General features: G+C 50.9%; 371 protein-coding genes, 8 pseudogenes and 2 riboswitches. Of the genes and pseudogenes, 83 read left to right on the top strand and 296 right to left on the bottom strand.

From position 1 onward, the window contains the following. Positions 1-128 precede the first annotated feature (128 nt). From LK536_RS39985 to LK536_RS39965, 5 genes are all read right to left on the bottom strand, one after another. Positions 129-1,256 (bottom strand): alpha/beta hydrolase family protein, encoded by a 1,128-nt coding sequence (locus tag LK536_RS39985; RefSeq protein WP_227795378.1) that lies wholly within the window; start codon positions 1,254-1,256, stop codon positions 129-131. Between the two features lie 114 nt (positions 1,257-1,370). Next, the gene (locus tag LK536_RS39980; RefSeq protein WP_506092121.1) at positions 1,371-2,570 is read right to left on the bottom strand and encodes an ABC transporter permease subunit; all 1,200 of its coding nucleotides are present in this window, start codon (positions 2,568-2,570) and stop codon (positions 1,371-1,373) included. A gap of 50 nt (positions 2,571-2,620) precedes the next feature. Beyond that, positions 2,621-3,661: an ABC transporter permease subunit gene (locus tag LK536_RS39975; RefSeq protein WP_025486810.1), complete on the bottom strand. Its 1,041-nt coding sequence runs from the start codon at positions 3,659-3,661 to the stop codon at positions 2,621-2,623. 2 nt (positions 3,662-3,663) lie between these two features. Beyond that, positions 3,664-5,256, bottom strand: a complete 1,593-nt coding sequence (locus LK536_RS39970) for a sugar ABC transporter ATP-binding protein (protein WP_227795379.1) — start codon at positions 5,254-5,256, stop codon at positions 3,664-3,666. A gap of 105 nt (positions 5,257-5,361) precedes the next feature. Continuing rightward, positions 5,362-6,579, bottom strand: coding sequence for a DUF3798 domain-containing protein (locus LK536_RS39965; protein WP_227795380.1), 1,218 nt, complete (start codon positions 6,577-6,579; stop codon positions 5,362-5,364). 427 nt (positions 6,580-7,006) lie between these two features. Between LK536_RS39965 and LK536_RS39960 the strand changes: the two genes are divergently transcribed. Then, complete coding sequence (locus tag LK536_RS39960) at positions 7,007-8,005, top strand: LacI family DNA-binding transcriptional regulator (protein WP_008717207.1); 999 nt, start codon at positions 7,007-7,009, stop codon at positions 8,003-8,005. Between the two features lie 20 nt (positions 8,006-8,025). Here the strand turns inward: LK536_RS39960 and LK536_RS39955 are convergent, their stop codons facing one another. From LK536_RS39955 to LK536_RS39915, 9 genes are all read right to left on the bottom strand, one after another. Further along, the gene (locus LK536_RS39955) at positions 8,026-9,900 is read right to left on the bottom strand and encodes a thioredoxin domain-containing protein (RefSeq protein WP_235712107.1); all 1,875 of its coding nucleotides are present in this window, start codon (positions 9,898-9,900) and stop codon (positions 8,026-8,028) included. 38 nt (positions 9,901-9,938) lie between these two features. Beyond that, positions 9,939-10,103 (bottom strand): DUF255 domain-containing protein, encoded by a 165-nt coding sequence (locus LK536_RS39950; RefSeq protein ID WP_008717209.1) that lies wholly within the window; start codon positions 10,101-10,103, stop codon positions 9,939-9,941. A gap of 106 nt (positions 10,104-10,209) precedes the next feature. Next, positions 10,210-11,073, bottom strand: a complete 864-nt coding sequence (locus tag LK536_RS39945) for a TrmH family RNA methyltransferase (RefSeq protein ID WP_227795381.1) — start codon at positions 11,071-11,073, stop codon at positions 10,210-10,212. Positions 11,074-11,134: 61 nt separating this feature from the next. Continuing rightward, positions 11,135-12,619, bottom strand: a complete 1,485-nt coding sequence (locus LK536_RS39940) for an AAA family ATPase (protein ID WP_227795382.1) — start codon at positions 12,617-12,619, stop codon at positions 11,135-11,137. A 35-nt stretch (positions 12,620-12,654) separates the two neighbouring features. Further along, positions 12,655-14,343 (bottom strand): methyl-accepting chemotaxis protein, encoded by a 1,689-nt coding sequence (locus LK536_RS39935; RefSeq protein ID WP_227795383.1) that lies wholly within the window; start codon positions 14,341-14,343, stop codon positions 12,655-12,657. Positions 14,344-14,613: 270 nt separating this feature from the next. Continuing rightward, positions 14,614-15,633, bottom strand: a complete 1,020-nt coding sequence (locus tag LK536_RS39930) for a zinc-dependent alcohol dehydrogenase family protein (protein WP_227795384.1) — start codon at positions 15,631-15,633, stop codon at positions 14,614-14,616. 46 nt (positions 15,634-15,679) lie between these two features. Next, positions 15,680-17,002, bottom strand: coding sequence for a 6-phospho-alpha-glucosidase (locus tag LK536_RS39925; RefSeq protein WP_227795385.1), 1,323 nt, complete (start codon positions 17,000-17,002; stop codon positions 15,680-15,682). A 1-nt stretch (position 17,003) separates the two neighbouring features. Next, the gene (locus tag LK536_RS39920; RefSeq protein WP_227795578.1) at positions 17,004-18,632 is read right to left on the bottom strand and encodes an alpha-glucoside-specific PTS transporter subunit IIBC; all 1,629 of its coding nucleotides are present in this window, start codon (positions 18,630-18,632) and stop codon (positions 17,004-17,006) included. Positions 18,633-18,886: 254 nt separating this feature from the next. Continuing rightward, the gene (locus tag LK536_RS39915; RefSeq protein ID WP_227795386.1) at positions 18,887-19,651 is read right to left on the bottom strand and encodes a MurR/RpiR family transcriptional regulator; all 765 of its coding nucleotides are present in this window, start codon (positions 19,649-19,651) and stop codon (positions 18,887-18,889) included. Between the two features lie 255 nt (positions 19,652-19,906). Here LK536_RS39915 and LK536_RS39910 point away from each other — a divergent pair, with 255 nt between their 5' ends. From LK536_RS39910 to LK536_RS39900, 3 genes are all read left to right on the top strand, one after another. Continuing rightward, a complete protein-coding gene (locus LK536_RS39910; RefSeq protein ID WP_008717240.1) occupies positions 19,907-20,110 on the top strand; it encodes a cold-shock protein in 204 nt (67 codons plus the stop codon). A gap of 112 nt (positions 20,111-20,222) precedes the next feature. Beyond that, positions 20,223-20,723, top strand: a complete 501-nt coding sequence (locus LK536_RS39905; RefSeq protein WP_008717241.1) for a CarD family transcriptional regulator — start codon at positions 20,223-20,225, stop codon at positions 20,721-20,723. 198 nt (positions 20,724-20,921) lie between these two features. Further along, on the top strand, positions 20,922-21,188 hold the full coding sequence (locus LK536_RS39900) for a hypothetical protein (RefSeq protein ID WP_025486794.1): 267 nt from the start codon (positions 20,922-20,924) through the stop codon (positions 21,186-21,188). A 9-nt stretch (positions 21,189-21,197) separates the two neighbouring features. Here LK536_RS39900 and LK536_RS39895 read toward each other — a convergent pair whose 3' ends face one another. The 24 genes from LK536_RS39895 to LK536_RS39780 form a co-directional block, all read right to left on the bottom strand. Further along, a complete protein-coding gene (locus tag LK536_RS39895; RefSeq protein WP_227795387.1) occupies positions 21,198-22,181 on the bottom strand; it encodes a homocysteine S-methyltransferase family protein in 984 nt (327 codons plus the stop codon). Between the two features lie 61 nt (positions 22,182-22,242). Next, positions 22,243-23,910, bottom strand: a complete 1,668-nt coding sequence (locus LK536_RS39890; protein WP_227795388.1) for an ATP-binding protein — start codon at positions 23,908-23,910, stop codon at positions 22,243-22,245. A gap of 85 nt (positions 23,911-23,995) precedes the next feature. Beyond that, positions 23,996-24,268 (bottom strand): response regulator, encoded by a 273-nt coding sequence (locus LK536_RS39885; RefSeq protein WP_227795389.1) that lies wholly within the window; start codon positions 24,266-24,268, stop codon positions 23,996-23,998. Then, entirely contained in the window at positions 24,243-24,950 is a 708-nt protein-coding gene (locus LK536_RS39880; protein WP_227795390.1) for a PAS domain-containing protein, read from the bottom strand. The genes LK536_RS39885 and LK536_RS39880 overlap by 26 nt, the downstream gene beginning before the upstream one ends. Before the next feature lie 200 nt (positions 24,951-25,150). Beyond that, positions 25,151-26,986, bottom strand: a complete 1,836-nt coding sequence (locus tag LK536_RS39875; protein ID WP_025486789.1) for an ABC transporter ATP-binding protein — start codon at positions 26,984-26,986, stop codon at positions 25,151-25,153. A gap of 3 nt (positions 26,987-26,989) precedes the next feature. Further along, positions 26,990-28,771 (bottom strand): ABC transporter ATP-binding protein, encoded by a 1,782-nt coding sequence (locus LK536_RS39870; RefSeq protein ID WP_227795391.1) that lies wholly within the window; start codon positions 28,769-28,771, stop codon positions 26,990-26,992. A gap of 162 nt (positions 28,772-28,933) precedes the next feature. After that, the gene (locus LK536_RS39865) at positions 28,934-29,917 is read right to left on the bottom strand and encodes a response regulator (protein WP_227795392.1); all 984 of its coding nucleotides are present in this window, start codon (positions 29,915-29,917) and stop codon (positions 28,934-28,936) included. A gap of 2 nt (positions 29,918-29,919) precedes the next feature. Continuing rightward, entirely contained in the window at positions 29,920-30,963 is a 1,044-nt protein-coding gene (locus tag LK536_RS39860) for a GGDEF domain-containing protein (protein WP_227795393.1), read from the bottom strand. Between the two features lie 118 nt (positions 30,964-31,081). After that, positions 31,082-31,777: a response regulator transcription factor gene (locus tag LK536_RS39855; RefSeq protein WP_008717258.1), complete on the bottom strand. Its 696-nt coding sequence runs from the start codon at positions 31,775-31,777 to the stop codon at positions 31,082-31,084. Further along, a complete protein-coding gene (locus LK536_RS39850) occupies positions 31,740-33,944 on the bottom strand; it encodes a sensor histidine kinase (protein WP_227795394.1) in 2,205 nt (734 codons plus the stop codon). Before LK536_RS39850 ends, LK536_RS39855 begins: the two co-directional genes overlap by 38 nt. A gap of 123 nt (positions 33,945-34,067) precedes the next feature. Beyond that, complete coding sequence (locus LK536_RS39845) at positions 34,068-34,730, bottom strand: nitroreductase family protein (RefSeq protein WP_008717263.1); 663 nt, start codon at positions 34,728-34,730, stop codon at positions 34,068-34,070. A 27-nt stretch (positions 34,731-34,757) separates the two neighbouring features. Beyond that, on the bottom strand, positions 34,758-35,363 hold the full coding sequence (locus LK536_RS39840) for a TetR/AcrR family transcriptional regulator (protein ID WP_227795395.1): 606 nt from the start codon (positions 35,361-35,363) through the stop codon (positions 34,758-34,760). 157 nt (positions 35,364-35,520) lie between these two features. Continuing rightward, positions 35,521-37,746 carry a diguanylate cyclase domain-containing protein gene (locus LK536_RS39835; protein WP_506092120.1) on the bottom strand — a complete coding sequence of 742 codons (2,226 nt, stop codon included), beginning with the start codon at positions 37,744-37,746 and terminating at the stop codon, positions 35,521-35,523. A 204-nt stretch (positions 37,747-37,950) separates the two neighbouring features. After that, positions 37,951-38,109: a hypothetical protein gene (locus LK536_RS39830; RefSeq protein ID WP_227795397.1), complete on the bottom strand. Its 159-nt coding sequence runs from the start codon at positions 38,107-38,109 to the stop codon at positions 37,951-37,953. Then, a complete protein-coding gene (locus tag LK536_RS39825; protein WP_227795398.1) occupies positions 38,106-39,791 on the bottom strand; it encodes an O-antigen ligase family protein in 1,686 nt (561 codons plus the stop codon). The genes LK536_RS39830 and LK536_RS39825 overlap by 4 nt, the downstream gene beginning before the upstream one ends. A gap of 26 nt (positions 39,792-39,817) precedes the next feature. Then, the gene (locus tag LK536_RS39820; protein WP_227795399.1) at positions 39,818-40,348 is read right to left on the bottom strand and encodes a hypothetical protein; all 531 of its coding nucleotides are present in this window, start codon (positions 40,346-40,348) and stop codon (positions 39,818-39,820) included. A 57-nt stretch (positions 40,349-40,405) separates the two neighbouring features. After that, positions 40,406-44,806: an InlB B-repeat-containing protein gene (locus tag LK536_RS39815; RefSeq protein ID WP_227795400.1), complete on the bottom strand. Its 4,401-nt coding sequence runs from the start codon at positions 44,804-44,806 to the stop codon at positions 40,406-40,408. Between the two features lie 10 nt (positions 44,807-44,816). After that, positions 44,817-51,035: an InlB B-repeat-containing protein gene (locus LK536_RS39810; protein WP_227795401.1), complete on the bottom strand. Its 6,219-nt coding sequence runs from the start codon at positions 51,033-51,035 to the stop codon at positions 44,817-44,819. 21 nt (positions 51,036-51,056) lie between these two features. Beyond that, positions 51,057-52,697, bottom strand: coding sequence for a PspC-like choline-binding domain-containing protein (locus LK536_RS39805; protein ID WP_227795402.1), 1,641 nt, complete (start codon positions 52,695-52,697; stop codon positions 51,057-51,059). Positions 52,698-52,758: 61 nt separating this feature from the next. After that, the gene (locus LK536_RS39800) at positions 52,759-53,622 is read right to left on the bottom strand and encodes a 3D domain-containing protein (protein WP_227795403.1); all 864 of its coding nucleotides are present in this window, start codon (positions 53,620-53,622) and stop codon (positions 52,759-52,761) included. 18 nt (positions 53,623-53,640) lie between these two features. Further along, on the bottom strand, positions 53,641-54,372 hold the full coding sequence (locus tag LK536_RS39795) for a transglutaminase domain-containing protein (protein ID WP_227795404.1): 732 nt from the start codon (positions 54,370-54,372) through the stop codon (positions 53,641-53,643). Positions 54,373-54,700: 328 nt separating this feature from the next. Continuing rightward, positions 54,701-55,597, bottom strand: coding sequence for a tyrosine-type recombinase/integrase (locus tag LK536_RS39790; RefSeq protein ID WP_025486745.1), 897 nt, complete (start codon positions 55,595-55,597; stop codon positions 54,701-54,703). A gap of 352 nt (positions 55,598-55,949) precedes the next feature. Then, positions 55,950-56,942 (bottom strand): penicillin-binding transpeptidase domain-containing protein, encoded by a 993-nt coding sequence (locus LK536_RS39785; RefSeq protein WP_227795405.1) that lies wholly within the window; start codon positions 56,940-56,942, stop codon positions 55,950-55,952. A 127-nt stretch (positions 56,943-57,069) separates the two neighbouring features. Then, entirely contained in the window at positions 57,070-57,549 is a 480-nt protein-coding gene (locus LK536_RS39780; protein WP_506092119.1) for an Rrf2 family transcriptional regulator, read from the bottom strand. Between the two features lie 100 nt (positions 57,550-57,649). Between LK536_RS39780 and LK536_RS39775 the strand changes: the two genes are divergently transcribed. Both LK536_RS39775 and LK536_RS39770 read left to right on the top strand, forming a co-directional pair. After that, complete coding sequence (locus LK536_RS39775; protein ID WP_008717292.1) at positions 57,650-58,177, top strand: nitroreductase family protein; 528 nt, start codon at positions 57,650-57,652, stop codon at positions 58,175-58,177. 215 nt (positions 58,178-58,392) lie between these two features. Further along, complete coding sequence (locus tag LK536_RS39770) at positions 58,393-58,848, top strand: LysR family transcriptional regulator (protein WP_227795406.1); 456 nt, start codon at positions 58,393-58,395, stop codon at positions 58,846-58,848. 28 nt (positions 58,849-58,876) lie between these two features. Here LK536_RS39770 and LK536_RS39765 read toward each other — a convergent pair whose 3' ends face one another. The 4 genes from LK536_RS39765 to LK536_RS39750 form a co-directional block, all read right to left on the bottom strand. Beyond that, positions 58,877-60,808 (bottom strand): BglG family transcription antiterminator, encoded by a 1,932-nt coding sequence (locus tag LK536_RS39765; protein ID WP_008717298.1) that lies wholly within the window; start codon positions 60,806-60,808, stop codon positions 58,877-58,879. Between the two features lie 158 nt (positions 60,809-60,966). Beyond that, positions 60,967-61,851: a class II fructose-bisphosphate aldolase gene (locus tag LK536_RS39760; RefSeq protein WP_227795407.1), complete on the bottom strand. Its 885-nt coding sequence runs from the start codon at positions 61,849-61,851 to the stop codon at positions 60,967-60,969. Positions 61,852-61,879: 28 nt separating this feature from the next. Next, positions 61,880-62,935, bottom strand: coding sequence for a PTS fructose transporter subunit IIC (locus tag LK536_RS39755; RefSeq protein ID WP_227795408.1), 1,056 nt, complete (start codon positions 62,933-62,935; stop codon positions 61,880-61,882). Then, positions 62,932-63,255, bottom strand: a complete 324-nt coding sequence (locus LK536_RS39750; protein ID WP_040379604.1) for a PTS fructose transporter subunit IIB — start codon at positions 63,253-63,255, stop codon at positions 62,932-62,934. The genes LK536_RS39755 and LK536_RS39750 overlap by 4 nt, the downstream gene beginning before the upstream one ends. Positions 63,256-63,627: 372 nt before the next feature. On the opposite strand from LK536_RS39750, the gene LK536_RS39745 reads away from it, so the two are divergent. Genes LK536_RS39745 through LK536_RS39735 form a run of 3 tightly spaced genes read left to right on the top strand, consistent with a single transcriptional unit; the run spans position 63,628 to position 66,092 of the window. Next, positions 63,628-64,413 carry an N-acyl homoserine lactonase family protein gene (locus LK536_RS39745; RefSeq protein WP_227795409.1) on the top strand — a complete coding sequence of 262 codons (786 nt, stop codon included), beginning with the start codon at positions 63,628-63,630 and terminating at the stop codon, positions 64,411-64,413. Positions 64,414-64,428: 15 nt separating this feature from the next. Further along, the gene (locus LK536_RS39740; RefSeq protein ID WP_227795410.1) at positions 64,429-64,881 is read left to right on the top strand and encodes a PTS sugar transporter subunit IIA; all 453 of its coding nucleotides are present in this window, start codon (positions 64,429-64,431) and stop codon (positions 64,879-64,881) included. A gap of 32 nt (positions 64,882-64,913) precedes the next feature. Beyond that, on the top strand, positions 64,914-66,092 hold the full coding sequence (locus LK536_RS39735; RefSeq protein WP_227795411.1) for an iron-containing alcohol dehydrogenase: 1,179 nt from the start codon (positions 64,914-64,916) through the stop codon (positions 66,090-66,092). A 92-nt stretch (positions 66,093-66,184) separates the two neighbouring features. On the opposite strand, the gene LK536_RS39730 is transcribed toward LK536_RS39735, so the two are convergent. Both LK536_RS39730 and LK536_RS39725 read right to left on the bottom strand, forming a co-directional pair. Continuing rightward, a complete protein-coding gene (locus LK536_RS39730; RefSeq protein ID WP_227795412.1) occupies positions 66,185-67,513 on the bottom strand; it encodes a 6-phospho-alpha-glucosidase in 1,329 nt (442 codons plus the stop codon). A gap of 11 nt (positions 67,514-67,524) precedes the next feature. Continuing rightward, entirely contained in the window at positions 67,525-69,132 is a 1,608-nt protein-coding gene (locus LK536_RS39725; protein WP_227795413.1) for a PTS transporter subunit EIIC, read from the bottom strand. A 233-nt stretch (positions 69,133-69,365) separates the two neighbouring features. Between LK536_RS39725 and LK536_RS39720 the strand changes: the two genes are divergently transcribed. Then, positions 69,366-70,136 carry a MurR/RpiR family transcriptional regulator gene (locus tag LK536_RS39720; RefSeq protein WP_227795414.1) on the top strand — a complete coding sequence of 257 codons (771 nt, stop codon included), beginning with the start codon at positions 69,366-69,368 and terminating at the stop codon, positions 70,134-70,136. Positions 70,137-70,180: 44 nt separating this feature from the next. Here the strand turns inward: LK536_RS39720 and LK536_RS39715 are convergent, their stop codons facing one another. The 15 genes from LK536_RS39715 to LK536_RS39645 all read right to left on the bottom strand — a co-directional run bounded on the left by LK536_RS39715 (position 70,181) and on the right by LK536_RS39645 (position 85,322). Beyond that, positions 70,181-71,179, bottom strand: coding sequence for a LacI family DNA-binding transcriptional regulator (locus tag LK536_RS39715; protein ID WP_227795415.1), 999 nt, complete (start codon positions 71,177-71,179; stop codon positions 70,181-70,183). A 158-nt stretch (positions 71,180-71,337) separates the two neighbouring features. Continuing rightward, entirely contained in the window at positions 71,338-72,879 is a 1,542-nt protein-coding gene (locus LK536_RS39710; RefSeq protein ID WP_227795416.1) for an acyl CoA:acetate/3-ketoacid CoA transferase, read from the bottom strand. A 15-nt stretch (positions 72,880-72,894) separates the two neighbouring features. Next, a complete protein-coding gene (locus LK536_RS39705) occupies positions 72,895-74,199 on the bottom strand; it encodes a TRAP transporter large permease (protein WP_008717315.1) in 1,305 nt (434 codons plus the stop codon). Positions 74,200-74,212: 13 nt separating this feature from the next. Further along, a complete protein-coding gene (locus tag LK536_RS39700) occupies positions 74,213-74,689 on the bottom strand; it encodes a TRAP transporter small permease (protein WP_040379608.1) in 477 nt (158 codons plus the stop codon). Further along, the gene (locus tag LK536_RS39695; RefSeq protein ID WP_008717318.1) at positions 74,682-75,716 is read right to left on the bottom strand and encodes a TRAP transporter substrate-binding protein; all 1,035 of its coding nucleotides are present in this window, start codon (positions 75,714-75,716) and stop codon (positions 74,682-74,684) included. The genes LK536_RS39700 and LK536_RS39695 overlap by 8 nt, the downstream gene beginning before the upstream one ends. A gap of 41 nt (positions 75,717-75,757) precedes the next feature. Then, on the bottom strand, positions 75,758-76,525 hold the full coding sequence (locus LK536_RS39690) for a 3-ketoacyl-ACP reductase (protein WP_227795417.1): 768 nt from the start codon (positions 76,523-76,525) through the stop codon (positions 75,758-75,760). A 44-nt stretch (positions 76,526-76,569) separates the two neighbouring features. Then, positions 76,570-76,950 carry a cupin domain-containing protein gene (locus tag LK536_RS39685; protein ID WP_227795418.1) on the bottom strand — a complete coding sequence of 127 codons (381 nt, stop codon included), beginning with the start codon at positions 76,948-76,950 and terminating at the stop codon, positions 76,570-76,572. Positions 76,951-76,955: 5 nt separating this feature from the next. Then, the gene (locus LK536_RS39680; RefSeq protein ID WP_008717321.1) at positions 76,956-77,738 is read right to left on the bottom strand and encodes an enoyl-CoA hydratase/isomerase family protein; all 783 of its coding nucleotides are present in this window, start codon (positions 77,736-77,738) and stop codon (positions 76,956-76,958) included. 58 nt (positions 77,739-77,796) lie between these two features. Next, positions 77,797-79,341, bottom strand: coding sequence for an acyl CoA:acetate/3-ketoacid CoA transferase (locus LK536_RS39675; protein WP_227795419.1), 1,545 nt, complete (start codon positions 79,339-79,341; stop codon positions 77,797-77,799). Between the two features lie 52 nt (positions 79,342-79,393). Further along, entirely contained in the window at positions 79,394-81,424 is a 2,031-nt protein-coding gene (locus LK536_RS39670) for an FAD-binding protein (protein ID WP_227795420.1), read from the bottom strand. 424 nt (positions 81,425-81,848) lie between these two features. After that, positions 81,849-82,343: an ATP-binding protein gene (locus LK536_RS39665; protein ID WP_008717329.1), complete on the bottom strand. Its 495-nt coding sequence runs from the start codon at positions 82,341-82,343 to the stop codon at positions 81,849-81,851. A 383-nt stretch (positions 82,344-82,726) separates the two neighbouring features. Beyond that, on the bottom strand, positions 82,727-83,290 hold the full coding sequence (locus LK536_RS39660; protein WP_008717331.1) for a 6-pyruvoyl trahydropterin synthase family protein: 564 nt from the start codon (positions 83,288-83,290) through the stop codon (positions 82,727-82,729). 108 nt (positions 83,291-83,398) lie between these two features. Then, complete coding sequence (locus LK536_RS39655; protein ID WP_227795421.1) at positions 83,399-83,776, bottom strand: Fur family transcriptional regulator; 378 nt, start codon at positions 83,774-83,776, stop codon at positions 83,399-83,401. Between the two features lie 134 nt (positions 83,777-83,910). Beyond that, entirely contained in the window at positions 83,911-84,648 is a 738-nt protein-coding gene (locus tag LK536_RS39650) for a dihydrofolate reductase family protein (protein WP_227795422.1), read from the bottom strand. 149 nt (positions 84,649-84,797) lie between these two features. Beyond that, positions 84,798-85,322, bottom strand: a complete 525-nt coding sequence (locus LK536_RS39645) for a TetR/AcrR family transcriptional regulator (RefSeq protein ID WP_227795423.1) — start codon at positions 85,320-85,322, stop codon at positions 84,798-84,800. A 153-nt stretch (positions 85,323-85,475) separates the two neighbouring features. Here LK536_RS39645 and LK536_RS39640 point away from each other — a divergent pair, with 153 nt between their 5' ends. The 4 genes from LK536_RS39640 to LK536_RS39625 all read left to right on the top strand — a co-directional run bounded on the left by LK536_RS39640 (position 85,476) and on the right by LK536_RS39625 (position 90,355). Then, positions 85,476-86,270: a nitroreductase family protein gene (locus LK536_RS39640; protein WP_227795424.1), complete on the top strand. Its 795-nt coding sequence runs from the start codon at positions 85,476-85,478 to the stop codon at positions 86,268-86,270. 85 nt (positions 86,271-86,355) lie between these two features. Beyond that, complete coding sequence (locus tag LK536_RS39635) at positions 86,356-86,682, top strand: nucleotide pyrophosphohydrolase (RefSeq protein WP_227795425.1); 327 nt, start codon at positions 86,356-86,358, stop codon at positions 86,680-86,682. Positions 86,683-86,699: 17 nt separating this feature from the next. After that, entirely contained in the window at positions 86,700-88,457 is a 1,758-nt protein-coding gene (locus tag LK536_RS39630) for a DUF2075 domain-containing protein (RefSeq protein ID WP_227795426.1), read from the top strand. Positions 88,458-88,504: 47 nt separating this feature from the next. Further along, positions 88,505-90,355 (top strand): DNA/RNA helicase domain-containing protein, encoded by a 1,851-nt coding sequence (locus LK536_RS39625; protein ID WP_227795427.1) that lies wholly within the window; start codon positions 88,505-88,507, stop codon positions 90,353-90,355. An 81-nt stretch (positions 90,356-90,436) separates the two neighbouring features. On the opposite strand, the gene LK536_RS39620 is transcribed toward LK536_RS39625, so the two are convergent. The 16 genes from LK536_RS39620 to LK536_RS39545 all read right to left on the bottom strand — a co-directional run bounded on the left by LK536_RS39620 (position 90,437) and on the right by LK536_RS39545 (position 106,038). Then, entirely contained in the window at positions 90,437-92,251 is a 1,815-nt protein-coding gene (locus LK536_RS39620) for an ABC transporter permease (RefSeq protein ID WP_227795428.1), read from the bottom strand. Further along, positions 92,248-92,931, bottom strand: a complete 684-nt coding sequence (locus LK536_RS39615; RefSeq protein ID WP_008717383.1) for an ABC transporter ATP-binding protein — start codon at positions 92,929-92,931, stop codon at positions 92,248-92,250. The genes LK536_RS39620 and LK536_RS39615 overlap by 4 nt, the downstream gene beginning before the upstream one ends. A gap of 73 nt (positions 92,932-93,004) precedes the next feature. Beyond that, complete coding sequence (locus LK536_RS39610) at positions 93,005-94,042, bottom strand: sensor histidine kinase (RefSeq protein WP_227795429.1); 1,038 nt, start codon at positions 94,040-94,042, stop codon at positions 93,005-93,007. A gap of 8 nt (positions 94,043-94,050) precedes the next feature. After that, complete coding sequence (locus tag LK536_RS39605; protein WP_227795430.1) at positions 94,051-94,737, bottom strand: response regulator transcription factor; 687 nt, start codon at positions 94,735-94,737, stop codon at positions 94,051-94,053. Positions 94,738-94,800: 63 nt separating this feature from the next. Then, positions 94,801-95,496: a hypothetical protein gene (locus LK536_RS39600; protein ID WP_227795431.1), complete on the bottom strand. Its 696-nt coding sequence runs from the start codon at positions 95,494-95,496 to the stop codon at positions 94,801-94,803. Positions 95,497-95,825: 329 nt separating this feature from the next. Continuing rightward, positions 95,826-97,370: a BCCT family transporter gene (locus tag LK536_RS39595; RefSeq protein WP_008717390.1), complete on the bottom strand. Its 1,545-nt coding sequence runs from the start codon at positions 97,368-97,370 to the stop codon at positions 95,826-95,828. Positions 97,371-97,420: 50 nt separating this feature from the next. Continuing rightward, complete coding sequence (locus LK536_RS39590; RefSeq protein ID WP_025486731.1) at positions 97,421-97,846, bottom strand: aconitase X swivel domain-containing protein; 426 nt, start codon at positions 97,844-97,846, stop codon at positions 97,421-97,423. After that, the gene (locus LK536_RS39585) at positions 97,834-99,099 is read right to left on the bottom strand and encodes an aconitase X (protein ID WP_008717394.1); all 1,266 of its coding nucleotides are present in this window, start codon (positions 99,097-99,099) and stop codon (positions 97,834-97,836) included. The genes LK536_RS39590 and LK536_RS39585 overlap by 13 nt, the downstream gene beginning before the upstream one ends. Positions 99,100-99,125: 26 nt before the next feature. Continuing rightward, positions 99,126-100,643, bottom strand: a complete 1,518-nt coding sequence (locus tag LK536_RS39580) for a BCCT family transporter (protein ID WP_008717396.1) — start codon at positions 100,641-100,643, stop codon at positions 99,126-99,128. A gap of 2 nt (positions 100,644-100,645) precedes the next feature. Next, positions 100,646-101,032 carry a RidA family protein gene (locus LK536_RS39575; protein ID WP_008717398.1) on the bottom strand — a complete coding sequence of 129 codons (387 nt, stop codon included), beginning with the start codon at positions 101,030-101,032 and terminating at the stop codon, positions 100,646-100,648. A 122-nt stretch (positions 101,033-101,154) separates the two neighbouring features. Next, complete coding sequence (locus tag LK536_RS39570; RefSeq protein ID WP_506092118.1) at positions 101,155-101,319, bottom strand: hypothetical protein; 165 nt, start codon at positions 101,317-101,319, stop codon at positions 101,155-101,157. Next, entirely contained in the window at positions 101,309-103,390 is a 2,082-nt protein-coding gene (locus tag LK536_RS39565) for an acetate--CoA ligase family protein (RefSeq protein WP_227795432.1), read from the bottom strand. The genes LK536_RS39570 and LK536_RS39565 overlap by 11 nt, the downstream gene beginning before the upstream one ends. Before the next feature lie 37 nt (positions 103,391-103,427). Continuing rightward, positions 103,428-103,967 (bottom strand): 2-oxoacid:ferredoxin oxidoreductase subunit gamma family protein, encoded by a 540-nt coding sequence (locus LK536_RS39560; RefSeq protein ID WP_025486728.1) that lies wholly within the window; start codon positions 103,965-103,967, stop codon positions 103,428-103,430. Next, positions 103,960-104,718, bottom strand: a complete 759-nt coding sequence (locus LK536_RS39555) for a thiamine pyrophosphate-dependent enzyme (RefSeq protein ID WP_025486727.1) — start codon at positions 104,716-104,718, stop codon at positions 103,960-103,962. The genes LK536_RS39560 and LK536_RS39555 overlap by 8 nt, the downstream gene beginning before the upstream one ends. Position 104,719: 1 nt before the next feature. Next, positions 104,720-105,805, bottom strand: a complete 1,086-nt coding sequence (vorB, locus tag LK536_RS39550) for a 3-methyl-2-oxobutanoate dehydrogenase subunit VorB (RefSeq protein WP_008717408.1) — start codon at positions 105,803-105,805, stop codon at positions 104,720-104,722. Between the two features lie 20 nt (positions 105,806-105,825). Further along, positions 105,826-106,038, bottom strand: coding sequence for a 4Fe-4S binding protein (locus LK536_RS39545; protein WP_008717410.1), 213 nt, complete (start codon positions 106,036-106,038; stop codon positions 105,826-105,828). A 232-nt stretch (positions 106,039-106,270) separates the two neighbouring features. Between LK536_RS39545 and LK536_RS39540 the strand changes: the two genes are divergently transcribed. Beyond that, positions 106,271-107,047, top strand: coding sequence for an IclR family transcriptional regulator (locus LK536_RS39540; protein ID WP_008717414.1), 777 nt, complete (start codon positions 106,271-106,273; stop codon positions 107,045-107,047). A 153-nt stretch (positions 107,048-107,200) separates the two neighbouring features. After that, positions 107,201-107,665 (top strand): LysR substrate-binding domain-containing protein, encoded by a 465-nt coding sequence (locus LK536_RS39535; RefSeq protein ID WP_506092117.1) that lies wholly within the window; start codon positions 107,201-107,203, stop codon positions 107,663-107,665. A 55-nt stretch (positions 107,666-107,720) separates the two neighbouring features. Here LK536_RS39535 and LK536_RS39530 read toward each other — a convergent pair whose 3' ends face one another. After that, the gene (locus LK536_RS39530) at positions 107,721-108,773 is read right to left on the bottom strand and encodes a LysR substrate-binding domain-containing protein (RefSeq protein ID WP_506092116.1); all 1,053 of its coding nucleotides are present in this window, start codon (positions 108,771-108,773) and stop codon (positions 107,721-107,723) included. A 79-nt stretch (positions 108,774-108,852) separates the two neighbouring features. On the opposite strand from LK536_RS39530, the gene LK536_RS39525 reads away from it, so the two are divergent. Both LK536_RS39525 and LK536_RS39520 read left to right on the top strand, forming a co-directional pair. Further along, on the top strand, positions 108,853-110,796 hold the full coding sequence (locus LK536_RS39525; protein WP_227795435.1) for an oxidoreductase: 1,944 nt from the start codon (positions 108,853-108,855) through the stop codon (positions 110,794-110,796). 26 nt (positions 110,797-110,822) lie between these two features. After that, a complete protein-coding gene (locus LK536_RS39520) occupies positions 110,823-111,872 on the top strand; it encodes a DUF7973 family transport facilitator (RefSeq protein ID WP_227795436.1) in 1,050 nt (349 codons plus the stop codon). Positions 111,873-112,002: 130 nt separating this feature from the next. Here LK536_RS39520 and LK536_RS39515 read toward each other — a convergent pair whose 3' ends face one another. The 6 genes from LK536_RS39515 to LK536_RS39490 form a co-directional block, all read right to left on the bottom strand. Then, positions 112,003-113,268 carry a DUF3298 domain-containing protein gene (locus LK536_RS39515; protein WP_227795437.1) on the bottom strand — a complete coding sequence of 422 codons (1,266 nt, stop codon included), beginning with the start codon at positions 113,266-113,268 and terminating at the stop codon, positions 112,003-112,005. Further along, positions 113,265-113,756, bottom strand: coding sequence for a sigma-70 family RNA polymerase sigma factor (locus LK536_RS39510; protein ID WP_120056398.1), 492 nt, complete (start codon positions 113,754-113,756; stop codon positions 113,265-113,267). The genes LK536_RS39515 and LK536_RS39510 overlap by 4 nt, the downstream gene beginning before the upstream one ends. 191 nt (positions 113,757-113,947) lie before the next feature. Then, complete coding sequence (locus tag LK536_RS39505; protein WP_227795438.1) at positions 113,948-115,336, bottom strand: MATE family efflux transporter; 1,389 nt, start codon at positions 115,334-115,336, stop codon at positions 113,948-113,950. Next, positions 115,333-115,956: a TetR/AcrR family transcriptional regulator gene (locus LK536_RS39500; RefSeq protein WP_008717437.1), complete on the bottom strand. Its 624-nt coding sequence runs from the start codon at positions 115,954-115,956 to the stop codon at positions 115,333-115,335. Before LK536_RS39500 ends, LK536_RS39505 begins: the two co-directional genes overlap by 4 nt. A gap of 268 nt (positions 115,957-116,224) precedes the next feature. Next, a complete protein-coding gene (locus LK536_RS39495) occupies positions 116,225-118,429 on the bottom strand; it encodes a sensor domain-containing diguanylate cyclase (RefSeq protein WP_227795439.1) in 2,205 nt (734 codons plus the stop codon). Positions 118,430-118,718: 289 nt separating this feature from the next. Further along, a complete protein-coding gene (locus tag LK536_RS39490) occupies positions 118,719-119,678 on the bottom strand; it encodes a helix-turn-helix domain-containing protein (RefSeq protein WP_227795440.1) in 960 nt (319 codons plus the stop codon). A 125-nt stretch (positions 119,679-119,803) separates the two neighbouring features. Between LK536_RS39490 and LK536_RS39485 the strand changes: the two genes are divergently transcribed. Continuing rightward, on the top strand, positions 119,804-120,010 hold the full coding sequence (locus tag LK536_RS39485) for a PHP domain-containing protein (RefSeq protein ID WP_329602207.1): 207 nt from the start codon (positions 119,804-119,806) through the stop codon (positions 120,008-120,010). Positions 120,011-120,038: 28 nt separating this feature from the next. Beyond that, positions 120,039-120,617 (top strand): LbetaH domain-containing protein, encoded by a 579-nt coding sequence (locus tag LK536_RS39480; protein WP_506092115.1) that lies wholly within the window; start codon positions 120,039-120,041, stop codon positions 120,615-120,617. 67 nt (positions 120,618-120,684) lie between these two features. On the opposite strand, the gene purD is transcribed toward LK536_RS39480, so the two are convergent. The 10 genes and pseudogenes from purD to LK536_RS39430 all read right to left on the bottom strand — a co-directional run bounded on the left by purD (position 120,685) and on the right by LK536_RS39430 (position 130,171). Next, the gene (gene purD / locus LK536_RS39475; RefSeq protein WP_227795442.1) at positions 120,685-121,971 is read right to left on the bottom strand and encodes a phosphoribosylamine--glycine ligase; all 1,287 of its coding nucleotides are present in this window, start codon (positions 121,969-121,971) and stop codon (positions 120,685-120,687) included. A 39-nt stretch (positions 121,972-122,010) separates the two neighbouring features. Then, positions 122,011-122,604 (bottom strand): phosphoribosylglycinamide formyltransferase, encoded by a 594-nt coding sequence (purN, locus tag LK536_RS39470; RefSeq protein WP_025486717.1) that lies wholly within the window; start codon positions 122,602-122,604, stop codon positions 122,011-122,013. Then, positions 122,598-123,629, bottom strand: coding sequence for a phosphoribosylformylglycinamidine cyclo-ligase (gene purM / locus LK536_RS39465; protein ID WP_474912419.1), 1,032 nt, complete (start codon positions 123,627-123,629; stop codon positions 122,598-122,600). The genes purN and purM overlap by 7 nt, the downstream gene beginning before the upstream one ends. 44 nt (positions 123,630-123,673) lie before the next feature. Next, positions 123,674-124,189, bottom strand: a complete 516-nt coding sequence (purE, locus tag LK536_RS39460; protein WP_008717449.1) for a 5-(carboxyamino)imidazole ribonucleotide mutase — start codon at positions 124,187-124,189, stop codon at positions 123,674-123,676. 292 nt (positions 124,190-124,481) lie between these two features. Beyond that, the gene (locus tag LK536_RS39455; RefSeq protein WP_227795444.1) at positions 124,482-125,384 is read right to left on the bottom strand and encodes a DUF3137 domain-containing protein; all 903 of its coding nucleotides are present in this window, start codon (positions 125,382-125,384) and stop codon (positions 124,482-124,484) included. A 56-nt stretch (positions 125,385-125,440) separates the two neighbouring features. Further along, on the bottom strand, positions 125,441-127,486 hold the full coding sequence (locus tag LK536_RS39450) for an FUSC family protein (RefSeq protein WP_227795445.1): 2,046 nt from the start codon (positions 127,484-127,486) through the stop codon (positions 125,441-125,443). A 68-nt stretch (positions 127,487-127,554) separates the two neighbouring features. Beyond that, complete coding sequence (locus LK536_RS39445) at positions 127,555-128,304, bottom strand: carboxymuconolactone decarboxylase family protein (protein ID WP_227795579.1); 750 nt, start codon at positions 128,302-128,304, stop codon at positions 127,555-127,557. An 18-nt stretch (positions 128,305-128,322) separates the two neighbouring features. After that, positions 128,323-128,721, bottom strand: a pseudogene (locus LK536_RS39440) (cupin domain-containing protein); the annotation flags it as partial. 87 nt (positions 128,722-128,808) lie between these two features. After that, entirely contained in the window at positions 128,809-129,651 is an 843-nt protein-coding gene (locus LK536_RS39435; protein WP_227795446.1) for an aldo/keto reductase, read from the bottom strand. Beyond that, on the bottom strand, positions 129,629-130,171 hold the full coding sequence (locus tag LK536_RS39430; RefSeq protein ID WP_227795447.1) for a flavodoxin: 543 nt from the start codon (positions 130,169-130,171) through the stop codon (positions 129,629-129,631). The genes LK536_RS39435 and LK536_RS39430 overlap by 23 nt, the downstream gene beginning before the upstream one ends. Before the next feature lie 123 nt (positions 130,172-130,294). Here LK536_RS39430 and LK536_RS39425 point away from each other — a divergent pair, with 123 nt between their 5' ends. Continuing rightward, a complete protein-coding gene (locus LK536_RS39425) occupies positions 130,295-131,191 on the top strand; it encodes a LysR family transcriptional regulator (RefSeq protein ID WP_227795448.1) in 897 nt (298 codons plus the stop codon). Positions 131,192-131,363: 172 nt separating this feature from the next. On the opposite strand, the gene LK536_RS39420 is transcribed toward LK536_RS39425, so the two are convergent. The 8 genes from LK536_RS39420 to LK536_RS39385 all read right to left on the bottom strand — a co-directional run bounded on the left by LK536_RS39420 (position 131,364) and on the right by LK536_RS39385 (position 138,988). Continuing rightward, positions 131,364-132,137, bottom strand: a complete 774-nt coding sequence (locus LK536_RS39420; protein WP_506092114.1) for a TIM barrel protein — start codon at positions 132,135-132,137, stop codon at positions 131,364-131,366. A gap of 42 nt (positions 132,138-132,179) precedes the next feature. Then, a complete protein-coding gene (locus LK536_RS39415; protein ID WP_120056386.1) occupies positions 132,180-133,109 on the bottom strand; it encodes a transketolase family protein in 930 nt (309 codons plus the stop codon). Between the two features lie 11 nt (positions 133,110-133,120). After that, positions 133,121-133,945 (bottom strand): transketolase, encoded by an 825-nt coding sequence (locus tag LK536_RS39410; protein WP_227795450.1) that lies wholly within the window; start codon positions 133,943-133,945, stop codon positions 133,121-133,123. Beyond that, positions 133,942-134,448, bottom strand: a complete 507-nt coding sequence (locus LK536_RS39405) for an RpiB/LacA/LacB family sugar-phosphate isomerase (protein ID WP_227795451.1) — start codon at positions 134,446-134,448, stop codon at positions 133,942-133,944. The genes LK536_RS39410 and LK536_RS39405 overlap by 4 nt, the downstream gene beginning before the upstream one ends. Then, entirely contained in the window at positions 134,445-135,848 is a 1,404-nt protein-coding gene (locus LK536_RS39400) for a family 4 glycosyl hydrolase (protein WP_227795452.1), read from the bottom strand. The genes LK536_RS39405 and LK536_RS39400 overlap by 4 nt, the downstream gene beginning before the upstream one ends. A 6-nt stretch (positions 135,849-135,854) precedes the next feature. Next, positions 135,855-136,694, bottom strand: coding sequence for a carbohydrate ABC transporter permease (locus LK536_RS39395; RefSeq protein WP_227795453.1), 840 nt, complete (start codon positions 136,692-136,694; stop codon positions 135,855-135,857). Further along, positions 136,694-137,563 (bottom strand): ABC transporter permease subunit, encoded by an 870-nt coding sequence (locus LK536_RS39390; protein ID WP_506092113.1) that lies wholly within the window; start codon positions 137,561-137,563, stop codon positions 136,694-136,696. Before LK536_RS39390 ends, LK536_RS39395 begins: the two co-directional genes overlap by 1 nt. A 69-nt stretch (positions 137,564-137,632) precedes the next feature. Next, a complete protein-coding gene (locus LK536_RS39385; protein WP_227795455.1) occupies positions 137,633-138,988 on the bottom strand; it encodes an ABC transporter substrate-binding protein in 1,356 nt (451 codons plus the stop codon). Between the two features lie 215 nt (positions 138,989-139,203). On the opposite strand from LK536_RS39385, the gene LK536_RS39380 reads away from it, so the two are divergent. Continuing rightward, positions 139,204-139,944 carry a response regulator transcription factor gene (locus LK536_RS39380; RefSeq protein ID WP_120056379.1) on the top strand — a complete coding sequence of 247 codons (741 nt, stop codon included), beginning with the start codon at positions 139,204-139,206 and terminating at the stop codon, positions 139,942-139,944. Next, positions 139,938-141,671 (top strand): sensor histidine kinase, encoded by a 1,734-nt coding sequence (locus LK536_RS39375; protein ID WP_227795456.1) that lies wholly within the window; start codon positions 139,938-139,940, stop codon positions 141,669-141,671. The genes LK536_RS39380 and LK536_RS39375 overlap by 7 nt, the downstream gene beginning before the upstream one ends. On the opposite strand, the gene LK536_RS39370 is transcribed toward LK536_RS39375, so the two are convergent. From LK536_RS39370 to LK536_RS39335, 8 genes are all read right to left on the bottom strand, one after another. Next, entirely contained in the window at positions 141,657-142,520 is an 864-nt protein-coding gene (locus LK536_RS39370) for an MBL fold metallo-hydrolase (protein ID WP_227795457.1), read from the bottom strand. The two genes, LK536_RS39375 and LK536_RS39370, sit on opposite strands and share 15 nt — an antisense overlap. Then, positions 142,480-143,208, bottom strand: a complete 729-nt coding sequence (locus LK536_RS39365; RefSeq protein ID WP_227795458.1) for a 4'-phosphopantetheinyl transferase family protein — start codon at positions 143,206-143,208, stop codon at positions 142,480-142,482. Before LK536_RS39365 ends, LK536_RS39370 begins: the two co-directional genes overlap by 41 nt. A gap of 52 nt (positions 143,209-143,260) precedes the next feature. Further along, a complete protein-coding gene (locus tag LK536_RS39360; RefSeq protein WP_227795459.1) occupies positions 143,261-143,845 on the bottom strand; it encodes a DUF1097 domain-containing protein in 585 nt (194 codons plus the stop codon). 61 nt (positions 143,846-143,906) lie between these two features. Beyond that, the gene (buk, locus tag LK536_RS39355; RefSeq protein WP_227795460.1) at positions 143,907-145,019 is read right to left on the bottom strand and encodes a butyrate kinase; all 1,113 of its coding nucleotides are present in this window, start codon (positions 145,017-145,019) and stop codon (positions 143,907-143,909) included. Next, entirely contained in the window at positions 145,016-146,035 is a 1,020-nt protein-coding gene (locus LK536_RS39350; protein WP_227795461.1) for a phosphate acyltransferase, read from the bottom strand. Before LK536_RS39350 ends, buk begins: the two co-directional genes overlap by 4 nt. Positions 146,036-146,070: 35 nt before the next feature. Next, entirely contained in the window at positions 146,071-146,310 is a 240-nt protein-coding gene (locus LK536_RS39345; RefSeq protein WP_025486707.1) for an acyl carrier protein, read from the bottom strand. A gap of 60 nt (positions 146,311-146,370) precedes the next feature. Next, a complete protein-coding gene (locus LK536_RS39340; RefSeq protein WP_002573870.1) occupies positions 146,371-146,784 on the bottom strand; it encodes a Zn-ribbon domain-containing OB-fold protein in 414 nt (137 codons plus the stop codon). A gap of 18 nt (positions 146,785-146,802) precedes the next feature. Continuing rightward, the gene (locus tag LK536_RS39335) at positions 146,803-148,113 is read right to left on the bottom strand and encodes a thiolase family protein (RefSeq protein WP_227795462.1); all 1,311 of its coding nucleotides are present in this window, start codon (positions 148,111-148,113) and stop codon (positions 146,803-146,805) included. A gap of 136 nt (positions 148,114-148,249) precedes the next feature. Between LK536_RS39335 and LK536_RS39330 the strand changes: the two genes are divergently transcribed. Next, complete coding sequence (locus tag LK536_RS39330; protein ID WP_227795463.1) at positions 148,250-149,800, top strand: PucR family transcriptional regulator; 1,551 nt, start codon at positions 148,250-148,252, stop codon at positions 149,798-149,800. Between the two features lie 156 nt (positions 149,801-149,956). Then, positions 149,957-150,454 carry a GNAT family N-acetyltransferase gene (locus LK536_RS39325; RefSeq protein WP_227795464.1) on the top strand — a complete coding sequence of 166 codons (498 nt, stop codon included), beginning with the start codon at positions 149,957-149,959 and terminating at the stop codon, positions 150,452-150,454. Positions 150,455-150,833: 379 nt separating this feature from the next. On the opposite strand, the gene LK536_RS39320 is transcribed toward LK536_RS39325, so the two are convergent. From LK536_RS39320 to LK536_RS39305, 4 genes are all read right to left on the bottom strand, one after another. Continuing rightward, a complete protein-coding gene (locus tag LK536_RS39320) occupies positions 150,834-151,406 on the bottom strand; it encodes an NADH-ubiquinone oxidoreductase-F iron-sulfur binding region domain-containing protein (protein WP_227795465.1) in 573 nt (190 codons plus the stop codon). 13 nt (positions 151,407-151,419) lie between these two features. Next, entirely contained in the window at positions 151,420-153,510 is a 2,091-nt protein-coding gene (locus LK536_RS39315; RefSeq protein ID WP_227795466.1) for an FAD-dependent oxidoreductase, read from the bottom strand. A 36-nt stretch (positions 153,511-153,546) separates the two neighbouring features. Further along, entirely contained in the window at positions 153,547-155,034 is a 1,488-nt protein-coding gene (locus tag LK536_RS39310) for an FAD-dependent oxidoreductase (protein WP_227795467.1), read from the bottom strand. 201 nt (positions 155,035-155,235) lie between these two features. Then, on the bottom strand, positions 155,236-156,180 hold the full coding sequence (locus LK536_RS39305; protein ID WP_120056368.1) for a flavodoxin family protein: 945 nt from the start codon (positions 156,178-156,180) through the stop codon (positions 155,236-155,238). Positions 156,181-156,396: 216 nt separating this feature from the next. Here LK536_RS39305 and LK536_RS39300 point away from each other — a divergent pair, with 216 nt between their 5' ends. Beyond that, the gene (locus LK536_RS39300; protein ID WP_227795468.1) at positions 156,397-158,013 is read left to right on the top strand and encodes a PucR family transcriptional regulator; all 1,617 of its coding nucleotides are present in this window, start codon (positions 156,397-156,399) and stop codon (positions 158,011-158,013) included. Between the two features lie 31 nt (positions 158,014-158,044). On the opposite strand, the gene LK536_RS39295 is transcribed toward LK536_RS39300, so the two are convergent. The 6 genes from LK536_RS39295 to LK536_RS39270 form a co-directional block, all read right to left on the bottom strand. Further along, complete coding sequence (locus LK536_RS39295; RefSeq protein ID WP_025486699.1) at positions 158,045-158,524, bottom strand: ureidoglycolate lyase; 480 nt, start codon at positions 158,522-158,524, stop codon at positions 158,045-158,047. Next, the gene (locus tag LK536_RS39290; protein ID WP_008717492.1) at positions 158,521-159,426 is read right to left on the bottom strand and encodes an ABC transporter permease; all 906 of its coding nucleotides are present in this window, start codon (positions 159,424-159,426) and stop codon (positions 158,521-158,523) included. Before LK536_RS39290 ends, LK536_RS39295 begins: the two co-directional genes overlap by 4 nt. A gap of 5 nt (positions 159,427-159,431) precedes the next feature. Further along, complete coding sequence (locus tag LK536_RS39285) at positions 159,432-160,517, bottom strand: ABC transporter permease (protein WP_008717494.1); 1,086 nt, start codon at positions 160,515-160,517, stop codon at positions 159,432-159,434. Further along, positions 160,507-162,033, bottom strand: a complete 1,527-nt coding sequence (locus tag LK536_RS39280) for an ABC transporter ATP-binding protein (protein ID WP_120056366.1) — start codon at positions 162,031-162,033, stop codon at positions 160,507-160,509. Before LK536_RS39280 ends, LK536_RS39285 begins: the two co-directional genes overlap by 11 nt. Before the next feature lie 107 nt (positions 162,034-162,140). Further along, positions 162,141-163,247: a BMP family ABC transporter substrate-binding protein gene (locus LK536_RS39275; protein ID WP_227795469.1), complete on the bottom strand. Its 1,107-nt coding sequence runs from the start codon at positions 163,245-163,247 to the stop codon at positions 162,141-162,143. A 24-nt stretch (positions 163,248-163,271) separates the two neighbouring features. Beyond that, complete coding sequence (locus tag LK536_RS39270; protein ID WP_008717500.1) at positions 163,272-164,678, bottom strand: ADP-ribosylglycohydrolase family protein; 1,407 nt, start codon at positions 164,676-164,678, stop codon at positions 163,272-163,274. 149 nt (positions 164,679-164,827) lie between these two features. On the opposite strand from LK536_RS39270, the gene LK536_RS39265 reads away from it, so the two are divergent. Then, entirely contained in the window at positions 164,828-166,021 is a 1,194-nt protein-coding gene (locus LK536_RS39265) for a PucR family transcriptional regulator (RefSeq protein WP_034578062.1), read from the top strand. Positions 166,022-166,033: 12 nt separating this feature from the next. Here the strand turns inward: LK536_RS39265 and LK536_RS39260 are convergent, their stop codons facing one another. Further along, positions 166,034-166,792 carry a creatininase gene (locus tag LK536_RS39260; RefSeq protein WP_227795470.1) on the bottom strand — a complete coding sequence of 253 codons (759 nt, stop codon included), beginning with the start codon at positions 166,790-166,792 and terminating at the stop codon, positions 166,034-166,036. 213 nt (positions 166,793-167,005) lie between these two features. Between LK536_RS39260 and codA the strand changes: the two genes are divergently transcribed. The 5 genes from codA (at position 167,006) to LK536_RS39235 (ending at position 173,844) form a co-directional block, all read left to right on the top strand. After that, entirely contained in the window at positions 167,006-168,283 is a 1,278-nt protein-coding gene (codA, locus tag LK536_RS39255) for a cytosine deaminase (protein ID WP_331472114.1), read from the top strand. Positions 168,284-168,442: 159 nt separating this feature from the next. Further along, positions 168,443-168,539, top strand: a riboswitch (purine riboswitch). 81 nt (positions 168,540-168,620) lie between these two features. Beyond that, positions 168,621-171,047, top strand: a complete 2,427-nt coding sequence (gene xdhA, locus LK536_RS39250; protein WP_025486695.1) for a xanthine dehydrogenase subunit XdhA — start codon at positions 168,621-168,623, stop codon at positions 171,045-171,047. A gap of 25 nt (positions 171,048-171,072) precedes the next feature. Continuing rightward, entirely contained in the window at positions 171,073-171,963 is an 891-nt protein-coding gene (gene xdhB / locus LK536_RS39245) for a xanthine dehydrogenase subunit XdhB (protein WP_008717511.1), read from the top strand. Next, positions 171,956-172,450, top strand: a complete 495-nt coding sequence (xdhC, locus tag LK536_RS39240) for a xanthine dehydrogenase subunit XdhC (protein WP_008717513.1) — start codon at positions 171,956-171,958, stop codon at positions 172,448-172,450. Before xdhB ends, xdhC begins: the two co-directional genes overlap by 8 nt. A 53-nt stretch (positions 172,451-172,503) precedes the next feature. Next, positions 172,504-173,844 carry a uracil-xanthine permease family protein gene (locus tag LK536_RS39235; protein WP_008717515.1) on the top strand — a complete coding sequence of 447 codons (1,341 nt, stop codon included), beginning with the start codon at positions 172,504-172,506 and terminating at the stop codon, positions 173,842-173,844. 86 nt (positions 173,845-173,930) lie between these two features. On the opposite strand, the gene LK536_RS39230 is transcribed toward LK536_RS39235, so the two are convergent. The 14 genes from LK536_RS39230 to LK536_RS39165 form a co-directional block, all read right to left on the bottom strand. Further along, positions 173,931-175,211 (bottom strand): DUF4261 domain-containing protein, encoded by a 1,281-nt coding sequence (locus LK536_RS39230; RefSeq protein ID WP_227795471.1) that lies wholly within the window; start codon positions 175,209-175,211, stop codon positions 173,931-173,933. A gap of 110 nt (positions 175,212-175,321) precedes the next feature. Further along, entirely contained in the window at positions 175,322-176,602 is a 1,281-nt protein-coding gene (locus LK536_RS39225; protein WP_120056360.1) for a hypothetical protein, read from the bottom strand. Then, positions 176,599-178,083, bottom strand: a complete 1,485-nt coding sequence (locus tag LK536_RS39220) for a hypothetical protein (protein WP_227795472.1) — start codon at positions 178,081-178,083, stop codon at positions 176,599-176,601. Before LK536_RS39220 ends, LK536_RS39225 begins: the two co-directional genes overlap by 4 nt. A gap of 236 nt (positions 178,084-178,319) precedes the next feature. After that, on the bottom strand, positions 178,320-179,207 hold the full coding sequence (locus tag LK536_RS39215; protein WP_227795473.1) for a PepSY domain-containing protein: 888 nt from the start codon (positions 179,205-179,207) through the stop codon (positions 178,320-178,322). Between the two features lie 138 nt (positions 179,208-179,345). Beyond that, positions 179,346-180,170 (bottom strand): nitroreductase family protein, encoded by an 825-nt coding sequence (locus LK536_RS39210; RefSeq protein ID WP_025486688.1) that lies wholly within the window; start codon positions 180,168-180,170, stop codon positions 179,346-179,348. After that, positions 180,145-180,384, bottom strand: a complete 240-nt coding sequence (locus LK536_RS39205) for a DUF6783 domain-containing protein (protein WP_420361313.1) — start codon at positions 180,382-180,384, stop codon at positions 180,145-180,147. Before LK536_RS39205 ends, LK536_RS39210 begins: the two co-directional genes overlap by 26 nt. Beyond that, positions 180,377-181,651: an anti-sigma-I factor RsgI family protein gene (locus LK536_RS39200; RefSeq protein WP_227795474.1), complete on the bottom strand. Its 1,275-nt coding sequence runs from the start codon at positions 181,649-181,651 to the stop codon at positions 180,377-180,379. Before LK536_RS39200 ends, LK536_RS39205 begins: the two co-directional genes overlap by 8 nt. Continuing rightward, on the bottom strand, positions 181,648-182,379 hold the full coding sequence (locus LK536_RS39195) for a sigma factor (RefSeq protein ID WP_008717522.1): 732 nt from the start codon (positions 182,377-182,379) through the stop codon (positions 181,648-181,650). The genes LK536_RS39200 and LK536_RS39195 overlap by 4 nt, the downstream gene beginning before the upstream one ends. 228 nt (positions 182,380-182,607) lie before the next feature. Further along, positions 182,608-183,684 (bottom strand): sugar ABC transporter substrate-binding protein, encoded by a 1,077-nt coding sequence (locus tag LK536_RS39190; protein ID WP_227795475.1) that lies wholly within the window; start codon positions 183,682-183,684, stop codon positions 182,608-182,610. Between the two features lie 33 nt (positions 183,685-183,717). Next, the gene (locus LK536_RS39185; RefSeq protein ID WP_025486682.1) at positions 183,718-184,659 is read right to left on the bottom strand and encodes an ABC transporter permease; all 942 of its coding nucleotides are present in this window, start codon (positions 184,657-184,659) and stop codon (positions 183,718-183,720) included. A 31-nt stretch (positions 184,660-184,690) separates the two neighbouring features. Then, entirely contained in the window at positions 184,691-186,187 is a 1,497-nt protein-coding gene (locus LK536_RS39180; RefSeq protein WP_227795476.1) for a sugar ABC transporter ATP-binding protein, read from the bottom strand. 16 nt (positions 186,188-186,203) lie between these two features. Beyond that, on the bottom strand, positions 186,204-187,433 hold the full coding sequence (locus LK536_RS39175) for a hypothetical protein (RefSeq protein WP_227795477.1): 1,230 nt from the start codon (positions 187,431-187,433) through the stop codon (positions 186,204-186,206). Further along, positions 187,426-188,397: an N-acetylglucosamine kinase gene (locus tag LK536_RS39170; RefSeq protein ID WP_227795478.1), complete on the bottom strand. Its 972-nt coding sequence runs from the start codon at positions 188,395-188,397 to the stop codon at positions 187,426-187,428. Before LK536_RS39170 ends, LK536_RS39175 begins: the two co-directional genes overlap by 8 nt. 4 nt (positions 188,398-188,401) lie before the next feature. Then, positions 188,402-189,517, bottom strand: a complete 1,116-nt coding sequence (locus LK536_RS39165; RefSeq protein WP_008717531.1) for an ROK family transcriptional regulator — start codon at positions 189,515-189,517, stop codon at positions 188,402-188,404. Between the two features lie 230 nt (positions 189,518-189,747). On the opposite strand from LK536_RS39165, the gene LK536_RS39160 reads away from it, so the two are divergent. Continuing rightward, entirely contained in the window at positions 189,748-190,422 is a 675-nt protein-coding gene (locus tag LK536_RS39160) for a FadR/GntR family transcriptional regulator (RefSeq protein WP_227795479.1), read from the top strand. Positions 190,423-190,757: 335 nt separating this feature from the next. Continuing rightward, complete coding sequence (locus LK536_RS39155; RefSeq protein WP_227795480.1) at positions 190,758-191,399, top strand: CatA-like O-acetyltransferase; 642 nt, start codon at positions 190,758-190,760, stop codon at positions 191,397-191,399. 44 nt (positions 191,400-191,443) lie between these two features. On the opposite strand, the gene LK536_RS39150 is transcribed toward LK536_RS39155, so the two are convergent. From LK536_RS39150 to pyrE, 5 genes are read right to left on the bottom strand one after another with little or no spacing between them, the layout of a single operon-like run. Beyond that, a complete protein-coding gene (locus tag LK536_RS39150; protein ID WP_227795481.1) occupies positions 191,444-193,744 on the bottom strand; it encodes an aminopeptidase in 2,301 nt (766 codons plus the stop codon). Between the two features lie 16 nt (positions 193,745-193,760). Continuing rightward, entirely contained in the window at positions 193,761-194,084 is a 324-nt protein-coding gene (locus tag LK536_RS39145; RefSeq protein WP_025486674.1) for a hypothetical protein, read from the bottom strand. Continuing rightward, positions 194,081-194,554, bottom strand: coding sequence for a VanZ family protein (locus tag LK536_RS39140; protein WP_025486673.1), 474 nt, complete (start codon positions 194,552-194,554; stop codon positions 194,081-194,083). Before LK536_RS39140 ends, LK536_RS39145 begins: the two co-directional genes overlap by 4 nt. 15 nt (positions 194,555-194,569) lie before the next feature. Further along, positions 194,570-194,719, bottom strand: a complete 150-nt coding sequence (locus LK536_RS39135; protein ID WP_025486672.1) for a hypothetical protein — start codon at positions 194,717-194,719, stop codon at positions 194,570-194,572. A 31-nt stretch (positions 194,720-194,750) separates the two neighbouring features. Beyond that, on the bottom strand, positions 194,751-195,428 hold the full coding sequence (gene pyrE / locus LK536_RS39130) for an orotate phosphoribosyltransferase (RefSeq protein WP_025486671.1): 678 nt from the start codon (positions 195,426-195,428) through the stop codon (positions 194,751-194,753). A gap of 408 nt (positions 195,429-195,836) precedes the next feature. Between pyrE and LK536_RS39125 the strand changes: the two genes are divergently transcribed. Next, positions 195,837-196,892 carry a hypothetical protein gene (locus LK536_RS39125; protein WP_227795482.1) on the top strand — a complete coding sequence of 352 codons (1,056 nt, stop codon included), beginning with the start codon at positions 195,837-195,839 and terminating at the stop codon, positions 196,890-196,892. Between the two features lie 169 nt (positions 196,893-197,061). On the opposite strand, the gene LK536_RS39120 is transcribed toward LK536_RS39125, so the two are convergent. Genes LK536_RS39120 through pyrF form a run of 3 tightly spaced genes read right to left on the bottom strand, consistent with a single transcriptional unit; the run spans position 197,062 to position 199,856 of the window. Further along, the gene (locus tag LK536_RS39120; RefSeq protein WP_227795483.1) at positions 197,062-197,964 is read right to left on the bottom strand and encodes a dihydroorotate dehydrogenase; all 903 of its coding nucleotides are present in this window, start codon (positions 197,962-197,964) and stop codon (positions 197,062-197,064) included. A gap of 17 nt (positions 197,965-197,981) precedes the next feature. Further along, positions 197,982-198,878, bottom strand: a complete 897-nt coding sequence (locus LK536_RS39115; RefSeq protein ID WP_227795484.1) for a dihydroorotate dehydrogenase electron transfer subunit — start codon at positions 198,876-198,878, stop codon at positions 197,982-197,984. Between the two features lie 60 nt (positions 198,879-198,938). Further along, complete coding sequence (pyrF, locus tag LK536_RS39110; protein WP_008717553.1) at positions 198,939-199,856, bottom strand: orotidine-5'-phosphate decarboxylase; 918 nt, start codon at positions 199,854-199,856, stop codon at positions 198,939-198,941. A gap of 161 nt (positions 199,857-200,017) precedes the next feature. On the opposite strand from pyrF, the gene LK536_RS39105 reads away from it, so the two are divergent. After that, positions 200,018-200,908 carry a class I SAM-dependent methyltransferase gene (locus LK536_RS39105; protein ID WP_227795485.1) on the top strand — a complete coding sequence of 297 codons (891 nt, stop codon included), beginning with the start codon at positions 200,018-200,020 and terminating at the stop codon, positions 200,906-200,908. 39 nt (positions 200,909-200,947) lie between these two features. Beyond that, a complete protein-coding gene (locus LK536_RS39100) occupies positions 200,948-201,892 on the top strand; it encodes a GNAT family N-acetyltransferase (protein ID WP_227795486.1) in 945 nt (314 codons plus the stop codon). 19 nt (positions 201,893-201,911) lie between these two features. Here the strand turns inward: LK536_RS39100 and LK536_RS39095 are convergent, their stop codons facing one another. Beyond that, positions 201,912-202,265, bottom strand: a complete 354-nt coding sequence (locus tag LK536_RS39095; protein ID WP_227795487.1) for a PHP domain-containing protein — start codon at positions 202,263-202,265, stop codon at positions 201,912-201,914. 425 nt (positions 202,266-202,690) lie between these two features. On the opposite strand from LK536_RS39095, the gene LK536_RS39090 reads away from it, so the two are divergent. Then, on the top strand, positions 202,691-203,131 hold the full coding sequence (locus tag LK536_RS39090; RefSeq protein WP_474912422.1) for an Hsp20/alpha crystallin family protein: 441 nt from the start codon (positions 202,691-202,693) through the stop codon (positions 203,129-203,131). Positions 203,132-203,272: 141 nt separating this feature from the next. Here the strand turns inward: LK536_RS39090 and LK536_RS39085 are convergent, their stop codons facing one another. Beyond that, the gene (locus LK536_RS39085) at positions 203,273-204,931 is read right to left on the bottom strand and encodes an amidohydrolase (protein ID WP_227795488.1); all 1,659 of its coding nucleotides are present in this window, start codon (positions 204,929-204,931) and stop codon (positions 203,273-203,275) included. Positions 204,932-205,052: 121 nt separating this feature from the next. Between LK536_RS39085 and LK536_RS39080 the strand changes: the two genes are divergently transcribed. After that, positions 205,053-206,615, top strand: coding sequence for a phospholipase D family protein (locus tag LK536_RS39080; RefSeq protein WP_227795489.1), 1,563 nt, complete (start codon positions 205,053-205,055; stop codon positions 206,613-206,615). Between the two features lie 27 nt (positions 206,616-206,642). Here LK536_RS39080 and LK536_RS39075 read toward each other — a convergent pair whose 3' ends face one another. The 5 genes from LK536_RS39075 to LK536_RS39055 all read right to left on the bottom strand — a co-directional run bounded on the left by LK536_RS39075 (position 206,643) and on the right by LK536_RS39055 (position 211,501). Next, on the bottom strand, positions 206,643-207,146 hold the full coding sequence (locus LK536_RS39075; RefSeq protein WP_025486660.1) for a GNAT family N-acetyltransferase: 504 nt from the start codon (positions 207,144-207,146) through the stop codon (positions 206,643-206,645). A gap of 1 nt (position 207,147) precedes the next feature. Continuing rightward, positions 207,148-208,539 (bottom strand): MATE family efflux transporter, encoded by a 1,392-nt coding sequence (locus tag LK536_RS39070; RefSeq protein ID WP_227795490.1) that lies wholly within the window; start codon positions 208,537-208,539, stop codon positions 207,148-207,150. After that, positions 208,536-210,320 carry an oligoendopeptidase F gene (gene pepF / locus LK536_RS39065; RefSeq protein ID WP_227795491.1) on the bottom strand — a complete coding sequence of 595 codons (1,785 nt, stop codon included), beginning with the start codon at positions 210,318-210,320 and terminating at the stop codon, positions 208,536-208,538. Before pepF ends, LK536_RS39070 begins: the two co-directional genes overlap by 4 nt. Before the next feature lie 87 nt (positions 210,321-210,407). Next, entirely contained in the window at positions 210,408-211,124 is a 717-nt protein-coding gene (locus LK536_RS39060) for an LrgB family protein (protein ID WP_051400699.1), read from the bottom strand. Continuing rightward, positions 211,121-211,501: a CidA/LrgA family protein gene (locus LK536_RS39055; protein WP_227795492.1), complete on the bottom strand. Its 381-nt coding sequence runs from the start codon at positions 211,499-211,501 to the stop codon at positions 211,121-211,123. The genes LK536_RS39060 and LK536_RS39055 overlap by 4 nt, the downstream gene beginning before the upstream one ends. A 101-nt stretch (positions 211,502-211,602) precedes the next feature. Between LK536_RS39055 and LK536_RS39050 the strand changes: the two genes are divergently transcribed. Then, positions 211,603-212,682, top strand: a complete 1,080-nt coding sequence (locus tag LK536_RS39050; protein ID WP_506092112.1) for a GNAT family N-acetyltransferase — start codon at positions 211,603-211,605, stop codon at positions 212,680-212,682. Between the two features lie 26 nt (positions 212,683-212,708). Here LK536_RS39050 and LK536_RS39045 read toward each other — a convergent pair whose 3' ends face one another. Continuing rightward, the gene (locus LK536_RS39045; protein WP_040380704.1) at positions 212,709-213,422 is read right to left on the bottom strand and encodes a GTP pyrophosphokinase; all 714 of its coding nucleotides are present in this window, start codon (positions 213,420-213,422) and stop codon (positions 212,709-212,711) included. A 141-nt stretch (positions 213,423-213,563) separates the two neighbouring features. Then, positions 213,564-214,400: an Mrp/NBP35 family ATP-binding protein gene (locus tag LK536_RS39040; protein WP_008717589.1), complete on the bottom strand. Its 837-nt coding sequence runs from the start codon at positions 214,398-214,400 to the stop codon at positions 213,564-213,566. Between the two features lie 308 nt (positions 214,401-214,708). On the opposite strand from LK536_RS39040, the gene LK536_RS39035 reads away from it, so the two are divergent. Both LK536_RS39035 and LK536_RS39030 read left to right on the top strand, forming a co-directional pair. Further along, positions 214,709-215,251 carry a hypothetical protein gene (locus LK536_RS39035; protein WP_025486652.1) on the top strand — a complete coding sequence of 181 codons (543 nt, stop codon included), beginning with the start codon at positions 214,709-214,711 and terminating at the stop codon, positions 215,249-215,251. A 182-nt stretch (positions 215,252-215,433) separates the two neighbouring features. After that, complete coding sequence (locus LK536_RS39030; RefSeq protein ID WP_227795494.1) at positions 215,434-216,294, top strand: Nif3-like dinuclear metal center hexameric protein; 861 nt, start codon at positions 215,434-215,436, stop codon at positions 216,292-216,294. Here LK536_RS39030 and LK536_RS39025 read toward each other — a convergent pair. The 21 genes from LK536_RS39025 to LK536_RS38925 all read right to left on the bottom strand — a co-directional run bounded on the left by LK536_RS39025 (position 216,289) and on the right by LK536_RS38925 (position 236,253). After that, positions 216,289-217,521: an NAD(P)/FAD-dependent oxidoreductase gene (locus LK536_RS39025; RefSeq protein ID WP_227795495.1), complete on the bottom strand. Its 1,233-nt coding sequence runs from the start codon at positions 217,519-217,521 to the stop codon at positions 216,289-216,291. The genes LK536_RS39030 and LK536_RS39025 overlap by 6 nt on opposite strands. Further along, on the bottom strand, positions 217,518-217,970 hold the full coding sequence (locus tag LK536_RS39020; protein ID WP_008717597.1) for a 4Fe-4S dicluster domain-containing protein: 453 nt from the start codon (positions 217,968-217,970) through the stop codon (positions 217,518-217,520). The genes LK536_RS39025 and LK536_RS39020 overlap by 4 nt, the downstream gene beginning before the upstream one ends. Positions 217,971-217,981: 11 nt before the next feature. Further along, positions 217,982-219,865 (bottom strand): anaerobic carbon-monoxide dehydrogenase catalytic subunit, encoded by a 1,884-nt coding sequence (gene cooS, locus LK536_RS39015; protein WP_227795496.1) that lies wholly within the window; start codon positions 219,863-219,865, stop codon positions 217,982-217,984. A gap of 146 nt (positions 219,866-220,011) precedes the next feature. Beyond that, the gene (locus LK536_RS39010) at positions 220,012-220,413 is read right to left on the bottom strand and encodes an RrF2 family transcriptional regulator (RefSeq protein WP_130789815.1); all 402 of its coding nucleotides are present in this window, start codon (positions 220,411-220,413) and stop codon (positions 220,012-220,014) included. 138 nt (positions 220,414-220,551) lie between these two features. Next, a complete protein-coding gene (locus tag LK536_RS39005) occupies positions 220,552-221,289 on the bottom strand; it encodes a nitroreductase family protein (protein ID WP_506092124.1) in 738 nt (245 codons plus the stop codon). Between the two features lie 284 nt (positions 221,290-221,573). Then, complete coding sequence (locus LK536_RS39000) at positions 221,574-221,855, bottom strand: dihydrofolate reductase family protein (protein ID WP_506092123.1); 282 nt, start codon at positions 221,853-221,855, stop codon at positions 221,574-221,576. A 183-nt stretch (positions 221,856-222,038) separates the two neighbouring features. Beyond that, complete coding sequence (locus tag LK536_RS38995) at positions 222,039-222,257, bottom strand: hypothetical protein (RefSeq protein ID WP_506092111.1); 219 nt, start codon at positions 222,255-222,257, stop codon at positions 222,039-222,041. Beyond that, positions 222,223-222,627, bottom strand: coding sequence for a GNAT family N-acetyltransferase (locus LK536_RS38990; RefSeq protein WP_025486646.1), 405 nt, complete (start codon positions 222,625-222,627; stop codon positions 222,223-222,225). Before LK536_RS38990 ends, LK536_RS38995 begins: the two co-directional genes overlap by 35 nt. Positions 222,628-222,675: 48 nt before the next feature. After that, positions 222,676-223,185, bottom strand: a complete 510-nt coding sequence (locus LK536_RS38985; protein ID WP_025486645.1) for a GNAT family N-acetyltransferase — start codon at positions 223,183-223,185, stop codon at positions 222,676-222,678. Between the two features lie 304 nt (positions 223,186-223,489). Continuing rightward, positions 223,490-224,497 carry a PDDEXK nuclease domain-containing protein gene (locus LK536_RS38980; protein ID WP_227795498.1) on the bottom strand — a complete coding sequence of 336 codons (1,008 nt, stop codon included), beginning with the start codon at positions 224,495-224,497 and terminating at the stop codon, positions 223,490-223,492. Positions 224,498-224,818: 321 nt separating this feature from the next. Beyond that, positions 224,819-224,956 (bottom strand): hypothetical protein, encoded by a 138-nt coding sequence (locus tag LK536_RS38975; RefSeq protein ID WP_165443070.1) that lies wholly within the window; start codon positions 224,954-224,956, stop codon positions 224,819-224,821. 77 nt (positions 224,957-225,033) lie between these two features. Beyond that, positions 225,034-226,209, bottom strand: a complete 1,176-nt coding sequence (gene fliB, locus LK536_RS38970) for a flagellin lysine-N-methylase (protein WP_227795499.1) — start codon at positions 226,207-226,209, stop codon at positions 225,034-225,036. After that, positions 226,206-226,772, bottom strand: coding sequence for a methylated-DNA--[protein]-cysteine S-methyltransferase (locus tag LK536_RS38965; RefSeq protein WP_227795500.1), 567 nt, complete (start codon positions 226,770-226,772; stop codon positions 226,206-226,208). Before LK536_RS38965 ends, fliB begins: the two co-directional genes overlap by 4 nt. A gap of 64 nt (positions 226,773-226,836) precedes the next feature. After that, a complete protein-coding gene (locus tag LK536_RS38960) occupies positions 226,837-227,436 on the bottom strand; it encodes an HD domain-containing protein (RefSeq protein ID WP_008717619.1) in 600 nt (199 codons plus the stop codon). 261 nt (positions 227,437-227,697) lie between these two features. Continuing rightward, positions 227,698-228,831 (bottom strand): mandelate racemase/muconate lactonizing enzyme family protein, encoded by a 1,134-nt coding sequence (locus LK536_RS38955; RefSeq protein ID WP_227795501.1) that lies wholly within the window; start codon positions 228,829-228,831, stop codon positions 227,698-227,700. Further along, on the bottom strand, positions 228,828-230,405 hold the full coding sequence (locus LK536_RS38950; protein ID WP_227795502.1) for a BCCT family transporter: 1,578 nt from the start codon (positions 230,403-230,405) through the stop codon (positions 228,828-228,830). The genes LK536_RS38955 and LK536_RS38950 overlap by 4 nt, the downstream gene beginning before the upstream one ends. Continuing rightward, entirely contained in the window at positions 230,406-231,632 is a 1,227-nt protein-coding gene (locus LK536_RS38945) for an MFS transporter (protein WP_025486640.1), read from the bottom strand. A 5-nt stretch (positions 231,633-231,637) separates the two neighbouring features. Next, complete coding sequence (locus LK536_RS38940; RefSeq protein ID WP_227795503.1) at positions 231,638-233,065, bottom strand: HAMP domain-containing sensor histidine kinase; 1,428 nt, start codon at positions 233,063-233,065, stop codon at positions 231,638-231,640. Next, positions 233,062-233,730 carry a response regulator transcription factor gene (locus tag LK536_RS38935; RefSeq protein ID WP_025486638.1) on the bottom strand — a complete coding sequence of 223 codons (669 nt, stop codon included), beginning with the start codon at positions 233,728-233,730 and terminating at the stop codon, positions 233,062-233,064. Before LK536_RS38935 ends, LK536_RS38940 begins: the two co-directional genes overlap by 4 nt. A 101-nt stretch (positions 233,731-233,831) precedes the next feature. Then, the gene (locus LK536_RS38930; protein ID WP_025486637.1) at positions 233,832-235,001 is read right to left on the bottom strand and encodes a MalY/PatB family protein; all 1,170 of its coding nucleotides are present in this window, start codon (positions 234,999-235,001) and stop codon (positions 233,832-233,834) included. A gap of 13 nt (positions 235,002-235,014) precedes the next feature. Then, the gene (locus LK536_RS38925; RefSeq protein ID WP_227795504.1) at positions 235,015-236,253 is read right to left on the bottom strand and encodes an MFS transporter; all 1,239 of its coding nucleotides are present in this window, start codon (positions 236,251-236,253) and stop codon (positions 235,015-235,017) included. Positions 236,254-236,544: 291 nt separating this feature from the next. Between LK536_RS38925 and LK536_RS38920 the strand changes: the two genes are divergently transcribed. Further along, a complete protein-coding gene (locus LK536_RS38920) occupies positions 236,545-237,687 on the top strand; it encodes an aldo/keto reductase (RefSeq protein ID WP_227795505.1) in 1,143 nt (380 codons plus the stop codon). A gap of 65 nt (positions 237,688-237,752) precedes the next feature. Here the strand turns inward: LK536_RS38920 and LK536_RS38915 are convergent, their stop codons facing one another. From LK536_RS38915 to LK536_RS38900, 4 genes are read right to left on the bottom strand one after another with little or no spacing between them, the layout of a single operon-like run. Continuing rightward, a complete protein-coding gene (locus LK536_RS38915) occupies positions 237,753-239,024 on the bottom strand; it encodes a TRAP transporter large permease (protein WP_008717628.1) in 1,272 nt (423 codons plus the stop codon). Continuing rightward, positions 239,018-239,503 (bottom strand): TRAP transporter small permease, encoded by a 486-nt coding sequence (locus LK536_RS38910; protein ID WP_008717631.1) that lies wholly within the window; start codon positions 239,501-239,503, stop codon positions 239,018-239,020. The genes LK536_RS38915 and LK536_RS38910 overlap by 7 nt, the downstream gene beginning before the upstream one ends. 8 nt (positions 239,504-239,511) lie before the next feature. Continuing rightward, a complete protein-coding gene (locus tag LK536_RS38905; protein ID WP_227795506.1) occupies positions 239,512-240,609 on the bottom strand; it encodes a TRAP transporter substrate-binding protein in 1,098 nt (365 codons plus the stop codon). 21 nt (positions 240,610-240,630) lie between these two features. Continuing rightward, entirely contained in the window at positions 240,631-241,722 is a 1,092-nt protein-coding gene (locus LK536_RS38900; protein WP_227795507.1) for a mandelate racemase/muconate lactonizing enzyme family protein, read from the bottom strand. Positions 241,723-242,083: 361 nt separating this feature from the next. Between LK536_RS38900 and LK536_RS38895 the strand changes: the two genes are divergently transcribed. After that, a complete protein-coding gene (locus LK536_RS38895) occupies positions 242,084-242,779 on the top strand; it encodes a GntR family transcriptional regulator (RefSeq protein WP_025486632.1) in 696 nt (231 codons plus the stop codon). A 199-nt stretch (positions 242,780-242,978) separates the two neighbouring features. On the opposite strand, the gene LK536_RS38890 is transcribed toward LK536_RS38895, so the two are convergent. The 4 genes from LK536_RS38890 to LK536_RS38875 form a co-directional block, all read right to left on the bottom strand. Further along, positions 242,979-243,503 carry a flavodoxin domain-containing protein gene (locus tag LK536_RS38890; RefSeq protein WP_227795508.1) on the bottom strand — a complete coding sequence of 175 codons (525 nt, stop codon included), beginning with the start codon at positions 243,501-243,503 and terminating at the stop codon, positions 242,979-242,981. Between the two features lie 53 nt (positions 243,504-243,556). Then, entirely contained in the window at positions 243,557-243,997 is a 441-nt protein-coding gene (locus LK536_RS38885; protein WP_130789832.1) for a BdrN protein, read from the bottom strand. A gap of 65 nt (positions 243,998-244,062) precedes the next feature. Continuing rightward, positions 244,063-244,629, bottom strand: coding sequence for a DUF3795 domain-containing protein (locus tag LK536_RS38880; protein WP_227795509.1), 567 nt, complete (start codon positions 244,627-244,629; stop codon positions 244,063-244,065). A 19-nt stretch (positions 244,630-244,648) separates the two neighbouring features. Further along, on the bottom strand, positions 244,649-245,362 hold the full coding sequence (locus LK536_RS38875) for a metallophosphoesterase (protein WP_025486629.1): 714 nt from the start codon (positions 245,360-245,362) through the stop codon (positions 244,649-244,651). Between the two features lie 247 nt (positions 245,363-245,609). Here LK536_RS38875 and LK536_RS38870 point away from each other — a divergent pair, with 247 nt between their 5' ends. Continuing rightward, entirely contained in the window at positions 245,610-245,843 is a 234-nt protein-coding gene (locus LK536_RS38870) for a PF20097 family protein (protein WP_227795510.1), read from the top strand. Positions 245,844-245,915: 72 nt separating this feature from the next. Here LK536_RS38870 and LK536_RS38865 read toward each other — a convergent pair whose 3' ends face one another. From LK536_RS38865 to LK536_RS38855, 3 genes are all read right to left on the bottom strand, one after another. Next, positions 245,916-246,935 carry an SDR family oxidoreductase gene (locus tag LK536_RS38865; RefSeq protein ID WP_227795511.1) on the bottom strand — a complete coding sequence of 340 codons (1,020 nt, stop codon included), beginning with the start codon at positions 246,933-246,935 and terminating at the stop codon, positions 245,916-245,918. 184 nt (positions 246,936-247,119) lie between these two features. Then, positions 247,120-247,992: a methionyl aminopeptidase gene (locus LK536_RS38860; protein ID WP_008717648.1), complete on the bottom strand. Its 873-nt coding sequence runs from the start codon at positions 247,990-247,992 to the stop codon at positions 247,120-247,122. 62 nt (positions 247,993-248,054) lie between these two features. After that, complete coding sequence (locus tag LK536_RS38855) at positions 248,055-248,774, bottom strand: hypothetical protein (RefSeq protein ID WP_227795512.1); 720 nt, start codon at positions 248,772-248,774, stop codon at positions 248,055-248,057. Between the two features lie 190 nt (positions 248,775-248,964). On the opposite strand from LK536_RS38855, the gene LK536_RS38850 reads away from it, so the two are divergent. Next, on the top strand, positions 248,965-249,195 hold the full coding sequence (locus LK536_RS38850; RefSeq protein ID WP_008717650.1) for a hypothetical protein: 231 nt from the start codon (positions 248,965-248,967) through the stop codon (positions 249,193-249,195). Positions 249,196-249,291: 96 nt separating this feature from the next. On the opposite strand, the gene ahpC is transcribed toward LK536_RS38850, so the two are convergent. From ahpC to LK536_RS38780, 14 genes are all read right to left on the bottom strand, one after another. Beyond that, entirely contained in the window at positions 249,292-249,855 is a 564-nt protein-coding gene (gene ahpC / locus LK536_RS38845) for an alkyl hydroperoxide reductase subunit C (protein ID WP_008717653.1), read from the bottom strand. 228 nt (positions 249,856-250,083) lie between these two features. Then, entirely contained in the window at positions 250,084-251,379 is a 1,296-nt protein-coding gene (eno, locus tag LK536_RS38840; RefSeq protein WP_227795513.1) for a phosphopyruvate hydratase, read from the bottom strand. A 475-nt stretch (positions 251,380-251,854) separates the two neighbouring features. Then, a complete protein-coding gene (locus LK536_RS38835) occupies positions 251,855-252,040 on the bottom strand; it encodes a hypothetical protein (RefSeq protein ID WP_227795514.1) in 186 nt (61 codons plus the stop codon). Positions 252,041-252,045: 5 nt separating this feature from the next. After that, complete coding sequence (locus LK536_RS38830; protein ID WP_040379690.1) at positions 252,046-252,615, bottom strand: hypothetical protein; 570 nt, start codon at positions 252,613-252,615, stop codon at positions 252,046-252,048. A 22-nt stretch (positions 252,616-252,637) separates the two neighbouring features. Then, positions 252,638-254,032 (bottom strand): amidohydrolase, encoded by a 1,395-nt coding sequence (locus LK536_RS38825; protein WP_008717665.1) that lies wholly within the window; start codon positions 254,030-254,032, stop codon positions 252,638-252,640. A 205-nt stretch (positions 254,033-254,237) separates the two neighbouring features. After that, on the bottom strand, positions 254,238-255,314 hold the full coding sequence (locus tag LK536_RS38820) for an immunoglobulin-like domain-containing protein (protein WP_227795515.1): 1,077 nt from the start codon (positions 255,312-255,314) through the stop codon (positions 254,238-254,240). A gap of 98 nt (positions 255,315-255,412) precedes the next feature. Beyond that, positions 255,413-255,856, bottom strand: a complete 444-nt coding sequence (locus LK536_RS38815; RefSeq protein ID WP_227795516.1) for a hypothetical protein — start codon at positions 255,854-255,856, stop codon at positions 255,413-255,415. A gap of 150 nt (positions 255,857-256,006) precedes the next feature. Continuing rightward, complete coding sequence (locus tag LK536_RS38810; RefSeq protein WP_008717670.1) at positions 256,007-258,082, bottom strand: heavy metal translocating P-type ATPase; 2,076 nt, start codon at positions 258,080-258,082, stop codon at positions 256,007-256,009. A gap of 88 nt (positions 258,083-258,170) precedes the next feature. Continuing rightward, on the bottom strand, positions 258,171-258,485 hold the full coding sequence (locus tag LK536_RS38805; protein ID WP_474912425.1) for a DUF6110 family protein: 315 nt from the start codon (positions 258,483-258,485) through the stop codon (positions 258,171-258,173). Between the two features lie 95 nt (positions 258,486-258,580). After that, positions 258,581-258,910: a cation transporter gene (locus tag LK536_RS38800; protein WP_506092110.1), complete on the bottom strand. Its 330-nt coding sequence runs from the start codon at positions 258,908-258,910 to the stop codon at positions 258,581-258,583. An 11-nt stretch (positions 258,911-258,921) separates the two neighbouring features. Then, a complete protein-coding gene (locus tag LK536_RS38795) occupies positions 258,922-259,200 on the bottom strand; it encodes a Fur family transcriptional regulator (RefSeq protein WP_040379696.1) in 279 nt (92 codons plus the stop codon). Between the two features lie 149 nt (positions 259,201-259,349). Further along, entirely contained in the window at positions 259,350-261,524 is a 2,175-nt protein-coding gene (feoB, locus tag LK536_RS38790; RefSeq protein ID WP_008717676.1) for a ferrous iron transport protein B, read from the bottom strand. Between the two features lie 84 nt (positions 261,525-261,608). After that, positions 261,609-261,830 carry a FeoA family protein gene (locus LK536_RS38785; RefSeq protein WP_008717677.1) on the bottom strand — a complete coding sequence of 74 codons (222 nt, stop codon included), beginning with the start codon at positions 261,828-261,830 and terminating at the stop codon, positions 261,609-261,611. Between the two features lie 37 nt (positions 261,831-261,867). Further along, on the bottom strand, positions 261,868-262,077 hold the full coding sequence (locus LK536_RS38780; protein WP_025486616.1) for a FeoA family protein: 210 nt from the start codon (positions 262,075-262,077) through the stop codon (positions 261,868-261,870). A gap of 171 nt (positions 262,078-262,248) precedes the next feature. Between LK536_RS38780 and LK536_RS38775 the strand changes: the two are divergent. After that, positions 262,249-262,365 (top strand): annotated as a pseudogene (locus LK536_RS38775) (metal-dependent transcriptional regulator); the annotation flags it as partial. Here the strand turns inward: LK536_RS38775 and LK536_RS38770 are convergent. Continuing rightward, positions 262,340-262,456, bottom strand: a pseudogene (locus LK536_RS38770) (DUF6783 domain-containing protein); the annotation flags it as partial. The pseudogenes LK536_RS38775 and LK536_RS38770 overlap by 26 nt on opposite strands. Between LK536_RS38770 and LK536_RS38765 the strand changes: the two are divergent. Beyond that, a pseudogene (locus LK536_RS38765) lies at positions 262,433-262,483 on the top strand (DUF6783 domain-containing protein); the annotation flags it as partial. The pseudogenes LK536_RS38770 and LK536_RS38765 overlap by 24 nt on opposite strands. Positions 262,484-262,536: 53 nt before the next feature. Here LK536_RS38765 and LK536_RS38760 read toward each other — a convergent pair. The 9 genes and pseudogenes from LK536_RS38760 to LK536_RS38720 all read right to left on the bottom strand — a co-directional run. Continuing rightward, positions 262,537-263,217, bottom strand: coding sequence for a DUF554 domain-containing protein (locus tag LK536_RS38760; RefSeq protein ID WP_008717680.1), 681 nt, complete (start codon positions 263,215-263,217; stop codon positions 262,537-262,539). A gap of 16 nt (positions 263,218-263,233) precedes the next feature. Next, entirely contained in the window at positions 263,234-263,659 is a 426-nt protein-coding gene (locus LK536_RS38755) for a MarR family winged helix-turn-helix transcriptional regulator (protein ID WP_025486614.1), read from the bottom strand. A 190-nt stretch (positions 263,660-263,849) separates the two neighbouring features. Beyond that, complete coding sequence (gene dpaL / locus LK536_RS38750) at positions 263,850-265,055, bottom strand: diaminopropionate ammonia-lyase (protein WP_130789847.1); 1,206 nt, start codon at positions 265,053-265,055, stop codon at positions 263,850-263,852. A gap of 15 nt (positions 265,056-265,070) precedes the next feature. After that, positions 265,071-266,234, bottom strand: a complete 1,164-nt coding sequence (locus LK536_RS38745) for a M20 aminoacylase family protein (RefSeq protein ID WP_008717683.1) — start codon at positions 266,232-266,234, stop codon at positions 265,071-265,073. A gap of 68 nt (positions 266,235-266,302) precedes the next feature. After that, complete coding sequence (locus tag LK536_RS38740) at positions 266,303-267,703, bottom strand: alanine/glycine:cation symporter family protein (RefSeq protein ID WP_227795518.1); 1,401 nt, start codon at positions 267,701-267,703, stop codon at positions 266,303-266,305. A gap of 283 nt (positions 267,704-267,986) precedes the next feature. After that, the gene (locus tag LK536_RS38735; RefSeq protein ID WP_506092109.1) at positions 267,987-269,693 is read right to left on the bottom strand and encodes a sigma 54-interacting transcriptional regulator; all 1,707 of its coding nucleotides are present in this window, start codon (positions 269,691-269,693) and stop codon (positions 267,987-267,989) included. 108 nt (positions 269,694-269,801) lie between these two features. After that, the gene (locus tag LK536_RS38730; protein WP_227795520.1) at positions 269,802-270,584 is read right to left on the bottom strand and encodes a protein-ADP-ribose hydrolase; all 783 of its coding nucleotides are present in this window, start codon (positions 270,582-270,584) and stop codon (positions 269,802-269,804) included. An 85-nt stretch (positions 270,585-270,669) separates the two neighbouring features. Beyond that, positions 270,670-271,617: an SIR2 family NAD-dependent protein deacylase gene (locus LK536_RS38725; protein ID WP_227795521.1), complete on the bottom strand. Its 948-nt coding sequence runs from the start codon at positions 271,615-271,617 to the stop codon at positions 270,670-270,672. 6 nt (positions 271,618-271,623) lie between these two features. After that, positions 271,624-271,743 (bottom strand): annotated as a pseudogene (locus LK536_RS38720) (DUF6783 domain-containing protein); the annotation flags it as partial. Between LK536_RS38720 and LK536_RS38715 the strand changes: the two are divergent. Together LK536_RS38715 and LK536_RS38710 are read left to right on the top strand one after the other, a co-directional pair. Then, positions 271,720-271,971, top strand: a pseudogene (locus LK536_RS38715) (DUF6783 domain-containing protein); the annotation flags it as partial. The pseudogenes LK536_RS38720 and LK536_RS38715 overlap by 24 nt on opposite strands. Further along, positions 271,907-272,230: a winged helix-turn-helix transcriptional regulator gene (locus LK536_RS38710; RefSeq protein WP_008717697.1), complete on the top strand. Its 324-nt coding sequence runs from the start codon at positions 271,907-271,909 to the stop codon at positions 272,228-272,230. The pseudogene LK536_RS38715 and the gene LK536_RS38710, both read left to right, overlap by 65 nt. A 45-nt stretch (positions 272,231-272,275) precedes the next feature. Here LK536_RS38710 and LK536_RS38705 read toward each other — a convergent pair whose 3' ends face one another. From LK536_RS38705 to LK536_RS38695, 3 genes are all read right to left on the bottom strand, one after another. Next, the gene (locus tag LK536_RS38705; protein WP_008717699.1) at positions 272,276-272,671 is read right to left on the bottom strand and encodes a pyridoxamine 5'-phosphate oxidase family protein; all 396 of its coding nucleotides are present in this window, start codon (positions 272,669-272,671) and stop codon (positions 272,276-272,278) included. Positions 272,672-272,895: 224 nt separating this feature from the next. Then, entirely contained in the window at positions 272,896-275,043 is a 2,148-nt protein-coding gene (locus tag LK536_RS38700; protein WP_331472117.1) for a putative bifunctional diguanylate cyclase/phosphodiesterase, read from the bottom strand. A 275-nt stretch (positions 275,044-275,318) separates the two neighbouring features. Beyond that, the gene (locus tag LK536_RS38695; RefSeq protein ID WP_008717702.1) at positions 275,319-276,071 is read right to left on the bottom strand and encodes an SseB family protein; all 753 of its coding nucleotides are present in this window, start codon (positions 276,069-276,071) and stop codon (positions 275,319-275,321) included. 289 nt (positions 276,072-276,360) lie between these two features. On the opposite strand from LK536_RS38695, the gene LK536_RS38690 reads away from it, so the two are divergent. Both LK536_RS38690 and xrtK read left to right on the top strand, forming a co-directional pair. Next, positions 276,361-278,397, top strand: coding sequence for a VIT and vWA domain-containing protein (locus LK536_RS38690; protein WP_227795523.1), 2,037 nt, complete (start codon positions 276,361-276,363; stop codon positions 278,395-278,397). Further along, positions 278,387-279,181 (top strand): exosortase K, encoded by a 795-nt coding sequence (gene xrtK / locus LK536_RS38685; RefSeq protein ID WP_227795524.1) that lies wholly within the window; start codon positions 278,387-278,389, stop codon positions 279,179-279,181. Before LK536_RS38690 ends, xrtK begins: the two co-directional genes overlap by 11 nt. A gap of 251 nt (positions 279,182-279,432) precedes the next feature. Here xrtK and LK536_RS38680 read toward each other — a convergent pair whose 3' ends face one another. From LK536_RS38680 to LK536_RS38660, 5 genes are all read right to left on the bottom strand, one after another. Beyond that, the gene (locus LK536_RS38680; protein ID WP_227795525.1) at positions 279,433-280,152 is read right to left on the bottom strand and encodes an aspartate/glutamate racemase family protein; all 720 of its coding nucleotides are present in this window, start codon (positions 280,150-280,152) and stop codon (positions 279,433-279,435) included. A 2-nt stretch (positions 280,153-280,154) separates the two neighbouring features. Continuing rightward, positions 280,155-281,681 carry an alanine/glycine:cation symporter family protein gene (locus LK536_RS38675; protein ID WP_227795526.1) on the bottom strand — a complete coding sequence of 509 codons (1,527 nt, stop codon included), beginning with the start codon at positions 281,679-281,681 and terminating at the stop codon, positions 280,155-280,157. A 30-nt stretch (positions 281,682-281,711) separates the two neighbouring features. Continuing rightward, positions 281,712-282,554 carry a polysaccharide deacetylase family protein gene (locus LK536_RS38670; RefSeq protein ID WP_130789855.1) on the bottom strand — a complete coding sequence of 281 codons (843 nt, stop codon included), beginning with the start codon at positions 282,552-282,554 and terminating at the stop codon, positions 281,712-281,714. After that, complete coding sequence (locus LK536_RS38665) at positions 282,555-283,427, bottom strand: polysaccharide deacetylase family protein (protein ID WP_008717714.1); 873 nt, start codon at positions 283,425-283,427, stop codon at positions 282,555-282,557. It abuts the gene before it with no gap. Positions 283,428-283,742: 315 nt separating this feature from the next. Beyond that, positions 283,743-285,839: a sigma-54 interaction domain-containing protein gene (locus LK536_RS38660; RefSeq protein ID WP_227795527.1), complete on the bottom strand. Its 2,097-nt coding sequence runs from the start codon at positions 285,837-285,839 to the stop codon at positions 283,743-283,745. A 135-nt stretch (positions 285,840-285,974) separates the two neighbouring features. Here LK536_RS38660 and LK536_RS38655 point away from each other — a divergent pair, with 135 nt between their 5' ends. Beyond that, positions 285,975-287,360 (top strand): AraC family transcriptional regulator, encoded by a 1,386-nt coding sequence (locus tag LK536_RS38655; protein ID WP_227795528.1) that lies wholly within the window; start codon positions 285,975-285,977, stop codon positions 287,358-287,360. A 29-nt stretch (positions 287,361-287,389) separates the two neighbouring features. On the opposite strand, the gene LK536_RS38650 is transcribed toward LK536_RS38655, so the two are convergent. From LK536_RS38650 to arcA, 3 genes are all read right to left on the bottom strand, one after another. Further along, on the bottom strand, positions 287,390-288,490 hold the full coding sequence (locus tag LK536_RS38650) for a putative NPN-dependent ornithine cyclodeaminase (protein ID WP_025486601.1): 1,101 nt from the start codon (positions 288,488-288,490) through the stop codon (positions 287,390-287,392). 71 nt (positions 288,491-288,561) lie between these two features. After that, positions 288,562-289,554, bottom strand: coding sequence for an ornithine carbamoyltransferase (argF, locus tag LK536_RS38645; protein ID WP_008717722.1), 993 nt, complete (start codon positions 289,552-289,554; stop codon positions 288,562-288,564). 63 nt (positions 289,555-289,617) lie between these two features. Continuing rightward, entirely contained in the window at positions 289,618-290,838 is a 1,221-nt protein-coding gene (gene arcA / locus LK536_RS38640; protein ID WP_227795529.1) for an arginine deiminase, read from the bottom strand. A gap of 285 nt (positions 290,839-291,123) precedes the next feature. On the opposite strand from arcA, the gene LK536_RS38635 reads away from it, so the two are divergent. Continuing rightward, complete coding sequence (locus LK536_RS38635; RefSeq protein WP_034577960.1) at positions 291,124-292,023, top strand: LysR family transcriptional regulator; 900 nt, start codon at positions 291,124-291,126, stop codon at positions 292,021-292,023. A 22-nt stretch (positions 292,024-292,045) separates the two neighbouring features. On the opposite strand, the gene metF is transcribed toward LK536_RS38635, so the two are convergent. From metF to LK536_RS38605, 6 genes are all read right to left on the bottom strand, one after another. Next, a complete protein-coding gene (gene metF, locus LK536_RS38630; protein WP_130789858.1) occupies positions 292,046-292,909 on the bottom strand; it encodes a methylenetetrahydrofolate reductase [NAD(P)H] in 864 nt (287 codons plus the stop codon). Between the two features lie 88 nt (positions 292,910-292,997). Next, positions 292,998-294,422: a DUF512 domain-containing protein gene (locus tag LK536_RS38625; protein ID WP_227795530.1), complete on the bottom strand. Its 1,425-nt coding sequence runs from the start codon at positions 294,420-294,422 to the stop codon at positions 292,998-293,000. Between the two features lie 114 nt (positions 294,423-294,536). After that, positions 294,537-295,274: an ABC transporter permease gene (locus LK536_RS38620; protein ID WP_227795531.1), complete on the bottom strand. Its 738-nt coding sequence runs from the start codon at positions 295,272-295,274 to the stop codon at positions 294,537-294,539. Further along, on the bottom strand, positions 295,265-296,113 hold the full coding sequence (locus LK536_RS38615; RefSeq protein ID WP_008717735.1) for an ABC transporter ATP-binding protein: 849 nt from the start codon (positions 296,111-296,113) through the stop codon (positions 295,265-295,267). The genes LK536_RS38620 and LK536_RS38615 overlap by 10 nt, the downstream gene beginning before the upstream one ends. Further along, positions 296,100-296,825, bottom strand: coding sequence for a precorrin-2 C(20)-methyltransferase (gene cobI / locus LK536_RS38610; RefSeq protein ID WP_008717736.1), 726 nt, complete (start codon positions 296,823-296,825; stop codon positions 296,100-296,102). The genes LK536_RS38615 and cobI overlap by 14 nt, the downstream gene beginning before the upstream one ends. A 78-nt stretch (positions 296,826-296,903) precedes the next feature. Beyond that, positions 296,904-299,336, bottom strand: coding sequence for a response regulator (locus tag LK536_RS38605; RefSeq protein WP_227795532.1), 2,433 nt, complete (start codon positions 299,334-299,336; stop codon positions 296,904-296,906). Positions 299,337-299,556: 220 nt separating this feature from the next. On the opposite strand from LK536_RS38605, the gene LK536_RS38600 reads away from it, so the two are divergent. Then, a complete protein-coding gene (locus LK536_RS38600) occupies positions 299,557-301,029 on the top strand; it encodes a GntR family transcriptional regulator (protein WP_227795533.1) in 1,473 nt (490 codons plus the stop codon). A gap of 80 nt (positions 301,030-301,109) precedes the next feature. Here LK536_RS38600 and LK536_RS38595 read toward each other — a convergent pair whose 3' ends face one another. The 5 genes from LK536_RS38595 to LK536_RS38575 all read right to left on the bottom strand — a co-directional run bounded on the left by LK536_RS38595 (position 301,110) and on the right by LK536_RS38575 (position 306,760). Then, on the bottom strand, positions 301,110-302,204 hold the full coding sequence (locus tag LK536_RS38595; protein ID WP_227795534.1) for an ABC transporter ATP-binding protein: 1,095 nt from the start codon (positions 302,202-302,204) through the stop codon (positions 301,110-301,112). Positions 302,205-302,214: 10 nt separating this feature from the next. Next, on the bottom strand, positions 302,215-303,234 hold the full coding sequence (locus LK536_RS38590; RefSeq protein WP_227795535.1) for a FecCD family ABC transporter permease: 1,020 nt from the start codon (positions 303,232-303,234) through the stop codon (positions 302,215-302,217). Between the two features lie 12 nt (positions 303,235-303,246). Next, entirely contained in the window at positions 303,247-304,533 is a 1,287-nt protein-coding gene (locus LK536_RS38585; RefSeq protein WP_227795536.1) for a TroA family protein, read from the bottom strand. After that, positions 304,533-305,579, bottom strand: coding sequence for a hypothetical protein (locus LK536_RS38580; RefSeq protein WP_227795537.1), 1,047 nt, complete (start codon positions 305,577-305,579; stop codon positions 304,533-304,535). The genes LK536_RS38585 and LK536_RS38580 overlap by 1 nt, the downstream gene beginning before the upstream one ends. A gap of 101 nt (positions 305,580-305,680) precedes the next feature. Next, positions 305,681-306,760 carry a sirohydrochlorin cobaltochelatase gene (locus LK536_RS38575; protein ID WP_227795538.1) on the bottom strand — a complete coding sequence of 360 codons (1,080 nt, stop codon included), beginning with the start codon at positions 306,758-306,760 and terminating at the stop codon, positions 305,681-305,683. Positions 306,761-307,235: 475 nt separating this feature from the next. Beyond that, positions 307,236-307,446, bottom strand: a riboswitch (cobalamin riboswitch). Positions 307,447-307,689: 243 nt separating this feature from the next. On the opposite strand from LK536_RS38575, the gene LK536_RS38570 reads away from it, so the two are divergent. Both LK536_RS38570 and LK536_RS38565 read left to right on the top strand, forming a co-directional pair. Continuing rightward, positions 307,690-308,898, top strand: coding sequence for a GGDEF domain-containing protein (locus LK536_RS38570; protein ID WP_227795539.1), 1,209 nt, complete (start codon positions 307,690-307,692; stop codon positions 308,896-308,898). Continuing rightward, positions 308,899-310,176, top strand: a complete 1,278-nt coding sequence (locus LK536_RS38565) for a GGDEF domain-containing protein (RefSeq protein WP_227795540.1) — start codon at positions 308,899-308,901, stop codon at positions 310,174-310,176. It abuts the gene before it with no gap. A gap of 71 nt (positions 310,177-310,247) precedes the next feature. Here the strand turns inward: LK536_RS38565 and LK536_RS38560 are convergent, their stop codons facing one another. From LK536_RS38560 to LK536_RS38495, 14 genes are all read right to left on the bottom strand, one after another. After that, the gene (locus LK536_RS38560; protein ID WP_025486574.1) at positions 310,248-311,294 is read right to left on the bottom strand and encodes a LacI family DNA-binding transcriptional regulator; all 1,047 of its coding nucleotides are present in this window, start codon (positions 311,292-311,294) and stop codon (positions 310,248-310,250) included. 19 nt (positions 311,295-311,313) lie between these two features. Then, a complete protein-coding gene (malQ, locus tag LK536_RS38555; RefSeq protein WP_227795541.1) occupies positions 311,314-312,792 on the bottom strand; it encodes a 4-alpha-glucanotransferase in 1,479 nt (492 codons plus the stop codon). A 41-nt stretch (positions 312,793-312,833) separates the two neighbouring features. After that, positions 312,834-313,667 carry a carbohydrate ABC transporter permease gene (locus LK536_RS38550; protein ID WP_474912428.1) on the bottom strand — a complete coding sequence of 278 codons (834 nt, stop codon included), beginning with the start codon at positions 313,665-313,667 and terminating at the stop codon, positions 312,834-312,836. Between the two features lie 35 nt (positions 313,668-313,702). Continuing rightward, positions 313,703-314,545 (bottom strand): carbohydrate ABC transporter permease, encoded by an 843-nt coding sequence (locus LK536_RS38545; RefSeq protein ID WP_025486571.1) that lies wholly within the window; start codon positions 314,543-314,545, stop codon positions 313,703-313,705. Positions 314,546-314,665: 120 nt separating this feature from the next. Continuing rightward, a complete protein-coding gene (locus LK536_RS38540) occupies positions 314,666-316,057 on the bottom strand; it encodes an ABC transporter substrate-binding protein (RefSeq protein WP_120056272.1) in 1,392 nt (463 codons plus the stop codon). Positions 316,058-316,232: 175 nt separating this feature from the next. Next, positions 316,233-317,369: a LacI family DNA-binding transcriptional regulator gene (locus LK536_RS38535; RefSeq protein ID WP_227795543.1), complete on the bottom strand. Its 1,137-nt coding sequence runs from the start codon at positions 317,367-317,369 to the stop codon at positions 316,233-316,235. A 59-nt stretch (positions 317,370-317,428) separates the two neighbouring features. Beyond that, entirely contained in the window at positions 317,429-319,684 is a 2,256-nt protein-coding gene (locus LK536_RS38530; RefSeq protein ID WP_227795544.1) for an alpha-galactosidase, read from the bottom strand. 27 nt (positions 319,685-319,711) lie between these two features. After that, positions 319,712-322,483 (bottom strand): sigma 54-interacting transcriptional regulator, encoded by a 2,772-nt coding sequence (locus LK536_RS38525; RefSeq protein WP_227795545.1) that lies wholly within the window; start codon positions 322,481-322,483, stop codon positions 319,712-319,714. Positions 322,484-322,633: 150 nt separating this feature from the next. After that, a complete protein-coding gene (locus LK536_RS38520) occupies positions 322,634-323,461 on the bottom strand; it encodes a PTS system mannose/fructose/sorbose family transporter subunit IID (protein ID WP_008717787.1) in 828 nt (275 codons plus the stop codon). Continuing rightward, the gene (locus LK536_RS38515; protein WP_008717789.1) at positions 323,454-324,293 is read right to left on the bottom strand and encodes a PTS mannose/fructose/sorbose/N-acetylgalactosamine transporter subunit IIC; all 840 of its coding nucleotides are present in this window, start codon (positions 324,291-324,293) and stop codon (positions 323,454-323,456) included. Before LK536_RS38515 ends, LK536_RS38520 begins: the two co-directional genes overlap by 8 nt. Positions 324,294-324,319: 26 nt before the next feature. Next, the gene (locus LK536_RS38510; RefSeq protein WP_008717791.1) at positions 324,320-324,805 is read right to left on the bottom strand and encodes a PTS sugar transporter subunit IIB; all 486 of its coding nucleotides are present in this window, start codon (positions 324,803-324,805) and stop codon (positions 324,320-324,322) included. 73 nt (positions 324,806-324,878) lie between these two features. After that, positions 324,879-325,295: a PTS sugar transporter subunit IIA gene (locus LK536_RS38505; RefSeq protein WP_227795546.1), complete on the bottom strand. Its 417-nt coding sequence runs from the start codon at positions 325,293-325,295 to the stop codon at positions 324,879-324,881. 277 nt (positions 325,296-325,572) lie between these two features. Continuing rightward, a complete protein-coding gene (locus LK536_RS38500; protein WP_227795547.1) occupies positions 325,573-327,246 on the bottom strand; it encodes a glycoside hydrolase family 13 protein in 1,674 nt (557 codons plus the stop codon). Positions 327,247-327,364: 118 nt separating this feature from the next. Next, complete coding sequence (locus tag LK536_RS38495) at positions 327,365-327,949, bottom strand: LysE family transporter (RefSeq protein ID WP_120056268.1); 585 nt, start codon at positions 327,947-327,949, stop codon at positions 327,365-327,367. 128 nt (positions 327,950-328,077) lie between these two features. Between LK536_RS38495 and LK536_RS38490 the strand changes: the two genes are divergently transcribed. Together LK536_RS38490 and LK536_RS38485 are read left to right on the top strand one after the other, a co-directional pair. Then, positions 328,078-328,629: a helix-turn-helix domain-containing protein gene (locus LK536_RS38490; protein WP_227795548.1), complete on the top strand. Its 552-nt coding sequence runs from the start codon at positions 328,078-328,080 to the stop codon at positions 328,627-328,629. Positions 328,630-328,897: 268 nt separating this feature from the next. Further along, positions 328,898-330,325 (top strand): MATE family efflux transporter, encoded by a 1,428-nt coding sequence (locus LK536_RS38485; protein ID WP_227795549.1) that lies wholly within the window; start codon positions 328,898-328,900, stop codon positions 330,323-330,325. A gap of 83 nt (positions 330,326-330,408) precedes the next feature. On the opposite strand, the gene LK536_RS38480 is transcribed toward LK536_RS38485, so the two are convergent. The 4 genes from LK536_RS38480 to LK536_RS38465 form a co-directional block, all read right to left on the bottom strand. Then, entirely contained in the window at positions 330,409-331,437 is a 1,029-nt protein-coding gene (locus LK536_RS38480; RefSeq protein WP_506092108.1) for a MarR family transcriptional regulator, read from the bottom strand. Positions 331,438-331,473: 36 nt separating this feature from the next. Then, a complete protein-coding gene (locus LK536_RS38475; RefSeq protein ID WP_025486562.1) occupies positions 331,474-331,845 on the bottom strand; it encodes a metal-dependent transcriptional regulator in 372 nt (123 codons plus the stop codon). Positions 331,846-331,868: 23 nt separating this feature from the next. Further along, the gene (locus LK536_RS38470) at positions 331,869-332,759 is read right to left on the bottom strand and encodes a cation diffusion facilitator family transporter (RefSeq protein ID WP_025486561.1); all 891 of its coding nucleotides are present in this window, start codon (positions 332,757-332,759) and stop codon (positions 331,869-331,871) included. A 165-nt stretch (positions 332,760-332,924) separates the two neighbouring features. Beyond that, on the bottom strand, positions 332,925-334,847 hold the full coding sequence (locus LK536_RS38465; RefSeq protein WP_329602209.1) for a sensor domain-containing diguanylate cyclase: 1,923 nt from the start codon (positions 334,845-334,847) through the stop codon (positions 332,925-332,927). A 348-nt stretch (positions 334,848-335,195) separates the two neighbouring features. On the opposite strand from LK536_RS38465, the gene LK536_RS38460 reads away from it, so the two are divergent. Next, positions 335,196-336,641, top strand: a complete 1,446-nt coding sequence (locus LK536_RS38460) for a GntR family transcriptional regulator (protein WP_227795551.1) — start codon at positions 335,196-335,198, stop codon at positions 336,639-336,641. A 23-nt stretch (positions 336,642-336,664) separates the two neighbouring features. On the opposite strand, the gene LK536_RS38455 is transcribed toward LK536_RS38460, so the two are convergent. Continuing rightward, positions 336,665-337,375, bottom strand: coding sequence for a Crp/Fnr family transcriptional regulator (locus LK536_RS38455; RefSeq protein ID WP_227795552.1), 711 nt, complete (start codon positions 337,373-337,375; stop codon positions 336,665-336,667). A 279-nt stretch (positions 337,376-337,654) separates the two neighbouring features. On the opposite strand from LK536_RS38455, the gene LK536_RS38450 reads away from it, so the two are divergent. Both LK536_RS38450 and LK536_RS38445 read left to right on the top strand, forming a co-directional pair. Beyond that, a complete protein-coding gene (locus LK536_RS38450; RefSeq protein WP_227795581.1) occupies positions 337,655-338,533 on the top strand; it encodes a TylF/MycF/NovP-related O-methyltransferase in 879 nt (292 codons plus the stop codon). Positions 338,534-338,553: 20 nt separating this feature from the next. Beyond that, positions 338,554-338,886 carry a hypothetical protein gene (locus LK536_RS38445; protein ID WP_120056257.1) on the top strand — a complete coding sequence of 111 codons (333 nt, stop codon included), beginning with the start codon at positions 338,554-338,556 and terminating at the stop codon, positions 338,884-338,886. Here LK536_RS38445 and LK536_RS38440 read toward each other — a convergent pair. The 4 genes from LK536_RS38440 to LK536_RS38425 form a co-directional block, all read right to left on the bottom strand. Then, positions 338,879-339,331, bottom strand: coding sequence for a leucine-rich repeat protein (locus LK536_RS38440; protein ID WP_162158548.1), 453 nt, complete (start codon positions 339,329-339,331; stop codon positions 338,879-338,881). The two genes, LK536_RS38445 and LK536_RS38440, sit on opposite strands and share 8 nt — an antisense overlap. Before the next feature lie 112 nt (positions 339,332-339,443). After that, positions 339,444-341,885, bottom strand: coding sequence for an FAD-dependent oxidoreductase (locus LK536_RS38435; RefSeq protein ID WP_227795553.1), 2,442 nt, complete (start codon positions 341,883-341,885; stop codon positions 339,444-339,446). Between the two features lie 14 nt (positions 341,886-341,899). Further along, positions 341,900-344,176 (bottom strand): xanthine dehydrogenase family protein molybdopterin-binding subunit, encoded by a 2,277-nt coding sequence (locus tag LK536_RS38430; RefSeq protein ID WP_008717828.1) that lies wholly within the window; start codon positions 344,174-344,176, stop codon positions 341,900-341,902. Between the two features lies 1 nt (position 344,177). Then, positions 344,178-344,693: a (2Fe-2S)-binding protein gene (locus LK536_RS38425; RefSeq protein ID WP_008717830.1), complete on the bottom strand. Its 516-nt coding sequence runs from the start codon at positions 344,691-344,693 to the stop codon at positions 344,178-344,180. Positions 344,694-344,961: 268 nt separating this feature from the next. Between LK536_RS38425 and LK536_RS38420 the strand changes: the two genes are divergently transcribed. Both LK536_RS38420 and LK536_RS38415 read left to right on the top strand, forming a co-directional pair. Then, positions 344,962-345,849, top strand: a complete 888-nt coding sequence (locus LK536_RS38420; protein WP_227795554.1) for a TylF/MycF/NovP-related O-methyltransferase — start codon at positions 344,962-344,964, stop codon at positions 345,847-345,849. Positions 345,850-346,289: 440 nt separating this feature from the next. Next, positions 346,290-346,817, top strand: a complete 528-nt coding sequence (locus LK536_RS38415) for a hypothetical protein (RefSeq protein WP_008717838.1) — start codon at positions 346,290-346,292, stop codon at positions 346,815-346,817. Positions 346,818-347,092: 275 nt separating this feature from the next. Here the strand turns inward: LK536_RS38415 and LK536_RS38410 are convergent, their stop codons facing one another. Then, positions 347,093-347,335, bottom strand: a complete 243-nt coding sequence (locus LK536_RS38410; protein ID WP_130789893.1) for a hypothetical protein — start codon at positions 347,333-347,335, stop codon at positions 347,093-347,095. A 191-nt stretch (positions 347,336-347,526) separates the two neighbouring features. Here LK536_RS38410 and LK536_RS38405 point away from each other — a divergent pair, with 191 nt between their 5' ends. After that, positions 347,527-347,874: a hypothetical protein gene (locus LK536_RS38405; RefSeq protein WP_120056253.1), complete on the top strand. Its 348-nt coding sequence runs from the start codon at positions 347,527-347,529 to the stop codon at positions 347,872-347,874. Positions 347,875-348,074: 200 nt separating this feature from the next. Here the strand turns inward: LK536_RS38405 and LK536_RS38400 are convergent, their stop codons facing one another. From LK536_RS38400 to LK536_RS38365, 8 genes are all read right to left on the bottom strand, one after another. Next, positions 348,075-349,103 (bottom strand): immunity protein Imm33 domain-containing protein, encoded by a 1,029-nt coding sequence (locus tag LK536_RS38400; RefSeq protein WP_227795555.1) that lies wholly within the window; start codon positions 349,101-349,103, stop codon positions 348,075-348,077. A gap of 69 nt (positions 349,104-349,172) precedes the next feature. After that, the gene (locus tag LK536_RS38395; protein WP_040379741.1) at positions 349,173-349,448 is read right to left on the bottom strand and encodes a hypothetical protein; all 276 of its coding nucleotides are present in this window, start codon (positions 349,446-349,448) and stop codon (positions 349,173-349,175) included. Positions 349,449-349,629: 181 nt separating this feature from the next. Continuing rightward, a complete protein-coding gene (locus LK536_RS38390; RefSeq protein WP_025486543.1) occupies positions 349,630-351,993 on the bottom strand; it encodes a xanthine dehydrogenase family protein molybdopterin-binding subunit in 2,364 nt (787 codons plus the stop codon). Further along, positions 351,986-352,477, bottom strand: coding sequence for a (2Fe-2S)-binding protein (locus tag LK536_RS38385; protein ID WP_008717848.1), 492 nt, complete (start codon positions 352,475-352,477; stop codon positions 351,986-351,988). Before LK536_RS38385 ends, LK536_RS38390 begins: the two co-directional genes overlap by 8 nt. 12 nt (positions 352,478-352,489) lie before the next feature. Beyond that, entirely contained in the window at positions 352,490-353,356 is an 867-nt protein-coding gene (locus LK536_RS38380) for an FAD binding domain-containing protein (RefSeq protein ID WP_120056249.1), read from the bottom strand. 140 nt (positions 353,357-353,496) lie between these two features. Then, a complete protein-coding gene (locus tag LK536_RS38375; RefSeq protein ID WP_227795556.1) occupies positions 353,497-353,670 on the bottom strand; it encodes a PF20097 family protein in 174 nt (57 codons plus the stop codon). Positions 353,671-353,796: 126 nt separating this feature from the next. Continuing rightward, positions 353,797-354,489: a YoaK family protein gene (locus tag LK536_RS38370; RefSeq protein WP_120056247.1), complete on the bottom strand. Its 693-nt coding sequence runs from the start codon at positions 354,487-354,489 to the stop codon at positions 353,797-353,799. Between the two features lie 241 nt (positions 354,490-354,730). Continuing rightward, complete coding sequence (locus tag LK536_RS38365) at positions 354,731-355,234, bottom strand: CarD family transcriptional regulator (protein WP_120056245.1); 504 nt, start codon at positions 355,232-355,234, stop codon at positions 354,731-354,733. Positions 355,235-355,524: 290 nt separating this feature from the next. Between LK536_RS38365 and LK536_RS38360 the strand changes: the two genes are divergently transcribed. Then, positions 355,525-356,067 carry a hypothetical protein gene (locus tag LK536_RS38360; RefSeq protein WP_025486541.1) on the top strand — a complete coding sequence of 181 codons (543 nt, stop codon included), beginning with the start codon at positions 355,525-355,527 and terminating at the stop codon, positions 356,065-356,067. On the opposite strand, the gene LK536_RS38355 is transcribed toward LK536_RS38360, so the two are convergent. Next, positions 356,064-356,318 (bottom strand): hypothetical protein, encoded by a 255-nt coding sequence (locus LK536_RS38355; protein ID WP_227795557.1) that lies wholly within the window; start codon positions 356,316-356,318, stop codon positions 356,064-356,066. The two genes, LK536_RS38360 and LK536_RS38355, sit on opposite strands and share 4 nt — an antisense overlap. A 182-nt stretch (positions 356,319-356,500) precedes the next feature. Here LK536_RS38355 and LK536_RS38350 point away from each other — a divergent pair, with 182 nt between their 5' ends. After that, on the top strand, positions 356,501-356,791 hold the full coding sequence (locus LK536_RS38350) for a DUF2325 domain-containing protein (protein WP_008717862.1): 291 nt from the start codon (positions 356,501-356,503) through the stop codon (positions 356,789-356,791). Between the two features lie 31 nt (positions 356,792-356,822). Here LK536_RS38350 and LK536_RS38345 read toward each other — a convergent pair whose 3' ends face one another. From LK536_RS38345 to dapA, 14 genes are all read right to left on the bottom strand, one after another. Next, positions 356,823-357,989: an aminotransferase class V-fold PLP-dependent enzyme gene (locus LK536_RS38345; RefSeq protein WP_120056239.1), complete on the bottom strand. Its 1,167-nt coding sequence runs from the start codon at positions 357,987-357,989 to the stop codon at positions 356,823-356,825. Between the two features lie 28 nt (positions 357,990-358,017). Further along, on the bottom strand, positions 358,018-358,848 hold the full coding sequence (yqeB, locus tag LK536_RS38340) for a selenium-dependent molybdenum cofactor biosynthesis protein YqeB (protein WP_008717864.1): 831 nt from the start codon (positions 358,846-358,848) through the stop codon (positions 358,018-358,020). 61 nt (positions 358,849-358,909) lie between these two features. Further along, positions 358,910-359,641, bottom strand: coding sequence for a sulfurtransferase-like selenium metabolism protein YedF (yedF, locus tag LK536_RS38335; protein WP_130789898.1), 732 nt, complete (start codon positions 359,639-359,641; stop codon positions 358,910-358,912). A gap of 33 nt (positions 359,642-359,674) precedes the next feature. After that, entirely contained in the window at positions 359,675-360,748 is a 1,074-nt protein-coding gene (gene selD, locus LK536_RS38330) for a selenide, water dikinase SelD (protein ID WP_130789899.1), read from the bottom strand. Continuing rightward, the gene (locus tag LK536_RS38325) at positions 360,715-361,092 is read right to left on the bottom strand and encodes a winged helix-turn-helix domain-containing protein (protein WP_025486536.1); all 378 of its coding nucleotides are present in this window, start codon (positions 361,090-361,092) and stop codon (positions 360,715-360,717) included. The genes selD and LK536_RS38325 overlap by 34 nt, the downstream gene beginning before the upstream one ends. Positions 361,093-361,304: 212 nt before the next feature. Further along, positions 361,305-361,523 carry a sulfurtransferase TusA family protein gene (locus LK536_RS38320; RefSeq protein ID WP_227795558.1) on the bottom strand — a complete coding sequence of 73 codons (219 nt, stop codon included), beginning with the start codon at positions 361,521-361,523 and terminating at the stop codon, positions 361,305-361,307. Positions 361,524-361,547: 24 nt separating this feature from the next. Further along, positions 361,548-362,600, bottom strand: coding sequence for a YedE family putative selenium transporter (gene yedE, locus LK536_RS38315; RefSeq protein ID WP_227795559.1), 1,053 nt, complete (start codon positions 362,598-362,600; stop codon positions 361,548-361,550). Between the two features lie 233 nt (positions 362,601-362,833). Beyond that, entirely contained in the window at positions 362,834-363,625 is a 792-nt protein-coding gene (locus LK536_RS38310; protein WP_227795560.1) for an alpha/beta hydrolase, read from the bottom strand. A gap of 20 nt (positions 363,626-363,645) precedes the next feature. After that, positions 363,646-364,494 (bottom strand): MBL fold metallo-hydrolase, encoded by an 849-nt coding sequence (locus LK536_RS38305; protein WP_120056228.1) that lies wholly within the window; start codon positions 364,492-364,494, stop codon positions 363,646-363,648. A gap of 18 nt (positions 364,495-364,512) precedes the next feature. Beyond that, positions 364,513-365,799, bottom strand: a complete 1,287-nt coding sequence (locus LK536_RS38300; RefSeq protein ID WP_227795561.1) for a TRAP transporter large permease — start codon at positions 365,797-365,799, stop codon at positions 364,513-364,515. Beyond that, entirely contained in the window at positions 365,796-366,284 is a 489-nt protein-coding gene (locus LK536_RS38295) for a TRAP transporter small permease (protein ID WP_227795562.1), read from the bottom strand. The genes LK536_RS38300 and LK536_RS38295 overlap by 4 nt, the downstream gene beginning before the upstream one ends. Positions 366,285-366,361: 77 nt before the next feature. Next, the gene (locus tag LK536_RS38290; RefSeq protein WP_040379753.1) at positions 366,362-367,465 is read right to left on the bottom strand and encodes a TRAP transporter substrate-binding protein; all 1,104 of its coding nucleotides are present in this window, start codon (positions 367,463-367,465) and stop codon (positions 366,362-366,364) included. 330 nt (positions 367,466-367,795) lie between these two features. Continuing rightward, positions 367,796-370,129, bottom strand: coding sequence for a helix-turn-helix transcriptional regulator (locus LK536_RS38285; RefSeq protein WP_227795563.1), 2,334 nt, complete (start codon positions 370,127-370,129; stop codon positions 367,796-367,798). Positions 370,130-370,308: 179 nt separating this feature from the next. Continuing rightward, the gene (dapA, locus tag LK536_RS38280; RefSeq protein WP_008717886.1) at positions 370,309-371,199 is read right to left on the bottom strand and encodes a 4-hydroxy-tetrahydrodipicolinate synthase; all 891 of its coding nucleotides are present in this window, start codon (positions 371,197-371,199) and stop codon (positions 370,309-370,311) included. 127 nt (positions 371,200-371,326) lie between these two features. Here dapA and dpsA point away from each other — a divergent pair, with 127 nt between their 5' ends. Both dpsA and LK536_RS38270 read left to right on the top strand, forming a co-directional pair. Then, complete coding sequence (gene dpsA, locus LK536_RS38275; RefSeq protein ID WP_227795564.1) at positions 371,327-372,151, top strand: dipicolinate synthase subunit DpsA; 825 nt, start codon at positions 371,327-371,329, stop codon at positions 372,149-372,151. Between the two features lie 36 nt (positions 372,152-372,187). After that, positions 372,188-372,775 (top strand): dipicolinate synthase subunit B, encoded by a 588-nt coding sequence (locus LK536_RS38270; protein WP_227795565.1) that lies wholly within the window; start codon positions 372,188-372,190, stop codon positions 372,773-372,775. A gap of 16 nt (positions 372,776-372,791) precedes the next feature. Here the strand turns inward: LK536_RS38270 and LK536_RS38265 are convergent, their stop codons facing one another. The 3 genes from LK536_RS38265 to LK536_RS38255 all read right to left on the bottom strand — a co-directional run bounded on the left by LK536_RS38265 (position 372,792) and on the right by LK536_RS38255 (position 375,010). Next, positions 372,792-373,913: a pyrroline-5-carboxylate reductase family protein gene (locus LK536_RS38265; protein ID WP_227795566.1), complete on the bottom strand. Its 1,122-nt coding sequence runs from the start codon at positions 373,911-373,913 to the stop codon at positions 372,792-372,794. 81 nt (positions 373,914-373,994) lie between these two features. Beyond that, on the bottom strand, positions 373,995-374,750 hold the full coding sequence (locus LK536_RS38260; RefSeq protein WP_227795567.1) for a 4Fe-4S binding protein: 756 nt from the start codon (positions 374,748-374,750) through the stop codon (positions 373,995-373,997). Positions 374,751-374,761: 11 nt separating this feature from the next. Then, entirely contained in the window at positions 374,762-375,010 is a 249-nt protein-coding gene (locus LK536_RS38255; protein WP_329602214.1) for a DUF6783 domain-containing protein, read from the bottom strand. Between LK536_RS38255 and LK536_RS38250 the strand changes: the two genes are divergently transcribed. Continuing rightward, complete coding sequence (locus LK536_RS38250; RefSeq protein WP_329602215.1) at positions 374,930-375,112, top strand: DUF6783 domain-containing protein; 183 nt, start codon at positions 374,930-374,932, stop codon at positions 375,110-375,112. The genes LK536_RS38255 and LK536_RS38250 overlap by 81 nt on opposite strands. A gap of 90 nt (positions 375,113-375,202) precedes the next feature. Here LK536_RS38250 and hydA read toward each other — a convergent pair whose 3' ends face one another. The 5 genes from hydA to LK536_RS38225 all read right to left on the bottom strand — a co-directional run bounded on the left by hydA (position 375,203) and on the right by LK536_RS38225 (position 380,391). After that, on the bottom strand, positions 375,203-376,585 hold the full coding sequence (hydA, locus tag LK536_RS38245) for a dihydropyrimidinase (RefSeq protein WP_025486524.1): 1,383 nt from the start codon (positions 376,583-376,585) through the stop codon (positions 375,203-375,205). A gap of 5 nt (positions 376,586-376,590) precedes the next feature. Further along, positions 376,591-377,109, bottom strand: coding sequence for a GNAT family N-acetyltransferase (locus LK536_RS38240; protein ID WP_008717893.1), 519 nt, complete (start codon positions 377,107-377,109; stop codon positions 376,591-376,593). A gap of 163 nt (positions 377,110-377,272) precedes the next feature. Beyond that, positions 377,273-379,855, bottom strand: a complete 2,583-nt coding sequence (gene xdh, locus LK536_RS38235) for a selenium-dependent xanthine dehydrogenase (protein WP_227795568.1) — start codon at positions 379,853-379,855, stop codon at positions 377,273-377,275. A gap of 38 nt (positions 379,856-379,893) precedes the next feature. Continuing rightward, positions 379,894-380,133 (bottom strand): putative Se/S carrier protein, encoded by a 240-nt coding sequence (locus LK536_RS38230; protein WP_227795569.1) that lies wholly within the window; start codon positions 380,131-380,133, stop codon positions 379,894-379,896. A 156-nt stretch (positions 380,134-380,289) separates the two neighbouring features. Next, the gene (locus tag LK536_RS38225; protein WP_327395555.1) at positions 380,290-380,391 is read right to left on the bottom strand and encodes a DUF6783 domain-containing protein; all 102 of its coding nucleotides are present in this window, start codon (positions 380,389-380,391) and stop codon (positions 380,290-380,292) included. On the opposite strand from LK536_RS38225, the pseudogene LK536_RS38220 reads away from it, so the two are divergent. After that, positions 380,350-380,496 (top strand): annotated as a pseudogene (locus LK536_RS38220) (DUF6783 domain-containing protein); the annotation flags it as partial. The gene LK536_RS38225 and the pseudogene LK536_RS38220 sit on opposite strands and share 42 nt — an antisense overlap. Positions 380,497-380,690: 194 nt before the next feature. On the opposite strand, the gene ygfK reads toward LK536_RS38220, so the two are convergent. Both ygfK and ssnA read right to left on the bottom strand, forming a co-directional pair. Next, a complete protein-coding gene (ygfK, locus tag LK536_RS38215; protein WP_227795570.1) occupies positions 380,691-383,675 on the bottom strand; it encodes a putative selenate reductase subunit YgfK in 2,985 nt (994 codons plus the stop codon). 249 nt (positions 383,676-383,924) lie between these two features. Continuing rightward, on the bottom strand, positions 383,925-385,256 hold the full coding sequence (ssnA, locus tag LK536_RS38210; protein ID WP_025486520.1) for a putative aminohydrolase SsnA: 1,332 nt from the start codon (positions 385,254-385,256) through the stop codon (positions 383,925-383,927). A 34-nt stretch (positions 385,257-385,290) separates the two neighbouring features. On the opposite strand from ssnA, the pseudogene LK536_RS38205 reads away from it, so the two are divergent. Then, positions 385,291-385,422: pseudogene (locus tag LK536_RS38205) on the top strand (DUF6783 domain-containing protein); the annotation flags it as partial. Here the strand turns inward: LK536_RS38205 and LK536_RS38200 are convergent. After that, positions 385,393-385,458, bottom strand: coding sequence for a DUF6783 domain-containing protein (locus tag LK536_RS38200; RefSeq protein ID WP_506092122.1), 66 nt, complete (start codon positions 385,456-385,458; stop codon positions 385,393-385,395). The pseudogene LK536_RS38205 and the gene LK536_RS38200 overlap by 30 nt on opposite strands. A gap of 298 nt (positions 385,459-385,756) precedes the next feature. On the opposite strand from LK536_RS38200, the gene LK536_RS38195 reads away from it, so the two are divergent. From LK536_RS38195 to LK536_RS38155, 9 genes are all read left to right on the top strand, one after another. Beyond that, on the top strand, positions 385,757-386,419 hold the full coding sequence (locus LK536_RS38195) for a helix-turn-helix transcriptional regulator (RefSeq protein WP_008717908.1): 663 nt from the start codon (positions 385,757-385,759) through the stop codon (positions 386,417-386,419). Positions 386,420-386,466: 47 nt separating this feature from the next. Further along, a complete protein-coding gene (gene dpaL / locus LK536_RS38190; protein ID WP_008717909.1) occupies positions 386,467-387,675 on the top strand; it encodes a diaminopropionate ammonia-lyase in 1,209 nt (402 codons plus the stop codon). Between the two features lie 118 nt (positions 387,676-387,793). Beyond that, positions 387,794-389,104 (top strand): YgeY family selenium metabolism-linked hydrolase, encoded by a 1,311-nt coding sequence (locus LK536_RS38185; protein WP_474912433.1) that lies wholly within the window; start codon positions 387,794-387,796, stop codon positions 389,102-389,104. Between the two features lie 329 nt (positions 389,105-389,433). Next, complete coding sequence (ygeW, locus tag LK536_RS38180) at positions 389,434-390,627, top strand: knotted carbamoyltransferase YgeW (RefSeq protein ID WP_008717911.1); 1,194 nt, start codon at positions 389,434-389,436, stop codon at positions 390,625-390,627. Positions 390,628-390,766: 139 nt separating this feature from the next. After that, the gene (gene arcC, locus LK536_RS38175; RefSeq protein WP_025486517.1) at positions 390,767-391,714 is read left to right on the top strand and encodes a carbamate kinase; all 948 of its coding nucleotides are present in this window, start codon (positions 390,767-390,769) and stop codon (positions 391,712-391,714) included. Between the two features lie 20 nt (positions 391,715-391,734). Beyond that, positions 391,735-393,105, top strand: coding sequence for a uracil-xanthine permease family protein (locus LK536_RS38170; RefSeq protein ID WP_025486516.1), 1,371 nt, complete (start codon positions 391,735-391,737; stop codon positions 393,103-393,105). Positions 393,106-393,329: 224 nt separating this feature from the next. Beyond that, positions 393,330-393,671, top strand: a complete 342-nt coding sequence (locus LK536_RS38165; protein WP_227795571.1) for a hypothetical protein — start codon at positions 393,330-393,332, stop codon at positions 393,669-393,671. Positions 393,672-393,698: 27 nt separating this feature from the next. Beyond that, positions 393,699-394,193: an RNA polymerase sigma factor gene (locus LK536_RS38160; protein WP_008717915.1), complete on the top strand. Its 495-nt coding sequence runs from the start codon at positions 393,699-393,701 to the stop codon at positions 394,191-394,193. Next, on the top strand, positions 394,168-394,950 hold the full coding sequence (locus LK536_RS38155) for an anti-sigma-I factor RsgI family protein (protein WP_040379771.1): 783 nt from the start codon (positions 394,168-394,170) through the stop codon (positions 394,948-394,950). Before LK536_RS38160 ends, LK536_RS38155 begins: the two co-directional genes overlap by 26 nt. On the opposite strand, the gene LK536_RS38150 is transcribed toward LK536_RS38155, so the two are convergent. Beyond that, on the bottom strand, positions 394,947-395,987 hold the full coding sequence (locus tag LK536_RS38150; protein WP_008717919.1) for an amidohydrolase family protein: 1,041 nt from the start codon (positions 395,985-395,987) through the stop codon (positions 394,947-394,949). The genes LK536_RS38155 and LK536_RS38150 overlap by 4 nt on opposite strands. Positions 395,988-396,096: 109 nt before the next feature. Here LK536_RS38150 and LK536_RS38145 point away from each other — a divergent pair, with 109 nt between their 5' ends. Beyond that, on the top strand, positions 396,097-396,972 hold the full coding sequence (locus LK536_RS38145) for a LysR family transcriptional regulator (protein WP_227795572.1): 876 nt from the start codon (positions 396,097-396,099) through the stop codon (positions 396,970-396,972). A 17-nt stretch (positions 396,973-396,989) separates the two neighbouring features. Here LK536_RS38145 and LK536_RS38140 read toward each other — a convergent pair whose 3' ends face one another. The 9 genes from LK536_RS38140 to LK536_RS38100 all read right to left on the bottom strand — a co-directional run bounded on the left by LK536_RS38140 (position 396,990) and on the right by LK536_RS38100 (position 406,680). Then, the gene (locus LK536_RS38140; RefSeq protein ID WP_227795573.1) at positions 396,990-397,733 is read right to left on the bottom strand and encodes an SDR family NAD(P)-dependent oxidoreductase; all 744 of its coding nucleotides are present in this window, start codon (positions 397,731-397,733) and stop codon (positions 396,990-396,992) included. 11 nt (positions 397,734-397,744) lie between these two features. Then, a complete protein-coding gene (locus tag LK536_RS38135) occupies positions 397,745-399,007 on the bottom strand; it encodes a lipase family protein (protein ID WP_130790286.1) in 1,263 nt (420 codons plus the stop codon). 48 nt (positions 399,008-399,055) lie between these two features. Continuing rightward, positions 399,056-400,015 carry an ABC transporter ATP-binding protein gene (locus tag LK536_RS38130; protein WP_025486510.1) on the bottom strand — a complete coding sequence of 320 codons (960 nt, stop codon included), beginning with the start codon at positions 400,013-400,015 and terminating at the stop codon, positions 399,056-399,058. Between the two features lie 3 nt (positions 400,016-400,018). After that, on the bottom strand, positions 400,019-400,999 hold the full coding sequence (locus tag LK536_RS38125) for an ABC transporter ATP-binding protein (RefSeq protein ID WP_025486509.1): 981 nt from the start codon (positions 400,997-400,999) through the stop codon (positions 400,019-400,021). 17 nt (positions 401,000-401,016) lie between these two features. Next, positions 401,017-401,880: an ABC transporter permease gene (locus tag LK536_RS38120; RefSeq protein WP_025486508.1), complete on the bottom strand. Its 864-nt coding sequence runs from the start codon at positions 401,878-401,880 to the stop codon at positions 401,017-401,019. Further along, complete coding sequence (locus LK536_RS38115; RefSeq protein WP_025486507.1) at positions 401,877-402,836, bottom strand: ABC transporter permease; 960 nt, start codon at positions 402,834-402,836, stop codon at positions 401,877-401,879. Before LK536_RS38115 ends, LK536_RS38120 begins: the two co-directional genes overlap by 4 nt. Positions 402,837-402,891: 55 nt before the next feature. Beyond that, complete coding sequence (locus LK536_RS38110) at positions 402,892-404,601, bottom strand: ABC transporter substrate-binding protein (protein ID WP_227795574.1); 1,710 nt, start codon at positions 404,599-404,601, stop codon at positions 402,892-402,894. Between the two features lie 251 nt (positions 404,602-404,852). Then, positions 404,853-405,731: a DMT family transporter gene (locus tag LK536_RS38105; RefSeq protein ID WP_227795575.1), complete on the bottom strand. Its 879-nt coding sequence runs from the start codon at positions 405,729-405,731 to the stop codon at positions 404,853-404,855. A 175-nt stretch (positions 405,732-405,906) separates the two neighbouring features. Next, on the bottom strand, positions 405,907-406,680 hold the full coding sequence (locus LK536_RS38100; RefSeq protein WP_227795576.1) for an SIMPL domain-containing protein: 774 nt from the start codon (positions 406,678-406,680) through the stop codon (positions 405,907-405,909). Positions 406,681-406,961: 281 nt separating this feature from the next. Between LK536_RS38100 and LK536_RS38095 the strand changes: the two genes are divergently transcribed. Next, positions 406,962-407,300, top strand: a complete 339-nt coding sequence (locus tag LK536_RS38095; RefSeq protein WP_227795577.1) for a YqfO family protein — start codon at positions 406,962-406,964, stop codon at positions 407,298-407,300. Positions 407,301-407,398 lie beyond the last annotated feature (98 nt).

Below are 407,398 nucleotides of genomic sequence, written 5' to 3'. Positions count from 1 at the left end.
TCGCTACGCTTGGCGGTAAATACCCACGACTGGACTTTCACCAGCTAGATGAGTGCCATGCTCGGCACACTAGAAAAAAGGCCGCCGGTATGTACCAGCGGCCTTCATTGACCATATCCTCTCCCCTATCACACCATATGCTTATCCGCATAATTCATATACTGGTTCCAATCATACTCGTCCATATCATGGTCCCCGGTTTTATGGTGATGCCCCATACTGCCTTCATGAAGCGGGTTCTCCGGCAGGGGCGGCTCCGTCCTGTCCAGTCCTTTAAGACCGAACAGCCCATAGACAGGCGATGCCTGGACCAGGGATTCAAACTCAGAAGTAGGATCGGCCCAGCTGTCATTGGTCTTTGTTGACGTATAAACCAGCCTGGGCGCCATCAGCGCTACCAGGAAATGCTGGTCAAAGGGCATCTCCTCCTCATGGCCCGCATACTTCTGATAATTTTTCGCAAACCAGAACGGGAAACGGTCCAGTATCTGTCCGATGCTCTCTCCTGTTTTTCCCCGGGAGATTGCATCCCCGCTGTTTCCGGAACAGCTGCTGACAGCCATTGCAAACCGCTCATCCTGGGCCCCGCACCACAGGGCTGTCTTACCTCCCCTGGAATGGCCTACAACGGCAGCCCTTTTCTCATCAATCAGCGGCTCTGTTTCAAAGTAATCCATTACCCGGCTTGCAGCCCAGGCCCATACAGTAATGGTCCCCCATGCATCGTCCGGGCGGGAATCCTGGTATTCCGGGAACAGCCTGTGAAAGCCGATGGAAAACCCCTCTTCATAATCCGGGGCCACCTCCTGGGTCCTGAACACGGCGCATGCATAGCCTCTGGAAATGATGGTTTCGGCCGGATAGAAGGAACTGTAAAACTCCCTTGCGGGGTCACAGTTCATCGTGCCCCTGTTGCAGATTTCCACAAAAGCCGGAACCGGCTTATCCGCGTTCACGGGAATAAACACCTCGAAGGTGAAAATGAAATTCCGGTTCCCGCGGACCGCCTCAACCTCCACGGTCTTACGGATGGCCCGTCCGTTCATGATCTTCCCGCCCTGCCTGACAGCGGCCACGCGTATGTTGATCTGTACGTCACCCATATCAGGAAGACGCCCATACTCTTCCCTCCTTAAAATCTCCAAGATTTCCGGTCTGCGTTTCCCTGTCCAGTCCTCTGCTGTTTTCACCTCTGTTCCGTCAAGACAGGTAAATAATGAGGGGACATTCCTCTTGTTTTCTGGTCTATATATCATTTGGGATTCTCCTTTTTCTTATATTCATTTCATTCATTCCCGCCGTCCGCCCTAAGGAATCCGCCAGAAGTACCCCCTTAGGGCATCCGGCGGAAAGCCACTTTCAAGCGCGCCCTAGACTTCCGCTTCCGCCGCTGCCTTTGCATTTTCCTGGGCTTTATGCATTGCGTGCAGCACCAGTGCCACGGCGATGACGCCGTTTGAGATAATGGTACGGAAATACTCCCCCACCTGGCTGTCATTGAAAATCTTCGTACCGGCGGCCGGAGCCAGCAGAAACAGCAGCTGGAACAGCACCACGCCGATAAATGCCTGTTTTACATTGGCCCGGTCAATGGACGCGCCTCCCACCAGCAGTGCGGCGATGGAGAAGGTTCCCACATTCTGCTGGGCCGTATAAGTACTGAACGTACCCATGTTCTGCAGGAAGGCAAACTGCCCCCAGGATGCCAGGACCGTGGAAAATATGGTTGCAATGATACGTATTCTGTTCACATTGATGCCTGCGGACTCCGCTATATGGATATCGTTCCCGACGCTCCTGAAATCCTGCCCCAGCTTCGTGTTCATGACAAACTGGCACAGCAGGCTCACCAGCAGGATAAAAATCAGGGTGATGACCGGAATACTGCATCTGCGGATAACGGCTGAGGTCACTGGAATCACCAGAAGCGCCGCCAGCAGGATTCCAAGACCTGCCCACCTTACAATCCTGCCCCTGCGCCCTGCTTTCTGTTCCTCATCCCCTGCTTTCCAAAGCCGATACCCGGTATAGACAGTGAATATGGCAAACCCGATGATGCACACAGTGGAAAGGGGCAGCTTATACGCCGCATCCAGGGCGCCTTTCATCCCCTCCTGCAGGTTCAGGGTGTCCTTCACGCCGATACCTGTGCTGATACTCAGCTGGTCATCCCAGAACGGGATCACGGTCCCAAGAAGCACCAGAAAAATCAGCAGGTATATGCCCTGGCCAAAATAGCCCGCAATCATTCCGGTAATCATTTCCTGGCCCCTTGTCCGGTTGAACAGCCTGCCCAGAAGATAGCCGCAGAGCACGGAAACCGCCGTACACATCACCAGCGCCGCCGCGATTCCGGCCACGCCCGTAAGCCGCCAGTGCGTCACGAAGATAAGGGCTGCCTGTGCGCTCATGGCTCCCACCACGATTCCGAAGTTCAGTCCCATGCCGGTCAGGATGGGTATGATAAGGGCCAGGACCATGATGCTGTTCCTCATGACACGGTTAATCAGGTCGCTGGCAACCACATAGGGATTCTGTCCCGCAATGGTATATGCCGCAATACACAGCATACAAAAGAATAAAACCACAATATTTTCTGAAATCCATTTTTTTATCTGATTCATTTTTGCCTCGAGCCCTTTCCTAACGCGTACAGAATAATACCATTGCTAATAATCATCCTTACAATATCCGAGATATTGCTTTCCGGCAAAATAACATTGGCCACCGGCAGGGACAATGTGAGCAGCCCCTGGAATATCATGACGCCAAACAATACGTTAAAAATAGACGCTTTTTTATTGGAAGCCCCTCCGATCAGTACTGCGGCCACTGCGGAAAACGACATCATTTTCGGCGAATCATAAAACTGCAGGAATCCAAAGCTCTGGGCATATACCAGGATACCGATACCGCCAAGGACCGTGGACAGGGTAATACCCCATATCCTCATCCTGTCAACATTGATGCCGTTCGCCCGGGCAAGTCCGGGATTCTGTCCCGCGGCCCGCATCATGGTACCTGTCTTGGAATGCATATAAAGATACATCAGGAAGCACATGGCAAAAAGGAACAGGAACGTACCCGTCGGAATGACCAGGTCTCCCAGATGGATTGGAAGGAACCCGTCCAGGATATCCGCCCAGTATTCCGCCAATGTAACATCCTTCCTCACGCCGCGTCCCATCTGCATCCTGAGGACCAGGTTGTTAAGGGGAACGAACAGCCAGACAATACACATGATGGAAATCATGGTAAAACCCACATAGGTGGCAATGATCATCTCAGAACCCTTGACCCGGTTCATCAGCAGCCCGTAAAGGTATCCAAACACCAGGGAAAACGGGATGGAGCATATGATTGCAGCCGCAAAGCCGGCAAGCCCGGTCAGTTTCAGGTTAAGGCTGATAAGACCGCCGATGAGTCCGCAGATAATGCCGATGGGAAGCGCAAAGTTCATGCCTGCCCCGCATACCATGATGGGCACCATGGTAAGTACCAGGACGCCGTTCATTGCCATCCGTGTAAATGCCTGGGAAAACAGGGTTGCCGTATTCAGGCCCAGCATCGGGACCATGGCAGCCACCACAAGGAAAAAGGTTACAGCCACAATCCTTGTAAATCCGAAATCTTCGATATATTTAATCATTTTGACTTTCATTATCACTGTACCTCCAATGCGTCCAGGCCGGACATCAAAAGGCCGAATGTCTCATCCGAATCCGTTGGTTTCAATACGCTTTTCACACGGCCGTCATAGACCACCGCAATCCGGTCGCACAGGGAACGCAGCTCCACCAGCTCGCTGGATGTAATGACAATGGTGATACCCTTTTCCCGGTTCAGGGTCAGGAGATAATCCAGGATTACCTTCTTGGCGCCTATATCAATCCCCCGGGTAGGCTCAGACACAAACAGCATATCCGGTTCAAATACCACTGCCTTGGCAATACAGACCTTCTGCTGGTTCCCGCCGCTTAAATCCGACGGGTGCTGCTCGCTGTTCACGCACTTAATCCCCAGCTCCCTGACCATGTCGTCAGCCGTACGTTTCATGGTCCTCCGGTCCAGCTGGCGGAAGAATCCATAGGATTTGAAAAACCTGTTTTTAATCTGCATCGCAAGCAGGCAGATATTCATCCGGATGCTTTCATCCATAAGCAGGCCGATTCCGCTGCGGTCCTCGGATACAAAGCCGATTCCGTCCTTAAGGACTTCCAGCGGACGGCCAAAGGGAAGTTTCTTCCCTTTATATATGACTTCCCCGAAGGCGGGGTATAAACCGGCTATCCCGTTTGCAATGGCAAGCTTCCCCTGCCCTGCCAGGCCGCAGAACCCAAGTATCTCACCCTTATGTATATCAATATCAACGCCCTTCACATTCTCCCCTGGCATCTTAACGCTTAGACCTTTAATCTGCATGATCGGGCCGTTTTTTTCAATCTCCTCCACGGGCCTGCCTGCAATGGCTGAAAAGTCAACATTCCTTCCCACCATCAGCTTTGCCAGCCCCACCACATCCACTTCCCCTTTTCCGATGGTGTCCACCAGTTCCCCGTCCCTGAGCACCACAATCTTATCCGATATCTCCATAACCTCATCCAGCTTATGGCTGATGAAGATCACGGCAACCCCGGCCGCCGAAATCTCCCTGGTTGTATCCAACAGCCAGGTGGATTCCATGTCGGTCAGGACGGCCGTCGGCTCATCAAACACGATTAATTTGATATTCTTCTTGTCGATTTCCCTGGCTATCTCCACAAACTGCTTATAGCCCACGGACATGCTTCCAACCACGGTGGACGGGTCCACCTTCAGATGGATCTTATCCAGGGCTTCCTTTGTATCCGACTTCATGTGCCTGCGGTCCAGGGTACTCATGCTGTTGCCCACTATACGGCTGACCACATTGGGCTTCGTATTTTCACGGTTCAGCTTTACATTCTCGGTTACTGTATAGGACGGAAGCAGCATGAACTCCTGATGCACCATTCCAATGCCCAGGTTCATGGCCTGTCCCGGCGATGCCATCTGTACGGGCTGGCCTTCCCATATGATCTGCCCCTCATATCCCCCGGTATTCACAATACTGGCCATCCCAAACAGGATATTCATCAACGTGGACTTTCCAGCCCCGTTCTCCCCTACCAGGGAAACAATCTCGCCTTTGCCCACCTGCAGGCTGACGCCTTTGAGCACCTTGTTCCGATTGAATTCTTTTTCGATATTTTTCATTTCCAGAATTATATTCTGCATTCTTTTCTCCTGACAAACCCTGTTCATGATATAACTGTGCTGCCACGGCATGCCGCCAGCGGCAGCATGCCTGCAGGCCCTATATAAGGGCCTGCCTGTTACCAATTAGAATATATACATATCCCTTGAAACAGTGTACCAGTTTTTATACTCCTCGCCTGTCTGGTCATTCACACAGTTCTGATATGTAACGCTGTCCCCATAAATATCCTTCATCAGCTTCTTTACTTCTTCCAGGTCAGGAAGGCCATCCACCTCGTTCACCTTGCCGTCGCAATAGTCAACCGCATACTGGAACAGGAATTCAAGCTCGCAGCGGATATAGGACTTATCCCAGCCCCCAACCCTTCCGTTCATATCATACTCACCCAGCTTATCGGAAATCAGCTTTGTCACGTACTCTGCATCGTATTTATGTTCATCATCCACCTCGAGGCCAAGGGCGCCGGAAAATGCGCTGAATGGTGACGGGTCCGTATGGCATGGATAGATGCCGCCGTTTTCCACAACCGCCTTTAACATGCTCTCCTGAATCGTGCTGACCGTTGCAAAATAGGCAACATCCTTGGTATCATACTGCTGCATCAGGGAAGGTATGTTCTCCAAAAGGAACTGCTGCGCGCCGCTGATTCCTGCATCACCGGCAGGATCCGGCATCGTAACCTGCTCAAACTTGACTCCGTTTGCCTCGCATACTTCCTGCATGGAATCCCTGTAGCGGACCTTCATGGAATTGCTCATATGGCGGGCAAAGCTGTAGAAAACGAAAACCTTTGCGCCTGTGTCAACCGCCATCTGTGCAACCGCCTTCCCGTATAACTCCGGGTCAATGGTCAGTAACAGGTCCCCAACCTTAGCCATCTCATATACGTCTTCATTCAGGGAACCAAACAGGAACTTAATGTCAGGGCGCTCTTCTTTAATCTTATTCACCGTTGCAATGGTGCCGATATCCGCATTATCAAATATCATCACCTTTACATCGGGGTCCATGGCAATATTTAACGCTTTGGAGATTGTAACTTCCTGCTCATTCTGCGGGTCCTCAGGAAAAACATCCATGATGAACTTATCCGATCCATGCTTTTCAACCAGCAGTTCAGCCGTCCTGTAATATTCCTCACGGGTTGCCAGGGGACTGATCATCAGTCCGATCTTATAAGTTCCGGATGCATCCTCCGGCGCTGCCTCCGTCTGTTCCTGTGCCTCTGCCGCCGTGTCCTTTGCCGCTGCAGGGGCAGCTGGTTCTGGGCTTGAACCGCATGCCGTCATGCCCGCAACCATAGATACCGCAAGTGCTGTTGCTAAAAATTTTTTCAACATATTCTTCTCCTCCTGATCATTGTACTATTTCCACAACCATACATGTATGTAAGCAATTACATTCTAGCATATATACCAGACGGCTGTCAATAAAATATCGACACGAATTTATATTTTATTTTTATTTATCAAAAAGGGGGTTTCAGAGTAAGAGCACGATATTTTTGTATATTTTTTATATATTAGCGCTTTTTTATCCAATTATATAAACAAATTAATCAAATTTTACTATGGTTTTTATTTTTGTATCTGTTTTGTAAATTTGACATATCACTTATATTACACCACGATTCCCATATTTATATACTCGAGTTTATAAAAATGCCAACATTCATCTGGCGCAAACTTTAAAACTATGATAAAATAAATTGGAAAAATATCCAGGTACTTTCAATAGTTCCAAACAGGTTAGAAAGCGAGTATATCCATGAGGCAAAAGGTCACACGTAATGATGTCGCGAAACTGGCAGGAGTTTCCCCGGCAGTTGTTTCGTATGTTATTAATGATTCCAATTATGTAAGCCAAGAAAAACGGGAGGCTGTCCTGAAAGCTGTAAAAGAGCTTGAATACACCCCCAATGTTTTTGCTAAAAGCCTTAGGACCAACCGCTCCAACCAGATTGCACTGGTTGGGGATACCTTACAGGCAGAATTGTATGAAGAGCTTTCAGCTCAGTTATTCCAAAAGGGGTATTTCTCCTGTCTGTTTTACAGCCAGAAGGAGGATACTTTCATTAACAGATTGATAGAAGGACGGTTCGCTGCCATATTCATGGCAAGCAATGCTTTTACGGCTGAACAGCTGAACCGGATTGTCCAGAACGGGATACCGCTGATATTATATCAGAGCCGCGAATATATAGGCCTTGATCCAAGGATTGTCATCCGGGCTCCTGATATTTATAATGATGTGAAACAGATATTGAATTATTTAATCATGAAAGGGCACACACGGATTGCCTTCGTTGCCCCATTAAAATACAGGGCAACCGGGGCTGACGGTGATGATTTCCGGGCAAGGGCGTATTCCGAAACCCTTCAGGCCAATCACATCGAAGTCAACCCGGATTTCTTTTGCAGGCACACGCAGTCGGAGGCAAGCCTTCTGGAGGATGTGGTTTATATCATGACCTCCTACAATGCCAGCCAACGCCCAACCGCCTTTGTTGCCAGCGATGACCATATGGCTGCCCAGGTCATGCAGTGCATCAGGAAACTGAACCTGCGCATCCCCGATGATATTGCCATTGTGGGTTCAGGCAATATTGCCAGTTCCCAGATAACAACCCCGGAGTTAACCACCATCGACAGCGGAATCCCGGACTTTGCATCCGAAGTTGCGGATGCATTATTTTGTATGGCCAACGGTGAGACGCCGGATGACCGTCTGTACAAAGGCAGGCTGATCATCCGCGGCAGCACGTAAGCCCCATGGCGTTTCACACCCTAATGTCCCATTAATCCCTGCAGCTTATCCACAACCTCCTCCAGCTCCGTAACCATTGGCATGCAATTGCCGCCGCTGCAGAGATAAAACGCTGCCCCTTTTCCAGGAAGCGGATAATCCCTGGTATAAGGGGCCAGCTCTCCAAGTGCCTGCGCATTGTCTTCTGTTTTTACGGTCACCGACAATCCCGGTGTGGTCTGCCCCAGATAGCCGAGCCTGGCCAGCAGCCGTGTCCGCTCTTCCCCGGCATAAGATGGGGACAGGACACACACCAGTTCTTTTGTCGGATACAGCACATCCATCATGACCAGCAGCCCATAGCTGTGGCCCGGTGGATATCCGGCCATGGCGCCGGCCAGATAGTGAAGCTGCTTATCCAGTATCTCCTGCCACTGTACCTCTCCTGTTATCTGGGCCAGCTGCTGAAGTACACGTGCAGCCGCAGAATTTCCTGACGGCACCGCCCCGTCATAGGCTTCCTTTGTCCTTACGATCAGCTGCTCCCCGTCCTCTGCATACAGATAGAAACCGCCGCGTTCCCGGTCAAAGAATTGCAGGACCATGGTTTTCGCCCAGTAAACCGCCTGTTCCAGATAACCAGTCCCAAATGTGACTTCGTACAGTTCCAGCAACGCCAGCGCATAACAGGCATAGTCATCCAGTTTCCCCTGGCCCGCGGCATCCCCGTCCCGGTAGCGCACCCGCAGACGCCCATCCTTCACAAGGTGTGTCCTGATAAATGCCTCAGCCCGTACAGCCATATCCACATACTGCCCTGCGCCCAGCACTGCCCCGGCCATTGCACATGCGCATATCATCCATCCGTTCCATGAGACCAGGATCTTATCATCCTTGTGGAGATGCGCCCTGCGGATACGGTATTCATATAACTTCCTGCGGGAGGTTTCCTCCCCGGCAGTCTCGTAATCCTCATTTCCCAGCAGATTCGGTATATTCTTTCCTTCAAAGTTTCCTATTCCGGTAATCCCAAATTGACTGCAGAAGTCCGCCCCATCTTCCGGCCCCAGCACCTGTTTTATTTCCTCAGGCGTGAACACATAATACCTGCCCTCCACGCCATCGCTGTCCGCATCCTGCCCGCAGTAGAAGCCTCCTGAAGCATGGGTCAGTTCCGCTTCCACATAACCAAGGATTCTTTGCACCACACGGGCATACAGCCCCCGCCCGGTAAGGCCGTATGCCTTTGCATAGGCCATCGCCAGCAGGGCATTGTCATAAAGCATTTTCTCAAAATGGGGCACCAGCCACCATTCATCCGTGGAATATCTGGAAAAACCGCCGCCAATGTGGTCAAAGATCCCTCCCCTGTACATCTGTACCAGGGTATCTATCGCCATGTCCACTGCCCCTGGTTTGTTTTCCCTTACCCCGTATTCCATCAGGAACATAAGGTTGTGGGGCGTGGGGAACTTAGGCGCCTGGCCAAAGCCTCCATTCATTTTATCAAAACCATCCCCAAAGAGCCTGAAGGCCCGGTGCACCACTTCCAATCCCGGTTCTGCCGACACATCCGCCTGTTCCTGTTCCTTTAAAAAGGCCTCTATCCGGCCCGCACCCTCAAGGAGCCGTTCCCGTCCCCCCTTCCACTGCGCCGACACCGCTGCCAGCAGTTCCTCCAGTCCCACCCTGCCATACCGCGCTTTGGGCGGAAAATAGGTCCCGGAAAAAAACGGCCTGCAGTCAGGCGTCATGATGATGGTCAGCGGCCACCCGCCCTGCCCGTTCATGGCCTGACAGACCGACATGTATACGGAATCCACATCCGGCCGTTCCTCCCGGTCCACCTTAATACAGATATAGTCCCTGTTTAAAATCCCGGCAATCCCTTCATTTTCAAAGGACTCCCGTTCCATCACATGGCACCAGTGACATGTACTTTTCCTGCGGACCGTCAGCTATACCCAATAGATAGGAAAACAGGCTTATCCTGCGACCTTGCTTTCTCAAATGCCTCCTCCCCCCACGGATACCACTGCACCGGATTATATGCGTGCTGCAGCAGGTAGGGTGATTTTTCATTGATTAACCTATTGGGTTCATTCTTATGATTGTCCATGGGACCACCTCCTTTCTCAGAAAAAGGATATGTCTGCGGCTGCATACATATCCTCTTTGGCTTATTTGCTATTGATTTTCCTCAGTTAGCTTCCCCGGTTTGTCCCTTAATTATTCCCTGGCGGATATGACCCGCTGTCCTCATGGAAAGCCCTCCCAATCTGCCAGAACATAACCGCGCTTGCCGCTGCAACATTTAAGGAATCCACGCCGTGGGACATGGGGATACGGACCGTGTAATCGCAGTCCGCAATGGTTTCTTTTGACAGCCCGTCCCCTTCTGTCCCCAGGATGACTGCCAGTTTATCTTCCGCCATCAGCCCCGCATCGTCAATGCAGATGGAATCATCGCTAAGAGCCATTGCCGCCGTCTTAAATCCCATCCCGCGCAGCCGGCTGATTCCCGGCTGGGGCCAGGAACACCGGCTGTCCAGGATGGTCCACGGAATCTGGAAGACAGTCCCCATGCTCACCCGGATGGCACGCCGGTACAGCGGGTTGCTGCAGGCGGCCGTCAGCAGGATGGCGTCCATGCCCAGGGCAGCTGCAGAGCGGAAAACAGCCCCTATATTGGTGGGATTCATCACATTTTCCAGCACTGCAATCCGGCGGGCGCCCCCGCAGACATCCTCTAAACCCGGCAGCGGCGGGCGGTACATGGCGCACAGCATCCCCCGGGTCAGGTGGAATCCGGTCAGCTGCGTAAGCACGTGAAATTCAGCGGTATAAACAGGTATCTCCCCGCAGCGCTGTATGATATCCCTGGCCTGTGTCCCCACGTGCCTGGTTTCCATCAGCAGGGATATGGGGACGCATCCCGCGTCCAGGGCGCGCTCTATGACCTTGGGACTTTCCGCGATGAAAATCCCTTTTTCCGGCTCATGGCGGTTTAAAAGCTGTCCTTCCGTGAGCCGGGCGTAGATATCCAGTTCCGGGGCGGAAAAATCCGTTATTTCAATGATATTCGGCATAAACCTCCTCCTGATCCATAATCTGTCAGATATCCGGGCATATCTGCGCTAATCCGGCCGTCTATCCCAGAAGTCTACGCACCATCCCCGCGTCAAAGGTAACAGACGGGACATGGTTGACCTCTATCTGGTAAAGCGCATTGGCAGCCATGTGTTCCGCCGCCTGCTCCAAATCACGGATTCCCGTGGTGTTGGAATACTTTTCAATCACCGCGTCAACGGCATCCGGGGGCACCACACATTCCTGTTCAGCCAGCCCCATGCGCCTGAGGACCTTGGGCAGTGAATAGTTTGAGAATATGATATTCTTTTCCTCCGGCGTATAATCAGGGATGTCTATCACTGCAAAGCGGGACATCAGGGGCGCGCTGATCTGGCTCTTATCATTGGCAGTGGCAATGGGGTAGACGCCTCCGGTGGGTATCATGCACTCAATATAGTTATCGGTAAACCCAAGATTGTCCAGAAGGGTCAGCAGGACATCTGCCGGATTGCTGCTGCCCTTGCCCGAGGACGCCTTATCCAGCTCATTGATGATAAAAACAAGGTTGGATTCCCCTGCCATGGAGAATGCCTCCATGATGATGCCCGGCTTTGCATTCGTATAGATACGGGAACTGCCGGTGAGCTGTTCCGAATCATTGATGGAACTCATATCAAGGGTTGTCCACGGAAGCTTCAGGATACGGGCCACCGCATAGGCAATCTGCGACTTGCCGGTTCCGGCAGGCCCCACCAGCAGCATACCGTACGCGGGAAGGGTGTGGGTGCGGTTAATCTGTATGATGGTTTCAATAATCCGCTGTTTCACCCGCTCCATGCCGTAAAGCTCCTCATCCAGGATACGGCGGGCCTCCTGGGGATCAATGGACTCAAAATAATTATTTTTCCACTGGATGTTCATCATGATGGAGAGGGCACGCTGGGCATGGCGCCTCTCTTCCGGGGTGACTTCATGGGAACGTGCAACGGCAAGGTTCCTCCTGGCCCAGAGCCGGATATTGTCAGGAAGGGTCCTGCCTGCACAGTTCATGAAATCCGATATGCTCTGCAGGCTGGTCAGCTTCATATTGTCGCCGCCCACCTCTTCCTCTTCCTCTTCCAGCTCATCCGCCGGGGCGCTGCTTGCCAGCAGCCTGTCTATCATGAACTGGAGGAAACCATCCTCGGCAGAAAGTTTGGTCCCGCCCCCAAAGGCCACTTCGCGTATCTTATAAACCGCATACCCATCTTCCCGGTTCTGGCCGGACAGACGCACGCTGATGTGGTTTTCCCCCAGCCACTTGAGAAGGCTGATGAAACGGGCGTCAACCTGCAGGATATCCGCCGGAAACGTCCCGTCCTTCTCCTTGAATTCAAAGGCCGTCTGTCTGGCCTGGTTGGCAAACACACCGCAGGAATGATGCTTCCATGCCCGCCTGCCGTTATCCAGGACCACCATGGGCCTTTCCGGGGTTGCGGTTGTTTCATTGGAACGCAGCACCGTGTAGGTACATACGCACTCCTGTTTCTTATCTGGTGTATGATTGAAATCAAATACCGGCATTGTATGAATCCTCCCTTGCTTATTACCCATATATTTTAAAGCTTATCCGGCTTCAGACGGAACTGCCCTGTCAGTGATTTCAGGAACTGTGCCTGGGCCGACAGCTCCTCACTGGCAGCCGCGCTTTCTTCCGCTGTTGCGGAATTGGTCTGCACCACATCGGATATCTGGTCAATCCCCTTCTCAATCTGGCGGATGGACAGCGCCTGCTGCCTGGAGGCGGCGGCAATCCGTCCCACGCTCTCCGTCACAAGCCGTACGCTATCAAGTACCGTTTCGAGGGAACGGGCAGTCTCATCCGCTATATCCGTACCGGCCCGTATGCTGTCCAGGGAAGCCATGATCAGTGATGCTGTATTCTTAGATGCCTCTGACGATCTGATTGCCAGGTTGCGTATTTCCTCCGCGACCACGGAAAATCCTTTTCCGGCCTCGCCCGCTCTTGCAGCTTCCACAGCCGCATTCAGCGCCAGGATATTGGTCTGGAACGCTATGTCATCAATTGTCTTGATGATTTTACCGATTTCACGGGAACTGCTGCTTATGTCCGCCATGGCTGCCATCATGTCCTGCATCCTGCGGTTACTTTCTTCCGTCTCATCCCCGGCTGCACCGGCCCTCTGGCTTGCCTCCCCGGCATGATCCGCATTCTCTTTCACCTGGCCGGAAATACTCATGATGTTTGCTGCCAGTTCTTCAATGGATGCCGCCTGTTCCGCCGCCCCCTGCGAAAGGAGCTGGGCGCCGGATGACACCTGGCTGGCTTCAGATGCCACCTGGTCGGATGACAGGTTAATCTGTGACAGCGTATTGCTCAAAGAGTCTTCTATCTGCCTTATGGAGTCAAGCACCTTGATAAAATCACCCTCATACTGCTCCGGTACCCTGCTCTGTACGGCAAAGTCCCCTTCTGCCATCCTGCCCAAAAGATACCCTTCGTCGTGCAAAATTGACTTAAGGGTGCCGGATGCCCTGCGCATGCTTTCGGCCAGGGAACCCAGTTCATCCCTGGAGGTATACTGGATGGCGGCGGCATTCAGGTTGCCGTGGGCCAGATTCTCTGCCGCCTGCTCCAGCTCGGCAACCGGCACAGTGATGGATCTGGTAATATAAGTGCTGAACATAAGGCTGGCCAGGACACTGCCAATGCCCAGGACACCCAACATGAATATGGCCTTTACCTGGCTTTGGCGCAAACCGGATATCAGCTCTTCGCCTTTTAAATTGCTGTTTTCTATCAGCAGGTCCAGCTCTGCCTGGGCGGCTTTTATGGTGGGGATGTTATTGGCCTCCATATATGCAACGGCTTCCTTATTCCTGTTCTGGCTGGCCAGGGACATTACTGTCTCCCTCATGGGCGCCAGCCGGTCAAGCTGGTCCTCAAGCCGGTCAACAATCTGCTGGTCACTCTTAAAATGCTCCCGCACAAAGGGAATCTGATTCTCTATTTCCTGGGCAGAGGCCTTGGCATTTTCCATGGCGTCAGATATGAGGGCTTCATCCTCATTGACGATGGTCCGGTATACTGCCTTCTGCATCCGTTCAAAATTGGAATTGATGATATTGGCGCTGCCCTTCACAAGGAACGGGCCATCGTAAAACACCTCAATCTGGCGGCTTAAACTTACCAGGTTGATGATGCTCACAGCGGTTCCTGCAACAAGTAAGATAAGCAATACCGCATATGATATAACCAGTTTTTTTCCAAGCTTCATATTCTTCATCCGTGACATCTCCTGCCGCCTTATAAAGGCCATACTAATCAGTCTGTTTTCCTTAAACCATATTAACACCGCCCTAAGTATAGCAAAGCATTGGAGAAATATCAACCGCAGGAGGAAATGACACATAAAATCATAAAAAATAAGCAGGGCACCCTATCCTGATGCCCTGCACAGATGCTTATTAAATCCTGTGAAGCCGGTAAAATCTTGTAAAGCTGGTAAAATCCCAGAAGTAAAAACCAAGCCTGTCCGCCGCTTTTCCGGTGTGATTCACGGTGCGATGATATACTTTCCCTTCGCCCTCAGTTCCTGTCCGGACAGGATGTCTTTAAGCTTATCAAGACCGCATACTTCCGCCACCATGCTGCTGACGTCTATCCTTCCTGAGTCAATCAGGTCCAGCGCCCTTTGCTGTGTGTATGGATTGATATAGGAGGATTTCAGTTCCAGTTCTTTACGGAATATCTCAAAGGGTTTTACCGCAATCTGCTCATCCGGCCCGGTAAGGCCGAACATCATCACGGTTCCTTTTGGTCCTGCTATCTCTATGGCCTGGCTGATGGTAGACGGCCGTCCCACACACTCGATGACGGCCTGGACCCAGCAAAGGCCATTGGCCTTCAGGCCGGCCTTTACATCCTCATGGACCGGATCAATGCACACATCCGCCCCCAGGGCCTTTCCCGTCATCCGCTTGGATTCCACCGGTTCCACCAGGGCAATCCTGGCGGCGCCGGCCAGCCTGGCCAGCTGCACCATCAAAAGCCCTATCATGCCGCCCCCGATCACGACCACCTGGTGTCCCGGCTGAATCCCACACATATCAATCCCGTGCAGGCAGCATGCCACAGGTTCCGCCATGGCTCCCTGCTGGAAGGTGGTGTGCTCCCCCAGAAGATAGACCTGGCCCTCATCCACCGCGCAGAACTCCGCAAACCCCCCATTTACAGTTGTCCCATATCCTGTCATGTGTTCACAGAAATGGGCATAGCCGTTCCTGCATGGCCCGCAGCTTTTGCAATAGCGGTTCGGGTCAATGCACACCCGGTCCCCAGGCTTATAACGCCGGGCCAGTTCCCCAGTCCTGACCACAATCCCCGAAAACTCATGGCCCAGTATGGTTGGCGGCGTTACCTCTGCCGCGCCTTTATCCCCTTCATATATGTGGACGTCCGTGCCGCAGACACCGCATGCCTTTACCTGGATCAGCACATCCCCCGGACCTGCTTCCGGCATTTTGGTATCCTCAATCCTCAAATCATGTTTCCCGTAAAATACCGCACTTTTCATATAATCAGCCTTTCGTCCTTTCTCATGGTTTCCCCATGATTTTCCCCTAATGAAGCTCCGGCCAGTATTCCCGGTTTGCCTCAATCAGGTCATCCAGTATCTTCTTTGCCACGGCCGCGCTGGGCACGGTCCTTGACAGGGTCAGAGCCTGCCACAGCTTCTGGTAGCTTCCTTCCATCCACGCTTCCACCACCAGCTTCTCCACACTGACCTGCTGTTCCATCATGCCCTTCTGGAACTGCGGTATCCTTCCCTGACTGATTTTCTCATAGCCGTCCTTGCCCACGATGCAGGGAATCTCAACCATTGCTTCCGGGTCAAAGTTCTCAATCGCCCCTTCATTGGGTACAATCAGCAGCATTTTTTCCTTTGTGTTAAAAGCCAGCGCCCTTGCCAGGTCCACGATATAAGAGGCATGGTCATCCGCCATGAACCCGCATCCCTTGGCACTGCCCTTTTCAATGATATCCCTGGCAGCTGAGAAAACCTCCTTCTCCCTTCCTTCCATCACCTGGTTGGCCCTGGTATGGTGCGGATCCGTATGCTCCACCACGTAATCCGGGTACAGGTAGTATTTCAGATATGTGTTGGGCAGTGTATCCGGGTCAACCGCGTACACATCCCGTACCTTTAGAAATGTCTCATGCCAGCTCTGGTCCGCATGCTGGTCGGTTTCAATATTGATGTCATATCCATTTTCCCTTACATACTCCTTAAGCCGGGGCATCAGGTCATTGCCGTCCTTATCCTTCACCTGGGTCCACCATCCGAAATGGTTCAGTCCAAAATAGCTGATATCCAGGTCCTTTTCACTGATTCCAAGGATTTTTGCCATCCTTACCATGATCCCAAGGGGCATGTCGCAGATATTGATGATCCTGGAACCCGGCCTGAGCCTTCTGGTTGCTTCCGCCACAATCGCCGCCGGATTGGAGTAATTAAGCATCCATGCATTGGGGCTGTATTGTTCCATATAATCCAGGATTTCAAGGATCCCGCCAATGGAGCGCATCCCGTAGGCGATGCCTCCCGGTCCGCAGGTTTCCTGTCCCACCACCCCGTACTTTAACGGGATCTTCTCATCCTTTTCCCGCATGGCATACTTGCCCACACGGATATGGGCCATCACGAAATCCGTACCTGTAAATGCTTCCTCCGGGTCCACGGTATAAGAGAACTCCATCTGCGGCGCCCGCTCCTTAAGCAGGATTTTGCAGGCCTGCCCAATGACTGCCTGGCGTTCCCTGTCATTGTCATAGAGGCACAGCCTCCGGATGGGAAATTCCTCCTGATGGTCCAGCAGCATCATGATGATGCCTGGTGTGAATGTACTTCCTCCGCCTGCAATGGTAATCGAAAACTGTCTCATTTCATCCTTCCTTTCTGTTGTCTGGCTGGCCCGGATTTTCCTGCTCCGGACAAAGCCGCTTTAACTCTTCCTCACTCTTTCCCAGACATTCCTCAAATTCTTCCCTTACCTTCGGCACCTTAAGCCCCACGATTACCTGTACCGCCGTGCCGTTGACGCTCAGTCCATGGGCGCCTATTCTTTTAAAATCATCCGAGGGATGCACCAGCTTCCCGTCCTTTACATTGACCCGCAGTCTTGTGGCGCAGTTGGTCACATCGATGATATTGTCCTTTCCCCCAAGGTAGGAAAGGATATTCGCCGCATAGGATAAGGAGCCGCTGTCTGCCAGTTTTTCCTTATAATCCGTCTTGGTATAGAGCCTGGTCTGCGCATCCTCCTGTTCACGTCCGGGTGTCAGGAAATTAAACCTTTTAATCAGGAAACTGAATACCAGGAACCATATCAGCGAAAACACAAGACCTACCACAATCTGTATCACATATGTATGCCAATGGTTCCTGCCAAGGGGAATCCAGTTCAGGGAAAGCCAGGCAATCAGGCCGTTTCCAAATGCCCCTGACACCCCCGCCATATACATGGCCGCATTGATGCAGGCACATAAAAGTGCATGGACCACAAAGAGCACCGGCGCAATGAAGAGGAATGTAAATTCAATGGGTTCCGTGATTCCGGTCAGCATGGCGGTCAGGGCAGCCGGTATCATCAGCGCCAGGACCTGCTTCCTCTTTTCCTTCCTGGCCGTTGTATAAAAGGCAAGTGTAATTCCAATCGGTGCAAACACCTTGGCATTGCCGAACAGTTCAAACCCTCCGGCCGGGAACAGTTCCTTAAGTGGAAGGGCGCTGGCTGCAAATTCATTCAGGTGAAGGGCCCAGTACGCCTCGATTCCTCCAGGCACAACCGCTGAATCCAGGGTAAACGGCGCATAGATGAAATGGTGCAGGCCCGTAGGCAGAAGGATTTTCTCGCAGAAGGCGTAAAGTCCCACCCCTATGGTACCGCTGGCCTTGAAAAATCCCTGGAGCATCAGCATGGCTGCCTGTACTTTGGGCCACAGCCCTGCAAACAGGAACGCCATGGGCAGCATGACAAAAAATCCAATGATCACAACAAAGCTGGAACCGGAAAATATGCCAAGCCATTCAGGCAGTTCCGTATCAAAATATCTATTATGGATAAACACCACAATACCTGATATGATCAACGCCCCAAGCATCCCGGTGTCCAGGGTCTTTATGCCGCAGATCATGGTCAGGCCGCTGGTGCCTCCGATTTCCGCCCCAAAGTCCACACCGAACCCGGTGCCCCAGAAGTCCAGCACCGCGGACAGGAAATACTGGAATGTGACGTAGATGACAAATGCCTCCAGGACACATCTGGCATTCTGTTTCTTAGCAAGGCCGATGGGAAGCCCGATGACACACAATAAGGGCATCTGCCTGAATACCATCCAGGCCCCTTCCTGTATCATGTACCATAGTTTATACCACATCCCCTCCTGTGCGGACAGGCTTCCGAAAATTGACTGATTCATGAACAACGTGGACAGGCCCACCATGATTCCTGCAAATGAGAACAGCAGCACAGGTGTGTACATGGCGCCTCCAAAACGTTGTATTTTCTGCATTACCCCTTTCAATGTACATCCTCCTTATCTGAAATTGATGTTTTCCTGCAAGACGTCTTTGCTTTTGTGACTTCATTTTAGCGCGTCCCTGGCGCCAGTTCAATAGCCCGGGGCCATTTAAGGAACAGGTACAGCTTTAAATCTTCTGCACATTTTTTGTACTTACGCACACAAAAGGTAACAAAAAATGCTCAAAACCAGCTGTTTCCAGCATATCTTTTTGAGCATTCTGCCATTCATATGAACATACAGGTTCACAGTTCTTCCTGTTTCCGTTTCAGGTACATCATGTATTTCACACACATAAGCTCCACCACGTTAAAGTAAGAGCTGCATGTCTCAAAGGCAACGCCTCCCTTGTTCAGCAGGAGGCTGGGGTTGATATACAGGTTCCTGTCACACAGCCTGGATACCTGGTTGTCGCTCAGCCGTGTGATGGATATGGTGTAGGTCCCCTTTGTCTTCAGCTTCTTGGCCGCGGACACAGCCGTCTCAGTCTCCCCTGACAGGGAAATGATTACCACCAGGTCATGCTCATCCATATCCTCCAGCGCCATGGTCAGCTCGCTCCTGCCGTAAAGGGTCACAAAAAACCGTTTGACATTCATGAACATCCGTTTCATCATCTGCACCGCCGCATACTGTGTCTCTCCTGTGCCAAATGCAAAGAGTCGCCTGGCAAGGAAAATATGCTCACAGATTTCTTCCATATCCGTATCCCTGATGCTGCTGATGCACTTCGTATAATTGCCGCACACCTCGTCCAGCAGTACATCCTTGTGCACCTGGTCCGCGTCATATTCCAGTTTTAAATGAATCTTAAATTCCCGGAACCCCTTAAAACACAGCTTTTGCGTAAACCTGGATATTGTGGTCCTGGATATGCAGCAGACATCGGCCAGTTCCTCAATGGAGATGTCGCAGCATTGTTTTTTGTGGGACTGTATATATTGCCAGATTAACAGGTCATTATCATTCAGTTTATTGTAGTTGCTGTTTACCAGTTCTTCCAGGCGCATGGGGACCTCCCTTTGGTGTGCTGTGTATCATGTGTTGGTATTATTTTAGCAGATGGAAGGGGAAACTGCAAATGGATGCAAAAAAACAATATTCTCCTTGACAATACCCTAAAACCAGGGTATACTTAAAAAGTATTTTTTATAAGATTCTGATTTCACATGTTTTTGTAAGTCATTATTCCTATGATGGTTTACAAAAATATGTGATTTTTTTATTTTATTGAAAATCAAAAATAATATTAGGAGGTATCTTTCATGAACAAAGGTACAGTAAAATGGTTTAACTCACAAAAGGGATTTGGATTTATCACGAACGCAGAAAACGGCGAGGACATTTTTGTCCACTTCTCCGGAATTGCTACCGATGGTTTTAAGTCATTGGATGACGGACAGTCCGTAACATTCGATATAACCAATGGCAACCGCGGCTTACAGGCTGTGAATGTCTGCGCAGCATAATTCTTGATATTAGTCAGGCAAAGTTTCTGACGGTCCTGCATGGTAGGAAATACGCATGATTGAACAATACCCGTTAACTGTATGGGCATCATATGTCCAGAAAGGTGGTAACTTGTTTGAAAAGGGAGATTTTATATTTTATGGAGCCGTTGGCGTTTGCCAGGTAGATGGTATATCAAAACCTGATTTTTCAGATAATGACAAACTATACTACCGCTTAATACCAAAGTTTGAACCCAACCGGTCCATCTGTATCCCCGTAGACACGACGAAAGTCCTGATGCGGTGTATCATGACCAGGAGGGAGGCGCAGAATTTCATACTGTCCTGGCCCAATGTCCAATGCAAAGGGTATCGGAATGATAAGGAACGCCCCCTGATATACAAGCAGATCTTCCAGTCTGGAAGCTGTACGGAACTGGCTGCCATGATTAAGGAAATACTGCAGATGGAACAATCCCGCAAAAGTAAAGGGAACGCTTTGAACATCCGCGAACGGGACGGTGTCAAAACCGCCCGCAAATTACTGTTTGGTGAGCTGGCTGCCGCGCTGGATATCGGTCCTGACATGGTACCGGCCTATATACACAATGTAACCGGATGTGCCTGTTAAGCAGGTTCCATGAATTTAAGATATTACAACCAGATACTATATCATAAGAGGCGGGGAGTTTTCCCGCCTCTTAATGATTCCTCTGCTTTCTTTCTATTGATTATAGGTTACCTTTCGTCTATACTAAGGGTAAACACGGTGTTGTATCTGCCAGCCCCGCGGCAGACCATGAATCCTACCAGGTCAGGAGGTACCGGCATGATGGATAAAATTAAATCTGTTTTTAATTCTGAAAAAGGGATGACTGTCGTAAACCTGCTTTTCCTCTTATCTTTGTTAATCCGCAACAGCGGGATTATTTTCATTGCCTGTACGGCATGGATTGTGTACCTGGTTTATTCCATCAGGAATACCTCATCCATCGCGGTTAAGATTGCCAATGGAATCTTCATTGCCCTGGCTATTTTCATGATTGCGGTTAACCTGTATTTCATGTTGGACCATTATGGGGCATTTTCCCGTTAATCGGATTCCTTATACCTGAAGTCCATCATAAACCCCGCGGATACGCATGGCCAGCTGTTCCATATGCTCATGGTCCGTCCCGCAGCAGCCACCCAGTAATTTCAGACCGTAATTCCTGTGCAGCTCCATCATTTCCTCCGCCCACTCATCTGCCGGGCTGCTGTAAATGACGGGGCTGTTATCCAGTTCTTCCGGGCTCATATCCGAGCCATTGGCCTCCAGACCTAAAAAGCGTTCCCGGACTAATTTCGTGCGGTTCGGCTGTTTGTCCAGGGCGGACATGACATTCCTCGGATGGACACAGTTCACCTGATAAAACATGGGCGGATGGTCCACGGTCCTGGAATCTATATAGTCAATGGCATCGTTAAGCCATGTGCCGTCCATCAGCTTTCCGTCCTTCCGGATTAAAAAGGTAATGAAGTACGGAACCGAGGTTTCGCTCAGCGCCCTGGCGCATCCGGCCGCATCCGGCAGACACGGGGTCAGGCCGTTGCGCACATGGTCCACAATGGATGCTTCAAGCATTTTGGCATGGTCCGTATAGAATAAATACGCCTTCTCTTCCTCTAATCCGGTCAGCGGATCATAAGAATCGCCGGAAAATCCCATGGTTGTACCGATAAATATCCGGTCACGGATGGAAGGATAGCCATCAACGATTGAACGGCAGTGGTTCAGGTTATCTGCCGATACATCCCGGTCTTCCCAGTACGTTCCCTTTCCCATGGAAGGGGAGGCCAGTCTGGTATAAGGATGAAGGATCATTGGCAGATCATATCTCTGGGCAATCTGCACGTAATCATGAAACACGGTATCTAAACCGCGGTGTCCATCCTCTGTGTAGTACAGTCCGGCCAGTTTCAGTGGCGGCGCCGGGTCCTGGTGCGTAAAATTACGTTTAATCCGCTCCCCTACGGATCCCTGCAGCATCATGACCGGGACCTGTGCAAAGGTATTACGGAATTTTTCTCTCCGCTGTATTGTCGTCATGGGCAATCTCTCCTGTGTGTATGTCTTGCCTGGGAATCGTGCAATAATCGTTTCGATATATTTATCCTCGGGTTTTGTAGTTCCATATCATCCTGTACAGCAGACCGGCATCAATGGGTTTGGACAGATGTTCATCCATTCCTGCTTCCCGGCTCATTTTCCTGTCTTCATCATAGGCATTGGCTGTCATTGCAAAGATTGGAACAGAGGATGCATCCGGGCGGTCCAGGACGCGGATGCTCCTGGCAGCTTCAAGACCGTCCATGACCGGCATCCGGATGTCCATCAGCACCACGTCATAACTTCCTGGCCCTGAAGCACGGAATAGTTCCACTGCCTCGCTGCCGTTCCTTGCACAATCCACCACGGCTCCCCCGGCTTCCAGCAGATAAACCGCAATCTCCCTATTCAGCTCATTGTCTTCGCAGAGCAGGACGCGGACCCCTTCTATGGAAATATCCTCCTCCTCCGCCAAAACCGGTGCGCAGGCAGCCTCCTGCACCACGTCCATCCAGAAATCCAGGGTGAACTGCGTTCCCTTATCCGGCTCGCTCTTAACCTGGATGGTGCCGCCCATCAATCCCACCATGGATTTGACAATCGCCAGGCCCAGCCCGGAGCTGCGGCCGTCAAAATCAGCTGCGTCCCGGCCTTCGCGCGTAAATGGCTCATACATGTGTTCCTGGAATTCCCTGCCCATACCGATGCCGTTATCACGGATTACCAGCTGTATATGCTGCTTGCCGTCCGCCTGTTCCAGATCCCGTGCCGTCAGTTCAATGCGGCCTCCTTTGGGCGTATACCGGACCGCGTTATTAAGGAGGTTGAAGATAATCTGGTTAAAACGCAGCTTGTCCAGCCTGATTCTTTCATACCTCATGTTTTCCTTTTTGAAAAGGAACTCAATATCCTTCTGTCTGCACTGAGGGACGACCAGGGCTTCCACCTGCTGCCTGAATTCCTCAACACCATAAGGCTCAAGGTGCAATTCGATGGCGTTCCTCTCAATCCTTGATATATCCAGGATGTCATTGAGCAGGCCCATCAGGAACTGGCCGGAGGATTCAAGCTTGTCCAGATAGCTTTTTGCAGCCTCTGTCTGTTCCAGGTTATCTTTGGCCATGGCTGCCAGCCCGAGGATTGCATTCATGGGCGTCCGGATATCATGGCTCATCCTGGACAGGAAATCCGTCTTTGCCTTACTGGCCTTTTCAAGCTCCGACGAAATCAGCTTCTGCCGTTCCAATGCCTCCGTTAACTGCATCTGCAGTTCATGCTCTTCCGAAACATCGGTATAGGTTGCATAGAACAGCTTATATTCCGGCGTGCACTCCTGAAGGCATAAATCCGCGTTCACCCAGACATAGGTACCGTCCCCCCGAAGGAGCCGGTATCTTTTGACCGTGAAATGGTCTGTCTCGTATCCTGCCCTGTAGGCGCTGCGCACCCGCTCCATGTCATCCGGGTGGACGCCGGCAAATGCATCGCCAAAATACTGGCTTTCCAGCTCCGCCTCCTCGGCATTGGGCACGCTGGCATTGACCGCAGTCCGCTCAATACGCAGCATGCGGTATTGGCCCAGATTCCCGTAAACGGGAAGCAGTCTGTCATACGACGGCATTTTTAATACAACCACACCGGTGGAAATACGGTCCAGGATCCCGTTCGCCGTTTCCGCATTAAGACCGTTTACATGTCCTTCATTCATAACATCCAATCCATCACTCATGGACCAATCCCCTTTCTGGCTCATATTGACTTCCCCACCTCCGTGTCTATAGGAAGGCGGATTGTCATATCCTGCGGCATGTCCTTCATGCCTCCTGTCCCATCCACTTTTGCAGGACTTCCAACAGACGTTCAATTTCTATGGGCTTTGCAAGATGGTCGTTCATCCCTGCGCTGTGGGCCTTTGATACGTCTGATGTAAATGCATTGGCTGTCAGGGCAATGATGGAAATGGTCCGTGCGTCTTCCCTGGCCAGCTGGCCGTTCTCCACGGAATCCACAAGCATGTGATGCATCCGGAGCAGTTCCTCCACTATCTCACGGTTAATATCATTATCCTCTGCCAACAGCACCTTCATAAAACCCGTCCCTTCTCAGCTTGCTGTTGTTACAGAACGGACATGGAGAGGTCCTGTTCTGCACCACCTCGTAACACTTACGGCCAATCACCTTCCCGGGCTGTAGCTGCAAGGTTTCACTGGAAGTCCTGTTAATGTAAAGAAGCTCATAGGTCTCAATATCCGCTATATAAGCATTTCCGGAAAACTCATCCAATACCCACTTAAAGTATCCTGAAGTCTCCCTCAGACGCCGGTTTTCCTCTTCCAGCTTCTGGTATCCGCTGTCAGCTGCTTTGTAAAATGCCCGGCACTCCATATACCCATCCTGATCCAACCCTGCAAATGTAACCATCATCCGGCCCCATGCGGCATCGCCTTCCCTGACCGGGACCGGGACTGTAAGTTCCGCCTCGGGAAGCTTCTGTAACACCGCCTCATTGAGATGGCTCTTTATGTACTCAAATCCATCCGGGCAGGACGTGTAATACGCCCTAAAATCCGTGAACTGACTGTGAAACCCTTCCTTGGTGTATCCTGCATTCCGGCAAAACGGACCGCTCGCCCAAAGGATGGTCAGGTTCTCATCAAGACAAAAACCCACTGCCTCTATTCCCATGGCATCACAGACCGTGACGTATCCGTCCCGGGGTATGGCAGTATCATTCTTTGTAACCAGCGGCTCCGGTTTCCTCTGCTCCATAAGCGTTCTCCTTATTCATCCATAACCTCACACAGCATCAGCAGGCCTGGGATAAAACATACCTACACATAATTGTTTTAAGTATAACAAAATGAACAGGGAATAGCAACAATTTGAATTATCCGAGCTAAATTAAAGCACCCCCTGGCCGATACCCGAACCAGGGGAGGTCATTTAAACTGACAGGTTTTTGCCGGGCCTTACAGGTTCCCGGCATATATCTTCATGGCAGCCTCTTCTTCAAACTGCCTGGAATACAGTTCATGATAATATCCCTTTTTGTCCAGCAGTTCCATATGGCTGCCCCGCTCAATGATCTTCCCGTCCTTTACAACCAATATAAGGTCCGCCTGGCGGATTGTGGATAAGCGGTGTGCAATCACAAATGACGTATGTCCCTTCAGCAGATGGTCCGTTGCATCCTGGATCAGCTTTTCCGTCTGTGTATCAATGGAGGAAGTGGCTTCATCCAGGACAAAGATGGCGGGATTAGCTAAAACCGCCCGAGCAAAGGAAATCAGCTGCTTCTCCCCAGTGGACAGCAGGCCTCCGCTTTCACCCACATCGCTGTCATATCCCTTTTCCATCTTCTGGACAACCTTGTCCGCGGACACATTCCGGGCCGCCTCTTCAATCTCTTCGTCCGTTGCATCCAGACGGCCGTATCTTATGTTCTCCCTCACGGTTCCTGAAAACAGATGGGGATTCTGCAGTACATAGCCAATCTGGCTGTGAAGCCACAGCTGCGACCGTTCCCGATAATCCACACCGTCAATCAATATCCTTCCTTTGGTCGGTTCAAAGAACCTGCCCACCAGGTTCACAAGGGTAGACTTCCCAGCCCCTGTCTCGCCCACAATGGCAATGTTCATGCCCGCAGGCACATGAAGGTTAAAATGCTCCAATACATATTCCTTGCCGTCCGGATACATGAAGGAGACATCCTCAAACACAATATCCCCCTTGATTTTCTCCCAATTTTCCCTGTTGGGGGAAAAGGCATCCCCATACTTTTCAAGCACATCGGGCCGGTCCACCACATTGGGCTTCTGCTCCAGCAGGTCCATCACCCTCTCAATATTCGCCTGGCAGGAAATCAGGTCCGCCAGCAGCCTTGCAAGCTGCTGGATGGGTTCAAATATAACCACCGCGTAAGAGATGAAGACAGACAGGGTTCCCAGTTTTATGAGATTCTCCTGCACCATATAGCCGCCCTTTGCCAGCACCACCGCCGAGGCCACGGAGCTGAAAAACAGGATTGCCGGGATATATACCGCGTTCAGTTTCGCCGAACGGATTGCCGCCTGATGCATATCCGAGGTCTTTTCAAAGAAACGTTTCTCATTGTCCCTTTCAATGACCATGCTCTTTGATGTCTTGACCCCGGTAATCCCCTCGTTGTAGGCGCTTGTGATCTGGGAATTAATCCTCCTTACCTTCCGGTTCCACTTAAGGATCCGGTTCTGGAAATACACGGTCAGCAGGGCAATGCATGGAACAATCATGGTAATGATAAGGGCCAGCCGCGCATTCAGTATGAACATGATGATGAACACGCTGATGACATATATAAAGGCCCAGAACATATCCACCAGTCCCCACGCTATCATTCCGGCAATCCTCAAGGTGTCGCTCATCACCCTGGCATGGATATACCCCACAGGGGTCGTATTATAATAGGAAAATGATAAGGTCTGCAGATGCTGGAACTGGGCCCTTTTTAAATCTTTCCCCACATTCATCTCAATGGATGTTGCCGCATGGACCGACAGATAGACGCAGACGGTCTGGGATGCGATGACCAGGATGTACACCAGCGCGAATGCCCAAAGCCCGTCTAAACGGTCCGGTATGATGAACGTGTCAATGGCGTAGCTTTGGAACAGAGGCACAAGGATATCCACGCCTGCAAGCAGGATATTAAGTCCCAGGGTAACCGCAAAAAACTTTTTATATGGTTTAAAAAATGGAAACAGCTTCATCCATATCCTAAAGCTGAAGGGATTATTATATTCCTGTTCTTCGTATGCTGCCATCTGTCATCCCTCCATCTTCGCCCTGTCATCACGGCTCATCTGTATATCATAAATCTTGCGGTAGATTCCGTTTCGTTGTATCAGTTCTTCGTGGGTCCCGCATTCTTCTATCCCGCCCTGATTGAGCACCATGATCTCATCCGCACCCATGAGTGATGTGACCCTGTGGGATATGAGGATGACCGTTGCCTCCCTCATATGTTCCTTAAGCGCGCGGCGGATGTCATAATCCGTCTGGGAATCCACTGCTGACAGGGAATCATCAAATATCATGATAGGCGTCCTCCGAAGCAGCATCCTTGCAATGGCAATCCTCTGCTTCTGCCCCCCGGACAAGGTGACCCCCCGCTCCCCAACAAGTGTCTCATATCCGTCCGGAAATCCCATAATGGCATCATCGATGCAGGCAATCCTTGCCGCATGGCGGATTTCCTCCATGGATGCATCCGGTACCGAAGCCGCTATGTTTTCCCGGATGGACCTGGAATACAGGAATGGCTCCTGCAGTACCATCCCAATGCTTCTCCTAAGCTCCTCGATGGGGATATCCTGGATATTCCTGTTACCGATATGGATACTGCCTCCGTCATCCCCCAGCTCATACAGCCTTGAAAGGAGCTGGATTATGGTAGACTTCCCGCTGCCCGTTCCCCCTAATACCCCGAAGGTCCTGCCCTGGGGCACTGTAAATGAAATGTCCCGGAGTACCTCCTTTCCTTCCTCGTAACCAAACGTCACATGTTGAAAGGAGATATCATACCTGTTGCCGGATGTATCAGCTTCTTTCCCATAGGCTTCTTCCTGGGAACGGATGATATAATCCACACGTTCAAAGGAGACGCCTGCCTTACTCATATCCGACAGGATACGCCCAAGTCCGCGGATTGGCCACACAAGGGTTGAGTTATACGCTGCAAATGCAATGAATTCGCCAACTGATATGGCGCCATTCACGGCTTCCGCCACTCCGAAAATAATGACCGCAACCACCTGCAGTCCCGTTATCAGGTCGCCAATCCCCCAATACAGCCCTGACAGGGTGCCCAGGCGGATCCACAGCCTGGCAAATGCATTATTCTTCTCATCGAACCGTTCCATCTCAAACTGTTCCCTGCCGAATGCCCGCACCACCCGCACCCCTGTTGCATTTTCCTGCACCACGGTGGACAGTTCCCCCTCCGCTTCATCCGCAGTGGTGAACCGTTTTGCTATCAATTTGTAAAACACGGTGGAATACACGATGACCACCGGCACAAACAGCAGGACGATGCAGGATAACTTCACGTTCATGGAAAACATCATGACAAAGGACGTAAGCACAAGAAATGCGGTGCGGAACACCTCCAAAAGCTGTGTCACCACAAAGCTGCGGATGACCTCCACATCCGAGGTGCACCGCTGGATGATATCCCCTGTCTGGTTCCTGTCATGCCACTTCATCGGCAGCTTCTGTACGTGGATAAATAGCGTATCCCTTAAATTCTTCGCAAAATTTTCACCTGCTTTGGCCGTGTTGGTACGGCTTACGTAGGTGAATATCCCTGAAGCCACCGCTACAGCCACAATCAGCAATGCCAGTTCCCAGAGGTTGCCTGACAGACGTCCTCCCCCGTTCCCGCCCAGCACCTCATCAATGCTGAACCGGAAGATCTGAGGTGTCAGTGCATTTAACACAGTGGATATCAGCGATGCAGCCACCGCTGCCCCGAAATAAACCTTGGAACCCTGAAGGAACCTGAATATTAATTGGATTTTCCTATATCTGGACTTCGTATTTTTCTTCATATTGTTTCCATACCCTTTTCCCATACGAAAAAAGAGACGATTGCTCGCCCCTTTTCAGGCTTTTCCTTAATGGCGATGACTCACCAATCCGTTACATGTAGTATACATGATGCGCCATCTAAAATCAATAGCTTATATGGTTCAGTCCTGCGGCTATGGTACCTACGTCCCTTTGTCCACGGCGCCTGCCACGGCGGTCAGCAGTTCTTCCAGCTGGTATGGTTTTGTCAGGAATGCATAGCCTCCCGCCTGTTCCCATCCCCCCATTGACCTGACATCTGAACGGGCAGTCAGGAACACCACGGGTATGTTGGCCTGTTTCTGCAGATCCCGGCAAAATGCCAGACCGTTCCCGTCCGGCAGGTCGATATCCATGACAATGGCATCCGGCGTATTTTCCGTAATCCGTTCCCCGGCCTCCTTGAGCGTCCCCGCACACAGGATGTCATATCCTTCCGGCCGCAGGACCCGTTTATTGATGTGTAATAATTCCCTGCTGTCATCTACCAGCAGGACGGTTTTCCCTGTATGCCGGGGCGTACCGGCCCGGCTTTGGGGCCGGCTGGTCCGCGTCTCCCGCAATTTTTCCAGTTCCCTTTGGTTGATAAGGGAGGTCACGAAATAAGAAAGCACATCGAACAGGACTGAAATGTGTTCCATATTCCCGGGAGGCGGATTATCCGCGCCTAAAAAGCCCACCATCCTGCCCTGTACAAGCAATGGGCTAAGTATGATGGAACGGATTTCCTGGGGCTTTAGGAATCCATAAACCAGTGGGTTGCCCAGACGCAGGTTTTCCACTGCAGGTTCAATGATGTTGCCTCCCCCTGCCAGCTGTCCGTACCAGCTCACCAGGTCTTTTTTCGCCACATAGGGGAGCTGGACGATTCCCGAAGGAACCCCTTCCCTGCACCATTCGTATGTATTGCGGATATGCTGCCTGTCCATCTCCTCAAAGACATAAACCCGGTCACATTCCAGGGATTTCCCCAGGAATTCCAACAGACAGCGCAGCCCTTCCTCCGCGTCCGGCGCGGCATGTATTTTCTTCAGACATTTTCCCACAAACCGCTCATTCCTGATGGCTCCATCCTTAGGACACTGCCGTGGTCTGCTAAGTGTGAATCCCTCCATTGTTTTATCCATGCTCACCTCCTGCCGGATTCCGGTGTTCTTATATTGCCGTAAATATCCTTATCAGCAGAAAGTGCCGGTTTTAAAGGATATATGTCGTACCAAAGCTCATATTTACTGTCCTGGGATATGTGCTGGTTGAATTTTTTCTGGATGCGCCTTGCAATGGAAACCGTATCAGGAGGCGCCGCATCACAGACCATGACCAGGAACTGGCAGCTGCTGTACCTGGTGAACACGTCACCTGAACGCATGGAATGCCGGATGATCTGATACAGCATTTCCACAAGGGTCCCTCTCTCCGACAGCACCGGGAAATCCCCCTCATGGTCCGTCACTGTAATAAGTATGCTGAAAATATCGGACTGAATCCGTTTCAGGCGCCGTTCCATCAAACGGTAGATATTGATGAAGCTTTCATAATCCTGGCAATAAGCACCCTCCGTGTCCCCAGGCTCGGACAGTTCACGGCTGAGCTGCGCCATGTCCACCTTCAGGCTGCAATCCCTGTCGGTGTACGGGCCATGGTTTCCCGCCGTTCCTTTTTGTTTCCTGCGGCCGGACTTTTCCTGCAGCAGGCGCTGGTCCGCACGGTCAAACAGATCCTTATACCTGTCTCCCGGCTGGTAACAGCTTCCACAGACCGTGAGGGAAATCCTGCTTACTGCGAACCGGGAAGGCGGAAGGCTGATGAACCGCTGTTCAATCTGGCGGCATCTGGATTTGATGAAATCCGGTCCCTGGCTGATGGGCATGAAGATGACAAATTCATCCCCGCCAACACGCCCCAGCAGGTCGTTGCGCAATGTCAGTGTCCCGAGCATGTCCGCAATCCCTTTAAGCACCGTGTCGCCGGCTATGTGTCCATAGCGGTCGTTGATTGCCTTGAAATTATCCACGTCAATAACGAACATCACTCCCCGCTGTCTGGAATCCAAAACCTCGTTGACTTTATGCTCCATGGCCATCCGGTTATACAGCCCGGTAAGCCAGTCCTTCTCTGCCAGCTGGTTTAACCGCCTGTTCTCTTCCTTAAGCAATAAGAGTACCTTCTTCATTCCGCATCTCTCCTTAATCCGGGTATACTTATGGTTTATCTAAGCATAGCACGGAAAAAGCAAAAGGGGCGAAAGGTTACATATTCTTCACCTTTCGCCTCTTGATTCAGTTTTCGTTTTAAGCCTTCTCAAATGTATATCCCTTGCCATAAACAGCTGTAATGGTGTATCTGCAGTTTCCTTCCTCCATCTTTTTGCGTACCGTGGAAATATGCTTTTTCAGGGTCCTGTTGTCAGCCGTCATGGGCATGTTCCACACCGTCTCATAAAGATATTCAGAGGACAGGGTTTCCTCCTGGCTGCGTGCCAGGAGCAGCAAAAGTGAATACTCCTTCTGCGTAAGAAGCATATCCTTTCCATCCAGATAAGCCCGCTGCGCAATAAGGTCCAAGGACAGGGTATCGCGCACCAGCATCCTCTCTTCCATGGCATCCCTCCGGTTCATCCTGGCCAGACGGAGCTGTGCTTTGATTCTGGCTACAAATTCGTCCACATCGTAGGGCTTGGTGATGTAATCATTTCCTCCTGCCAGCAGTCCTTCGATGATTTCGCTCTTTTCATCCAGGGCTGTAAGGAACAGGACCGGGACAGAAGTGTATGGCCGGATTTTCCCGCAGAAATCCAGACCGTTTCCGTCCGGCAGCATGATATCCAGTACCATGGCATCCGGTGAATGTTCCATAAGCAGCGCCTGTGCCCCGTGAAGGTTTCCTGCGCACAGGACCGTATACCCCTCCCGCTCCAGGATACGCCGGTTGGTCCGCTGGATGTTCTTGTCATCCTCCACCAACAGGATTGTCCCCGTCTCCTTCATGTCCCAGTCCCTCCTTTACCGGAAGGGTAAACCACACACGGGTTCCCCTGCCTTCTTCACTTTCAATTCCAATCCGGCCGCCGTGTTCCTCAATGATTGTCCTGCAGATGGGAAGCCCAAGGCCGGAACCGCCCGTCTCTCCGTGACAGAACCGTTCAAACACATGGGGCAGCAGGGAAGGCTGGATGCCCTCCCCATTGTCAGTGACGCTGACCATGACCTTGCTCCCCAATGCCTTCGCCCTGATAATCACGGAGCCTCCCGCAGTATGCCGGTTGGCATTGCTTAACAGGTTAATCAGCACCTGGATCAGCTGGTCCGCATTGCCCTCCACAAGCGGCAGGTCCGCTGGCACCTCCACGGCAAGCGTGTTATTCTTCCTGGCAAACAGGGACTGGTAGATGCGCGATGTCCCGGTCAGCAGGGACGTAAGCGAAAGCAGGCCGTCCTTCGACCCCTGCATCCTCCCTATCCCCACAAGGCCCGTCACCATCTGTGCCAGCCTCCTGGCCTCGGCAGAGATGGCATTCAGGTCCATCACTGTCTCCTCATCCACCATACCGGCCCTGATATTCTGGGCGGCAAACTGGGCATTGACTGCAATGACCGTCAAGGGGGTCTTCATCTCATGGGACATGTCGGTATAGAAGGAACTCTTCAGACGGTTCATCTCTGCCAGCATCTCCTTCTCCGTCTCCGCCTGCCGTTCCCGCTGGTGGGCAAGGGCCGCTTCCTGCATGGTACCGTAAAACATAGCCGTCATCTGGAAAAAAGAGAAAATCATCATGGCCGCGTCCGTCATGGCAAAATCCAGCGGCAGCGGGACATCCATATGGTAAAGCTGGTCATGGACGCCTGCATACAGGAAAAACACAAAACCTGCAAGGGATATGGCCTGTTCCGTACGCAGGTTTCCCTTCCTTGCCATGCCGGGCAGTTTCATAAGGAACCTGGCATACAGATAAATCACGGCCGCCGCATAAATCCCGTTGTAATACAGCTGCACCCAGGACAGCAGCACCGTATCCGCTGCCAGGCATACCACTGCAAATATGGCCGCCAAAACGCCGGCCGCCCAGACAAACCACTTCTGCGCAATGCCGGGAAATACCCTACGGGCCAGCAGTATGAGCAGGATAAAAGCGGCAGGCAGCGTAAGATGCTCCACCCGGTAGGCAGCCTGCCAGGGGATTGCCGGGAACAGGGCATAGAACACCTTGGTGCCGGTCAGGCCGTTGCGCACGGTCCATGCAAGGCAGAGAAGCGAGAAATACAGGTTTGCCCGGTAGCTTCCCTGCACCACGAACAGCAGCAGATGGACAAAAAACAGCGCCGCGAACAGGCCGACCTTAATGGCCTCCGTGAGCACGGTCAGAGCGGTGAAACGCCGTATGATTTCGGGTTTCCCAAAATACACGCCGCTATGGCCGCCTCCTGTCCGGTGGACAAAATTTGCTCCCTGCTGTACAAACTCAATCACGCCGTTTTCCGGCCGGACCTCCAGCTGCATTTCGCTGTAACCGGGGACAAAATCCTTTGCATCATCCGCAGGCACACCTGCCTGGAACCGCAGCTCCCCGTTCACATAAGCGCGGTACGCATAATCTATGCTGGAGCATTCCATCATGTATACGTCATTGTCCGGGACCTTTATGACCATACGGCTGGTGGCGGCCGGCATGTCCTGGGGACGGGCCTGGATTGCTTCGTCCTCCCGCGCAGCGTATTCCTCCGGTGTCACCACCCCCGGTATGTACGTCAATTCCCCCTGAAGGCGTACAAAACCGTCGGAAAAGTCCATTCCGGTCAGGTCATATATCCCATTTTCCGGCTCCACCCCGGTCATCTGCACAAATTCCACCCGGTAAAAATTCCTCAGATACCACAGTGACAGGCTTGCAAGCACTATCAAGGGCAGGATTATAAAAAGAATCCTTCTGCCCTGGTTCATTTTCCCTGTTCCCATCAGCCTTCCCCCATACAAACCCAACCCTTCACGCGTGTCCTGGGATGTGTTTGAAAATTGCTTTTTGTCAGCTGTGCGTCCCAGTTCCTCACTGGCAGCAGCGCCCTCTTCAGCAGCGGCAGGGTTGGTCTGCACCACGTCTGATATCTGCCCTGTCTCCTGGGTTGCCAGGACAATGGAAGACGCCTGCCCATCGGCCATCCTGGTCAGCCTCTGCTGTATTCCTGACAGGACATCCCTGGTATTAAGTATAGCAGGAACAGCAATAATTAGAAAGATTTATTTCTTCTTTCAGGTTCCGGCCGGAAGCAGGGACTCCTGAAATCATTTCCAATTAAAGTTTTCAGTTCCGGCGCCAATCTCAAAATGGTATTTCACAATGCCGGTATTAATTTGGGACATGGGACTATTGTCCTTTGTGCAGATGGACACGGTATTCCCATCAGCTTCAATAAAAAAATTCTGTCTGTTAAGACCTGTTGGGGCAAGAACAGCCGCATTCATGCCATTTATAAACCATGCCTCACTGCACGGCTTACATAGACGTTCCATGCTCTTTGACTTATGCGGCGTACCGTCAGAAGCGCCATAACCAATCGCAATGACACCAGCCAATTCCTCATCAGGAGCTAACGAAACCGGACACTTTTTCGCATTGTACGTATTTGTGACCCAGCACGAATTCAGGCCTGCCTGTTGGGCTTTAATCATAAGACGTGCTCCATAGTAGCCACACTTCTCATAAAAACCGCTTTGCTTTCTGGCTGCCAGCGCAATATAGTTTTTCACATTTTTAAATCTGCCAAATAGGGGAATGAAGCTTTTAAATGCCCCCTCGTCTTCCGTTATTAACTGGATATGCAGCTGTCCCAGCTTGTTACACTGTTCAATTTCTTCTTTCAGTCCACCTATGACTGCCGGCGGGAGCGGTTTTGCCGTATAGTTCCTGACCGCGTGCCTCGCCCTGATTGCCTCTGATTCCGTCATGATTAATTCCTCCTATCCCAACTTATGTTACAGCATTACTTTGTTAAGCAGTATCCTCTCCGTAAGGGCGCCCCAGTCACCATTTTCATACTGTATCCCTTTCATGTTAGCCATTGCCGCCAGACCGTGTACGGTTGCCCACATTACCAAAAGGTCATCCCTTAATTCTTTTTCATCAATGCCCAGCTCCCTCATCCCTCTTTTTGCACCATTTACAAAAACTTCAAATGGAGTAAAGGAGCGGTTCCATGTGATTTCGGTTTCTTTTATCTGAATGCCCAGATACTCACTGTCAAATAAGAAATTAAAATAGTGGGGATACTTTGCAAAAAATTCCACATAGGCAACGCCCATGGAAAGAGCAACGTAATGACAGGGATTATCTTCAACCGCCTGCTCCAGGACGGCTGTAAATCTGCGGACGACATACCCGTACATCCCTTCAAGCAGTTCATCAATATTCCCAAAGTGATTATAACAGGCAGCCGCCGATACACCGACTTTCTTCGCCACCTTTCGTAAAGAAAACTTTTCAATCCCCTCCTCATGGATTAACTCAAGTCCCTGTTCAATAAGCGTTTCTTTTAAATTACCAAAATGGTATGGGGGTTTTCCGCTTGTATCTGTGTTCATATCATATCCCTCCAAATTAACAGGTGTTAATATATTATATCCTTTATATTAACACTTGTCAACATTTCAACGGTATGTTACATGAAAAAAATTGCCGGCCATCACAGGGATGACCGGCAAACTGATTTTTCAAGTATCCTTCCTTGCCTTATTTCTTCTATATCCTTCTATTCCTTTTATTCTGTATCAGGAACATTGATAATATCTGGGAAATCAGCTGCAGGGTGCTGACTTCCTCCTGGGTCCACAGACGCAGTCCCGTGCACTCGTCAAATCCCACAAATCCGGCAAAAACAGCATCCGCTTCAAAGGCACACTGAAGGACGGAACAGATACCCTGGCTGGCAAACAAAGCTTCGTGCTCCGGTTTCAGGCTGTGGATATCCCGGCAGTAGAAAATCATATTTTCATCAAAAAGAGTTTGATAATCCCCATGCTCCTTATAATTGGCATTCTGCAGTCCCGCCATCTTGGAAGTAATGCCTTCATTACACCACTCATAAGTATTGGACCCGTATTGCCCGTCTTCCGTATTCTCAAATATGTAAACACGGCTCACATCAAACTGCTTGCCCACAATTTCCAGGACCATATTGACCGTACGGTCAAAATCCTTTGTCTGGTAAAGATTACGGAACACGTAGCGCGCCAGGTTATCGAAGCCCTCTGCATACTGCCGCTCCGAATCAATTGCAGCGCCTATGGATGACAGGCCGCTTCCTCCCATATCAGCCGCAGTGCCGTCATTATAAATCACATAGTTATTCTTTCCCTTGCTCTTAGCCTGATATAAGGCTTTGTCAGCGCTGGCATAGATTTCCTTAAATGAGGCGCCGTCCTTTGGATAGATGGCAATCCCCATGCTGCAGCTTACTTTAATAGGACTTTTCTCCGATTCGAACAGATGGCGGAACAGATGCAGAAGTTCCTCTGCTTTTTCCTCTGCATCCTCAGCAGAAGTAATATCCTTCATGAAAACCGTAAATTCATCACCGCCAATCCGACCCACCACATCGCTTTCCCGCATCAGCTTTTTCATGCCGGAGGCGATTTCCGTCAGCACCACATCCCCAATCATATGTCCCTGGGTGTCATTAATCTGCTTAAAATTATCCGTATCAATCATGAACAGGGCACCCATGGTATCCGGATTGGACATGAGGTACGTTCCAATCTGATGCTCTGTCTCCTCCCGGTTATAGATACCGGTCAATGCATCCTTCTCTGCCCGGTGTCTCAGTGTCTCCATCTTCCTTCTCTCTTCCGTCACATCCAGCCCTACGCTGTAGATGGAAGGGATGCCGTCCCAGCTGTCATCCCCGCTGATATAGCACAGGGTTACCGTCCATATACGTTCTTCCCTGGAGCGTGTGTACGCCCTTGCCTCCAGCACCACATTTTCCCCGGACTGCTTTAATCCCCTGGCCAGCTTGACGGCCCGCTTAAAATCGTCCGGATTCATATACGTACACTGGTTATGTAATTCCTCCTCAAACTGCACCTTCGTATAACCAATCATCTTGAGGAATATGTCGTTGTACCACAGCACGGTGCGGTAATCCCGGATATCAAGGCGTATCATGCCTGCGGGAACGGTCTTTAATATGGCCTCCCTTTCCTGGTCCTTTTTGGCAAGCTTATATTCAGTGCTGTACATGTCATAGGACAGCTCGATACGCGCCCTGCGTCCCTCCCAGTTTATCATACGGTCCTTGATGATGAAGGTGCGCTTCAGGTTGGGATTGTAAAACTCCCATTCATAGGTCCCATCCTCTTCCAGATACTGGTTCGTACAAAATGGACATGGTGAGGATCTTCCCTGGATGACCTCATAGCACTTTCTTCCAATCAGCGCATCCGCATGGACCTGCAGCGTTTCACTGGCATGCTTGTTCAGGTACAGCAGCTCATATGTGTCCATATCGCTGATGTAGACATTTCCCGCGTATTCGGACATCATCCACCTGAAATTCCCTGTCTCTTTCTCCCTGCTCCTGCCCAGCCTCTCCTGCTCCAGCATCCACTTACTGATGTCCGAGTACAGGATATAGAGGATTGGCGGGCCGCCTTCCGGTGATTCCACGATTGTGCCGTTCATTTCCACCCATATGGATTCCCCGCTACACACAGTCATGGGAGCCTGATATACGGCGCTTCCCCGGCCCTGTGCATATGTCTCCTCAAAACAGGCCTTCAGCCCGTCAAATACACCCGGCTCCATTCCGTAATACCGCCTGAAATCAGGGTATTCACGTAAAAAATCCTCTTCCTTATATCCCAGCATCTTATAAAATGCGGGATTGCACCAAATTATCGATAACGGATCATCCATATAATGTTTGCTGATTCCGGTACCCAGTAATCCTAAAATGTCCTCTGTCATCATCGTTCTTCCTGGCTGTGTCATCATCCAACCGCTCCCATTGCCTGTTCATGTAATCATATCCCTCGATTATACCAAAATGCCCCCCATATTACAAGGAGATGGCACAAGGACTTTTCCATAACCATGGGAGGACAGTCCAAGCCTGCGGAAAGCCCAGGAATCATTTTCCGTCATCCGGGAAATCCGGGAATACTGCTCCCATCATTCCCTGGACTCCCTGTATCTGTGAAGGTATTCCATCTGGGCATCATCGTCCGCCTGACGTCCGTATGGCATGGTTCCTGCAGCACAGCAATAGACGACAATTCCTATGATGCATACGGCTAAAAGTATCAGGATAACTGCTATCATCTTCTTCATTCCTTTCCATCCTGCTTATGTATCAAGTCTGGGATGCCTTTATCGGTCCCATCCTCCCCGGATACCCCCATGGCCAGCAGCATCAGCATGACAGGCGTCACGATGGGGACGCTGATATTGACCGCTGCCTGGGCGGCATAACAGATTACCGCAAAGGCAATTGCCATCACGTAGGGCCGTTTCCCGGCCGAACGGATCATTTTCCGGATGGATGTAACCAGCAACGCCAGATAGGCCGCAAGTCCGGCCAGCCCCACCGTTACCAGATATTGAAGGTATTCATTATGGGCGCTGTCGAAAAATTCCCCATAGCGCATCACCATCTCATCATAATACTTCTCCATGACAACCGCACCATATGTATCGGGTCCGGCCCCAAACAGTTTCTGTGTAAAGGGAAAGCCTTCATAGCTCTCCATTCCAATCCTCCATATGTACCAGCGGTGCGTCCCCCAGTCGTCATTGATTGCCAGGTACTGCGCCAATCCGCCGTAGTTTCCTGCATTTCCACGGACATTCACATCATAAAGGGCAAAGCAGGCCAGGATGACCACCATGGACAGGAACGCCAGCCAGACCCACCTTCCCCTGTTCCCATCCTGCATAAGGGGGTGTGTATCCGGCAGCCTCTGTATCATCCGGCACAGTATGAAGTACATGGCCCAAAGGGCCGCCACCAGGACAATCAGGTAATGGGAGCCGGATATGACCCGGTACAATCCTCCCATATGGCCTGCAGCGCCAGAAGACGGCTTTGTCATCCTGGGAAGGATCCAGAATTCAGACCCCAGCACTGCAAGTATGAAGATATAAGTCCTGGCCCCCCTTAGGTTCTTGAACGCGTACAGTGGTAAAAGCCCAATCAGGACCAGTATTGCAAGGTAGGCATTATCGCTCATTCCGGTAATCAGTGCAAAGAACGAGACTGACATGCAAAGGAGATACCATGCTTTCCTTATCCCGGCCTCCTCCGTAAAGAATAGCAGGGCGGATGCCCCGGCCAGCAGGGCTGCATAGGATGTATATGTGTTAATATTCCCAATGGTGGATGTGAACATATAGTATTGTTCCGGATCCATCAGATTCTTAAAGCCGATGGGATCCATATCAAAGTATTGAAGGATTCCTATGATGCAGGCCGCCATGCCTGCCCCCAGGAACAGATCCAGATACCATTGTCTTAACCGCAGGTTCTTGCTTACGGCAAAATACATGAACGCATAGGCAATCCACAGCAGAAGGCCGGAGAACCTCCCATCGCTTCCCAACAGGGCCGCAGCCGGAGACGCGGACTTCAGGGTGGATATCCCTGCTATCAGTATGAAATCCAGCATGGACCAGTCAGCGGCGTTAAACAGCCGGTTCCTGCCCGGGTTCCTCACACAGCCAAGATAGATTGACAGGCTCAGAAAGATTCCATTTACCATCAGGAACACGGCTGCAAAGATAATTACAACCCTGTAATAAAAATATGTCTTAAAATTCAGTATGTCAAAGTAATAATCCCTGAACACAAGGGGGAACACCCCAATTATGATGACAGCGAAAACACCTGCCAGTGCACAATTCGTACTTTTCCATGCTGAATGGAACCTTACGATATTTAAAATGCCGGTCTTCTTACTACTATCCATGATTACTCCCTTTAAGGAAATCCCAGAAGCAGCCATGGCTGATACCATGGCTGCCTCCGATACTCCATCTGTTTTTACATCTTTAAATCCTTATTCTTCCGGTTCCTGCACATATAGGTATTGGCCTCATCCAGCATGCGCATCAGTTCCAGCGCGCTGCGGAACGCGATATAATGCGTTCCTGTGCAGCTGCACTGAAGCCTTCCCTGCATGGATGAATTCTGTCTATACAGCACATGGACCAGGATGACTGCCTTCGCAGCCGTCACATAGGGGAACATCTTCCCTGCCACATCCTCTTTGGCCAGGATCTTCCCGGGCTTTTTTTTCTGTTTCCCCTTTAGCGCCCTGTACTGCTGCTCCCTTTCCTTTTGCAGGAAACGCGGTTCTGTGGTTGCCATGGGGGCGCCTACCATTTCACATACCTCATCAAGGGCCAGTACCATCCCATGGATACCTTTAAAGTTTACAGGGCGGGGCAGATGATAATTCACAATGATACCGTATGGCACATTATTTTCATGTCCGTTGATACACACAAGCATCATGCACGCCCTGTCTGTACCTGCCATTTCAATCTGACGGCTCTTTTCTTCACTCAGCATGTTACACTCCTTTGCAGCCCAACCGCAGACATATGTCTGGAACTATAATCGCCTGTTTTACGGTGTTTCCCTCATCCATCTGCCATTCTCATCCACCGGATATCCATCCGGGGTCATTTCATTTACATATAACGTTCCCATCGGCCTTCCGTCCAGGCCTCCGGTGCTGAAGTAATACCAGTACTCCCCAAGCTTCTGCCATCCGGTTGCCATGCCTCCGGTAAACTGGTTCAGATAGTACCACTTCATGTCCTTTGCATCATAGTACCAGCCCATGACCAGACGTCCAAAGTCAGCTCCCAGATTATCATTAAGATAGTACCAGTGTCCGCCCGCATCCATGTACCAGCCGTAATCCATGATACCGGCCGCATTAAAATGATAGGTGCAGGTCTGCCGGGCATCCTCGTACTTTATGTTGATCCATTGGTCTTTGATGGTTCTTCCGCTCCTCAGGATAAAGGACCATTGTCTTCCATCCGTGCCAATGCTTTCCCACCGTCCTTCCGTGCCGACGGCATAAGTCCTGTAATCATTAAAGGTTGTTCCCGGCCCAAGGCTTCTGCCCCCGCCGGAGCCGCCGCGTGAGCCGCCTCCTCCGCCACCGCCGTTGCCTCCCGGCCGGTTGGGATTGTCCGGGTCATCTGGATGGTTCGGGTCATCGGGGTTATCCGGCGGATTGGGGTTATTCGGATTATCGCCGCCGGAAGTGATGGAATCCACAAGGGCCTTTAATGTATCATAGGTATCCAGAAGCTCGTCCACGGTCGGACGGTAGATCCTGTTGGCAACTTCCAGTGCGATATCAATTGCATCGCTTAATTCTTCCTTATCCTCTTCGCTTACCGATGGATTGTCCTTTAATGCCTGGGCTATGGAAATCTGGCCCAAAAGCTTCTGCCTTGCCTCCTGCCACTGGGTATCATCTTCCATCTGGTAGCGCACATGCAGGGTCAGGTTCTTTGTGACAGGTTCGCCCGTGTCATACCCGTTGTTCGAGGAGGCTGTCCTTCCCAGCCCATCATACTCCCACACAACTCCGGTAATGGGATCCGTATAGGCATCGAATATATCCAGTTCCATGAATCCCTGCGCATCCTCCAGGGCCGAACCGGACCTGACCTTGATGATATGTTCCACGGAACGCTTATCATCGATGATCCTCACTTCATGGGCCTTCAGGTATGTAAGTACATAGGTGCCTTCCACATTTGCATCAAAGGACACAACTCCTGTGAACCCGGAATCCGCGTCATCCGGATCCGGCTCCATGGGCACCTGCGTACATGTATATTCCCCGTCCAGGTCCTCCACGTTCCACATCTGGTAATCCGTATAGCCTTGCATGCTGCGGTCAAGGACAGCGTATATCCTGATATCCGGCTCCTTGTCCACACCGGGCGGGATATCCTTGTTGCTGCCTCCCACCTGTCTTGTCAGTACGGACGATAAGGTCCACGGTACCTTTACCGCATCATTGCCAACTTCGGCTTTTACAGCCTCGGACTCTGATGCCTTGGGCGCCCGCTGGGTGAACTTGACTGTGTAGAGCACGTCAACCCCCGCTGTCATGGCGTCCTGGTCGCTGCTGTTATCCGTAAGTCCATCAATCAGGTCCGCCATCCTGTCATCTGACAGGTCAAGGGCCACCGCCCCTGTCTTAGGCGTATAGTCAATGGAAGCATTGCCGGGTGTCGCTGCCGACACTGCGGCATAATAATTTGCCTGAAGCACCAGGTTTCCCTCCGGCATGGTGATGGTGGGGTTCCTCCTTGTCTTATCGGCCAGTGTCAGCCTGCCGATCAGAGCGCTCCACTGCCGGAATGCCTGTCCCTGGCTGTTGGTGGTTTCCGCATCCAGGGAAATCAGATCCCCGGCCTTTACCACTGCTGTCTTATCATCGTCAAAGTCAACGGTCATGCCGCCCCGCACGATTTTAGTGATGAATCCGCCATTTGTAAGGGCTATTGTATAATCCTGCTGTTCCTGTGAATTTCCTATGACCGCTACCTGGGTGCCCAAAAGTATCTTATCGGCGGCCCCGGTGTCCTCTCCCGGCTGTTTTGCAACCACCACGTATAACTGGTTTGGCTCCAGCCCACCAAGTACGGCACGGGGCGTGGCGCCGGAAGACATGACCCATCCGTCCTCATCTGCACCGGGGACATCCATTACATCCCCTTCAATATTAAGGATTGCATACAGGGTTCCCGGATCTGCAGGCTCAACCACCACCTGTTTCATACCGTTCCCATCGTCCTGCACATCGTAATTGCTGCCAAGGGCCGGCACCGTCACGCGCGAAGGCGGGCTGAAGGTACCTGGATCCAGGTTCTCCGGAAGGATTACCCCCACATCCGGGTTGGCGCCCTGGGTCATCTCATAGACATAGTAGCTTGTACATGGGTTTAACCCGGTAAAACCGGCATTCTTTAACTGGCTTCCCAGTTTGGTCCCAACCACCTTATAATCCATATCAGTCAATGCGTACCTGCGGTTTTCGTTAGCGCCTGATACGCTCACCTTCCCGCTGCCATCGCTTCCTATGGTGCCCTGGGCATCCGGCATGGTCAGTATGTTATCATCGCTGAGCCCGATGGGGATGAACCTTGCCGTATAGGTCTGGTCCGCGTTGATTGTCTGTGGACCCTGCATCCTGTTCCCGTTTTCGTCAAACCAGCCGTCAAACATGTAGAATTGATCGGGATGGGTGCTGGGAAGTATCAGGGATGACCAGTATGTGCCTATTTCCACATAGCTTGTCTTATTCCCTTCTATGGCGCCGTGAGGCCCGGAGACAAACTTCAGGTCAAACCATTCGCCTTCTGTCTCCTCAAAGTTTGCAAATAATTTGATGGAGGTATTGATTACCGTGTCATCTGCCAGTCTTGGTCCTGTTTTATTGCTTCCGTTGGATGTGGCCTTATACCAGCCGTCAAAACTGTAGTGGGATGAGGGCGTGGGCATAAGCCCTTCCGTCACCTGGGCCAGGGTATTGTCCCCGGACTTTTTGACAAACTTAGGGGCCGTACTCCCGTTAAAGGATCCGTTCTGGCCATTGTAGAATTCTACTTTTGCCCAATAGTTCTCATCCGTCAGGTCTTCGGTATAGGTGATGGTTACGGTCCCACCCTGAAGATTCGGGGTCAGGGTCAGCTTCTTAGTCTCCTGGTTCAGGGATACCTCTGAAAGGCTGTCCTCCCATACGATATTGGGCGGATAAACATAACCTGACATTTGATCCACATCAACTTCCACCGGAACACCGGGATTCACGGACCGCGTCTCCTCTTCCCGCAGGATATTGCCATGGTTATCCATGCGTTTCACCCGGAGTATGGTTTCAAAGCTTGGGTCCAGTCCATATTGATAGGTGAATGTTATGGCCTGGTTCGGCATCTTTCCTGTAAAATGATAGTCAGATGGATTAAGGCTGACCCCTGCGTCCTCAGCAGAGATGACGCCCATGCCTTCCAGATCCGTGGTTCCGCCGTCCGTCAGTTCCGCTGATTCTATCAGATAGGAATTAATGACAGCCGGCTCAATGACATAATCGGATTCCACCGGAAGCGCCCTGCTCTCCGGGGCTTTAATCTGGTTGCCGTCCATATCCACGTACCGCACCGTAATCAGGAATTTTTTCGCCGGATCAGGTTCATAACGGTACGCCGCTGTCAGGTTGTCATTGGGCATGCTGCCCCTAACCGCGTGGGTGGATGTGTTGATGCTGGCCCCGCCCTCCGTCATGGTGCCCTGTCCGCTTGCCTCGCCGTACTTGCGGACTTTATTGTTCTTTAAGAGAACGGACTTAAACCGGTATCCCGGTATATCCCTTCTGTAGGTTGCGGAAATGGGATTGTTGGCCATCTGGTCACTTTCCCAGGATGATTCGAAGAATTTCCTTAAATCAGGATCCTCATAATCCCCCGGCCATCCGCTGCCATCATCCGCCTCATCCCTTGCCGTGTTAAAGTCCCTGTAATGCTCTACCCTGAATGTATAGGGAGTTGTCTCATTACTTTTCCACACCGCGCTGTAGGTTGTCACGGAATCATACGGGAAAGCATATGGGAGTGTGTCCACCCGGTTGCCGTTGGCTCCATACCAGCCGTCAAATGTATAGCCGTCCCATGTAATGCCGCTAAAATCCGGTACCTTTGGTCTTGCCCCTGACCCAAAGTTATCCGTGGGCAGTCCTGCAAAGTTGGCGGAACTGGTCAGGGGACTTCCTGCCTGCCCGCTTGCCACAAACAGGCTGCCCTCCATGGCCCCGCCGGATGCCACACCGCTATAGCTGGAAAGCTGTACTCCCGGCCCATTCTGGGGATCGAACTTAATCTTAACCGGATCCCCGAAATTAACCGCATATGCCGGGTGTCCCGGGGCAGCCATGGAAAATACCATGACTGCCGCCAGCATCCCTGCCAGCTTTGATTTTATATTATATCTCTTTCTCATCCGGTTCCTCCTACTGAATCCATGCACCGTCGGCATCTGTCGGGTATCCGTCCGGTGTTATTTCATTCTTATACATGGCGCCTAAGGGGCGTCCTGCGCCTCCTCCATAGGTCCACCGCTGGCTGGCCGGGTCATAGGCATATACGCCCGCCCCCACCGTGGAGAAGTAGTACCATTTCCCGTCTATCTTCCTCCAGCCCTGGGCCATCACGCCGCTGGCCGGATCCAGGTAATACCAGTTGCCGTCCCCTGTATCCAGTCTCCAGCCCGTGAGCATTTTCCCGTAAGGTAATTCAGTCTCCGTGTTGCAGTAATACCAGTTTCCTGCCATATCACGGATCCAGCCGCTCTGCATGATACCCTTGTCGTCAAAGTAATACCAGCCGCTGTCGTCCGGCCTGGTCCCCTCGGGATAGTGCAGCTTGGCCCACATGCCGCTCAGACGTGTTCCTCCGTTGAGCACGAAACTTAGCTGTCTCTTACCGGATGGCCCGGTACTCTCCACCCAGTTTCCGTTGGTGCCTATCTGATAGCTCAATGGCGCGGTTCCTGCAAATGGCGCCCTCTTACTTCCGCCGCCTCCGCCGCCGCCACCTTTGCTGCCGCCTTTGTTCCCGCTTTCCTGAAGGTCATCGTAGTGGTCATACCGTCCATCCAGCAGCTCCTTGTACGGAGCCGTCTTATCCTTCAGTTCGCGCAGGGCTTCCTCCAGCTGGTCGATGGTTGCCTTGGGCTCTTCACGGTCCAGGACTTCCAGCGCCGCCTCAATGTACTCCTTCAGCTTCTTGCTCTCGCCCAGCTTCAGGAAATGGTCGTCGCTGATGCCGATGGCCTCCCGGATGGCCTCCTCCAGCTCTTTGCGGACATCGTCCAATTCTTTCTCATTGTTATCATAATATGCGTATACATAGGTCTTGCGGGTTATCTTGCGGTCCGGTTCAAATTCCCTGTAACGGTCCTGGCGGTAACTCCAGCCCAGATAACTGTACTCCGCCCCCGCCGGGCTGATGAAATAGTCAAGCTGCTCTTCCAGTCCCCCATACTCTGACTCGTAATAGGAATCTGCCGGGGACTCCTCCCTGCGCACCTTGAACCAGTAGCGGTAGATATCCGGGGCCGTGTTATTGAGGAAATACACCCGGTAGGCGCGGTTATACACCATTATGTAGCGCCGTCCTTCCGTGGCAGTGAAGGTGAACAGGCCGCCCGTTTCTTCCGGTTCATAATCCATAGGCACCAGGCTTACCACCATTTCCGTATCCGGGTCCCCGCTGATTTCATACAGCTGATAGTCCATCATATCCACATCCTGCCTGCCCAACTGTACATAAGTGTTGAAGGATGCCTCCGATGCGCTTGCCCGGTTAACCTTCCTGCCGTTCACATATCTTTCGATGGAAACATCCAGGCCCCAGGCCGCCTTGTAGGCTGCTTCATGGTCCGTATCGTAGCTGCCTCCCATCTTGATGGCATTGGATTCCGATGCGCGTACGCTGTTCTTTCTATATACCACCTTATAGGTCACGTCCGCATGGTTTACGTCCAGCAGTTCCCTGTCCGCGTCCGTGGTAAGTTCATCCTCCAGGATCGGTATCTCTCCAGGATCCAGGGCCACCTCCTCACGGCTGCCTCCCCGCACCTCGTCCACCACGGTGGCGTTGCTTGGGGTTGCGGCCCGTTCATATACCGCGGTCAGGACCAGGTTCGTATCCGGCATGGTGAAGCTGGCTTCCCTGGAATTAATCCTGTTTTCCATACCTTCAACCGAACCGATGATGAACTTCCAGTGGGAGAAGGGACGGTTCTCATCGTTGACTGCTTCCGCCTTAATCTTCACTAAATCGCCCTTGTGGGCCTCTTCATAGCGGTCTTCCCCTACGGCTTCATCCCCCACGCTTACCACCTCGCCGTTCAGGGTCTCGATGATGTAGGCCGGGAGTTCCAGGTCGCCGCCCGGATCCGTAGTGATGACGCTGCCATCTTCCCGGCAGCTTTCCGCAGTGACTGCGCTTTGGCCTTTTGGACGGGCCACCACCGTATACTCCTTGTTATAGTCAAGGCCGCTAAAGCTTACGCTTCCCGGATTGCCTGACACGCCCTGCCATCCGCCTGCGCCGGTCTGGGGCGTGGTTACCACATGGCCGTTACTGTCCAGTACCGCATAATCCGATGCCAGATCCGCTGGCCGGATGATCAGCCTCGTCTTACCCTCGTCTTCTTCGTCATATAGGATCTTATAGTTGGTATCCACCACCGGTGTCAGTACCTCCACACCGTTGCTGAGCGTACCTTCCACATCCCCAATCATGTTTCCGGCCTGTACCGTTGTCTGTCCTGTTGCCTCGTACACCAGATAACGCACGCCGGGATACAGGTTGTCAAATACGGTGCGGCTTGTAAGTATGTTGCCCTTGTTGACTGCCAGCACCTTGCCATCAAGGTCCGTAAGGATATATTTATAACCCTGCGTGGTACCGAATACCGTGATTCGTCCCTTGCCCTGGCTGTTAAGTCCTGCTGCCGGTTCCGGGTCCGTCACCTCAGTGCCGAAGATGGCCGGGTCCGGATAGAACTGGATGGTATAGGTCTGGCCGTTCATCAGGTCCATATCATCGTCCACCGGTTCGCCCTGTACATACCAGTCATCCACCAGATAGTTTACCTCCGGTGTGTAGGACGGAAGGCTTGCCGCAATGTCCCCCCATTTCTTATCAAAGGTGGTGCGCAGGGTCAGGGTCTGTCCCGCGTCAATGGAACCGTGGCTGCCTGCCGCAAAACTGATATTAATCCAGGCATCCGGATTCTCCTCGAAATAGGCGGTTATGGTTGCCGGAGCCGTGAACCGGTAATCCTGGGGCAGGATTGTCTCCCCGTTGTCCATTATCCCGTTTCCGTCCGTGTCGATAAACCAGCCTCCGAATCGGTAATAGTTGTTCACCGGCCGGGTTTCCGGCATAAGTCGCCGTTCCTTTATGGAAGCCAGGGTATAGGACTGCTCCCGCCCTGCAGGCGAACCATCGTCCAACAGCACGCTGGCCTTAAATCTTCCTCCTGACAATGACTGCACATCCTGGGATACGCTGCTTCCTCCCTGCAGGGTTCCGTTTGCTCCGGGCTTATATGTGATATCTCCCCACAGTGCCGGAATCCTGTCATGCTTATACGTAATTGTCACATCATCATTGGGCATGATCCCGGACCAGTCATTGCCGCCAAACTGTATCTGTGAATCCGCCGGCCTGACCGTGTGTGATTCCAGGCTGTATCCATACTGCTCCTGGTATACGCCTTCTACATCGCTGTCCGCTGCATAAGGTCCTGAGTTCTCAGGCGGTATGATGTCCTTTAAGCGGCTGTCCGCTGTCCCGTTGTCTTCATATTTGACCGTTATCCCATATCCCTGGATGGATGACTCATACAGGTACACAAGACGCACCGGCTGGTTGGGCATGATGCCGCTGAACATGAAGCTTTCATCAAAATCACCTCTCACGCCGTTTACCAGGCCGTCCGCCAGTTCGCCTGCCTCATCTCCCAGGTCGAACCGGTAACCGGTGCACTCATAGCCGTAAACCTGCGCGGGCTGGGCAGTGATTTCATTTTCCGGGTAATACAATCCTGACTGGGCAGCAGATACCGTGGTCCCGTTATTGGTTTCATGCAGGACCTCGAACAGGGACCTGGCATTGGGGTCGTCATATCTCACTTTGTAGCTGTAGCGTATGGTAGCGTCCTGTCCCGGCATCTTCCCGGTGAACGTGCCCGCGCCATTAAACTGGCCTATGGGGACAGAGGTCCCGCTGAAGTTATATTCCGACGGGGTTGTGCTGGAATCGTCCTGACTCCAGGTATATCCCCTGACCGTCTTCTTCTCCTCCAGTATCGGTTCCTCCACGCTATAGGCGCTGTCCATGGTATTTGTATCAAACATGATGTCCCCTGAGACATTGGAGTGCTCTACCGTATAATTGAATTTAACACTGGGGTCCGCCTCAAATATTGCATAATAGGTGATAGGTGTCTCCGGGTAAACAGCCGGCAGCCGGTCGATGATCTGGGGATGGTCCCAGTCATTTACCGGACTCCAGCCTTTAAATATATAGCCATACCGTGTGGTTGTGGGAAGCAGTGAATTGACCGGATTCCCGGCAGTACCGACCAGGGTCTCAGGTTCCGGTGTCCCTCCGTTGCTGTTGAATATGATCTGTGAACCCACCTTCTGGTATTCATAGTTCACTGCCACATCCTGGTTGGGCATGGTTCCCGTAATCCTGCCAAAGTCTGCCGACCCCGGCGTCAGGTCTGCCGTCAGGGACGGCGGTGTCCCCTGTTCAATGACCACGTTGGACAGCTCGTATCCCGTGATGGCCGGCCCGGGCGCAAGATCCACAGGTTCCCCTGAGCCTTTGGAAACCGGGGGAATCGGGGTAACGCCGGGGATGGAGCCGCCTGTCTGTGCATCCTTCACCACAAAGCTGATCTGAAGCCCGTTCCGTTTGATTACTGCATTCTTATCATTTCCCGTTCCGGCGCCAGGCAGGTTCCTTGTCCCCACCGACACATACACACCGGTGCCGTCAGCTTTTGCCTGGTCTGCGAAGAAATTATCCGCAAAGGGGCTTGGGGCTGTATCCACGCCGCTTCCTGACAGGGGCACCGCTATTTTTATCTCCTGTCCGGCTTCCGTGGAGATTCCTCCCGGAGAGGCAGCCGGCTGCTGGGCCGTGGTGACCCCAATCCTTGAGGCGTCCAGATCGCCCGTCACAGTAATGGTCCGTCCTGTTTCCAGGTATATATTGGCCTTGGCGCCTGAAGGGGTCGTGTTGTCCTCTGCCATCACGTCATTGAGCACATCAAACCTTCCCGTGCTGTTAAAGTAAACAGCGCCCTTGCCCTCTGACAGGTTCCCGGATACCTTGCCATAGTTCATGGAGAGGGCTGCGCTTCCCGTTATATTAAGGGCGCTGCCCTGGCTGCTGCTGTCCCCATGGCAGTTCTTAAGTTCCGCCCCGCTGTTTATCTCCACCCGGCCGGAACCGGCAGATACAAGCGGGTCACTGCCTATATTGCCGCTGCCGTCCAAAACAAGGTCCGTCAGTTTCAGGGTTGCCCCGGTTACCTCAAAAATCGGCCCGGTATAGGAACCGGCGCGTCTTAATGTCTTGATATAATCCGCATCCTCGTTGGTGGGGTTGCCGTTCCTGTCATAATCCGTACTTGCTATGGTAATATCCTTACTGGAACCGGAAACCGGAATGGGGGCCGTGATATCCGGATAATCCATGATGTAGATATACCCTTTCTTATTCCCTATCTGCCCCATGGCATATTCAATGGTTTTAAAGGGACTGCTGTAGGTGCCGTCGGCAGCAGTTGAATCCACCCCGGATTCTGATACGTAATAGGACGTGTCCCTGATTGCAAATGCAACCCTTTTGTGTACCATCTCATACGGATGAAGCTGGAAATGCCAGGAATAGGCCATACCGGAGTCAGTCCCGCTTAAGGAATCCCCGCCGCCTTCATTAAACACATTATTTCCCCAGTTACTATAGTGACCAATCCATCTTGTGGTCGGGGGCGTGACATCAAGGCTGCTGTCGTTGGTGATACAGTCAAAGGTGGTTTTCACATACTGGTTCACCATATGGAAACCCCTGTTATTTTTATAAACCGTGGCATAGTCATCTTCCCTGCTGCCGCCTATCATGACATCCGTGCCTGTCCCCAGTTTTACGGATCTGCCAGCGGTTCCGCCCTGCCCCGTCTTGTCATAGACATAATAATCCACGAACACATATTTATTGTCCGGGCTTGGTGAGAGGGCAATCTTAAGTTCAATTCCCATATTGGTCAGATCTTCCACTGCGCCGTTGGCAGTTCCGTTGGCCTTATATTTGTTGCCGTTATCCACCTGGATATAGGTGGCGTATCCCTGCCAGCTAAAGGTGGTCTTAATCCCGCTTGTACTATATCCTGTCTGTCCTGCCTGCAGACCGCACAGATCGAAACGGTACGAACTGTTACCGGTTTCCCCGGTTCCGCTTTTTGGGCCAATCCATGCATAAGCCGTTCCCTCGCTGGCTCCATTCCCCAGATTCTCATTGGGAAGCTCCGTGGAGGCATATGCAACCATTGCCAGATGCGATGACCCAAGTCCCACAATCAGGCAGATTGTTAAAATCAAGGAAACAAAACGTTTCCATATCTGATATAATTCTTTATTCATTCCTCACATTGTCTCCTCACATTAAAAATTCAGCCGTTCTTCCTCCGGCAATCCGTCCAGCAGAGGTTCCATATTACTCCCTGCAATCAGACCGCCCGCATATTTATCTTCCTTATTATCAGAATCATAATGATAGAATCCGGTACCTTCTTCACCTTTATGCCATCTTGGCTTAAATTCGTCATCTACCCTGGCCGCAAACCGGCTGTTTATGATAATGAGCCATCCCCCGTCCTTATCCCTGACAACCTTTTTATTTCCAGTGACGGTCTTTCCGTTGGTATTGACCACCCGGTAAGAATTTTCATTCTCCCTGACCACACCGTAACCATATTCCTCATCCGCTTCCAGCCTGAGTCCGTTTATATAGTAGGAATCCTTTACCCTCTTGAGGCGGTTGCGGTTTCCGTAGGCAACGCCGTCGCTTTTAAACCCGAAGGTGTATACCCCGTCCTCCAGTTCGACCTTCAGTTCATTCCCGGTCTGCATGGAGCCGTCATTCAGCTCGTCCGGTGAAAAGAAATAAAGGTCCGCCTTCTCAATGCCATAGATATTCCCCTCTATGAAATCATCCGATGACCATGCGTCCATGTCATACTGGGCAACGAACGTGCTGCGTGTATCAAAGAGCACAAATCCGGTCTGCATCCTGCCAAGTCCGTCAAATGCATAATACCGGCCATTGACTTTCTTTATCTTATTCTGATATATCTTTCCGTTCTGATCCGTGCGCCACCAGCTGTACTCCCCGTCATCATAGTCATCCTGAATCAGATTGTCCGACGGATACATCCAAAGCCAGGCGTTCCTAAGAAGGCTTCCGCCGTCATACCCGGCATAAAACCTGGCGGGCGCATCGCTGGTGGGATTGCTTTTATCCGCATTGCTGACGCTTGCCACCTTGGTCCACCAGGGAAGCATGATTCCATACTCGTCAAAGCCGTAGGTGCTGCCGTCTATATTCTTTTGTACCAGCTTGTCCCCATTGCTTTTTACCTTCTTGGACCGGTTGTTAAAATACAGCCATACCTGGTCATATTCGTTGTAGTCCCTGCCGCTGATATCGCTGAACAGGTCCTCAAGCCCCCTAATCTCCAGCTGCGAATAATCCAGCCACTCCTCAGTTTTTAAGGCGCCGTCCGCATCCGCATAGTACACGCCTTCCTCCAGCGGATTGTCCTCCTCGTCCAGCGGATTCCCATCCTCGTCAAACCATCCGGTCAGCATGCGGCCGCTTTCATCAAATATGTAACTCCTGCCATCCACGGTCCTCTTAAAAGAAGATGCGGTCCCGCGGTACGCCTTGCCGTTGGCGCCAAAATAATACCACCCGGCCTCATGTCCATCCTCATCCGCCTCATCCACCAGGACCCATGTATGTTCAGCCCGCGCTCCATCCTCAAACACATAATACAGGCTGTTTCCCTGTTCAATGAAACAATCCCTCAGCATGATTCCCTGGCTGCCCAGATAGAACCAGGAATCCCTGGACTGCCTCCATGTATTTTGCAGCGGCTCATCATTTTCATCTAAATATCTCCACTCCTCACCTTCGCTCATCCATCCCTCAACCGCATAAGCGGTCACTGTCTGGATTTTAGTCAGTGCAAAAGCCGTAACGGCCAGGGCGCTGGCAATGAGCATGATTCTCCTTTTCTTCATCCTGCTATCCTTCCAATCCTTATTTTAAATATTTATATTGAACCCTTTATCAGGGGTAGTTTTACTCCTCCAAATACACGTATCTGTTTTTCCTGCCGTACAGGACCGCCTCTTCGTGGGTATCAAAATAGATATCCAGCTGTTTTCCCTTTACCGCCTTCCCGGTATCCTCCACCGTGTAAACCACGCCATCAATTACAATCCGGGTGCCAAGGGGAATCACGGACGGGTCCGCGGCGATTGTATGGGCTGCCTTGGGCACGGTTTCCGTCTTGGTAAGCATTTCCTCCTTTTCCCCACAGCACAGCGGGCAGCTGCAATAGCCCGTGACCTGGAACTCCCCCAGACAATCCATTCCTTCTAAAGGCCCATCGGAATGTCTGTATACAGGACAGATCTTCCGCCCGAACTGTTTTGCCTCCTCATAACTGCCAAAATAAATCCGCAGCTTCTCCCTGGCCCCTTCATCCACCTTATCCTCAATCACATAGGAATCCCCATCAATCAGGACCGTATCCCCTATTTTGAAAACAGACAGTACGCCGGCCGCCGTACGCCCGTTCACGGGAACCACGCCGGAATATGTCATATCCTTCCCATCCGAACTATAGGCAGCCACCTCAAGCTCCCCCAAATATGTAAACTCCGGCTGGGTTGCCTGGACCGCTGCCTGGGACGGTGCCTGTGACGGATTTAAGTCCAGCGCCTCCACGGGATACGGATTGTCAATGGTTCCCGCTCCCCCCAGGTCTGCCCGGGCCTGTTCCGCACCTGCCGTATGAAGCTGGACCAATGTGAATCCGGCCACCAGGACAGTAAGACCACAGCCCAGGAGGAATGGCCTGAGATATTTCCTCATCATATTATGCCTTTGACAGGATTTCCTGAATTCCGTCATCCTGTATCCATGAATGTTATCCGTCATCCCCCCGCCCCCTGAGCATCACAAATTATTATGCATGGAATCCGAATCCATATCTTTCTGCGTTAAGAACTTCCATGTGCTGCCTCCTAAACTTTTATCCCAGGTAATATCGCAGTATCTCCACTCTCCGTCAATCCAGGTCCTGTTCCATGCATGGTTTCCGGCATATACAGGTTCACATATCAGGCCCGCGTTCCTGCACAGCATCAGATAGGCGGATACATATCCCCAGCACACGGAACTTCCGTCCACGACCGCATCATAGATGGTCTTATTCTTAAGCGTCTGGTCATAGGAGACATGATTGTAGACCCAGTCATAAAAATATTCCGCCTTCTCCCTGTCCTCCAATGTCCTGCATGACTGCACCACATCTGAGAGCCTGTCCTGTACCTGTCTGTGTTCTGATACCGCCTTATCCGGGTTCCCACACGAAACATAGATGGCAGACTTCCCATTTTCATCAAATGAATACAGCGTCACTTCTTCTTTTCCCAGATATATGTACCGGTAATAATATCTGCCAAAGGAAAATGCTTCCTCCTCCGAATTAAAAACAATACCTGTTTTTGTATAACCGCCGTCCTTCCTCCCTTCTTTGAGCGCATCCATCACCGCTTCCCCAAGAGCTTCAAATCCTGTATTCCGGCTGGTCATCTGACTGGCCGACCGGCCTGTGAAGACTGCCTGCCCACCAGATGGTTCCGGCTGCTGCATGGCAGATGAATGTATCTCAAAATGAATGTTCATGATAAATAAAATGGCCAAAAAAAGGCAGATGGAACTGAACTTCTTAATTTTTTATCCCTCCCATCCTGTATTTACAACTGAATATTTCTTTTGTTGTACTTAAAAAACAGGGAGGGGGACGATAAAACGGGGCAATTACTGATTATGGAAAATTTTAGGAGAATTGATTCCGAAGTTTAAGAAAAGGGTAAATAACAAATAATCTGTTAAAATATTCAAGTTGGTTTAATTTGTGACCCAGCTTGGTTGCTATACCCTTTTTTATCGAATTATTTTTAAAAATATGTAGAATTTTGTCAATAAATGTAGTATACTTTTTTTAAATCTTTCAGGAGTATCCTAAAGTACAACAAAAGAAATATTCCGTTGTATCCTGCAATAGCAGCCTCATTTTTTCAAGCTGCAATCTGTGCTGGCTTCCACTTTCCTTTGTATAAATCCTGGTTGTATTAATATCCCTATGTCCCAGGATATCCGCTAATTTTGACAGGTTTTTTTCTATTTCATAATATGTCCTTGCAAAAAGGTGTCTTAGGTTGTGTGGAAAAATCTTTTCATTCTTAACTCCGGCCTCCATGCCAAGAGCTTTCATTTCCCTCCATATGTTACTGCGGTCCAGGGCTTTTCCGCTTTTTGTGACAAATATCATACCTGTGCTGATATTCTTTTTTGATGCATAAGACTGCAGGATTGTACAAAGCTGTCTGGTTAACAGCACGGTCCTTATCCTGCCCTTGCACTCAATCTCCGCCTGTCCCCTTCGAATGGCTTCCACTGTGATGAACGACAGTTCCGATACGCGGATCCCGCTTACGCAGATGGTTTCCAGCACAAGGGCCAGCCGTTCATTCCCATTGGCAAAAGCCGTTTTCACCAGCCGCCCATATTCATCCTTTGTCAGTTCCTTCCGCTCAGGATAAAAGGAACTTTTGCTGATTTTTAAAAACTTACTTTCACAGCCATCCCATCCACAGTATTTGAAGAATCCGTTGAGAGCGGCTATGACGCAGTTGATGGTGACCGGGGTCAAACGTTCCCGCAGGTCTGCTTTCCATAACAGTACCACCTCCTTGGTAACCGGCCCATCTCCTATGAACTCTTTAAACTGCTTTAAATAATGTCTGTATTTCTTTACTGTCTCCCTGCTCCTTTCGCAACTTTCCAGCCATTGTCCATACTCCTCTATCTTCTGGTAAGTTATGATCCTTTCATTTTTTCTTTTCATTCCAGCCTCCTGTAAATGTGTATTTGGGTTTAGTCTGCTCAGATGGCAAAAAAACATCCAATATCCCCTTAAGGATGTTGGATTGTTCTGCTTATTATTAGACATTTAAATCATATCATAGCGTTTTTTGAAGCTATGACATATAGTCTAATGAATAACTATATACGGTTTTTAATTCTTTGCATACTAATATTTTCTTACATTTTACATAAATTTTACACAAATTTTACTTAAGTACTTCCAGGCCGCAGGCGTGACAAGCAGGCATTGTCATATCCAGGTACCATAAAAAGATAGGATGATTGCCAAAATACAATAAATAAGGGTGCGGCCACCATGACCACACCCAATCTTACAGAGTATTACAGACATCTGAAACAATATTGACCGCTATCTCTTTTGCCTTTGCGCTGGACACCGCCCTGCCATCGGACCTGCCTATATATACGCAGAAATACCTTCTCCCATCCGGCGTGTCCGCAAAGCCTGTAAACCAGGAATCCACAACAATCCCTTTATCCTTTCCCATTCCGGTCTTTCCATAAATCTTAACCACCGCCTCATCCTGTTGCGTTACCAGCATGACCTGTTTTAATTGTTCAAGGGTTTCCTCCCCATAATGTGTATCCCTGCCAAAAATACGTTCCATGACCTGAGTCTGCTCTTTTGCCGAAATCTTCAGGGAGGATTCAATCCAGAACCCTGTCAGGGCACGGTTATCATTATTGGTATTCAACCGCCCTTCCCAGTCTGAAATATCACAATTCCCATACAATAGCTCATTAAGCACCGCCTGGATCCTGTCTGCCCCAACTTCATCAATGATCTGTCTGTAATACCAGACACAGGAGGTGCGGAATGCTTCATGGAAATCAATATCCTTGTTCCACTTTTCATTCCAGAATATTTCCCCACTCCATTCCCGCACCGAATGTTCCGGTTCAATGATTCCATCCTCCAGGGCAATTAAAGAGGATATGATCTTGAAGGTGGAACATGGGGAGCGGTGGGTTTCAGCCAGCTCCTGGTTGTAAATCATGTATTGGTCTTCATCTGGATCATAAATAACAGCGGTGCCGTTCATACCGTCAAAATATCCTGACCAGTCAGACTCGGTAATTGCCGGTACGGTGCCCGTATCCTCAACCGTCTCCCTGGGCGGCTCGGTGGCTGGCGGTAATTCCTGGGGAGTCCGGATGGTTGGCGGTAATTCCTGGGTAGTCTGGATGGTTGGCGGTAATTCCTGGGTAGTCTGGATGGACGGCGCTGTCCCTGCCGGTTCAGGATTATTATTCCCATTCTTGTTGCCAGCAGAACAGCCTGTTATTACTAATAATAAAATCATCAGTAAAAGCCCTTGCAATCGCCAAAACCCCTTTTTCGCTGATGATGGACCGTTTGGTTTCTTATCATAGCCCATGGAATGATTTATCCTCTCAATCATATTTATTGAACACATAAGTCCCCCATAATCACTTATCCGCCGGCATGACTCTCTGATTCCGCCACTCTTCCTCCAGCTGGGCCAGTGAAACCGCATCCATCTTCTCCGCCATGGCCTGTACGGCCTCATCCAGATGCACACCTAAAATCTCCTTAAAGAAACGCCCAATCTGACACCCTTCCGATATCCTGGGATGGAACTTAAACAGCTCATTGGTGTCATACCCCTCCACCGCCATATATATATCCCACAGACTTATATCTTCCGGATTCCTGGCAAGTACGGTGGCCCCCCTGCCTGTGGATACATGTAAGATTCCGGCCTTCTTCAGCTTGCCAAACAGCTGTCTGACCATGATGGGATTCCCTCCCGTGCTTTCGGAAATCATTTCACTGGTCATCTTTTTATCTTTGAATACCAGGATCATCATCAGCATCTGGACTGTCACTGTAAATTGTGTACTCATGCGCATGTCACATTCCCCCTTTGACTGTATTCTATAAGCCATTGTTTAAAAAGTCAAGTGTAGCCATTGACACTACAAACAAAATGTGCTACCATATTTGTAGCATAATAAGTTACAAATACATAGCAGGAGGTATCCATATATGAAAAATGAAGCTTTGGAAGTCCTTAAAAACAGGCGTTCCATCCGCCGGTTCAAGCCCGAACAGATTTCCCAGGAAGTCCTTGATGTTGTCCTGGAAGCCGGAACCTACGCCCCCACCGCGGCAGGAACACAATGCCCTGTCATTGTAGCGGTCCAGGATCCGGACCTGGTTGCCAGGCTGGACGCAATGAATGCAGGAATACTAAACAACCAGAATATTCCCCATCCCTATTACGGCGCGCCGACCATCCTCATCGTGCTGGCGCCTGAGGATGCAATCGTACCGGAGATTGACTGCGCCCTGGCAGGCGGCAACCTGTTAAATGCAGCCTATGCCGCAGGACTCGGCTCCTGCTGGATACACCGTTCCAGGGAAATGTTTGAATCCGCCGAAGGAAAGGCGTTATTGAAACAATGGGGACTGCCGGACACCATGACGGCCGTTGCATCCATTGCCCTGGGATACCCCGACTGTCCCCATCCGCAACCCGCGCCGCGCAAATCCTCCTATATCATTAAGGTCTGATTCATAAGGCCAAAACCGCAGAACAGGCATCGGAGCATATCGTCCGATGCCTGTTCTGCGGTTTTGATATATGGTTATCCTTGATTCCATCCCAAAAGATTCCCAATCAACAATTCCGCCTCAGAATAAAGCACTGCATTTCCTGCTAATTTTATCCGGTCACCCTGCTGCCTGCAATAAAGCGTGCCGCCCACAGAGGAAAGGCGATTTGTGGAATGAACCGGTATCTTGCACTCCAAAAAATAATAGAGCTTGGAAGTTTTACAAAAGCGGCTGAAGCGCTTGGTTATACCCAGTCATCCATCAGCCAGATGATCGGTTCCCTTGAAAATGAACTGGGAATCAAGCTGCTGACCCGTTCCCGTACCGACATCAGGCTGACCATTGAAGGCGCTGAACTCTATCCATTTGTTGAGCGCAGCATCATACAATACCGCGCCATGCAGGAAAAGGCAAATGAAATCAAGGGGCTGGAACCCAGTATCAAATATACGTTCCATGATGATTACGCCATCATGACAATGGTCGAGGCTGGTCTGGGCGTCAGTATACTGGCCGAGCTTGTGCTGCGCCGGACCAATTATAACATCGTCTGCCTGCCCATCACCCCGCCGGTATACCGGACTCTGGCCATTGCGTATCTGATGGAAAATAAAGGCAGGCTGCCGTAAATATTCCATCCAGTCTTTCCCATACCCTTTATAACTTTAGATTACTGAACCGGCCAGCCGCCAGAATCTGCCGTACAACTGCAGTATCTTTGGTCAGGTCCGCCAGTTCCTCGAATATAATCCTAAGCTTGCTTGTGCTGTTCACATCTACTGACAACATCAATATGATCTGAACCCGTTCCTCTCCCCAGATAACAGGTTTCCTAAGTGTCATCAGGCCAATCCCCTGCTTTATGACATGCCCCTCAAATGCATGTGGGATGGCAAACATACCTCCAATGGAAGTAGGAGCCAGTTTCTCCCTTTTCAGAACCGATTCTATGAAACCGCTATCCACATATTTTTCCTGTATCATCCTTTGTCCCAAAAGTACGATAACTTCCTCCGCTGTTTTACAGTCACAGTTTAAAATGGTTATTTTTTCATTCAGCATGGCCCAGAGATTGGGATAGCTGTTCCCGGATGACGCCATTTTTTCATTTTTTCCCGGATAAAGGGCCTTGCGCAGCACTTCTATATCCTTATCATTCAATACAGGCGATACCTGGATTACATTGATTCCATCCAAAGCCAGGGGCACCGTGGAAATAACGCAGTCAAGTGTTTCCTGTTCCAGTACCTCCCTTATCCTGGATACCGGAAGCACCCTGCGGATGGTGATATCAGGAAATACACGCTTTAGCCTGGCTTCAAAAAACAGCGAGGTCCCCATACCGGTTCCGCAGGCTATGACCACCGTAGGTGCAACCAAGACATCCGATATCTTTCTGCGTTCAAAACTTGCCCCAAGATACAAAGCAATATCGCATATTTCATCATCTCCCAGACCCGTGCCAAACTGTTCCGCAATCAGCCCTGCAATATAGGTTGCTATCTCAAATTCATAAGCCAGTTCATCCTTCACCATCTGCTTAATCGGATTATCCAGATGCATCTGATGGTTCAGACGGTTGAACATTCCCTCTAAATGCATATACAACGTATTCCTAAGAAGCTGGTCCCCTAATATATCTTCATGGAAGACATCTCCTGCTGCCTTCATGATTTCGTCCAGTTTCTGTATATCCCGTACACCGGATATGACTGCTTTGTTTTCCATTGGCCTGTTCTGCAGCTTTGCCCCCATAAGATTCATAGTTATATACGCCTGTTCCCCCTCGTCCATAACTATATGAAACTCCTGCTCCAGCTTCCTGGCCATATGCCCTGCCATGGACCACTGGTTTTTTTGCCTGTACCCATTAAGCTCCCCTTCCGTTGGACAGCAGACATTACCATTCCTGACGCGTTCCACCGTTATAGCCAGGCTGATCATCATCTCGGCATAGGATGAATCCGCAAAAGTAAAACCGTAATCATCCTCCATATCGTGAAGGATTGTATGTATCTCCTGCAGATCAGTTTCCTCAAAAAACGGAACAAGCTTTGTCAAAAGGCCATTTCCCTGGAGTCTGACCAGCTTACTGATGACAGCGCACTCCGCTATGCGTATCCTGCTCTCCTTCCCAAGCACACGCACGCCATACTTTGCCTTTTTCTCCATTGTCAGTCCCTGCTTCTCCACAAAAGGTATAATCTCATTTACATCGTTGACAACCGTACCTTTGCTGACATAAAGGGTATCTGCAATGGATTCCATGGAAAGGTATGAGGGGGCCTGAAGCAGTTTTAAAAGCACATGATATTTCCTGTTCTCAGGCGCATCTGAACAGATAGGCCTGATATCTGAAAGCAGGCTTTTGATAAATACATTCCCCTGATCCGAACAAGTCAGCCAGACACCTTTTCCAGCCTGGCTATGCAGATGGCATTCCGGCGTTTTCAGCTCTTCCTTAATATTTTTGATATCCTTTTTGATTGTTTTGGTACTGACATGCAGCATCTTTGCCAGTTCTACCGTGGTGTAGACCCTGTCATCCTTTGCCAGCAGTTCCAAAAGCTTCATTTCCCTCAGAAGCATACATACCCTCTTTTCCTTATCTTCAATCCATATCCGTTGATTGGTACGGCCGGACAAGCGGAGGAACCGCCTGTTTGGCTCTCTCCGCTTGTCAACATATCTTTACTCTCCCCTGTCAGCTTCCTTTTATATAATCTCCCCATTCATATTCCTGACTGTTAATCCAGCTCCGGCCCTGTACTCTTTTCAAATGTATACCAGCCGCTGGAACCAATCAGGCGCATATATGCTTTAATATAGTCCTTCATTCCATTCTGGGCAGCTATATTCACATCCATATAATCTATATCCGGGTTCTTTTTAATTGCATCAGCCATAACCTGCCTTCCATGCTTAAACAGATCCGTGCAGACATTAATCTTATTAATCCCGCAGGCCACAGCCCTGCGTATATTGTCTTCCCCTGCTCCCGAGCCTCCATGAAGTACCAACGGCATGTCCAGTGCTGTTTTAAGAAGGGTCAGCCTGTCAAAATCCAGCCTGGGCACAAAACCTTTTGGATAGCTTCCATGGGCCGTCCCGATTGCCACGGCCAGACAGTCACATTCTGTCCGTTCCACGAATTCTTTTGCCTGTTCCGGGTTGGTATACAAATCTATTTTTGTATTATCCGCTTCCACCGCCTGCCCAACATGGCCAAGCTCTGCTTCACAGGACATCCCCATGCTGTGTGCTAATGACGCAATCAGGCTGGTCCTTCTGACATTTTCCTCAAACCCATAGCTGGATGAATCAATCATCACACTGGAAAAACCACATCTCATGGCATGGGTTATATCTTCATAATTGCTTCCGTGATCCAGGTTAAACGCTACCGGCACATCCACCTCCTGGGCCAGGCCGCGGATCATCGGAGCCATGATTTCCCCAAACGCATGGGCCTTCATCTGTCTGGGCGATACATTGATGATCACTGCAGAACACTCTTCCCTTGCAGCCTGTACAATTGCCTTTGCCTGCTCCATATCCGTACAATTGATAGCCATTACCGCATATCCGTTCCTGTGGGCATGAAGAAGCATTTCTTTCATCGATACATACATAATCCTGTCTCCATTCTTTTATCTGTATTTAGTCATCATCCAGCATATCCGGGTCAATGGGTTTTTTAATGAATGCATATATGACTCCCGTTATCAGCGAGGCAATCCCAAGACACATCAAAAATATCAAGGGCTTATTCATCATAGGTACCACAAACATACCTCCATGCACCGCCGGGGATTCCACCCCCAGAAGCATTGCCAGGCCGCCGCCGATGGCAGAACCAGGGATTGTGGAACACCACACACGTATAGGGTCGTTGAGCGCAAATGGGATTGCCCCTTCTGTAATATAGCAGAAACTCAGCGGTACTGCTACCTTTGCATTTTCAATATCACCTCTTGAAAATTTCTTTTTCTGCAGGAAAACAGCGATTGCCATGCCCAGCGGCGGAGCCATGCCAGCTGCCATCTTAACGGCAGTAGGACCAAATACCCCATCCGCATTCAACGCATTGGCAAAGGACGCCGCAGTTTTGGTTAAGGGGCCGCCAAAGTCAATCCCCCAGCAGGTTCCCATGACCGCGCCCAGAAAGAACTTGGAGCCTCCCTGTAAAGATGCCAGCCAGTTTTGGAACGTCGTCATAAGCACCGCTATGGGATGACCGATTACAAACTGAAATACAGCGCCTGTAACCAACGTGCTGAATACAGGAATGACCAGGATAGGCATGATGCCGTTGGCCCAATTAGGCACCTTCCATTTTTTCATCCACAGACATATGTATCCTACCAGGAAGCCGCCTATGAGACCGCCTACAAAGCCTGCATTAATCTGGTTGGCAAGATACCCGATTGCAAGGCCCGGCCCCATGGCCGGACGGTCTCCAATCGATTGTGCGATTGCCATGGTAAGGATGGGGACTGTAAAAAATGCTGCGCATACGCCAATCTGGTTAATCATGTAAGCAAATGTCCCTGCCTGGTTAGCAACATCATAACCGCCGATTGCCTTTGCAATTGCCTGGATGATACCGCCTGCAACCACGATTGGTATCATATAGGAAGTTCCGGTCAGGAATGATGCTTTTATACGTTCACCACGTGTAATCTTCTTTCCGCCTTTTCTCTGTATTGTATTCATTTTTTCATATCCTCCAATGCTTCAAGTAATTCATCCACCAGCCCAAGTCCATTCTTAACCGCTTCCTGCACCCTGCATTCCAAAACAGGTATTCCGCCCTCAAACCGTTCAGGATTCTTAATCTTAACATCACTGGCTATGATTGCCCCATCCGCCCTCCGGATATCATCCATTGTAATTACATTCTCCGGGCCTTCTGCTCCCTGGGTCTCGATTTTAATCTCGACTCCTCTTTTCTTTGCTGCTTTCTGCAGATTGGCCGCCGCCATATACGTGTGTGCGATACCTACCGGACAACTTGTGATTGCTAAAATATACATAACTTACTCCCCCTGCTTTTTTGATTTAATTTGTGTACAGTTCCTCGCGAGTTCTATGTTGTGATTATACGAATAAAAAAACAGACCGACAACTCAATTAATTTCCCTTATATAGTGACCTTTTTTGAATATAGAGGTAAAGCCAGGGCCTTTATTAGGCAAATATGTTAAATTCCTCCTTAATTTATATAGGAAATTGTGGGTATCCGGCAGAACCATATACCTGTACTTCCCGCCTCAAGTACCCTTATGTTAAATTCCGCTTCACCATTCTGGGGAATATATTTGACTGTTCAAATCCATTGGGATTGTTATAATCAGAGTCAGGGCGTGTTACAAACCTGTCCTGAAATGAAAAAAAGGAGGAATACCATGAAGGGCCTTCAATTTAAGATGCTCTATCTGGGGCATATCTTATGTAGGAAAGACTGTCTGGTACGAACAGATGACAAGGAGGAAATGATACATTCCCCCATGTTATCTGTCCTGATTAAGCATCCTGTCCTGGGGAATATCCTATATGATACAGGCAATTTTGAGTTGGGCGATAAAATTTATTCAGCCCATGCCAAAAAAGTCTATCCTGTACCCGAAGTCATAACAATCAAGGAAAAACTGGCTGAAAACGGGTTGACGGTTCATGATATTGACCGTGTCATCATTTCCCATCTCCACATGGACCACACAGGCGGATTACCTTATTTTGACGGTACAAAAGCAGGAAAAAATGGAATCATAGTAAATGAGGACGATGCCAGGGAAGCATTCTACATCGTAAACGCCATGGAAGATACAGGGGCTTACACCATGCAGACCATATGCGGCAGACAGGGTATTACCTACCATCCTGTAAACGGGACACTTGCCCTGGCCGACGACTTAATCCTGTTTACCCAGCGTTGTCATACGCCAGGTGTTCTGGGTATGATCCTTAAAACAGTGCATCACGGAAATTTCCTGTTTACATCTGATGCAATCTATACCAGGGAATCCTTTGAAAAAGGACTTCCGCCAGGTGGAACCATCAATCAATCAGACGAAGAATTTTACAGGGAACTGGAACTCATTAAAAAAATGCAGAAGGAATATGACGCCACTTTGATTTTCGGCCATGATCCAGACCAGTTCCGGCTGTACGACAAAGAATTCACAGATTAAAAGAGGAGGATTATCATGGACTTGACTGCAATGATTGATGAGCATCTGGTGAAATTCAGCTTTGATGCCCAATCAAAAAATGACGTGATTCATGCCGGAGCCCAGCTTATGTATGAATCAGGAAAGATAAACAATAAGGAAAAATATATCAATGCCGTATTGGAACGGGAAAAAGAATGTGCAACAGGAATCGGGATGGGAATTGCAATCCCTCACTGTAAGGATGATTCCGTGAACCAGGCCGGTTTCGCGCTCATAAAGTTAGCCGGCAAAATCGAATGGGAATCCCTTGACGATGAGCCTGTAGATTATGTAATCATGCTGGCTGCCCCTAATACCCCGGATAATGTCCACCTGAAAATGTTATCTTCCCTGGCTGCCGGTTTGATGGATGATGATTTCAGGGACGCATTAAAAGCAGCCAATACCATAGAAGACTTAAGGGCCGCATTTAAGTTGGTTGCATAAACACAATATTTTAAAACCAGGAGGGTTACATAATGATTAATTTTGAATTCCACACCCCAACCAAAGTCATCTTCGGTAAAAATGCGGAGAACCTGGTTGGACAGGAAATTAAGTCCAGAGGATACAAGAAAGTGCTGATACATTTTGGCGGCACATATCTTCAGGAGAACGGAACATTGGAGCGGGTACACAAAAGCCTGACTGACAGCGGTTTATCCTATGTGGATTTAGACGGTGTCGTCCCAAATCCCAGGATGGGGCTGGTGAGGCAGGGAGTGGAACTTTGCAGGAAAGAAGATGTGGATTTCATCCTGCCTATAGGCGGAGGAAGCCCCATTGATTCTGCCAAGGCGATTGCATATGGCCTGGCCAATGATTTTGATCTGGAGGACCTCTATATGGGCCGGGTCCAGACAGACAGGATTGCACCCATAGGCTGTATATCCACCATAGCTGCCACCGGCTCGGAAACCAGTAATTCCTCTGTCATAACCATAGAAAAGGGGTGGCTCAAGCGGGCCTATAACCATGACTGCGCCCGACCGCTGTTTGCCATCATGAACCCGGAGCTGACCTATACCCTGCCTGCTTACCAGACTGCCAGCGGGGGAGCTGATATCATGATGCATACGATGGAGCGGTATTTTACCACAACGCCGGACGTGGACCTGATTGACCGCATGGCGGAGGGATTGATGGTTGCAATCAAAGAAGCCACGGTAAAAGCAGTTCGCTGTCCCCATGACTATGAAGCCAGGGCCACACTTATGTGGGGCGGAAGCCTGTCGCACAACGGCCTTACCGGAACCGGGCGCACGGCCGATTTTGCCTCCCATAAGATTGAACATGAAATGGGCGGGATGTTTGATGTAACCCACGGCGCCGGCCTTTGCGCAATCTGGGGCAGTTGGGCACGCTACGTATATAAAACAGATGTGGCCCGCTTTGCCCAGTTTGCTTCCCGCATATTCTCCGTCCCCCTGAACTACCATGACCTTGAGGAGACCGCGCTAAAAGGAATCGAGGCCTGGGAAGACTGGTGCCATAAAATCGGGATGCCCACGTCCATGAAGGAACTTGGCATTTCCCCAACTGAAGAGCAGATAAATGAGATGGCAGATAAATGTGTTGCTACCGGGGGAGGACATGTAGGATTTTTCCAGACGCTCTATAAAGATGATGTAATGAACATATACCGGATGTCCAGATAAACATCCTGATACAGGAAGATGATACAGGAAGAAGGTTGTCTGAAATACCTTTCAAACAACCCTCTTCCTGCTAAACACCATACGCCCGCATGTTATCTAAGTTCCGGCCAATATCCCTTATTGGCAGTTATCAAATCATCCAAAACCTCTTTTGCCTTATTAGCACCCGGCACTGTTTTTGACAGGGTCAGGGCCTGCCACAGCTTCAGATAGGAGCCTTCCACCCATGCTTCCACCACCAGCTTCTCCACGGCTACCTGTTCCTCCATAAGCCCTTTCTGGAATGTGGGGATTTTGCCAACGGCAAGAGGTTCATAACCGTCTTTCCCCACAAGGCACGGTATCTCCACCATTGCATCCGAGGGGAAATTACTGATAGCTCCCTTGTTCTCCACGATTAAAAGCATCCGCTCCTTTGTGTTTGTGGTCAATGCACAGGCCAAATCCACGATAAACGTAGCATGATTATCCTTTCGGATCAGGCTGTCTTTGGCAGTTCCCTTGGCCGCGATTTCCCTGCAGGCTGAAAATACACTTTTCTCCCTTCCGTCTATCACTTCATCGGCCCGTGTATATTCCGGATCCGCATGGGAGACCTCATCATCAGGGAACAGATAATACTTAAGATACGTATTTGGTATGTATTCCGGCATTATCCTTACAAGGTCCCTTGCCTTCATGTGGGAATATTTCCAGCTTTCCCTGTTATCATAGGCATACTCAGATTCGTCCACCACATATCCCTTTTCCGCAATATGCTTCATGATTGCCGGCTTTAAATCATTGCCCTCCTTGTCGGTAATATGGGTCCACCAGCCAAAATGATTCAGTCCAAAGTACCGGACAATCATATCCTTCCTTGACGGAAGGCCAATCATCTTTGACATCCGGTCCTCCAGACCGATGGGCATGTCACAGATATTAATGACCTTGGACTTCGGCCTTAACACCCTGCAGGCTTCCGCCACAATGGAGGCCGGATTGGAATAATTCAACATCCATGCATCAGGAGAATATTTATCCATATAATCTATGTTGTCAATCATACCGCCTATGGAACGCATACCGTAGGCAATTCCGCCAGGGCCGCAGGTTTCCTGTCCTACAAGGCCATGTTTCAGGGATATCTTTTCATCCAGGCCGCGCATGGGCAGGCCTCCAACACGGATATGCGCCATTACAATATCCACATCCGTATATGCTGTCTCAGGATCCGTAGTCGCCAAAAATTCAATCTCCGGCGCATTTTCCTTTAAGATAATGGCACAGGCATCCGCCGTGATTTTCTGCCGCTCCCCGTCAATATCGTAAAATTTTAATTTGCGTATCGGAAAACGGTCCAGATTAGCGATTAACATATTAACGATTGCCGGCGTATAGGTACTTCCGCCTCCTGCGATTAAAACTGATGACTTCTTCATAATTATCTACCTCACACTTTCTTTCTGATTTCTTCTTTTAACTCCCGTTCCACAGCCTTACGTATCTCGCCCACCTTCAACCCATATATTACCTGTATGGTATTTTGGCCTGGCCGCACAATAGCGGAACATTCTGTGGATTTCAATAACGCATCATTGGCTTTGGTGCCATCCTGCAGTTCTACACGCAGTCTGGACATACAGGAATCCAAATCCACGATATTCCCCTTTCCACCCAGCCCCTCTATAATTGCCACTGCTTTCGATTGCAGCGATTTCACAGGTGCATCAAGCCTGACACCCCCTACTTCTGCTGCAAAGGCCAGGGCTTCTTCATTATCTTCTCCCCGTCCCGGTGTTTTTACATTAAACTTAATGATCCACCATTTGAACAGGAAATAGCAGATAAGGCCTTCTATGGCTCCTACAATCAGGATCCACCACCATTGGGACCCCGGACGCATGGGACCATAGAGGATAAAACCAATGACACTGGATGTAATGCCGCCCACCTCGCTCCCAAAGGCATATAAAAGCATATAACTGAGACCGTTTAAAAGTGAATAAATCACATAGAGCGGAAATGCTGCAAATATAAATAAGAATTCAACCGGCTCAGATATATTGGAAAAGAACGCTGTAAACGCACCTGCGATAAGCAGAGGTTTGATTGCCGCTTTTTTATCCTTGTCCGCACATTGGTAAATAGCCAGGGCAATGGCAGGAAGGGCAAACATCATCATGGGGATCTGGCCTCCCCTTAAGAATTTCACGATGTCTACCAGTCTGGCGCCTTCCGGCATCCCTTCTACAAGATACTGGAAGAATGCCGGCCGGGCGCCTTCAATTACCGTGCCGGAACCAAACGTATAGATTCCGGATACCGCCGTATCACGGATAACGGCATTCCAGATCTGATGGAGGCCGGTGGGAATCAACAGCTTCTCCACTGTCGCATAAACAAAAGGACCAAACATCCCTAAATTACTGATTCCTCCGGCCAGCGCATTGATTCCTTTTGAAAACCATACCCACACAAACGGGAATACCTGACCCACCGCCACAAACAACAGCGTACTTGCAAAGGGTATAAACCTGGATCCCTGGAAAAATGATAATACCGTTGGGAATTTTACATGTCTCAGCCTGGAATGAAGAACTGCCACCACAATCCCCACCAGCATACCGCCAAACATCCCCACATTCACAGTTTCAATCCCGAATACGGTAGTCAGCGCTTTTTCCGGATACATGGCGCTTACTGCAGGAAATTTGTTTAACAGCACATTCATTCCCGCCATGAAGGCAATATATCCCATCAACCCGGCAAATGCCGCATACTCCCTGTCCCCGTCGCAAAGGGCGGAAGCCAGCGTAACTGCATAGATGACCGGAAGATTGGACATGACAATGCTGCCCGCTTTATTGACCAGTCCCGCAATATATTGTATCCAAAAATTTCCAAATGCCGGAATCTGTTCAATAATTAATTCATTTGTAAAAAATGATGATAACCCCATGACCAAAGAAGCCGCTGCAATCAATGACGCTGGAATCAAAAATGCTTTTGCTATTTTCTGAAACGACTTCATGACACTTTTATTTCTTTCCCCTTTCATGACATCCTGCCTCTCCATTTTTATTCATCAGCCGCACTCCGGATTACTTCTGATGCTGTAAATGCATCATAGCATAAGTACTATCATACATGCAATAATCCAGCCGCCTTCTGTATACTCAGTCAAATTCTGTATATTTTTTCAAATAGTGAAAAATTTTACAACTATGTTTGAAAATGTTATAATTATAAAAACCCTTTTCTATCCGTCAGTTTCATAAAGGAGGAACCTCTTTGAACTTAGAAGCCCTTATCAATCAATATTATAAAAACCTGAACAGCAATGACATGATTGTCCTGAACTACGTCATGCAGCATAAGAAGGAGTGCACGAACATGAATATCAGCCGGCTCTCATCTGAATGTTCCATCTCCACTGCTTCCATTGTCCGCACCATGAAAAAACTGGGGTTTTCGGGATATAGTGAGTTTAAATTCCTGCTGAAAGGGCAGAATCCCGGTAATATGCCCACAGAAGGCAGTAATCTGATAGAGCTTTTAGAAAAGGATATACAGGCCACCATGAAACTGATGAAGCAGGTTGATTTAAATCCGATTTTAACACTGTTATATAATGCCAAACGGATTTATGGATTTGGTATCGGCTTCCGGCAGCAGAACGCACTCCAGGATTTTGCCCATAACATGGTCTCCTGCGACAAAAGCATTTTCCTGATTCCTGCAAAACAGGAACTTGATACACAGATATCCTTTATGAAACAGGGCGATATCATACTCATCGCTTCCTATAGCGGGGATATCAAAGACTACGTTGAAAGTATACACACCCTCAAGCTGCTTGATATCCCGATTATATCCATTACTAACTTTAATAAAAATGATTTGTCCACCTTTACCCCCTATAATCTGTATTACCAGTCAACATCACTGACCCCAAACCTGAAGCCCAAAAGGATATCCTATCCCACCTTGAATATTGTTCAGGATATCCTCTATCGGGAATATGTGCGTTTTGGGCTGGAGAACAAAGAAACCACGGGGTAAAAAAAGATGGAATGCGTGTTTTTACAAACCAGCATTCCATCTTTTTATCTGACGGCACAGACCGACTTCCTTTCTATCAGTTCCCCCTTCATGAGAATACGGCTGGCGGCCGCCCCATCTTCTATCTGGTGTATCAAACACCGCACACTCTCTTCCGCCAGGCGGTCAATTGGGGCATTATAAGTAGTCAGCGGGGGAATCATGTACTCCGTCATGAATATATTATCAAACCCTGCCACGGAAACATCTCCCGGTATAGTAAACCCATTCCCACTTATCCCGCTATATATCCCAATGGCCAATATATCCAAACTTGCAAAAAATGCAGTAGGCCTGTCCTCCCTTAACATCACTTCCTGCGCACGCCTGTAAGCCTCCTCTATGGTATTGACATCATAGATAAAATATTTTTTATAGTTTTCTACCCCATATTCCTCCATGGCTCTTTTACACCCATTATACCGCTCCCTGAATCTTTGCCTGCTGAAATCCCCGAACATTCCCGCAATCTTTCTGTGCCCCATATCCAAAAGATATTTAACCATGAGATATCCACCGTATTCATTGTCTACGGAGATACAGCTGATATCCTCTGTAAAATCCCTGTTTATAAGCACGATAGGCACCTTTTTTTCCTTTTGGAAACACAGCAGATGACGGATGTCATCCTCAACGCTCATGCATAGGACCCCATCGATTCCCCGGCTCCCCAGCATTTCCAGATTCCGTTTTTCACATTCAATACTCTCATTATTATTACAAAGAATGATTGAATACCCATTCTGCGTGGCATACTTTTCAACGCTTTTCATAATCATGGGATAATACAGGCTGTTAATATCAGGAACCAGCAATGCAATGGTATACGTCCTGCCTTCCCGGAGCGCTTTTGCCATGATGCTGGGTCTGTAATTTAATTCCTCTACTGCCTTTAATACCTTTTGGCGTGTTTCTTCCTCTACGAATATCCTGTTGGACAGGGTTCTGGACACCGTGCTCGGTGACACTCCGGCTAACTTTGCAACCTCTTTGATTGTGCTCATGATCTTCCCCCTCATATTCCGGTTATACATTACTATATACCAAAACCCTTCCCTAAATCAAGCTCACATGCTGCAAAATTCACTTTTAAGGAACAATACACGTCCTAAACAGAAATACACCGCCGGTTAACACGATTGTTTCCGGCGATGTATGCATCTTATAATCCTAATTTTTTCCGGCTGAATATCCTTTCCGGCATATGGCATATACCATCCGGAATGATGGGACTGAATTCCATGTTCCGCAGAATATCGTGCTCCAAATCCATACCAGGGGCAATTTCCTTCAATACGACCCCATTGCCCGTAAGCTGGAATACGGCGCGTTCTGTTACATACATTACATCCTGCCCTCTTTGCAGCGCATATTCAGCACTGAAACTTATCTGTGCAGCCTTAACAACTGCCTTTTTTATCCGCCCCTCTTTTTTAATCTGTATCCGGCCGTCCGCGATATCACATTCCAGCCCGCCGGCTGTCAGGGTCCCTACGAATATGACCTGCTTTGCGGACTGGGATATATTGATGAACCCTCCCACCCCGTTTACACGTTCACCGAAGCGGCTGACGTTTACATTACCCTCCCGGTCAAATTCAGCAAATGATAAAACAGCAATATCCAGTCCGCCTCCATCGTACCAGTCAAACTGTGCCGGTTCCTCAAGGATTACCTCAGGATTATAGACCAGGCCGAAATTGCTGCCGGAAGCCGGAATCCCTCCTGTGATTCCCTGTTCTACGGAAAGCTTCATAAGGCCGTCCGCCCCTTCTTCCCTGATGATGGAAGCAACTCCCGCCGGCATGCCAAAGCCCAGGTTCACGACAGCATTTTCCCTGATTTCCAAGGCGGCCCGGCGGGCAATGACCTTGCGTTCATCTAAGGGCATGGGCTTTAGCTTATCCTCAAGAGAAATCCTGCACTCTCCCGACAATGCCGGATCATATCCGGTCAGAAGGGACTGGCGCTGGCCTGGGTCCTGCACGATGGCATCGATGAGGAAACCGGGAACCCGTATTAAGAGAGGGTTCAAAGTACCCTTCCTTACTATGCGCTTAACCTGTGCAATGACGATACCGCCTGAATTCTTAGCCGCCTGGGCAGCGGAAAGACTTTCCGGCAGGATTCCTTCCTGTTCAAAGGTCAGGTTTCCTTCTTCATCTGCCGTAGTGCCTCTGATAATCGTCACGTCAATGGGAAAAGAAGGATATAAAAGATACTCCTCCCCCTTGATATCCACCAGCTCCGCTAACTGTTCATGGGAACATCCGTTCATGGATCCGCCCTCGACCCTGGGGTCCACAAAGGTTCCAAGTCCGGTTTTTGTAATCACGCCGGGACGCCCACCTGCTATCTCCCTTGTCAATTGAGTCATTGTCCCCTGTGGAAGCACATACGCCTCGATTACTTCCCTTCTTGCCAGCTCCTGCATGTTCACGGACCAGGTCCAATGGCTTCCTATTACTTTCCTTACCATCCCCTCATGCGCAAAGCGGTCCACACCGCCGCCCTGTTTATCGCCAACTCCCGCACTGTGGCACAAGGTCATGCCATATGGATGTCCCGTATCCAAAAAACGCGATTCCAGCGCTTTCAGAAAATATGACGGTTCATTGATTCCTCCACCTCCCGCAGCCAGCCAGACACATGCATTGTCTTTTATAAGGGCTGCTGCCTCTGATGCGCTCATCCGCTTATCCATGGCTTTCCCCTTCCATTAATATCCGGCCAGACCGGGGAGCCACGTGCTCACTGCCGGAATAAAGGTTACCAGCATAAGCACCGCAAAAATAACTGCATAGTAAGACAGGAGAGGTTTTATGACACCTTCCAGTTTAACCTTTGCCACCTTAACACCAACAAACAGGATATTGCCAACAGGCGGGGTTATGGTTCCTATGCACAGATTATAGGTAATCATAATACCGAACTGCAGTGCGCTCATTCCAAAGGATTGGCAGATTGGCAGGAAAATAGGGGTAAAAATCAAAACTGCCGGCGTGATGTCCATGAACGTTCCCACAAACAGCAGGAAAATATTGATGATCAGTAAAATAACAACCGGACTTTTGCTGATTCCCAGCAATGCCGAGGAGATGGCCTCGGGGATTCCCGTGAATGTCATGACCCAGGCCATGATATTGGACGCCCCCACCAGGAAAATGATGATACCTGTCATCTTAGCGCTGTCTATGAGGATATGGACCAGTTCCTTCAGATCAATTGTCCTGTAAATGAAAAGGGAAAGGATGAGGCTATACGCCACTGCAATGGCGGAACCTTCCGTTGCAGTAAACACGCCTGCGATAATGCCTCCGATTACAATGATGATCAGCAACAGGCTTGGCACAGCCTGCCATACAACAATCATCGCTTCCTTAAAGGTCAGCCTGACAGAGCTTTTGTAGCCATGCTTTTTGGCGTAAAAAAATGCCACCGCCATGCATGCAGCCCCCCACAGGATGCCGGGGATATAACCTCCCATGAACAATGCAGCCACTGATGTCCCGCCGCTCACAAGGGAATATGTAATCAGCACGTTGCTGGGCGGAATAAGAAGACCTGTGGGCGCCGTGGCCACATTGACAGCCGCGGCAAAGTTATCATCATAGCCCTCTTCCTTTTCCACCGGGCCGATTATCGATCCCATGGCAGATGCCGCCGCCACACCGGAGCCTGAAATGGCTCCGAACAACATATTAGCCACTGCATTGGTATGGGCCAGGGAACCTGGGACACGTCCTGTAAGGACCTTTGCGAAGTTAATCAGCCGGATTGCGATACCGCCTTTATTCATGATATTTCCGGCTAAGATGAAAAACGGAATGGCCAACAATGTAAAAATGGATATACCGGAAAAGATACGCTGGGTGGCTGTCAGCACAGTGGCTCCAAAATTCAGTGTGGGGAGAATCGCCAGAATGGACGAGATACCCAGGGAAACCGCAATGGGGACGCCTGCAAGCAGCATGACAATTAAGACAATGGCTATGATCAGGCCTGAAAATAATGCTATACTCATATGAATTCCCTTTCTACTGTGCCTTAAGCTGCCTGCACAGGTTTGATATGTTGATGATACTGTAGATAGCTGTCAGTACCCCGCTGACAGGCATGATGCTGTACACATATCCCATAGGAATGCCTAGGGATGCCGTTACCTGGGTCATGGTAAGCCTGGTTATGGATATACCTCCATATATCAACACCAATATAGTAAATATGAGTATCACGCACTCCGTTGCCACAGCAAGCATAATCCCTTTTTTCTCCGTGAGCTTATCTGCAAAATACGCCAGGCGCATATGGTCCCGCTCCCCAAATACCAGGGTGGCGGCGAACATGGACATCCATGCAAAACTGTAGGTTAAAAGCTCTTCTGAAAATGAACTTGGATTGTTAAACACATAGCGCGTCACCACCTGATACACCGCAATCACGGTCATAAAGCTGAACATGACGGCGCACACTGCGCTCAGTATCTGGTCCATGGTTTTTTTCAACTTATTCATTCCGGCTCCTTTCTTCCCCGTCCAAAGCTGCATTCTGGATAGACTGGATTGAATCATAAATGGGCACCAGCCTGGGATTATCGTTTAACACTTCTTCATGCAAAGGCAGTACCTTCTGCCTGAACAGTTCCATATCAGTCCCGATGAACTCGACCCCCATTTCTTCCGCCTGTTTCTTTACATCCTCAATCTGTTCATCCCACGCCTGAACCTCTACCTCTGTACTGATCCTGGCCGCTTCGTCAAAGATTTTCCGCTCCTCGGGTGATAATCCCTCCAGGAACTTTAAGTTTGCCACCAGCAGGTCAGGCACGATCTGATGCTGGTTATATGTATAATATTTTGCAACTTCCCCGTGCTTCATGGTGGTAAGCGCCATCTCACTGTTTTCCGCGCCGTCAATCACTCCCTGCTGTATGGCAGTATAAACCTCCCCATAACTCATTGGCACGGCTGCCGCCCCCATTAAATCCATCATCCTGACATTTGTAGGGCTGGCCTGAACCCTGATTTTCATACCCTTTAAGTCATCCGGCGTATAAACCGGTTTTGTGGTATAAATATTCCTGACGCCCGCGGCATACCATGCCACCGCACGGAACCCGGACTCATCCGTGGATTCGTAGATACTGTTCATAAAACCGTCATCCTTCATCACAGCGTCAAATCCTTCCATGCCGCGGAACAGATAAGGAAGACTGAATATCTGATAGATATTATCAAATGTCTCCAGGTTACTTGTGCTGCTCACTACATAATCAATGGCTCCCGTCTGCACCAGCTCAATGGCCTTCTGGGAAGAGCCAAGAAGCTCATTGGGAAAAATCTGCACCTCGTATTTATCTCCCAGGTTTTTCTCTATATATTCCTTAAAAGCCAGTAAGCCGATGTTGTCAGGATGCGTCATGGGCTGTCCGTTGGATACCCTGATAATGCGTTTTCCATTTCCTATGGCCTTGCATCCGGCAAGGCTTGCCACCATTGCCATGCCCAGTATCCATACCGCCGCTGTTTTTACTACTCTCATATATCCCTCTCCTTTATACTGATTTGATCCAGATAAGTGAATCAGAGTTTCTTAATATGGAATCCGCCGTCAATATCAATATAGTTGCCTGTGCTGTAAATGAACTTTTCACTGCAGAATGCGCTGACCGCATCTGCGATATCCTGCGGCGTTCCCCATCTTGCGATAGGGAACCCCCCCTGCTCAATGAGGTCGCTATACTTCTTATGGACCACTTTTGTCATATCCGTCTCAATCACGCCCGGACGGATTTCATATACCTGTATGCCGTCAGCTGCCAGGCGGTCGGCGTACAGGGTGGTCAGCATGGCCACGCCTGCCTTTGATACGCAGTATTCCCCCCTGTTCGTGGAGGACACGGTCACGGAACTGGAACTGATATTCACGATTACGCCGCGGCGTCTCCCCTTCACCTCCTGCTTCAGCATCTGTTTTGCCACCAGCTGGGTCATGAACATGGTCCCTTTCGTATTGGTGCCCACCACATAGTCAAAGCTCTCTTCCGTCATTTCCAGCAGATCCTGGCGCACTTTTGGCGCAACACCTGCATTATTCACCAGAACATCGATATCACCGTATTTTTCTACCGTTTTTTGCAGAAACACCTCCCTGTCTTCCTGTGACGTGGTGCTTCCCTGGACATATAGGAAGTCGATTCCAAGCCGATTCAGTTCTTCCAGGCTATCCTTATAGTCCTGGGGATTGTTCACATCCAGGATGGCTATACGATAGCCGTCCAGTCCCAGCTGACGGACAATGCCGTATCCTATCCCTCTGCTTCCTCCAGTTACAATTGCTGTCTTCTTCATTGTACCTGCCTCCTTTTATTTTCTTCTTGTTCCGCCATTATGCCTCATTTCAATTCACCGGCAGTCTCCTGGGCCCAATGTTCTGCAATCATCTTAGGCGCGTAGACAAACATCATATGCATGTCCTCCGTCCCGGTATTTACCAGTCCGTGGGATTTACCGCTTTCAATATAAATGGCATCTCCTTCCTGTACCGCTTCCGTCTCGCCATCCACAGTCATTTCGCCTTGTCCTTTTAATATGGTGTAAGTCTCTACCGTCACATGATCGTGAAGCGGGATAGTGCCTCCCGGATAAATTACCACATATCCCTGGCAAAAATAATCCCCGTTGATTGCTCCGTTTTCTCCAATAACTACCCTTGTCCTTCTTCCTGCCGGAAACTCAGTTCCTTCAATCTCCGTAAACACATTTACCTTTTTCATAACTTTTATCTCCCTTCATATTTTGGCGGGCGTTTTTCAAGGAATGCTGTCAGCCCTTCAATTGCATCGTGCGTGGTATATACAAATCCAAGGGCCAGCGCATCCCTCTGGGCAATATCCGTGGGCTGTCTGTTTGCTGCATCGTATACCAGGCGTTTATCGATTTTCATGGTAATGGGCGCTTTCGACGCCAGCTCGACAGCAAGCTCCCCTGCTTTTTCCCTCATGACCGCCACATTTTCATAAACCTCCGCCACCAGGCCATAATCAAGCGCTTCCTGGGAAGTGATCATCTTGCCGCGCAGCAGCATATTCTTAGCCCTGCTTTCCCCAATCAGTCTCGGCAGGCGCAGGGTTCCTCCCCAGCCCGGAATCATACCGATATTGATTTCAGGCAGGCCGAACCTGGCATTAGCGGAACAGATCCGGATATCACAGCACATGGCGATTTCCAGACCGCCTCCCAGGCAATATCCGTTGATTGCGGCCACAACCGGAATATCCATGGTTTCAATCTTGGAAAACAGCTTATGACCAACCTCAATGGAATATCTGGATTCTTCCGGGGACATTTTCACCAGCTTTGCAATGTCGGCTCCCGCCACAAAGGATTTCTCACCGCCACCCGTAATAACCAGGCAATGAATGTCCTTATCCGCGATTACCGAATCTACCAGGGTATCCATATACTCCACAATCGGAACACTGAGGGCATTCCTGGTCTGTGGTATGTCCACGGACAATATTGCATAACCTTCCTTTTTTTCCAAACTGATTCCTTCCATCATAGTACTTAACCTCCTGTTTATAATGTAATTGGCTGCATTGCTTTTTTCGTCTTAACAATCATCTGTCCAGTCCCATGGGGCCTGTCATGAAAATCCGTTCATCCATCAGCTGCGGTTCCCGGGGCATCAGGGGCACGAAATCCATCTGCCCCAGTATATCCTTTTCCAGATTCACTCCCGGAGCGATTTCCTTTAGCACAAGACCTTCTTCCGTCATCTCAAAAACAGCCCGCTCCGTTACATAAAGTACGCTCTGTCCGGTCTCCCTTGCATAATCCCCGCTGAATGTAATGTGTTCCACATCCTTCAGGAATTTTTTATGCTTTCCCTCCTGAAGAATCTCAAGCTTCCCATCCTTTATTTCCGTTTTCAGACCGCCTGCCGTAAACGTTCCGCAGAATACACATTTTTTGGCTGTCTGGGATATGTCTATGAAGCCCCCGCAGCCTGCAATGGTGGGGCCAAACCTGCTCACATTCACATTTCCATGGCTGTCAGCCTGGGCCAGTCCAAGACAGGTCATATCAAGCCCGCCTCCGCTGTAAAAGTCGAACTGGGAAGGACCGTCAATCATTGACTCAGAGTTATAAGCCACGCCGAATATCGCCCCGCCTGCAGGCACGCCGCCGATGATTCCCTGCTCAATCGTCATCTTCACATACCCTTCAATCCCTTCTTCTGCCGCAACCCTTGCCACACCGTCCGGCATACCGAATCCAAGGTTAATCACGCTGCCCTTGCTGAGTTCCATGGCAGCCTTTCTGGCCACCACCTTACGCTGGTCTAAGGGCATGGGGACCATGCTTTCTACCGGCATCCTCACATCACCAGTCAGTGCAGGATCATATTCCCCCTCTATTGTCTGCATCTGTCCCGGATGGACCACCACCGCATCCACCAGGATTCCGGGAATCCGGACATCTTTGGGGTCCAGGGAACCTGCCTTAGCTGCATACTTCACCTGGCAGATTACAATGCCTCCGCAGTTATGTACGGCCTGGGCAATGGCCAGCGCCTCCAGATAAGCCGGTTCATAAGCCAGTGATATATTTCCTTCCTCATCACCGATACTTCCGCGGATCAGTGCAACCGTCACCGGGTAGGTTTTATAGCGCAGCCATTCCTGCCCATCCATGGTAACCAGCTCTACCAAATCCTCCTTTGTGACATCATTCAGTTTTCCTCCCGATACACGCGGATCCACAAATGTCTTAAGACCGGTCTGTGTGACCACCCCCACACGTTTTGCTGCAATCTCACGGTACTGAAGGGCTATGATTCCCTGGGGCAGGTTATATGCCTCAATCTTATTATCATTGGCCATCTGCTGCATTTTCGGTGACCATCCCCAATGTCCCCCCACTACCCGCTTAACCATCCCTTCATGGGCAAAGCGGCTGATACCGCCTCTGTCCTTATCACCAATTCCCGCAGAATGGGTAAGGGTAAGGTTCCCGGGACTGCCTTCACCTAAAAAGCGGTCCTCCAATGCCTCAAACAAAGCATCCGGTTCCATAATCCCTCCCCCGTTGCCTGATACGGCTATGCTATCACCGTCTTTAATCAGTTTTACCGCCTCTTTGGCCGACATGAATTTGCTCATCTTCTCTTTCTCCTTTCATGAAATCGTTGTCATCGCAGTGACACCAAATCCCTTATGGCTGCTTCTGCAGATAGCCAGCCCCAGCCTTATTACCTTTAAAATATTCACCTTCCCTGTACCGTTTCCATACTGCCTCAAACCAGCAGTCATCTTCCGGAATGGGCCGCACATCCCTCCAGCTTATCCTGCTTGTGTCCTGGTAATACTCCAGCTCCTGTATCAGTCCAGACATCCCATGCTGTTCCAAAAGGGAACGGAAGCATTCCGGCAGCTTCTCCGAAGGTTTATCTCCATGCTCATCGTAAATCAGATAGGACCCCCTGCTCTTACCTCCGTGGGCGATGTAATCCTCCATGGCCTCCAGGTATGCCTTCTGGCTCACAAGCAGATCCCGCAGCCTGTAGTAATGCTTTAAATCACTGGGACTATTGATACCGGAGGTTTCAATCCTCTGTCTCTGAATCCTGTTTTCCATCAGCGCTGTCCGTATTCCTTCGTAAGACCTGATATGCGCCCCATATCGGGACATCCTCATGCCCAGCGCCTTGCGTTCCTCCCTAAGATCCAATACCGCATCCTGTTTTGCCAACGCCCTGGCCCCAAACTTAATTGCAGCCAGGATCTGCCCTCCGCATAATTCCCTTATTCCCTCACCAGACAGAGGCTTTTCCTGATAACAGTGTGCAATATACGCAGCCGCCCTCATACTGCCCACCTGGCCGGAATTGAGGGCGCTTCCGCCTGGCCGGTACACGCCATGGCTTCCATTGACTTCCCCCACCGGAAAGAAATGTTTCAGGTTACTCTCCCACCACCAATTGCCGGACAGACCTCCGTTATTGTGCTGCGCGCACACTGCAATCTCCAGTTTTTCCTCATGAAGATTGATTCCGTGGCTTCGGTACAGTTCGATTGCCGCAGGGTTCATATGCTCCAGCCGTTTAATAGGCGTATCCTGCAGACCTCCGGAGCTTTCCAGATACCCATATGCCTCCGGATGCAGAAGTGCAGTCTGAAACCGTCCATCCTTCTCGCTGCAGGACGGATTCTTTCGATAATCCAGAAACACCCGTCTCCCCTTTAATGTCATCTCCTGATAAACCAGGATATCAATGAGGGAGGAACCATGGTCCCTGGTTTTTCTCGGATCAAAAGGCCACTGGTACCCTTTCAGGAAGATGGCGTACAACATATGCTCCGGGCAGTCAAAGTACCCGTCCAGAAACTCCCGTTCCCCGCTTCCATCCTGCTCCGTGGAAACATACCTTGGAATGACCTGCTGGTATGTCCCGGACAGGTTCCATCTGAACCTGGTAGATGCAATACCGAATTGTGATTCCGTCAGGTTTTTCCCTTTTGCCCCTGCTCTCAGCGCGGTTCCCAGTCCGCCAGTCTGGCTGACCGGATATACGGATGTTTCATACATCCCTGCTTCCCCGCCCGTGGCATAAACAATGTTCTCCGCGGAAAAGACAGCGTATACCTGCCCTGGCCCTGATGCCCTTACATCCACTGCAAGGACGCCCCTTGCCCGTTTCCCATCGCCTGTCTTCTCCGTCAGTATTTCAATCACCTGGTATCCGTCAAATACAGGGATGGAGTACCGTTCCACCTCATGCCACAGCGCTTCCGTCATGAATCTTGATGTCAGGGGCCCTGCTGATGTTCCCCGCCTGAATGGGTCGTGGTCTGTTTTATATCCTATGTACTCTCCTGCCCCGTTGCAGGGAAATGGCACCCCGATATCCACCAGATGGAAGAACCCCCTTACCGATAAAGCGGCTTCCACCAAAGCCAGGTCCCCATCCATAGCTTCCCCGTCAAATAGCGTCTGCGCCATCTGGCGTACGCTGTCAGCCTCCCCTGAGCAGGTGGTCATCTTGTAATAGGTCTGCTTATCTGAGCCCGTGTTCCGGGATGTTCCCATCATTTTCCCCTCAGTCACGATTGCAATGTCCTGCTGCCCCTCTTTGTAAAGCGACACCGCTGCATTCAGCCCAGCCGCCCCGCTGCCTATAATGATGGTCTGGATCCGGTGCAGCGGATAATCCTTTCCGTCCATACAGATAGTTTCCTGTTTCATCCAATTTTTCCCCTTTCTTGTGAAATCGTTTGTGCAATCGTTGTCTTTATGTTTTCAGGATATCACTTTTATTTATAAACGTCAATATCATTTTATATATTTATGCATTTTTATAAATTATGCACATTTTTTGTATTGTTTTCAACTGATTTCCTTCTAGTTTCTATGCAATATGTTTATGAAATCGTTTTCTTCGTTCTTTCATGTAACCGCATTTAACTTGTCACCTGTTCCATGCCTGCCCATTCCGCAAGGTGATTTCAAACAACCTTGAAATTTTCCATAAAGCCTGCATAACTTTTCCGGACATAAAACTGCCCTCATATAGGACTTTAATATTGCATTGTCCTATATGAGGGCAGTTTATCAGAAATCAACCACACTTAAACATTTTCTTCCCCCAGCACAAGTCTCTGCCCCCGGCTCACAGCTTCAGGATCAGCTCCGCTGCCTGTTCCGGCGAAACATCCGATACATCAATCCTGACCGTGTCTAATGTATCATACAGCCGCACCCTCTCCAGACTTCGCAAAATCACATCCGCTGTGCGGATTCCCATATCCACATCCCTCTGCAGGCGCTTTTGCAGGGCTTCCTCACTGCATATAAGTGACACGGTATGGACCGTGCATTGGGAGATATCCAACCGTGACAAAATATCATCTATGATATCCTGTTCATGCATCACCCAGCAGAATATGATATTCCCATAGGCAGGACAACGGATAAAGTTATTCAGGAGGAATGTTATATTCTCCAGTACCATTTTCTTTGTTTCCTGCGTCACCTGGAAAGGATGCATATCCCAGCACCAGTCACCGTCCAGGAAGACGCTGTCATCCAGCTTTTTCTGCAGGACCCGGCAAGTGGCTGTCTTTCCCACTCCCATGGTTCCGCCAATTATATATAGCCTTTTCATAATGCTTTTCCCTCTATTGTTCCAGTGCCATCGGATGATTTTCCATATTACAATTTCCGTATTCCATTTTCGATATCACAACTCCTCCGGCGCCGATATCTCCTTTCCAACAAGGTCAATCACGTTCTTAAATCCATCCCTGTTTTTAAGCGTTCATCCCAGTGCCCCATCCGGCCAGATACCGATAGCCCCGTCAACTCCAACGCCCCACTAAGTTCAGTTTACTATAATAAAAGTTCTGCGTCCACAACAAGAACAAACATCCAGATATAAAAATCCAGACATGGAACAGGGCAGCCACACCATACGGTGCCGCTGCCTTGGATTGATTTATAAAATGATTGATTTAAATAACCATACCCTGTCCGATGGATGCCATCCCTTTACTTCCTGTATCCGCACTTAGGGCAGACACCGTTTTCGTTTAATGCGATACCGCATAACGGACAGCGTTCAATGGTCCTGGAAGGCTGGTATTCCTGGGTTGCAGCATTGACGCCGCTGCTGAAGGTAATCTTTGCAATATTCAGCTTATCCTTCAGAAGGTCATATACAATCTTAATCATGCCTTCCACTGTCATGGTTTCTTTTGTTACCACCAGGCGGCACTCGGGATAGGCGGTGGCAAGCTCTGTCTTGAACGCCGGGCCTTTCATCTTGTTGGTCGGGGCGCCGTCCCTGATTCCCTGTTCCTCATAGACCTTGAGGATGGCGGGAAGCAGCGGGTCGTCCTCCCTTAAAATCAGTGCATGGTCAAAATTCTTCAGGACTTCCCAGGCAGTCTTCTGGATTTCATTGCATGGGAAAACCATGTTAACACCTGGTTCGATGGAATCCTCCACTTCAATGGTCAGAACCCCCGTGTGTCCGTGCAGATACTGTGCTTCTCCTTTAAACCCAAAAAACCTGTGTGCGTACTGAAGGTCGAGTGTTGTGATACTTCTCATATTTCGTCTCCTTTTCATGCGATTTATAATTTACAGGCTCCTCATCCGGGCCTGCATTCGCAGCAATTGTAGGTGGAGGGCACAGCAGGCTTTAAAACTTACGGATCATCATTTACATTCCGGGCAGATTCCCCTGAAAATAATATCACAGCCTGTAAATTCAAACCCATGGGTATCCCTGATTTTTTGATACAGATTTTCGATGACATCCATGTCCACATCAAAAACCCTTCCACACTTTTCACATAGGATATGATAATGTTCCTGACAACGGTGGTCGAAACGGTCTGCTGCTCCCGGTATCTCTATCTTCCGTATCTTCCCGATTTGGGAAAGGCGGTTCAGGTTCCGATACACGGTGCCTCTGCTTATATTGGGATATTCCCTGGCGACCTCATCATATACCTCAACCGCAGTAGCGTGACACTGCAGTTTGTTCACTGCTTCTAATACCATTGAACATTGTATTGTATTTCTGTTAATCATAATCCATTTCCTTAATAGTATTTATTACTTATTAGGATTATATCCTAATAAGAACCATATGTCAATAGTAAACTGATAGAAATAATAGTGGGCTGAATGGAAATGCATCTGGCTTACCGCCTCTTTTATCCGGTTCATTTTTCCTTCTTACCGGCGGACTTTACAAGATAGCGGAGCCATACAGCGTCCCCTGTAAGCACATCGGCGCCTTTCAGCGTAAAACCGACCGGCTCATCCGTGCTCAGTCCTTCCTTTGTCTGGAACAATGTCTGCGTCTTGGTGGAACCATCCGCACAGGGAGCGATTACCACACTGATTTCATCGCACATTCCCGCCTGGATAAAGGACCAGTTCAGCACACCTCCCCCACCCAGCATCAGTGTCTCAATTCCAAATAAATGCTTTAATTTCATCAGGGCCTCATCATAATCCAGTGTTTCTTTTCCTGCAATGATATAGGAAATACCCAGTTTCCGCAGAAATGCTTTATATGCATTGGATGCCTGTCCGGTCAGGACCTCCAGCACATGGGCGGTGGTGTCGATGTAGGCCAGCGAATTCTTTTCCCAGCCAAGTCTGCCGGACGGGTCAATGGAAACATAGTACATCGGCGCTTCTTCAGCAACAAAATCCCCCTCCGGGACCTGTGGCGCATGTTCCTCCAGGACTGGTTTGCGGTACATGGTAAAATTGTCATCCGTGGTAACCCGCCCTGACAGCCACCCCTGATGTTGATATTTGGGTTCCTTGCCAAAAGCGATTTGGTAAAAAGCATCTCCAGCCGGTCCGGATTCCGGCATTTCCATAAAATTGCCCATGATCTTGCCATCCAGCGATGTCATCATGTGGCAGAAAATATATGGTCTGTCCATTCTTAATCATCCTCCTGACGATAAAATTTTTCGTAAATTGCAGCCTGATAAGTTTCATATACAGGTTCAATCAGACTATACCACCTGGAGTCAGGTCCAAGTCAATATTTTTTAAGGTTTTTATAGGTTTTGATGTTCAAACCCCCCTATCATCCATTGTTCACGATCCGCAGGAACTCATCTGCCATTGCCTCCGGCCCTTCTTTCATACCGTTTTCCAGCCAGCAGAGCATCATGTTATAAAATGCCCCTGAAAAATAGTACAGCTCATACTTCGATATGGAACTGACCGGCATATCGCCGTGGGCTTCGATTTCGCAGTCAGTAATCACATCCAGCAGCGTGGTTGACACCTTCGCATGATGGAATGCCAAGACAAGTCCGGCATTTTCCTGATAAAAACGGAATTTATACAGCACTGCCCCGCGGCTGCGGAAATCCTCATTTGAATCCCCTTTCCCCTCATGGTAACGCAGGGCCATCTGCTGGATTCCATAGTCTATCAGTTCCTCCACGGACTTAAAGTTGCGGTAAAAGGACGCGCGGGCCACGCCTGATTTTTCAATCAGCTCAGTGACGGTTAACTTTGACCAGTCTTTATGCCCTGCAAACTCAATCAGAGCGGTAAATAAACGGTCCTTTACCCTTTTATTGGCTGCCTTTCTCTTATCCATGATACAATACGCCTCCTTTTGTCTCAGGTTGGCCAATTGACTTCAAAGCCAATTGTGATACAATATGTATCATATTAAAGCATGTCAGCTTTGTCAAGAGAAGTATATACTATCACAAATCGTTCTGCATTATATAAATGGAGGTAGATTAAATTGAAAAACAAACATATAATCCGGATTAATCCTGAAACATGCATTGGATGCGGCCTGTGCAAAAGGGATTGCCCTGCGGGCAACATCCAGATAGAAAACAAGAAGGCAAAGATTCTCACACAGTCCTGTATCATGTGCGGCCATTGCGTGGCAATCTGCCCAAAAGCCGCTGTCACCATGACGGGCTTTGACGAACCGCCAATAGAGATTGGAAAGCCAGCCACATTGAACCCACAGGAGCTGCTTGCCGCACTGAGGACACGCAGAAGCATCCGGCAATTTACAAAACAACAGGTGGAGCCTGAACTGATAGCCCAGATCATCGAGGCCGGGCGCCTGACACCTACCGGAAAGAATGCCCAGGACGTATCATATATCGTGCTGCAGGATGGAATCAATCGGTTCGAGCAACCGGCGGTACGGTTATTCCGGCGGATTCTTCCGCTCATGAAGCTGGTTAGCCCGGTGGCGAAACGGACGGTAATCGATGAGCATTTCTTCTTTAAGAAAGCCCCTGCAGCCATAGCCATTGTATCACGCGGCCAGATAAACGGCGCCCTTGCCGCCGCTGACATGGCGCTTATGGCTGAGTCCTGCGGTTTAGGCGTGTTATACAGCGGTTTTTTCTCCATGGCCGCAAACCACTCCCGTTCTTTGCGCAGGATGCTTGGATTAAAGCGCGGGGAAAAGGTTGTCATGACATTGGTTCTAGGCTATTCCGGCGTAACCTATCACCAGACCGCACAAAAGGAGGCTGCTTCCGTACGGCATTTTCATTTCAAAATGTCCAAATAAATGATATAATGGGAAAATAGTTTTATTTATCCGAACCATTTAGTTGAGGTCGTGTGAAAATAAAAAGCAGAAAGGGCGTAAAAGCATGGAACGATTAGAAAAACTCAGCGATAGGATCAGCAGGTTTAACAAGGATAGGGATTGGAATCAGTTTCATACGCCATCCAACCTTGCAAAATCGATTGTCATTGAAGCAGGTGAACTGTTAGAGTGTTTTCAATGGAATGATACTGAATTTAACCGTTCAGATGTTTTGGAAGAATTGGCCGATGTTACAAATTACTGTATTCAGATGTCACAGGTTCTGGGTGTGGATCTGATTGATATCGTAAATGCAAAAATGGACAAGACTGAAAAGAAATATCCTGTGGACAAGGCAAAAGGTATATCCACAAAATATGATAAACTGTAATAGCCGGAGGAATATCAATGGCCAAATATAATGTAATCAATTTAAAAATAAAAAATGGGGAACTGATAGATTTAGCAGAAAAAAGTGATGCGGAGCAGAAGGCGCTGCGGCTTCAAAATGCTATTTATATCTACCATGGAACGAAACCTCAGAAGGTCTATATCGGTCAGACCATCCATTTCCTTGACAGGCATAAGCAGCATTATTGCGGGAATGAGGAAAAGTTTAACAACGCAGATTTTAATCAGGTCATTGTGATTTTCTCACAATACTTTAACCGGTCTGCACTAGATGATGTTGAAAGCCAGCTGATTACTTATTTTACAGCAGATTACGCTAAAATATCAAAAAATACCGTTGAATTCGATCAGGATGAAGTAATTAACAGGACTGGCGGCAACAGTGTAAACGAGTATTATGGAAGAGAAAATGTTGCATCGCAGGTTGTCCTTCCGTTGTGGGAAACCACACTCTTTCCCAAAGGATGGGTGACCACACCGACACTGGATGAACTAAGGACACGGGAGCTTGTTAAGTATAGCCCCATAAAAATCCTAACAGACGAGCAGGGTGCCCTGATCAGTGAGATCCTGCATGATCATGATAAAAATTATGTCATTAATGGAGATGCAGGCACGGGAAAGACTGTACTTCTTACACATTTGGCCGCCAGTGCTTTAAATAACCGTCCAGATGCCAGAATAGGCGTGGTAGTGCAGCCAAACTGGGAAAAGACCGGTTCCGCCATCTTTAAAGTGTATGGAATGAACTCCAGCCGCTTATCCGTACTGACATCAACCAAACTGATTACATCCCAGGAAAGATACGATATCATCATTGTAGATGAGTCGCACAAAATGTCCAGAAAATATGGCAAACAGCATCCGTCTTTCAATGCGGTTTATAACATCCCGGAATTCAGCGATTGCTCCTCACATCTTGAAATCCTTCAAAGACTGGGAAAACAAGTCATTCTCATGTATGATGTGCTGCAGGTTATCCGCCCCGCCAATGTTACCAGAGAGATGTTTCAGAGCTTGACTGCAAACTATGAACGGAAATTTTTGACGACCCAGTTCCGGATTAATGCCCCAAAAGGAAAAGCATACACTTCAGACGACTATATAAATGGCATAAAGTATCTTCTTTATAAAGATACCGGACTTCTGGATTCAACACTTACAAACTTCAATCCCGATTTTAACAGGGAGCTGTTTCGTGACAGCAGCCCCGATGCATATTTTGGTTATTTTACCGAGCAGCCTCTTCATCATCTTATTGATTGGCTGGATGAGGATATGAACTTCAATCCTGAACATATCAACAGAATACTGGCTGGCCTGGCTGAGGATTGGAGACAAAGCGACGGCAAGGACCCCAGCATTAAACACTGGTATGAAGGGGATATTGCCCGCAGATGGAATTCTACGCAGGAAAACTGGATTAACAGCAAAGATGCCGATGCGCAGGATCAGATAGGCTCTGTTTTTGCAGTGCAGGGCATCGATTTAAACAAGGTTGGCGTTTTGATTGGCAATGACCTTCAGGTAGATACATATGGCAGGCTTGTCGGCAATCCAGATAATTTCTATAACACCAACGGGACGTTTACAGCGGAAGAAATGGATATTAAGGAAAACAGATTTGAATTCACTCTTTTTGTGCTGAATATCTATTATGTTCTTTTAACCAGAGGCATTGATGGGATCCGTCTGGGTTTTTGGCATAATGATGCGTTTCAAGATTACATGGAGAAAGCTCTGGAGATTAAATAGAGCCTGAACATGGCTGCAGAACAATTTAAATCATTTTGGAGAGAACAATGGAAGCTGTCAAAATATCTGAGGTAATTAAATTAACTGGTGAAGAGCTGGCAGATAAGCTATGGGCGGATGTACATGAAAAGGTACCTGTTGATCGCAGTGATAGCGAGTACAGATCATGGAAGCAGTCGCTGCCTAAGCTTATTAAGGTTGTAAACGATGCCGGATTGGGTAACCTTATGCTGGCTGCCGAATACAAGCTTCCTACAGGCGGCCGGATTGATGCGATGCTGCTCGGTTATTCGGCGGCGGAACATACACCGTTGGCGGTTATTGTGGAAATAAAGCAATGGAGTAAAGAAAAAATCGCAATAAAAGACAGGGGATTCACTGTAATACATGTACAAAACGATGGTCAGGGATATCCTTCCATCCACCCGATCTGCCAAACCAATGAATATATAAAATATATGAACCGTAATCATGGCAGTGTTCTCGATGGCAATCTTTCAGTAACGGCTTGTCAGTATCTTTTTAACTTTGATGCAACGTACAAGGAGGAACTATTTGAAGGTGATTTTGGGAAATACCGCCATGATCAGGATAAGATGTTCTGCATGGGAGAAGAAGGCAGATTCCATGAGTTTTTAAAGCACTTATTCTCTGATGAAGAAAAGGATTGTTCTGAGGCAGTAAGCGTTCTTTTTGAGGACAACTACAGGATAACGGATCTGGACATGGAGGTTTTCAAGGACATTACAAACAGGCCGGAAAGCATTCGCTTGATTGAGGATCAGATTAATTGCATGGAATGTGTCAATATGTCAATTGACAGGCTGCTTGCCGGCACATTGGACAGAAAGCAGATGTTTATTGTAACGGGTGCAGCAGGAACGGGAAAAACAATTGTAGGCTTTAAACTGATCAGTGATTATTGTCAGGCTGTCCGTGAAAGGCGGCTAAATACAGAATATAAATGTGCCTATACATTACCCCGGAGCAGGACAATAAAGGCTGTCCTGGATGGCATAGGCGGAGGCCTGCAAACGGTATTTCTAAACAACCTTAAAGGCAGCTTTGAATTACTGGTTGTGGATGAAGCACATAGGGTAACGGATTTCGACCGGAAAAAAGGCGGGACCGGCCATATACTGAATCAGGCAAACATTGTTGTTGTGTTACAGGATGATAACCAGCGGGTGCTTGGAAATGAAATAGGAACGCTGGACAACTACAGAAGGTTTGCAAAAGAAAATGGCTTTACGGTCCAAATCTTTGGTTTAAAGCTCCAAAAGAGAGCTGGCTTTGGTGGCTATGTCGATCATATTGACCGGCTTATATATGGCGGGGAAGCAATATCATGTCCTAAAGATAACGGGCTGCAGATTCAGGTCTGTGAAACACTAAAGGATATGGAAACCGCGGTAAGCGAACGGCACCAGAGCGAAAACAGCATAAAATATTATGCATCCTATTGTTGGGAATGGAAGAGCCGTAATGATAGTAATGCCGTGGATATCAGTATTACTGAAGGTGATTATACGTTTCAGAAACAATGGAATCCATACACCGCCGAAGAACAGTTCCGCTGGTACACGGACTCCATTGACAAAGTAGGATGTATCTACACTGCACAAGGCCTGGGATATGACTATATTGCCTTAATCTGGTGGGATGACCTGAGATGGGACTGCACTCAAAACAAATGGATTGTTAACTTAGATAAGGTGACAAGATTCGATTCACAGCTCAGGTCCACCATCAGGAACCATTCGGTAAACTATGACTATCTTATGAAAAACATTTACCGGGTTCTTCTGACACGGGCGAAAAAAGGGATATATATCTGGTTCAAGGACCAGGATACGAAAAAGCATTTTGAAGAAGTAGTTTTGCCCGGCAATGCCTAGAGCATGTCTGACCCAGGTTATCCGATTCTCAGGAGGCGGCCTCTATCATCCCAAGGCCGCCTTGCCAAAAGCCGGATGTAATTATAGTTCGTTAATTGTTTCAGTCACAGTCATGTCCCGTATTCTTTTAGCCGGGGCATAAACAGCCGCCGACGCTGCAAAAGCAACAAATAGGAGGATGACCGCCAGTGATTGCCACGGCAAACTCCATACCGCATAGGGAAAGTGGGCGGAAATAAGAAAGCCATATAGCATCCTGCTGAACGGCAGACCAATTGCACAGCCAATCCCGCCGCCCCAAAAGGCATAGGTCAATGCCTCCGCAAAAATCATTTTCGTGATCTGGTGTCCGTCCATTCCCACTGCCCGCATAGCGCCGTATTGTTTGGTTTTGGCCGCCACACTCATTGAAATGCTATTCGCGATATTTAACAGCGTAACCAATGTAATTATTCCTAAAAAGCAACCGATACAGAACACAAACGCAAGATACGTGCCCGATGTGCGCTGGTCCCGCTTATCACTGAACCGGCAGCCGCTCCCCACCGCTGCACTGCGGAGCGCAGACACATCTTCGTCCGTTGCATGGGAAGCTGTCTGTATCATAATGAGTGAGTATCCGGATATCCCGGTCATACGGGTAAAGGTCTCGCCGGAAGTAATCAGTGTGATTTTTCCATCTGTAAGGCCATTACTGCTGAATGGGTCATATTTCAGTAAACCGGCAATCTCAATTTCTTCCTCCCCCACAAGGATTCTATCACCAATTCCCCATGGGCTGTCTTTATCCCATGTTGCAACCGCATAGCTGCTGTTCCCATAGATTTTAGAAAGATTGCTGCCACGGCGGAGAGCGCCATCCTTTTTCAGACAATCCAGATCAAAACCGTCGAAGGAAACAAGGTCAACCGTACCGGAAACCAATGTTCCTCCCTTCCCCTCTGCCGGAATATCAAAACTGCTGCGGCGTCCATACACCTGTTTTACACCGCTCATTCCCCGAAGCGTTTCCGCCAGTCTGCTGTCAATGGAATCCAAGCCGTCACTGCTTGTAATATCAATATCTGAAGCGGCTGCCGATTGGGGCATGAGATGATTGACAAATTCAATCAATACCGTGAAGCTTAAAAACAGGATAATACTAAGGGCAAAGGAACCTGTCATTAAAAACAGGTTTTTCTTTGCAGAAACAGCATGGTGGATACCAAGTGCTGTTTCTATTTTGATAAAGCCGGTATGGACCGGATGATTCTTCATTTTCCCATTATCCGGGTTTCCAGAGACAGCCGTGACAGGAGATACTTTTGCAGCCTGCCGTGCCGGGGACCTTGCCGCCAGCAGCACCGTGACAACTCCCATCACGATGCCGCTGACGATTCCAGTTACACTGATACCGAAAAGCGGGATACCGGAGAATTCTTCTCCGACAGCATACCGCAACACACCGCACAGGATCCAGGTTGCCGAAACACCAAGGGCAAGTCCTATGGGGACTGCTGTTTTACACCAGTTTAACGCTTCCAGATGCACGAACCGGATAATCTGTTTCCTGCTCATTCCAATACAGCGCATCATTCCAAAGAATTTTGTCCTCTGCGCCACGCTGCTATTGATACTGCTGGAAATCATCAATACGCCTGCGGATAAAATCAGCAGGAACAGGATTCCGGCGCTTAGCATGAGCGTTTGTCCCATGGCGCTGTTAAACAGGACAGATATGGAAAATCCGTCATGTTTATCCGCAAGCCTTGCCTGTTCCATCCTTGCCCCCATTTCCGCCATGCTGAACACGGAAGTTACCATGAATACAGCAAAAATGATACAAAGCAGCGTCATCCGGTTCTGCCTTCGGTGTACCTTTGCAGAGATTGGGATTAAACTTAAATAGCTCTTCATTCCCGGCACCTCCCAAAATCGGTCAGCACTCCGTCCGACACCTGCAATATCCGGTCTGCGGTCCGGGCGATACTGCGGCTATGGGTAATCATCATGATGGTCTGCTCGTATTTTTTGGATGCCTCTTTTAACAGTGAGATTACTTCACCGGTATTCTGCGTATCCAAATTTCCGGTCGGCTCATCTGCCAGGATCAAGGAGGGGCGGGTAATCAGTGCACGCCCAATCGCCACACGCTGCTGCTGGCCGCCGGATAGCTGGCTGGGAAGATGATTCCGCCGCTCCTTCAGGTTCAGGACCGTCAAAAGCTCTTCCAGATATTTTTTGTTGGGCTTCTGGTAGTCCAGCAGGACCGGGAAAATGATGTTCTGCTCAACCGTCAGTTCCGGGATCAGATTGAACGACTGGAAAATAAAACCGATGTTCCTGCGCCGGAACACCGTAAGCTCCCGGTCCTGCATGGAGAAAATATCTTTGCCGTCAATGCAGACCTTGCCGGAAGTGGGTGTGTCCAATGCCCCCAGCAGATTCAACAGCGTGCTTTTCCCGGAGCCGGATTCCCCCACAACCGCAACAAACTCTCCCTTCGGTACGGAAAAGCTGGCAGCTTTTAAGGCGTGAACAGCAATATCCCCAGTACCATAGGTTTTAGATAGTGATTGAACCTCTAACAGATTCATGTCATGAACACCTCTTCCTTTAACTGATACCCAAAGATTACCACCGCCGCCTTACTGTGATATTACTGTAATGCTACAATTTTGTAGGAATCAGGAAGCTGATACGGAACACCGTGCCCTCCTCCAGCCCGCTTTCAACTTCAATGGTGCCGTCATGTGCTTCGATGATTGCCTTTGCCAAAGGAAGGCCCAGGCCAATGCCCTGGGTATCCTGTGAGAAACGGCTCCGGTAAAACCGTTTGAAAATGTGGTGTAAATCCTCCGGATGGATGCCACAGCCTGTATCTTCCACTTTGATCTGAATGATGGGCGCGGACTGTTCCCATCCAATCCGGATGGAATCCCCCTCTTTCGTGTGGTCAAAGGCGTTTTTGACAATATTGCTGATTGCTTCCATCAGCCAATCCCGGTCGCAGGGAAACATGATGGGTCCCTTTCCGGAGAGAATAAGTCTTTTGTGTTCCAGACTGGCACGATAGGAAAAATGAAGCCCTATGTCCTTCATCATATCAGAAATATCCTGGGGCGTCTTTTCCATTTCCAGCGTCCCTGCGTCCAGACGTGTGATTTTAAGCAGATTTTGTACCAGTGTCTCAATCCGGTCAAGCTCCTGCTCGGACAGTTCTGCGAACGCTTTAATTTCCGGCAGGTCTCCTGCTTCATTTTGCAGAAGCCCGTTATAGACATTCAATGCCGCCAGAGGGGTCTTGAGCTGATGGGAGATATCGGATATGGTGTCCTTCAAAAACGCTTTGTCCTTCATCCCATTGACAGCATGGGCGTTTAATACCGCTGCCATTGTATTGATTTCATGGAACAGGCGGTATAATTCCCCCTCATGGTTACAATCGATACGGGCCTCCGCATGGCCATCAAGAAAAGCTTCCATCTGATGGACCGCATGTTCCATGATCCTGTCCTGGCGGATTAAGTACCGGACATATATTGTCAGCACACAGGCCGCCAGAAGCAGGAACAGGATAAAAAATGCCATGGACAGCTCTTTGCAGTATACCCATAGTAAGGCTTCCCCGGATGCAGCAAACAGGAGCAGGACGGCAATGACAGCGCCGATAAACCGTTTATTTTCTTCATTCACAAATAGCTTCATGGCATCCCTCAACGTACAACATTCCATTTGTAGCCCATCCGCCGGACAGTAAGGATCATCTGCGGCTCCCCGGGATTGTCCTCTACCTTCATGCGCAGCCGGCGGATGTAAACAGTGAGCGTATTATTGTCTATATAGCTGCCCTCGCAGTCCCACAGCTTATCTAATATCTTTTCTTTCGATAACACCATATTGGGATTTTGCATGAACAGACACAGCAGTTTGTACTCTGCCGCAGTCAATTCCAGAAGCTTACCGTTTTTATATACCTGCCCCTGTAACAGCAGTACCCGTATCCCGTTGGATTGGAGTTCTGTTCCTTCTGTGCCAAAATCCTTTACCCGGCGCAGCAACGCATTGATTCTTGAAACCAGGACACCCAGCTTAAACGGTTTTGTGATATAGTCATCGCCACCCATGTCCAGTCCCATGATAATGCTTGTTTCCTCGTCAGAAGCGGTTAGGAAGATAACCGGGACTTTGGAAACCAGACGTACCATCTTACAAAAATCAAAGCCGGAGCCATCCGGCAAAGACACATCCAGGATCAGCAGGTCGTATTTCCCGTCAGACCATATTTTTTCCGCCTCATCCAGTGTTCTTGCAATGTCAGTTTCATAGCCTTGCTTTCTGAACGCAAATGCCAGGCCGTTTATCAGGCTCAAATCATCTTCCAGAAGTAAGATCCTGCTCATGTCCATCCTCCTTTTGCCATCCCTGTCCAAAAACCTCCGATTCTTCAATCCCGGACATCTGTTTTAACCAGGAATACTCCTTAAAACAAAAAACAGGACAACTGCCAGCAGGATAAGCACCAGAAAAATCATCCCGACTATTTTCACTATCCGCCTAGCCTGTGCCGACCCCTGTTCTGCCAGGTTCCCCAACATCTGTTCCAATTCATCTGCAGCCCCTTGGCCGAATTCCTGGGCAATCCAGTTGGGATTGTATTTGTCATTATTCCTGCCATAGGTATAGCTTATGGAAATCTCCACGGAATTCCTGGTCAGCCTTCCACTATTATTATATTTCCTGTAATCATAATAAACCGTAAAAAAGCACAGGACAGGAACCATCGATGCATACCCATCTTTTATATGAAGATAATAGACATCCAGGTTGTCGATAACGGTAAGCGGCTTTGTAATCTGTGCTATCTGCGTATCATTTTCATAAATTGATACATAATTATTTTTCCCCTTATCAATGCTGTATCCCAGGCATACCCTTCCCTTATGTTCAATACAGAATTTATTGTCACACACGCCATTCTGCATGATATAAAAGCTTCCCTCGTTACCATCCCTGCCAACGATTTCAAACTGTCCAAAACGCTGTTCTTTTGTTATCAGATATTTAAAAGGAATGGCTTCTTCAATCATATTGGAAATCAATTTATAATGCGTTGTATAAAGTTTCTCCCCTGAGGCATCCGTAAAAATAATCTCCCGCATATGTTCCGCGCTAAAGGGTAAGGAAACATCCATCCATGGGGCCTTTGCACGGAATAATACCTGCCCGGAGGATGACACCTCAAATAAATTCTCAAAATTTGATTTCACCTGTTGTATTGTAATAAGCATGTCCTTAATCCTTCCTGCCTGATAATCCCTATATAACCACGTATAGACCGTGTATGAAATTATAACATGCCGGCCCGGTTCCCACAACCGTTTCGTGAATCCATCCATACCACAAAAGGACACCCTGATGAGTGTCCTTTTGTGTAAATCCTATTTATATACCACTACATATCTTATCCGGCACGGATTGCCGCAATCATTTATTCCGGGTCATCCTCAATGACAATATTGTCATCCTTTGCTTCACATTTAGCCGCATTCCTGAACACGGATACCACCACCAGTATCAGCAATACGGAGATAGGGAACCCTACAATATTCCACATTCCCTTGACGGAGTTCACGCCGCCGGAAGCAACCAGAAGGTAAGCAATCACGCCCATGATGACGCCCATGACAATCTTAATCTTATTGGGTGCCTCATCATCCACACTCAGTCCGTGGATGCTGATGGTGGCCAGGGCCGCTGCCACCGGGTCCGCCATGGTGGAGAACGAGGTGAAGATGGATACCACGAACAGTACAATCAGAACCTTTCCCAGCGGGAATGTATTCAGTATGTAAAAGATCGTGGACTGCATGCCTGCCGTATTCACGCCGTTCCAGATGTCAAAGGTTCCGGTTGTCTGCAGCTGTACGGTCAGTCCGCCAAACACGGCAATCCAGACAATACAGAACATGGACGGAGCCAGGACGTTTACAAGGATGAACTGACGGACCGTCCTTCCCTTTGCCAGGCGGCTTAAAAACATTCCCAGGATTGGCGCATACACCACGAAGGAAGCCCAATACTGTATGATCCAGTCCGCATACCAGTTATCCCCGGGCGCCATGGAATTGAGGATGGCTGTCTTTTCAAAGGGATGGTCCAGAAGGTAAGCAAAGGATTCGGTTCCCAGCTTCGCACAGAAGGTGGTGGGACCTAAAATCAGCACATATACCAGTATGGCTATGAAAACGATGGTGGTGAAGGATGAAAGCTTCTTCAGCCCGTTTCCAATGCCGGACACACAGGAGGCCGTAAACAGGGCCACAATGATAACCGCAACCACAAGCCACACAATTTTGGACTGAGGCAGCCCTGTGATGGACTCGATTCCCGCGCCAATCTGCATCAGGCCCACGCCCATGGAACAGGCCACTGCGCCGCAGAGGGAGAAAATAACAATTGCATGCACCAGCGTTTCAAACTTTTTACCCTTTTTCCCAATACTCGTTGTCAGCACCGGGCCAAAGGCCAGCGGCTTCTTCATGTTGAATGTGAGGAGCGCGAACGCCACGGCGCATATGGTGTACATGCAGTACTGAGGCACGGACCACTGCCACATGGTCTGGGATATTGCAAATATGGCAGCCTCCCTGGACCCTGCTTCCACCCCAGCCGCAACCGGCGGCGTCATGAAATGGAATATCGGTTCCCCCATTGCCCAGAATAAGAGTCCTGTACCGATTCCTCCGCACAGGGACATGGTAATCCAGTTCCAGGTCTTGAAATCCGGCGTGGCGTCCGGGCCGCCAATCTTGATGTTGCCGAACTTAGATAACGCCAGGACAAATGTCAGGATTATGATTAGGATTGCAATCAGTTCAAAAAACCAGCCAACCCTGTCAGCCATGCCATATAAAATTGTATTGAGGATATTTCCCATTGCCTCCTGTTTAAAAATCCCGAATGCAATAAAAATCCCAAGACAGACGATTGCAGGCCAAAAGGCCAGTTTATTTAATTTGTTTTTATCGTTCATTATTTCCCCCTTAGAAACTTAACCTTGCCGGTAACATTAAGCCGGTAACATTAATAATACACGTCAATGTAATCCTTATCTTCAAAGAATTCTATTTCCTTAGCCCCTTCCAGCTTTTCATAGTCCTCTTCCGACAGGTTGACAACAGGGATGCTTTTATTATAAAAATGTTTCGCGATTAACGGCCCCGTCAGGATGACCGGATCGCTTCTCAGGTTAATGATTGCCGCCGGGGCACAGTCCAGACGCACCTGTTCCAGAATGACCAGCCCTGCCCCGCTGCTTCCTTTTCCAAATGGAAATGCAAACACCTGGCCCGCCATGTTCTTCTCATAGCAGTCGCTTCGATTGTCACGGATCAGCCCGCTCTGTGGGTCTGCCCCGCCCCAGAAGCAGAATGAATCTTTTGAATACAGTAATTTTGCCCTCACATTGCCGGACACTGCCACCTTACACTTTATGCTCACTTTTTCCATGGTCTTGCTCCTTTCACAATCTTCCCTGCAACCGCGGTCTCCACGCACTCCCACATATTTCCAAATACCGGCTGGATTCCTCTCATACTGAAGCAATATGTATCAAACTTTCCGGAATTGGACATGATGGTTTTTGTTCCCAGCTTCTGTGAGCGGTATTCCAGTATGCAGCCGTCGCTGTAAATCTGGATTCCCAGTGCAGTAAGCCTTTCATACAGTCCGCTGTCCTTTAAGCGGTCCACGGTGGCCCTTCCCACGATGATCCATAACTCCGTGGAATCGCTTACCTTCCTGCCGTTCATCAGGAATTCCAGTTTAGCGCATTCATCATAGGAGAAATGCGGACATCCCAGCAGCACGATATCGATATCCCCGTCCACTTCATAGTTGGTGAGCTGGCGCTCTGCCTCCTCCAGGTCCTTGATGTGGATTTCCACCACTTCCTCCGGTTTCTTTCCGCCGAATGCCATCTCCCGCGTCTGTGCCTCCGGTGTTACCCCAATCATATGGAACAGCGCGATTCCGCCTGATGAAGCAGCCGTAGCGCTGCATTGTTTCAGATTGTCATTGGTGATATTGGTGGGCATGCCTTCCAGCGCCCAGATCCGGTCCCCGACAATGGAACCGAACGCATAGGACACCAGCGGATACATGGACTCATCCTCAAAGTATTCCAGCCTGATATCATCCCCTAACTTTACAAGGCCCTGTGCGTAACGGTTCTCCGGCACATGCAGCCCAAAGTAAGGAACCCTGCCCGCAATGCCGCACAGCAGCTCTAAGGGACCTGCATAGCGGTTGGTCCTGGCGCCGATGATGGAGTTATAATAACAGATTACATTGGACTCCGCGCAGGCCAGCTGCTGTCCGAAGGATGGCTGGAATCCGGCCTGATAGGGCGCGCAGGACCAGGTGGGGATGGCCCCCATTTTTATATGCGACGCCTCGATACGGCGGGTTGCGCTCATTACCTCCACATCATGTTTCTGGCGGTGCCATTTTAACATATCACAGGCCGTGGCATTGGTGGTTGTGGGAACCGCGAACCTGGCCCCCTTTTCAGCCAGCATTTCCGCAAATGCAACCTGTGCCTCCCCCGCATATACGGTGCTGTCATCATGGCATCCCACAATCTCAACAAATCTGTCTACATCATGGAATGCGGCCAGGTCGTAAAGAACCTGCATTGCCTGCTGCCGGACTTCCCCATGGTCACCGTTCAGCATCTCCTTCTCGTAATCAGTCAGTTTCATAAATTACTCCTTTCCTACTAATAAGTTCATTTTTTTCCATCCTCACGCAGCCACTTAAAAAGTACGATCTCCATAAATATCATTACAAACATAAACGGGATGGAAACCAGGATAGCCAGGCTTTTTAACGCCGAGAAATCCGCTTTCACAAACATCACGGATAAGGGTACCAATGTCAATACCAGGCAGCATGCCACCCTTAAACCTGTGCTTACGTTCCCGCTTCGGTCCAGTTTGGATGTGACGGTCTGGGCCAGTGAAAAGGAGGCGGAATCCAGGCTGGATGCCACAAATCCGGCAATCATCACCAGCATGACAAACGGCAGTCCCTTCTTTCCTCCCGGCAGCGTTTCAATCACGCCATATACCAGGTCCTGTCCTCCTCCTTTGGACAGGATATCTGTTACACTTACAATTCCCTGGGTCTGGGCATAAATGGAATATCCTCCGTCTATGGCAAATAAGACCCACACGCTGATGCTGATTCCCAAAAGGCAGCAGAGCGAAACTTCCTTTATGGTCCTGCCCTTTGAAACCTTGGCAATGAAAATCCCCATCAACCCTGTATAGGTAAGACAGAATGCCTGGAAGAACAGGGTCCACTGTTCCGGAAAACCCGAATTTTCAATGGGATCCGTGAAAAAGCTCATCCGCAGGTACTTATCCCCCATCCATCCAAGGCTGCTGATGAAATTCTTAAGGATGAAATTGGTGGGACCTGCAAACAATATGTAAAGTAAAAATAAAATACACAGTCCGGCCGCCAGGTTACTGATGGTCTTCTTGCCCTTCTCCATTCCCAGGAAGGATGTGAATGTAAAGATTGCCGCGATTGCCAGCACCACTCCCACCTGGACTGCAAATGTTGTCTCAACCCCAAATACCTGCTTTAACGCTCCTGTCTCCAGGGGTACTGCCAGTCCCAGCGTACACCCGGCCGCGCCGATGATGCAGAACACGACGGAAATATCAATCAGTTTCCCTATGATCTTCTTATATTTGAAATCCCCCATCATGCATTCGCAGACAGTGCTTATTTTTATGAAAGAAACTTTTTTGTTGTAGACCGCGTACGCAACCGCGACACCGGCCAGCACGTATGGTCCCTGTGTGGCAAATCCCCAGTGGAAAAAGGAATATCCCAGGGACGCCTCCAATGCTTCAACCGAAAATGGCTCCAGATGGATGCCCGGCGCTTCGTAATAGGCCGCCCATTCCGTAAAGGACCAGTACACAGCGGCCGAAGCCAGCGCTGCCAGCGCCATCATGGTAATATAGCTGAAATTGGAATACTCCGGTTCCCCATCGCCAAGGCGGATGCTGCCATATTTACCAAAGGCAAGATAAAAGGCCAGTACCGTTGTCACAAAGGTAAATAACATCAATGGTACGGAAAAAATCTTCGTCGCTCCCAGGAATGCGTCATTCACTCCCGAGAGCATCTGAGCGGGATACTTCGCCAAAAAGAAAACAAAGGTAAAAACAGAAAACACCCCAACCCCTGCGGTAATCAGGCTGACTCCCCATTCCTGCTTTTTATCCATCCCTATTCCCCTGCAAAAGCAATCATGGACGCCTCAAGCGGAACATCCCCCGGAAGCGCCGCCACCTGCACGCAGACACGCGTGGGCTTGTGCTCACCGAAAAACTCCTTGTACGCTTCGTTAATCAGGCCGAAATCATTTAAGTCCTTGATATACACGTCCACCCTGGCAATGCTCTCCCTGCATCCGCCGCCCGCTTTTACAATGCTTAACAGATTATTCAGGACCAGGGTAGTGGCCTGTTTGATTTCAAATACATACTCGCCATCCTTTGTAAGCGGAATCTGGCCGGATGTGATGATCATGTCCCCATACTTGCGGCCATGGCAATACGGCCCCAGTGCCGGTGATGCTTCCGGACTCACAAGTTCTTCCAGTTTCATCTTCATACCTTTTACCTCGCATTCTTTTTATTTTGTTTCATATTTTATTTTATTGTTTCACTTTTTGTTATTATATATCATATAATACGACCATGTGTGCATTTTGTCAATAATTAGTTTCAAATCATTTATGTGTTCGTCATTATTACCAAATGAATATATGGTTTTTCGTGACAATATCCAGGGGGGCATAAACCAGCGGGGCAGGCAGGTTTTCCCCTGCCTTTTCCCTGCCTTTTCCCTGCCTTTTCCCTGCCGTTTCCCTGCCTTTTCCCTTCATCTTCAGTCATCATACATAACTAACAATGCATCTGCGATGGCTGCCCCGTCCTCCGTGATGAATACAGGGTTGATGTCCAGCTCTTTTACCTTGTCCTTGCCTTCTGCCGCCATTTCGCTGATTTTTACAAGGAGGTTTACAAGGGCCTCCTTATCGCAGACCGCTCCGCCGCGGTAGCCATTTAACAGCGGATAGGAGGCAAGGCTTTCTATCATATTCCTGGCCTGTTTTCCGGTAAGAGGCGCCGGGGCCAGAGCCACATCCTTAAACAGTTCCACAAACACGCCGCCCATCCCTACCATGATCATAGGCCCGAAATCCCTGTCATTGTTCACGCCGATGATCATTTCCGTGCCGTATTTAAGCATGGGTTTCAGGAGGACGCCCTCCAGCCTTGCGTCCGGGGCATTTTTCGCGCAGTTGTCCATGACGGCTGCAAATGCGGCGCGCAGTTCTGCCTCGTCCCTGATGTTCAGCTTCACCCCGCCTACGTCCGACTTGTGCTGGATGTCCCTGGAATGGATCTTTACAGACAGGGGATAGCCCAGTTTCCCTGCTTCCTCCACCGCTGCGTCCGCTGTTGCGGCAACTGCCTGGGGCGGAACCGGGACGCCGTGGCTGCTCAGATAGTTCAGGCTCTCGAACTCGCTCAGGCTGTGGGAACATTCATGCTTCCTCTCAGGAACCGCCGGTTCCATTGGTTCGAATGTGCGGACGGCAAAATCCAGTATCTTTTTAAGCGCGGTGCAGCCATAGCGTCCGGTGGGAAGCAGGGGCGTGCCCGCGGCCTTCAGGATATCCGCGCTTTCCTGGTGCCTGGTGTGTTCGATGAACGGAATCCAGAACACTGGTTTTAACGTCTTATCCCGGCGCGCAATGGACACCGCCTCAACCATATGGGAGATGGTGTCATCCCAGATTTCAGGGGTAATCGTATAGGCCACCACGATGGCATCCACGCCCGGATCCTTAGAGATTGCTTCCATGGCCTGCACCATCACAGGCGTATTGTAGCCGATGCCGGCCGTCATATCAAAGGGATTGTTCACGGAGCCATAGTCCGGAACCAGCGTCTTCAGATACGCCTTTGTCTCCTGCTGCATTTCCGCCAGACGGATGCCGTACTCTTCCGACAGGTCGGCCATGACGCCCGCCTCGCCGCCGGACACGTTCATGAACACGCAGCGTTCCCCCTTGGGCAGTTCTTCCAGCCATGAGAATGCCGCCGCAAGGCTCATAAGCTCCTCCAGATCGCCTGCCTCCACAACGCCATACCGTTTAAACACGGCACGCAGCACCTTGTCCGCCCCGGACAGGGAACCTGTGTGGGACTTGGCCAGCTCCTGCGACTTGCTGGAACGTCCGGTCTTTAAGACTACCACCGGCTTCTTTTTAAGGGCAGCCTTCTGGAAGGCGGCAACCAGCTTCTCAGGCTTTGTAACGCCTTCCATATAGGCCGCCACCACCTTGGTGTCCTCATCATCCACCAGGAAATCCAGATAATCCTCCACCTTCACATTACATGAATTGCCGGAGGAAATCACATGGCTGAAGCCCATGTTGGGACTGTCCAGACCGCCTAACACAATCTGGCCGCTCTGGGAAATCATACCGATATTGCCCCCGCGCTCACGCTCCTCCACCAGGAAGGCAAATGCAAAGATCCCGTCCACGAAATTGGCGAAGCCCGCGCAGTTGGGCCCCATGACGGCAATGCCCAGGCGGTCGGCTGCTTCCACCAGCTCCCGCTGACGCTCCCTGCCCTCCGGCCCCACTTCGCCGTAGCCGCTGGCAAATACAACCGCGCCGCCGCAGTTTTTCCCCGCTGCTTCCTCCAGCAGCGGGATGATTGTCTTCTGCGGGGTACACAAAATAACCAGGTCCACATCCCCCTCTATCTCCGAAAGGGAATGATAGGCGCGGCGGCCGAATATGGTATCCCTTCCAGGATTCACAAGGTAAAGCTGATCCAGGTTTTTGGAGAATTTAAGATAGTTCCTGGTGGTATCACCGCCGAATCCGGCCTTCTCGCTTGCGCCCACAATCGCAATGGTTCTTGGTTTTAATAATTGATTAAGATTCATGCCGAAACCCTTCCTCCTGTTCCATTTCCACTACAGATCAGCCGATTTTCCCTGCCTTCTCGTAGCCTGCCTCAAAGCACTGCACGTTCTTCTCACTGGGTATACCCTTATGGTCAAAATAATCCCTCAGCGTATCGGAGAACTGCTGTTTATCCATCATCTGCGTGGCCGCAATCATGGCGCCCATCATGACCAGGTTGGCGCCCCTGGTATTGTTAAGGTCCGCGGAAATACCCATGGCATCCACCCCGAACACCTCCACATTGGCAGGATACTCCCTGTCACTGAACAATGACTTGTTAATGATGATCTTGGCGCCGTCCGCTGCCTGGTCAATATATGTATTATACGCATCCTCGTTCATGCACACTAGGACATCCAGCGTATCCGGATAGGGACTGCCGATTTCCTCGTCGGATACCACCACGCGGCAAAGGGCGATGCCGCCGCGCATTTCAGCGGAATACTCGCTGGTCCAGCTTACATTCTTCCCATTCTCCGCAGCAATCTGTATCAAAATCTTACCGGCTGTCAGGACACCCTGACCGCCAATTCCTGCAAACATTATATCAGCCATTTGCTTCACCCCCGTTATTTGTATGGTCCACGTATACCTTCACCGGAAATACCTTTTCATTTTCTTCCTTCAGTTTCTTCATCGATTCCACCGGAGTCATCTTCCAGTTGGTCGGACAGGGCGAAAGCACCTCGATGATGGAGAATCCCTTATCGTTCATCTGGTTCTCGAATCCCTTTTTAATCATCTTCTTTGTCTCGTTGATGTGCTGGGGGTCGTAGAGGGCGCCCCGGGCAGCGTATTCAATGGGATACTGGCTAATGATGTTCAGCATGTCAAATGGCTGGCCTGCAACGCGGTCATCCCTTCCCTTCTTGCTGCTGGTCGTCTTATCCCCCACCAGGGTGGTGGCAAGGCACATCTGTCCTCCGGTCATGCCGAAGATTCCGTTGTTCACCACGATCATGGTGATGGGGACATTCCTCTGTGCCGCAAAACACGTCTCTGAAAGTCCGATTACATAAGAACATCCGTCGCCTGCGTGCACATATACATTGGCCTCCGGGCGCACCTTCTTAATACCTGTGGCAACAGCGGCACAGCGTCCGTGGGGGCCTGCGATGCCATCGCAGTTCAAGGTGTCGATGGACCAGTAGGCACAGGCAATATCCACAACCTGTACGGTTTTCTCTACAATTCCCAATTCCTCGCAGCATTCCGCAATCAGCCTCTGAATGATACCGTGTCCGCAGCCGCCGCACCAGCCCACCTGCTGGTTAATCATTTCCGGTTTTGTTAACTTCACAGCCATATTAGTAAACCTCCAGTTCCTTTTCTTTTCCTTCGAGTACCCGTTTGCAATAGTCCACGATTCCCTGTGTCTTAGGAACATACTTGGATGTCAGATAAGCATATACAGGCAGGGAAAACCTGGAAGCCAGACAGAGATCCTGGCCCATCTGTGCGGACAGGCTCATCTCCACGGAAACAAGTCCCTTCACGCTGTCCGGTAAATTTTTAAATGCCTTTTCCGGATAAGGCCATGCGCTGATCAGGCGGATCAGGCCAAGCTTCACGCCCTGCGTCCTGGCGCGGCGGACCGCTGATTTACACACCCTGGAGGAGATTCCATATGCCACCAGCACCAGGTCGGCATCATCCACCATGAATTCCTCCCAGCGCTGTTCATTGTCATGCATCTCCTTAAACTTATCCCGCATCATGGAGTCATACGCTTCATAATTCATGGACCGGTCCAGATTGGTCACCTTTACCTTTGGTTCATCTTTTGTCTTGTATCCCTTGATTGCCCAGTCAAACTTATCCTTGTCGTGCTCTTTTGCCTCAGGCAGCACCACCTTCTCAATCATCTGGCTGATTCCGCCGTCGCTTAGGATGATTACAACCGTGCGGTACTTCTCCGCCAGGTCAAAGGCCAGGTATGTAAGGTCCGCGCACTCCTGTGCCGAGGCAGGGGTCAGGACAATCTGCCTGGAATCCCCGTGTCCGCCTCCGCGGACCGCCTCCCAATAGGAATCCTGTCCTTCGGTAATCTCGCCGTCGCCGACGCCGTATCTCATGACATCAACAAGAACAGCCGGAAGGTTGTAGGATGCCAGATAAGAGATTCCTTCCTGTTTCAGGTCATATCCAGGGCCGGAAGAACTTGTCATGACCCTCTCGCCGCAGGCAGCCGCGCCCCACAGCATGCTCATACTTGCAATCTCGCTTTCCCCCTGAATGAATACCCCGCCGCGGGCAGCCATATTGGCTGACATATATTCCAGGATCTCACTCTGCGGTGTAATCGGATACCCTGCATAAAAGCGGCATCCCGCCCGAAGCGCGGCCTCCGCAATCGCTTCGTTTCCTTTCATAAGCCTAAATTTTTCACCCATGTCTCTTCTTTCCTCCCCTGCTATTCTACGGTACTGATGGTAAATACGTAATCCGGACAAATTGTGTAGCAACGTCCACAGCCAATACAGGTTTCCTCATGAATCCGGATAATCTCATAGCCCTTCTTGTTAATCTCCTCCAGCGGTTCAATCGCCTGGACCGGACAGGCGCCCACACAGAGCCGGCATCCTTTGCAGAGACTTACATCTGCGCTTGCTTTTGCTTTTGCCATTTCTACCTCCTATTATTTCGTTTCACTTTTTAATATCTTATTTCATTTTTTATTTTATAGTTTCATATTATCACTATTTATACTATTTTTCAAGTACTATTTTAGGTTTATTATGGTTAAATTTCACTAATCTTTTTTTGCTTGCAAAAGCCCCCAGTTTCTCCTATAATAGTAAATAATAGTGTAACGACCGTCTCAAAATGCGGCTGTTCACTGCTAAGGAGGATTTATAATGGGAGAAGAAACCGTAAAAACAGAGACCATACAGGCCGTGGACAGGGCATTACAGATTCTGGAAACCATAGGGCGTGTGAACAGTATGAGTCTGGCAGAATTAAACAGGGAAATCAAAGTAAATAAGGCGTCCCTTTCACGCCTTGTCTATACGCTTGTACAGAATGGATATCTTGCAAAGAATGAAAAAAGCGGGGAATTTTCCCTGACCTTAAAGACATATGAGGTGGGGTTGAATGCGGTACAGAACCTGGACAAACTGTCCCTGATCAAGTCCACCCTGGTGGACCTGAACAGCCGGTGCGGCCGGATTGCACAGTTTTCCGTGGAAGACAACAACCAGCTCTTATGTCTGCAGAGTATCGGAAAGGAAGCCATGTCATTTTCAGTCTACACCAGCGTAGGCCACCGCTCCCCGCTCTACAGCACCAGCGCGGGCAAAGCCCTGTTATCCGCTTATTCCAATGGGGAAATCATAGAAAAGTGGGACAAGATGAACATCCAGTCCCTGACAGAGAATACATTGACAGACCTGCAGCTGTTCCTGCAGGATATCGGATTGACCCGCCAGCGCGGATACGCCCTTGACCGTGAGGAAAATGAATACCATGTATTCTGCGTGGGCGCCGTTGTCATGGACTTCTCCAACCGTCCAATCGGCGCCATCAGCATCAGCGGCAGCACCCTCACCCCCCAGGAAGAACAGGAGGTAAGCAGCATGCTGCTCTCTTCCAGCCGCAAGCTATCCGGCCTTTTGGGGTATGCGGTGCGGTAAGGGAGGATTGATCTGCCTTTGGCCTTGTGGGAGTTTCCATACTCTGATATGAATGGATAGGGCGGTTAGCACTGTTAAAATATCATAAGGGCAAAAAAACAGGGAACGGGTCGGCATTTCGCCGTCCCGTTCCCTGTTTTACACTTATTGCTAGTGGATTTATCAAAATATAATTATCTGAAAATCCCGTCCGTGGATTCATGGGGACTGCTGATGCGAAGGGATGATCCGCTGTCACAGCAGGCCTCAATCCGGGCAGACGATTTACTTAACATCCCAATCATCATATCCCGTCAGGGGATGACGGAGGATTTCCCCAAATGGCTTGGGGAAAAACAGGATGAACTGAACATAGTGGCTACCTATGATTTGATTTTTAATGCATCTGTCATGGTAAGGAAGGGACTTGGCTGTGCATTGGGTTTTGATAAGCTGATTCACACAGGTGCGGACAGCGGATTGTGTTTTCGTCCATTGGAACCTGGCCTGGTAACACCTATGTATGTTATCTGGAAAAAGTATCAGGTGTTTACGCCCATTGCGGAGAAATTACTTGATGAATTGATGGGGCGGTTTTCCGATGCACCGATATCTGAGCGCCTGTTCCCTTCTATTTAAGGAGACAGAAGGACAGCCCCTTTTGCGCTTACTGCCTATGACTGTCCCCAGGGTTTCATTCATATCCCTTTTGGTAACAGGATAAAAAATAATCGATAAATAATTTAGTTTTTTTGTCAAGTTTATCATGATTTTTTGATATTATCCCCAGTTCCCAATACATCCCTTCATCTGCAATTGGAATGCACACCAGATTTTCATGTGCGCTTTCTTCATACACATGCTTTACACACAGCAGAATCCCCTGCTTCTGCGACGCCATTTTCACAAGCTGGCTTACATCCGATGATTTATAGATAATATGCGGGGTAAAGCCAGCCTTTTTGCAGCTGTCCTTTGTCCTGTAATGAATATTATAACGGCTGTTAAAGAACAAAAAGTCCTCATCCGCCAACTGGCTTACATGTATCTCCTCCTGTTTGGCCAGCGGGTGTTCCCTGTGCGCAATGAAGAACATTTTTTCACGATGCAGCGGGCTATATTGCAACCCCTGATCATGCCATGGTTTTGTGGACAGGGCAAAACGATGGCTGTCCGCAAGCACATATTCTTCCATGTCCAAATCGGGAAATTCTACCTGTTCCAGCTTCAAACCAGGATATAGCGTTTCAAAGTTTAACAGATAATTGGCAGACAGGCTCCGGAAGACCCCAGGCGCTACGCCGATGGTTATGGTCCCTTGCTGGATTTTAAAATATTGATACGATTCCCTGACTGCTTCCTCATACCCTGCACACACTGGGAGGAATTTATGTTTCAGATATACCCCGCTCTTTGATAATTTGATTCCCTTACTGGTGCGGAGGAACAGACGTGTATTCAGTTCCGATTCTAAATTTTTGATTGATTTACTTAAAGCCTGCTGGGATATAAACAATTCTTTCGCTGCCTGGGAAATACTTGTGCTTTCAGATAATTTCATAAAATACTGGATCTGTCTGAATTCCATTTCTCTTCTCCACCGTAATCTTAAGACGTGTTCTTGCCGACTCAGCTTTAGTTTATCACAACTATGAGTGATGGTAAATACAATTCTCCGGCATATTCCGGACATTTCGGGGCTGCTTTGGGGCTGCTTTTTGACACAACTCCAGGTTGTGGCAATCACAAACACTATGTGTTGTTAATTAGTTAACAATACTGCTAGAATAGACTTACATAGAACATGATTAAGGAGGAAGTAACAAATGAAAAACAGATACTACCCCAATTTAGCAAGTCCCATCACAATCAATGGCGTCACATTTAAGAACCGCATTTTCGGCGCGCCGATGTCGAATCCGGAATTGGATCCGGATTGCCACATGAGGGAAGAGGATATCGCGTTTCATGCAAACCGCGGACGCGGCGGCTTGGCCAGCGTATGCATTGGTCTTGGTATTGTTGAAGCCGTAGGACGCTCACACACAAAAGAAGTAATCCTTTATGATGACCTGTCCCTCCCATCCTTAAAGAGAATGGCCAATGAATTCCATAAACACAACTGCATGGCTACCATGGAATTAGCCCATGGCGGAAAGTTCGGGGCCGCCAGAAGCCACTCTGCTGCCAAAAGCACCCTGATTGGGCCAAATGACGAATTAAATGCCCAGGGCGTTCCTGTAAAAGCCATGACGGAAGAGCAGATTGAAGAGACCGCCACCGCATTCGGCAGCGCGGCCAGGCTGGTAAAAGAGGCTGGTTTTGATATGGTCTTAATCCATGGCGGGCATGGATGGCTGTTAGGCCAGTTTGCTTCTCCATATTTTAATAAGAGGACTGACCGCTGGGGCGGAAGCCTGGAAAACCGTATGCGTTTTTCACTGCTTGTCATCGAGAAGGTGCGTGAGGCGGTGGGGCCGGACTTCCCAATCGAATTCCGTATGAGCGGTTCTGAGTGTATTCCTGGCGGATATGATATTGATGAAGCAGTTGAAATGGCTAAGATGATTGATGGAAAGGTGGATATCATCCACGTATCTGCCGGTATCCATGAGAATAATGACGTATTTGTAATTACACATCCTTCCATGTTCACTGAGCATGGATGCAATGTCCAATATGCTGCTGAAATCAAAAAACATGTCAAAACCCCGGTTGCTGCATTGGGCGGCATCAACGATGTGGATATGATGGAGGAAATCATTGCTTCCGGTAAAGCTGATATCATTGAAGTAGCCCGTCAGTCCCTTGCAGATCCATATTTCCCGGAGAAAGCATTTTCCGGACGGAAAGAAGATATCACACAGTGCTGCCGCTGCTATTCATGTTTCTTCAATTACTTATCCAACAGGAACTACTGCTGCGCGTTTAATCCGGTCATTGGCGACGAGCTTGAACATAAATATGGCTTCCCGGCAACAACGCCGAAAAAGGTCGTGGTTGTAGGCGGCGGGCCAGGGGGCATGGAGGCCGCTGTTACAGCCGCCCAAAGGGGCCACTCCGTTACACTTTATGAGAAGAACAGCAGGCTTGGCGGACAGATTGTACACGAACAGCACATCCCCTTCAAAAAGGATATGTATCACTTCATTGAGGTCCTTGCTAAGCGCTGTGAGGATGCAGGCGTGGACATCCACTTAAATACAGAGGTGACTCCTGAGGAAGTTGCGGCAATGGGTGCGGATGTCGTGATGACAGCCGTTGGCGCGAAACCAATCATTCCGCAGATCCCGGGAATTAACAGTGCCAAGGTTGTGGGCCTGAAGGCACTTGAGGGCAGACAGCCGTCAGTGGGACAAAAAGTGGCAATCCTTGGCGGAGGCCTTGTGGGTTCTGAAGTTGCCATTTATCTGGATATGATTGGAAAAGACGTAACAGTTGTGGAAATGAAGGATACCTGGGCATCTGACGCTTATTGGATGCACAAGGTTGCCATGGACAAATATATCCGTGACAGCAGGATTGATATCAAGGTAAACACAACAGCCAGGGAGATTACCGACGCTGGTATCGTATGCAACACGCCGGATGGTGAAATCCTCATTGAAGCCGATACGGTCCTTCTTGCCGCAGGTATGAAAGCGGACCGCGCCTCTGCGGATGAATTCCTCAATACGGCTCCCCGGGTTTTTGAAATCGGAGACGCCATCAAAGCCGGACGCGTGGTTGAAGCAGTGAAGCTTGGATACTATAGGGCATTGGATATTTAGCTGCCAGCAACCTGAAAGGAACGAAAATGATGGACATTCTTGTTACAATTTTCACTGCCTTTGTTTCAGGCGTACTGGCAACCGCCCTGGGCGCCCTTGGTTCAGTAATCCTTACAGCCCTTGTTTCCATTGTCGGGGTATTCTCCATTATGGCGGGATGCGAATATAATATCATCGGGAACATTTGCTTTGGAATGTTCCTGGGGCCGCAGGTAGCCTTTGGGCCGGCCCTCTGCGCAATGAATTATGCATGGAAAAAGGGATACATAAAGGACAGCAAGGGACTGGCCTTTCCATTGGGATCATTGCAGAAAACAGATGTATTAGTATTTGGCGGTATCTGCGCAGTAGCGGGATGGTACTTGAATACAGCCCTTGGCACCTTCCTTCCGGGACTCTTTGACTGCGTTGCGGCAACCATTGTAATCCTTAATGTGATTACAAAAATCATGTTTGGGAATGAGGGCCTCATGGGGAAGGTTCCTGAGGGAGATAAGAGATTTGGCTTAAACAGCAAGAATAAGTGGCTTCCCCACATGACCTATGGCCACGGCTCCATGTTCTGGCTGTTCGGCGGCAGCGTTGGTTTTATTGCCGCATGGCTATTGTACCAGATGTGCCGTTTTTCTGAACAGGTGGGCAATCCCACGATTGCAGGTATTTCATTTGTACCCCTTTGGGCCATTGCAGTCGTGTTCTTAATCTTCATGTGCTGCGGCCTGCCCTGCCCTGTATTTCACCATGTTGGGCTTGTGGGCGCTTACGGCGCCCAGATGGCATATAATGCCGGATGTTCCGAAATCAGTGTTTACCTGTGGGGCTTTGCATTTGGTATCTTTGCACATTATGCAGGCGATCTGCTTGCGGATCTTTTCTTTGTATATGGGGAAGGATATGTTGACCCGCCGTCGCTTTCCATGCTCTTCTGCTCCGTATTTGCATTTGCTGTCTTTCCGGCGCTTGGATTGGTTAACCCCGATAGTGCGGTTTCCGTCATCGCGCCCATGGCCATTATCCTGGCATTTGGGATCTTTGCATGTTTTACAGGGAAATGCAAAAAAGCAGACATGTCATAGGCAGTCGGAGGCAGAGCTTTGATGAGGGTACTGTCCTGCTGTATCCGCATTGGACAATAACCCTCTGGCATGCTACATGTAAAAGGACACACCGTATTACCGTTGTGTCCTTTTACAGTCCGAACCGGATTCAATAATTAATCCCTTTTACTGCCAGCGCCCCATCGGATACCCCGAATACAATATTGGGGATTCCATCTTTTTTAAGGACAAATCCGGCCATGCTGGGGGAAAGCGTCTCCCCTCCGGCAGCCTCCACTGCTGCTGACAGCTCCGGTGTGAATATACGGTCTGTTCCCAAGGCAGCCAGCTCTTCCGGCGAACCTGCCCAGACGCCTCCGTCCTTAAATCCCACGTACAGTGGATAGGAGGCCAGGGAGGACAGGGCGTCCATGTCCCGGTCCGCAACGGCTTCCTTTATTTTTCCGGCAAAAGCAGCCACCTCATCTTCGGGTACCAGGAAATTGTCCGCATAGCCAGGTTTCCCTGTCCCCTCTCCTGTTTGGCCTATCTCAAACTCCAGTTCCCCATATGCGCCGGGAGCAATCTCATATTTGTCAAACACAATGACCGGATTTCCATTTTCATTCATATAAAACCTGGTTTCATCCGTAATTCCCGTAAAGCCTCCCTCTGACCCGGACCAGAAAGCAATGCCGTCCCTTTCCTTCATTTCCTCCATCTGCCGCAGTATGCTGTCATCCGCAATCCTGGCATAGTCCTGGCCCAGGACATCTTCTAATGTAACCATCTTATAATCCTTCAGATCAATGTTGTAGTATCTTGTTTCACTGTAGGCCGTGGACCAGCTCTCTGTTCCCCGCACTGCAAAGGAGAGATATTCTTCTGTCTGGGCCTTGATTTCATATCCTACACGGATTTTAATACCATGTGCCTCCCATTCCTCCTCAGTCCCTCCCGTTTCCATAAACGCCTTCTTATATTCCCTGGCGCGTTCCACTGCCTCATCTGCGTACCGGCTGCATAAATCGTATATTTCCTGATTCAGGGCAGCATCCAGCCCATCCGTATCCTCAGCTATCATCTCCACACTTGGGATTTCCACGGATATCTTCCAGTCCCCTTCATCCTTATCATAGGACCGGAAGGTAAGGATCCGCGCCGCCGCTCCTATGACAGGGAGTCCGGCCGCCATTTCCGCAAATGCCGTATTTGTATTTAAGGCAGCAGTAAATATCAGCACAAGGGCTGCCGCCGCACCGGCACATGTCCCCCATATCCTGTTCCTTCTGTGTATCCCGGCCATCCGTTTCCTTTGCTCCTGGCTTCTTCTCTTTTCCTCTGATTGGGCAATTGCCGCCTGAACCCTTCCTGACAGTTCAGGCGGGACCGGTATCCCTTCATATTTTTTTCTTGCATCTTCCATACGGCTCATGAATCCACCTCCTGTATATTCTGTTTTAACAGTCTTAAGCCACGGTATAGTCTTGCCTTAACCGTATTCAGGTTTGTGCTTGTCACATAAGCGATTTCCTTCAGTGTCAGCTCCTCAAAATACCGAAGTTTTATAATGGTCTGCACATCCTCATCCAATTGGTTTAACTGTCCGTATATATCCGGTTCACCATTATATCCTTCCTCATAATATGGCACCTCCTGTCCTATCCCGTCTTCTGTGGGTATCTCCATCTTCTGTTTCCTGATTAACAGCAGGCTCTCATTTACAAGGATGCGGTAAAACCATGTCCTGATGGCATTTTCATTCCTGAGCGCCCCGTAGTGGTCCAATGCCTTGCAGACAGCACTCTGGACAATATCCATTGCATCCTCCTGGTTATGGACATAGCTGTAGGCCAGCCTATAAAATTTTTCCTGATTGCTGACAATATAGTCCACAATCCTGTTATATAAATCTTGATTCATGGGGTACTTAATCCCTCCTTACAGTATGATTTCATGGTACATCACAGCGTATATCGCCATCACTGATATATAGATTCTTTTTTCCTGCCAAAAGTTGCATCTGATTATATTTTCCTGTCATAAAACAAGGACAGGAATCCCTTCGATTCCTGCCCTGTCCGGCAGCTGTCCCATATTGCCCTGTTCCTGTCTCATCCCTTTTCTACCCGGATTGCCGCCATATGCCCTGTTGCAATCCGCTTCATCGGTTTTACCGAGTACAGGCAGACTGCCATGGTCAATATATCTGCCGCCGGCTGTGCCAGATAAATCCCCGTTACCCCCAGCATCCCGGGCAGGATTAATATGAACGGTACATAGAACAATCCCTGACGGATGACGGACAGGAACAGTCCGTACTTTGAGGAGCCAATGGTCTGAAACGTTATTGTCATCATGTAGCACAATCCAAATGCAGGATAAAGGACCACCTGGGAAACCAGAAGCCTGACCCCATAATCAATGACTGCCGGATTCCCGTTAAACAGCATGATTAACGGCCTTGCCAGAAGGATATAGGTTCCCGCTACCAGTATGGTAAGGATCAGGGATGTCCGCAATGCAAAACGGACCGACTCATGAAACCGTTCCTCCTTTTTCGCGCCAAAGGAATAGGAAGCTACCGGCTGATATCCCTGCATGAACCCCATGATCACATAGCATCCAATCAGCACCAGGCGCTGCACCACGCCGTATGCCGCTATGATAAGATCTGAGTCCGCCATGGGCTTCGCCGCAATATTCGTAAGGGATGTTGCCACTGCAAGGCAGATCTGTATGACGGCCGTAGGTATCCCGATGAGCGTGACGGATCTGATGAGCATCCATTGGGGGTTAAAATACTCCCTCTTTATCTTTATGATGGATTGTCCGGTGATATAGAACCACCCAAGGATGAAACACGTGACGAACTGTGAAACCGTTGTGGCAAGGGACGCTCCCTCCACTCCCATCCCCAGTCCCCAGCTAAACATGAATACAGGGTCCAGGATCACGTTAAGGGCCGCGCCGGTCACAACGGCAATGGATGAAATCCTTACGGATGACTCTGCCCTGGCCGCACAGTTCATACTCTGCGCAGGAAGGTTGGCAAGGGCTGCCACAAACATCCAGAATGCATACTCCCTGGCCTGGGGCAGCACAGCCTCGGAGGCGCCGAAGGAACGCAACAAAGGCTCCATGAAAATGATGCCTGCCGCACATAAAAGGATTCCAATGAGGACCGATAACCCCACCACGGATGTGACTGTCCTGTTTGCGCCGTCCCTATCGCCTGCCCCCAGCTGCCTGCCCGCCAGGACCGCTGCCCCGGCCGCAAATATATTTTCCACCGAGACCATGATGAGCAGCAGCGGCAGGGTAACGCCCACTGCCGCAAGCGCTATATCCGACCCCAGCATCCCGATATAAGCCGTATCCACAATGTTGTAGACAGCCTTCGCCAGCAGCGCCAGGGTAGCCGGGACTGCCAGTCTGGTAATGGCCCTGGAGGGCTTCATATCACCAAGTATGGATTCCTGCTGTACATTTCCGTTCTTCATATCCCCACTTCCTTCCGCTCCACCACGCCATAAAGCAGCACATCCAATGCCCTGCGGCAGTCCTCTTCATGTGTCTTAAAATCAATCTCCTGCTGCCCGGATGTCTGATGCTTTGCATTGACATAATCCTGAAACTGCAGGAATATATCCACCACTGTTTCCCTGGATACCCCGTCCCTGAGCTTAAGAGGCTCCAGTATCCGGTTCAATATGGATATATTAAACTCATCAAACCCGGACTTACGCTGTCTGACCGCAGCTTCCAGATGGGCCGGCGGCATGATGACCGCCTCGCAGAAAATCCTCCGGTACACGGGAAATGTCTGGAAAAATTCAAACCTCGCATCAAAATAAAGCTGCAGCTGTCTGGGAACGGATACCGCTTCCAATATCAGCTTCCCCTGCAGATATTCCGTCAGGACCTGGAAACATTCATCCACGCAGGCCAGATACAGTTCGTCCTTGGTCTGGAAATAGTGGTAAATGATTCCCTTCGAGATTCCCTCCCCGCTGCATATATTGTTAACGGAACTGGCTCCATATCCCTGTCCTGCAAACTCCTCCAGTGCAGCCTCCATAATCCTGCGCTTCGTCTGTTGGTTTTTCTCTTCCCGCTTCATGTGCTTCCTCCTAAAATTATTGACCTTGTGGTCTATTTATCATTAGAATAGCACAAATTGACCATGAGGTCAATATTTTTTCCATATCCAATTAATTTATGACATCGATTCAGTGCCTGCAATACAAAAGACGCCCATTCCCTGAGCGTCTTCTACAATCCGGTCTTGTCCTTACAGGCATTTCCCGTCTCCAAATGTCATAATCCGGCTTCCTGCCGGGAGTATCTCCCATGCCGGCAAAGGCTGACCTTAAAAGAACGGTGCCCACTCACCTTCTGTTTTCCTGCAGCCGTTTATATTCCGTGATGTCGGCGCAATTAATCAGATACGCATCGTGCTCGCCCCATTTCATCGTGGAGTACCGTATCCTGGTCCATACATCATACTGTGGGTTATATACCTCCGTGGTTCCGGTCAGCGGACAGCTTTCGCAGGGAGTGCTGCGGCCGAAAAACGCCTGATGGCAAGTCATACCGGCCCTGGCGGACGGATCCAGACGGAGTGTCTTTTGATTCACATACAGCAGCTCATAGGTGCCCTGCCGGATGACGTAGATATAGGCATCCTGCATATCCAGGATTGTGTTGAGCTGGACCATGATCTGCTCGTTGCGGTCCGCCTCCCGCTTTTTCAGGAGGAATGTATTCAGCATCTGGGCAATCAAAGAGAGCATGCCAATCTCCTCTTTGTTCCACATCCTCAGACCCGTGCACTCGTCAAACCCGATAAAGCCCCGGAATTCCTTTCCATCGTAAAGCGCGCACTGGAGCGTGGAACAGATTTCCTGACTCTCAAAAAGCGCGGTCTGGGTAGGGGTCAGGGAATGGATATCCCGGCAGTAAAAAATAGAGTTATCCCGAAACAGCTCCTTGTAGCCCTCCACGTTTTCATAAGGATAATGCTGTAAAAACTCCTTTTGCGGCGCAATTCCCTCATTGCACCATTCATAAGTATTATCGGTATATTCCCCGCTGTCGCTGTTTTCAAACACATAAGCCCGGCTCACATCGAACCGCCTTCCCACAATTTCCAGGATTGCTTCCACGGCAGTGTCAATATCATTGGTATCATACAGGATTTGAAACACATAATTGACCAGGTCCCCAACCTTCCCACTTACGGTCTGGTCGGAATCAATGGCTGCCCCCAGGGAGGAATATCCAATCCGGTCCACTGCCTCCTGACTATTAACGTCATATCGGGCATACTGGTTCTTGCCCTGGCTTTTAGCCTGGTACAGTGCCAGATCCGCACAGTGGTACAGGGTCTGGTAATCAGTACCGTCCCACGGATAAATGGCCAGACCGATGCTGCAGGTCACCTCAACGGGCTGTTTTTCCCCCTGAAACAGCTGCTGGAACATCGCCAGAAGTTTCCCTGCCTTCTGTTCGGCAATCTGTGTGGAAGGAATATCCTTTAAGAACATTGCGAACTCGTCCCCGCCGATTCTGCCGATTACATCCGACTTCCGCGTCAGCTTTTTCATGCCGGCTGCCAGTTCAGCCAGCACTGCGTCCCCAAACAGATGTCCCTGCCTGTCGTTCACCAGCTTGAAGTTATCCACATCAATGATGAACATGGCACATACCGTCTCTGGCCGACCTGACAGGTACTGTTCTGCCCTGTGTTCCATTTCGGCATGGTTGTAAAGACCGGTCAGGGCGTCCAGCTCCGCCCGCCTGCGCAGTTCTTCCACCATCCGCTTTTCTTCGTCAATATCTGAAATGGTCCCTACCGCGCGCAGCGGCCTGCCGTCTGCGTCATATTGGGTAGCGGCCCGCAGCCGGCACCAGATATACTGCCCCTTTGTATTGCGGATACGGACGTCAAGGAGCGAATTGGACACCCCCCGTTTCACATCTTCCATAAGCGCGGCCATCGGCCCGATATCATCAGGATAGAAATGCCGCAAAATTTCCTCCTTCTGGAGTCTGCTGTCATAACTAGGCGCATAACCAAATTTCCCCAGCCAATTAGGTGAAAAGGAAATGGCATCCTCAATAAGGTTCCACTCAAAGATGATATCCGAGGATTGATTCATGATGATTTCCAGATGCTCCAATGACAGACGAAGCTTCTCCTGGGCATCCCGGACCTCAGTGAGGTCAAGAAAAATACAGAAAAAGCGTTCTTCCTGTTCGTCACCGAACAGCTGGGCGCTGCTGGCAGTCCATTTATAATTGCCGTCCTTACACAAGACCCGGTAGCTCAGGGAAAGCTGGTTGCCTTTATTCAGCTGGCGCCCCACTTCACCCAGGAAATTTTGACGGTCCAATGGATGGATCATTGTGAGGAACTGATTTTGAAACAGCCCCTCCAGTTCTTCCCTGGTAAATCCGAATATACTGAGGAAACCATCGTTGACCCCAACAATGGTGTATTCATTGTCATTCCTGCATTGCATGACTCCACCTGGAATGAGGTTCAGGATAGCCTCACCCTCCTGACTGAGCCCTTTCAGCAATCTATTCACATTTATCCCCCCCCCCCCACAATCCTGGCACCCCAATTGGGAGTGTCAATGACCGGCGTTCCTCTGCGGTTTCTGCCGATAGTGATGCTCCTGCTCCTCGTTTTCGGCAGCCCATCAATCGCTCACATACATATATATTTGCATTGAGTATAGCAAAAACCATAAAAAATAGCAATAGCCTGTCCTGCTGCCTGATACATCATACAGGCAAGGAAATAGATTCCCCAATCGTCCGGGATTCCCCGAAACCACCATAAAGGAAATGGCTGCAGCGGCAAAGGCCTGCGGTTCAGGAGCGCTGTAGGGCGGCTTCTGTGCGGCTGTTCTGAAAAGAACCGTCCGCGCGCCCGACATTAAGACCCTGCTTCAGATATTCCTTCCTCATCTGTCCCGGTGTCTTTCCGTATTGTTTCCGGAAATACTTTGTATAATAACTGGCATTATGAAAACCGGATCCATATGCTATCTCCGTAATTGGAAGCCGTGTTCCTGTAAGCAGCACCGTGCTCTGCGCAAGACGGTATGTAATAACGTAATCAATCGGAGAGGTATTCATATACTTTTTAAATATATTACAGCATGCCGTCTTACCCATCTCCCCAATTTTCGCAATATCGTCCAGCATGATGGAATCCTGATAGTGTTTTTGGATATAGCCGACCATTTTCCTTAATTGAATGAGAGAAATATCAGCTTTCTCTGATTTCTCTGAAAGCAGCTCCATATTGTTCGTATACAATAGGGTAAATATCCTAAATACCGCTTCCTGGCACAAAAGATAAAACTCCGGGGCATCCTGATCCAGATGAAAGACGGTCCATAACACTTCCAGTAATTCATTCTGCCACTTCTTATCCGGACGTAAATGTAAAAACGGAATTGCCTGGCATTCTGTAAAAGGGCGCACATAACGCTCCCTGATATATGGATTACCGGACAAAACCGAGGGATGGATGATGAAACATATGAACCCGCACTCTTCTTTCTTATCTGAATATCCAAAATGAAAGTTCCGGCTGTTTACCACAATCCCCTCATTCTCATAAAGCGTGATGTTTTCCCCGTTTACATCATACTGCATGGTGCCGGACAATACATATATGATTTCAACATCCTCATGCCAGTGTGATACCGCAGTATAATTGCGGTACTGCGATAAAAACGCGCTTCGTATATAGACAGGATACTGCGGAATCATATAATCCATCACTTCTGAAAAATCCTGCTTAACATTGACCTGCATTGCCATATAGAACGTCCCCCGCGTTTCCTTCCCATTAAGGTGAAATATATTTATATTATTTCGTAAGATTATTATATTATTTTCTCTTGTTCCGTAATATAATTATAAAAACACAGAAGGAGGATGTCAAGATGAAGGCAAATGCCGTCATAGAAGACTATCATGTACATTCAGCGTACAGTGATGATTCCACTTATCCTCTAAGACAGGTGGTCATGGATTCCATTGATATGGGAATAAAAGAAATATGCTTTACGGATCATGTGGATTATGGAATCAAGCGGGACTGGGACGATTCCCTTGGAATCGGATACAGGTCAGGAGCCGCCGGGCCGTAGCCCTTTGCGAATGTGGATTATCCGAAGTATGCAGATGAAATATCCGGCTTACAGAAAGAATACGGAGAACACATATCCATCAAGCTGGGGTTGGAATTTGGAGTTCAGGTCCACACAATCCCTCTATACGAAAAACTCTTTTCCCGATATCCTTTTGATTTTATCATTCTTTCAATCCATCAGGTCGGGGATAAGGAATTCTGGACACAGGAATTTCAAACGGGACAGACACAGGATGAATACCGATGAAAATGAGAGGAAAAACATACTGGATGAATTACTTCCGACAAGAGGGGAGGGGGCATACTTACAGGGACCCATTTATTTTGACTATGGGATTCATACCAGCCTCGGGAAAAGTTTCTATGTCAATTCTAATTTTACCGTACTGGATGTCTGCCGCGTAACGATTGGGGACAACTGCTGGATTGCGGGAAACGTTACGATTCTTGCCGGCTCCAAAATTGGTTCCGGCTGTGTAATCGGCGTCGGTTCCGTTGTATCCGGAGAAATCCCTGACCATTCGGTGGCATATGGCGTCCCATGCCGTGTCGCCCGTGCGGTTACAGATCTTGATGGTCTTGAATATCACAGGGAGCTGTTCTAACCATATAAAACTTCTTAAAAAAAAGAAGTCCCCTGGTCCACTACCCAAACCAGGGGACAAGCGTCATCTACTTAACGCCCTCAGCCTCATCAATCGCCTTCCCAATATCATGTCTCATATACTTATTCCCAAACTCAATCCACTCCGTAGCCCTATAAGCATTCTCCCTGGCTTCCTTAAGTGTCCTGCCCTTGGCCGTAACTCCCAGCACCCGTCCGCCGTTGGTCACGATGTTACCGTCCTTGTCAAACTTACTGCCCGCATGGAACACATAGTAGCCGTCCCTGCCCTCGAAGTTCTCAAACCCGGTCATCTTATATCCCTTTTCATAATGCTCCGGATAGCCCGCGGAAGCCAGCACCACGCACACGGCGGCATTGTCCTCGAACTCTAGCTCTATCTGGTCCAGGGTACCGTCCACGCAGGCCTCGAATACGTCGATGATATCATTTTTCATCCTTGGCAGCACTACCTGTGTCTCAGGGTCGCCGAAACGTGCATTATACTCCAGCACCTTAGGCCCCTTCTCCGTAAGCATCAGGCCAAAGAAAATAATCCCCTTAAACTCCCTGCCCTCTGCCTTCATGGCGTCCACGGTGGGCTGATAGATATGTTCCTTACAGAACGCGTCCACTTCCTCTGTATAAAAGGGACTGGGTGAAAATGTCCCCATTCCCCCGGTATTCAGTCCCTGGTCCCCGTCCCCTGCCCGCTTGTGGTCCTGGGCCGAGGTCATGATCTTGATGGTCTTACCGTCCACAAAAGAGAGCACGGATACCTCCCGGCCTGTCATGAATTCCTCCACCACGATCCGGTCCCCGGCGGAGCCGAACTGCTTATCTAACATCAGGGTCCTGACGCCTTCCTTTGCCTCTTCCCTTGTGTTGCAGATAAGCACGCCTTTCCCCAGCGCAAGACCGTCGGCCTTAAGTACGATGGGAATGGGCGCATCCTCAAGGTATGCCAGTGCCTCTTCCGGCGAATCAAATGTCTCATATGCAGCCGTAGGAATATTATATTTTTTCATCAGGTCCTTAGAAAATGCCTTGGAGCCTTCAAGAATGGCCGCGTTCTTCCTTGGCCCGAACACCCGCAGCCCGGCTGCCTCAAAGGCGTCCACCGCGCCTGCCGCCAGTGGGTCATCCGGTCCCACGATTACCAGGTCAATCCCATGTTCCCTGGCAAAGGCCACCTGCGCGTCAAAATCCATGACCCCGATATCCACGCACTCCGCCAATCCGGCAATCCCGGCATTGCCAGGAGCACAATATATCTTCTCCACCTTTGGACTCTGCGCCGCCTTCCACGCAATCGCATGTTCACGTCCGCCGCCGCCTACGATTAATACTTTCATGCCGTTACCTCCTGCCTGTTTGTCCTGTCATATCCCGTCCTATACCAATTGATTCGCAATCATATGGATGGCCTGGGGAAGGATTACCCATTCCGCTTCTTCCATCACCCGTTTCTGCAATATCTCAGGCGTATCGCCCTTCTTCACTTCCACGGCCTTCTGCAGGATGATGGGTCCTGTATCCATGCCGCTGTCCACATAATGCACGGTTGCCCCTGTGACCTTCACGCCCCGGGCCAAAGCCGCTTCATGGACCTTCAGCCCATAATACCCCTTCCCGCAGAAAGAAGGAATCAGGGACGGATGGATATTGATGATGCGCCCCTCGTATTTCCTTGTCATGGCCTCGGGTATGGCCACCAGGAATCCGGCCAGCACGATCAGATCCAGATGATATGCGTCCACCTTGGCCAGAAACGCCTCATTAAACGCATCCCTTGACCCATAGTCCTTTGGGGAAATGCACACTGCCTCGATTCCCCTAAGACGCGCCCGCTCCAGCGCATAGGCGTTGGCATTGTTGCTGATGACCACGGCCAGTTCCGTGTTGGTAATCCTGCCGCTGTCCATTGCATCCATGACCGCCTGAAGATTGGTGCCGCCTCCGGACACCATGACTCCTATCCTTAACATAAGTCCACACCCTTTTCACCGCTCTCAATGGAGCCGACCACATAGGGGGCATCGCCTGCGGCCCGGATGGCTTCCATGGTCCTGTCCACATCCGCGGCGTCCACTGCCAGGATCATACCAAGGCCCATGTTGTATGTGTTGTACATCATCTTCTCTTCAATCTGTCCCTTTTCAGCCAGCAGCTTAAAGATGGAAGGAACCGGATAGCTGTCCTTCTTAATCACCGCACGCACGCCGTCCTTCAGCATGCGGGGAACATTTTCATAGAAACCGCCGCCGGTGATGTGGCTGCATGCCTTGATGGTGACCCCAGCTTCCTTGACGGCCTTCAGGGCCTTCACATATATCTTGGTCGGGGCAATCAGCGCCTCCCCAAGGGTGGTTCCAAGAACGTCCATGTAGGTATTTAACCCCTCTTTTGTCAGTTCCTTCTCAAATACCTTGCGGACCAGTGAAAAACCATTGCTGTGCACGCCGGAGCTTGCCATTCCGATCAGCACGTTCCCGGCCGACAGGTTTTCGCCGGTTATCAGATCCTTCTTGTCCACGATGCCCACCGCAAACCCGGCCAGGTCGTATTCGTCCTCCGGATAGAATCCAGGCATCTCGGCCGTCTCCCCGCCAATCAGAGCCGCACCGGACTGGTTACAGCCCTCCGCCACGCCCTTCACGATGGTTGCAATCTTCTCAGGCACATTTTTGCCGCAGGCAATGTAATCCAGGAAAAACAACGGCTCGCCGCCAGCACAGGCAACATCGTTCACGCACATGGCCACACAGTCGATGCCCACCGTATCATGCTTATCCATGAGGAAAGCCAGCTTCAGCTTGGTTCCCACACCGTCCGTGCCCGAAAGCAGGGTGGGTTCCTCCATCCCCTTGAATGCAGCCATGGAAAATGCGCCTGAGAATCCGCCGATTCCGCCTAGTACTTCAGGACGCATGGTTCCTTTCACATATTCCTTCATCAGTTCAACCGACTTATAACCTGCCTCAATATCAACTCCGGCCTTCTTGTAATCCATCATGGTTTTATCATCCTCCGCCTTATTTAAAAATCCCTGAATCCCTATTTCATCTGTGCCAGATATTCCTTGTATCCGATGGATTCCAGCTTTTCAGCCTTCCCGACCACGTCGTTCTTCAGGCTCTCTGAATACTCCTTAAGCCTGCCTAATAAAGCCTCATCGGAAGTGGCCAGGATCTTGGCAGCCAGGATGCCTGCGTTTGCCCCACCGTTAATCGCAACCGTTGCAACCGGGATACCGCTTGGCATCTGGACAATGGAGTACAGGGAATCCACGCCGCCCAGGTCGGAGGTCTTCATGGGGATACCGATGACAGGCATAGGGAAAATGGCTGCGCACATGCCCGGAAGATGGGCCGCCTTGCCTGCCCCCGCTATGATTACCTTGAATCCCTTTCCTTCAGCCGCCTTTGCCCAGTCAAAGAAAACATCCGGCTCCCTGTGGGCAGATATGATTGTCATCTCGTAGCTGATTCCCAGTTTGTCCAGAATCTCAGCCGCCTTTGCCATGATTGGCATATCAGAGTCACTTCCCATTACAATTCCTACTTTTGCCATCGTCCAATCTCCTTTTCCACTTAAATCCATCGTCTCCCCACCTCAGGAAGCAGAAATATCCTGTTATTTTAGATAGGGATGTTTATTATTAGTTATTCTTATTAATTTCTTTTATTATGCCTTTGTTACTTATAATTATAATACTAGGAAATTTTTCATGAGTCAATACAAATCTACAAAATTTTCTCCCGATGAATGCTGAAATGCCGGTACGGCCCATGTTTCCAGTCCCTCCCGGCATTTCGTATATGAAAATATGGAAAAACAGGGCTGTACGCCCAACCGGATGTAATCAGCTAAAAAGCTCCCCGGCTGCTTGGATCATCCTGATATCTTTCAGCAATTCCGCCTTTTGTCCGGAAACCGGTTTGTCCACAAAGACATCAAACAGGTTCCGCGGCCTGTGTACAGCGACAATGGCTGATGAGCCTGAAAAAGTAAATGAAACCCATTTTCCTGATTTGTCCGCAAATGCCTTCATTTTCTCTATTAACACTGGCGTCAATGGGGTATCATCCCCGTCTGATGCATAAACCTGGAACCTGCCGTCAAATCCCGGATTTCCTGTTTTAATCTTATATGCGGACGGGCGGTCTTTGAACCCTGCCACATATTTATTATCAAATACCCGCATGGTCCCCTGGAAGCCAAGCAGGGCAGGGACATTGTCAAAACGGATGACCGGACCATGGAATATGGAATCGGATGTGTATATCTTCCCTACCTTACCTGTCCTTCCCGTATTCACATTGCAGAGAAGGAACCGGATGTCCCCATAATATCCGGTCAGCAGGTCCGTACTGGAAAAATGGTTTTTTACGCCGCAATCCACTACATGAAGACCAGCCACTTCGTCATAGCCCAGGCCGCTTTCCGGGAAATATTCAAGCGTTTGGAATCTGCCATTTTCCATCAGGAGGGGCAAAACATACTGTTCCTTATAGGCCCTGATGAAGCCTTCCTGTGCCCGCCTAATCAGCAGCAGATAGCAAAGGCAGCAAAAAATAACGGTCAGCAATGCGGTTATGATAAGCGTGAATAATCCCCACTCGAACAATGTATAATCCTCATTGTGGATTCCATGACGGCCGAACATCGTAAGCGATGCCAGAATAAAACATCCGCACAGAAACATGGCCTTTTTATACTGACCATATGCTTTTTTCCTAAGTATTTCCAGTCCTTTATCGTCCATGGGCGCCGTCTTCCTTTCCTGTTTATCTGCATTTCCAAACATGCCCTGATATACTTTCAGCCGTTTATATTAGCATTTTCCGTCTGTCTGCATACGCACAGGTACAGCCTGGATACCTGTTTTGAATACTGCTCCATCAGCCTGGACAGCCGTTCCTCCCCTTCCATGGTCCGTCTATAGGCCATGGATTCCCCGGCTGCCGGCACATGGTCTGCCCGCATGTTTAACCGCTTCTGTATGTCGCTGATGATGCAGGCCGTGAATATGAGATAATCATCCATCTGTTCATTGTCCATGGAACTGATCTTCCGGCTGTTGATCAGGTACAGCATCTGCTCTGCCTCGGAAACCATGTACCAGGAAATCCAGAGCATTACCCTGATGAATCCTTCCTTCTCATGTCCGGCTTTTTTCAGGTACTCCTGAATCTGGTCATGGACAAGATGGTAGTGGATCTGGATATCGCAGATGACGCCGTAGTCCAGGGGCATTTTAAGGCTGCGTCCCAACAGCCTGAGATATACCTGGTGTATGTGGAGCAGCTGGTTCAGGTTATAGGTGAACTGGCTCTTTAAGCTGGTGGGGAAAAAGAACCGGTTCGCTGCCAGCACCATCAATATGGCAATCACCACATACAGGAACCGCAGCTCTGCCGCCAGGGTCTGTGGCAGGGCCATGGTGGTAAGCGTCAGGGCAAAGCAGGTGGAAAAAAGGGCCTGCTGCCATGTTCCGGCTGTCTCCATATACAGGCCCACCGCCATGACCGTGGCCAGCACAAAATGCCATCCAGTCCCATGGAATAAGGGCAGAAGCAGCTGCAGGAGCAGGCATCCTGCCATGGTGCCGATGAAACGCGACTTCATACGGGAGGCGCTGTCCTCATACATGGGGCGCAGCAGCAGGAACGCATTCAGCGCAAGCCAGTAGCCGTGATTGGCCTGGCTCATCATGCTGTAGGTAAAACCGGCTGTCAGGACCACGCTCAGACGCAGTGCGAAGCGTGTTTCAAAGGTGTCCGTCCTCATGTGGCAGAATAACCTTCGGACCGGGCGGCGGTACACCGGCAGCTTCCAGCCAGGTGACGGGACATTTTCATCTATCCTGCGCAGGTCCTCCAGGATAAGAAGCAGAAGCCCAAGGAAGTTGCGCACGAATATGTAAGGTGCCTCCTCCCTGCCCGCTGCTTCGGCAAGGAGCTCCTTTCCCTGTTTTGAGAACGCTTCGCTGCTGAGTCCGTCCCTGTATCCTTTGCTGTATCCGTTCCTGTCGTCTTTGCTGCCGCCCTGCTGAAAGCCTTCCTTTCCCATGGTTTCCATATACCGGGCAAGGCGGAGGATGATGCCCCGGCAGCTTTCATCCGCCAAGGTGCTTTCCTGATATGGATTGGTAAGGAAATAGACAGACCGCTGAAACAGCAGCGCGAACATGTACTGGATCCTGCCGCGGGCATTGACCACCTTGGTCAGGCCCCGGCTTTTATACGCTTCCTTGTAAAGTCCCTGAAGGATGGGGAACAGGCTGTCTGCCGGCTTTTTTCCATCTTCAGGAACAGGGCCTGCAGCAGATTGGAGTTCGGCCGCAAGCAGCAGAAGACCCTTTTCCGCCAGGGCGAAATCGTCCCCCTTCCTGCTTCTGCGTGAATGGAAATACAAAACCGCTGTCATTACAGCCAGCCCGTAAGCCAACGCCGCCATCTGCATGGCCAGGCCCTGCCAGCCAACCGGGCGCAGCTGCAGGAATGTAAAACACATGGCCCCGGTATAGTATCCCAGCTGGTTAAACTGCGAGGACTGGAGGAACACAAGCAGGAACGGCACGGTCAGGTTCAAAAGGATACAGAGCGGCAGGTTCAGGGTCGCAAGGAAGCTGAGAAAGGCCATGAGGAACTGTGTCCCAACCAGCCCCATAAGCTGCCTGGCTGTCATATATCTCCGGTAATTGATTTTGAACAGTATGGTAACCACTGACACAAGAATCACATGTGAAATCCCAAATATCAGAATAACAGAATAGAATAAGAACAGAAAAAATAATATGATTGGCAAAGCTTCCATAAACTTGGAACGAAGCCCTGCCAATCCTGTCTGCAATTTGCTTTTCATGGATAAAAACCTCTCCTTCAGGATTTCATTATACAACTAAGGACGGAGGATGTCATCCATATATTTATTTATGACTGAGCGTCTTCCACCTCATTCACACACCGCAGTGCATTCAGTGAGCGTGGATAGCCGATATAGGGCAGGCACTGGCTGATAACCCGGATCAGGAACTGCCTGTCATTGCCAATCCGGATGTTGGCGGCTGCATGGCTTGTGAGCTGCGGTCCGCATCCGCCCTGGGCTGCCAGGAAACAGAATGTCATCATCTCCCTCTGCCTGTCATCCAGCCCCCTTCTTGTATAATAATCCCCAAAGCAGTTATCTGCCAGCCATTTGTTGATATGCCTGGATTCCTCCGGCCCTGACAGATAAAAGCCTTTCATATGGGGGCCGAACAAATCCACCTGGGCCTGGTTACCCTTTTCCAGCCGGTCCTCTTTGGTGGTAGTTGCCATGGCTTTTAAGGGCAGTCCATATCCTTGTCCCTCAAGGATTTCATTTGCAGCGGTCAGGAACGGGTATACCCTTCCGATTCCCAGATAGGCGGTTGCCTGGTACAGGATTTCCTTTACTTCCACAGGCGTCACCCCAAGGTTCAGGGCGGCGGGGAGCATTACCTTGAATTCATCCATTCCCTGGCACCCCAGGAGGGCTGATAAGACTGCCATCATCCTTGTCCTGTCATCCATGGAGGCATGTTTCTCATGGATGACCTCGTCCAGCGCAAATTCATTGAAAAGCGCGGCAAATTCCGGGTCGCTCTGCTCCAGTCCGGATACAGGGGTGGGGGGTATTTTCTCGGGATGTCCGCTTTCCATCGCCGGTTCCACACGGCTTTTGCACATTCCATATTCCTCATCCGACACCGGTCCGCACCATTCATTGGACGCCCCCTGGGCCGGGACCTCGATTGCCAGATGGGCAAACCAGCTGTCCGGGGCAGCGCCGTGCCAGTGCTTTACCTCCGGAGGGATGTTCACGGCATCACCCGGATGAAGCTCCTGAGGTTCCTTTCCCCACTCCTGATAATATCCCCGGCCCGCGGTCACCAAGAGGATCTGCCCGCCTTTGTGGTGGATATGCCAGTTGTTCCGGCATCCCGGCTCAAAGGTCACATTGCCCACTGCCAGCCCTTGCGTCGTAAGCATGTAAAGGTAACTCTGTCCTTTAAAATACGCTGCAAATGCTTCATTCTTTTCCCCAATAGGAAATACGCTTAATTTTGAACTATCCATGACAACATACCGCCTTTCATTCTATGGAACCTTGCCTTCCAGGCATTACCATCCACTCCTTACCTTCCAATCCTTGCCTTCCAGTCCCTATCTTCCAAACCCGGTCAGGAATTCCACTGTCTCCGGGTCATAATGGGAGAAAAATGCACTCTCCTTCTCATCCAATGCCTCAATGGCCTGCATATCCCCATCATCCAGCACAAAGTCAAATACATCCAGGTTCTGTTCCATGCGTTCCCTGTGGACGGACTTGGGGATTACCACCACATCCCTCTGGATCAGATACCGCAGGGCAATCTGGGCCGCTGTCTTACCATGCTTTTCCCCTATCTCATTCAAAACAGGATTGGTGAAGAAATCCTTGCGTCCTTCGGCAAAGGGACCCCAGGATTCATGCTGCACATGGTACCTGTCCATGATGATGCGGGCATCCTCCTGTTGGTGGAACACATGGGTTTCCACCTGATTCACAGCCGGGGCCACCTCCACAAACCTGCACAGGTCGATGAGGCGGTCCGGATAAAAGTTAGATACTCCGATTGCCCGGATATATCCTGCCCGGCAGGCTTCCTCCATGGCCCGGTATGTGCCGTAATAATCATTAAACGGCTGATGGATTAACAGCAGGTCGATATAATCCGTCCGAAGCTTTCTCATGGATTCCTCAATGGATGCCTTCGCCTTTTCATATCCTGCGTTGGATATCCACACTTTTGTTGTGAGGAACAGCTCACTTCGCGGAATGCCGCATTTCATGATGGCATTTCCCACGCCTTCTTCATTATAGTAGGCCTGGGCCGTGTCAATGGACCGGTACCCTGCGCTGACTGCATCCAGCACACAGCGTTCACATTCCGCCGGATTTACCTGATAGACACCATAGCCCAGGATTGGCATTTTGACTCCATTATTCAGTGTGACGTATTCCATTCTTTTTCCTCCTTAACCACTCCCTGATTACCTGTTCCTGCCCTGCCGACTGAATCCTTGTGCCATGTATTGCCATTCCCGGTTCCACAACAGCGTCCGGACAAAGCCTGCGTATGTCCTGTTCACTCCGCCCCAGCCCGCTTCCCTCATGGGTGCAGAACGGCCGGAGGGTTTTCCCGGCAAATCCGCAGGTTTCAAGCAATGTGAACATGTGCATCGGCATGGTTCCCCAATAATTAGGATATCCAAGATAAATCACATCATATTGTTCCAGATGGTCCGGCATGGCCGCAATCCCAGGTCTCGCATCCTTTTTCTGGTCCTGGCGTGCTTCCTCAATGCACGTATTGTAATCCTCCGCGTACGGTACCACTGGCTGGACCTTAAACAGTTTCCCGCCAGTCAGCTTCTGTATGGTTTCTGCCGCAATTTCCGTATTTCCTTTTTTCAGATACTGAAGCGTACCGCTGACGTAATTCTCGCCTGCACGCGAGAAATAAATAATAAGCGCTGACTCCATGGATTTCACTTCCTTTCAGATACCTTCATTATATCCCCAAAGGGATTGACCCGGAATCTCCGATATGTTAACATCGTATTAACTAAAAGTTTATATGAATACGCAAGGAAATGGAGGATAAAAATGTTCAATCCACAGCTGACTGCCTTTCTCTGCGCTGCTGACTGCGGCAGTTTCAACAAGGCGGCGGACCAGCTCTACATCTCCCCCACCGCAGTCATGAAGCAGATCAATGGGCTGGAGAAGCATCTGGGCCTTGCCCTGGTAAAAAGGACGAATCAGGGCATCGAACTGACCAGGGCAGGGGAATCCATTTACAGGGATGCCAGATATATGATTGCCTACTCGGAACAGGCCATCCAAAAAGCCCGGCAGCTTATGACGGAGGAACAGCAGGTTCTGCGCGTCGGCACCTCCATGCTCAATCCATGTAAGGTTTTCATGGATCTGTGGTACCGGACCAGCAGCCGCTTCCCCCAGTACAAGCTGCAGATTGTCCCATTTGAGGATGACCATCAGGGAATCCTGTCTGTCATTGACCGGATTGGAGACAGCTATGATTTCATTGTGGGGGTATGCGATTCTGCGAAATGGCTGGACCGGTGCAGCTTCCTTGCACTGGGGGAGTACAGGAAAATGATTGCCGTCCCCTTAAAGCACCGGCTGGCCAAGAAACACTCCCTTAGAATATCCGATCTGTACGGTGAAACCATGATGATGGTGAAACGCGGCGATTCCGCCCTTAACGACCGCCTCAGGGATGACCTGGAGCAGAACCACCCCCGGATCCGGCTGGAAGACACTCCTCAGTTTTACGACATCGACGTATTTAACCAGTGCGTGGAAAACAACCATCTGCTTCTGAACCTGGAATGCTGGAAGGACATACATCCGTCACTCATAACCCTGCCGGTGGAATGGGGGTATTCCATTCCTTATGGGCTTCTCTATTCAAAAAAACCGGAGGGCTGCGTGAAGGCGTTCCTGGAGGCAGTGAAGGATGAGGGGATGATTGGATGACGGAACAGTTTGGCTTAATCTTGACACACTAAAACAGCATTACAATACAGCCAAAGGGCAAAACCCGGAAAAACGGCTTTGCCCTTTGGAAACTACTAACGCCACCCCTAATCAGCATAGGACCGCATCAGCACCTCATTGAATATTCATGAATCCCTGTTTTACTGAAGCTTCACCCCAATTCTCTTACCAAACGGAGCGCATCCTTCAAATCGTTTACAAAATCCTTGCTATATGCCTCTAAACTAACTGCTTTATCATATCCGACCGCCTTCAATGCCCCAAAAAATGGACGGTACAGCGCTTCATCTGCCCGACGCGGATAAATACGCCCAACGGGATTTGCAAAATGGACATGCTCAAGATATTTTTTCCCATATAGCATAATGTCATTTACTGATTCTTTTTCCTCCTGCAGATGATAAAAATCAACCAGGACCTGTATGTTTTTTTCATTTACATCCTGTGCCAGCCTGTATCCCTCTTTTAATGTATTGATAGTATTGCATTCCGCTTTACGCAATGGCTCGATTGCCACGCTGATTCCATAAACCTCCGCTATCGGGGACAATCTGCGAAACAGGCCTGCAATCTGGTCATATCCGGCTTCATAAGAAAAACCAGGCGGGATACTCCTGGCCTTTCCACTTCCGAAGACAACACAGGATGCCCCAAGCTCCCCTGCCCGCTTCAATGCTGCTGATGAATACCTCAATATCCGGTCCTTATCTGATTCCGGTCCCGTCAGACGGAGGGTCCCGGGATAAAAGTTATTGCATGCCCTGCATGGTATTCCCGTATCCTCCAGCCTTTTCTTTAAAGCCTTAAACTCAACCTCCTCCAACAGCATCATTTCTGCCAGCGGAAGTTCCACATAATCACAGCCAGCCATGGCCGCCTGAGGAATCAACTCCCCTCCGGTTCTGTCAGGCCCTGATGACACCATATTTAAACAGCAGCCATACTTCATGTTTCCCGCCTTTCCTGATTACATCTTCCCAATCTTCCTGACCGATTCCATGATATGTTCTTTTGTCAGGCCATGGTAATCCAAAACATCCTGATAACAGTGACCGCTGCACCCAAAGGTATCATTGACCCCTACAAATTCAATGGGCTTACATGTCTTTGCCAGCGCCCGGGCAACAGCGCTTCCAAGACCTCCTATTACAGTATGTTCCTCTGCCGTCACAACACCCCTGCATCCTTGTGTTAATCCGATGATTGCCTCCCTGTCCAAGGGTTTGATTGTACTTACATTCACTACCCTGACAGATATCTCCCCCTCCAGTTCTGATGCGGCTTTAAGAGCCAGCGATACCATGTATCCACAGGCAAACACCGTTACATCGCTTCCTTCCCTCAGCACGGAAGGTTTTCCAATTACAAATGTTTTCCCCTGCTCCGTTACATTGTCATAATCATTCCTGTTTAATCTCAGATAACACGGCCCTTTGCTGTTAATCAGGGTTTTTACAGCCGCCGCAGTCTCATTGGCATCTGCCGGGCAGATGACCGTCATATTGGGAATGGCCTGCATATAGGCTATATCCTCAATCGCCTGATGGGTGGCTCCATCCCCGTAATCAGACAGGCCGGAGGAAGACCCAACTATCTTGACATTAAGGTTTCCGATGGCGATGGTCTGCCGTATCTGGTCATACGCCCGCCCCGCAGAAAATACAGCAAAGGAATTTGTAAAAGGAATCCAGCCGGTCAGGGACAGTCCGGCTGCAACTGAAGTCATATTAGCCTCTGCAATCCCCATCTCGTAATGCCGGTCAGGAAAAGCCTGCTCAAACATTTTCCCCATGGTGGAACCGCTTAAATCCGCATCCAGAACCACAAGCCTTTGGTTAGTTTTCCCCGCCTCCACCAGCGTATTTCCATATGCAATCCTTTGATTCCTACACTCCATCCCAATCCCTCCTACGACAGCTCTGCAATGGCTTTCTGATAATTTTCTTCTGTAAGGATTCCATTGTGGAAGCTTACCACATGTTCCGCAAAGCTGATTCCCTTTCCTTTTACTGTATGGGCGATGATAACCGTCGGCCTGTCCTTCGCAAAATCAGCCATATCCAACGCTGACACGATTTCCTCCATGTCATGACCATTGATTTCCATTACATTCCAGTTAAAACTGCGCCATTTATCCGGCAGTGGCTTTGTATTAAAACGTTCTTCTGTGCTGCCAGTCGCCTGCAGCCCATTCTCATCCAGTATGACCACCAGATTATCCACCTTGTAAACCGCGGCAGCCATTGCCGCCTCCCATATCTGCCCTTCCGCCATCTCCCCGTCGCCGCAAAGCACATATACCCTGCTGTCCAGCCCATCGGCTTTCAACCCCAGGGCCATACCCAGCCCAATCGAAACGCCCTGCCCCAGCGACCCTGTGCCGGCTTCGATGCCGGGCGTTTTCAGTACATCCGGATGCCCCTGAAGATATGACCCGATTTCCTTGGTTGTCTTTAAATCCTCAACCGGGAAATAACCGGCTTCCGCCAATGCAGCATACTGCAGGATTGCCACATGTCCTTTGCTGAGAAGGAAACGGTCCCTGTCCCTCATTGCGGGATTGGCAGGATTATGGCGCATTTTATAAAAGTACAGGGCCGTCACAATATCAGCGGCTGAACAGGAACCGCCAATATGTCCTGCCACCCCAATGCCCACACTGACAACGATATCCTTTCTGATTTTCCTTGCCATCTGGTTCAGTCTGTCGATTAATTCAGCATCGTATTTCATATCCGGACTCCTCCGATTTCCTCTCCCCCGCCGCACATCCACTGCTGTTCCAGTTCCTTATAGTTTTTCTGCTGTCGGCTCAGATGTCCTGCCCGCTCTGCCTCCATCCCTTCAACAAAGGATGTCCCTATAAATGCATCCACCATTTCATATGCCATATCCGGCGGTACAATCCGGCTTCCAAAGGTAAGCACATTTGCGTCATTTATAATCCTGCACAGCTTTGCGGAATAAACGCTTTCACTGACCACTGCAAATATTCCCTGATGCTTGTTGGCATGTATGCACATCCCGGCCCCTGTTCCGCAAATCAGAATCCCCCTCTCTGCTTTCCCGTCCCTGATATGCACACACACATTATGGGCAGCTTCATAGTATGCGAATGGTATCTGAGGATTTTCTGTCCCCAAATCCTCTACCTCATGTCCATTTTTGCAAAGATATGCTTTAACCTGTTCCTTCAGCTCATAACCAGCCTTATCTGACCCAACTGCAAGTTTCATTCCGCCCTCCATTCATAACCAGGTAAAAATTCTTTTGTATTTTCTATCATTTCACAAAACAGTGTTTTCGCTGACCTGATATCAAGGGTCATAAGAGGATCATTGCAAAAAGCCTGAAATGCCAGATCCAGGTCCCGGCCCACACATGCTTTCAGGATCATCTCCTGGTTGATTACATGCCTCATGACCAGGATGTTGACCTGGTCGGGAAGGCCGCCGGCCAATACCGGAGTAATACTGTTTTTTGTGAAAACAGCATTGCTCTCGACCACAGCTCCAAGCGGCAGGCTCCTAATCTGCCCCCGGTTGGGTATATTTACATTACAGATGAAATCTTCCAGACCCAGCAGTGCCTTTATCTGGTATACTCCATCCTCGCCCGTTGCCTGGAATTTAAATGTCTCTTCCCCTGAAACCAATGCCCTGCTGCGCTGTAAACGTTCCTTAAGCATCTGTTCCCGTTTGTCCACTGTTGTCAGCATGAAGCCCCAGCTGGCCACGACCTCCGGATTTTTCAGATACCACGGAGGGCAAAACTCAGCCAGATGCCGGTCACCGGCCGCTGCAATCACACCGTATCGCTTAAACAAATCAAATTTAACCCTGTTTCCAGATGTAAATTCTTTATTGGCCCAATGATTTTTTTCAACCCCTTCCAGCCCGGACCGTGCATACCTGTCAACCAGCTTTCTGTAAAGCGGGAACAAATCTTCTCCCTGATATTCTGCACGGTCAATCCATGTAAAGTGATTGATTCCCATTACATTGGTCTTAATCATTCTCCGGTCTGCCGTAATTCCACGGAATTCCTTCAAGGCATAAGCCAGGATTTTCTGCGTCCCGAATACTTCATGACAGCAGCCAAACGCCTTTATTCCAGGAAACCGTTCATAGAGGATCCTGGTACATAACGTCATGGGGTTCGTGTAATTAATCACCCAGGCATCCGGGCAGTTTTCCCTGATTTTATCCGCAAATCCCTCATACATGGGTATGACGCGCATGGCCCTTAGCAGGCCTCCCGGCCCCACGGTGTCCCCCACGGACTGATAGATACCATACTTCTCCGGTGCGTGTACATCTGAACGCATTTCCTTAAAAGAAAGAACGGTTCCTGGTGTTATGGAAATGATTACAAAATCAGCCCCTTTTAATGCGCTGTCAATATCACCGCTTACCGTATAGTTCCATTCTGATTCCGCTTCCGGCAGGCGGGATGCCTTATTCCCTATTATTTCATTTGCCCTGGCGGAGGGAATGTCAATGTCATACAGATACACGGTCCCAGAAATGGATTCCTCCAATGATAAATCACTCATGAAGCCCCACGCCCATCCCCTGGAGCCTCCTCCTATGTATGCAATCTTAATATCCTTCACTCTGTTATTTTCATATTTCATGTTGAATCATCCTTTCATACCTGTGGTTACTATTCCCTCAATGAAATATCTCTGCGCAAAGAAAAAGAGGATGATTAGCGGCAATATGGATACCAGTGCCATGGCAAGGACCTGATTCCAGTATACGGTCCCGCTTGTATCCAACACCATTCTCACGCCTAACGCAAGAGGGTAATTTTTTACACTATTGATGTAAATTAAGGGGTTATAAAAATCATTCCACACCCACATAAACTGCATCAGGCCAACCGAAAACAGGGCCGGTTTCATAAGCGGGAGAAGAATACATCTGAAAATCACGAATGAATCAGCTCCATCTATCTTAGCAGACTCATCTAAATCCTTTGGGATTCCCCGTAGGAACTGAATCAGCATAAAGATGAAAAACGGATATGCCGCCAGCAGCGCAGGCATCCAAAAAGGCTTAAATGTATTCAGCCATCCCAGGTTGCGGAACAGAAGATAGCGGGGAATGATAATTGCAGCGTTGGGCAGCATCAAGGTGGAAATCATCAGTCCAAAAAGAATCTTTTTACCCACGAATCTGAACCTGGCAAAACCATAGGCCACAATACTGCATGAGGCGATTGTGAAAAAAACCGTGGGGATTACCATCTTAAATGAATTGGTGAAAAAAGTGGTAAATGTATACTGTCCGCTGCCTTTCCATCCCTTAATATACGCTTCCGGATTAAAAGAGGAAGGAAGAAGCGCTGTTGTCCCAAATAATTCTTTATTATCCTTAAACGTGGCAAAAAACATCCAGATTAACGGGTAAATCATGACAAGACCGAACACAGTTAAGATTACATATGCCCATACAGTCCTTTTGGTCCTCTTTTTCATCAGAATTCTCCTTCGTCTTCGTAGTAAACCCAGGCATCCGAACTTTTAAAGATGAATATTGTAAATACAAAGATAAGTAAAAACATGATCCATGAGGTGGCACTGGCATATCCCATTTTAAAACTGCCATTTCCGAACGCGTCATCATAGAGTTTCATTCCCAGGAGATAGGTGGATTTAAGCGGTCCGCCCCCAGTCACAACAAACCCGGAAGTAAAGTTCTGCAATGCGTTAATTGTCTGCATGATCATATTAAAAAATACAATGGGAGTAATCATTGGCAGTGTAATAGTAAAGAAGTTCCTGAAGGGAGTGGAACCATCCACACTGGCTGCTTCATACAATTCCTGGGGTACCTGCTTTAAAGCTGCCAGGAACAATACCATGGATGAACCAAACTGCCACACTTGCAGCAGGCTGATTGTAGGCATGGCCCAGGCCGTGCTCCCAAGCCAGTCGACCGGCCCAATATGAATAAACCTCAGGGCCGTATTAATCATGCCTTCCTTCATAAACATCAATTTCCACAAAGCAGATATGGCTACGCTCCCTCCCAGTATGGATGGGAGATAATAGACCGTACGGAAAAAATTAACCCCTTTCAGGTTTACATTTAGGATCATGGCAACAAGCAGTGCAAAAAATAGTTTGGCAGGTACTGTCATCGCCGCATATTTCAGCGTCGCCCTTAAGGAATTCCAAAAATCCGGGTCCACGGTAAACAGCCTTATGTAATTGCCCAGACCCACGAATTGCGGAGCGGAAAACATATTATAATTCGTAAAGGAATAACAGAACGAAGCCACAAAGGGATATAGCTGAAGGAGCAGAAAACCCAGGATCCAGGGGCTGATATAAATAAGCCCCATGTTCCTTTTAAAAAATCCCTTCTGCCTCCTTTTTTTTGTTTGTTTCATGAAATCACCCAGCCTTTTTCTTTATTTAAGCGTATTCAGAACATCCTCCAAAAGCTTCATTGTCTCTTCTGCCACTTCATCCGGAGTCCCCTTATGATAAGCGATTTTTTCTACGGCGTTTGTAAATACAGCTTCCACTTCCGTATTGGAGGTAGGGCCATTTTCCGGTTTTCCGGCATGGGCAATACCGTAATCAATGGTTATGACAGAATTACTGTCTAAAATTCCTTCCTTCTCACACATGGTACGTATTTTATCAACAGACGGGATGGAGCGCACATCACCCAGGATTTTCCCTGCCTCTTCATCATTAAAGAAGAAATTCAGGAATTTCAAGGCTTCCTCCTTGTGTTCACAGGATGACGGAATGGACATTACCTGCGCTGGCCGTATTAAAAGAGCCGTATCCTTGGCATCCTCCATGACCGGGATAGGAATAACCTGCATATTATCCGCTCCCATCAGCCCATTAAGCTCAGAGATATTAGAAGTCCATCCAAAAGCGGCCAGCAATTCCCCTGAAGCCACCTTGGGATTGGTAAAAAACACATCATTGAAAGCAGCCGAATCCTGTATTGGTTCAAACACTCTTTCATCATACATTCTCTGTACCAGTTCAAATGCCTCCGTCAGAACTCCCTTATCAAATCCAATGGTATAATCATCATTAATTACCTGCATGCCTGTCTTTTGCTGGATATACCCTTTCACCACATAAATGGCCGTCAGACGGGGATCTGTCACTAAAAGATATGAATTGGGATCCTGTTCCTGAACTTTTTTACCCATCTCAATATAGTCTTCCCATGTCAGTTCATCCTCCAGGCTGATATCCAGACCGAATTTTTCGGCTGCCGGCTGATTGATGTATGCGGTACGGGCATTCATTCCCGTTGGCAGGGCAATGAGCTGTCCGTTAAATACACAGAAGCTGTTCAAGAATTCCTCATCAAAGCCTGAAACATCTACTAAATCTGGATAATCCTTTAAATCCAGGAAAAAATCCCCTTTGTTTGCATAGTCCGGCATCCAGTTGGCATTGAGCTGAATGATATCCGGCGCTGTCTGCCCTGCAAGCTGGGTGGATATTTTCTGCTGGTAGCCATCGAATCCCCCGTATTCTGCCTCAATGACCACATTTGGATTTTGATCCATATACAGTTCAATGGCCTTCAAGGTCGTTTCATGACGCCCCTCATCTCCCCACCAGGAAAACCGCAGCGTCACCTTTTCCTTACTCCCAGACGCTTTCGTGTCCGCCCTAACCGTTTCTTTTCCCTCCGTTACACTCGTATCCTTTCCTCCCGAACACCCGGTCAGACATCCTGCTGCCAAAGCTCCTGCTAACATCATCGCCCCAAACCTTCTCCATTTCATGTAACGTCCTCCTCATGATTGAATGTTTTATCTGATGTTAAAATTATATCCAATCAAACCTGCTTTTCAAAGGATGCTAATCTACAAAATCGGGATGCCATTCTACAATTTGTACATATTTCATTGAAATCCCTAAATTTTCACCGTATAATAAAAAAGCATTCCATATATTTACTTGTTATCCAAAAATAATCTCACAATTTCCAGGGGGCTTTATGTATCATATTCTTATTGTAGACGATGAAAAAAAATTGCGTGACGGAATTGCCGCTTTATATGACTGGAACAATCTTGGATTTCAGGTGGACGCCTGTCTCGAGAACGGGAAACTGGCCATTGATTATATTCTCCATCATCCGGTGGATGTGGTTCTATGCGACATCCGGATGCCGGTTCTGGATGGAATTGCATTTGCAAAATATATCTATGACCACAAGCTTCCCACAAAAGTAGTCTTTTTAAGCGGCTACTCCGATTTCGAACTGGCCCAGAAAGCCATCCGATACCAGGTTACGGACTACATCCTGAAACCTACCACCTATATGGAAATTTTTACAGTATTTAATAAAATAAGGGAATCGTTAGACAGGGAAAACCAGCAGGCAGACCGCCCGGACACACATAATGAAAGTACTTCTCCGGTTATTCCTTATATAAAACGGTATGTATCTGAAAATATTGCAACTGTTTCCCTGAATAGAATTGCTTTGGAACTCAATCTCACTCCTAATTATCTGTCCAAGCTGTTCAGGGAGCAGATGAACATTACCTTTACAGAATATCTGATATTGGAAAAAATGGATTATGCCTGCAAGCTTCTTCAAAATGCTAATTTTAAAGTTTACGAGGTAGCTTTAATGTGCGGATATGATAATCCCAAAAACTTTGTAAAAACATTCCGGCAGACCATAGGATGCACACCTCAGGAATACAGAAAGGGGAAGATGAAATGTTAAAACGTTCCCTGCGCAACAGTTTTTTGCGGATTGCCAGCCTCATCTGTCTGCCCATCCTCTGTGTAGGTGCGTTGGTTTTTTATTTTTCATTCAATACACTGGTCAAAGAAACCCAAAACCGTATTAATGCTTCCTGCCACCTGATGGAACAGTCGCTTACCAATGTATTTCGTGAGGTCAATAAACAAAAGGCTATGTTTGAGGGCAACTCCATTTTATACCTGACCACCCTCCAACTTTTAAATAACGAGAAACTCACATATGAGCAGGTTCAGACCCTGCGTACCATCACCCCTATTTTTAACAGCACCTTAGGTTATGATAATATATATCATTCCCTGTATGTCTATATGCCCAACCGGTATGAGAATTTCTACTCCTCCAACAACCGGAGGGAGAACTTAAGGACAACGCGTGATTCCGCCTGGTATCAGACATTCCTTAATATGCCGGAAGATGTCAATATACATATAGAGAGACGGACCATCCAGGAGTCCGCGCTTCTTTCATACGATGTAATATCCATTTACCAGCGTTTTCATAAAAACAATGTTATCATAGTCAATATACGAAGTTCCTATTTTGAAAATATCCTGACTGATGTGGCTGAATTGGAAAATATGCAGTTCTTTTTGTTAGATTTGGAAAATAATCCGTTGGTCAGCAGCCTCAATACGGAATCCTGCAATACCATCGATTTTCCAGCTATGATGAAACAGCCTTCTGATACCATCCGTATCAACCAGCAAAATTATTTCGTGGAAGCAGTTGACGGTAATCCTTATATGAATTATGTCTTTCTTATCCCACGGCGCTCCCTGTATGCCTTGTCCGGCAAGATTCTTGCTACCACATTCGCGGCCGGCGGACTGGGGCTTCTCGTAAGTATCAGTATCGCATGGTACACCAATGACCAAAGGAGAAAACAGGTTTTCAGCATATTGTCAGTCTTTGAGGCCGCGGAAAAACAGATGCAGCTTCCTGAAATGGTACCTGTCATCACCGATGAATACAGTTTAATCCTGAATAATATCATTAAAACATTTTTACATAATAACGAGCTGAATATGAAGCTTACAAAACTCCAGTACCAGAAAGCATCCGCGGAGCTGACCGCCCTGCAGTGCCAGCTCAATCCCCACTTCCTGTTTAACACATTGCAGACGATAAATTTTGAGCTGATGAAGCTCCCCGGCTCTTTTAATGCGGTGCAGATGCTGGACAGTCTGTCCCGCCTGCTCCGGTATTCCCTGGATGCCCCGGACAAACTACCCTCACTCATGGAGGAGATTTCTGCAACCAGGGAGTACATTGCCCTCCAGAAAATACGTTATGGCGATACATTCGATGTGCTGTGGGACTATGAAGAAAACACGCTGGATCTGCTGGTAAAACGTCTTCTGCTCCAGCCTATGATTGAAAATTCCCTTCTCTATGGACTAAAAGGAAAGAAGGGAAAAATGATAGTTAAAATCAAGATTCTTAAAAGAGGGGATACATTAAATTATACGATAATAGATAACGGTACCGGAATGTCACCAGCCCGCCTTGCACAAGTCGTCCAGTGCCTGCAACAGGATGATTATGTACCTCATAATCACATAGGACTGACCAATACCAACCAGCGGATACGTCTGCAGTATCCTGGATCACCAGGCATCCACCTTTACTCAAAAGAGGGCATGGGGACGATTGTGTCCTGGTCATGCCCGTTATCTGAAACGTGATGGATAGCCTGTGGTTTCCTCTATATGGTAAAAAGTCCTGTCATCCTCCCTGTCAGATTCACATATCAGCGCCACTGGTTCCCCTTCCATGGAGTCCAGATATATTCTTCCCTTTGCATAAGGAGGATAAGGATACTGGTAAGGATGCCATTTTCCCTTCCCGCTGTTTTCAATACACCGCATCAGCCTGTCTATGGTCTGCCTGGGAAACCATTGGTTGTGATGGGATGTCAGATAATAGTCAAAATCCAAGTTCTTCACACATTCCAGCGTATGGTACTGTGTCTCAACCGGCATATGGTTCTGGAATATCAGGCACATGACAGGCGTAAGGGCATCCCCAGACAGCAGTAAACGGCGTTTAGGTATCCATATGCCGATGGACCCCCTTGAGTGTCCTCTCAATGGAATGACCCTGCATTCCAGCCCGCCCAGATTGAATGAGTCAAAATCCAGCGCCTTCATATTATTACACTGCTTATCCCATTGCCCGGCTTCAAAAGGCTGGCAGGAGCCGTCCTGACCAGGGACCAGCTCCCGCCTCCACTGCCCAAGGATTTCTGCCGTATAGGATTCCAGGATCACAAAATCGTCCGGGTGCATATAAACTCTGTCAAACTGGCCATTTCCCCCAATATGGTCAAAATGTCCATGGCTGTTAATCACGACAAGGGGCAGTCCTGTAATCCTGCGTATCAGTCCATGGATATCATCCGTACCTGAACCCGTATCAAAAACCAGGGCTTTTTCCTTACCTATGACAAGATTCACACAGCCCCCCGCCCGGTCTGTCAAAACATATACATCATCACATATACAGGTAACTTCTGTCTTCTTCAACTGATACATAATACTCTCCATATGCAGCGCATGCAATCATATATTCCTTGAATCTAAACGAATGTACGCCCGAAAGCAGTCTTGCGCCTTCGGATTCAGTATTGCCTGCTTCAGTACTCCCTGGTTCTGTACGCCTTGGTTCTGTACGCCTTGGTTCTGTACTTCCTGGTTTTGTACTTCCTGGTTCTGTACTCCCATCCCTGGCATTTCCAGGCGTAATCCCTTCCGCAAACCCGGTCCCCTGAAGTTTTAATACTGCCTCGCACTCTGTCCAATATTTCGTAAACAGTTCCGGCTGTTCCATTTCCCCGGCCTGTTCCAACTGTTCCTGCTGTTGTAAGGTAAAAACCTTCCGCACCGTGGGCCAGTGGACGTCCCTTATCTGTTCAATATCCACGCCTATGTCAATGTCCGCCGCAGCCAGCACAGCATATCCCCCGCTATGGGACAGGTTAAAATAATGCTTTCCTGACTTCAGCGCGGGTTTCCCATGCCCCAGTCTCACCATCTGCCCATCACGGCTGACATCCAGATACTTTTCCAGCAGAAAACCGGCTGCCAGTTCCTGATCAGCCTCCTGCTTTCTCTTTATTCTCCGGTATTGATCCGCGTAATATTGTGGGATATTGTCAATTATTTCCTCTGCGTGCAATGCAATCCGTCCTGCATCTGCAATCCTTATCCTGACTAAATGCATATACACTCCTTACATGCCGTATGATATTGAATTGCGCAAGGCAGTATTATCTTCATTTCTCCAAAGCTTCCTCTCTCCTGCCATCTGCGCCTCCGGTCTGCCCTGCAGCATTCCCCGCAGCGCCTCCACGCGCCAGCCTGCGCACAAGCATTCCCTGGAACGCATCCACGCCCACACCGACGTAAATCACGCCCACCAGCATTGCCACGCCAATCTGGATTGGCAGGGTCCCTATTTCATTCACTTTCATGGAACCCATGATGGTCAGCCCTATGGCCCAGCCGCACAGCCAGGAGGGAGTGAAGATCATCCTTGAAAATGTCTCGCCGATGATGACTGCCAGACCTCCCATGACGAATAGTGTGGCATACAGTTCCACATTGGGATTCCACTGCAGGGTTTCCATCACCCATACGGCAATATAAGCCCATAAGTCACCTAACAGGAAACCGATGGAGATTTTCACGGCGTCCTGCCGTCTGTTACCGTTGGCCACAAAAAGCCCGGCGCAGATTAAGGCCACCGCCCCGGTGCCGACCCCTATGAAAGGGGCCAGCACAGCCCAGATCGGAGGCATGAACGCTATGCCGAAAGCCAGGGTCAGCATATTGATTGTCTTCTGTTGTTTTTCATCCATATTTTTTTACTCCTATGCTTTTCTTTCCCATGCACTCATTTTCCAGGCCCTTCCGTCCCCATTACTCCCAGTCAAACCCATCCCACACAGGCTTTCCGGTATATGTCTTCAGCTCCTCCTCGCCTTCCAGCACGCGGATTGCCCCGGCCGCCATGGCCTCCATCTCAAACTCGCCTGGATAGGCGGTCACAGGGGCGATGAAGGAACAGGCATCCGTTATCTGCTTTACAAGGTCCTGGTTATGTACCATGCCGCCGCCCAGCAGGATGCCGTCCACCTGTCCGTGAAGGACTGCCGCCATGGCGCCGATGCATTTTTCAATCTGGTAAATCATGCTGTCCCAGAGAAGTCCTGCATACCGGTCCCCTGCTTTGGCCCGCTCCGTCAGTTCAATGGCATCGGAAATCCCCACATGATTCACGAAACCGCCTTTGCTGGTACAGAGTTTTTTCACATCTTCCAGGCCCGCCTGGTTCATTTTCATATATTCCAGAAGGTTTGCCACGGAAATGCTTCCGCATCTGGTTGGGGCCATGGGTCCTTCTCCTCCCACAATATCATACCCGTCTATCATCCTTCCCTTTTCATGGGCGGATATGGAAATGCCGCCGCCGATATGGCATACCACATAGCTGCACTCCCCATATGGTTTCTTCATCACGTCCTTGCTGTGCCGGATGGCGGTTTCCTTCAGGTTCAGGGCATGGAGGTGGATGATGCGGTGTACGCCCCGGATGCCTGTCATGCGGGCAAGGTCCTGAAGCTCATCCACATCCGGCGGGTTTACCACCATTGCTTTGGCGCCATAGGCCTGTGCAAATTCATTGGCCAGCTGTGAACCCAGGGCCGCCGGATGGATGACGCCGTTGGCACATGTCCTGGCGTGCTCCAGCATCAGGTCCGTCACCCCGTAGGTTCCGCCTTCCATGGCAATCAGGCCTCCGCCCCGTCCCACGAATACGTCCACTTCCTCAAGATGTATGCCTGCTTCCTTTAACAGCTTTAAAACCGTGTCCCTGCGGTAGGGCAGCTGCTCTGACATGGATGCATACTGCCCAAGCTCTTTTGCCTCATGGGAGACATTCTGGGAATACAGGCATTCCTCCCCCTCAAAGAGGGCCACCTTGGTTGAGGTGGAGCCAGGGTTGATTGTCAGTACTTTATACGGTTTCATACTGGTTCCTCCTGCCTTTTACTTCCTGCGGCCCTTACTGCGCTGATTACGATATTTCCCTTAATCTCGGACACAGGGGCGCCTCTTGAGCAGTCGCACACCACTTTGTTGAAGCCCTGGAGCATTGGGCCGTAGGCATCTGCGTGTCCGAACTGCTGTATCAGCTTAACCCCTACATTGCCCACATTCAGGTCCGGCCAGATAATCACATTGGCTTTTCCCGCAACCCGGCTCTCCCTCTGCACCTTTTTAGCAGCCACTGCCGGCGATACAGCTGCGTCAAACTGGAATTCACCGTCAATGGCAAGCTCCGGCCTCTGCTCATTGGCAATCCTGACCGCCTCCGCCACTTTATCCACCAGTTCTCCCTGTCCGCTTCCCAGGGTGGAATAGCTGACCATGGCGCATCTCGGCTCCCAGCCCAGCAGTTCCCTGACCGTGTCGCAGGCAGAAACAGCGATTCCTGCCAGCTGACCGGAATCCGGGTTGGCGCACACAGCGCTGTCGCCGATTGCAAGAAGGCTTCCTTCACTTCCCTTAAATCCTGGAATATCGCATAACCCGATGCTTGAGATGGTGCTGATTCCCGGCTTCAGACCAATAATCATCTGTCCGGCCAGCAGCACATCCCCGGTTGTATTGTCAATCCCCGCAAAGGTCACATCCGCCTCGCCCACTGCCTCCATGACCATGGCATAATACAGCGGATCCTGCATGCGGCGGTTCAGGGCCTTTTCTTTTAACAGGGTGTGCGGCAGGGCCACATACCGGTCTATGAGTTTCTTTTTATAAATCTCTTCCCTGATATCCACAATTGTGAAAATATCTTCCTCATATCCTTTGGAGGATAATGCTTCCCTGATTTCATCGGCATATCCCACAAGCACGGGAAGGATATACCCTTCCTTGCCTGTCTCATAGGCTGCCTGCATCATCTTTTCATTGACTGCTTCTGGAAATGCTATCCTCTGGGGATTTTCCTTTGCTTTTTCATAAATCTGTTCCAGTAAACCCATCTCTACTCCTTTCGGTCAGATTGGCTGAATCCGTCCTACATTTCCTTTTCAATCAGGTCCGTCAGGTCGCCGATGGTTGCGCAGGCGCTGGCTTCTGAAAGCATGATTTCCACGTCCAGTTCATTCTCAATCTCAGACACAAGGGCAACCATCTGCACGGATGCGCCGCCCAAGTCCTCCTTAAAGGATGTGGATACGGAAATGTCGCTGATGTCCTGTTTGTATGACATTGCCACCATGTTAAGTACCTGTGTTTCCAATTCTTTTCTGTCCATTTTCATTCTCCCTCTATGTTTTTATTCGCAGCTGATCCGTTTCGGATTTCACGTTTTTATTCACGCTTCGTCCAAGTCAAATACAACGGTCTTAAATCCGCCTTCCCTCTGGAAGATTGCCGCATGGCAGTTCAGGGGAAGCTTTTCTGAAAGTTCCTTCCTGTTCTTTTTGCTGATACCGCGGACAACTGCGTTTAATTTCGTGCCTTCCTCCAATTCAACTTCCCCGTACGCGTATTTTCCCAACTGCTTATATTCCGGTTTGGATGAAAGGGCTGCAGGCAATACAATGGAATGCAGCCTGGCCTTTCCGCTGATTTCGTACCACTCTGTCTCATAATTCCCGCATGCATTGCAGGCATATACCGGGGGGAATTCCACATTGCCGCACTTGGGGCATTTGCGCCCTAAGAGTTTCCCTTCTTCCAGTCCTTCGTAAAATGTCTGCACGACCTTTTCTAATTTAATACTCATAACGCATCTCTCCTCCTGCTATTCATCCAATAAGCCAAGCAATACGGCCGCAACGTTCTGCGCCCCGCCGTAGCCCCGGAGCATGGCTGTCCTGGGCTGGTTTTTCACCTGGTGTCCGCCGCATTCGCCCCACATCTGCTTGCAGGCCTCGTACACATCCGCCAGACCTGAGGCGGCATGGGCATGTCCAAAGGAGGTACGGCCGCCATTGGTGTTAATCGGTTTATCCCCATCCCATGCAGTGCGGCCCTCACAGATGTATTTCCAGCCTTCACCGTAAGGAAGATATCCGGCAATCTCCGCGGATACAAGATGGGATGTGATGATGAAATCATTTGCATAGAACAGGTCCAGGTCATCTCCTGACAGACCGGTCAGTTCATATGCCTGGCGCACGGCTTCCTCGGTTGCCCGGACTTCAAAATGCGGGGTGGTTGCCTCACAGGCAGCGCTTCCGATTCCCAGCACCTCAATGGGACGGTGCTTCAGGTTCCTTGCTATGGCCGGAATCATTTCCGTGGCGCATACAATGGCTGCCGCTGCGCCGTCACATTTTAACTCAATGCCGCCGGCCCGGAGGAAATCCCCCATTTTGGGATTATAGGGTGAGTTCATATATTCATCCAGGGTCATGCCTGCTTCTTCTGCAAGGGATTCATATGTCCTTCTTTCAATGGCAAGGGGATTGACCGACGCGTTGCGCCTGTTGTTGATGCACATCCAGTTCAGTGTGTCGTTCATCTGCTCTGGCGTGATTCCCCTGGTGCGCACATACCACTCCGCCGCATCATCATAAATCAGTTCCTGCCCCGCCATCAGGCTCCTTGTATAGGTGCGGTCATATAACCAGGAAGTGGTCTTTAAGAACTTTTCCATGGTCATCTTATCCCGCCTGTACGGATGTTTGGGGCTTTCCACATTGTCTGCCGGGGACGGGGTGCTGTCCCCGAATTCAACCGCTCCGGTGAGGACACAGTTGTATTTCCCGGATGCCACTGCGTTGACCGCCTGCTCAATGGCAAGATAGCCTGTGCAGCATGCCTCGGAGTGGTGGATGGAACCTTTTCCCTTCATTCCGAACCAGTTGGCCACCTGTACATTGGGCGTCAGATAGTTGGAGCCGTTAAGCGGGCTGGCCTCGCCATGGAAATAAAAATCCACATCCTGAGGATTGACCCCTGCATCCTCCATTGCTTTTAATGCCGCATATCCGAACATTTCCCCTTCTGTCAGTCCATCTGTCTCCGGATTATCTACCGTGTACATAAATGGAGTACAGCCAACGCCTATGATAGAGACGCTTCTGTTATACTTTCCTAAAGTGCCCATAACCATCTTCCTTCCTTTTGCTTTTTTCAAGATTATTATATATAATAAAAATGTTGGAATCATCGTGTCCAAAGCTAACTATGACTTGCATCACCACCCCATTTTTGTGCAGGCGCACAATGCCAAAGGAGAAATCATGGAATTTCAGGTTTTGTTAAACAAACTGGAAAAAATAAACTACCGCCCGCTGATATTCGGGAACCAGGACAATAACTGCGACATGCTCAATATAAGGATCCTGACAGAAGGGCAAAGCCATTTTGATGAAACCATACTCTACTTAACTTCCACCGGGCTTATGCCGGATTCCGGCAGCGGCCATCCGTTTATCCTGTTCTGCTATGGGAAGGCAATTGACTTTTCCCTGTACCGGGAAAGTTCTTTTACCATTGTCTATTTTGGGGCTGACATTTCCCAGGCCGAACTTTTTAATGTGACCCTGGAGAACCTGACCGAGCTTCAGCAGATCACTGCCGGCATGCATATCCTGACCAATGCGCTGTTTTCCGGGAACGGGCTTCAGTATCTGGTTGATACGGCCTCCCATATCTTTGGCAATCCCATCTATGTGGTGGATCTGCAGAACAAGTATCTTGCCATGTCCGCGGGAATTGTTCCGGATGACGATTTTTTCCGGGAGGAAAGCGCGTCCGGGTATATCAGTGAAAAGGGAATCCGCTCCATCCGGGCCAACAAAGTGGATGAAAAGGTCCGGGGGGCCGATACCGCTTATTACTTTGTCAACAGCCTGGTCAAGAAGGGAATGCTGGTGGATGCGGTGCACATCCAGGGCGTGGAGGTTGGGCATGTGATGATGCTGGAGTCCGAACACCCCTTCCTCGAGTATGACCCGGACTTTTTCCACCGTTTCTGTAAGCTGGTGTCCATGGAGCTGCAGAAGAATTCAGCCTATTCCAGGAATAAAGGGGTCATGTATTCCTACTTTCTGGCCGACCTGCTGAAGAATCCAAGGCAGAACGTGTCCGATATCAGGGAACGGCTTAAAATCCTTGGCTACAGCCTCAAGGAAACATTTTATATCGTGGCAATCCCGCCTGTGGGCCACAGCTTTTCCGATTTAAAGCTGGAGGTCATCCTGGAGCATCTGAAGCAGATCTTCGCGGGCAGTATCTATGTGATTTATGAGGATACCATTGTGTTCCTTATCAGCAGGGCCATGGACCAGAACCTGAGTGAATATGAGATTTCCCAGCTTTCCGGATATCTCACAGCCAATAGCCTGAAGGCTGGGATCAGCAACTTCTACCAGAACCTGGAGGATACCCCCAGGTTCTACAGGCAGGCCATTGATTCCGTCCACCTTGGCCTGAAGCTTAAGGATTCCGCGCCGATTTATTATTACAGTGATTATTATCTGTACCAGATGCTGGAGCTGTACGAAAAGGAAGATTCCGAGATACGCTTCCTGATTCATCCCGGGCTTATGAAGCTTTACCTCTATGACCAGGAAAAAAATACGGACTTCATGGCCACACTGAGGGAATACCTGACACAGCCCGGACAGCCTACTAAAATTGCGGAAAACCTGCATATCCATAAGAATACACTGCTGTACCGGATGGGGAAGATCAAGGAGATTACAGACTGCGATTTTATTGAAGGGGAGGATTTTATGAATTTTAATCTGTCGGTGCGGATCATGAGATATCTGGGGATGATTGAGTAGGGGGCGGATTCCAAACCCTCTGCCTTTTTGCAAATGGCTATCCATAATCACACCTCGGATAAAGTGAAAACAAGCAAGAAATATGGTATAATCTTTTTAAAGAAAATCACATGTGGCATGGAAAAAATTTATATTCGGCAAAGGAGATGAAAAGTTGTGAAAATATATGGTAATCTGCTCTTTGAAGAAGTGCAGGAAAAGGATATTGAGATTCTTACCCCTATTATGAAGCGTGCTTTTGATGAAGATACCAGAATCCATTTGGGAAAAGAATGTGGCGGTCCTCCTGGTTATGATAATGGTGATTTTTTACGTCAGTATGCGCTTGATAATGATTCAACCGCTTTCAAAATTTCTAAAGGCGGGAGGGTTATTGGTGCAATAATACTTTGGATTAATGCAGACACCAAGCAAAACTTTCTTGGTAATATCTTTATTGACCCAGTGGCAGAGAATAAAGGCATTGGAAAATTGGTTTGGGATTTTATTGAACATGAGTTTTCAGATACGGATGTATGGAAAACAGAAACTCCCATCTTTTCTCGTAGAAATCATAATTTTTATATCAATAAATGCGGATTTCATGTTGTAAGGATTGAAAACCCAAAAGATATTGAAGAAGGAAGTTTCATTCTTGAAAAAAAGATGAAATAACACAAGCGAATGAATATAATCGAATGTTAGATAGTGGAGCCAGCCGTCCTTGTCAACGATAAAATGAACAGCTTCGCCATCATTGACAAATCTGCCTGCCCCTGCTTGTGTGGCAATCAAGAGCGCGACAGTAAGTTGTGCTTTCGCGCTCTCTTGATTATGGAAAAGTAATGCAGTAGGGTGTGAAAGGCTTTTGATATATAACGCTTCCAAAGAGCCTAATTCAGGAGGGAAATGGATGTAGATGCTATTTTTAGCCAAAACCGAGGGGTTCAGATTTTGTATCTGAATACCTTTCCGGCTCGATTATCCACTATGTCTGCCAATCAATTCAGCCTACCTCATTTTCCTCCCACAAAAACATCCATACATCCCCCGCCTACCGTCTGCATGGGACCGGCTTTCTTGGACATTTTGGCTTTACCAAGCCAGCCCTTACGATTGCGTCCTCTTCACACGCGGACAGGCAGGCGCCGCATTGGGTGCATTCGTCCTGAAGGATGATGTGGACGAAGCGGGATTTGCCCTGGATGGCGTCTTCTTCGCATTCATCCATGCAGTCCCCACAGCCGGTGCATTTGTCAGCCAGGATGTGATAGGTCATGAATTTTTTGCAGACCCCGGCTTTACAGGCTTTTTTGCCGATGTGCGCCTCGAAGTCCGCGGGGTATGTCTGGATGGCAGCCAGCACTGCCTCCGCTATCTCCTCCCCTGTCTCGCAGAGGGATTGGGTTTTCATCATCTGACACAGGTCCTTCATAAGGTCCAGGTCCCCGCTGCGCCCCTTTTTCTCCGTGATGTCGCCCAGGGTAAGCTCAAGCTGGGTGATGCCTTCGTAACCGAATACACATTTCCCACAGGTCTGGCACTGGTTTGCCCTGACTTCTTTTAAGAGGATATCTACGATACAGTCTGTCTCTTTCAGGTTTTTTATTTTTTCCAATGTACTCATTGCGGACACCCCCTTAATATTCATTCCACAGCTTTGGTTTTGTAAGCTGGAGCCTTAAGTCGCACTGAAGGCATCTGGATGCCTCGCACATGGCCTGCTCACAGGTGAACGCTTCTTCCACCTGCGTAAAGCCCTGTATCCTCTGGTCCGGCGGCGCGGTCCTGGGGGTTGTGCGCTTTTGTCCTGCAAAGCCTTCCATCCGGCCAATATAGGACGGCGGGGTTTCCTTATCCAGAAGCATCTCGCTTATATCACCGTCTCCGCCCAGATACAGATCCATCTGCCCTGCTGCCCTGCGTCCTGCCGCGATTGCCTCAATCACGGATTTTGTCCCGGTCACGACGTCTCCTGCCGCATAGACGCCTTCCAGGCTGGTCCGCTGGTTTTCATCTGCCAGGATATATGGGCCGTGGGTTAGTTCCAGTCCCATCTGCTCCGTGTCCTCCGGCCTTTGTCCAACCGCGAATATGACATGATCCACCGGTATTACCTGGTTCGTCCCCTCCTCCAGCTCAATGACCGCCTTCCTGTTTTCATCAAAATAAAAACGGTTCACCTTCTGGAGTTCCACTCCCTCCACACGGTCTGTACCCGTTATGCGTAGGAATGAATGGGCCGCGTGGAGGAGGATGCCTTCTTCCGCGCCTTCAGCGATTTCCTCCGGCGTGGAGGTCATCTGCTGTTCATTTTCCAGACAGGCCATATGTACCTCTTCTGCCCCCAGACGAAGGGCTGTCCTGGCGCAGTCATAGGCAACGTTGCCGCCGCCAAGGATCATGACCCTTCCGCTTACGGGAAGCGGTGTTCCAAGCCTTGCCTGTTTCAGGAAATCGGTATTCACATATACCTGGGGCAGGCCGCTTCCCTCAAGGGGAAGCCTGGTTCCTTTATGTGTTCCCACTGCCACGAGTACGGTGTCATATCCCTGTTCCAGAAGCTGGTCCGGGGATGTGGGCTGTGTGTTTGTCCTTAATTCAATTCCCGATTCCAGGATGGTATTGATTTCCCTGTCCAGGAGCTGGTCCGGAAGACGGTAAGCCGGAATTCCGTACCGGCACTGGCCTCCGGCCTTTGGATTCTTTTCAAACACGGTAACTTCATGTCCCTTTTTTGCCAGATAATAGGCAGCGGTCAGCCCCGCCGGACCGGCGCCAATCACAGCCACCTTCTTTCCGGTAGCCGGTTCTTTGCGGACGCGTTTTTTCCATGCGCCGCTTTCATTTGCAGCCGCAGCCCGTTTTAACCTGCACACGGAAAGAGGGGCGTCCAGTTCATTCCTCTTGCATCCGCTCTCGCAGGCATGATTGCAGATACTTCCCAGTGTCTCGGGAAATGGTACCTTTTCGCGGACAACCGCTGCCGCTTTGTCAAAATCCCCTTCCCTGATATACCGTATGTACCTGGGGATATCGATATGGGCCGGGCAGGTGCTTTGACAGGGTACGATGTTCTCTGCCATGGAGCGGCTTTCCTTCATGATCTTCACCTGGTCCATGATGGAACCCGTGGGACAGACCTCGATGCATGCCCCGCAGAAACGGCATCCGGCTTCCTTCAGGGTCTTTCCCTCCGGAATACCTGCGCGGACCCCTGCGTCTGTCTTAATATAATCCAGCACCTTTACGCCGCGAAGGTCCTGACAGGCGCGGATACATCTCCCGCAGCGGACACATCTGGTGAACAGGTGGGATATCAGGGGATTGCTGTCGTCATTGGCAACACTTCTGGATTTCTTCCTCCAGCGCTCCGGGCTGACGCCCATGTACTGGTACATGGACTGGAGTTCGCATCTGCCATATTTGGGACAGCCCGTGCAGTCTGCGGGATGGGTTGCCAGAATCAGCTCCATGGCCATTTTCCTGACCTTCTCCGCTTCCGGACCGTTGACCCTGATACTCATGCCTTCCTCTGCCATGGTTTCACATGCCGGGACCGCCCCGCTGCCGCCTTCGATTTCCACGGAGCACAGGCGGCAGCCTCCCTTGGCTTCAAGGTCCGGATGGTTGCAGAGATGGGGGATGAAAATATCGGCAGCCAAGGCAGCCTCAAGCACGGACTGGCCCTCTTTTGCTTCTATTTCTTTTCCGTCTATTGTAATCTTCATTATTTCACTCCTGTTTCAGGCCGGGTTTCCCTGGTATCAGTACTCAAACCCATCCAGCTCCGCCGCCGCGTTCTCGCCTGCAATGCGTCCGCTGTTCAGGCAGAAGCCCATGGTGTTGCCCGCAAGGATAAATGGATAGCTGTCACCAAAAATATTGCATGCGTCCGTTCCCACGCAGTATAATCCCGGAATCACCTTTGCCTCCTGGGTCATGGCCTGTGTCCTGTGGTTAATCTTGACGCCGCCCAGGGAGCCGTATGCGCCCACGTTCTGGCGGCAGCAGTAGAACGGCGCCTTTGCAATGGGCTGCATGTAATGCCTGTCTTTTTCAAATATCTCGTCAAACCCGGCTTCACACATCTCATTGTATTCTTCCACCTGGGCGGCCAGCCCCTCGGGGTCGATTCCAGCCTTCTGTGCAAGTTCCTCAATGGTATCCGCCTGTGTTATGGGTTCATAGCCATCTGCCAGGTCCCTCTCCCACTGCTCATCAAAATGGTCGTACAGGTCATGGGGATGTACGTGGCTTACAATGTCCGGACCTTTCTTTTTATACTTTTTCAGCAGCTTGCTGTCAAAGATCGAGAAGGCCACGCTGCCCGGCTGTGCCGTGATTGCATTGCCTGTGAAGGTGGTATTGCCAATCTGGTCCTCCGGCATGAATCTCTGGCCGTTGCGGTTCACCCACAGACATGGCTGGCGGAATGCGCCGTCCAGGATAAAATGGTTCATATTATCAGGAAGCTGGTACATAAGTTCCATTGTGCAGGGTTCCTTGCCTGCGCCGGCCTCCCATGCCATGCGCAGCCCGTCCCCCTTCATGCCGGGAATCGCAAAGTTGAAAATGGTCTTTCCGAACTCATATCCTGTTTCTTCTTTAATCATGGCCGGGTTGTCCCCAAAGCCTCCTGTGGCAAGGATGACTGAATTGGCCCTTGCCTCAATTTCTTCCCCGTCCTTGTCCTTTGCCAGCACGCCCACTGTGCGGCCGTCCTCCATGATGATTTTGTGGACCGGTGTCTCAAGGAGGAATTCCACGCCCAGCTCCTTGGCCCTTTCCGTCATTTTCTTGGTCATGGCGGTGGCTGCCCTGGGTCCGGGTATCCCGCCGCCCTCAGGCTTACAAACATGCCATGTGAACTCCCCGTCCGAATAAGCCCTTGTGTCCTCCGGCGCGCTGAACGCCCTCTGCACGCCTGCAAATTCCACGCCCATGTCCATCAGCCAGTCAATGGTGTCCCCTGATTTGTAGTAATAGTCACGGACCATCCTGGCATCCACACGATAGTGGGTAAAATACATGTGCTTGCGAAACGCCTCCCCCGGTGTCAGTGAAATCATGTGCTCCCTCTGGATCCTGGAGCCGACCCCAAGAGGTCCCATTCCCATGTTGGCCGCGCCCCCGGTGGTGCCGGACTTTTCAAAAACCAGTACCCTGGCTCCGTTCTCTGCCGCTGATATGGCTGCCGCAAGGCCGGAAAGGCCGGCAGCTGCAACAATAATGTCTGTTTCCATCTTCTTCATGTTTCTTCCTCCATTTTCTTTTATCCCTGTTAATCCGGGCGTATTACACAATGTCAATGGCGGCTTCATATCCCCCATGGATTGCATCACCTGTCTGGTTCAAATTATAAAGGATTGACAATCCCTTAACATCATGCCTGCACCTTATGTTTTCTTCCATATGCAGCTTGTTTTTGTGCAAAGGCACAAATCCGCTTCGCACTAAACGCGTTTAAACTGTTTGTTTTTATATTTCTGAAGCCTTTCCTGAACCAGCTTCAGATTCTCAGGATCCGCATAGAACCCGCCTTCGGTGTGACCGATTTCCTCCAGGTGCCTTGCCCTTCCCGCCACCGTGGTGCGGTCCTTCAGGTATCCGTCTTTCTGGATGACAAATTTCCATTTTCCATCCCCTGTCTTTTCCAGATTGCCGCCGGCGCCACAGACCTGGCATTCCACGGGATAGTGAAGCCCGTCCCACTGGGGTTCCCCCAGAACCAGGGCATTGGAATGGCAGTTTGGGCACCAGCCCATATCCTCATCCCCCAGCCAGGTCCGCTCCCCTGCCGGTGTACGGACTGCTGTCATGATGTTTTCACCCATCTTCCTTGCCCGCGCCATCAAGCCTTCATCCAGCAGGCACTGTGCCCGTCCCGGCACCCTTGCGGCCAGTATCATGTCCACCACCTTCATATCGGTTGTGAACATGGTGGCCTGCATGGCCTCCAGGGCCATGGACTGCCACGCCCTGGTGGAACCTCCGGCACAGATCAGCCCCGCAACCCTGTCCTTATGCTCAATTGCACCGATTGTCTCTAAAAATGCAGTCTCATAGCTTAAGCTCCTCTGGGCAAATATCAGGTACTCCGCATTGGGCATCAGATCATAGGTTGGCGCGGAAAAAATCACGGCGTCCTGGGCCAGCATGACCTCCATGATTTTCTTTTTGTCATCCTTTGCATCCAGCACACAGCCCACATTCTTCCCCTGGGCCATTCCTCTTGTACAGGAAGTACATCCTGTGCAGCTTTCAATATGATAATCCTTCAGATTGACCATGGTTACCTCTGCACCGGCCTCCTCACAGTACATAAGCGCTTCTTTTAACAGTATCTCGCTGTTGCTGTCCTTTCTTCCTGCGGTGATACCCATTACTTTTACTGACATTTTCTCTCCTCCTGGACTTTTGTCTGAATCATTTTTTCTAACAGATGTTACAGATTAGATGTTACGGATGGATAGTCGGAATTGAAACCTATCCGAAAATCTGCTATACTTTATATAAATATATCAGTTATTTTTTTAACAATCATCCATTCCAAGTCGGATATAATCCGCAATCATCTGCTGTTTTTCAGACATTTGTCTGATAGGAGGTTTAACATGGCATACTTAGGAACCATTGTCCGTCATCTGGAAACCACCTTTCATGTGAAGGTACATGGGCAGTTCCATACACGGACTGAAATTGAAGGAACACGCTTCCTCACGCAAAAACCGGAAACAGACCCGGACCATGGGGACAAACTGCTTTATATCGCATGTTCCCAGGCCGCGGCCCCTGACAGGCACCCTGAGGCCGCTCTCTCCGCTGGGGCCACACAGGCCGCCTTCCCTGCCGGGCGCCCTGAGGCCGCGGCGCCTTCCTGCCATCTGCCGAACATCCTGCTGACCGGGCAGGATACACCCCCGGATAACCCCCGCATCCTCTACATCCAGGAAGTCCTGGATGCCTGCGGGGTATTCAACGCCATCCAGGAGGTCATCTTCCGGCATTATACGCTGAAGCTGAAACAGGAGGAATTATTCCAGTCACTGCACAGTGACAACGGGATTGACGGTATGGCCCATGTGGCCCATACCTTTCTTGGCAACCCTGTCACCATCTGTGATACCAGCTTCTCGGTCATTGCCGCCAGCCCGGTTGTGAAGGATGCGGACAACCTGGAGGAAAAGCACGGGCGTCTTTACCTGAAGGATTCCCTGTTCCAGAACATGGCGGACCAGAACATCATCCGGCACATCTACTCCTCCACCGTGCCGTATAGAACCACCCTGGACGATTACCCGTATCAATGGGTATTTGAAAGCATACGCATCCATCACGCCGTGGTGGGCTATATCTGTGTCCGGGGTACGGTCCGGGAATTCACGGAAGACGATATGGAATTCATTGATGTGTTTTCCAAGATGCTTTCCATTGAAATGCAGAAGGATTCCAGTTACCGCCATCCCACGGGACTGAGATACGAGTACTTCCTCACGGAGCTTCTGGAAGGACATTTTGACCGGGCAGAATACATTGCCAGCCACCTGGTCCAGCTTGGACGCGCCCAGATGCCTTATTACACAATCCTGCTTCTTAAATTCACGGATCCGTCGCGCAAGCCAAGGCAGTACAAAGGATATTTTGAACAGCTTTTGTCCCTTCTCCCAAACTGCATGGTGGTATTGTTCCACGGCGACCTGGTTGTCCTCCTGCCCAGCGGCAGCGGGAATCCCTTCCGTGAAACAGGCAGGAACCGGTTTGCCGCCTTCCTGCAGCTAAACCACATGCAGGCTTACGTCAGCTATCCTTACACGGATATTGCAAAGAGCAGCATCTATTGGCAGCAGGTGAAAGAGCTGTCCCTGTTCCATGAAAAAACCGGCCTTAAAAAAGACCGGCATTTCATCTATTATGAACAATATTATCTGGAGCATGGCTTCTGCCAGTATAAGGATACCGGACTTTTAGCCGCCTCCGTCCACCCGGTCATCACACAGATGACCGGATATGACCGCACCAACAACACGGAATACGCCAGGACACTCCGGGTCTACCTTGCAAAGAACCGGAATGCCCTGGCCGCGGCCGGGGAACTGCATATCCACAAAAGCACCTTTTTCTACAGGCTGGGGAAAATGGCCGACCTGTTCGGCATTGACATGAATGACGGCCTGGCCCTGTTCAGCTATGAATACTCCTTCCGGGCGCTGGATTATCTCGGCATGGGGTGATGCAGTCCATTCCGTCCGTCCCTCCGCCCGGTCAGGCTGTAACCGACACCCCGTCCCCGGATACCCGGACCCAGAGGGCCGGGGCAGGTCCCTGGGAGGCAAGGTAATAGTAAGCACTCCTCTTCCCGATGCCATGGCATGCATCATGCCAGATATTCCGGTCCAGGACCGCCACATCCCCCGGATTCAGGATAACGGCCCGCACATCTTCGGCCCGGGGCGGCTCATCCCCCCTGGACTTTGCCACGCAAAGCACGACCGGGTCAGCGGCGCAGAACAGCGCTTCCTGGGTATGGTCATGTTTCTCCATGGCCTTTACAACATAGGGCGCATCCATGCCGATGGTATATCCCAGCTGCCCCGGCGTATCGATGAGCGGCGTCTTTGTCATATAGTCCTCAAAATCCTCCCCCAGGGTCCTGTAAACCCGGTCCCTGTCCCCTGTCATATTATAATATGTACCGTATCCGGTAAAATCAAATTCCTTAATATCCACTGCTTTCAGTATCATACGCTCTCCTTTTTAAGCTCGTTTAAGTTGGTCAGGCACATTACCACGATTGTCACCACATAGGGCGCCATCAGCACCAGCTGGGACGGTATGTTAAAGCTCTGCAGGCCCACGGAAAGCGCGTCCGCAAAGGAAAAGATAAAGCAGGCAAAAAAGGATTTTAAAGGGTCGCCCTTGCCGATACGGGCCGCGGACACGGCCAGGAAGCCTTTTCCCGCAGACATGTTCTCCGTGAACATGGATATGCCGCTCAGCGGAAGGAACGCGCCCGCTGCCCCCGCCAGGACGCCTGTGATGATAAGGCTGGCCCACTTATACTTTACCACGGACACACCCGTTGTCTGCACCGCCTTGTCATTAATCCCAACGCCCCGCAGACGCAGCCCGAAGGGCGTCCTGTACATGACGATCTGGGAAAGGATGACCACTGCAAATGCCATGTAAACCAGGATGTTCTGGTTATTAAATATCTCATTCACCACCGGGATCCCATCCAGGAAGGGCATGTGGATGCTGCCAAAACTCTTGATCCTTGGATCCAGTATGGAGCCCCTGATATGGAATATATTGAACAGCAGCAGGGAGGTAAGCCCCCAGGAGCTTAGGTTCATGGCAATGCCCACCACGATAGGGTCTGATTTAAAATGCAGCACAAAGGTTCCAAAAACAGCGGACATGACAATCCCTGCCGCGATGCCGAACAAAAGCCCCATGAACGCATTCTCAAACAGATAGCTGCCCCAGGTGGCGAAGAATGCGCTTGTAAGCACATAGCTCTCCAGACCGATATTGAATATCTTTGCCTTATGGCCGAACACACTGCCCATTGCAGCCAGGGCCAGGGGCGCGGACAGCCGGATTGTGGCGGCTAATGTGGAAACACTGAATAGTAATTTAAACATACCTTCTACACCTCCCCTTTCTGGCTGCGAAGCATCCTGATCTGGCGTTTTTCACACAGCCACTTATACAGGGCCTCATAGTCCACAGCCACCAGCAGCACGAATACGGCCTGGAGCACGGAGATTACCAGACGGTTGGTATTGGTCACCCTTTCCATGTGGAAGGAACCGCTCTTTAACATTCCCCAGAATATGGAAATAAAAATGACTGCAATGGGATTGTTCTTGGCAATGGACGCAATCATGACGCCGTCCCAGCCCAGATTGGTGGCAAACGCAGGCCTGAACTTGCCAAAGGAGCCGGTCATCTCGGTTCCGCCGCAGACGCCTGCGATGAATCCGCTCAGCAGGAAAATCAGGATGAAGGTCCTCTTATAGTTAATACCGCCGTATTTGGAGAACCTCAGGTTTTCCCCCACCATCTTTAGCTCATATCCCTTTACCGTATATTTATACAGAAGATACACCAGGATGGCGATTCCAAGGGCAATGAAAATAGCGGTGCTGGCGCTGGTCTTAGGTATGATGGTGCCAAGGCGCGCAGTGGGAAGCATGTCCGGCGTGGCAATGGCGTCCGCCAGTTCAGAAGCGTCAAACCCCATGTATTTGAAGGTCAGGTACTCCGTAAACAGGGAGGCCGCATAGTTTAACATCAGGGTACAGATCAGTTCATTCACATTCAGCGTCAGCTTTAGGATTGCGGGTATGAATGCAAACAGCATGCCGCCAATCCCGGCAGCCGCCAGACACAGCGGTATGTGTATGATTTTCGGTACCGCAACGGACGCCCCGATGATGGCTGCGAGGAATGCGCCGAAATACATCTGCCCTTCAATCCCCACGTTCCAGATCCCGGACTTGAATGCAATCACGGCCGCAATTCCTGTTATGATGCTGGGGGTTGCCCAGCGGATGGTTGTCCCGATGGCGCTGACGCTTCCCACGGAACCTGTAATCAGGGCTGAAAATGCCTCTGTTGGACTGTTTCCCTGGGAAAGTATGATACAGGTGCCGATGAACATGACCATCAGCATGGATAAGATGTATTTCAGGATTTCCAGCTTGGTATTCTGTGCCAGTCTAAATTTCATCCCTCTTCCCTCCTAACATGTACAGTCCTATGGTCTTCTCGTCCAGGTCCGGCGTATTTTCCAGGTTTCCCACAATCTCGCCGTTATACATGACCAGGATCCGGTCGGAAAGCTCCATCACCTCGCCCAGCTCATGGCTTACCAAAAGCACGGAAACACCTTTCTGGGCAATATCGATGATTTTCTGCCAGATGAACTCTATGGCGCCCACATCAATGCCCCTGGTGGGGTCCTCTATGATCAGCAGGTCATTGTCCTGAAGGAACTCACGTCCCACAATGGCCTTCTGGATATTGCCGCCCGACAGGGTGCCCATCTTGTCATGGATACCCTGGGTCTTTACCTGGAACTGTTCCACCACTTCCCTGGTAAATTTCTCAGCTTCCTTTTTATTCACAAGAAGGGGATTCCTGAACCTGTGGGCCACGTGATAACCCATGATGCAGTTTTCCACCAGGCTGCAGTCCGTACTGCATCCCGTGGCCAGACGGTCCTGGGGCACATATCCGATTTTCTTTTCCCGTTTCTCCTTTGGCGTTGCAAAGGTTATGTCTTCGCCTTTATATGTAATCGTTCCGGTTTTCGGCTTCCTAAGCCCAAAGACCGCCTCTATCAGTTCACCCTGTCCAGAGCCGGCAACACCTGCGATTCCCACGATTTCGCCTTTTTTCACTGACAGACCCACGTTCTTTACTTTCTCAATCCCATCGCTTCCCACAACAGTCAGCCCTTTTACGTCAAGCACCGTGCTGCCTGTATCTTTTTCATGCTTGCTGGTATTGAACAGTACCTGGCGCCCCACCATAAGGCTTGCCAGCCCATGCTCGTCCGTATCCTGCGGATAGAGGTTCCCGGTCACCTCGCCATTTTTCAGGACCGTGATGTAATCCGATATCTCCATTACTTCCTTAAGCTTATGGGTAATCAGGATAACGGTCTTTCCGTGCTTTGTCAGGTAACGGATTGCCTGGAACAGCCCCTCGATACCCTGGGGCGTCAGCACGGCTGTTGGCTCATCCAGAATGATAAGCTCCGCACCCTTATACAGTATCTTTACAATCTCAACCTGCTGGAGGAGGGACACGGGAAGGTCCTCGGCCCGTTCATCCAGAGGGATGGAAAAACCATACTTCTGCGCAATCTCCTCAATATCTTTTTTGGCAGTCTTCTTATCCAGGAATCCTCCCGCCTTCTTTGTCTCAAATCCCATCATCAGGTTTTCCAACACCGTAAGCTCCGGGAACAGCATGAATTCCTGGTGTACCATACCAATCCCGCACCTGGTGGCATCATTGGGATTCCTGAACACTTCCTTCCTGCCCTTTACAAAGATTTCCCCTTTGCTGGGTTTATAAATACCTGAAATCATATTCATCAGCGTACTTTTGCCAGCTCCATTTTCCCCGATGATGGAGTGCACGGTACCTTTTTTTACAGTCAGGCTGATGTCATTGTTTGCCACCAGCTGCCCAAAGTACTTTGAAATGTGTCTTACCTCAAGGATAACTTCATCCATAAGATCCCTCCCTTTTAAGGAATTCCCCGGCAGCAAGGTAAACTGCCGGAGAATGTTCCTGCCCCCCTGCCGGGGCGTAAGCCGTGCCAGGGTATGCCTTAAGTCCCCTAGTTAGCGGTGTCCTTTGTCACGTCAATGGTGCCTGCCTTTATCTCATCCCCCACTGTTTTCACTGTTTCCTGAAGCTCCGGGGACAGCTTGTCAAATTCCTGCTGGGTATACATCGGAAGATCCTGGGCCATTCCGTATTCCTTGTCCCCGCCTTCAAAGGTTCCCTCAAAGGATGCTTTTCCTTCTTTATACAGGGCTTCATCAATGGGCTTTAAGGCGGACCAGATGACGCTCTTTCCAACATCGCCCTGATAATCGTCGCTGCCGATACATTTTACATTCAGCTCATCACAGCCCGCAATCACGCCAAGGCCGCTTCTGGAAGCAGACTGGAAGATTAAGTCAACGCCTTCGTTCTGAATCATCAGCTTGGCAACCTCCTGTCCCTTAACAGGATCCTGGTCATTGCCCACATAAGCAACGGATACCTGGATGGACGGGTCTATATAGTGGACCCCATGGATAAAGCCATCCCTGTACTTGCGGCTGACCGGACGGTCTGCATGGGCAATGAAGCCGACCTTTTTCTTTTCCGTGTTATTGGCCGCAACCACGCCGGCGATAAAGGAGGACTCGGACGGGTCAACGGATACCGAGCTTACATTAGGTTCATTGGTTTCCATGTATACGTCGCACAGGACAAAATCCGTATCCTTGTATTCAGGCGCAAGCCTCAGTGCGATTTCCGAAAGGTCGCCCCACATGGTATAGACAGGGTTATACCCCATGTCCGCCATGGCGCGCACCTGGTCCTCATACTCGGCCTTGTCCAGTGTCTCCACAATCTTTAATTCTGCTCCCTCTTCATCTGCCAGGCGCTGCAGGCCCTTGACACAAAGGGCAATGAACGGGTCCCCCACAGGTGACGGGATCAGAAGGCCAATCACCTTTTTCCCATCGTTTTTTTCTTCCTCTGCCTTGGTTTCCTCCGCAGCCGCATCTGTTTCCGGCGCCTTGGCAGACGCGTCCTGATTTGTGTCCGTCTGCCCTGCTGCGGCTGTCCCGCTTTGCCCAGTCTGTGCCGTCTTCCCACAGCCGGCCAGTACGGTTGATAACCCCAGTGCAACACACAATGTAACCGCTGCTAATTTCTTCACTCTCATAATCGTTCCTTCCCTTCTCATGGTTTAATTATATTTCAGAATGGCTTCGGTGGTCTTTTTGGATAATGACGTTATGGACTGGCTCTCCATGGTCCTCACATAGGTATCCAGCTGGTCCCTGAGGGGAGCGACAAATTTATCATCCAGTGCATCCAGTCCAAGCATTACCCCATAAGCATGTCCTATGGGGCCGCCCGTACAGTCATTATCCTGACCGGCCATCATCAATATCGTCATGGCGCGCTCAAAGCTGTTGCCCGCAAAACGGATTGCCACAACCTCTGCAGCCAGGTTGGGGTACGCATGTACCCAGTTGTATTCCTTATACTTTTCCTCACACAGTTCCCATGCCTGGCGGTAATCCCTGGACTGACTGCAGGCCTGGCATGCAAATGCGAGGACGCTGTAGAATTCACTGTCACGCGGGATCATCCGCATGGCCTTGTCAAGGATTACCTGCATGTCGGTTTCCACATAAGCCATGGAAACAATCAATGCGTTAAACACTTCTGCTAGGATGCCGTTGTTGTGATGGGAAACGCACCCGTCCCTCCACGCCAGCTCTGCCGCCATCCTTGGGTTTCCCGGCGCCAGGGCGCCGCAGATGGCGGCGCGCATGGCGGCCCCGATCATCTCCCGGTATGGGTTGGCCACATAACCGCTTTCCGGCGGATAGATGCCGTGGCGCAGATGGTTCAGCGCAATCTCCTCCGCAGTATAGGCAAATGGAATATACCCCACCCATTTATCCGCGATATCCTCCGAGGTTATGTCATACCCCTTTTCCCGGAACGCTTCCAGAAGGGCCAGTTCAAATGTAATGTCATCGTTCAGGGTTTCCGGCGGTTTCACATATTCCGTTATCTCGCCGAATACCTCCCATATCCTGGAGGATTTAAACCCTTCCACCGCGGTTCCCAGGGCGGAGCCAATGATTTCCCCCAGCCACCCTGCATGGACCTTCTCAAAGAGCGCATCCTGCCCAGGCAGCCTGTATTCCGGGTATTCCTGGAACTTCACGGACTGCGCGTACTGTTCAAAGCTGTTGTAAACCGTGTAGGACCAGTAGGGGTGGCTTTCTATCTTCGGCGCCTCTGCCAGGGCTTTAAATACCCGGGCATTGATGATCTGCAGGTCTATGAGCCTGTCCTCATCAATGGCCCTGAATGCTTCCGGTATCAGGCGGTCTGCTTCCTGTACATCGTATCCCATGTTCCTCATGCTGGAAATCGCACCCAGCATCTTGGAGTAGGGCGCCTTGGATTCCGGCAGCGGCTTAATCCACGCCCCTTTTCCGGTTTCCAGCATCTGCCTTGCCTCCTCCAGGAATTTTCCCTCCAGGAGGTTGTCCCACTGGATCAGATCCGTGCGGTCCCTGACCGGAATTGCGTCACAGAAAAATTCATAGTCATATTCCCATGCTCGTTTCATAATATTTTCTCCTTATATTCATATTTTTTTGTCTGTTCTGCACAATGGTTTTATATAATTCTTCGTTCCCCCCACACATGTATGCTTATCCTATCTTTTAGTATAATTTTAGATAATACTGTCAGCCGACAATGAAAGGAGTAACAACAATGGCTATTTACTGTGAAGATCTGTTTAAACTGTCCACCTTCCGCGACGCGCGGTTAAGGGGAGGCAGGACCGGCCTGGGGAGGAAAATCACCTGGCCTTACGTAGGCACCACCCCCAGCGTATCCCAATGGCTCCACGGAGGTGAAATCCTCTTCCTGACAGGGGTAGGCATCCCCTCGGATGATGAATCCCTGCTGAACCTGACCGAGGAATGCATCCAGAAAAACTTATCCGGCATCGTATTCCTGCTCAATCCGGATTACATTCCCGAAATCCCTGAAAAGGTGATTGAAAAAGCGGACCAGGAAGGGCTTCCCGTGTTCCAGATGCCCTGGAACGTGAAGCTGATTGACGCCACCCGGGAAATCATTGAACTGATGGAACAGGTCAATGAGAAGAGCAAGAACGTCCGTTTCTTCCTTGAAAGCCTGCTTTTTTCCAACAACAGCGATATTGACTCCATCATGCATTTTTATAACATCCGCCTTCATTCCCAGTACTGTATATGCGTGGTGGAATCCGCCGACAATGTATTCTCAGAAGCCATTGAATCCAACTTCCAGCACCTGTCTGCCTCTGTGCGGAACATTGCCCTGTCAAGCCGCCTGGCCATACTCAGCTGTTCCTATGCCAACCGGCTGATTTTCCTTTTGACGGCCGACAGCAGAAGCGATACCGTCTATCTGCAGAACACCATATCGAATAACTTCGAATACATCCAGGCGCTTCATGCATCCAGGGGAGGTTATATGAAAATGGCTTTCAGCCGCACCTTTACCAAGCTGAATCAGATCAAACAATGCTACCATGAAATCACGGTGGCCCTGTCCACCAAAAACCTCCACGCACTGTTTCCCAACCACATCATCCACTACGAAAACCTGGGAATCTACCGCATCCTGTTTGAACTTGATAAGAATGAGTCCATCCGGGATTACTGCATTAAGAACATCGAACCCCTGATTACATATGACACACAGCATTCATCCAATCTTCTAGAGACACTCCGGCTTTATTTCATCAACAACTGCCATTCCAGCCAGACCGCCCAGGCCCTGTTCATCCACAAGAACACCCTTGTTTACCGTTTATCCCTGATAAAGGAACTTCTTCACACGGATTTATCCAATGCGCTTAAAAACCTGGAACTGTTCAACAGCATCCTCCTGTACGATTACCTTCATGCCGTCTAGCAGAATTCCCGTCTAACAGAATTCCCGTCTGATGAAATCACTGATATTGGAAACCACATCCTCCACAATCCACTGCCCCTTCAGGGCAGAGGAGGATCTGGCCGTGGCCAGCACCCCGTTGGACGGTATGCTGTTTTTATCAATGGGATACCGGTAGCAGAATCCCGGGTCCACATGATCCACGTCTGCAATCAGGTCCTGACGCACCAGTTCCGGCGCAAAGTACATCATCAGGGAGGTTTCCGTAATGGCAGCATGCTCCAGCGCCCAGCCCGGGAATGGCACCTGGTCAAATATCCGTTCAATCATATTGGGTGACATGGGGTCCCACCAGTTCATCAAAAGAAGCTTTACCCCATCCCCATGCCTGGCTGAACACAGGTCCATGGCCTCCACCACAAAGGGTTCATTCTCAAAATGCGCATTGAACAGCAGGATCCGGCTGAACCCGTCCCTTACAAACTCGTCAATCACATCCTGCACCAGGTTCTGCAGCGTCTGTCCGTTCAGGTCAATTGTTCCGGGAAACAGAGGGCCTCCTCCGCTGAAGGGCTTCGATTTATATCCATAACAGAGGGCCGGGGCCACAATCCCATCCACCTGTCCTGCGATGCGGTATGAAAATTCCTCCGCCAGCACCGTATCCACACACAGGGGAAGATGCGGCCCGTGCTGTTCCGTTGCCCCGATAGGAAGGATCACGATGCCATCCTTTCTCCCCGCATATTCCGTCCACGTCATTTCCTTCATCTTGATGTGTCCTGACATCATTTTGTCCCTCCCTTTGTCTCATCTTTGTATCATGCCACTATCATACTGTTTTTCCCCTGTCCTTTTAAGGTGTGGTCCGCACAAAAATACAGGCCATGCTTTAGGCCCGACGCACACAAAAGAACCGGGGATTTTTTGGTCCTTTGGCACAATTACTTTTTTATCCTTTTCCTGTAATGTGGTCTTAAAACTCATATGGAGGGAATGAATCAATTGAATACAATCTTGTTTACCAATGCGCATCTTTATCATGAGCCGGATTTATGCGACCTGCTGGTGGAGGACGGCCGTTTCCTGGAAATCGGGCCATGCCTGAATAAAAAATATCCTGTGGGGAATATCTGCGACCTTCACGGAAAGCTGGTGCTTCCTCCTTTTGTGGATTCCCACATCCATCTGGATTACGTATACACTGCCAGGGAACCGGGGGCAGGCAACTGTTCCGGCACCCTCTTTGAGGGGATTGAACGGTGGTCCCGCGGAAAACAGAACCGTTCCGTGGAGGAAATAAAAAGACGGGCCAGAATCGCGTTAAAAAAGGAGATACTGAACGGGACCCAGTACATGAGGACCCATGTGGATGTCACGGATCCGTCCCTTAACGGGCTAAAGGCCATCCTGGAGCTGCGGGACGAACTGAAGGGGGTACTGGACCTTCAGGTCATAGCATTTCCCCAGGAAGGGATGTATTCATATACCAACGGCGATAAACTGGTGGAAGAAGCCCTGATCATGGGGGCTGACGTGGTGGGCGCCATCCCCCACTATGAATTTGCCAGGGAATGGGGCGAACAGTCCATTAAGACGGTCATCCGGCTGGCCCTTAAATATGACAAGCTGATTGACATCCACTGTGACGAGACGGACGACGAGCAGTCACGGTTCATTGAATCCCTGGCAGCCCTGGCCTACCAGAACGGGATCGGCAGCCGTACGACTGCCAGCCATGCCTGCGCCATGGGTTCCTATAACAATGCATATGTCTATAAGCTCTTTAAGCTCCTAGAGCGTTCCGGCATCAACATAATCTCCTGCCCCACCGAGAACATCCATCTCCAGGGGAGGTATGACTCCTATCCCAAACGCCGCGGCCTGACCCGCGTCAAGGAGCTGAGCGATGCAGGAATCAACGTATGCTTTGCCCAGGACTCCATCTCCGACCCATGGTATCCTTTGGGCAACGGCAATCTCATGACCATCCTGGACTTTGGCCTGCACATCTGCCACCTGATGTCATTTCCTGAAATAGAAAACAGCTTCCGCTACATCACGGACAATGGCGCCCGCACCCTGTCCATGGAAGGAAGCTATGGGATACGGCCGGGCAATGACGCCAACTTCATTGTGCTGGACGCCTCCGATCCCTATGAAGCCATCTGCGAACGGGTCGGCGTCCTGGCATCCGTGCGCAGGGGCAGCTTCCTGTTCCGTAAACAGCCTGCCAAAACCGAACTCAACTGCGGTTTTCTCAGCAAAGTGCAGGATGTATAAGCGGAAACACATGGATGCGTTCACATTTATTGGCAATAATATACGAGTATGGCGCCGTTATTTTTATGCATATTGCACAAACATTTTCAAATAATTTTTAGAATTTTGCCTATGGACTAAAATTTTTTTAGGTATTATAATATACCACATGAAAACAATTTAACATATCCATTGCCAATATGTATATCCTGGGGATTGGCCCAGAGTCTCTACCAACTACCTTAAAGAGTTGACTACATATCTTATGTAGCCAGCTCTTTTTTTGTTTGTGTAAGGGCATTTCTGAATATTCCGGTATATCTTTTGGCAAAAACAATACAAGGAGGAAAATAGAATAATGAATATTGTAGGGCAGCAAGTGAAACGTGTTGATGCTTACGGAAAGGTGACGGGTGAAGCCAAATATACGGCGGACCTGGAACCCAGGGACATCCTTCACGGCAGGGTCGTGCACTCCACCATAGCCAACGGGCGGGTCAAAAGCTTTGATCTGACGGAGGCTTACAAAGTGCCGGGCGTGGTTAAGATTGTCACCTGTTTTGACGTACCCGACTGCCAGTTCCCCACAGCAGGACACCCCTGGAGCGTGGAAACCAAACACCAGGATATCTGCGACCGCAAGGTGCTGAATGAACGCGTCCGGCTGTACGGGGATGATATTGCCGCTGTTGTGGCGGAGGACGAGGTCGCGGCTTTCCAGGCGGCGCGTTTAATCAAGGTGGACTATGAAGAATATGAGCCCATTGTCACGGTTGAGGCAGCCATGGCAGAGGGCGCCACACCGCTGCACCCGGATATCAGGAAAGACAACGTAATCGTGCACTCCCATATGACCATGGGGGACAGCAGTTTTACATATGAAGAGGGGCTTAAAAAGGCCGTGGAAACCTATGGCGCTGACAATATTGTTTCCATGGATGTGGAGTACGACACCCCCCGTATCTCCCACTGCCATATCGAACTTCCTGTTTCATGGGCCTATGTGGACACCAACGGTAAGGTCACCGTCATCTCCTCCACCCAGATCCCGCACATTGTCAGGAGATGTACGGCCCAGGCCCTTGGCATTCCCATCGGCAGGGTGCGCATCATCAAGCCGTATATCGGCGGAGGCTTTGGCAACAAGCAGGATGTGCTCTACGAGCCGTTAAATGCATTCCTTACCCTCTCCGTGGGCGGACGGCCCGTGAGACTGGAAATCAGCCGGGAGGAAACCATTTCCGGAACACGCACCCGACACGCCATAAAGGGCATATGCAGGGGCGTTGTGTCCAGGGACGGACGCGTGCTTGCCAGGAAACTGGAGGCTTATGCCAACAACGGCGGCTATGCCTCCCACGGCCATGCAATCTGCGCCAACTGCGGCAATGTGTTCAAGGATTTATACAGGGATGAGTTTGGCACCGAAGTGGACTGTTTCACCGTATATACCTCCTCTCCCACGGCCGGGGCCATGAGGGCCTACGGCATCCCCCAGGCAGACTGGTTCGCGGAATGCCTGAATGACGACATGGCCTATGCCATTGGCATGGACCCCTGCGAATTCCGGCTTAAGAACTGTATGGAGGATGGATTCGTGGATCCGGCCAACGGCATCACCTTCCACTCCTACGGATTAAAACAGTGTATCGAGGTCGGCAGGAAGCATATCCGCTGGGACGAAAAATGGAGCGCATACAGGAATCAGACAGGACCTGTCCGCAAGGGCGTGGGCATGGCAATCTTCTGCTACAAGACAGGCGTGCATCCCATTTCCCTGGAAACAGCTTCTACCCGCATGGTATTAAACCAGGACGGCTCCATGCAGCTGTGCATGGGCGCCACGGAAATCGGCCAGGGCGCGGATACCGTGTTCTCCCAGATGGCGGCGGAAACCACCGGCATTTCCTTTGATAAGGTGTATATCGTTTCCACCCAGGACACGGACATCACCCCCTTTGATACAGGCGCCTATGCATCCCGCCAGACCTATGTGTCCGGCATGGCCTGTAAGAAATGCGGGGAAGAGTTCCGCCACAAGATCCTGGAATACGCTGCATATATGCTGAACCACGATGTAACCGACCTGTCAAGGACCGTGTATGCCGAAGAGGTAAAGGCTGCCGGAATGCGGATCAGGGAAGCCCTTGGCCTCCACGAAGGCGAGGAAATCACCGAGGACATGCTGGACATCGCTGACAGCAAGGTCATCGTAAGCGGCGGCGCACCGGAATTATTTGACGTGTCCGTGGTTGCGGATACTGCCTTCTACTCCCTGGACCGCTCCGTACATATCACGGCGGAAGTGACCAACCAGTGCAAGGACAACACCTTCTCCTCCGGCTGCTGTTTCGTGGAGATTGAGGTGGATATGCCCCTGGGGCTGGTGACTGTGACGGATATTGTCAATGTCCATGATTCAGGAATCCTGATTAACCCCCAGACAGCCCGTGCCCAGGTTCACGGCGGTATGAGCATGGGACTGGGATACGGTCTTTCAGAGGAACTTCTGGTGGATGAGAAAACAGGACGCCCGTTAAACAACAACCTTCTGGATTACAAGATACCCACTGCCATGGATACGCCGGACCTGAATGTGGAGTTCATCCAGTTAGAGGACCCCACCGGCCCTTACGGCAACAAATCCCTGGGCGAGCCGCCTGCTATACCGGTCGCTCCCGCCATCCGCAATGCAATCTTAAATGCAACCGGGGTCCACATGAACGTGACACCTATGACAGCCCAGAGGCTGATTGAGAAATTCAAGGAAAAAGGTCTGATATAAAGAGGACCGGTATAAGGAGAGAGCCATGTTTGACATTAAATCATTTTATGAGGCCGTAAGCGTGAAAGACGCAATCCAGGCCCTTGTGAAGGATACGGATGCCGAAATCATCAGCGGCGGCACCGACGTATTAATCCGCGTGCGGGAAGGTAAGGATGCCGGACGTTCCCTGGTATCCATCCACAACCTGGAGGAATTAAAGGGCGTGAAGCTTCTTGAGGACGGCAATCTGTGGATTGGCGCCGGGACGTCCTTTTCCCATATCACCAATGACCCGCTGATTAAAGAATACATCCCCATGCTGGGGGATGCCGTGGACATGGTCGGCGGCCCACAGATACGCAACACCGGTACCATCGGCGGGAATATCTGCAACGGCGCAACCTCTGCCGATTCCGCGTCCACCATGTGGACCCTGGAAGCGGACGTGGTCCTGGAAGGGCCGGAAGGTGAGCGCACCGTGCCTGTATGTGAATTTTACACCGGGCCCGGACGGACGGTACGAGACCGCTGTGAGGTCTGTAAAGGTTTTGTGATCCGCCGTGAAAGCTTCGAGGGCTGGACCGGACACTACATCAAGTACGGCAAGCGTAAGGCCATGGAGATAGCCACCCTGGGATGCGCCGTAAGGGTAAAGCTGTCCCCTGATAAGAAACGGATTGAGGATGTACGGCTGGGCTACGGCGTGGCCGGTCCCACCCCCCTTCGCTGCCTCAAGGCGGAAGAAGGCCTTAGGGGCCATGACATCAATGATAGCGACGCCATCCTTGCCTTTGGAAAGGATGCGCTTACGCAGGTCAATCCGCGTACCTCATGGAGGGCTTCCAAGGAATTCAGGCTTCAGCTGATTGAAGAGCTGTCCAAGCGCGCGCTGAAAGAGGCAATTAAAAAGGCAGGAGGAGAGATAGATGCTTAAAATCGTACACATGAAGGTAAACGGAAAGGATGTGGAGCTGGCAGTGGACGAACGGGAGTCCCTGTTAGACACACTGCGCCAGCGTCTGGGGCTTACATCCGTCAAGAAGGGCTGCGAGGTCGGGGAATGCGGCGCCTGCACCGTACTGGTAAACGGGGAAGCCATTGACAGCTGCATCTATATGACACTTTGGGCAGAAGGCAAAAGCGTCATGACCGTGGAAGGATTAAAGGGGCCAAACGGGGAACTGTCCCCCATCCAGAAGGCATTCATCGAGGAGGCTGCGGTACAGTGCGGTTTCTGTACGCCCGGCCTTATCATGAGCGCGGTGGAAATCGTGGGAACCGGCAAGAAGTATAACAGGGAAGAACTGAAGAAGCTGATTTCCGGCCATCTGTGCAGGTGCACGGGATATGAAAATATCCTGAATGCAATGGAACGGATTGTGGAAGAGGTATATCAGATCAGCCATAAGACGGAGTCTTAAGGGATTGCCCGCGCGGCACCAGATCCTAAAAAATAACAGGGGGTAACAAAATCATGAACAGCAATGCAAATTGCAGCATTAATAATATTTATAAGCTGGAGGGACGGGTGCCGCTTGGCAAAGCCATCCCTTTCGGCCTGCAGCATATTCTGGCAATGTTCGTTTCCAACCTTGCGCCGATTACCATCATCGCAGGCGCTGCACAGCCCGCATTAACCCAGGCCCAGACAGCCATCCTGCTTCAGAACGCCATGTTCGTTGCAGGAATCGCCACACTGGTCCAGCTCTATCCGGTCTGGAGGATCGGTTCCAGGCTTCCGGTGGTCATGGGCGTCAGCTTCACCTTTGTCACGGTCCTCAGCACCATTGCCGCCAATTACGGGTATCCATCCGTGGTGGGCGCTGTGCTGATCGGCGGTATCTTTGAAGGGACCCTGGGACTTCTGGCCAAATACTGGCGTAAGATCATCACCCCGGTTGTTGCCGCTTCCGTCGTGACAGCCATTGGATTCTCCCTTTTTACGGTCGGCGCCCGGTCCTTTGGCGGCGGTTATGCAGAGGACTTCGGCTCTGCCCAGAACCTGATTCTTGGCACGCTGACGCTGCTGACCTGCCTCTTGTGGAACATTTTCGCAAAAGGATATTTAAAACAGCTTTCCGTCCTGGCCGGGCTGATTGTGGGATATGTGATTGCCATTTTCCTGGGCAAGGTGGATTTAAGCCTGATCATGTCCGGCGGCATCATTGCCCTTCCCTCCCTGCTTCCCTTTGTTCCTGAGTTCCATGCAGGGGCAATCATCTCTGCCTGCATCATTTTCCTGGTGTCCGCGGCAGAGACCATCGGCGACACATCCGCACTTGTATCCGGCGGCCTGAACCGTGAAATCACCGGAAAGGAAATCTCCGGTTCCCTTGCCTGCGACGGATACTGTTCCGCTGTCTCCACCCTGTTCGGATGTCCTCCGGTCACCTCCTTCTCACAGAACGTGGGACTGATTGCAATGACAAAGGTAGTTAACCGCTTCACCATCATGACAGGAGCGGCCTGTATGATCCTGGCCGGGCTGCTTCCTCCGGTAGGCAACTTCTTTGCCTCCCTTCCCCAGGCGGTCCTGGGCGGATGCACCATCATGATGTTCGGCTCCATCCTGACCTCAGGCGTTCAGATGATTTCAAAATGCGGCTTCTCCCAGCGCAACATCACCATCGTCTCCCTTTCCCTGGCAGTGGGCATCGGCTTCACCACCGCCAGCGAGATTGGCATATGGGATATCTTCCCGGAGCTTGTGCAGTCCGTATTCTCTGCCAATGTGGTGGCTGTCGTGTTTGTCGTGTCGGTGTTCCTGAGTCTGGTGCTGCCGAAGGATATGGATATTAAGATGTTGGAGGAATAACTGTGTGGACGGCTGTAAGTCCAAGATTCATGTAAGTCCAGGGTCTATTTAGGGCGGGGAAATTCCCCGCCCTTTCCATATTGATACTATGATTCCGGGTACCCAATCTTCAAAGTAACCCCGTCCAGTGACACTCCCTTACTCCGCGTAATAGGCAGCTTCTGCTCCGCAGTGAATCCAAGGGTCTCCCCGTCCCTGAGCACCACATCCCCATCCAGCACATAGTATGCCAGGTTCAGGAGATAATCCCTCAGTTCCTGGGGTTCGGCCCTGACATCCAGCACTTCCATCTCATCCCTGCCAAATGCCCTCATTCCATAAGTATAGGTGTTCCATCCCCCTTCGGTCTGGTACAGGCCGAAATAAATCCAGTTCAGGATGGGAAGTCCGCCGTCCTTCATCATCTCTGAAGCATCCAGATAAAACCGGGGCTGGAAAACGGTTCCGCTTGTATAGACGCCCAGAACGGTTTCCTGTCTGCAGCAGGCAGCCATAAGCTTGGCAAGCAGCAGGCCGCGCTCCTTTACAGGCGCGTCTTTTCCCATGATTGCAACCATCAGATGGGCTTTATGTGTCTTAACGGTTTCAACTGCCTCGGGCCACATATAGTTGTTGGCGGCATTCGCCTCTGCTTCCCCCTCCGGCACAGGCGCATCCATCATGGCGACCACCAGCCTGAGACCGTTGACAGAGTAGATGTGGGGGGCATCCTCGTCATCATATGCCGTGTTCCCTTCGTCATTGGCGGATACATCTTCCCCTGATGTCTCCCCATCCTCTTCCTCAATACAGTCAATCCCCCAGTCCGCCTTCATATCTGCCGCCAGCTTGTCCGGTGACCAGTGGGGTTCTGAGAGCAGGACAAAGCCTACGAAGGTTCCGGTTTCGTCATTTTCCTCCTGATCCCCATCCTCATTTATATCATTCCGGCCTGCATGGTTCCTGTCTGCATCCTTCCTTCCCGCAACTTCCCTACATGCATCATTGACGTTCCCGCTGTCTTCACCTGAACCTTCAGGATCTGCAGGACGGGCCTCCTGTTCCAGCGCCTTTGCCTGTTCCATCCAGTAACGGCGGATCATCTCCACCATTTCTTTTGCCTTGTCCACAGCGGTTGCAGCATCGTATGGTTCCATCTCGCTGAATACATGGCCGCAGTGCTCCGTATCTCCTGGTCCGTATCCGCCGCAGACGCCCAGAAGCCATTTGCCAAGAATCCCTTTCTTATATCGGAACATGTAATAATGCAGGCCATGAAGGTCAAACTCCCCCGCTGGTTCTATCTTTGCCGGTTCCCTTCCAAGCTCTCCCGGATGTGAAAGCCACTCTTTCATTGACTGCATGGCTGCTGCCTGTTGTTGGTTCATGCTGTTATCCTCCTGCTATTTTCTATAATTGAAGTACCGCTCATGGAAATGTCCTGATGAAACTGATTGCCGGGGCCATTCTGTCTGTGGAGTTCGTTCTCCTGACAGAGTTAATTGTAAGCCTCTGTATGTGTCTCCGGTTCCTGGTCCTTAACCGCCTTTAATTTACCCAGCAGTCCATAGATTCCGGCCCGCTGTCCCTCCTCAAAATAGGTGATGGTCACAAGAAACAGGGATGGTCCTGAAACAGCCTTGCAGAACACCTGATAATAGGCTTCTTCCTCATCCTCCACCTTGCGCCAGCCCCAGCGCGCCCGGCCGTTTGGCATGTCCAGGTCCTTAAGCTCCCTCAGGCCGTCAAAACCACCTTCCAGTGAGGCGTCCTTACCCTGAAGCCGGAACCCGTTCACCCGCCATATGGGATCCTTGCCGGTGCCGTCCCACCATAAGTCGCAGCCCCTGCCATTTTCCTGTTCCTCCCACTCATACAGATAATTACCCGGAAGGGTCAGGCGGAGGACACCATATCCGTATGTCACTTCCCCCCTTCTGAATCCCACCGGATACAGGGACTCCAATACCTGGGCCGTATCTGGTATGACGGGCGTCCTTTTGTCCAGACCGCACAGCAGCAGGTATGCTTCCATAGGAAGGGGAATCCTGGGATCCAGCCTGTATGCCTGTTCCAGATCATCAAGGGCTGCCCGGTTAAGGTCCGCGTCCTGAGCGCTGCGGTCCGATGGGCCGAAGAAGCATTTTTCCCACATCAGGTTCAGGGCACAGTTCCTGTAGTATGCAGCATCCTTCTCAGGCTGGTTCCATATGAAGAACCGGTCTGCCAGCCATCCGGTTCCAAGGCACTCCACGGTCTTAACCATGCTGGCAATCCCAAACCGTCCCATGGGTGTCACAACGGTTCCCGGGATATCCTCGGGCTGGTACTGATTTATGTCCCAGCACAGACAGAGGCTGCTGTATTCCCCTGAAGCCAGGCGCTCCCTGCACAGGTTGACCAGCATCTTAAGCCATGGATGGAAATGTTCCTCTTTCATACGCTGAAAATCCCTGTGACTGTAATAATCAGTCTCATCTGACACAGTCAGGCCCTTAAGGACGGATTTGCCCAGTGCATCCACAAATTCCACCGCCGCCTTATGGAATCCTGGCCCGCAGGGTGTGGAGTAGCATTCCCCGGATATGACCCATTGACCCAGCAGTCCGTTTTCATGTTCCCAGGTCATGGAAATGCCGCCCATGGGACAGAAGGATATCCATATATGGTCATTGTCCTCCTGTACGGTCTGCCCACCGGATTCTGCAAGACTGCGGACAGCCTGAATCAGCGCTTCCTTCTTCCTTACCTTTGCGCCAAATGCAAACCGTATGCTCATGCCTCCTCCTTCTTTATCCGGATACTGCCCGCATTGCGGCGGAAGGTATGGAATAACGCCTCCTTAACAGGCAGGTTCCTGAATACCTCCACCGCGGCGTTCAGCACAGCGGTCAGATCCCACGCAATAAAATCCAGGTATCCGCACTCCGTCCCCGTGGCGCCTCCGGTAAATACCACCGCATCCCCACATTTTCCTGATATCTCCTGTTCCAGTTTATCCCGCAGATCCAGTATCTGATTCCTTGGTATACCGTCCAACGGATAATAGAAAAATCCAGGGACCGCCCCATCCTGATGGAAATCCTCCATGATTCCGTCATCCCCCCTGTAATATGCGCTGACAACCGGAATACAGGTGGTTACTCCCGCATATACGTCTTCACGCAGATCCCACCCTTCTTCCTCCGACGGCTTCATCTCATATGCGCTGTACCACTGGCACATCTGGTCCGCAGTGACAATCTCCCTGTCCTTTTTTATGTATTCCAGAAGGTCTGCCAGGCAGATGTCCTCCCCCTCCTGAGGCGTTTCCAGCAGATCCATATATCCCACATACCGGATGGCGGGGATTTCCCCAATGGCCTGGTCCAGCAGGACAGACATGAGGCCATACGCCTGGTTCTCATTTTCCTTCAGCAAAGGCAGCAGCTTTTCACAGTAAATGGACAGCCCGATCTGTTTATCATCCAGTTCCTCCACCCAGACCCTTGCATCTTCCGTACCGATATCCCTGTCAAACATCCTGAGCACAAATCCGTTGGCTGGCTGGCGTCCCACCAGGATATTCCAGTTCTGATGCACCTCCTTTGGCGCATGTTCCATAAAGTACTTCAGTTTGAAAATGCGGCTCTTGTCCCCCTCCGGCGACAGGATCAGGTCATATTTACTGCCATTGCGGCCCACTTCAAAATACAGTCCTGCAAATGCAGGCGAAAGAAGCTGATGACACAAACCAGCCACCTGTTCCCCTCCCTGCTTTGCATCCAACAGTTCCCTGAGTCTCCCTTCCCCCTCCAGGAATGACTGCCATCCCTCCTTTACCCTCTCGCAGAAGGGTTTCATTGCATTGGGAAGGGTAAGGGCCTTCCTGCACAGGGATATCATCTCCAGCGTATCCTCATCCCCCGGCCTGTACTCCAATGCCTTTTCAAAATAGTACCTTGCTTTGGATTCCTGGTCCAGATAATACAGCGCGTAGCCCATCCTATAATTCCAGTCATGTTCCCCTGCATATTCCTTTTCCACGGATTCCAGGAGTTCCACTGCCTTTTTAAACAGATGCCTGTCCCCCGGCTCCGCCAGGTTGTTATATGCGCGCGCCAGCTGGCTGGTTAATTCCGGTGTCTGCTGCTCCCGGGGCAGGGCTTCAATCGCATCAATGATATTCTGGAACTGACCGTCCTCATGCCACTGTTCCAGCGCTTCAGGAAGGTGGGATGGGGTGCGTGGGTTTGTTTCATTTTCAGGCTTCTGCTTCATGGTATTTACCTCCATCTTGTCTTTCAATCATTATACACTAGAGAGGGTGGAATGGATAGTAAGCGGTAGAATTATTAAAACAATCGTAACAAACAGGAACGGCATACCGGAATCCCAGTATGCCGTTCCTGTTCCTTTAATCCGTGTTCCTTCAACCCATGTTCCTTCAACCTTTTACTTTATTGGTATGTTTGCAGATTAACTGATTCTGTGAAATGTGTCATGGACGTGATGCATCAGTCATCGTCGCGGTCATCGTCATGGTCATCATCGCGGTCGTCATCATGGTCACCATCGCGGTCAGCATCATGGTCATCATCCCGGTCATCGTCATGGTCATCATCCCGGTCATCGTCATGGTCATCATCCCGATCGTCATCATGGTCATCATCCCGGTCATCGTCATGGTCATCATCATAATGCCCATCATGATCATCATCCCGGTCAATATCCAGCACTGCCCCGGTTACCGCGTCCAGTTCCACTTCATGTCCAACTCCCTGGATTACTACCTCTATTTCATAAACCCCGTCATCCAGTTCGTATTCCTTGAATTTCAGGCTGTCTTCCTTTAATCCAAACTGTTCCAATACAATCCTCTCAGCAGTTTCCCTGTCGATATACCCCCTATCATCCAACGAATGGGTTCCCACCACCTTGATATACGCATTGATTTCACGGTCCTTTGCAACATCACGGACTTCATCCTCTATCTCCCTCATAAACATGTCATCCGGATACCTGGAGCCTTTTTCAGCCTTTACCACCAGGCTCTTTCTGGAACCGTCTGCATTTTCACTGAACCAACCCTTTTCATCCAGGCGTCTGATCAGCCTTCCCACTGCTGTTTTACAACTTTTTCCAACATACCCGTCCTGTCCTTCCAGGAATTCCTTACCATCCCGGTCAACCCCTTTTATCTCCAGCACCGTACCATCCTTATCATAGGAAATGGATATATCCGGTCCCGCGCTCACCAGGATACGCCCCTTAATCTCTTCCTTATTGCTCGATGCTTTGTAAGACGGCGCCCCGAACGCTGTATTTCCTGCTCTGGCTGCCCCTGCTGCCAATATGGCGGCACATGCAAATACGGCTGCCCTGTTTAATCTTCTTTTTAACATATTCATTTTCCTCCTGTAATCTGTGGATGTTTTTGCTTATATACATAGATTACGGAAGCATATTTTTAAAACTGGGGTAGAGATGATTTTTTCTGAAAAATTATATTTCCCATTGGGAAACGGCATTCCCGTGGACAGCTACCACTTTTCATGATGAATCTTTGCGGTTTCCCACCGGCAGACCGATTCCTTTATCCCGGCAGGCCAGCCAAAGGCAATCACGGAAATGGGTTCCAGCTTAGGAGGGAGCGCCAATTGATGGATTAACAATTTCCGCCAATCAGAATTAGACGCCACACCACACCAGACACCTCCCAGTCCTAATCCGTGAATACTGAGCAGCATGTTTTGCGTTGCGGCCGCACAATCTGCATATAAGAACTCTTTTATTCCTTCTATATTCTTATCTCCGCAAACAATAATTGCTCCTGCGGATTCTTCCATCATCGCAGCATTGGGATTATTCCGGGCCAGGATTGATAGGACATGCCGGTCCCTTATCACGATAAAATGGTACGGGCGCTTATCTTTTGCCGTAGGAGCCTGCATGCCTGCAAAAAGGATGGCATTTACCATATCCTGGCTGACTGGTTTGGAGGTGAATTCCCGTATGCTTCGCCGTGTTTTTATGGCAGTAAGGATATCCATATCACTCGTGATATCAACCAACTTTTCAGGTTTTTCCCTGACAGCATCCATATCCTCGCAGGACATGGTAATCTCCGCTGCCATCGCCTGACCGTCAAACCCAACGGACTTCTGCACCGTCTTATCTAAAACCATGACAAATCTCCCGCCGCCGCGGGATAGTAATTTACTTCGGTATCCAATGCCATTAATCGTACCGCTTACATAAATCGTCCCCTTAGGTTTACTGAATACCGCTTTTGCATCAAACGGAATTTCAACAATGGTCAGTCTGCCTGAACCGTCCTTTTTAATCAGGGCATCGAATCGTTCCATTGCGTTCCTCCTTCCATGTATTCGCTTTTTTGCATGATGGAGCGCAAGGGCGTGTTTGAAAATTGCTTTCCGTCAGATGTACGTCCCACTTTGTGGGAGATTTGGTCCCGATGAGGAAGGCGTAGCGGGCTACGTTGACCGAATCGGGGCCAAATATGCCGCGAAGTGGGACGTGCAGATGGCGGGAATGAATTTTCAAACACGCCCTAGTCATCGTCCTCATTACTGTCCCCATCATCTTCTTCATTTTCATTTCCTCCATTCCCGTCCTCATCATCCGCAGCGCCATCTCCATCGTTTTCATGACCGATGTCATCTTTCCGGTCATCTTCCTGGCTATCTGCGTTTCCACGCCCATCGTCCCGGTCATCTCCATGCCCACGCCCATCATCCCGGTCATCTCCATCCCCACGCCCATCATCCCGGTCATCTCCATCTCCATGCCCATCGTCCCGGTCATCTCCATCCCCATGCCCATCATCCCGGTCATCTCCATCTCCATGCCCACCATCGTCCCGGTCATCTCCATCTCCACGCCCACCATCGTCCCGGTCATCCTCTTCTCCGCGCCCATCGTCCCGGTCATCTCCATCTCCACGCCCACCATCCCGGTCATCCTCTTCTCCACGCCCATCGTCCCGGTCATCTCCATCTCCGCGCCCATCGTCCCGGTCATCCTCTTCTCCGCGCCCATCATCCCGGTCATCCTCTTCTTCATCGTCATCATCCCGCTCACCTGTTCCACCGCGTCCCGCGCCCCCAGTCATCCCTTCTGCCGCCTTTGGCACAGCCGGCGCAGCTGCAGGACGGGCCGGCATGGAAGGATGATGGCCGGAAGCAGGACGGGACGCAGGACGGACCACTGGAGCATCCGGCGCAGCGGTCCGGTCATCCCCATCTGCATCCTTCATATCCCCTGCGTCATCCCCTACCTTTATCTCCACTTGCATCCTGCCTTCAAACTGTCTCCTCAGTCCGGTACCGATATCGTCTTCCCTCTTCTGTTTCCACCGTATGCTGCCCCCGTCTGCTTTCACCATCACGGTTCCACCTTCAGCCAGGTACCCCATGTCCACGGCGCGTTCAACCAGAAGCCGGGTAACATCCTCTGCATGCTTCCCTTTGTAAGACACCTGTCCAATCAGTCTGTTCCCATCCTCATTCAGCCCTTCCAGGCCCACTACCCGGTCCATGTAACTCACGGACATCAGGACATCCGGATTGATTTTCAGGTGCACGGTCCCGTAGGGAATGAAACAGGCCCCGTATCCCCCGCCTCCCAGGACGGCAAGGCAAAGACAGGCCGCAGCCACCATGGATGCAAGCCTCATCCTAAACAGCGCCGGCCTGTGCTGCTGTTCAATGACATCATCCACCTTCTGCCCCACCTCATACCCCATATTTGCCACTTTTATGATACGGCCTGCCTGATCCAGCACGATTGCGTATGCCGGATGGCATTCCATCACCAGATATGTCATACGGATGCCTCCTTTCCCCCGGATACCTGACACAGGTGCCCCCGGATAATCTCGTAACCATTTGTATATGCAAGTAAAATGGCCATCATGTAGGAACGGTGCCGTTCCAGGGTCTTTCTCGCAACTCCGGATACAGCAGTCAGTTCCGCCAGGGGCAGCCGCCTGCTTTTCACAAACCGGTCCAGAATCCCCGGATTCTCCCTGGCTGCCTGCAATGCCTTGTGGCAGGCCTGCAGTGTACGCTCCTGTTTCGGACAATTGTCCGCCACTTCGGACAGGCTCAGGCCATATTCCATAAGATTATTTGCAAATTCCTCCAATTCCTCCCTGGTAGCCTCCCGGACCGTCCATTGCTTCATCCCGTCTTCCCCGGCAGGAATCATATCAGAAAGCGTATGTTCCTCCCCATCCCCCAATGGCGCGTCATAGGAAACCGTCCCCTTATGGCGTTCCTCTTTTCTGTTATAATCAACCAGACGGTTGCGGATGGCTGCAGAAGCATAGGAAAGAAAGCTGCCTCTTCCCCGTTCATATCCCTGAACCGCCTCATAAAACGCAAACATGGCAATGCTAAGCTCATCATCCCTGCCCTCAGAAGGTACGGCATGGGTAAACCTGGCTGTCTCAGACCGTATGAAATTCATATATTGGGAAATCAGCTCATCGGCAGCCAGCGCGTCTTTCTTTGCCCTGTATACCATATGAACGATTGCATGCTCTCCTCCCATCCTGCACCTCCATTTATTATAGTATACGGATCCATATCCGTTTTTTGGGGGTAATGCGGGTAATTATGATTCCATTGTACCATATAACGAAAAGAACTGCCGCTGATAACGGCAGTCCTTTAAAAAAATCCCGGTCTCTGATTGTAACATACCACTGTTGCGCAGGCCTTCCCGGCACCGCACGGATGCCTTTCATGATTCCAGCCATTGCCGGGGCATTACAGGGTCTTACCACTCACCCTTGAATGTATCCACATTATCCCTGTTCACTTCCACCTGCCTGATTTCCGTCACAGGCTCCACCTTTTCACCGTTTAAGTATTTTACAGATGTCTCGATGGCCAGATGTCCTTCTTCCACTGCCGACATATAGGTGGTTCCGTCAATCACGCCGTCCTTGACCGCCTGGAGTCCGTCCTTACTTCCGCCAAGCCCGATTACCTTCACATCTTCCTTCATCCCGGCTTCCTTAAGGGCCTGTCCTGCGCCGGTTGCGGAGTTGTCATCCTGGCAGATGACCACGTTGAATTCCATCTTCTTCTGGATCAGGTCCTCAACAATCTTTAATGCCTGCTCCTTTTCCCAGTTGGAGGTCTGGTTATAGATGATCTCAATGTTGCTGCCTTCCAGGGCCTGCTCCAGTCCCTTCTTGCGGTTAATCTGAGGCGTGGTTCCGGGAACCCCTTCAATCAGGATTGCCTTGCCGCCGTCCCCGCCTAACAGGTTCTTTGCGATTTCGCCTGTAACGGCGCCTGTGTTGACTTCGTTCTGCCCTACATAGGATACCAGCCCTGCATATTCACCGGTTTCCTCGGATCCAATTGCATTGGTAAATGCCAGTACCGGGATATCGGATTCCTGGGCGGATTTCACAATTTTCTCACCGGAACCGGAATCCACACAGCAAAGCGCGATTAAATCAACGCCCTTGACCATGAAATCCTCTGCCTGTGCCAGCTGTTTGGATGCATCCCACTGGGCATCCGCATACTCAATGGTAACCCCGTACTCAGCCGCGGCAGCGTCCACGCCTTCCTTGGTTGCCACGAAATATCCTGTGGGACCAGGAAGCAATACCGCTATCTTATAATCCTTCTTTTCCCCTGTGGTTTCAGCCGCCTTGGCCTCTTCCCCGGAGCTTTCCCCTTCCGTCTTTGCCTCCTCTGTCTTCGGGGCCTCGGTGGCCGGCGCTGCCGTTGTCTCCGGCGCCTTGGTTGCATTGGCAGAGCCTGTACAGCCAGCCAGTCCTGCCGCCATTACACATGCCATCCCCACTGCTACTGCGCGTTTTACTGTTCTCCTCATAATCCTCACCTTTTCCTTTCAAAATACTTTTTTCTATCTTGTAGCAAGTCTCTTCTTGCTGTAAGAATCAAACCCCACTGCAACCAGGATGATCAGCCCCTTGAATATGTACTGGAAATACATGTCCACCCCCAGAAGATTGAAGCTGTTGTTAATCACGCTCATCATCAGGACACCGATTACCGTCTTAAGCGCCGAACCGGAACCTCCAGCCACCGAAGTACCGCCAATCACGACCGATGCAATGGCATCCATATCATATCCATCTCCGGCCGCAGGACTGGCCGTGCCCATCCTGCCCACCAGCACGATGCCTGCCAGGCCTGCCAGCACTGCATTGATGATGAATACCTTTATCTTGTATGCATCCACATTGATGCCGTTTAATTTACTGGCATCCGCATTGCCGCCCACCGAATACACATACCGCCCGAACCGCGTTTTGCTGAGCACGACCCAGGCCGCCAGCACGGTCAGCGCAAATATCACCACGGGAACCGGAATCCCCATCAGGTAGCCATTGCCAATGGCATCCAGCACCACAAACGTCTCCGTGATAGGGTATCCGCCTGTGAGCATGAGCATGGAGCCTTTCACAATGCTGACCATGGCCATGGTGGTTATCAGGGATGGAATCCCTATCTTGGCCACCACGAAGCCGTTCACACTGCCGATGATCCCGCACACGGCAAGCGCCAGTATCATTGCCAGGAACAGGTTCACACCTGAAGTTGCAAGCTTCATGATCACTGCCCCTGAAAGGGCTGCCACGGCTCCCACGGATATATCAAAATTCCCGGATATGATGACAAAGGTCATTCCCGCTGATATGATCCCGATGATGGAGGACTGCCTCAACAGGTTCAATATATTCTTGTGGCTTGCAAATGCCGGCGTTGCAATGGTTATCATCACACACAGGGCCAGGAAGCCGATGACCACACCATACTCTCTTAAATTTATCTTTTCCCTCATACGTTTCCCATCAGACATCTTATTCACCCCGCTAAACATTAAATATCTTATTCATGATATCCTGCACCGTCAGGTCCCGGTTCTCCATCCCACAGACAGCCGTCCCATCCCGGATTACCATAATGCGGTCAGATACCCGGATTACCTCCTCCAGGTCCGAGGAGATAAAGATGACCCCTATGCCCTGGCTGGAAAAATCCTGTATGGTACGGAATATATCTTCCTTGGCAGCAATATCAATACCTTTGGTCGGCTCGTCATAGATGATTAAATCCAGGTCCTGTCCCAGCCATTTTGATACAACAACCTTCTGCTGGTTGCCTCCGCTTAATTCCTTAACCTTCTGGGTCACGCTGCTTATCTTGATACCCAGCTTCTTAACCCCGTCCTCCGCAAAATGGATTTCCTGGTTCCGGTTCAGTAACCCATGTTTCCTGAACCTGCTGACCTGCACCGCGGTTGCATTTTTATAAATCTCCTGGTCCAGTATAAGGCCCAGGTTCTTCCTGTCCTCGGGAATGTAGCCGATTCTGTGCGCAATGGCCTGCTGGGGCGACCTGATATCCACAGCCTTACCGTTCACCAGGATTTCTCCCCCTGTCTTCCGGTCAATCCCGTAAATCAGGTTAATTATCTCGGTCCGCTTGGAACCCACCAGCCCGGCCAGCCCCACTACCTCCCCTTTGTATACCTTCATGTCCACATCCCTGACCACATTTCCCCTGGACACGCCCTTCAGTTCCAGCACTGGGACGGCAGTATAATCCGCGTAGTGGTAATCCTTGGAATCCTTAATCCGGCTGTCCGCATTGCCTGTCATCAGCTGGGTTATCTTTGCCTTGGTCAGCTCCCCTATATCATAGCTTCCCACCAGCTTCCCGTTCCTCATGATGCTGGCGCTGTCACAGACACGGAACACCTCCTCCAGGATATGGGTGATGTATATGATGCTCTTGCCCATCTCCTTCAGCCGTCCGATGATCTGGAACAGGCCCTCCTTCTCATTATTGGTCAGCGAGGTGGTGGGTTCGTCCATGATCACAAGGTCCGCATTCCAGGACACTGCCTTCATGATTTCCACCATCTGCTGCTTGGCAATGCTGAGGCGCGACACAACCGTATCCGGGTCAATATCAAAATCAAAGTCCTTGCAGATGCGTTCATATTCCCGGTACATTTCCTTTTTCTTTAAAAATCCGCCTGCCCCGGCGCTTTCCCGGCCCAGGAACATGTTCTGCACCACCGTAAGGGCCGGCACCAGGCTCAGTTCCTGGTAAATGATGCTGATTCCATGGGATTTGGAGTCATGCTCATTCTTAAACGCCACCTTGCCGCCCTTTAAGAACACCTCTCCCGAGGTCTGGCTGTGCACGCCTCCCACGATTTTAATCAATGTGGATTTACCGGCCCCATTGGCTCCCAGAAGGGCCCTCACCTCCCCCTGGATCAGGGAGAAATCAATGCCTTCCAGAACCTTAACCGGGCCGAAGCTCTTATGAATGTCTTTCATTTCCAGTATGTATTCCATATCCTGCCTCCCCCTGTCAGAACGGTCTTCCATCCGATGGTCCTGCGCCCAGATGACCGCTGACCGCCGCCAGGTTCCCATCCGTGGCGCCCATCAGATCCCATGAAAGGACATATCCTTCCATATCCACCTGCTTCAGGCCTTCCATGGTCTCCCGCAGATACTCCGGGCTGGACGGCGCTGCCTCATTGCAGTTTACCTCAATCCCGCAGTATACCGGTACGCCCAGTCCTGCCATATATGTAAGCTCCCTGGCTGTAAAATCCAGGTCAAATGCCTCTGTTCCAGTGTCATGGCACCCCAGCACCTCAAAAAAGGCTTTCCGCGCCCTGGTTCTGGCATCCACGTCCATCTGCGTCCCATTGCACCGCACGGTTTCCCGGATCAGGCAGTCCGTCTCAAAAGGCATCCCCGCCGGGGCATTGGTAATGCGGTACATCATGGGCTTGATGAAATCCGCCATGGGCGCCAGCCGCTTCATATCCTGCCCTGCAAAATACGCCAGGTACGGGGCAAATGTATCCATTCCCACCTTCATCCCCCTGTCATGGAAATAACCGGTGACCGTCTTTAAGGCCCTGGCGATATCCTCCGCCTTTTTCCTGTAAAATTTCTCCCATACAGGATGTGCGAATGTGTAATTCCCCTTATCATAGGCAGTTATGCCAAGAACCTGCTCCCCATATCCGCCGGCCCCGTCACGCACCAGCCCCATCTGGTGCTTCAGCTCATCCACATCAATCCCGCACTCCTGGTACCGCTTCATGCAGGCCGGGCAGAAGCAGCTGAACACACCGCCCAGGCCATTGGAAAATGACCCATACCGGATTTTGTCCAGGAACACCCCGTCAAAACCCAGACCGTCAAAATGCTCCTCATAAATCTGCAAAAACGATGTTATATTGCGCTGCTGGTCCGGGCAATAGAATTCAAAATTCTCCCCTTCTGTCAGGCAGTAGCTTTCCGCCTCCGTACCTGTATCGTCAACCAGCTTCCCGGTATCCGCCTTCAAAACGCCTGTCTCGGAAAACACGGGAAGCCACAGATAGCACTCGATGCCCCGCTGTCTCAGGAATCCGGTGACATGCTCATATAACTCCCGGCTGCAGGACCAGCCGATAATCACCTTGCTGACCGCAATCGTTCCAAGCAGCTGCATAAGCTTCCCGCACACCGCTTCATGGGTAACCTTATGTTCCAGATAGCCTCCAGTCGAAATCTGGACAATGATTTCCTCTTTATTCATGCCGATCCTCCCCCGAAAGCCTGCCCTGTCCCTGCAGGCCCTGCCCCAATATCCTGCGGGCCAGACGTATGCCCCCGTAAACAGGCGCATGTTTCTGAATGGAAAATGTCACATGCTCCAGCGGAATCTGCCGTGCCAGTTCCTCCTTAATCAGCTGCTGGTAAATCCTGCTTTTCAGCACACCGCCCGAAAAAACAATATTCAGTTCCATCCTGCTGTCAAATCCCATCCGCCTGTAAATGCTTCCCATGAGCCGTGCAATTACCTCCGCCCCATGCCTTAATATCCCAAGGGTCACTTCTTCCCCGCGTCCGGCTTCCTCCGTCACAAGCTCAGCCAGCCTGGCAATCTCATAATAATCCGTCACCTCAGTAACCACATAGGGCAGGCGCTCAAAACTGTCTGCCTTAAAATACTCCCTGATACAGTCAAAAAATGGTGAATATCCGCCGCAGCCGTCACAGTACAGCAACGTATGCTTAAGGGCCTCCGCCCCAATCCAGTACCCGGAACCAATGTCGCTGATATTATAGCCCCAGCCGCTGGCCCGTTTATACTCCCCATCGCTGCCAATCCCAAGTATGATGGAACCAGTCCCGGCAATCACCACCATCCCCGGCTCCATGGCCTGGGCGTAAAAGGCAAGTATGCCGTCATTGCACAGATAGCTCGTCTCCCCGTCAATCCCAAGCCCCTCAAGGACTGCGCGTATCAGGGAAAAATCATGCTCCGAATCACATCCTGAGATTCCCCACACACTGTAGCGCAGATTCCCAAGCCGTATTCCCTTCTTTTCCAGCAGCTCAAACCCTGCCTGAAAGCTTTCTCTGACCGCTTCCACTCCCACGGATTTGTAATTGCTGCATCCCACGATGACACTGTCCTTTATATGGCCCTCCATATCGCTGATGCAGAATTCCGTCTTAGTTCCTCCGCCGTCCACGGAAAGTATATAATCAGCCATTCCCTTATCCCCGTTTCCTGCTTGACAAAGAGTAGGTTGGCGTTATCTCCCGGATACACATGCCAATCAGACCGTAAATGCTCTGCTCCCTGATATCATCCAGCTTAATCAGCTTGGGAACATGCTCTTCGCCAATGCATTCCTTTAACAATTCCTCAATTCCCTTTACATCCGCCCTTGAAATCCGGCTGCACACCAGTCCCACCACCTCCGGGTTGATGACACAGATAATGCTGAGAAGCCCGTTGGCAACCGTGCGCCTTAAAAGGCTTTTAAGCTCCTTCCTGCGCGTGCCGCTGCTCTGTCTGATTTCCTCTTCCAGATGGCTCATGGTGTGTTCAAAATCCCCTTTATACCGGCTGTTCCCGTCCTGCCTCCCAGCGCCCTGGCTCACCGGCAGGTAACTCAGCTCCCCTGCAAAGTTAGTGGAACCCTTAAACAGCTCCCTGCCCAGAATCAGGCCGGAACCAATACCCTGTTCCAGGTATACCAGGGCCAGGCTGTCCACCTTATCCTTGTACTGGCCATAATACACGCCCATGGCAGCCAGGTTGATATCATTCTCCAGAAGCACCGGGGCGCCGTACTTCTCTTCCAGTACATGGGCAACATCCATGCCCTCCCAGCTAGGGATGTTAGGGATGTTGGTTACCACACCTTCCTTCACGACGCCCGGCACGCCAAGGCCTATGGCCGCAATCTCATGGCCTGTGCAAAACCCGCAAAGGACATCCAAGGCCCTGTATGTGTCCTCCATCACCTCGTCATAGGAATCCGGCCTTACGGGAAATTCCTTTCTGTATATGATATCCCCTATGCTGTTGGACACGGCGCCTATGTACATATTGCAGTCATAATGGAGTCCTATGATATAGTGCAGCTCTTCATTTATCTCAAAATACTGGGCCCTGCGCCCAACCGACGAATCCTGCACATTGCTGAGCTTTACCTTATTCTCCTTCACCAGGATATCGACGGTCTTGTTCACCGTCACCAGGCTCAGGTTGGTCAGTCTTGCAATCTCCGGCTTTGTAATGGGTCCGTTCACCTTGATGATGCCCTCTATTACATCCTTGTTCAAAAGCTTGATCATTCTGGGAGTCCCTACCATCTCAGCCATTTCCTCATCTCCTCACCGCGGAATTAATAAATAAACTTTATTAATTAAGTATGGCTATATTATATGCACAAACCAGGCATATGTCAATACTTATCCGTCAATTTATCCATTTTATTTTTTCACCAACATATCTTTTTATGCACTTTCCATATCCACCCTGTTTTTTGTCTTATCCGGTATACATACAATGATAAAAATAGTATAATAACAAAAAAGAATCAGGTGGTAAGATGAATCAAGAAAAAATGCTCTCACAGAACGCAGCCGAAACCATATTATCCATGATAACGGTTGAAAAACGGTTTTCAACCGGGGACAGGCTGTCCAATGAAACAGAACTGGCAGAAGAACTGAATATAAGCAGGACCACGTTAAGGGAAGCAATCAAAATACTTATCGCATATGGTATCCTGGAAATCCAGCGCGGAAGAGGCACCTATGTCATCAGGGACACCCTGCCCCAATCCACGGAGCTTAAATCCCTGGCAACCGTAAAGGTCAATGCCAGGGACCTCTATGAGATGCGTCTCATATTTGAGCCTGAGGCCGCTTATCTGGCTGCTGTCCGCGGCACGGACGCTGAAATCAGGCGCATCATGGGATATGGAAAGAGAATCGAGGAAGAAATACAGAACGGGCAGGACAGGACCAGCGACGAACATGCCTTCCACAAATCCATTGCCCAGGCAACCCACAATGAATTCATGAACCAGTTAATGCCGATTTTATACCAGGCCATTGCCAAAGGCGTCTGCCTGGCCTCCGGGAGCGGCAAAGCCATACAGGACACCGTCACGGACCACCGGCTGATCATGGAATTCCTGGAGCAGCGCAATGCCGAGGGCGCAAGGAATGCCATGAAGATCCATATCATGCACGCCATGAAGGAACTGGACATGGAGTGAGACGTAAGCCGATACCCCACCGATGGCCCTGTACCTGAGCCGGAAAACTGAATATCCCATGATGAAAGCCAGTATCCGTCCATCCGGCGGCACTGGCTTTTTAATGTCCGCAGCCCATTATTTCAGAAGCTGTCCGGAGTTTCATTCCTTCCCGAAGTTTCATTCCTTCCTAAAGTATCATTCCTTCCCAAAGTTTCATTTCTTTCTAGCATAGATGTGACATATAATCCTATGAAAAACAAACCCATATACATACTATGTCTTATTGACATCATATGTCTATAGGCGTATAATCAATCCATATAATAAATCATTCAAAACGGAGGTCTGCAAAGATGAGAGAATCAAAGATAAACTGGATTGACATACCAACCTGGGACAGGGCCATGCATTATCAGGTATTCCGGAACATTCCCCAGCCTCAGTACTGTGTGACATTTGAACTGGACATCACGCAGTTCCTTCCACGGATCAGGAAAAAAGGGTACTCATTTACCTTTTCCATGGTATATGCCGTTACCCTGTGTGCCAGCCAGGTGGAAGCTTTCCGGTGCCGGTTCGTGGATGGGAAGCCTGCTGTCTTTGATACAATCAACACCTCGTTCACATATCTGAATCCTGATACGGAACTGTTTAAAGTGGTGAATGTGGACATGCAGGACACCCTGCGGGAATATGTCACCCTTGCCTCCAGGACAGTCCTGGACCAGAAGGAATATTTTACCGGCCCCATGGGCAATGACATATTCCAGTTTTCCCCATTCCCATGGGTATCCTATACCCATATTTCCCACACGGACTCCGGTAACCGTGACAATGCCGTACCGCTGTTCGACTGGGGAAAATTTTATGAAAAAGGCGGCAGGATAAAACTGCCATTTTCCGTCCAGGTACACCACTCTTTTGTGGACGGCGTACATATTGGGAAAATGGCAGATCTTCTGCAGACTTATCTTAATGACTTTAACGCCGGATGACCAATCCGGAAATCAACTGATCCGGATACCAACCGGTCCAGACATCATGAAAGTGCTTCATTCAGTTCCTCAGTTCCCGGCAGCACGAACCGTCCCTGCCGGATAATATAAACCTCCTGCCCGTCCTTCCCCACGGCCTTGATGTCACCGAGTTCAGAATAAGGGATGGTAATGTCCGTATGGCAGCTGAAGTAAGCTTTTGACATATCCTCCTTGCGCAGAAGGGATATCTCGTTATCCCTGGCAATGATTTCCTTGCCATCCGGGTTATACATAGGCGAATCCTCGGCAAAGCTGTAACAGGTATCCCCCACCGCAAAGTGAGGTCCCATCTTCTCCGCAATCAGGATGGGCAGCTTATCCCCGATACCAAACTTCCGGGCCATGGCATAGGCAGCCGTGTTGGTGCCAATGGCAAATTCCCCCAGGGGCAGCCACTCATGATTGCGCATGATTACCTGCTTCACCAGCGCCCTGCCCTGGGCAGCACCGTTCTCAGCAGCATCGTTATCGGCAACATCGTTCCCAGCGGCATCGTTATCGGCAACACCGTTCCCAGCGGCACTATTCTCAGCAGCACCGTTATCGATAGCACCGTTCCCGGCGGCACCGTTCTGGGCATCCCCGCCCAGTACAGCCCCATCCGTTTCAAAATTACCGCAGGAAAACTCCGTGACCCTTCCATCCTTAAACCGCATCCTAAGGTTTTTGAACTGATAATCCTCCACATACACATTGCGCACATGCAGAAGCCCTTCTGTCCCGGTCAGGACAGGAGAGGTGAACACCTCGCCCAATGGAATATTCACATCGGAAACACAGTTCTCAAAGTTCGTTTCCCTGCCCGCGTCATTCAGGGTATGGAGCATCACCTTCATACAGGTCTCGTTATCGTCCCGTCCGGTTATGATTATATGCCCGGCCTGATCCAGGGCGTCGATGATGTGCTGCTGGATGCGCTGGTATCTGCCGTAATCCAGGGTGTTAATCCGTATGGTCTCCCGGAATATCTCCTCAAAATCCGGCCCGATATCGGGCTTTGGAAATGCAATGATGGTAAAACTGGTCTCATCCCCTGGCATATACTGGTTTACGATCTGCCTTGATTCATTGGCATAGGCAACCGTCAGTTCCTCCTGGTGTCCGTTAAGGGCCAGGGCTGTTTTCTTGTTGACAGGCGTGAACCCGGCCTCCCCAAAGGTCTCCACCAGGGCCGGTCCGGCGCACCAGGAAGCCAGCTCCTTATACTCCTCATAGGCAGTCTTCAGCACGGAAAGCCTGCGCTCCTTAAAGCCATTACCCATATACAGGGCGCTGTCATAGCGGTGGTCATAATCATACTGCCTGTTGGCCGAAGTCCCATAATAACCACGTTTTCCGCCGGCCCTGCGGTTCACGGACTCCACTGCCGCCCGGTAGGAAATCACGTCCAGGCCCATGGCACGGAAATTCTCCACTGCCTTTCGTATCATCCGCTCAAAGCCCAGCTGGTATTCCACCACCACGGTCTTTTTCCTGGACAGGTCCCGGCCCATGACCTCAAACCCTTTGCGGTAACCCTCGGTATATGTGTCCGCCATCCTGTCAATGGTTTCCTGGGGCAGGCTGTTCATAAAGGATGCCAGCTTCAGTTCAGTATCCGATATATATTCGCCGTACTGATACAGATACTCCAGGCTGCTTAAGTCACTGTCCATGATGATATCCCTGGCAAAGGACAGACCGGGGTCCAATCCCTCCCGCACCCGCCAGGAAACAGTCAGGTCCGTATAATCGCTGACAAACCAGTACAGGGCGTCCTTGACCGCCTGCTTATCAGGCGCATCCCTTCCCTCTTCCCATGCAAGGACAAACAGGTTATAAACCTCCAGGAACACCTCGTTCAGGATTGTCATGTGGGTCAGCCGCATCTCGTAGGCATACACGATATCCCCGCGGATTTCCGTATAGAGAAATGACAGCAGCTGCCCCATGCCATCTGAAAGCTCACTGACCGCATAATCGGGATTGGCATAGCTCTCCCCATAGTTTTCAGGCAGGATATCCTCATACAGGGCGTGGTTTTCCCGCTTAAGTCCTTCCAGGTCCATGTCTGTATGACCGTTCCCGGACGCGGGGCAGCCCGCCGGGTTTTGTCCTCCATCCCCGGCATTTTCCCCGGCTTCTTCCCCTCTTCTCCTGACCACTTCCCCCACCTGCATGATGAATGCAGCTGTCTTCTTAAAATAACTGCCGTAAGGCAGCCTCATCTCCTCCGTCTCCATGGCCTTAATCCGTTCCATGGACAGTTGGTAGCGTTCCCTTACGGCATCATTTTCTTCCTGTAATAAAATTCTGTAATCCATACGCATTTACTCCCATCTATCTTACAAACCCGGTGATTATGATGACAATCCATACAATCAGCAGCACCAGACTGATACTGATACCAATTTTTGCCAGTATGTAATTACGCTCCTTTTCCGTAAATGACAGCAGCCCGAACCACATTCCCATAAGGGCCGCCGCAATGCTGGCAAACCCCCATGCGCCTGTATTCAGCCCGCCCTGGCCTGCCCTGGCCACGGACAGGTACATACTGCCCGCCCCAAGGCCAAGGCTTAAGATGGCAAGCCCCAGGCAGTAATAGCTGTTCCTTGCAAAGGGATTCCTGACATAAGATACCTTATCCCCAATCTGTTTCACTTCATTAACCTCCTGCGTCTTATCCTGACCCGCGCCCACTGGACGAACCTGTACGCCAGATATCCAAGAGCCGCGCCAAGGGTATTAAGCTGCATGTCATCCACATCAAAGCTGCCTACCATGAATATGAGCTGCAGTGTCTCCAGCATCAGGCTGAAACCAAATCCCAGCATGAGCGTGTTATACCATTTCTTGCTCCTTCTGCTGATGATGGGGAGGAAAAAACCAAAGGGCATGAAAGCCGCAACATTTCCAATCATGTTAATAAGAAACAGCAGAGGCCCAATGGTACTGTAATACCGGAAATATCTGGAGATTTCCTTAAAGGGCACCAGATTATACTGGTACCCCCTGCTGGTGTCCGTCCGCCCGAAGCTCTCTGAAAAAAACATGAAATAAGCCAGAAGGCACAGGTACAGGATAAACAGCACCCAGCCCAGTTTTTGGCGTTTTGTTGTATTTTTAATCATTGGCAGCCCCGTTCGTTAAAATACAATATCTGATTTACGCTTTAAAAGCAGGGCACCGTTTATTATGGAAATGACTCCCACTGTAAGTCCTGTCACTGCAATGATGATGCCGATAACAATACATCCCGCGCCTGTGTTGCGCATTGTCTTATATATTTTCTCCATATTCATCGCCTTTCCTGTTGGTAACGTGTTGTCATGCCTGGGCGCCATACTGCTCATAGTAAGCGTCAATGGCTGCCTTTATCTGATCGTCGATGACTACTTTGCCGCCGCAGTCCCTGTTATAAAGATGCTCAACCACATCTGCCATGGATACGATGGCTGCTGTCGGGAATCCGTATAAATCCTTAATCTCGTCCAGGGCGCACTTCGTCCCCTTGCCCCGTTCCATGCGGTTCAGGGATACGATAAGGCCTTTAATCTCCACATTGCCCTGTGCCTTAAGGATTGGGAAGGTTTCCTCAATGGACTTACCGGAGGTGGTGACATCCTCGATGATCATGACCCTGTCCCCGTCCTTTACAGGGCTTCCAAGCAGGATGCCTGTGTCCCCATGGTCCTTTACTTCCTTGCGGTTGGAGCAGTAGCGGATATCCTTGCCGTATAAATCGCTGATTGCCATGGTGGTTGCAACGCTTAAGGGGATTCCCTTATAAGCCGGCCCGAAAAGCACGTCAAAATCCAGCCCAAAGTTATCATGGATTGCCTTTGCATAGTATTCGCCCAGTTTCCTTAACTGGGTTCCGGTCACATAGCTTCCTGCGTTCATGAAGAAGGGGGACTTACGCCCGCTCTTAAGTGTAAAGTCACCAAACTTAAGTACATTGCTCTCAACCATAAATTCTATAAATTCCTGCTTATAGCTCTCCATATTATCATACGCTCCTTATTATTATAGGCATTTTCGCCATTTCTATTTTTCTATTTTCCAAATCTGCCTTACTGTATCATCATAATGTCATTTTATATCAAGCCCATGGGCTTATCCGTCCATTTCCCAATTCCTTCCCCGGGAGATTTACCAGTGTCCCCTCCTTTCGACGATAATAATCGGGAAAGAACCGTCATCAGGACATTCATCCTTGATTCTATCACACCTGGTATATATTTTCAATCTTCAATCCTTATAGAATTTGATTCTGGAAAATTTGTCCCATTGCCTTTCAGTCATGGTCCGGCCCATGTCCTGGAATTGCCGGACCAAATGGACATGGCTGACCGCTTATGATAAAATATCCATAGTACCATCAGCAGCAAGGTCAATAGCAGGACTGACGGCATGGTTAACCGCATGGTCAACAGCGTGACAACACCGGCATGCTCCAAACCATATATGGAAAGGAAGGTTAAAACAAAAATGAAATGCAGATGCGGCGGTCTTTTACATATGAGCGCAGGCGACTCCATACGGGACGGGGTGTATCGTTGGCATGCCTCATACCATTGCAGTCAATGCGGTCAGGAAACGGAAGTGGATGGGACAGGGATTGGCCTTCCGCCTGAAATCCAGGACTCCATCACTACATTCGAAGGGGTATGGGAGGTGAAGGCAGGCGAAGGACACGCCGCATCTGCCAGCTATTTATTGGGTAAAATCTTAAAAGACTGCCAGCTGCCCGGCATTACCAGGGATTCTGGCAATAGCGGCATGGTCTATTACGGAACCCGTAACCAGGCATTATGGCTGAAGGATAAGATGATTCAATCCGGGATGGCTGAACAGGACCTGATCTGTCAGGAAGCCGTGTGTGAACACGTTCTTGGCCCCGAAGACATAAAGGCCTGGCTTGGCAGCCGCTATGATGCTGTCCACCATCTCACCGGGAAGGTACTCCTCACCAAATGGCCGTCCTCCAAAGCGGAGGGCCTGCTTAAGATTAAAAAGACATTCAAATTACAGGCATCTGCATCCGTATTGCTGAAGGCAGGGCTTCCATATATCATAACAGACCGCCTCATCCAATGGGATGCCCTGGAACGCATGGAGGAAACAGGCTGCCCGGAATGCCTTGAATTTGTCTGTGATACCCAGGTGGCGGATGGAAAGGGATATTTTTCTTTTAAAGAGGTCCTGATCCGGTATGCCGAAGAGGAAACAGGTATACAGCGCAATAATTTTCACAATACCGGGGAATGCCGGATTACCACTGAGGAACAGGCGCTGGAACGCGCAAAATCAGAATGCACCATCGGGTACACGGATACCCGGGTTTACCGCGACTTCACGGACCAGATGTGGCTTGTCTTATTCTTTACCGCCAGTGCCCTGGGCGGCTGCCAGGAAGTCTATATGGACAGCAGCGGGATTACAAGGTTAATCGTGTATGGTGAATGAGAAGCATGGAAGCCGTGGATGTGTTATACATCAAGTTCCACCCACAAGGCAGGGAACGAGAAATCATGTAAAATAACAGACCTGGACGCGGATTCAATCCCACGTCCAGGTCTGTTTCATATATGGACCAGATTATCTTTAGAACCAACTATCTTACCACCCTAACCAGCTACCTTACCGCCCCAATCAGCTGGCTTATATCGTCAATCCCATACCGCTCCATATAGGACCGGATTCCTTCCACTGCTTCCACCGTTGCATAAGGATTGTGGAAATTAGCTGTACCGATTGCCACTGCGCTGGCGCCTGCCAGGATGAATTCCAGGGCATCCTCCCCATTCATGATACCGCCCATACCGATAATGGGCACCTGTACTGCCTGGGCTGTCTGGTAGACCATGCGCAGGGCCACGGGCTTGATGGCAGGGCCGGAAAGCCCTCCCGTCTTATTGGCCAGGGCAAAGGCTCTTTTGTGTATATCAATCTTCATGCCGGTAAGGGTGTTGATCAGGGAAATGGCATCCGTTCCCCCGGCCTGGGCCGCCTTGGCCATGACTGTGATGTCCGTCACATTGGGGCTTAACTTCATGATGATTGGCTGCTTTGCATGTGCCTTCACCGCCTTGGTAATGGCCTCAATCGCTTTGGGGTCCTGTCCAAAGGCAATACCACCTTCCTTTACATTGGGGCAGGAGATGTTAATCTCCAGCATATCCACCGGCTCATCCCCCAGCCGCTCCACCACGTCAATGTAATCCTCCGTGGTCCTGCCGCATACATTCACGATAATCCTGGTGTCGTATTGTTTTAAGAAAGGGATGTCCCTTTTGATAAACACATCAATCCCCGGGTTCTGCAGCCCGATGGCATTAATCATCCCGCCATAAGTCTCTGCAATCCTGGGTGTGGGGTTGCCGGGCCATGGCACGTTGGCCACGCCCTTTGTCACAACAGCCCCCAGCTTGTTCAAATCCACAAATTCACTGTATTCCATGCCGGAGCCAAATGTGCCCGACGCCTCCATCACCGGATTCTTAAATTCCACACCGGCAATCTTTACACTCATATCCATCTTCCGGGCCACCTCCGTCATAGTTCAATCTCATCTGCCAGGAACACGGGACCGTCCTTGCAGATACGTTTGTTGTGCACCTGGGAATGGCCGTCCACATCCTTAGACTGGCACACACAGGCCAGGCAGGCCCCAACACCACAGGCCATCTTCTCTTCCAGGGACAGGAAACAGGGGATACCCTGTTCAGCCGCATACGCTTTCAGCGCCCGGAGCATGGGGGTGGGTCCGCAGGCATAGATGATGTCCGCTGACAGCCCCTGTTCCCTTATGGCATCCAGTACATTTCCCGCCGTGCCAGCGCTTCCGTCCTCGGTTGCCACATGGACAGGTCCAAATGCCTCAAATTCATGTTTCAGGAACATCTGGCTGTCCCTGTATCCCAGGATGGACTGAACCAGCCCGGTCCGTCCGCCGTCCTGTTCCGGCAAGCCTCCAGCCGGCTGCGCACCGGCCTGTGCCGAAGCGCTTCCAGCCAGCTGCGCACCAGCCTGTGCCAAAGCGCCTCCATCCAACCGTGCGTTGGCCTCTGCCAGCGCTTTTGCCAGTTCCAGCATAGGCGGGATACCAATGCCGCCCCCAATCAGGAACGCCTTCTTTCCAGGCTCCATGGGGAATCCATTGCCCAAAGGCCCCAGCACGTCGATGGTATCCCCTGCCTTCAGCTGTGAGAACTCCTTTGTCCCTGCTCCGGCAATGCGGTAAACCAGGCGCAGTTCCCCGGCCTCCCTGTCAATGCCGCACAGGCTGATCGGTCTTGGAAGCAGCTTTGCGCCGTCCTTTGTATAAAGGGAAACAAACTGGCCCGGCACAGCATCCTCTGCAACCTGGGGCGCCTTTATCCTCATATCAAATATATCCTCAGTCAGCTGTTCCTGTCCTGTAACCACAGCCGTCATCTTTATCTTTGCCATAGAAAATCTCCATCTTTATGTTCTTACAGCACCGGCAATGCCTGCCGGTGCTGCAGTTATTTACAGTACGCTGTTAATATCATTCACCATATCCACAACAGCCTGTCTGGATGCCCCGCCAAACTGTTCCGGACCAAACTGCTTATACTTCTCCTGCTTATAGGCGGCAATAATGCCTCTGGATGAGTTCACGATGGCGCCCAGCCCGTCCTCATTAAAGCAATGCTTTAAATCCTCCGCCGTACCGCCCTGCGCGCCATACCCCGGCACCAGGAAATACGTATGCGGCATGAGCCTGCGAAGGATCTTACTCATCTCAGGATAGGTGGCTCCAACCACGGCGCCCACGTTGCTGTATGCGCCGTCCATGGAGGATTCCCCCCACTCCATCACCTTTTCGGCCACCCACTCATATAAGGGCCTTCCGTCAATGAGACGGTCCTGGAACTCGCCGCTGCTTGGGTTGGAGGTCTTCACCAGCACGAACAGTCCCTTGTCATCACTGCTGCACACATCCACAAACGGCTTCACGCCGTCTGTCCCCAGGTATGGGTTCACGGTCAGCATGTCCACGTCAAATCCGCTGAAAACATTGCTTCCCACCTGCACCTTGCCCAGGTGTCCGGCTGCATACGCAGCAGAGGTGGAACCGATATCGCCCCTCTTGGCATCGCCAATCACGATCAGTCCCTTTTCGTGGCAGTAATCCACTGTCTTCTTATATACAATAAGACCTTCTATGCCAAACTGCTCATACATGGCAATCTGCGGCTTAACAGCCGGAATCAGGTCCCATGTATGGTCAATGATTTCCTTATTAAATTCCCAGATGGCCTCTGCGGCTCCTTTCAGGGTTTCACCGTAGGTGTCAAAGGATTTCTTCACCACATGCTCCGGCACATAGGACAGCATCGGATCAAGTCCGACACAGATGGGGGCATTGGTTTTCTTTATTTTTTCAATCAACTGGCTAATCATAGCGTCCTCCTTATGTATGGGTACTGAAAAACTCTTTCCCCATTCTAACATATAAAGTATCGTGTTTCAAGGGCGGAACGTATTTACTCTTCCTGATTTTTATTGTATGCTAATACTACCTTACAAATCAGAAAACAGCAACAGGATCAGGAGAAACCATCATGAGTGTATTCCATAAAGACAGGGAACTGGACCACATGTTTGAACTGCAGGAGAAAAACAGGGACAGCGGTCCTGACCGCACGGCGGACATGTGGGACAAGAGGATGAAAAACTGGAAACAGAACTTCTGGACAGCCAACCTAAAGGACAATGGTTCCGGCAAGTCCATGCGCAGGGTCAGGGAAACCGCCGCTTATCTGAAGCAGACAGGGGTCCTTGGACCAGACACGGATGTGATTGACATCGGCTGCGGCCCGGGACGTTTTGTCTCGGAGTTTGCCCGCACTGCCCATATGGTGGTGGGTGTGGACATTTCCCCACGTGCCATTGAATACGCCCGTCTGTTCACAAAGGAGACCGGGCAGATGAATACCAGCTTCCTTGTCAGCGATTTTTCATCCCTTGATCTTAAGGCCGCCGGTCTTAACCGTACATATGACCTTGCATTCTGCTCCCTCTCCCCCGCTGTCTCAGGCAGGGAGGGCCTCAACAGGTTCATGGGACTCACCCGCTCCTGGTGCTGTATGAACTCCATTGTATCGGGCCGTCACGGACTTCACCAGCGCATTGCCAGGGAGGTCTTTAATAAGGAGACGCTGGAGAGCTGGAACGGACAGCATTTTTACACCACCTTCAACATCCTTCTGCTGTCAGGTTATCAGCCCGTAACCAGCTATTACCAGCAGGTCAAGGAAAATGAACGCCCGGCCAGCAGGGAATTCGCAGAGATATCCGCCTCCATCATACTGCCGGAAAAGGAACGGACCAGCGATGCGATTGATAAGATATACCACTGGATGGAAATGCACGCCGACACAGAGGGCAATCTCCATGAAAGCTCCCTGTTTACCTATGGGCGGCTGCTGTGGAACATCCACCAGACCTATTGACTAAGGAAACCGATTTTAATAGAAGACAGGGGGAAAATCATGTTCAGGACAGAAACAATGACAGCAGGCCACAAAGATTATCCAAGCGTAAAAAGACTATATGAAACTGCATTTCCAGCAAAGGAACGTGTTCCTATCCGTTATCTGGAAAACGGTCACCAGGGAAACGGGGACTTCATTGCATTTTACGAGGATGATGCATTCTGCGGATTTTTCTATCTGCTGACCTTTGGGGACCTTACCAACATCCTGTTCCTGGCGGTTGAGGAATCCTTAAGGGGCCAAGGCTACGGCACCATGGCGCTTCAGGCCATCCGCAGCATGAAACCTGATAACCGCATCATCCTGGACATCGAGGCCGTGGACAGGCATGCGGACAACCACGGCCAGCGCCTGATGCGCCGGAATTTTTATCTGAAGAACGGGTACACCGGATCCGGCATCACCTACCGCTGGCGCGGCGTGACATATGAACTTCTGATTGCAGGGGGAACCATAACAGAAAAGGAGTTTAAAGAATTCTGGAAAACGCCGGACAGGCAAAGGGACTCCCTGATGGAGGGACTTTTACAGAAGCCTTATGCCGTGATTGATGTATTCCCGGCACAGGTTCCGGCTGACCGGAGCAGCGTATATCTGGAAACAGAAAGCTGGTTCCTTAAGAACGGTGAATCCAAACGTCTTGCCCGTAAATTGGCACGCATTCTGGTAAAGCTGCACTGTTACTTTGATATAGACATGCACACAGAGGGCTGGCACAGCGGCATATCCGCTGCAAGGCTGGAAAAAGCAGTGCGTCACGCCGTGAAAAACAGCAAGGGAGGACTGGGCCTGCTTCTTGCACAGGAGCAGACCTTAATCTGCCTGGAAGGCAGCTCCCTCCATATGACCGTATACCATCCAAGCAGCAGGGTACAGGAAATCCTAAAACCCCTGGCTCAGTCGGAAGGATTGTTCTGGCGGGAGACTCCCAATGATTTTTAAACGGAAACAGACCCTCAATCTATGCTTCAGCAATAAGCCTGTTTAGTTCCGGGATTTTCCAGCCCACATCTTCCGGGCAATGTGCATCCGAAACAGTGATGATTTTGATTGGAAATGCATTTTCCCTGACATCATGGATAAGCCTCAAATAATCATCCAGCCCCAGCACCCCCGCCTGTCTATGAAACCATTGATTGACATATCCGCTGTATGCGCATACGGAATCATACATAGGAACAAATTCGCGAAAACGGTAACAATGCTCAAGAAGCCATATTTCATCAAGTCCATGCTCAAGGCCCTCATCTGCAAAACGCCCTATCCATTCAAGCGTGTATCTGCCCCGTTCAATATGAATGTGGCCATCTACCATAGCGCAAACCTCCTCTGCACAAAACATAACAATATCACGGTTGTTTTTGGGATTCCATTATACCATATCCTTTGTTGATTTACCATTTTATATAAAACCCAAAATCAAACCCCAAAATCAGGCTTCACACTTTTTTAATAAAAAATTAGCACTCACCTCTTGACAGTGCTAACAATCGTGCTATAATACAGTTATGAAAAATAAAACAACTCAAACAGTTTAACAAATATTAGCAAGGATTCTCCCATCCTCTAAGGTGGTGAAATGAATTGCCAAAAACAAACTTAACGGCAGTGTCGGGCAGAGAGTAATCGGTATCCCCCACTGCCATGAGGTCAACCACGCATCTACGTAGGATGCAGTCGCACTTCGACAATATACCGAGCGTGGATTGAAACAATATATTTAAGGAGGATATGATCATGATGTTAATCCCAAGAAGAAACTATGGACTTAATTTATTTGATGAATTTTTCAATGACCCATTTTTCAGCGGTTCCACCGAAAAGGGCAGTGACAGCAAGAAGCTTCCCATCATGCGTACCGATATAATGGAAAAAGATGGAAACTACCTTATGGAGATTGAACTTCCCGGATTTAAGAAAGAAGATATCAAGGCAGAATTAAAGGACGGCTATCTCACCATTACGGCTGAATCCAATAACTCCGCTGAAAACAAGGACGAGCGTGGTACTGTTATCCATAGGGAACGCTACACCAGCTCCTGCAAGAGATCCTTCTTTGTGGGAGAACAGATCCGACAGGAGGATATCAAGGCCGGGTTTGAAAACGGCATCCTGAAGCTTCAGGTACCAAAGGACAGCCCTAAGGTGGAAGATACGCCAAAGTATATTGATATCCTGTAATATGACTTACCGTACAGCCTGTACTAAACCGTTCCACTTATTTACCACCACTCCCTTTTCATATATATCATATGTCATGCAGGATGCCGCCGGGTCCCCCAACCCTGGCGGCATCCTGCATTCTGTGATAATCACGCCATGTCATTCTGCATGCCCATCCATCCCCTGCATCTGCCTCTTCCATATCAGCCTGTCCTCCTTGATTGTAGCCAATACCCGGATATCCCTTATGGCCTCCGGATCCACGGACATGGGATTCCTGTCAAGGATTACAAAATCAGCCACTTTCCCATTGACAATGGAGCCTTTTTCATTTTCCTCAAAATACTGATACGCTCCGTTTATGGTCAGGGCCTTTAATGCTTCCCATACAGGCAGGCATTCCTCCCTGCCAAGGACCATGCCGCCCTTTGTCTCCCTGTTCACGGCGCACCAGAGGGTTTCCAGCATATCCGGGCGGATGACCGGGCTGTCCTGATGCAGGGTAAATAGGATTCCCTCCTTCAAGGCCAATCCTGCCGGGCTTATATGGCTGGCCCTTTTGATGCCGAAATTGCGGACATGCACATCGCCCCAGTGATACACATGGGCCAGGAAAAATGAAGGGATTACCTTTAATTCCTTTACCTTGGGAAGCTGGTCCGGCGAAAGGAGCTGCGCGTGGATCATGACGGGACGGATATCCCCTGGATAAGATGTATTGCCCTTCTTCTCCCCCAAAATCCTGTACGCGGCCTCCAGCTGGTTCAAATACTGTCCGCAGGCCATGTCGCCGTTACAGTGGGCCAGCAGCTGCATGTCATCCTGTTCTGCTTTCATGATACCGGCTAATACCTCCTCATCGGAAAGCGTGCCGTATCCTTTATAATCAGCCGGCTGGTTCCATCCCTCTACCTGCTCATAGGGTTCCCGCATCCAGGCTGTCCTGCCCTGTGGGGAGCCGTCCAGGAACATTTTATAGCCGCCAAGTTTTATATGGTTCCTGTAGCATTTTACATAATCCTTCATCGCTTCCGCCACCGCATCGCTTTCCCGGATATCGGCATATGCCACCAGGTCCAGTTTCAGCAGGCCGGCCCCCTCCAGCATCCGGTACAGGGGCAGAAGCTTTGCAGGCAGCATTCCTTCCTGGACCGTGGTGATGCCGTTGGATGCATACAGCTCCTGGGCGCGGCCATAAGCCTTCAGGAACTCCTCGGGCGACGGCATGGGAACCTTGTCCTGGTACTCCAGGAATGCCCTTTCCTCCATATATCCGGTGGGAATCCCATCCTCCTTTTCAATAAGGCCGCCCTGGGGGGACCGGGTCTGTGCATCCACTTCCAGCTGGTTTAATGCCATGGTGTTGAATACGCCCATATGGCCTGACTGATGCTTTACAATCAACGGGTTCCTGGGACTTGCCTTGTCCAGCACCTTCCTCCTTGGATGGGTTCCTTCCCCTAGGCTGTTGTGGTCATATCCTGCCGCCTGGATCCACCTGCCTTCCGGTATCTTCTGCTCCCTTATAAATGCCTGGATACACTGGATGATTTCCTCAAAATCCCGGGCATGGCTTAAATCCACCTCCATGGTCTGGCTGGCGCAGGCCGTAAAATGGCTGTGGGGGTCAATGAATCCGGGCAGCATCACATTTCCCTGTAAATCTGCCATCTGGACTCCCGGCTGCGCCATCTCCTTCAAAGATTGGTAGTCCCCGACGCCAAGAATCCTCCCATTCCCAGTGAGTACCGCACCCACACACGGCTTTTGGTCCTCCATGGTCAGTATGGTCCCGTTATGATAAAGTGTCTGTCCCATATACTGCTCTCCCTTCCCAATCATGTGTTTTAAATGATTTGACTTTCTTATCCATTCTTAGTATATTACCCTATAGATTGATTCCCATTTGTTTAAAGTATGCTCACAAAAGGAGTTCCTTATGATTGTCAAATGGATTAAAAAACACAGGGTCCTGACCGTCCTGCTATTTGTATTCCTTTATCTGGTCATCGGCGCAACCGCGCCCTTTTATCATTATAAACCGGTTTCCGGGATAACGAAAGCCAATACTTCTGCCTCAGACTTCTATCAGGATGGAACCGGCTGTGACAGGGCCATGATCCTGGAGACGAACCAAAGCGCATGGGATGAAAGGATGTGCCTCATGAGCCTGGCAAAGGAACGGATCATACTGTCCACCTTTGATTTCAGGGACGGCGAAAGTCCCAGGGACATCATGGCAGTCATGCTCCATAAGGCAGACCAGGGGGTGAAGGTCCAGATTCTGGTGGATGGGTTCTCCGGGCTGGTGCGCATGGAACGGAACAGCTATTTTTACGCACTTTCCAGTCATCCCAATATAGAGATTAAGATTTATAATAAATTGAACCTGCTTCTGCCCTGGAAGACCCAGGGCAGGATGCACGACAAATACGTGATTGCCGACGACTACGGCTATATCCTTGGGGGCCGCAATACCTTTGACTACTTCATCGGCTCCTATCCCACCAATTCCCGCAGCCATGACCGTGAGGTCCTGGTCTATAACACGGCCCACGGCACGGCCGGGACCAGCCAAAGTTCCCTGAACCAGGTGGAGGCTTACTTTAACCAGGTGTGGGATCTGGATGTATGCTCACTGTTCCATGATGATGAAACGCTGGCTGAAAAGGATTCTGTTCAAAAGGCAGCCGGGGTTTTAAGGGACAGGTATGATATGCTGGCAAAGGAAAATCCGGAACTGTTTGGCTGGGAAATGGAAAAATCAGCATCCTGTGGAACACCGGGTCAGCCCTCCTGCCCCGCCCTGCCCATTGATCCGGACATCAATGATGATGACCAGGAGATACCGGCCTCCATCAAGCCAGCTCCTCTTGCCTATTATGAGGAACACACGGTTCCCGCCGGGAAGATTACCCTTGTGTCCAATCCCACGGACATTTACGCAAAGGAACCAGTGGTTTTCTACACCATGACGGAATTGATGAAAAGCGCCAGGGAACAGGTTGTGATCCACACCCCCTATGCCGTATTCAACAGGCACATGTACGACGCCCTGACAGAGGTAACGGCCCATGTCCCGGTAACCATGATGATTAATTCAGTTGAAAACGGAGACAACTTCTTTGCCTCCAGCGATTATCCAAGACATAAAAAGTCATTCATCCAAACCGGTATGGAAATCCTGGAATATGACGGCGGCCTTTCCTACCACGGCAAATCCCTTCTCATTGACCATGAACTGTGCGCCGTGGGATCCTATAATTTTGACCTGCGCAGTACCTATATGGACACGGAACTGATGCTGGTCATCCAAAGTCCCGAGCTTACATCCCAGCTGGAGGAATATATGGATTCCTATCAGGCCGACTGCAGGAGGCTCCTGCCGGACGGCACCTATGACATACCGGAACACATCACGGTTGCTTATGTCCCGTTTTATAAAAGGGCGGCATGGAAGGTGGTCGGGTTCGTGATGCAGCCCTTCCGTTTTTTGATATGAATGGAACATGGATGCACAACACCGGGCTTATTTCAGCTTCCCATAAATGCAAAGATCATAAACCCGTCCTTCTTTTACAACTGCATTCTTCAGTATTCCCTCCAGCAAAAACCCGTTCTTCTCCAGTACCCGGCGTGAACCGCTGTTGGGTTCATAGACCAGCCCGGTAATACGGATGATATCCAATGAGGAAAATGCGATATCACATATCTGTCCCACTGCTTCGGTCATGATTCCCTGTGACCATTTTTCCGTAATGAGCAGATATCCGATTTCCGCATCCTTCCCATAAACATCTGATTTCTGTTCAACGGAAATATTCCCCACAATCATCCCATCCACTGAGACAGAGCGGAAAATGCCGTCTTTCCCATCGTGTCCCTCCACCATCTTAAGCCACCAGTCTGCATCCGCCTCCGTATAGGGAAACGGAAGGCGGCCGGTCAGATAGCTCCGGTCAGCCGCATTACATATTGCCATAAGGCTTTCCTTGTCATTGACAGTCCATTTTCTTAATTCAATCTTCCCCATCCTATATCACCCTCCTATCCTTCCACTTCCCTGTCATATACCGGCTAAAGGAAATCACATAGTTGGCAATCCAGCCCATGGGCACCGCATACCATACAGCCGCAACGCCCCACACAGGAGCAAAATGGAAGGCTGCGTAGACACGTATCCCTAAGTTGACCAGGTTGGCAATGGTGAATACCAGCACGTCGCCGGAACCGCGCAGCACGCCGTCCGTCACTGCCTTTAGCCCAATGAACAGGAAGAAGTATGCGATGAAGGACAGATATCCCGTGCCTGCGGCATATGCCTCCGGGCTCATGTCCCCGCCCAGGAAGGAGGCAATCACCGGGCCGTTGAACAGGGATACCACCACCGCAATCACGACGGCAAACCCCAATATGATCCGGTAGCTTGCACGGTAGCCTTTCCTTACACGCTCCAGCTTTCCCGCGCCAATGTTCTGTGCCGTGAAGGTTGACACGGCATTGCCCGTGGCAATCATGGGCACCACGCAGATGGATTCAATCCGGCTTCCGGCGGAGTATCCGGCCAGGGCGGCGGAGCCGAATCCATTGACAACCGACTGTACCAGCAGCATTCCGATGGAGACAATGGACTGCTGCAGGATGGACGGCACCGCAATCCTGGTACCTGAACCCAGCATGGCCCTGTCATAGAACCGGAAAACATCCTCCCGTGAACGTTCATAGCCCTTCAGCTTCTTTAACAGCAGGCTGAAGGAAATCAGCGCGGAGATTCCCTGGGCCATGACCGTGGCAATGGCAACGCCGTCCACGCCCATGCCCAACCATGTGACGGAGATGATATCCAGGACCACGTTCAGGATGGAGGAAAATATCAAAAGATACAGGGGCGTCCTGGAATCACCCAGGGCATTGAATATGGCTGCCAGCACATTATACATGAACAGGAACGGCAGTCCCAGGAAATAAATCCCCAGGTACAGCCTGGCCTGTCCCATTATGTTTTCCGGCGTATTGAGGGCTGTCAGGATTGTCCCGTTCATGGCAAATCCCACGCCCAACAACACCAGGCTTACGGCCAGGAAGGTGATAAGGGCAGTGGAAATGGATGTCTTCATCTTTCCATGCTGCCTGGCGCCCAGATACTGGGATGTCAGCACCGAGGCCCCGTTTCCGCCTCCAATGGCAATCATGATGAACACATTGGTCAGGGCATAGGATGCACCCACTGCCGCCAGTGCATCCTCACCCACGAAGTTGCCCACAATCATGGAATCCGCCATATTGTAAAACTGCTGGAACAGGTTGCCCAGGATCATGGGAAATGCAAACATCAGCAGGCTCTTCCCCGGACTCCCTTCCGTCAGGTCAACCTGTTTCTTTAACTGACGCCCTGAGGCGTTTTCACTTACCGTATCCTGACTCATCTCAATCCCTCAAATTCATCCAGAAGTTCCCCAAAGAATGCCAGCGCCTCATCCACCGGCCTGGTGGTGGACATATCCACGCCGCACAGCTTTAACAGTTCGATGGGCGTCATGGAACAGCCGCCGCTTAAGAATTTCTTATAGCCCTCCAGCGCGCCCTCTTCCCCCTTCATGATCCGGCTGCTGATTGCCACTGCCGCGGAAAACCCGGTGGCATACTGGTACACATAAAATGGGGTATAGAAGTGGGGTATCCTCTCCCATTCATAGTCAATCTGGGCATCCACCTTCATTTCCGGCCCAAAGTAGTCCACATTCAGCTGGCGGTACATCCGGCAGAGGCTCTGCGCTGTCAGGCTTTCCCCTGCGGCCCCTTTCTTATGGGCCATGTCCTCGAACTCAGCAAACATGGTCTGGCGGAACAGGGTCCCCCTAAAGCTTTCCAGGAAATGATTCAGCAGATATGCCTTTTCCTCCCTGCTCCCCGCCTTTTTAAGCAGATGGCGGATTAAAAGCGCCTCATTGCAGGTGGAAGCCACTTCCGCCACAAATATCTTATATCCGGCATAGGTAAACGGCTGGTTCTTATCGGAATACCAGCTGTGGATGGAGTGTCCCATCTCATGGGCCAGCGTAAACACGTCGTTGAGCGTGCCGTGGAAGTTAAGGAGCACGTAAGGGTGGCTGCCATAGGTTCCCCAGGAATACGCCCCGCTCCTTTTTCCTTCATTTTCATACACATCAATCCAGCGGCTGTCAAAGCCTTCCTGGAGGATGGACAGGTATTCCTCACCCAGGGGCGCCAGGCCTTCCTTCACAATGGCCCTGGCCTCCTCATAGGTATAGCGGCGGTCATATTCCGCCACCATGGGCACGTACAGGTCATACATATGAAGCTCATCCACGCCCAGCAGCTTCTTTCGCACCCCGGCATAGCGGTGGAGCTTTGGAAGGTTATCCCGGACCGCCCGGACAAGGTTATCATAGACCAGTTCCGGGACCTCATTCCCAGCCAGGTAGTACTGTCTGCTAGATTCATACTTCTTCGCCCTTGCATAGAACACGGCCTGCTTGATATTGGTGGAAAATGCAGCCGCCAGGGTGTTGGAGTACTGGGCATATACGCTGTAAAGCCCTTCAAAGGCATCCTTCCTGATCCTGCGGTCCTGGTTCTCCATCAGGGAAATGTAGTTGCCGTGGGTTATCTGCACAGCCTCCCCGTTCTCCCCTGTGATTACAGGGAACTTCACATCCGCATTGTTGAACATGGTAAATATCTGGCTGGCCCCCTGGGTGGCATCATAGGACTGGGCCAGCAGCTCCTCCATCTCCCCGGAAAGGGTATGCTCCCTTTTATTAAGCACCATCTCCAGCGCACGCTTAAAATGGCTGATTCCATTGTCCGCCTTCATGTATGCATCCAGCTTTTCCTCTGGCATGGAAAGGATTTCCGGCACAATATAGGAGGAGTACTCAGACGCCTTATAGGACAGGGACTGGGCCCTGGAAAACATATCCTGGTATTTCTGGTCTGCGGTATCCTGGTCGGAGCGCATCCTGGAATATACATAGAGAAGTTCCGTCTCCCTTGATATCTCATCATCAAACTTCAGGCACGCGTACAGCGTATCCGCGGATTCATCCAGTCTTCCCTTGTAATCTGCATACTGCTTTACCTTGGAGGACGCCTCCTCAAACAACTGCTCCCACCGGCTGTCGCTGGCAACCATATCCTCCAATTTCCATGTGTCCTTGATTTCCACTTCACTGCGCTTCTTCATGCGGCCACGCTCCCTTCTTACCTAATGTGTGTTTAACTGTTTCCCTGGTTATCTTTTACATTACCTTCCATACGTAATCTTCCATTATTATTTTATAAGATTCGCCGCCAGCGGCACCACAATCACGGTCATCAGACCTGCCACTGCAATGGAAAGGCTGCTCATGGCGCCTTCGATTTCTCCCAGTTCCAGGGCCTTGGCTGTCCCCACCGCATGGGCGCTGGTTCCAAGGGCCAGCCCCTTTGCCACCGGATGATGTATCCTGGCCAGCCTTAATATGGATTCCCCGGCCATATTGCCCAGGACCCCGGTGAGCACGATACTCATGACTGTCAGGGTCACGATGCCTCCTGCCTCCTGGCTGACCCCCATACCGATTGCAGTGGTAATGGACTTTGGCAGCAGGGTCACATAGTGGGTATGGGTCAGTCCCAGGACCCGGCACAGCAGGAAAACACTGACCGCGCTGGTGACCACCCCGGCCGTGATTCCAAGGATAACCGCATCCCCATGCTGTTTCAGCAGATGCAGCTGCTTATATAGCGGGATTGCAAGGCATACGGTGGCCGGAGTCAGAAGCCAGCTCAGATAGGATGCACCCTTATTATATGTTTCATAATCCATTCCTACTCCAAATATACAGGCAATGATCAGTGCGGCGGATACCAGCAGCGGATTCAGGATTGCCAGTCCGGTCCTTTTCTTCAGCCAGCAGGCAAACAGATAGGCCCCGATGCTGAGGACCAGGCCAAAATACTGGGACTGTTCTAATATTAGACGGATACTATCCCTTATGCTGCTCATGCTGCATTTCCTCCTTTGGCTTCCTGCTTTGCTTCCCTGCGCCCCATGACCCACTGGGCCATCCGTCCGGTCACGATCATGACCAGTATAGTGCTGACTGCTATGATTACAAGGAAGGGGAGAAGCACGGCCCTGACCTCGGCTATGGATTCCACAATCCCCACGGTGGCTGGTATGAACATCATGGTCATGGTGTCCATGAGGAAATTGCCGGTTCCCTCCACGCTTTCCAGTTTCACTGCCCCGCCCATAAGTGCTGCCAGCATGATAAACAGCCCATACACGCCTGCCGGGACAGGCAGGGGCAGCACCTGGTACAGGATCTCGCCAGCCATGGTAATGCCCAGAACAATTCCAATCTGTTTTACATATTTCATCTTTATGCCTTCCTTCTGATGCTTTTGCCGGAGAAATGTCGAATCTGCTCCGCACATGGCTTTTATTCTACCACCCGGTTTTTACAGATTCAACCCGTAGATTGAGAAATACACAAGAAATACAATCCTGCACCATTGCATTTTCCCCTCCCATCCCCTACAATAAGAAGATATCAGGCAACCGCATCCGCCTTCCGGCCAGACTGGAAAAAGAAAGGAAAAACGCCATGAAAATAATCCATACCCCATCATTATCCCAGGAACAGGCCAAAGACATACACGCCATCACCGGACTCTGCCGCCAGACAGACGGCACCGTCCTGTCCTGCCCGGAGGACGGGGATCATTTCTGGCTTTTATATGGGGACGGCAACCGTATGGATGCATTTTTCGCAGCCTATCAGATGGATGGTTCCTCCTGGGAATGCAGTGCATTTACCCGGCCGGACTGCCGTAATCAGGGGCATTTCCATGCGCTGCTGGAACAGGTGTGCAGGGACAGCCAGGAGGAAGGCGAACCTGACCTGTGCTTTGTCACGGACAACCGGTGCCCGGACACCCTTAAGACGCTCAGGCATCTGGATGCGGAATTCTTATATGATGAATACATGATGGAGGCAGACCTCTCCCAGGCAAGGGGCGGACTGCGGCTGCAGGACCTGGACTGCCTCTGTTCCGTCACCGCGGAACCCATAACGGAGGATGGGGAAATGTCCCTGGCCATGTGGATTTTCTCCGGATTGGATTCCTCCCTGGGGGGTTCCTCCGAATTGAATTCCTCCCTGGGGATTTCCACCGGATTGAATTCCTCCCTGGGGATTTCCACCGGATTGAATTCCTCCCTGGGGATTTCCGCAAATCAGGTTTCTTCTGACCGCACTTCCCCTGCTCCGGCCAAACCATGTCCCGCTCCCCATCCGGACCGTGACAGCCTTCCCGCGGGCGCCTGCCGGATTGCAGTCCATGGAACCGGCGCCTACCTCTATGGGCTGGAACTCCTTCCCCAACATCGCCAGAAGGGGCTGGGGACATGGTTTTTATATCACATCATGTCCATGCTGGCAGGACAGGGCTGCCAGTGCCTGCGCCTTCAGGTATCAGGAACCAACGCGCCAGCCCTTGGCCTCTACAGAAAAACAGGGTTCCGCATAACGGAAACCCTGTCCTATTTCTTATATTAGCTGCCTCTGGGGGCTGCCGCCCGTTATCAGTCCCTGCGTACCGTAACGCCCTGGGCCTCAATCCGCTTGCGTATCTCAAGCATCTTCTGGTCTGTCTCGGCAATTACGTTTGCGCACTTTCTGAGTTCTTCACTGATTTCTCCATTGTCGTCAATAAATGATTTCTTATACTTCAGCTGATGGTCCAAACTGGCCCAGAAATCCATGGCAATGGTGCGGATCTGCACCTCCACCCGGATCGGCTTCTTGCTGTCGGAGAAAAACACAGGAATCTCTATGATCATGTGGTAACTCCGGTAGCCGTTGGGCTTCGGGTTCTTAATATAGTCCTTGACCATGATCACGGTCACGTCATCCTGGCGCACCAGCATGTCGGCCACTTCATAGATATCATCCACAAAGGAGCAGATGATGCGGATTCCCGCAACATCATCCAGGTTCTTCTCCATTGAATCCAGCGAAACCTCAAACCCTCTGCGCTGAAGCTTCTCCACAATGCTTACGGGTTTCTTCACCCTGGACTTAATCATCTCAATGGGATTGCGCTGGTTCTTCACAGACAATTCATCATTGAGCACTTCCAGCTTTGTCTTCACTTCACGGATTGCGCAGGTATACCTCATCATTGCCTGCTGAAACTGACGCGCCTGGTTCACCCAGACTTCCGGTACCTGTACCAGATCCGGCACATTGACGATGGACTGATGAAGTTCGCTGTTGGGATTCATGTTAATGTTCATATTCATCGGTTCACCTCATTATCTGTTGCTATTTCATCTCATTCATCCTGCCTGATAGCCTCATGCGCCGCTGCATATGACGCCGCTGCGCATGAAACCACTGCGTACGATGCCGCTGCTCATGCTGCCGCATCATAGGCATCACATTGCCCCGACTATCTCCACTGCGTGTTCAAACCACGGCATATCCAGATACTCAACCTGTCCTGCATCCACCATCTGGGCAATCCTGGGGTCAATGGGAATCTGTGCAAGGACCTGTATGCCGTGCTCCTTTGCCACCTCTTCCACATGGCCTTCGCCGAATACGCTGATGCGCTTTTTGCAGTCAGGACATTCCAGGTAACTCATATTCTCAACGATTCCCACAATGGGGATATCCATCTTCTTGGCCATATTCACTGCCTTTGCAACAATCATGCTCACCAGCTCCTGGGGTGAAGTGACGATGATGATGCCATCCACGGGCAGTGACTGGAATACGGTCAGCGGGACATCGCCTGTCCCGGGAGGCATATCCACAAACATGTAATCAATGTCCTGCCACAGGGTTTCAGACCAGAACTGCTTAACAGCGCCCGCAATCACAGGCCCTCTCCAGATGACAGGATCCGTATCCTTATCAAGAAGCAAGTTGGCGGACATGATTTCCACACCTTCCATGGATCTGGCCGGCAGCATCAGCTTGCCGTCCGGCGAAGTCATGACGCCCTCATTGCCGATGCCGAATGCCATGGGGATGGACGGCCCCGTAATATCCGCGTCCAGGATTGCTGTCTTCTTACCCTTGCGGTTCATGCTGACAGCCATCATGGAAGTTACCAGGGACTTTCCCACCCCTCCTTTGCCGCTGACCACACCAATTACCTTCTTCACGGAGCTGGCTGGATTAAGCGCCTCCAGGAATTCACTTTTATCAACGGTACGGCTCTCGCAGTTGGCGCTGCAGGAACCGCAGTCGTGGTTACATTCACTCATTTTCGTTCTCCTTCCAATTCTTGTTGGGCTGTGCCTGCTAAAAAGTTTCAAACACAAACCATATCATGTACATTATAAAACCATTTGAAACTATTGTCCATTCTTTACTCAATAAAATATACATGAAAGTAAAAAAACCATACCTTTTCCTGTAATTTTTTTACAAAATTGTGAACTTTTAACAATATCCCCCCGTCTTCATTTACTTTTTTGTGCTTAAATGCTAATATAATAATAGAAATATGTGAAAATTCTGTGAACAGATATATTTTTCATGCCAACAGGCAAAAGGAGCGGAGGTGCGCCATATGAAGGCTTCTACACTGGGGATATTCCGCCGCAGTCCGGCTGCATATGAACTTTACGCTGAAAATAATCCGGAACTGACCAGGATCAAGGTGGCGGAACATTACGTACGCAATAAAGGAATGGTGGATTTCTACCGCCATACAACGAAAACTGCCATGACCGCCGCAATCCTGGTCATGGTTGCCACACTCGCCGCTTTATCAGGCATCGGTTTCAGGACCATCACCCATTCAACGGCAAACAGGTATGCATTTGAGTCCTCCCTGGACAATCTGGTGCAGGAGAATGCGTCCATTGAAGAGATACGCATGGTTGATTACAGCAATTATTATATTTACGTGGATGACTCTGTCTGGAATGGATTCACACAGTCAGAAAAGTCCGCTTACTGCCTGGCACTTGCGGATTCCTTAAATGACGCCTGCCATTCCTATCATATATTAGGAAGCAGGAAACAGGCCCAGGTCTTTTTCTATGATCCGGACGGGAACCTTCTAGCCCAGCCGTCGGAGGACAGCGGGGAACACACGGTTTTACAATAGGATTACACCTTAAAAAGCGCGGACCATGGTTTGGGTTCACAGGAAACCCATACCATGGCCCGCGCTTTTTCCTTTTCCCTCTTCCCCATGCGGATACCCTTCTTTTATTTTACAGGTTGCAGATGAACCTGCCTTGTGATAGAATAGGCAAAATAATCAAAAACCACCCAAGGAGGACGCTTATGGATTCACGCAGCCTGTACCGCAAACTGGAACTGGATTTTAATTTAAAGGACATGAAGGACGACTGGAGCTTCATGTCCCTTGATAATGATTTCATCTTCCCAGAATTTAAAAGCAGGTATATGGGACTGGTGGCTGATAATACAGAACAGATCCGGAAAGTTTATACAGCCACATTTCCCGACAGGGCAATCCTGGATGAGATTTTTAAAAGGAATGAGACGGATGTGCTGCTGTTCGCCCATCATGCAATGGGATATATTGCATCCGATGAGGGTTTTCCATTCCATGACATTCCCCTGGATTATCTTAGGGAAATGAAAAAGCGGCGGATTTCATTCTATATGCTGCACACGCCCCTGGACCAGTATGGTGAATATTCCACTTCTGTCAGTCTTGCGAAGGCGCTGGGCCTGCGGATTGTGGAACCCTTCTGCCAGTATGATGGACATACCCAGGTGGGTGTGATCTGCCAGACCGGAATGTCCTCCGTTCTGGAACTTAAGGACCTGGTGGCCCGCACGGTGGGGCATGACGCAAAGCTGTACCCATACGGGGAACCGTCCATCAAGGACGGCAGGGTAGCCATTGCCGCAGGCGGCGGAAGCTACCCATTTGTCATTACCGAACTTGCACAGAAGGATATCCACTGCTATATCACCGGCTTCACCAAGCCCCTGCCCCACTTTGAGCCGACCCTGGAATTCCACAGGCTGGCCGGGAACCATGGGGTCAACGTCATCGGGGCAACCCACTATTCCACGGAAAAGTTTGCCTGCATGGCCATGACCGGATATTTTTCCAAGGCCGGGGTTCCGGCTGAATTCCTGGAAGGGACCTGGTATCTGGAGGACTTATAGGCAGTTCCAGGCATATTTGCCGTCCGTCTTGTCAAACCCGTAAAAGTCCGCAAAGGAAAGGCGGAAAATGTCCCGGCCGGTGACAGGCAGCTTTATCCGGTTCTTAATCAGGTACTGGTAGATACCGCTTCCCGATATGTCGCCTAACAGAAGGATGCTTTTGAGGATTCCATCCTCCACCAGGGCCTTCCTGTAATTGTGCCTGTCTTCCTCCGTGATGACCTGGGTGTTGTCACCCGCACAGTTGATATCGCCGATACAGAGGGCGGGCAGGCCAAAGAAATTCATGGTGTTCTTCATGGCATAGGTATCGTCATAAACCGTGGGGATGCCGCACATGTTCCTGGCCGCGGTCACTCCCTGCTTCATTGCATTGGGCCAGATCCCGGACAGGCCGCAGACATCCCCGGCCCCATAGACATGGGGAACCGTGGTTTCCATGTACTGGTTCACGGTTATGGCCCTTCCGGTCTCAATCTTGCAGTTTTCCAGGAAACGGATTTCCGGACGGACCCCTGCCGCCACTATGATGAAATCACATTCCAGCTCTTCCCCGCTGTCAAGGATCAGGGCCTGCACATTCCCGTCCGCATCCAGACGTGTTCCTGAGGCCTTGGCCGACAGCCGGAACCTGCATCCATGGGTTTCAAACAGTTTCTGGTATTCGGCTGCCGCCGGGGCATCCAGCTGCAGCGGAAGGATGCGGTCCGCCATCTCCACGATCACAGGGTTTATCCCCTGTTCCAGAAGCGCATAGGCGGCGTCCATGCCCACCAGGCCGGAACCTACGATGACAGCCTTTTTCCCAGGCCCTGCGGCATTTTTAACCGCCTCTGCGTCTGACAGGTCGCGGAACCCGAATACATTGTTTGCCTCCCTGAGCCCCGGCACGGGGGGAACCAGATAGTACGCCCCGCTGCATATCAAAAGCCTGTCATATGGTATCAATGTCCCATCGTCCAGTTCAACCGTTTCTTCATCACAGTGAAGCCCTGTCATGGCCTTACCTGCAATCCAGTCAATGCCCTGGGACTCAAAGAAACCCGGCGGCGCAAAGTCTATCTCCTCTGCCGTCCTCTGGCCTCCCAGATATTTGTGCAGCATACAGCGGGAATGGACTTTTTCATCTTTGGACACCAGGACAATCTGCCCTTCCCGGTCCAGCTGGCGCAGCGTCCTTGCCGCGCTGATCCCGGCTGCGCCGGCTCCTACAACCACATATCTCATGACTGCACCTCCTCTACCCAGATTGCCTTTTTGGGACATGCCTTGACGCAGCTTGGCTCACTGCCGCTGTCCTTGCAGAAATCGCACTTGATGATCCGGCTTTTAGTTGTGCTGTCCGGCTTCAGCACACCGAAGGGACAGTTCATCACACACATGAAACAGCCGGCACAGCGTTTTTCGTCATACTCAACAATCCCTGTTTCCGGGTTCTTACTTAATGCGCCGCTCATGCAGGAGTTTACACATTCCGGCTCATCACAGTGGCGGCAGAACACGGGACGGTAAGTGCCGTCCGGCTGCCGGTGGATGAAATTGCGGCTCTCATTGGACGGGTCCGCCAGATTAAGGTCATATATGCTGCCTTTATCCGCCCTGTGGGCATTCATACAGGCAAGTGTGCAGTTCAGGCAGCCATCGCACTTGCAGGCGTCAATCCATATTCGTTTCATAGCCACCCCTCCTATATATTCAGCGCTTTCCGTTTTTCTTCAATGATCTGTTCCAATATCCCCGCTGTTTCCACTGCATCGCTGTTCACAATGACCTGGCCTCCGGTAAGGGCCTTCATATCCTGTGTAAGGACCTTGGTCACCAGGCTGCTGCCTGTTATGAAGGGAGGAAGCCCCAGATGAAGGGGAAGCCCCAAAGCCAGGCCAAAGGCGCCGTCGGCCAGGGCCTGTTCTTCCAGCCACTGGGCGGCGGAGAGCACCAGGGGAAGCTGGGGGATATCCACCCCAAGGGCGGATGCAAGCTCGGTTGCCACCATCTCCAGCCTGCCGATGGCAAGACATGGCCCGAAGTTGAGCACCGGAGGAATCCCAAGGGACTGACAGACAGCCTTAAGCTTCGGTCCTGCAAGCTCTGCTGCCTCAGGCGTCATAAGGCCGCAGTTTTCCAGGCCCCCTGATGAACATCCTGCGGTAAGTACCAGGATGTCCCTGGCAATCAGTTCCTTTGTCAGGTCCACGGTCAGCACATCATGGCCTCCGGCTGTCAGGTTGGAGCATCCCACCACCCCTGCAATCCCCTTGATGTCGCCGGATGCAATCAGGTCAATGAGCGGTTTCCAGCTGTCCCCCAGGAACTTCTTCAGGGAAACCTCGCTGACACCGGTAATGGTATTCCGGTTGCCGTGGTCCTTAAGGAGGTTAAGGGACACGATGGTCCGGCGTTCCCTGTAAGAAGCCAGAACATCCTCTATGATTTCCCTGCTGATGCGTTCCCTGTCCTCAAACACAAATGGTTTCAGCTGGGCATTCTGCTTCTTAGCCACATCGTCCAGACAGATCTGCTTAATGTGCAGTGAATCACAGATAGGCTCAATTCCGGGAAGGGTGCAGTTAAATTCACTGAGCACCGCATCAATGGCCCCTGTGGCAAGCACGGCCTCGCTGGTGTAGTTGTTGCCTGCATGACCGCTGAATATATCCTGGTAATGCACGCCGCGCAGCTGTAAATCCTGGCCCACGCAGGTGCAGCCCACCAGGCGGAAGCCCTTTGCCCCGGCTGATCTGGCCAGTTCCTGGACCTCCGGCTTCTTAAGCTGTTCCTGAAGATGCACGAAAATGGAGTGCTGATGGCCTGTTATCATGATATTGATGTAATCCGGGTCAATGACCCCAAGTCCCACGGGGGCAGGCATGATTTCCGGTTCCCCCAGCATGACATCGTTGAGGAGATTGGTCAGCATAAGGCCGTATACCCCGGTGGATATGCCAAGCTTCAGGCAGTGGAGCAGCATGTCAACCGGGTCTGAATTCAGGTTGGTGGAGCATTTGACCACACCTGCGCAGACCTCGGATTTGGCCCCGCCGGGCAGGATGCCAAGCTCCTTCCACTTCTCAAGGCGCGGGCCGTAAGCCAGCTTCTGCTGCAGCTTCATGGGTACGTAATCCGGCAGGTATAAATCATCCAGCACGGCCTGCGCCACGGCGGCAGCCTCGGTGTGCGGGTCGCTTTCCGGAATCCCGAAGAGTCCGCACAGATGCTTCAACGCGTTCATCCCCTTTATCTCCCCCTTTGCCAGGGCGGTCTGTTTCAGGTTCAGGGCAGTGGTCTCAATCACATGGATATAACAGCCGGATCCGGATGCAACGGCGCGCAGGAAATTCCTTGCCACGATTACGTCTGCCGACGCGCCGCAGATGCCATGGGGCGCTTCCGGGGTGATACGGCAGGGACCGTTGGAGCAGAGGCGGCAGCAGACGCCCTGAAGCCCGAAGCCGCATTTGACGGACTGGCCCTCCACCCTGTGGTGGGATGTTTCCATCGGAAGTCCTGCTATGTATCCTTCCAATGGCTTATCTGCGCTTTTGCAGGTTGTACAGCTGTAACAATTGTTCATGGTAAATACCTCCTGTTGAAGTTTTGAATGGAACTGTGGGTTTGGATTAAAAAAATAAAATTATGTATATCATAAAGTGGACAAAAATAATCCACTTTCTAAACAAAAAATAAGGTTGGTATTAAAAAAGGATATGGAATTCCCGGTCAGCAAAACATCTCTGCCAGCGTCCTGTGCTTCAGCTCCCGCTCCAGGATTGCCTGTACCCTGGCCAGTTCGCAATGGACCGTGCAATTATGGCCGCTGCCATCTGCATACTCACAGCGGTACCCCTCCCTCAGACAGGGATTAAGGAAAAATTCCTCGTCGGTGGCGCGTATGACATCCAAAAGCGTAAGCACATCAAGGCTTTGTCCCAGGCTGCACCCGCCGCCTGCTCCCCTGCGGATAAGCACCAGCCCGGCTTTTTCCAGCTTCTTTAGTATCTTATAGGCAAACTGCCTCGGCACCTGCTCCTTCTGGCATATCTGCCCAATGGTCAGCTGCTCCCCGTCCTTCAGGGCGCGGATCATGCGCACCGCATAATCGGATTCTCTTGTTATCATCATGTTCATGCCGCCTTTATTGTTAAAGATATAACAATTCATATGTAATATTATACCAAAGTTGACAAAAATTATCAAGTATGAAAGTAACATTTATATAAAATGTTGCTTATCAGCCCGGCAGGTTGGAATCTATACAAATTATACAAATCTGTAGACTGCATTCAAAGTCCGGGGGGCATCACCGCCTTTGTCAACATAGATGCTTTTATTGTAACGTATGCCGTTCTTCTTAAGACATAATTCCAAAAAACACATGAAAATACCAATATCAATCCGATTGTAAAAAGACACCTTATCAGACGGCATGATTCCACGCTTACCAGCTTTTTTGTATCTGTAAACCGCCAAACCAACCGCATTGCATTCAACCATCCACGGCTGTGTGTTGCAGGAACTGGGAGCAAATCTTACAATGTCAGCCACATCAGCCAGCATATTTCCCGCCCATATATCCTCTGCGGTCCTGCGTTTGCTTTTGAACATGTTCTTTCGGAATTTTCTTTCATCATCAATTTTGGTAATGGCAATCATGATGACAAATTCCAGGCCATGGATTAAACCTTCTTCCGCTTTTCCAATCCCATACCATAAAGTGCCTATGTTTTTTGAAACCAGGTACAAATCCAACTGCCCGCCGATATATCCTATATTCTGAAGGTAATTGTCTTTCTTCTCGCTGTACAGCAGGATACAGTATTCCTGTCCCCGTTTACACGTTGTCTCATTTGCCGGCAGCACTTTTACCGCTGTTTTAATATCAGGACACAGCGGTGTCAATGACGGATATACTTCTTCAATTTCCCTTATTTCCTCCCAAGAAATTGATTCATCCCCAATATTCCTGAAAAGATGGAATGATTTTCTTTTGAAAATCATTTGATAAAGCATGTTTTCATCTATCATGTTTTCCTCATATATTCTCCCCTCGGTGGAACGGGAGTTTTATACTACATTATAATTTTCCAACCGGAATTACTCTTTGTCATAAACAAAATGTTAATTTTCTTTTTTCTTATCATATTCTAATGCTTCATACCCTCCCTGCAATTCCCGTAACAGTTCCTCTTCACTTGGCAGATATAGCTTATACTTTGAGGCAAAAATCTATGTTTCATTTTCTGGCAACGTATACCTGACTACAGATTCACTTTTATAGCCTTTCAAGCTGCCGTGTACTCCAATTTGATTTGATTGCCTCTTCTGTATAGAACTGACGGCATGTTCATTTTCCACACGCATCTTATCCCTTTTTCGTAAACTAATTCTGCAAACTGTCCATATTTTTTTACGGATTCCAACCGATAGCGCTTTAATTCCTCTTTTTGCGTAAACAAAGGAATCCCTGTCCCCAATAATACGGGTGCAGCCTGCATTATAATATGGTCAACCATGTTATTATTCAACAGAGGCCTCAATATCGTGTTGCCGCCGATAATCCAGATATTCTTGTCTTTGTCTATCTGTTTTACAAATTACGTTTGATAAAGTCAATCTAAATTATGGGCTTTGTCAGCAAGATATCCATCCATCGTAATACAGCCATAAAAATATATGCTCATATCTAATGCTCCAATCATCTCCAAATTAAATATTATACTTCTTCAACCTCATTAACCTTAACAATTTCATCTATTATTTCTTTCGATTGCTGATGATAACCTCCTTTTCCCTATAAAAAGGCCAGCAAACCAACCACCAATACCTCCTACGGCAAGCAATCCATATGGTGCAGACATGGCAGGCTTTATTTTTCCGGCATTCCCATGGTCCTTTACTCCTCCTCGGAACAAGGCATAGTCAACCGTTTTTCTAAAAATAGCAGACCATGATATATTCTTCCTCATTCTCATCAACAATTTCAAATCCCACTTTTTTGTATAATTTCACGGCATAGTTTTCCTTTTGTACAGCAAGTGATGCCTGTTGATATCCTCTTCGTTTTAATATACAAAGCATTTCCTGCATTAAAGCAGTACCGATTCCCCATCCCCGATACTCTTTATACAGGGAAATGGCAAAGGAAGGTGTCGCATCATCTATATGTCCGTAATCGTTCATAATACGGACCCAGACAGCGCCGACTACTTTTGTGCCAACTTCTGCCACCAAAGCAATGTCGTCTTTTTTCTTCCCAAAATCCGTTACATATACCTGTAGCTCAAGCTGTTCGATGATTGATCTCAGCGGAGCGGGTACACCGATAATGTAGTTCATGGATACCTCCACATAAGTCTGTTCTGACAGTTCAGCAGACCGGACTCGTCAGCGATATACGATATAGCGGTAATGCGGCATATCGACACCTTTATAATATTTTGTCCATGTGTCCGTCATTGTCATACCGTTCCTTATGGCTACATTTTGAGATGCAACATTGGTATCTCTGATAATAGAGCAGACTTCATCCGCTTTTAATATTTCAAACGCATACTTTTTACAGGCCTTTGCCGCTTCGGAAGCATACCCTTTATGCCAGTATAGCCGTTCAAAAAGATAACCGATTTCAAGCACTTCCTCATCTTTCCACTGCTGCATCGTAAGTCCACATTGACCAATCATTTCATCCGTCTGTTTAAGGATGACTGCCCATAATCCAAAGTTCCATTTTTGATAACGGAAAATTTGTCTATCCAACCATTCCTGCACTTCAGTATCACTAAACGCTCCTTCGTAAGCGTACATAGTTTCCTCATCCTGTAATATCTTGCATAAAGATTTGAAATCAGACTGATTCATCTCTCGTAAATACAACCTCTCCGTTTCAAATATCATATCATCCCTCAAATTTCAAATTTTCAGCTAGTGCTCCATCCAGTTTACTATAGTTTAGACAAAGCGTCCATATCAAGTGTCTTTTTCAACCTGCTTTTTCGGTCTCAAGTAAGCTAACGGCAGCCTTTTGTTCCGTGGTATAGGTTTTTCCAAATCGTATGACTTTTACCAAAAAGTAAGGGTTTTGCCCCGTAGTATCATTTTACTGATAACCACATGGCAAAAGTATTTCCATTACATAATGGTGGGGTAAATTTCTTCGTCAATTTTACCCATCTTACATTACACTTTCTTTAAAGTAAAGTTATTTTGATTTTTCTTTATCATATTCCAATGCTCTGTACTCTCTTTGCAATTCCTGTGACAGCTCTTCTTCGCTTGGAAGGTATAGATTATACTTTGACGCAAAAATCTGTGTTTCATTTTCTGGCAATGTATACTTTACTACAGATTCACTTTTATCCGCACAAAGTACAATTCCTATCGGTGGATTATCCCCCTCATTCATCAATTCACGTTCGTAATAATGGACATACATCTGCATTTGCCCCAAATCCTGATGTGTCAAATCTCCGATTTTTAAATCAATTAATACAAAACATTTCAAAATATAATTATAAAAAACAAGATCTATTCGGAAATGCCGGCCATCAAATGTAATCCTCTTCTGTCTGGCAACAAAAGAAAATCCTCTCCCCAATTCTAAGAGAAACTTTTGCAAATGCGTTATCAACGCTTCTTCAAGATCACTCTCATAAAAATCGTCTTTTGGATTCAATCCCAGAAACTCTAATACGTATGGATCGCGGATAATATCCTCTGGTACTTTTGCAGCCTCCAATTTCTGGATTTCTTCCGAAACTTTTTCTTTATTTTGGCTGGATAACAGCCTTTCATAAAAGAAAGAATTAATTTGCCTTTCCAACTGCCGTGTACTCCAATTTGACTTTATTGCCTCCTCTATATAGAACTGGCGCGCGTTTTTATTTTCCACACGCATAAGCAAGCGATAATGTGTCCAACTCAATTCGCTACGCAGTGCGTAGCTTTTTGGAAATGTAAGATAAAACTGGCGCATATTTTTAAGATTTGCAACTGTGAATCCCTTTCCAAAATCTGTAGTCATCTGTTTAGATAGTTCCGCTATTAGGCGGACTCCATATTCCGCCTTTTCCTCACCGCCCTGCTGTTCTACGATACTTTTCCCTATATTCCAGTACGCTTCCACCATCGCAAAGTTTGCAGTTTGATATACCTTGTTTCTGGCTTCAGAAAGAATTCTTTTAATCTGCTCATAAAATTGTTGTTCCACGGCTCCTCCTTCTTTCAATTACTGTTGTGAAAATAATATCATAATTTTATACACTCATCCAAACTTTATATAGGCAAGTGATATCTCCATTTCAATATCATCTAGTTTTTCCCATAGTATTTTTTTATAAAACTTTTTTGAGAGTTTCCAGATTTTATGTGAATGAAACGTACAAATAATAAATTCCTGCAATCTGTCCGCAGATGGACAACAGGGAGCTTTCAAAAAAATTCGACGGAGGCGATGCTTCAAAGCGGCGACTGGTCGTCACAAGGGCAAAACTTTCGCAGATGGTTTCATCAGGCCAAACCTGTTCCCCATCTAATCCTTTGCCCAGAATGCAACGCTATCCATGCGCATCCAAAGGGGCTGCCCTGCGCCGTCATCCCCATACATATTCTCTATGATACAATCCAGGTCATACTGCCCATCCCGATAATGGGCCTTCCAATGTTCCATGGCAATCAGCCGCTCCTTTTAAGGGCAGGAATGAATCCTCAAACATCCCCAATCCCCTTTCTTACCCCAGTTCCGATTCAGCTGTTCACCGCGTTCAGCAGATGTTCCAGTGAAAACGCCTTCCCCTTCGCCATCCAGTCCTCCAGGCGTCCCTTATTGATATCTGAATGCTCCACCTCCCTTGAGAAGCAGTGGGCAACATCCACAAAATCCAGGAATTCCAGCTGTCTCCCATTCTGCTGCCAGACAGCCAGCGCCAGTTCCTCAATTAACAGGGTGCAGGCTGCAGCCATTTTCATTTTCCTGAAAGGACTGTTGTTATAGACCGCGCCGCAGAAATAGGTAAATACAAAGTAAACCATGAGCTGTTCCCTCCACAGCGGCAGTTTCTTTCCCGCCGGACCATTCAGGAACGCCGTCCTCATTTCCCCATACACAGTCTCCCCTTCACCGTACAGGGTCCTGTCCGCCCGGCTGGCAAAGTCCGGCCAGTCCTGTCCCAGGACCTCCAGATCTTTAAAAATCCCGAACATCTCCTTCACGATGCCATAACGCGCCACCTGGGTCATCCGGTAATCCGCCAGTTTCCTATGGAAAAATCCGTCCCGCTCCTGTATCGCACGGTAATCATCACTGCTGCCTGCGTACCGCATGAGCAGTGCATCCGCATCAAACAGGCGCCCCTGCCGTATGCGCCGCTCCAGGTCATGGGCCAGTGCAAGGCATATGGAAATACGCATGCTGATGTCCATTGACCTGTCCTGCAGTAAGGACAACGCCAGCTCCCGTGTATCCATCAGCTTTGTATAAAGGAAAAAATCAAAATCTTCATAAGATTCCGCCTTCCCGTCCTCCTTTGTGATGAACCGCACCGGCTCCTCACAGCCCAGGATAAGCTTTGCCGCCTCAATGCAGGACATGCACAGGGATATTTCCCTGCATCCCTCAAACTCCTCAATGTGTCTTGGATAGGTGCGGCAGGTCCTGCAAAGGTTCTCTGGCCCTGTCTCGGCGTAGATATCACAGAGGTTTTCTTCATTTAAAAATGCACACCGCCCCTCATACTGCCTGAATGAGGCTTCCTTCCAGTCAATGGAGTTGTAAAGGCGGTTTCCAAATGGGCCTTTCATCTGCCGGTAGTTCTCCAGCGCCTTCCTGTCAATCATGATGGCCCACCCGGCGCAGCAGGTATCCGTACAGCCGGATGCGATGCACCGGAATTGTTTATAATAGTGCGGGATTGTGTATATCATTCGCCTCTCCTGCCTTCCAGCTCCAGAAGCATTTTCTTCACATCCATCCCAGCCGCATAGCCGGTAAGGCTGCCGTCCGCCCCCATGACCCGGTGGCAGGGAATCATGATGGATATGGGATTATGTCCCACTGCCCCGCCCACGGCCTGGGCCGACATGGTGGGCCTTCCAAGTAACTCCGCCACTTTCCTGGCGATTTCGCCGTAGGTTGTGCTTCTGCCATATGGGATTTCACATAATATCTTCCATACCATCTGCCGGAACGCGCTGCCCTGGGGTTCAAGGCTTGGAAGGAATCCAGGCTCCTTGCCCTTAAAATATGCATCCAGCCAGGTCCTTGCCTCATCAAACACGGGAAGTTCCGCTTTTTCTTCATACAGACCCGGAACCCTTTCTGATTCCTTAAGCTTCCACACCCCGCCGTCAATACGCTCCAGCATGTTACGGTCCAGCGTGCTTCCATAATATTTCTGTCCCTCTATCCACAGGCCTGTTATGCTCTTCCCATTGCTGGAAAGGGTGAGAAGTCCTGCGGGGGAAGGTATTTTACATGTGTATACCATATAAGCCAGTCTCCTTTTCCTCTATCATGTTTCCTTCTGTTACCTTATCCTTATCTGAGCTTCCTCACAGGAATGTATTCTCCCTGACGCCTGGAAGCAGGTCATAAATCCCGCATCCCATCCGCTCCTCAAAATACTCCTTGATTCCCAGTATCTTCTTCCATCTGGGCACTGTGGAGGGGTGCGTCCCGTATCTCAGGGTCACGTCCACAAACCGCTTTTCCAGAAGGCAGAAGCCGCTGGGCAGGGCCAGGGAATCGCATAACTGCACCAGACGGTCATAATCATCATACACCGCTGATTCGATGAATTGTTTCATGAACTGCCGGTCCTCCTCAGGCATATCGAATACGCCGATGGATGTCCCTATGTCCTGAATCATGAAGGCATGGCTGATGCAGATTTTAGCCGCCTCATCCCACCCATGCTCCATGCATCTGCGGTATCCCTCTATCAGGTGGCGTTCCGATATCCGGCCCGGAAACCGGCCCACGTCATGGAGAAGCCCCGCCACGTAGGCGTGTTCGTTGTCAAGCCAACCGCACCTGGATGCGATATATTCACAGGCCATGGCCACATATCTGGAATGGTCCACCCAGATTCCCGGATTCTGTTCCCCGGCCCATACCAGTTCTTCCTCAGCCCGTTTTCTGTCTGGCAGCATGATAAACCTCCTTGTTGTATATACCAGGGTGTGTTTTCATTTTCCCAATATCTCTGTTCATTGTACTACCAAAAGGGATGAAGGGCTACTCTTTTTATTGTATTATATCCCTGCCTATTATATCCCTGTGTTCCATACCATATGGACATGCGGATGGCAGGAATGGATTTTCAACATCCCTTAACACGGAAAAAGCCGCCGGACGTCCCAACAGACGGCCCGGCGGCCACATCATCATATCATCAGACCTGCGGGAACCCTTTATTCCCCCACATAGTACTCCTTCACCTCATATTCCCTCAGCGCCTCTTCATCCGGCTCAAATCCCAGTCCCGGCTTCTGGGGCGCATGCATGTATCCGTCCTTGTCAATGAGCACCCGGTCCTCTTCCCTGAGGATATAATCCCGGCGGTCCACGGTCCACACCGGAGGATCAAACGGGTATTCCAGGTACTGCGCGTCACTGACCGCACAGGCCATGTGGAGGTTGGCCAGAAGGCCCACTCCATTGGACCAGGTGTGGGGACAGAATACGGCGCCCTTGGACTGGACATAATCCGCAATCTTCCTGGTTCTTGTAAATCCTCCGCATAAAACCGTATCCGGCTGATATACATCGTAGCTTCCCCTGTCCGCCAGATCCCGGAAATCATGCCATCTCCGGTTCATTTCCCCGCCCGCAATCCTCAGGCTGGTCATCTGCCTGAGCCTGGCCAGATTATCGTAGTCCGCATGGTGCAGGGGTTCCTCCAGCCAGTATACGCCGTATTTTTCCAGTTCCTTTGCAACCTTAAGGGCTTTCTTCAAATCCCATATCCGCTCCACGTCCCAGGGCATCTTCCAGGCCTGGTTGCCGTCCACCATGATTTCCATCTTATCGCCGATGGCCTTCCTGACTTCCTCCACCACCTTGATGTCCTCCCTGACATCCTCATGGTGGAAACGGATTTTCATGGCCTTAAATCCCATCCCCACATATTCCTTTGCCTTTTCTGCCCTCTCCCCGGCGCTGATGCGGGCGCCGCAGGAACAGTAGGCCCTCATCTTATCCTGTTTCCCGCCCAGCAGTTTGTAGATGGGCTGTCCGCATTTCTTTCCGATGATATCCCACAGCGCGATATCCAGGGGCCAGCACCTGCCATAATGGAAATCAATATTGTCAATCACCTTATTATGGTTCTCGATTTCAAAGGGATCCTTCCCGATAAAAAACTTCTCATGGCCTGCAAATCCGGTCATCAGATCACCGGAGCCAATGCCTGTTATGCCTTCATCGGTGTGGACATACACAATCGTGGACGCAAATTTCACCCTTGGATTGGGGTCCCATGACGCCAGGAACGGCGGGTCCAGCGGCTTTGCGTACTGTTTGATCTCAATGCCTGTTATCTTCATTTTTTATCCCCCTCTTTTTCATCCTTTTTTGAGTAAATATCAAATTTCCCCGGGTTGCGCATGATTTTCAGCAGGGCCGCACAGGACGCCATCTGCAGGAACATGGAAGGGAATCCCCCGATGCTGGCCAGCGTCTTGGCGCCTCCCACGCCCGTGAATACCGCCATCACGGCCGCCATGGCCCCGATTATGACGCCCCACAGGATTTTCATGGAAACAGGCGCCTCCATCTGTTCCTCCGACATGCCCGAGGTGCACACCGACGCAATGGCATTGGTATTGGAGTCAGCCGCCGTGACAAAGGAAATGAAGGTGGCCAGGACGAACACAGGCACACACAGCTGCCGCAGGGGCAGTACCTCAAAGAGCTTATACACAATGGACTCCGCCCCGGAGGTTTCCAACAGGGGAAGCAGGCTTTCCTGCATATGCATATGGATGGACGTGCCTCCGAAGATGGCGACCCAGACCATGGAAAATGCAGTGGGCACAAACAGGTTGATGATGATACAGTCCCTCACCTTATATCCCCTGGCAAGCTTCCCCAGGAACAGGGCGGTCACAGGGGCCCACGCCAGGTAGCTGGCCCAGTATCCCACCTTCATGTTGGCAAGGCTGGACCAGGCACTGTTTCCCAGGTTCATGGAATCCGTAAACAGGTTGCGCATGAAAAATGAATCCAGCATCTCCCCCACGGATTCCATGCCGAAGTTCAGGATGAAACGGGTAGGACCGAACACGAATAGGAACAGGATGAGGAAGGAAAATATGTACACATTGAAACTGGACAGCCATTTAATCCCCTTCATCAGTCCAGAGGACGCGGAAATCGTATACACCAGGATGATGGCTGCCATCACAAGGATGAGCATCACGCTGCTGTTGGGGATTCCCGTTATATTGGAAACCCCGCCTGCCACGGAGAATGCACCCGTGGACAGGGAACCCGCCATGCCTGCGCACAGGATGAAAATACACAGGGCGTCAATGGCATCTGAAAGCCTGCCCTTGATGGCCCGCTCACCAACCAGCGGGTATATGCAGGCGCCTAAGGTAAAGGGCTTTTTCATATTGTAGTACACGAACGCAAACACGGTTGCGGCCAGGGCATAGATGGCATACGGGGTAATCCCCCAGTGCAGGTACATCTGGGCCATGGCAAATACGGCTGCCTGGGGCGAATCCGGCTCCAGGCCGAAAAACGGCGATGGGTCGCTCATCAGGTACAGCGGTTCAGCGGCAGCCCAGAACATAAGGCCGGCCGCGATGGTGGTGCACAGGCTGATGGCAAACCAGTTGAATCTGCTGAGTATGGGTTTGGCATCCTTTCCGCCTATGACCGTGTCCCCGAACTTGGAAAAACAGGCGTAACAGCAGACCACCACCGCCACCATCCCATATCCGGAGAAAAGCCACCTGAAGTTCCCCCATATCCAGTCTTTTATGTGATTAATGAATTTCAGGAATACGTCCTGGGATACGAATCCCAGAAACAGTACCAGAAGCAATACCAGGAACGGCGGCCAGAAAACCCATTTCCTGAGCCTTCCCTTCTTATCAGTCTTATCTGTCATCTATCTTTTCCTCCTCTTTACAGGATGCGCTCCTGTCAGCATGATCCCCGTCACAATGGTCCCAAGCAGGATCACAACAATTGCATAGGTAAACATTCTATAATAGCCGTCCATTCCCGCATCAATCCAGTTCCCCACCATGCTGTACATGAAGGTATCCGGCAGATACCCGATGGCGGCCACGATACCGACCGTTCCCCCGATACAGGAGGAATCAATGGAATTCTCTGAAATCAAGGCATAATACAGCCCCTTAATCCCATAGACGGCAATGGAAAATGCAATAAAGCCAAAAATCCCCAGCATCAGGGAAGACATGTCATAGGGCTGGATGATGAATACCAGGATGGAGGCCAGCATCAGGATAAAGCCCCCGAATATGATTTTATAGCCGGACCTGGCCCGGTCCGCCAGATAGCCCGCCAGGACCGCGCCCACAATCTGGATTCCGTAACGCCATGTGGAAAGGAACCGGCTGACCTCGATGGAGGAATTGTAGGCTTTCAGGAAAAACGGCGGCACAAAGCTTAAAAGTGCGTACATGGAATACCCCGAAAACACAATCAGGCACATGATCCAGACCCTTGGATTCAATACCACATCCCGAATCTCCTGCTTCAGCGGAATGGTGCGCTCCACATGGATGTATTCGTCCGGCACGACAAGGACCACGCCGATGCCCAGTATGATGTTCAGGATGGCATATGCCTTAATGACCCATTCAAACCCGAACCTTCCCTCCCCCAGCGCCTGAAACAGCAGCTGGATCACAAAAAAGGTCACGCCTGCGAAAATCCCCTTCCCGGCCTCCATCCATCCAAATATCCGCCCCTGTTCGTATCTGCCTCCCAGGTTCTTGAGGATGCGGATGGATGTGGAAAAAAAGGTCATGACCGTGGTGATCCCCATAAGGGCAAATATGATTTTCAGTTCCCCATAATCCGGAAAACGTGAGAACCAGAACCCAAGGATGCCCGTGCCTGCAAAGGGCAGGAACAAAAGCCACCTGGAATTCAGCCGGTCCGAAAGGAAACCACCCGCAACATACATGACCAGGCTCACCGTGGAATAGATACTGGAAAGGACCCCGAATTCCTGGTTGTTAAGGTTCAATGCCTGACAGATGGGCACATAGAAACTGTTTCTGATATAGGGCAGTTCAAAAATCAGGGCCAGGCCGGATACCAGCACCAGGAACGTGCTTATTTTCTTAAAGCTGTCATTCATATCGTTCACTCCTTTGCGTCTGACTTCTCGAAAAGCTCATCCTGGGCCTGGCTCAGATACAGGTACTCCTCATATGGAAAATGAAGCCGTATGGTGGTTCCCTCCCCCAGCACGCTGGATATCCCAATCCTGCCGTCATGGGCCTGGATAATGGACTGGCAGATGGAAAGCCCCAGGCCGATCCCATTCTGGGAACGGCTCCTGGATTTGTCCACCATATAGAATGGTTCCGTCAGCCTGTCCAGTTCCTCCTCCGGTATGCCTATCCCAAAATCCCGTACCGATATCTCCTCAACCGCGCCCTCCCTTGTAACCGCGTCCACCAGGATACGCGAATGTTCCCCGGATGCCTTCACACCGTTGTCCAACAGGTTCACAAGGAGGGTTGCCAGCAATTCCTCATCCCCGTACATATAAGCCTCCGGCCTGTTCCTGTATTCAATCCGTATATCCCGTATTTCCGCCTGGGTCTGTATGGAAATGCACGCCATATTCACCACTTCATCCAGGCACACCCGCTTTTTCTCCACCTGTCTGGATTCCACAATCAGGAATCCCATGATCTTCTTCACCAGGGAATTCAGCCTGCGCGCCTGCATCAATATATAATCCACGGCCTCCTCCCTGCACTCCCCGGTACAATCATAGGATTTCAGCATGTCCGCGTAGCCGATGATGGACGTAAGAGGGGTTTTTACCTCATGGATGAAATTGTCAATGGCAAATTTGTAATTGCGGATATTGTTTTCAATGGCGCCGCACATGATATTGAAATTCCCGGATAATTCGTTCAATTCATCCGTGCCCGTGACCGGAAGCCGGTATGCATAATAATTGTTTGAGACTATCTTTACCGCCTCATTTATCTTCTTAATGGGAACCGTGATGATGAGGGAGGCTGTCAGCATGATAAAGGCCGAGACAACCGACAGGATGCCGCACAGGAGGAACAGGGTCTGGAGCTGGGCATTGCACCTGCCATACACATCCGACAGGTCCCTGACCAGCACCAGCCTTGCCTCCTCCCCGCCCAAGGACAAGGGTTCCTCTGCAAACAGGTAATTCACCTTATTGATGGCTACTATCTCAAGAGGCTCCCTCTTTATATCATAGCCAAAATCATAGCGCAAAGGCTCCGGCTCCAGCCCGAAGCCGTCATATACCTTCTCCTGTCCGCAGAATACCTGGAAGTACGTATCCTCCGGAATCAGTGGATTCCCAAATGCCGCCAGACAGCTGCCGGACTTCTGATACGCCGCCTCCGCCTCCTCCTTCATCCGGCCCGCCATCCAGACAGCCTGGGCTTCCTCCGACTGGAGGTTCCGCTTGTGTCCGGAAACCGTGGTAATGATACCGCAGACAGCAAATAAAAGAATACTGGCAATCAGGGAACTGATGAAAATTTTCTGCCATAATTTCATTTTATAAATCATTTCTGCCCTCTTTTATCCTCCAGGATATACCCCACTTTTGTCACGGTCCTCAGCTCCTCATTCAGCCCGGCCTTTTTGCGCAGACGCTGGACATGGATTTCCACGGTCCTGCTGCTTTCCAGGTATTCCTGCCCCCAGACATGGGCAGAAAGTTCCTCCCGCCTGATTACCTTGTCCTGGTTTTCCATAAAATACCGCAGCAGTTCAAACTCCTTGGGCGTGATTTCCAGCTCCCTGCCGTCCTTATGCACGGCGTGCCGGTCCACATCCATCACGATATCCTTAAATTCCAGCTTCCCGCAGGCCCTCTCTGTGCGCCTGAGCACCGCCTCAATCCTGGCTATCAGGTCCGCGCTCTCAAAGGGCTTGGTGATATAGTCATCGGCACCGGCCCGCAGCAGGCGCACCCGGTCCACAAGGCTGGATTTTGCAGAAACCACGATAACCGGCAGCTGCAGTTTCTTGATGGACTCAAGGACCATTTCCCCATCCACATGCGGCAGCATCAGATCCAGGATGACCAGGTTATACTTCTCCTCCTCCAGCATCACCAGCGCTATCTCCCCATCCTGGGCAATGACCGCCTCATAACCTGCAAAGGAGACATGTGTCTTTATTAATCTGGCAATTGAGATATCATCTTCTATTATGAGTATTGTTTTCATACCACACCCCGCTATTTTCAGATTTTAGTCTAATTATACCAGATAACAATACAATTGTGGGACGGAACCATCAGAAATTCCGTCCCTTCCTTCACAGCCTATTACTTATTGAAAAACTCCTTATACCTTTCATACACGGCCTCCATGGCTTCTTCCAGGACGCTTCTGCTGCACGCCACATTCAGCCGCATGAAGCCGTCCCCGGCAGCCCCATAGATACTGCCTTTGTTCAACGCCACGCCAGCCGAGCGGAAAAATCCATCCACCTGGTCGCTGTCCATATCCCAGCCATGGAAATCCAGCCACATGAGATAGGTGGCATTGGGCTTAACCATCCTGACCTCCGGCATTTTTTCTTCCAGGAAATGTTTCAGGTACATGATATTATCCCACAGGTATGCGTTCAGCTCATCCGTATACGCATCTCCGTGTTCATAGGCTGCAATCTGGGCCGGAACCCCAATCATGCTGAAATCAAAATGATGGTTTGCATACGCAATCTCAAAGGCATCCCGTATCTGTCTGTTGGGAATGATGGCATAGGACACATAAAGCCCGTTGGTGTTAAAGGTCTTGCCCGCCGAGTTGATGGAGGCGCTGTTCATGGCAGTTTCCCGGCTGACGCAGATGAACGGCACATGCCTCGTTCCCTGGTACAAAATGTCGCTGTGGGCCTCGTCGCTTACCACAAACACATGGTTGCGGCGGCAGATTTCCGCCACCCGCTCCACATCCTCCCTGCTCCAGGCATGGGCCACCGGGTTGTGGGGATTGCAGAATATCATCATGGTCGTTCTTGGGTCAGCCGCTTTCCTCTCCAGGTCCTCAAAATCAATGCGGTATCCTTCATTTTCATAAATCAGGGTGTTCTCCAGTATATTCCTTCCGTTCCTGCTGATGATGAGGGAAAAGTTGAAATACACAGGCGGCTGGATGATTACATTATCCCCCACATGGGATACTGCCTCCATGAGCATCTTGATTGCCACGATCAGGCCGGGCGAATAGGTAACCCAATCCGCGTCCACATCCGCATCGTGCCGTTTTTTGTACCAGCGGGAAACAGAATCATAAAATGCCTGAGGCATCACGCCATAGGCAAAGTTGCCCTGGGCGGCCTTCTTCATCACTGCCTCAGTCACTTCCGGCGGGGGCAGGAAATCCGTGTCCGCCACCCCCAGCGGGTAGGGGCATTCCTTTCCTTCCTTGTCCCATTTCCAGCTGTCCGTACCCTTCATATCCTTCTGCTGACCAAAATCATATCGTCCCATATGCCATCCTCCTTTAATCATTCCCTGTCTTCAGGGATTTGCCGTATCTGTAAATATAGAATCCAACCCCGGTTGCAAGTACCAGGAACACGGTTGCAAGAATGAAGATGTAACGGTATCCCTGAGCACCGGGCAGGTTGTCAAGCCATCCGCCCATGATGTTGAAGATGAACATGTCAGGCATGTAACCAAGAACAGAGATCAGACCGGAAGCCGCGCCTGTCAGCGCAAGCGGAATACCTGCTTCCGCCATGGGTGAGAAATAGATTCCCCTTGCGGCAAATACCACAAAGCTGAACAGCAGGGTAAGGGCCACCGGAACCATGAGGAACTCCGGCTTTACCGGGGTCACCAGGTACACTGCCATCAGCGCAACGCCAAGGATGGATGCGTAGGCCAGTGTCTTGGAGCAGGATTTAAGCCTGTCTCCCAGAAAGCCCGCCAGGGGAGCCGCCACAATGCCGATTCCATATGCCCTGATGATGCTGAGCGTGCTGATTGCAACAGAGGAAACACCGTAAACATTGGTCAGATAAGGAATCGCATAGGATGTCGTGCAGTAAACCATGTACCAGCAGAACACCAGCGCACACACAAGCCATGTGCCTTTATGCTTGAAAGCTTCAACCAGATCCCCCATCACAAAGGTTCTTTCCGCCCCGGTCTCCTTTGGGTTCGGAAGAAGGATCATGGTGATGATGCCGACTGCAATGTAGATGACGCCATAGAATATAAGGGTCCCCTTCATTCCTCCCACCTCGGTTGCAGCCACCTGGATGATGCCCATGACGATGAAGCTGGCTATGATGCCGCTGATGCCGCGGATACCCTCGGCAAGTCCGAACATGCGGCCCTGTTCCTCGTCACTGCCCAGGGAACGCACTGTTTTCACAAATGCGGACCAGTATGTAAGGATGGTCGTAACGCCCATCAGCCCGAAAATAACCTTAATCATACCGAATGACGGCATGGTGGAGCACCACAATGACAGCACCCCGCTGCCTATGAACGATAGGGTCAGCAGCTTTTTATAAGATACCTTATCCGCCAGGATACCGCCCGGCAGATAGCTGATCAGGGCCACGGTCCCGTAGATGGAGCTGATGGTGCCAAGCTGGGTATTGGTAATCTGGAATCCCGACAACATGGCGTCATAAAATGCCTCCCTCATGTAGGCAACCTTGTAAATCACACCCGCCCCCAGTGCAATCACGGTCAGAAGAAAATACTTTTTGAATGTTTCACCTTTCATACATTTCACCTTCCCTAATTATTATTCAGCATTTTCACATCCGTATATGGAATGTTTAATACCCTGGGCATATATTAGCAGTTATTACCTGATCCATGTGGTTCCGTAGCAGAATATTATCTATTTTGTTGCAACTTTGATGCATTTCCAGAAAATGTATGGGTTTTATTGATATCAGACAGCCCCATCTCCTGCTTCCCATCCGGCCTGGATCCTGATATGATTATAAGTATCATGAACAAACAGATAAGCTGGGGCATGTTTAAAATGCCTCAGGAAAGGAGCCACTGCATGAGATACAGAAAACTGGGCGGCACAGGACTTGAGGTAAGCGAAATCGGACTGGGGGCGGAATGGCTGGAACGCCATGATACAGAAGAGGTGAGGCAGGTTGTTGCCTATTGTGAGGAAAAGGGAATCAATATACTGGACTGCTGGATGTCGGAGCCGAATGTCCGCTCCAACATCGGGGCTGCCATCAGGGGCCGCAGGGAGCGCTGGATCATCCAGGGACACCTGGGTTCCACCTGGCAGGACGGCCAATATGTGAGGACCAGGGACCTTGAGAAGGCCAAGGCGGCATTTGCAGACCTGCTTAAACGCCTTGGGACGGATTATATTGATCTGGGGATGGTCCACTTTGTGGATGAAATTGCGGAATACCACAGAATCATGGACGGGGAGTTTTACGCCTATGCAAAGGAACTGAAGGAGCAGGGCGTGATCCGGCACATCGGCATGAGCACGCATAATCCGGCCGTCGCAAAGCTGGCAGCGGAGAGCAGGCGGATTGAGATGATCCTCTTCAGCATCAATCCGGCCTTTGACATGCTTCCTGCCAGCGAGAACATGGAGGATTATTTTAAGGAAACTTACGATGAGCAGTTAGGCGGGATTGCGCCGGAACGGGCAGAACTGTACAAGATCTGTGAAAAGAACAACATCGGGATTACGGTCATGAAGGGTTATGCGGGCGGACGGCTGTTCTCAGCAGAAACCTCACCCTTCGGCGTGGCGCTGACCCCGGTACAGTGCCTGCATTACGCCCTGACCAGGCCCGGGGTTGCCAGCGTGATGGTTGGATATGATACCGTAGGGCATGTGGACGAGGCGGTTGCATACGAGACCGCCACCGAAGAAGAAAAAGACTATGCCACCGTACTGTCCAAGGCGCCCGCCCATGCTTATTACGGGCAATGCACCTACTGCGGCCACTGCGCGCCCTGTCCGGCCGGCATCGACATCGCGATGGTCAATAAATTGTATGACCTGGCTGTGATGCAGCCGGAGGTCCCTGCCGCGCTGAAAGCCCATTACGATGGACTGTCTGCCAACGGCAAGGACTGTGTCGGCTGTAAGGGATGCGAGGAACGGTGTCCGTTCGGGGTGGCTGTGGCTGAAAGGATGGAACAGGCGGCTGATTTGTTCCGGTAATTCCGTCCGGGCCAGCCCTTTCATAATCCTCTTAATGATGGCCGTGAAGCCTGGGCACATCTACATTAATAAGGCACAGGCAGCCCGGGATTCACCGCCATCAGATATGTATACACAATAATCAGCAGGATAACCCCGGCGGACACAACGATATACGGGATGATTGCTTTTGATATCTTTTCAATGGATACGCCGGACACGCCGGACAGCACAAACAGCACCATCCCCACCGGAGGCGTTACCAGGCCGATCAGGAGGTTCAGTACCATTATGATGCCGAACATGACCGGGTCAATCCCAAGCGCCGTGATGAACGGAAGCAGTACCGGCGTCATGATGACAATTGCCGGGGTAATATCCATGAACAGGCCGATGAACAGCAGTATGACGCTGACAATGACAAGGGCCATCATCGGGTTATCCGTCAGATTCATTAAATATACCGCCACGGTCTGGGGTATCTGTGAAAATGTAAGGATCCATGAAAACAGTGTGGCCGATGCAATGATGAACAGCACCCCAACCGTCACATCCAATGTCTGCCGGATTACGGACGGCAGCTCCTTCAGCGTGATGCTCTTATATAAAAATCCCAGAAGTATCCCATATACAACGGCTATGACCGCTGCTTCCGTCGGCGTGAAAATCCCGGCAATAATCCCTCCCCTGATGATTACAGGAAGAAGCAGCGCCCAAAAAGACCATTTCAGGCATTTCCATATTTCTTTTAATGTCGCCCGTTTCCGCTTTTCATAGCCCTTGTTCTTACAGATGCAATAGTTAACAGCCATCATTGCAATAGCCAGCAGGATTCCCGGAAGGATTCCTGCCGTAAACAGGTCCCCTACCGATACGGAAGCAGTAACGCCGAAAATAACCAGCGGAACGCTTGGGGGGATGACAGGTCCGATCAGGGAGGATGCCCCTGTTACTGCCAGGGAAAAATCATCATCATAGCCTCCGTCCTTCATGGCCTGCAGCTCGATTGCCCCCAGTCCCCCTGTGTCCGCGATTGCACTGCCGCTCATCCCTGCAAAAATCACGCTGGCCAACACATTGGAATGTGCCAGCCCGCCTGTAAAATGCCCTACCAGATGGTCTGCAAAGGAGAATATACGCTTTGTGATTCCTCCCTGGTTCATGATATTTCCCGCCAGGACAAAAAAGGCAACGGCCAATAAGGGAAAGGAATCCACCCCCGCAGCAAGCCTTTGGGCAATCAGTTCCAACGGCAGTCCATAGACCACCATATATGCCACCGAGCTGATGAACATGCTCATGGCAATGGACGCTCCCATTAACAGCAACAGGAAAAAAAGTCCAAATAAAATCAGCATCCGTCTTTCCTCCTTTGCAGTATTTTCCTGATATCACTGACAATCATGCCCATATCGTATGCCATGTAAATCACAGCCCCCACCGGTATGACCAGGTAGACCAGCTGCATGGGCAGCTCCATTGCAGTTGAAACAACATTCTGGTGGGCAAGAAACTGCAGGGAGGTCCGAAACAGCACTATGAATGCCAGGAATCCCGCCACATCCACAATGAGTCCGCAGAGCGCCTTAAGGACCGGTGGCAGCCTGTCCTTAAGGAGCGTCATCCCGATATGGGAACCTCTGCGGATCCCGTATCCAATACCAAGGAACGTGATCCATATCTGGAGATACCTTGCCAGCTCCTCAGCCCATTTGAGAGGAGCCGAAAAAAAGGTGCGCATGATAATCTGGACAAACAGAACGATTCCCATCACGGCAAGGCACAATATCAAAGAATATTCTTCCAGTTTATGTAAGCCACTAATCAACCTTTTCATAACCTACCTCATTCAACGGCGCGTATCTTATCAACAAGTTCCTGGTCAAAATCATCATATATGAACGCCGTCATTTCCCTGAATGCTTCTTTGTCCACATCGTCAATGATTTCCATACCGTTGTCCTCCAGCTGCCGGATATATGTATCCTCAGCCTCAAATGCCTTATCATCAATCCATGCCGACGCTTCCCTGGCAGCCTCGGTTACCGCCGTCCTGTAAGTCTCAGGCATGGATTCCAGTGTCTTTGTGCTGGCGTAAAGGGCATTGGCCCCCATAATATGCTCTGTCTTAATAAGGTAATGCTGGACCTGGTCGAATTTATTGGCAGCAATTGTGGCCAGTGGATTCTCCTGCCCGTCAATGACCCCCTGCTGCAGGGAAAGGAAGACTTCGCTGAAAGCCATGGGAGTTGCCACTGCCCCCATTGCAGTCAGGGTGTCAATATAAAGCTTCTGGTCCGGCACCCGTATGTTCAGCCCCTTCATGTCTTCCGGGCCGGACACCGGCTTGTCCTTTGTTGTCAGGTACCTGGCTCCATAGTAAAATGCCCCGATTCCCCTGGCTCCCATGTGTTCTTCCATTTCATCAAACATGGAATACACCGCATCGCTGTTTAAAATCCGTACCAGATGTTCCCTGTCATCCGCAATATACGGAGCGTCCAGGATTCCTATGTCCTGATACTTTTTCGCCGGTTCCCCAAATCCAATGATTGCAAAGTCAATGGAGCCGATTTCCACTGCGTCGAATATCTCCTTTTCATTCCCAAGCTGGGAAGCAGGAAACACACTCACGGTCACATGACCATCTGTTTTTTCCTTTACAAGCCTTGCAAACTCCTCCGCCCCCATTCCGTTCGGATGGTCGATGGGCATGATATGGGCCAGCTTCAGTTCAGCGTGATAATCGTTTCCTGCTTCCGCAGCAGCCCCGCTGGTTCCGGCCCCGTCAGCCACGGCGCTGCCGGGATTTTTCCCCGCGCCCCCTGCCCCATTGCCTGCCGAACCGCACCCCATCAGTGAAATACTGCATGCACAGGCCATGATTCCTGCCGCAAGACGCCTCATCTGGTTCTTCCTCCATACATTTAACTGTTTTGACATAAACCCCTTCTCCTTTCATATCTATTGATTCATTTTTTCCAATTTCTCCCAGTCAAATTCCACTCCGGTTCCGGGCAGGTCCGACGGTTCCAGGTATCCTTCCCTGATAATCAGCGGCCGCTTCGTATACTGCCAGATTGGGAAGCTGTGGAACTCAATATATCCTCTGTTTTCCAGGCCTGCCAGTATGTTGACGTGCAGCTCCTGCATACCGTGTGAGTGGACCTTTAAGTGATATTGTCCGGCCAGCCCTGCCACCTTTATAAATCCGGTAATCCCTCCTGCATTCGAGGCATCGGGTATGGGACATTTGATGTGTCCAATCCGCAGCGCCATCTCATGCTCATAAATGGTGTGCAGGTTTTCCCCCATGGCAATGGGTATGGATGTGGCCTGCCCGATTCTTGCATAAGCCTCATAATCATCCGGATCCGTGGGTTCCTCCAGCCACGTGATGCGGAACTCCTCCAGACGCTTTGCCATCTCAATGGCAGCCGCTTCATCCCAGGCCATATTGGCATCCACCATGAAAACAGCCTTATCCCCTATGAGGCGGCGCACCGCCCGCACCCTGGCAATATCCTCATCCCCATCCTGTCTGCCCAGTTTAATCTTAAATGCATTGTGTCCCTGTCCCATCTGGCCTTCAATCTGGCTTAGCAGCTCCTTCTCCGTCAGCATTAAGTCAATACCGCCATAGTAGACAGGCACTTTCGATGATGGATTACCTAAATACCCTGACAGACCCATCCCTTTCTGTTTCAGCATTGCATCCCAGAATGCAATATCCAACGCGGAAATGGCAAAGGAGGCAATCCCTCCCCTGGCAACATAGTGGATTCCCCACGCCATCATCTGGTTCATGGTTTCCGGGCATTGCATTTCCTTTCCAATCAACAGCGGCGTTAAGTCCTTCTCTATCATAACCGCAATGGCCGCCCCGCCAATACCGCCCGTATATGTATATCCCACCCCCTTTACTCCGCTTTCCAGCATCACTTCAACCGTGATTACCTCGAAAAAGTTATGCTTTCCGTGGATTGCATCCACCAGATTACCTTCCAGCGGCAGTCTGAAATACCTTGTATCAATTGATATGATTTTGCCGTACACCTGATTTCTCCTTTCCCAGCCTTGAGGAGCGTTTAAAAATATATTTCCGCCGCTGCAAAGGCCATCAAATCCGGAAAAATATTTATGTATTTTATTTTTCCTATATTTTTATTTTATTGTATACTATAATATCAAATTAATCAAGTATTTTTGTATACTATTTCATAAAACCCAATACAAAGTATTCTGTCCTGCTATAATCAGTTCATTTTTTAACACTACACGCCAAATTATTTTTATATTTTGCTCTTTTATGTATACATAAACCTCATCCAATTCATTAGTATGTTTTATTTTTATGTATACAATTTTCTTTTACTGAGTTAAAATAGATTTATCCATTGAAAAGGAGATAGCTTATATGCCCAGGCTAAAAGGAAATGCCTCCGACACGGCATTAAAAAAGATTGTCCAGAAAATTAATGATTATGAGTTATCCTCAGGAGAAATCGTATCCGACCTGGAATTATCCAATGAGCTGAATATCAGCCGCACCCCGGTCAGGGAAGCAATGCAGCAGTTAATTGATATAGGGTTACTGGAGCGGACAGCCACCAAGGTGGTGGTAAGGTCCATCACCCTTACTGATATTGTGGAAATATTCCAGATACGGGAAGCAATCGAAATCATGAGTGTTAAGATAATCCTGTCCAACGGAGGATTAACGGAAGCCCAGAAGCTGGAACTGATGGATATCCATCAGAATCTGTGTAATGACATTTCAAATGGGAACTTCGACAAAAACTTTTCCGATGACACGGCGTTCCATGAGAAGCTGATAGAATATTCCGGCAACTCACGTATGGAAGACATATCCAGACGCATCAGCCTGCAGAGCCAGAGACTGCGCTGGCTGACCCTTCTTACTCCTTCCAGATACGCAGGAACACGGGATGAACACGAACGGATCATCCAGGGTATTTTAAACCAGGATTTAGACAGCACTGCCAGGGCCATCCAGGAACATCTGCAGGGCAGCCTTGAAAACTATACCCAGATACTTAATAATAACCAATGGATGAAAATCATGAGTGAACTTAAGAATATGAACCCGTAAAGGAACCCCCGGAAGCCGCCCTGCAGAAGCACAAAAGTGGCAGGCAGGCAAAGTGTGTACCACTTTGCCCTGCCTGCCGCTTTTAAAAATAACGATAGCGTAGTGTTTTATTCTCATAATATCATCACTCCGGACCTCCATTTCATCGTTCCCCGCCTTATCTGCCAAAGGCAATCCGAAAAGCCATACCAAGCGGAATTCATTGAACAGCATCCATAATTGGTGACAGGGATTCAAAATTAATGAAATTGACTTTCTTACCGAATGTCTCAATCATTGCTGTTATTTCAGCAGTTTTCTTTTCTTCAGGCAGGCTCTTGGCTTTCCTGTATAGCAACGTCATCATGGTTTTATGTTTAAAGTTCAGCTTGCTATAATCAATCCCACCTCGCAGATGAAATACCTGCGTGTTCTTAAGAATTTTCTCAGGTACTTGTTTACTGATAGACTTTTTTATATTGTCCGTATTTTCTTTATCATTTACATCCGCCAATCCGACTGTTACGATAATTAATGCTGTATCATCGTTCATTGCCTTAACCGTCTTTCTCAAACCTTTCACTCCGCCAGCAAATAAACCGCCAAAATGTATGATAAGGCCGTAGTCTGACAATGACTGCATATCCTCATAATTCATGACAGGAATACCTGTCATCTCTGAAAACCTGGATGCATAAGTCCTTGTCGTTCCATATCCGCTACCGTAAATAATCAGTTTCTTCATCTGTTTTCCTCTGCAACTTTCAATTTTCATTACTGAAAATCAATATCAAACCACTACTGATTCCCTTCAACAACAATGATGTCAGTATTGTTAAGCGCATCCCTCAGCCAATCAAGAAACGCTTGAAAGAAAAGCTTTTTAACACCAGGCATATTTTTCATATCCCGTTCTATTTCTGGAATTATTTTAAGCCAATCGTCTTTACCTATCCAATTATCAAAGCAAACATCAAAAGCCGGTTGAAACGTTCCGTCAAATGGGTCTTTCGTGGGATATATCTGATTGAGATAACCGAGTAATAATCCATAATCCTGCCTGTATATCCGTAAAGGTGCAGCATAACAGTGCCATTCCTCCCAGGCCGGATTCCAATCCGGCCCGGCGGACATTTTGAGAGGATTGAAATCCAATAATATCTTTTCATTTTCCGGTGCGTATAGCCTTAATTCTGTATACTGCTGCTTTCTATAATCGCTGGGCTTAAACCATATCATATAGCCACCTCCGATATTTGCGGCTCCCATTTTGCCGGGGATACTGTAACTGGCTAAATAAACAACTATTTCTTATTCTTCAGCCGCAGCTCAATCCCCCGTTCCCCGGCCATCTCCTCAAACATCTGCACGGCCCGGGCAGCCCGTTCCTTCACATTCCCCTCTTCCACAACCGTCTGTTCCCGGATGCGCCCAACCACAGCCTTCACGTCTTCAAGCTCCAGCAGGTTGACCGCCAGACAATAATAATTCTTGCGTCTTCCGTCGTTACAATATTCCAGCAGCCACCGCAGCAGGCCGATTTTCTCATCCAATTCAGCCCGGTATGCATTTATCCCGCTCATTTTTACCTTGTCAAAATCCCTTGTCACATTCCTGTATGTAATAAATGAGTCCTCCGGGTGCTCATCCACATACCGCCTGCAGGGAAATTCCTCACACAGGACACAATATTCCACCCCGCCGTGGCGTTGGCCGCAGTTGATAATGGCGCAGGATGGATGCTTGAGGTAAAATCCCTGCCCGCCGCATCCCGGACATCTGGATCTGCCCTCCGTGTGATACCGCGGGCAAAGGCCGCAGTTCAGGCCGCAGGCCGCGTATTCAGGGTAATCCCTGTAATGTTCCTTCATAGCTGTCCCCCTCCCTTCGTCATCCCATGATTTTCTCCGGCCTGAATTTCAGGTAATCCGCTGAAACCAGCCTGTACTCAATCCCATCCACCTCGCCCAGGAAGCTGTCCTGATACCGGGCTTCCCCGTGGCAATGGGAGTAAATCACCATCTCCGCCCCATATTCCTCTGCCATGCGCGTAAAACAACTTTCCATCTCCCCTATGCTGGTGGGCGGATAATGCAGGAACATGATGAAATGTTCATATCCATCCGCCGCAGCCGACTCAAAGGATATGCGCAGCCGTTCCTGTTCACGTTTCACGATTTTCTGAAAATGTTCCGGGGTGTCCTTTCCCTCATAGCAATACCCCTTGGTTCCAACAAGGGCATGGACCACCTTGGAACAATCCTCATAGGTATAATAGTTGTTCTGCAGGAAAGACAGCTTTCCTTTATACAGTTCATTTAGCAGACGGGTCTTTTTAGCGTCCCAGAACATGTCATGGTTTCCGCGCAAAAGGATTTTCCTGCCCGGAAGGGAGGCAATGAATCCCAGGTCCGCCCTGCTCTCATTCAGATTCCGCCCCCAGGAATGGTCACCCGTAATAACGACCGTGTCCTCTTGATGGATCTGCTTTTTCCAATTCTTTTCAATCTTCTCCACATGGTCCTTCCATTCTTTTCCAAAGACATCCATGGGTTTATCCGTGGATAAAGACAGGTGAAGGTCCCCTATTGCATATAATCCCATATATCACTCCAATTTTCCATCTATTATTCAGGCATTCCATCATTTACAGATAACACCATTTAGTATCATTATAAGATGGATTACGGTAAAATACAACGCATGTATTGCCGGATCCACAAAAGCGGATTCACAGATACGGATCCACAATCGTGAATACCGCCTTCGCAAAAGCCCCTGCAAATCAAGGGATATATTTTTTCCCTCATCTGCTATAATAAGATTATATCTGTCCTATGGAGGTGAGACCATGAAATGTCCATATTGTAATCAGGAAATGAAAAAGGGATATATTACTTCAGATGCGCGCTTGATTGCCTGGCAGAAAGAAAAGCATGAATCGGCAAATGTTAAAAAAGGAGAAGGTATCCAGCTGGCCAAAAAAATCTTTGGAGGCGCAGCCACAATATCAGATGCGTACTGCTGTAAGGTATGCGGTAAAATTATCATCGATTACGCCAAAACAGAGGCTTATACCGTGTAAACCATTCACAGTCCCACGGCAAAGCCCCTGTCTGATGAATTGCCAGCCTGATACCCGGGCCAGAAGCCCGGTCTATCCCCTCTCCTCAAAGGCCCGGTCAGCCGCCAGCTGCGCCTCTATGACCCGGTCGCACCACTGGTCGAACTCAGGGTCCTCCACCTGTGTTTCGGGATGTTCCACCATATATCTGGCAGCCTGCCGGATTCCCTCGGCCATGGAGACCGTACACACAAAATCCGGTACCGCCCGCTTTATCTTGGAATTGTCAAATACCACGCTGCAGGATTTATCGCCCTGAAGCTCTCCTTCCAGGTCATACTGCCTCCCATGCCGTACCAGGAAATCCGTTGTCACATGGACGGTCTTTAAAGGCATTCCCATGGCATCTGCTATGGTTTCATAAATCTGGTTCCATGTCATGCTTTCGTCGGTTGTGATATGGAAGGAATGTCCAATGGCATGCGGATTGCCCATCAGCCCCACATAGCCTTTGGCAAAGTCCGACGCATGGGTCACGGTCCACAGGGAAGTCCCGTCCCCGGGGATGATGACCGGCTTACCATCCAGGATGCGCTTTAATACCTGCCAGTTTCCTTTGGCGCCGTGAGGCGTGACAGGCGGTTTTTTCCCGCAGTGGGTATGGCTTGGCCTCACAATGGTGACCGGAAAGCCATCCCTGCGGTATGCGTCCATAAGCGCATTCTCAGCGTCTATCTTCTGCCGTGAATACTCCCAGTACGGATTGGCCAGCGGCGTGCTTTCCGTAATCCTGTAATCTGACACGGGCTTCTGATAGGCAGAGGCGCTGCTGATATAGATATACTGTCCTGCCACGCCTGTAAAAAGCCGGATATCCCTCAGGGCGTCCTCTGCCGTATAGCCGACAAACTGCGCCACCACGTCATATGTTGTTCCCGCAATGGCCTTTCCCACCGCTTCCTCGTCATGTATATCCGCAACAATGGAATCCATCCCGTCCGGCACCGGCCTGCTGCCTCTGTTTAACAGGGTGATGTCCCATCCACGTTTCAAGGCCAGCTCTGTCACGGATGCGCTGATTGTACCTGTCCCGCCAATGAATAATGCTTTCATGCCAATTCCTCCCTTGCCTTATTAATGTAAAATGTCCTTTGTCCAATGGTTTGATTGTACCACACCTTATACCAATCAACAACCATTCCCGTAATCCGATTCCTTCACCGATTCCTTCAGACCACTGACCTTCATCTGAATATTCAGTCCCCATATGGGCCAGGTTCCCGAACCGCCGGAAATCTCAATATGACATTATCTCATATCCGTCTTCCGTGACCAGAACCTGGATTTCCCACTGGGCAGAGGGTTTCCCGTCAGCCGTGTAGACGGTCCAGCCATCTTCCTCATCCGTGAAGATTTCATCTGAGCCCATGTTAATCATGGGCTCTATGGTAAATATCATGCCTGGGACCATGAGCATTTCCGTGCCCCGCCTTGACACATAGCTGACCCATGGGTCCTCATGAAATTCCAGCCCCACCCCATGTCCGCCGATTTCCTTCACAACCGTATATCCGTTCTGCTTGGCAAAGTCATGGATGGCCTGGCCCATATCCCCCAGGAACCCCCATGGCCTTACCTGCTGAAGGCCGATATCAAGGCTCTGCCTGGTCACTTCCACAAGGCGTTTCTTTTCCTCCGAAACCTGGCCAATACAGAACATCCTGGAAGAATCCGAGAAATACCCATTGTAGATGGTGGACACATCCACATTGATGATATCGCCCTCCTGGAGGATTACATCCGGCGAAGGGATGCCGTGGCATACCTGGTCATTGACAGAGGTACACACGCTTTTGGGAAATCCCTCGTAATTCAATGGGGCCGGTATCCCATGGAGCCGCGTTGTCTGCTCATAGACCCACCGGTCAATCTCTTCCGTGCTGATTCCTTCCTTTATCCTCTCACTGATGTAATCCAGGACAGCGATATTCACCTTGCAGCTCTCCCTGATGCCTTCAATCTGTTCCGCATTCTTGATGATACGGTGGGACGGTATCACCGCTCCCCTGCGGGCATATTCCTCCAGCCTGCTGTCAAAACCGCCGTGGCACTTCTTATACTTCCTGCCGCTTTGGCACCAGCACAAATCATTTCTCCCTAATTTAAACATAGCTGTGACGCTTCCTTTCCTGCTTTCCTTCTACACTTATCACCGGCACGGTATGGCGTACCTCACTTTTCTGATAGCCATTTGATATATTCATGTTCCGTAATAAGAATAGTCTCCCTATTTTCTGTTTGATTATTAAATGCACATAAAACCAAATCCGTATTGCGCCACTCCATAAAGTCTACGTCGTCGTACCGGTCATAGCCATTTTCCAGGTGTTCCTGCACATCCGCCCAGATACCAGGCTCTTTCATCGGATGCGAAAAATCCATAAGTAACGTCCCAAACGGACACGCCCAATAACAGCCTGAAACAGCAATCAGATTCGTTTTCTTATTGTAAGACACATCCGTCCAGATAAAAGTCTCACCTTTTGGAAACGAACCGGAGGGAATATAGTGAAAATCCTGTAATGTATCTAAGTCCAAAACGCTGTATCCATATAAATCCGAGCGGAAAACCAGATATTCGTGGCCATTGCCATGCTCTATCAATTCACAAAATTCGCAATCATCATTCAGATTTTTCCAGGTGTAAAGCACCTTTCCTGTCTCATCAATCAGTTCATTCTCCGTAGCATGGAGCGTATACCCGCCCACCTTACCGCTATAGGAGCATTTTTTCAGATAATAATGCGGGAAAATCATTGTGGTCTTACTATGACGCAGATAATCCGCACAGAAAACCCGCTCCTGCTCTTGGCGGTATGTCCTGTATTCCTGCGAATACGCTACATTTACCATTCGTTTTTTCCTCTCTTTCCCACACACGTATTCTACCATGCCTTGCCACCCATGTCTATCTTATTACCGCTTCTTCCCCCTCTGGCTGACCGGGCTTCCTGCCTTTAAATATAAGCTGTATTTATATACATTATGAAAAAACTTCTCATATGAATTGTTTAAAATTTCCATTTTGGGAGAATCATACTATTAGAAGTTACTGATTCATAGTTCAGAAAGGTAGGATCCAATGGGACGCAGTTATCATTTATCAAAAAAAATTGCAGAAAACCAGGCAATGGAAATCCTAATGGAAATCAATGGTTTTTCTGACATCAAACAGGCCGCTTTCAGTTCAGGGATGGATTATCTGGAGATTGAGGCAAAGGGACATGATTATTCCGAAATCATGAGCAGGGCCGTTAACCTTTTCAGCAAAAAGGCAGATGGCTGTGAGCTGTCATTTGCGCGTTTTGTATAAAGGGAACAGGCACCCGGCCCTTACCATGTAGATGGCGGCCGACATTCCTGTCAGGCCGCCGCCGATTATCATCACACCCATTAATCCTGTTCCGTATTAAATCAAGCCTACCAGATCCAGGCTTGGTTTCAGGGTATCTGCCCCCGGCCTCCACTTAGCCGGGCAGACCTGGTCGCCGTGTTCTGCCACGAACTGGGATGCCTGGACGCGGCGGAACAGCTCGTCCGCATTCCTTCCCACATTGCCTGCAATTACTTCGTAGGCCACAATCCTTCCTTCCGGGTTCACGATAAAGCTTCCTCTTTCGGCCGTGCCGTCAGCTTCAATCATCACGTCAAAATCCCTGGCAAGCCTGCCTGTGGGATCTGCCAGCATGGGATACTGTATCTTCTGTATGGTCTTGGATGCGTCACGCCATGCTTTGTGGACAAAATGGCTGTCACAGGAAACACTGTAAATCTCACAGCCAATCCCCTTAAACTCCTCATACTTATCAGCCAGGTCCTCCAACTCCGTTGGGCACACAAAGGTGAAATCCGCCGGATAGAAAAAGAATACGCACCACTTTCCTAGTATATCCGATTTCTTTATCTCCTTAAACCCGTTGCCTGTAAATGCCTGTACTGCAAAATCGCTTATTTCCTTACCAATTAATGACATAAGCCTGTCCTCCTTTGTCTGTTGTGGTTTTTATTTCATATATATACATTAGTTACAGCTAATTTACTTTTATTTTATCAGTCTCTCCCGATTTTGTCAATAAATAATATTGATAATCATTCTTATTTTTATATTTGATATAATAAATTCAGCCGCAAGGAAATCATGTCCCCCCTTACGGCTGAAAAACCAATCCTGTCATCATGACCGGATTGCATCCAATCGGTTTTATGCCTTGATATTAAACGCATTGATTCCAGGATATACCGCTCCTGCCCCCAGCTCTTCCTCTATCCGCAGCAGCTGGTTGTATTTTGCCACACGCTCGCTCCTGCTGGGAGCGCCGGTCTTAATCTGGCAGGTATTCAGCGCAACCGCCAGATCTGCAATGGTCGTGTCCTCAGTCTCGCCGGAGCGGTGGGATGCAATGGCCGTATAACCAGCCTTATGGGCCATCTTGATTGCCTCCAGTGTCTCAGATACGGTTCCTATCTGATTCAGCTTTATCAGGATGGAATTGCCGCAGCCCAGGCTGATTCCCTTTGAAAGACGCCGGGTATTGGTCACAAACAGGTCGTCCCCCACCAGCTGCACCCTGTCCCCCAGTCTGTCCGTCATCATCTTCCAGCCCTCCCAGTCTTCCTCGTCCAGGCCGTCTTCAATGGAATGAATGGGATACTGGCCAACCAGCTTTTCCCAGTGGTCCACCAATTCTTTGGAAGTAAAGCGTTTTCCGGTCTTGGGCAGCAGGTATTCTCCCTTTGTGCCGCTCTTCCACTCACTGGAAGCAGCATCCATGGCAAGGACAAAATCCGTTCCTGGCTTATATCCCGCCCTTCTTATGGCTTCCATGATGTACTCGATTGCTTCCTCATCACTTCCCAAGTCCGGCGCAAATCCACCCTCATCCCCAACAGATGTAGCCAGCCCTTTTCCCTTTAACAGACCGGCCAGGGCATGGAAGACTTCCGTGCACCAGCGCAGTCCTTCCTTAAAGCTTCCGGCCCCAACCGGCATGATCATGAATTCCTGCACATCCACTGTGTTGGCGGCATGGGCGCCGCCGTTGAGTATATTCATCATGGGGACCGGAAGCCTGTTTCCATTTACACCGCCAAGGAAACGGTACAGCGGAATCCCCATGGCGCCAGAAGCAGCCCGCACACATGCAATGGACACTGCAAGGACTGCATTAGCACCCAGCTTTGACTTGTCCTTTGTGCCGTCCGCCTTAAGCATGGCCTGGTCCACCGCATATATATCGGCTGCATCCATCCCTTTCAGCGTATCTGAGATAACCGTGTTTATGTTCCTGACCGCCTTCAACACTCCCTTGCCGCCAAACCGCGGATTGTCCTGGTCCCTTAATTCCAGGGCCTCAAATTCCCCGGTGGAGGCCCCGCTGGGAGCAGCCCCCCTGCCAATGGTCCCATCCGTCAGATAAACCTCGGCCTCAACCGTTGGATTACCTCTGGAGTCAATGATTTCACGTCCAATTACCTTTTCAATTTCTAAATATCCCATATCATTCCTTTCCCATGGATATCATTTACCTCAGGGATATGCGGGACAGCACTGCGTATCTCTTGAGATGAATCCCCAACGAATCCCTGCGTAAACTTCTATCCCATGTCTGGCTGGTCTGTTGTAATTTATATCTTTTAAGGTTAGTTGCTGCTAACTAAATATGAGTATATCAGATTCTTTCCTGAAAGGCAAGTCCGGACAATGACATTTTCCATTAATTTTTGCCCTTATCCGGCACCCATCTGCATTTATTGTTGCAAGAAAGGAATCCGTATAATCCGAAAAGCCCATACAGGCCTGTGTCATGATTTAAGAAAATAACCTTGACCCTCACATGATATGAGGGTCTGTATCCCACTTTCCGAAATGAAAAAAGATATGGATGATTACATGGTACATCCCGGCCCGGCCGCCGGAACTTCGTTTTTTTGAGCGGGAAAACGAATTTAACTTTTAGAGTATGTCCAAACCATTAAGACCTGACATCCTGAGGCCCGCATCCAGCAGCTGCAAACCTCAGCCACTCCTCATCCCCCTGCCCGACCAGCCGTGCGTACTTCGTCCACTGCGGTGGCCCCGCTTCCTTAAGCGCTGTCAGTACGGCCAGTTTCTGATACTGTTCCAGCTCCCCTGAATATTTCCTCCAACAGGCCCCCAATCAATTCACTCTCCATCAGAAATTGTTTCCCCGCCAATCACAATAATCCCATCCGGCGTTTCCTCATCTGGCTCAAACACAGGAAATGTCTTCATCTCATCAAGCATATCATACAACAGATCCGACTCATAATAATTATCCAAACTCCAGACACGCCGCAGCGAATCGCCATCAAAACCGCACTGGCACAATATGTCCGGGAACTCAGTGGAAAACTCTTCATCAAAGCCGAAATCCTCTATCATACCTTCACCTGCACATACAAACTTCCGGACAGCCCCATCTTTACAGACTACCAGAAAAACAACATCATCGTCCAATACAGATAATGCAATTACATTTGCCTGAAAATGATTCCCCATCTCTTTTAACAGGTCTTCATCCAGATTCTCAGCCTGCCATACCAGTTCTTCCGAAAATACAGGAAACCATCCAAGGCCCCTGCCATGGTATATCTTCAGGTCTTCTATGAAATACTCCTGCATGACCGCCTTAAACCCATTAAACTGCTGCTCCAGTTCTTCCTGTGTCTGTTTTCTGTTCTGGATAAAATAAAATGCCTTCGTCATTCCCATATGATACCTCCCAGCTTCAAAGCTATACCAGATTCTTAAATGCCGCACTAGGTTCCCTTATGACCCGGCTGCAAAGAGCCTCGCCCTCGGCGGCCAGACGTTCCTCATCCACACCGGTCAGGGCGCCGTCCCGGTAAACCACATCGCCGTTAATCATGGTCAGCCATACTGGACCTGTAAGCCCTACCCTGGCAATGATGTTCTTCGGGTCATGAAGCGCGCCGGTCAGTTCCAGCACAGCGGTATCAATCATGAACAGGTCCGCCGCCTTGCCCGGTTCCAGGGAGCCAAGGTCAGGGCGTCCCAGTGTTTTGGCGCCGTTGATGGTGGCAACCTTAAGCATTTCATAGGCCGATACGCAGCCTCCCCTCTGTTTGCTGTGGTAGGTCTGCATCAGATATGCAATCCTCAGCGCATCCAGAAGGTTGGAACTGTCATTGGTGGCCGAGCCGTCGCAGCCAAGGCTGATGTTGATGCCGGCCTTAAGCATTTCCTTAATATCCAGGATGGGAAAACCGCCCAGGATAGCCGGGGACGGACAGTGGGACACCCCTGTTTTGGTGGAAGCCAGAACCCGGTATTCCTCAGGCGTCACTTCCCAGTCATGGGCATACCACACATCCTCTCCGATGAATCCCAATTCCGCACACCAGTCCATGGTCCTCTTGCCCCAGCGGGCCACCATTCCCTCGTTCTCCCCTTCGCCCAGATGGGTGTGCATGCGCACGCCCTTATCCCTGGCCATGGAAACCGTCTCCTTGAAGGTATCCCTGGTACAGTTAATGGGCTGGCACGGCGCCATTACAATCTGTCTCATGGAAAATGCCCCGGGATCGTGGTACAGGTCAATCAGCCGTTCACAGTCCTTCAGGAACCCGTCCGTGGTCTCCAGCATGTTGTCCGGTATGGAGCTGCCATCCGCCCTTGACAAGGTGTTGGTACCCCTTCCCGCGTGATACCGGATTCCCAGAAGCCCGGCTGCTTCCATCTGGCGGTCCACAGGCGTCTTGCCGGTCTTATTGGTATAGCAGTACTGATGGTCAAAAGCACAGGTACAGCCATGCTTAATCAGGTCCCCCAACGCAGTAAGGCTGGAATAGTAAATCACATCTGAATCAATGATCTGGAAAATCCTATAAATCTTATCAATCCAGTCCATGACCATCAGGTTAGGATAATCAATGGAGGTCAGATTCCTCACAAAGGTCTGGAAAAAGTGGTGGTGGGTATTGATTAAGCCCGGATAGACAAACTTGCCGTCCCCACGTATGATTTCCGCGCCGTCTGCCTCTATATCCTTTCCGATTTTAAGGATTTCCGGCCCCTCAATCAGGATATCGGAATCCCAATATACCTGGTCCCTGCTGTCACAGGTCACAATCGCTTTTGCATTTTTAATCAGTATCTTTCTTTCCATGGATCCTCCGCCTTGTCTTTTAGCTTTTATCTTTTAGCTTTTATCTTTTAGTTTTTCTTATCTTAATCTACTGTTTTCTTCATCATACAGCCATGATAAAAGTATACCATATTTTCACATAACTTCAATTATCATATGGAAATCCGTAGTGAAACCAGTGCCGGGCGGCATTCGGGCGTGTTTGAAAAAGGCATTCGGGCGTGAACTATGGATTTATGGTAAAGCTGAAGGTGCGTTCAAAGTCCGTGTACCCTGCCGTCCCGTTTACATCCTTCACGGATTTTGTAATGGCATAGGTTCCTTCCTCCAGGCCGCCATAGAGGGACTCCCAGTCCACTGTCCACTCCACCGGATTCCCCCGCCTGGGCTTATAGGCAATGCTGTGAAAGTAAATCCCGTCTTTCTTTAACAACGGTTCCATATCCACCCATGATTCCCCGTCATACTTCTGAAGCCTGAAATCATCCCCAAACACAATATCCAGGTCTGTTTCATTTTCCAGTAAAAGCTTCATGGACGTTGGTATAATATCGCTTTCATCCGCAGACATGCTGACCTCCCCCGGCAGGCCAAAGGATTCGTTCAGCCCATTGATGGCCCTCACCTTAAGTCCCTGGGATGATAAATCGTCGTTCAATGCTTCCACCACCCATACGCGGCCTGTTTTTCCAAGCATGATGCCGCTCCAGTTGCAGAACATCCTGCTGCAGGTTTCTTCCTCCAACTCCACGAAAAAATAAGGATTCAGATCAGCCCCAAAATCAGCTTCCAGGAATTCCTCCGGCGTATCATAGATTGCCCCGTCTATGGTAACAGGATACGACAGTTCCCCGGATAATGCGTCCCAGTCCTGTATCAGCAGCTGCTGTTTTACCTTCTTAGCAAACTGTTCCACCTGGGATGCAGGGATATCAGTAGCCAGACTGTAAAAGTCCTCAGGAACCGGATCATCTCCCTCCAGCACATCGTTCTGGTCTGCAGGCTTGAAATCAGTATCCGTACTCTGGGCCGCATGGCTGGTCACATAGTCATTACTGCGGGTCACCCCGTGGGCGGTTTCCTTCCCCTGCCCTGGTGTCTGTGCTTTTATCCCGGCGCTTTCATCCGTTTCCCTCTTTGTCCCGTCCTCATCCTGACCATCACTTTCATCCATGGCCATGGTTTTGGCGCTTTCCGTTGTCCGGGAAACGGAACGTGCTTCTCCTTTGCATCCCCAGAGCAGCATTGCGCACATCACCACAGCCATGATTTTCCTTGTTTCCCTGATGCTTTTCTTTTTCATAATACCACCTCTCCATACCATATCCGTCCTGTCCCAGGTGCGGATAACCCTTAAAATCCATCGCCTTCTGCCGCCTTTTTGGCATTATCCCTTAATCATCAATAAAAATCCTCAATGACATACAGTTTATCCGTTTTTCCATCAAAGAGAAGAAAGAGTACATTGCGCCCGTCATCCCTCCCACGCATTTTTAACACAGAAAATGGCTGTCCGAAATCAGGGGCATATGCGGATGGGATACCAAGCGGTTCCATGATTGTCCTGATTTCCTCTGCTTCATTTTCAGGAATCCTGGAATCCGTCAGCGTAAAACCCAGGTCTGTCTCTTTTTTATACTGAAATACATGATACCTCTCCCCATCCCCATGAAAGCTTGCGCCGCTGTCTGCCCGGAATACTTCCGTACAGTTTTTTGGCAGGTCAATACCCCAGTTTATCCGGATTGTACGCAGATAACCGTTACTTAAGGCACCGGAGATAATCATATACGTCACAACCCCCAGCAGGAATATACCGATATAAACAATTTTCCTCTTTTTCATCCTGACGCCCTCCTTGCTGCCGCTCTCATTCCATTCAGTCATCCCGCTCCAGCCACTCCAAAACAGCCGTCTAATCAAAGGATATCACATCGCAGCGGATTTTCAATTAACGTTACCTTAAACTTTATTAATTTTCAGACGGCAGGTCCGTTAATCCAACAGGTTCGTCATACTCTTAAGGCTGATTGCAAGGGTGGATGTATTGTGAAGCAGGGCCGATGTGGCCGGGGCAATCACTCCGCCCACCCCGAGTAAGATAAGCGCCAGGTTAAAGCCGATGACACACCGGTAATTCCGGTCGATCCGGTCCATCAGGCCCCGGCTGATTGCCCTGAGTGTCACTAGCTGGTAAAGGTTATCCTCTGAGATTGTGATATCTGCAATCTCCCTGGCAATCTCAGCCCCTTCGCTGATTGCAATGCCGGCGTCCGCGGCTGAAAGAGCCGGGGAATCATTGATTCCATCGCCAATCATGATGACTTTGCGCCCCTTTTCCTTTTCTGCCTCCACAAATCCAGCTTTGTCCTCAGGCAGTACCTCTGAATAATACTCATCTACCCCGACACGTGCCGCAATGGCCCTGGCCGTGCGCCCGCTGTCGCCTGTCATCATGACTATCTTGGATATCCCCTGCCTGTGAAGGGCGCTGATGACAGCGTCCGCTTCTTCCCGCAGAGGGTCCTCGATGCAGATTGCAGCGGCCAGCATGCCTCCGATTGCCAGATACAGATGGGAATACTCCGTGGACAGGCCCTCAAACGCTTCCTTCCCGTCCTCCGGTATCCTGCATCCCTCATCCTCAAATACGAAGTGGTGGCTTCCGATTACCACCCGCTCATCCCCCACATAGGTGGCAATACCGTGGGCCACGATATAATCCACCCTGGAATGCATTTCCTGATGTACCAGGCCGCGCTTCACCGCCTCATTGACAACTGCATTGGCCATGGAATGAGGGAAATGCTCCTCCAGGCAGGCTGCAATCCTGAGCAGTTCATCCTTATCCTGTCCATTGAACACAACCACATCCGCAACCTGGGGCTTTGCCTTTGTCAGGGTTCCTGTCTTATCAAACACAATGGTATCTGCTGCCGCAACTGCTTCCATATATTTGCCGCCCTTTACCGTAATATGATAGGCGCCGGCCTCACGCATGGCCGAAAGGACAGATAGGGGCATGGCAAGCTTTAAGGCACAGGAGAAATCCACCATAAGGATGGACAGGGCCTTGGCCGTATTGCGGGTCAGAAGCCATGTAAGCACGGTCCCGCCAAGGCTCCAGGGAACCAGGGCATCAGCCAGCGTGGCTGCCTTGCCTTCCGCTGTGGACTTTAACTGCTCGGATTCCTCAATCATGGTCACGATGCGCTCAAACCTGGTGGAACCGGCTGTTTTTTTGACGCACAGCGTGATTTCCCCCTCTTCAATGGCTGTTCCGGCATAGACATACATACCGTTTTCCTTTTTCACCGGAACGGACTCGCCTGTCATGGATGCCTGGTTCACCATTGCTTCCCCTGAAACCACCACCCCGTCCAAAGGGATTACGTTTCCCATATGTACGGTTACCAGGTCACCCTCCACAATTCCTGAAACAGGCACCAGGACCTCTGTCCCATCCACGTCCTGCCATACCTTGCTGATATTAAGGGACATGCTTCTGGCCAGGTCCCCCACTGATTTCTTATGGGTCCACTCTTCTAAAAGCCCGCCAATCCCCAGCAGGAACATCACGGAACCTGCCGTGTCAAAGTCCCTCCGCACTATGGATACCATAATGGCCGTTGCATCCAGGACTTCCACTTCCAGTGAACCTTTTAACAGACAGCGGATTCCTTTTATCAGATACCGGACCGCATGGAGGACCGTATAGACCGCCCGCAGCGGCATTGGGAAAAAAGATTTGGTGACGGCCCTGACAACAAGCTTCTGAACCAGCTTTTCTCCATACTCCTGGTTCAAGGCCCTCGCGCTGTTCTTTGGCACGATTTCATTGAGCCGCTCATTTTCATAAGAAAAACGGCAGATTCCTTCCAGGATTTCACTCCTGCTGCCGTCAAAAAGGATAACCGCATCCGCCGTCCTCTCATATACCTTAACGCTCCTGACCCCTGGCAGGGAACTGATATGATATTGCAGCAGATCTGCCTGTCTCAGGTTCATCCCCTTTTGATACAGGTGGATCCTGACCCTTCCACGTAACTCATGTCTTATCACAAATTTCATCGCTGATTGCTCCTCATCTGGTAAAAAAGTACCGCCCAGGGAATTTCCCCGGGCGGATTACATGGCGGATTCCATGGCTGATTACATATTACTCCGTAACCACGTCTGCCGGAACCTGTGTTTCATTTACCCCATCAGCATCCGCAGCCCCGCTCCCATCCTCAAAAACCTCTTCCTGTCTGCGCTTTTCATTGATGTCCTTTGCTTCTGCCAGGATGTCCTCAGCATTTTCCTGAATGCTGGTGGCCGTGGTCATCACACAATCCTTTGCCCTTAACCCGGCCGCAAGGCAGTTAATGTAAAACTTCTTGGCGTCCGTACTTGCCAGCACCTTTACCCCGGCTGTCCCAAACAGGACTCCACCTAAAAAAAGACCTATTTTCCTGCATTTAAAACAATCCATCATTCTCTTTTCCTCCTACTTATGCCTTTATCCGGTAATACTGCCCCCGCTATCCCCGGTTCGCCAATTCCAATACATCTGATTGAGAAATTATATCAGTTAACCCGCTCAATCCTAAAAACCGTATACCCGCAGGCCTTTACCGCATCTTTCAAAGCCTTGTCCCCATATTCCTGTTTCATGTATACACTTGCCTCCCCTGACTCCAGATTCACCCGTGCCCAGACCCCTTCCATGGCATTCAGTGCGTTTTCCACGCGGATTGCACAGTTCCCGCAGGACATACCATCCACCTTAAGGATACACTGGTGAGGATAATGGGACAGGTCCCGGTCTTTTACCTTTATCCGTTTCACGGCCTTTTCACCGGATGAACCGCAGCAGCCGGAGGTCAGGCGCTTCAGGTAACTTTTTATGCCAAACACACAAATAACAATTAATAGGATGCATATGACTGCTGTTGACAATCTTCTTCCTCCTTTGGCGAAGAGTATTGGAAGGTCCGGGCAAGGACCCCCATCTCCTCAAGGGCGCTTACCGTGCGGTAGACCGTGGCCATTCCCAGGTTGGGGTCGCGTTTGCGGGCCTCATAGTAGATGTCCTTGCAGTTTGTCCAGTTCCCTTCCAGGATGACATCCAGAAGCATTCTCCTTTGCTGTGTTATCCGCTTTCCCCTTTTCTGGAATTCAGCAAGCACCTGCTCTTTTTCCCACATATGGTTCCTCCTTACGCAATCCCAGGCGCCACAAGAGCGTGCCCCTAAGCCGGAACGCGCCTTCAAACACGCTTCCGGAAACAAACTCAAAGACACGCTCCTGATACTGCACTTCACAGGTTCATATATAATTTACATACAATCCGGCGTTACGCTGCTGATTTGGCTTTTACGCCAACGTTCAGGGAACGGCTCTCTTTGTACGGCCTGATTAACAGGTAAATGAACAGGGCTACCAGGATAATGGCTGCAACCGTCCCCATGCCAAAGCTTCCTGTCATGAACCAGCTGCCCAGCTGGTAGATGCAAAGGGATACGCCGTAAGCCAGGACAGTCTGATAGCCAATGGCAAACCAGGTCCACTTTGCATTGTTCATCTCCCGCTTAATGGCGCCCATGGCCGCAAAGCAGGGAGCGCACAGAAGGTTGAACACCAGGAAGGAATATGCGCTGACCGCTGTAAAGCTTCCTGCCAGGGTTCCCCAGATTTCCTGTCCGTCTTCCGCAACCTCTGCAAATCCATAAAGGATACCGAAGGTGCCGACCACATTTTCCTTTGCAACCAGTCCAGTGATGGCCGCCACGGCCGCCTGCCAGCTGCCCCATCCCAGAGGAGCGAATATCCACGCAATGCCCCTTCCGATGGAAGCCAGGATGCCGTCTGACAAGTCTTCCACCATCCCAAAGCTTCCGTCCACAAAACCAAAGCTGGATGTGAACCAGATGAAGATGGTTGACAGAAGGATTACGGTTCCTGCCTTCTTAATGAAGGACCAGCCGCGCTCCCACATGCTTCTGAGCACGTTGGTGACCGTGGGCATATGATATGCGGGAAGTTCCATGACAAAGGGCGCAGGGTCACCTGCAAACATCTTCGTCTTCTTTAAAATGATGCCGGAGAAGATAATGGCTGCAATCCCTACAAAATAAGCGCTTGGCGCAACCCATGAGGCGCCGCCGAATAAAGCGCCTGCAAACAAAGCAATGATCGGCAGCTTTGCGCCGCAGGGAATGAAGGTGGTGGTCATGATGGTCATCTTGCGGTCCCTGTCATTTTCAATGGTGCGGCTTGCCATGATGCCGGGAACGCCGCAGCCGGTTCCAATCAGCATGGGGATGAAGGACTTGCCGGACAAACCGAACTTGCGGAAAATCCTGTCCATGATGAATGCAACCCTGGCCATGTAACCGCAGGCCTCAAGGAATGCCAGGAAGATGAACAGCACCAGCATCTGGGGGACAAAGCCCAGCACGGCGCCAACGCCGGCAACAATACCGTCCAGGATCAGGCTGGACAGCCAGTCAGCACAGCCCACAGCGGTGAGGAATCCTTCTACCAGCACAGGTATTCCTGGTACCTCCATCCCGAACAGGCTCCATCCTTCCCCGAATACCCCGTCGTTGGCCCAGTCAGTCGCCCAGGTTCCCACGGTCGTGACCGATACATAATATACAATCCACATGACCACGGCAAAGATGGGAAGGGCCAGCCAGCGGTTGGTGACAATATGGTCAATCTTATCGGACGTGCTCAGTTTCTGCCTGTTCTTCCTGACATAGCAGCCATTGATGATGGAGGCAATGTATGTATAGCGCTCATTGGTGATAATGCTTTCAGCGTCATCATCCATGGCCTCTTCAGCGCCTTTGATGAGCCTCTCGACATCCGGGACCATGGTCATCTGTGCGGCAATCTTATCATCCCGTTCAAAGAGCTTGATGGCATAGAAACGTTTCTGCGCCTCGGGGATACCGCCTCCCAGGCTGGCCTCAATCTCATCCAGCACATGCTCCACCTCTGAGCCGAACTCATGGACGGGCGCCGCCTTGCCGCCTGCCCTGGCCAGTTCCACTGCCTTGGCCGCAGCATCCATGATGCCGGTGCCCTTCAGCGCTGAAATCTCAACCACCGGGCAGCCCAGTTCCCTGCTCAGGGCGTCTATATTGATCTGGTCGCCGTTTTTCTTCACGATATCCATCATGTTCACAGCCATAAGCACAGGAATCCCCAATTCCATCAGCTGCGTGGAGAGATAAAGGTTGCGCTCAAGGTTGGTGCCGTCCACAATATTAAGGATTGCGTCCGGGCGCTCCGTAATCAGGTAATTCCTGGCAACCACTTCCTCCAGGGTGTAAGGGGACAGGGAATAAATTCCCGGAAGGTCCATGATGATTACATCCTTGCTGCCCTTCAGCTTCCCTTCCTTTTTTTCCACCGTGACACCGGGCCAGTTTCCTACAAACTGGTTGGAACCGGTCAGGCCGTTAAACAGCGTTGTCTTTCCGCAGTTCGGGTTGCCGGCCAAAGCAATTTTTATTGACATTTTCATATCCTCCTCTTCCTCTTATTGAGAAAATCTATCAATAAATTAGCATTAACTAACTCATCGTCTTAAAAAAAGCAGCCCCTACTGCACTTCAATCATCTCTGCATCTGCTTTTCTCAGCGATAATTCGTATCCTCTTACATTCACTTCAACCGGATCGCCAAGCGGCGCCACCTTGCGGACAAAAACTTCCGTCCCTTTTGTGATTCCCATGTCCATGATCCTGCGTTTAACAGCTCCCTCGCCGTGAAGCTTTACTACGGATACCGTGTCCCCGCACTTAACCTCTTTTAATGTGTGCATGTTGTGATGCTCCTTTCCTCTTCCTGCCCTTTTACTGCTATATCATGATTTTATTGGCCATTTCCCTGCTGATTGCAACGCGGGCTTCCTTTACGTTAACAATCACATTGCCGTTGTTGACAGTCACAACCGTCACATCCGTGCCCGGCACAAATCCCATATTCTCCAGATGGCGGCGCACTTCCTCTTTCCCGCCTACCCGCTTGATGGATGTCACTTCACCCTCTCTTGCCATTGTCAAAGGCATACGAATCACTCCTCTTCTCTGTTGATGTGATTATGAACTTACAATTATGCAGTCCTGGAAAGTTATGGTATCCTAACTGCATCTCTAAGTTAGCACTGATTAACTCAAATGTCAATAATTTTTTTCAATTTTCTTAAGATAAATCCTAAAAACCTTGATGAGAAATTCAGGCTGGGCGTGGACGGGAAGACGGCGGCGGAAGACGCCTGCCGCATTGAACACGTGGTCAGCGCCAAAAGCTTTAAGGCCATCAAGGACCATATCATGCAGGGAAATGAATTGCCTTAGAGCGTGTTTGAAAATTGCTTTCCGTCAGCTGTGCGTCCCACTTTGTGGGAGATTTGGTCCCGATGAGGGAGGCGTAGCGGGCTACGTTGACCGAATTGGGACCAAATATGCCGCGAAGTGGGGCGTGCAGATGGCGGGAATGAATTTTCAAACACGCTCTAGGGCATACATTTACAAAAACAGGGAAAAGGGGAAGACCAGCACAAGGGACGGCAGGATATTCAGCACCCTGGACCGCTTGATATCCGCAATCTTAAGCCCCACGGCCAGCGTAATGATTCCTCCGCATGCCTTAAAATTAGACAGCATGGTTTCTGTCACAAAAGGCAGTATGTAGGATGCCCCGGCAAACAGCAGGATACCTACCAGGAATTGCGGCACGGCCACAAATCCCACCAGATATCCGGCTGTTGTCCCGAATATGACTGCCGTAAAAAAGTCCATGATTGCCTTGGCAATCAACACGGAATGGTCCCCGGTCATCGCTGAATTCATGGCCCCGAAAATGCCTGTGCCGCTGAAGCAGAACAGGATGATCATACTGATCAGCACATCCAGCTGCCCGTCGTTAAGGCTCAGCGGGAGCCTGGATTCCAGGCCGTGAAGTCCGTGCATCAGGTTTGTTTCCAGGTTCAGGAGTTCCCCGATGACCGTACCGATGATAATGGCCAGGATGACAGCCGACAGGCTTTCAAGACGGATAATCAGCGTAACCCCCATGGTGATGGCGGATAATCCGAAGATGCCTGGCAGCGACTCCTTTAGCTTATCCGGAAAATAATCCTTTAAAAAGGCCCCCAGAAGGCCTCCAATCAACACTGCTGTACAATTAATCATGATACCGTATGGCATACTTTCTGCTCCCTTCCTACTCTTTCATCAGCCGTTCCCTCAGGCGCCGGTGGATTTTCCCATATAATTCCATAAACTGTCCCACTTCTGCCTCCGGCATCCCTTCAAAGGTCTGTTCCTCTATTCTCAGGAATGCCTCCAATACCCGTTCCTGCTGTTCCCTCCCCTTTTGTGTAAGGAAGATATGGAAGGTGCGGCGGTTCCCGTTAAGACGCCTGCGCTCAATCAGTCCCTTGGCCTCCATTCCGTTGAGCACGGATGTGAGCGTGGCAGCCTCAATATAGCAATGGGCCGCAATCTCCTTCTGGCTGGCCCCGTCGTGTCCGTCCAGATAATCCAGCACCTTTGGCTGGCCCGCCGTCAGGCCGGAGTCTTCCAGGATTTCCATCAGCACCTTGTTGTAAATCGCATGGTTTGCCATGACCATATAGTGGAATGTCATGCTTTCTCCTTTCGCAATAGTTAGATTTCTAATAATTATAATTCTAACTATTATTCCTGTCAAGCCTGATTATCTTTGATCCAGGCCAGTGATTCCGGGCAGTGATTTTGGACCCTGGTTGGAATCCGCATAACACAAAGCAGGCATCCATGCCTGCCGCTACACAGTATATGGATGCCTGCCCATGATATCAATAACTGGGATGAAGCCCATCCCACACAATCCGTCTGTAATTCTCCCGGTCCGTATCCCCTTCCGTGGAAAAGCACAGGATCCTGGAATCCTGATTCAGGCCCAGGGCTTCCCTCAGCCAGTCCAGTCCCCTATTCCCCATGACCTCTGCCACCAGTCCCAGGGTTGCCGCACCGCTTTCACCGGACACCACCCTTGGGTCATCCCCCATGGGATTGCCCAGAATGCGCATTCCCTTTGCAGCCACATAATCAGGTATGGATACGAAGTGGTCCGCATGGTCCTTCAGGATATTCCAGCCAATGGTGCACGGTTCACCGCAAGCCAGTCCTGCCATGATGGTATCCATATGTCCTTTCACCGTATGGATCTGCCCATCGCCGGCCTGTGCGGTACGGAAAATGCAGTCCGCCTTATCAGGTTCCACGACAGTGATTACAGGCCGCTCCTCATCCCCATATAGGTCTGCAAAGAATCCCGCCATGGCCCCGGACATGGCCCCCACGCCTGCCTGAAGGAAGATATGGGTAGGCTTCTCCTTCATCTGGCCGGCCGCCTCATATGCCATGGTGGTATATCCCTGCATGATCCACTGCGGTATTTCCTCATAGCCATCCCAGGCAGTATCCTGTACCATGATCCAGCCATAAGTCCTGGCATGTTCATTAGCCAGCCGGACCGCATCATCGTAATTCAGTTCCGTGATGAATGCGTCTGCCCCCAAAGCCTTTATATTATCAAGACGTTCCCGTGAACTGCCCTTAGGCATGTAGACCACGCTTTTTTGCCCCAGACGGTCTGCCGTCCACGCAATCCCCCTCCCATGATTCCCATCCGTAGCCGTCACAAAGGTAAGCCCGCCTAATTTTTCCCTCACACCAGCATCCCTTATCTTATCATACGGAAGTTCACTGATATCTACCCCCAGACGGTCTGCTATATACCTGCCGATACAATAACTACCGCCCAACACCTTAAATGCATTAAGTCCAAACCGGTAACTTTCATCCTTTACCTGGATATCCGCAAGCCCAAGGGAAGAGGCCAGGTTCTTAAGGCCCGCCATAGGTGTTACACTGTACTCCGGGAAACTTTTGTGGTATTCATTCACCCTTCTGGCAGTTTCCGGACCAAATGCCATCACCGGGCACAGGCCATTGCCCTTTTTTCTCTTATAATGAACTGCCTTGATACACCCGTCCATTTCCATATCCTCCTTTTATCCAGGCAGGCGCACACGCACCAGCTCGGCAAAAAACTCAGCACCTGTCTCCAGGACCTTGTCATTATAATCAAACCGTGAATTATGAAGGGCAATATTATCCGCTCCATTTTCACAGTCCCCGCTTCCCAGGAACACGAAGCAGCCAGGTATCCTTTCCAGGAAAGTCCCAAAGTCCTCAGAAGCCATCCATGGCTCACAGCTGGCATTGGTTCCCTTTTCGCCTGCCACATTGACAGCCGCCCGCGCAGCCACTGCCGCACACTGTTCCCAGTTAACTGTGGGTGCAAATTCATGTGTGTACGTAAATTCACATCCGGCACCGTTCATCTGGCAGATTCCCTCACAGATGCCCCGCATCCGCTTCTCAATCAGCGCCTGCATGGCTGGCGAGAAACTTCTTGTATCTCCCAGTATCTCCACATTGGACGGAATCGCGTTGTGCACGCCGTCCGTATGGATTTCCGTGCAGGATATGACAGCAGGGTCCAATGGGTTGGCGCTGCGGGAAACCACTGTCTGAAGCGCCAGGATAATCTGGGCCGCCGTCACAAGCGGGTCGATTCCCAGATGGGGGCTGGATGCATGACCACCCTTTCCTTTTATACGTATGGTAAAATTATCCTCACTTGCCATGATTCCACCCACCTTTGTATGGATGGTTCCCGTGGGCAGGGAGGGCATATTGTGAAGCCCGTATATCTCATCCACTGGAAAACGGTCCAGCAGCCCGTCCTCCAGCATGGCCCTGGCACCTTTGCCCGGTTCTTCTGCCGGCTGGAAGATAAAGCGTACGGTCCCATTAAAATTCTTTTGTTCCGACAGGATCTTTGCAGCTCCAAGAAGGGTAGCCGTGTGCCCATCATGACCGCAGGCATGCATTTTCCCGGGATTTAGGGAACAATAGTCCGGTTCCCCTGTTTCCGTCATATTGATTGCATCCATATCTGCCCTTAAGCCGATTACCTCCGTTCCGTTCCCTGCACTCAGGGTCGCCACAACGCCGGTTCCTCCTATATCTGTATGTACTTCCAGCCCCATCCCGGCCAGCAGCTTTGCCACATAATCCGCTGTTCCCGTTTCTTCAAACGCGCTTTCCGGATGCATGTGCAGATAATGCCTCCACTCTTTCATCTGGTTTTTAATTCCTTCACTTACCATATCATTCTCCTCCTGATTCTGCTGTATGTCCATCTTATCATTAGCATCCATGTCTGCCTCTGGCTGGTTCACTGTTCATCTGACAGCCTGGTTAAATCCATGGCCGTTATGTCATTTTCCACATCCCATACAGGCTGTGCCTTACCCTTATCCTTCTGCCCCACAAAATCCTTCAGCACATAGACTACATATCTTGCCAGCCCGATTAACGCTATTACATTGAAAAATACCATGAACGCGCTTACAAGGTCAACCAGGTCCCATACAATGGGGACTGGCGCAACCGCCCCGATGATGATGAAGACGCAGCAGATAATCCTGTAAACCGTAACCGCACCGGGCTTTTCAGAAACAAGTGACATCAGGTTTACTTCCCCATAATAAATATCCGCCAGCAGCGTGGTAAAGCCAAACAGCGACATTGCCAGGAATACAATCCATTTTCCAGCCCCGCCAAGGGCATTGTGGAAAGCCACCTGGGTCAGTGCAATCCCTGTTTCCCCTGAATCCAGTGCGCCCGTAATCAATATGCAGAATGCAGTACAGCTGCAGATAATGATTGTTGTGATAAATGTCCCAAGCATTGCAGCCAGCCCCTGGTTCATCGGATGTTTTACCACGGCGGACGCATGCATGCTGGGTGCTGTCCCATTCCCTGCATCATTAGAAAACAGTCCCCTGGCAACGCCATAGCGGAATGCCTCCTTAATGGTATATCCGGCCACGCCTCCGGCAGCCGCCCGGAAACTGAAAGCGGATTTGAAAATAAGTGTGATGACACCGGGAAGCATCTTGATGTTCATTACTACGATGATGACCGCTATCACCAGATAAGCCAGCGCCATGAACGGCACTACCAGTGAGGATACCTCTGACAGACGTTTAATGCCTCCGAATACAACAAGACATACCAGCACCAGAAGGACCAGGCCCGCAAACAGCGGCTTGATATCCACCACCCCTGTCAGCGCAACGGAAATGGAGTTACTCTGTATCATGGCATAGAAAAATCCGATTCCAATCATGACACTGATGGAAAACAGCACGGACAGCAGTTTGCTGTGAAGCCCCTTTTCCATGTAATAGGCGGGTCCGCCCCTATAGGTCCCATCTGAATTCTTCTCCCTGAACAGCTGTCCAAGCACTGCCTCACTAAAACTGATGGGCATTCCCAAAAGAGCCGTCATCCACATCCAGAATATTGCACCCGGGCCGCCGGATGCAAGGGCTGTTGCCACCCCTACCAGGCTTCCGGTCCCAACCTGGCCGCCCACTGCCGCACACAGGGCGCCAAATCCCGATACACCTCCCTCTGATTTCATGCTCTCCCTCAGATTACCAAACAATTTGGTAAAATACCGTATCTGTGGGAATTTCAGCCTGATTGTGAAGAATACACCTGTGCCCAGCAGGATCCCTGCCACCAGCCATCCCCAAAAAATCCCATTTAAAGTTTGAATTACCTGCATACCTGTTCACCTTTCTATTCTATCTCCATGTAGTATGATGGTACTATAGTTGAAGAAACCGGAGGTGTCAAAAGCAGGCCATACACGGTTTCTACCGGCTATTATTTATCAAAATGAGAATCATAATCAAAAACGCCTGGCCTGTCCCCTGTATTTCCATATTTATCATATTGAGAACACACTTTATCATAATGAGAATTTATTCAAATAAAAAAGAAGCTGCAGCAATTTATCAGCCTCTTTTTTGTATATTTTGTATAAATCCTGGCCGCCTTTTCTACATTCACAAACCATACTTATCCAGTTTGCGGTATAGGGTAGCCATACCTATGCCCAGTGCACCAGCTGCTTTTTTCTTGGCCTCCACGCTTGTGCCATAGCGGCTGACTGCCTTTTCTATCATCCTCTTCTCCATGGACTCCAGATTCAGGTCATCCTCTGCCTGCATGACACCTGTCCTGAGGTTGGCGGGAAGCAGGTCAATATCAATCATGCCGTCCAGTTTCATCATATTAGCGGCATATTCCATAGCGTTACGCAATTCCCATTTATTACCAGGCCACCCATACTGCCTGATACAGGCATAAAATCCGTCGCTGATTGTCTGTATGTTTTTGTTCATTGACCTGGCATACCTCTGCAGGTACTTCTGGGCCAGAAGATTTATATCCCCTTTCCTTTCCCTCAGAGGCGGGATGTACAGTGGCAGGATATTAATCCTGTAATAAAATGCAGGCAGGAACCTTCCCTGTTCCACCAGTTCTCCCAGGTTGACAGAAGAAGTGCAGATGATCCTGGTATTTACCCGTACCCCCTTAAGGGCGCCCTGCCGCACCACAAGCTGGCTGTCCAAGAACTCCCCCAGCCGGAGCTGGACATCATACGGCAGGTTCTCTACCTCCTCCAAAATCAGGGTTCCCTTAGATGCAGCCTCCAGCTTCCCGGCCTTGCCTTTTGAAGCAGCTGTCCTGGCCGTACCGAACAGTTCCCTCCCTATTTGGCTTTGGGGCACGGTTTCACAGTTCACGGTACATACCATCTCTCCGGCCCTCTCCCCCTCTTCGTGGATTGCCATGGCAAATTTTGTCTTCTCAGTCCCCTTTTCCCCCAGTATCAGAACCGGCGACGGCGAACTGACCATACGCAGCATCTCCTGCTTTACCGCCTGTATCTGAGGGGAATTACCGTCAATACGCTCCAGCCCGCTCCTTTCCCTTTTGCCTGCAAGGCCCAGGGAATCCTTAAGGGTACGCTCCGCCTGGTTAAACAGGAAGAAGGTCATCCTACCCTCTGTATCCAGTTCAAATACCTTGCCAACCAGCCTGTAGCTGGATTGTCCGGCGGTAAGCCTGTACTCATCCAGTCCGCCCACAAAATTACCTGTAGGCGCAAGGCGGACCGGGACCGTGAATAAATCCCCCTCCCGCATCTTCAGTATCTGGCAGCACATACGGTTGGTCTGTACCACAAGGTTATGCTGATCCATGACAATGACCCCGGCGTCCAGACGGTCCACAATGGTTTCCAGCAGTTCCTTCATAGCCAGATTCTTTTTATTCTCCAATGCCTCCTGAGCCTTGGCAGATATTAAATCCGCAAACTGCTGGAGGAACTGTTTAAATATTTCCTGGTTTTTCAGGGCATGGCTTCTCTGCTTCTGATTAAAGCAGGTAAAACAGATTACACCGATTGCCTGTCCCTTTATCATGACCGGAGTACTCATATGAAATGTCTCCCTGCAGTGTTCCCTGCTGTGGCAATCCCTACATATCTCATTCTTCCCAGGTTCATTGACAATCTGTGTCTCACCGCTCTCCATTGCTTTCTTCAGTATATGCCCTTCTTCAGACATATCTGTATTGATTTCCTTTATCAATCTTCCCGTTCCTGCAATCCGCTTAAAACTGCTGTTGACAATGGTAACGTCAATCTTCAATATCTGTGCCAGGATATTGGCATAAAGAATCACTGTATCCTGTATTTCATCCAAAATTTCCAATGGTCCCACCGCCCTGCGTGAAATAAGGGAGCCACGGTGCAGCCCCCTGTTGACTTTTCCATCCTTTTATTATAAGCAATCTTCCATCCGGTTGCAACCTCAGCCTTCCAGCTGCTCCCGGTAAAGTTCCCGGTCCTTATCCGTAAACACATTGAATATAACCTGTCTGAGGGAAGAATCATGTTCCAGGAAACGTGACACGGTTTCCACAGCAATTTCCGCCGCTCTTTCCTGCGGAAAATGAAATACTCCGGTAGATATACAGCAGAAAGCAATGGACTGGATATCATGCTTTACCGCCAGTTCAAGGCATGACTCATAGCACCGTGACAGAAGATCACAGTCCCCGCTGCCGAGGGGGCCTGTAATGATTGGTCCCACTGTATGAAGCACATACTTTGCCGGAAGATTAAATCCAGGAGTGATTTTCGCTCTGCCGGACTGCTCTGCATGTCCCTGGGCCTGCATGATATCATTACACGCCAGCCGCAATTGGACTCCTGCATAAGTATGGATTATGTTGTCAATACAGGAATGGCAGGGATGGAAGCAGCCCAAAAGCTCGCTGTTTGCGGCATTGACAATGGCATCCGCTTTCAGGCAGGTTATATCCCCCTGCCAGAGAAAGATACGTTTGTCCTTTCCCACATGTTCCAAAAAACGGCAGTCCGCCATGCCCCGCCTTCTGACCTCCTCTGACAGGTATCCGTCCTGCACAGACAAAAAATCCTTCCCAGCCGGCATGGGCGGCCGTACGTTAAACAGGGAGCGCAGAACCCTCCATCTGGCCTCCTCACCCCCGGGAATGTCCATATACCGATACTGGGGCATCTCCTTTAACAGGGTCTCAATCAGATATTCCCGTCTCTCCTCCTGTGTCACTGTTACCCCTCCTTTCTTTGGAATATACTTTATCCCCTGCTCCCGGTGCCTCGCGGCAGTATTCCTGCAGCCCATTCCTTACATCCTATTCCTCATGACCGCTGCCATCTCCTGTCCCTTCCCTCATGGCTGTCCTTATATCCCCGACGCACACCGCCAGATCCATGTTGATCCCCACCGCCCGGTATCCCAGGCTTTCCGGCACCGCTGCCTCATCAAGGTTCAGACGGATCAGGCTCCACTCCCTGTTTTCACCCATCATTTTCTCAAATGGAAAACGGATGATGGCCGGGGTGTTAAATCCAACCCCAAGTTCCAGCAGCACCAGCCTGCGTCCGACTGCACGGTTCAGGAAATCCCCATACCGCCCCGCTGCCTGATGCCAATGCCCATCTTCCACAAAATATCCGTCGCACCGCAGGTTCATGGCCATGGGGCCTTTGCAGACCGGGCATCTTGGCACCATACCGGAAGGAATCCTGCAATCCTTCACCGCCTGGTTCATGCGTGCGAAAAGTCCTGTTGCATCGTAGGTTTTGCCATGACAGGCTTTTGCGCACTGAATCAGCCCATAGTCCCCTTGGGTTGCAAAGATATCCTCATCCTCAAACCCGGCTTTCCAGAACTGATGGTCCACATTGGTGGTCAGGACAAAATGTTCCCTGCCGCAAACCATCTCAAACACCTTGAGATACAGGGGCAGGGCCTGCGGTTCAATCCGGTTCACATAAGCATGCCTTGACCAGTAGCCCCACCGTTCCTCTTCCGTGGGAAAGGGGTAGAAACCTGCCGCATACATATCCCTCATGGCAGCAGGTCCATACCGCTCAATGAATTCACCGAAATTCTCCGTAAAGCGGCGTCCTCCATAGACAAGCCCAGCCGCCGTGGACAGTCCGGCCCCGGCCCCAATCAGGACCGCATCCGCGCGGTTCAGCAGGCCTGCCGCCCGTCTGACCTGTTCTTCATAGGGTGTTTCCTGATATACGTAATCCCTGGCAGGGGTTCCGCTTAAAAACTGCATCCAATCCATACCGTTTCACTCCTTTTCCGTCCATCCCTCATTAGAGCGTGTTTGAAAATTGCTTTCCGTCGGCTGTGCGTCCCACTTTGTGGGAGATTTGGTCCCGATGATGGAGGCGTAGCGGGCTACGCTGACTGAATCGGGGCCAAATATACCGCGAAGTGGGACGTGCAGACGGCGGGAATGAATTTTCAAACAGGCTCTAGCCTGCCCTTGCAAAAAAATCCCCTATGGTCTATAATCGGCATATACAGCCCCATACCACTGTACATCTATAAATATACCAGGAGGTCCATAAATGGAACATACAAAAACCATACCCGACTGCCCGGTGGAAATGACCCTGCAGCTCATCGGCGATAAATGGAAAGTCCTTATCATACGCGACCTGATGACCGGAACCAAGCGTTTCAATGAGTTAATGCGCTCCGTAAGCGGGATTACCCAGAAAGTCCTTACCAGCCATCTCCGGGCCATGGAAAAAGACGGCCTGGTTACCCGGACCGTTTACCCTGAGGTCCCGCCCAAGGTTGAGTATACGCTTACCGGGACCGGATACAGTCTGAAACCCATTCTGGATTCCATGTATACGTGGGGTAATGAATACAAAGCCAGTCTGTAATGTAATAAAAAACGGATTGGACGGAAAACAATTTTCAAACACGCTCTAAAACACATACGGAGGATTGCCGGAAAAATCAGCAATCACGCCATGGGGATGTTCCAGATAAAACACGGTAAAGACCGGATTCTCCGCAGTGCCGTACTGCCCTTTTACGATGGGGTTGCCCATACAGGCCTCCTTAACTTCCATATTGTCTTCAAATACAGCCTTTCCATGCAGGCGGATCCAGGCAAAGCCGGCGTCAGCAACGCTCACCTCGATTTCCGGGTTCTCCTGCATATCCTTATACACATCCTTCTGGTTGTTGGTGCAGAACCAGAGCTTCCCATCCTTTTCAAAACAGAACATGAACGGACGGCATTTTGCCTTCCCATCCCTTCCAACCGTTGCCAGATACTGTACGGGATTTGCCTGTAAAAATTCAACTACTTTCTGCATACTGCTTCTCTCCTTTATCATCCATCATTTTGAGGAATGGCCATTTCCTATGGTCTTATTATAAAGGGGGCCGTTAATTCCTGTAAGTACGCACTTTGAAGTGGGATAGGTTCCCAAAAGGTACTTAGTATCAAAAAGATACTCAACATCCAATGGATATCATCTGACCAATCCAGGAGGACCGGCCATTTGAAGATGCCCCTTCAAATGGCCGGTCCTCCTGCTCACACATCCTTGGGAACCAAAGGCTTCCTTCCCTGTTCCTTCACCAGGCGGTCAAATTCCTCCAGCGGCATGGGTTTAAAGAATGTATACCCCTGCACCACATCACATCCGCAGTTCTTCAGGAATTCCACACTGTCCGTATCTTCCACGCCCTCGGCAATGGTCTTTATCTTCAGCTCCTTTGCCATATGGATGAAATTGGAGATTACAATCCGCTCCCTTCCCATGTCCCTGCTCTTGTGAAAGAACATGATATCCAGCTTCAGCACATCGATGGGAAGATTCTTCAGCAGGTTAAGGGAACTGTAGCCAGAACCAAAATCATCCAGTGAACAGGTAAAGCCTTTGGACTGGAGCTGCCGCACAATGTCGGAAAACATATCCGTATCGTTTAACAGCACGCCCTCTGTAAATTCCAGTTCCAGATAGCCGTCAGGAATCCCAAAACAACGCTTTGTCTCTGAATAATACTGAATGAAGTCCTTCCGGAGAAGACCCACCTTGGAAACATTGACCGCAATGCTTAACGGGCGTCCACCTCCGTCCAGATAATTCCGGTACCATCTGCAGACCTGCCCGAACATATACCGGTCCAGCATTACAATCCGGTCGCTTTTCTCAAACAGGGAAATGAACCGGTCCGGAGGTACAAGTCCCCTGGAGGGGCTGAGCCAGCGCACCAGGGCTTCGGCGCCTGACAGGCAGTTATTGTTCTGTATATTGACCTTGGGCTGCATGTAAACCTTGAATTCACCAGCCTCAATTGCCTTCTCAGCTTCTGACTCCAGGATGGAATCCTCTATCTGGCGCATCCTTAGCCCGCTGTCATACAGGGCAAAGTTACTCCCTGGCTTTTCCTTGGCAATCTTGTGGGCCATGTTGGCATAATTCATCAGCACATCCATGGAGAGCTTCTCATCCCCGGGACTGAGCCGGTAAATCCCCACAGACAGCTCAATGAACGCCTGGCCTTCAACGCCTGCATTTTTTATATGGTCCAGTACCTCCTGAAACTTTATGTTCAGGCCATCCTGATTCCCGCACTTTGCGATTCCCGCAAAATTATCGGCAGATATACGGCATACGATACACTCCTTATCTTCCAGTTCCTGAAGATATTCCGATATAAGCCTGAGGATCTTATCCCCTTCCTCGTATCCAAGTATGTCATTGATGAACTTAAACTTTTTTAAATCCCCATACCACAGCACGTAGGAGGACAGGTCATTCTTTTCCATGAACGGCTTCACATCCAGTTTAAAGCCGTCAAAATTGCGCAGGCCTGTAAGGGAATCCCGGTATGCCAGGTTCATAAGCATTTTCTGGGTCCTGGCAGCCATACTTCTCTGCCTTGAAAGGAACAGGGCAAACAGACAGCAGGACACCACGATGATTGTCATGATTCCGGCAGCTGTCTGCGTATACCTGGCACGCAGCACACGGTCAGGCACCATGCTGTGCAGGTACCAGCGGTCCTTCAGGATCGGGATGATCACAGACACCTGCTTCCTGCCGGTCTTGTCTGTCATGTCAAAGGATGCGATTCCTCCTGTCCCAACCGCTTCCTTAACCAGCTCCCGGTTCTCAGGCAGGATATCCCCGGGATAAGCATTGATGGAGCGCAGCACATAACTGCCGTCCCCATTGACTATATTGGAAAATCCCTGGCCGCTGAGCACAGGGGCATCCAGGATCCGGCGCAGCACATCCGCGGAATGGACCGCGCATAACACGCCCATGGTCCCTCCTTCCGGATTGCGGATATTGACTCCATAATAATTCACATAGTGGTCCTTCACACGCTCATCCGGGAATATATCCGATACCGTGCTGGTTCCATGGAGCGCCTTCTGGAAAAACTCCATGTCATACAGGCTGAGTTCATAGATACTGCCATCTAAATCCACCAGCCAGGCGCTGCCGTCCGGCCAGGCAAATCCCATCTGGATAAAAGCATTGTCATTATTGATTTCCTGCAGGATCGGCAGCAGCTGCTCCCGCTCCATTTTCCCAATCTCGCCCAGGACTACCGCAAGGCCCTCCAATGTCTGGAGGTCTCCCTGTATCTGCTTTACAATGGTGGTTTTTTTCTGTTCCGCCGCATTATACAGCGCCTCGATTGTCTCCACCTGGTTCTTTCTGATCATCTGCACCAGAAACAGCAGGCTGCTGGCAATAAAACATACGCACAGTAACAGTGGAAGTACTGTATCCCATATCCTTTGCCTTTTTCTGTCCGACCCTCTCATCTCACATACCCCGGCCTTTTCTCACAGTAATATACACATATACCGATTATTCAGGTAATATTATAATAATATATCCGGGAACAAATGGCAATCAGAAAAACAGGCAGCAAAACCGCTGCCTGTCACCAAACTTTTTGTCCATGGCCAAGCCATGGACTGAATGACCATATACCTTACTGTTCCGCCCGTTTTACCTGAAGCGGCATCCTTACGCCCATGGGGTTAAGGAGCACCCCAGTGGCCTCCGCCACAAGGATCTGTGGAATCTTGTCAGCTGTCACGACAATGGGGCGGAGCTGGTTCTCTTTATTGAACTTCTGGAATTCCATGATATCGGTGAATATGGCCTGGTAAACTTCCTTATCATTCAGCTTCACCACGGGAATCCCATTGCCCTCTTTCTGTACGGCAACAATGAAGCTTCCTTTGCTGAAATAATTGGAAATCTCATCCTGCCATTCTTTTATCTGTGGATTCTCCTCCTGTCCCGGCTGCTTCCTGGTTTCCTGCATATAGTAAAGGGCGGTCAGGTGCAGGGCAGGATTCTCCACCCACAGCTTGCCCTCCGGGTCCTGCTCCGGTTTATTGCGTCTCACAAAATCAGCCAGCTGGATCAGGGTCTGTGTGTCCCCTTCGCTTACCAGAAGCGCATTGATGCCCATGGTGTACAGGCTGGTATAGAACAGCAGCATCTGCCTCTGCTCCAGTTTTACGATACCCACAGGTATCCCGGCCTCCCGCAGCTGCTTTACCTTCTCTTCCGCATCTTCCGCGCTGAAAAACATCATGATCTCATCATCAAAGGTTTCCGGGTCGCAGACCACATATGGTTCCTTGGTGCACCCTGATACCAATGCCCAGAGTGACTCTGCGGTTTTAAGGCGCTGTATGATTTCCTGATTCCCTGTGTTTTCATTGTTGTTCATTGGGTTCTCTCCTTTTCTACCTTTTTAAGTACATCCGTGCAGGGCCTTGTACCATCTGTCCTTGTGCGCGGAATACCTAAACCAGACTATCGTTTCCTATTATATCATTCCTTTCACTCATATGCCATTTATTTTATAAATCTTTTCTATTACGTTTCCATTACCTCTATTTTTGTCCCATTTTCCTATATGATACAACTTTGATGCATCTTTGATGCTTTTTTGATGCCTGGGTATTGTAAATTAAACAGGAAGTCAATTCCAATAAAGAACAAATGAGGTGCACGATATGAAAAATAAGAAACTATGGCTGTGTATGCTTTCCGCAATCCTGCTCCTGTCCCTGTGCCCGGCTGCCTACGGCGAAGAATCCGGCAATGACACCGGGGACAGGACCCTTGCCCCTTATTTCATGGTTGAAGGGGCGGATCCGTCGACCGACAGCTTTCCGTTAAAGGATACAAAGGTATCAACCGTCATAAACGGTGTCATAGCTGAAACCTATGTTACCCAGACCTATGGAAATGAAGGCAGTGTCCCTGTTAATGCGGGCTATGTCTTTCCTGCATCCACCAGGGTTTCCGTCCATGGCATGAAAATGCAGGTCGGGGACAAGGTTGTCACCGCCAAAATCAAGGAAAAGGAAGAGGCAAAGCAGGAATTCGATGCGGCTAAAAGTGAAGGAAAAAGCGCATCCCTCCTTGAACAGCAGCGCCCCAATGTATTTACCATGAATGTTGCCAACATCATGCCCGGGGATACGGTAAACATAGAACTGCACTATACGGAAATGATTGCCCTGTCCGAAGGTTCCTATGAATTTGTATTCCCGGCCGTTGTGGGTCCCAGATACTCCAGCCCTTCACCGGACAGGGAGGAAGATGGGGATCAATGGGTGGCCAGTCCATATCAGGAAGGGGGCGCTGTTCCCAAAGGGACCTATGACATTGCAGTCAGCCTTTCCACAGGCGTCCCGATTACCGGGCTTGTTTCCAGTTCCCATAAAATCAATATAGAACAGTCCGCTGACTCCTCTGCCCATATCACGCTGAAGGACCCGGCGGATTACGGGGGAAACCGCGATTTCATACTACGCTATCAGCTGGCCGGACAGACGGTAAACAGCGGCCTTATGCTGAATACCGGGGACAGGGAGAATTTCTTCCTGCTCATGGTCCAGCCCCCGGAACGTGTCCCTGCAGAAGCCATCCCACCACGTGAATATATTTTTGTCCTGGATGTGTCAGGTTCCATGTTCGGATATCCCCTGGATACTGCCAAGGAGCTGATCCGGAACATGGTTTCCAATCTGCGGGAAACCGACACCTTTAACCTGATACTGTTTTCCAATGACGCCATCCGTATGTCGGCCAGATCACTTCCTGCCACGGATGAGAATGTGGAGCGGGCCATTAACCTGATTAACCGCCAGAAAGGCGGCGGCGGGACCGAGCTGGCCCCGGCCTTGGAAAAGGCGGTGGGAATCCCCATGGATTCCGGCGCAGGCAGCGTCTCACGCAGCGTCGTGGTCATCACGGACGGCTACATGTCCGACGAACAGGCCATATTTGACATTGTAGCAGGAAACCTTGACACCACCAGTTTCTTTTCCTTTGGTATCGGCACCTCCGTGAACCGTTACCTGATTGAGGGCATTGCCAGGACGGGCGGCGGCGAATCCTTTGTTGTCACGGATTCATCCGAATCCGCGGATACGGCCAGACTTTTTGACACCTATATACAGTCTCCTGTCTTAACGGATGTCCAGGTGGACTATGACGGATTTGATGCCTATGACGTCGAACCCACGGCCATCCCCACCCTTTTTGCCCAAAAGCCCATTGTGCTGTTCGGCAAATGGAGGGGTAATCCCGCCGGCGCCATCCACATCACGGGGAAGTCCGGGACCGGGGATTACAGCCAGACAATCCAGGTTTCAGAAGCATCCTCCTCAGCAGAAAACAGCGCCATCCCTTACCTGTGGGCACGCACCCGCGTGGAGAACCTGATGGATTATGGCTTCAGCGGCGGGGATGAGGAGGCTGTCAGGAAAGAAGTGACCGCCCTGGGCCTTGACTACAGCATGATGACATCCTATACCTCCTTTGTGGCCGTGATAGATGAAGCGCGCAATACCACAGGTGAAAGCAGGGACGTGGACCAGCCGCTTCCCCTTCCCCTGCAGGTATCTGACCTGGCGGTGGGAGGAGGTTACACCATCGGCTCGGAACCCAGTGTCCTGATTCTTATGGCAGCCGCGGCTTTTATATTGATTTTGAATACCGTTTCCGGCAGCCATCATGCCGGAGGTAAGAATGATGACTGAGACATGGGCGCCAGGCCCCTGTAAACAAAAGTCCATGCTAAGACGGAACTGGCCATTCTATCTCACCGGGACAGCCACCATAATCATCATCAAAGGCTTTTACACACAGGGGGCCGCCAGCCGCCTCACATGGATCCTGGCCCCCACGGCCCGGTGGGTCAGGACCTTAAGCGGGATTCCCTTTGAATATGACCCCATTGCAGGATATGTGAACTATCCCCTCCGCTTTATCATTGCGCCATCCTGTTCCGGTGTCCAGTTCATGATGATTGCCATTGCCATGCTTATCTTTTCTTATGTGCACCGCATGGACACCATAAGGAAAAAAGCCATCTGGACCGTTTTCAGTTTCGTGATATCCTATCTGTCCACCGTCCTTGTCAACGGGTTCAGGATTGTGCTGTCCATATATCTTCCGGCCTCACTGCCGCTCTGGCTGCACAATCCACGGCTTTATGACGGATGGCTGACCCATGGACGGCTGCACACCATCATCGGCGTAGCTGTGTATTTTACCTCCCTGTCCATCCTGTATCACGTGGCCGGACATATTTCGGGCAGGCCGTCCTTCCGATGGCTCCCGCCCGTATTCTGGTATGTTTCCATTGTACTGGGCATCCCTTTCCTCAACCGTGCATACAAAGATAACGGACACCGCTTCCTGGAATACGCAGCCCTTCTGACAGCCGTATGCGCGGTCATCCTGTTCCTTTTCTTTGTGGCAGGCAGGATGAAAAGATGTTTTATGAAAAAGGATGGAAATGTTTCCAGGGACAAAATTTAGCTTATTTATAAAATTCCCCTGCCATCCGGCGTCCGGCCGGTCAGCAGGGGAATCCTCATCTTATCCGTCTTATCTCATCACAGTTCTACATGTGTCACAGCCCTACACATCATCACAGCCCTACCTGTATCACTGCCCTACACATCATCACAGTTCCACCTGTATCACTGCCCCACACATCATCATAGCCCTACATGTGTCACAGCCCTACCGGTGTCACTGCCCTGCACATCATCATCGTTCTACATGTATCACAACTCCACATGGCTGGTATTCTGAAACGCCGGATACACCGCCGTAGAATGCACCAGCCCCAGCCTTACGCTCAACTCAGCATATGCAAGCGCGATAAACGCGGGGTCGAAGACCTTAACCGGAAGTTCCTTTTCCAGCATCGCCCCATAGCTTGCCATGCCCAGGCAGCCCAGGATGACGCCGTCCGCCTGTTCCTGCCTCACCGCCCTCCCGCAGACCTGTTTCAGATACCGCGCAGTTGCCCCAGGGTCGGTCCTCAGTTCACCGATGGGAATGTCAAGCGCCTGCACGGAGGTCATCTTTTCCCTGGCAATCCCATTGCGCATCAGCCTTCGGTATGTCCTTGGTATGTTGGCGCCCTCCGTCGTGACTACCACGAAACGGTTGCACAGCAGATTGGCAGCGCAAAGACTGGTCTCCCCGGGTCCGATGACCGGGATCCTGACATTTTCCCGCACCGCATCTATCCCCACATCGCTGAAGCAGTATATGACAATGGCGTCATATCCCTCTTTCTCGGCTTTTATGCCCTCCTTTACAAGCTCCGGGGCGGCAAATGCCTCGTCCGTGTTGCAGTCCAGTTCATCTGGCCCTTTCTTTATGCAGTCCACGGATATCACCACGCCCTCTGACACGGCGGCTGACAGCATCTTTTCCCTCTGGTCCATGGTTTCCCGGTCCATGGCCTTGTCTGTCATGATTACTTTAATCTTCATTCCTACCTCCACACATCTGTCTCGATGCCTATCTCAGATGACACAAAACGCCTGCCTCCGCTGCATTTATAATTCTTATATGCATTGAGGATGATATTCCTGGCCATGAGCAGGGTCGGGATATTGATGAACACCAGCACTACGTTAATCAAATCCGATACATACCACAGGTTGTCCAGCTGAAGCCCTGCCAGCACGGTAATGGTTCCCAGAGGCACAAAGAAAAATGCGCCCAGCACGCGGACAAAACCGATAAAACCTTTGCTGGTGGAAATCTTGTTGGCTGCGATCTCCGCATAGGTCAGGTCGCACAACAGGGTTGTGAATGCAAACAGTCCGAATGCAACGGCCACGAAGATCAGCACCGCGGTGTCCATGGCAGTGCCTGGAACCAGTTCTTTGACAGAGGTCAGGAAGGTGCCTATCTTATCCAGCTTCAGGGTATCCCAGTCAAGGGCGGGATTCTCCCAGATGGTTCCCGCCGTGATGACAAAACCGGTCAGGGAACAGATTACGATGGTATCCACAAATACGCCGATGGCCTGGACAAAGCCCTGTTCACAGGGGTGGTTTGCATCGGCAATGGAGCTGGCCTGGGTGGCAGTACCCATGCCTGCCTCGTTGGAGAGAAGTCCCCTCTTGAGTCCCTGGGCCATGGCCACGCCAAAAGCGCCCCCGAAGACCGCCGATGGCTTGAACGCCCCTGCAAACACAGCAACCACAAAGGCCGGAACCTTATTCAGGTTCAGTATGATAAGCAGCGCAATCACTGCAATATATAGCGCCGCCATCACAGGAACAGCCTTGTCAGAGAACCGGACCACGCTTTTAATCCCGCCAAAGGTAATGACCGCGATAATCACCACAATGGCAATGGCAATGATATAATAAAGGGGTTCTGAAACCTGGGTCACACGCCCGGTCACCTCATTGGCAATGGAGCTGGCAGCCGTAAACACATGGAACGTATGTACCGGAATGCTGAGCATGTTGTAGAGCAGGTACAGGATACACATCCCCCCGCCGACCCATGCCTTGTTCTTCCATATCTTCTGGATATAAAAAGTAAATCCGCCCACATATTCATCGCCCTTTTTCTCCTTGTATATCTGCGCCAGGGTGGCCTCGCCAAAGGAGGTTGCCATGCCTGCAAAAGCAGATATCCACATCCAGAAGATTGCGCCGGGGCCGCCGATTGTGACGGCGCCCGTAACGCCCACGATGTTGCCTGCCCCTACCCTGCCGGCCATACTGATCAGGAAGGCTGCAAGCTGGGTGGTGCCCACCTTGGCCTTTGTCTTTGCAGTAAGCAGCTTAAGGCCGGTCTTAAATTCCTTCAGCTGGACAAAATTGAATTTAAAGGTAAAGTAGAAACTGCCTCCCAGCAGCAGTAAGATTGCCAGGGAGAACTGTCCCAGAACCGGGATACCGGAATACCACGCATAATTGGTTGGGAAATCCCATAGGAAATCCGCAACAGGCACAACGCCTGCAAACATCCTGTCCACCATCTCAAAAATTCCCGCCATGAACCATTTCCTCCATCTCATCTTGTATTGTTAATGTTTTCCACCACATCCGCTGTAATAACGGTACATTTCCTCACCGGTTGCCCACCAGACACCGCCCAGATCATTGATATGATCAATCAGTTCCTCCAGCATCCCAATCCTGCCGGGCGCTCCGATGGCAGCCGGGTCAAGCTGCAGCACATAGCATAGCCCGTATTCATGGCAGCCGCTAAACTCATCCTTCCAGTTGCTCAGCACGCCTGTATAGTTGGCAATCCTTCCCTGCCCTGCCGGAAATGCAGGATGATAGTTAAATGCAAAATAAGGCAGGTCATAATTCACCCAGTGTATGGGAATCTCCAGGATGGAGGCCCCGTCCCCCAGGTCCTTTACATACGGCCTGTCATCATCACAGAGATTGCTGGAATATACCATGCCATGCTTTCGCGCAATCCTCAGCGTATCCAGGGTCAATTCGCCTTCCGGGCTTCTGAATCCCCTGGGCCTTATGCCGCAGAGCCGTCCGATGGCCTCCGCGCCCTTCCGGATGGCTTCCTCCTGTTCCTCAACGGACAGCAGGGCCATATTCTCATGCCGGTAGCCCAGGGCGCCGATTTCATGGCCCCGTCCATGGACTTCCAGGATTTTATCCGGGTATTGCTCCGCCACCCACCCGGGGGTGAAGCATGTTGCCTTTATCCCTTTATCATCCAGGATATCGAGGATGCGGTCCAGGCCCCGGTTCATCCCATACTGTCCCAGGGACAGGGTCTTTGGCATATTGACACATGTCTGGTCCAGCTGGAGCCAGAAAAGCTCTGCATTCAAATTAATGGTAATCATGGCCGCGCATTTTTTCCCGCCGGGCCACTGGGGTCTTTCTGATCTCATCTATCCCACCTCCTGAGTCTTACTGTAATCAGAACCGGAATGTTCCCTGTACCAGTCGGCAATCTGGGACCCGGTTGCAATCCACACATCCTTTTTGGACGTAATGTGCTGCAGCAGATGGTCCAGGATCCGTATCCTTCCCGGGGAACCGATTACCTGGGGATGGCTCATGAAGGAAATGCACAGTCCGTATCTGTAATGCCCCTCAAACTCGCGCATGAAGTTATCCTCCACATTCCGGTAACAGGAAATCCGGTCCTGTCCCGCCGGCTCTGCCGGATACATGTGGTAGGCCATGGCAACATAGTCGTCCACCTCCCACTTGGTGGGAATCTCGATAAAATCCGTCTCCCTGCCGTCAATTACAGTCCTGTAGGGCCGGTCGTCCCCTCTCATGGAACTGGAATAACGGATTCCCCTTTCATACAGCAGCTTCGGCGTTTCCACGGCCCAGTCCCCGGAGGGCGTCCTGAAACCTTCCACATCGTGTCCTATAAGCTCCCTTAATATCCTCTGGGGCTTTTCAATGATTTCAATCTGCTCCTCAGCCGTCTTTCCGGCAAACCTTTCATGGGCATATCCATGGAGTCCTATCTCATGTCCTGCGGCGGCAATCCGTTTTACCACCTCCGGATAGCGCTCCGCCGTAAGGCCGGGAATGAAAAAGGTTGCCTTTACCCCATACTGATCCAGCTTATCCAGGATCCTGTCCGCGCAGCGCTTGGGACCGTACTGTCCCACGGACAGTGACTTGATGTACTGTTCCCCGTTCGGAAGCCCCCTGTTTCCATTTTCCCAGGTTGTATCACCGTCCAGGTCAAAGGAAAACATAACTGCGCATTTTTTGCCCTCCGGCCATTGAATTTCATCCATGCTCCATCGCTCCTTTTCATGATTATTGTATATTTATTAACAATAGTATGGCTGTGTATTTAACTTATTGTTGTTTATATATAGCAAGAACCATGCCAAGGAGAAAATAACGTATTTTTATGCATTTTCATTTATATTGATATGATAAATAGGGTTTATAGGATAATATTTATCCTGCAAACCCTATTTGTTCCATGGCCTATCCTGTTGGTTTTAATAATCTATCCCATAACCCATTCTGCTGGTTTTAATAACTTCCCCCATAACCCATACTGCTGTTCTTAATAACTTCCCCCATACCCCATTCTACTGTTCTTAATAGCTTCCCCCATGACCATCACGCCCCTCTATGGCCTGGAGAAGGGACAGCCCGTCCTCCGTAACCACGCTGCCTCCCCGGCCCCTGACAGACCGGACGAACCCGTGGGCGGACAGCTTAGACAGCGCCTTCCTCACCTCGGCTTCCGTGTAGAACCCTCCGTTGCCGTTCATCTTCTCCAGCAGCTTCTGCCGCCCGTAACGTTCCTTCCGTTCCAGGGATTCACGCAGCTGCACAAGGACTGCCTTATATAACCCCAAATCCTTCCACTCATTTAATATGAACCGTTCCAGGATTCCCGGCTCCTTCCCCGCCGCCTCCGGCATGCGGGTCTTCTGTCCCCTGCCCGCGAAACCGGGGACAGCCCTTTCCCTCCCGGTCCGCAGGGGCGGCAGGTCCTCTGCCCCAATCACCTGCTTTTCCTTTGTCAGAAGGAACTCCACCACATTGCGCAGCTCCCTTACATTGCCCCGCCACGGATAATGGGTGAGGATTGCCTCTGCCTCCGGCGTCAGCTCCATGTCCGAACGGTTCCTGCCTGCAAAGAAATAGAATATGGGAAGTATGTCCTGGGTCCGCTCCCTTAAGGGGGGCACGTTAAGGGGCAGCACATTTAAACGGTAGAACAGATCCTCCCGGAAGCCGCCATTTTCCACCATGGTAAAAAGGTCCTTGTTGGTGGCTGCAATCACCCGCACATCCACGTCAATACTTTTATCCGAACCGATCCGGTCCACCTTCCGCTCCTCCAGCACGCGCAGCAGCTTGGACTGGAGGGACATGGGCATTTCCCCTATCTCATCAAGGAAAATGGTCCCTCTGTGTGCCAGTTCAAAGTACCCCATCTTGCCGCCCTTCTTGGCGCCGGTAAAGGACCCTTCCTCATACCCGAACATCTCGCTCTCTAAAAGGCTGTCCGGTATGGCCGCGCAGTTGACGGCCACGAAGTTATAATTCTTCCTGGCGGACTCGTTGTGTATGCCCTGGGCGAACATTTCCTTGCCTGTCCCGCTTTCCCCCGTAATCATCACGGCCGCGTCGGAGCGCGCCATCTGCCTGCCGTTGTTCACGGCTTCCCGGATGGCCCTGCTGGTCCCGATGATATCCTCAAAGGTATACCTTGCCCTGTGGCTGGTCCCGTACAGCTTGGAGCGCATGTCATGCTGCCTGGTCTCCGCTTCCTCAAAGTCCTTCAGTGTTATGATATGTCCTGCAACCTTATCCCCGGAACGGATTTCCACTGCGGATGCAATCAGGTTGCTCTCCCCTGTCTTAATCAGCTTTTCCCAGGCGCTCTTCACATCCAGCTCGGGCAGCAGTTCCTCAATGTTAAACCCCAGAAGCACCCTGGAGCGGTGGGACATCAGCTGCCTGGCCTTCTCATTGCACAGATACACGCGGCCCACCACGTCCGTTATGATAATCCCCTCATTCATCAGGTTCATGAGGGTATTCAGCTTATCCGACATATTTTCCTTGTCATTGAGCAGTTTATCCATGCTGGAGTCAATGTAATAATACTCCCTTCTGGCAGCAGCCGCTTCCTTGGAGGAAAACTCATCATAAACCCCCAGTTTCTCAGCAATGATATACAGGCTGTTCATGTCAACCGAGCTTTCGCCCACATCGATGACCTGGCTGATTCCCTGGGGCACCAGGTGCCCCTCATTGGGGGTGATGGCCAGCCGGATGGACCTGTCGTATTCCCCCGTCCCATAGTACGGGAACAGTTCCACATCCCGAAAGCCCGAGGCATACATGCTGGTTATGGTGTGCATGCAGGTCCTGTGGTCAAAGTTGACCAGCAGCGCCTTGGTTCCTTTTGGTATCTTCTTAAGCTTTTCCATCTGTTTTTTGGTCAGGGCCAGCGAGAGGACCACGATTTCGGACTGGTCGCTGATTTTCTGGCGGACCTGCTGGAATATGTTAAATGCCGACACCAGCACATAATCCTCCTCTATCCGTTTAAGGGTCTCCACTTCCGCAATGGAATAGGCCTTAAAGCTTGCGTATCTGCCCAGATATTTGCTGATGTTGTCCATCAAAAACCTTGCATATTGCTTTTCCGTTGCCACTACCGCTATCTCTTTCATCCACCGTCACCTCGCCCGTACCGCATATGGTCAATTATACCTGAGGCGGATATCTTTTTCAACTCCCCTGCTTCTTGCACATACCGTGAAAGCTGTATATAATGGTATGAGACAATCCGTAAAATGGAGGCCCATATGGCAAAAATCGTACCAATGCAAAGCCTGTACTGCTCCATGCAGGACGAGAATAAAATATGCAGTTTTGACATCGAGGTCCTGACAGGACCAACCACGCCCCTGATCCATCCCATGTCCCGTTTCTGGCTGGTCAACAGCGGGAAAGGGACGCTTATGCTCAACAACCGTCCCTATGATCTGAAACCAGGCGCCGTGGTCTGTGTCCTTCCCTGGCAGATCAGTGACATCGTGGAGGTGGAATCGCCCATACAGTTTTTTGTGATGGCGTATTACTTTGACAATATCAATGAAATCATCAAGACCTTTTATAATCCGGGCAATGAACCGCTCTCCATCATACAGACCCTTTCCGCCAACCCGGTCCTGTATCTTGAAGGCGAGGCCCTTGCATCCATGCAGAAGCTGTTCCTTCAGATTAAGGGAGAAATCGGCATGGAATCCACCATGGAAATCGGCACGGAACCCGCCGTGGAGTCCGGAATGGAAACCGCTGTGGAGTCCGGAATGGAATCCGTCGTGAAATCCGACATGAAATCTGCCCCAAAGTCCGTGGCCGACATGCCGCAGGATCCACCCATCCCCCCATCCGCTGCGTCCTGTCCCCCTTCCCAGGAACTCAGCAACCTCTATATCACCAACAAGCTCATTGAAATCATCATTCATTTCCTGCGCGCAAAAAAGGCGGCATCCCTGCCGCCTTCCGCCCGGATCATTGAACCCAGTGAGATATTCCAGTATCTGTACAGCCACCTGAACGAGAAGATTACACTGTCCATGCTGTCCCAGATATTTTACATGAGCGAGTCCTCCATCAGCGCCTATATCACAAGGACCACCGGGCTGTCCTTCTTTGACCTGTTAAATGAAATGCGGATTGGAAAAACCATCAATTTCCTGCTGTACACCGACTTTACCCTGGAAGAGCTGGCTGAAATCCTGGGCTTTGTGGACAGCGCCCATATCAGCAAGGTCTTTTCAGCCAGGGTAGGAATGAAGGCCAATGAATTCCGCGCCACCTACCAGAAGGTGGGCAGCCTGTGCCGGATTAAGGACAGGAAGGACTTCTACACCATTGTTTCCTATATCTACCGCCACTACAGCGAGCCATTAAATCCGCGCATGGTGGGGGAACGCTTCCACCTGTCGCCCAGAGAGCTGAACCGTATCCTCCTGTACCAGGTGGAGATGAATTTTTCCGATTACCTCAACTTCATACGGGTCAACCGGGCGTCCGAGCTGCTGCTTTTGACCACCAGGAGCATCCTTGACATTGCCCTTGATACCGGATACCACAATGAGAAGACGCTGACCCGCAATTTCCTTAAGTTCCGCTCCATGACCCCCGGCAAATTCCGCCAGGCCGTGGAACTGCAGGAATTTTAGTCCCCGGACCAGTTTTCATCCCCGGACCATTAATCGATTACCTTCAGCCCCTTTGCCACAATGGTGATGAAGTCCTGGACATTGGTAACCACGGTGGTGGCGCACAGGCTTCCCCTGTCCAATAGCTTGTTTACAACAAACTCATCCGCATCCACGGTGTACAGGTAGACCGGGCGTATGGTGCCATCCGGCATCACCCGGAAGGACGGCGTCATATTGCCAGTGGCAATGGTGTGAAGCATGGTTGCCAGGCAGATGACGCAGGTAGACTTCTTCACAAGGCCGCGCATGGCGCCCTGTCCCTCATACGCGCTGGCAATCACCTCCGGCATGGGTCCGTCGTCCCGTATGGATCCGGTCAGCACCATGGGGACATGGTTCTTCACGCAGCTGTATATGATGCCGTTGTCAATGTCATAATCCTTTATGAACTGGGGAATGGAGCCGCTTCTCCTGACCTTGTTGATTACATCCAGATGGTTGTAATGTCCATTGGGCTGGGATACCTGGGTATAGATGTCCTGCCCCAGGGCGGTGTGCAGCAGCGCTCCCTCCAGGTCATGGGTTGCCAGGGCATTGCCTGCCATCAGCCCATGGGCGTAACCGTTGTCAATCAGCGCCTGCATGGCTGCCCTTGCATCCGCGTCAAAGGAAAATGCAGGCCCCATGACCCATACGATATTGCCGTATTCCCTTTCATGCCTTAACAGTTCAAACAGGTTGTCATAATCCCGCGCATAGGAGGTCTCCCGGCTCCTGCCCTGGCGGAACACGAACTGGTCCTCCAGCTGCCCCCCTTCTTCCTCAAAGCCGTGGCAGTGCATGTAGATCCCTTCCTCACATTTTTCCGTCCGTCCGAGGATTACCTTGTCGCCCTTCTTAATATTCCTGTTCTCAACCACTTCAAGGTGCCCGTCGTCACAGAGCACCACGCTGGAGTCCATGCGGCTCTCCTCGGCCAGCACCCATTTCCCATTGATTTTAAAATATTCCGGATACATGGAGGTGCTGTGATAGTTATCAGGCGCAACCCCGTCCATGTCCGCTGCCTCGTATTTCACATCCGGGGCATTCACGAATTTCTCCTGGGTAAAATCAGGATGATGATATTCTGGTAATTGAAATGACATATGGTTTTTCCTCTCTTTTTCTTAAATTAATCAAACACGCCCTGGGCCGGGAGCGGATTTCCAAACACGCCCTAACAAAGGGTGGCATAGATGACAGCCTTGATTGTATGCATGCGGTTCTCCGCCTGGTCGAACACAACCGACTGCCTTGACTCAAACACTTCATCCGTCACTTCCATCTCCGTGATGCCGAACTTTTCAGCGATTTCCGCTCCAATGGTGGTCCTGGTGTCATGGAAGGAGGGCAGGCAGTGCATGAAAATAGCCGTGTGCCTTGCCTTCTTCATCACCTCTTCGTTGACCTGGTACCTGCGCAGCAGTTCAATCCTGGTTCCCCAGACAGAATCCGGCTCCCCCATGGACACCCAGATATCCGTGTACACTGCGTCCGCATCCTTCACGCCCTGGTCCACATCCTCTGTCAGCCGGATGGTGCATTCATTTTCCTCTGCAATCCGCCTTGCCTCGTCCACCAGTTCCTGGGCCGGGAACAGTTCCTTTGGGGCGCAGGCCGTAAAGTGGATGCCCATCTTGGCGCAGGCCACCATCAGGGAATTGCCCATGTTATTCCTTGCATCTCCCATGTATGTAAAGCGCAGCCCCTTGAGGCAGCCGAACTTCTCCTCCAGCGTCAGAAGGTCTGCCAGCATCTGGGTGGGATGGAACTGGTCCGTAAGCCCGTTCCACACGGGCACGCCCGCATACTCCGCAAGTTCCTCCACAACCGACTGGTCATAGCCCCTGTACTCAATGCCGTCGTACATCCTTCCCAGGACCCTGGCCGTGTCTGCAATGCTCTCCTTTTTGCCCATCTGGCTGCTGCCCGGGTCCAGGTAAGTCACGCCCATGCCCAGATCCCGTCCCGCAACCTCAAAGGCGCAGCGGGTGCGGGTGGACGTCTTTTCAAACAGAAGCACGATGTTCCTGTTGTCCAGGTATTTGTGGGGAACGCCGTTCCTCTTCATGTTCTTGAACTGTTTGGACAAATCCAGCAGATAGCGGATTTCCTCCGGCGTGTAGTCCAATAACTTCAGGTAATTCCTTCCTCTGATATTCACTGCCATCTTCCTTACTCCTTTGCTATGTTATTTGATTGTCCGGTCGCGCTCCAGGACGGGAATGGATGTTCACCCGCGTTCCAGGGGCATGCTCATGCACCTGGGGCCTCCCCTTCCCCTGGACAGCTCCGAACTGGGCATTTCAAGGACCTCGATGCCTTTATCCCTGAGCATCTCATTGGTTATATAATTCCGGTCATATACCACCACCTTGCCCGGCTCAATGCACAGTGTATTGGAACCGTCATTCCACTGTTCCCGCTCCGAGGCAACCCGGTCCTTTCCGCCGCAGCGTATCATGGTCACCTTATCCGTCCCCAGGTAATCTGCCAGGACAGCCGGAAGCGGACGGTCGAGTTCCCTTACCGCAAGCCTGCCCTTTTGGTCCCCGCGCCGGATTTCATAGATGCGCAGGTTCCCCAGGATTCCGGGATGGATGGTGAACTTGTCGTAGTCCACCTGGGTGCACACCGTATCCAGATGCATGAACGCACGGATACTGGGGATATCCAGGGCCAGGATGGTCTCCACCTCACAGGCGCTGTCCTCAAACAGGTTCTGGGCCAGAAGTTCAATTGCCTCCGGCGTGGTCCTCTGGGAGATTCCCACGGCCAGGACCTTGCTGCCCAGGTTCAGGATATCGCCTCCCTCAATGGAGAAAGGATACTCCCTTTTATAGTAAAACGGCGTCTGCCCCCTGTAGTCCGGATGGTGCTCCAGGATATACTGCCCGTAGATGGTTTCCCTTCTCCTGGTCCTTGAATACATACAGTTCAGGCTGACGCCTGTGCCGATGCACGCAAACGGGTCCCTTGTAAAGTACAGGTTGGGGATGGGATCCATGATGAAACGGCTGTCTGATTTGACCAAATCCACTAAGGGGCTGTGGGTTTCAGACTTAATCTCATGCATGCTGACGCCGGACATTGTCTTTAGCACCAGCTCCTTTTCATCCGGAATATCCATCAGGAAGCCAAACAGCTGGTTCCTGAACTTCTGCGCGGTGTTCCCGGCCTCACTGATGAACTGCCGGATGAAGTTTTCCCTGATATCCCCGGACTGTCTTAACACGTCCGCCATCATGTCCTCCATATAGACCACCTGGCTTCCGTTCTCCTTTAAAATGCGGGCAAAAATATCGTGTTCCCCCTGGGCCGTCTTAAGGTATGGGATATCGTCAAACAACAGCCGTTCCAGTTCCCCCGGAACCAGGTGTTCCAGTTCCTTCCCCGGCCTGTGGAGCATGACCTTTTTCAACTTTCCTATCTCGCTTTTCACACAGATTGGCATGCAATTATCTCCTTTGCGCTCTTGTTCCGCTCTCTTATGGATATTCTATTATATTTTTATTGGGACGATAGGACATCCAGGGAGCCTGCACTGGTATTTTAACCTGTTTTGGCCTGGAATATGTCCGGGACATATGCGCCGGAACCGGCGCAATACAAAGATGTAAGAATGGAAACCGCGCCCTTTTCCAGTTCCATGGAGCGGTTTAAATACAAAAATATTTTCCTTATTTGTCTGAAATATGCTAAAATACCTCCATGGCATAAAGCAATGGAGGTATCTGTCATGACACTGCAGCAACTGCGGTATATTGTAACAATTGTAAACTGCGGCTCGATTTCCGAGGCGGCAAAGCAGCTCTTCATCACCCAGCCCAGCCTTTCCAATTCGGTGAAGGAACTGGAAAAGGAGATGGGGATTTCCATCTTTAACCGCAGCCCAAAAGGGATTGCCCTGTCCTCTGAAGGCACGGAGTTCCTCTCCTATGCAAGGCAGGTACTGGAACAGGCGGAACTGTTGGAACAGCATTATACGGGAAGGAAACCCTTAAAACGGATCTGCTCCATATCCACCCAGCATTATGCATTTGCGGTCAATGCATTCGCCAACCTGGTATCCAGGCAGAATACGGATTCCTATGAATTTACCCTGAGGGAAACCCGCACCTACGAAATCATAGATGATGTGAAAAACTACCGGAGCGAGCTGGGCATCCTGTATGTCAATGAATTCAACCGCAAGGTGCTGGAGAAGCTGTTTAAGGAAAATGGACTTGTCTTCCATCCCCTGCTTCAGGCCGACCCTCATATATTCATCAATGTATCCCATCCCCTGGCCGGCCGCAAAAGCGTTTCCATCCAGGAGCTGGAACCTTATCCATTCCTGGCCTTTGAACAGGGGGAACAGAATTCCTTTTACTTTTCTGAGGAAATCCTGAGTACCATTCCCAGGAAAAAGGTAATCTATGTAAGCGACCGGGCCACCCTTTTTAACCTTCTGATCGGATTAAACGGCTATACCATATGCAGCGGCATACTCAACAGCAATTTAAACGGTGATTCCATTATCGCCGTCCCCCTGGAGACAGAGGAATCCATGCTCATCGGATGGATTGCCAATCCCAGGCTGCATCTCAGCGAATTTGCTAAAAAGTACCTGGAGGAGCTGGAACGGCTGATCCGCTGATACCAATCCCCTGCTTTCCCTGTCAGGAAGCCATCAGCCGGAATACGGACTCATGGATTTTATTGGCAATATAGGGATTGTTCATGGTATACAGATGGATTCCGTCCACCCCATGGGCCGCCAAATCCACAATCTGGTCAACCGCGTAGGCGATTCCCGCATCCCTCATGGCCACCGGGTTATCCCCGTACCGCTCCATCATGGATGTGAACTTTTTAGGCAGCCGGACGCCGCAAAGGGAAACCATGCGCTCAATCTGCTTTTTATTCACAACCGGCATGATCCCTGCTTCCACCGGAACCCGGATGCCCGCCAGGTCAAGCCGTTCCCTGAAACGGTAAAAATACTCATTGTCAAAAAAGAGCTGGGTAATCAGCTGGCTGACCCCTGCGTCCACCTTGTGCTTCAGATTGTGGATATCCCGCACCAGGCCCCCGGATTCCTGATGGCCTTCCGGGTAACAGGCGCCAATGATATTAAAATCGCCGTGCTCCCTGATGAATCCCACCAGATCCGCGGCATACTTAAAATCGCCCGCAGGCTCCCTGTCCGGGATGCGGTCGCCTCTCAGCGCCAGGATATTCTCAATCTGATGGGCCTTTAACTGTAAAAGTATCTCTGCAGCATCTTCCTTTGTCAGATGCAGGCAGGGTATATGGGCCACGCTTTCAATCCCGTACCTGTGCTTGATGGAGGATGCAATCTCCAGGGTGGCGCGGCTGTTCTCACTGCCTCCCGCCCCGTAGGTCACACTGATGAAATCCGGCGTCATGCCCTTAAGTTCATCCAGTGTCTTATATATGGTATCCACGGGCGCTGTCCGTTTGGGCGGAAATACCTCCAAGGACAGCACTGTTTTCTGTTTAAAAAATTCCGATGTCTTCATACATTTTCCCCTCTTTCCTGATTGCAGTCATCATAGCACAAACAGAAAAGAGACGGATAATTCCTATTTTTTATGGCTTTCTATAGATTTAAACTATATCCCTGTCATAAGCCTTGATATACACAAAGTTTTCATTGTTCCGGTCCATGGTATATTCCGGATTCAGGACGGCGTCAATGAATTCTTTCCCGCCCGGTTCAACCGCAGCCAGCTTCATGCCCAGTTCCCGCTCCACATCCTCCACCGTCAGGTCGTCCAGGAATACCTGTTCCCCCATGCGCAGCATATTGGAAGGAATCAGCAGCACGCTGCCCAGGTCCTCCCCCTTATCCTGGCGCTCCTTCAGCTGCCCGATCAGGTCCTGTCCCGTTATCAGACCCGATACGGTGATGGTCTCCCCGAAGAAATCATTCCTGATATAATACACATGGATGGTCAGGTGGGGGAACGCCTTCATCAGCTTGTCCGCAAACCCGCGGATGGTGGGGTATGCCAGCTTCCCGGTTGCAATTGTAAGCGTACGCCTTACCTGCCCTGACAGCGCTTCATGGCCCGCGCCGTGAACCACCTCATCCAGGGCCTCATCAAATTCATTGATGAGCATGCGCATCATACCCACGCCGTTCTCCAGCTGGATATAACCGTCATAGCGCTCCTCCTCCGGGAACTCCCGGCCTGCCGTGATGTACCACTCGTCGCTTGCATGGATGAAGTGCAGGCCGAACCTGTCATAGTATTCCTGCTGGCGGCTTTCTACCATGTCAATCACGGCCCCTGCCTCTTCCTTTGTATACAGTCCGATGGGGAACAGGTTGTCCCGGAACCTGGTGATTCCGGCCGGGACAACCGATACGCTCCTTAAAAACGGCAGGTACCGGGCCAGGTCATCCATGGTCCGTTCCAGTTCCGCCCCGTCGTTCACATTCTTACAGCACACAACCTGTCCGTTCATCTCCACATGCCCGTCATAGAGCATCTGCAGATACTTCAGCTTCTCCCCCGCAAAACGGTTGTTAAGCATCTTACACCGCAGTTCCGGGTTCGTGGTCTGCACGGAAATATTGATGGGCGCCAGCTGCATCCGGATAATCCGCTCAATATCCCTCTCCTTCATATTGGTCAGGGTGATATAATTCCCCTGCAGGAAAGAAAGGCGGGAATCGTCATCCTTAAAATACAGGGTATCCCTCATCCCCGGCGGCATCTGGTCGATGAAGCAGAAGATACACTTGTTGCTGCAGGAGCGGTAGTCACTCATGAGTCCGTTTTCAAACTCAATGCCCAAATCGTCGTCGTACTCCTTATCAATCTCCAGCAGCCATTCCTCGCCGTCCTGTTTCCTTACCAGCACCTCAATATATTCATCTTTTATCATGTACCTGTAATCAAAGACGTCCTCCACATCCTGGTCATTGATTGCAAGCAGCACATCCCCTGGTTCAATCCCCATTTCTTCTGCAATGGAACCTGGAAACACTTCCTTTATCACATGTTCATTCTTTTTTATTTTCAACTGTAATCCCTCGACCTATCATTTATTCAATTCACACAGACCAGAATATCAGTAATGGAAACATTTTTCAAGGGCTAACCCTTATCTTTTCTGCATGCCCTTTTCTAGTACTAGTCACGCCTTCGCCTCACGGTAACAGGACCACACGCAGCAGCCTGTAAACAATGCCACGAACAGGGCCGATACGCCCATGGACAAAAAGCTTACGCTGCCCCCAAAGGAGATTTCCCGGATCAGGCGGGTGGTATGGGTCAGGGGCATGATGTCCACAACCCACTTTAATGCCTGTGGTATGCCGTCCAGTGAAAAGAAGGTACCGCACAAAAAAGACATGGGGGTAATCACGATATTGGTAAAGTTATTCATATCGTAATGGCTTTCAATCATCATGGCCGCAAAGAAGCCCAGGGCTGCAAATATCAGTGAATTAAGGATTACTGCGGTCAGAAGCCAGCCGTTTAACACCAGGTCCGCCCCGGATACCAGCCCCAGGATCACGATGAACACGCCGGAATACATGCCACGCAGCGCGCCGGCCAGGATATGCCCCGCAGCCAGCAGATACATCCGGGTGGGGGAATAAAAATAACATTCAAAGCTTTTTTCATGGAGCCGCATCACGCTGATACGGGTGGATACGGAGGTATAGCTGTTGCGCATGGTGGTCATGGACAGCAGTCCCGGAATCAGGTAGTAGAGATAGGGGCGCCCGCCCACATCCATCATTCTCCCCAGTCCCATCCCAAAGGTGACGAAATACAGGAAGGGGGACACCATCTGTGAAAATGTGACCCGCCAGAAACGTCTCTTGAGGAACAGCCATTCCCTCCACAGGATCGTGGTTATTTCCATCCTCCCACCCCCTTGCTGGTATGGTGAAAGAACACGTCCTCCAGGGTGGAGGGCAGAACGCTGCAGGGCACATCCAGGGAGGCCGCCCTGGCCTTTGCCTCCGGCAGGCTGCCAAAAAACTCTGACTTCATCCGCTCATCCTCCCCTTCGTATTCCACCTTAAAAGGCCCGATTTCAGCAATCAGACCCTCCGGGGTATCCTCCCGGAATATCTTTCCCCCGTCAATCAGCATCACGTCATCGCACAGGTGCTGGGCCTCCTCTATATAATGGGTGGTCAGGAGGATGGTCTTCCCCTCCTTGTGCTGCATCCTGAGGAAATCCCAGATATCCCGCCTGGCATTGGGGTCGATGCCCACCGTTGGTTCATCTAAGAACAGATACCTGGGATCATGTATCAGGGCTTTGGCAATCATCAGCTTGCGCTTCATGCCTCCTGACAGGCTCTGGGATACCCGCCTGCGCACGGATTCCAAGCCAAGGAAGCTTAAGAGCCTGTCCGTGGACGCAGCAATATCCGCCTTTCCCATCCGGTAAAGGCGGCCTGCAAATTCCATATTCTCTTCCACGGTCAGCTCCTTATCCAGGTTGATGTGCTGGCTGGTAACGCCGATTGCCTGCTTGACCGCCACCGCGTTCCGGTCCATGGGCTGCCCGTCAAACAGGATGGTTCCCGTATCCGGGCTTAATAAGCCGGTCATCATACGCATCAGCGTCGTCTTCCCGGCGCCGTTGGGACCAAGCAGTCCCAGGAATGTCCCGTCCTTTATCTCCATGGACACCCCGTCCACCGCCGTGACCGTCCCGAATGTCTTATGAAGGCAGTCACACACAATCATGGGTCTGCCTCCCCTGTTTCTTAATGATGATGGTTGAAAGATAAGGGATATCGTACTGCTTAAGCTCCTCAAAATCCGTGACCAGGCGCTCCTCCCCTGTTCCAGACTTGGTAATCAGGACAAAATTATCCTCCAGATGGTTTTCACGGATGGCCTGGATCAGCGCCTCCTGATTGGAGGAAGGCTTCATCAGCACCACATTGTCGTGCTCCCTCAATACCTTTCCCAGGTCCTCGCTGCTGTTCTTGCGCACAGGCGCCACCACAAGGTCCTCATCCCAGGCCACCAGGGGCATCTTCATGGAATCCGCCACGGCACAGAAGGATGTGATTCCCGGTACGACCTCCACTTCAACGCCCGCCTGTTCCATATATGGCAGGGTGTACATGAAGGTGCTGTAAACAGCCGGATCCCCCAGGGTGATGAACGCCCCTGTCCCGTCCTCCTTCAGCTCCCCTGCAATCAGGGCCGCATTCTCCTCCCACATCCGGCGCAGCTTCACACCGTGGTAATGCATGGGATAGACCAGATTCACAATCCTGGCCTTTGTATCCTTAAGCAGGTCTTTTATGATGTCAAATGCAAAACTGCCCGCCCCGGCTTCCTTTTCAGGGCAGAATATGACATCCGCCTCCTTAAGGATCCGGTATGCCTTTAAGGTCAGCAGTTCAGGGTCTCCCGGCCCCACGCCGATTCCGTATAATTTTCCCATATTCCATTCCTCTTTTCGTTCTTCGTACCATGACATGGTAACATATCAAAACTCAAAGAGCAATTCTTTCCCGCTATTTTAATGAAAATGTCCGCCAATCCATTCGGCCAGGGTTTCATATAATAAATCCGGGTCAATGGGCTTTGCCAGATGCCCGTTCATACCAGCCTCCCCGGCCCTCACCACGTCCTCATGGAAGGCGTCGGCCGTCATGGCTATGATGGGGATGCTCCCGGCCCTCTCATGGGCCAGGCCGCGGATGGCCTGGGTTGCCTCGTAGCCGTCCATCACCGGCATCTGTACATCCATGAGGATCAGGTCAAAGGAATCACCGTGGGCCAGGAACTGGTCCACGGCGTCCCTTCCATTGACCGCACATTCCACCGTGATATCGGCCATGTGCAGCAGTTCCACTGCAATCTCGCGGTTGAGCACATTATCCTCCACCAGCAGCACGTGATGCCCTGCCAGTTCGGGACGCTGTGACTTTCCTGCCGGAGGGCGAACGGCGCGTTCTATTCCGGTCACGGAAAGCAGGGTATCATATAGGGTGGAGGCGAAAATAGGCTTGGTAATGAATGCGTTGGCTCCGGCCTGCCTGGCGCTGTTCTCAACTGCACCCCAGTCATATGCCGTTATGATGATAATCATGGTCCCGGCTCCCACGATTTCCCTTATCCGGCGGGTTACCTCAACCCCATCCATATCCGGCATCCTTAAATCAATGAGGCAGACGTCATAATCCTCCCCGGACTGGTGGGCCAGACGGACGCGGTTTATACATTCCTTACCGGTCAGGACCCAGTCCGACCGGATTCCAAGGTTCTCCAGCAATAGGGCTGTATGGACGCAGCTGTCCCTGTCGTCATCCGTTACCAGCACCTTCAGGGATTCCATCACATACTGTTTGGGCGCAGGCATTTTCCCCTTATCCTTCGGGAGGTCAAAATCCAGCTCCACGGTAAAGGATGTCCCTTTCCCCAGCTCGCTCTGCAGGGTTATGGTGCCGCCCATCAGCGTGACGAGATTCTTGGTAATGGGCATCCCCAGGCCCGTGCCTCCTGCGTTCTGGCCCGCGGACATTTCTTCCTGCTCAAAGGGCACAAAAAGACGCTCCATGAATGCGCTGCTCATTCCTATTCCTGTATCGCTTACCGTAAAACGAATCCGGATCTTGCCGTCCTTTTTCAGCATCTGCCGGATTTCCATACGGATGCTGCCGCCTTTGGGGGTAAACTTAAGGGCATTGGATAAAAGGTTGAGAAGGACCTGGTTCAGCCGCAGGGAGTCACCTATCAGTTCCGTTTCCGTAAGTTCCACCAGAGGCACGGTGAAGTCCAGCCCCTTTTCCCTGGCCTGCGGATAGATGATGGAGGAAATGGACTCCACCACGGTCTCCAGCTTGAACGGTTCGTGGGCAATCCTCATCTTTCCCTCGGAAATCTTGGACATGTCCAGCACGTCATTAATCAGTGTCATCAGGTGCTTGGATGAATACCCTATTTTTTCCAGGCAGTCCGCCACACGCTGCTTATCGTCAATATAGGCGGCTGCAATGGTGGTCATGCCGATGATTGCATTCATGGGGGTGCGGATTTCGTGACTCATGCGTGACAGGAAGTCTGATTTGGCCCGGTTGGCATGTTCTGCCACGGTAAGGGCATCTTTAAGGGCCGCTGTCTGCTCCGTCAGCTTTTTCTGCATTTCCCTTAATTCGGTCACATCGGTTATATCGATGAAGATAGCCAGGTATACAGGGCTTTTCTCCTGCCAGTCAATGCAGGCGGCGTTCACCTGAAGCCACAGGTTCTGTCCCTTCCTGTCCTTGACATGCATGACAAAACGGACCGGCTCCCCCTTTAGCAGTTCGTTCCTGTGGGACTGGATTGTTTCCATATTGTCCCTTATGTTCTGTCCCTGAAGGGCATGCAGCTCCCCGTTTGTATTATCCCCGAAATACTCCATGAAACGGGCGTTGGCGTCCAGCAGGACCATGCCCAGGTCCTGGTCAATCCTGTACTTTGCCACAAAACCCGGAAGGTTCTCATATGTGACGGACCGCTCCCTCTGCATCTGCACCAGGTCATCAATATTCGTAAGCACGGAATACGCCACCTGGTATCCGTCTATATATTCATCTGAAAACCTGGTGGAGAACTGGACCCAGATATACTCCCCGTTCTTCCGCCTGAGACGCGATACCATCTGATATCCGCCCTGGCGCGACTCGAGTGCTTTTATGACGGTCTGGGTAAGGTCATCCCACAGCTCCTGGTCATCCTGATAGTAAAGGTCCGGCTGGTTATGGAACATTTCCTCATATTCACCGCGCGGCCAGCCAATGAGGTCATAGTAAAATTCATTGGCCCAGACCAGTGTGAAATGCTCATCCAGCAAATGCTTGCTTACACTGACCCTCAGCAGGTTCATCAGCGTGTCATATTCATAACCGGCCGGCATGCCGTTGGTCCCGTCCCGGCCGGCTGCGTTTTTCTTTTCCTGTTCCGTCATCCTGTTGGTTCCCCCTGCTCCTATTTCTTTTCCTGATAACACCCATACTGTCTGCTTCCCGGTGATTGCATAACGCAAGGTACCTTGTTCATGTGCATGTCTTTTTATTATAATTCAAGTATAAAGAAAATTCAACAGACTTCTGGAAATGGCCTCCATAAAATGATAAAATAGACTGCATGACGAAAGAATTCATTTTATTATACGAGGTATTTGACTGTTGAAAACAAAACTAAGGGTCCATAACCTGATTTACCAGTACTTTCTTTTCCGCATCCATTTCCAATATTACCAATATGGAGATACCCTGCCTTCCATCGACACCCTCTGCCGTGAATTCAGTGTTTCCTCACAGACCGTGGCCACTGCCTTACAGCGGCTGAGGGCAGAAGGCTATATTGACATGCACAACGGAAGGCAGACAAGGGTCCTGTTCAGGCAGACCGATGAAGAATACAGGGCTTTTATCCGCCAGTTCTTTTCAGGGCGCATGGCCGCTGCTTCCGGGTTAGCCAGGGCCGTGGAGATGGTCTGCATCCCTCTGATGACGGAAGGATTCATGCGCATGGACGATAAGGACCTGGCATACATCGCCCCCTTTGTGGAGCGATCCGGAGCTGATGATGTCCTGTATCTGTTCTGTTATGCCCTGCAGAAGCTGGAGAATCCCCTGGCCATGAATCTGTTCTGGGAAACCTCCCTGTTTCTTGGCCTGATGTTCATCAGTGATAATAAAGAAGCTTCCATGAGGAAAAACATGCATGTCCGGGAACAGCTGGAAGCCATCCTGTCCTTGTGCAAGGCCGGGGACAGGGAACAGGTTCATGAAGCGCTGCTTCATTTTCAGGGAAGTTCCGTAAAAAAGGCGTTCCAATTCATCCGGCATTCACTGGCTCCTATGACGGAAAGTGAACCTGTTTCCTTTGTCTGGCGGATTTACTGGGAAAGGCCCCAGATCTGCTATGGGCTGACCATGAGAATCCTCCATGGAATCTATCTGGGGGAATACAAGGACGCGGAATATCTTCCTTCCTATGGGAAGATGTCTGAGAAATATAACGTGTCCGTCAGCACGGTCCGCCGGACCATCCATATGCTGAACCAGACAGGCGCAGCGGTTTCCGTCAATGGTGTGGGGACCCGTATCTTCCCTGCAGGCGTACGCTGCAACCTTCCTGACTTCCAAAGCCCTGCTGTCCGCCGCAACCTGTCCCTCTTTTTGCAGTCCTTTGAAATCATAGCTTACAGCTGCGAGGAAGTGGTCAGCTCCACCCTTTTGTCACTTACCCGGGAACAATACTCCCAGCTGGTCTGCGTGATTGAACAGCACCGGGATTCGGGGCAGCACGCCTTTACCTTATGGCATCTGCTGATCTGCATCGCCACCCACAATCCACTGGCTGGTATCCGGGAAATCTACTCCAAGCTGTACGGACTCCTTCTCTGGGGCTACCCGCTGAAGGCATCCCTGCCGGAAGCTTCCGGATCCGACCATATCATACAGCAGTTTTCAGACGCCATATTCCTCTGCCTGCGCAATCATGAACCAGACCAGTGCGGCGCTGCCGTGAGGGAAATGATCACAAGGCTGTTCCCTGTTGCGGAAGGGTATCTGCTGTCGCGTGGGATTCCAGCTGAAGAACTGCGCATGTCCCCCTCCATCCGGCTTCTTCTCAATACCCAGATTGAATAGCATTTACTTTTTCCCACAAAATACCGCCCCTTCCGGATTCTTATGCCTCGCATCCGGAAGGGACGGTATGTTTCACCCCATCATATGATTTTTTCCCTGCTCCTGCCCAGTTCTGCCAGGCGCCGGTTCTTCTCATTCACCGGCCCGAAGTCCTTAAGACAGCAGATGACCTGTCCACAGGATGTAAGGAGGGCGGCCGCCCGCTCATAGGTTTCATCTTTTATCAGTTCAAAGGGAGCTTCCGACACCACCTCTACGGCCAGGGCTTTGGCAACCGGGTAATCAATGTCATTTTCATGAAGGATACCGGCCGCAAAGGGAATGCCCCTGCGCTGGAGCTTCCGGTAAACCGGTATCCCGCTTCCATTCCCGCCTATGACAAAGACCTCCGGCTTTCCCTTTACCGGCTCCATCTCAAGACAGCCCAGCTCTGCATGGTAGCTGCCTTTGGAAATCCCATACAGTTGTGTGATATAGGAGGATGTAAAAATCTCTTCCGGGGTCCCGCAGCGTTCAATGGTGTCCCCATTGACACACACAATATAGTCTGACAGCTTCTGGGCCAGGTCAAGTTCATGAAGGGACAGGAGTACCGCCACCTGTTTCTCCCGCACCAGATCCTTTAAGATGGTCAGAAGCTCCAGCTTGTGCCGTATATCCAGAAAAGAAGTAGGCTCATCCAGGACAATGGCCTCCGGCTCCTGGCAGATGGCCCGCGCCAGAAGGACCCGCTGCTTCTGCCCGTCGCTTATCTCCATGAAGTCCCGTTTCCCAAGATTCGCTGCATGGACCAGTTCCATGGCTTCCCTTACCTTTTCATGGTCCTCCTGGTTCAGGATTCCCAGCCGTCCCGTGTAAGGGTAGCGCCCGGTGGCAACCACATCCTCACAGGTCATAAGCTCCGGCCGTATCCGTTCCGTCATCAGCACCGACATACGCCTGGCTATCTGTTTTTCCGTCATGTCCTTCATGGAAGCATGGTCCAGGTACACGGCGCCTTTTAACAGGTCCATCTGCCGGATGATGCTTTTCAGTATGGTGGATTTCCCGGCTCCATTCGGCCCGATCAAGGTCACGATCTGACCGCGCTTCACGTGGATTTCAATCCGGGCAATCAAAGGCACCTTCCCATATCCCACCGTCATGTTTTCTGTAACAATATAATCCTCCGCCATGGTTCCCTCCTTACTGCATGCCCTTTTTGTTCTTCACCATCATATAGATGACAACCGGCGCGCCGAAAACAGCCGTGACCGAGCTGATGCTAAGCTCAGTGGGCGCAAACACGGTCCTGGCAATCAGGTCGCAGAACAGGCAGAACACAGCTCCGCCCATGAAACAGCCCGGAATGACCACCAGGGGCCTGGCTGTACCCAACATGCGCTTCACAATATGCGGCACCGCAATGCCCACAAAGGAGACAGGTCCGGCAAATGCTGTCACACTGGCGGACAATATGCTGGAGAGCAGGATCAGCGCCACCCGGAACCGCAGGATATTCACGCCCATGTTCTGGGCGTACACCTCCCCCAGCTGATATGCGCTGATCGGCTTGGCCATCCAGAACACCAGGAGCAGCGACACGGAAATCACGGCCGCCATTACCCGGACATTATCCCAGGACATACCCGAAAAGCTTCCCATGGACCAGTTATGAAGATTGACAATGTTGGCGTCATCTGCAAATGTGATGACAAAGTCAGTCACCGCAGAACAGATATAACTTATCATCACGCCGCAGATGACCAGCATGGACATTTTCTTTACCCGCCCCGAAATCAGGAGGATGAACCCCATGGATATCATGGCCCCTGCAAATGCCGCCAGTATCATGCCCCCGGAACTGATGGATATGCCCCTGCCAAGCAAAAGGATCATGACCAGGGACACCACCAGCCTGGCGCCGGAAGAAATCCCCAGCACGAACGGGCCTGCAATGGGGTTGGCAAAAAAAGTCTGCAGCAAGAAGCCTGACACGGACAGCGCCCCTCCCAGCATGACGGCCGACAGGATGCGGGGCAGGCGGATATCCCACACAATGTGGTACGCGGTCCCTTCATCTGTCTGCCCAATCAGGATTTTCCCTATCTCCCCCACGGTGAGATGGACGCTGCCGGAATTAATATTCCATAAAAACAGCAGACACATCATAAGCCCCAGGAGGCTGAACGTAATGCAGTATTGTGTGTATGTTCTTTTAGACATTGGGACAACTCCTTACCGCAGCCTGTGCATGTAGGCCATTTCTTCCTGGTCCGGCGCTTCCTCAGTGAGGATCCGATGGATATCCAGTATCATATTGCCCAGGCCCATGGTTTCCTGGAACAGGCTTTTCTCCGTGCACCAGACATTTCCTTCTTTCACAGCTTTAAAATCCGCCAGGAGGCTGCTTTTATCCAACAGCTGGGCAAGGGACTCCAGTTCCCCGTCAATGGTGCTGTTATAAATAATATAATCCGCTTCCTTTGCCGCTGCGTAAAACGCCTCCATCTGCATGTTCATGGTGGACAGCGCATTGCCGTTCCCGTCAAGGCCTTCCGGAACATAGGTCCCGCCAGCCAATTCAATCATTTTAGCCACATAATCCCCGGACTTCCTCACATTCACATATCCGTTGGAACTGATGTAGAAAAATGCCACTGTCTTTTCCGTGGCATCCTGGTCCAGCACAGGCTTCAGGTTCTCCATCTGTTTCCGGAAACATGCCTCTGCCTGCTCCTCCCGGCCGGTAAGCACCCCGTACAGCTTCAGCCACTCCATCCTTCCAAGGGGATGGCTTTCATAGCTGGAGCGCTCCACCAGCACGGGTATGCCCAGCTGTTCCAGCTGTTCCTTTACTTCCGGGGAATGGCTGATCATGGTTGATTCGATTGCCAGGCCGCATGACTTTGATAGGATCAGCTCGTAATCAGGGGCGTTGTATTTGCCGGCATAGAACATACCGCCATCTTCCAGGGCCTGCCTTGCCTCTTCAATATACCAGCCCTGGGCGTCCGTGCCGGACAGGGTAATCCGGTCCATGGCGTCCAGGCTCTTAAACAGGTCCATGGCCGAGGTTGCAACCAGATAGATATTCTTAACCGGCTGCCGCAGGACCGTCACATCCTCCGGCAATCCTTCGGGCTGCGTTCCCTGTTCAGGAACCACCAGGAACCGCCCGCTGTCCCTGATGGATATCATGGCGCATCCGTCGTCATAGTAATCCACGGAAAACTGGTCCGCGTACAGAAGTTCCATGCTGCGGATGACTTCCCGGTCATCCCAGGAGTCCTTGGATGGCTGCGGATGTGCTGTCTGCTGACTGCCTGGCTGCGGCCCTGCTGCCTGCTGGTCCGGCTGTGGCCCTGCTGCCTGCTGCTGGCCTGGCTGTGTCCCTGCTGCTTGCTGTGGCCCTGCTGCTTGCTGCTGTGCGCCTGTCTCCCGGCCTGGCGCGGCGCATCCGCAGGCAGCTGCCATCAGAAGACAGATTATCATGGTTGTGGTTATTATCTTTCCTGTTCTCATCACTGAACCTTTACAATTGTGGCTGAATCAATGATCAGCCCATACTCAATCTCATGGGGTTCACTCATGGCTACCGTATCCGCGATAACCGGTATATTCCTGTCAAATACAGCCACCGGAATCTCAAACGCAGAATTGCCTTCTGTACTTATGAGGTCAAACTTCCCACCGTCCACCTTCATATAATCGTAGTTGGCGCTGCCCCAGATAATGGTTGCAAAGACATTTCCATCTTCCACCCTCAGGGATGCAGGGGATTCAACGGAGGCCCTTCCGGACCCGCCTGTCAGGGCAACCTCAGCCGTATACATCCCATCTTCCAGGCTCAGGCTTCCTGCCGTTGTGACATTTCCCCCAGCAACGCATTCCGGCGGCAGGGAATCAGAGCGGAACATAAGGACACGGTCATACCATTTCTCCTTCTTTTTGCTGAATGCACTGCAGTCAATTTCCATATCCAGGGCTTTGACAGGAACCTTAAACGTATGCGTGCCCTCTGCCGTCTCCACATATGGGATGAAATCAGCCTCGGAAGCCTTTCCTGCCGCCTCTCCGGTTCCCATATACAGCTTCAGGTATCCGGTGCCTCCCATGGTCATGACCGCGCTCATGGTGCCGTCCTTTACCGTGAGTTCGCAGGCGGTAATCTGGAACATGTTGGAGCTGGATTCCACTTTTATAGGATATACCCCGTCTTTTATCTCATCAGCGTATACAGGTGTCTGTTCATTGGCTTCACTGTCCGGGGTCCTGGGAGTGGTTTCTCCTTTATCCTGGTCTGATTCAGTTTCTGGCGCCTGTGTTACGGTTGCTTCTGCCTGTGCACCAGCCTCTGGCTCCTGTGCCCCGCTTCCTTCTGCCTGTGCACCAGCCCCTGGTGACTGTGCCCCGCTTCCTTCTGCCTGTGCACCAGCCCCTGGTGACTGTGCCCCGCTTCCTTCCACCTGTGCCCCGCTTCCAACTGCCTGCGTTCCGCCCCCACATCCCCCAGCCAAAAGCATCATTGCAATCATGACTGCAGATAATCCTGCTTTTTTAAATCTCATCTTCATTCCACCTTTAAAAGGGCGATCAGCAACATTGTCCCGACCGCCCATTCTTCCTGTGTTACCTGATAACCTTTTTACCTGATTACTTTTTTACCTGATTATTTTGACAGGCTGTCCATTGCCGCCTGTGCGTGTTCCACAAAAAGCTGCTGGATTTTTTCCATCTCCCCAAGGCCGCGTACAAGGCACGTCACCTCATAGCCAGCGCCCTCAAATGCAGTTTTCCATGAATCTTCCCCGTCCCCCGCCATATCGTTGTTGGCATGGTCGCCTGCCACTATCATTAACGGCTCCAGGACTACCTTCTTATAGCTGCCTTCCTTAACCTTGGCAAGGACATCCTCCAGACCAGGCTCCGCCTCAACCGTTCCTACATAATAATTCCCATATCCTGCATCTGCCAGCATATCCTGCATCTTTGCGTATACATGGTTGGAATCCGCCTCTGTACCGTGCCCCATGAAGCAGATGGCTGTTTCCCCGTCATCGTACTCAGCCGTTGCCTCGGTAACGGCCTTCATGACAGCTTTGAAATCATCATCCGTGGTCAGAAGCGGCTTACCGATTGCCACCTTCTCAAAGGCATCCGAATACCCTGCCACTTCGTTCACAAGGTCCGTGTACTCCAGGCCGTCCATTAAATGGGTGGGCTGAATGACCAGGTTCCTGACCCCATTCTTCTCCGCGCGTTCAAGCGCCTCGCCCACATTGTCAATAGCAACATTATCACGTGACTTCACATGGTCAATGATGATCTGGCTGGTAAATCCCCTTCTGACAGAGTAATCCGGAAATGCCTTCTCCATTGCATCCTCAATGGCCCCTACCGTCAGGCGCCTGTTATCGTTATAGCTGGTGCCGAAGCTGACCACCAGAAGCTCATCCTCACCAATCCCGTCCTGGTTCCTGGTGTTATCCTTGGAAGCATCACCTGTATCATAGTTCTCTTCATCTTCTTGTGCCATTGCGTCTGCAGCCTCCTCTTTACCTGATTCTTCTGCCGTGTTTTCCGCTGCTGTGGTTTCCGCTGACGTGGTTCCTGCTGTGGTTTCTGCTGCCGTCCCTGTCCCTGCACCGGATGCCACTGCCTCTGTTTCCTTTGTGCCTGAACACCCTGCCACGGCTGATGCCGTAAGGGCTGCTGCTGTAAGTAATACTGCCAGTTTCTTGATTTTCATCTTCTCTTCCTCCTTATTTTAAACCATATCGGTTCCGGAACCATCTTAGGGCGTGTTTGAAAATTCATGCCCACATGATGATGCATCGGGAGCACGTCCTTTGACGGCAATCCGGCTAAGTATAGGAATACGCCAGAAGCAGCTGAAGATTTCCCCAGTACGGCAGACACAAAAAAACACAGGGAACATTCCCTGTGCATCTGATTCCTTCCTCACAGGGACCCGCATGCCCTGCGGAATCGTCCCTGGGCTGTAAATACTTATAACCATACCCTGAAGCAGATTTCCGCAAAAGCAGTCATTCACCGTCTGAGTCAGAAATCTGCGGTCATAAACATGCCTGAGGGGTTCATTTCCCCATATATATCAATCACGATATATAACAATCACGGTGGAAAGGACTGCCCAGGCGCGCTTCAAACGCCGTAAACCGGTACGACCAATTACTCGTGGTCTGGAACCATATTCCTGTACCAACAGCTGGCAGGTTTCCTGACTTGCCGCTCAACACCCATAACCGCCTTCCCAATCCGGACCGGATCAGTGGCTGTACATGACAATGGTTATGGGCTCCCGGCTTACAGTGACGAGATCGTACAGGATTCACACCTGTTTCCCTATTACCCGGCGCCTGGAGGATCGGTCATGTCTCCATGACGGAACTTCAGCCGCCGGCACCAGCTGCTCTAAACTCGATATGCTATATCCTACCATCTATTGGCAGAAAAAGCAACTCTGTTCCTGTGGTCATTGATAAAAAGAAATCTACAAAATCACGAAAACCCGGTCAGGACAGTCTTGAAATATAAGATAAAATATAAGGTAATAAGTAAATTTATTTCAAGTACCATGGGACATAATGACGGATATTTGGTATACTGAAAGAAAATCCCATATATTCCTAATGGGAGAAGGGGGATGATTGGCAAATGAGGTACGTATTTCCTTTCCTGTGGATTGTAATATATGTCCTTCTCTATCTGCATGAGTCCAAGGCAGTCCACATGCCGGGCATAAAAGAGGAGGAGTCAGGCACCCGGACAGAATATGCCCTGAGGGCTTTTGTAAAAGCGGGTATCCTGTTCTTAGGCTGGTATGTCCATCTGCCCTTATTTATCGTGTATGTGTTGATACTCTGCGGGTATGGGATGACGTTCCGGTCAATCAGGACCAGGAATAAGATGGACCTATTTTTCTGGGGCAATTTTTTCAGTATCTGCTTCACCGCCGTTCATCTGATCTGCCTGGCCGTCATCTCAATGGTTACCGGATATATGCTGAGGGATGTCTATCTGAATCATATGACCTTCCTGCTGTCCATGGTCATGACCCTCCTCATCCTGAACCTGGCCCACATGCTATGGAAAAGACAGGCCTTTGTGGAATGGATCACGCTTTTAACCAGTGATGAAAAGAGATTCAACCAGCTGGTCTCCTTTGAGTGGTATGCGGTGGGATATCTGCTGTTTGACAGCATTTCCTGTGTTTTCGTACTGCCCTATTTCCTGTTATCCGTTTTTCTGATCGGCAGCTGCATCCTTCTGATGATCCAGTTCATACTTTTTTTGGTACATACTTACAGGATCATAGAGAAAGCCCATTATGAAGCGGAATACTACAGGCTGGAGGAGGAAAGAGCCGACCATGTAAAGAGGCAGATGAGCCTGCAGAAGCTGGCCTATATAGACAGCCTGACAGGGGCATTTACCAGGAGATATGCAATGGAAATGCTGGAATCCATGCAGAAGGACAGGCTGGATGTCACGGTTGCCTATATTGACGTGAACGGGCTGAAAATGGTCAACGACACCCTGGGACACCCCGAGGGCGACCAGTACCTGAAAATAATAGCAAACAGCCTCAATGAAAGCCTGAATAAAAGCGATATCCTTGCGCGGGTTGGCGGTGACGAGTTCCTGATTGTCTCCAACAGCACGGAAAAAGACGCTTTGGAGTCCATGCTTTCAAAAGTCAATGAACGCCTGAAGGACATGGGCAGGGAAGGCTACCGGCCATCCTTCAGCTATGGGACCGTGTCGGCGTCCCATCATGAACCCTTTGACCTGGATGCATTGTTACGCGAAAGCGACCGCCGGATGTACGATTATAAGATGCAGTTTAAGAAGGGGGTAATCTAAATGAGGCTGGTACTGCCCTGGAACGGCTATTATACCATGTTTGTGGCAATCTGTTATTACATATACAATCACCAGATGTTCTCCTATATTGATTATCTCACGGGGAAGAAGCTTCCCAAATGGAAAAGCAGCATCATAACCTTCATCATCAACTACGAGGTGTTCATGCTGATTTCCCAGCTGCGTTTTTACCTGATCATCAACTGGACGATTTTCGCCATCTTCCTGGTGCTGGAAATTGCGGTAATCTACCGGGTGCCGTGGACCATGAGCCTGTTCTGCGGTATACAGGGCGCAATGATCGGCCTGGCATTTAATTTCATCACAAGGTCGGGCACTGCCCTGCTTGTGAACCAGTCCCTTGCGGCCTTTGACTCCCGGATCATAAGCAGCATAGCCAGCTTGAAGCCCTATCCCATTGCGGCAGGCTTTGTACTGGCAGGTTTCGGTTTTTGGGTGCTTCAGCATAAATTTAATGACTGGGCGGAAAAAGAGGAGAATCCGGACAAGCCGGTAAACCTTATTTTCTCCCTCTGCCTTGTGCTCTCCCTTTTTATTTATCTGGACCTGAACCTGCTGATTTATTTCACCCCCAGCAATGAACCGATCATAAAACTCTGGGGAATGAAATCAGGCATATGCGTATTGATTGGGTATTATATCGGAATCAGCCATATCCATACCCTGACAAAGCTCCAGCATTTTGAAAGGCAGAGCTATACCGTGCGCAAAGAGCTGATTTCACATAAAATCATGGTGGATAAACTGGAAAAGCTTGCGTTTTATGATATCCTGACCGGCTGCCAGAGCCGTGAAGCGGCCTTGAATGCCATGAAGCATGATTATGAGGAGGGGAATCCCTTTTACGTATGCTTTGCCGACCTGAATAACCTAAAGCCGGTGAATGATAATCTTGGGCATGACGCCGGGGACCGGTATCTGGCAGCGGTGGCCCATGCCCTCCAGGAAGCGGCGGGAACAGGGGACATTGTCAGCAGGTACGGAGGGGATGAATTTTTACTGATCACACCTCAGGACGGGATTGAACGGGTCAGGGCTGGCTTGGATAATGCCAAGTGGTCCTTAAAAGAGCTTTCCAATTCGTCTGAATATCCATTTGAGCTTTGGATAAGTTACGGAATTGCCTTCAGCGGGGAATGCGGGAATCTGGAGGAACTTATCAAGCTTGCGGACGACAGGATGTATGAGAATAAACGCCGCGATAAGCAGGAAAGGAATATCGGCCAGGCAGGCCCAATCCCGTTTGGGCCTTCATAAAAGCAGTCCGGCACAGTGCCATCCCTTATAGGCACTGTACCGGACTGTTTTCTGTCATACGAGTCTGATTTTCAGGTTTTCCATGTTACGTTGCGGGTTGACTCACCTTCCATTAACTCCGCCTTAAACACCCGCTTCTGATGGTCCGCATGATTGCGTACCACGTCAAACAGGATCTTAATGGTGGCTTCCGCCATCTCCTCCACTGGCTGCCTTATGGTAGTCAGCGTCGGATTATAGTAATGGGCGATGTCAAGTCCGTCAAATCCAGCCACCGAATAGTCTTCGGGTATCTTCATGCCGTGTTCCGTGATGGCCTTGCAGGCACCGATGGCAATACTGTCCGATATGGCATACACCGCGGTAAAATCCGTCTTTTTTTCTTCCAGGATCCGGCTCATGGCCATAAAGCCGTAATCCATGGTGTAACAGTCCCTTCCTACCCCGGAAAAAATGCAGAGATTTTCATCCGGTTCGATTCCATTGTCCTTAAGGGCCTTCCGGTATCCCTCCAGACGCAGCTTTCCGATACTCTCATCGTCCTGGGTGGCTGCCAGGATTAAAATCCTCTTATGTCCAAGCCTGCACAGGTAATCCGTCATCTTATAGCTTTCCGCAAAATCATCCACGGAAACCCAGGAATAGAAGGAGGCGTCTTCCAGGGAATCCGTCATCCCAATCGTGCTGAGCACAAAGGGGACCGTCAGCTGTTCCAGCTTCTCCTTACTGTGTGAGAAAAATCCTCCCAGGAACACAATCCCCCGGGGCTTCTTTTCCTTAATCAGTTCAAGCGCCACATCCACCTCGTCTTCTCCTGCATCCACATGCTGCATGATGAACGAGTACTTCTTCTTCTGGATTTCCTTTTCAAAAATCCGGATCATCTTGCTGAAAAAGGGGTTGCTGATTCCCTTGATTAAAACAGCGATAGCCTTTGAATCCGTGCGCTTTAAGTTGCGGGCGCTGTTATTCGGAATATAATTATGTTCCTTAACCACCTGCATGATCATATTCTTTGTCTCCGGATTAATGTCCGGATGATTGTTAATGGCACGTGACACCGTACTTACGCCCACTCCGCAGATTCTGGCTACGTCTTTAATATTAATCGATTCCATAAGAAATACACATCCCCTGTCATCCTCTGCCGTAAAGCTTTGCCATCTTCCGGCACCTTACCGCAATCTCATCTGTTATTTCCCCGGGAACCATGCGCCATCTCCAGTTTCCTCCTAGTGTGGATGGCGTATTAATCCGCGCTTCCCCTCCAAGCCCCAGATAGTCCTGGACCGGAATCACCGCCAGCTTTGCCACGCTTGACAGCGCAAGACGCACGAAATCCCAGTGGATTTCCTCTACAGGCGTATGCGGATTGTTCATATAATCCACGGAAAGCTGTCTGTCTTCTTCCCCCATCTCCCCATACCATCCCCTGATGGTATTATTATCATGGGTTCCAGTGTAAACCACACAGTTCGAAGTGTAATTATGGGGCAGATAATCGCTTTCCTCCCTTGAATCAAATGCAAATTCCAGTACCTTCATTCCCGGGAATCCTGTATCTTTTACTAATTCTAGCACAGATGGTGTCAAAAATCCAAGGTCTTCCGCAATAATATTAAGTTTTCCAAACTTTTCCTGCATTTTCCGGAAAATATCCATGCCTGGGCCTTTTTTCCAGGTTCCGCGGACCGCCGTACTGCTTCCTGCCGGTATGGAATAGTATTCGTCAAAGCCGCGGAAATGGTCCACGCGCACCACATCGTACATGCGGAAGCTATATTCCATGCGCCGCATCCACCATTCATATCCAGTCTCCCTATGATACTCCCAGAGATACAGCGGATTGCCCCACAGCTGTCCTGTGGCCGAAAAACCGTCGGGAGGGCAGCCTGCCACCGCCACCGGATTCCTGTCCTCATCCAGCTGGAACAGCTCCGGATGGTACCATGTGTCGGCGCTGTCCAGTGCCACATAGATGGGGATATCCCCGATGATACGGATTCCATTTTCATTGGCATAGGACTTAAGCGCGCTCCACTGCTCTTCAAATTTCATCTGGAGGAACGCGTAAAATCCGGTTTCATCCGCCAGTTCATGCCGGAGCACCTCCATGGCCCCCTGCTTCTGGAGGCGGATATCCTTATCCCACAATGTCCAGGTCCTGCCCTTATAGCGGTTCTTAACCGCCATATAAAAACAGTACTCCACCGTCTCAGGCCAAAGTCTTCCTTTGGCCTCTGCCGCCGTATGTCCCTTCTCCTTCCACCGTCCATAGGCCCTGCGGAGTAATGGAAAACGGTTTAAATACAATTTCCCATAATCAATCGCCCTGGGATTGTCACCGAAATCGGCAGAGGTACACTCTGCTTCTGTTAAGAGACCTTCTTCCACCAGTCTGTCCAGATTGATAAAGTACGGATTGCCCGCGAAAGCTGAAAATGACTGATATGGGGAATCCCCGTAGCTGGTTGGCCCCAAAGGCAGAATCTGCCAGTAATGCTGCCCCGCCTTCTTTAATATATCAATAAACCCATATGCCTCTTTAGAAAACGCTCCAATCCCGTACCTGGACGGCAGACTGGCAACCGGAAGCAACATACCACATTCCCGCATCGTGTCCCTCCTTTAATTATGTCTGAATTTTCCGTATATGCCTATCCCTTTACCGCACCTGCAGCCACACCCTTGATGATGTATTTCTGGCAGCTCAGATAAAAAATAATGATTGGCACAATTGCCAGGACCAGCATGGCCATCATGGCTCCCATGTCAATGGAACCGTAACCGCCCTTAAGGTTCTGGATAACCATGGGTATGGTGCCTTTTTCCTGGGGAAGGATCAGGCTGGGAAGCAGATAGTCATTCCATATCCACATGGCATTTAAGATTGCAACCGTGACAGCAGTCGGCCGGAGCATCGGAAATACCACATGAAAATAAGTCTGGACAGGAGAACAGCCGTCAATCATGGCCGCCTCTTCAATCTCCAGCGGTATTGCCTTCACAAACCCGCAAAACAGGAATACCGCCTGTCCTGCTCCTAATCCCAGATACAGAAGTACAAGTCCATAGATGGAATTCAGATATAAGTCATTGGCCGTCTTGGACATGGTGAACATGACCATCTGGAACGGCACTATCATGGCAAATACGAAAACATAGTAGAGAATACTATAAAACTTTGTTTTAACCCTGGTGATATACCATGCGGTCATGGAGGTAAACAGGACGATTACCGCCACGGAACAGACCGTGATGAACAGGGAACGCCCAAACGCCATGAAAAATCCCGTCTTCCTCACGCCTTCAAAATAGTTTCCAAGACCCACATAGGCTTCTGCCATCGGGAACCGGAACGGGGCGTCACTGATATAAAGCTTACTCTTAAAAGCATTCATGAAAACCAGGAGTATGGGAAACAGGAATGCAAGGGAAAGTACGGAAAAGAATATCGTCATCATCATGCCTGTGAACCTGCTGACCTCCATCTGCTGGTCATCTGTATTTTTATCCTTCCTGCCCATCAGTTTTCCACCTCCTTACGCCTTGTTATATAAAGCTGTGTCAGGGCAATGACCGCCACCATGATGAAAAATACAACTGCCTTGGCCTGGCCCACGCCTTCCCAACCCACCCTGCCGTAAAATGTACTGTAGATGTCCAACGCCAGCATACTGGTCTGCCTTCCCGGCCCTCCCGCCGTCAGGGCCAGGTTCTGGTCAAACAGCTTAAAGGAATTGGTCAGGGTTAAGAAAAGACAGATTGTAAAGGACGGCATCACCATGGGGATTGTAATCCGGCGCAGTGTCTGTGTCTTCGTGGCCCCGTCAATCTTAGCCGCCTCAATCAGCTCAGGCGGGACATTCTGAAGCCCGGCAATATAGATGATCATCATATATCCAATCAGCTGCCAGTTCATCAAAATAACAAGGCCCCAGAAGCCATATTTGGCGTCAAAGGACAGGGTGACCCCGAACCGGGCCAGGATGCCGTTTAACAGGAGTTGCCAGATATAGCCCAGGACAATGCCGCCGATCAGGTTGGGCATGAAGAATACGGTACGGAACAGATTCGTCCCCTTGATTCCTCTTGTCAGGGCATAGGCCATCAAAAACCCAAACACATTGATCGTAACAACGGATACAATGGTGAACTTCACGGTAAACAACAGGGCGTTTATAAAGTTCTGGTCCAAAAATATCTTTCTATAATTACTTATGCCCACCCACGCAGCGTCCCGTACCGTGGTAAATTCTGTGAATGACAGATAGATACCGATGATAAACGGATACAGGAATGCAATGATAAACGCAATCAGCGTTGGCAGCACAAAAATCGGAAAATACCGTTTCATTGATTTTTGCATGGCGCACCCTCCTTAAAAATCACATGATGATCCTCATCCCTCAGGTAAAGGCCCTCAGGCAACGAAATGGGTGAGGAAGATTCCTTACGCTCACCCATGTCAAGTCCGGTCCTTAAAATCTTATTTGGTCATGGCCTTTTCACTTGCCCAGCCTGCCTTCATGTCATCCACAACCGCCTGCCATTCTTTCCCGCCCTGTGCATACTGTAACAGGGATGCTCCAAAGTCATCCTTAAAGGTCTGGCTTGGGAAGGAAGTGAAATTCCAGGATACAGAATACAGATCGCCATTACCCATGTATCTGTCAACTTCTTTGGCCAGTGGGTCGGATGGCTTCTCATCAGCTGTAAAAGTGTCAAATGGCGCGATGAAACCTAACTTATTTGTTATATAGTCCTTACCTGTCTCAGAACTGAACAGCCATGTTAAGAAGTCAAGGGACGCCTGCTGGTCCTCGGCCTTGGCCTGGCTGTTGATGGAAAAGAAGTTCTCGGTACCGATACATAAACCCTGCTTGTCTTCGCCGGACATTCCGGTGTAAATTGGAAGGAATTTCACATCTTCTGCTTTTACAGTGTTGCCTTCAACGCCGGCTACCTGGCTCCATCCCCAGTTGCCGTTCTGTACCATGGCAACCTTGCCCAGTGCGAATTCAGCCATGGAATCCTCTACGGTCTTAGCGCCTACCATCTTCGGGTCCGTGCAGGAATTATTCAAATATAAATCGAAAATGTTCTTAAAATTATCGGAATACCTAAAGTCGATAGCATCCTTGTCACTCACACCGTCATCTTTATATTCATAATAAACCGGAAGGTTTGCAAGATGGGTCTGCCATCTCCAGTCCTCGCCGGGCGCAAAGGATGTGGAAGCGAACACGCCGTCAATTCCCAGATCTGCTTTCCTTGCCTGCATATCCTCGGAAACAGCCTTTAATGTATCAAAGTCATGGATTTCATCCATGGATGCTGCCTTAGCGCCGTCCAGGGCAAAATACTTCTGCATGATTGCGTCATTATAAATAATCCCGTAGCCCTCTACCACATAGGGGATGCCGTACACGCCGTCACCATCGGTCACCGCCATGGTCTTATCTACCAGGTGGCCGTAGATTTCCGTATCACTTAAATCGAGGCAGTACTTAGCCCATGACTTATAGCCAATGGGTCCGTTAATCTGGAACAGTGTGGGGGGTTCCTTCTTCGCCACTTCAGACTTCAGGGTCTGCTCATACGTCCCGGCCGCCGCGGTCTGGACCTTCATCGGTACCCCGGTCTCAGCCGTGTACTTCTCAGCCAGTTCTACCCATACATCTGCAACCTCAGGTTTAAAGTTCAGGTAGTAAATCTGTCCCTTTCCTTCGGCCGATACCGGTTCCCCTGACTGCGTCCCCTCCCCCGCTTCTCCTGCAGGAGATTGTACGGTTCCTGAAGGTTTGGAAGAACACCCGGCCAGTGTGCCTGCCGCCATAGCTGCTGCCAGTGAAAGTGCTGCCAGTTTCCTCAGTTTCATAATGATATCCTCCTTCCGTATCCACGTTCTCTGCCGCGGACACTTTCCATGCTGTGTTACCTTTATACAATGTTCTCAGAAACCTTCCCGGTAACGATATCGGTAACGTTTCCAATAACCTTGGATTTAATATAGCACAATACATGTAATGTAGCAAGTATTTTTTTATTACCATTTATATTTTTGTTGTTATATCACAATTTTCCCTTACATTATTATGCAAATCCCACAAATCCAATCGGCTTGTTGTCTCCCGGACCACCAGCTTTACAGGAAGCAGGATTTCCCTTCCTTCCCCGGCTGTATTCCTGCCCTCCACCATATCCGCCAGCATTTCCACTGCCAGGGCTGCCTTGCGTTTCATATCCTGCCGTACCGTAGTCAGCCCAGGACTTAATAAGGATGCGTACGGGATATCGTCAAAGCCTGCGATTCCAAGGTCCCGGGCTATCCTAAGGCCCTGGGACGTAAAGTATCCCAGGGCTTCCAGGGCATACAGGTCCGACAGGCAGAACAGGGCCGGTCTTAGTCCCGCCTTTATGTTAGCCTTCACAGGCTGCACAAGGGCTTCCAATGTTTCCCTGCGCTTCTTATGGTCCATGCCCAAAGATACGAACCTCACCTGGCCGCTGTCCGCCTTACCCTCCTCCTTACCGTCCTTCTTACCCCGCTCCTTTTTACCGGCCTGGCATCCCAGATACCTCACATGGTCCACCCCATGGTCCCTTCCTGCGCACACATAAACAGGACCGTATCCGCATGCAAGCAGATATTCGGTCATGAGTTTTCCCCCTTGCCAGTCGTCAAGGCCGACGTTGGGCACATTTCCCCGGCATCCACAGCCATCGATGGAGACCACCGGGCGTTTTAGAAGGCCCGCGATCTTGTCACAGTCATTCTTATGGAAGCTCAGGGTTATGACCCCTTCCACCTCCTGTTCCATGACCATCCTGAAAATGTCATCCATGTCGGAGGACGAGTAGAACATCATATAATATCCTTTTTCCCTGAGACACTGCTCTGCCATGCCTATGATTTTCCCATAGAAGGGATCGGCGCCAATGGCATCCTCATAAACCTTGTGGGGATTCGCCACCAATGCGACCAGGCGGGAACCTTTTTGTGTTCCCGCCGCCTTTTCTCCTCCCTGGGCATACCCCATGGCCAGGATCAGCTCCTGGACACGGCGTATGGTGCCGGGGGAAACCCGCTTCGTCTTCCCGTGTATGACATTGGATACCGTGGCCGTACTGACCCCTGCCAGTTCTGCCAGTTCCCTTATGGTAACGCCGTGGCTGTCCTGTTTCTCCATATCTCCCCCAGCGCCTCCCTGTCTCCGATTTTCATATCTTCCCCGCCTTCATTTCCATATCATGCCTCCAGTATATAGATCCTGGACTGATAATCCCCGTTGGTCCCGTCGTACTTCTCCTTATTGTCCCCGGATGAGGAATCGGATACCATAAGGCCGTAATTCATCAGCTCGTCGCCGTACACGTCCATTTCCTTAAATCCCCCGTGATATCCGCCGCCCTGTATGGATACGTGATACATCATCCCTTCCTCCAGGCCGGACAGGCGGATTTTCCGGTATCCTTCATTTACCGGCTCCAATATCCGGTAATATCCTATCAGGGCCTTTTTGCGGTCCCCGGATACCACCATCCAGGCAGTCACGTTGCCCCTTCCGTCAAACGGGCTTATCAGCCTGATGAATGTACCGGACTGGATCAGTTCCCGGTTCTCCTTCATGAAGGCAATCTGCAGCCTTATCTTCTCCAGTTCCTCACCGTTCAGCTGATTCAGGTCCAGTTCATATCCAAAGGTCCCAAAGTACGCCACATTCGCCCTGGTTTCAAGAGGCGTGATGCGCAGGACCTGGTGGTTGGGTACGGCCGACACATGGGTGCCCATGCTGCTCAAAGGATAGACCATGGATGTGCCGTATTGGATTTTCAGCCGTTCCACTGCATCCGTGTCATCGGATGTCCAGCACTGGGGCGCATAGTAAAGCATCCCGGGATCGAACCTTGCCCCTCCGCTGGCACAGGATTCAAAGAGGATATGGGGATATCGGCCAATCAGCTTCTCATACAGGCTGTAAACCCCCAGTATATACCGATGGAATACCTTTCCCTGTTCCTCCGGCCGGGCGCAGTGGGAATAGACCTCCGACATACACCGGTTCATATCCCATTTGATATAGGAAACCGGGGCTTCGTCCAGCACCTTTATCAGCATCTGGTAAATATGATCCACCACTTCTTCCCTGGAAAAATCCAGCACAAACTGGTTCCTGCCGTGGCAGGCGCTGCGTCCCGGCGCGGACAGCATCCAGTCAGGATGGGCCTTGTAAAGATCACTGTCCTTGTTCACCATCTCCGGCTCAATCCACAGACCGAACTTAAGTCCCATGGCCTCTATCCTGCGGGCGATTCCGGCTACCCCGTCCGGCAGCTTTGCCTGGTTGGGATACCAGTCCCCCAGCGAGGACCTGCTGTCGTCCCTGTGGCCGAACCAGCCGTCATCCAGGACGAACAGCTCCACCCCCACATCCTTGGCGGTCCTGGCCAGTCTTAGGATTTTTTCTTCATCAAAATCAAAATACGTTGCTTCCCAGTTATTAATCAGTATGGGCCTTGCCTTATCCCGCCATGGTCCCCTGGCCAGGCGGCTCCGGTAAAGCCTGTGGTAGGTCTGGCTCATACCGTTCAGTCCTTCACCGGAATACACCATCACCACCTCCGGTGTCTGGAATTCCTCCCCTTTTTTCATGGGCCACGAAAAACAATGGGGATGGATGCCCAGCATGATCCTGGTGACCTCATAGGTGTCCACCTCTGCCTGGGCCAGGAAATTGCCGCTGTACACCAGGCTGAAGCCGTAAACTTCCCCTGAACACTCTCCTGCATCCGGCCGTTTCAATGCAAGGAAGGGATTATAATTGTTGCTGCTGCATCCCCTCATGCTGTATATTGACTGGATTCCGTGTTCCAGCCTCCTGGTCTTCACACTCCGCTCCCTGGCCCAGGCTCCGGTCAGCTCCACCATCTCAAACCCACTGTCCGGAAGGTCCACGCTGGCGCTCATGGCCTGGTTTAAGACCACTCCTTCCTCATTATCACAAATGAACCTGGCGCTCCTTGTGATGACGGGAAGGTCCTCATAAATGGTATATGTAAGGACCAGCTTTGTCCTTATCCATGCGTCCCCAAGGACAATCTCCAGGGTGGACGCCTCTTTTGGATCTTCGGCGTAAGCTGCGGGAAGCCCCTTAAGCCCAGGCTTTCCCTGATAAATCCGGTGGCTTTCATAGACAAATTCCGTGATATGGCTTCCGTCCGTCTGAAGGATATCATACGCCGGGGCACGCATGTCCCCGTGTCCATAGGACGGGTATTCCTGCTTGATGTGCTCCATGGAAAACTCCCTGTCGCCTTCGTAAAAGCAGGGGGCCATGGAACGGATCCGTATCTCCAGCATGTGTCCGAACGATTCCCGGTCCCTGATGGCCTTCCCATAGTACAGGTGTCCCAGCTGCCCGTTGCGCAGGATTGTCATGATATAGCTTACCTTATGGTTATACAGATGGAATTCCTTTCCATCCCCATGTACTTTAATTGGCATATCTTTTACCTCCCAAGGATTATATGTCTAATCCTTTTCTTCAATGATGATTCTCCTGAACAGTTCATAGAGCAGGGAAAGTTCATAGGAATTCATCCTGATCCTGTACTTCTGCTCCATTTCCTTGAAAACCTCCCTGGATATCCCATAAAACCGATTTTCCTGGGGGGACAGTCCGCGCGTCTGTTCCTGCACCGGGTCCGTGGTCATAAGCCGCTCAATCATGAACGCAATGTGCATATACAGGTTCAGCCTGACATGCCCGGTCATTTCCAGGTGATAATACTGCTCGTACTTCATAAGGACCAGTTCCACCTCGTTGATGACCACCGTGGGGTTTAAGAACCGGAGGCGGCTGACAATTCCTTCTATGGAAAAGAACCGGATGTACTCCCGTTTCAGCTCCTCGAATTCCTCCCTGGTAATCAGTCCCTTAAAGGACCCCCAAAGCTGGTCCTCCCCCTTGCCATCCAGGATGTCGTAGATATTCAGCCAGGGCACCCCAACATGTTCCGGCAATGCCGAAGTGGTGAGTATGAGCAGGGTCTGCTTAAAATACTCCCTGGGGTTCTCATCCAGCAGCCTGCGCAGCTCCTGGTAATCCATTGTCACGATGTCAATCAGGGACTGGTCGATGACCTTGCACATGGCCTCCTGAAGCTTTTCCGCTATGCCTACGCCGGACATGCAGGACACGATGATGTTCCTGCCCCTGGATATCCCCTCAAAATACTGGATTTCAAAGGCATATGTCTCCCTGGCAGCCTTCACGATATCCAGGAAGGAGCACCGCCCCAGCATCTTGATACCCACATCCAGGGCAATGGCCGTGGTCACATTGTTGATGATCAGCAGATCTCCCGCCAAATCGTTCTTGATGGAGGAATACAGCTGGCTGAGGGAACCGGTGTCCACCAGAAGGATCATCCCCTTCCTCGCATTGACCCGTTCCAGGTACTGCCTGACCTTTGCTATGGTATCCTCCACCGCCGTCTCCATGGGCATGTCGATGGCCTCAAACACAAAGGTGCGGCAGGTCCGGTTGGCAACCTTCTGGATACTGCTGGCCGTGGAATCCCCATGGGCAACAATCAGTCCATGGAATTCCATGGTTTCCACCATATATTCGTGGAGGGACAGGGCAAACAGGAAATCAAGGGCGCCTCCCGTTTCCTGGTCCATCTCATAAAGCCTGCTACAGATCTGTCCCGCCACATAGTATGCCTTGGGCATGGCCTGCTCAAAATAGGCATCCAGTTTCCTGAATAAGTCTTCCCCCGGACTACTGGATCTGAATAAGCCGTGCAGGAACCCCAACTCTTCCAGGACAATCTTTACCTCCCCCACGCCGTAGGAACAGAGGATTTCACGGCAGATTGGAACAAACAGGTTCCAATCCGGCTCCCCCCTGTAACCGGCGTGTTCCCGGGCCTTCAGTTTCTTCACCATGCGTTTGAAATTAAGGTATACGCTGTCCACCGAAGGTTCCATCCGTTCAAAGGGGATTCCGGAAATATCTTCCCACAGCGCCTTTATCTCCCTCACCGTCCCCTCCTCAGGCAGCTCTGCCTGGTCAAAGGGCAGCCCCTCCCCGTCCACCAGGATGGAAGGCAGGCCGTAATATTGTGACAGCTGGCTGCGGCAGTCTGCCTCAGGCAGTTCCCTCATGGTAATATGCAGTATATCGCTTCCCCCCTGCCTGTAAAATGCATTGGCACAGCTGACCTGTATCAGGTTCTCCAGCTTTCCGATGTTCCCCTGCAGCCGCGTGAGCATCAGGGCCTGCGCCACTTCTCCCTCCACCTCAATCCGGCGCCCCACCTTCCTGGCTTCCTTCTGATAAAAGAGATACAGCATCTGAAGCCGTTCCTTTAAGGGGCGGTCCATCATGCTGGGGATGGGAACCTGAAGGGTGATACGCCTGCGGAAGGTTTCCAGCAGGACTTCATCCGGGTTTTCCGTGGTGGCGAAAATGAAACGCACCCTGGAGGATTTCCACATATTGTCGCCCAAAGGGCGGTACTGTCCTGAATCCATGAACAGGAACAGTTTTTCCTGGTTCTCAAAGGACAGCCTGTGGACCTCATCCAGGAACAGATAGCCTCCGTCCGCCTCTTTTAAAAGTCCGTCCCGGTCCTTGTCTGCCCCGGTAAAACTCCCCTTCTTATATCCCAGCAATGTGGCTGAGAGAAGTTCCGGGTTATTGGCATAGTCCGCACAGTTTAAGACCACGAAGGGGGCGTTGGCTTCAATGACCCCCTGGCTCAGGGCATATGCATGGATCAGGCGGGCAATGAAACTTTTTCCCACCCCGCTCTCACCGGTAAGGAGCATGGGCAGACCATCCGGCGGATAATTGACGGCCGCCATACACATTTCCACGGTCTGCTTCTGGCTTCCCGCATATCCAACCATGGATGAGAACACGGAGCAGGGCCTGGCGGCATCTGAATTGTCATGCATGGCAGGCGGCGCGGCGGCATCCGGATTACCGTGCATGGCAGGCCGCGCGGCGGCATCTGAGTACCCGCCCGGGGCAGCGGCCTGGTCTGGCTTCGTCCCTGCATTCCCCCACACGTCCTCCCCGAAAAATTCCAGATCCTCCGAGGTCACGGGGAACCAGTACACCGGCCGTGTACTGGTTTTTACCGCAAGCCCGTCCTCCATGAGCCTTGTAAGATAATGGCTCACCACCTGGCGGCTCAGGTTCAGTTTGTCTGCCAGATCTGCCGCCGTTATCTTCCGGTTGCCGCTGCATGATTCCTTTAGCGCTTCATAGACCCGTTCTTTTGCCTGCATGGATAAGATCCTCCCTCATACCTGATTTCCATTTCTCCTCTTCCCTCAACGGGACAGATCCGTTCTTTTACCTTACCATCATCATACCATGGGGATTTGTTATCATGCAATTACAAAACCATGCGGTTCCTAAACTACGCGGTTTCAAAACTACGCGATTCCCAATGCGGAGAGCACGATGCCCAGGACAATCACCCCCACAATCAGCACATTGATGCTCATCTTCTTTTTTGTCAGAAGATAGAAGCATAAAAGGGTAAGGCATAACGGGACCAGGCCCACGAACAGCTGGTCCAGCATGTTCTGGAGGGAGAATATTTCCGTTCCTTCCATGGACAATGAAAGCTTACTGTTAAATACCACCATGCTGCTGGCCATACCGCCTACCATCATGAGTCCCATGATACTGGCCGCCTTGGTGAGGACGGTAATCAGGCCGCCGCTGTACAGCTTCTCAATATATTCAGAACCCAGGCTGTATCCCAAAAACGTGCCATAGTAGCGCACCACGTTGCTTGGGATGTTGAATAACAGCAGGAACACGAGGGGGGCCAGCACATTGCCTGCCTGGGCCATGCTGATGGCTATGCCCGCGCAGATGACCCTCCACACACCCCAGAATATGGAATCACCGATACCTGCCAGCGGTCCCATGAGGCTGGTCTTAATCGGGTTGATGGAACCCGCGTCAAAATCCTTATTCTCGCTGTTCTCCTTCTCCATTGCGCCGCAGAGTCCCATGATGAAGGTGGACATGGGAACCGTGGTATTGAAATAGGAAATATGCCTTGCCATGGCCTCCTTCTTCCCTTCCGGATCATCCTTATAAAACCGGTTGATGAATGGAATCATGGAATAGCAGAACCCGGAGGCCCCCTGTTTCGCCGGGGTCACGGATGTATATAAGGTAAAGGAACGAAGGAATACGGACCTGAGCATCTTCTTTTCTTCTCTGGAAACATCGGTTATCTTAGACATTGAAAAAATCCTCCTCTTCTTCATCTAACATCCCCTCTGCAGGGACAGTGGCAGGTGCAGCGGCTTTTACCCTTATAAGCTGGTTAAGTTCCAGATCCCTCTGCGCCACCAGCAGGGCTGCTATGACCCCCAGGGCTGCAAGGGCAATCAGGGGCAGCTTCAGATAGGCCACCAGCACGAATCCCAGGAAGAAGTAAACGCAGATTTTATGGTTCCACAGAAGCTTTAGAAGCATGGCCATACCTACGGCAGGAAGCAGGTTCCCGCACACCGTAAGGCCGTTCATGATGACAGCCGGGATTGCCTTGACCGCAGCTTCCACTGCCTTGGAGCCGAAAAGGATTGCAAAGAATGGGATCAGGCAGTACAGCCCCCAGTTCAAACACCACAAGCCATAGTGGAGTCTTGTAAGTTTTTTGTCCTCCCCATTCTCAGCCAGCTTATCAAATACAGGCGCAAACCAGCCAATGATGCCGATCCAGATAATATTTTTCGCCTGCTGTCCCAGCATTCCGATGGGAAGGGCCAGCGGGAGGGCAACCTCAGGGCCTCCTCCGCTCATGATGGCAAATGCGCAGCCCACCACGCTTGCGATTCCGCACTCTGCTGCGGATGCGCCTCCTATATTTACGATTCCCATGAACACGGCTTCCAGGGATGCGCCGATGAGAAGTCCCTGCTGTATATCCCCGAACAGCCACCCTATGATAGGGCAGATGAATACGGGACGGTCCAGCATGGTGAATCCCAGCAGGTCCCTGACACCGGATGCGATAAGTACCATGACTGCAATCACAAATGCAGTAACAAGTATGGATGAATGTGCTAACATGAATGAATCCCCTTTCTTTCTATGATTTACAATACTTCTGAAACAAGCTTCTTTTCATCGGAAGGAACCATCTGAAGGGCTGTATCCGGAGCCAGCTCCACCAGTTCCCTTAAGGCTTCCATCTCGTCGGCCGTCAGGCTTACCGACCGGGAAATGATGGTGCGCTCCGTACCGTCGCCGCTGGTGAACCGTCCTGCATTGCCGATGTTCACATATTCGATACCAGGTACGGCCTTATAAATTTCCAGGGCATTCCTCACCGTCTTTACCAATACCAGTATCCTCATCCCCTCAGACCTTGGATTGTTAAGCAAGGCAATGATTTCCGGCATTGTCTTGATGATGCATTTGATGCCGTCCGGCACAGCCATTTTAAGCGTCATCTTCTGCATCTCATTGGCGGCTGCCTCGTCATCAGCAACCATGATGCCCTGTATCCCCAAATCCCTTGTCCACGCCATGGCCACCTGTCCATGGATCAATCTCTCATCTACCCTTAAAGCCTTAACCATAATCTCTCTCCTCTCTCATTATGGGCTTCTGGCGTCCCTGTCTTAGACGCCGCCCTGCGGTAAACGCCACTGTTTACCCAAAGAAATCCTCATCCTGTCCTTCCTGGTTGACCAGTTCCACAAGCTCCATCTGATTCCTGGAATCCTCGATATACTGTTTAATCCCGTCCTTCGTGATTCCTTCCGGCGCAATGGCCAGGGCCACCAGCAGCGGCAGGTTAAAACCTGCGACTAAAAATACATTTTCCCTGACTGCATATGGCACGATTTTCTGGTTCACGCTTCCGCCCTTGATATCCGTGAGCACAATCACCTGATCCTCCGGCCGGATCTGGGCGAAATACTGTTCCAGTGTCTCCACCAGATTCTCATCCTGGTCCACATAGGCGTTGATGCAGGTAATATTTCCTACATTCCCCATAAGGAAGCGGACCGTGCTCTCCGCCCCGGAAGCAAAGGTCCCGTGGGTGGCTATCAAAATCTTCTTCATATTGGAACTCCTTCCCTTTTCTGTTTGATTTTCATTTCACTTATATATTAAGCAAATACGGTGCCAACTTTTTTTAGACACTTAAAATACGCTGGAATTGCCTTGATTTCATAGTCATATAAAAATTTTACCATACCACCCCGTAACGTGTCTAATTAAAGTGTCCAATACTTGTGTCCAAAATGTCTGTTTAAAATCCTGCTGCGGGACAGATGGAATTGGACACAAAAAAAGCCAGCAGTCCAAAGCTGCTGGCCGGGAACAATCCGTTCCCAATTTACGACTCCACTATAAAGGCTTCATATGGCTGCATCATGCCATCCTCCAAGATTTGCGGCCTGTTTTGGATGACCGCCCTGCAGCCGGGATACAGGATACCGTCCAGCCGCCCGGCCGGAACCGGCCGGTCCGTCAGGTTCGCTGCCACCAGCCATCTCCTCCCCCTGTATTCCCGTTCATACGCAAACAGGGATTCATCCTCCGGAAGTAACAGGCGGTAGCTTCCTTCTGTAAGGATTTCCTCCTGGTGGCGGAGCCGGATCAGCTTCTGATAATAATAGAACACGGAATCCTGGTCTTTAAGGGCTTCCTCCACATTGATTTCCTTATAACGCGGATTCACCTTGAACCACGGGGTGCCGGAGGTGAATCCTGCATTCTCCCCATCTGTCCACTGCATCGGGGTCCTGGCATTGTCCCTGCTCTTATTCCATACTGCCTTCTGAAATTCCTCCCTGCTGATGGTCTTTTCACGTTCCACCAGCTCCAGGAGGGCATTTTTCACTTCCACGTCCTCATACTCCTCCAGCTGGTATGAAGCATTGACCATTCCGATTTCCTCCCCCTGGTACACATAGGGGGTGCCCTTCATCCCGTGAAGGATTGTGGCATAGGCCTTGGCGCATTCCTTTCTGTAGCAGGTATCATTGCCCCAGCGGGAAATCACCCTGGGCTGGTCGTGGTTTTCCAGATAGAGGGCATTCCATCCATGTCCCTCCAGCTTTTCCTGCCAGTCCGACATGACCCGTTTTAAATCCCGGACATCAAATGGTTTCAATGCCCACTTGCGGTTCACATGGCCCGGGATCCGGTCAATGTTCATATGTTCAAATGTAAAAATCATATTCAGTTCCTTCCGTCCCGGGTCCACGAACAGACGGGCATTCTCCGAAGTGGAGCCAGGCGCCTCCCCCACGGTCATGCAGTCATAACCTGCCAGCGCTTCCCTGTTCATTTCCTGAAGGTACTCATGAAGCCTCGGTCCATTGGAATGCATGAACCCGGTATAATAACGCCTGCCTGGCTCTTCCGGGTAATCCGGGAAATCCGTATACTTGGAAATGGAGGCAATCACATCCATGCGCCAGCCGTCCACGCCCTTATCCATCCAGAATTTCATAAGGTCATAGACCTCCCTGCGCACGGTCTCATTCTCCCAGTTAAGGTCAGGCTGCTTCTTATCATAAAAATGCAGGTAATACTGCCCCCGTGTCCCGTCATAGGTCCAGGCACTGCCGCAGAAGCTGGAACCCCAGTTATTCGGCTCCCCTCCCCCGTCCTTTGGATCCTTCCAGATATAATAACCGCTGTAAGGATTATCCCCTGATTTCCTGCTTTCCACAAACCACCTATGTTCATCCGAGGTATGGTTGGCAACCAGGTCCATGACAATCTTAAGCCCCCGGTCATGGGCCTTTTGAATCAGTTCATCCATATCCTCCATGGTGCCGAATTTCCCATACATCTTCCGGTAATCCCGGATATCATAGCCATTATCCTGCTGGGGTGAATCATAGACAGGGCTGAGCCATATGACATCAATTCCCAGTTCCTTCAGATAGTCCAGCTTTTGGATGATTCCCTGGAGATCCCCGAAGCCATCCCCGTTGGAATCCTTGAAACTTCTGGGATAAATCTGGTACACAACGGACTTCTTCCACCAATCGCCCATATACATATCTCCTCTTCTTAATTAAATTTCCTGAAAGCGCCTGAATCCGCCTTCATGTCCTGATGGGATTATATACAGATACCGCGTCCGTGGTCAACAGGTTACGCCCATAACCTCCTTATTGCACAAACAGCGCGGCCGCGCAGTAAACCAGAAGGACCGCCATCATAAGGTTGACCCCCTTTGCATGCCTGGCAAGATATTTACAAAACGCCGAACCGCACAGCGCCCACACAAAGGAGCCGGACGCGCCGATAAGCGCCAGCAGGATGGTGAATCCAATGATTGCCCCGGTGGAATGATACACTGGAAGGATATAAAGCGTCATGGCCGTAACCGCATAAATATAAATCTTCGGATTGGCAAACTGCAGTATCATACCGGATAGGAAGCTGGCCTCCTTACTGCTGTCCGTACTTGGATTGACCGGGCTTTTTAAGACCTTCCATGCAAGGTAAAGCATATACGCCGCCCCGAAAAACTGCATGGTTAACTTTAATCTGGGCAGAAGGGTGTACAGCGTTGTGCTGCAAACCGTACAGACCGTCATGACAACGGAAAAGCCGGCCAGTATACCAAGATTGAATCGGAAGCTGCGGCGAAAGCCAAGCCGTGCCGCATTGCTCATGGATAATAAATTGTTGGCGCCTGGGGTGTACGCTGTAATAAAACAGTAAATCAGGAAATCGGATAAATGAAACATTTGTGCCCTCCTCTTTACAAGTCCTGTCATAAATTATATAATAGTACAAAATGACTATTATATTGTACTTGTACGATATAATAATACATCTTGTTCGTTATATTGTCAATAAGAAGGAGGAACGTTTGATGGATTCCATGAATTTGATTGTCGCTAAAAATATACGGAGACTGCGTGAAGAAAATAAGCTGAGTATGGACGAACTGTCAAAGTTAAGCGGTGTCAGCAAAAGTATGCTTGCACAGATTGAACGGGGGGAGGGAAATCCAACCATTTCAACCCTTTGGAAACTCTCAAATGGCATGAAGGTGCCTTTCGACGCTTTAACCGTCCGCCCGAAAAGTCCTTATGAGATTGTGGATACGGCAGAATTACAGCCGCTGCTTGAAGATGGCGGGAAGGTTAAAAACTATTCCATCTTCCCGGATGATGAGAACCGCAGGTTTGCAGTCTATTATCTGGAATTGGATGAGGGAAGTTTCTGGGAATCAGAGCCGCACCTGAAAGGCACCACTGAATTCATCACAATATCTGCAGGCCGTATTGAAATCAGCGCCGATGGACACCGGTTCACGGTGGGGAAGGGCGAAAGCATACGGTTTAAGGCTGACTGTGTCCACTCTTACAGGAACACAGGGCATAAAACCGCAATCCTGCATATGATTTTGTATAATCCGTAAAAGGCAGGAATGGATTTCACCACACCCACCAGACCCCACCCTAAAAAGCGTCCATCCAGCAGATCCTGCAGCGTCCGTATGGTAAATCTGCACTATATATACCAAGGAAAATTTTGTAAATTTTTCACAATTACACAGACCGGGAAATTTTGATATATTAGATACTGCAATATGGCTGTAGCTTCTGTCGTGAAGGTCATTCACGGAGGCTGCAGCCTTTTTATGTCTGCAAAAAAAGAAAATCAAAGAAAATCAAACGGAGGTTTTTATGAATCAGGATTCAAACCATTACATGGCAGAAGAACCCATAGGAAGGCTGATGCTCAGGTTTTCCATCCCCTGCATCATGTCCCTGCTGGTATCTGCCCTTTACAACATCGTGGACCAGATTTTCATTGGCCGCGGCGTTGGATTTCTGGGAAATGGAGCCACCAATGTGGTATTTCCCGTGACAATCATCGCCCTTGCCCTGTCCCTTCTGGTGGGTGACGGATGCGCCGCCTTCTTAAGCATCTGCCAGGGACGGATGGACGGGGAGCAGGCGCACAAGAGCGTGGGAAATGCCGTCGGTATCATCACCGCGTCCGCCATCCTGCTGACCCTGGTATTTGCAGTGTTCCGCGACCGCATCCTGGTGGGCTTCGGCGCAACCGCCAATAATATGGGGTATGCCAGGGAGTATTTCTCCTGCCTGATCATCGGTATTCCATTTTTCATGTTTACCAACTCCATGAATTCCATCATCCGTGCCGACGGCAGCCCTCAGTTTGCCATGGGTTCCACCCTGATCGGATGTTTCATCAACGTAATCCTTGACCCCATAGCCATATTCGTGCTGGGCTGGGGCATGAAGGGAGCGGCGCTGGCTACCATCACAGGACAGATTGTGTCTGCCCTTCTGGCAGTATACTACCTGGCCAGGGCAAAATCCTTCCGCCTGAAAAAGAGCAGCTTCATACCGGATACCGCCATACTGAAGCATATCCTGCCCCTTGGGATCAGCAGCTTCCTGACGCAGATATCCATTGTGGTCATCATGGCCGTAATGAACAATGTACTGGTCATCTACGGCGCACAGTCCAAATATGGGGCTGACATCCCGCTGACCGTGGTGGGGATTGTCATGAAGGTATTTCAGATCGTGATATCCATTGTGGTCGGGATTGCGGCCGGCTCCCAGCCCATCGTGGGATATAATTACGGCGCCGGGCACTGGCACAGGGTAAAATCCATCTTCAGGACCATGATGATGGCCGAGTTCTGCGTGGGACTCATATCCATGATATGCTTTGAGGCCTTCCCACTACAGATCATCAACCTATTCGGCAGTGAGGACGGGCTGTACAATGAGTTTGCAGTGCTGGCCTTCCGCATTTTCCTGGGAGGGATCGTGCTCTGCTGCATCCAGAAATCCTGCAGCATCTTCCTGCAGTCCATCGGAAGGCCCACGCTGTCCATGATGCTGTCCCTGTTCAGGGACTTTATCTTAAGCGTCCCCTTAACATTAATCCTGCCCAGGTTGTCCGGCGTAACCATGACCCTGTATTCCGGGCCAATCGCAGACGTGGTTTCCTTTGGGGCGGCTGTCCTGTTCATGTCCCGGATTCTCAGGGAACTGGACCGGCTGGAGGACAGCGCAGGGGAACCGGCAGATATCCAGGGAAACATCCAATCCCTTGAAAAGGCCGGGTGCTGAAAAACCGGCGGTTAAGGAACTATCTGCTAATAAGCCAGGCGATGAAAATTCAGCGGATAATAAACCAGCCAATATTCCCATCATTACCGTCTCCGCCTGTCAAAACGCCTTCCAGGATCCCTTTCGTCCTCATACCGGCCGCGTCCAAAACCATTGCCAAAGGGGCCATCCCCATGGAAATGCTCCCTGCGGCTGTGGCCGCGGCTTAATATATAATCATGCATTTCCTTCATCCTGCCAAATGTATAGTCAGAAGGATGCTCCGGATCCAAATGCCTTATGATTTCGTCTTCCAGGCGTTCCAAAAAACCTTTAAACTGCTTCTGCTCCTGATCATCAAAGCAGTCAAACAGGCGGTCCGTGTCCCTGCCGTCAAACCCATCCGCCTGTTCTACCGCCCTGCGGCCCTCTTCCGTCAGTATGATATCCATACTCCGTCTGTCATGTTCACTTGGCACGCGCTTCACATAGCCCTTGTTCTCCAGCTTTCTTAATAGTTCGCTCATGGACTGGGTACTGATTCCAAGAAGATAGGACAGTTCCCTGTGGCTTATCTCCGGCTTCAGCTTTAAGATTGCCAGGATCCGGCCCTGGCCTTTAAATGGGCTTCCCATGGGGCCATTTTCCTTGTAAGCCTCTGTCTGGTAGCGGTGTAAGAGCATTCCGATATGAAAGAAGTGTTCGGACAGGTTTTTTCCATTGTCCTTCTGCTCCTGGCCTATACCCTGGTCCCTATCACAGTCTGCGTCACAGTATGACCCCCGCTCCCCGTCATAGCCTGCATCCTGGCCCATTTTGGGTTCCATGCCATGTTCCTTTTTGAGTTCCGTGCCATGTTCCTTTTTGACTTCCATGCCATGTTCCTTTTTTGGTTCTATGTCATGTTCCTTTTTGACTTCCATGCCATGTTCCTTTTTTGGTTCTATGCCATACTCCATGTCCTGCTTCCTGCTCTCATCTTCATTTCCCTTACTTATATTGCCCTCGCTCATATTTCCCTCATTCATATTGCCCTCGCTCATATTTCCCTCATTCATATTTCCCTCATTCATATTGCCTTCATTCATATTGCCTTCATTCATATTTCCTTCATCCATATTTCCCTCATTCATATTTCCCTCATTCATATAACCCACATCCAACTCCTTTCATTCTGCCGCCTGTTCCATGATTCCCCTGATACCTATTATGGATTCAGGGCTTAAATAATGCTCTATCCTGCATGCGTCATGCTCCGCGACCTCTTCCGGGACCCCGATGCTGCACAGGAACCGTTTAAATGTTTCATAGGAATCGTTGATTTTAGACGCAATTGCATAACCATCTTCCGTCAGGTCAACCTCATGGTTTTCATGTACCTTAATCAGGTTCTCCGATGCCAGTTTACGGAACGCAATGGAAACGCTTGGTTTTTTGACGTCCAGTGCCGATGCCACATCAATGGCCCGCACATGCCCATTCTTATTTTTCAAATACAATATGGCCTTTAGATAATTTTCTTTTGAAACCGTGATGTTCATGGCTCACCCTTCTTATATTCCAGCTACCCCAGAATCTGTTCCATACTCAACGAAAAAACGGGACTCAGCCCAAGCGCCCTCAGTTCTCCTTCAATGCCGTCCATACATCCATTGACCTCCTCCTGGGAACAGGATGGATTTACCGTGATCTGCAGCGACACAATCCTGCGCTCCGGACCGTAATCGTGGAAATCAATCTGCTTTAATGTCACAAGTTCCTTCCTTGCGTCAAAAACCGCCTGAATCTGGGACTGCTGCTGTCCGGATATCCCCTCGCCCAGAAGCAGTGTGAAGTGACTGATGAATGACTGGAATCCATCCTTCATGACCAGCACACTGATCATGATTCCCACAATCCAGTCCGCTGAAAGTCCGGTCAGTGAATAAAGGGCCGCAGAGCCAATGGTCAGCATGGTCATCTTGATGTCCGCGGCCTCATTCTGCTCACAGGCAGCCAGGGCCATGGAATCCAGCTCACGGTTCACATGTCTGGTATACGCCGACATACCGCACTTGACCAGGATGGACAGGAGGGATACCCCATAGACCAGAAGGGGCAATGAGCGGTCCCGCGGGTGCCGGATCCAGTGTATGGATTCCCGGAACATGGAAACTCCTGCCAGGATAATGGTCATGGAAATAATGAGGCCAAGGACATATTCCACCCTGCCATGGCCATAAGGATGAAGGCTGTCCCCCTTGCGCCCGGACATCCTGAATCCCAGCAATACCAGCAGGGAGTTTAATGCATCCATCAGGTTATCATACCCTTCCGCCAGGACAGCCACATTCCCGCACGTGATTCCGGCCGTATACTTACAGGCAAAAAGCAGGAGGTTGCCGGCCGCGGACAATATCCCCACCCTGGCGCCCAGGTTTTCCCTGGACATGGGCTGTGTCAGTGTTTGTTCCATATATACCACTCCTCTCCGGGCCGGCATGGGCCAGCCATATGGACGATTTTACGGATACCCCGGTATCCGTACACGTAAATTACATCAGGTACCTGATATAAATATAGCAGGTACCTGATGTATTGTCAACCCGGAGTTTAAAATCAGTTCACCGGCCCAGACAGATTACGAATCAACCGTATAACCATTCTTCCCTTTCTGTTTGGTGCGGTAAAGCGCCTGGTCTGCCTTTTCATACAGTGTGTCAAAGTCCCGGTCTTCTTCCGAAGCCACCGATATCCCGATGCTTGCGGACATTTTCCATGTCTTTCCATCCCTGGTGCATTCCGTGTCCAGGGCATGTGAGAGTTCCGCCGCCTTCTTCCTGACCCAGTCCGCGCCCGGAATGGGAATGAATGCCACAAACTCATCACCGCCAATCCGTCCCAGCACATCACCCTCCCGGAAATGTTCCCGTATGATCCTGGTGAATTCCCGTATGCAGTAATCCCCAAATGCATGGCCAAAGCAGTCATTGGCCTGTTTGAAATTATCAATATCAAAGATGAAGAATGCGTATGCCTTTTCAGGCTCCTCTGTCAGCAGTGCAGTCACCTTGCGCTTGGTTGCGGCCTTGGTCAGGAACCGTGTCATCTCATCAATATAAGCCAGAAGCTCCTTTTTCTTTTCCTCATCAATATTCTTACGGTAGGTAAACATGTGCAGGCAGTTATCCTCATGGGAAAAGAAAATATACGCGTCAATGCGCATCCAGAAATAACCGCTGCCATCCTGGGTTATCATGAAATCGTATTTCAGGTGGCTGTTTCCATTTTCATATTCCCGGATTACATTCTCAGGAGTGAAGGTAGAGATGTAACCCTGCCTGAATTCCTTCTTAATCTGCTTCTGCGCTATGACCCGCAGTGCCTGGTCATAGGGCAGCCCCTGGGCTCCCAGGCTTTCAAAGTACTGGGCCGTGCGCTGGTTTCCTGTACAGTTCCTGGTAATGTTCAGTTCGTAGATATTGTCGTAGAGCTGTTCCGTTGCCTGCTGGAATGCATTTTCCCGCTCCTCCATAAGCTTTGTGATCTGCTTGTTAAAATTGCGTATGACCGTGGTGATGATGAACAGCACAATGGAAATGATGACAGCAATGCCAAGGATGGTCTGGTACAGGCGGTCCCGTATCACATGGACCGTATCCTCGCTGTCCTGGTCTATGACAAGGTGCCAGGACAGATCCGGTATGTATCTTGTGACCACGAAACTCTTCCCCTGGTCCAGGGAGTTGTCGGTCCAGAATCCAAGATTCTCCGTATCCTCTTTAAATCCCATGATTTCATCCCGTATCCCCTCCTGCCCGTGAACCTCAAACCAGTCTGTCTTACTGTAACCCGTATATGTGGTGGATACCTCAATTATACCGTCCTCATTGACCAGGCATATGTTCATGTTGTATTTGTCCTCATAGCCCTCAAGGAATTCTTTCAGGTAGCTGATGCGGATTCCCACCCCTACAATTCCCAGTATATTCCCGGAGCTGTCCGCCACCTTACAGTTCACGAATACCGTGATGGCATCATCCGAACCATCCACCTCATCGTTATCCACATTCATGGAATATCCAAGGCCGCTGTCCATCAGGTCAAAATACCAGCCATTCTCCGGATCATCCTCAGCCAGCACCCTGTCTATACCGTTGAAATTATAATACCGCCTGGTAGCTGACGATACCAGGAAAACAGAATCAAACCCGTATTTATCCCGGTAGGTTTTAAGGTAGGTCTGAAGCCTTTGGACATATTCCCCATTCTCAAGGTTTTCTGTCTCACAGGACAGCTGCTCCACCAGGAGGCTGTCATGGGCCATTGTCAGCGAAATGTTGACCGGCTTTGTCAGAAGGGTCGTAAGCTGGTAATGGATCCCCTCCCCTGTAAGCGATGCAACCTGTTCAATATTATTAAGAGTGGCCTGGTAATTGGCCCTGTAACTGAAAAACGCGGTCATGGAAAATCCTACAATCAGGACGATACTGATCAGCAGGTTTGTTTTGATTAATTGATTATTCTTCACAGCTGTTGTCTCCATTCTCATACCGTTATTCACCCCGTGCCCTCCTATATAGGCCACCCTATATAAGACATTCAATATGTGCCATCCTGCCAGGGAAGGATGGTCCATTGCATAATAAAAAGCCGCCAGAGGATTTAATTGCTCTGTGCAGCTTTTGAAATTCATATGGTTGCAGGTCACACCATCGTCCCTATTCTTATTATACACGACTTTTCTGTTTGTGGAATCCGTTTATTAAAAGAATATGAAAGGAATATCAGGTTCCGGAAATTCTTACGCCCTGATTTCCGCCTTACCTTTTCTCCAATAGTATGGTAAAATCTTATATAATCCGAGAAAATCAGGGCCTAATTTACAGCAGATTTCATACGATAGGGGGATGTGACATTGATAAATGAGAATGAACTGCAGCAGGTCATCTACAACGTACTGCTGATGCAGATCCGGTTTGGCGCGTACCGTTACGGGGCACGCCTGCCCACGCTGGAAGAAGCCAGCCAGCTGTTCCTTGTGTCCATTGACACGGTCCGTGCCGCCTATCTGAGCCTGAAACAGGAGGGCTATATCAGTCTGTCCAGAAGCGTGGGGGCTTCTGTCAGGGTATTATACACATCTGAGGAGATAGAACAGCACATACAGGCATTTTATGCCCTCAGGAAAGATGGGCTGATTGACGTAAGCCGCTCCATGCGGCCCCTGTTCAGCCATGCACAGTGCATTGGCTTTCAAAACGCCTCACCGGAAACATTGGATAAAATCCAGGCGCTTTCCTCTGACAGCCGCCTTCTTCCTTCCCATGCCATGATCCGGATCCTGCAACACATTTATGGTTCCCTGGATAATGATCTGCTGATGCGCCTTGTATGGAGGATATTCATGTTCTTCCAGGCGCCCTTCCTCAGTATAGACCAGAACATAAAACACTTCGAGGAAGAAGCCAATCCACTCTTTAACATGATTAGGCTCTGCCGCAACAAGGAGTGGGAAAGGCTGAGGATTGCGGTGGAGGATTTTCAGGAACAGCTTTCCACGGCCCTGATTGGTTTTTGTGACAAGCGTATCATGATGTCCCCTGCCGGCAAGCAGATTGAATTCCATTGGTACAGCTATGAGAAGGCTTCCCAGCTCCGTTACTCCCTTGGCATGGAAATCCTGATTTCCGTCAACCGCGGCCTCTATCCGGCCGGCTCCTTCCTTCCCTCGCTGGATAAGCTTTCAAAGGAAAAACATGTTTCCGTCAGCACGGTACGCCGTACCCTGAACCTGCTCAACAGCATCGGCGTAACAAAGTCCATCAATGGGCTGGGAACCAGGATCCTCTCGCAGGAGGAAATTGCTGATAATTGCGATTTAACCCAGCCCGTTGCCCGCAGGCGCCTGCTGGATTGTGCGCAGGGTCTCCAGGCCATTGCCCTCTCCTGTAAGGATGTGGCTGAACTGACCGCTGCTTCCCTTGACAGCGAGGCAATATGCCAGTTTTGGCAGCATCTGGATTTATTGAAACAAACGGACAGATATGAACTGACTGCATTTTCCATCCTCAAGTTCTTCATCCATCACGCCCCCTTCCACGCAGTCAGGACAGCATACGCAGAACTGTTCCAGCAGCTGATGTGGGGGCATCCGCTGCGCGGTATGCGCACGGATGCGGATGACCTGAAGTCATTCTATCTGTCCTATCTGGACTTTTTTATAGGATGCGTGAAAAAGAACGACTTTACCGGGTTTGCGGATAAGCTGGAGGAACTTATCATGTTTGAATTCAGGTCAATGCTTGAAAAGCTTGAGGCTCTTGGGATTCCGGAAGCCTCCTGCCTGCTTTTTTAGGCAATTCACCTGACCTGCCCGCCTTACTGGCAAATCCTCTCCTGATGCCGCTTCAGCTGCTCCAGGCTCCTGATACAGTAATATCCGTTAATCTGTTCAATCAGGGCCATCTCCTTCAGCTCCTTGATTGCCCTGACGGCCGTAACCCGGTTGATTCCTAACAGGTTGGATAGAAGCTGCTGGCTGATTTTCTCCTTAATCAGAATCTTGCCGTCATAGGGTACTCCGTAGTGCTCTGCGAATATAAGAAGAAGGTCGCATATCTTCCAGGCCGCATTATGGAAATTCGTATGCCGTATCTGCTCCATGGAGGAAAGGAACTTGGTGGAAAGGGATTCCATGATATCCATGGATAACTGGGGGTCCCTGGCAATCCCCTCCAAAAGCATGTCCTTTGTAATCAGTATCAGCTCAGACGGAAGGACCGTCTTAAAATTAACCGGGGATTCCTGGTCAAAGAGAAGGTTCCCCTCCAGAAGGATGGAGTTGCTTTCATTAAAATTGTAAATCCGCTCCTCCCCTGTTATGGTGGTCTCAAAGGCAGCCACCCTGCCCCTCTTGACAATGTAGCAGTAGCCCGGCTTTGTTCCGGCCTGGACCAGCATATGGTTCTTTGGAAATACCTTTCTCTGTCCCAGCTTCTCAAGCCTGGAAATTCCCCTTGGAAGATACAGCAGACGCGAGACAAAATTCGCATGCGGCATCTGTACGGCAGCGCCCGATTCCTGATTCACAAAAATCCCCCTCCCTCAATATGAACTTTTACCAGCCTTACCAGCACATGCCCGGGAATCCATCCCCGCCCGGACATGTCCTGAAACGCCCCCAACGTTCCCCTTAACTCTTAACAAGATTATAACACTGTTATGTTTTTAACGACCAGTAGTATATGCTACATTATAGCAGATTTTTACACTTGTTGAAAGTGATAAGATTGTAGTATTGCCAACTTCCCTGAATCCGGTTATTATGATATAAGTAGGTATATTGGGAGGGGTCTTAATTTGAAAACAGTGATTATATTAGGCGCAGGACAGTTCGGGCGTGCCGTGTCCAGGCTGCTGAATACAGAACAGATGGATTTGATTGCATTCGGGGACAACAATCCTGCCCTTCACCATATGGGGGAGGAGGACAGGATCAGGATGGGATTCCCGCCCCGCGTCCCCATCCTCCCGGTGGACCAGGCGGTAGCCATGTCCCCAGACTGTATCCTTACAGGCATCACCGATGGATACAGGACCAGGCAGCTGAAGGAGCAGGCCCTGTCCCTTGGTTTCCGCGGGGAGTTCCTCCTTCTCGAGGAGCTTTACCGCTGCTTTGATATACGCAGCGCTACCTTAAAGCAGATGGCCAGACGGTTACATCAGCAGGACATTCCCGGGCAGATTGCCGAACTTGGCGTCTATAAGGGTGATACGGCCTGGAAACTCAATGCCCTGTTTCCTGACAGGAGGCTGTACCTGTTTGACACCTTTGAGGGGTTCGATCCAAGGGATATACAAAAAGAAGAGGAATATGGATGTTCCTTTGCAAAGAAAGGGGATTTTTCCGATACAAGTGAAGCAGCGGTCTTAAACCGGCTGCCGTTTCCCGGACGCGCGGTGATACGTAAGGGGTATTTCCCGGAGACCGCGTCCGGGCTGGATCATGAAACCTATGCCCTGGTAAGCCTGGACGCAGACCTTTACGCGCCGCTTCTGGCGGGCCTCCAATACTTTTATCCCAGACTTTCCCCCGGAGGCATGATACTGATGCATGATTATAACAATGAACGGTTCCAGGGCGCGGCACAGGCGGTGGCTGATTATGAAAAGGATGATCAGCGGCTTTCCCTGGTCCCGTTGTGCGACCTGCATGGCAGCGCTGTAATCATGAAGCCTGCGGTATAGGGAAAAAGGGGGCGTACCACATGAATAACCAGGATTTCAGACAGCATTTCATCAATACCTGTGAGCTGCTGGGCATAAAGGATTACCAGCACCGCATTTATACCGTACGTCCTGTCATGGAGCCGGGTAAGACCTACTCTTCTTCCGATGATATGATGCGCCTCCTCTTTCTCCCCAGGCAGAGGACCTGTACCTTTAACCAGGTCCTGCACCTGTTCACGTGGAAAGAGGGGTTTTATCCAGTCTGGATAAAGGCAGCCTGCAGCGGGAACGATATCACGCTGGATACCAGCCTGCGCATAAGAAAAGCCGGGGCCATGGACGACGGCCGGTTCTATCCTTTTATCACCTGATATACACCAGGTCCACAATATGCTCATTGGAGTGGGACTTGTCCCACCCATCCTTTTTTTTCATCTCCAGGATGGCCTTATCTGTAAATGAACCCTCCACGCATCGGATCTGGGGGTAATACTCCTTCGTCTCCACCACATGGGTGAATCCGAAATTGCTCTCCAGCTTCTTAACCAGCGCGCCCTCCTCCAGTTCTTCCACACTTTCAGGCACTTCAATATACTCCAGGTCCACACATCCGTTAACCGCGTATTTCCCAATGCGCTTCAGCCCCTGGGGCAGTTTCAGCCCGGTCAGTTTTTTATTCTGGTAAAAGGCCTGGGCGCCGATTCCAACCGTTCCCTCCGGCACCTCAATCCTGCCTTCACAGTTTCTTCCGCTCTTTACAACCCCATTTTCAATCACTAATCCGGATTGCGTGGTTCCGGTAAATAATCCTTCCATATGCATACCTCACTTTCCAACTTCCATCCTCCTGCCGCAGCAGGCTACAAAGAGGGATTTTCCAAAACAGCGGAAAAATCCCTCTTTTAAATCCTATTTTACAGATACGCGCCTAATCCCCGCTCCTGGCCTTCAGGATTGCATTTCTCATCAGGTCCTTCATCATGAACAGCTTATATTCATTCTTTCCCATGGGCCGCGCATCCCTGACAGCCAGTTCTGCCGCAGCTTCCGCCACCTCTTCCGTTATGGTCCTTCCTTTGAGGAATTCCTCCACATGGGTCATACGGTATGGCACGGGAGCCACGCCGCCGTATACCAGCCTGACGCCCTGGATGACATCATCCGTTACATCCAGGCAGGAGGCCAGGGAGACAATGGCAAAATCAATGGCATCCCTTACACGCTTCTTGTCATAATGCATCCGGCCCTTTAACCGTGGCACACGGATTTCCTTTATCAGCTCACCTGGGTTCAGGATGTCCTGGACCGTCAGTTCCCTGGTCAGCAGTTCCTCCGCAGACAGGGTGCGCTCCGTGGTAACGATCTCAGCCTCTGCCATCACCAGCACAGGGCTTATATCGGACGGGGAAACAGCGTAACAGCCGCAGTTCATGCAGCGCCCAGCCTCTGCCATGGCAGTCCCGCGGTCAAAGGAGGCAGCATCCTCTTTTACCAGGCTCCGCTCCTCCAGGGGAAGCTCCTGCAGCTTGTTGGATATCCCTGTCCCCACGGATTTGGGATCAAAGTGGAGGAATGAATTACTGCCGGTTCCTGCACCACTGCACCGTGAACGGCTGCCTTCCTCACTGCCGCACGGTACCCCGCCGCACGCCGGGCCGTCCTCCTCAGAACCGCCCAAATCCCGGTTCATCCCTGCGGCGGCAACACGGCCCGCCTGAATGGCCCGGATGGCAATATCCGGCCCCGTGACAGCGTCCCCTCCGGCATAGATTCCTTCCTTCTTTGTCTTAAAGGACTCCGTATCCGCATCAATCAGTCCTCTGGCGGATTGGAGCTGTTCCCCGAACCGCTCTCCCAGGAAACTTAAATCCACCCTCTGTCCTGTTGCCAGGATGATGGTGTCCGCATCCATGACCATCCGGTCTTCCTCGTCATATACGGGTGAGAAACGGTGTTCACCGTTAAACACGGACAGGCATTTCTTAGCTTCCAGGCCAGTCACCTTCCCGCTGCCGTCCGTCACGATGCGGCCCAGTCCCCAGCCGTTATAAAGCTTTACGCCCTCTTCTTTTGCCCTGGCAATCTCTTCTGAAGCAGCTGGCATTTCATGTTCCTGTTCCAGGCATACCAGTTTCACCTCTTCTGCCCCCAGACGTGAGGCAGTCAGGGCCACGTCCATGGCCACATTGCCTCCGCCGCACACCAGCACCTGGCTGCCCATGGATTTCTCCAGATATGTATTGACCTCCACCAGGAAGTTAAGGCCGAACTGGGTCAGGTTCTCCCCCTCAAGTCCCAGCACCGGCTGTTTCCACGCGCCGGTCCCCATATAAAGGCTGTCGGATTCCTGCTGTATCTCTTCCACCGTGATATCCTTCCCCACGCAGACACCCAGCCGGAACTCCACGCCCATATGCGCAAGGGCATCCACATAGGCGTCCACAATATCCTTTGGCAGGCGGTAATGGGGGATTCCGTAGCGCAGCACCCCTCCTGCCTTTTCCATGCGGTCGTATACAACCACCCTGTGTCCGGCTTTCCTCAGATAATAGGCCGCAGCCAGTCCGCCGGGACCCGCGCCGATGATGGCCGCCTTCCTGCCGCTCTCCTTTTCCGGCGCGGTATAGTATTCCTCTGCGTGCTCCAGGATATAATCGCCCAGGGACCGCTCCACCCCATGGACATTGACGCTGTCCCCGTAGGTACACTGGTTGCAGTCATCCTGGCACAGGTGGGGGCAGATGCGTGAGGTCATCATTGGCATGGGATTATAGCGCAGGATGATCCTGGCCGCCCCGTCCCAGTCCCCTTCCCTGAGCCTTTCCATGTACCCCGGCACATCCGTCCCTGCCGGGCATGACCTTGCACACGGCGAACCGTGGCAGTCCATGCCGCCGAACACGGAATGGTAACGGTTCTCACCGTTAATGGCATAACAGGTCTTTCCTCCCTTGCGCTTACAGTCCAGAGCCTTCCCCACGGAATCCGGATAACGGTAATACCAGCACCGCACATCCTGGCAGATGTTGCCGCCAATGGTCCCAATGGAGCGGATCAGGGGGGATGCAACGGAATACGCCGCCTCCGCAAGGGCCGGACATGCCTCTTTTACAGCCTGTTCCTCAGCAATCCGGTTCAGCCTGCAGCCAGCCCCGATCTTAAGGCAGTCCTCCTGCGCTTCAAGGACGTCAAACCCCGGAATCTTCTTCAGGTTGATTACGGTTTCAGGATATGTCTTTAAGATACCGTCTTTATAGACGCCCAGCAGGTCCGAGCCTCCGGCCATGGCCTGGGCCGCGCCCTTTGAATCTTTTAACATCCTGCCCGCTTCCTCGAAGCTGGCAGCATTTACATGATTAAACTGTTTCATGGTCCATTCCCCCTCTATTCAATCTTTCCCATGGCTTTTAACACAACGGCCGGCGTGGTGGGATACTCCTTCACTTCCGCACCGATGGCATTGGACACAGCCATCAGGATGGCTGAAGGTGCGGGCGAACCGCTGATTTCACCGAATCCCAGTGCATGGAAGGATTCCGTATCAAACTGGCTCTCCAGTATCACGGTGTCAAAGGGCGGGAACTCATTGAAGGTGCGCCATTTATAATCAATCATATTACCGCTGACAAACCGTCCCAGCTTTTTATCCATGACCATCTCTTCAAACAGGGCCGTGTCAGCCCCTGCAGCGCCAAAGGAGCCTTCTGCCTGCATCCGCACATTGACCGGGTCAATGATCTGGCCCACATCCGTTCCCTCCAGGGCGCGGAGCAGCCTGACCTCCCCTGTCTCAAGGTTCACCTCCACCTCTGCAAAATACAGGGCGAAGTTGGGCTTGTCAAAGTTCTGCTGGTAAAGCCCCATTCCGGTGATGGTCATCTCAGGTGTGCCGGTAATGGCAATCCAGGGAAGGCGCATCTGCGGATTCTTCTTCGGGAATACCAGGAAGTCCTCCGTATCCAGTTCTTCCGCATCCATGTGCAGCTTCTCAGATGCCAGCGTAAGTAGCTTCTTTTTGGCATCATTGGCAGCCCGGACCGCACAGGTGCCCATGGTGATGGTTCCCCTGGAACCGATCATGCCTGCATCGTATCCCGTCCCATGGGTATCGGAGTTCACCAGCTGGACGCCGTCAAAGGGAACCTTCATGACCTCCGCCACCATTTTCTGGATGGCATGGCGCTGGGCGCCTCCTGTTTCACCGATACACATTTCCACGGTCACGCTCCCAAAGGGATGGAGCTTTACAAACCCTTCCGTGGGGTCTTCGCCGATGTCCGCATTGCCGTGTACACCCACGCCCACGCCGATGGCCCGCTTTCCGTCCTCACTGACCCAGGTTGGGACCTCCCAGCCCTTCCATTTGTCCTTCCAGCCAAAGCTGGCCGCGGATTCCTCAAATGCAGCCGTAAAGTCCACGGAGCGCACTTCCCACCACTTATAGTCACGCCAGATATAGGAGTCCCCGGCTTTTACGAAATTCTTCTTAAATACCTCATAGGGATCCATCCCGGCTGCCCGGATTGCCGTGCAAACAAGGGGAATCAGCGCGCCTTTCAACTCCTGCCCGCCAAATCCCCGTATGGGCGCCTGGGAGCTGTGGTTGGTGGCAATCAGCATGGTATCCAGGTCCCAGTTCTTACATTTGCCGCAGAATGCCTGGGCCTCCCCCAGCCCCACGGCCGTCATGGCCTGGGCGTAAGTGGAGGACATGCCGGAATCAATGTACCACATGCCCTGGATGGAATTGATGATGCCGTCCTGCGTGATTCCCACCTTGCCGCGGATACGGCTGCCCTGACGCAGTTCATAGGACAGCATGTGGTCCGTGCGGTCCATCATCAGCTTCACGGCCCGGCCCGTCTCGCGGGCCAGGGCGATGGCCTGGAGGGCCAGATGGGGAATCAGCTGCTTGCTTCCGTAGGAACCGCCGGAGTGGCATGCAATCACGCGCACCGCCACGCCGGGTATGGATGCCTCTGTGTTGAACTTCTGGAGATGGGGCGCGCCGCCGTTGTAATAAAGGGTCACTGCGCTGGGGCTGGTCCACTGGGCAATCACGCCCGGTGATTCCGGCGGCAGCGGATGGGGCAGCTTGTCGTAGCAGTAGTATCCTTCCGCCACGTATGCTGCTTCCTCAAACCCTTTTTCCACGTCCCCCACATGGATCTGATTAAAAGGCTCCTCGGAAAAAGGCGTTACCTTGGGCAGCACATTGCCCGGAAATTCATCATAAAGCTGAGGCGCACCAGGCTTGATGGCCTCCTCGCAGTCCAGCACAAAGGGCAGTTCCACATACTCCACTTCAATCAGCCTGCATGCCTCGTCCGCTGCCTCCAGTGTCTCAGCCGCCACCAGTGCCACACTGTCCCCGGTAAAGCGGACACGCCGGTCCAGGACCCGTCTGTGCTGCGGCAGCCCGCATTTCCAGTCAGGGGCGTCCTTATAGGTCAGTACTGCCTTGACTCCGGGCAGGGCTTTTGCTTTCTCCACGTTGATATCCGCAATATCTGCGTGGGGATAAGGACTTCTCAATACCCTGGCAATGAGCATTCCCGGAATCCGCACATCGTCTATGAACTGGCGGCGGCCGGATATCAGATCCCTGCCGTCCGCCCGTGTTACATGTTTTCCTATGTATCTGTAATTGCTGCCGCCCATACTATACCTCCCCCTTTGCCCTGATGTCCTTCATCCGTCCAATGGCATCCTCAATGGCAATCATGACCTGATAATGGCTGATGCACCTGCAGTAATTGCCTGACAGGGCTTCCTTTATGTCCTCCCTGGTTGGGTCCGGCTTTTTGTCAAGCAGGGCCTTGGCCGACATGACGATTCCCGGCGTGCAGAACCCGCACTGAAATGCCGAATTGTCCACAAAGGCCTTCTGCAGGATGCTCAATTCCCCTGTTGCCTGGTCTTCCAGCCCCTCGATGGTGGTCACCGCAGCCCCGTCACAGTCAGCGGTCAGGATCATGCAGGACGCAACCGGGTCGCCATTTAAGATAACCGTACAATTGCCGCAGGCCCCGTGGTCGCATCCTATCTTGGTCCCCGTCAGGTCCAGCCTGTCCCTGAGGGTATGGACCAGCGTCTCGGACGGCTTTACACAGCCCTCTGCGTCACCGATGATGAATGTCCGCATTACCCCATTAATCTGAATTGAAACTTTGTCCATTGTTACCTCCTGTATCTTTTATTTCCGGACGTACCCTCCGGCATTTTCCCCTGTTACCGTCATGCCGGACCTTCCTGTGGCGCCGGATTGCATATACCGTGCTGGTTCCATCATACCATCCGGCACCGGAATTATTAAGTATGCCAGGCCACAGATGGAATCCTGGCAACAAATGTAATCTGGCATCAGGTGTAACCTGTACTACTTGTTCTTTTCCACTGTCCCGTCTACACTATTGTTAAATAGATGACAAAGGGGTGCGGGCTATATGAAAACAGTTGTAATTCTTAGCGCCGACAGTCTGGGGATGGCTGTTGCGGAAATGCTGAATCCGATGGAAATGAAGCTGGTGGGTATGGGGGATTTAAGGGCTGAGGCCTGGAACGTGTTCTCTGATTTGGAAAAAGGGGAACTGAAGGAAGAAATCGAGGGCATGCCTGTGATGCCCGTTGACCTGGCCGTGGGGCTTCAGCCGGACATCCTTGTCATAGCCACCACGGACGCGGAGAGAAGCCATGCACTGGAATACATGGCAATCCGGGCCGGATTCCTCAACGACATTGTATTCATAAGGGATATCCATGAGCAGTTCTCCATCCGCTGCAGCGTCCTGCGCCGCCTGTGCCGCCGTCTTGACGGCCTGGGAGTGGAGGGAAATGTGGCGGAGCTGGGATGTTACAGGGGGGATACCTCCTGGCAGCTCAATGCCCTGATGCCGGAACGCAGGCTTTACCTGTTCGATACCTTTGAGGGCTTTGATCCCAGGGACGTGGCAAAGGAGCTGGAACTGGGATGTTCCGAAGCAGAACCCGGCCGTTTTGGGGGTGCGGATGAAAAGAAGCTTCTGGAACGCATGCCCTTCCCGGACAATGTAACCGTCAAAAAAGGATGGTTCCCGGAAACTGCGTTTGATATGGAGGAAGAGACATTTGCCCTTGTCTATATGGATGCCTGCCTCTATAACCCAACCCTGTCCGGGCTGGAATTCTTCTTTCCCCGCATGGGGAGGGGAGGCGTGATCCTGCTGACAGGATGTGATGACATGAAATACCGCGGCGTTGCAAAGGCCGTGGAGGATCTGGAAACAAAGTACGGCGCCCTGCTGATGCTGCCTGTGGGTGACCTGGAAGGCACGGTCATGATCGTGCGCCCTTGATTGCATATACCAATGATTACATATACCAATATGGGGCATCCGCTGTCCATGCAGGACAGCTGCATCGGTCCGGCCGTCACCAGAATGGAAATAACCGGCACAAGCCACGGCTGCAAAACAAAAGTTCCTGCGTTCTCCTGGTTTTAAAGCCGCCGGCTTGTGGATGGGAAAGGGCTGTATCTGGCCCGCCGCCGCAGGGCATGGAAACATGCCGCATAAAAAAGCGCCTTGTATGTATTGGGGAATACGTAAAAGCGCCTTGGGGGGAGGGATGAAAAGGTAACGTTTTCGGGGCTGTAAGTATAAGACCGGTATCTTCCGCGCCACAGAAGCACATGCGGGCAGGTACCGGTCATCCAACCCTGGTTGTAAAGAAATTGATTGGCATGTACCCATGTTCATGCCAGGCTTTGTATGAAAGACCAGAAAGGACAAATTATATGAACTTTTACAAAAATCATTTTGGTATGATTATTTCGTCTGTTGTAGCCATATGCATCTCCTTAATCATGGCAACCTCTGCCATCTTTGTTGACAAACTTACGTTCACGGTGCCTTTGCTTGTGAAGAACTGGGGAACCGCCTTTCTTGTGATTTCGCTGACAGGCATGATATTCCCGCTGACCGACTGGTCCTTTGCCCTTGGAAGGAAGCTGGGGCTGAAGCCGGAAACCCTGCCCCATGTGCTTCTGGAGAATTTTGTGGCCACCTTGTTTTTTAACACCACCGCAACCATTGTCCTTACCGCGGTAAACGTGTTTAACAATCCGGAGATAGAAGGGGCTGTGGCAGCCGGATTCCTGCCAAGCACCTCCGCTGTATTTGTAAACGGCGTGATTCATGACTGGCCCATCATGTTCGTCATAAGCTACATATTTGCATTCTTTGTGACCAAGGCCGCCATTAAGATTGCAAAATCATCGGTGGGTGAATTAAAATCACCCCATTCACCTCAGAACCAGTTCTGATGCATGCCCTGGAATAGGATCCGCTGGTTTGTATTCTTCCGGGGTTTTGAATATGTATACAGCGAAAAGCCGTGACGATTCCAGGTCACGGCTTTTTGCTTTTACAGTGTATCCTGCCTTCAGTATAACTATTTGCCGCTTCATCCGGCACACCCATAAGTTTCATCCCGTTTTCAGTGCATACATACATTTGGTGATAAACAATGCAAAGACCATTATTTACCCAAAAGCCATCGCAGCAATCCATCGCATTAAAGTACATCATATATTGAGGTTTACAATACCCGGGAAATCAGGTTATATGCTGTAACCGCATAAAGCAGGACCGTCATTACACCAAGACAGACCGCCTCCCCTTTTGAACCTTTATCATAACTTTCTTTTGCATTCACTATCATTGACAATCCCAAAAATACAAACATTATTGGCGTGGAAATATCAAATGACACCAGCCTCAGCAAACCAACCGCAGCAAAAAGTATCGTTAATACTGAAAATATGGCCTTCCACTTACGCATCTCTTTTCCTCCTGGCAGTATATGTTATCTTAATTGTAAAATAACCGGATTGGGAAAGATAGTATCTGAATCCTTAATATTTACTGCATTCCTGTTGATGGTTGATGGATTCTATTGTATTCTGTATTTAACAAACCGGAACAGCCTCCGGAGGTGCCTCATAAAATAAAACGGTTAAGGAGAAATTAAATATGCCATTTGCAGAAACATGTATCTATCAGGTTAAGCCCCAGAAGGTGGATGAATTTGAATCATTAATGCTGGAAATCCAGGATTTTCTAAAGAAACAGGAGGGATTACTCCTGCTGCGGCTGGTTAAGAGAGGATACCATATAGACCTGGAACAGATCAGGGAAGGTCTGCCTCCCAAAGAAATCACCCGCATCATCAAAAGCGTCAAGTATGTGCTTTACTGGGAATTTGATACAAAGGAAAGTTATGGAACTGCCCAGAAAAATCTTTATGACAGCCACTGGAAGTCCATTGAGAGATGCCTGGTAATGCCCCATGATAAGTACTTGGGTGAAGTATTATTCTGACAGCAGGATCTAATCCAACGCTGTCCAATTACGTTTACATGGCGCCTTGCGGCTCATTTCCACCGTAACAGCATCCGTACCCGCAGAATGTCCCATATAAAGGATTTCCAGGTAAATGCAAAAGACCTTCAGCCGTAAACAAAACAACCGAAGGTCTTTTCCCTTCCCCCTGCCTGGGGAAAAATATGATGTACCATTATTCAGCGTTCACGCTCCCACTGGCCCTTGCTGTTGCGGCCAAATGCGCTCCCGCCCCCTGCCTCCACATACCCAAGTATGTAAGGATACAGGTTGCATACGGTATTCAGGGACCAGATGGATGCATGTCCGGGATTATTTACATATTCATCCGTCTCATCGCCTGCAAAAAAACGCCAGCCCGTGTCCGGCCACTTGTCGCTGGTATCCTCATCCCGGTACATATATCCGATGGCCCTTCCCTCTTCAATCTGCTTTGACACAATGCAGCCGCCGTTATGGGGAAGCAGCTGGACCCATTCCCTCTCATCCGGCACATACCAGGCATTCCTGTACCACGCCCCGCCTTCTTCCAGAAGATGGCGTACAAGGTTTGCATTGATGTCCAGGAAGGACAGCATATCCTCCTCATTGTTTTCCGGGACAAAATAAACAGCCCCGCAGATACAGCTTATGGCATATTCCTTGAAACTGTGGTAAAACACCTGCGCCTTGGCTATCTGATAATCGAATATCCCAAAAAACTCCTCTTCCGTTATCATGCCGCACGCAAATGCCTTCCGCCCCAGTCCAATCCGCTCATTGATATCCCATGCATAGAATCCCCGTTCCTCCAGGTAGGGACGGAACATGGAGGCACGGTCAATCCGCTCTTCAAAGGCCATCCTGCCCTCTTCCCCCAGCTCCTTAAGGTCAAACAGCGGCGCGCCGCACCAGAAGGTCATGAACTGCTCATACTCCTTGCCCGATGTATACTGCTTCATGCAGGCCTCCTCCAGGCTTTCCCTGTCATGGATGCCGTAAAGCCGGAACAGGTGGGCCTTCAGTTCCTCTGCATCCTTATCATCCTGACACCTGTAGAGATTTTCATATCCCATGTGTACCGGGATTCCCGGCGCCTTACGGCATGTGGCGATGCCGCTTAAGAGCAGGGCAAATTCCTTCCTGTCCGTGACCCGGGGCTGCTGCGGTTCAGGCATTGCCTGTATTTCCGTTAAGACGGCCCTGAGGGCTTGTGCTATCTTATCCATCTGACTGCCTCCTGTATTTGATAGGGACAGTATAACATATACATGCATTTACATCCAGATGGAAATCCTTTATCCCATCACGGCCTTCCCCGCATACCCGCATTCCCCTGTAATCCCCTGGTACCGGCAGGTGCTGCACTCCGTGATATACCCCACATACTTATCGGTTTCAATATAAGCCCCGCACAGGCCCTGATGGCGGGCATATACCTGAAGGCACATATCCGCTACAAAATTACAGGCAGTGGCTTTGCCGCCACAGTATTTACAGACATAATCCCCGCAGGCCCTTTCCTCTGCCTCCATACCGTTTGGAAGACGCATTTTCTTTAACTGACGGCCCATATGCCATGGCCTCCTTTCCATTGATGACGCCGGGTTGCCTCCGGCCCTATGACTAAGCGCTGCCCGGCTTAAATCCGCCGCCCGGCGCCCGGTATCTGAAAGAAGGCGGCAAGGAGCCGCCTTCCTGGTTATTTATCTGGTTATTTATCTGGTTTCTTATCCAGTTGCTTATGGGAGCCGGCTACTTGGAATTCCTGTCATCCTTCATGCCATGGAGCGCTCTCCAGATATGCTCCGGATCCAGAGGCAGTTCCGTGAAGTATACGCCGGTTGCCATATTAACCGCGTTGGCAATGGCCGGAGCCACCGGAGCCGCGGAGCCTTCGCCAGCTTCCTTTGCGCCCAGGGGGCCTTCCTCATCCGGTGCAAAGTCGTAGAAAGTACGCATCTTAGGCATGTCAAGGGCGGTTGGCAGACGGTAGTCGCGGAAGTTGGGGTTCAGTATCTTACCTTCCTTGGTCACATTGTGCTCATAGACCGCATATCCAAGGCCCATCCCGATGGAGCCTTCTAACTGTCCTTCCACAGCCCTCTTATTCAGGGCGCGGCCGCAGTCATGGGCGAATACGAATTCATCAATATCCAGCACGCCTGTCTCCTCATCCACGGTCAGATGGGCTGCCCCGGTGGAGAAGCTGTAGGCCGGCGCATAGTTGGTGGTGTTATTTCCATTGTACTGGGAGTTGTCGGTGCGGTGATAATAGGAGCCCACGCCAATCAGCTCATCCCCGCCCTTGACGGTCATGTACTTGAACATGGCATCCCCAATGGGCATCTGGAATTCTGCATTCTCCTTGCTGATTACCTTTCCGTCCAGGCACTCTAAGGTTTCAGGCATGACGCCCCACATGGGGGCAATGACCTCAAACAGCTGGCGCTTGGCGTCCACGGCAGCGCGGCGGGCAGCATTGCCTGCCAGGAAGGTCACGCGGCTTCCGTAAGAACCGGAATCCCAGGGCGTAAGGAAGGTGTCGGACATGAAGGTCTTCACCATATCCATGGGAAGCCCCAGTTCCTCAGCCACAATGGCGGTCATGACCGTATCGGAACCCTGGCCGATGTCATGGGAACCAATGTACAGGGTGGCCATGCCCCTCTTGTTCATGCGCAGGGTCACGCAGGCAGAACTCTGGTTGGGAGCTTCCAGCACTGCAAATCCGGTTCCGGATACAAACCCGGTTCCTGCAAAGCCGATGCCCTCTCCCTTCTTCATCTTATCCTTTTTCTCATACCAACCGATTTCCTTTGCAGCCGTATCCAGGGTTTCCTTGTACGCGCAGCTGGTGATTGCCAGGCCAGCAGGAGCCACGTAGCCCGGGTCAGCCGCGCTGATCTTGCGGAATTCCACCGGGTCCATGCCCAGCTGGTCAGCCGCGAACTGCATGTTCAGGTCATGTGCAAAATGCACCTGGCAGGCAGTATATCCCCTCATGGCCCCGGCGGACGGGTTATTGGTGTACACGCGCCTTGCCAGGAAATCCACGGAATTCATCTTATACGGGAAGTTGGCCCACAATGTGGACTGGGCGCACGCCGCAACACCGGAACCGCCGTAAGGACCGCCGTCCAGCACGTGATAGCATTTCTTGGCAAGGAGCCTGCCGTCCGCCCCAAAGGCAGTGTCAATGTGCATGTAAATCGGATGACGGTTACGGGTGGTCTGGAATACTTCCTCACGTGACAGGATCATGCGCACCGGGCGCCCTGTCAGCTCCGACATCTTGGCGGCGCAGAGTCCAAAGGAATAGGAATCCAGCTTGCCGCCGAATCCGCCGCCCACCAGGGGTTTGATCACCCGCACCTGGTTCTCGCCCACGCCCAGGCAGCGCGCATACCAGAACTGGTCCACAAATGACATCTGCGTGGACATCCAGATGGTATAGGTGCCGTTCCTGTAGGTGGCCACCGCGCCGTGAGGTTCCATTGCCGCATGGACCATACGGTGGGTCTTATAATCCCTGTGCTGCACATAGGATGCCTGGTCAAATTCCTGGTCAATATCCGTTCCCGCCTTCATCACGGACTGCATGCCGATATTGTGGATGCCCTTGCCCTCCCAGTTAACCTCGGGCGCATCCTCTTCCATGGCCTCAAAGGGGTCGAACACACCGGGAAGCACCTCATACTCCACCTTAATCAGGTCAACGGCCCTCTGGGCTGTCTCCTCGTCCACAGCCGCCACCGCTGCGATGTCATCGCCTACCTGGCGCACTTTTTCAGAGCACAGCACTTCCTTGTCCGCGAACTCGGCCGCGAATTCCCCGTTTCCGACAAAGGACTTCCACTCAAAATCCCTGGCTGTCAGTATGCATTTTACGCCTGGAAGCTTCTCAGCCTCACTGGTGTCAATGGAAATGATCCTGGCGGAGGCATAAGGGCTTCTGACCATTTTACCGGTAAGCATGTCGGGGAACATGATATCGCCAACATACTGGCCGTGTCCTGTCACCTTATCCTCAGCGTCAATCCTGACGTAATTGTTCTCACCGGTCAGGCGGTAAAACTCCGGTTTCTTAAAATAATGTTTGTCACAGTCTTTATGCATTCTCTGATTCCTCCTCCCAGTCCATCTCTGCGGCGGCTGCCTGGATTGCCTCCACGATCTTGGCATAGCCGGTACACCTGCACAGGTTGCCCTCAATGGCTTCCCTGATTTCCAGTTCCGTCGGATGCTTATTCACATCCAGCAGCGCCTTGGCTGACATGATCATGCCCGGGGTACAGTAACCGCACTGCATGGCCCATTTCTCTATGAACTGCTTCTGGATTGGGTGGAGCATCCCTTCCTTTGCAACGCCCTCCACGGTCAGCACCTCGTGGCCGTCGCATTCCACTGCCAGGGTACAGCAGGAATTGACCGGCTTACCGTCCAGCAGCACGGTACATGCGCCGCATTCGCCTTCCTCACACCCCTTTTTTGTCCCGGTTAAGAACAGCTGGTCGCGGAGGAAATCCAGAAGTGTCAGGTTATCTTTTACAATTGCATCAATGGGGTCTCCGTTGATGATTAAATTTATGCTATGTTTCATATCCCCGTCCTCCTATAAACTTTCCATTGCCTGTTTGATGGCACGTTTTGTAAACACACGGATCATATCCTTCCGGTATTCTGCTGACGCACGGATATCGGAGATAGGATGACAGGAATCCATGGCTTCCTCGGATGCCTTAACAATGGTTTCATCCGTAAGGGCCTTGCCGATAAGGGCCTGTTCTGCCTTGGGGGCGCGGATCGGGGTCGCGGCAACTGCGCCCAGGGCGATCCTGGCGTCCGTACAGATGCCGTCTTCTACTTTAATCTTGACTGCAACACCGATGATGGCCAGGTCCATTGCCTTTCTCACCGCATGCTTTATGTAGGCGGCGCCCTCGTTTTCAGCCAGCGGCGGGATGATGATGCCGGTTACGATTTCCCCTGGCTCCAGGGATGTCTTCTTGACGCCCAGGAAAAAGTCCTGGATTTTGATGACCCGGTCCTTGTTCGGGCCCTGTACCAGGATTTTTGCGTCCTGTGCCAGCAGATTGGGGGCAGTGTCACAGGATGGGGATGCATTGCAGATATTCCCTGCCATGGTGCCCTTGGTCCTGATCTGGGTGGATGCAACCACCTTGGCCGCATGGGCAATGGCCGGGTTCTTCTCTTTTACAAGGGGCGAGGTCTCAATGGTGCGCAGGGTTGTCAGCGCGCCGATTTTCAGGCCTTCCTTCTCATCATATTCCAGATAGTCCATGTCCGGAATCTTCTTTAAATCAATGATATACTCCGGCGAAATCACCTTATCCTTCATTGGCGGGATCAGGTCCGTGGCGCCGGCCATGACTTTTGCCGTGCTGCCAAGCTCAAGGAGCAGATTGCACGCCTCCCCAATGGTCTTAGGAGCCAGATACTCAAATTGAGGTAATACCATTTACGTTTTCCTCCTTATATTTCCTTCGTTTTGACTGTTAATTGTTACGTTCTCCTTATGTATCTGATTGTAGAAGGAAATGGGGGAACTTGCCAGAAGTGTATATCACAGATGTTACAATTGCTACAGGTATTATTTTTTTACACTTTCTTTTCCCTGTAAAATTCAATATAGCCGCAGTCCCTGCAAACATAGGCAATAGTGGGGCCCAGAGGTTTATCCGGGTCCGGGACATGGTCCAGTTCATCCACCCATACCAGATGAGTCCGGATATGGTTTATCTCCATGGTTCCATTACATTTCGGACAATTCATCAATTTTTCTCCTCCTTTATGTAACTTTTTACTTGTCCAGTATACACCAAAAAGAGAGAGGCGTGAATACCCCCTCTCCCCATTTAGCTGTATGGGTTACATATCAGTCATAACCCGGTATATTATTTAAAGCCCTTCTTTCTTCTCAATATCCTCCCGCACGAACATGATGAGGAAGCTTGCCAGAAGGAGAATGCAGCTGAGCCAGATGGTCTTTTCCCCCATAAGGGATGTGGACACGCTTCCCATCACCGCACCCACTGCAAATATTAGGATGACCCCATAATACCGCGCGCACCTGCCCAGACATTCCCTGTCCTTTGTATGGCGGAACCGGTACAGCTGTTCCGTGGCGCTGCGCAGGTTTCCGATGCACATGGTGGATGCATAAGGACTTCCTTTAATCTTACGGAAGGCATCGACCTGCAGTGCACAGACAAATGACACCATGATGTTGGCAGCCATATTCATGGACTGGGGCATGAATCCAACTGCAAACAGCAGCAGGATCTCAATGGCCACCACCATCTGCCTCCAGTGAAGTCTCCCATCCCGCTGGTGAAGCCGCCTGATGTGTTCTGCCATATACACACCCGCTGCAAATGCGGCAACCGGCCCAAAATACCGCAGGGCCACGCCCCACTGGCCGGAAGCCAGGTAGCTTCCCATCAGCACGATGTTGCCTGTCTGGGCATTGGCAAACACCTTTCCACGGCAGTAATATGTATAAGCATCCTGAAATCCGCCTGACAGGGTCAAAAAAATACCCGTTGACACAGCCTCTGACATCTGTCCACGGGTATATATATGTTTCTCCATCTCTCATGCCGCCTTTCTCAAGTTAATGATGATATCTTTCCAACTCAAGATTGTATCACAGCTGAGACTAAATGAAAATAGTAAATTAACAGTACAGTGCACCGGTGTCTGCGCATGGCAGTAATTGGTGCCGCATGGCAATAATGGTGCCGCATGGCAGTGATGGTGCAGCATGGCAGTGATGGTGCCGCATGGCAGTAATGGTGCCGCCCGGCGTGAATATATCAGGCGGCACTCAATCTTATTGGCAGGGCAGTCCGGTGTGGCCTTCGATATACTCCGGCACTTCCTCCGGATAAATATCAAGCGCGGCCGCCAGTTCCCCGAACAAAAGCCTTCTTGCAGCCTTTGCCCCGTCCTTTTCCCGGACAGACAGAATCCTTCCTTTGCCCTTGCGGGACTGTTCCATTCTGGATATCTCCTTAATCATGGATGCCAGTTCCAGACAGTCTCCTGACTGGATAGCCTCCTTATAGGCCTGGGGCCGCTCCCTGTCATTGGCATACTCCTTGCACTCCACATCCGGCCATGCCTTAACAAAACGCTCGGCATCCTTCCGGCTCATGATGCCCCTCATCATAACCTTGTCGCTATCCACCGGAATACAGATGGTCGTGTCTTTTTCGTATCTTGGCACCAGATAATAATACAGTCTGTCATTATCTGAAAAGTCTGTCCTGGAGATTTTCTCTACCTGACATACACCTACCGTTCCATAGAGTATGAATTCACCTTTTTTGAACAATTTCCCACCTTTCTGAACACATTATGTTCAAGCGTTTACCGGGTATTTATCTATTATAGCACATTTTTCATATTATGTAAACCCAGCCTGTCCCACTCCACGGCATACGCATGAATATGAGATTGCAACGGAATACAGTGTGCGGTTAATTGACAGGAGCAGGCAAGGGGAGGATGACGACAGTTTTTAGGATCAGAAGGCCATGATTGGGGATTTTAGTGTCATATCATTCTATACAACCATGCCAACTCTGATTATAATAAACAAATAAAAACAAAGGAGTGTGTGACATGCCATTATTACTATTTATCTGTATCATTGTACTGGTTGCCCTTTTGGTCGTCAAAAGCAAACAGGCGTCCCAAAAGAAAAATGCTGCCAAAATCAAGGCAAAGGAGGAGTCGTTCTGGGATATGGTCCGTAAAAATGTAACAGGCATCATTCCAGAAACAGCCGGCCTTGATTTTGTACTCGCCGCAGGTACCAAGGACGTCAAGGCTTCGTTAAACGGATACAGACGGCTGCAGACAGGTTATGATGAACTGCCCGTTTATATCATTGCCTATGGCGGGGATGAGATGTATCTCACATCCGTAAAATGCCCTTCTGCCAGGTTCATGAATCCGGATGCTTCCTTCATCCTGCACATGACAACCCAAAACGTAGAAAAAATCGATGCAGGGAACCGTAAGGCAGCCATTTATTTAAAAAATAAACAGTTTATCGCCATGTCTGTTGAATCCCGCATCATTTCCGGAATTGAGCAGCCGGAAGAAAGCAGGAAATTCCATGAATATCTAAAGGCCTTCATCGAGAAGGTGAATCATGATTAAAATATAGGGACGAATGGTATTACTAAAAGATAAAAATCCCATGTCATTTTGTGGACTACCCGTTGTCTAAAGCCGATGGGTAGTTCACTGCGGCTGAACCCTCCAGTCCCATCATTGGAATCCCACTTCAGACACACGTCCAGATTGCAATGGGAAATTTTTCCCATAACCTTCCTAACCGTCATGGCCTTCACAACCTTGTTAATTGGCTGAAGAAACCCAGATTTTCCGTATATTTTGTTAAAATCCATCCGGCCTCCGCGCTATTTGAAAAACTTTCTCAAATAAATGGCTGGACAATTCCCCCGCCTTCCTGTATGATACTTTTATAGTTAGTCAATACTAACCATAAATAGAAACAGTAAAGATACCTGCAGCTAAAAAACCATATAGCAGCCACAACAATCTGAATCACGGACAAGGAGGATTTCACATGAGTGTTGTCATCATCGGAGGCCATGACCGCATGGTAAGCCAGTACAAAAAAATCTGCAAGAACTACAACTGCAAAGCAAAGGTATTTACCCAGATGAGCGCAAGCCTGGACAAACAGATCGGCCGTCCCGACCTGCTGGTGCTGTTCACCAACACGGTCTCACATAAAATGATACGCTGCGCCCTGGACGAGGTGGGGAATGGTACGGAAATCGTGCGCTGCCACACCAGCAGCGGCACAGCCCTCACGGAAATCCTGGAAGAAAAATGTTCTGTCTGTGCCGTTTGATACATCTGCCGGTTGAAAATCCATTCCCGCGTCAGTAAGCCCTGAGGGCAGCAGCGGCCAGATCCACTTCCTCCGCTGTGTTAAAATGGGAAAAGCTGAACCTTACAGCCCCCTGTTCCCTGGTTCCTAGGGCTTCATGCATCAGAGGCGCGCAGTGCCCGCCTGAGCGGGTATAAATCCCATGCTCCTGTGCCAGGTAATCACTGACCTCACCCGAGTCTTCATCCCCCAGGTTCAGGGCCACGATGGCAGCCCTCTCCTGCTGTTCAAAATCCCCATATATACATACCCCGGGAATGGCGCTTACCTGGTCATGAAAACGGCGCATCAATGCCAGTTCCCTATCCCTTATGGTTCCATCGCCCTGCTCCCTGATATAGAGCAGCGCTGCCCTGAGTCCGGCCAGTCCGTGGGCATTGAGGGTGCCTGCCTCCAATGCAGTGGGCATGGAAACGGGATGGGTTTTGGAGTAGGTCATGATGCCGCTTCCGCCCGACAGCAGGGGGCGCACCCGGATTCCTTTCCTGACGCATATCCCCCCGGTCCCCTGAGGCCCCATCAGCCCCTTATGCCCTGTAAAACACAGGATGTCTATATTATCCCGTTCCATATCAATGGAAAACACCCCCGCTGTCTGGGATGCGTCCACCAGGAACAGGGCGCCCGCCTCCCGGCACCAGCCCCCAATCCTCCTGATATCCACCAGATTGCCGGTGAGATTAGAGGCATGGGTACATACCACGGCTTTGGTTCCCGGGGTAATGGCAGCCTTCAGGGCATCGTAATCCAACGCACCCTTATGTCTTTCCTTTTCACTTCTCCCGCCCTGGTCCATTTCCCCGGTACAGCCAACTACCACCAGATCCACGCCCTGGCGCTCCATCTCATAGAGGGGCCGCAGCACGCTGTTGTGTTCCAGCGCCGTGGTCACCACCCGGTCACCCGGACCCAGCACACCTTTTATGGCAATATTCAGGCTCTCCGTGGAATTAGCCGTAAATGCAACCTGCTCCGGTCCATCCCCATGGAACAGTCCGGACAGCAGGTCCCTTGTCTCATACACGGTCCTTGCGCTGGTCAGGGCTGTCTCATAGGTACCCCTGGAACAGTTTCCCATGGTGTTAATGGCCTCTGCCACTGCCTCCGCCACTGTCTTTGGCCTGTAAAAAGAAGTAGCCGCATTATCCAGATAAATCATTGTTAACTCCCGTCATTTCCCTCAGTGTTTAATGGCCCTGCTTCATCTCCAGCATCATCAGCCCTTCCACCACGGAGCCCGCGATGCATCTGGCCTTGTCTGAAATGGTAAAGCAGTTCTCATACTCGCTCTTCCTCGGATCGATATCCGCTATCTTAAATCCCTTTACCACTGGAAAACCATCCTTTATGATTCCCCTTAAAAGTCCGGTCAGGGAGGCCTCAACCGCCACCTCCCCCTGTCCGGTCACAACCGTCCCAATCAGCTGTCCTTTTTCCACCATGTCGCCAATCATTGTCTTTCCGAGGAAAATGCCTTTGGCCGGTGAATGGATGACCCGCTCCGCCCCAACGCCGCCGATGATTCCCGGTATGCCGGTATTGGGTTCGGCGCTGCCATTGCCGATGATCCGGCCCAGGTTATGCCCTCTCATGGTCTCTATCACAAGGTCCACATCCTGACCCGCGGTAAATCCAGGCCCCAGGCCAATGGTCTTATCCGCCATGTCACGGCTGGTTCCCAGATTCCGCTTGGCCAGTATGGCATCCACCACAGCCCATGGCCTTACCTTGTCAAGGACCTGGCATTGCTCATCAATCATTACCGGGACAACCCCCTGTTCCATCATGGAACAGGCTTCCTCATAGCTGGAAACCTTGACACAGGCCACACCCTCCACCTCGGCTGACCCGTCATACACTGCTTCCGAAAATGCCACGCACCTTCGGATGGCAGATGGGAAACCTGTCTCCAATATCAGCACCGGGTACCCGCAGCGGTGAAGCCTGTGGATGGTTCCCGTTGCAATATCGCCTCCGCCCCTTACGATTACCAGCTGCTTTGTTCTGTCTGTCATCATAACAATTCATTTCCTTCCCTGAAACGCACCGCGGACAAGGATCCGCGGCAGCGCCTGACTCCTATGGACGCACCAGAAGCCTGGCTCCTGTCATGCGTTCCACAATCTCATACATATTTGTAACACTGCCCACCTTCAGCTTATCTGCCAGTCCATAGTGGTTTAAACAGGTGCCGCAGGTAAGTATTTCCACGCCCTGGGCCTCCAGATTCTTTAAATCCTCCACATTGTCCGAGCCTTCACAGGACAGATATGCGCCGCTGTTATATAAAAGTACGGTTTCCGGCAGGCTGTCCTGCTCGGTCAGGGCATATACAAACCCCTTCATGAGAAGCTTCCCAAGGGTCCCGTCCCCCTGTCCCATCAGATTTGAGGACAGGACCACCACCATGCCTTTCCTGCGGCAGTCAGGCTGGCAGACGGTATCCTGGGCATCTCTGGTATCCCCTGCATCAGAGCCGGTTCCCGTTCCTGAACCAGCCCCGTCATCCTGGCCAATTCCAGTCCCTGAAACAATTCCATCATCCGGGCCAATTCCAGCCCCTGAACCAGCCCCGTCCGTTTTTTCCGGCCCTGCTGCGCCCGCCGTTATCCTCACCTGGAATTCCCTGTCGCCGGCCTTTTCATAGGAGGACTTAAGTCCCTTATGGTCCGCCATCTTGCGCAGGTTCTGGACCGCTATCTCATTGTCAACCACCACTTCCACTACTTCCCCCGCATGACAGCGCTCCAATGCCTTCTTTGTATCGATAACAGGAAGCGGACACTGTTTGCCGCGTTCATCTAATCTCATATTTTCCTTCATCCTTTCTTCACATGTACTGTTTTATTTAACAGTAACTGCCTTTTCTTCCTTTGGCCGGATTTCCCCTACAATGGCGCAGGGCAGGCCCAGCTTCCGGATTTCCTCCAGGGCCGGGGCCGCATCCTCCCTGTCCATGGATACCAGCAGCCCTCCCGAGGTCTGGGGGTCGAAGAGGATTTCCTCCAGGGCAAAACCGCAGCCTGCAAATTCCACCTTATCCCCCACATGGTTCCGGTTGCGCTGGGCTGCGGCGGTCAGGTAGAACTCCTCCACATACGCCTCACACTCCGGTATGAAAGGAATGCTGTCCCTGTAAATCAGGGCCGAATAGCTGTCCCCCAGCATCTCGCAAAGATGTCCGAGGAAACCAAAACCAGTCACGTCCGTGCATCCATGCACCCTGTACCTGCGCACAATCTCAGAGGCATACTTGTTAAGGCTGGTCATGGATCTGACTGCCAGGTCCATGGCTGCATCCGATGCCTCACCCATCCGGGAAGCCGTGCATACGATTCCCACGCCCAGGGGCTTGGTAAGGATTAAAAGGTCGCCCTCCTTACATCCGCTGTTGGCAAATACCTTGTCCGGATGTATGGTTCCTGTTACCGAAAGGCCATACTTCACATCCGAATCAGCAATGGAATGGCCTCCTGCCAGCACTCCCCCTGCCTCCCTTACCTTCTCACTTCCTCCAAGAAGGATCTGGCCAAGGATGTTTAAATCCATGGCTTCCGGGAAACAGACAATGTTAAGGGCCGTCTTCACATCGCCTCCCATGGCATAGATATCGCTCAGCGCATTGGCCGCGGCTATCTGCCCGAATATATATGGATCCTCCACCATGGGCGGGAAAAAGTCCAGGGTCTGTACCATGGCCAGGTCATCTGTCAGCCTGTAGACAGCCGCATCATCCGAGCCTTCATACCCAATCAGGAGATTGGGGTCCTTTGTCTTGGGTATCTTCCCCAATACCTTTGCAAGGGCTCCCGGCCCCAGTTTCGCCGTGCACCCTCCGCCTCTGCAGAATACAATCTCTTCCTGTCCCACGTTCCTTCCTCCTGTCAGTTCGATGATATCTTTAATTCCTCTACCCATTCCTGTGAAAAATGCTTCTCAAACAGCCGGTCCAGCTCCTGTCTGCTCTCCTTCATGAACGCATCGTAAGCCTCCAGGAGACTGACTGCCTGGGGCGTAAGGGTGGAACCGCCTCCATCCCTTCCCCCTGTCTCCCGCTCAGTCAGCATGAAGCCCCAGGCCTTTTCCGACTCCTTTAACATCTTCCAGGCCTTGCTGTAAGCCATGTTCATGGACTGGGCAGCGCCCTGGAGGGACCCAGTTTCCTCAATCCCCCGCAGCAAAGTTGACATCCCCGGACCAAATGCCTTATTGTCAAAATACAATTTCAGTGATATGCCGTAATGAAGCTGGTTCTGATTCATTTCCTGGCCCCTCTCTTGGTTATGTTTTCAAAAGAATAACGTTTCCCAAACAAAAAAGCCACTCCGGCCATACCAAATACAATGGCTGCCACTGGCTTTTACGATTACCTGCATAAAGCTCCAAACTGCTATTCTTCCGCTGCTTTTATTATAGCAGATTCGCCTGGATATGCAAATGTTTTTTCCAGATCAGCCTTGTATGTTTTTCCAGGTCAGCCCTGTATGATGATTTCAAAATCCTTTCCTCTCATCCCAACCCTGCAGTCCCGCTTATACTCCCCTGCCAGCTTCACGATATTATCCCTGGTGTGGGCCGCATCTGCCAGCACGGCCAGGTCCTGCCCCGGATTGGCATCCATCTCATCCATCACAATCAGTACCGGCTCCGGGCAGGACAGTCCCCTTACATCAATCTCCTTAATCGCCTTCATTCCATCGCCTCCTCACTACTTATCCTATTTCCGTTTACAGCTAAAACCAATGATGAACAGCACCGCAATACATACGACGCACATGATCCTTCCGGCAGGCGTGGTACCCGTACCGCTGGAAGCCAGCCCAAAGTTATGGCAGAAGGCAGCGCCTGCAGACATCCCCAGTACATTGACGGCCGCATCCCCGGAACCTTGTCCAGCCAGGATCAGCTGCCTCAAAGGACATCCTCCTGCCAGCACCGCGGCAAAGCCGACCACGTACATTCCCGCCATGTTCCACAGCGCCTCGGTATGCGCCACTGGCTGTCCTGCAAATCCCGGTTTAAATCCTCCTGTTGCAAGGTTATAAACCGTCATCACGGCAAACAGGCCGATGATGACCGTCAGCAGGTCAAAATTCTTCATGAGGATCACATCCCTGATGCCTCCTGCAAAGCAGGTCCTTGACCGCTGTGCCGCCGCACCGAATATGAGGCCGCCTGCCAGGGATGCCGCCACAGGCGCATGCATGCTGCCAGGGCCTTCGGTACTTGCCGCAAACAGCGGCGTCAGGATGCTCAGCAGAAGCAGGACCGCCAGAATGGCAGGAAGGATATAGCCGCTTTCCTTTCTTGTATCATAGGCCCGCCCCAGGCTGAATCCCTTTTTCAGGAAAAAGCACCCTGTGGCTGCCCCCAGCACAAAACCGGCCAGACCCACATATGCGTTCCAGTCACCGGCAGCCATCCTGAGCACCATGCGCAGCGGACAGCCCAGGAATATAAGGGCGCCTGTCATGGTCACCATGCCAAGAAGGAACCGTATCATGGGCGATGAACCGGATGTGGAACGGTATTCCTTTCCCAGCAGGGATATGACAAAGGAGCCTGCCACCAGACCTGCAATCTCCGGTCTCATATATTGGACCACCCCAGCCGTGTGCAGCTTACATGCGCCTGCGATATCCCTGATAAAGCATGCGATGCAAAATGCCATGTTCCCCGGGTTTCCCATGAATGCCAGCGCGGCAGCCACCAGCCCCAATATGCCTCCCCATAGTAACAGCCCTGTTTTTGAGTTCCATTTCCCCTCCATTGTTTCATTTCCTCCATTCGTTATTTTCTAAAAAGAATAACGCTTTCAATAAATAAAACCGGTCTGACCAACTCAGGACTGTGGTCAAAACCGGCTTTTTCAGAATTTGTGCGCAAAGCTCCAAACTGTTATTCCTTTTATGGAGACAAATATACCATAAAATGCCATTTCAGTCAATATGGCGCCTGTCTAATACCGCTGTTTTCTTTGAGCCAGCCGGTCCCCCAACTGCCTCATAGCCCGAAAAACCTCAAGACAGGATCAATCTGGCTGTCCCAGAACATCCAGTCATGATTCCCCGCTGCTTGCGTGTATTGGTATTCCAGTCCGGGCATTTCCTGCTTCAGCCACCTTGAAAATTCCAGGTTCGCAGGATACAAAGGATCCTCCGTTCCTATGGACTGCATTATTTTAGGCCAGTCCGCCGCATCCCTTTTCTTCAGCTCCAGACATTTCTGCCTTAAATCGTATTCTGAGCCGTCCGCCTGCTCCGGACATCCGAAACAGTCAGCGATATTTTCCCTGAAATCCGGAACGGAAAACATCTGGCTGCCCACATCCAGGACAGCGCCCGGCGTAACCGCGGCCGACAGCGCCGCCGCCCCCGCATATTGTTCCGGGCAGGACAAGGCAAGGTAAAGGGCGCCGTATCCTCCCATGGACAGGCCTGCAATATAATTATCCTTCCGTTCCAGGGAACCGTGGAAAAAATTCGCAACCGCCCGGGGCAGCTCCTTTGCCAGGTAATCAAAATACCGGTAGCCATGTTTCCCATTGATGTAAAATCCCCTATGGGCCGTGGGCATTACCACAATCAGTTCCCTGTCCCTCACCTTAAGTTCCAGCATGCTCTTCCTGATCCACCCGGTCTGGTCATCCCCATGTCCGTGAAGCAAATACAGTACCGGATATTTCTTATGGGAGTCATCTGATATGGGCATGCCCCTCTCCTCCGGCAAAAGCGCCAACACAGACGTGTTCATCCCAAGATAGTAGGAAAAAAAGTTCAACTCCGCCAATGCCATCCCTGTTACCCTCCCTTATATTATTTTCGCTGCTCCGCCAGAAGCATGCGCTGGAAATTCGCGCCCGCGGACCGGATGAATTCCTGCCACTCCCCGGAATCGATAAACGGGTTGTCTCCGTCTTTTTGGCTTTTCATTTTTTCATATTTTTCCAGTGTATGATTCTGGGCCGCGTGATTGCCCAGTGTAATATCCACCTTTTCATTGCGGATTTTCTCAAGACTTTCCGGGAACTGCCGCCTGCACTGGGAATTGTGGTAACGGGCAATGAAATCCGATGTCATTGTATTCACACCCGCCCCGCCGAAAAGCCCTGCCCGAAGGACGCGCGTCCCATCGGTCACATCAAAGAAAAACGACATGACCCCATCCGTGTGTCCCGGTGTCGCGACCGCTTTGATTTCTGTATTCCCCAGCGAAATGATGTCCCCGTCGCGGATTTCCACATCCGGGACAAAGGGTTCGGTATACGCATATCCCCTGCAATCCGCACAGAGGGCCAGCTGCGGCTGTTCACAGAACATCCTGGCGTCCGCCTCCCCCAGAAAGGTCCTGGCCCCGGACAGCGCCTTAATCAGCGCGGTCCCGCCAAAATGGTCAAAATGTCCATGGGTATGCAAAATGATACGTATATCCTCCGGCCGGAATCCCAGTTCCCAGATTGACTGGATTAAGAGCGCCGCCGTGGACGGATAAGTGGTGTCAATCAGGATAAGGCCGTCCCCGCTGTCAATCAGGTGCGCGCCCACATCCGCATTTCCCACATAATACAGGTTCCCAAATATACGGAACGGTAAAACCCGGTATTTCTCCGGATATTTATAAAGTCCGTACAGCTTCTTAATATCCATGTCAAATTCAGTAGCCATATGTAAGCATCCCTCCTATCATTTCATCAAAAGGTCTGGTATGGTTGTAACAATCTGCGGGAATATCCCGCAGGCCACAAGCACACATACAATCACTGCCAGGAACGGCAGTACGGCCCGGGCTGTTTTTGTCACGGAGACATTCCCCACCCCGCTGATGACAAACAGCAGTCCCCCCACAGGAGGCGTGATGTTACCGACCACTGCGGTGGTACAGAGGATTACGCCAAAGGCCACCGGGTCAATCCCCACCTGCTGGATGACCGGAAACAGCAGCGGCGCCAGTACCGGGACAATGGCGGCATCCGCCAGAAAGCAGCCAAGGAAGAGCACAAATGCGATTATGATAAGCATCAGTATCTGCGGCTGCGAGGATATTCCGATAAGCAGCCTTGTCATCATCTGCGGAATCTGCAGGCTTGTCAGGATCCACCCGAACACCGCTCCCGTCCCCATTAAGAACAGGATGTTGGTGCTGGACTTAGCTGCGTTGAGCAGGATCCTCTTTACATCGCTTATGTGGATCTCACCGCTGAGAAAGCCCACCGCCCCCGCGTATGCCACACCGATTGCCCCTGCTTCCGTGGCTGTAAACATGCCGGACAGGATACCTCCGATAATCACGATTGGCAGGAGCAGCGCCGCCAGGGATTTCCTGAAGGACACCATGATTTCCTTCAGGGAGCATCGTCTGGCAAGCTTCGCCTGGTAGCCCCTTTTTTTGGAAATACGGTAGGCCGTGAACATCAAAAGCATCCCTATGATGATTCCCGGGGCAATACCGCCTAAAAAAAGCTTTGCAACGGAAGTGCCTGTCAGGGAAGCGTAAACCACCATGATGATGCTGGGCGGAATCACCGGCCCCAACACCGCCGCACTGGCGATGACCGCCGCGCTGAAGTCCACATCATAATTCTCTTTCTTAAGGGCCGGGATCATCATGGAACCCACTGAAACCCCTGCAGCCGTACAGGAACCGCACATGCCCGCAAAAATCATGCAGGCCAGGATACTGATATGTGCAAGCCCTCCTGTGATATGTCCCACCAGCTTAGATGAGAAATCCACAATTTTACGGGTAATCCCGCCGCTGTTCATCAGTTCGCCCGCCAATATGAACAGGGGAATCGCCATCAATGCAAAGGAATCAACCGTGACAAACATCCGCTGCGGAATCAGGATGGCCGGGATATTCGGCGTCAGCAGGATGTACACCATGGCCGCCAGCCCCGTGGCAAAACTGATAGGCAATCCGCTGATTAAAAGTACAAAAAAAAGAATCCCCATTATGATTGCTGCATTCATTCCTCCACCTTCCCCTCCCCGCTGCCTTCCCTGAAGTCCCATATGGCGCGCCGGATACTGTTAATCCCCATGAACACGCCGGAAAATGGAATCGTCATGTAAACCCACCCCAGCGGGATCCGCAGGGCCGGAGACACCTGATACATATTTTTAACCGCAAGCTCCCAGCCTGCTTTTGCCAGGAACAGGGAGAACAGGAACATCAAAGCATAGAGCAGGAGGCTGTAATAGCGCCTTACCCTGCACGGCAGCTGCTGTATTATGATATCCACGCACACGTGTCCCTTGTCCCTGACGCAGATAATGCCACCGAAAAATACCACCACCGAGAATAAATACCGGCTGGCCTCCTCCGACCATGGGATGGAACTGTTAAACACATACCGGAATACCACCTGTGTGAAACAGAGCACCGCCATTGCAAAGGTGCAGCTTACCAGCACCCATTCCAGTATACTGTCAAAAATCCTCCAAATCTGTTTCATAAAAAACCCTCCATTTACAAGGGGCAGGCATAGGCGTCTGAACATCCATTCCCGCCATATGCGCGCCCCAAAACCGTCTATTCAGCCATGGCCCGGATCTGGTCAATTGTCTCCTGGTCAATCACATCCTTAAAATATTTCTCTGAAACACCGTTCATGGCTTCCCGGAACTGCGCCATCATCTCCTCGGACGGGATGATCTGCTGGATTCCGCTTTCCGCAATCACCTTCTCGTATTTCTCAGTATCCGTGACCATGTTGGCCCGGTCCGCATCGGAGGCCTCCTTAACCGCCGCCAGCAGCATCTGCTGCTGTTCCCCGGTCAGCGACTGATAATATCCCTCATTAATCAGAACCACCATGGCCCCGCTTACATGGTTTGTAACCGTCTCATACTTGACCACTTCATTAATTTTGCCGCCCACAATAGAGCTGACGGGAAGTTCAACCCCTTCGATCATTCCTGTCTGCAGGGCCGTATAAACGTCCCCCGCCGGAAGCGGCGTCGCATTACAGCCAAGGGTGGTGAACATATCAACGAAAATCGGCACCTCCGGGACCCGGAGCTTCAGCCCCTTAAAATCAGCCAGGGATTCAACCGGCTTTTCCTTGGTCCAGACCGTGCGGAACCCTTCATTAAACAGGCCAATCACACGCATTCCCTTCTGGTCGCAAAAATCCTGAAGGATCTTCTGGTTGATATCGCTGTCATAGAACTTATAGAGATGGTCGTTATCCTCAAACAGGAACGGCATCCCATAGATGGAAAACCTGGGTTCAAATGATTCTAAGGCCCCTACGCCTACGATACACATTTCCACGGTCCCCATGGAAACGCCTTCCACGAAATCACGCTGTCCCCCCAACTGGCTGGCTGGGAATATCTGGATATCAACAGCGCCCTGTGTCTCATCCTTAAGCTTAACGCTCATGTCTGTCAGACATTTGATAGGCGACGTGTCCGGCATCAGGGTTGCCGCCAGCTTCATCACTTTCTGTTCCTGAGCGCTGCCCTCATTATTTTCTGCCGCAGCGGACTGTGGCTGCGCTTGGGTGGAAGTTTCGGATACGGTTCCTTTATTTGAACCGCAGCCGCTGATTACCATGCTGCTCACGGCCGCCAATGCCATAATACCCATAATGGAACGTTTTGACGCACGACACAATTTTTTCAATATCATACCTTTATCTCCTCTCAATCCATGGACCTTCGTCCATCCTTCATAACGGTTCTCTTATTTTACCAGCGGCCGCCTGGCTTGTTTTTACTATACCCACGGCTTTCCCAAATGTAAATGACGTTTCCTGTGGATTGTTCACAATTCTTTCATCAGCAAAAAAAATGTTAATCATCACAGATATCATTCATTGCGGACATCCCCGCCATTGGGCCGGTCCACCCTGACCCAGCCTGCCCTGACCCGGTCCAACCTGACCCAGTCTACCCTAACCCAGTCCACACAAAACGGGCCGGAAGGAATCCTATTCCCTCCGGCCCGTTCCCGGTACCGCTAACCACGCTTCAAATCCCTGTACTGCCCGGGTGTGACATTCTCATATCGCTTAAAAACCCGGATAAAATTCTGGACCGAGTTAAATCCTGTCCTGTAACCAATCTCCTTCACGGTCAGACGGTTTGTCATCAACAGCTTTTTCGCCTCCTCAACCCGGCATTCGTTCAGGTAGTCATTAAAATGCTTATGCAGCGCCTCCGTAAAAAGCTTGCTCAGATAGGACGGATTCACCCCAAGATACCCGGCCACCCCGTTGAGTGACAATGAACTGTCCGAATAATGCTCATCGATGTAGCTCCGGGCAGCGACGATGAATTTATGACGCCGTTTTTTATAATAGCCCTCCAGCAGGGATACCAGCCCGCGTCCCGCCTCCTGTGCCTTTCCGGTCAGTTCCTCCACCGTCCTGTCCCCGTATCCTGAGTCCAGGCCCGTATCCCCCTCCGGCCAGTCAACATGCAGCTCAATCAGGCATTCCTCCACCGCGTTGCAATAGTCGGTCAATGCCTCCCGGGCCTTCTGCCCGTTTTCCGTATCTGAGGTACACTCCGAAAGAAGACGGTCCGCCAGGGCCTGTGCGCCCGCCATGTCCTCCTCTTCCACCATCTTTGCCACCTGCCCCACACGCATGCGGTAATATTCCAGCTGTGACCGCGGTTCATTCGGCGCCCCGCCGCCCTCATTTTCCCCGGTGCTCTGATCCATATAACGGATATACATCAGCTGTTCGCGCGCCTGCTGAAAGGAAAATCCAATGTCCTCCATGGAATCATATACCTGTCCGCGGCCAATCTGGACCTGGAAGGTGGCATTCTGTACCGCGCTGCAGAAATCGCGTATCAGGCCGGATGTAAACTCCTTTACCTTAAACACGGCGGTCCGGCGGTCAAATTCCAGAACCGCAGCCGCCAGATTCCCCTCATACAATTGGACATGGAGGGCGCAGTCCGTGCCTGCCAGCTTGTACAGCAGGTTCCTTGCACCTACGAAATATACCCCCGCTTCAACTTCGTTCAATTGTCCGCTTTCCGGGGTCGTCAGGAGGATGGCCAGAGCAACATATCTTCCCTCACAGCCAAACACGCTTCCGACCCTTGTAAACGCGGCACGGAGGTCTGTCCCCGGCTCCCAGTGTCCCGACAAAAGGTCGCGGAACAGTTTTTTCTCGATATCCGGTGCAATCTCCCGGATGACCGCGTTCAAATCACTGTTCTGCACCGCCGCATGGTCGAAGGCGGCGGTCAGCAGATCATACTCGTTGCGTATATCTGCCCCGTCCGATGGCAAGGGCATCCCTTTCCGGGTGACAGAGGACAGCAGACGGTTAATGGGCGCATAAATCGTACGGGTTATGTATAGGGAAAGGAACAGGCTGACAAAAAAGAACATGATGAGCAGCGGCAGGATTAAAAGCAGGATATCGGATATCTCCGGCGCAAACAGATGGCGGTCTTCCAAAAGCACATATCCCCACCCGGTCAGGGCGGAGGTGACCCGGAATGTCAGCCCCTCCCCGTTATCCGTATAACCGTCCATATCCCCGTTAGCCATATAACCGTCCATATCCCCGGCTATCCGCATTTCCTCCCGGGAAGCCATGCCCTTCCCATGGCGCGCCAGCCCGTCCCCGCCATCCCCGCCGGGCACCGGCCCGCCAAACAGTTCCTCTCCTCCTGCATCCATCACAAGGATACGGCCTGACAGCGCCTGCCTGCCCGCTGCCAGCTGGCGGAACGCCTCCGGGGACAGCTTATAAAACAGGGTCCCCAGACGGTTGATCCCGGTCATGGGAAAATCCCGGACCATATACACGTCGTCCCCATAGTGGAACAGGCGTGTATCGGTACTGCCGAATGCCGCACTCCCGGAAGCATTTTCAATGAACGTTTCCACGGTATCCCTTCCCTCATACCGGTCAAGGGGAGTGACTTTCTGACTGGATGTATATACGGTACGGGAAAATGGCACATACAGCAGGATTTCCTCAACGGAAGGATTCTTCCCGGCGGACGCATGCAGCAGGTTCGCCACCTCAAAATCCCGCTGCCCCTGTTCAGACGGCGCAACCACGGTGCTGATGATATTCTCATTCTCACTGACCTGGGTAATGCTCTGATTGATATAAGAAAGCGTCAGGTCAATGGCATCACATGTCTTCCCCAGCATATTCAGGTTAGAAAGACAGAACTTCTCCGTTATCTGGTCCGAAACCACCTTATAACTGAAACCATAAAAAATCATGATCAGCAAAAACATCAGCCCGATTAGGATTGCCAGTGTTTTTGTGAAAATACTCCTGTATTTGTACCTGCTGATAAATCTTAAGTCCATGTCCCGCCCCTTTTGTCCACCCCATGATGGACCATGATTGATTGTACCGTATTGCATATCCCCCTATCCCCGGATATGCAGTATGAAAATATTATACTGTAGGACAAATTCTTTCGCAATACGGGAGGGGGATTTTATTCCTGCCCTCCCGGTCCCGCTTACGCAGCCCTGCCTTTGCTTCAGCCGCAGATCCCATACCGCCGCATCACCGCAGCCAGCCGTTCCTTCTGCTTCCGTCCCATCGGCGTTAACGGCAGGCGGCAGCTGTCGGAACACACCCCCATGATGGACAGGGCCGCCTTGACAGGAATGGGATTCACGTCCCAGAACAGCGCCTCCATGATATCCAAAAGCTTCAGCTGCATTTCCCGGCTCTCCTTAAGCTTCCCGTCCAGGAACAGGCGGCACATGTCATGGGTCTGTCCGGGCATGATATTTGCCAGCACGGAAATCACTCCTTTGCCCCCAAGGGCCATGATGGGCAGGGTCTGGTCGTCATTGCCCGAATAGATGTCGAATCCGTCCCCGCAGAGCGCGGCCGTCCTGGCCAGGGCCGTCATATTGCCGCTGGCCTCCTTTGTCCCCCTGATGTTGGGGTGTTCGGAAAGGATCTTATATGTCTCCGGCCGGATGTCCACGCCGGTACGGCTAGGCACATTATACAAAAGGATGGGAATCCCCACATGGTCCCCCACCTCCGTAAAATGCCGCACCAGCCCTTCCTGGGACGCCTTGTTGTAATAAGGCGTTACCTGCAAAAGCCCATCCGCCCCCAGTTTTTCAGCTTCCCTGGAAAGCTTTACCGCATGTTCCGTGCAGTTGCTCCCTGTCCCGGCAATCACGGGAATCCTCCCGTCCACATGGCGAATCACATACTCCATCACAGACAGCTTCTCCCTGTCGTCCAGGGTTGCGGACTCCCCGGTGGTCCCATTGACAACAACCGCATCGGTCCCCCCGTCCATGATCCGGTCAAGGAGCCTGCCCATTGCTTCATAATCCAGGTTGCCGTATTCATCCATGGGCGTTACTATGGCAGCCGCGCTGCCTTCAAATATGCTGTGTCTCATTTACTCTCTGTCCCCCGGTTCATTCTCTATACTATCAGAAATATGACAAACATCCGCCATTGGTACCACTCACCAATTATTTCCTTTTCACATATAACAAAATATAATGAGATGAAAGGAGTTCCTTATGCATCACTTTCTCATTCTGGGCGGCGACCCCAGACAGCTTTACCTGTCACGCCTGTTAGAACAGGCAGGGCAGGAAGTATCCTTATATTATGAAAATCCCTCCTTTTCCCTGGGGGAAGCAATGGAGGATTCCGATATCATCCTCTGCCCTGTGCCATTTTCAAAGGACAAAAAAAACATCCACGCTGAAAACCAGCTTAAGGACATGGATATAAACACCTTCTTAAGCCGCCTCACATCCGCCCACACACTGTTTGGCGGCAGTATCCCCCTGTCTGTCACGGAGTACTGCAAGGCCCATGACATCCCCTGCATTGACTTCATGAAAATGGAAGAGGTGGCCTGTAAAAATGCCGTTGCCACTGCGGAGGGCGCTGTGGCCGAGGCCATTTCCCTAAGTCCCATGAACCTGCGGGGAAGTTCCTGCCTGATAACAGGATGCGGCCGGTGCGCCGAGGCGCTGGCAGATACGCTTACAGGCATGGGCGCCCATGTGGCCCTTGCTGGGCGGGATGCGAAAAAGCTGGCGCGCGCCTGGTGCCACGGCTACGAGGCGGTTCCCCTTGCACAGCTGGATTCCCATATCCACGGATATTCATTTATCTTCAACACCATACCGTCCATGGTTTTAGATGCAGGTCTTGCTGCCCTCATGGACAGGGACACGGTTGTCATTGACATTGCTTCGGCCCCGGGCGGGGTTGACCTTGAAGCCTGCAATGCACACGGCATCCGTGCCAGGCTCTGCCCCGGCCTTCCCGGCAAGTACTCACCCATGTCCTCTGCACGGATCCTGTATGAGGCCCTGTGTTCCCGCATCTGAAAACCATAGACGCGGCCTGTTAGAAAGGAGTTTTTTATGGAATTAAAAGGAAAAAGTATCGGCCTGGCCATGACCGGGTCCTTTTGTACGTTTGCAAGGATGGAACAGGAAATCCTGAAGCTGAAGGAAACCGGGGCCATCCTGTACCCCATTTTCTCCGGCAATGTCCAGACCACGGACTCCCGCTTCGGGGATACCGGGGAATTCATCAAACGGATAACCGGCATGGCCGGAAATCCTCCCATCCTGCGCATCGAGGAGGCGGAGCCAATTGGCACCAGTGCATATCTGGATGTGCTCCTCATTGCCCCCTGCACCGGCAATACCCTGGCTAAGCTGGCCTGCGGGATTACGGACACCCCTGTGCTCATGGCCGCCAAGGCCCATCTGAGGAACGGGAAGCCCCTGGTCATCTCCGTGTCCACCAATGATGCCTTGGGGATTAACTTTAAGAATATCGGGGAACTGTTTAACACCAAGAACATCTATTTCGTGCCCTTTGGCCAGGATGACCCGGTGAAAAAGCCCAGTTCCATGATAGCCAGGACCGGACTGATTGAGGATACATTAAAAGAAGCCCTGGAAGGCAGGCAGATCCAGCCTGTCATCCGGGGCTGGCAGTGATGGATATCCAAACCATTCATCCGCGCTCCAGGGATATTCCTCTCTGATACACCTGCTCCGCCAGTCTGTAGGAAACGTCATAGGCCATGGACCCACTGCCCTTTAGGGGTATCCGGCATCCATGGGCGCCGCCCTGCACTTCCTCCCACAGGCGCTTAAATTCCTTCACAGCCTTCTCCGTCATGCCGCCGGGCGTGGCGTGGTCCTTCAGCTTCTCCTCCAGGAACTGCCTGGACTCAAGCTGAAGGGAGAGCAGGTGAAGCTCAAATGCCCGGGGCGCAAGGACCCGGACATTGGGGGACGGCGCGCCGTCCGGCAGCCTGCCATGTCCGGCGGCAAAGTCAAATGCCCCCTGGTACCACCCCTTCTCCAGCCAGGCCAGCTGTCTTTTATCCGCCTCCTCCGGTTCCGCCACAGGCTTTACAAGTCCCGGTCTTCCCAGTCTCCCACAGTTTAAGGCGTATAATATTCCCGCCGCCCTTGCGCACCCCCCTGCCCCATAATGTCCTTCCAGGGCAAAGCAGAGAAGATACAGCATATGGTACGTAATATTCATGGATAAAAGGGCCATGGACTCCTCGGGCGTACACCATAACACCTTGCCCAACGGCCCAAGGAAGCGGCCGACGGCTTCCCTGTGTCCTTCGGCCAGGGGAATCCCCTGGTCATATGTAACCTGGCTGCTGGCCAGGGAATACACGTCGACGCCTCCAATGGATGTCTCCATGGCCGGAAGCACGCATACGGTCCTCACATCCTCTCCCAGGACCTGCGTATACCATTCCGGGCGCGGGCTGGGGGCAAATGAAATTATCAGGGGCATGGGGGCGCCCTGGTTCCTCAGGAACCCTATATAAGGCTTTACCGTGCCTTCCACCACACCGGCCATCTCGTAAGGCCGGACCGAAAGGACCAGGAAGGCGGGTCTTAAGGCCTTCAGCCGTTCCAGGCAGTCCCCTATCATGATCTCAAATCCATACCGTTTCCTTAATTCCTCAAGCCGCCTGTCCGTTGCCTTGACTGCCAGTATCCTGGACTCATAACCATTTCCCAGAAGGCGTTCATAGCACGGGACCATATATTCCCCGATCCATCCCATGCCGATGACAGCCAGTCCGGCTTTCCCATAATCAATCATATATCCTTAACCTTCTCCCATCCAACCTGTACATATCCTTAACCTTCCCCATCCAATCTGTCTGAACAGCCGCTTCCCGCCTTACAGGAACAGTTCATTCTCCCTTCGGATTGCCTTGACCGGGGCCAGCTTCTGCTCCAGCATGGCCTGGGCCTGGGCGGGCAGCGACCTTGCGTGGACCGGACAGACAGCAACGCACCGCATGCACAGCATACAGGTCCCGGAATCGGTCGTGCCGGGCGCATCCGCGGGTATGGCCCCGGTGGGACATTGTTCCGCACAAAGGCCGCAGGTCATGCAGGTATCATCTGCAAGGGGAACAACCGGCATCTGTTTCCAGTCGCGGTAAGGCCGGTCTCCCGGGACCTGGGGTTCCTGCCATCCGTCCTTTGCCAGCTTCTCCAGGATTCTTCCTGCAAATCCACGGGCATCCTCCTCATCCTTATTATCCGGGCGTCCTGCTGCAACCTCCCTTGCCATGGAATGCTCTGCCAGAAGGGCGGCGCTTGCCCCGATTTTAAATCCCAGTTCCTTTAGAGCATCATTTAATTCTACCAGGGCGTCCTCAAAAGCACGGTTGCCATAAACAGCCACGGTAACGGCCACTGCCCCGTTCCCCCTGCACTGCTTAAGCAGCTTTGCCGCAAACCCCGGAATCCTGCCTCCAAACACCGGCATTCCCACTATCACAAGGTCCCCGGATTCAAAGGAGCACTCTCCCTTCAGGGTGCAAAGGTCCACCTCCCTGATGTCTCCCCCCATCCCGGATGCCAGGTTAAGGACGGCCTTCCTTGTGCCGCCTGTGGGGCTGAAATATACTGCTGATATGTTCTTCATGCTTCTGCCTCCTATATGTAATATTTTTCCATTCCTGTGACATGATACCAGGATTTAACTGTATCAGCTTTTCCGGTATTTTTCAATACCATGGCCATGTTTCGGGATGTAAACTGATCAGGCCTCCTAGAGCGTGTTTGAAAATTCATTCCCGCCATCTGCACGCCCCACTTCGCGGCATATTTGGTCCCAATTCGGTCAACGTAGCCCGCTACGCCTCCCTCATCGGGACCAAATCTCCCACAAAGTGGGACGCACAGCTGACGGAAAGCAATTTTCAAACACGCTCTAGTAAGACAAGGCAGAGGCTTCCAGCTTACCGCCGCAGACCTCTGCCTTCGTACATTCAGGATTCATATTAATAAAATGTATTTCCTGCGTTTAGCAAACCTATATACAGCATTTCTCACGCTCACCAAACCTGTACACAGCATTTTTAGCACTTAAAAAACCTACAGATCATACTTCCCGCGCTTAACAAACTTACCTGCCTTCTCCACCACAACCTGATGGTCCCTCACCACCTGGGTGCCGCGCAGGTACACGCTTTCGATGCGCGCGGTCAGCTTCCTTCCCTCAAAGGGCGCATAGTCCACGTTCTGTATCTGGTCACCGGCCGTTACCACGTCATCCACACCGGTCCGCATCACCACGATGTCCGCGTCGCTTCCCGGCGCAATTGCGCCTTTTAACGGATACATGCCGTACAGCTTAGCCGGATTCTCCGACAGGAGTTCACACATCTTTTCCCTGGTAATCCTTCCTGTATCCACGCCGTATGTATAAAGAAGGGTTCCTCTTGTCTCAACCCCCGGCATACCGCCCGGTATCTTGGTGAAATCATCCATGCCAAGCTTTTTCTGCTCCGTGGTAAAGCTGCAGTGGTCCGTGGAAACCGTCTGTATGGTGCCGTCAGCCAGGGCCTTCCACAGGCACTGGGAATCCTCCTTTTTCCTTAATGGAGGCGCACACACGTATTTAGCGCCTTCAAAGCCCGGAAGTCCGTAAAGGCTGTCATCCATAAGCAGGTACTGGGGACAGGTCTCCGCGTATATCTTCTGCCCTCTTCTCCTTGCTTCCATGATGACATCATAGCCTTCCTTACAGGTAAGGTGCACCACGATTACAGGGATATCCACCACCTCTGCCAGGCGCAGCAGGCGGTCAATGGCCTCTGCCTCCGCGGCAGCCGGACGCGTGGCCGGATGGCTTTCAACCCCCATCCTTCCCGCTGCCTTTGCCTCTGCCTGGAGGGCCGCAATCATGCCGCTGTTCTCACAGTGCACTCCGGTAATCCCGCCCACTTCCTTCAGCCTCCTAAGGATTTCGAAGATTGTCCTGTCATCCACCTGGGTATCATAAGTCATGTACAGCTTGAAGGAAGTAATGCCTTCTTCCATCATATCATCCAGTTCCCTGCTGACCGATGGGTTCCAGTCCGAGATGGACATGTGGAAGCTGTAGTCGCAGGAACATTTGCCGTCCGCCTTTTCATGCCAGTTCCTAAGCCCGTCCGCCAGGCTCTCGCCCGCATACTGGGTGCCGAAGTCCACGATTGTGGTGGTGCCGCCCCTGACAGCTGCCCTGGTTCCCGTTGTAAAGTCATCCGCGGTCACGGTTCCTGCCACATGCAGGTCAAAATGGGTGTGGGCATCAATGAATCCAGGGAACAGAAGACAGCCTGTCACATCCGCCACCTGGGTGTCCTGGTCCGCCAGGCGCGCGATTTCTTCCGTACTGCCTACAGCCGCCACCTTTTCCCCGTCAATGAGCACATCCTCCCGGAAACTGCCGCTTCCGGTCACCACTGTCCCGCCTTTTAATATCTGCTTCATAATCCTCACTCTCCTGTTCTGTCTATGTGATAAAGCTGTTGTCCCTGATCCGCCATCCGGCTTAACTGCTCCCCGTCTATCCGGTAGACCGTCCAGTCGCTCATGGCCTTGGCGCCCATGCCCAGATAAAAGTCAATACTTGGCTTATTCCAGTCCAGACACCACCACTCCAGACGGCCGCATCCCCGTTCCACTGCAATGGAAGCCAGCTGGTTTAAAAATGCCTTCCCAAATCCACGGCCCCGGTACCCGGGACATACATATAAATCTTCCAGATAAATGCCTGCCCGGCCCAGGAAGGTGGAAAAGTTATGGAAAAACAAGGCAAAGCCCACGGTTTCCCCGTCACAGCTTCCAAGAAGCACCTCCGCCTTCTGCTTTTCAAACAGCCACTGGTCCAGTAGTTCCTCCGTAGCCACCACCTGGTCCAGCATCCCCTCATAATCAGCAAGTTCCTTTATGAACCTGAGAATCAGGGGGATATCTCCCCGCTCCGCGAAACGGAACCTGATTGTACCATCCATCCCGTCACCTCCTGTAATGTGTTTCGTCCAAACATGCGCTTATGTGGAACAAGCGAAAAGCAGGATACCTGCCTTTCGCCGTCCGTTTCAGATACCTGGTCAGGAAATCCCCCTCCCCGGGGCCTGTTTGAAAATCCATTCCCAGCATCTGCCGTTTATTCATTTATTTCTTTTTCTTATAGAATGTATTCTCCATAGGAAGCTTTGTCCTCAGCACATGGTCCATGGCGTAATAAGCGCCCTGGACTGCCGGGGCCGTGGGGATGGTGGCAATCTCGCCGATTCCCTTTGCGCCGTATGCAAATGGCAGCTGTTCTTCCTTCTCCACATAAATCGCATGGATATCCGGAATCTGTGTGGAACGCATCAGTCCCAGTGTGCCGTACTTGGCCTGTGGAACGCCGTTCTTCAATGGGAAATCCTCTGTCAGGGCATATCCCAGTCCCATCAGCACGCCGCCTTCAATCTGTCCCTGGATGGAAATCGGGTTCACGACCTTGCCTGAATCATGGGCAGCATACACCTCTTTTACCTTGCCGTCATCGTCCAGGATGACCACATGGGTTGCAAAACCATAGGCCACATGGCTCTTTGGATTGGGGACATCCGCTCCCAGCTTGTCTGTGGGGTCAAAGAATTCAGCAAAGAACTCCCTGCCTTCCAGCTGTGTCATGTCACCGCCGGCTTCCTTAAGGGCCTCCAAAAGGTCTGCCGCGGCCATCCTCACCGCCTCGCCCGTAATCAGGGTCTGGCGTGAACCGGAGGTGGTGCCTGAATCCGGTGCAACCTCGGAATTGGCGCCCATGTTCTTAATCTGGTCCTTCTTAAGTCCTGTTACCTCTGCAACCATCTGTACAAATACGGTTGCGCAGCCCTGTCCGATGTCGGAAGCAGCCGCATATAACTCCACCCTTCCATCATGGACCGCCAGCTTTGCGCGCCCTTTGTCAGGAAGGCCCACGCCCACGCCTGCGTTCTTCATGGCACATGCGATTCCTGCCCTGCCGGGATTGCCCTCATATGCATCCTTAACCGCCAGAAGTGTTTCCTTCAGCGCGGTGGAGCAGTCTGCAATCTGTCCGTTTGGAAGCACCTTGCCTGGTTCGATTGCATTGCGGTAGCGGATTTCCCATGGGGAAATGCCCACCTTCTCAGCCAGAAGGTTGATATTGGATTCCAGCGCAAATTCACTCTGGCACACGCCAAAGCCGCGGAACGCGCCTGCAGGCGGATTGTTGGTGTAATAGCCGAAGCCGCGGATATCCGTGTTCTGATAGCAGTATGGTCCCACGGAATGGGTGCAGGCCCTTTCAAGCACGGGTCCGCACAGGGAGGCATATGCGCCTGTATCAAAGTAGATTTCACAGTCAAGTCCTGTGAAGATTCCATTTTCATCACAGCCCAGGGTGAAGGTTCCTTCCATTGCATGGCGTTTTGGATGGAAATTAATGGACTCCTGTCTGGAGAATATTACCTTAACCGGCTTCTGTACCTTTAAGGCTGCCAGTACGGCGATATGCTGGGTGGAAACGTCCTCTTTTCCGCCAAAGCCGCCGCCAACCAGTTTGTTTTCCACCACAATGCGGTCCGGGTCCCAGCCCAGCATGATGGAGATTTCCTTACGTGTATCGTATACGCCCTGGTCTGAGGTATAAACCTTGACACCATCCTTATAAGGAAATGCAACTGCGCATTCCGGCTCAAGGAACCCATGCTCTGTAAACGGAGTGGTGTAGGTCTGGGTCACCACGTACTTGGAATTCTCCAGCGCCTTTTTTGCATCGCCGCGTGTCACATGGCGGCTCTGGCACAGATTTCCCTTTTCATGGACCTTGGGCGCGTCCTCAGCCATGGCCTCATGGACAGAACATACCGGGGTCAGTTCCTCGTAATCAACCTTAACCAGCTTCTTTGCTTCCTCCAGGATATCCCTTGTCTCGGCAACAACCAGGCATATGGCATCGCCCACGCAGCGGGTGATATCGCCTTTTGCAATCATCACATCCCAGTCCTGCTGGAGATGGCCCACCTTATTATTAGGCACATCCTCGGCCGTAAGCACGGCCAGTACTCCCGGAAGGGCCAGCGCCTCCCCGGTATGGATATCCAGCACCTTTGCCCGAGGATACCTAGAACGAACGGCTGATGCATAAACCATTCCTTCCATCTCCACATCGCCAGGGTATTCGCCGTATCCCAGCACCTTTTCCCGCACATCCAGGCGGAAGGCACGCTCTCCCACCCCGTAGGAATCGCCCTTTTCCAGGGACTCCTCTATCTTCGCATCCCCTCTCAGGATGGCTGCGGTCAGCTGGATGCCTTCGATGATTTTCTTATATCCGGTACAGCGGCAGATATTTCCCTTCAGGGCAACCTTGATTTCTTCCTCAGTGGGGTCCGGCACCCTGTCAATCAGGGCCTTGCCCGCCATAACCATGCCGGGGGTACAGAATCCGCACTGCACGGATCCCATTGCGCCGAAGGCGTATACAAATGCCTCCTTCTCAGCATCGCTTAAGCCTTCCGTGGTAATGATGTTCTTCCCCACTGCGCGCTTGGTTGTCAGGATGCAGGATTTAACCGCCTTCCCGTCCACCACGATTGTACATGTGCCGCAGGCGCCCTCGCTGCATCCGTCCTTTACAGAATGCAGGTGAAGGTCCTCACGCAGATAACGCAGAAGAGGTTTATCCTCACTGGTGCTGCGCATCACTCCATTTACCGTAAAACTATAGTTCTCTCCCATCTTTACCTCCTGCCTTTACGCTCCAACGTAAAATAGCTTTATAAAAAAAGATTATGGATTCCCTCTGTCTCTATCCCGTTTTCCTGAATCAGTGATTCCAGCCCTAGCCGTTCTGCTGCCGGGGCGCTCCAGGCCATGCCGCAGCCGGCGCTGATCTGCCTTGGCACAGGTATCAGCCGCCCCGGGCTTCCTGCATCCTTTGCGCACTGCTCCATCCTCATAGCCATCGTCGTGGTATGGAAGGTAAATACCACCTTTTCCGTCTTTTCCCTAGCCATCCGAAAACACCTCATCAATCTGCCGTAATCCTGTCACAGACAGAAGTTCCTGTCTTTATTCTACCAAAAGAATAACGTTATTTTTTTAACAATTCAGCGCGTGTTTGAAAATCACATTCCTCTCCCTGTCCTGCGGACTGCCGGATTGGGGCGTGTTTAAAAATTGCTTTCCGTCAGCTGTGCGTCCCATTTTGTGGGAGATTTGGTTCCGATGAGGGAGGCGTAGCGGGCTACGTTGACCGAATCGGGACCAAATATACCGCGAAGTGGGGCGTGCAGATGGCGGGAATGAATTTTCAAACACGCCCCAGGACCGGACAAACCGCGAAGCTGGTCCTGCTTTGTCCTAAGGGGTACCTTTGATGGCTCCATCAGGGCAGGGGGAATGGATTTTCAAACACGCACTGGAATATAAGGAAATCCCCCTATCTTCACCGGGAACTTCCTGCTGCGCCAGGATATGTTTAAAATTCATTCCCGTCAGCTGACGGAACACAATTTTCAAACACACCCCGGGACTGTCAGGCACACCTGCAGCCCCCGGCGCACATTTTCATTTATAACATATAAGAATAATCTTTGATTACAGTTGCAATGATCTTCTGGATTCCGTCCGGCACATCCCCGTTCGCGGAACCAACCGTGTAATCCATCACATTGCCCTGGAGCCTTACCTTGCAGGCGCCGCTCACAGCATCCAGAACCGTGAAGCCCTGGTTCTTGCTGTTTTCCATATCCTTCTCATTGGCAAACAGGGTGAACTTGTCAAGATACGGCGCGCTGTCCCATGGACAGAAGCTCTTACAGTTGCCGCACTCATTACACATATAATCCACATGGATGATCTGGTGCTTCTCCATTCCCGGGACAACCAGGGAAATGTTGGCCCTGTTGGGGCATACCTCTACGCAGTTCTCGCAGTAGCTGTTACAGGACAGGCATCTGGTGCTGTCAACGATATGGTCATTCTCCTCTGCCAGCCTGCCCTTGCGGCCATAGATGGTGCCGGCGTCAGACAGCTTGAACAGATCTTCTGCCAGTACCTTGCCCACAATTGCCTCTGCGGCCATCTTGCCGTCGCGGATTCCTTCAACAACCGTGGCAGGTCCGTACAGGCCGTCGCCAGCCACGTACACGCCCTTCACGCTGGTTTCCAGGGTATCCTGGTTTACCTGGGGACGTCTTCTGCTGTCCAGGGCAATGCCGCATTCCTCGTAGAATGCACCCGGAACCTTCTCGCCCACGGCTGCGATAACCGTATCAGCCGGCACGGTCACAACCTCGTCCGTCTCCACGACGCCGCGGCGTCCGCTGGCATCATAGTCGCCCAGGACCATCTTCCTGCAGTACAGGGTTTTGTCCTCCAGCTTAACCGGGGCCAGAAGCTCGGCAAATTCCACGCCGTCCTCCATTGCCATCACCAGTTCTTCCTCGTCAGCAGGCATGAAGCGTCTGGTCCTTCTGTATACCAGGGAAACCTTCTCCACGCCAGCGTTCCTCTTAGCTGCCCTTGCGGTATCCATGGCAGTGTTGCCGCCGCCGATGACAACCACGTTCTTACCTAAATCCAGCTTGCCGTCCGTTGCCTTGAACTGAGCCAGGAAATCCAATGCATTCATGGTATCCCCTGCTTCCAGCTTAAGGGTTCCCTTATCAGAAGCGCCCACTGCCAGGACAACGTAATCATATTCCTTCTTTAACTCATCAATGGAAGTGATTTCCTTTCCATTCACCATCTCCACGCCCATGGCTGCAACAATCTTCACATCGTTGTCAATGGCTTCATCGGAGATACGGAATCCCGGAATCACGTTGCGGACAACGCCGCCCATCTTTGCTTCCTTTTCAAAGACAGTTACCTTTACGCCGCCCCTGGCCAGGAAGTAAGCAGCCGCCAGTCCTGCCGGTCCTCCGCCCACAACAGCAGCCTTCTTATCCGTGGTCACTGCCGGAACCTTGAACTTAGACATCACTGCCTCAAAGCCGCCTTCAGCTGCTTCCAGCTTGGTCCTTCTGATATCCACAGGGCTCTCGTAGAAGTTCCTGGTACATTTACTCATACAGTTGTGTGCACAGATGGTGCCTGTGATGAATGGAAGCGGGTTCTTGTTCAGGATGACTTCCAGGGCCTGTTCAAACTCACCGGCTCCGGCCAGCTGCAGGTAGCGGGTGATATCCTGGTGGATCGGACAGCCTTCCTGACACGGGGCCACGAAACAGTCTGTCAGCGGTACCGGCTTCTTAATCTTCCTGGAGGGAAGGGGTTTTACTGCCTTTACATGGTGCTTGTCGCTCTTGACAGCCTCTACCAGTGCAGCCGCCTTATCAGCATCCACGCCTGTGAACGCAGCCGCATCCTTTCCTGCAAAAATCTGGCCGATCTGCTCCAGCCTCTCATAGCCGCCCGGCTTTAACATGGTGGTTGCCATGGTCACGGGCCAGATGCCTGCATCCACGATATCTTCTATGTTAAAGTAATCAGCGCCGCCTGAGTAGGAAATGCGCAGCTTGCCGCCAAAGTCCTTAGCCAGCTTCATGGCAACTGACATGGATAAGGGATACAGGGACTTGCCGGACATGTACATCTCTTCGCTTGGAAGTTCATTCTGCTTCACGTCAACCGGGAAGGTGTTGGTAATCTTAACGCCGAATTCCAGTCCCTTCTCATCAGCCAGGGCCTGTAACCTCTCAAGCATGGGAACCGCATCCTCATACTGAAGGTCATCCTTAAAGTGGAAATCGCCGAATGCAACGTAGTCATAGCCCATGTCGTCCATAAGCTTCCTTGCGTACTCATATCCCAGAAGGGTGGGGTTGCATTTGATGAAGGTATGTACTTTCTTCTCCTCAATCAGGTAACGGGCAATGCGCTCAATCTCCTGCGGAGGACATCCGTGAAGGGTGGAAAGGGTTGCGCAGTTGCAGACCTGCGGGGAGATTCCCTCCACATCTTCCTTTGTCACCTTCTCAAACTTGTCAAGGTTATCGAGGAGCCACTGCCTGCACTCATTGAAAACAGCTGTCCCGGATGCATCCTTCATGCCCTCGATGAACCGGTCAATCTTCTCCAGCTTAATGCCCTCCAGGTCATATCCAACAGACATGTTGAACTGGAACCCGTCCATGGCACCAAGGCCGTATTCCTTAGCCAGCACCTTACATGCGAACCATGCTTTCACATACTCGTCAAATGCCTGGGGAACATACAGCTCCGTGGACCACTCACAGTTATAGCACTCGTCATCCGCCTTGATACATGGCTTTGCAACAGGAAGGTCCTCGCCGTCCAGCTTCTGTACGGTCTTCAGTTCAAAGAAACGGCTGCCGGCCACATAAGCCGCAACAATATTCTGGGTCAGCTGGGTGTGGGGGCCTGCCGCGGGACCGAAGGGTGTCTCCAGCTTGCGGCCGAATATCTCATAATTCTTTTCCGGGTCTGCCTTAAAAGGTTTCCTGACTCCGAAAACAGCACCTTTTTTGTGCTCTTTTAGAATCCAGTTCATCAGGTTTCCAAATGGAATGGGTGTCATGATATCGCTCATTTTATTCTTATCCTCCTTATTATAAGCACCAGACCAGGTCCCAGCACCGGACACAAGGGCCGCGGGGCTTAGAAAGCCCCCAGGCCAATGTCCTCCATCCGGCTCAGCCGCCCAGGGTATGTTTCCCTGAGGTGCTGATTCCCGCCGCCCTGCAATCAGTTGTTTACTTAATTATACATGCTGCGCCTTCTTCATTATAGAGGAAAGCCTATCCAGGCCTGGAAGGCAGTTCCTTCCATCCGCGCATCCTTAACCGTTGATGGAACGCTCCAGCTTCTTAGCCTCTTCCCTTACCTCATAAAGGATCTTCTCCTCATCCAGGCCAATCAGTTCCCGGTCTTTCATAAGGACCTTGCCGTTACATACAGTGGTGATGACGCTCCTTCCGGTCATTCCGAACAGGATGTGTCCGTTGATGTTGGAAGCATCCATCGGTGTTAACGGGATGTAGTCGGTTACGATCACATCTGCGGCAGCGCCTTCCTTCAGCACACCGAGAGGCTTCTTGAAGTAACGGCCCGCAATCTTTGCATTGCCCTCAAAGAGCATCTGGGGAACCTCGCCCCATGCCGCGTTGGCATCGCACAGGTGATGCTTATGCAGTACATTGGCCACCTTCATGGACTCGGTCATGTCATGTGTATAGCCGTCCGTTCCAAGACCGGTTAAAATACCCCTGTGCACGATTTCCATGGTTGGAGGGCATCCGCAGGCATTGCCCATGTTGGACTCGGGGTTATGTACGACCATGGTATCCGTATCCTTAATCAGATCCATCTCATGGGAATTTACATAGATACAGTGGCCTAACAGTGTCTTGCTTCCTAAGATATTGTTGTCCATGAGACGGTCCACAATCCTCTTGCCGTACTTCTTAAGGCAGTCGTGAAGGTCCTCAATGCCCTCAGCCACATGGATGTGGTATCCCACTTCGTCAGGCTTGTTGGCTGCTGCCAGTTCCATGGTCTCATCGGAAATGGTAAACTGTGCGTGCATACCCATCATGCCTGCCAGCATGTCTGTCCCATCAGCCAGGGCATGCTTGATCCAGGCCGCATTCTCCATAACGGCAGCCCTTGCCTTGTCCATGCCGTCCCTATCCGAAACCTCATAGCAGAGGCAGGTCCTGATTCCCATCTCCTTGGCAGCATCCTCGATGGCAAAAAGGCTGTCGTGGATCTCGCCAAAGCTGGCATGATGGTCAAACACAGTGGTGACGCCGTTCTTGATGGAATCCAGATAAGTGGCCCTTGCGCTCTGGCGGGTCTGCTCATTGGTCAGATGGCGGTCAATGGTCCACCACATCCCGTCCAGGATATCTAAAAATCCTTTCGGGTTATATCCCTTAATAGAAAGTCCTCTGGCCATGGCGCTGTAGATGTGCTCATGGGTGTTGATGAACGCCGGCATGATGACGCCCCCCTTGGCGTCAATGAACTCAGCCTCCGGGAATTCCTTCTTCACTTCTTCCAGTGTCCCTACTTTCTTAATCACATTCCCGTCCATTGCCACCGCGCCATTCTCAATGAATGGATTAGCGGCATCCCTTGTCACCAGACGTCCGTTCCCAATAACTAACATAACCTCTCTCCTTTTCTTTTATAGAATACTTTAAATGAATTATATGTGTCAGACAGAAACAATTTGTCCCAGGGAGGGTCCGAACATTCATTTCCGCCATCTGTACGCCCCGCTTCGCGGCATATTCGGCCCAAATTCAGGTTACATAGCCCGCTATGCGCCCTTCATTTGGGCCAAATCTCCCACAAAGCGGGACGCACAGCTGACGGAAAGCAATGTTCGGACCCTCCCTAACCCCATCTTAAAACCATAAACTTTAATAAGATAGAACAGGACTTCCTGTAACCCTATACTAACACCTTATAACCCCATTTGCAAGCATAAAATGCAAAATTTTTTAGATATTCTAAATTTTTTTGTAAAAACCTCTTGCAATTCATTTTTTTTGTGCTATGATGGAATCATAAACAACGCGTCACAACATAGCGAAATGTTTATTGTACAAAGTAACCAGAAACTGATTGGAATTTGAAGAGTCCGAAGAAAGGAAGAAGAAAGCTATGGCATACACACTAGACCTTTTAAAGCAGCTTGCTGATGGCCTGGCAAGGCAGTTCGGACCAGACTGTGAAATTGTGATCCACGACCTGGCAAGGCATGACCTGGAACACTCCATTGTACATATCAATAATGGGCACGTGACCAACCGCCAGGAAGGCGACGGACCCTCCAAGGTAGTTCTGGAGACCCTTCACAAGGATCCGGCCACTTTAAAAGACCATCTTGGATACCTTACCCGTACATCCAACGGCAAGATACTGAAATCCAGTACCTTTTATATCCGTAATAAGGAAGGCGATTCCATTGATTACCTGCTTTCCCTTAATTATGATATAACCGGACTGATGACCGTGGACCGTTCCATCAAAGCCCTCATCGATACCGAACCCCAAGCGGACGTGAAGCAGCAGCCCGAACAGATTGTCCACAATGTCAATGACCTGTTAGACACCCTGATTGAACAGTCGGTGGCCCTTATCGGGAAGCCGGCCGCCCTTATGAATAAGGAGGAAAAAGTAACTGCCATCCAGTTCTTAAACGATGCAGGCGCCTTCCTTATCACTAAGTCGGGTGACAAAGTTTCCAAGTACTTCGGAATCTCCAAATTCACTTTGTACAGTTACATTGACGTTAACAGCCGCAAGGCAGATGATAAGAAATAACATTATAATCATAAACAGCAACACACATACAAGGAGGATTATGTAATATGGATCAGAAGATTCAATGGGCGGTCAATCATATGCCAAAGACAGATGATAAGAACCTGCCAATCATGGGCCTTGAGGAAATCGGAAAGGCAAGGACCTTCCACGAAAGCTTTCCTCAGTACAGCAAGACACCACTTACAAAGCTGGACCACATGGCTGAGTACCTGGGAGTAAAAGAGATTTACTTAAAGGATGAGTCCTACCGCTTTGGCCTGAACGCATTTAAAGTACTGGGCGGTTCCTTCGCAATGGCGCGCTACATTGCCAGCGAGACAGGCAAGGATGTGTCCGAGCTTCCTTATTCCGTCCTCACTTCTGACCAGTTAAGAAAAGAATTTGGCCAGGCAACCTTCTTCACAGCCACAGACGGCAACCACGGCCGCGGCGTTGCATGGGCAGCCAACCGCTTAGGCCAGAAGGCCGTTGTACATATGCCTAAGGGTTCCACCCAGACACGTCTTCAGAACATCGCAAAGGAAGGCGCACAGGTAGACATCCAGGAGATGAACTACGATGACTGTGTACGTCTGGCAGCCAAGGAGGCGGACGAGACAGAGAGAGGCGTGATTGTGCAGGATACTGCATGGGACGGCTACGAGGAGATTCCGGCCTGGATCATGCAGGGCTACGGAACCATGGCCATGGAAGCTGGCGAGCAGTTAAAGGAATACGGCTGTGAGCGTCCGACCCACATTTTCGTACAGGCAGGCGTCGGTTCCCTGGCAGGCGCGGTTGTGGGTTACTACTCCAACCTTTACGCTGATAACCCGCCAACCTTCGTTGTTGTGGAAGCGGAAGCAGCCGCATGTCTCTACAAGGGCGCTGCTGCTGGCGACGGCGACATCCGCATCGTGGACGGCGACATGGAAACCATCATGGCCGGTCTTGCATGCGGCGAGCCCAACACCATCTCCTGGGATATCTTAAAGAACCATGTAAAAGTATTCATCGCTGCCCCTGACTGGGTAGCTGCAAACGGCATGCGTATGCTGGGCGCTCCCATTAAGGGCGACGCACCTGTTACATCCGGTGAATCCGGCGCTGCTCCATTCGGCGCACTGGCAGCCGTCATGACCATGGATGAGTACAAGGATCTGAGAAATGACATCGGACTGGACGGATCTTCCAAAGTCCTGCTCTTCTCAACAGAAGGCGATACGGACCCTGACCGTTACAAGAACATTGTATGGAAAGGTCTCGATAAATAAGCAATAAAGCATCATCCAATAAACCCAATCACCACCGCTGCCTCGCGGTTCACCCCCGCCGGGCGGCACCACCACAATATGAATGCAAATGTATATGGAGGAAATGAAAACAATGAGTCTGGATTACGCAAAAATCAAAGAAGCAGCACAGAATTACGAGAAGGACATGACCAAATTCTTACGCGATATCGTTAAGTTCCCAGGTGAGAGCTGCGATGAGAAGGCACACATCGACCGCATCGCTGAAGAGATGAGGAAGCTTGACTTCACCAAGGTTGAGATTGACCCCATGGGCAACGTACTTGGCTACATGGGAACCGGCAAGACCTTAATCGGCTTTGACGCCCACATCGATACGGTTGGTATCGGCAATAAGAACAACTGGAACTTCGATCCATACGAAGGTTATGAGAACGACACCGAGATTGGCGGACGCGGCGTGTCTGACCAGTGCGGCGGTATCGTAAGTGCTGTTTACGGCGCTAAGATCATGAAGGACCTGGGCCTGTTAAGCGACAAGTACACGGTTCTGGTAACCGGTACGGTCCAGGAAGAGGACTGTGATGGTCTTTGCTGGCAGTATATCATCAATGAAGACAAGGTACGTCCTGACTTCGTTGTATCCACAGAGCCTACTGACGGCGGCATCTACCGCGGACAGAGGGGACGTATGGAGATCCGTGTTGACGTCAAGGGTGTTTCCTGCCACGGTTCCGCCCCAGAGCGCGGCGACAACGCAATCTACAAGATGGCCGATATCCTTCAGGATGTACGCGCACTGAACGAGAATGACGCTGCTGATGACAAGGAAGTCAAGGGCCTTGTGAAGATGTTAGATGAGAAATACAACCCAGAGTGGAAGGAAGCCAACTTCTTAGGACGCGGCACGGTTACCACCTCCGAGATTTTCTTCACCTCCCCAAGCCGCTGTGCAGTTGCCGACTCCTGCTCCGTATCCCTTGACCGCCGCATGACTGCCGGTGAGACATGGGAGAGCTGCCTGGATGAGATCCGCGCCCTTCCTGCTGTTAAGAAATATGGCGATGATGTTACTGTTTCCATGTATGAGTATTCCCGTCCTTCCTACAAAGGACTTACATATCCAATCGAGTGCTACTTCCCAACCTGGGTCATCCCGGAAGACCACGAAGTCACCAAGGCCCTGGAAGATGCTTACAAGAACCTGTACGGCAATGAGCGTATCGGTGTTGCCGCTACCGAGGAAATGAGGAAGGCCCGTCCTCTCACAGACAAGTGGACCTTCTCAACCAACGGCGTTTCCATCATGGGACGTAACGGTATCCCCTGCATCGGCTTTGGACCTGGCGCAGAGGCTCAGGCCCATGCCCCCAATGAGATTACCTGGAAGCAGGATCTGGTTACATGTGCGGCTGTTTATGCGGCACTGCCGACTGTGTATTGTAAGTAAGGAATTATTCGTATTTAAGGATTATCATTGTTTTAGATTATTGTCCGCAGGGTGATTTTTTGGCTGCCATTCAGTGTGGTTTTGCCATCCCGCTGGTCCGCAGTGCCATCTTTTTGGCCTGTGGGGCGGCCAAGAAGCATAGGGCATACGCCCTATGAAAAATAAAATATAATTGCATCCTGCTTATTCGTAAACCATTTTCCATGAAGTCCTAGTGACCTGTTTTATTTCGGCGGCTTATGCTGAAAGCCGCCGAAGGATTACAGGCCCGGGCACCCAGACATTGAAACCAAAAAATATAAATAAATCATATTAAAGGAGTTAATCAAATGAAAACATTACAGGATTACATTGATAAGTTAAACAGCCTCAATTTCAAGGAAATGTACGAGAACGACTTCTTCCTGACCTGGGAGAAGACCGATGAGGAACTGGAAGCAGTATGGACCGTTGCTGACGCCCTGCGCTACATGAGGGAGAACAACATTTCCACAAAGGTATTTGAGAGCGGCCTTGGCATCTCCTTATTCCGTGACAACTCCACACGTACACGTTTCTCCTTCGCTTCCGCATGTAACCTGTTAGGCCTGGAAGTCCAGGATCTGGACGAGGGTAAGAGCCAGGTTGCCCATGGTGAGACTGTCCGCGAGACAGCTAACATGATTTCCTTCATGGCTGATGTCATCGGTATCCGCGATGATATGTACATCGGCAAGGGCAATGCTTACATGCACGAAGTGGTTGACGCTGTCACACAGGGCCACAAGGACGGCATCCTTGAGCAGAAGCCAACCCTGGTTAACTTACAGTGCGATATCGACCATCCCACACAGTGTATGGCTGATATGCTGCACATCATCCATGAGTTCGGCGGCGTAGAGAACTTAAAGGGCAAGAAGTTAGCCATGACATGGGCTTACTCTCCTTCCTACGGCAAGCCACTCTCCGTTCCTCAGGGCGTTGTAGGCCTGATGACACGTATGGGTATGGAAGTTGTCCTGGCTCATCCGGAAGGTTATGAGATCATGCCTGAGGTTGAGGAAGTTGCTAAGAAGAACGCAGCAGCTACCGGCGGTTCCTTCCGCGTATCCCATGACATGGCTGACGCATTCAAGGATGCTGATATCGTATATCCGAAGAGCTGGGCTCCGTTCGCAGCCATGGAAAAGAGAACCAACCTGTACGCTGAAGGCGATTCCGAGGGAATCAAGGCCCTTGAGAAAGAACTGCTGGCTCAGAACGCAGAGCACAAGGACTGGTGCTGTACCGAAGAACTGATGAAGACCACCAAGGACGGCAAGGCCCTGTACCTGCACTGCTTACCTGCTGACATCAACGATGTAAGCTGCAAGGACGGCGAGGTTGAGGCATCTGTATTCGACCGTTACCGCGATCCCCTGTACAAGGAAGCAAGCTACAAGCCATATGTAATCGCTGCCATGATCATGTTAGCTAAGTTTGCTGATCCAGCTGAAATCTTAAAGAAACTGGAAGAAAAAGGAACACCAAGAGTATTCAAATAAATCCCAAACCTAGTCGTAGTACATTGTAGGGGCTGCCGGACAACGGTCCTGCGGCCCTTTTTGTCTCCAAAATAAGTTGTATTGTGCAAATAACAATGCGGGATACCCTCATATCCCGCCTGTAAAGGGGAATTTCACTATGGAAAACAAGAAAAAACGTATTGTCATCGCATTGGGCGGCAACGCACTTGGCAACACACTTCCTGAGCAGATGATAGCTGTTAAGATTACCGCTAAGGCTATCGTGGACCTCATCGAAGAAGGTTGCGAAGTCATTGTAGCCCATGGAAACGGCCCGCAGGTCGGCATGATCAACAATGCCATGGCTGCCCTGAGCCGCGAGGACGCAAACCAGCCAAACACTCCCCTCTCCGTCTGTGTGGCAATGAGCCAGGCCTATATCGGCTATGACCTTCAGAATGCCCTGAGAGAGGAACTTTACAACCGCGAAATGTACGATATCCCGGTTGCTACCATGATCACACAGGTGCGTGTGGATGCAGAAGATCCTGCATTCGACACCCCCAGCAAGCCAATCGGCCACTTCATGACCGAGGAACAGGCCAAGATTGCATCCGAGAAATACGGATACATCATGAAGGAGGACGCAGGACGCGGTTACAGACGTGTGGTTGCTTCTCCAAAGCCAGCTGAAATTGTTGAAATCGGCGCTATCCGCTCCCTGGTTGACTCCGGTCAGCTGGTCATCGCATGCGGAGGCGGCGGAATCCCGGTTACCCGTCAGGGCAATCATTTAAAGGGCGCCAGCGCTGTTATCGACAAGGATTTTGCCAGTGAGCTGTTAGCAGAGGAACTGAACGCTGATTTCTTAATCATCCTCACTGCAGTAGAAAAGGTAGCTATCAACTTCGGAAAACCGGAAGAAAAGTGGTTGGATAATCTCACACCGGACCAGGCCAAGGTATACATGGAAGAGGGACATTTCGCCCCTGGCTCCATGCTGCCAAAGGTTCAGGCCGCTGTGAAATTCGCAGAGTCCAAAGATGGACGTACTGCACTCATAACCTTGCTTGAAAAAGCAAAAGAGGGAATCCAAGGACTGACCGGAACTCAAATTCACCAATAAGCCCAAGGAGGAACTTAAATATGAATCAGGCAGGTAATCAATCAGCTTTATTTGACTATTATGGAAAACCCAGTTTTTCCCAGGCGTTCCCACTTGCAATGCAGCATGTGGTGGCCGCAATCGTGGGGTGCGTAACCCCCGCCATTATCGTATCAGGAGCAGCAGGGCTCAATCCCACTGATAAAGTCTTTTTAATACAGGCAGCCCTTGTTGTGGCAGGTTTAGCCACACTATTACAGCTTTTCCCCATCGGCAATAAGAACGGTCTTCATATCGGAGCCGCCCTTCCTGTCATCATGGGTGTGAGTTTTGCTTATGTCCCCAGCATGCAGGCCATTGCAGGCCATGAAAGCGGGCTGGGGGTTCCGATGATATTAGGCGCCCAGATTGTAGGCGGCGTGGTGGCAATCATTGTTGGTTTTTCCATTAAGAAGATACGCAAGCTGTTCCCGCCGTTAATCGCCGGTACTGTTGTGTTTACCATCGGTCTTTCCTTATATCCCACTGCCGTCAACTACATGGCAGGCGGAGCCGGCAAGCCCCTGGCAAGCGAAATCGGTAAACTGGGCTTTGGCTCATGGCAGAACTGGACAACTGCGTTGATTACTTTAGCCGTTGTCACCGTTTTAAATCATTTCACCAAAGGTATCCTGAAGCTGGCCTCCATCCTTATCGGCGTGATTGTGGGTTATGCCGTTGCCCTGGGATTTGGGCTGGTTGACTTCAGCGGCGTTGCCTCGGCTGGTATTTTCCAGTTCCCGACCCCGCTGCACTTTGGGGTAATATTTGATCCTTCTTCCTGTATTGCAATCGGCCTTTTATTTGCCATCAATTCAATCCAAGCAATCGGTGACTTTTCCGCAACCACCACCGGCTCCATGGACCGTATGCCGGAGGACAAGGAATTACAGGGAGGTATTGTGGGTTACGGTATCTCCAATATCATAGGCGCTGTGCTGGGCGGGCTTCCAACCGCCACCTACAGCCAGAACGTAGGAATCGTAGTGACCACCAAGGTAATCAACCGCATCGTTCTCGGAATGGCGGCTGTCATCCTGCTGGTTGCAGGCCTGATTCCCAAGTTCTCAGCAGTCCTGACCACCATTCCCCAGTGTGTACTGGGCGGCGCTACCATCACAGTATTCGCATCCATTGCCATGACCGGTATCAAGTTAGTCATGACAGAGGACATGAACTACCGCAATACTTCCATCGTAGGCCTTTCCGTAGCATTAGGAATGGGCGTTACACAGGCAGCCAATTCCCTGGCAGCATTCCCTGACTGGGCAACCACCATCTTTGGTAAGTCCCCTGTTGTGGTTGCAACCTGTGTGGCAATCCTGCTGAACGTAATCCTTCCAAGGGATAACACGGCAGCGAAAAAGAATTAATCCTCTAATTGTATGTAATGGTACAGCTAGTTTATAATGTATGGAAATGCCTCTGGCCTGGATTCGCGGCCGGAGGCATTTTCATGTTCCCCTTTTTCCTATTCCCAATATCCGTTTTAAGCATGTTTTTGCAATTCATAACAGAATTTCAATCATCCTGAAAGGATACGGCCTTCACAATCGTATTATGGATGAGACACTAATTGAGAAGGAGATTGAAAATCATGAAAATCAGGACTATAATAGCAACAGCAGTAACAGGAATCGTATTAATGGCAGCAGGCAGCAGCCTTGCCTTTGGCGCGGACTGGACGTGTCCAAGGGGCTATGGGGACTGTACCAGCTATGAATACTGCACCACCCATGACCATGGGGACTGTGACGGACACTGGTCTGAGGAAGGCGGCTGGGTGTGCCCGGACGGGACCCACAGCTATAGCTGCTCCTCTTCCACCGCTTCCTCCCCATCCGCCGCTTCCGGCAGCAGACGCGGTCACCACGGTGAACACAGGCAGGGCGGTCAGGGACATCACGGCAGCCATGGATGCGGGACGGGTCGCAGATAAGCATATGCCATACCAGATGGAGAAACAATGCGGCAGGAAACAGATGTAGAGCAGGCAATCGAGCAGTATGCTGACATGATAAAGCATATCTGCCTTGTCTATATGAAAAATGAAAGCGATACAGAGGACGTGTTTCAGGATGTGTTTTTGAAATACGCCCTTTTTTCTGAACCCTTTGAGTCGGAAGAACATAAAAAAGCCTGGCTGATTCGTGTGGCCATTAACCGGTGCAAGGATGTGCTCCGAAGCTTTTTCCACAGGAATACATGTTCCCTGGACGAGGCCATGGCCGTGGCCGCCCCTGACAGCGGGGACTTCTCCCATGTGCTGGAGGCCGTCATCCGGCTTCCTGAGAAGTATAAGATCCTGGTGTACCTGCACTACTACCAGGGATATTCCGCCGTGGAGATTGCAGGCATCCTGCACAAAAAGGTGAATACCGTATATACGCATCTGGCAAGGGCCAGGGCAGAATTAAAAGACATGCTGGGAGGTGATGAAGGTGAAACAGGAAATCCGTAAGGCATTTGACGCGGTCCGGTGCGAAGACGGACTGAAGGAGCGGACACGTGACCGTGTAATACGCAGGATGGGACAAAAGCAGCCAAAACCTGCCCTGCGCCGGATGAGACTTGCCGTGTCCCTGGCGTGCCTGCTGGTGTTTGCCGGAAGTGGATTCGGCGGATACCAGCTCTACTATGCGGAGGCAGCCACCATCAGTATTGATGTGAATCCCAGCATTGAACTGGGAATCAACCGGTGGGGAAGGGTTGTGGAGGAAGTCCCCTATGGCAGGGACGGGGAAATGGTGCTGCGCCAGGTTTCCCTGCGGCATCTGGAATATGAGGAAGCCCTCAACCGCCTGCTTGGCAGTGAGGTCATGCAGGACTACCTGAAAAAAGACGCCCTGCTGTCCATCACACTGGAGAACAGGGGCGGGGACGGCATTTTACTGGAAAACCTCCAAAGCTGTGTGGACACCACCCTCAAACAGTGCCACAGCCAGGCCAGGACAGAATATGTCAGCGTGGACGGCCACATGTGCCAGGAAGCCCACAGCCTTGGCATGTCCGTGGGGAAATATCACGCCATACAGGAGCTTCTCACCGCGGACCCGCAGGCCACCCTGGACGAGTTCAAGGATAAGTCCATGAAGGAAATCAAGGGACATACGGAGCACTGTGGGCACAAGGCACAGGAAACAGGGGAAAAGGAAACAGGGGAAAAGGCAGCCGGTGGCTGCCATAATAGGGGGCATCACGGAGGGCGGGAGGACTAACAGCCCTCAATCCCATAAAGCCTCACGGCATTCCTCCAGAGGATGTCCTCCTTCTCTTCCCCTGATATATCCAGACTTCTTATGAAATCAGGCCCGTCCGTAAGCCATTCCATGCGCACAGGGTATGAGGAGCCATAGATGATATGGTCTGAACCAAGTACCCTTACCGCGCCCTCAAGCGCTTCCCTGCCCCATGGCTGCGCATGGCTGGTCTCAAAGAACAGGTTCTCAGATAGATACCGCTCCATCTCATCCCCGTTATCCTCAAAACGTCTTACCTCATCCTTTCCCACCGACCTGGCAGGGACCATCATGTTCCGGAAGGCAAAGAAGCCGCCGCCCAGCATGGAATGGACCATCTTAACATGCGGGTATTTCCCGAACATCCCGCTCATCATTTCCCTGCACACGGCCGTCATCTGGTCGGCACAGCGGCCGTAGGACCTGCGGAGGTTGTTATATGCCAGCAGGGAACCATGGTCAACCGGCAGCGGGGTATGGTGGACGTAAACCGTCATCCCGTACGCCTCCAGCCGTTCAAACAGGGGGGCAAAGGCTTCATCGTCCAGATACAGCTCCCCATAATGGGCGCTCATCTGTACGCCCTTCATTCCCAGTTCCTCATGGCATCGCTCCAGCTCCCTCAAGGACGCCTCCCCGCCAAAGGGAGGTATGACCGCAAGAGGGACCAGACGCCCATGGCTGCGCACACCGTAATCCGCCATCCCATCATTGAAAAGCCTGGCCATGTCAAGGCCCATCCATTCATGGCAGCAGGGTACCTTCATGACCGCCCGGTCAATCCCGGCCCGGTCCATGTCCGCAAGCTGTGTATCAAAATCATAATCCCCCTCCGCATAATTCACGCCTGGGCAGCCTGCGGGGCGCTCGATGACGATTTCCTTTCTTCCGTCATTGTCCCGGACCCGTCCCAGGGTTCCATAAGCCCGGGGAATATCTGCCAGGAACGTTTGGAGCAGCCTGTCATCCTTGAACACCTGTTCCGGGAACCAATATACATTTGCATCTATTACCATCTTACGATACCTCTTTCTCTTGATTCATGGCTTGCGGTTTTTAGCAGAAAACCTTATAATGTTTAGGAAGGTATCTCACTTTTAACCGAATTAATACAGGAGACCATGAATGGATATTGACTATATACATGAATTCGTTGTTCTGGCCGGGACCGGCAACTACATGGAAGCCGCGGACAGGCTGTTCCTCACCCAGTCCTCTCTCACCAGGCATATACAGAAGCTGGAAGCCGACCTGGGCGTCACACTCTTTGACCGCACCACCAGGCGCATTGAACTGAATCAATACGGCAGGCTGTTCCTTCCCTATGCGGAGCAGATAGCGCTGCTGCAAAAGGACTATACCACGGCCTTCTGCAATGAACTGAACCGTGAGCGGGGCACCATACGCATTGGCGCCATTCCCGTGATGGCCCAGTACCATATCACGGATATCCTTGCCCGTTTCCAGCAGGAGAACCGGAATTACATGCTGGATATCCAGGAAGCGGATTCCCTGCAGCTGATCCAGATGCTCCGTGAGGAAAGGATTGACTTTGCGGTCATACGCGAATCCGATGACGCATCCAGCTCATTCAGGAAGATTCCCATTACCCAGGACACCCTGGCAGCCCTGATGCCGAAGAACCATCCCCTGGCCGGCAGTGAACATATTGAGCTAAAGCAGCTTTACCGCGATTCCTTCCTGCTTCTTGGAAGGGACACGTTCATGTATTCCCTTTGTGTCCGTGAATGCCGTACGGCCGGCTTTGAGCCTCATATCGCATTTACCAGCAACCGGGTGGACAATATCATCGGACTGGTAAGCAAGGGCATGGGCGTGGGACTGCTTACCAAACGGCCTGTCATGTCAGCCAACCACTCCGACATCGCGGTCGTGGATGTCCTTCCCGCCATCACCACCACCATCAGCCTGGCCTATCTGCCCGATAAGAAGCTCACAGCCCCCCAGCAGCAGCTGGTCCGGCTTTTTGAGAGCCTGTAAGTGCACAGGCTCCTTTTTTATCCCATAAACAGCCCGCCGTTAAGGCGGAGTACCTGCCCGGTCATGAATCCTGCTTCCTCGCTTGCCAGATAACACACCACAGCCCCAAACTCCTCCGGTGTCCCATTCCGTCTTACCGGTATCCGGGGGACCAGCGTCCGGTTGTCCAGCTCGTCTTCCCCTTCCGGCGCATGGTCATTCTCCATGCCGCCCCTGGCAATACAGTTAACCGTTATGCCCTGGACGGCCAGCTCCCTGGCCAGATACCTGGTCATGGAAATCACCCCGCCCCTGGCAGCACATTCTAAAAGTCCTTCCTCTAAAAGCCCGTTTTCCGCACCTGTACCGGACACCAATATAACGCGCCCCGCCCTGCTCTTCTTGAGATAGGGGATTGCCTTCTGCACCATGGTAAAGCTTCCGGTGATCTGATGGTGGAGCTTCCCGTCCAATTCCTCCTCCGTTATATCGGATAAATCCTGACGGCGCGCCGCCGCGCCCTGGTTCGGTATAATCACATCCACTGAACCGAATCTCCGGTATACCTCACCATAGACAGCCCCATCCCCGTCCTCATTGCTAAGGGCAATGCATGTCCCTGGATTATCTTCCACCTCCGCAATCAGCCGTCCCGCATCTGCCATGTTGTGGGTTACCATCACCACATTCATCCCGGCCGCGGTCAGCATCCTGACCGCCCCGGCCCCCACATGGCCCGTTGCCCCGGCAATGACTGCCGTACGTCCCTTTAATGTATACATACCCATCTCCGTCATATGAACCGTCCATTCTGGTCAATCCACGAGTCAACAAAATCAAACAGCACCTTAACCGTATCCCCGAACTGCCCCGGATACGTCTCCGCCTCATAAGCCGGGGTGAAATTATGTCCGGCCCCTTCCACAAAGCCAAGGGTCTTATCCGTGCTTCCCGCCCGCTCATATATCACCTCGGACGCCAGATATTCATAGCTTCCCGTCATCCCCATGACAAGCATGGGAACATGGATTCCCGGCACATTGGAGGGTGGGCAGCAGTAGCTGGAATCCCAGTCAATCCCGTAAACGCCGTCTTCCCCCACCCGGAAATCCTCCGTGGTCCGGACGGCCTGGGAACGCAGATATGTCTTGACCGTGGTCATGACCCCGCCGCACCTGAGGGAACCTGTATTCTGCTGTCCCGGGCGCGACACCCTGACGCTGGGCACCACCTGCAGCGTGATGCTGCCATCCCCGTGCAGCAGGGGCCACTCCTTCTTTGTATGGGACAGCAGGCTGAGGTCCTGGGGAAACAGTTTGTTGTTAGGCGCAATCTGGTTGGCGCCCGGAATCACCATAGGCTCATCATCCGAGTACGCTCCCTTTCCCTCCTCAATATCCCTGAGCCGGTTAACGGCATGTTCAATCAGCCGGTTGCCCCGTTCCCCCTGGGCCTTATAAAACCTGCGTTTAAACCCTTCGCTGTAATGGGCGCCGTCCGGGTGGAACCCATGATCCATGTTAAATAAATCCAGCCCCGGATCCCGTCCGGCACCCCCTGACTCCTCCATGACGGCAGGATCCAGGCTGAAGAGTGTCATGGCCCCGTTGCCAAAGTTGGAATCCAGGAAAACCACCCCGTCCGCAGCAGGCAGTGTCTCAATCAGCCCGCAGGGAATCAGCTTTTCAGGCCCCTGGAACACCTCCACGCCGTTTTCAGCCACGCACTGGTATGCGCTCATAAGGGTGGCGCCGCCGCTGTGGCCCAGCAGAAGTACCTTTTCAATACCGGGATAGCCCTTTAAAAATTCCACGGCAGCCTTCACATTCAGCAGCTTATCGTCCAGCGTTGATTTGGCATCTGCCACCGTTGCAGCCAGGACGCGGTATCCCCGCCTGGCCAGTTCCGGAGCCGGTAAAAATCCCAGATAGCTTTCATCTGAATGCATCAGCACAATGCCGATCTGGCTTTTCCTGCCCAGCAGTTCCGGTTCATACAGCAGTCCCGTCACCCTGTCCGGCAGCGGTACAAATGCGATTCTATAATTATCAGACATATAAGACCTCTCTTATTTTCCTTTTTAGATTACCAGGGAGTACAATCCCTAGAGCGTGTTTATCTCCGCCACACGGCAGCAGGACACAAAATGACGGTCGGAAACCATGGTCAGCTGCTGCGGTTCCCTGCACGCCTCCTTTGCATAGGGACATCTGGAATAAAACCTGCATCCCGGCTTCGGGTTGATGGGAGAGGTAATCTCCCCCTTCAGCGGAAGCCGCTTCATGGGATGGAGGATATCCGTGGACGGGATTGCCGAAAGCAGCGCCTTTGTATACGGATGCAGGGTGTGCGCAAACAACTCCCTGCTGGGCGCCTTCTCCACCAGCTGCCCCAGATACATCACGCATATATTGTCCGAGATATGCCGCACCACGGAAAGGTCATGTGTGACGAACATATAGGCCACCTTGCTCTTCTCCTGCAGGTCCATCAGCAGGTTCAGCACCTGGGCCTGGATGGAGACATCCAGGGCGCTGACCGGCTCGTCGCAGACAATGAACTCCGGGTTCAGGGCCAGTGCCCTGGCAATCCCCACCCGCTGGCGGCGTCCCCCGTCCAGTTCATGGGGATAGGAGCGTCTGAGCCGCTCATCCACCCCCACCAGGTCCATCAGGCGGTTGGCCTCATCCCGCAGTTCCGCCTTGGAATGAAACCTTCCCGAATGCTCCAGAGGTTCCATGATGGTGGATTCAATCCGCATGCGGGGGTTCAGGCTGGAATAGGGATCCTGGAACACAATCTGCATCTGTTCCCGCACCCTGCGCAGTTCACCCTTGCGTACATGGGTGATATCCTGGCCATTTAACAGGATCTGCCCCTCCGTGGCCTCCTGCAGGCGGATTATGGTGCGCCCCAGGGTGGATTTACCGCATCCCGACTCCCCCACTACCCCAAGGGTCTCACCTTTTTCAATGGAAAATGATACATCATCCACCGCATGGTTGGTTCCGGCAGGCACTTTGAAGTATTTTTTCAAATGTTTTACTTCTATCAGGGACGGCATACACTAATCCTCCTTATGTTTGAGACCGCATCTGCAAAAATGCCCGGGTGCAATTTCTCTGAATTCAATTTCCCCTTTGCCGCATCCGCCCTTTGCATGGGGACAGCGCGGTGCAAATGCGCAGCCCTCCGGCAGGTCCGTGGGGTCAGGCGGGGAACCTGCAATGGGTTTTAACCGCCTTACATCTGTATTCATGCCTGGCAGTGACTGGAACAGGCCAATGGTGTATGGGTGGGACGGATGGAGGAACACGGCCTCTTTGCTGCCATATTCCAGGATCTGCCCCGCATAGATCACTGCCACGTAATCACTTGTCTCCGCCACCACCCCCAGGTCATGGGTAATCAGCAGCATGGACGTGTTATATTTACATTTCAGGTCCTTAATCAGATCCAGCACCTGGGCCTGTATGGTGACGTCCAGGGCCGTGGTTGGCTCATCGGCCAGCAGCAGGTCCGGGCTGCAGGCCAGGGCCATGGCAATGACAACCCTCTGCTTCATGCCGCCGGAGAACTCAAAGGGGTATTCCCCAAACCGCTCTGCCGGGATACCTACCATCTCCAGCATATTGGCGGCCTCCTCTTCCGCCTCCTTCCTGGTATAGCCATTGTGCAGCAGAAGGCCTTCCACAATCTGTTCCCCCACCGTCATGATGGGGTTCAGGGCCGTCATTGGGTCCTGGAAGATCATGGCGATTTTCTCACCCCGGATTTTCAGCATTTCCTCCTCCGGTTTTTTTAACAGGTCCTCACCCTCCAGGATGATTTCCCCACTCCTGAGCCTGGCGGGCGGATTGGGCAGGATTCCAAGGATTGCCTTGGCAATGGTGGTCTTGCCCGCGCCTGTCTCCCCTACCAGGGCCAGCGTCTCCCCCTTATCCATGTCAAAGGAAATGCCGTTGACCGCATGAACCGTCTTCCTGCCTGAGGTATAGACCACATCCAGGCCGCGCACCGAAAGAAATTTTTCTGTTTTCTCATTCATTTCCACAAACTCTCCTTTCAACTGCGCAGCTTCGGGTCCATGGCGTCGCGAAGCCCGTCGCCAATCAGGTTAATGGCCAGCACGGTCAGCGCAATGACAATTCCAGGGAACATGATTAAATGCGGGTAATTCAAAATGTGGGTGCGGGCATCCGCCAGCATGGCTCCCCACTCCGGCGTAGGCGGCTGTACCCCCAGGCCGATGTAGGAAAGGGCGGCAGCCATGGTGATGTTCATGCCTATGTTCATGGTGGCGTCCACGATGACCGGAGATACCACATTGGGCAGTATATGGCGGAACATGATGCTTAAATGGGAGCAGTTGATGGATTGGGCCGCCTCCAGGTAATCCTTGGAACGTTCGGAGAGAATCTGCCCGCGGATCAGACGCACATCAATGGGCACATTGCCAATGGCCAGCGCCAGCACGGTATTGAAAAATCCGGCGCCCAGCACAGCGGAAATCAGGATACACAGCAGCATGCCCGGCAGGCTGGACCAGATATCCAGAAACCGCATGATGACAGTCTCTGTCCTGCCCCCGAAATAACCGGCAATACTGCCTATGATACATCCCATGACCGCGCTGAACAGTGCGGCGCAGATGCCAAGGGCAAGGGAATAGCGTCCGCCGTAGAGCAGACGGCTGAACAGGTCCCGTCCCATTGCATCCGTGCCGAAGATATGTCTTCCTGAGGGTGTAGCAAACATATTGGCCAGGTCCATTTCATTGACGCCATAGGGCGCCAGCAGGGATGCCGCCGCACAGGATATGGTAATCAGGGCAAGAAGGATGACACCCACCCTTGCGCCTTTATTTTTCCAGATTCTTGCAAATGTCTCTGCAAGCAGCGATGATCCGCCCATACCATTCATTTTCATGCCTTCACCGCCTTTCGGGCTTTACCGCCGGAATACTGCGCCTTGATACGCGGGTCAATGAATGCGTAAATCAGATCCACTGCCAGCATGACCAGGGCTGTGAAAACCGCAAAGAACAGGACGCATGCCCGGACCACCGGGTAATCGCGCATATTGATGGCGTTCAGCATGTAAAGACCCACGCCAGGCACTGAAAAAACACTTTCAATCACAGCCGAACCTGCCACTATCCTTGCAAACCCGGCCCCGATGGAGGTGATGATCGGCATCAGCGCATTGGGAAGCATGTGCTTTAATACCACCATTTTCTCACGCTGTCCTTTTGCCCTTGCGGTTGTGATATAATCCTCCCGGAACACGCCCAGCATGCTGGCCCTTGTCTGGCGCGCATTGACCGCGATTCCTCCCAGGGCGCTGCAGATGATGGGCATCACATAAAACTGGGGACCTCCGATGCCATAGGAAGGAAGCCAGCCAAGCCTGGCTGAAAAAAGCAGGATCATCATCAGGGCCACCCAGAAATCCGGGCAGGAGATGAAGATCATGGCAATTGCCATGGTAAGGGAGTCCTGCCATCTTCCCTCGTGGGTTGCCGCGAAGATTCCAAGGTACAGGCCCAGGCCCAGGTTCAGCACCATGGCGCAGACCCCGATTAATATGGTCCTTGGAAGGCGGACCAGCATTTCCTGATAGACCGGTTTATCATAAACCCAGGAATTGCCGAAATCAAACCGGATGAATGTATTGTAAAAATAGTCTCCAAGCTGTACCAGATACGGCCTGTCAATCCCCATCTTAGTCCGCATGAGAGCAATGTCCGACGCGGAGGCATTGCCTCCGGCAATCACGATAGCCGGATCGCCGGGGGTAAAATAGAGGATTGTGAATATGATGAATGCCGTACCAAGCACGATTACAATCATCCAGAGCAGTCTTTTCAATATATATTTTCCCATATGTCTCACTCCGATTTTTGAAACCTGCCTGATTCACAGGAACTGTTTTCAGGAACTAGTCAAGGTAATAGTCGCATGCCCCGGGAAGCAGGAATTCACTTTCACGGTAAACCAAGGTTGCAAAATCCTTACTGTACACCGCGTTCATCTGCGGCATGCACAGGGCGTGGTAGTAGGCGTTTTCTACAATATAGTCATGTACCCTGGTCATGTTTTCCTCGTTGTGCCCGTCAACCGTATTGGCGGTCATGAACAGCTCCTGCAGTTCATCATCATGGAGGAATGCCATGTTAAATCCGGTGCCGAACTCATTATAGTTGATTGGACGGTTCCACTCCCCCACCTGTGTGCCGCCTCCGGGGTTCCAGAGAAGGATGTCCCATGCATCCGGATTGTTCACATCAGACTGGACCAGCGCGCTTTCCTTGGCATTGATTTCCACATTGATCCCGGCCTGTAAGAGCAGGGCCTGTATCATGGTCATGATGCTCTTGATATCTTCCCGGTTAAAGCCTTCCAGCCTCAGGGTCTCGCCGTTATAGCCGGACTGTTCCAGATATTCCTTGGCCTTTTGGAGGTCATATGTATTCATATAGGTTTCCGTGCTCTCCCACGCAGGATAATAATCCTCAAAGAACGGGGTGCCGAATGCCTTGGCTGCAATGGATGTGCCGGTGGCTGCCGCAATTGCTTGATTGTCAAGGGCATAGAAGATTGCCTTTCTCAGATTGACATCGCTCATCAGGTTGTTTTCAGAGCAGTTGGGAATCAGGGTATACAGTTCCGAACCCTGGGTCACATATACGCCATACCGGTCCGCATACTGTCCGCCCTCTGAAAAATCCTTCAGGTTCTCTGCCGGGACAGCCTGTGAATACTGAATCTGGTCCGTGCTCAGTGCAATGACGTGCTGGGATGCCTCTGCAATGATGTCATACTCAATGGTCTCCACATTGGCCTTGTGGTTTGAATCCCTTAATTCCGCTGTCTGCCAGTATTTATCATTGGCTTTTAAAGTCAGATGCGCGCCGGAAACATATTCAGACACCACATACGGCCCTGTCCCGATGGGCTTGTCCGCAAAGCCGCCGATTTCCTCGTAGGATTTCTGGGAAACCACCATGGTACGGCACCAGGGCCATTCCAGGGCGCCCACCTGTACCACGGGACCTGTCCATGTGTATTCCAGCGTATAATCATCAATGGCCTTGACGCTGTCAAAAATATCATACTTTACGGCATTTCCCGAATCCACCAAAAGGCCTGTGGAGAATACCACATCCTGGGCCGTGATATGATTGCCCGCGGCATCGTAGATGTTGTCGTGGAGGGTCACCCTTGTATGGGTTTCATCCACATCCTGATACTCCTTTGCCAGGATAGGGATATATCCGCCTCCCCTGAAATCAAACAGCGCCTCATAAATATTATAATAAATGTACTGCTTACTGTGGTCGCCCGCCCAGGTATACGGCGCAAGGTCCTGGGGGTCGCTGGACAGGGCAACGGTCACCTTCCCATACCGTTCATCTGAATCCGCCGTGGTCTTCCTGCTGCTGTCCGCCTTGGGCGCTTCTGACGAGGCAGCCGGCGCCTCTGCCGGTGCAGCCCCTGCCTGCGCGGCGGTTCCCCCTGTCCCGGAAGCACTGCCTCCCGGACTGCCTGGATTGCCGCCCCCGCAGCCTGCCAGTGAAACCGCCATTGCGGCTGCCAGCGTCATTGCCGCCACACGCTTAGCCATGTACTTACCCCATTTTTTTTGCATTGTCGTACCTCCCATTTTTTGTTACACTGTTATTTTGCAGACATTTTGTACAAAGTACATATTTCAATGTAGTTTTATTTTAGTATATCCATGGATAATGTACAAACCGTATTTGAAGTTGATTTATGCAGTTTGTGCAATTATCCCTGGAGAGCACAAAAAAAGCAGCCTGAGGAAACAGGCCGCTTTGATTGCTATACTCAGATTTCAGATGCCGGCTCATTCCCGGCTGCGTTTTATCCATACTTACATTACCTGTGCAGGAACATGTCCTTCTCCATTACGCTGACAATAATACCCATGCAGATCAGAACGCCGCCCACAACAAAGTTCCATGTAAGGACCTCCCCCAAAAGGACCACCCCCAATACAGCGGATGTAAGGGGCTGTAGCGGGTAAAACATGGAGCACACGCTGGCGTCCAGAAGCTTAAGCCCCATGTTCCAGAGTGTGTGGGCCACCGCAGTTCCCACTACCCCCAGGTAAATGCAGGCAAGGACAGCGGACCCGGTCAATACGGGCGGTGTTTTTACCGCTTCCACCATGGCGCACGGAACCGTGAAGATAAGGGCAGCCCCCAGCCCGTACAGCGCAATCTGGACCGGGTCATATCCCCCGGAAACCTTCCTGATGGCCACGGAAGCAGTGGACCATAAGAGTACGGAGCAGACAGAGGCCGCCAGCCCTGCCGCGTTCACTGACGCGCCTCCCACCCCCAGGATGATGTATACCCCCGCAATCGATATGCAGATGCTGGCAATATGCCGTTTACGTATCTTTTCCTTCAGGAAAACAGCTGCCAGAAGGGATATGGTAATGGGGTTCATGCCGTTAATCAGGGAGGCCAGGGAGGCATCCAACAGCTTGGTTCCTATCAGCTGGAACGTAATGGAAACAAAATATCCCAGCCCGCCTACAATCCATATGTATTTCCAGTCCCCCTTCTGTACGGTGCGCCTTGTCTTTCTCATGTGCAAAAGCACGATAAGGCACGCGCCCGCCACCAGATACCGGAAACACAGCACGGTAAGAGGCCCCATGGACGCCAGGGCGTATTTGCTTGCTATGTAAACACTTCCCCATATAAAACATGTAATTATGACATATAAGTAGCCGATACGGTTTTTCATTTCACGCTCTCCTTTTCCCCGTCATCCTGTCCGGGGCCAACAACTGCAATCATAATATATCTGCCGGGAAATATCAATATGGAATTTCCGATTATGTGCCATTATGGGCCGGGCCGGGGAACCAGGAAAACGGCGCCGGGAAAATGAATCTCCCGGCGCCGTCCCATGACCATGCTTATTGGATTGTAAAGTCCACTGTTACCTGCGCCTCCACGCTTACTTCCCCCGGCATCACAGCCATGTCAGCCGCTGCCGCGGTTCCAGCCGCCTTGCCTGGACCGGAACTGTTATAGGATGCATATCTTGCATTCGGATTGTATCCGTATTCCTCCACATGGGAAACGCTGCCAACGGTCTTGCCGCTGGCCTCTGCCAGCGCATCTGCCTTGGCCCTGGCCACTGCCATGGCTCCCTTTAACGCCTCCTGGTAGCTTGCGTCATAGCTGCTGGAAAAGTATGTAACGGAATCAATTCCATTGACGCCTGCCGACACTGACTCTGCCAGGATGGTTCCCGCCTGGTCGATGGGGATATCCGAAACCGTCAGCCTTGTGGTCATCTCATATCCTGTAACCGCCTGGTCAGATGAGTTCCAGTCATGGATGGGGTTCAGCCCATAGGATGAGGTCTGGATGGATTTCTCCTCCACCCCAAGGGATTTCAGCTTCTCAATGGCTGCATCCAGATCCTTTGCATTCTCTGACTGGCACTCGGCAGCCGTGTCCTTCTTGGTATAGATGGAATATTCAATTTCCGCCATGTCCGGTACCACCTTCACCTCTTCCTTGCCGATGACGGTGATTGTATTGCTTGCCGCGTCCACGTTCTGCACCTTGATGGTGTCCGGTATCTGTGTCCCTGTGCCGCAGCCTCCCAGCCCCAACGCCGCCGCTGCCACTGCTGCGGACAGGCCTGCTGTATAGATGGTCCTCTTCATGTTTATCTTCATTATAAATGCCTCCCTTCTTCCATGCCATGGAAGATATTTTTTCTACACCCTTATATTACCAGAAACATCCGGCCATGGTATTTCTTTTCTCTTAAATAATAGGTTTTATTTGTTTACGAAGTTTCTACGAAATTATTGCTCTTGGCATATTTGTGTTTTCATATCAATCTGTGTTATATTTATACGAGACCATGCGCAAACGCGGGAACCATGCACTCCCGGAATATCATAAGAAGGTGATGGAACATCATAGGAAGAGAACAGGAAAGGCGGAATAAGCAATGGAAACATTTAAGAACTGCAAGCTGGAGATTTTCATCCCCCAGTCCCATCTGTCCGCGCTGCAGAAAGCGCTTCAGGCGGTGGACGCCGGACATATCGGACAATATGACAGCTGTATGTCATACAGCCCTGTGACAGGCTGCTGGCGGCCGTTACAGGGAAGTACGCCCTATATCGGCAATATGGGGGAGCTGAGTACGGAACCGGAGATGAAGGTGGAAGTGACCTGTCCGGCTGAAAAGGTAAAGGAAACACTTAGGGCCATTAAAAATGTCCATCCCTATGAAGAGCCGGTCATCAATGTAATCCCTCTGTACATGACCGGTATTGATGTATGAAACATGATCCCAACAAAAAAAGGTTCTATACTGAATGTTGGGGTGTGCTGAAAAGCACACTTCCAACATTCTTTTGATTGTAATAAAATACATCTATA

The organism is Clostridium pacaense (genome assembly GCF_020709765.2).
Classification (GTDB): Bacteria; Bacillota; Clostridia; order Lachnospirales; family Lachnospiraceae; genus Enterocloster; species Enterocloster hominis.
Note: the sequence above shows the minus strand (reverse complement) of the source record. Positions and strands in the feature narration are given on the sequence as shown.

Bases quoted from the DNA above. Each gene is read 5' to 3' on its own strand.
- LK536_RS39985 (WP_227795378.1), bottom strand. From the start codon at position 1,256: ATGATATATAGACCAGAAAACAAGAGGAATGTCCCCTCATTATTTACC.
- LK536_RS39980 (WP_506092121.1), bottom strand. From the start codon at position 2,570: ATGCTGTGTATTGCGGCATATACCATTGCGGGACAGAATCCCTATGTG.
- LK536_RS39975 (WP_025486810.1), bottom strand. From the start codon at position 3,661: ATGAAAGTCAAAATGATTAAATATATCGAAGATTTCGGATTTACAAGG.
- LK536_RS39970 (WP_227795379.1), bottom strand. From the start codon at position 5,256: ATGCAGAATATAATTCTGGAAATGAAAAATATCGAAAAAGAATTCAAT.
- LK536_RS39965 (WP_227795380.1), bottom strand. From the start codon at position 6,579: ATGTTGAAAAAATTTTTAGCAACAGCACTTGCGGTATCTATGGTTGCG.
- LK536_RS39960 (WP_008717207.1), top strand. From the start codon at position 7,007: ATGAGGCAAAAGGTCACACGTAATGATGTCGCGAAACTGGCAGGAGTT.
- LK536_RS39955 (WP_235712107.1), bottom strand. From the start codon at position 9,900: ATGGAACGGGAGTCCTTTGAAAATGAAGGGATTGCCGGGATTTTAAAC.
- LK536_RS39950 (WP_008717209.1), bottom strand. From the start codon at position 10,103: ATGGACAATCATAAGAATGAACCCAATAGGTTAATCAATGAAAAATCA.
- LK536_RS39945 (WP_227795381.1), bottom strand. From the start codon at position 11,073: ATGCCGAATATCATTGAAATAACGGATTTTTCCGCCCCGGAACTGGAT.
- LK536_RS39940 (WP_227795382.1), bottom strand. From the start codon at position 12,619: ATGCCGGTATTTGATTTCAATCATACACCAGATAAGAAACAGGAGTGC.
- LK536_RS39935 (WP_227795383.1), bottom strand. From the start codon at position 14,343: ATGAAGAATATGAAGCTTGGAAAAAAACTGGTTATATCATATGCGGTA.
- LK536_RS39930 (WP_227795384.1), bottom strand. From the start codon at position 15,633: ATGAAAAGTGCGGTATTTTACGGGAAACATGATTTGAGGATTGAGGAT.
- LK536_RS39925 (WP_227795385.1), bottom strand. From the start codon at position 17,002: ATGAGACAGTTTTCGATTACCATTGCAGGCGGAGGAAGTACATTCACA.
- LK536_RS39920 (WP_227795578.1), bottom strand. From the start codon at position 18,632: ATGCAGAAAATACAACGTTTTGGAGGCGCCATGTACACACCTGTGCTG.
- LK536_RS39915 (WP_227795386.1), bottom strand. From the start codon at position 19,651: ATGCGCCTGGAAGAACTGGTAAACAGCAACTACAATAAACTGAATGAT.
- LK536_RS39910 (WP_008717240.1), top strand. From the start codon at position 19,907: ATGAACAAAGGTACAGTAAAATGGTTTAACTCACAAAAGGGATTTGGA.
- LK536_RS39900 (WP_025486794.1), top strand. From the start codon at position 20,922: ATGATGGATAAAATTAAATCTGTTTTTAATTCTGAAAAAGGGATGACT.
- LK536_RS39895 (WP_227795387.1), bottom strand. From the start codon at position 22,181: ATGACGACAATACAGCGGAGAGAAAAATTCCGTAATACCTTTGCACAG.
- LK536_RS39890 (WP_227795388.1), bottom strand. From the start codon at position 23,910: ATGAGTGATGGATTGGATGTTATGAATGAAGGACATGTAAACGGTCTT.
- LK536_RS39885 (WP_227795389.1), bottom strand. From the start codon at position 24,268: ATGAAGGTGCTGTTGGCAGAGGATAATGATATTAACCGTGAGATAGTG.
- LK536_RS39880 (WP_227795390.1), bottom strand. From the start codon at position 24,950: ATGGAGCAGAGGAAACCGGAGCCGCTGGTTACAAAGAATGATACTGCC.
- LK536_RS39875 (WP_025486789.1), bottom strand. From the start codon at position 26,986: ATGGCAGCATACGAAGAACAGGAATATAATAATCCCTTCAGCTTTAGG.
- LK536_RS39870 (WP_227795391.1), bottom strand. From the start codon at position 28,771: ATGAAGAAAAATACGAAGTCCAGATATAGGAAAATCCAATTAATATTC.
- LK536_RS39865 (WP_227795392.1), bottom strand. From the start codon at position 29,917: ATGGATAAAACAATGGAGGGATTCACACTTAGCAGACCACGGCAGTGT.
- LK536_RS39860 (WP_227795393.1), bottom strand. From the start codon at position 30,963: ATGAAGAAGGTACTCTTATTGCTTAAGGAAGAGAACAGGCGGTTAAAC.
- LK536_RS39855 (WP_008717258.1), bottom strand. From the start codon at position 31,777: ATGAAGGAGACGGGGACAATCCTGTTGGTGGAGGATGACAAGAACATC.
- LK536_RS39850 (WP_227795394.1), bottom strand. From the start codon at position 33,944: ATGGCCGATGGGCAGGCGTCTTCCATTGTCCTGGCAACCCAGGAGACA.
- LK536_RS39845 (WP_008717263.1), bottom strand. From the start codon at position 34,730: ATGACGGAATCAGAGGCAATCAGGGCGAGGCACGCGGTCAGGAACTAT.
- LK536_RS39840 (WP_227795395.1), bottom strand. From the start codon at position 35,363: ATGAACACAGATACAAGCGGAAAACCCCCATACCATTTTGGTAATTTA.
- LK536_RS39835 (WP_506092120.1), bottom strand. From the start codon at position 37,746: ATGACAGAGGACATTTTAGGATTACTGGGTACCGGAATCAGCAAACAT.
- LK536_RS39830 (WP_227795397.1), bottom strand. From the start codon at position 38,109: ATGAAGAAGATGATAGCAGTTATCCTGATACTTTTAGCCGTATGCATC.
- LK536_RS39825 (WP_227795398.1), bottom strand. From the start codon at position 39,791: ATGGTATCAGCCATGGCTGCTTCTGGGATTTCCTTAAAGGGAGTAATC.
- LK536_RS39820 (WP_227795399.1), bottom strand. From the start codon at position 40,348: ATGCTGAGTGAAGAAAAGAGCCGTCAGATTGAAATGGCAGGTACAGAC.
- LK536_RS39815 (WP_227795400.1), bottom strand. From the start codon at position 44,806: ATGAGAAAGAGATATAATATAAAATCAAAGCTGGCAGGGATGCTGGCG.
- LK536_RS39810 (WP_227795401.1), bottom strand. From the start codon at position 51,035: ATGAATAAAGAATTATATCAGATATGGAAACGTTTTGTTTCCTTGATT.
- LK536_RS39805 (WP_227795402.1), bottom strand. From the start codon at position 52,697: ATGAAGAAAAGGAGAATCATGCTCATTGCCAGCGCCCTGGCCGTTACG.
- LK536_RS39800 (WP_227795403.1), bottom strand. From the start codon at position 53,622: ATGACGGATAACATTCATGGATACAGGATGACGGAATTCAGGAAATCC.
- LK536_RS39795 (WP_227795404.1), bottom strand. From the start codon at position 54,372: ATGAACATTCATTTTGAGATACATTCATCTGCCATGCAGCAGCCGGAA.
- LK536_RS39790 (WP_025486745.1), bottom strand. From the start codon at position 55,597: ATGAAAAGAAAAAATGAAAGGATCATAACTTACCAGAAGATAGAGGAG.
- LK536_RS39785 (WP_227795405.1), bottom strand. From the start codon at position 56,942: ATGATTTTATTATTAGTAATAACAGGCTGTTCTGCTGGCAACAAGAAT.
- LK536_RS39780 (WP_506092119.1), bottom strand. From the start codon at position 57,549: ATGGCTTATAGAATACAGTCAAAGGGGGAATGTGACATGCGCATGAGT.
- LK536_RS39775 (WP_008717292.1), top strand. From the start codon at position 57,650: ATGAAAAATGAAGCTTTGGAAGTCCTTAAAAACAGGCGTTCCATCCGC.
- LK536_RS39770 (WP_227795406.1), top strand. From the start codon at position 58,393: ATGAACCGGTATCTTGCACTCCAAAAAATAATAGAGCTTGGAAGTTTT.
- LK536_RS39765 (WP_008717298.1), bottom strand. From the start codon at position 60,808: ATGCTTCTGAGGGAAATGAAGCTTTTGGAACTGCTGGCAAAGGATGAC.
- LK536_RS39760 (WP_227795407.1), bottom strand. From the start codon at position 61,851: ATGTATGTATCGATGAAAGAAATGCTTCTTCATGCCCACAGGAACGGA.
- LK536_RS39755 (WP_227795408.1), bottom strand. From the start codon at position 62,935: ATGAATACAATACAGAGAAAAGGCGGAAAGAAGATTACACGTGGTGAA.
- LK536_RS39750 (WP_040379604.1), bottom strand. From the start codon at position 63,255: ATGTATATTTTAGCAATCACAAGTTGTCCGGTAGGTATCGCACACACG.
- LK536_RS39745 (WP_227795409.1), top strand. From the start codon at position 63,628: ATGAAGGGCCTTCAATTTAAGATGCTCTATCTGGGGCATATCTTATGT.
- LK536_RS39740 (WP_227795410.1), top strand. From the start codon at position 64,429: ATGGACTTGACTGCAATGATTGATGAGCATCTGGTGAAATTCAGCTTT.
- LK536_RS39735 (WP_227795411.1), top strand. From the start codon at position 64,914: ATGATTAATTTTGAATTCCACACCCCAACCAAAGTCATCTTCGGTAAA.
- LK536_RS39730 (WP_227795412.1), bottom strand. From the start codon at position 67,513: ATGAAGAAGTCATCAGTTTTAATCGCAGGAGGCGGAAGTACCTATACG.
- LK536_RS39725 (WP_227795413.1), bottom strand. From the start codon at position 69,132: ATGAAAGGGGAAAGAAATAAAAGTGTCATGAAGTCGTTTCAGAAAATA.
- LK536_RS39715 (WP_227795415.1), bottom strand. From the start codon at position 71,179: ATGAGCACAATCAAAGAGGTTGCAAAGTTAGCCGGAGTGTCACCGAGC.
- LK536_RS39710 (WP_227795416.1), bottom strand. From the start codon at position 72,879: ATGGATAAGCGGATGAGCGCATCAGAGGCAGCAGCCCTTATAAAAGAC.
- LK536_RS39705 (WP_008717315.1), bottom strand. From the start codon at position 74,199: ATGAGTATAGCATTATTTTCAGGCCTGATCATAGCCATTGTCTTAATT.
- LK536_RS39700 (WP_040379608.1), bottom strand. From the start codon at position 74,689: ATGAATAAGTTGAAAAAAACCATGGACCAGATACTGAGCGCAGTGTGC.
- LK536_RS39695 (WP_008717318.1), bottom strand. From the start codon at position 75,716: ATGAGAGTAGTAAAAACAGCGGCGGTATGGATACTGGGCATGGCAATG.
- LK536_RS39690 (WP_227795417.1), bottom strand. From the start codon at position 76,525: ATGAAGAAGACAGCAATTGTAACTGGAGGAAGCAGAGGGATAGGATAC.
- LK536_RS39685 (WP_227795418.1), bottom strand. From the start codon at position 76,950: ATGAAAAAGGTAAATGTGTTTACGGAGATTGAAGGAACTGAGTTTCCG.
- LK536_RS39680 (WP_008717321.1), bottom strand. From the start codon at position 77,738: ATGATGGAAGGAATCAGTTTGGAAAAAAAGGAAGGTTATGCAATATTG.
- LK536_RS39675 (WP_227795419.1), bottom strand. From the start codon at position 79,341: ATGAGCAAATTCATGTCGGCCAAAGAGGCGGTAAAACTGATTAAAGAC.
- LK536_RS39670 (WP_227795420.1), bottom strand. From the start codon at position 81,424: ATGAAACAGGAAACTATCTGTATGGACGGAAAGGATTATCCGCTGCAC.
- LK536_RS39665 (WP_008717329.1), bottom strand. From the start codon at position 82,343: ATGAAAAGGCTATATATAATTGGCGGAACCATGGGAGTGGGAAAGACA.
- LK536_RS39660 (WP_008717331.1), bottom strand. From the start codon at position 83,290: ATGAGAAGTATCACAACACTCGACCTTCAGTACGCACACAGGTTTTTT.
- LK536_RS39655 (WP_227795421.1), bottom strand. From the start codon at position 83,776: ATGATTAACAGAAATACAATACAATGTTCAATGGTATTAGAAGCAGTG.
- LK536_RS39650 (WP_227795422.1), bottom strand. From the start codon at position 84,648: ATGGACAGACCATATATTTTCTGCCACATGATGACATCGCTGGATGGC.
- LK536_RS39645 (WP_227795423.1), bottom strand. From the start codon at position 85,322: ATGGATAAGAGAAAGGCAGCCAATAAAAGGGTAAAGGACCGTTTATTT.
- LK536_RS39635 (WP_227795425.1), top strand. From the start codon at position 86,356: ATGGAACGATTAGAAAAACTCAGCGATAGGATCAGCAGGTTTAACAAG.
- LK536_RS39630 (WP_227795426.1), top strand. From the start codon at position 86,700: ATGGCCAAATATAATGTAATCAATTTAAAAATAAAAAATGGGGAACTG.
- LK536_RS39625 (WP_227795427.1), top strand. From the start codon at position 88,505: ATGGAAGCTGTCAAAATATCTGAGGTAATTAAATTAACTGGTGAAGAG.
- LK536_RS39620 (WP_227795428.1), bottom strand. From the start codon at position 92,251: ATGAAGAGCTATTTAAGTTTAATCCCAATCTCTGCAAAGGTACACCGA.
- LK536_RS39615 (WP_008717383.1), bottom strand. From the start codon at position 92,931: ATGAATCTGTTAGAGGTTCAATCACTATCTAAAACCTATGGTACTGGG.
- LK536_RS39610 (WP_227795429.1), bottom strand. From the start codon at position 94,042: ATGAAGCTATTTGTGAATGAAGAAAATAAACGGTTTATCGGCGCTGTC.
- LK536_RS39605 (WP_227795430.1), bottom strand. From the start codon at position 94,737: ATGAGCAGGATCTTACTTCTGGAAGATGATTTGAGCCTGATAAACGGC.
- LK536_RS39600 (WP_227795431.1), bottom strand. From the start codon at position 95,496: ATGCGGGAGATTATTTTTACGGATGCCTCAGGGGAGAAACTTTATACA.
- LK536_RS39595 (WP_008717390.1), bottom strand. From the start codon at position 97,370: ATGAACGATAAAAACAAATTAAATAAACTGGCCTTTTGGCCTGCAATC.
- LK536_RS39590 (WP_025486731.1), bottom strand. From the start codon at position 97,846: ATGGAAAAAGTGAGCATAAAGTGTAAGGTGGCAGTGTCCGGCAATGTG.
- LK536_RS39585 (WP_008717394.1), bottom strand. From the start codon at position 99,099: ATGAAACTGACTGATTACGAGAAGGAGATGCTGAACGGTGACCATGGG.
- LK536_RS39580 (WP_008717396.1), bottom strand. From the start codon at position 100,643: ATGGATAAAAAGCAGGAATGGGGAGTCAGCCTGATTACCGCAGGGGTT.
- LK536_RS39575 (WP_008717398.1), bottom strand. From the start codon at position 101,032: ATGAAGATGAAACTGGAAGAACTTGTGAGTCCGGAAGCATCACCGGCA.
- LK536_RS39570 (WP_506092118.1), bottom strand. From the start codon at position 101,319: ATGATGACTGAAGATGAAGGGAAAAGGCAGGGAAACGGCAGGGAAAAG.
- LK536_RS39565 (WP_227795432.1), bottom strand. From the start codon at position 103,390: ATGAATCTTAATCAATTATTAAAACCAAGAACCATTGCGATTGTGGGC.
- LK536_RS39560 (WP_025486728.1), bottom strand. From the start codon at position 103,967: ATGGCTGATATAATGTTTGCAGGAATTGGCGGTCAGGGTGTCCTGACA.
- LK536_RS39555 (WP_025486727.1), bottom strand. From the start codon at position 104,718: ATGGCTGTGAAGTTAACAAAACCGGAAATGATTAACCAGCAGGTGGGC.
- vorB (WP_008717408.1), bottom strand. From the start codon at position 105,805: ATGGGTGAAAAATTTAGGCTTATGAAAGGAAACGAAGCGATTGCGGAG.
- LK536_RS39545 (WP_008717410.1), bottom strand. From the start codon at position 106,038: ATGGCAAAAGCAAAAGCAAGCGCAGATGTAAGTCTCTGCAAAGGATGC.
- LK536_RS39540 (WP_008717414.1), top strand. From the start codon at position 106,271: ATGGGAGAAGAAACCGTAAAAACAGAGACCATACAGGCCGTGGACAGG.
- LK536_RS39525 (WP_227795435.1), top strand. From the start codon at position 108,853: ATGAAAAACAGATACTACCCCAATTTAGCAAGTCCCATCACAATCAAT.
- LK536_RS39520 (WP_227795436.1), top strand. From the start codon at position 110,823: ATGATGGACATTCTTGTTACAATTTTCACTGCCTTTGTTTCAGGCGTA.
- LK536_RS39515 (WP_227795437.1), bottom strand. From the start codon at position 113,268: ATGAGCCGTATGGAAGATGCAAGAAAAAAATATGAAGGGATACCGGTC.
- LK536_RS39510 (WP_120056398.1), bottom strand. From the start codon at position 113,756: ATGAATCAAGATTTATATAACAGGATTGTGGACTATATTGTCAGCAAT.
- LK536_RS39505 (WP_227795438.1), bottom strand. From the start codon at position 115,336: ATGAAGAACGGAAATGTACAGCAGGAATCCATACTTGGTGATATGAAG.
- LK536_RS39500 (WP_008717437.1), bottom strand. From the start codon at position 115,956: ATGAAGCGGGAAGAGAAAAACCAACAGACGAAGCGCAGGATTATGGAG.
- LK536_RS39490 (WP_227795440.1), bottom strand. From the start codon at position 119,678: ATGGCAATGCAGGTCAATGTTAAGCAGGATTTTTCAGAAGTGATGGAT.
- LK536_RS39485 (WP_329602207.1), top strand. From the start codon at position 119,804: ATGAAGGCAAATGCCGTCATAGAAGACTATCATGTACATTCAGCGTAC.
- LK536_RS39480 (WP_506092115.1), top strand. From the start codon at position 120,039: ATGCAGATGAAATATCCGGCTTACAGAAAGAATACGGAGAACACATAT.
- purD (WP_227795442.1), bottom strand. From the start codon at position 121,971: ATGAAAGTATTAATCGTAGGCGGCGGCGGACGTGAACATGCGATTGCG.
- purN (WP_025486717.1), bottom strand. From the start codon at position 122,604: ATGTTAAGGATAGGAGTCATGGTGTCCGGAGGCGGCACCAATCTTCAG.
- purM (WP_474912419.1), bottom strand. From the start codon at position 123,629: ATGGATTACAAGAAGGCCGGAGTTGATATTGAGGCAGGTTATAAGTCG.
- purE (WP_008717449.1), bottom strand. From the start codon at position 124,189: ATGGCAAAAGTAGGAATTGTAATGGGAAGTGACTCTGATATGCCAATC.
- LK536_RS39455 (WP_227795444.1), bottom strand. From the start codon at position 125,384: ATGGACGATAAAGGACTGGAAATACTTAGGAAAAAAGCATATGGTCAG.
- LK536_RS39450 (WP_227795445.1), bottom strand. From the start codon at position 127,486: ATGAAAAGCAAATTGCAGACAGGATTGGCAGGGCTTCGTTCCAAGTTT.
- LK536_RS39445 (WP_227795579.1), bottom strand. From the start codon at position 128,304: ATGGAAAGCGGACATCCCGAGAAAATACCCCCCACCCCTGTATCCGGA.
- LK536_RS39435 (WP_227795446.1), bottom strand. From the start codon at position 129,651: ATGGAATACGTCACACTGAATAATGGAGTCAAAATGCCAATCCTGGGC.
- LK536_RS39430 (WP_227795447.1), bottom strand. From the start codon at position 130,171: ATGGAGTCAGCGCTTATTATTTATTTCTCGCGTGCAGGCGAGAATTAC.
- LK536_RS39425 (WP_227795448.1), top strand. From the start codon at position 130,295: ATGTTCAATCCACAGCTGACTGCCTTTCTCTGCGCTGCTGACTGCGGC.
- LK536_RS39420 (WP_506092114.1), bottom strand. From the start codon at position 132,137: ATGGTGTCATCAGGGCCTGACAGAACCGGAGGGGAGTTGATTCCTCAG.
- LK536_RS39415 (WP_120056386.1), bottom strand. From the start codon at position 133,109: ATGGAGTGTAGGAATCAAAGGATTGCATATGGAAATACGCTGGTGGAG.
- LK536_RS39410 (WP_227795450.1), bottom strand. From the start codon at position 133,945: ATGAAATACGATGCTGAATTAATCGACAGACTGAACCAGATGGCAAGG.
- LK536_RS39405 (WP_227795451.1), bottom strand. From the start codon at position 134,448: ATGAAACTTGCAGTTGGGTCAGATAAGGCTGGTTATGAGCTGAAGGAA.
- LK536_RS39400 (WP_227795452.1), bottom strand. From the start codon at position 135,848: ATGAAATATGAAAATAACAGAGTGAAGGATATTAAGATTGCATACATA.
- LK536_RS39395 (WP_227795453.1), bottom strand. From the start codon at position 136,694: ATGAAAAAGAGGACCAAAAGGACTGTATGGGCATATGTAATCTTAACT.
- LK536_RS39390 (WP_506092113.1), bottom strand. From the start codon at position 137,563: ATGGGGCTTATTTATATCAGCCCCTGGATCCTGGGTTTTCTGCTCCTT.
- LK536_RS39385 (WP_227795455.1), bottom strand. From the start codon at position 138,988: ATGAAATGGAGAAGGTTTGGGGCGATGATGTTAGCAGGAGCTTTGGCA.
- LK536_RS39380 (WP_120056379.1), top strand. From the start codon at position 139,204: ATGTATCATATTCTTATTGTAGACGATGAAAAAAAATTGCGTGACGGA.
- LK536_RS39375 (WP_227795456.1), top strand. From the start codon at position 139,938: ATGTTAAAACGTTCCCTGCGCAACAGTTTTTTGCGGATTGCCAGCCTC.
- LK536_RS39370 (WP_227795457.1), bottom strand. From the start codon at position 142,520: ATGTATCAGTTGAAGAAGACAGAAGTTACCTGTATATGTGATGATGTA.
- LK536_RS39365 (WP_227795458.1), bottom strand. From the start codon at position 143,208: ATGCATTTAGTCAGGATAAGGATTGCAGATGCAGGACGGATTGCATTG.
- LK536_RS39360 (WP_227795459.1), bottom strand. From the start codon at position 143,845: ATGGATGAAAAACAACAGAAGACAATCAATATGCTGACCCTGGCTTTC.
- buk (WP_227795460.1), bottom strand. From the start codon at position 145,019: ATGAAACCGTATAAAGTACTGACAATCAACCCTGGCTCCACCTCAACC.
- LK536_RS39350 (WP_227795461.1), bottom strand. From the start codon at position 146,035: ATGGGTTTACTGGAACAGATTTATGAAAAAGCAAAGGAAAATCCCCAG.
- LK536_RS39345 (WP_025486707.1), bottom strand. From the start codon at position 146,310: ATGGACAGAAAAGAATTGGAAACACAGGTACTTAACATGGTGGCAATG.
- LK536_RS39340 (WP_002573870.1), bottom strand. From the start codon at position 146,784: ATGAGTATTAAATTAGAAAAGGTCGTGCAGACATTTTACGAAGGACTG.
- LK536_RS39335 (WP_227795462.1), bottom strand. From the start codon at position 148,113: ATGGGCACTTTAGGAAAGTATAACAGAAGCGTCTCTATCATAGGCGTT.
- LK536_RS39330 (WP_227795463.1), top strand. From the start codon at position 148,250: ATGGAATTTCAGGTTTTGTTAAACAAACTGGAAAAAATAAACTACCGC.
- LK536_RS39320 (WP_227795465.1), bottom strand. From the start codon at position 151,406: ATGAGTACATTGGAAAAAATAAAAAACCTGAAAGAGACAGACTGTATC.
- LK536_RS39315 (WP_227795466.1), bottom strand. From the start codon at position 153,510: ATGAAGATTACAATAGACGGAAAAGAAATAGAAGCAAAAGAGGGCCAG.
- LK536_RS39310 (WP_227795467.1), bottom strand. From the start codon at position 155,034: ATGAAGAAGATGGAAACAGACATTATTGTTGCAGCTGCCGGCCTTTCC.
- LK536_RS39305 (WP_120056368.1), bottom strand. From the start codon at position 156,180: ATGTCAGTAAAAGTAATGGGTATCACCGCAGGAAGAAAGGACAGCAAC.
- LK536_RS39300 (WP_227795468.1), top strand. From the start codon at position 156,397: ATGGCATACTTAGGAACCATTGTCCGTCATCTGGAAACCACCTTTCAT.
- LK536_RS39295 (WP_025486699.1), bottom strand. From the start codon at position 158,524: ATGATACTGAAAGCAGTGGATATTAAGGAATTTGATTTTACCGGATAC.
- LK536_RS39290 (WP_008717492.1), bottom strand. From the start codon at position 159,426: ATGTTTAAATTACTATTCAGTGTTTCCACATTAGCCGCCACAATCCGG.
- LK536_RS39285 (WP_008717494.1), bottom strand. From the start codon at position 160,517: ATGAAATTTAGACTGGCACAGAATACCAAGCTGGAAATCCTGAAATAC.
- LK536_RS39280 (WP_120056366.1), bottom strand. From the start codon at position 162,033: ATGGATGAAGTTATCCTTGAGGTAAGACACATTTCAAAGTACTTTGGG.
- LK536_RS39275 (WP_227795469.1), bottom strand. From the start codon at position 163,247: ATGAGAGTGAAGAAATTAGCAGCGGTTACATTGTGTGTTGCACTGGGG.
- LK536_RS39270 (WP_008717500.1), bottom strand. From the start codon at position 164,678: ATGAAACGAGCATGGGAATATGACTATGAATTTTTCTGTGACGCAATT.
- LK536_RS39265 (WP_034578062.1), top strand. From the start codon at position 164,828: ATGGCTATTTACTGTGAAGATCTGTTTAAACTGTCCACCTTCCGCGAC.
- LK536_RS39260 (WP_227795470.1), bottom strand. From the start codon at position 166,792: ATGATGTCAGGACACATCAAGATGAAGGAAATGACGTGGACGGAATAT.
- xdhA (WP_025486695.1), top strand. From the start codon at position 168,621: ATGAATATTGTAGGGCAGCAAGTGAAACGTGTTGATGCTTACGGAAAG.
- xdhB (WP_008717511.1), top strand. From the start codon at position 171,073: ATGTTTGACATTAAATCATTTTATGAGGCCGTAAGCGTGAAAGACGCA.
- xdhC (WP_008717513.1), top strand. From the start codon at position 171,956: ATGCTTAAAATCGTACACATGAAGGTAAACGGAAAGGATGTGGAGCTG.
- LK536_RS39235 (WP_008717515.1), top strand. From the start codon at position 172,504: ATGAACAGCAATGCAAATTGCAGCATTAATAATATTTATAAGCTGGAG.
- LK536_RS39230 (WP_227795471.1), bottom strand. From the start codon at position 175,211: ATGAACCAACAACAGGCAGCAGCCATGCAGTCAATGAAAGAGTGGCTT.
- LK536_RS39225 (WP_120056360.1), bottom strand. From the start codon at position 176,602: ATGAGCATACGGTTTGCATTTGGCGCAAAGGTAAGGAAGAAGGAAGCG.
- LK536_RS39220 (WP_227795472.1), bottom strand. From the start codon at position 178,083: ATGAAGCAGAAGCCTGAAAATGAAACAAACCCACGCACCCCATCCCAC.
- LK536_RS39215 (WP_227795473.1), bottom strand. From the start codon at position 179,207: ATGTTAAAAAGAAGATTAAACAGGGCAGCCGTATTTGCATGTGCCGCC.
- LK536_RS39210 (WP_025486688.1), bottom strand. From the start codon at position 180,170: ATGGAACGATTCGATGCCCTGATTAAAAAGGACGGTTCAGGCAGACTG.
- LK536_RS39205 (WP_420361313.1), bottom strand. From the start codon at position 180,384: ATGACTAGGGCGTGTTTGAAAATTCATTCCCGCCATCTGCACGTCCCA.
- LK536_RS39200 (WP_227795474.1), bottom strand. From the start codon at position 181,651: ATGACATATCTGGTGATGGAATGCCATCCGGCATACGCAATCGTGCTG.
- LK536_RS39195 (WP_008717522.1), bottom strand. From the start codon at position 182,379: ATGGGAGGAGAGCATGCAATCGTTCATATGGTATACAGGGCAAAGAAA.
- LK536_RS39190 (WP_227795475.1), bottom strand. From the start codon at position 183,684: ATGAGGAGAACAGTAAAACGCGCAGTAGCAGTGGGGATGGCATGTGTA.
- LK536_RS39185 (WP_025486682.1), bottom strand. From the start codon at position 184,659: ATGAGGGAAAAGATAAATTTAAGAGAGTATGGTGTGGTCATCGGCTTC.
- LK536_RS39180 (WP_227795476.1), bottom strand. From the start codon at position 186,187: ATGGAATACATACTGGAAATGAAAGACATTCATAAGAGCTTCGGCCCG.
- LK536_RS39175 (WP_227795477.1), bottom strand. From the start codon at position 187,433: ATGAATAAAGAGGAAATCATTGTCCAGATTTCGACTGGAGGCTATCTG.
- LK536_RS39170 (WP_227795478.1), bottom strand. From the start codon at position 188,397: ATGGCTGATTATATACTTTCCGTGGACGGCGGAGGAACTAAGACGGAA.
- LK536_RS39165 (WP_008717531.1), bottom strand. From the start codon at position 189,517: ATGGCTGAGATGGTAGGGACTCCCAGAATGATCAAGCTTTTGAACAAG.
- LK536_RS39160 (WP_227795479.1), top strand. From the start codon at position 189,748: ATGAATCAAGAAAAAATGCTCTCACAGAACGCAGCCGAAACCATATTA.
- LK536_RS39155 (WP_227795480.1), top strand. From the start codon at position 190,758: ATGAGAGAATCAAAGATAAACTGGATTGACATACCAACCTGGGACAGG.
- LK536_RS39150 (WP_227795481.1), bottom strand. From the start codon at position 193,744: ATGGATTACAGAATTTTATTACAGGAAGAAAATGATGCCGTAAGGGAA.
- LK536_RS39140 (WP_025486673.1), bottom strand. From the start codon at position 194,554: ATGATTAAAAATACAACAAAACGCCAAAAACTGGGCTGGGTGCTGTTT.
- LK536_RS39135 (WP_025486672.1), bottom strand. From the start codon at position 194,719: ATGGAGAAAATATATAAGACAATGCGCAACACAGGCGCGGGATGTATT.
- pyrE (WP_025486671.1), bottom strand. From the start codon at position 195,428: ATGGAGAGCTATAAGCAGGAATTTATAGAATTTATGGTTGAGAGCAAT.
- LK536_RS39125 (WP_227795482.1), top strand. From the start codon at position 195,837: ATGGTTAACCGCATGGTCAACAGCGTGACAACACCGGCATGCTCCAAA.
- LK536_RS39120 (WP_227795483.1), bottom strand. From the start codon at position 197,964: ATGGATATGAGTGTAAAGATTGCCGGTGTGGAATTTAAGAATCCGGTG.
- LK536_RS39115 (WP_227795484.1), bottom strand. From the start codon at position 198,878: ATGGCAAAGATAAAGATGACGGCTGTGGTTACAGGACAGGAACAGCTG.
- pyrF (WP_008717553.1), bottom strand. From the start codon at position 199,856: ATGATTAGCCAGTTGATTGAAAAAATAAAGAAAACCAATGCCCCCATC.
- LK536_RS39105 (WP_227795485.1), top strand. From the start codon at position 200,018: ATGAGTGTATTCCATAAAGACAGGGAACTGGACCACATGTTTGAACTG.
- LK536_RS39100 (WP_227795486.1), top strand. From the start codon at position 200,948: ATGTTCAGGACAGAAACAATGACAGCAGGCCACAAAGATTATCCAAGC.
- LK536_RS39095 (WP_227795487.1), bottom strand. From the start codon at position 202,265: ATGGTAGATGGCCACATTCATATTGAACGGGGCAGATACACGCTTGAA.
- LK536_RS39090 (WP_474912422.1), top strand. From the start codon at position 202,691: ATGTTAATCCCAAGAAGAAACTATGGACTTAATTTATTTGATGAATTT.
- LK536_RS39085 (WP_227795488.1), bottom strand. From the start codon at position 204,931: ATGGGACAGACACTTTATCATAACGGGACCATACTGACCATGGAGGAC.
- LK536_RS39080 (WP_227795489.1), top strand. From the start codon at position 205,053: ATGATTGTCAAATGGATTAAAAAACACAGGGTCCTGACCGTCCTGCTA.
- LK536_RS39075 (WP_025486660.1), bottom strand. From the start codon at position 207,146: ATGGGGAAGATTGAATTAAGAAAATGGACTGTCAATGACAAGGAAAGC.
- LK536_RS39070 (WP_227795490.1), bottom strand. From the start codon at position 208,539: ATGAGTCAGGATACGGTAAGTGAAAACGCCTCAGGGCGTCAGTTAAAG.
- pepF (WP_227795491.1), bottom strand. From the start codon at position 210,320: ATGAAGAAGCGCAGTGAAGTGGAAATCAAGGACACATGGAAATTGGAG.
- LK536_RS39060 (WP_051400699.1), bottom strand. From the start codon at position 211,124: ATGAGCAGCATAAGGGATAGTATCCGTCTAATATTAGAACAGTCCCAG.
- LK536_RS39055 (WP_227795492.1), bottom strand. From the start codon at position 211,501: ATGAAATATGTAAAACAGATTGGAATTGTTCTGGGCATTACCATGGCT.
- LK536_RS39045 (WP_040380704.1), bottom strand. From the start codon at position 213,422: ATGAACATTAACATGAATCCCAACAGCGAACTTCATCAGTCCATCGTC.
- LK536_RS39040 (WP_008717589.1), bottom strand. From the start codon at position 214,400: ATGAGTGAATGTAACCACGACTGCGGTTCCTGCAGCGCCAACTGCGAG.
- LK536_RS39035 (WP_025486652.1), top strand. From the start codon at position 214,709: ATGAAGGCTTCTACACTGGGGATATTCCGCCGCAGTCCGGCTGCATAT.
- LK536_RS39030 (WP_227795494.1), top strand. From the start codon at position 215,434: ATGGATTCACGCAGCCTGTACCGCAAACTGGAACTGGATTTTAATTTA.
- LK536_RS39025 (WP_227795495.1), bottom strand. From the start codon at position 217,521: ATGAGATATGTGGTTGTAGGAGCCGGCGCAGCCGGGATCAGCGCGGCA.
- LK536_RS39020 (WP_008717597.1), bottom strand. From the start codon at position 217,970: ATGAAACGAATATGGATTGACGCCTGCAAGTGCGATGGCTGCCTGAAC.
- cooS (WP_227795496.1), bottom strand. From the start codon at position 219,865: ATGAACAATTGTTACAGCTGTACAACCTGCAAAAGCGCAGATAAGCCA.
- LK536_RS39010 (WP_130789815.1), bottom strand. From the start codon at position 220,413: ATGATGATAACAAGAGAATCCGATTATGCGGTGCGCATGATCCGCGCC.
- LK536_RS39005 (WP_506092124.1), bottom strand. From the start codon at position 221,289: ATGATTTTCAAAAGAAAATCATTCCATCTTTTCAGGAATATTGGGGAT.
- LK536_RS38995 (WP_506092111.1), bottom strand. From the start codon at position 222,257: ATGAGGAAGAATATATCATGGTCTGCTATTTTTAGAAAAACGGTTGAC.
- LK536_RS38990 (WP_025486646.1), bottom strand. From the start codon at position 222,627: ATGAACTACATTATCGGTGTACCCGCTCCGCTGAGATCAATCATCGAA.
- LK536_RS38985 (WP_025486645.1), bottom strand. From the start codon at position 223,185: ATGATATTTGAAACGGAGAGGTTGTATTTACGAGAGATGAATCAGTCT.
- LK536_RS38975 (WP_165443070.1), bottom strand. From the start codon at position 224,956: ATGGAACATTGGAAGGCCCATTATCGGGATGGGCAGTATGACCTGGAT.
- fliB (WP_227795499.1), bottom strand. From the start codon at position 226,209: ATGATATACACAATCCCGCACTATTATAAACAATTCCGGTGCATCGCA.
- LK536_RS38965 (WP_227795500.1), bottom strand. From the start codon at position 226,772: ATGGTATACACATGTAAAATACCTTCCCCCGCAGGACTTCTCACCCTT.
- LK536_RS38960 (WP_008717619.1), bottom strand. From the start codon at position 227,436: ATGCTGCCAGACAGAAAACGGGCTGAGGAAGAACTGGTATGGGCCGGG.
- LK536_RS38955 (WP_227795501.1), bottom strand. From the start codon at position 228,831: ATGAAGATAACAGGCATTGAGATCAAACAGTACGCAAAGCCGCTGGAC.
- LK536_RS38950 (WP_227795502.1), bottom strand. From the start codon at position 230,405: ATGACAGATAAGACTGATAAGAAGGGAAGGCTCAGGAAATGGGTTTTC.
- LK536_RS38945 (WP_025486640.1), bottom strand. From the start codon at position 231,632: ATGAATGACAGCTTTAAGAAAATAAGCACGTTCCTGGTGCTGGTATCC.
- LK536_RS38940 (WP_227795503.1), bottom strand. From the start codon at position 233,065: ATGATTTATAAAATGAAATTATGGCAGAAAATTTTCATCAGTTCCCTG.
- LK536_RS38935 (WP_025486638.1), bottom strand. From the start codon at position 233,730: ATGAAAACAATACTCATAATAGAAGATGATATCTCAATTGCCAGATTA.
- LK536_RS38930 (WP_025486637.1), bottom strand. From the start codon at position 235,001: ATGGGACGATATGATTTTGGTCAGCAGAAGGATATGAAGGGTACGGAC.
- LK536_RS38925 (WP_227795504.1), bottom strand. From the start codon at position 236,253: ATGAAAGGTGAAACATTCAAAAAGTATTTTCTTCTGACCGTGATTGCA.
- LK536_RS38920 (WP_227795505.1), top strand. From the start codon at position 236,545: ATGAGATACAGAAAACTGGGCGGCACAGGACTTGAGGTAAGCGAAATC.
- LK536_RS38915 (WP_008717628.1), bottom strand. From the start codon at position 239,024: ATGCTGATTTTATTTGGACTTTTTTTCCTGTTGCTGTTAATGGGAGCG.
- LK536_RS38910 (WP_008717631.1), bottom strand. From the start codon at position 239,503: ATGAAAAGGTTGATTAGTGGCTTACATAAACTGGAAGAATATTCTTTG.
- LK536_RS38905 (WP_227795506.1), bottom strand. From the start codon at position 240,609: ATGTCAAAACAGTTAAATGTATGGAGGAAGAACCAGATGAGGCGTCTT.
- LK536_RS38895 (WP_025486632.1), top strand. From the start codon at position 242,084: ATGCCCAGGCTAAAAGGAAATGCCTCCGACACGGCATTAAAAAAGATT.
- LK536_RS38890 (WP_227795508.1), bottom strand. From the start codon at position 243,503: ATGAAGAAACTGATTATTTACGGTAGCGGATATGGAACGACAAGGACT.
- LK536_RS38885 (WP_130789832.1), bottom strand. From the start codon at position 243,997: ATGATATGGTTTAAGCCCAGCGATTATAGAAAGCAGCAGTATACAGAA.
- LK536_RS38880 (WP_227795509.1), bottom strand. From the start codon at position 244,629: ATGAAGGAACATTACAGGGATTACCCTGAATACGCGGCCTGCGGCCTG.
- LK536_RS38875 (WP_025486629.1), bottom strand. From the start codon at position 245,362: ATGGGATTATATGCAATAGGGGACCTTCACCTGTCTTTATCCACGGAT.
- LK536_RS38870 (WP_227795510.1), top strand. From the start codon at position 245,610: ATGAAATGTCCATATTGTAATCAGGAAATGAAAAAGGGATATATTACT.
- LK536_RS38865 (WP_227795511.1), bottom strand. From the start codon at position 246,935: ATGAAAGCATTATTCATTGGCGGGACAGGTACAATCAGCGCATCCGTG.
- LK536_RS38860 (WP_008717648.1), bottom strand. From the start codon at position 247,992: ATGTTTAAATTAGGGAGAAATGATTTGTGCTGGTGCCAAAGCGGCAGG.
- LK536_RS38855 (WP_227795512.1), bottom strand. From the start codon at position 248,774: ATGGTAGAATACGTGTGTGGGAAAGAGAGGAAAAAACGAATGGTAAAT.
- LK536_RS38850 (WP_008717650.1), top strand. From the start codon at position 248,965: ATGGGACGCAGTTATCATTTATCAAAAAAAATTGCAGAAAACCAGGCA.
- ahpC (WP_008717653.1), bottom strand. From the start codon at position 249,855: ATGTCATTAATTGGTAAGGAAATAAGCGATTTTGCAGTACAGGCATTT.
- eno (WP_227795513.1), bottom strand. From the start codon at position 251,379: ATGGGATATTTAGAAATTGAAAAGGTAATTGGACGTGAAATCATTGAC.
- LK536_RS38830 (WP_040379690.1), bottom strand. From the start codon at position 252,615: ATGGGAATGACGAAGGCATTTTATTTTATCCAGAACAGAAAACAGACA.
- LK536_RS38825 (WP_008717665.1), bottom strand. From the start codon at position 254,032: ATGGAAAGAAAGATACTGATTAAAAATGCAAAAGCGATTGTGACCTGT.
- LK536_RS38820 (WP_227795515.1), bottom strand. From the start codon at position 255,314: ATGAAAAAGAAAAGCATCAGGGAAACAAGGAAAATCATGGCTGTGGTG.
- LK536_RS38815 (WP_227795516.1), bottom strand. From the start codon at position 255,856: ATGAAAAAGAGGAAAATTGTTTATATCGGTATATTCCTGCTGGGGGTT.
- LK536_RS38810 (WP_008717670.1), bottom strand. From the start codon at position 258,082: ATGAAATTTGTGATAAGACATGAGTTACGTGGAAGGGTCAGGATCCAC.
- LK536_RS38805 (WP_474912425.1), bottom strand. From the start codon at position 258,485: ATGGATTGTTTTAAATGCAGGAAAATAGGTCTTTTTTTAGGTGGAGTC.
- LK536_RS38795 (WP_040379696.1), bottom strand. From the start codon at position 259,200: ATGTGGGAAAAAGAGCAGGTGCTTGCTGAATTCCAGAAAAGGGGAAAG.
- feoB (WP_008717676.1), bottom strand. From the start codon at position 261,524: ATGTCAATAAAAATTGCTTTGGCCGGCAACCCGAACTGCGGAAAGACA.
- LK536_RS38785 (WP_008717677.1), bottom strand. From the start codon at position 261,830: ATGCACACATTAAAAGAGGTTAAGTGCGGGGACACGGTATCCGTAGTA.
- LK536_RS38780 (WP_025486616.1), bottom strand. From the start codon at position 262,077: ATGCCTTTGACAATGGCAAGAGAGGGTGAAGTGACATCCATCAAGCGG.
- LK536_RS38760 (WP_008717680.1), bottom strand. From the start codon at position 263,217: ATGCCATACGGTATCATGATTAATTGTACAGCAGTGTTGATTGGAGGC.
- LK536_RS38755 (WP_025486614.1), bottom strand. From the start codon at position 263,659: ATGACATTCCACTATATGGTCATGGCAAACCATGCGATTTACAACAAG.
- dpaL (WP_130789847.1), bottom strand. From the start codon at position 265,055: ATGGACGGGTGTATCAAGGCAGTTCATTATAAGAGAAAAAAGGGCAAT.
- LK536_RS38745 (WP_008717683.1), bottom strand. From the start codon at position 266,234: ATGGTAAGTGAAGGAATTAAAAACCAGATGAAAGAGTGGAGGCATTAT.
- LK536_RS38740 (WP_227795518.1), bottom strand. From the start codon at position 267,703: ATGCAGGTAATTCAAACTTTAAATGGGATTTTTTGGGGATGGCTGGTG.
- LK536_RS38725 (WP_227795521.1), bottom strand. From the start codon at position 271,617: ATGGATTGGATGCAGTTTTTAAGCGGAACCCCTGCCAGGGATTACGTA.
- LK536_RS38710 (WP_008717697.1), top strand. From the start codon at position 271,907: ATGGAACATACAAAAACCATACCCGACTGCCCGGTGGAAATGACCCTG.
- LK536_RS38705 (WP_008717699.1), bottom strand. From the start codon at position 272,671: ATGCAGAAAGTAGTTGAATTTTTACAGGCAAATCCCGTACAGTATCTG.
- LK536_RS38700 (WP_331472117.1), bottom strand. From the start codon at position 275,043: ATGATCAGAAAGAACCAGGTGGAGACAATCGAGGCGCTGTATAATGCG.
- LK536_RS38695 (WP_008717702.1), bottom strand. From the start codon at position 276,071: ATGAACAACAATGAAAACACAGGGAATCAGGAAATCATACAGCGCCTT.
- LK536_RS38690 (WP_227795523.1), top strand. From the start codon at position 276,361: ATGAAAAATAAGAAACTATGGCTGTGTATGCTTTCCGCAATCCTGCTC.
- xrtK (WP_227795524.1), top strand. From the start codon at position 278,387: ATGATGACTGAGACATGGGCGCCAGGCCCCTGTAAACAAAAGTCCATG.
- LK536_RS38680 (WP_227795525.1), bottom strand. From the start codon at position 280,152: ATGAAGATTAAAGTAATCATGACAGACAAGGCCATGGACCGGGAAACC.
- LK536_RS38675 (WP_227795526.1), bottom strand. From the start codon at position 281,681: ATGGCGGGAATTTTTGAGATGGTGGACAGGATGTTTGCAGGCGTTGTG.
- LK536_RS38670 (WP_130789855.1), bottom strand. From the start codon at position 282,554: ATGAGATCAGAAAGACCCCAGTGGCCCGGCGGGAAAAAATGCGCGGCC.
- LK536_RS38665 (WP_008717714.1), bottom strand. From the start codon at position 283,427: ATGGATGAAATTCAATGGCCGGAGGGCAAAAAATGCGCAGTTATGTTT.
- LK536_RS38660 (WP_227795527.1), bottom strand. From the start codon at position 285,839: ATGAAAGAGATAGCGGTAGTGGCAACGGAAAAGCAATATGCAAGGTTT.
- LK536_RS38655 (WP_227795528.1), top strand. From the start codon at position 285,975: ATGGCAAAAATCGTACCAATGCAAAGCCTGTACTGCTCCATGCAGGAC.
- LK536_RS38650 (WP_025486601.1), bottom strand. From the start codon at position 288,490: ATGTCATTTCAATTACCAGAATATCATCATCCTGATTTTACCCAGGAG.
- argF (WP_008717722.1), bottom strand. From the start codon at position 289,554: ATGGCAGTGAATATCAGAGGAAGGAATTACCTGAAGTTATTGGACTAC.
- arcA (WP_227795529.1), bottom strand. From the start codon at position 290,838: ATGCCAATCTGTGTGAAAAGCGAGATAGGAAAGTTGAAAAAGGTCATG.
- LK536_RS38635 (WP_034577960.1), top strand. From the start codon at position 291,124: ATGACACTGCAGCAACTGCGGTATATTGTAACAATTGTAAACTGCGGC.
- metF (WP_130789858.1), bottom strand. From the start codon at position 292,909: ATGAAGACATCGGAATTTTTTAAACAGAAAACAGTGCTGTCCTTGGAG.
- LK536_RS38620 (WP_227795531.1), bottom strand. From the start codon at position 295,274: ATGGAAATAACCACGATCCTGTGGAGGGAATGGCTGTTCCTCAAGAGA.
- LK536_RS38615 (WP_008717735.1), bottom strand. From the start codon at position 296,113: ATGATTGTGTGTGACTGCCTTCATAAGACATTCGGGACGGTCACGGCG.
- cobI (WP_008717736.1), bottom strand. From the start codon at position 296,825: ATGGGAAAATTATACGGAATCGGCGTGGGGCCGGGAGACCCTGAACTG.
- LK536_RS38605 (WP_227795532.1), bottom strand. From the start codon at position 299,336: ATGACGGAACAGGAAAAGAAAAACGCAGCCGGCCGGGACGGGACCAAC.
- LK536_RS38595 (WP_227795534.1), bottom strand. From the start codon at position 302,204: ATGGCGGAGGATTATATTGTTACAGAAAACATGACGGTGGGATATGGG.
- LK536_RS38590 (WP_227795535.1), bottom strand. From the start codon at position 303,234: ATGTCTAAAAGAACATACACACAATACTGCATTACGTTCAGCCTCCTG.
- LK536_RS38585 (WP_227795536.1), bottom strand. From the start codon at position 304,533: ATGAGAACAGGAAAGATAATAACCACAACCATGATAATCTGTCTTCTG.
- LK536_RS38580 (WP_227795537.1), bottom strand. From the start codon at position 305,579: ATGAGATTTAAAAAAGCAGGATTATCTGCAGTCATGATTGCAATGATG.
- LK536_RS38575 (WP_227795538.1), bottom strand. From the start codon at position 306,760: ATGAAAATCAAGAAACTGGCAGTATTACTTACAGCAGCAGCCCTTACG.
- LK536_RS38570 (WP_227795539.1), top strand. From the start codon at position 307,690: ATGAGGTACGTATTTCCTTTCCTGTGGATTGTAATATATGTCCTTCTC.
- LK536_RS38565 (WP_227795540.1), top strand. From the start codon at position 308,899: ATGAGGCTGGTACTGCCCTGGAACGGCTATTATACCATGTTTGTGGCA.
- LK536_RS38560 (WP_025486574.1), bottom strand. From the start codon at position 311,294: ATGGAATCGATTAATATTAAAGACGTAGCCAGAATCTGCGGAGTGGGC.
- malQ (WP_227795541.1), bottom strand. From the start codon at position 312,792: ATGCGGGAATGTGGTATGTTGCTTCCGGTTGCCAGTCTGCCGTCCAGG.
- LK536_RS38550 (WP_474912428.1), bottom strand. From the start codon at position 313,667: ATGGAGGTCAGCAGGTTCACAGGCATGATGATGACGATATTCTTTTCC.
- LK536_RS38545 (WP_025486571.1), bottom strand. From the start codon at position 314,545: ATGCAAAAATCAATGAAACGGTATTTTCCGATTTTTGTGCTGCCAACG.
- LK536_RS38540 (WP_120056272.1), bottom strand. From the start codon at position 316,057: ATGAAACTGAGGAAACTGGCAGCACTTTCACTGGCAGCAGCTATGGCG.
- LK536_RS38535 (WP_227795543.1), bottom strand. From the start codon at position 317,369: ATGGAGAAACAGGACAGCCACGGCGTTACCATAAGGGAACTGGCAGAA.
- LK536_RS38530 (WP_227795544.1), bottom strand. From the start codon at position 319,684: ATGCCAATTAAAGTACATGGGGATGGAAAGGAATTCCATCTGTATAAC.
- LK536_RS38525 (WP_227795545.1), bottom strand. From the start codon at position 322,483: ATGCAGGCAAAAGAACGGGTCTATGAAGCGCTAAAGGAATCATGCAGC.
- LK536_RS38520 (WP_008717787.1), bottom strand. From the start codon at position 323,461: ATGTCTAAGATAACCGATGTTTCCAGAGAAGAAAAGAAGATGCTCAGG.
- LK536_RS38515 (WP_008717789.1), bottom strand. From the start codon at position 324,293: ATGTTAGCACATTCATCCATACTTGTTACTGCATTTGTGATTGCAGTC.
- LK536_RS38510 (WP_008717791.1), bottom strand. From the start codon at position 324,805: ATGGTTAAGGCTTTAAGGGTAGATGAGAGATTGATCCATGGACAGGTG.
- LK536_RS38505 (WP_227795546.1), bottom strand. From the start codon at position 325,295: ATGAAGAAGATTTTGATAGCCACCCACGGGACCTTTGCTTCCGGGGCG.
- LK536_RS38500 (WP_227795547.1), bottom strand. From the start codon at position 327,246: ATGGGCGATTGGTGGAAGAAGTCCGTTGTGTACCAGATTTATCCCAGA.
- LK536_RS38495 (WP_120056268.1), bottom strand. From the start codon at position 327,949: ATGTTTCATTTATCCGATTTCCTGATTTACTGTTTTATTACAGCGTAC.
- LK536_RS38490 (WP_227795548.1), top strand. From the start codon at position 328,078: ATGGATTCCATGAATTTGATTGTCGCTAAAAATATACGGAGACTGCGT.
- LK536_RS38485 (WP_227795549.1), top strand. From the start codon at position 328,898: ATGAATCAGGATTCAAACCATTACATGGCAGAAGAACCCATAGGAAGG.
- LK536_RS38480 (WP_506092108.1), bottom strand. From the start codon at position 331,437: ATGAATGAGGGAAATATGGATGAAGGAAATATGAATGAAGGCAATATG.
- LK536_RS38475 (WP_025486562.1), bottom strand. From the start codon at position 331,845: ATGAACATCACGGTTTCAAAAGAAAATTATCTAAAGGCCATATTGTAT.
- LK536_RS38470 (WP_025486561.1), bottom strand. From the start codon at position 332,759: ATGGAACAAACACTGACACAGCCCATGTCCAGGGAAAACCTGGGCGCC.
- LK536_RS38445 (WP_120056257.1), top strand. From the start codon at position 338,554: ATGAATAACCAGGATTTCAGACAGCATTTCATCAATACCTGTGAGCTG.
- LK536_RS38440 (WP_162158548.1), bottom strand. From the start codon at position 339,331: ATGGAAGGATTATTTACCGGAACCACGCAATCCGGATTAGTGATTGAA.
- LK536_RS38435 (WP_227795553.1), bottom strand. From the start codon at position 341,885: ATGAAACAGTTTAATCATGTAAATGCTGCCAGCTTCGAGGAAGCGGGC.
- LK536_RS38430 (WP_008717828.1), bottom strand. From the start codon at position 344,176: ATGGGCGGCAGCAATTACAGATACATAGGAAAACATGTAACACGGGCG.
- LK536_RS38425 (WP_008717830.1), bottom strand. From the start codon at position 344,693: ATGGACAAAGTTTCAATTCAGATTAATGGGGTAATGCGGACATTCATC.
- LK536_RS38420 (WP_227795554.1), top strand. From the start codon at position 344,962: ATGAAAACAGTTGTAATTCTTAGCGCCGACAGTCTGGGGATGGCTGTT.
- LK536_RS38415 (WP_008717838.1), top strand. From the start codon at position 346,290: ATGAACTTTTACAAAAATCATTTTGGTATGATTATTTCGTCTGTTGTA.
- LK536_RS38410 (WP_130789893.1), bottom strand. From the start codon at position 347,335: ATGCGTAAGTGGAAGGCCATATTTTCAGTATTAACGATACTTTTTGCT.
- LK536_RS38405 (WP_120056253.1), top strand. From the start codon at position 347,527: ATGCCATTTGCAGAAACATGTATCTATCAGGTTAAGCCCCAGAAGGTG.
- LK536_RS38400 (WP_227795555.1), bottom strand. From the start codon at position 349,103: ATGGATAAGATAGCACAAGCCCTCAGGGCCGTCTTAACGGAAATACAG.
- LK536_RS38395 (WP_040379741.1), bottom strand. From the start codon at position 349,448: ATGGGCCGTCAGTTAAAGAAAATGCGTCTTCCAAACGGTATGGAGGCA.
- LK536_RS38390 (WP_025486543.1), bottom strand. From the start codon at position 351,993: ATGCATAAAGACTGTGACAAACATTATTTTAAGAAACCGGAGTTTTAC.
- LK536_RS38385 (WP_008717848.1), bottom strand. From the start codon at position 352,477: ATGAAACATAGCATAAATTTAATCATCAACGGAGACCCCATTGATGCA.
- LK536_RS38380 (WP_120056249.1), bottom strand. From the start codon at position 353,356: ATGGTATTACCTCAATTTGAGTATCTGGCTCCTAAGACCATTGGGGAG.
- LK536_RS38375 (WP_227795556.1), bottom strand. From the start codon at position 353,670: ATGAATTGTCCGAAATGTAATGGAACCATGGAGATAAACCATATCCGG.
- LK536_RS38370 (WP_120056247.1), bottom strand. From the start codon at position 354,489: ATGGAGAAACATATATATACCCGTGGACAGATGTCAGAGGCTGTGTCA.
- LK536_RS38360 (WP_025486541.1), top strand. From the start codon at position 355,525: ATGCCATTATTACTATTTATCTGTATCATTGTACTGGTTGCCCTTTTG.
- LK536_RS38355 (WP_227795557.1), bottom strand. From the start codon at position 356,318: ATGGATTTTAACAAAATATACGGAAAATCTGGGTTTCTTCAGCCAATT.
- LK536_RS38350 (WP_008717862.1), top strand. From the start codon at position 356,501: ATGAGTGTTGTCATCATCGGAGGCCATGACCGCATGGTAAGCCAGTAC.
- LK536_RS38345 (WP_120056239.1), bottom strand. From the start codon at position 357,989: ATGATTTATCTGGATAATGCGGCTACTTCTTTTTACAGGCCAAAGACA.
- yqeB (WP_008717864.1), bottom strand. From the start codon at position 358,848: ATGATGACAGACAGAACAAAGCAGCTGGTAATCGTAAGGGGCGGAGGC.
- yedF (WP_130789898.1), bottom strand. From the start codon at position 359,641: ATGAGATTAGATGAACGCGGCAAACAGTGTCCGCTTCCTGTTATCGAT.
- selD (WP_130789899.1), bottom strand. From the start codon at position 360,748: ATGGGTAGAGGAATTAAAGATATCATCGAACTGACAGGAGGAAGGAAC.
- LK536_RS38325 (WP_025486536.1), bottom strand. From the start codon at position 361,092: ATGAATCAGAACCAGCTTCATTACGGCATATCACTGAAATTGTATTTT.
- LK536_RS38320 (WP_227795558.1), bottom strand. From the start codon at position 361,523: ATGAAGGCGATTAAGGAGATTGATGTAAGGGGACTGTCCTGCCCGGAG.
- yedE (WP_227795559.1), bottom strand. From the start codon at position 362,600: ATGGAGGGGAAATGGAACTCAAAAACAGGGCTGTTACTATGGGGAGGC.
- LK536_RS38310 (WP_227795560.1), bottom strand. From the start codon at position 363,625: ATGGCATTGGCGGAGTTGAACTTTTTTTCCTACTATCTTGGGATGAAC.
- LK536_RS38305 (WP_120056228.1), bottom strand. From the start codon at position 364,494: ATGGCTACTGAATTTGACATGGATATTAAGAAGCTGTACGGACTTTAT.
- LK536_RS38300 (WP_227795561.1), bottom strand. From the start codon at position 365,799: ATGAATGCAGCAATCATAATGGGGATTCTTTTTTTTGTACTTTTAATC.
- LK536_RS38295 (WP_227795562.1), bottom strand. From the start codon at position 366,284: ATGAAACAGATTTGGAGGATTTTTGACAGTATACTGGAATGGGTGCTG.
- LK536_RS38290 (WP_040379753.1), bottom strand. From the start codon at position 367,465: ATGATATTGAAAAAATTGTGTCGTGCGTCAAAACGTTCCATTATGGGT.
- LK536_RS38285 (WP_227795563.1), bottom strand. From the start codon at position 370,129: ATGGACTTAAGATTTATCAGCAGGTACAAATACAGGAGTATTTTCACA.
- dapA (WP_008717886.1), bottom strand. From the start codon at position 371,199: ATGAGACACAGCATATTTGAAGGCAGCGCGGCTGCCATAGTAACGCCC.
- dpsA (WP_227795564.1), top strand. From the start codon at position 371,327: ATGCATCACTTTCTCATTCTGGGCGGCGACCCCAGACAGCTTTACCTG.
- LK536_RS38270 (WP_227795565.1), top strand. From the start codon at position 372,188: ATGGAATTAAAAGGAAAAAGTATCGGCCTGGCCATGACCGGGTCCTTT.
- LK536_RS38265 (WP_227795566.1), bottom strand. From the start codon at position 373,913: ATGATTGATTATGGGAAAGCCGGACTGGCTGTCATCGGCATGGGATGG.
- LK536_RS38260 (WP_227795567.1), bottom strand. From the start codon at position 374,750: ATGAAGAACATATCAGCAGTATATTTCAGCCCCACAGGCGGCACAAGG.
- hydA (WP_025486524.1), bottom strand. From the start codon at position 376,585: ATGAAGCAGATATTAAAAGGCGGGACAGTGGTGACCGGAAGCGGCAGT.
- LK536_RS38240 (WP_008717893.1), bottom strand. From the start codon at position 377,109: ATGGATGGTACAATCAGGTTCCGTTTCGCGGAGCGGGGAGATATCCCC.
- xdh (WP_227795568.1), bottom strand. From the start codon at position 379,855: ATGGGAGAGAACTATAGTTTTACGGTAAATGGAGTGATGCGCAGCACC.
- LK536_RS38230 (WP_227795569.1), bottom strand. From the start codon at position 380,133: ATGGCTAGGGAAAAGACGGAAAAGGTGGTATTTACCTTCCATACCACG.
- ygfK (WP_227795570.1), bottom strand. From the start codon at position 383,675: ATGAGCGATATCATGACACCCATTCCATTTGGAAACCTGATGAACTGG.
- ssnA (WP_025486520.1), bottom strand. From the start codon at position 385,256: ATGTTAGTTATTGGGAACGGACGTCTGGTGACAAGGGATGCCGCTAAT.
- LK536_RS38195 (WP_008717908.1), top strand. From the start codon at position 385,757: ATGGCATACACACTAGACCTTTTAAAGCAGCTTGCTGATGGCCTGGCA.
- dpaL (WP_008717909.1), top strand. From the start codon at position 386,467: ATGGATCAGAAGATTCAATGGGCGGTCAATCATATGCCAAAGACAGAT.
- ygeW (WP_008717911.1), top strand. From the start codon at position 389,434: ATGAAAACATTACAGGATTACATTGATAAGTTAAACAGCCTCAATTTC.
- arcC (WP_025486517.1), top strand. From the start codon at position 390,767: ATGGAAAACAAGAAAAAACGTATTGTCATCGCATTGGGCGGCAACGCA.
- LK536_RS38170 (WP_025486516.1), top strand. From the start codon at position 391,735: ATGAATCAGGCAGGTAATCAATCAGCTTTATTTGACTATTATGGAAAA.
- LK536_RS38165 (WP_227795571.1), top strand. From the start codon at position 393,330: ATGAAAATCAGGACTATAATAGCAACAGCAGTAACAGGAATCGTATTA.
- LK536_RS38160 (WP_008717915.1), top strand. From the start codon at position 393,699: ATGCGGCAGGAAACAGATGTAGAGCAGGCAATCGAGCAGTATGCTGAC.
- LK536_RS38155 (WP_040379771.1), top strand. From the start codon at position 394,168: ATGAAGGTGAAACAGGAAATCCGTAAGGCATTTGACGCGGTCCGGTGC.
- LK536_RS38150 (WP_008717919.1), bottom strand. From the start codon at position 395,987: ATGGTAATAGATGCAAATGTATATTGGTTCCCGGAACAGGTGTTCAAG.
- LK536_RS38145 (WP_227795572.1), top strand. From the start codon at position 396,097: ATGGATATTGACTATATACATGAATTCGTTGTTCTGGCCGGGACCGGC.
- LK536_RS38140 (WP_227795573.1), bottom strand. From the start codon at position 397,733: ATGTATACATTAAAGGGACGTACGGCAGTCATTGCCGGGGCAACGGGC.
- LK536_RS38135 (WP_130790286.1), bottom strand. From the start codon at position 399,007: ATGTCTGATAATTATAGAATCGCATTTGTACCGCTGCCGGACAGGGTG.
- LK536_RS38130 (WP_025486510.1), bottom strand. From the start codon at position 400,015: ATGCCGTCCCTGATAGAAGTAAAACATTTGAAAAAATACTTCAAAGTG.
- LK536_RS38125 (WP_025486509.1), bottom strand. From the start codon at position 400,999: ATGAATGAGAAAACAGAAAAATTTCTTTCGGTGCGCGGCCTGGATGTG.
- LK536_RS38120 (WP_025486508.1), bottom strand. From the start codon at position 401,880: ATGAAAATGAATGGTATGGGCGGATCATCGCTGCTTGCAGAGACATTT.
- LK536_RS38115 (WP_025486507.1), bottom strand. From the start codon at position 402,836: ATGGGAAAATATATATTGAAAAGACTGCTCTGGATGATTGTAATCGTG.
- LK536_RS38110 (WP_227795574.1), bottom strand. From the start codon at position 404,601: ATGCAAAAAAAATGGGGTAAGTACATGGCTAAGCGTGTGGCGGCAATG.
- LK536_RS38105 (WP_227795575.1), bottom strand. From the start codon at position 405,731: ATGAAAAACCGTATCGGCTACTTATATGTCATAATTACATGTTTTATA.
- LK536_RS38100 (WP_227795576.1), bottom strand. From the start codon at position 406,680: ATGAAGATAAACATGAAGAGGACCATCTATACAGCAGGCCTGTCCGCA.
- LK536_RS38095 (WP_227795577.1), top strand. From the start codon at position 406,962: ATGGAAACATTTAAGAACTGCAAGCTGGAGATTTTCATCCCCCAGTCC.